A 355,323-nucleotide genomic window follows, 5' to 3' on the forward strand; every position below is an offset into this window, starting at 1 on the left:
GAGAGACGATCGTCAGGTCGTGCGCCGTGGTCATGCGGATCTCCACATCTGTCAGATCTGCTGCGACACACCGGCCGCGATCCGTTCAGCCTACCCACGGCCCCAGCTTCTCGGGGTTGCGGACCGCCCAGATGCGGGTGACGCGGCCGTCGGCGACGTCGAAGGCCGCGACGGTCATGACGGCGCCGTCGCGCCGGGCCACCAGGCCCGGTACCCCGTTGACCGAGCGCTCCAGGAGTTCGAGCCCCGGGGCCTTGTCGGCGATGGCGGCCATGTACTGGGCGATGCGGGCACCGCCCTCGATCGGGCGCAGTGCGGTACCGACCATGCCGCCGCCGTCGGCGGTCATGACCGCGGCCGGGTCGAGGAGGTCGACGAGGGCCGCGATGTCCTTGGTCTGCCACGCCTCCTTGACCTGCCGCACCACGTCGGCCCGCACCGCGGCCGTCGTCTGCGGAGCCCGCGCGCCGCGCACCCGGCGCCGGGCCGAGGCCGCGAGCTGCTTGCAGGCCGCGGGCGTCCGGCCGAGGACGCCGGCGATGTCGGCGAAGGGGTAGCGGAAGACGTCGTGGAGGACGAAGGCGACCCGCTCGGCCGGGGTCATCGACTCCAGGACGACGAGGAAGGCCATGGTCACCGACTCGTCCAGGACCATCTGATCGGCGGGATCGGCGGGGTCGGCACCGTGACCGTGGCCCCGCTCGGCGTGGGCGGGGAGCGGATCCGGCAGCCACGCGCCGACGTAGCGTTCGCGCCGGGCCCGCGCCGAGCCGAGCGCGTCCAGGCAGACGCGGCCGGTCACGGTCGTCAGCCAGGCACCCGGGGACACGATCTCGTCCTGCCGGCTCCGGGGCAGCGCGTACCAGCGTGCGTAGGCCTCCTGCACGGCGTCCTCGGCCTCGGCCAGCGAACCGAGCAACCGGTAGGCGACATTGATCAGTTGACGCCGTTCACCGACCGTCGCGTCGGTACTCGCCCCAGCCGTCCCCATGCCCGAGCGCCCCCTCGCCTTACCTTTCACCGGCCCGCGTCGTCGTGCTGGTGAGACCTTACCGATCCACTGCCCCCCGGGGCGGAAATGGGGACCGCGGCATGGCAACCCAGGCGACGGCGCAGCGCCGACTCTCGTTCCTGCAGATCGCGATCGCCCTGCAGACACTGACCATCTTCCTGCAGGCGGTCTCCGCCGGACTGCTGCTGACCGCGTCCTACGGGGAGACGCTGCACAGCGCCGGAGCCCGGGTGATGTACGGGGCGTCGATGCTGTACGTGCTCGCGGCGGTGCTGGCGTGGAAGCCGGGCGGCGGCCCGCTGCGGCCCGTCTGGCAGGCCTGCGGCTTCCTCGTCCTCGCCTCGGTCCAGGTCGTGCTCGGCATCGCGCGCGTTCCGTCGGTCCATCTGCCCCTGGGAGTCCTGATGTTCGGACTGAGCGTGCTGGCGCTGGCGCGGCGTTGAGCACTCTCACGCTGCCGGGTTCACCCCCTGAAACGCCGGGCGTGGCGGAGGCAGGAGGCGGCCACCACGAAGGGCCACAGCGACTGGAGGGACGTCACGACGCGTTCGGCGACGCCGGCGTCACCGTGTCGCCGCATCTCGATCAGGAACCACACTCCACCGGCGGCCATCAGGGTCGTCACGACGATCGAGGGCGCGAGACGCAGCGCCCAGGGAGCGGCCGGACCTCCGTCGACGGCCAGCACCGGCCAGACCGCCAGGAGCGTGAACCCGACCACCACCACCGCGCCGTGCCGCAGGGAGCCCCCGCTGCTCGGCGCGGGGAGCGCCACCAGGACCAGCGCGGCGAGTCCGCCACCGCCCAGCGCGACGCGTCCGGCGGTGGCGGCGGCCCGCAGCCCCCAGGCGGTCAGCAGGTGGCAGACGCCCAGGGCCAGGAACGCCGCCGTCATCACCCAGAATCCGGCGGCTCCGTAGGACCCGAGGACGCTGATGGTCTGCGTGACGGGATCGTAGGAAGCCCCTTCGGCGTACGCGGCGCCGGTCCAGCCTGCGATCAGCAGTACGGGTGCACATCCCGACGAGAGCAGGACCCACCTGGGAACAAATCGCATCGGGCCACCATAAAGCGGGCCACCATGCGGCGCACCGCCTGCACCGCCGTGCCGCTGGACCTCATACGGGCGGGTTGAGTGCGCGGAAGTACGTCCAGCTGGTCTCGTTCGGCTCGCTCCACTTCTCCGGGGCCCGCGCGAACCGCGGGTGATGGTCGGCGATGTAGGCACGGGTGCGCTCGGGCACCTCGGTGTACGAGCCGAGCTTGCGGCCCCGGCAGTGGTAGGTGAGGCCGCCGGGCCGCCCACCGGGGGCCATCCACGGAACCCACGGGGACATCCGGGTCCACGACATGGTCGCCGGGACGCCGGGGGCGGCACCGGCCAGGTCCGCGCGGTGGGCGAAGAACTGGAAGAGCTCCAGGGCCCGGTACGTGTCACCGGCCGAATGGAGGGGGTACTGGGCCGCCGGCAGGGGCGAGGGGTAGGCGAGCGGGATCTCCAGGCTGAAGCAGACCTGGTCGCCGAGGTCGGTCGTCGGGACCGGGAAGGGGCGCCACTTCTGGTTCGCCGGGTCGTTCCAGATGTGCACCACCGGCAGGTCCCGCCAGGTCTCCAGGATCTCGCCGGTCGCGGGGTCCAGGTAGAACGCGGCCTCGCGGGTGAGCAGCCGGTAGGCGTCGGGACCGTCCTCGGCGTCGCGGACCAGGCGGGCGACGTTGACCCCCTCGAAGCCGAAGAGGCGCGCGTAGGGCTCGTCGGGAGCCCAGGCGAACACACTTCCGGACCACCAGTACGTGACCTCTTCGCCGTCGAGGGAGGCCCGGGTGCGGGCGAGGGAGCGGAGCGACTGCGCGGGTGTCGTCATGGGACGTACTCTGCGCGACCGCCGCCCCCGCCGGCCGGGAATCGGGGCGACCCGCCCCGGAATCGGCCGGAAGTCGCGAGCAGCGATGAATTCGGGCGGCGGATCGGGTCCCCCCTGTATGACTCGCATCATCGCGGACATCTCGATCTCCCTCGACGGCTGTGTCACCGGGCCCGATCCCGGCCCGGGCAACGGTCTGGGCACCGGCGGCGAGGCCCTGCACACCTGGGCGTTCTCCGACGATCCCGAGGAGCGCCGGATCGTGCGCGAGACGACCGCCCGGTCGGGCGCCGTCGTCCTCGGCCGCCGGCTCTTCGACCTGGTGGACGGACCGGGCGGCTGGGACGACACCGTCGGCTACGGCGCCGCGGAGGTCGGCAGACCGCCGTTCGTCGTCGTGACGGCCTCGCCACCGGAGTCGGTCCGGCTCACCAACCTCGACTGGACGTTCGTCACGACCGGTCTGCCCGACGCCGTCACCGCGGCGCGCGAGCGTGCCGAGGCGGCCTCGGCGGACCGCGGCCGGGACCTGGACGTCGTCCTGATGGGCGGCGGGGCCCTCATCGGCTCCGCGCTCGACGCCGGGCTGGTCGAGGTGCTGTCCCTGCACCTGGCTCCCGTCGTACTGGGCTCCGGAACGCCGCTGTTCACCGGCGGAACACCGCACACCCTCGTTCGGCGGAGCGCCAACCCCACGCCGAACGCCACACACCTGCTCTACGAACTCCTGTGACGCGTTCCGGAACGAACGCGCCCCCGGAGGAGGGCCTGTTGACGGGGACGGGCCCTGCCCCTACGGTGCCCTCACCGCGCGACCCGCGATCGGTGCCGGGGGTCCCCGAGGGGATGGTGGCAGGGCGATGAAGGCAGTGGTCCAGGAGCGGTTCGGTCCCCCGGACAGCCTGCGGCTGCGGGACGTCGACCGGCCTGGCGCCGGTGCCGGCCAGGTACTGGTGCGCGTGCACGCCGCCGCGGTGAACCCCTACGACTGGCACATGCTGCGCGGCGACCCGTACGCGGCGCGGATGCTGGGCGGCATGGGGCTGACCCGGCCGAAGCGCCGGGTGGCCGGCATCGACGCGGCGGGGGTGGTGGAGAGCGTCGGCGCCGACGTGCGGGGGCTCGGCCCCGGCGACCGGGTCCTGGGGTTCTGCCCGGGAGCCTTCGCCGAGTACGCGTGCAGCACCGCACCGATGCTGGTGCCCGTGCCCGAGGGCATGGCCTTCGCGCAGGCCGCGGCACTGCCGATGGCAGCGGTGACCGCCCTGCGCGGCATCCGGACCGTCGGTCGCGTGCGGTCCGGGCAGCGGGTACTGGTCAACGGAGCGGGCGGCGGAGTGGGTACCTTCGCGGTGCAGATCGCGGCGGTCCTGGACGCGGAGGTCACCGGCGTGTGCAGCGCCACCAACACCGACCTGGTGCGTTCCCTGGGGGCCGCCCACGTCCTGGACTACGCCCGGGAGGACTTCACCGACGGACGCGAGCGCTACGACGTCGTCCTGGACAACGTGGGCAACCACCCGCTGGGCCGCCTGCGCCGGGCGCTCGCCCCGGCGGGCGTCCTGGTGGCCAACGGCGGCGGCTCCCCCGGCCGGGTGTTCGGGGCGATCGGCGCCATGCTGAAACTGGCGGCGGCCAACGCCGGCACACGGCAGAGGCTGCGTCCGATCCTCCCGGCGACCCCGGACGGGCCAGTCCACGAGGACCTGCTCGCCGTCACCGCGCTCGTCGACGCCGGACAGCTCACCCCCCTGGTCGGCCGGACCTTCGCCCTGGCCGACACCGCGCAGGCGGTGCGGCACGTCGAGGAGGGCCACGCGCGCGGCAAGACCGTCGTCACCGTGGTGTGAGCGCCCACGGGCCGAGTCGCCGTAACCCCTGCGTCAGTGGAAGCCGGTGCGCGCGGCCGTGACCTCGACGGTGTCCTTCACCAGGGCCAGTGCCGCTCCCACCGGGCTCGACCGCCCGCCGCTCACCGTCACGTCGCCCGCGTCCGGACAACCGAACACCACGGCCTTCTCGGGCCCGGTCAGTGCGTGCAGCGGGTCCCCCGGTTCCGTCTCCTCGAGCCGTACCTGCACGACGCCGGGCTCGGCCACCGACGCGCCGGCGACCGCCCGCAGCCGACGGGACCGGGAGGCCGCGGCCAGGGCCCGCCTCGCCGTGGTCCCGTCCACCGGCTCCGCCCGCACCCGCACCTCGGCCGGGTCCCAGCCCCAGGCCAGCGCGGCCAGCAGCCGCACCTTGGTGGCGGCGTCCTCGCCCGACAGGTCCGCCGAGGGGTCCGCCTCCGCGATGCCCCGCAGCCTCGCGGCGCGGATCGCGTCGCTCAGCGTGTCGCCCTCGGCCAGGCGGTCGAGCACGAAGGTGGCGGTGCCGTTGGGGCAGGCGCGGAGCGTCCGGCAGTCCAGGCCGCGCAGGGACGTGCGCGACAGGTCGCCCGCCGGGAGCGCCGCCCCGGTGGCCCCGGAGATCCTGATCATGCTGCCGCCCGCCCTGGCGGCCGCGTCGAGGTCCCCCCAGTGCGTGAGCAGATGGCTCTTGGTGGCCGTCACCACGTGGATGCCCCGGCGCAGTGCGGCCACGGCCTCCTCGGCGGCACGCTCCCGCAGTCCGGGCGAGGACGGGACGGCCTGGACGAACACCCGCGCGCCGGTGCGGTCGAAGGTCTCGCCCAGCGGCCTCGCGGGACCCCACTGCGACCGCGGCGGCACCGACCCGTCCGCGCCCGGCAGGCACTGGGCCGCGCTCGCGCGTACGGCGGCCACCCGGGGCCGGACGCCGTAGCGGCGTGCGAGCGCGTCTCCGTCCCGGGCCAGCCGGTCGACGAAGGCCTGGCCGACCGGGCCGTACCCGGCGAGGACCACATCGGTCGCAGTCGCTCCGATCGCTCCGGCAGTTTCAGTCGCTCCGGTCGCTCCGGTCACTTCACTCATGGATCCGGGATCCTCTCACACCCCGGCCGTGAGAAGGCCCGTCAGCGGGGCGGCCGCGCGAGCCCGGAGCGGTAGGCGTGGGCGACCAGTTGAGCCCGGTCCCGGGCGCCGAGCTTGGTCTTGGCGCGCTGGACGTGGGTGCGTACGGTCAGCGGACTGAGGAACAGTTCGGCCGCGATCTCCTTGTCGGACTTGCCGTCCGCGACCAGGGCGGTCACCTCCCGCTCGCGGGCGGTGAGGGCGGCCAGGTCCTCGGGCGCCACGGGGGACGTCCCGGGGTCGGGGGAATCGAGGAACCGGGTGATGAGGCTGCGGGTGGCCGCGGCGGACAGGAGGGCGTCGCCGGCGGCCACCGTGCGGATGCCGTCGAGGAGTTCCTCGGCCGTGACGTCCTTGCCGAGGAATCCGCTCGCGCCGATGCGCAGGGCCCGGGCGACGTGTTCGTCGGTCTCGAAGGTGGTGAGGACGAGGACCCGGGAGCCCCTGAGGTCGGGATCGGCGCAGATGGCTGCGGTGGCGGCGAGGCCGTCCGTGCCGGGCATGCGGATGTCCATGAGGACGATGTCGGGTCGGTGGGTGCGGGTCAGTGCGACGGCGTCCTGACCGTCGGCGGCTTCGGCGACGACTTCCAGGTCCTCGCTCGAGTCGATGAGGATCCGGAACGTCGCCCGCAGCAGAGCCTGGTCGTCGGCGAGGAGCACGCGGATGGTCATTGGGGCAGTTCCCTTGGTGGAGGAGGGGCGGGCAGTTCGGCGGTGACGGCGAAACCGCCTTCCGGCAGGGCACCCGCCCGCAGGTGGCCCCCGGAGGTCTGGGCGCGTTCCCGCATGCCGACCAGGCCGAAGCCGCCGTCGGGGCCCGGTGGGCGCGGGGTTGCGCCTCCGTCGTCCGCGACGGTGAGGGTCAGCCGGTCGTGGGTGTAGGCGAGTTGCACGTCCGCCGAGCCGGCGTCGGTGTGTTTGGTGACGTTGGTGAGCGCCTCCTGCACGATCCGGTAGGCGGTCAGGTCCACGCCGGCCGGCAGGGGGCGCGGCACGCCCTCGGTGGTGACGGTGACCAGGAGTCCGGCGGAGCCGAACGCGGAGACCAGTTCGGGGAGTCGGCCGAGTCCGGGCGGGGGTTGCAGCGGGTCCTCGGGCTCGTCGGAGCGGCGCAGGAGACCCACGGTGGCCTTCAGTTCGCGCAACGCCGACGCGGTGGTGCCGGTGAGGTGCGTGAGGATCTCGTGGGCCTGGTCCGGGTGGGTGTGGGCGAGGTGGGCGGCGGTATTGGCCTGGGCGTTGGCCAGCGCCATGTGGTGGGCGACGACGTCGTGCAGTTCGCGGGCGATCCGGACGCGCTCCTCGGCGACGCGCCGGCGGGCCTCCTCCTCGCGGGTGCGTTCGGCGTGCTCGGCCCGGGTGTGGACGGCGTGGACGTACGCGCGTCGGCTTCTGACCGACGTGCCGGCCAGAACGGGAAACAGCATCCAGGCGGCCGGGCCGAAGCTCTCGGTGGCCCACGGCTGACCGTTGCGCCCGGAGAGCAGCGCGGCCGGAATGATCAGCGCGACGGCTCCGAGGTAGGAGACGTAGGCCGCTCGCTGGGGGGTCCGGGCCGCCGCTTCGTACAGCGCCACCAGCACCGGCGTCAGCAACAGCGGCAGGACCGGATAGCCCACCGCCACGGACACGGCGGCGCAGGCGGCGGCCGTCAGGACCGCGGCTCGCGGGTGGTCGCGGCGCCGGACCAGGCCGGCGGCGGCCACGAGTGCCAGGGGCTGGCCCGCCCACCAGCCCGGGTCTCCCTCCACGTACTGCCGGCTCGTGGCAACGAGCACCAGCAGCAGGAAGGCCGCCTCGACGAGGTGTGGGTGGCCGTCGGCGTACCGTCGCCAGCTGCTGAGCATGAGTTCCTCCTCGGACCAGGATCGCCGATGCGGCCCGCGCACGTCAGGAGGGCCGCCCGTGGCACACACGGGCGGCCCTCCCCGGGCGCGGTTCAGAGGCGCACCGGGTCCTGCTCCTCGACGCCGGGATCGGCGGCGAGCGCCGGGGTCAGGGCCCTGCGGCCGAGGGCCTCGCCCTCCACGTCGACCCGCGGGAGCAGCCGGTCCAGCCGGCGTGGCAGCCACCACGCCCGCTCGCCGAGCAGGACGAGGACGGCGGGCACGAAGGCCATGCGGACGACGAAGGCGTCGAAGAGGACGGCGGCGGCCAGGCCGAAGCCGACCATCTTGAGCAGGGTCTCACCGCCGGTCATGAAGCCCGCGAAGACGGCCATCATGATGACCGCGGCGGCGGTCACGACCCGGCCGCTGTGGCGGAACCCGGTGGCGACGGCCTCCGCGGGCCGCTCCCCGTGGATGACGGCCTCCCGCATCCGCGACACGAGGAACACCTGGTAGTCCATGGCGAGGCCGAAAACGATGCCCACCAGCATGAGCGGCATCGTGCTCATGATCGGTCCGGTCTCCTCGATGCCCAGGAGTCCGGCGCCGTGGCCGTTCTGGAAGACCGTGACGAGTACGCCGAAGGACGCCACGACGGACAGCAGGAAGCCGAGGGCGGCCTTGAGCGGTACCAGTACGGACCGGAAGACCACCAGCAGCAGGAGGAAGGCCAGACCGACGACGACCAGCAGGTACGGGATCAGGGCGTCCGTCATCTTCTGGGCGACGTCGATGTTGAGCGCGGTGGTGCCGGTCACCTCGAAGGTCGTGCCGGTGTCGGACTCGGTCGCGAGGCGCTCGTCGCGGATGGTGTGGACGAGTTCCTTCGTTCGCTCGCTGGTGGGCGCGGTGGACGGGACGGCCTGGATCACCGCGGTGTCCTTCGCGGCGTTGAACCGGGGCGGCGACACGGAGACCACTCCCCCGGTGCCGGCGATCTTCTCGGAGACCGCCGCGACGGCGGAGCGCGGGTCGTCGGCCTGCCTGGCGTCCACGACGATGGTCAGCGGGCCGTTGAACCCGGGACCGAAGCCGTCCGCGAGGGCGTCGTACGCCCGGCGTTCGGTGGTGGACGTGGGCTTGGCCTCGTCACCGGGCATGCCGAGCCGCAGGTCCAGCGCCGGTACGGCGAGAGCGCCCAGCACGGCCACCGAGCCGAGCAGCACGGGCACCGGGCGGCGCCGGACGAACCGGGCCCACCGGGCGGCCCACTCCCCGGTCTCCCGAACCGGCCGGGCGGCACCGGGCTTCGCCCCCTTGCGGACGCGGCGGGCCAGCAGGGCGTCGGGCCAGAAGCCGAACAGCGCGGGCACCAGGGTCAGTGTGATCAGCACCGCGCAGACGACCGCGCCGGCGGCGGCCAGGCCCATCCTCGTCAGGGACGGGACTCCGATCACCGACAGGCCGGCCAGCGCGATGACCACGGTGAGTCCCGCGAAGACCACCGCGGATCCGGCCGTGCCCACGGCCAGCCCCGCCGCCTCCTGGGCGTGGTGCCCCTTCGCCCGCTCCTCGCGGTAGCGGGAGACAACGAGCAGGGCGTAGTCGACACCCACCGCGATGCCGATCATCGTCGCGAGGTCGCTGTCGGTCGCGGACAGGCCCAGGGCGCCGCCCAGCGCGATGATCGAGGCGAGGGTGAGGGCCACGCCGACGACGGCGGTGATCAGCGGCAACCCGGCGGCGGCGAGCGATCCGAAGGTGATCAGGAGAACCACCGCGGCGACGCCGATGCCCAGGAACTCACCGATCCCGGTGGACGGCTCGCTCACCAGGGCGTCGCCGCCGGCCTCGACGGTCAGCCCCGCGTGCCGGGCCTCCTCCACCGCTTCCGTGAGATCTTCCCTGCTGGCGTCGGTGACGTTGTCGTCGGTCACCTTGTAGGTGACGGTGGCGTACGCCGTGGACGCGTCCTCGCTGACCGTCGTCGCGTCGAGGGGGTCCGACACCGCGGCGACCTGCGGCCCGTCGGCCACCTCGGCCACCAGGGCGTCGATCGCCGCCCGGTACTCGGTCGCCGTGACCTTGCCACCGTCCGGTGCGACGAGGACGATCCGGGCGCTGGAACCCTCCGCCTCGGTGCCCGGGAACCGCTCGTTGATGAGGTCGAAGGCGTGCTGGGACTCGATTCCCGGCATCGAGTCCGAGTCGTCGGCCGTCTCGCCGGCGCTCATGGCGCCCAGCACGACGCCGAGGACGACGGCCGCCCACGCCAGGGTCACCCACCGGCGCCGTCGGAAGGCGCCACGGCCCAGCCGGTACAGCAAAGTTGCCATGGAGAGGTCTCCGCATCTGATCTGGGGAACCTCTCCAGACTCACGGGACGGCCACCGCCCCGTCGTCGTCCGCACCGACCGTCGCGTGTACTCACTTTCGAGTACCGCGGCAGAGGTCGGACACCCGGGTGGACGGCCGGTCCGCCTCACCTGCCGAGGCGTTGGCGGGCCGCGGGACCGGTCGCGCAGACCCGGGCGGCTCTCAGGTGCCGCCGTCCCGGCCGCGCGGTGCGTCGAGTTGGGCCCGGGCCGCCGTACGTCGGGCTCAGGGCCGTCGTACGTCGGGCTCAGGGCCGTCGTACGTCGGGCTCAGGGCCGTCGTACGTCGGACTCAGGGCCGTCGTACGTCGGACTCACCACGCGAGTCCGTCCAGGTGCGCGGCGACCCGCCCGCGGTCCCAGGCGCCGTCGGCGACGACCACGCGGTAGGCCCGGGCGAGGGTCTCGCCGGGCGGGAGGACCAGTTCCTCGTGGAAGGCCCAGGAGGGTGCGACCGCGGCGAAGGGGTCGTTGCGCACGAACCAGTGGGCCGGGTGGCTGCCCTTCTCGCCCGAGTGGTCGTTGGAGGGGGCGTGTTCGAAGACGAGCGTGGCGTGGCCGTCCCGTCCGTCGTGCTCGCCGACGTAGGCCAGCCAGCGTGCCCGGGAGCCCATCGGGTCGGTCTCGCCGGACTCCGCGGAACCGGCGGACTCCGCCGTGAAGACCCGGCCGCCGCGGAAGGCGCGCGGCCCGCGCCAGAACAGCCCGGTGTAACCGGCGGCGGGGCGCCCGTGGGTGGTGGGGCTGCCGAACCGCAGTGGTTCGCCGCGCCGGTTGGTCACCGCCGACGTCCAGATGAGCGTCCAGCTGCCGGTCTCCGGGTCGACGTCGCGGACCTCGATGCGGCGTTCCTCCTCGGCCCACAGCTCGCCGCCGTGCGGGTGCCAGGTCAGCCGCTCGGCGATGACGGCGCGGTCCGCCTCGGCGCCGACCTCCTCGAAGGACACGTGGGCCATCGAGCCGACCCGCTCCGGCAGCGCGCGGTAACCCTCGCCGTGCACATAGGTGTTGCCGCCCCACAGGTTCTGCCCGGACAGGTGGGAGGCGGTCAGCTGGAGCCCCTTGTGCCAGCGGTGGTCGTTGGGGCGGTAGTCCGTGACGAGTCCGCCGGACAGGGTCCGGACCGGGTGGAGGTACGGCTTGGGCGCCTCCCATGCGGCCTCGGGACGGTACACGTAGGAGAACAGCTCGGTCCCGGCCGGCCCGTGGGTCACGGTGACGCGGTCGCCGTGGACGTGGGTGAGTGAGAGCGTCATCTGGTCCTCTTCCTCCCTGGTCCTCGCGGACGTATGCCGCGGCACCGTCGGGCCACACGATAGCAAGCGCTTGCCACAAGGCGGCTCGCCGCATCGTCGGGCCACTTGGGCATCGGCGGGGGCAAGGACGAGTGCCCTCGTCGAGAGCACCCTCGCTCGGCGAGACACTGGGCCGCGCGCCGGGCCGCCCTAGGCTTTTTGACCATGGAAATCCCGAGACACCTCATTGAACTCCGGCGTGCCGTCGAGGCGGCGGACAACCGTTACCGCAGCAACAGGGGCGAGAACGCCACGGTCGCCCTGGCGGTCTGGTCCGATGCCACCGCCGCGCTCGCCCGGGGCATCGCCGCCTACGCCGACGAGACCGGCGTGCCGCATCGCGAGGTGGAGCTGGCCGTACAACGCGCGACGGGACGACACACCCCCTCGTAGCGAACCCTCCCGGTGGGCCGTTGACAGCATTGGCTAATGGTAGTAGCTTTTAGTTAAAGCTGTTAGCCATACCGGGGAGTGACATGACCGAGCACCTTGCCGTCGACGGCGGCACGATCGCGTACGAAGTGACCGGATCCGGCCCGCTGATCGTGCTCGCGCACGGCATGGGGGACAGCCGCGCCGCGTACCGCGCCGTCGTCCCCCAGCTGGTGGCGGCCGGTCACCGGGTCGCCGCGGTGGACCTGCGCGGCTGCGGCGAGTCGAGCGTCGACTGGCCGGAGTGGAGCCGCACCGCCATCGCCGGTGACCTGATCGCCCTGATCCGTCACCTGGGCGGCCCGGCCGTACTGGTCGGCCACTCGGTCTCGGGCGGCGCCGCCACCATCGCCGCGGCCCGGGAGCCCGCCCTGATCACGGCGGTCGTCGAGCTGGCGCCGTTCACCCGCAAACAGTCGATGCGACTGGGCGACCTGCGGGTGAAGCGGTTCCGGCGGGGCATGCTCCGCCTGCTCGGCGCGGGCGCGTTCGGCAGCCTGCCCCTGTGGCGCTCGTACCTCGACGTCGCGTACCCGGGTGTGAAGCCGGCCCACTGGAGCGAGCGGCTCGGCCGCATCGAGTCCCGGCTGCGCGAGCCGGGCCGGATGAAGGCCATGCAGGCCATGGGCCGCAGCGCGCCGACGGACGCCGGCGCCCAGCTCGGCAACGTCCGCTGCCCGGTCCTGGTGGTGATGGGCACCCTCGACCCGGACTGGGCCGACCCGCACGCGGAGGGCTCGGCGGTCGTCGCGGCCCTGCCGTCCGGGCTCGGCCGCCTGGAGATGATCGAGGGCGCCGGTCACTACCCGCACGACCAGTTCCCCGACGAGGTGGTCGCGCTCGTGCTCGCCTTCCTCCGCTCGGACGCCGCCCGTGCCTAGGGCGGGCCTGGATCCGGCGGCCGTGGTCGCGGCCGGTGCCGCCCTGGCCGACGAAGTGGGCTTCGCCAACCTGACGATGGGCCTGCTGGCCGAGCGGGTCGGCGTACGCACCCCGTCCCTGTACAAGCATGTGGGCGGCCAGGACGACCTCACCCGGCGGATCGCGGTCCGCGCCCTGAACGAGGCCGCGGACGCCGTCGGCGGCGCGGTCCAGGGATACGCGGGGCGGGACGCCCTGGCGGCCGCCGCGCGCGCGTTCCGCGCCTTCGTCCTGGAGCACCCCGGCCGGTACGCCGCGACGATCGGCCAGGAACCCTCGGGGCCGGACGATCCGCTGGCCGCCGCCGGGCAGCGGTTGCTCGGCGCGTTCACCGCGGTCCTGCGCGGCTACGACCTCAAGGAGGGCGACGTGAACCACGCGCTGCGCCTGCTGCGCAGCCTCTTCCACGGCTTCGCCACGCTGCAGGCGTCGGACGGCTTCCAGTGGAGCACCGACGTCGACGACAGCTTCGAGTGGCTCATCGCCTTCGCCGACCGGGGCCTGCGCACCCTGTGAGACACCGGCATCGCGCAAGCGTGCCGGGCGCCCCGGCCGGGGCAGTGGCACTCGGGGCGGGCGTCAGCCGAGCCGCACGTCCGCGGAGCGGCTGCGCACGGCGTCGAGTGCGGCGAGGGACGACGCGTCCAGGGCGATGTCGCCCACGGCGAGGTTCGCGTCCAGATGGCCGGCGTCGGCGGTGCCGGGGATGAGCAGCACGTTCGGGGCGTGGTGGAGCAGCCAGGCGAGCCCCACCTCGGCCGGCGTCACGCCGAGCTTCTTGGCCACGGTCTGCACCGCGGGCTCGTCGGCGACCTTGGGCATGGCGGGGAACGCGCCGCCGAGCGGGAAGTACGGCACCCAGGCGACGCCCCCGGCGGAGCACAGCGCGAGCATGTCCTCGTCGTCCCGGCTCACGACGCTGTAGGCGTTCTGCACGCAGACGATGCCCGCCGGGAGGGCCCGGCGCAGTCCGTCCGGGGTCACGCTGCTCAGACCGATCGCACCGATCTTGCCCTCGTCGCGCAGTGCGGTCATCACGGCGAGCTGGTCGTCGAGGTCGACCGCCTGGTCGCCCTCCGCGCGCAGGCCGGGGCCGGTGTCGAGGCGGCGCAGGTTCACGACCGGGATCCGGTCGGTGCCGAGGCTCCTGAGGTTGTCCTCGACGCTCGCCCGCAGTTCCTCCGGCCGTTGTGCGGGGCGCAGCGGGAGGGGGCCGCCGGGGTCGGGGTCGGCGCCGACCTTGCTCACCACGACGACGTCGTCCGCGGGGCGGAGCGCCTCGCGGACGACCTCGTTGACGAATCCGTCGCCGTAGAACTGGGCGGTGTCGAGGTGGTCGACGCCGCGTTCGACCGCTCGGCGCACGAGGGCGACGGCGGCGGCCCGGTCGGCGTGCAGGCGTTCGAGCTGCATCGCGCCGTAGCCGATCCGGGAGACGGTGCGGCCGGCGAGCAGTCCGGCCCCGCCGGGGCGGGGGGTGCCGGCGTGCGTGACACGGGAAGAGGAGGGGGTGCCGGTTGACGTCATGGGTAGTCCGTCCTCGTGCGATGATGGCAGAAGCGGAGGACCCTCCGCTTCTACGACTGTAGCACTACCGGAGGATCCTCCGCTTTGAGTCCGGACCAGGAACCGAACGCTGTCCCCGCCCGGTCCGACCGGCCGGCCGGCGCCGAACGCCCGCTGCGCGCGCACGCGCGGCGCAACCGCGAGAAGCTCGTCGCCGCCGCGCGGGCGGCGTTCACGGCCGCGGACGACACCGTCCCCCTGGACGGCATCGCCCGCGAGGCGGGGGTCGGCATCGGCACGCTCTACCGTCACTTCCCCACCCGCGAGGCGCTGGTCGAGGCCGTCTACGCCGCCGAACTGGACGACGTCACGGCCAGTGCCTCCGCGCTGCTGGACGAGCTGCCGCCCGAGTTGGCGCTGCGCGCGTGGATGGAGCGCTACGCGGCGTTCGTCGCGACGAAACGCTCCATGCTCAACACCCTTCACAGCGGCTGGGCCTCGGGACGCCTCGCGACGCCCGCCACCCGCGAGCGCATCACGGCCGCGATCGGCACCATGCTCGCGCAGGGGGCACGGGCGGGCTCGCTGCGCGGGGACGTGGCACCCGACGACGTCACCGCGATGCTGCTCGGCGTGTTCCTCTCGACGGTCGACGACGAGCCGGAGCGCACGGAGCGCCTGCTCGATCTCGTCGTCGACGCCCTCAGGCCGCCGGGGAGTTCATGACCCGCGCCGGCGGGTCACCGGTCACCGGCGGGCCGAGGCCGCCAGCATCGGGAGCGAGACGATGTCGGCGAGGGCCTGCTGGCCGGCGATGTTCGCGTGGACCCCGTCGCCGGTGTCGTACGGCGGGTTGATGCTGTTCGGCCGTACCGGGTCTTCGAGTACCTGGTCGAAGGGGAGGATCCCGTCGCAGGTGCCGCCACAGCTGTTCCACTTCGCGACGAACGTGCCGACGGCGTGCCGGTCGCGGTTGTGCTGGTCGGTGTAGCCGGGGCGAGGGGTGATGGGCGTGACGTACACCTTGATGCCCGCGGCGCGCAGTCGCTGGAAGACCTCGCGGTAACTCGCCTGGATCCGGGCGGCGTCGCAGCCGGCCGGGAGGTCGTTGGTCCCGTAGTAGTAGAGGACTCCCGTGACGCCGTGCAGGGACAGTACGTCGCGCTCCAGCCGGGCGGCGGCGTCCAGACCGCGGACGGCCTCACCGATGCCCGGGCAGGTCGCGGCGCTCGTGGTGCCGCCGATGCCCGCGTTGGCGACGGCGAACTGCCGGGTGGGAGGCAGTTCCGAGGTGATCCGCCGGGCGAGGTCGTCGGTCCACCTCAGATTGGCGCCCGGGCGGCTGCAGTCCGGTCCGCAGTTCGTCGACCCGGTCCCGTCGACGACCGAACTGCCGTAGGCGACCAGGCTCCCCCGCAGCCGCGGATTGCGTACGTCGACCGCGCTGACCAGGAGCGTGGAGCCGGTCGTCCCGGTGAACGCGGTGCCGTCCGGGTCGGCGGTGTGGTCGCCCGAGCCGGGCGGGGTCAGGTAGTTGGTGCGGAAGGCGCTGTCGTGGCGCCCCGGAGCCACGGTGCCGGAGACGGAGAGCGACACCGCGATGTCGTCCTGGGCGGCGGTGCGGAGTCCGGTGCTGTCGCTCCACACCTCACCGCCGGGTGGGACGACGACCCGGCGCCGGCCGTCGAACGTCACGGGGCGCGGGCGTCCCTCCGTCGCGGCGTCCTTGCCGTCGCTGTGGGCCACCGTCGCCGCGTCGACGGTGAGCGGTGTCTCGCCGAAGGTGTTCTGGACGCGTATCCGGACCGCGTCACCTCCCTGGCTCAGGTGGGTGATCATGCGCATCGACTGGTCGCGCAGCGGTGTGGGCGCGGCGTTCTGCTGTGAGGCGGCCCAGGACGTGAACCAGGCGTTGTCCCCCGGCCGACGGTCCGGCCCGGTGCCGGCGGGAGCGGCGGCGGTGCTCGTGGACGCGGCCAGGACGGAGGACGCCAGGGTGAGGGCCAGGGCGGCCGCTACTCCTCTGGCCAGGGGTGCGCGGGCGGGGTCGAGAACTCGGGCAAGGAGACGGCGCATCGGTGCCAGCCTTTCCGACGTTACGTGACGTGCCATGAGGTGGGGTGAGGTGGGCTGAGGTGACGGACGGGACGGGACGAGGTGCAGGGCTGGATCCTCCCCGGCCGTCCCCCGGCTCACGCCACTCGCGGCCCTGCGGCGCCTCGCGCATCGCACGACACGCCAACCCCGCACCCCCGACACCGGGTTGCATCCGCCGTACACCCTGGGGGCGCCCCGGTGTCGCCCTTGCGACATGTCCCACCTGTGCCACCCGAATCGAATGACACCCCGTCTTCGGCAAGCTCATCCTGGCCAACGCACGAACTTGCATCGAACGCATGGGAAGGCAGCGCACTGATGAGACGGATCCGCCTGTTGGCTGCAATATCGGCCGGTCTGGCGCTGGCCGCCGGCGCCGTGGCCCCCGTACCCGCGCTCGCGGGCACCCCGCGTCAAGACGCCGTCGCGCCTGCGACGGACCACGCCACCGCGACGGACCACGGCACGGCGACGGTCAAGCTGATCACCGGTGACAGTGTGACCGTCACCCGCACCGCGGACGGACGCCAGGCGGCGTCCGTCACACCGGGGCCCGGCAGACGGGGCGTGCTCTTCCGTACTCTCGAGCAGGACGGCCATGTGACGGTCCTCCCGTCCGACGCCGACGCCCTGGTCGCCGCCGGACGCCTGGACCGGGACCTGTTCGACGTGACGGCGCTCCTCGCGCAGCGGTACGACACCGCGCACACCGACGCGCTGCCGCTCATCGTGGAGCAGGCCGAGGGAGTGGCGGCCTCCTCCGTGAACGCGTTGACCGACCTCGCGCGGGACGCGTCGGTCCGCGAACTCGACAGCATCGACGCGCATGCCGTGCGGGTCGACGACGCGGACCTCGGCCGGTTCTGGAAGCGGCTCGTCCCGGCCGGCGGGCAGCGCGCGAAGGCCGCGGCCACCACGCCGCGCGTGTGGCTGGACGGCCGGGTGGGCGCGTCCCTGGACCGCAGCACGGCCCAGATCGGCGCCCCGGACGTGTGGTCGGCCGGTTACCGGGGAGACGGCGTCAAGGTCGCCGTCCTGGACACCGGGGCGGACCAGAGCCATCCCGACCTCGCCGGCCGGGTCGCGGCGGCCAAGGACTTCTCGGGCAGCTCCGGCACCAACGACGTCTTCGGGCACGGCACCCACGTCGCCTCCATCGTCGGCGGCAGCGGCGCCGCCTCCGGCGGGAGCCGCCAAGGTGTCGCGCCCGCCGCTCGGTTGCTGGTCGGCAAGGTGCTCGGCGACGACGGCTTCGGCAGCGAGTCGCAGGTGATCGCGGGCATGGAGTGGGCGGCGGACCAGGGCGCCGACGTCGTCAACATGAGCCTCGGCTCCTCCGGGGCCACCGACGGCACCGACCCCATGAGCCAGGCGCTCAACGACCTCAGCCGGCGCACCGGCACGCTGTTCGTGGTCGCGGCCGGCAACGAGGGCGAGCAGGGTCCCCGCACGGTCGGCTCGCCCGGGGCCGCGGACGCCGCACTCACCGTCGGGGCCGTCGACCGGGACGATTCACTCGCCCCGTTCTCCAGCCGCGGCCCGCGCCTCGGTGACGACGCGGTGAAGCCGGACGTCACGGCTCCCGGTGTGGGCATCGTGGCGGCACGCGCGGCCGGGTCGGCGATGGGCGACCCGGTCGACGAGCACTACACCGCCGCCTCGGGCACCTCGATGGCCACCCCGCACGTGGCGGGCGCGGCCGCGCTCCTCGCCCAGCGTCATCCGGACTGGACCGGCGCGCAGTTGAAGGACGCGCTGATCAGCACGGCGGTCACGGTGGACGGCCAGAAGGTCACCGAACAGGGCGGCGGGCGGATCGACGTGCGCGCCGCGGGACTGGGCGCCGTGACCGCCACCGGCACCCTCGTCATGGGACCGTTCACCTCGCAGGACACCGAGCCCGTGACGTCGGGGGTCCGGTACACCAACTCCTCGGACGAGGACGTCACGCTCTCGCTCGCCGTCGAGCTGGCCACGGAAGGGGGCAAGGCGCCCGCCGAGGGATCGGCGCGGCTCGGCTCCGACTCCCTACGCGTGCCCGCCGGCAGCTCGGCCGAAGTGCCGCTGACCGTCGATCCCGCCCGCGCCGGACAGGGCAAGTTCTACGGCTACGTCACCGCGACGACCGCCGACGGCTCGGTGGCCGCGCACACCACGCTGAGCCTGGTGGTGCACGGGCCGACGCACCGGATCACCGTGAAGACGATCGACAAGGACGGCAAGCAGGTCGACGACCTGCCCACCATCTGGGGTGCCGAGGGCTTCGTCGGCTACAGCGACCCCGCGGCCGCCGTCGCCGAGGTCGAGGAGGGCGTCTACCAGCTCAACACCAGCTGGACCACGTCGGCCGAGGACGGCGAGGAGCTGCGCCACGTGGTGCTGCCCGAGGTCGAGGTCACCAAGGACATGACCGTCACCCTGGACGCCCGCAAGACGGTCCCCGTGGAGATCCGCACGCCCCGGCCGGCGGAGCAGCGCGGGATCATGAGCTACCAGACCTACCGCGAGATCGGGGGCCGCAGCCTGACCCAGGGCACGATGTACTTCGACATCGCCAAGCGGCTGTACATCAGCCCGACGGCCAAGGTCACCGAAGGCACCTTCGAGTTCGCCTCCCGCTGGCAGCTCGTCGCCCCGCTCATCCAGGCGAAGGTGTCCCGCACGCGGTTCGACCTGGGCGCCTACTACATGCCCGCGTCGCCGCTCTTCCCCGAGCGCGGCGCGACCCTGACCGCGGTCGACGCCGGCGACGCGGCCGACGCCGACTTCAGTCGCGCCCGCGGCAGGGTCGCGGTGGTGGACAACCCGACGGGAGCCGGTGAGCGGGCCCTGGTCGAACGGGCGGCCGCCGCCGGGGTCCGCGCGGTGATCCTCATCCACTTCAACGACACCGGCTGGACGCGCTGGCGGCCGACGGGCGACCGCAACGCCCTGCCCACGCTGCGCATCGGCAAGGACACGGGCGCCGAACTGCTCGCCCGCATCGCCCGCGGCTCGACCTCGGTGAAGTTCTCCGGCACCGCGCGCAGCCCGTACCTGTACGACGTGATGCAGGTGTCCGAGCAGCAGGTGCCCCGCAGGGTCGTGCACACGGTGTCCGCGCGCAACAGCGCCGTCGTCCGCAGCACTTACGCCGACAACGGTGTCACGGGGTGGGCGAGCGAGCAGCGCTTCGGCTGGCGGCCGTACCAGAACACCGCCTGGCTCCAGTACACCCGGTTCGTGCCGCTCGGCTTCGAGCGCACCGAGTACGTGAGCGCGGGCGACACCGCCTGGCAGCACCGGGTGCACCACACCACGACGTTCGACGTGGACCAGCCGCTCATCGCCGGGATGCGGGACGATCCGCGCACCTACCGGGCCGGCGTGCGGCCCCGGGAGACCTGGCAGGGCGCGGTCGTCCGCCCGTCGATCCCCGCCGGCACCGCCACGCCGACCGTGCGGGACGGCAACGTGCTGCGGCTGAGGGTCCCGGAGTTCACCGACTCGCAGGCCGGGCACTGGTCGCCCACCTCCGGCGGTGACACCGCGAGCGCCGTGCTGTACCGGGACGGCGAGCTTGTCGACGGGGTCGACAGCGCCTGGCAGAACGTGGCCGTTCCGGCCGAACGGGCGCGCTACCGGCTGGACATGGAGACCTCGCGCGACTCCGAGGCCTGGACGAGGGGTGTGGCCACCAGTACGTCCTGGTCCTTCGAGTCGGGCCGCACGGACGCCGCCGCCCCGCTGTCGCTGCTCCAACTCGACTACGACGTACCGGTCGACGTGCGCAATTCCGTGCGCGGCACCCGTTCGCACCACGTCGACGTCCGGGTGCGTGCCCAGGAAGGACTGCCCGTGCCACGGGGCGTGAGCGTGCGGGTCGAGGCGTCCTACGACGACGGGCGCACCTGGTCGGCGGCGCGCACCCACGCCCACGGCCACAACGCCTTCCGGGCCTCGCTCACGCCGCCCGCCCACGGGGAGTCGTGGGTCACGCTCCGCGTCACGGCGCGCGACTCGGCGGGCGACTCGGTACGGCAGACGGTGCAACGCGCCTACGCGGTACGCCGATAGCGGCCCGTCCGGCACGAGGGGTGTGCGGCAGGTGACGCCGTACACCCCCGCCGCGCCCTCCCCGCCTGTGCAGTACGGTGTTCAACCGTCACGGCCCAGGATCCGGGGAGGGCGTTCGTGGTGCTGGAGATCGCTGGGCTGTCGCCCGACGAGGAGTCGGTGTACGCACTGCTCGTCACCTTCGGCCGGGCCGGCGCCGCCGACCTGGCGGAGCGTGACGGCATTCCGGTCGAGCGGATGGACCACGTCCTGGAGTCGCTCACCGCGAAGGGACTCGCCAGCCCCACCGACGGCGTGCCCCGGCTCTACCAGGCGGCTCCGCCCGACGTCGCCCTGCTGCCCCGGCTCAAGCGCAGTGCCGAGGCGCTGGATCTCGCCCAGCACGAGGCGGCCCGGCTGATCGAGTCCTACCGGGACACCATGCGCAGGCGGGACGCGGGGCAGCTCCTGGAGGTCATCACCGGTGCCGAGGCGCTGCGCCAGCACCTGCGGCAGATCCAGACCAGCGTGCGCGAGGAGATGCTCTGGTTCTGCAAGGCCCAGTACGTGGCCATGCCCTCGGGCAGCAACACCGAGGAGTTCGAGGCGCTGGCCCGCGGCGTGCGCTACCGGGTGCTGTACGAGAAGGCGTTCTTCGACGACGAGGGCGCGGTCGACAACGTCGTGGCGGGCGTGCGGGCCGGTGAGGTCGCCCGTGCCGTGCCGCAGCTGCCGCTGCGCCTGGCGATCGCGGACCGCGCGGTGGCCGTCTTCCCCCTCGTCGCCGGCGGACCGCACGGCAGTCCGGAGGAACCCACGACGGCGCTGGTCAGGGACAGCAATCTGCTGGCGGCCCTGATCGCGCTGTTCGAACGGTACTGGGAGGACGCCGTCCCGCTGGACGTCGACGACTCGGGCGAACTCTCCGGGACCGACGGACCGGCGGCGCCCGACGCGCTGGCCCCCACCGACCGCAGGCTGCTGTCGCTGCTGGTGGCGGGAGTGGCCGACAAGGCGATCGCCTCCCAGATGCAGCTCAGCCGCCGCACGGTCCAGCGCCGTATCCAGGGCATGATGGAACGCGCCAACGCCGCGACCCGCATGCAGCTCGCCTGGCAGGCGGCGCGGCGGGGCTGGTTGTGACGGGCAGGGGCACCGGGCACGGGACACCGTGGACAGTCACCGACCCGCTGTGATGTGATCCCTGCGGCGGCGTCTCCCCCCAGCCGCCGGTTCCGCCCGCCGGCCCGCGCCGCGTCGTCACGACGAGCGGACGGGTCCGTCCCCCAGGCCCGAAAGTTCCGTACACATGCAGAAGACCAAGGCCGCGCTCTGGGAATTCCTCCAGGGCCTCGGCAAGACGTTCATGCTCCCGGTGGCCCTGCTCGCGTTCTGCGGCATCATGCTGGGCATCGGCTCCTCGCTGTCGAGTGACGCGGTCACTGACAACGTTGCCTTCCTGAAGGGCGAGGGCTTCCACCTCGTCTTCACCTGGATGGCCAACACGGGCCTGGTCGCCTTCACCTTCCTGCCCGTCCTCTTCGCCATGGCGATCCCGCTCGGCCTCGCCCGCGAGGACAAGGGCGTGGCCGCGTTCTCCGGTTTCGTCGGCTTCGTCGCCATGAACCTCGCGGTGAACTTCTACCTCACCGCCAAGGGCGTCGACTTCGAGGACGAGAAGGCGATCGAGCACTACGGCATAGCCGACGTGCTGGGTGTGCAGTCCATCGACACGGGACTGCTCGGCGCGGTGGCCGTTGGCATCGTTGTCAGCCTGCTCCACCGGCGCTTCCGCACCCAGCGGCTGCCGGACGCGCTGGCCTTCTTCGGCGGGCTGCGCTTCGTCCCGATCGTCTCGGCCCTGGTCCTGAGCGTGCTCGGTCTGCTCATCCCGCTGGTGTGGCCGACCTTCAACGGCTGGATCAGCGCGGTCGGCCGGGGCATCGGGCACACGGGCGTCTTCGGACCGTTCTTCTTCGGCATGGGCGAGGTGCTGCTGCGCCCGATCGGCCTGCACCACATCCTCGTCGCCATGTTCCGCTTCACGGACGTCGGCGGCTCGGGAACCGTGTGCGGCGACCACGTCTCCGGCGCACTCAACCTGTTCTACGCCCAGTTGGACTGCTCGGCGGCACCCGACGCGGCCGTCACCGACGCCACGCACTTCCTCTCCCAGGGCAAGATGGCGGCCTACCTGGGCGGTCTGCCGGGCGCCGCGCTCGCGATGTACCACTGCGCCAGGCGCCAGATGCGTCCGGAGATCAAGGCCCTGCTCGTGTCCGGCGTGGTGGCCTGCGTGGTCGGCGGCATCACGGAGCCGCTGGAGTTCCTGTTCCTGTTCGTCGCCCCGTGGCTGTACCTCATCCACGCCGTCCTGGTGGGACTGGGCTTCCTCACGGCGGCCGTGCTCGGCGTGTTCATCGGCAACACGGACGGCAACGTCATCGACTGGCTCGTCTTCGGTGTGCTCCAGGGCTCGACGACCAAGTGGTATCTGGTGCCGGTGATCGCGGCGGTGTGGTTCGCCGCGTACTACTTCCTGTTCCGCTGGGCCATCACCCGCTTCGACCTCAGGACGCCGGGCCGGGAGGACCCGCCGGCGGACGACGAGCGTGACGAGCAGGACGAGCACGAAGGGGCGCAGGACGCGGAACACGCGGAGGACCGGCACGGAGTGGCTGCTGAACCGGCCCGCGAGCTGGTCGCGGGGAAGTACGACGCGGCCGCCATGCTCGACGCGATCGGCGGCGCGGGCAACATCCGGTCCCTGGACAACTGCATCACCCGCCTGCGCATGACGGTGGCGGACGCCGATGAGGTGGACGAGGCACGGCTGAAGAAGCTGGGGGCCGTGGGCGTCATCAAGCTCGACGCGCACAACGTCCAGGTCGTCATCGGTCCGCAGGTCCAGTCCGTGAAGGACGCCATCGCGACGATGGTCCCGGCGGGCCGGCGATGACCGCGCCCCCGCCCGCGCCGTACGACTTCGGCACGCCGGTGGACCGGCGCGGCACCTGGTGCACGCAGTGGGACTATGTGCAGGACCGGTTCGGCGTGCCGGACCTGCTGCCGTTCACGATCTCCGACATGGACTTCGAGACCGCCCCCGAGGTGCTGGCGGCGCTGCGCGGACGTCTGGACCACGGGGTCCTCGGCTACTCCCGCTGGCGCCAGGACGACTTCCTGTCCGCGATCGTGCACTGGTACGCGGCACGGCACGGAACGGACGTGGACCCCGGGTCGGTCGTCTACGCGCCCTCGGTCGTCTACCAGGTCTCGCGGTTGCTGCACCTGTGGTCGCGGCCGGGTGACGGGGTGGTCGCCCACACCCCGATGTACGACGCGTTCCCCAAGACGGTCGCGGCGAGCGGTCGGCGGCTCCTGGAGTGTCCCCTGGACGACTGGCCGGAACTGGAGCGGCTGCTGGCGCTCCCCGACACGGCGGTGCTGCTGCTGTGTTCGCCGCACAACCCGACGGGCAGGGTGTGGTCGGCCGCGGAGCTGGACCGGATGGCCCGGTTGTGCGCACGGCACGGCGTCGCGGTCGTCAGCGACGAGATCCATTCCGACCTGGCCCACGCTCCGCATGTCCACCGCCCCTGGGTCCGCCACGGCGGCGACGGCCGCTGGGCGGTGGTCACCTCGGCGTCCAAGTCCTTCAACATTCCCGCACTGACCGGCAGTTACGGCATCATCAACGATCCGGCCTCGCGCGAGGCCTACCTGCGGCAGCTCAAGGACGCGGACGGGCTCTCCTCCCCCGCGGTGCTGTCGCTGGTCGGCCACATCGCCGCGTACCGCGAGGGGGCGCCCTGGCTGGACGCGCTGCGGACGTATCTCGCGGGCAACCTCGCGATGGTCGCCGACCGCCTCCGGGAGGCGTTCCCCGGGCTCGACTGGCGGCCCCCGCAGGCGGGTTACCTGGCGTGGATCGACCTGCGCCCGCTGGGCGTCGACGACGAGGAGCTGCAACGGGAGCTGGTGGAGGTCGAGAAGGTGGCGGTCATGCCCGGGGCCGCCTACGGCTCGCCGGGACGGGTACGGCTCAACGTCGGGTGCCCCCGGTCGAAGGCGGAGGCGGGCGTCGAGGCCTTGGTGCGGGCGCTGGGACGTCTCACCCGCACGGAGCGGCGACGAGCATCGGCGCTGCGGAACACGACACGGTCAACATGAACATCGTTTTCATGTAGGGTCGGGGCTCCACGTCCGAAAGGAGCCTCACCATGGCCGTTCCCAAGCGCAAGATGTCCCGCAGCAACACCCGCCACCGCCGGGCCCAGTGGAAGGCGAGTACGCCGAATCTGGTGCCCGTGACGGTGGACGGGGTGACTCTGCGGGTTCCGCGGCACCTGGTGCCCGCGTACCGCCGCGGCCTCCTGCGCCCGGAGGACTGACTCTCCTCCCCCGCGTCAGTGACGCGGGGCCGGCGGAGCCACCGGGTCGAGCGCCAGTGCGGCGAAGGTGGCCAGCCAGTGGTCGGTGGTGAAGTCACCGCGTTCCACCGCCGGCAGGCCGGCCGTGAGATGTGCCCCGGCCGCCTCGTCCAGGCGGGCGCGGACCGGGCCGTCGGGCAGGGCGTCGGCCAGGGCGCGCAGCGCGGCGGCCCTGCTGAGCGTCAGACCGAGCAGATGGCCGATCTGCGGGTCGGCGTGGTCGGAGACGACCGGCACCTCCAGCAGTGCGCAGCGGGCGCCGGTCCCGAGCCCGGGCAGGAAGCGGTCGAGCCACCGCGCGAGCCGTTCCGGCGCGAGGACCCGGCGCATCGCGTCGGCCTCGGTGAGCGCCGGGGACAGGAAGTCCTGCCCCGACGGTTCCCAGTGCGCGGGCGCGTCGTGGTCGTCGGCGAACCAGCTCAGCAGGCGTTCCCGTACGGCCCGGTCGGTCCCGGCGGACAGTTCGCCCGAGTCGAGGGCGAGGCCCAGCGCGAAGGCGCTGTTGGGGTGGTTGCCGTGGCGGACGGGATAGGTGGCCTTGGGCAGCCAGTCGGCCAGCAGTGCGTCGACGGCGTCCACGGCCGGATCCAGCGCTCCGGCCCACCGTTGGCCCTCCGCGCCCCCGTGCGCCCGGCATTCGGCGGCGAGCGCGAGCAGCCACGCCCAGCCGTACGGGCGCTCGAAGGAGGGGCGCTCGCGCAGGTAGGCGGCCTCGGTGGCGAGGTTCTCGGGGGTGAGGTGCCGGTCGAGCGTGGCGACGGCCTGCTCGGTGCCGGGCAGCGCGGGGGTGCCGCCGTGGCGGCGCAGCAGGCGGACCAGCAGCCAGTGCATGTGCACCGAGGAGTGCCAGTCGTAGGCGCCGTAGAAGGCGGGGTGCAGCGAGCGGGGTTCGAGCCGCTCGTCGGCGGAAGCGATCAGGTGGGCCGGGAAGTTGGGGTACTCGCGGGTGATGTTCGCCAGGGCGAGCTGGACGAAGGGGGCCGCGTGGGTGCTGAGCGGCATCAGTGGGTGGCTCCTTCGGTGACCTTCAGGTCCTGCTCGGCGGGGGTGCGGGCGGCGGTGGCCAGCAGGGCGCGCAGGCCGTGGGCGACGGTGGCGGGCGGGAGGGCGGGCGCGGTGCCGTCGGGTACCTGTTCCGGCGCCCAGGGCACGTGCGCGAAGCCGCCTCGTATGTGCGGGAACTCGGTGGCGATGAGGTGGCCGAGGCCGTAGGCCACGTGGTTGCAGACGAAGGTGCCGGCCGTGTTGGAGACGGCGGCCGGGACCCCCGCCTCGCGCATCGCGGCGACGCAGGCCTTGACGGGGAGGGTGGAGAAGTAGGCGGCGGGGCCGTCCGGGACCACGGGTTCGTCGATGGGCTGCCCGCCGGCGTTGTCGGGGATGCGGGCGTCGTCGACGTTGATGCCGACGCGCTCGACGGTGACCCCCGGGCGCCCGCCCGCCTGCCCCAGGCAGAGCACCAGGTCAGGGTTGTCCGCCCGGACGGCGTCGCGCAGGGCGGCGAGGGACTCGCCGAAGACACAGGGCAGTTCGGCGGCGGTGACCGCGAGACCGGCGGGCGGTTCGGCGGCCACCAGGGAGGCCGCCTGCCAGGAGGGGTTCACCCGCTCTCCGCCGAAGGGGGCGAAGCCGGTGATGAGGACACGGGTCATGGGCGTTCCTTGCCGTGCGGGTCGGATGGCGGGCGCGGAGGGCGGGGTCAGAAGGCGAAGAGCGCCATGATCACCGTGCAGCAGCCGAGCAGCGCGATGCCCGTCGGGAGCTGTGCCTTGATCGGCCCGTACTGGTCCTTCAGTTCGAGCAGGGTGGCCGGGACGATGTTGAAGTTGGCGGCCATCGGCGTGCACAGGGTGCCGGCGAAGCCGGCCAGCATGCCGATCGCGAGGACGGCGGGCTCGTTGCCGTGCATCTGCTGGATGAGTACGGGCCAGCCGATCGCCGCCGTCATCACCGGGAAGGCGGCGAACGCGTTGCCCATGATGACGGTGAACAGGAACATGCCCACGCAGTACGCGACGACGGCGAAGTACTTCGAGTCCTCGGGGAGGACCTTGTTCATGATGTCGCCGACCTGGTCGCCGACCCCGGCGGCGGCGAAGATCGAGCCGAGCACGGCAAGCAGCTGGGGCAGCAGCAGGGCGGAGCCCATCGCCTCCAGCATGGAGCGGCCGGAGTGGATCGGAACGGAGACCTTCTTCTCGCCGGTGACGAGCATGCCGACGACGAGCGCGGCGATGCAGCCGAGGCCGAGCCCGAGCAGGGTGGCCTTGCCGGTCTCGAAGAGCCCGGACTCGTCGAGGACGGAGGCGCAGACGATGGCGACCAGCGGGATGGTCAGCGCGGGGACGAAGATCTTGTTGCCGAGCCGGGCGGCCGCGGCCTCGCGCTGCTCGCCGGTGGTGGTGACCGGGACGCCCTTGCCGAGGAAGTTGAAGCCGGCGAGCACGATCAGGGCCAGGACGGCGACGCCGAGCGGCTCGGCGGGCAGGGTCCAGCCACCGTTGTCCGCGGTGGCGTTGGCGACTCCGGTGCCGTAGGGGAAGGTGAGTCCGAGCAGGCCCCAGAAGGCGGCGGACGTCCACCGCTTGGGGTTGCTGCGGTCGGTGGCCATCTGCACGGCCATGACGACGAAGACGAGGCCTATCAGCCAGTACAGCCATTCGACCTTGATCACTTGTCGGCCCCCTCGGGAAGCGGCAGGTCGTGTTCGGCGGCGGCCTGCGCCATCTCGCGTTCGAGCTGCTTGTCCATGAGCAGCAGCCGGGCGCCGTGGATGAGGAAGGCGCAGACGGCCAGCGGGATCGCCCACAGGGCGAGCTGGGTCGGCTCGATGTCCTGGTGGTACGTGGAGTTCACGAAGCCGGTGATCAGCAGGATGGAGCCGATGGCGATGAAGCAGTCCTCGCCGAAGAAGACGCCCACGGTGTCGGCCGAGGCCGAGTAGGAACGGACCTTCTCGCGCAGCTTGTCCGGCAGCTTGGCCCCGGTGGAGCGTTCGGCGGCGGCCTCGGCCATGGGTGCCACCAGGGGCCGCACGGTCTGTGCGGGGCCGCCGATGCTGTTGAGGCCGAAGGCCGCGGTGACCTGCCGGACCAGCAGGTAGACGGTGAGGAACCGGCCGGCGCTGAGCTTGCCCAGCCGGCCGATGAGATTGCGGGCCTGCTCGCGCAGGCCGTAGCGCTCGAGCAGCCCGATCACCGGGAGCACGATGGCGTAGACGGTGACCGAGCGGCTGTCGGCGAAGGACCGGCCGAAGGCCGCGAGGACCTCCAGCGGGTTCATCTTGCCGAGCAGTCCGGTGACGATACCGGCGACGCCCACCACGAGGACGGGGTTGCGGCGCGTGACGAATCCGAGGATCACCACGACCACACCGAGGAGAACGATCATTCGGTGGCCTTCTTCAGGCATGAGGGGGCAGGGCACGGATCCGGAGCTTCGGAACGTGACTCATGGGTCCCGGGGACCATAGCTCCAGATGTGTGGCAGATGCACGGACACTAGCGATCGTTGAACGATCTAACAAGAGGTGAATCCTCTTCGTCTCCGGAGCGGTCGAGCGGGAGGTCGAGCGAGTGTCCCTTGTCGGATCGTTCAACGATCGTCTACTTTCAAGGTGTGATCGACCTCAACGCAGATCTCGGTGAAGGCTTCGGCCGCTGGACCCTCACCGACGACGACGCCCTGCTCTCCGTCGTCACCAGCGCCAACGTCGCGTGCGGCTTCCACGCGGGCGACCCCTCGGTGATGCGCCGCGTCTGCGACCTCGCCGCGGAGCGCGGGGTGCGGATCGGGGCGCAGGTGTCCTACCGCGACCTGGCGGGCTTCGGCCGGCGCGCCATGGACGTGCCCTCCGCCGAGCTGGCGGCCGAGGTGGCGTACCAGATCGGCGCCCTCCGGGTGTTCGCCGAGGCCGCCGGCGCCCCGGTCGCCTACGTGAAGCCGCACGGCGCGCTCTACAACCGCACCGTCCACGACGACGGTCAGGCCCGCGCCGTCGTGGCCGGAGTGCGGCTGGCGGGCGGCGCGCTGCCGGTGCTCGGCCTCCCGGGCTCGCGGCTGCTCACGGCCGCCGCGGAGGCGGGCCTCACCGGCGTCCCGGAGGCCTTCGCGGACCGTGCCTACACCCCACGGGGCACCCTGGTCCCCCGTAGCGAGGCGGGCTCGGTGGTGACGGACGAGGACGCGGTGGTGCGCCGCGCGCTGGCGTTCGCCGTGGAGGGCGCCGTCGAGGCCGTGGACGGTACGACCGTCGCGGTCGCCGCCCGTTCCCTGTGCGTGCACGGCGACACCCCGAACGCCGCCCGGATCGCGGCCCGGGTGCGCGAGGCGCTGGAGACGGCCGGGGTGGGGATCGGGGCGTTCGCATGACGGACGGACGGTCCCTCACCGCGCGCCCGGCGGGCCGGCACGCCCTCCTGGTCGAGTTGCGGGACGCCGAGCACACCGCGGCCTTCCTCGCGGAAGTGCTGCGCCGTCGCGCCGCCGGGGCCCTGCCGCCGGTCACCGAGGTCGTGCCGGGGGCGCGGACCGTCCTGCTGGACGGAGTGCCGGACCCGGACGCGCTGGCCCGCCGGGTCGCCGACTGGGAAGTGCCGCCGGTCGCGGACGACACGGGCGCCGTGGTGGAGATACCCGTGCGCTACGACGGGCCGGACCTGGCCGACGTGGCGGCGCTGTGGGGCGTCGGCCCCGACGAGGTCGGCGCCCTCCACCGCTCGCACACCTACCGGGTGGCGTTCTGCGGCTTCGCCCCCGGGTTCGGCTATCTCACCGGCCTGCCCCCTCGGCTGCACGTCCCCCGCCGGTCCACGCCCAGGACCCGCGTCCCGGCCGGCTCGGTGGCCCTCGCCGGTCCCTACAGCGCGGTCTACCCCCGCGCCACGCCGGGCGGCTGGCAGCTGATCGGCACCATGCCCGACCCACGGCCACTGTGGAACCCGGCGCGGGAGCGGGCGGCGCTCCTCACGCCGGGGACACGTGTGCGATTTGTCACGGCGGACGGCGCCACGGCGTACGGCACCGGGACCCCGACCGCGACCGCGACCGCGACCGGTGACGATCCGGCGGCCGGGACGAGCCCGGAGGCCGGGGCATGACCAGCAGACTCACCACCGTGCGCTCCGGGGCGCTCACGACGGTGCAGGACGCGGGCCGGCCCGGCCACGCCCACCTGGGCGTGCCCCGCTCCGGCGCGCTGGACGCGCCCGCGATGCGGCTCGCCAACCGCCTCCTCGGCAACGACCCGGACACCGCCGTCCTGGAGACGACCCTGACCGGCTGCGCCCTGCGCCCCGACCGGGACGTCGCCGCCGTGGTCGGCGGGGCGCCCTGCGCGGTGACGGTCGACGGCAGGCCGGCCGCCTGGGGCGCCCCGGTGCGGGTGCCGGCCGGCTCGGTCCTGGACGTGGGGACCGCGACCGCGGGCGTCCGCTCGTACGTGGCCGTCGCGGGCGGCATCGCCGCCGAACCCGTCCTGGGCAGCCGTTCGACGGACCTGCTGTCCGGGCTGGGTCCGAAGCCCCTGCGGGACGGGGACGTCCTGGTGGTGGGAGCCCCCGCGCGGCCCGCGCCGCCGCCGGTCGCCGCTTGCTGGCCGGGACCGCCGGCCGAACTGGTCCTGCCGGTCCGCCCCGGCCCGCGCGCCGACTGGTTCACCCCGGCCGCGCTGCGCACGCTCACCTCCGCCGCCTACCATGTCTCCCCGCACAGCAACCGCATCGGCCTGCGCACCGAGGGCCCGCCGCTCCAGCGCGTGTCGACGGGCGAACTGCCCAGCGAGGGCATGGTCCTGGGCGCCGTGCAGGTCCCGCCGGACGGCCGCCCGGTGATCTTCCTGCACGACCACCCGACGACGGGGGGCTACCCGGTCGTCGCGGTCGTCGCGGAGCAGGCTCTGGCCGCCGCGGCCCAGGCCGTGGCCGGAACCCCGGTGCGCTTCACGCTCGCCTGACGACCAGTGGGCCGGCCGCCGCGCCGACCGCGTACCAGAACAGATCCGGTGCGTTGAACGTGGAACCGAGCACCAGACGGGCCGCCGTGCTCTGCTCGGCGAGGTGCGCCGGCACGCCGCTGAGCTGGAGGAACTCCACGCCCCAACTCACCGCCAGGGCCAGGGCGGCGGCCTTCGCCGGTACCGTCCTCGGCGCCGCCACGAACACGAGGGCGAACAGCAGCAGGGTGTACAGCGCGTCTCCGCCGTACTTGGCCACCTCGCCCGCCGCCAAGGTCCTGAGCGCCAGTCCGGCGCCGACGATCAACGCCGCGGACACCGCCGCCACCGACCGCGTCCGCCTCGGATCGTGCCGCACGGTGCCGCGGGCCGGAGAAGAGGAAACCATGCGCCCATTGTGCGGTCGGTTCCGCCGCCGATTCGCCACGGCAGGTGGCGGACGCGCGTAGACCTCGGGCACCATCGTCTCGCACCGCACGACCGCGTGGTCACCTTCCGCCATCACCCGCCGGGACGCGAACGGAGTGGGGTCAGTGCTTCACGTCGAGTTCGACCAGGGCGCGTTGACCCGGTTACGGGTGGCGCGCGGCACCGACGCCCTGTGGGAGACGGTGCTGAGCCTCCACCTGCTCCAGAACGGCCAGGAGCCCCTGGCGTACGACCCCTGGCGGCGCGAGGTGCGTGCGGCGCTGCACCGGGCCGGACTGGTCGGCGACGTCAGGGCGTTGATGGCGCTGTGCCCGGCCGCGGGGTACTTCCCGGACTTCCTGACGCCGGGTCTCGGCGACCTCGGCCTCGAGGACGCCGTGGACCGGGTGCAGTCGACGCCCCGGCGCAGGCTCGTCGCCGAACTGGACCTGCTGTGCGGCCAGTCCCGCGGTCCGGTGCCGCGAAGTGTGCGGTGGGTCGCCACCGGGGAGTCGGGGGCACTGCGCTGGCTCGGCGGTACGTTGCGGCGGTACCACGCCCTCGCGGTGGCACCGTATCTGTCGGTGATCCACACTCGTGCCGGTCAGGACCGTGCCCGTCGGGCCGAGGCGGCGCTTGCCGGCGGGGCGGAGGCGCTGCTGGCGAGCTATGCGGAACTGCCGGGCTGGCGGCGGCCGGACGGCACTCGGCTCGCCGCGCCCTACCCCGAGCCCCGGTTCCTGCGGCTGGGCGGGCGTCCGTTGACGCTGGTGCCCGCCTTCTTCTGCGTACGGACCCCGCTGGCCCTGGTGGACGAGTCGCTGCCGCACGTACTGGTGCATCCGCTGGGGCCGGAGCCCGGCTGGCTGCCGCGGTTGCGGGCCGGGGCGGCCGGGCCGTCCGTCGCGCAGCTGATCGGCACGTCCCGGGCCCGGGTGCTGGCGGCGCTGGAGGCGCCGCTGACGACGACGGCCCTGGCCACCGCGCTGCGCCTGGCGCCCTCCACGACGAGCCGGCACGCCGCCGTGCTGCGTGGGGCGGGGCTGGTGGCGACCCGCCGGGAGGGCAACCGGGTGCTGCACCGCCGCACGGCGTTGGGGTCCGCGCTGCTCGACGGTCAGCAGGTGGGGACGCCCGGGAGCCAGGAGTCGGCCACGTCGATGAAGATGTTGGAGACGTAGCCGCCGTAGTCCGGCAGGTAGGACCAGGCGTCGTTGCTGTAGCCGTCGTAGTTCACGAGCTGGCCGTGGACCTGGCACCGCACCCGTACGGTCGTGGGCCCGGGCAGGCTCGCCACGCGGGTGGAGTCGGTCGTCGCCTGCTGCCGCACGCTCACGTCGGTGCCCCAGGTCGGGAAGGCCGTGGTGTCGCCGCCGCCCTCGGTCCACAGGTAGGTGACGGTCACCCAGCCGTTGTCGTTCAGGCCGACGTTGTAGAAGGTGCCGTCGGCCAGGTCGATGCCGGCCGGGTTGGCGACCTGGCGGCCGAACTCGTCGCGTCCGCCGTTGTAGCCGTCCTCGTAGGCGGCCTGCGCCTCGGGCAGCCCCTGCGGCAGGTCCTTCCACTGCTCGCGCTGGGCCGAGGGGTTCCAGTGGTCGTCGTGCGTGTTCCACGGGCCGACGTCCCACACGGGCGCCGTCTCGCAGCGGACGGGTCCGCACACCTGTACCGAGTACTGGCCGCTGCCGTTCGGTGACAGGGCCCGGCGGGAGGGGAGCGCCACGAAGTGGTCGTCGGCCTGGATGACGTGACCGTTGGCGGTGGTGTGTCCGACGAGGCCCTCGCGGGTGGCGTAGACGCGGGCGGAGAAGGCGGCGGCCCGGGTCTCCGGTGCGGGCTCGGCGGGGGCGGTACCCGCGTCGTCCGCCGTCAGGGTCACCGCGCGCACGGCCGCGGTGGGCCCGCCCCTGGCGTTCCACAGGGTGAGCCGGGCCTGGACGTCGACCACGTCACGGGGCAGTTCGGCCGGGGCGCCGGCCGCCGCCCGCCGCCACTCGGTCCAGGTGCCGTCGGCCGCGCGTCCGCGCACGTCGACCTCGACGCCTGCCGCGTCGGGCACGGTCGCGTCGAGGGCCACGGCGACCCGGTCGACGGGCCGGTCGACGTGGTGCGGGTCCAGTACGGCGGAGGCGTAGCCGCGGTCCCGGCCGAGGGAGGCGGGGCTGAGCGAGCCGTCCCGCACCCGCAGGGCGCCCGCGTCGTACCGGACGTTGACGTCGTCGGTGCCGGTCCTGGACAGGTCCGCGCGCCAGGACACCGGAGCGGGCGGGACGGCGGCGTCGGCGGCCGGTGCGGGCGCGGCGCCGAGGGCCGTCCCGGCGAGGGCGAGCAGGCACACCGTGCCGGTCAGGGCGCGGGTGGTGCGGGGTCTGCGACGTGGGGCGGATCCGCGGCGCCGGGGGGAAGGGGTCAGCATGTGGGCACTCCTGGGAGCCAGGCGTCGTCGACGTCGACGAAGATGTTGGAGACGTAGCCGCCGTGGTCGGGCAGGTACGACCAGGCGTCGTTGCTGTAGCCGTCGTACTCGACGAGGCCGCCGTGCACCTGGCAGGCCACGCGGACGGACGTCGGTCCGGGCAGACTCGCCACCCGAGCGGAGTCGGTCGTCGGCTGCTGACGGGCGCTCACGTCCGTGCCCCAGGTGGGGAACGGGGTGCCGGTGGCGCCGTCGTCGCCCCGGACCAGGCTCATGTAGTAGGCCCAGTCCCAGTTCGGGCCGGGGTCGGTGTGGTCGTTGCCGGGCACCTCGCTGTGCCCGACGATGTGCGCGCGGTCCTTGGGGATGCCGTACTTGTCTGTGAGGTAGCGGGTCAGCGCCGCCGACGAGCGGTACAGGGCGTCGGTGAACCACGCGGGGTCGTCGACGTAGCCCTCGTGCTCCACGCCGACGGAGTAGGGGTTGGCCGAGCGGGCGTGCCAGGCGGTGTCGCCCTCGCGGACCGCCTGGGTGATCTGTCCGTCGGAGGACCGCACCACGTAGTGGGCGCTGACCTGCGCGGACGGGTTCTGGAACCAGCTGATGGAGCCCGCGTACGAGCCCTGGGTGACGTGCACGACCACGGTGGTGACCGCCGAGCTGCGGCCCGCGGCGTAGTTGCCGGAGTACGCCGGGTTCCACAGCGCGGAGGGGTATTCGGCGGCCGCGGCGAGCCCCGCGCCGGTGTCGGTCCCTGCGTACGGGCCGCGTTCGGGCCGCACGGCACGCGGGGCGAGGACGACCTGTTCGCCGCCCTCGGCACGGGTCCGTACGCCGTCGGCGAGGATGCCGTAGACCGCGTCCGCGTACAGGCGGGCCGCGGCCCTGCCACCGGGGGCGCCGTAGCGGGCGGTGACGGGGTACCAGGCGCCGAGCCGGTCGCGGTCGGCGGCGTCGAGTCCGGCCTCGTCGGCCAGGGCGCGCAGTACGGCGGCGGCGCCCAGGATGTTGGCGCCCGTGTCCCGCCTCAGCTCGGCGGGGCCTGCGCCGGTGAGTCGTGCGGCGCGCTCCAGAGTGTGCCGTTCGGGGTTGCTGACCAGGTGCATCATGCCGTAGCCGTGGTCCTGGCTGGGCAGTCCGGCGTGGCCGTCGAGGCGGGTCTCGCCGTAGCCGACGGCGACCAGGAGGTCCCGGGGGACGTCGTAGGCGTCGGCCGCGCGGGCGAACGCCGCGTTGACGGAGGTACCGGGCGGGGTGGTGGGCGTGGCGGCGGCCGGGGACGGCTGGCCGGTCAGGACCAGGGCCGCCGCGACGGCCGTGGCGCACAGTGCGGTTCGCGCGCGTCTGACGGGGAGTCCGGAGGACATGTGGGGGCGCTCCGCTCTCTCCGGTGCCCATGGGGTGGGGGATGGCGGCCTCGCGGGCACCGGGGGGCGCGGCCGACCGGGCGCGCGGGACGAAGCCGCCCGTCGAAGGCGGGAGTTGTCCGCGCACCGGTCGTCGCATGATGGATCGCCGAACTTGACGTGAGCAAGTCATTGCAGCCTGAGCGAAAGACTTCGCGGCCTCCGCACGAGCCTTATATACAGCCAAGGCTGTACAGCCCGTCCTGTGGACATTAGCCTGGAGGCATGAGCGAGAACGAGCGTCCCTCACCGTCGGCGGTCCAGGCCTCGCGGGAGGTCCGAGCGGTCATCAGCCGGCTGCGCCGGCGCATCCTCAAGGCCTCCGAGGTCGAGGACCTCACCCTGGGCCAGGCCTCGGTGCTGGCCCGACTGTCCGACCAGGGGGGCGTCACGGCCAGCGAACTCGCCGCGACCGAAGGGGTCAGGCACCAGTCGATGACGGCGACGGTCACCGCGCTCGCCTCCATGGGGCTGGTGGAGCGGCACCCCGACCCGGACGACGGACGACGCCTGCTGATCACGGTGACCGCGGAGGGCGTCCGTCGTGTGGCGCAGGGGCGGCAGGCCCGCACGGAATGGCTCGCGGGCCGGTTGCAGGACAGGTGCACCGAGGAGGAGCGCCGGACCGTGATCGCGGCCATGGCCGTGCTGGAGCGGCTGAACCATGACTGAGGCGAAGGCGGGCCCGGAGGCCGGCACGGACACGTCCGGCTTCGACCGCCGACTGCTGCCGCCGATGCTGCTGGGTTCGGTGCTCAACCCGGTCAACTCGACGATCATCGCGGTCGCCCTCGTCCCGATCGGCAGGGCGCTCGGCGCACCGGCCTCGCAGACCGCCTGGCTCGTCTCCGCCCTCTACCTGGCCACGTCGCTCGGGCAGCCGGTCGTCGGCCGGCTCATCGACGTCTTCGGCCCGCGCCGGCTCTTCCTCCTCAGTACCGGCCTTGTCGGCGTCGCCGGTGTCGTGGGTGCCCTCGCGCCCAGCCTGGGCGTCCTGATCGGCGCGCGGGTCCTGCTCGGGTTCGGCACCTGCGCGGGCTATCCCGCCGCGATGGTCCTGGTGCGCAGCGAGGCCGAGCGCACCGGACGGAACAGCCCCGGCGGGGTGCTCACCGCGCTGGCCGTGGCCAACCAGACCGTCGCCGTCGTGGGGCCACTGCTGGGCGGGCTGCTGATCGCGGTGGGCGGCTGGCGTGCCACCTTCGCGCTGAACGTGCCCCTGGCCCTCGCGGCCGTGCTGCTGGGGCTGCTGCGACTGCCCAAGGCGGAGCCCGCGGAGGAGCCCACGGGCGGGTCCACTGGCCGATCCAGTGGCGGATCCACGCCGCGCGGGAGCCTGGCCGCCCGGCTCGATCTGCCCGGCATGGGACTGTTCGCCGCGATGCTCGTCGCGCTGCTGCTCTTCCTGATGAACCTGCACCTGCGCGACTGGTACCTGCTCGCGCTCGCCGCCGCCGCGGGAGCGGCGTTCGCGGCACGGGAGCTGCGGGCCGCCACGCCCTTCATAGACCTGCGGGTGCTCGGCGGCAACACCCCGCTCCTGGCCACCTACGGGCGGGCGCTCGTCGCCTACGTCGTCGCGTACTCCTTCCTCTACGGCTTCACCCAGTGGACCGAGGAGGGCTTCGGGCTGAGCCCCTTCCACGCCGGTCTGGCGCAGATCCCCATGTTCCTGCTGGCGATAGGAGTCTCGATCGTCTCGGGACGCAGCACGGGCGTGCGGGGGAAGCTGCTGCTCGGCGCGATCGGACAGATCGCCGCATGCCTGCTGATCCTCACGCTGGGCGGGGACAGCCCGCTGTGGATGCTGCTGCTGGTCGCGCTGATCTTCGGCGTCCCACAGGGGCTGAACAACCTGGCCCTGCAGAACTCCGTCTACTTCCAGGCCGATCCGGAGCGCACCGCCTCCTCCGCCGGTCTGCTGCGCACCTTCGCCTACGTCGGCTCGATGGTCGCCTCCTCCGCGACCGCCGCCGCCTTCGGGCAACGCGCCGACACCGGCGGCCTGCACCGGCTCGCCTGGGTGATGCTCGGCGCCGGCGTGCTCTACCTGCTGCTCACCCTCTTCGACCGCACGCTCGGCCGAGCGCCGGGGACGGGCACGCGGGCACCGGTCTGAGCAACCCTCGCAGGGGCAGGCCTGAGGGGCCGCGGGCTCAAGAACTGTTTCCCGCAAGTCCATTGACCACAACGGCGTTTGTGCCTAGCGTCCCGGTCAAGCTCGATTGAATCCTTTCAGTGCCCTGGCCCCACGCTCGGGCGGCCCCCACGCGACTGCCGCGCACCCGCAAGACCGCCATGGCTGAACGCACCTGGTGAACGGTCTTCGGTCGCCGCATGTCGACTCATCGAAAGAAGCACATGCACCGAACCCCCGCACGCCGTGCCTCCGTACTCGTCGCCGCCGTGTCCTCCCTCGGTCTCCTCACCGCCGGGTGCGGCGACGGCGACGGCCCCGCGGACGACGACACGGCGACGAACGCCAAGAACGCCGAGGCCTCCCCCAACGCCCCCACCAGGACGGGTCTGACCGTCGGCTTCCTTCCCAAGCAGGTCAACACCCCGTACTTCTCGGTCGCCGACCGGGGCGGGGAGCGCGCCGTCAAGTCACTGGGCTCGACCTTCAAGGAGGTGGGCACGGACCAGGGCGCCGACGCCTCCGGGCAGGTGTCGCACATCAACGACCTCACCGAGCAGAAGGCCGACGCGATCGCCGTCTCGGCGCTGGACCCCGACGCGCTGTGCGACGCCCTCAAGCAGGCCATGGCAGAAGGCGTCAAGGTCGTCACGTACGACTCCGACACGAAGCCCGAGTGCCGCTCCGCCTTCGTCTCCCCCGCGAGCGCCGAGGACATCGCCCTACGGCAGCTGGAACTGCTCGGCGAGCAGACCGGCTACAAGGGCGACGTCGCGATCCTGTCCGCCGCGCAGACGGCGACCAACCAGAACGCCTGGATCAGCAGCATCAAGAAGGAGCTGGAGGATCCGAGGTACAAGGAGATGCGGCTGGTGGACGTCGTCTACGGCGACGACGAGGCCGAGAAGTCGTACCAGAAGGCCGAGGAACTGCTCCGGGAGCACGGGAAGCTGAAGGGGATCATCTCCCCCACCACCAACGGGATCAAGGCGGCCGCGAAGTACCTGTCCCAGTCGGAGTACAAGGGCGAGGTGAAGCTCACCGGGCTCGGCGCCCCCAACGACATGCGTCCCTACATCAAGGACGGCACGGTGGAGGCGTTCGTGCTGTGGGACCCGGCCAAGCTCGGCGAGCTGGCCGGTCACGCGGCGGTGGCCCTCGCCTCCGGGCAGATCACCGGCCGGGAGGGACAGATGTTCCTGGCCGGGGACATGGGCTGGTTCCAGCTCACCGGGAACGGGGTCATCACCCTCGGCGATCCGACGGTCTTCGACGCCGGGAACATCGACGACTACGACTTCTGACGCCCGCGCGCACTTGCCCGGGCGGATGCCGTCCGGGTGGGTGCGGGTGGCGGGGAGCCCGGCACCGCGCTCACCGGCCGTCTCCTCCGGGCGGGCCCGGAGTCCCGGAGCCGCCGGCGTTCAGGTGTTGCAGCGCCTCGACCAGCTCGTGGCAGGCGCGCTCCACCGACCGTCTGGTGTTGAGCTGTTCGCTGATCACCGCGGAGAGCAGGAGCGCGGTCAGTCCCAGGGTCCCGTTGAACGCCTGGAGCTTCATCATCGTCTCGATGTCGGTCAGCTTCCCGAAGGAGCCGGCCTCCTGCCGGGCCACGACGGTGGCCGTCACCGACACGAACAGTGCACACGGGATGCCGCCCGCCAGCTGGAAGCGCAGCGCCGACCAGATCAGGATCGGGTAGGCGAGGAACAGCACGCTGACCGAGCTGTACATGATCAGCGGCACCAGGACGCACACGACCACGGTGAGCCCGGCGGCCTCGGTCCAGCGCACGGACGGGGGCGGCAGACGGGCGCGGTACAGCAGGAGCAGCAGCGGGGTGACCAGGACGACGCCCATGGCATCACCGACCCACCAGGCCAGCCAGACGATCCCGAGGTGGTCGGTGGGGAGTTTGCCCGACAGCAGGAGCATGCCGATGCCCGTTCCCGAACTGATCAGCATCGCGGTCAGCGCGCCCAGGAAGACGAGGGCCAGTCCGTCGCGCAACCGGCTCAGGCTCACCCGGAAGCCCACCGCGCGCAGCATCAGCCAGGCGCAGACGGGGGCGGCGGTGTTGCCCGCCACGATGCCCGCGGCCTCGGGCCCGGGTGCTCCCAGGGAGACGATGACCAGCAGCGCGCCGAGGGCGATGCCCGGCACGCACCACGGGCCGAACAGGAGCAGGCAGGCCACGGCGAGGCCGGTGGGCGGCCAGATGGGCGTGACGACCGAACCGTCGGCGCTCAGCTGCTGCGACAGCCCGAGCCGCCCCGCCGCGTAGTAGCAGCCGGCGAGCAGCAGCGTCGCGCAGGCGAGGACGACCGGTCGAGGCCACGCACGGATACCCACCACAGCAGCCATCAGACACCGGTGCCGCCGGGTCGGCGAGGCGAGAGGCGCTCCGTGGCGCCCTACGGCGTAACGCCACGCGTGGCGCCACGCCCGTCATGGCCGACGACGAGCACGGCCGCGTCGTCCTCGTGTCCGATCAGCTCGGCGTTCTTCAGGACGGCGGCCGCCAGCGCGTCCGCCTCCATGCCGACGACGGCGGCGAGGCCCGCCAGTCGCACCACCCGGTCCAGGCCCTCGTCGACGCTCAGCGAGGGTCCTTCCACCACACCGTCCGTGACCAGGACGAACACTCCGCCCGTGGCGAGCCGGTACCGGGTCACCGGGTATTCGGTGCCCTCCAGGACGCCCAGCGGGGGTCCGCCCTCGTCCCGGCAGACCTCCGCCCTGCCGTCCGCCGTGGCCCGCACGCAGGGGATGTGGCCGGCCCGGGCGCTCTCCAGGAGTCCGGTCGCCGGGTCGTAGCGCATGAAGGTGCAGGTGGCGAACAGGTCCTTGTTGAGGGACAGGACCAGTTCGTTCGTGCAGGCCAGCAGGTCGCCGGGCTCGCTGGTCACGGAGGCCAGCGCCCGCAGGCCGACCCGGACCTGGCCCATGAAGGCGGCCGCGTCGATGGCGTGGCCCTGGACGTCACCGACGGAGAGCCCGATGCGCCCGTCGGGGAGGGTGAAGGCGTCGTACCAGTCGCCGCCCACGTTGAGCCCGGCGTACGCGGGCGAGTAGCACGCGGCCAGGTGGATGCCGGGGACGGCGGGCAGGTCCGCGGGGAGCATGTCGCGCTGCAGGGCGATCGCCAGCTCCACCTGCGACCGTCGCAGCTCGGCGAGCTCCTTCGCCCGTGTGGTCAGTGAGGCCAGCCGGGCGAGCAGCTCTTCACCGTCAGGTGCGGGACGCTTGCGGAACATCGACCACTCCCGGCCAGGCCGCCTCTCCCGGCAGGAACCTCACGGCCCCCTGGACAGTGCAAGTCTGTCACCCGGGACGGAAAAGGTCATGCCGGCGCCGTCCGGGGGCGGTGACGGGCGGGTGGCTGCGGCCCCCCGAAGGCGGGCGGTGACGGGCGGGTGGCTGCGGCCCCCCGGAAGCGGGCGGTGGCGGTGTGCGCCCCGCCACGCCGGGGACGGCGGCGCGTTCCGTACCCTTGCCGCATGCGCATGCGCCCCACTCTGAGCTGGACCCCGGGAGCGGACCTGCCGCCGGGCACCACGGACCTGGCGCCCGTCGCCGACGCGCTGCGGGCCGGCGGGGTGCTGGTGCTCAGCGGGGCGGGCATCTCCACGGAGTCGGGCATTCCCGACTACCGGGGCGAGGGCGGCAGCCTGAGCCGGCACACGCCGATGACCTACCAGGACTTCACCGCCCATCCCGAGGCCCGCCGCCGGTACTGGGCGCGCAGTCACCTCGGCTGGCGCACCTTCGGCCGCGCCCGGCCCAACGCGGGGCACCGGTCGGTGGCGGCGTTCGGGCGGCGCGGTCTGCTCACCGGCGTGATCACCCAGAACGTCGACGCTCTGCACCAGGCCGCGGGCAGCGAGGGCGTCGTGGAACTGCACGGCAGCCTGGACCGGGTCGTCTGCCTGTCGTGCGGTGTCCTCAGTCCGCGCCGTGAACTCGCCCGGCGCCTGGAGGAGGCCAACGCGGGCTTCTCGCCGGTGGCCGCGGGCATCAACCCGGACGGCGACGCCGACCTCACCGACGAGCAGGTCGGGGACTTCCGGGTGGTGCCGTGCACGGTGTGCGGCGGCATCCTCAAACCGGACGTGGTGTTCTTCGGCGAGAACGTACCGCCGCGCCGCGTCGAGCACTGCCGCGAGCTGGTGCGCGGAGCGTCCTCGCTGCTGGTCCTCGGCTCCTCGCTGACGGTGATGTCGGGGCTCCGCTTCGTCCGCCAGGCGGCCGAGGCGGGCAAGCCGGTCCTGATCGTCAACCGCGACGCCACCCGCGGCGACCGGCTGGCCGCCACCAGGATCGCGCTCCCGCTGGGACCGGCCCTGACCACCGTGGCGGACCGGCTCGGCCTCCGCGTGGAGGACCCGGCGGAGGACGCGACGGACGACCCGGCGGAGGACGCGGCGACGGCCTGACCAGGCAGCCCGCGTCCGGCACGGGACCGGAAATCTCCCCGCGCCACCCCCTTGACCGTGGTCCCGCCACTCCATACAGTCCTCGCACCTCATGAGGTACATCGATTAACCAATCGTTAACCGCTTGGTTGGAGACCACCCCTGTGCGCTCATCGCTGACACGGCGCGAACTGCTCGCCGCCGGTTCCGGTCTGGCCGCGGCCGCTGCCCTGCCCGCTCTGTCCGGCTGCTCGTCGCTGGCGTCGGCGGACTCCGACCCGGACACCCTCGTCGTCCACACCCAGCTCGGCACCACCGCGCCGGGCTCCCCCACGTATCTGGCGGCCGTGGACCGCTTCCGCGAGGAGAACCCGGGGGTGAAGGTCAAGAACCTCGTCAACGGCGACGACCTCGCCCAGGTCTACGAGACCTCGCGGCTGGCCCGCAAGGAGGCCGACGTCGTGATGGTCAACCTCTACGACAAGACGCTGGCCTGGACGGACGTCGGCGCGACCGTCGACGTCAAGCCGTATCTCGACGACTGGGGGCTGCGCGGGCGCGTCCTGCCCGCCGCGCTGGCCGACTGGACGGACGACGAGGGCCGGGTCCGGGCCTTCCCCTACTTCGCGACGAACTGGCCCGTGGCCTACAACCGCGCCCTGCTCGACCGGGCCGGGGTCGACACGATCCCCACCACGGGGGACCAGCTGATCGCCGCGGCCCGCAAGCTGCGCGCCAAAGGCATCGCCCCGGTGACCGTGGGCGGCAACGACTGGACCGGCCAGAAGCTGCTGGCGCAGATCATCCAGACGTTCCTGTCCCAGGACGAGGCCCGGCACGTCTACTCCACGGGTGACTTCGGCGGTCGCGGCGCCCGCCTGGGCATCGAGTACTTCGCACACCTGCGCGACGCCGGTGTGTTCGCGGACAAGGCCCAGGGCCTCACCTCCGACTCGATGACCACGCAGTTCAACACCGAGGAGGCGGCCGTCCAGTCGGCGATGTCCTCCGCCCTGGCCAAGGTGCCCGAGAAGGTGGCCGGGCACACGGAGGTCGGCGGCTGGCCGCTGGCCGACGGGGCGGCCCACGACGGTCCCACCGTCATCCGCGCCTACACCCTCATCGGCTTCTGGATCAGCCCCAACGGCGTCCGCAAGATCGAGCAGGTCGAGAAGTTCCTGCGGTTCATGTACCGCGAGGACGTCGTGGCGCGGTTCGTGACGGAGAGCGGACGGGACATGGCCCTGCGCACGGACGCCGTCTCCACCGGTTTCCCGCTGGTCGGGGCGGCCCAGCGGCTGGGCTCCGAGGTGAGCCAGGTGCTGCTGCCCGACGTGTACGTGCCGCCCGCCGCCGCGCAGCCGCTGATCACCGCGACCAGCACCTCGTTCACCCGGGGCACCAGCCCGGCCCGCGTGCGCGCCGCCCTCGAGTCCGCGTACCGGTCCGTATGAGCCGCCCGGACACCGCCGGTTCCGCCGCCGGGTTCTCCCTCGTCCTCCTCACCCTCCCCCGTTCCACCCGTTCCCCGGGAGTCACCGCATGACGACGCTCACGACGACGCCGGACGGGAGCGCGGCCCGCAGGTCGGTCCCGCCGCCCTCCCCCGCCCCGGCCGCGGGCCGGCGCCGGCAGGGCGGCACCGTCCTCGCGGTGCCCGCGCTGGTCTGGTACCTGGTCTTCATGGTCGGACCGCTGCTCGCGATCTTCGTGATCGCGGCCCTGCACTGGCCCGGCATGCTCCAGCCGGTGTCCTTCGCCGGTCTCGACAACGCCCGGGTGGTCCTGGACGACCCGGTGTTCTGGGACGCGGTCCGCAACACCGCCGTACAACTGGCCGTCGCCGTCCCGGTGATGATCGTCTGCGCGTTCATGCTGGGGTACTACGTGGCCCAGCGCCCGCCCGGTCACCGGGTGATCCGGTATCTGCTCTTCATCCCGGGGCTGATCTCGACGCCCGCGAAGGCGATGGTGTTCTACGCGGCGCTGTCACCGGACGGCCTGCTCAACGGCGGGCTGGAGAGCGTCGGCCTCGGCTCCCTCGCCGACGCCTGGCTGGCCTCGCCGTCGACGGCCCTGGCGTGTCTGATCGCCCTGGACGTCTGGGCGGGCATCGGCTTCACCGCCGTACTGTTCGCCGCCCGGCTGGGCAGTGTGCCGGACGAGCTCGGGGAGGCCGCGCAGCTCGACGGGGCGGGGCACTGGCGGACGATGTGGTCGGTCCACTTCCCCGTCATCCGCGACTACGTGGGCGTGGTGACGATGCTCCAGTTCCTGTGGACGCTGTTCGGCTCCGCGCAGCACGTGCTGCTGCTCACCCAGGGCGGCCCCGGCACGTCGTCGACCACGCTGTCGTTCCTCGTCTACCAGAAGGCGTTCATCGCCGCCGACCTCGGCTACAGCCAGACCGTCGGCGTCCTCCTCTTCCTCGCCGGACTCGTCGGCCTGCTGACGATCCGCCGCGTCTTCCGCCAGAACTACTGATCGGAGCAGCACTGATGAAGCTCGGCAAACGCTGGCTCCCGGCCCACATCCTGGTGTGGACGTACGCGGTGCTGCTCGTCGTCCCGCTGTACTACTTCCTCGCCTCGGCCTTCAAGTCGAACGACGAGATCTTCGCGCACCCCTTCGCCCCGCCGTCCTCCCTGGGGCTCGGCAACTTCCGCACCGCGTTCGAGAGCGCCGACCTCGGGCTCGCGGTGGTCAACTCGGCGCTGGTGACGGTGTTCTCGCTGGCGCTGACCCTGCTGCTGGCGATCCCCGCCTCGTTCGCCCTGGCGCGTTCGACCGGGCGGCTGGCGGGCGTGGTCGAGAAGGTCTTCTCGCTGGGCTTCCTGATCCCGACGTTCGCGGCGCTCTTCCCCACCTTCCTGCTCGCGGCGGCCACCGGGCTGTTCCACACCCGGATCTTCATGGTGCTGTTCCTGCCTGCGACGGCGCTGCCGCTGTCGGTGGTGATCCTGGTGCAGTTCATGCGCACCATCCCGCCGGAGATGGAGGAGGCCGCCCGGCTGGACGGGGCGTCCACCTTCGCGGTGCTGCGGCACGTGTACACGCCGATGTGCCTGCCGGGCATCGCGACCGTGCTGCTGCTGAACTTCCTGACCTTCTGGAACGAGTACCTGTACTCGCTGGTCATCATCGGCCCGGACCCGGCGCAGCGCACGGTCCAGGTGGCCCTGCCCACGCTGAAGTCGATCACCGGCACGGACTACGGCGTGCTGACGGCGGGCACGGTGCTGACCCTGGTGCCGGTGTGGCTCGTCTACACCCTGCTCCAGAAGCGCATGCAGCAGGCCCTGGTCAGCGGGGCGGTGAAGATGTGAGCGTCTCCACCGAGCGGGCCGGACGCCGGCCCACGATCAAGGCGGTCGCGGCGGCGGCCGGGGTGTCGACGGCGGCCGTGTCCCAGGCCTTCAACAACAAGGGCCGGCTCTCCGAGGCGACCCGCCGCCGGATCCTGGACGCCGCGCTGGAGCTGGGCTGGTCGCCCAGTGCCTCCGCCGCGGCGCTGCGCAACGCCCGTACCCGCAGCCTCGCCCTGGTGGTGCGGCGCCCCACGGACGTACTGGGCTCCGACCCCCACTTCAGCGAGCTGATCACCGGCATAGAGGGCGAGTTGGCGCCGCGCGGCTACGGCCTGCTGCTGCACCTGGTCAGCGGTCACCAGGAGGAGAACGCGCTGTACGAGCGGCTCGCGGCCGAGGGCCGGGTGGACGGCGCCGTGCTCACCGACGCCCGCGACGACGACGCCCGTCCCGCGCTGCTCGCCCGGCTCGGACTGCCCGCGGTGCTGCTCGGTTCGCCCGACGGCACGGCCGTCGTACCGCGCGTCGGACTGCGCGACCAGGGCGCGGGGATCGCCGAGGCCGTCGCGCACCTGCTGGGCCTCGGCCACCGGCGCGTCGCCTACGTCAGCGGGCCGCCCGAGCTCCAGCACACGCGGGTGCGCAGGGCGGCCTTCGAGGGCGCCCTGCGCGAGGCGGCCCTGCGCCCGTTCGCGGTGCTGCCCACCGACTTCAGCGAGCGGCGCGCCGTCGGTGCCACCGAGGCGCTCCTCGACTCCGCCGACCGTCCTACCGCGATCGTGTACGCCAACGACTCCATGGCGGTCTGCGGCATCGGCACCGCCCAGCGCGCCGGACTGGCCGTGCCCCGGGACGTGTCCGTCGTCGGCTACGACAACCTGCCGCTCGGTTCCTGGCTCCACCCCCGGCTGACCACCGTCGACCAGCAGGTGCAGCGGGTGGGCGCGGCGGCCGCGCGCATGCTGCTCGCCCTGTGCGGCGAGGAGGTCGAGGACGCCGCCCTCGCCGAACGGCCGCGCCTGGTCGTACGCGAGTCCACGGGGCCCGCCCCCACCTGACCACCACCCGGTCGCGGCAGGCCGCGGCCACGCACCATCCGCACCCCACCACCCGAGAAGGACCATGCGACGCCACAGCGCCCAGCTCACCCACCAGACCGACGTCCTGCCCTGGCTCGGCGCCAACTTCTGGTCCCGCACCGGCGGCCCGCTGATGTGGCGGAACTACGACCCGAAGACCGTGCGCGAGGAACTGCGCGTGCTCGCCGACCACGGCCTGAACACGACCCGGTCCTTCTTCTACTGGCCGGACTTCCACCCGGAGCCCGACCGGATCGACGACGCACTGTGCGCGCGCTTCGAGGACTTCCTCGACGCCCACGCGGAGACCGGCATGGGAACCGTTCCGACGTTCATCGTCGGCCACATGTCCGGCGAGAACTGGGACCCCGTCTGGCGCGGCAACCGCGATCTGTACGAGGACGTGTGGATGGTGGGCCGCCAGGCGTGGTTCGTCTCCCGCATGGCGAGGCGCTTCAAGGACCACCCGGCGGTGACGGGGTGGCTGATCACCAACGAGATGCCCGGGTACGGGCGGATCCACCAGGTCGACCCGCCCACCACCGACGTGGTGACCGCGTGGGCCCAGGCCATGTGCAACGCGGTCCGGGCGACGGGCGCGACGCAGCCGGTGTCGCTGGGCGACGGGGCCTGGGGCATCGAGGTGACCGGGCGTGACAACGGCTTCTCGCTGCGGGAGACGGCCGAGTACGTCGACTTCGTGGGCCCGCACGTGTACCGCTCGGACACGGACCGGCCGCGGCAGCACTACCGGGCCGCCTTCGAGTGCGAGCTGGCCTCGGTGACCGGACAGCCGGTCGTGCTGGAGGAGTTCGGGCTGTCCACCGACACGGTCTCGGCCGCCAACGCGGGGATCTTCTACCGGCAGACCCTGCACAACTCGCTGCTGGGCGGGGCGACCGGCTGGCTCGCCTGGAACAACACCGACTACGACGGCCTGTGGGACCAGTCCCCCTACGACCACCACCCCTTCGAGATGCACTTCGGCATCACCGACTCCGCCGGGGCTCCCAAGGAGCCGCTGCGGGAACTGGCCGCCTTCGCGGGGGTGCTGAAGGCGGTGGACTTCCCGCGCTGCTCCCGGACCGACGCGGACGCCGCCCTCGTCGTCCCGGCCTTCCTCGAACGGGGCTACCCCTACAGCCGTCCCGCCGACCGGCCGCTCATCTTCACGTCCCTGCACCAGGGTTACGTCACCGCGCGCGCCGCCGACCTGCCGGTGGCGCTCACCCGTGAGGCCGACGGGATGCCGGGCGAGGCGTCGCTCTACCTGCTGCCCGCCACCCGGCAGCTCACCACCCGCACCCGCAGGGAGCTGGCCCGCCGGGCCGCCGAGGGCGCCACCGTGTACCTGTCCTTCTGCTCCGGCGAACACCCGGTGACCCGCGGCCCCTGGTTCGACGACCTCGACGGGCTCTTCGGCGTGGAGCTGCAGTTGTCCTACGGCGTCGCCGAGCCGATCGAGGACGACGTGCTGGAGATGACGTTCACCGAGGACTTCGGCGGCCTGCGGGCCGGCGAGGTGCTGCGTTTCCCGGTGGCGGGGAACGAGGACAGCCGCGCCTACCTGCCCGTCGTACCGCGTGCGGGGCGGGTCGTCGCGGTGGACGCCCACGGGCGGCCGGCGCTGATCGTCCACGAGACGGGGGTGGGCCGGACCGTGCTGTCCACCTATCCGCTGGAGCACATGGCGGCCCGCACGGCGCGCGTCAACCCCGACGTCACGCAGCGCCTCTACGGCGCGCTGGCACAGGTGGCGGGGGTGCGGCGGCCCGTCACGGTCGCCGACCCGCACGTGTCGGCGGACGTCCTGGTGCACGCCGACGGCCGCCGTTTCGTGTGGCTGGTCAGCCAGAGTCCCGACCCGCTCGTGGTCCGTCCGGCCGCCGAGGGGAAGCTGCACGACCTGGCCGACGGCGCCCCGGTGCAGGACGTGGCGCTCGACGCGTACGGCGTGGCCGTGCTGGAGCTGCGATGAGCCTCCCCCGCTACCGCGACCCGGCCGCGCCGGTGCCGGACCGCGTCCGTGACCTGCTGGACCGCATGACCCTCGCGGAGAAGGTCGGTCAGGTCAACCAGCGCATGTACGGCTGGGACGCCTACGAGCGCGCCGGGGACGGACACCGCCTCACCGACGCCTTCCGCGCCGAGGTCGCCGCCTTCGACGGCATGGGCGCGCTGTACGGGTTGCAGCGGGCCGACGCCTGGTCCGGCGTCGGCTTCGCGGACGGCCTCGACGCGACGGACGGGGCGCGGACGGCGGCGGGCGTGCAGCGGTACGTCGTGGACCACACCCGGCTGGGCATCCCCGTCCTGCTGGTCGAGGAGATGCCGCACGGCCACCAGGCGCTGGACGGGACGGTGCTGCCGGTGAACCTCGCGGTCGGCGCCACCTGGGATCCCGGCCTGTACGCCGATGCGGTGGCCGGGGCAGCCGCCGAACTGCGGGCGCGCGGCGCGCACATCGCGCTGGTCTCCGCGCTCGACCTGGTGCGCGACCCGCGCTGGGGGCGCAGCGAGGAGTGCTTCACGGAGGACCCGTACCTCGCCGCGCGGATGACCGAGGCACTGGTCGAGGGTGCGCGGCGGGCGGGGGTGGCCGTGGTCCTCAAGCACTTCGCCGGGCAGGGCGCCACCGTCGGCGGCCGCAACAGCGCGGCGACGGAGCTGGGGCCGCGCGAACTGCACGAGGTGCACCTGGCGGCGGCCCGGGCCGGGGTGGCCGCCGGTGCGGCCGGGGTGATGGCCGCCTACAACGAGTTCGACGGCCTGCCCTGCGTCGCGAACCGGTATCTGCTGACCGACCTGCTCCGGGCGGAGTGGGGCTTCGAGGGCGTCGTCATGGCGGACGGCACCGCGATCGACCGCCTGGTGCGGTTGACCGGCGATCCGGTGCCGGCCGGGGCGCTGGCCCTGAACGCCGGGTGCGACCTGAGCCTGTGGGACGACTCCTTCGCCTCCCTGGGCGAGGCGGTGCGGCGGGGCCTGGTGTCCGAGTCGGTGCTGAACGCCTCGGTGGCGCGGGTCCTCACGCTGAAGTTCCGTCTGGGCCTGTTCGAACAGCCGCTGCCTCCCGCCCGGTCCGAGGCGGTGGATCTGCCTGACCCCGCCGAGCTGGGCGAGCGGGTCGCCCGTGCGTCCATCACGCTGCTCGCCCACGAGGGCGGCGTCCTCCCCCTGTCCCGTGCGGCGCGGCGGATCGCGGTGCTGGGTCCCAACGCCGACTCCGTGGCGCAGCAGATCGGCGACTACACGGCGCCGCAGCGGCCCGGTGGCGGGATCACCGTCCTGGAGGGCATCCGGGCGGCGGCCGGGCCGGGCACCGAGGTGGTGCACGGCCGGGGGTGCGGCCTGGTGGGTGACGACGCGTCGGACGTCCCGGCGGCCGTCGCGCTGGCGGCCGGTTCCGACGTGGCCGTGCTGGCGCTGGGGGGCTCCAGTGCCCGCTCCCCGGACACGGTCTTCGACGCGAACGGGGCGGCCGTCACCGGTTCCGGTACGCCGTCCGGCATGACGTGCGGCGAGGGGGTGGACCTGGCGGACCTGGCACTGCCGCCCGGGCAACGGGCCCTGCTGGCGGCGGTGTCGGCGACCGGGACCCCGGTCGTGGTGGTGCTGGTCCAGGGACGCCCGCACGCCCTGCCCGAGCTGGACGCGCCCGCGGCGGCGGTGCTGAGCGCCTGGTATCCCGGGCCGCGGGGCGGGCGTGCGGTGGCCGAGGTGCTGTTCGGCGACGCGGAACCCCGCGGGCGGCTGCCGGTCTCCGTGCCCCGCTCGGCCGCCCAACTGCCCGTCTACTACAACAGGAAGGACCACCGCTACCGCGGCTACGTCGACCAGAGTGCCGGGCCGCTGCACGCCTTCGGGCACGGTCTGTCGTACACGAGCGTCGTGTACGGGGCGCCGCGCCTGTCGCACGCCCGGGTCGACGCCCGAGCGCCGCGCCTGACCTGCCGGGTCACGGTCCGCAACACGGGGGCGCGGCCCGCCGAGGAGACGGTCCAGCTCTACGTGCGTCGCCTGTCCGGGGGGTCGTCCTGGCCGCGCGTGCGCGAGCTGCGGGGTTTTGTCCGCCTGAGCCTCGCGCCCGGAGCGGAGGCCGACGCGGTCTTCGAGGTGGGCCCGGACACACTCGCCTCGGTGGGGCGCAACCTCCGCCCGGTCGTGGAGCCGGGGTCGGTCGAGCTGGAGACGGGACCGGCGTCCGACCGGACCCGGGGCGCGCGGCTGGAGATCACGGACTCGGAATCGAACGCAACTTAGGCTAGCCTTGCCTTCATGGCGAAGGTTCGGCGGCTCACGCCCCAGCATCCGGAAATGTTCCGCGCCCGCGTCGTGCGGACCAGGCGGGTCTCCCCGTCCATGCAGCGCGTCACGGTCACCGGGCCGGGGCTCGGCGGCTTTCCGTGGCTGGGATACGACCACTGGTTCCGCCTGTTCCTCCAGCTCCCCCACCAACGGGACCTGCGTCTGCCGGAGTTCACGGGCTCGCAGTGGTGGCAGCCGTACCTCGCCATCCCGGAGGACGAGCGGCCGCACTGCGCCAACTACTCCGTGGCCGACTACCGCCGCACTTCGGCCGAGCTGGACATCGACTTCGTCGTCCACCGCGGTCCCACCGGCGAGGTCGAGGGCAGGGCCGCCATCTGGGCCTGCGGCGCCCGGCCCGGGGACGCGCTCGCCCTGCTCGACCAGGGCATCCTCTTCGACTGTCCGCAGGACGCCTCCGAGGTGACCGTGGTGGCCGACGAGACCGGACTGCCGGCCACGGCGAGCATCATGCGCTCGCTCCCCGAAGGCACCGTGGGACGGCTCATCCAGGAGATCCCCACCGACGCCGACCGACGCGAGCTGACCGCCCCGGCCGGGGTGACGGTCTCCTGGGTCGTGCGGCGGTACGACACCTCGGTCCCCGGGGCCGCCGCACTCCGCGAACTGCGCCGGCTGACCCGCGCCGACGCGACGGGTTACGCCTTCGTCGTCGGCGAGTCGGCCCTGGCCACGGAGGGACGCAGGCATCTGCACCGGCTGGGACTGCCGAAGGAGCGCATCACCTTCTCGGGCTTCTGGAAGCACGAGGCGATGGCGGCGGCCTGACGTCCGGCCCCGCTCGCCCTACGCCTGAAACCCCTTGGCGCGCTGGTAGTGCCGCCGGGCCTTCATCCGGTTCCCGCACTCGGCCATGGAGCACCACCGGGCGCTGTTGGGCTTGCTCCGGTCCAGCAGGAAGCGCCGGCACTCCGGGTTGCCGCACGGCTTGAGCCGTCCCGGCCTGGCCTCTTCGACGTGCGCCCAGGTCAGCACCAGCTCGACGGCCAGGCGGTGCGCGTCGGGGACCTGGAGCACCCATCGCAGCCCGCCGTCCTCGACGACCGGCAGCCTGCTGACGCCCTGGAGGAACCCACCCAGGCAGGCGGGCTCCCTGCGCCCCCGGACGACGTCCTGGAGAGCGTCGCGCACGGCGACCAGGAAGGCGACCTCCTCCTCCGACCCGGTGCCCCCATGACCACGCGCCCACGCGCGGCCTTCGGCGGGTGTACCCAGAGCGTCGCTCACCGAGTCCCGCACGACGGGAGTCGTGTTGAGCAGTTCCAGGAGGACGTCCTCCGCGGCCCTGTCGGTCACCGCTCTCACCCCTAACCGTTTCGTCGACATTGGCAGGTTACAACAACCGCATCTAACCCCTTAAATGCACTTGACGGGTTAGCCACGACATGCTGGACTCTACCTAACCACTAAAAGCGACCTAAGGGGTATGCCATGAGCGTCGCCGTGCACCACAGGACCGCCACCGTCGACGGCCTGGACGTCTTCTACCGGGAGGCCGGTGACCCGCAGGCACCGGTCGTCGTGCTGCTGCACGGCTTTCCGACGAGCAGCCACATGTTCCGCGGTCTGATCCCGAAGCTCGCGGACACCTATCACGTGATCGCACCCGACATGATCGGCTTCGGGTACTCGGCCATGCCCGCGGACGACGCGTTCGACTACAGCTTCGACTCCCTCACGGACGTGACCGTCGGCCTGCTGGACCAGCTCGGGGCGGAGCGCTTCGCGGTGTACGTGCAGGACTACGGGGCCCCGGTGGCGTGGCGGATCGCCACCCGGACCCCGCACCGCATCACCGCGATCGTCACGCAGAACGGCAACGGCTACACCGACGGCTTCGTCAAGGACTTCTGGGACGGGCTGTTCGCCTACACCGACGACCCGACCCCCGAGACCGAGGCTCCCGCGCGGGCGGCGCTGAGCCCCGAGATGATCCGCTGGCAGTACCTGAACGGGGTCCGCGACCAGAGCCTCGTCAGCCCCGACACCTGGTCCCTGGACCAGGCCCTGCTGGACCGGCCCGGCAACGACGCCGTCCAGCTCACGCTGTTCCGCGACTATCCGACCAACGTCGACCTCTACCCCCGACTCCAGCAGTACTTCCGCGACACCCGGGTACCGCTGCTGGCCGTGTGGGGAGCGAACGACGAGATCTTCGGCCCCGACGGCGCCCGCGCGTTCCGGCGCGACCTGCCCGACGCCGAGATCCACCTCCTCGACACCGGGCACTTCGCCCTGGAGACCCACCTGGAGGAGATCGCCGGTCACATGCGGGACTTCCTCGCCCGGGTCGGGAAGTAGACCTCCGCGCCGGTCACGATCCGGCCGGCCGGCCGAGGACGTACGGCGCGAGGATGTCGGCCACCGTCCGGTTGCGCGGTACGGACACGTCCAGCCGGTCGGCGAGGTCCACGACTCCCCCGCTGAGCCAGGGCAGTTCGAGCCGGTTGCCCTTGTCCAGGTCGTTGTGCATGGAGGAGGTCATGGCGGCGGGGAGGGTGTCGCAGAAGTCGAGCCGGTCCTGGGCGAAGCCGCCGTCCAGCCGCACTCCGGACGCCTGCGCCACGGCCACCGTTTCGGCCATGACCTCGTACAGGAGGCGCCTGCTCCGCTCGTTGGCGCGGACGACACCGATCGGCTGACGCACGGCCGCCGTGGTGGCCGACAGGCCCACCAGGAACACGAACTTCTCCCAGATCGCCCGCTCGATGTCGTCGCTGCCCTCCGCGTCGATCCCGGCCTCACGGAACGTGGCCAGCACGGCCCGAGTGGTCGCCGTCGAGCCGGACCGGTAGGGGCCGAGCACGACCTTCTGCAGGGAGCTGTTGTGCCTGACCACTCCCGGCTCCTCGATGAACGCGGAGATGAAGCAGACCCCGCCCAGGACCTGTTCGTCCGTCAGCCGGCCGCGCAGGACGTCGTCCTTGTGCACGCCGTTCTGCAGGGAGAGCACCGGCGCCCCGTGCGCCGCCGAGGTCCGCAGTTCCTCGGCCACGGCCTCGGTGTCCCACAGTTTCACGGCTACGAGGACCAGATCGGTGGGGCCCAGCTCCGAGATGCCCGCCACGACGGATTCGGGCGAGGTGCGCAGTTCCCCCAGGGGACTGTGGACGACCAGTCCGGACCGGCGGATGGCCTCCAGGTGCCGGCCGCGGGCCACGAAGGTGACCTCGTTCCCCGCGGCGGCCAACCGTGCCCCGAAGTAGCCTCCGACGCCGCCCGCTCCGATCACCGCGATACGCATGACTCCGCCCCCACTCTCTTAGTAACCATCTGAACGGTTACTATAAGACCATGGACGCCGTGCAGCACGATCCGCCCCGCAGAAGGGTCACCGCCCAACTGCGGGCGCTTCGCTTCGACGCCGGAACCCTGTGCCTGAACCTGGTGGCCACCGTGGGCCGCAGGCCCGAGGTCCCCGTCGAGCGGATGGGCGACGCCGAACGCCTCGCAGCCTGGTGCCGGGGCGTGGGGGTGACGCTGGAGGACGGGTACGACCCCCAGGACGTCCTGCGGTCGCTGCACGCACTGCGCACGGCCGCCCACGACATCGCCTCCGGTGCCCTCGACGCGCACCGGCCGCGGCAGCAGTCGGTGGACCTGGTCAATCTCCTCGCACGGACCGAACCTCCGGCCCCCGGGATGGAGTTGAGGGCCGATGGCACGTGGGTGGCGAAGGGGCGCCGGACCCTGAGCAAGGAGGCCCTGCTGTCGCTGGTGGCACGGGACCTGATCGATCTCATGACCGACGAAGCACGCCGTTCCCGGCTGACCGCCTGCGCCTCCGAGGTGTGCCGGATGCTCTGCCTCGACTCCGGTGGCGGCCGACCGCGCAAGTGGTGCTCCATGCGACGGTGCGGCAACCAGGCCAAGGCGGCCGGCCGCCGGCTGCGGGAATCGGCGCCCTGAGGGGCACCCCCTCACAGGCCGCGGGCCAGCAGCAGGGTGACGTCGTCCGGCGGGGGTGTGGCGGGCAGGGTGCCGATCACCGCCGTGCCCAGGTCCTCCAGGGAGGAGGCGCCGCGGGTCAGGGCGCGCCCCACCCGTCGCAGCCCCACCTCGATGTCCTGGTCGCGGTCCTCGACGAGCCCGTCGGTGAACAGGGCGAGCAGGCTGCCCGCGGGCAGCTCCAACTCCGCGGTGGGGAACGGCAGCAGGCCGACGCCGAGGGGCAGGCCGTGCGGAAGGTCGGGGAACGAGTAGTCACCGCCCCGGTGCACGACGGCGGGCGGCGGATGCCCGGCCAGGGCCAGCGTGCAGGCCCGGGTCGCGGGGTCGTAGACCGCGTAGACGCAGGTGGCGCTCATGGTCGCGACCTCCCTGCCGCCCTCCTCCTCGTCCTCGGTCAGCCGGATGAACGTCCGGTCCAGCCTGGTCAGCACCTCGCCCGGCGGCAGGTCGAGGTCGGCGAGCGTGCGGATGGCCATGCCCAGGCGTCCCATGGTGGCCGCGGCGTTCACGCCGTGCCCGACCACGTCGCCCACCACCAGGGCGAGGCGGCCGCCGGGCAGGCCGATGACGTCGAACCAGTCGCCGCCGACGCCCTCCTCCGCGTCCGCCGGCACATAGCGGGCGGCCACCTCCATGGCCGTTCCGCCGTGCACCCGGCGCGGCAGCAGGCTGCGTTGCAGGGCGAGGGCGGTGTTGTGCTCCCGGGTGTAGCGGCGGGCGTTGTCCAGGCTGAGCGCGGCCCGGGCCACCAACTCCTCGGCCAGCAGCCGGTCGTTGTCGTCGAACGGCGTCGGGTTCGCGGTGCGGACGAAGACCGCCACGCCCAGCAGGACGCCCCGCGCGTGGATCGGCAGGATCAGCAGCGAGTGCATGCCGAACTCGCGGATCTTCGCGGCCCTCGCCGGATCGTCGGCCAGCCAGGCCTCGCGGGAGGGGTCGAGCACGGGTTGCAGCAGGGGCCGTCCCGAGGACAGCACCTGCATGAACGGCGAGGTCTCGGGGACGTAGACGACCTCGCCGTTCAGCCACAGGGACTCCGGGGAGCCGGTGTGGACCGAGGCCCTGCCCGCGCGCCGGAACTTGGGAACCCGCCCCTGGGAGCGGCCCAGCCGGTCGAGCGGCTCCTCGCCGAGCCGCACGGCCTCGGTCAGGTCGACGGTGACGTAGTCGGCGATCAACGGAACGGTGAAGTCGGCCAGTTCCTGTGCCGTGCGCCTGACGTCCAGGGTGGTGCCGACGCGGGTGCCGGACTCGCTGACCACGGCCAGCCGGTCGCCGGCCCACCGCCGGTCGGTGACGACCAGCATCAGCATGCACACACCGAGGATGCGGCCGCCGGCGTCGTGCAGGCGCACGAAGGAGGCGGAGAAGGCGCGGTCGCGGCGACCGCCCGGCTCCGTCGGGACCCGGTACTCACGGCCGGTGACACACCGGCCGGTGGTCAGCACCCGCCGTACGAGCGCCTCCAGTTCGTCGGCGTCTCCGGTCAGCGACTCCCGCGGGCGGCGGCCCAGTCGCCGCTCGCGGGCGATTCCGTCGTAGCGCTCGAGGGCGTCGTTGACCCAGACGCACCGCAGGTCGCTGTCCCATACGGCGAGTCCGACGACCGAGTCCGTCAGCAGGGCGCCCAGGGCCGCACCGGCCCCGCCCTCCGGGATCCCGCTCACGACCGCACCGGGGCTACGACTTCACGAAGGCCAGGAGGTCGGGGTTGAGGACCTCCGGATGGGTCGAGAGCATGCCGTGCGGGAGCCCTTCGTACGACTTCAGGGTGCCGTTGGCGAGGAGTTCGACCGACTTCGGCGCCGCGTCCGCGTAGGGCACGACCTGGTCGTCCGTTCCGTGCGCGACGAGGACGGGGACGTCGATCCGCTTGAGGTCGTCGGTGAAGTCGGTCTCCGAGAACGCCGCGATGCATTCGTAGTGGGCGTTGGCCGCGCCCGTCATCCCCTGGAGCCACCAGCGGTCGATCAGCCCCTGCGAGACCGTCGCGCCCTCCCGGTTGAAGCCGTAGAAGGGACCGGAGGGCACATCGATGTAGAACTGCGCGCGATTGGCTGCGAGGGCGGCGCGGAACTCGTCGAAGACCTCGAGCGGCAGGCCCTCCGGGTTGGTGTCGGACTTCACCATCACCGGCGGGACGGCGCTGACGAGTACGGCCTTGGCGACCCGGCCCGGCTCGGCGCGCGCCACGTAGCGCGCGACCTCGCCGCCGCCGGTGGAGTGCCCGATGTGCACCGCGCCCCGCAGGTCGAGGGCCTCGGTCAGCGCCGCGACGTCGGCGGCGTAGGTGTCCATGTCGTGGCCGGTCGAGGGCTGGTCCGAGCGCCCGTGGCCACGGCGGTCGTGGGCGATCACGCGATAGCCGTGGGAGAGGAAGAACAACATCTGGTTGTCCCAGTCGTCGGCACTGAGTGGCCAGCCGTGGTGGAAGACGATTGGCAGGCCGTCGCGCGGGCCCCAGTCCTTGTAGAAGATGTTCGTGCCGTCGGAGGTCGTGACCGTGCCCATGGCTGATCCTTCCGCGTAGGAGACTGATCCGCGCCAGCCACCTTACGCCGATAACCGGCATACCTCATTTTTCACTCATAATGACCAGATCTTGATGCAGTAGATGGACGAAGCGGATGGACGAAGCGGATGGCGGAGGAAGCAATGGCAGCGGGACCGCACCGGGTGGTCGTCCTCGTGTTCGACGGCATGAAGCTGCTCGACCTGTCCGGTCCGGCGGAGGTGTTCAGCGAGGCCAACCGGTTCGGGGCCGACTACCGGCTGAGCATCGTCTCGGCGGACGGTGCGCCGGTGCGCTCGTCCATCGGCATGCGGGTGCCGGCGGACTCGGACGCGCAGGCCGTCGCCGCCCACGACACGCTGGTCGTCGTGGGCGGCGACGCGTTGCCCGGCTCCCCCGTGGACCCCGCTCTCGGGGCGGCCGCGAAGGCCCTGGCGGAACGAGCGGGACGCATCGCCTCGGTGTGCACCGGCGCCTTCGTGCTCGGCGCCGCGGGCCTGCTGGAGGGCCGGCGGGCGACGACGCACTGGCAGCACACCGCGACGCTGGCCCGCCGGTGTCCGTCGACGCGGGTCGAGGCCGACGCGCTGTTCGTGAAGGACGGCAGCACGTACACGTCCGCCGGGGTGACCGCGGGCATCGATCTCGCCCTCGCCCTGCTGGAGGAGGACCACGGGCCCGGCCTGGCCCGCCAGGTCGCCCGCTCCCTGGTGGTATACATGCAGCGGGCCGGCGGCCAGTCGCAGTTCTCCGCCTCGCTCCAGGGCCCGGCTCCCCGCACGCCGGTGCTGCGGCTGGTCCAGGAGGCGGTGCAGGGCGATCCGACGGCGGACCACGGTCTGGAGGCGCTGGCGGCCCGCGTGCGGGTCAGCCCGCGGCATCTGACGCGCATGTTCCGGGCGGAGCTGGACACGACCCCGATGAAGTACGTGGAGCTGATCCGCTTCGACATGGCCAAGGCCCTGCTCGACGCCGGGCACAACGCCACGGAGGCCGCCACCCGATCGGGCTTCCCGAGCTACGAGAGTCTGCGCCGGGCCTTCGCCCGGCATCTGGGGCTGTCCCCCATCCGGTACCAGCAGCGCTTCGCCACCACGTCCCGGGAGTCGTGACGCGGGAGTCATGACCGCATCCGAGGGGTTCGTGGCCATCGGGCAGCGGACGCGGTCCGGCCGTCCGGCGCAGGGTGGGAACCGACACGACAGGCATCGTCCCGGGAGGACCACCATGACGGAGACCATCGCCGGAATCGACATCCCCGACAGCTCGCTGGCGCGGGAGGCGACCGAACTCGTCCGTGACACCACACCGCCGCTGATCTTCGACCACTCGCGGCGGGTCTACCTGTTCGGCAGTCTCCAGGCCGCCGCCCTGGGCCTGCGGCCGGATCCGGAGCTGCTGTACGTCGCCGCGCTCTTCCACGACACCGGCCTGGTGCCGCCCTACCGCGGCGACGACCAGCGCTTCGAGATGGACGGCGCGGACCAGGCACGGGCGTTCCTGCTGGCCCACGGCGTGCCGGAGGCCGACGCGGACACCGTGTGGGCGGCCGTCGCGCTGCACACCACCCCGGAGATCCCCTACAAGCTGGCGCCGGAGATCGCGGCGACCACCGCGGGCGTCGAGACGGACGTGCTCGGTCTGAACCTGGCCCGCATCACCCGGGCGGAGATCGACGCGGTCACCGCCGCCCACCCCCGCCCGGACTTCAAGAAGCAGATCCTCCAGGCGTTCACCGACGGCTTCGGGCACCGTCCGCAGACCACCTTCGGCACGGTGAACGCGGACGTCCTGGAGCACTTCGTGCCGGGCTTCCGGCGCACGGACTTCGTCGAGGTGATCGAGAACTCCGCCTGGCCGGAGTGACTCCTCGCGGGGCCGCTACGGCCTCGGGTTCCTGCGCGGGGAGAGGGTGGCGTTGGGGAGCACGGGCGCCGGGAGGCGGTCGCCGGGGTAGCCCTCGACCCGCCCGAAGCGCTCCGCCTCGTTCTCCCAGTCCGCCCGGGCCGCCACGATCTCGTCGTGGGTGCGTCCGACGAAGTTCCACCACATGACGATCTCCTCCGGGAAGGGGGGACCGCCCAGCACCACCAGCCGGGCGGATCCGGGTGCCCCGTTCGTCAGCGTGAGGGTCCTTCGTCCCGGTGCGGCGTACGCCAGTTCGGCGGGGCGCACGACCGTGCCGTCGAGGCGTACGTCGCCGCTGTCGACGAGGACGCCGTGCTCGAAGCCGGGGTCGACGTCGAGGGTCACGGTGGCGCCCGGGGCCAGGGTCACCTCGGCGCCGAGCAGGGGCGTGAAGGTGCCGACCGGCGAGGTGTCCCCCGCGAGCGAGCCGAGGAAGACGCGCGCCTCGCCGCCGTCCAGGGCCACCGGGGCGGGGACGTGGTGCTGGAAGGCCGGCGCGGTGTCGCGGTGCTCCGAGGGCAGCGCCACCCAGAGCTGGACGCCGTGCAGGACCGCGGTGTCCGGCGTGGACACCTCGGAGTGGCTGATGCCGTGACCGCCCGTCATGAGGTTCACCTCGCCCGGCCTGACGAGCGCGTGGCTGCCCACGCTGTCCCGGTGCTCGATCTCCCCGCTGAACAGCCAGCTGACCGTCTGGAGCCCGATGTGCGGGTGGGGGGCCACGTCCATGCCGCCGGACCGCGAGACCTCGTCGGGACCGTAGTGGTCGGCGAAGCACCAGGCTCCGATCAGCGTCCGGGCCCGCTGCGGCAGGGTGCGGCGCACCGTCATCGCGCGCGGTCCGCCGAGCGGGACGTCCCGCGCCGTCAGGATCTCCACACCGGCGGCGGGCGCCCCTTCCTCCCCTGCCCCGCACCTGACTTCGGCGGGGTGCGTCTCCGTGTTGCTCACCGCTCGGTCCTCCCACTCGCCCAGAAAGTTTTAGTTTCAACTTCTATGGTTCGATGATAGGACGTGGGAAACGCTGTCGCACGACGGAGGCACCCCTCATGACACAGACGCCTGTACGCACCGACGCAGGCAGCCCTGCAGGCACCGGCGAACGACGTGTGTTCGTCGACAAGCAGAGCCCGGAGGCCTACGCGGCGCTGCGTGCCACGGCGGAGGCGGTCCGGGGCGTCGCCGAGGCGGCCGGGCTCGACCGGAACCTCGTGGAACTGGTCAACATCCGCGTCTCCCAGCTCAACGCCTGTGCCTACTGCCTCAACGCGCACACCAGGGCGGCGCTGCGCGGCGGCGAGACCACCCAGCGGCTCGGCGTGCTGCCGGCCTGGCGCGACACCGAGCTGTTCTCGCCCCGGGAACGCGCCGCGCTGGCCCTCGCGGAGGCCACCACGCATCCCGCCGACGCGGGGGCGCAGAGCACCGCGTACGCCGAGGCGCGGGGTGTCCTGTCGGACGACGAGATCTCCGCCGTGATCTGGGTGGCGATCAGCATCAACGCCTTCAACCGGGTCTCCGTCCTGAGCAAGCATCCGGTGCGCGGCGCCCCGCACGCCTGACCGTCCTCGGTGCGGCGGCGCAGCGAGGGCGGCGGGCGCGGCGACATTCGTACAAGACCCGTGACCGGCACCGGGCGCACCCTTGCGGCATGAGTCAGTACGACGCCGATCTCTCGCACGGCATGCACGTGGTCCACGACGGCCCGCCGCAGGCGCCGCCCGTCCTGCTCATCCACGGTTCCGGCGCCTCGGGCGCGTCGTGGGGCCCGGTGGTCCCGGCGCTGGCCGAGCACCGTCGCGTCCTGCGCGTCGACCTGCCGGGCTGCGGCAAGTCGCCGCCCACCCCGTCGTACGACGTGCCGCAGCAGGCGGACCGGTTGGCGGCGCTCCTGGACGACCTCGGCCTGCGTTCCGTGACCGTGGCCGGTCATTCCAGCGGCGGCTACGTCGCCACGGCGCTGGCGGAGCGGCGTCCCGACCTGGTGGGCGGCCTCGCCCTGGTGAGCACGGGCCCGAGCCTGGACGCCCTCCTTCCGCAGCCGATGATCCTCCGGCTGCTGCTGGCCCCGCCCTTCGGCCCGCTCCTGTGGCCGCGGCGCACGGACGCGATGCTCCGCAAGGCGATCGCCGCGACGGCCGCCGGTCCCGTGGAGGTCCCGGCCGAGATGATCGACGACGTGCGGGACATCTCGTACCGCTCCTTCCGGACGGTGGCCCGCGGGAACACGGCCTACCTCGCCGAGCGCGGCGTGCCCGAACGTCTCGCCGCCCTCACCGTCCCGGTGCTGGTGCTCTTCGGCGCCGCCGACCCGCGCTGGGAGCCGTCGTCGGCGCACCGGTACGAGGCCGTGCCGAGCGCGCGGCTCGAGCTGCTGCCGGGCGTCGGGCACCTGCCGCCGCTGGAAGCGCCCGGGCCGACCGGCGAGTTGCTGCTCGGCTTCACCGCCCGGGACGCGGACCTCCCGGCCGTCGGCCCCGAGATCTAGACTGGCGGCGTGTTGTCCACCCAGACACCGGCCGACGCACCGGCCGACACCCCGACCGAGGCACCGCCGGACTGGTCGGTCGTGGACGTCGCGGTTCCGCGTCCCTCGGCCCGGCTCGCGGGGGTCCGCATGGCCGGGTTCAGTCAGCACGTGTCCGCCTTCGTGGACATGGCCATGGTGGCGCATCCGTCCGTCACCCTGCTCATCGACCTGAGCGACGGCGACGGCATCCTGCACAGCGCCCGGGGCCGGCACGGGCCCGGGCACGGCAGCTTCGTCGTCGGGCTCGCCCCGGGGGATCTCAGGGTGGCGGGCCGGGTGGGCGTGTGCCTGCAGATCCGGCTGGAACCGGCGGTGGCGGCCGCGGTGCTCGGCCCGTCGGCGGGGCTCGGCGGAAGGGTGGAGTCCTTCGAGGACGTCTGGGGCCGGGACGCGGAGCGGGTCCAGGACCGGCTGCGCGCCGCCGGGTCCTGGGACGAGCGGTTCGCGGTCGCCGCGGACATCCTGCGCCGCCGCACGGCGGACCGGCGTCCGGTCGATCCGGAGGTCGCCCACACCTGGCGGACGACGCTCGCGGGCCGGGGCCGCATACGGGTCGACGGTCTGGCCGAGGAGGTCGGCTGGAGCCGCAAGCGGCTCTCTGCCCGCTTCCACGCCCAGCTCGGCATCACGCCCAAGCGGGCCGCCCGGCTGGTGCGGTTCGACCACGCCGCCCATCTGCTCGCGGCCGGCCTGGCCCCGGCCTCGGTCGCCTTCGAGAGCGGCTACGTCGACCAGTCCCACCTGCACCGGGAGGTGAAGGCGTTCACCGGCCTCACTCCCACGGCCGTGGCCGGTGCGCCGTGGCTCGCGATCGACGACGTCGCCTGGCCGGGCTCGTCACCGGCGCGGCCCGTGAGCTCCACGGCGTCCGCGGGGTCCGCGGGGTCCGCCCCGCGCCGAATGGCACCGCCCGGCCGTGCGTGGAATCGTGGACGGACGGCATGGACGGATGCGCACTGACACGGAACGCGCACCGATCGGACGTCTTCCGAAGGAGGCACGCATGTCCTCGAAGCGACGCCGGAAGAAGAAGGCACGCCGCAATCACCCGGCCAACCACGGACGGCGGCCCCAGTCCTAGGGCGGGTGTTCGGTACGTCCCCCCGGCCCGCGATGCCGGGGGGACGTGGCCGTCAGTGGCCCGCGACCGTTCCGGACAGCTCGTTGGTGCCCTTCGGCAGGGTCACCGAGGTCTGCTTCCGGCCGGATTCGAGGTCGATGGCGTGCACGGCCTTCTTGCCCGGTTCGGACACGTAGGCGGTGTGGTCGCGGACGAACAGGGTGGGCCGGGCCTGCTGCCAGTCCAGGGGTTCCTGCCACTCCCCGACGGCGGGGATCTTCTTCTCGACGGTGCCCTTGTCCGGATCGATGACGTGAATGGCGCCGTCGGTCCCGAGGACGAGCGCCTCGCCGTGCGGTCCACGGGCGAGGGAGCGGAACGAGTAGCTGGTGCCCAGCTCGACCAGGCGCTGCTTCGCCGTCCCGGTGTCGATCAGGGAGATGCGGGTCGGCCGTTCCAGCTCGGCGTCCGGGTCGGTCTTGTAGTCGCCGAGGAGCACGGGGGACGCGTCGCTGCCCGCCTGGTTGCCGGTGCGGCCGTAGTCGTCGGGGGCGTCGACCTTGGTGAACCCGCCGTCCTTGTAGATCAGGACGCCGTCCTCGCAGCCCAGGGCGATCGCCTCGCCGCGGGCGGCCGCCTCGCCGTGGACGCCCGGGCAGTTCTCGCTGCGGGCGATCTCCTTGCCGTCCTTGTCCACCACGAGGGCGCCGGTGCGCTTCTCCTCGTCCCCGAGGGTGGTGAGGAGCCGGCCGTCGCTCAGCTCGATGGCGACGCCGTGGTGGGCCTCGGCCGATGAATAGGTACGCCCGTCCGGCTTCTCGCCGGTGCCCAGGTCGCCCGGCGCGAAGACGTTGACCTCACCGGTGCCGTCGGTGAAGAGCACGGTCTTGCCGGCGTGGCGGACGACGTGGCCGGGCTTCGCGCCCTTGTACTCGATGTCGGTGAGGGTCTGCCGGGTGGCGTTCAGCAGCCGGAAGCCGCTGTCGGTGGAGACGACCACGTGGTCCTTGTCTCCGGCGGGGTTGACTCGGTTGAAGCCGGGCAGGTCGACGGTCCTGGTGAGTTCGAGGCTCTTGCCGTCGAGGATGTACAGGCCGCCGTCGAAGGTGGCGACCAGGGGGTCCCGCACCGAGGCCGCGGGCGTCGCCGGCGGGGGGCTCCCGTCGCCCTTGGACGCGGCGTCCGACGACGAGGTGTCGCCGCCGCCGCACGCGGTGAGGACCGCGGACACCGCCAGGGCGAGCGCCGTCCCCGTGACGGCCCTGTTGCGTATCGACTGGTTCAACTGTGCGTTCCTTTCGGGCTGCCGACGGTCAGTCCGTCGGTCATGGCGGTGGTGTTGGCGCGCATCATCTGCAGGTAGGTGGCGGCGCCCTCGTTCTCGGCGGTGAGGGACTCGGAGTACAGCTCCACGACCCGTACGCCGTCACCGAGTTCGGTGCTCAGGACCTCGGCGAGCCGCCCCGGCCGGGAGGAGTCGGCGAAGACCGTCCGGACCCCGGCCCGCTCCATGGCCCGGGTGAGCGAGCGCAGGTCGGAGGAGCTGGGCGAGGCCAGCGTCGTGCCGCTGGGGATCACCGCGCCGATGACGCGGAAGCCGAAGCGGTCGGCGAGGTAGCCGAAGACGTGGTGGTTGGTCACCAGGTTGCGCCGGTCCTCGGGCACCCGGTCGAACGACTTCTCCATGAAGGCGGTGAGGTCGGTGAGTTGCTCGTCGTAGCGGGCGGCATTGGCCCGGATCGCGTCGTCGTCCACGCCCGTCACGTGCTCGCTCACGCGGTCGGCGATGAGTCCGGCGGCCGTCCGCACCCGGTCGGGGTCGGTCCAGAAGTGCGGGTCGGGCCGGCCCGACTCCCCCTCGGGTCCGCCGTCGTCACCGGCGTGGAAGGTGAGCGGGTCGACCGCCCTGCCGACCTCGAAGGTCGCCACTCCCGCCTCGCGGGCGGCGTCCACGTGGCGCAGGACGTTCTCCTCCAGGCCGAGTCCGTTGAAGACGACGAGGTCCGCGCGCTCCAGCTGGGCGGCCTGCACCGCCGACAGTCCGAACGAGTGCGGGTCCGCGTTGGGCTTCATCAGGACCGTGACCTCCGCCTGGTCGCCGACGACCTGGCGGGTGATGTCGCCCAGGATGTTGGTGGTCACGACGATGCGGGGTTGTTCGTCCGTGGCGGAGCAGGCCGTGGCGGTGGCGGCCGTGACCAGGGCGAGCAGCCCCACCAGGAGGCGACGCAGCCGTGCCACCCGGATCCGTGTGCGTACCGTCCCCCTCATCGGCCGGTCTCCGCCATCAGCCCCGGTGCGATGTCGAGGTCGAAGGAGCGCGCGACGCGCAGGGCGTCGTTGTAGTCGATCTCGTACACGCGTTTGCCGGTGCGGTCGTTGACGTAGGCGCGGCTGCGGTCGACCTCGACGACCGGTGCTCCCGCGCCGGCGGGTGTCTTCGCGGCTCCGGTCAGGAGGGGCTCGGTCCGGGCCGTGTGCCTGCCGGTGGCGATGTCGTAGCCGTGCAGTGCGCCGTCGGTCTCCAGGACGAGGAGCGGTGCGCCCTCCCCGGCGGTGTTGGCCGCGAGGACCGGTCCGGTCTTCACCCGGGTCCAGTCGCGGTCGGTGACGTCCAGGACCCACACGGCCCGCTCGCCTGCGGGTGCGGTCAGCGTGTCGCTGCCGGCCCGGTGGCGGAAGGCCGTGGCCCGTTCCTTCTCGGGCACGTCCTGTCCGTAGGGAATCCTCTCGGCCGTGAACGTCCCGTCCTCGGCGCTCACGAGCAGGGCCCCGTCGGCGCACCCGAGGACGACGCCGCGGCGGGTGACGGCGTCGCCGCTGGGCCGCTCGCACGTCGCGTCGGGCGAGGCGACCGGGCTGCCGGTGCGGTCGTACACGGTGACCTTCGCGGACTCGCCGTCCCCGGCGAGCGCGACCAGGTGCTCCTCGTACGGGACGACGGCGCCGGCGTGCACACCGTCGAGCGTCCGGGCGGGCCCGATCCCGCCCTTCTCCAGCGCCGTCCGGTCGTACAGCGTCGTCCGGCCCTCCGGGTCGGTCGCCGCGGTCACCGTGGCGTCGCTGCGGATCTCGGTGCCGCGGCCGCCCGGGAGGTCGCCGACGTCGCGTATCGCCGCCCGGTAGTAGTGCACGTGGTCCCCGTGGTCCACCGTCCAGGCACCGCCGTCGACCACGTGCGTGCCGCCGTCGGTGCGGAAGAAGCCGAAGCGGCCGTCCGTACTCAGCCCGTCGGCGCCGGTCACCGGCGCGCTCTCGTGCACCTTGCCGGTGACCAGGTCGAGCACCCGGCTCGCGCCGGTGCGGGGGTCGCCGAGGATCAGCCGGGACTGCTCCTCGGCCGCTTCCTGCGCTCCTTCGACGTAGCCGTGCGGGGTGGCGGACGGCTGGGTCGCCGCGGGCTTTCGCCCGCCGTCCGACTGCTCCGAGCAGCCCGTGGCGAGCAGTGCGGCGGTGAGGGCGAGTGCGGTCGGGAGCCGGCGAGTCGTGCTCTTGCGGAGGGTCGCTTCCATGTTTCTGCGGAGGGTCGCTTCCATCGCCTCGGATTCCTTCATTCGGCTGTCGGGAGGGGGGCGGCGGGGCGCGTACGGAGGTGCCGCAGGCCGGACGCCGTGTGGGAGAGGAAGAACAGGGCCACCGCGACGGCCGAGACGGTCGCACCGGCGGCGGTGCTCAGGTGCCAGGACAGGAGCAGCCCGCCGAACGTGGCGGTGGCGCCGAGGAGTGCCGCGAGGGCCATGACGCCGCGGACGCCGCGCGCCCAGGGCAGGGCCGCGGCCGGCGGGGCGATGAGCAGGCCGAGGACGAGCAGCGTGCCGACGATGTGGAAGGAGGCCACGATCGCGAGGCCCAGCAGGACGAGGAGCACCGCGTGCGCGAGCCGCGGGCGCAGTCCGAGGGTGTGGGCCTTGCGCGGGTCGAACGCGAGGGCGAGGAAGGCCCGGTGGCCGAGCACGGAGACGAGCAGCGCGACCATCAGTGCCCCGCCCAGCACGAGCAGGTCCTGTTCGCGGACGGCGAGGACGTCACCGAAGAGGATGCCGGTCAGGTCCACGGCGAAGGACTGCGAACGCGACACGATGATCACGCCGACCGAGAGCATGCCGACGAAGAGCAGGCCGATGCCGGTGTCCTGGGAGAGTCTCGGGGTGCGCCCGAGAACGGTGACGCCCGCGGCCATGACGGCTGCGCTCGCCACCGCTCCCAGCAGCAGGTTGCCGCCGAGCAGGGCGGCCAGCGCGACCCCGGGCAACAGCCCGTGGGACATGGCGTCGCCCAGGAAGGCCATCCCCCTGAGCACGACCCAGGTGCCGGCCAGGGCGCAGATGGCGGACACCAGGATGCCGCCCCACAAGGCTCTTTGCACAAACGTCACTTCGAACGGGGCCGTCAACCAATCCATGCGGAGGACACTACAATGAAAATCATGTTCAACAAATCCCGCCCCCCGTCCCCCACCGAACCCGGACGGACGTCACGAGCCCGTCTGACCAGGCTCTGCGCCGGCTACCCGGGGCGACCGGTCCTGAGGCAACTCACCTGCGAGATACCGGCGTTGGCCGTCACGGCGTTGGTCGGGCCGAACGGCAGCGGCAAGTCGACACTGCTCGGCGTGCTGGCCGGTGTGATCCGCCCGACATCGGGAGACCTGGACCGGGACGGCGAGCGGCCGCCCGCCTTCGTGCCGCAGCGCGGCGCCGTCGCGGACGCCCTGCCGCTGACCGTCCGGCAGACCGTGGAGATGGGGCGGTGGGCCGAGCGCGGACCGTGGCGCCGGCTGAACCGCGGGGACCGCCTGATCGTGGACTCGGCCCTGGACCGGCTCGGCATCGCAGACCTCGCCCCGCGTCAGCTCGGGGAGCTGTCGGGCGGACAGCGGCAGCGCGCCCTCGTCGCCCAGGGACTCGCCCAGCAGTCCGACCTGCTGCTCCTGGACGAACCGACCACCGGTCTCGACCCGGAGGCCAGGGAGCGCATCACCGCCCTCCTGACGGACCTGGTGGCCGACGGCGTGACGGTCGTCCACGCCACCCACGACCTGGAGGCGGCGCGCTCCGCCGATGCCTGTCTCCTGCTCCGCGCGGGCACCCTGGCGGGACACGGCCGCCCCGACCGGGTACTCACCACCTCGGCCCTGGCCGAGGTCTGGGCCGTTGCCGGACACGCGGGCCCTTGATAGGCAGGTGGTGTCGCGGAGGGTCCGGAGAGTCAGAAGGGTTCCGGCCCGCCCGAGCACCTCGTGACCCGACGGCCCGGAACCCACGCACCGGAGATGGCCCCATGAAGATCAACCTCACCAGCGTCTTCGTCGACGATCAGGCGCACGCGCTGCGCTTCTACACCGAGACGCTGGGCTTCCTGAAGAAGCACGACGTGCCGGTGGGGGCGGGTGAGGACCGGTGGCTGACCGTGGTCTCGCCCGAGGCCCCCGACGGGACCGAGCTGCTGCTCGAACCGTCCGGTCACCCTGCGGTGGAGCCGTACCGGACGGCGCTGGCCCAGGACGGCATCCCGGCCGCCTCCTTCGCCGTGGACGACGTACGGGCGGAGCACGACCGGCTGCGCTCGCTCGGGGTGCACTTCACCCAGGACCCGATGGAGATGGGCGCGGTCACCACGGCGGTCCTCGACGACACCTGCGGAAACCTGATCCAGATCATGCAGGTCCAGTAGCCGGTGGGGCCGCCCTGCCGCGCCTGTCGACTCGGCTCGCGCCGGCCGGCCTCACGCGCGGGGCGGGCGGAACTGGGGGCCGTAGTTGCCCCGGCCGCCCGGGATGCCGGTTTCCATCAGCTCCACGGCGGGGCCCTCCAGCCCGCGCATCGTCCGGACGGCCGAGCCCAGGGTGCGTGCGTCGCCGTGGGCCCAGGCCGCTTCGAGGGTGCCGAGCACCTTGGCGTAGGCGGTGTCGAAACGGTCGAGGAGGTCCCCGACCCGCTGCGAAGGGCCGGGCCAGCCACCGGCGGGAACCCGGGCCATGGGGCGCGCGTCGGGGAAGGGCACGGGGGCGCCGGTGAACCGCCAGCCGTCGTCCTCCCGGCGCAGTTGCCGTCCGTGGTAGATCTCGCCGAAGGCGTAGTAGTGGGCCGGATAGTCGTCGCCGAAGGCGTCCTCGGGGGAACTGGTGGTGCCCTCGCCCTGTTCCTTGATGATCTCGATCGCCCGCTCGACGCCGTCGAGGTCGGCCACGGGTTCCAGGACGTCGGAGCCGATGCGCTGGGACAACTGCCCGCCGGCCGACAGGGGCGGTGCCGCGGCCCGGAAGGCGCGCAGCAGGTCGTCGTAGAAGTGGCCGATGCCGGGCGAGTTGGTCACGCCGCGGGCCAGGGGGACCTCCGGGGCTTCGATGGCCATCATCACGTCGTGCACGAAGGGCCTGTTGAGGCCCGAGAGGTAGACGTCCACCTCCGCCCGCACGCCGCCGGGCAGCGGGCCGGGGTAGGCGAGGGCGGCGTCCGTGATCCGCGGCCGGCCGCCCACCGCCACCAGCACGTTGCAGACGACGCCCATGTGGTACATCTCGTCGCCGATGATGCGCCGGATCAGCCGTGCGACGTGGCTCGTGCGGTCGCCCACGGACCACCATCCGCACAGGTAGGGCGGGATGGTGGCCAGTTCGAGTGCGACGGCGACCTGAAGGGCCTCCCTGAGCCAGTCGACACCGCGCCCGCTCTCGGGGACCGCGAGGAGGCGCGCCACGGACCGGCAGCCCGGCGCGGCACCCTCCGGCCGCCCGGCCGCGAGGGCGGGAGCGGCGGCCGGGACGGGCGCGGCGGCCGCCACGACGGCCGACGCCATGAAGGTCCTTCGCCCGAACGGGGCACCCGTCCCCGACGCTTCCTCGTGCACACCAGTCACCCGTACTCCCTCCGCGAGCGGCGCCCGCATCCGACCGGGACGTCCGCATTCGTCCGACGGCTGGCGAAACTAGCAGCGGCGAGGTCGTTTCCCGGGCGGGCGGCACCGAGTGCGACATCCTCTACCCGGTCGGCCCTACCGAGGGCGGTCCTCACGCGTCAGCGCGTATCGGCACGGATCAGCGACAACAACAGCGCGTGCGTCTCGGCGTCGGCTGCCGCCACGAGACCGCGGCCCGCGGGGCCGACGGGCGCGCCGTCGACTCCGGTGACGACGCAGCCGGCCGCCCGGCACAGCGCGATGCCGGCGGCGAAGTGCACGCTTTCGGTCAGGCCGGTGCCGTCGGTGACGTAGGCGGCGCGTTTCCCGGCCGCGACCCAGGCCAGGGCCAGCGTCGTGGACACGACCCGCGGCCGCAGGCGCCGCACGAAGCCGGGGTGGGCGAGCAGGTCGACCGCCCGGAACGCGGGCGCTCCCGGGAAGGGCGGGTCCAGGTTCACGTCGACCAGCCGGGTGGCCGCGCTGGGCGCCAGCGGTGTGTCCTGGCCGTCGTGCCGGGCCCGGGCGGTCTCACCGTCGGTGAAGAGGACCTCGCCGCCGAACGGGTCGGCCACCGCCGCCGGGCCGCCGCGCAGGGCCACGTTGACGGCCACCGCCATGGTGCCCGCGGCGTAGTTGAGCGTGCCGCACAGGGGATCCACCAGCCACTCGCGCGCCGCGTCGGCCGCTCCCCGCCGCCCGCCCTCCTCACCGCATATCGCGTCGTGGGGCCGCGCGGCACGGATGACGTCGAGGATCGCCTCCTCGGCCGCCACGTCCGCGTCGGTGGCGAAGTCCCCGCCGCCCTTGTCGAATCGGGTCAGCCGCTGTCCGTAGCGGGCTCGCACGGTCTCGGCGCCGGCCCGGGCGGCGGCGATCGCGACTTCGGTGTCGTCATGACGCGCACCGGTCCGGTCGTGGGACGCAGGCAAGTTGATCACGGTGTGCAGGGTAACGGCCGAAGCTCTCCGGGCCTCCGGTTCGACGGCGCCGGGACCGCCGGTCCACTTCAGGAGGTCCCGGCGTGGCAGGACCGGCGTGCGGAGGCTCCCCGTGGCGCCGGTGATGACCCAGTCCAGTCGGTCCCGGGTGCCGACCAGTTCGGCGATCCGGCCCTCGACACGCTCCCGTTCGATGGACAGCCGGTCGAGCAGTACGGGCGTGGCCCTGCCGTGGACCGCGTACGGCATGAGTTCGACGATGGTCCGCTCGACAGGCCCGCGGCGTAGAACGTCCTGAGCCCCGGCCGGAAGAGCCTCACACACCCTCTTCGGAGCGGATCCCTTCCTCGACGGGATCTCCGGCTACGAGGCCACGGGGGCCGCCGACGAGAACCCCGCCCACGTCGTTCTGGTTCAACGACGGGTGACCCTGGCCTACCTCCGCCACACCCTCGGCATCGACAGCACCGACTGGACTGCGGTGCGCAAGGCCCTCGCCGGCACCACCCATCTCCCTCGGCCGACTCGAATCCAAGTGAGCCCACTTCGCGAGAGCGCCCGGCACCCAGCGCGACGAACACCGCCGTCGACTCACTCTTGACACGGTCACGTCGACCGCTTGTATGGTCTAGTCCAACAGAACTCGCCGCTCCGTTTGCGGAGTTGAGCCCTGCCGGGGTCCCACGCCCCGGTGGGGACGGTGAGTGCGCGTCACCTTCGCGCCTCCTGGCCCCACCCACGAGAGGCCGTACTCGGCGTGCGCGCGGTCCCCCCACACATGGCCGCGCGTGCCTGGGACGGCCGGATGTGAAGGAGTTCCCATGCACGCACGTAGGAAGACCGCTGCCCTGATCGGCGCGGTCCTCGCCCCTGTCGTGGCCGTAAGCCTGCCCGCCTCCTCGGCGAGCGCGCACGGCTACATCTCCGACCCGCCCAGCCGCCAGGCCCAGTGCGCCGCGGGCACGGTGTCCTGCGGCGACATCACGTACGAGCCCCAGAGCGTCGAGGGCCCCAAGGGCCTGACCAGTTGCAGTGGCGGCAACAGCCGCTTCGCGGAGCTGGACGACGACAGCAAGGGCTGGAAGGTCACCCCGGTGTCGAAGACCACGACGTTCTCGTGGCGGCTCACCGCGCAGCATGCCACCAGCACCTGGGAGTACTACGTCGGCGGTCAGCGGATCGCGCTGTTCGACGACGGCGGCGCGAAGCCGGGCGCGGTCGTGAACCACCAGGTCGACTTCGGCGGACTCACCGGACAGCAGAAGGTCCTGGCCGTGTGGAACGTCGCCGACACGTCGAACGCGTTCTACGCCTGCATCGACGTCAACGTCGGCGGCTGACGGGCCGGATGGAGCGTCCGGGGGCGATCGCGTCCCCGGTCGCTCACCCCCCGCCCGTTCTCCGCCCCTCCCTGCGTCCCTCCCCCCATCGAGCAGGAGTCGATACCGTGCAGCACCGCAAGCTCGCACTGCTGGCCGCCACCGGTGCGGCCGCCGCCCTGTGCACCCTGACCATGGCGCCGTCGGCCGTCGCCGAGAAGTCCGACACCCGGACCGCCGCCGCCGAATTCGTGGTCAGCGAAGCCCAGTTCGACCAGATGTTCCCGAGCCGGAACTCCTTCTACACCTACAGCGGCCTCACCGCCGCGCTCAGCGCCTACCCGGGGTTCTCGAACACCGGCAGCGACACGGTGAAGAAGCAGGAGGCCGCCGCCTTCCTCGCCAACGTCAGCCACGAGACCGGCGGTCTGGTGCACGTCGTGGAGCAGAACACCGCCAACTACCCGCACTACTGCGACGCGTCACAGCCGTACGGCTGCCCGGCCGGCAACGACAAGTACTACGGGCGCGGGCCCGTCCAGCTGAGCTGGAACTTCAACTACAAGGCCGCCGGGGACGCCCTCGGCATCGATCTGCTCAACAACCCCGACCTGGTCCAGAACGACTCGGCCGTGGCCTGGAAGACGGGCCTGTGGTACTGGAACACCCAGACCGGTCCCGGCACCATGACCCCGCACGACGCCATGGTCAACGGCGCCGGGTTCGGGGAGACCATCCGGTCCATCAACGGCAGCCTGGAGTGCGACGGGGGCAATCCCGGGCAGGTCCAGAGCCGGATCGACAACTACGAGCGCTTCACCCAGCTCCTCGGCGTCGAGCCCGGCGGCAACCTGAGCTGTTAGGACCCGTCCGGCCCGCCCGCCCCCTCGTGCCCACCGGAGCGCCCGGTCGCGAGGGGGCCGCGTCGGCGGCGGAACCAGCGGCCCGGGCCGCGACGGGGCCTGCGAGGACCGCGGCGAGCCGTCCGGCCCGCCTCCGCGCCGGTCCCGTCCGGCGCGGCAGGACTCCGTCGCCAGTCGTCGTCGGGCGACAGGAGCGGGGACCTGCGTTCCGCCTGAGTGCGGATCTCGACGTGGGATGCGTACGCCGTGGCACGGAACGCCTCCTCGTAGGAGGCCAGGGCCGCGCTCATCGCCCCGCCCGCCAGGCCCCGGCGGCGCACGCGCGACGCCAGCCGGGTGAAGCAGCCGAGGACCGCGGTGAGGCCACCAGCGAGGAGCACGTACGGCAGGAGCGCATCCATGGGCGCGAGCCTACCGGCCGGGCGGGCCTCGCTCCCCGGGCAGGCACGGCACCACGGGCCCGCGTCGCTCCCTGGAGCCGCGTCACTCCCCGGGCCCGCCACCCGCTCCGGGCGCACCGAGCCGCGCGAGGTCTTCGGCGTCCGGCTCCTCCAGCAGGAAACCGGCACCGCCCTCGAGCATGCCGGCGATCTCGGCCGAGCGCGGGAGCATCGTCTTCTCGTAGGTGCGCACGGCGTCGTCGACGGTGGCGGACGCCGCGAGGGCGAGCGCGAGTTCCGCGGCGTCGAGCATGGCGAGGTTGACTCCGACGCCGAGCGGGGGCATGAGGTGCGCGGCGTCTCCCAGCAGGGTCACGCCCGGCGTGTGCCGCCAGGTGTGCGGCACCGGCAGGGCGAAGAGCGGGCGGTCGACGTACGGGCCGTCGTTCTCGGTGATCATCCGGAGCAACAGCGGTGACCAGCCCGCGTACTCGGTGCGGAGCCGGGCGCGGATGCCCTCGGTGTCGTGCGGACGCAGCCCGCTCGCCGTCATCCAGTCCAGGGCGACCCTCCGCATGAGGTAGACCCGCATGTGGCCACCGCTGTTGCGCTGTGCGAAGAGGCCCCGCTGTCCGTCGGCCACGTGGGCGCTGCCCCGGCCGACCAGTTCGGACAGTTCCGGGTGCGCGGATTCCATGTCGTCGAACCAGGCTTCGAGGAAGCCGACCCCGGTGTAGCGCGGTACCGCGCCGGACACCGACGCGCGGACGCGGGAGAAGGCGCCGTCCGCTCCGATCACGAGGTCCGTCTCCACCGTGTTCCCGTCGGCGAACGTCAGCGTCCGCGGTCCGTCGGCCGGCCCGCCCACCGATTCCAGGCTGTGTCCCCACCGCACCGTCCCGGCGTCGAGCGATCCCAGCAGGAGCTCCCGGAGCTGGCCGCGGTCGATCTCCGGGCGGGCCGTCTCGCCCTCGTCCGGCAGCCGGTGCCCGAGGAGCCGCCCCGCGGTGTCGAAGCGGCGCTCCTCCTGGCTCTCGCACCTGGCGAGCGCGAAGAACTCCTCCAGCAGGCCCGCTTCGCGGAGCGCGAGCTGGCCGTCCTCCTCGTGCAGGTCGAGCGAGCCTCCCTGGTCGCGGGAGGCGGCGTCCGGATCACGGTCGTACACGGTCACCGCGATGCCGTGCTGCCGCAGCACGCGTGCGCAGGTGAGCCCTCCCGGGCCCGCGCCGATGATGCTGATCCGCGCGGTGTCGGGCGTCGGCGAGTTCATGGTGGCTTCCTTCCGTCGGCGGGTCCCCCGTTGGAAACCACCAAAGCAGAAACGAGACAGAAACTGCAACTGTTCCAGTTTCTTAGTTGCTGCTGTTTCTGCCTCAGTCCGGTTGCTGTGTCGTTCCAGTCGTGCGTTAGAGTGGCGCCATGCCCGACTCTCCGACCCCAGGCCGTCGCGAGCGCAAGAAGGCGGCGACCAGGCAGGCCATCGCCGACGCCGCCCTGGAGCTTTTCCTGGAGCACGGTTTCGACCGGGTCAGCGTCCGCGACGTCGCCGAGCAGGCCGACGTCTCGACGACGACCCTCTTCGCGCACTTCCCGAGCAAGGAGTCGCTGGTCTTCGACCGCGAGCAGGACGTCGACGCCGCGCTGTCCGCCGCCGTGCGGGAACGGCCCGACGGACAGGGCGTGGTCGAGGCGCTCCGGGCCCACGCCCTGGAGTCCTGGGTGCCGATCGTGACCGATCCGCGCCGGGCGCGTTTCACCGCCCTGGTCAGCGACACGCCCGTGCTCCGCGAGTACGGGGAGCGCATGTGGATGCGACACGCCGACACCCTGAGCACCGCGATCGCGGAGGAACTCGACCGGGAGCCGGACGACCCGGCGTGCGCGGCGCTGGCCCGGTTCGTCCTGGAGATCCCCGCCCTGACCACGGGACGGCGCGATCCCCGGGCGACCGTCGAGACGGCGTTCGACCTGCTCCTGCACGGCTGGAGCGCGCAGGCCGGCCCGTCGGACGGGTCCGCGTCCGCTCAGGCGGCCCGCGGGTAGTCGGGCAGCTCCAGGGACGAGTGGGCCGCGCTGCCCTCCTGCGCGCTCGCGGTCACCATTGCCCTCGCGGCCGCCTCCGGGTCGCGCAGCAGGGCGTTGCGGGCCTCGAGCTCCTGGCGCGTCGCGGGGGTCACCGCCGAGCCGCCGCTGGTGGCCAGCGCCTGGTTGCGCTCCGCGAAGGGACGGAACCGGCGCTCGTAGGCCGCGAAGGCGTCGGCGTGGTCCGCGTGCGTGGCCAGCTCGCCGGCCAGGACGTACGCGCCCACGAGCGCGACGCTCGACCCCTGGCCGGAGATGAACGACGTGGCGTGCGCGGCGTCGCCCGCCAGGACGACACGCCCGTGCGACCAGGTGGGCATGTGGATCTGGCTGACGACGTCGAAGAAGAGGTCGTCGGCCTCCCGCATGGCCTCGACCAGGCGGGGCAGGTGCCAGGCCCGCTCGGGGAAGCGCGCCGCCACCAGGTCGCGCTGGGCCCGGGGGTCGCGGAAGGCTTCGAAGGGCGGGGTGTCCCGGGTGAAGTTGAGGAATCCGAACACCGGGTCGGTGGGCTCGTGGGCGTAGAGAACGGCACTGCGTCCCGGCTCGTTCCACATGACGGCCTCGCGCGCGAGCCCGAACTCGTTCGCCAGCGTGAAGCCCGCGAAGACGCGTCCGAGGTAGCGGTGGAACGGCTCCTCCGGGCCGAAGACCAGCCTGCGCGTGTTCGAGTGCAGCCCGTCCGCGCCGACCACGAGGTCGAAGGTGCGGCGCAGGCCGCTGTCGAAGACGACGTGCACGGCGTCGCCGGCGTCGTCGAGTGTCGCGATCGAGTCCTCGAAGAGGAACTCGACCCGCTCCCGCAGCGGGGCGTAGAGCACCTCGGCCAGGTCGCCGCGCCGGACTTCGAGGTCCACCCCGGCCGCTCCCCCGGTCAGCTGCTCGGGCTGCAGCGAGCCGACCTCCTCCCCCGCGGCGTCCACGAAGGTGATCCGCCGACTGTTCACGTGCGCCTTGCTCAGCTCCGCCAGCAGGCCCATGCGGTCCACGGCCTCGCGGGCCGTGCCGCGCACGTCGATGGCGTAGCCGCCCCCGCGGACGACGGCGGCCTTCTCGACGACGGTCACCTCGAAGCCGTACCGGTCGAGCCAGTGGGCGAGCGCGGGGCCCGCGATACTTGCTCCGGAGATCAGTACGCGGCGAGCGGGACGGGACGTGTGGATCATGGCTTCTCACCTTTCCACCGGGGCGGACCCCGGGAAGACGGAGGCACGTGCCGCGAGGGCGGCACATATACGTACCTTAGGTATCTTTATGGAGGCCATAGGGCGCCCTCCCGGACACCGGCCGCTCCCCACGATATAGATACCTAAGTCAGGTATGCAAATGGAGATCTGATGACCCCCGAAGCCGCCGGACCGTCCGCACCGGACGATTCGCACGACGACCTGCTCACCGTGCTGCCCCGGCTCACCCAGCTCAGTGCCGCCTTCAACAAGGGACGGCTCACGGAACGCGCCGCCGAGGCGGCCGGGCTCGCCCTCGACCGCCCCGCCATGGGTGTACTGGTGACCCTGCGTACGGCCGACCAGCCGCTGCGGATCGGCGAGATCGCCGACCGGATGCAGGTCGTGGGCCCGCATGTCACCCGCCAGGTGCAGGCGCTGGAGAAGCGCGGTCTGGTACGCCGGGTCGCCGACCCCCACGACCGGCGCGCGAGCCTCATCGAACCGACCGGGGCCGGGCTGGAGGCCGCCAACCGGTACGTGACATCCCTGCTCGGCTGGTTCGCCGAGGCGCTCGCCGACTGGCCGAGGCAGGACCGCGAGGACCTCACGCGCCTCCTCACCCGTCTCGCGGACGACGTGACGGCACGGCTCGCCCGGCTCGACGCGGAGGACTGAGCGCCCGGCGCGGCCGTTGTCGCATCCCTTGATGCGGTCCGCAGCGGATGCATAGGATCGTGAAGCGAGCGGTTGAATCGTTTCAAGCGGCAAAGGCGGACACGCATGAGCGAGGAATCGAACGAGGAAACGACCGAGAGACCGACCGGGAACGGAACCGAGGGCTGGAACCGGAGAGTCTTCCTCCGGGGCACCGTGACCACCGCGGGTGTCGCGGGCGTCACGGCGCTGACCGGCGGCGGCGCCATCGCGGCGGCGGGCGGCGGAACGGCCGGCGGCCCGTCGGAGCCGGGGACGACCGGGACCGGTCTGCGCGTCGTGCGGACCGGCGTCGAGTACACCGGGAACCTGCTCGGCACGGACGTCGAACGCCCGCGGCTCTCCTGGGAGCTGGCCGCTCCCGGGCACGGCGCCCGGCAGACCGCCTACCACGTCCGGGTCACCCGGGACTCCGGTGGCCGGGGCCCGCGCACCCGCACGGTGTGGGACTCCGGCAAGGTCGCCTCCGACCGCAGCGTCGGCATCCCCTACGGCGGGCCCGCGCTGCTCCCCCGCACCCGCTACCACTGGCAGGTCCGGGTCTGGGACGCCGCCGGACGCCGTTCCCGCTGGAGCGAGAGCCGCTGGTGGGAGACCTCACTGCCGGCCGACGGCTGGCGGGCGAGCTGGATCGGCGCCGAGGAGCCGCCCGCGCCGCCGTCCCTGGCGGGCGCGTCCTGGATCTGGTCCCCCGGCGCGACCTCCTCGGACGCCCCGGAGGGCGAACGCCGGTTCCGCGCCACGCTCACCCTGCCCGCGGGCTCCGTGGTGCAGCGGGCCGTGGTGAGCGCCACGGCCGACGACGACTTCACCCTCTACGTCGGCGGGCAACAGGTGCTCCACGCGCCGCCGCAGACCGACGGCTGGCGCACCGGCCGCACGGCGGACGTCACGGAGCAGGCGCGTTCCGCCGACGGCGGGATCCTCGTCGCCGCCCTCGCCACCAACCGGCCCGGGGCCAGTGTGAACCCCGGCGGACTCCTCGCCCGCCTCCTCGTCGAGACCGAGGACGGACGCACCCACGAACTGCGCACCGGCGACGGCTGGCGCACCACCGACACCGCGCAAGAGGGCTGGGAACGGCCCGGGTTCGACGACGGCGGCTGGGAGGCGGCCGCCGTACTGGCCCCCTACGGCCAGGGGCCCTGGGGCGGCAACGTCACCGTCACCGGCCCCGAGGCGCCCGCCCCGCTGCTGCGCCGCTCCTTCACCCTGCACGGCCGCGTCGCGCGCGCACGCCTGCACATCAGCGGACTCGCCTACTACGAGGCGGAGATCAACGGTCGGCGCGTCGGCGACCAGGTCCTCGACCCCGGATTCACCGACTACGACGAGACGGTGCTGTACGCCGTCCACGACGTGACGGAGCTGCTGCGACGCGGCGAGAACGCCATCGGGGTCGCCCTCGGGCGCGGCTTCTACGGCATGACGACGCCCAACGTCTGGAACTGGCACCGCGCGCCGTGGCACGGCGAGCCGCGACTGCTCGCGCAGTTGGAGATCGACCACCCGGACGGAACCCGCACCACCGTCGCCACGGACGGCGAGTGGCGCATCACCGAGGGACCGACCGTGTCCAACTCCCTGTACGCCGGGGAGACCTACGACGCGCGGCGGGCACCCGACGGCTGGTCACGGGCCGGGTTCGACGACTCGGGGTGGCGGCCTGCCGGGGTGCGCGAGGCGCCGGGCGGCACGCTCCGGGCGCAGCCGCACGACCCGATCGAGATCGTCGACACGGTCCGCCCGAAGGCGGTCCAGGAGCTGCGCGACGGCGTGTACGTCGTGGACATGGGCCGCACCATGGCCGGCTGGACCCGGCTGACCGTGCGCGGGGCCGCCGAGGGCACGGTGGTCCGGCTCGTCCACGGCGAGAAGCTCAAGGACGACGGCAGTGTGCACGCGGAGACCGGGCACGTGCCGGGCCGATTCCAGACCGACGAGTACGTGTGCGCCGGCCGGGACGAGGAGGTGTGGGAGCCGGGCTTCTCGTACAAGGGCTTCCGGTACGTCGAGGTCCACGGCCTGCCCGCGCGGCCCGCCCCGGAGGACGTACTGGGACGGCTGGTGCACTCCCGGGTGGACGAGGTCAGCTCGTTCTCCTGCTCGGAGCCGTTCTACGAGTGGCTCGACCGGGCCATGCGGCGCACCGTCCTGAACAACCTGCACGGCATCCCCACCGACACGCCGATGTACGAGAAGAACGGCTGGACCGGCGACGCCCAGCTCGGCACGCCGGTCATGACGTACGCCTTCGGGATGCAGCGCTTCCTGTCCAAGTGGCTCGGGGACCTCGCCGACAGCCAGAACGACGACGGGCAGCTCCCCGTGATCGTGCCCAGCGGCGGCTGGGGCTACGGCGACCTGGGGCCCTCCCCCGAGTGGACGACCGTGTACCCCTTCGTGGTGCGCGAGTTGTACCGGGTGTACGGGGACGAGCGGGCGGCCCGGGAGCACTGGGAGACCCTGACCCGCTACCTGGACTGGGAACTCGGCCGGCTGCGGGACGGCCTGGCCGTCACCGCGCTCGGCGACTACCTGGCGCCCGGCTACGGCGGCAACCCGCCCGAGGACACCCGGCTGACCGCGACGGCCTACCTGCACCGGGCGCTGCTGCACACGGCGGAGCTGGGCGAGGCGCTGACCGGCCTGCCCGGCGACAACGATGTCCCCGGCCGCTACCGTGCCGCCGCCGAGGGGCTGCGGGACGCGTTCAACGAGGCGTTCCTCGGACCGGACGGGCACTACCGCACGGCCAAGGACCCGGACTACCGGCAGACGTCCAACGCGATACCGCTGGCGTTCGGGCTGGTGCCGCCGGGAGCCCGGGCCACCGTCCTGGAAAGCCTGGTCGCCGACATCGAGAGGCGCGGGAACCACCTCAACACCGGCGCTCTGGGCACGAGCGTGCTGCTGCGGGTCCTGTGCGCCCACGGCCGCCCGGACGTCGCCCATGCCGTGGCCACCCGACGCACGTATCCCAGTTGGGGCTACTGGCACGACAACGGTGCCGACACCATGTGGGAGATGTGGCCGCTGGACTCCCGCTCGCGCGACCACTACTTCCAGGGCACCGTGGCCCAGTGGCTGTACGAGAACGTGGCCGGGCTCAGGCCGGGTGACGCGGGGTGGCGCACCTTCACCGTGCGCCCCGACGCCCGTACGGGTGTGGAGTGGGCGCGCACCTCGATCCGTACCGTGCGCGGGGAGGCGGCCGTGGCGTGGTCCGCCGTCGACGGCAGGCTCCGGCTGACGGTCCGCGTGCCCGTGGGGTCGCGGGCGGAGGTCCACGTGCCGGTGTCCGAGGGCGGGCGCGCGAGCGCCCCCCACGGGGCGGAGTTCGTGCGGTCGGTGCCCGGCTTCGACATCCTCCGGGCCGGCCACGGCAGTTGGGAGTTCACGGGCGACGTGTGACGCGGCTCGGCCTCACGCGTCCGCGGACCCTGCCAGGGAACGCGGGCGCAGGTCGGTCCAGTTGGCCTCGACGTAGGCCAGGCAGGCGTCCCGGGTGTTCTCCTCGAACACGGTCGTCCACCCGCCCGGCACCGCCGCGAAGGACGGCCAGAGCGAGTGCTGGCCCTCGTCGTTCACCAGGACGACGAAGCGGCCGTCGGCGTCGTCGAAGGGGTTGGTGCTCATACGCGGTACCTCCCAGTGGATTAGGTTAGGCTCGCCTAATGCGCGATGAGCTTAGCCTTCCGAATTTCCGCTCCACAAGGAGACGTTCATGAGGTGGGCGGGGGCGGACACCTTCGCCGCGTTCGGACTGACCGCCGTGCCCGGCACCGACGCCTTCTGGGACGGCCTGACAACGCCCCTGTCGATACCCGACGGCGACGGGTGGACGACCCTGTTTCTGCGGCGCGGGGCGCAGGCGGCGAGCGTCGTCTTCGAGAGCTGGTCGGGTCCGGTGCCCCTGCGGCGCTGGCGCGACACGGACTGCTGGTACGCCGAGGTGCGCATGCCGGCGCGGCTGCGGGTGACGTACCGGTTCGTCGTGGGCGAGGACGCGTACGCCGACCCGTACAACCCCGCGGGCGCGGGCGGCGAGCGGTCCGTCGCAGCGACCCCGGACGCCCCGGCCCAGCCGCACTGGCCGCTGGTCGACGCCACCGACGTCCTGCCCCTGCCCCGCACCCGGCTGCGCTGGACCAGCGAGCGGCTCGGCGGGCGGCGCACCGTGCGGGTCCACCCGGTGGGCGGGGGCGGGCCGGTGGTCCTGCTGCTCGACGGGGACGACTGGCTGTACCTGCACCCGGCGTCGGCCGCCTTCGACTCGGCCGTCGCGAGCGGTGAGATGCCTCCGGTCACCCTGGTGTTCCTCCCGGCCGGGGACCGCGGCGCCGAGTTCGGGTGCCGTCCCGCGTTGTGGGAGGCCGTGCGGGACGAGTTGCTGCCCCTGGTGGCCGGGAGCGGGGTGCGGGCCGACCCCGGCCGGACGGTGGTCGCGGGGCAGAGCCTCGGCGGTCTGAGCGCGCTGTACGCGGCGCTGGAGTTCCCGGACCTGGTGTCGCGTGTCGCCTGTCAGTCGGCGTCGCTGTGGTGGACGCCCGGCGCCGCGGAGCTGCCGGACCCCCTGGGCGGCCCGGTCGGCGGCACGATCGCGGCGCGGCTGCGCGCCCGTCCCGACCTGTCCGGGCTGCGGATCGCGTTCGACGTGGGGGAGCACGAGACGCGGATGCTCCCCCACTGCGCCCTGGTGGAGACCCTCACCGAACAGGCCGGTGCGACCGTGCGGGTCTCCAGGTCGGCCTCCGGCCACGACCGCGCGGGCTGGCGGCACGCGCTGCTCCGGGACGTGGCCTGGGCCCTCGGGTAGGGCCGCCGCGGCGGGGTCACCGGGTCACCGCCAGGCAGTACGCCTCGTCGGTGGCGAGGAGGTTGCGGTGGGTGTCCTCGGCGGTGATGACGCCTTCGTCCAGGACGAGGACGCGGTCGGCGGCGTCCAGGAGGGCGGGGCTGCTGGTGATCACGAGGGTGGTGCGGTCCCGGCGCAGCTTGGCGACGCCCCGCGCGATGAGCTGTTCGGTGACCGCGTCCACGGCCGTGGTCGGGTCGCGCAGCACCAGGACGTCGGTGTCGGCGGCCAGGGCGCGGGCCAGGGACAGCCGTTGGCGCTGCCCGCCGGAGAGGTTGGCGCCGCGGTCGCGGACGGCGTAGTCGAGTCCTTCGCGGTGCAGGGCGACGACGTCGGTCAGCATCGAGGCCTCGACGGCTTCGGGGACGGTCCGGCTGGTGCCGGACGGGTCGATGTTCGAACGGAGGGTGCCCGCGAAGATCTCGCCGTCGTAGGGGTTGACCAGCAGGTGCTCGCGGACCTCCTCGACCGCCAGCTCCGCGAGGTCCCGTCCGCCGACCCGCACCGTCCCCTCGTAGGTGTCGGGCGGGACGTTCAGGGCCAGGACCGCGGCGAGATCGGCCGCCGCGCCCGGCTGGTAGGCCGCGACGGCCACGAACTCGCCGGCCCGGACCCGGAACCCCACCTTGCGCAGCGCCCCGTGCCGCACGCGGTCGACCTCCAGGTCCCCGCCCGCGGCCGGTCGCTCCGTCCCCGGTGTCGTCACCGGCGGCGCGGTGAGGACGAGCGCCATCCGTTCGGCCGAGGCACGCGCGATCATCACGTACTTCGGCATCTCGGAGAACAGCTTCAGCGGTTCCATGATGAACTGCGCGAGGCCCACGGCCATGACCAGTTCACCGATGTTGATCCGGCCCCGGAAGGCCAGCCAGCCGGCCGTGAGGGTCACGGCGGCGGCGAGCACCGCGTTGAGGGCCAGTGCGGTGCCCGCGTAGACGCCGCTCACCCGGGCGACGGTGACGGACTGGCGCTTCGCCTCCGTGCTGACCTCGCGGTAGGAGCGGAACGCCGCGTGGTTGCCGCCGAAGCCGTGCAGCGGGCGCAGGCCGATGATGAGGTCGGCGACCTTGGCGCCGGCCCGGGCCACCCGGGCCTGCTGCTCGCGGGTGCTGGAGCCGATGCGCCTGGACATCACGCTCAGGACGGACAGGATCGCGACGGTGCCCACGATGACCAGCAGTCCGAGCCGGATGTCGGCCAGCCCCAGCGCCACCGCCGCGATCACCACCGCCACCAGCGAGCTGATCAGCAGCGGCACCACCTCGATGATGTCGGCGGTCTGGTCCGCGTCCTCGGTGGCGATGGTCAGCACCTCGCCGGACTTGAGGTCGACGTCCCCGGCCACCGGCTGGAGTCCGTGGCCCGCGACCCGGACCCGCCAGCGGTGCGCCTCGGTGGTGTTGGCCTTCTGCAGGATCCGCATCCCGAACCGCCAGGACAGGGACACCGTCGTGATGATCACGGCCAGGGCGGCGACGGAGACGCCGAGCGCCTCCGGGCTCCGGTCCCGCATGGTGTGCTCGACGATCAGGCCGAGCGCGATGGGGAAGGCGGTCTCACCGGCCTGGTAGAGACCCATGAGGAGGGTGCCCCACGCCATCGCGCCGACGTTGCGCCGCAGGGCGGTACGGAGGATGTCGGACCCCGCGCGGGGCCGCTGTGTGTCAGTTGTGGTCATCGAGGTGACGGGCAATCGCTTCCGGGGTTCGCAGGGTGAACAGATCACGGATGGTGATCACTGGACCGTACTCCCGGCGGAGCAGCCCGGTCAGCCGCACCGCCAGCATGGAGTGACCGCCGAGGGCCACGAAGTCGCTCACGGCGCTCACCTCGTCGTCGTCCAGGTCCAGGGCCTCGGCGAAGAGTTCGCACACCGTCGTCTCCGTCTCCGTCTCCGGCGCGCGCTCCCCCGCCGTGGTCAGCGCGCCCAGCGGCTTGGCCTCCGGAAGCGCCTTGGTGTCGGCCTTCCCGTTCACGGTCAGCGGGATGCCGTCGACCTGGGCGTAGTGGGTGGGGCGCAGGAAGTCCGGCAGTGCGGCGCCCACTTGGGCGGCGACCTCGGCCAGATCGGCGGTATCCAGCACGAGGTAGGCGGCCAGTCGGTGGGCGCCGTCGACCTGCGGGTCGGGCTGGGCGACGGCGGCCACGAACCGCACCGCAGGATGGGCGGCGAACGCCGCCTCGACCTCGCCGAGTTCGACCCGGTGACCGCGGATCTTGACCTGCTGGTCGGTGCGGCCGAGGTACATCAGATTGCCGTCGGCGCGTCGCACCACCAGGTCGCCGGTGCGGTACATGCGCGCGCCGGGCGCGCCGAAGGGGCAGGCGACGAAGCGGTGCGCGGTCTGGGCGGGCTGCCCGAGGTAGCCGCGCGCGATGCCGACCCCCGCGACGTACAGCTCGCCGGGGACGCCGTCGGGCAGTGGCCGCAGCCACGGGTCCAGCACGTACACGTCGGTGTTGTCGATCGCGACGCCCACCACCGGGTCCGGGCACTCGAAGGTGCCGACGCCGAGGGTGTTGATGGTGTACTCGGTGGGGCCGTACAGGTTGTAGCCGACGGTGCCCTCGGTCTCGGCCAGCCGCGTCCACAGTGCCGGGGTGACCGCCTCGCCGCCCAGCAGCACCAGCGCGGGCCGGCGGGCCGGATCGTCGAGCAGGCCCTCGGCGAGCAGTTGCTGCGCGTAGGTCGGGGTGACGTTGACGACGTCGACCCCGTGCTCCAGGCAGTACGCGACCAGCCGGGGTGCGTCGCGGCGCAGTTCCTCGTCGCAGATGTGCACTTCGTGGCCGTCGGCGAGCCACAGCAGCTCCTCCCACGACATGTCGAAGGCGAAGGACACGGTGTGGGCGACGCGGAAGGTGCGGTGGCCGTGCCGCGCCAGGACCGGTTCGAAGATCCGGCGCTGGTGGTTGACGAGCATGTTGGTGAGTCCGGCGTACTCGGTCACCACCCCCTTGGGCCGGCCGGTCGAGCCCGAGGTGTAGATCGTGTACGCGGGGTGCCGCAGCCGGTCCGGGTCGCCCGGCGCGAAGGTCACGCACGGCTCGGCGTCCGGCAGCGGCCGGTCCAGCTCGATCGGGTCCGGGCCGCCGGTGAGCCGGGGCGTCACGGCGCTCACCGTGAGTACGGCGTCGGGGCGGGCGTCCGCGACGATCGCGGCGATCCGCTCGTCCGGGTGGTCCAGTTCCAGCGGCACGTAGGCGGCGCCGGTGCGCAGTACGGCGAAGAGGGCCACGATCGAGTCCAGCGAGCGGGGGAGGGCGAGGCCCACCGTCGCCCCGGGGCCGATGCCGCGCCCGGCCAGCACACCCGCCACGGCCCGGCTGCGGTCCCGCAGGTGCGCGAAGGTCATCGTGGAGCCGTGGGCGACCAGCGCCGTCCGCTCCGGTTCCCGGTCGGCCGCCCGGTCGAAGCGGTCCACGACGGTGTCCGTGCCGATCCCGGTGCGCGGGGCGGGCTCGGGGGCGGGGGCCAGTGGGGGCAGGGCGCCGATCGGCGCGCGGGATTCGGCGGTCCCGGTGGGTCCGGCCAGGTCGTCGAGCACCCGGAGGTAGTCGTCGAGGAGGGTCCGCGCGTGGGCGGTGTCGTGGTCGCGGTACTCCAGTTTGACGGTGAGCCGGTCGCCGGGGGTGACGACCCAGGTGAACGGATAGTGGGTGGAGTCGTCGGCCCGCACCGAGGTGATGCCGTGCCGGGCGTTCATCTCGGCGAAGGCGTCCAGGTCCAGGAAGTTCTGGAGGACGAACAGGTTGTCGAACAGCGTGTCGTGGCCGCCGGCCCGCTGGATCTCGCCGAGCCCGAGGTGCTCGTGCTCCATGGCGTCGACCCTGGCCTGCTGCACCGCCGTCAGGTAGGCGCGGACCGTGTCGTGCGGCCGGGCCCGGGTCCACATGGGGACGGTGTTGAGCAGTACGCCGACGATGTCGGCCAGCCCTTCGCCCTCGCGGCCGGAGACGGTCACGCCGAAGACGGCGTCGGCGCGGCCGGTGCGGGCGCCCAGGAGGAGGCCGAAGGCGCCGGTCAGCACCGAGTTCAGTGTGACGCCGTACGTCCGGGCGGCCGCCCTCAGCGCGTCCGACCGTTCGGCGGTCAGCGTGTGCGCGAGTGCGCGCGGCAGGTCGTCGGGGAGGGCGGGCGCCGGTCCGGCGAGCAGGGTGGGGCCGGACAGGCCGGCCAGGTGCCGCGCCCAGAAGCGTTCCGAGGCGGCCGGGTCCTTGGCTGCCAGGGCCCGGGCGTGGTCCTCGAAGCCCGGCGTGGCCGGTCCGGGGGCGAGGGGCTCGCCCGCCAGGACGGCACGGTAGGCGTCGAACAGGTCGCGCAGCACGATCTCGCGCGACCAGCCGTCCCACAGCAGCAGGTGGTAGCTGAGCAGCAGGCCGTCGCGGTCGTCGGGCAGCCGCACCACGGTCAGGCGGATCAGCGGCGGCTCGGCGGGGTCGAATCCGCGTTCCCGGTCTCCGCGGCGCAGGGCGTCGGCCTCCGCCTCCGTCGCCGCCTCCACCGTGCGGACGTCGATCCGGCGGCCCGCGGCGAGGACCTGGACGGGGTTGCCGTCCTCGTCCGTGGTGAAGCCCGCGCCGGCGGCCGGGTGCCGGGCGAGTACGTACGCCGTCGCCCGGGACAACGCGTCGGTGACCAGGCGGCGATCGAAGGTGAAGTAGCTCTGGGCGACGTAGTGTCCGGCCGGGCCGGTCAGCTGGGCCTGGAAGTACAGGCCCCGTTGGAGGGGGGTGACGGGTGCCGTGCGCTCGGCCGTCGCGGCGGCCTCGGCGATCCGTTCCAGTGCGCGGTGCCAGTGCTCGGTGATCTCGTCCGGGACGCCCTCGACCAGGGTGAAGGCCGCGTGCAGGCTGCCGGTGGCCGCGTCGGTCCAGGCGTTCACCTCGACGGCGTACGGGCTGCTCTCGTCGCCGCCGGTCAGGCGCGGTGCGTCCGACTCGCCGCCCCGGCCCAGGTAGTTGAACAGGACTTGCGGGCGGGCGGTGTCGAGCAGCGGCGCGGTCTGCGGGTTGAGGTACCTGAGGCCGCCGTAGGCGACGTGCGCATGCTCGTCCGGCTGGCGTTCGGCGACCTCGCGCGCCGCGGCGACGGGGTCGGTGTGCGCGGTGAGCCGTACGGGCGCGATGGCGGTGAACCAGCCGACGGTGCGGGTGTAGTCGTGGTGGCCGAGAGCCGGGACCCTGCCGTGCCGCTCCAGGTCGACCGCCAGGTCGGTGGGCGTCGGCTGGACGCGGGTCAGCGCGGTGCGCAGCGCGCCGCACAGCAGCTCGGTGAGGCCGAGGCCCAGGGCGGCGGGTGCGGTGCGGGTCACGCGGTCGCTCACGTCGGGGGCCAGGACGACCGTCGTCTCGCGCCGCTTCCCGGCGGCGGGCAGCGGGGCGGGGGCCCGGAGCGTGGTGATCCAGTGGTCCAGGCCGTCGGTCTCCTGCGCGGCCCGCTGCGTGAGCGCCTGTGCGTACTCGGCGTAGGGCGTGGTGGGCGGTGCCGGTGCTGCCCCGCGCATCGCGGCGGCCAGGTCGTCCAGCAGGATCAGCCAGGACACGGCGTCGACGGCGAGGTGGTGCACGGCGACCACCAGGGTCCGGCCGGTCTCCAGCCAGGTGAACGCGACGACGTCGCCGTTCTCGGGATCGAGTCGGCCGGCCGCCTCGTCGGCCGTGCGCGTCACGTCGGTTCCGGCCCCGCGGGTCACCGTGACCTCGCGGACGGGTTCGGTGCTCAGGGACCACACCCCGTGCTCGACGCGGAGCCGCAGCCGCAGTGCCGGGTGGGTGGCGACGACGGCGCGCGCGGCGCGCTCCGCGTCCGCGAACCCGGTGCCCTCGGGTGCGGCCAGCGTCCTGGCCTGGGCGAACCGGGCGAGGGAACCGCCCAGTTCGCGTCGGCGCAGCATGATCGGCGCGGGTGGCAGCGGGCCGTCCCGGTGGCCGGTGGGTGCGGTGGAAACCTCGGGTGGCGCGGTACGCGTCGCCAGGTGCTCGGCGAGCGCGCGGGGTGTGCGGAGCAGGAACACGTCGCGCGGTGCGACGGGCAGGCCGGCCGCCCTGGCCCGGTTGATCAGGGCGATGGCGACGATGCTGTCGCCTCCGGCGCCGAAGAAGTCGGTGTCGGCGTCCGGTGCGGAGCCGGGCAGTGTCCCGGCGAAGAGGTCGACGAGGGTGGCGAGTACGGAGTCGTTCCCGCCGTGCGGCGCGGCCTCGGCGCTCGGCGTGTGTGCCGCGCGCTCGGTCAGCGCCCTGCGGTCGAGCTTCCCGTTGACCGTCAGCGGCAGGGCGTCCACGGACAGCACCCGGCCCGGCACCATGTGCGCGGGCAGTCTCGCCGACAGGAGCCCGGTGAGGTCCGCGGGAACCCGGCCCACGACGTGCGCGACCAGGTGGTCGTCGCTGTCCGCCACGGTCACGGCGGCGTCCACCACGCCGTCCAGGTCGCGGATCGCGGACTCCACCTCGCCCGGTTCGATGCGGAAGCCCTTCAGCTGCACCTGGTCGTCGGCGCGGCCCGCGAACTCCAGTTGTCCGTCGAGCGTGCGGCGGGCGAGGTCACCTGTGTGGTACATGCGGGAGCCGTCGGCCGTGAACGGGTTCGCCACGAACCGGCCCGCGGTGAGCCCCGGCCTGCCCAGGTAGCCGAGCGACACCTGGTCGCCGGCGACGTAGATGGCGCCCACCCGGCCCGGCGGCACCGGGCGGAGCCGGTCGTCGAGCAGGTGGGTGACGAGGCCGGGGACCGGGCCGCCGATCGGGCTGGCGGCACGGTCGCCGGGGGTGAAGTCGGCGGCGGTCAGCACCCGGTGGGTGACGTGGACGGTGGTCTCGGTGATGCCGTACATGTTGACCAGTTCCGGCGATTCGGTGCCGTGCCGCGCCACCCAGTCACGCAGCCGTGCGAGGTCCAGTCCCTCGCCGCCGAAGATGATCCTGCGCAGTGCGGGCAGCGGCTGGCCCGCGTGCCGGTCGGCCTCGGCGAACCGGTGGAACGCCGACGGGGTCTGGTTGAGCACCGTGACCCCGCGCTCGCGGACCAGGCGGTGGAAGTCGACCGGGGAACGGGTCAGGCCGTACTCCGGCACCAGCAGCTCACCGCCGTGCGTGAGCGCGCCCCACAGCTCCCAGACGGCGAAGTCGAAGGAGAAGGAGTGGAACTGGACCCACACGTCGTCCGGGCCGAAGGCCATGGCGGGCCGGGTGTTGGCGAGCAGCGTCACCACACTGGAGTGAGGGACGACGACGCCCTTGGGGCGGCCGGTCGATCCGGAGGTGTAGATCACGTACGCGGGGTCGTGCCAGCCGGCTCCGGGTCCGGGATGCGCGGCGGTGGGCGGGTGTTCCTCCCCTTGTACGAGCAGGCGGGCCCGCACGTTCGCACGGTCCAGCAGCCGGGTGAACCGGTCGCGCTGCTCCGGGGCCACGAGGACGACCTGCGGGGCGGAGTCGGCGAGGACGTACTCCAAGCGCTCGTCGGGGTACGCCAGGTCCAGTGGTACGTAGGCGCCGCCCGCGCCGACGACGGCGGTCAGGGCGACGACCTGCTCGACGGAGCGGGGCACGGCGACGGCGACCCGCTTGCCGGGGCCGACCCCGGCCGCGCGCATTGCGGCGGCCAACTCGTCCTTGGCCGAGGCGAGTTCGCCGTAGGTCAGGGTCCGGGTGGCGCCGTCGAGGGCGCACTGGGTGACGGCGGGGGCGGCCGGGTCGCGGCACGCCGCGGTGTCGAACAGTTCACCCAGGGTAGTTGGGGCGATCGGCTCGACCCGCCCGGCGCCCTCGGACGCCAGGCCGCCGACCGGGGCGTCCGGCCGGGTGAGCAGAGCGGTGAGGGTCCGGGTGAAGGTGCGCAGGATCTCGCGGACCTCGGGTTCCCGCAGCAGCTCGGCGTCGTGGATCAGGTTGAAGCGCGGGCGGCCGTCCGGTGTGCGCTCCACCACCAGCGTCAGCGGGTAGTGCGGGGCGCCCTCGTTGACGATGTTGGTGACGGCGAGGGTGTCGCCGGGGCGCCGCAGTCCGTCCACGTCGGTCGCCACGTCGAACACCACCAGGGTGTCGAAGAGCGCTCCGGCACCGGCCCGGCGGGCGATGCGCGCCAGCGAGACGTGCTGGTGGGGCAGCACCGCGGCCTGGTGTGCCCGGACGGCGGTCAGCAGGTCCTGCGCGGTCGTGGTGGCGGCCCAGCGGGCGCGCAGGGGGACCGTGTTGATGAACAGGCCCACCATGTCCTCGATGCCGGGCACGTCCGCGTCCCGCCCGGACACCGTGGAGCCGAACACCACGTCGTCACGGTGCAGGATGCCGCCCAGGGTGAGGGCCCAGGCGCCGTGGACGGCGACGCTCAGCGGCACACCGGCCGACCGGGCGGCCGCGTCGACGTCGGCGTCCGCGGTCGTCGCGGTGTCGGCGAAGTGCGCGGAGGGCGGGTGCCCCTCGGCGATCAGCGACGGGCCGGGGAGGTCCGCCAGTTGCTCGTCCCACACCCGGTCGCTCGCCGCGTCGTCGCGTGCGGCGAGCCGGCGCACGTGGTCGGGGAAACCGCCGAGCGCGTGTCCGGAACCCGGCGCCCGGTATTCGGCCAGCAGGCTGCGCAGCATGGGCGGCACGGACCAGCCGTCGGCGACGATGTGGTGCACCGTCTGCACCAGGACGTGTCTGCCGGCTCCCGCGCGGATGAGGGTGTACCGCATCAGCGGACCGGTCGCCAGGTCGAACCCGGCGCGGCGGTCGCGTTCGGCGTGGGCGCGGATCTCGTCGTCGGTGATGCCGGGGCGGTCCAGCGTGGTGAAGGGTGCCTCGTGCCCGCTCTCCAGTACGGAGACCACACGGCCGTCGGCCAGGGCCACGAAGCGCGCGGCCAGGTTCGGGTGGAGGGCCAGCAGGCGGGTGGCCGCCGCGGCCAGTCGGCCGGGGTCCACCTCGCCCTCCAGCGTGAGCAGTTGCTGCTCGACGTAGCTGCCGGTGGCGTCGTCGTCGTAGACCGAGTGGAAGTACAGACCCTCCTGCAGCGGGGTCAGCGGGAGGATGTCCCGCAGCGCCGGGCCGTCGAGGGCGTCGACGTCTGCCTGGGTGAGCGGCAGTGGGTGGAAGTCGCTGGGCGAGTGGCCGCCGTCGTCCAGGGCGGCCAGCCCGGTGAGCGCCTCCAGGTAGTACGCGCCGAGGGCGGTGATGTCCGTGTCGGTGAACATGCCGTCCGGCCAGGAGATGGCGGTGACCAGTGTGTAGGCGCCGGTGGCATCGGGTTCGGCGATCGCGTTGAACTCCAGGGCACGGGGCAGTCGCATGCGCGGATCGCGCTTCTCGCCCAACTGTCCGTTGACACTGGTCAGTTGCCATTCGTCCGACGAACTCGCGTCGAACCGGCCCAGATAGTTGAAGAGCACCTGGGGGGCGGGTGAGTCGAAGGCGACCTGGGCCAGATGGCGCAGCGCGCCGTAGGAGACACCGTGGTCCGGTACGCGGGCGAGGTCCTCCTTGACCGCCTTGAGCGCGGCGGACAGGTACTCGGGTGCGGTGGGGTCCGGGGTGGTGCCGGGGTCGACGGTCACCGGGAAGAGGGTGGTGAACCAGCCGATCGTCCTGGAGAGTTCCGGCTCGAAGCCGGCGGACGGGGCGACGAACGCGGCCTCACGGCCGTGGCCCTCGAGCTCGATGTGCGCGAAGGTCTGGGTCTGGCCGAGGTCGCGGCGCCGGCGGGCGACGGCGACGGCGAGCGCGGTCACCAGGACGTCGTTGACGCCCGCGTGGAACTTCGCGGGTGTGTCGCCGAGGAGCGCGGCCGTGGTCGTGGCGTCGGTCGAAACGGTCCGGATCCGCTCGCTTGCCACGGTGTCGTCCGCGGTCAGGGGGCGCCTGCCCAACGGTTGGTCGGGCCCCGGCAGGGGGCGGCGGAAGTAGGCGCTGTCCGCGTCGAACGCCGCGCGCTCCAGCAGCTGGGTCCAGCGCCGGAACGACGTTCCGGCCGAGGGGAGTTCTACCGCGGTGCCCGAGGTGAACTGCCGCCACGCCGTGGCCAGGTCGTCCATCAGCACCCGCCAGGACACGCCGTCGATCACCACGTGGTGGACGACGAGGGCCAGTTGCCGTGCCTCGCGGCGCCAGACGGCGCGCAGCATCGCGCCGCCCGCCGGGTCCAGTTCCTCGGCGGCGAGGGCGAGGCACGCGTCGAGCGGCCGGTCGCTCTCCCGCCAGAGCGGCACGGCCGGTACCGCATGCGTCTCCGTCTCCGCTTCCGCTTCCGCTTCCGGGATGTCGAAGCCCCAGCGCTCGCCGCGCACCAGCCTGGCCCGCAGCATGGGGTGCCGCCGGACCACGGCGGCGAGGATCGCGTCGAGGGCGTCGGCGGTCAGGTCCGCCGGGGTGTTGAGCACGACCGACTGGACGAATCCGTCGATGGCGTCCGTGGTCTCGCCGAGCCACTGCACGACGGGCGACCCCACGACGCTTCCGGTGGGCACGTCACGGTGGTCCACGACGGTGGTGTCCTCGCGGCTCGCCACCGCAGCCAGAGCTCCCACCGTGCTGTGGGTGAAGATCTGCCGGGCCGTGACGTAGAGCCCCGCGTCGCGCAGCCTGCCGAGCAGCGAGATGGCCAGGATGCTGTCGCCGCCGAGCTGGAAGAAGTCCTGGTCGACGCCGACCCGGTCGAGTTGGAGCAGTGCCGCGACCGCCGCGCACACCGTCCGCTCCTCGTCGGTGGCGGGCGGGACGGACGAGCCCGCGGCGATCACGGGCTCGGGCAGCGCGTTCCGGTCGAGCTTGCCGTTCGCGGTGAGCGGGAACTGCGTCATCACGACGACGTGGGTGGGCACCATGTACTCCACCATGTGCTCGCCGGCCCAGGCCTTGACCTCGTCCGCCCGCAGGTCCTCGTGTCCGGCGGCCGGGATGACGTACCCCACCAGGTAGGTGCCGCCCGCCGTGTTTTTCTTCGCGACGACGCAGGTGTGGCGCGCGTGGGGGTGCTCGGCGAGGCCGACCTCGACGTCCTCGATCTCCAGGCGCATGCCCCGGATCTTGACCTGGTTGTCCGCGCGGCCGAGGAAGTCGAGCGAGCCGTCGGGGGCGAAGCGCGCGAGGTCACCGGTCCGGTACAGCCTGGAGCCGTCGTCGGCGAAGGGATTGGCCACGAACCGGGACGCGGTGAGGCCCGGCGCGTTCACGTAGCCGCGGCCCAGCAGCAGGCCCCCCGCGTACAGTTCGCCGCCGACGCCGACCGGGACGGGGCGCAGTTCGTCGTCCAGGACGTACAGCCGGGTGTTGGGGTTGGCCCGGCCGATCGACGTCGACAGGCGCTCCGCCGCGCCCCGGTAGACGACGTGCGACACGCCGATCGTCGTCTCGGCGGGGCCGTAGCCGTGGTAGAGGGGGATGTCGAGCCGGGTGCGGAAGCGCTCGTAGAGTTCGGGCGTGAGCACCTCGCCGCCGCACCAGACGTGGCGGAGGCTGTCGAGGCGCCCCGAGTCGCCGGCCATCTCCAGCAGCACGTCCAGCATGGAGGAGACCAGGTACGTGAAGGTGACGCGCTGTTCGTCGATCACGCTCAGCAGGTGGTGCGGGTCGCGTTCGCCGCCGGGCCGCAGGACGACGAGTCTGCCGCCGCTGACGAGGGGCAGGAAGATCTCGTTGATGGAGATGTCGAAGGACAGCGGCGCCTTGAAGAGGGACGCGTCGTCGTGGCCGAAGCCCAGGATCTCGTGGATCTGCCAGAGCAGGCGCTCGCTGATCGCCTCGTGCCGGATCATGGCGCCCTTGGGACGCCCGGTCGAGCCCGAGGTGAAGATGACGTAGGCCAGGGCGTCGCCGGGGACGGTGACTCCGGTCCCCTCGGTGGGTCGGGCGCCGAACCGCCAGTCGCCGAGGTCGACGGCCACGGCGTCCGGTTCGCCCGGGGCGGGCTCGCCCGAGGCGTTGAGCTGTACGACGACCCCGGCGTCCTCGATGACGACGGCCCGGCGCTCGGCGGGCCAGTGCGGGTCGAGCGGGACGAAGGCGCCGCCCGCCTGGAGGACGGCGAGCAGCCCGATCACCATCTCGGCCGAGCGTTCCAGGGAGATGCCGACGACGTCTTCCGCGGTGACCCCTCGTGCGATCAGGTGATGGGCCAACTGGGCGGAATTCTCGGCGGCCTGACGGTAGGTCAGGGTGCGGCGTTCATCGACGACGGCCACGGCGTCCGGCCTGGCGCGCGCCTGTTCGCGGAACATCTCCACCAGGCCGGGGCGGACTCGGTCGGCGTCGGTGTCGTTCCACCTGGCGAGGAGCTCCAGCCGATCCGCCGGGCCACAGGGGCCGACGGTGCCGAGCGGGCGGTCCGGGAAGTCGGCCAGGTCGTCGAGCGCGAGCTGCGCCTCGTCGGGCCCGACGCCGTCCGGGAGGGTGATGGTCCGGCCGTCCGCGTCGACGCTCCAACCGGTGGGCGCGGTGCCGCCGTTGTCGGCCCAGCCGAGCACGTCGGTGAACAGGGTGCCCGGGGCCAGGTCGAGTCCGGCGGGGCCGCGGCCCGCGGCCCAGTACGCCAGTGCGACGGCACACGCCTCGGTGATGACCTGGTCGGAGAAATCGCCGGTGCGGCGGCGCACGCCGGTCAGCTGCGCGGGAGAAAGCCGTACGAGAGAAGCGGTCGGTTCCATCATCGAAGACTCAACGCCCCTTCCAAGGAATGAAGGCAGGCTAACCTAACTTAGGCATGCCTAACACCCCGCCTAGCTGCCCTCCCGCCAGGCCCGCCACAGCCGTGCGTAGCGGCCACCCAGGGCCACCAACTCCGCGTGTGTGCCCTCCTCGACGACCCGCCCGGCGTCCAGGACGGCAATCCGGTCCGCCGCCATCGCCTGGGTCAGGCGGTGCGCCACGAACAGGGTGGTGCGTCCGGCGCACGCGGCGAGCACGGCCCGCTCCAGCTCCGCGGCGCCCTCGCTGCCCGCCTCCGCGGTCGACTCGTCGAGGACCACCACGGGCGCCCGGCCGAGCACCAGCCGGGCCAGCGCGATCTGGGCGACCTTGGTCACGTCGAGGCGCTCGCCGCCCTCTCCGACCGGTGTGTCCAGCCCGTCGGGCAGCGCGTCCACCCACGGACCGGCACCGACGGTGCGCAGGGCGGCCAGGAGTTCGGCGTCGGTCGCCTCCGGCGCGGCCAGCCGCAGGTCGTCGGCGAGCGGACCGGAGAACACGTGCGTCTCCTGGGTCAGGATGCTCACCAGGGCCCGTGCCCCGGCCTCGTCCAGCTGCGCCAGGTCGGCCGGCCCGACGCGCACCGACCCCGACTGCGGGGTCCCGATGCCCGCGACCAGCGCGGCCAGCGTCGTCTTGCCCGCGCCCGTCGCCCCCACGAGCGCGAGCGAGCCCCCTGCCGGGATCGTCAGGTCGACGTCCCTGAGGACCGGTTCGTCGGCACCCGGGTAGGTGAACGTCAGACCCCGCACGGTCACCGGGTACGCTCCGGCCGCCGCCGTCCCGACGGACGCGTCACCGACCAGCCGGTCCTCCGCGTCCTCCCCGAGCACGCCGACCAGCCGGGTCAGGCTCGCGCCCGACTTCTGCGCCTCGTCGAAGGTGAACATGATGGCGCCCAGCGGGGTGAACAGCCGGTGGAAGAGCAGCGGTGCCGCGGACACCTCGCCCAGGGTGGCCGCGTCCGCCTCCAGCAGCGCGTAGCCCACCACGATGATGAGGGTCAGCCCGATGAACTCGGCGCGGTTCTCCCGGCCGACGAACCGGCCGAAGAACCGGAACACCTCGATGCCGAGCTCGCGCACCCGCCACGACTCCCGGGTGACCCGTTCCCGGAAGGCGCCCTCGAGCCGGTAGGCCCGGACGGTGTCGATGCCGTTCAGGCCGCTGATCAGGGCCTGCGCCCGGTCGGCCTGGGCCACCCGCTGCTTCTGGTACAGCGGGGCGGACCTCGGCAGGTACCAGCGCAGGGCCAGCGCGTACGCGGGCAGCGCACCGGCGCCCGCCAGACCGAGCCGCCAGTCGAGCCCGAACATGCCGGCCGTGGCGATGGCGACGAGGACTCCGGCCGAGAACACCGTGGGAACGGCGGTGCGGATCCCCTTGGAGATCACGGCGACGTCGTCGCCGACCCGGGACAGCACGTCGCCTCGGCCCACCTGTTCGACGCGCGCGCTGGGCATCGCCAGGACGGCGCGGACGGCGCCCTCCCGCAGCCGGGCGAGCAGGTCGGCGCCCAGCCTCCCGATCAGACAGGTCGACACCGCGGTCGCCGCCGCGCCGAGCAGCGCCGCGGCGACCATCAGGGCCCCGATCGTGACCAGGACGGACTGTGACTCGCCCACGGCCACCGCGTCGACCACACGGCCGAGCAGCAGCACCGGAAGCACCTGGAGCGCCGCTCCCGCCACCGTGGTGAGCACGGTGGCGGTCGTCAGCCACGGCACCTCGCGGCAGTGCGCCGCGACCCATCGGCCGGCCTCGCGTCCGGTCGCCGTACGCAGAACGGCCGGGGGCGTGGCGACGCGGGTGTCGGTGACGCTCACACCTACCCGGCCGACTTGACGAGTTCGTCGACGGCGTACGGCATGGACAGCAGGGTGCCCTGGGAGATGGCCGCGCCGACCGCCGGGCCCTCACTGTCCAGCAGGTAGGACACCTTGCCGTTCTTGACGGCGTCCAGGTTGGTGAACAGCTCGAACTTCTTCAACGCGTCCTGGTCCGCCTTGTCGTTGATGACGAAGATGCGGTCCACGTCGACCAGGTCGACGCGCTCGGGCGAGAGCGTGGTGTAGAAGTCGCCGCCGGCGACCTTGTCGATCTCGGTCTGGTACTTGAAGCCGATGCCGGTCACCAGCCGTCCGCGCACGTCGGTGGAGGTGAACGGGGCCACCGAGTCCTTGTACCAGGACAGCACGACCGCGGTCTTGTCCGCGAACTCGGGGTGCGCCTGCTTGGCCGCGTCCAGCTTGCCCTGGATGTCGGCCACCATCTTCTCGCCCTCCTCGGCCTTGCCGAGCGCCTTGGCGATGTGCAGCGCGTTGTCCTGCCAGGGAGCGCTGAACGGCTCCTTCTCACCCTTGGTGCGGCCCACCGTGGGCGCGATCTTGGAGAGCTTGTCGTAGGCGGCCTGGTCGATCTCGGAGTAGACCGCGACGATCAGGTCGGGGCGCAGGGCGGCGATCTTCTCGTAGTTGGGGCCCGTGTCGCCGTTCTTCATGATGACCTCGGGCTTGGTGTCCCCCCACTTGTCCTTCACCCAGGGCCACTGGGTGTTGATGTCGGGGCTCTGGCCGGCCGGGTTCGGGTACTGGTCGACCATGCCGACGGGCTTGATGCCGAAGGCCAGGACGGTCTGGTCGTCGGTGTAGCCGACGGAGACGACCCGCTCGGGCGCCTTGTCGATCTTCGTCGTTCCGAACGCGTGCTCCACGGTGACCGGGAAGGCGCCGGCCGCGGCCGGTGTGTCGCCGTCGGCCTGGTCCGCCGAGTCGTCCGAGTCGGAACCGCACCCCGCGAGGAGTCCGACGCCGAGCGCGGCGGCGGACAGGGCCGCCGCGAGTCGTCGCCAGGGCTTCATACGCGTCGTTCTGAGGAGCATCCGGAGATCCCTTTGCTGTCGCGCCGTCCACTGCGCCCCCTCTGAGGGCAGCAAACCATATCGCGCCTGAGTGAGGTTAGCCTACCCTCACCGCTGCAACTCGGCTGCGGCTGGATCGAGTTCGACGTGGGTGCGTCCGATCGGCACGATGAGCGGGCGGTCCCCGACCGGGTCGTCGATCACCTTGGCGCGCAGCCCGAACGCCTCGTGCAGCAGACCGGCGGTGATGACGTCCCGCGGGTGCCCCTGCGCCAGGATCGCGCCCTCCCGCATGACGACGAGGTTGTCGCTGTAGCGCGCGGCCAGATTGAGGTCGTGCAGCACCATGACCACCGTGCGCCCGGACTCGTGCAGGTCGTCGACGAGGTCGAGCACGTCGACCGCGTGCGCGAGGTCCAGGTACGTGGTCGGCTCGTCCAGCAGCAGCAGGTCGGTGCCCTGGGCGAGGGTCATCGAGATCCACACCCGCTGGCGCTGCCCTCCGGACAGCGAGTCGACGGGCCGGTCCGCGAGGTCGGACACGCCGGTCATGGCCAGCGCCCGCCGTACGACGTCGGCGTCGTCCGAGGACCACTGCCGCAGCCAGCTCTGGTGCGGGTGACGGCCCCGGGCTACCAGGTCGGACACCGTGAGTCCCTCCGGGGCCACCGGTGCCTGGGGCAGCAGGCCGAGCTTCTTCGCCACGTCGCGGGTCCGGAGCGCGGCGATGTCCTCGCCGTCCAGCACGACCGTTCCGCCGGTCGGCCTGAGCAGCCGGGACAGGGTGCGCAGCAGGGTCGACTTGCCGCAGCCGTTCGGTCCGATGATGGTGGTGATCACCCCGGGCGGGATCGCCACGTCGAGGCCGTCGATGACGGACCGGGCCCCGTACCCGACGGTGACGGCCCGGGCCGCCAGCCGTGAGGCGCCGTCAACTTCCGTTTCGGTCCCGGTGATGGACTGAACGACCACAAGGCCCCCTCGATTAGGCTCGCCTTACTTTGTACCAGCTATCTGCGGTTCGCCCGCACCAGCAGATAGACGAGGAAGGGTCCGCCGATGGCGGCGGTGACCACGCCGACCGGCAGCGAGACGGGCAGGGCGGTGCGCGCGAGAAGGTCGGAGCCGGTCAGCAGCAGCGCCCCCACCAGGCCGGAGGCCACCAGCGGCGGGGTCGGGCACCTGGCCAGCCGCATCGCCACCTGCGGCGCCACCAGCGCGACGAACGGCACCGGTCCTGCCGCGCTCACCGCCACACCGGCCAGCAGCACCGCGCACAGCAGCAGGACCGCGCGCACCGTCCCGTACCGGACGCCGAGCCCGGCGGCGACCTCGTCGCCGAAGTGCAGCGGCTTGAACTGGAAGGCGACCGAGGCCACGACGACCAGCAGCACGAGCGTGCACCACAGCGCGACGTGGACCTCGCTCCACGACCGGTTGTCCAGCGAGCCCACCAGCCACGCCTGGGCCCGGGCCACGTCCCTGATGTCGGCGGTGACCAGCAGCCACGTCGTGATCGCCTGCATCACGGCGTTCACCGAGATGCCGATGAGGATGAGCCGGAAGCCGTCGATCCCGCGGCGCCACGCCATGAAGTACACCAGCAGACCGGTGCCGAGGCCGCCCGCCAGCGCCGCCGCCGACAGGCCCACGGAGTCGACCACGGCCGTGGCGGCGCCGCCGGACACCGTCACCAGGAACACCGCGACCGCTCCGGCGCCGCTGGTGATGCCGAGGACGTCCGGGCTGGCCAGCGGATTGCGGGCGATCGACTGGGTGAGGGCGCCGGACACCCCGAGCGCGACGCCCACGACGAGCCCGGCGAGCGCGCGGGGCATCCGCAGATCCATGATCACGAACCGGTCGACCTGCTCGCCCCCGCCGAAGACGGTGGCGACGACCCGGGGCAGGGCGATGGGAAAGTCCCCGACCCCGATGGACAGGCAGAACACCAGGAAGCACGCCACCGCCAGCAGCAGGGTGACACCCGCGATCCAGGGACGCCACACGAACGACAGGCCGCCGAACCGCACACCGGGCGCCACCGAAGCCCGCACGTCCGCCTTCACGTCCACCGCCGCATCCGCCCCGTTCGCCTTCACGTCCGCCCCGTTCACGCGCTCTTGAACTTCCCGCGCCACACCAGGACGGCGAAGAACGGTGCGCCGAGGAGCGAGACGACGACCCCGGCGTCCAGCTCCCCCGGCCGTACGACCAGGCGCCCCACGATGTCGCAGACCAGCAGCACCACGGCCCCGAGCAGACCGGCGTACGGCACCAGCCAGCGGTAGTCCGGGCCGGTCAGGTACCGCGCCACGTGGGCCACCATGAGCCCGAGGAACGCGATGGGGCCGCAGGCCGCCGTCGCCGCCCCGGCCAGCAGGGTGATGGCGACGATGCCGACGGTGCGGGTCAGCGCGATGTTCACCCCGAGTCCCCGTGCCACGTCGTCGCCCAGGTTGAGCAGGTTGACGGAGGGCAGCGTGGTCAGCGCCAGCAGCAGCCCGGCGGCGATGAAGGCGGACACGGGCCAGATGACGTCGAAGCCGACCCCGGTCAGCGAGCCCGCGTTCCAGAACCGCAGGGCGTTCAGCGAGGCCTTGTCCGTGAGCGCGACCGCCGTGGTCATCGCCGCGAGGAAGACCGTGACCCCCTGCCCGGCCAGCGCGAGCGTCAGCGGGTTGCCCGCCCCCCGGCCGATGCTCGACAGCCCGAACACGACGACGCCGGCGACCGCCGCGCCCGCGAAGCCGAACCAGACGTACTGGAACGGGCTGGTGAACCCGAAGGCGGCGATTCCCGACACGACGGCGAAGGAGGCACCGGAGTTCACGCCGAGGAGACCCGTGTCGGCGATGGGGTTGCGTGTGTACCCCTGGATCAGCGCCCCTCCGACGCCCAGCGCGATGCCGGCCACGACGGCGAGGACCGTGCGGGGCACCCGCACGGTCTGCACGATGAGCCTGATCTCGGTGAGGCGCTGGTCGGACTCGGGCGCCGCGAACAGCCCGTGCCAGACCTCGGCGGGGCTGAGCGCACGCGCTCCGACGGCCAGCGAGGCCGCCGCGGCGACGAGGAGGAGCGCCGCGAGCAGCCCCAGACCGGCAACACGGCGCCGGCGCGCCTCTGTCGGGCCTCTGGGAGCGGGCGCGGGACGCTCCACCTCGGTCGTGGTCATAGCGCCGTACATTAACGCGCGCCGGTGCCGGTCCCGTCGGCGACCGTGCGGGCCTCGTCGGAAGCGGACTTGAGACCCCGGTCGAGGAGCGACTCGAGGATCTCGCCGACCCGGACGGCGGTGTTGGAGAGCAGCGACGAGGTGATGCCGTGGGTGTGCTCCGTGCCGCCCTGGAGGTAGATGCCGCAGTGCAGGGCGGGGTCGGTGGCGACGCGGTAGTCGCGCTCGACGCGCACCCGGCCCTCGTCGTCGCGCAGGCAGCGGTCCGCGACCCCGCCGAGCAGGCCGAGGGGGTCGGCGGGTCCGTAGCCGGTGGCGAGGACCACCACGTCGGCGTCCAGGTGGCTCTCCTCGCCGGTGACCAGCGACGTCACGGTGGCGCGCACCCGGTCCGGTGTCTCCTTGACGTCGGAGAGCCGGGACACGTTGAGGAAGCGCAGCCGCTCGGTGCCGAGGACCTTCTCCCGGTACATCTGCCGGTACAGGTCGTCGATCAGGTCGATGTCCACCACGGAGTAGTTGGTGTTGCCGTGGTAGTCCATCAGCCGCTGTTTGACGCCGTCGGGCGCGGTGAAGTAGTCGTCGACCGCCGCCGGGTCGAAGATCCGGTTGGCGAACGCGCTGTCGTCGGCGGGGCTGTAGCCGTAGCGGGCGAAGACCGCGCAGACCTCGGCCGAGGGGAAGCGGCGGTGCAGGTAGGCGACGTTCTCGGCGGCGCTCTGCCCGGCACCGACGACGACGAACCGGGAGGGCGAGGTGCCCTCCAACGCATCGACCCTGGCCAGCAGTTCGGAGTTGTGCCAGACGCGGTCGCCGCGCTCCACGCCCTCCGGCACGAGGGGGCGCAGCCCGGTGCCGACGACGAGGTTGCGCGCCCGGTGGACCTCGAGCCCCTCCCCCGAACGCACCGTCACCTCCAGGTGGTCCACGACGCCGTCCCGGACGACGGGGGCGACGCCGACGACCTCGTGGCCGTAGGAGACCAGGTCGTCGACCTTGGCCGCGGCCCACTCGAAGTAGTCGTGGAACTCGACCCGCAGCGGGAAGAGGTTCTTGTGGTTGATGAAGTCGATCAGCCGCCCCCTGCTCTGCAGGTAGCAGAGGAAGCTGTACTGGCTGGCCGGATTGCGCAGGGTCACCAGGTCCTTGAGGAAGGACACCTGCATGGTCGCGTCGTCGATCAGCATGCCGCGGTGCCAGCCGAAGCGCGGCTGCTGCTCGAAGAAGCGGGCGTCGAGCTCCTCCTGCCCGCCGGCCTGTGCGTTGTGTTCGCGGATCGCGATCGCCATGGCGACATTGGACGGTCCGAAGCCGATACCAATGAGGTCGTGGACCAGCGTTGAGTCAGCAGGAAGAACCTGTGACATGTCACTCCCATCGTGCGCCGGAAACTTAGGTGAGCCTAAGCTAATGAGATACGGCTGTCGATAGGGCACACCAGAGGCCGATTCGAGCCAACTGGGGAGCCTCAAGGCGGTGTTGCACACTAAGGTAAGCCTTGCTTAACTGCCCGGGTCAGTCCCTGCCTTGAGGAGGAACCCCATGCGGGTCGTCATGTTCGGCTACCAGACCTGGGGCCACCGCACCCTGCGAGCCCTGCTGGACTCCGAACACGACGTGGTCCTGGTGGTCACGCACCCCAAGAGCGAGCACGCGTACGAGAAGATCTGGAGCGACTCCGTCGCCGACCTCGCCGAGGAGCACGGCGTCCCGGTGCTGATCCGCAACCGCCCGGACGACGACGAGCTGTTCGAGCGCCTCAAGGACGCCGATCCGGACATCATCGTCGCCAACAACTGGCGGACCTGGATCCCGCCGCGCATCTTCGGCCTCCCGCGCCACGGCACGCTCAACGTGCACGACTCGCTGCTGCCGAAGTACGCCGGGTTCTCCCCGCTGATCTGGGCGCTGATCAACGGCGAGACCGAAGTGGGCGTCACCGCGCACATGATGAACGACGAGCTGGACGCCGGTGACATCGTCCGGCAGGAGGCGGTGCCGGTGGGCCCGGCGGACACCGCGACCGACCTGTTCCACAAGACCGTCGATCTCATCGCCCCGGTCACCGTCGGCGCCCTCGGGCTCATCGCGTCCGGGCAGACGGAGTTCACCAAGCAGGACCGGACCCGGGCGAGCTTCTTCCACAAGCGGTCCGCCGAGGACATCCGCATCGACTGGAACTGGCCCGCCGAGGACCTGGAGCGACTGGTCCGGGCCCAGTCCGAGCCGTACCCCAGCGCCTTCACCTTCCACCGGGGCAGGCGGCTGGAGATCCTCGCCGCGGTGGTCTCCGAGGGCCGCTACGGCGGCACGCCCGGCCGGGTCTTCTACCGCGAGGGCGAGGGCGTGGTGATCGTCGCCGGGGCCGACGCGCGCCGGGGCCGCAATCACGGCCTCGCCATCACGCGCGTACGGACGGAGGACGGGCGGGAGTTGGCCGCGACGGAGTACTTCACCTCGATGGGCGGCTATCTGACCGCCCGCCCCTGAGCTCCGCGTCCGGACACCCATGACGGGCAGGGCCCGACCGTGGCGTCACGGTCGGGCCCTGCCGGGTTACGGGTCCTGCGCGGCCTCAGCCGCTCTTGCGCCGGAACGACCGCTGGCTGGCGGCCGGACCGTGGGTGCCCCGGATCTTCGCCACATCGGCGTTCGCGGCCAGGGCCGCGGCCTCCGCCTGTTTGCCGCGCTTGCGCTCCAGCGCCTCGCGGAATTTGTCCTTCAGGTTGTACTGACCGTCGGCATCGGGTGTCAGGGCGGTGCTTTCGGCCTCCGCCGGTTCCGAACCTGCTTGCGATGAAGACTCTTCAGTCATGGCGACCTCCTGGGCTCGGACAACAGGAGCCCAGCTTGTCACGACCGGCCGCCCGGAACCACCGAGAATGTTCCCGGGCCGGCCGGCAGGCTCACCGTGTACTGGCGCAGATACGTGTCCAGGTACGGCGACCGGTCACCGGCGGTGGCGACGTCGTCGGCCGGGTTGTCCAGCGCCAGCCTGAGCCTGGCCCCCTTGACCTCGGCGGTCTCGCCGGAAGGCGTGTCGCGCCAGGAGCCGGTCTGGATGGAACCGATCTCCACCGCCAGGACGTGCCCGGCGGCGAGGGTCCAGTCGGTCGCCTTCAGGTCGACCCTCATCCGGCCGGACTTCACCAGGGAGACCTGCTCGTCGAACATGACCGCGGTGCCGTCCGGGGCGACGTCGTACAGCTTGAGCATGACGTTCCCCTCACCGCGGGCCGTCAGGGACACCTGCGGGGTGCCGGTGACGCGCGTGGCGCCCTTCAGCGGCTTCGACCACACGAAGAAGCTGGAGGCGACCTCACCGGTGCGCTGACGCTTCGCCAGTTCCGCGGCCAGCCCTGCCGGGGCCGGCTGCTCGGTCGCGGGCGCGTTCTCCATGTCCCACCTGCCGGTCGGCTGCGGCGGAGCCTTCGGCGCCGGGCTGCCGGACGCGGTCAGGGCCGCGCGGGCGGACGCCCCGCCGTCGTCCACGTAGGAGCCGCCGCCGAGCGGCAGCGTGACCGTCCGTTCGGTGACGGGCCAGGTGCGCTGGGCCCGCCAGGCGCCGGTGGAGTCCTCGACGGCGTAGGCCGGGTAACGCACCGTCGGCCCGGTCCCCTTCAGGTACTGGTCGTAGAAGGAGAGGGTCTCGTCGTACCAGCCCTCTCGGCCCATCGCCAGGCGTCCGTCCTCGACGCGGTCGCCGCCGCGCACGTGGTCCCACTGGCCGAGCCAGCCGCGCTCGGGGCCGCGGTGGTTGTCGAGGTACTCCTCCATCTCCTCGGGCTTGGTGTTGTTCTCGACGAAGCCCTGGGTGACGAACAGCGGGGTGTCGCTGCCCCGGGCCATCCTCGCGAGGTCACGGGAGGTCCAGTGCTCGTCCCGCTGGTCGGATATCCGGTATCCGGCCGAGTTCTCCGTGAGGCACTCCGGGTGGGTCTCCTCGTAGCGGGCGGCGGCCTGGTACCGCGGGTCGTCGTCGGCCATCGGAGGCATGGAGGCGATGGAGTTGTAGGCACCGGCGGTACCGGTCACGTTCGGGCGGGGCACCCCGTTGGAGTAGATGTACTGGTACATGTCCCACACGGGTTCCTGCGCGACGACCGCCTTGAGCGCCCGCTGGTCCAGGTTGTTGCCGATGAGGCCCGTGACGGCGTCGTACGACTTGCCGTACATGCCGACCGCGCCGGTGGACCAGGGCTGCTTCGCGGCCCAGTCGACCGCGGCCTTCACGTCGGCCTGTTCGCCGGGCCCGCCCCAGTCCAGGCAGCCGGTGGATCCGCCGAAGCCGCGCAGGTCCACCATGACGAAGGCGTACCCCTGGTCGAACAGGTCGGTGCCCTCGATGAAGTCCTGGAAGCGGGCGGAGGGCCCGGTGTGCGACCAGCCCTCGGGACCGGTCTGGCCCGCGTGGGCGAAGTACGGGCCGATCGACAGGATGACCGGCACCTTCTCCTTCCGCTTCAGCCCTTCGGGCAGCAGGACGTCGGCGTGCAGCCGGGTGCCGGAGCGGTCGGAGGACGGGAAGTAGTGCTGGGTCCAGACCGAGCCCTCCGGGACGCGGTCGTTCTCCTCGTGCGTGACGGGGCCGTTCCCGGTGGCGGACGATTCGGCCTCCGCCTCGTGCGCCGCGACGGCGGGGCCCCCGAGGCCGACGGTGAGGGCGAGGGCGGCGACGAGTGCCGAGGCGGTCCGGACGACCGCGCGACGTGGTCTCACATGCTCCTCCATGGAAGGCGGGTGCAGGTGGTACGGGTGGTGCAGGTCTAGCAGCGAAGTCCCCCGCACGTCGATGGGGCCGAAACGCAACTACCCCTCCCACATCGGGCGTTGACGGACGCGAACGGCGCCCCCCTCCCGCCGGACGCGAACGGCGCCCCCTCTCCCGCCGGGCGCGCGGGACGACGGCACCCGGTCCTCACCGGCCGCGCATCCGGCCCCGCGTCCGCGCCCGCTCCGGAATCGCCCGCACCCCGTTCCCTGCCTAGGCTGGGCACGCCGATGGAACCGGAGTCCTTGCCGACCGCAGGAGAGTGGGGCGCCATGGCGCGGGGTGTCGAGTCGATCCGGCGCACCGCCCTGGGTGTCCTCGGTGCCCTCCTGCTGCTGATCGGCGTCGCGCTGCTGGTGCTGCCCGGGCCGGGCCTGCTGCTCGTCTTCGCCGGGGTGGTGCTGCTGGCGCGTGCCGTTCCGGCGCTGGACCGGTTCGTCGCCCCGGTCCGCGTCCGGGCGATGCGTACCGCCGAGGAGAGCGTGTCCTCCCGATGGCGTATCGCCGGCTCCGTGCTCGTGGGGCTGGGCCTCCTCGCCGCCGGCGCGGCCTGGGGCCTCGTGCCCGAGCTGCCGTACTCCGGATGGGCCACCGGGGCGAGTCTGATCATCTCGGGCTTCGTGCTGTTCGCCCTGCTCGGGTGGAGCCATCGCCGGGTGCGGGCGGCGCGGCGCGGGTCACCGCCGGCTTCGGGAAGCACGCGTTGACCAAACGGGACAGTGTTCCGTATATTTAACCGGGACAGCGTCCCGCTTCCGTCGCGCCGACGCGCCCCCTCCCGAACGGCACGGCCTCGCCGTCTCCGCCGTCGATTCATCGAACGGACATACGCATCATGAGCGCACCGACCCGCCCGACCGACTTCGTCCCCCCGCCCGCTCCCGTCCTCTCCGTCGCCCCGGTCGTGCTCCCGGCCCCGGGGCGCCCCGTGGACCTCCAGGTGCGGGTCTCCGCGCCCGTGACCGGGACCGGCCTGCCGGTGGTCCTGCTCTCCCACGGCCAGGGCTACTCGAACCACCTCTCCTCCCTGAACGGCTACGCCCCGCTCGCCAACCACTGGGCGGCACACGGCTTCGTCGTGATCCAGCCGACCCACCTCAGCTCGCGGACGCTCGCACTGGATCCCGGGACCCCCGGAGCACCCCTGTTCTGGCGGTCGCGTGCCGAGGACATGACGCGTGTCCTCGACGGGCTCGACGTCCTGGAGAAGGCCGTCCCACAGCTCTCCGGCCGACTGGACCGGAGCAGGGTCGCGGTCGCCGGGCACTCGATGGGCGGACACACCGCGAGCCTGCTGCTCGGCGCCCGGCTCACCGATCCGGACGACGGCACGGAGGTGGACCTGGCCGAGCCCCGGATCGGGGCGGGCGTCCTGCTGGCCGCTCCCGGCCGGGGCGGCGACGCCCTCAGCGAGTCCGCAGCCGAGAACATGCCCTTCTTCCTGACCACGGACTTCTCCCGCATGGCCGCACCCGCGCTCGTCGTCGCCGGTGACCAGGACGACTCCGCCCACCTCACGGTGTCCGGCCCCGGGTGGCACGCCGACCCCTACTCGCTCTCCCCCGGCCCCAAGTCCCTGCTGACCCTGTTCGGCGCGGAGCACGGGCTCGGCGGGGTGGCCGGGTACGACGTCGCGGAGACCACCGACGAGGACCCCGGCCGGGTGGCCGCGGTGCAGCGGCTCACCTGGGCCTACCTGCGCTCCGCGCTGTATCCGCAGGACACCGCCTGGCAGGCGGCACGGGACGCGCTGGCCGCCGGGCCGGACCCGCTCGGCCGGGTCGAGTCGAAGCAGGCCCCGAGCGGTCGGACCGTCGGGCCGTGAGGCACGGGGACGCCCGCTGGTAAAATGGGCGCACGCTTTGAGGCGCCCGGGTCCGTACCGAGGGGTACGGGCCCGGTCGCGTTCCGGGCGCCTGATCAGAAAGGTCTCCCATGAACGCGAAGCCGACCGCATCCTTCGACGGCCTCGGACTGCCGCCCGTGCTGGTGGAGACGATGACCGCCCTCGGGGTGACGCAGCCGTTCCCGATCCAGGCGGAGACCCTGCCCGAGGCGCTGGCCGGGCGCGACGTCCTCGGCCGGGCGCGGACCGGCTCCGGCAAGACGCTGGCCTTCGGGCTCGCCCTGCTCGCCAGGACCGCGGGCCGGCGCGCGGAGTCGAAGCGGCCGCTGGCTCTCGTCCTGGTGTCGACCCGGGAGCTGGCCCAGCAGGTGAGCGACGCGCTGGCACCGTACGCGCGGGCGCTGGACGTGCGCCTGACCACCGTCGTCGGCGGGCTGTCGATCAACCGGCAGACCCAGGCGCTGCGCGACGGCGCCGAAGTGGTCGTCGCCACGCCGGGCCGCCTGACCGACCTGGTCTCCCGCCGGGACTGCCACCTGAACCAGGTGCGGATCACGGTGCTGGACGAGGCGGACCAGATGTGCGACCTGGGGTTCCTGCCGCAGGTCTCCGGGATCCTGGACCAGGTGCCCTCCGACGGGCAGCGGCTCCTGTTCTCGGCCACCCTCGACGGCGACGTCGACCAGCTGGTGCGGGACCACCTCCACGACCCGGTCCCCGTGTCGGTCGACCCGGCGTCGGCCTCGGTGAGCACGATGGAGCACCACGTACTGACCGTCCACCCCGCCGACAAGTACGCGACCGCCACCGAGATCGCCGCCCGCGACGGCCGGGTGCTGATGTTCCTCGACACCAAGGCCGGGGTCGACCGGTTCACCCGGCAGCTGCGGGCCTCCGGGGTGTCCGCGGCCGCCCTGCACAGCGGGAAGTCGCAGCCGCAGCGCACCCACACCCTCGCCCGGTTCGTCGAGGGCGGGGTCACCGTGCTGGTGGCCACCAACGTCGCGGCGCGGGGCATCCACATCGACGACCTCGACCTCGTCGTCAACGTCGATCCGCCGGCCGACGCCAAGGACTACCTGCACCGCGGCGGGCGTACGGCGCGGGCCGGCCGGGCGGGGAGCGTGGTCACGCTCGTCACCCCGGACCAGCGGCGCGAGGTGAACCGGATGATGTCCGAGGCCGGGATCCGGCCGACGGTGACCCCGGTGCGGTCGGGCGAGCAGAAGCTGACGGACCTCACCGGCGCGAAGCGCCCGCCGGCCGGGCAGGGCAAGGAGAGCGGCAACGCCCCGTTCCGCGGGATGGGCACCCGCCCCGGCGGTGCCGCGAAGGGGTCCCGCAAGGCCGTCGAGGCGCGCAAGGCCGCGGAGGCGCGCGCGGCGGCCCGGGTGCGCAGGGGCCGCTGACCCCGAGGGCGAACGTGCCGCCCCGGAGGGGGACTTGACGCCCAGAACTTTGCACACACTGATGACAAAGTATGGACATGCCAAGCGGAAGTCTCCTACCTTGGCGGCGGAACGTCCGTCCTGCCGCACAAGACCGGAGCGACATCCGGCACGGTCCGGTCCCCACCACCCGGAGGACCCATGCACCCACGGCTGTTCTCGCGTGCCCGAAGACACCTCATCGTCCTGCTGACGTCGGCCGTCGCGCTCGGCGGCGCCTGGGCCGCCCCGGCGTCCTCGGCGGCCCCCGCCGACATCCCGCCGCAGGAACCCGGCGTCACGCTGCGCGTGTTCGACGTCCAGACGCCGCTGAACGAGCTGTGCACCCTCAAGCCGGGCCAGACCCCCAACCACGACAAGCTGATGCCGACGGTCGACTGGTCCACCACCGCCGACTTCGGCGGCATCGCCGACAACTTCGTCTCCCAGGCGTCCGGTTACCTGGTGGCGCCGCGGGACGGCACCTATGTGTTCCGGCTCGTCAGCGACGACGGCTCCCGGCTGACCCTCGACGACGCCACGGTGATCGACCACGACGGGCTGCACGGAGCGGAGCCCAAGGACGGCACGGTCGAACTCACCGCGGGAGCGCACCCGCTGCGCATCGACCACTTCGACCGCGGCGGAGGCCAGCAGCTGCAGCTGTCCTGGATGCCGCCGGGCGAGAGCGGGTTCACCGTCGTACCCACCGAGGCGCTGAGCACCGACGCAGGGGTCGTCCGGGTGACGGCGCCGGGCCGCAAGGAGTGCGAGGCCGGGCGCGACACCCCCGGCGACGGTCTGCCGCTCACCTCCGTGCGCCCCGACCTCGACCTCACCGACCTGCGCCCCGAGGGGTTCGAACCGCAGGTCACCGGCATGGACTGGCTGCCCGACGGGCGCCTGGCGATCAGCACCTGGGGCGGCACCGACAACGTTGCCGGAGAGGTGTACCTCCTGGACAACGTCACCGGCGACACCAGCCGCGACCAGGTGACCGTCGAGAAGGTGGCGAGCGGGCTGCGCGAGCCGATGGGCATCAAGTACGTGGACGGTTCGCTCTACGTCTCGCAGAAGCACGAGCTGACCCGGCTGGTCGACAGCGACGGCGACGACGTGACCGACGAGTACCGCACGGTGGCCACCTGGCCCTACGGCGGCAACTTCCACGAGTTCGCGTTCGGCCTGCTCTACCGGGACGGCTACTTCTACGTGAACCTCTCCGTCGCCATCGACCTCGGCGGCGCGACCACCGACCCGCAGCCCGCGCCCAACCGCGGGACGACCTACAAGATCAGCAAGAAGACCGGGAAGATCAGCCCGATCGCGGGCGGACTGCGCACGCCCAACGGCATCGGCTGGGGACCGGGCGGCAGTCTCTTCGCCACCGACAACCAGGGCGGCTGGCTGCCCGCCTCGAAGCTCGTCCAGATCAAGCAGGACCGCTTCTTCAACCACTACACCGAGCCCGCCGGGCCCTTCGAGGACTCCCCCGTCACCGAGCCGGTGCTGTGGCTGCCGCAGAACGAGATCGGCAACTCGCCCTCCACCCCGCTGTACCTCACCAAGGGCAGGTTCGCGGGTCAGATGCTGATCGGCGACGTCACCTACGGCGGCCTCCAACGCGCCTACCTGGAGAAGGTGAAGGGCCAGTACCAGGGCGCCGTCTTCCGCTACACCCAGGGCCTGGAGGCGGGCGTCAACCGGGTCTCCATGGGCCCCGACGGCGCGATCTACACCGGCGGCCTGGGCGCCGACGGGAACTGGGGACAGGAGGGCAAGCTGAAGTTCGGCCTCCAGAAGCTGACGCCGAACGGCGGCAACACCTTCGACGTCCAGAAGATGCGGGCCGTGCCCGGCGGCTTCGACCTGACGTACACCCAGCCGGTGTCCGAGGAGACGGCCGCGGAGCTGGCCTCCCGCTACGAGGCCCAGCAGTGGCGCTACACGCCGACCGGCGACTACGGCGGCCCGAAGATCGCCGAGGAGGAGCTGGCCGTGCGGTCCGCGACGCTCTCGGACGACGGCCGCACCGTGCGGCTGCGGCTGGACGGCCTGAAGCCGGACCGCGTCGTGCACGTGCGCTCCCCGCGCCCCTTCACCTCGGCCTCCGGCGAGACCCTCTGGAGCACCGAGGCCTGGTACACGCTCAACGAGATGCCCGGCAAGCAGCCGCCGGCGGCGACCCTGTACGAGGCCGAGGAGGCGCGGCTGACGGGGAAGGCGGGCATCAACACCGACCACGTCGGCTACTCCGGCAGCGGCTTCGTCGACCGCTACGCCACCGAGGGCGAGGCCACCACGACCTTCGACGTGACCGTCCCGAAGACCGGTACCTACGACGTGGGCCTGCGCTACTCCAACGGCCCCAACCCCTTCGAGGGCACCAAGTCCCTCTCCCTGTACGCGGGCGGGAAGAAGGTGCGCCAGACACAGCTCCCGTCCACCGGGGACTGGGACACCTGGTCCACGCGCACCGAGAGCGTGCGGCTGCGCGCCGGCCACAACACGGTCTCCTACCGCTACGACCCCGGCGACACCGGCCACGTCAACCTCGACCTGATCACCGTGCGCCCGCACGGCGCCCCGGTCGCCCTGTTCGACGGCACCGCCGCCTCGCAGGAGCAGTGGCAGCACACGGACGGAAGGAAGGTGGCCTGGCCGCTGACCGAGGAGCGGTCGATGGAGGTGTGCTGCGGCGACATCCGCACCAAGGACGCCTACCAGGACTTCAAGCTGCACGTGGAGTTCCGGGTGCCGCTGCTGCCGGACGACGTGACCGGCCAGGACCGCGGCAACAGCGGCATCTACCTCCAGGACCGCTACGAGCTGCAGATCCTCGACTCCTACGGTGACACCACCCTGGACACCAACGAGGCCGGGGCGATCTATCTGAAGAAGGCACCCGACACCAACGCGGCGACGGCCCCGGAGACCTGGCAGACGTACGACATCGTCTTCCGTGCCGCGCGCTTCGACGAGAACGGCGCCAAGACCGCCGACGCGCGGGTGACGGTGGTGTGGAACGGCAGGACGGTCCACGACGACGTCGCCCTCGACGGGCCCACCGCGGCGGGCCGGGCCGAGACACCGGCCGCCGGGGCGATCCGGCTGCAGGACCACGGGAACAAGGTCCGGTTCCGCGACATCCGCATCGAACCGCTGGACTGACCCCTAGGGCCTGTCCGGCGGATCAGGTCGCAGGAAAGAAGCGGTACTTCGTCGGCGCTGGTGAGCGGGGTCTGGTGCGTGCAGCTGCAAGGCGGAGGAGGGAGTCGACGCGGAGCGTCGGCGAGTGACGACAACGCCGCAGATGGGCGTGCCAGACCCCGCGTCTGCGGCATGATCCGCCGGACAGGCCCTAGCCGTGCGGGGCGGTTCCTGACGGCCGCCCCGCACCTCCCGCTCCACGGATCCGGTGGCTGGTCCGGTGCCCCGGCCGCCTCTGGGTAGGGTGAATCGAGGAACACCCTGCCCGTCGAACAAGGAGCGGAATTGAGCGAGCCGGCGTCCATCGCCCTGCAGAAGGAGATCGCCCGGGAGCTGGAGGTCGCGGAGACCTTCGACGCCGAACGGGAGATCGAGCGCCGGGTGGCCTTCCTCGCCGAGCGGCTGACCTCGACCGGTCTGCGCGCCCTCGTCCTCGGGATCAGTGGCGGGGTCGACTCGACCACCGCGGGCAGGCTGTGCCAGCTCGCCGTGGAGCGGGCCCGCGCCGCCGGGCACGAGGCGCACTTCTACGCGATGCGGCTGCCGCACGGGGTCCAGGCCGACGAGGACGACGCCCAGCAGGCGCTCTCCTTCATCCGGCCCGACCGGGTGCTGACCGTGGACATCAAGCCCGCGAGCGACGCGGCGCTCGACGCCCTGCTCGCCGCCGACGTGGCCTTCCGGGATCCCCACCACCAGGATTTCGTGCACGGCAACATCAAGGCCCGCCAGCGCATGATCGCGCAGTACGCGGTGGCCGGGGCGCACGGCGGACTGGTGGTCGGCACCGACCACGCGGCGGAGGCGGTCTCCGGCTTCTTCACCAAGTTCGGCGACGGCGCCGCCGACCTCGTGCCGCTGACCGGCCTCACCAAGCGCCGGGTGCGCGCGGTCGGGGACGCGCTGGGTGCGCCCGCCGCGCTGGTCCGGAAGGTCCCGACGGCCGACCTGGAAACCCTCGACCCCGGCAAGGCCGACGAGGACGCCCTCGGAGTCACCTACGAGGAGATCGACGACTTCCTGGAGGGCAAGCCGGTGAAGGAGCAGGCGTTCGAGACGATCGTCACCCGTTACCGGCAGACCGACCACAAGCGGCGGATGCCGATCGCTCCCTGACCCTTGGCCGGTGGCGTGCGGTGGCCTCCACCGGCGGCCACCGCACGCCAGCCATGTCCTTTATGTGCGGTTTGCCCGAAGTCGCCTTAGTCTGTCCGAGGAGGTGCCCGAACCAGGACCGACACCGGCCGGAGAGACGGAGCAAACATGGCGGACTTCATCGGCGCGGTGGACCAGGGAACCACCAGCACCCGGTTCATGATCTTCGACCACGGTGGCAACGAGGTCGCGAAACACCAGCTGGAGCACGAGCAGATCCTCCCGCGCTCGGGGTGGGTCGAACACGACCCGGTGGAGATCTGGGAGCGCACCAACTCGGTGATGCAGAACGCGCTGCGCAACGGCGGCCTGTCGGGGACGGACCTGGCGGCCATCGGCATCACCAACCAGCGGGAGACCACGGTGGTCTGGGACCCGCGCACCGGCCGCCCCTACTACAACGCCATCGTGTGGCAGGACACCCGCACCGACGCCATCGCGGCGAACCTGGAGCGGTCGGGCCGGGGCGACGTCATCCGCCGCAAGGCCGGGCTGCCGCCCGCGACGTACTTCTCCGGCGGGAAGATCCAGTGGATCCTGGAGAACGTCGACGGCGTCCGCGAGGCCGCGGAGCAGGGACACGCGGTGTTCGGCAACACCGACTCCTGGGTCCTGTGGAACCTCACCGGCGGCCCCGACGGCGGCATCCACGCCACCGACGTGACCAACGCCAGCCGCACCATGCTGATGAACCTGGAGACGCTCGACTGGGACGACGAGCTGCTGGGCTTCTTCGGCATCCCGCGCGGCATGCTGCCCACCATCAACCCCTCCTCGCACCCCGAGGCGTTCGGCACGACCCGGACCTCCCGGCCGCTGCGCGCCGCCGTGCCCATCACGGGGGTGCTGGGCGACCAGCACGCGGCGACCGTCGGACAGGTCTGCTTCTCGCCCGGCGAGGCCAAGAACACCTACGGCACCGGCAACTTCCTGGTCCTCAACACGGGCACGGAACTGGTCCGCTCCCAGCACGGCCTGCTGACCACGGTGGCCTACCAGTTCGGCGACAACCCGCCGGTCTACGCGCTGGAGGGCTCCATCGCGGTGACCGGGTCCGCGGTGCAGTGGCTGCGCGACCAGATGAAGATCATCAAGACCGCGGCCGAGAGCGAGGAACTCGCCCGCACGGTCGAGGACAACGGCGGGATGTACTTCGTCCCCGCCTTCTCCGGCCTGTTCGCCCCTTACTGGCGCTCCGACGCGCGAGGCGCCATCGTCGGCCTCGCCCGGTACAACGACAACGCACATCTGGCCCGGGCGACGCTGGAGGCCATCTGCTACCAGAGCCGCGACGTCGTCGAGGCCATGGAGCAGGATTCCGCGGTCCACCTGGACGTGCTCAGGGTCGACGGCGGGGTGACCGCCAACGACCTGTGCATGCAGATCCAGGCGGACATCCTCGGCGTCCCCGTCAGCCGCCCGGTCGTCGCCGAGACCACCGCCCTCGGCGCGGCCTACGCGGCGGGGCTGGCCACCGGATTCTGGCGGGACACCGACGAACTGCGCACCCACTGGAGCGAGTCCAGGCGCTGGGAGCCCCAGTGGTCCGAGGAGCGGCGCACGGAGGGGTACGCGGGCTGGAAGATGGCGGTGGAGCGCACGCTCGACTGGGTCAAGGTCCCGGAGAGCTGATCCGGGGCGGATCAGCGGCCGACGATCCTCGGCGGCGCAGCCCCCGGACGCCTCTCGACCCGCACCCCACATTTCTGGACTTGCCAGTCCATTTTTCACGCCGCACAGTGGCATCCGCGCCCCGGCCGCCGACCGGCCGGGGCGACGGAGAAGCACACGGGTGAGACGGCAGGCAAGGAGCAGGACATGTCGATGCGGCTTGCGGACAGGACCGCGCTGGTGACCGGGGCGACCAGCAACATCGGACGGGCCATCGCGGAGGCCTTCGCCGCCGAGGGGGCCCATGTGGTCGTCTCCGGGCGCAGCGCCGAACGGGGCAGGGAGGTCGTCGACGGCATCCGCGCAGCCGGCGGCCGGGCCGACTTCGTCCACGCCGACCTGGACGGCAGCGCGGCCGCCTCACGGGCGCTGGCCCGCGAGGCGGCCCGCGTGCTGGGCGGACGCGTGGACGTGCTGGTCAACAATGCCGGGATCTATCCGCCCGGCACCACGACCGACACCGACGAGGAGACCTTCGACCGGGTCTACTCCGTGAACGTCAAGGCCCCGTTCTTCCTCACCGCGGCCCTCGCACCCGCCATGGCGGCGGCCGGGGGCGGGGCGATCATCAACCTGGGCTCCTGGATCGCGCGCCTGGGCGTCCCGGTCGGCGCCCTCTACAGCTCCACCAAGGGTGCCGTGGAGACCCTGACGCGGGCGTGGGCGGCGGAGTTCGGGGCGCGCGGCGTACGGGTGAACGCCATCTCGCCGGGTGTGGTGCAGACGCCCCCGCCCGGCGAGGTCCACCCCGCCGAGGTCATGATGAAGGGCACGCCGGCGGGACGGATGGGCACGCCCGAGGCGATCGCGAGCGCGGCCGTCTACCTGGCCGGCGACGAGTCCTCGTTCGTGCACGGCACCGTGCTCGACGTCGACGGCGGGCGTACCGCGGCGGCCGTCATCGCCGCCTGACACACGTCACGTCCGGACCGGGACGGACATCCGGACCCCGACGGGCGTCCGGCCCGGCCGGTGCCGCGTCACCGCGCGGCGGTGCCCGCGTGCCGGAGGTCCGCGATCCCCTGGTCCAGGGCGGCCCGCAGATGGGTGGACCGCCCCGTCGAGAGCAGGATGGACACGCCGCCCTGAATGGCCGTCAGCAACGCCGCCGCCCTGGTCTCCACATCGAGGTCGGCGGGGAGCCTGCCGGACGCCTGGAGCGACCTGATGCCCGCCGCGAGGCTCTCCTGCCACTGGCGCAGCAGCTCGACCACGATCGCGCGGGTGCCCGGGGTGGAGCGGCCGATCTGCAGGAACAGCGACCCGAGCGGGCACTGGTCGCCCTGCGTCTCGTAGCGCTCGATCACGACGTCCCGCCATTCCTGCCAGGCCTCCCACGAGTCGAGGCGGCCGAGCTGGGGCTGCTGGTCCTCCAGCACCTGATCCGCCTCGAACCGGGCCACCTCGACGAGCAGTTCGTCCTTGCCCGCGGGGAAGTAGTGGAACAACTGGCTCTTGCTGGTGGCGGTCCGCGCCATGATGTCGTCCAGGGTCGTCGTCGCGACGCCCCTCTCCCGCAGCACCGCCGCGGCACCCTCGACGATGCGGCGCCGTGTCGCCCTGCCCTTGGCCGTCAACTCACCGCGCACGCCGTACACCTCGGAATTATTGGACTGGTGGGTCCATCGTACGGGCGTCCCCTTAAGGTGATCCCATGTCTGCCGGATTGAGCGCGGCGAGGACCCGGGCCGCGCTGCGCACCAGCGCGCGCGTCTCGGGCGAGTTGCTGCTGATACTCGTCATGCTCGCGGTGACCCTGTGGGTCCTCGGCCGTATGTGGTCGGTGGTGTGGCCACTGCTCGTCGGTCTGCTGCTGACCACGTTGACCTGGCCCTCGGCCCGCTTCCTGCGGCGGCACGGGTGGCGTCCGGCCCTGGCCGCCGCGGTGGTGACGGTGGCCTTCCTGCTGGTCGTCCTGGGTATCGTGGCACTGATCGCCGTACCGATGTCCTCCCAGACCGACGAGTTGAGCGACGGCGTGGTCGAGGGCATCCAGCGGCTGCGCGAGTGGGCCGCGGGGCCGCCGCTGAACATCGGTGACGACGAGATCACCGGTGCGGTCGATTCAGCGGTGGCACGCATCCAGGACAGCGTCGGCAGCATCACCACCGCCGTGGCGACGGGCGTGGGCGTGGTGGTCAACGGCCTGATCACGGCCGTTCTGGGCGTCTTCCTGATGTTCTTCTTCCTCAAGGACGGGCCGCGGTTCCTGCCCTGGCTGGCCCGCCAGTTGCCCGGTCGGCTGGCCACCGACGTCCCGGTCGTCGCCCTGCGGGGCTGGGAGACCCTGGGCTCCTTCGTCCGGTCGCAGGCCCTGGTGGGACTGCTCGACGCCGTGTTCATCGGCCTCGGCCTGTGGATCCTGGACGTGCCGCTGGTGCTGCCCCTGGCGGTGCTGACCTTCGTGTCTGCGTTCGTGCCCATCGTGGGCGCCCTGTTCGCGGGCTTCGTGGCCGTGCTGATCGCCCTGGTGTCGAACGGTCTGACGGACGCGCTCATCGTGCTCGCGATCATCGTGGTGGTGCAGCAGTTGGAGGGCAACGTCTTCCAGCCCATCCTCCAGAGCCGGGGCCTCGGTCTGCACGCGGCGGTGATCCTGCTGGCGGTGACGCTGGGCGGCAGCCTGTCCGGGATCGTGGGCAGCCTGCTCGCCGTCCCCCTCGCCGCGCTGATCGCGGTGGTGTGGAACTACGTGCGCGAGCAGTTGGCCGAGCCGCAGGAAGACGCCGCGATCGCCGACGGCTGAGCCGACGGACGGGTCCCCTCGTGCCAACGGCTCGCCCTCGCGCGAATTGGGTCGCGACCGGGCGGCAGGTGGTGTTGGCTGTCGGGCGTGGATCTCTTCTCCCGCTCCTGGTCGGCCCTGCTCACCGCGGTCGCCGACCTCTCCGACGAGGACTTCGCCCGGCCGTCCGGCTGTGCCGGCTGGCTCGTCCGGGACCTGGTGTGCCATCTGGTCGTCGACGCCCAGGACGTCCTGATCACCCTGGCCACCCCGACCGCCGAGGAGCCGACCCGGGACGCGGTGACCTACTGGCAGGTCGTCGAACCCCCGACCGGGGACGACCCGCTCGACGCGCTCATCGTCCGCCTGGCCGCCGCCTACGAGCAGCCGGAGCTGCTCAAGTTCCATCTCGACGACGTCGGTTCCGCCGCGGGGCGCGCCGCCGCGCTGGCCGATCCCACGGGCCGGGTCGGCACCCAGGGCCAGGTGCTCACCGCGGGCGACTACCTCTCGGCGTACGTCCTCGAATGGTCCCTGCACCATCTCGACCTGGTCGCGCACCTCCCAAAGGCGGCGGCGCCCCCCGCCGAGGGGCTCGGGCGCGCGCGGGAGCTGTTCGAAGGGGTCGTCGGCGCGGCGTTCCCCGCGGCGTTCACCGACGCGGACGCGCTGCTGATCGGCACCGGACGCCGGACGCCGACCCCGGCGCAGGCGGCCGCGCTGGGCGCGTTGGCGGCGCGGCTCCCGTTCCCGGTCGGCTGACCGGCTGCGTCGGGCACGTCGGGCACGTCGGCCCGGTGAACCCGGCGGTCGGCGTCCGGGGGCGCAAGGGGGCCGTGCGGCGGGTCGTCCAGGAGTCCGGTGGTCCGGTGAGTAGTCCGGTGGTCCGGTGGGTCGTCCGATCGGACGACAGGGCCGTCGTCCGTCCGGCGGCCGCGCGGGAGCCGGTGCGTCGACCTCTGCCGGGGCCCCGCGGGTTCAAGCTGGAGGCACACGTCCCGTCCCCGACACCGCGGAGCTGTCCGACCATGACCGCCAAGCCACCCACCCCCGCCGACCTCGCTCTGTCGGACGCCGTTCGCCGCGGTGACGCCGATGCCGCCCGGGCCGCGCTGCGGGCCGGCGCCGACCGGGAACTGCGCGACGGACAGGGCCGCACGCCGCTGCTCCTGGCGGCCCTGGCCGACCGGGTCGCGGTCGCCGAGGTCCTGGTCGCGGCCGGCGCGGACGTCGACGCACGGGACGCGCGGGACGACAGCGCATGGCTGGTCACCGGGGTCACGGGCAGCGTCGCGATGATGCGGGCGCTGCTGCCCGGCGCTCCGGACGTCACGCTGACCAACCGCTTCGGCGGCGTCTCGGTCATCCCGGCGAGCGAACGCGGCCACGTGGCCTACGTACGCGCCGTGCTCGGGGAGACGGACATCGACGTGGACCACGTCAACCGGCTCGGCTGGACGGCGCTCCTCGAAGCGGTCGTCCTCGGCGACGGCGATCGTGCGCACCAGGACGTCGTGGCGGCCCTGCTCGCCGCGGGCGCCGACCCCTCGCTGCCGGACGGCGACGGTGTCACGGCCCGTGCCCACGCCGAACGCAGGGGCTTCGAGGCCATCGCCGACCTGCTGCGGCGGGCCGAGTCGCAGGGCGGCGACGACCCTCGCACCGAGGGTGGCAGGCGGTGAAGCGGCGTTCCCTCGCGGGCCGCCTCGCCGCGCTGGCCGCCGTCACCGCGACGCTGGGCGGATGCGCGTCGGACGACGGCGGCGACCGGGCGGCGCCCCCGGTGTCCGCCCCGCCCGCCACCGCGGCCCCGCGCACTCCCGACTCCGGCGGCGCCCCGGCACGCTCGCCGGACGGCACCCTGCTGGTCACGGACTTCGGCGCCGACACCGTCACCTTCGTCGACCCCGCCGGGCGGGGCGAGGCGGCCGACCTGGGCTCGGTACGGGTCGGGACGGCGCCGTACGGGATCGCGCTGGGCGAGGACGGCACGGCGTGGGTGGCGACCGCGGAGGGCGTGGCCGTCGTGGACACCGGGACCCGCGAGCGCACCGCCCTCCTCCCCTACCGGACGGACACGGGCCCGGTGACGACCGGCGAGTACCGGGGCGGCGGCATGGGCATCGCCCTGTCCCCCGACGGCAGCCGCGTCTACGTCGGGGTCAACGTCCCCGGCGGCAAGGGCACCCTGGAGGTCGTCGACACGGAACGGCGGGAGGTGACGCGGGTGGTCCCGGTCGGTCGCCGTCCCTTCGACGTCGACGTCTCGCGCGACGGCCGGCAGGTCTACGCGACCAACCACGACTCGTTCGACGTGAGCGTCGTCGACACCGGCGACTGGACGGCGCGCCGCATCGAGGTCGCCCCGTACGGCACCGAGGGCGGCCTCGGCTCCTGGCTCAAGCCGCACTACACCGCCGTACGCCCCTCCGACGGCGCCCTGCTGCTGCCCTTCGAGGGCGAGCGCCTCGCGGTGGTCGATCCCGGCACCGGGCAGGTCCGGATCGAGGACATGACCGCCAACACCCACCAGCACGGCGTCACGGCGGGCGCCGACGGCACGCTCTACGTGGTGGGCACCGGCCCGATCGACCCGTCCGAGGACGACGGCCCGTCCCTGACCGTCCGCTCGCCCGACGGCGAGGAGCGGGTCGTCCCGCTGGAGGGCCCGCACGAGACCGTCACCCTGTCGGCCGACGGCCGCACGGCCTACGTCTCCGGCGGCTTCACCCGCGACGGCTACTGGAACGGCCTGAGCGTCGTCGACGTCGCGACCGGCCGGGTGACCCGGCTCCCGGTGGGCGAGCGGCCCCTGGCCGTCGCGGTCCTCGGCGGCGGCAGGGGAACTGGCGCCGCCTGAGCGCCCGGAGGGCCGAACGGCCCATGTCGGCGACCGAGGAGCCCCGGTGTCCCGGGCCGGCCGTGCCCGCCTCCTGGACCGCGCCACCCCGGCGCGGGTCTCACGGACCCGCTCGACGACCGGGAGCTAGTCCTGTGCGGTGGGACGGACCACGATGTCGCCCACGTCGACGCCGTCGGGCTGCTCGACGGCGAAGGCGACCGCGCGGGCCACGGCCTGCGGCGGGATCGCGATCCGGTCCCTGGTCTCGAGGGTCTGGGCCCTGGCCCCGGCGTCCGGGATGCCGTCCGCGAAGTCCGTGTGCACGAATCCCGGTGAGACCACGGTGACCCGCAGGCTGTCACCGGCCTCCTGGCGCAGCCCCTCCGACACGGTGCGCACCGCGTTCTTCGTCCCGGCGTAGACCGACATGAGCGGGGTGATGCGCAGTCCGGCGGTGGAGACGATGTTGACGAAGTGGCCGGAGCCCTGTTCCCGGAAGACGGGCAGGGCCTCGGCGATGCCGTACAGGACGCCCTTCAGGTTGACGTCGATCATCCGCTCCCAGTCCGCGACGCGGAGTTCGTCCAGGGGGGAGATCAGGCCGACGCCGGCGTTGCTGACGAGGACGTCGAGCCGGCCGAAGCGTTCGCGGGCCAGGGCGACGAGTGCGGCGAGGTCCTCGCGGCGGGTCACGTCCGTACGGACCCAGGCCGCCTCACCTCCGTTCCTGCCGATGCGCAGGGCCAGGTCCTCGAGACGCTCCGGACGGCGTGCCCCGAGCACGACCTTGGCTCCGCGCTCGGCCAGCAGGAGGGCGCTCGCCTCGCCGATGCCGCCACTGGCACCGGTGATCGCCACGACCTTGCCTTCGATTCCCGACATGTTGGGCAGTCCTTCCGGAGGGGGACATGGGCAGAGCTGTGTCGTGCCCTAGAGTGAAAGTGGAGGCGCCGCCACTTCCACCACCGTAAGCGGGGGCGCCTCCACTTAGCAACCGGCGACGAGGAGAGGGCCGCCCATGTCCGACGCCACGAAACGGCCGCTGAGGGCCGACGCACGGCGCAACCGGGACAAGATCCTGGCCGCCGCCGTGCGGGTGTTCAGCGAGGAGGGGCTGGACGCGCACCTCGATCGCATCGCCCGGGAGGCGGGCGTCGGCAGCGGCACCCTCTACCGGAACTTCCCCACCCGCGAGGCCCTGATCGAGGCGGCGTACCGCAACGAGGTGGCGCGACTGTGCGACTCCGTGCCCGGCCTGCTGGCGGAGCGGCCCCCGGCCGAGGCGCTGCGCGCGTGGACCCGCCGCTTCATCGACTACGCCACCGCGAAGTACGGGATGGCGGACGCCCTGCGGGCCGTCGTCGCCTCGGGCGGCGATCCCTACGGCGACAGCCGGGAGCTGATCCAGTCCGCCCTGACCGCCCTCATGGACGCCGCCGCGGCGGCCGGTGAGATCCGCTCCGACATCAGGTCGACCGACATGTTCGCCGCCCTCGCGGGCATCGCCCTCACCTCGGCCCGCCCCGACCAGCGCGAGCAGGCCGAACGCCTTCTCGACCTCGTCCTGGACGGCCTGCGCCCCACTGCGCCGCGCCCCGCATGACAGTGCCTGCCCTCACGTAGACTCCGCGGCATGGGTCGATGGGAGCCGAACGCGCGCGGCCGCCTGGAGCAGGCGGCGCTGGAGCTGTACGTGGAGCGCGGCTACGAGCAGACCCCGGTGGCCGAGATCACCAAGCGTGCGGGGCTGACGGAGCGGACGTTCTTCCGGCACTTCGCCGACAAGCGGGAGGTCGTCTTCGCCGGGTCCGGCAGGCTGGAGGAGCTGTGCGTGGGCGCCGTCGCGGCGGCGCCCCCGACGGCGAGCCCGATGGAGGCGGTGGCCGCCGCGCTCGACGCCGCGGCGGGTGTCTTCGAGGAGCGCGGTGACCTGGTCGGCCTGCGGCAGGGCGTCATCGACGCCAACGCGGAGCTGCGGGAGAGGGAGCTGATCAAGCTCGCGTCCCTGTCCGGCGCCCTCGCCGACGCGCTGCGCGGGCGCGGCGTGGACGAACCGGCGGCGGAGCTGACCGCCGAGTCGGCGATCGCCGTGCTCAAGGTCGCCTTCCGGCGCTGGATCGACGGGGGCCGGGAGCGGCCGCTGCGGCCCCTGCTCGCCGAGTGCTTCGACGTACTCCGCGCACTGTCCGCCCGGGGCGCCGCGGGCGTCGGTTAGGGCGCGACAGCTGCGGGACCATCCCCCGACACCATCGCCTTCGCGGTCCGACGGCCCGCCGAGGCGGACGTGAACGCGATCGTGGTGCGCCCGGCACGTCGCTAGCCGGCGTCCAACGGCCGTTCGAAGAAGGTCTCCAGGACCACTGTCGCCTGGGTCCCGCGCACGCCGTCGATCGCGTAGAGGCGGCGCAGCACGTCCTGGAGCCGCTCGGTGGTGGCCGTGCGCACCTTCACGAGGACGGCCGCGCTGCCCGCGATGACGTGTGCCTCCTGGATCTCCGGCACGGCGGCGAAGTCCTCGGCCCGGTCGCCCATCCACACCGTCGAGTCGACCAGCACGAAGGCGAGGACGCCGCGGTCGAGCGCCTCGGGGTCGACGTCGACCGTGGTCGACCGGATGACGCGCTGTTCACGCAGTTTGCGGACCCGCTCGTGGGCGGCGCCCGCCGAGAGGCCGACCTCCCTGCCCAGTGCGGCGTACGGCCGGGTCGCGTCCTGCTGGAGCAACGCGATCAGCCGTCGGTCGATCTCATCCACTGACTTCATTCACAGACCATATCTGGTTCGGCAATGTGCATGCTACGTTGAACGAGATACTGATCACCGCGCTGAGAGGACACCATGTCCACCGACGGCCCGTACGAGATCCTGGACGACCGCTTCCGCACCGGACGCTGTGCGAACGGAGACAACAGGCTGGAGGTCCTGTACGACGGCTGCCGCTGGGCCGAGGGCCCGCTGTACCTGCCCGCCTGGCGTCAGCTGCTCTGGAGCGACATCCCCAACGACCGCATCCTGCGCTGGGACGAGGCCACCGGCTCGGTCGGCGTCTTCCGTACGCCGGCGGGCCACAGCAACGGCAACACCCTCGACCGGCGGGGCCGCCTGGTCACCTGCGAGCAGGGCAACCGGCGCGTCACCCGCACCGAACCCGACGGGACGGTGACCGTCCTCGCCGAGCGCTTCGAGGGCAGGCGGCTCAACAGTCCGAACGACTCCGTCGTCCGCTCCGACGGCACCATCTGGTTCTCCGACCCGGACTTCGGCATCACCAGCGACTACGAGGGCCATCGCGCCGAGTCCGAGATCGGCGCGTGCAACGTGTACCGGATCGACCCGGTGTCCGGGGAGGTGCGGCTCGCCGCCGACGGCTTCGACGGGCCCAACGGCGTGATCCTGTCCCCCGACGAGAGACGGCTGTTCGTCTCCGACTCGCGGGCCGCCCGGATCCATGCGTTCGACGTCCGGGAGGACGGCACGCTGTCCGACGGGAGGGTCTTCGCCGAGGGCCGGGGGGACGTGCACTTCGACAACATCCGCTTCGACGACGAGGGCCGCCTGTGGGCCGCCGCCCTGCACGACGGTGTCCACTGCTACGACCCGGACGGCACGCTCGTCGGCCGTCTCCGCGTGCCCGAGCCCGTCTCCAACATCGCCTTCGGCGGCCCCAAGAACAACCGCCTGTTCATCACGGCCACCACGTCCCTGTACTCACTGGTGATGTCGGTGACGGGGGCGCCGCGCCTCTGAGGACCGCCACCCTCCCGAAGGCACCCGGCCGCGTCCGGGTCCGTCGGTTAACCGGTGTACAGAAAGGGGCCGTTGCGACGTAGGTTGTGGTCAAGCACCCACGCCTCGGCTGAAAGACGGACCGCACCCATGAGCGACCCCTCGACGACTCCCGGACACGCCGCGCAGCAGAAGATCGACACGTCCGTGCCGCACTCGGCCCGGATCTGGAACTACTGGCTGGGCGGGAAGGACAACTACCCGGTCGACGAGCAGGCCGGGGACGCGTACACCGCCGTCTTCCCCGGCATCGTCACCGTCGCCCGCAGCAGCCGCGCGTTCCTGCGCCGCAACATCACCCACCTGGTGGCCGAGGCGGGCATCCGGCAGTTCCTGGACGTCGGCACCGGTCTGCCGACCGCCGACAACACCCACGAGGTCGCCCAGCGCATCGCGCCCGAGAGCCGGATCGTCTACGTCGACAACGACCCGATGGTCCTCGCCCACGCCCGCGCGCTGCTGTACTCCACACCCGAGGGCGCGACCGCGTACATCGACTCCGACGTGCTCGACCCCGACACCGTCCTCGCGGCGGCCGCCCAGACGCTGGACTTCGACCGGCCCATCGCGCTGATCCTCAGCAACATCCTGGGGCACATCCCCGACTACGACCAGGCACGTTCCGTCGCCGCCCGGCTCGTCGACGCCCTGCCGTCCGGCAGTTACCTCTCGATCAACGACGGCTCGCGCGGCATCGACCCGGAGTTCGACCGGGCCCAGGACGGCTACAACGAGAGCGGTGCCGCGCCGTACATCCTGCGCACCGTCGACCAGATCACGGCGTTCTTCGACGGGCTGGAGCTGGTGGAGCCCGGCGTGGTCCCGGTGACCCAGTGGCGCCCGGACGCGGACGCCGACGACCCGGGGCTCATCGGCGAGCACGGCGGACTCGCCCGCAAGCCGTGACGTCCTGACCCGCGCCGGAGCGAGAGGAACCGCACCATGTCCGCATGGCCGTTGCCCGAATCGTTCACCGGCGGCTCGGGCACCGTCCGCTGGAACCGGCTGGGCGCCCCGGACGGGCGCCCGCTGGTCCTGCTGCACGGCACGCCCTTCTCCTCGTACGTCTGGCGCGCGGTGGCCCGCTCGCTGGTCCGCGACCACCAGGTGTTCGTCTGGGACATGCCCGGCTACGGGTTGTCGGAGAAGAGCGCCGGACAGGACGTGTCCCTGGCCGCGCAGGGCCGCCTCTTCGCGGAGTTGCTGGAGCACTGGGGGCTGGAGGAGCCCCTGGTGGCCGCCCACGACTTCGGGGGTGCCGTCGCCCTGCGGGCGCATCTCCTGCACGGTGCCCGGTACGGGGCGCTCGCCCTGGTCGACCCGGTCGCGCTGGCGCCCTGGGGGTCGCCGTTCTTCCGGCTGGTCCGCGACCACGCCGACGTCTTCGCGCAGCTGCCCGAGGCGCTGCACCGGGCGCTGGTACGCGAGTACGTCGGTTCCACCGGCGGTCCGGGCCTGCACCCGGCGGTCCTGGAGCGGCTGGTCGAGCCCTGGCTGGGTGAAACGGGTCAGCCGGCCTTCTACCGGCAGATCGCCCAGGCGGACCAGCGGTACACGGACGAGATCCAGGACCGGTACACCGGGATCGAGGTCCCGACGCTGATCTGCTGGGGCGAGGACGACGCCTGGATCCCCGTGGCCAAGGGACGCGAACTGGCCGGTCTCGTCCCCGGTTCACGATGGGAGCCGATCGCCCACGCGGGCCACCTGGTCCAGGAGGACGCGCCCGCCGAGCTGACGGCCGCCCTGCTCGACTTCTTCCGCCGCGTCCCCTGACGGCCCTCGTCCCACGGGAGGACATGCCACAGGGCGGGGCCCCGGGAAACGAGTGTTCCCCGCGACCCCGCCCTGCTCGGCGATCTCCCGATCAGGCGGGGGTGATGTTCTCCGCCTGCGGGCCCTTCTGGCCCTGGGTGATGTCGAAGGTCACGGCCTGGCCTTCCTGCAGCTCGCGGTAGCCCTGAGCGTTGATGTTGGAGTAGTGCGCGAAGACGTCGGGGCCGCCGCCGTCCTGCGCGATGAAACCGAAGCCCTTTTCAGAGTTGAACCACTTGACAGTTCCGCTGGCCATGCCTTTTGCCTTTCAGCCGTTATCGGATCCGCACCGCGCGAACCCGGAGGTGGTCGTCCTGGTCCTCCGGCATTGCACAGCAAACCGCCCGCACTCCTGGGCGGGCGGTCTGGGCGAACCACGACATCTGCTGCTGACGCTACACGGCATGTCCGAACCCCACCAGTGAGTAAGGGGTGTGAGCAGGAACCATGTTGTCGCTCCGAGCTCCCGGCCACCGCTGTGCGGGTCCCCGCTGCGCCATCCGGGGGAGACGGCGAGGCGGCCGCACAACCCGCTTCCGGAAGTGGTCTAGCTATGAAGAGTCCACACACGGAGTCGGAGATCGATATGACCGTCAGGAAAGCGCTGGCCCTGGTGATCGGCGCTGTCATGTGCACCGGCGTGCTGGCCACCGGCTGCGCCCGGGAGCACGCGGGCGCCTCTTCGCAGGACGCGCACGCACCCGGGAGTTCCGCGGCCCCGCGCCCCGCTCCCCCACGCTCCTTCCCCCGCCCGCTGCCCGGCGTCGGGCCGGTCATGCGGGGCCGCCTCCCGGACGGCACCCGGCAGGCCCTCGTGGTCACCGGCGAGACCGAGAGCTCCTCTCAGGCGCAGGTGGTGCTCTACGAGCAGTACCCGGCCGAGGGCTGGCGCGCGGTCGCCGGTCCCTGGCCCGCGCACAACGGCCTGCGCGGCTGGACCGACGACCACGAGGCGGGCGACCTGCACACGCCCATCGGCGTCTTCGGCCTCAGTGACGCCGGCGGCAGACTGCCCGACCCGGGCACCCTGCTCCCCTACGACGAGGACCCCGAGTTCTCCGTGTCCGGCACCGGGTACCTGGGCGAGCCCCTGGAGGGGTCGTTCGACTACGTGGTCGCCATCGACTACAACCGGGTGCCCGGCACCACCCCGCTGGACAGGACCCGCCCCCTGGGCGAGGACAAGGGGGGCGGGGTCTGGATCCACGTGGACCACGACGGGCCGACCAACGCCTGCGTGTCCCTGAGCGAGGAGCACATGCGCGCCCTGCTGACCGCCCTGGACCCGGACAAGGAGCCGGTCGTCGTCATGGGCCCGGAGGAGGTCCTGGCGCGCTAGCCAGATTGATCACGAGCGTTGTGAACGCCGACCGGCCGGACGGCGCGCGTGCCGTGCTCAGCCGACCGGCGGCATGTCGGTGGGCGCCGAGTCGAGGCCCGGCCTGCGCTCACGCCAGGCGCCCCGGGTGAAGTCGGGTATCTCGACGGGGCGGCCGCCCCTGGCCAGCGACGTGACGCTGAGCGGGACGGGCGAGCACCAGGTGGCCGAGTCGTAGACGTCGATGTCCGGTACCAGCCCCGCGCGCATCAGCTGCACGGTGCGCCACTGCAGGACGTAGTCCATGCCGCCGTGGCCGCCGTTGTTCGCGGCGTCGTCGCCGACCTTCTGCCACAGCCAGTGGTCGTACTCCTTGCGGTAGCCCTCGAAGTCGCGCCAGGTGTGGCCGCTGTGGTCCGGCTCGACGTAGATGCGGGCGCCGGTCGGGGCGGGGCCGGCGTAGTCCTCGACGATGCCGCGGCTGCCCGCGAGGGTGTTGATCCGGCTGTAGGGCCGGGGCGAACTCACGTCGTGCTCCGCCCGGATCGTCCTGCCCTGCGCCGTCTCGATCATGCAGGTGACCAGGTCACCGTTGATGTAGGTCTCCTTCCAGGACGGGTGGTCCCGAGGGACGAAGCGGGCCCGGTAGTCGGCCAGCCCCTTCGGGGCCGTCGTGGTGGCGCGCAGGGTGGTCATGCGGTCGCCGCGGTTGACGTCCATGGCCGCCGCGATCGGGGCAAGTCCGTGCATGGGGTAGAAGGAGGCGGTGCTGCGGGTGTGCCACAGCCGCCGCCAGGAGTCGGTGTAGTAGGTGTCCGAGAAGAGGAGTTCGCGCAGGTCGTGCAGGTAGCCGCCGTGGCCGTTGGTGACGTCCCCGAACAGGCCGTCGTGGGCCGCCTTCAGCATGGCCAGTTCGTTGCGGCCGTAGTTGCAGTTCTCGGACAGGAGCAGATGCCTGCGGGTGCGCTCGGAGGTGTCGACGAGATCCCACAGCTGGCGCAGTTCGGTCGCGATGGGCAGTTCCACGACGGCGTGCCTGCCGCTGAGCAGCGCGGCCCGGCCGTGCTCGTAGTGGAACTCCCAGGGCGTGGCGATGTACACGAGGTCGATGTCGTCGCGGCGGAGCATCCGGGCGTAGGAGTCGGCCGAGCCGCCGTACTCGGCGGGGCGCGGGTTGCCCTTGCTCTCCAGACGGTCGGCGGCGCGCCTGGCCCGGTCGGCGCGGATGTCGCAGACGGCGGTCACGGTGCAGCCGGGCACGGCCGACCAGCCGGTGATCATGCCGCCGCCCCGGTTGCCGAGGCCGATGACCGCGACACGGACGGTTCTGTGGGCGGCGAAGGGCACGCCGATCATCGACTTCTGGCCGGGCCTGCGACGGGGCGCCTGCCCGGCCGCCGACGCGGGGGGTGCGGCGGCTCCGATCCCGGTCGCGAGGGCGCCGGTGGCGGCGGCCGAGCCCAGGAGCAGTCGGCGTGAGACAGCGGGCGTTTCGGACATGACGGCAACACTCCTCGTGGCGGTTCGCATCACGGTCGGGGCGCGGTCGGGCAACGTCGGGCTGTCGAACACTTTCGGGGCATGACTCTGCGGCGTCAGCCGTGACATGTCAATACGTGCTCGATCCAAAGCCGTTCCGAGCACTTCCAAGCACTCCCGCGTGGTTCCGCGCACCCGAGGTGCCGCTACATGCCGTCCTGCACCACCCCGCGCGTCGAGAGCGTGACGGGGCCCTTGGTGGCGAAGTCCCCGGGTGGGATGCCCGGATGGTGACCCTCGTCCGGGGGCGGCGCCTGGCCGCGGGGGCCCAGGGTGAGCCGGGAGACGATCCGGTAGCGGTCGCCCCGGTAGAGGGAGTGCACGTACTCCACGGGCCGGCCCCGGGTGTCGGTGGTCAGACGCTCGAAGAGGAGCGCCGGGGAGAGTTCGGGCACGTCGAGCAGGTCGGCCTCGGCGCGGGTGACCACGGTGGGTTCGATGGACTGCACGGCCTCGCTGACCCGGACGTCGTGCCGCTGGACGAGGTGCTCGTACAGGTCGCCCTGCTCCAGTTCCTCACTGGTCAGGTCCGAGACGAGGTCGGCCGGTACGTGCAGGTACTCGATGGCCATGGGCGAGCCGTCGACCAGCCGAAGACGCGCCACATAGTGGATCTGCGCCGCCGGCGACATGCGCAGCTTGCGCCCCACCCGGGCGCCCGCGGGCAGGGTGCGGACCTCCAGGAGCCTGCTGGTCCAGGCTCCGGCGGCCTGCGGGAGGCTGAAGGCCCGGCGGTCGGAGACCAGCTCCTGGGTGATCTTCTCGGCGGCGACGAACATGCCCCGGCCGTGCTCGCGCACCAGCAGTCCGGCGACCACCAGTTCGTCGACCGCGGCCCGCAACGTCGGCCGGGACACGCCGAGTTCGGCGCACAGGGTGCGCTCCGAGGGAATCGCGTCCCCGGGGCGCCGGTCCTCGATGAGTTCCAGGACGGCGTCGCGGACGCGCTCCCGCTTGAGCACCGCACCGGAGGCGGCGGCGTCGATCTCCATGCAGTACTCCCGTAACTGGTCTGCTGGTCAGCCGAGCTTACCTGTCCACCTCGGGTGCGAACCAGCCACTCCCCAAGTCCGGTCGGCCGAAAACCCGTACATACGTGAGGGGTTGACGCCCTCATTGGTCCATGCCACCTTCGACCAACGCCGACTGGTAAGCCCAGCGCCCCTTACTGGTCAAGTGCGGGTGCGTCGTCCCTTCCAGCTCTCCCAGAGGTGAACCGTGAAGTACCGTTCGCTCGCCCTGCTCTCCACGCTGGTGCTCAGCGCCGGGCTCGCCGCCTGCTCCTCGTCCGGCGGCTCCTCCGACGGCGCCGGAGACGGCAGGACCGCCCTCGACGTCTGGCTCATGCGTGACAGTGTCTCGGCCCAGTTCCAGAAGGAGTTCGAGACGGGCTTCGAGAAGGCCCACCCCGAGATCGACGTGAAGATCCAGATCCAGGAGTGGGAGGGCATAGGCGAGAAGGTGACCGCCGCCCTGGCCAGCAACGACGCCCCGGACGTCATCGAGGTCGGCAACACCCAGGTCGCCCAGTACGCCCAGAGCGGCGGCCTCACCGACTTCTCGGACCGCGTCGCGGACCTGGGCGGCGGCGACTGGCTGGAGGGGCTCGCGGAGCCCGGGTCGTACGACGGCAAGCAGTACGGCATCCCCTACTACGCGGCCAACCGGGTCGTCATCCACCGCACCGACCTGTTCGCGAAGGCCGGGATCGATCCCGCGCGGATCAGGACCAGGGACCAGTGGATCGCCGCCACCCGCAAGCTGAACACGGGCGGGACCCAGGGCATCTACCTGCCGGGGCAGAACTGGTACGTGCTGTCCGGCTTCGTCTGGGACGAGGGCGGCGACCTGGCCGTGAAGTCCGGCGGCGAGTGGAAGGGCGGCCTGGACAGCCCCGGGGCGCTGCGGGCCATGGACTTCTACCGGCGCCTCCAGGCCCTCGGCAAGGGCCCCAAGGACTCGGACGAGGCCCAGCCGCCGCAGGCCGAGGTGATGGCGAAGGGGCAGGTCGCCCAGATCATCGCCGTGCCGGGCGGGGCCAAGGTCATCGAGGAGAAGAACCCGGAACTCAAGGGAAAGCTCGGCTTCTTCCCCGTCCCCGGCAAGACCGCAGACCGTCCGGGCGCCGTCTTCACCGGCGGTTCCGACCTGGTCGTCCCGGCCGTCGCCGCGCACCAGGAGGAGGCGTTCACCCTCATCCGCGAACTGACCGGCGACGCCTGGCAGAAGAAGCTCGCCGTCGCCATGAGCTACGTACCGAACAAGACCACCCTGGCGGGCGCGGTCGCCGACGACCCGGGTACCGCGGCCATGGCGGCCGGCGCCGCGAACGGACACGCCACGCCCAACACGCCCCAGTGGGCGGCGGTCGAGGCCAAGAACCCGGTCAAGGAGTACATGACGGCCGTACTCACCGGCGAGGACGCGAAGTCCGCGGCCGCGGAGGCCTCCCGGACCATCACCGAGACGCTGGGCAGCGAGTCCTGACCGCCGCCGTCCCCGACACCGACACCGACGACCACGACCACGACCACGAGACCAGGAGGCGACTTGTCGACCGTCCGTGAGCGGAGCGTGCCGGGCAGCCGCTGGCCGTACCTGCTGGTCGCGCCCGCGGTGCTGGGCATGCTGTACCTGCTGCTCTATCCGCTGGCCCGCGCCGTGCTCATCTCCTTCCAGGACTTCCGGCTGCGTCAGCTCATCCTGGGCGACGCCGACTTCGTCGGACTGCGCAACTACCGGACGCTGCTCGGCGACCCGGAGTTCTGGGAGGTGGTGCGCCGCACCTTCGTGTTCATGGCGGTCAACGTCGTCGCGATCATGGTGCTGTCCACCTTGGTCGCGCTGATGACCGAGCGGCTGGGCCGGGCGGCCAGGACCGTGGTGCTCAGCTCCCTGGTGCTGGTCTGGGCGGTACCGGTGGTCGCGGCCACCACCGTCTTCCAGTGGCTGTTCCACTCCGAGTTCGGCATCGTCAACGAGACCCTCACCGGCCTCGGGTTCGAGTCGTACGAGGGCTATCCCTGGTTCGCGCACGGCGGTGCCGCGTTCGGCATCGTGGTGGTGCTGATCGTCTGGCAGTCCGTGCCGTTCGCCGCGATCACGCTCTACTCGGCGCTGGTCACGGTGCCCGCCGAACTGTACGAGTCGGCCCGCATGGACGGCGCGGGGGCCGTCCGCGTCTTCCGTTCGGTCACCTTCCCGCTGATCCGGCCGATCTTCATGCTGGTCCTGTCCCTCGAAGTGATCTGGACGTTCAAGGCGTTCGTACAGATCTGGGTGATGACCCGCGGCGGACCGGGCGAGGCCACCACCATCCTGCCGGTGTACGCCGTGCAGACCGCGCTGGCGGGCCAGCGCTACGACCTGGGCTCCGCCGCCTCGATGCTCACAGTCCTGCTGATGAGCGGCGTCCTGGTCCTCTACTTCCGCCAACTGTTCCGTCAGGAGGGCGAGCAGCCGTGAGCACCCCGCGTCCCCGTCCCCCGGTGCGCCGCGCCCTGCGCCGCCTCCCGCTGCACGCCGCCGCCGCGCTCACCGTGGTGGTCTGCCTCTTCCCGGTGTACTGGATGGTCACGACCGCGTTCAAACCGTCCACGGACATCCAGAGCTACGACCCCCGGCTGGTGCCCAGCACGTGGACGTTCGAGCACTTCCGGAAGGCGGTCGGCGCCGACGGCTTCGCGCTGTTCTGGCGCAACAGCCTCCTGGTCACCCTGAGTGCCGTCCTGCTCGCCCTGCTGGTCGCCCTGGGCGCCGCCTACGCCGTGGCCCGCATGCGCTGGCGCGGGCGGCGCCAGTTCATGCTGGCGGTGTTCGTCGCGCAGATGGCGCCCTGGGAGTCACTGATCATCCCGATCTACATCATCTCCCGCGACACCGGGATGCTCGACCGGCTCCCGACGCTGACGCTGATCTACTTCATGATCACGCTGCCGTTCACGGTGGTCGTGCTGCGCGGCTTCATCGCGGGCATCCCGCCGGAGCTGGAGGAGGCGGCCCAGGTCGACGGCTGCACCCGGGCCGGGGCGTTCCGCAAGGTGGCGTTCCCGCTGCTCGCGCCCGGGCTCATGGCCACCTCGCTGTTCGGCTTCATCACCGCCTGGAACGAGTTCACCTACGCCAACTTCCTCATCATCAAGCAGCAGGACAGCCGCACGCTCCCGGTGTGGCTCTCCTCGTTCCAGTCGACCTTCGGCACCGACTGGGGGGCCACCATGGCGGCCGCCACGCTCTTCGCGCTCCCCGCGCTGATCATCTTCCTCGCCCTGCAACGGCACGTGACGGCCGGGCTGGCCTCGGGAGGCGTCAAGGGCTGACCGGGACCGCCCTTCCCGCCCCCCGCCTCCCCTTTCCCGCCCCCGCACCGTCACGCACCGCCGACCACCGGAGCAGCCCCGTGGACCTGCCACGCCCCGAAATGTCCCTGGTTCCCCGCCCCCGCCGTCTCTCCACCCGTTCCGGCCGCTTCCGGCTCGACGGCACGACCCGGCTGCGGGTCACCCCGGGGGCCGGTCCCGCCGCGGCCCTGCTGCGCACCCTTCTCGCCCCGGCCACCGGACTGCGCCTGGACTCCGCGGCCGACGGAACCTTCGTACTCGCCCTCGACCCCGCCCTGACCGGCCTCGGCGACGAGGGGTACGGCCTGACCGTGAGCCCCCAGGGTGTCCTGCTGCGGGCCGCCCGCCCGGCCGGGCTGCTGCGCGGGGTGCAGACGGTGCGGCAACTCCTGCCCTACGAGGCCCTGTCCGGGCGACCGGTGCGCGGGGTGCCGTGGGAGCTGCCGGCCGTGGAGATCACCGACGTACCCCGCCATGCCTGGCGCGGCTCCATGCTGGACGTGGCCCGGCACTTCCAGCCGGTGTCCTATCTGCGGCGCTACGTCGACCTGCTGGCGCTGCACAAGCTGAACGTCTTCCACCTCCACCTCACCGACGACCAGGGCTGGCGGATGCCGGTGGCGTCCCACCCCCGGCTCACCGAGGTCGGCGGCCGGCGCGCGGAGTCGATGGTGGGCCCCGCGGGCAGCGACCGGTTCGACGGTGTGCCGCACGGCGGTTCCTACACCCGTGCGGAACTGCGGGGCCTGGTCGGGTACGCGGCGGAGCGCGGCGTGAGCGTACTGCCGGAGACCGGCGTGCCGGGGCACGTCCGCGCCGCCCTGGCCGCGTACCCCGAGCTGGGCACCGACCCCACCCGCCGACTGGACGTGTGGACGCACTGGGGCGTGTGCGAGAACGTCCTGGGCACCGGCGGCCACGTCCTGGACTTCTTCCGCACCGTCCTGGACGAGGTGATGGACGTCTTCCCCTCGCCGTACGTGCACATCGGCGGGGACGAGGTCCCCACCACGGAGTGGGAGCTGAGCCCGGCGGCGCGGGCCCGTGCCGCCCATGAGGGGCTGGCGGGGCCGCGCGCACTGCACCCCTGGTTCATCGCGCGGCTGTCCGAGCACCTGGTGCGCGCGGGCCGCAGGCCGGTCGTCTGGGCCGAGAGCGGCGTCGCCCTCCCCCTGGACTGCACGGTGATGAGCTGGCGCGAACCGGCGCACGCCCGGGCGGCGGCACTGCGCGGGCACCAGGTCGTGCACGCCGACCACCGCGCGACCTACTTCGACTACGCGCGCGGCACGGATCCCGGCGAACCGCCCGCCCAGCCCGGGGCGGTCGTCGACCTGCGCGCCGTGCACGACGTGGACCTCGCGCCGCCGACTCCGGAGGCGGCGTCCCGGGTGCTGGGCGCCCAGGGCCAGTTGTGGACGGAGTTCGTGCGCACCCCTGAGCACATCGAGTACCTCACCTTCCCGCGGCTGTGCGCACTCGCCGAGCGGGTCTGGGACGGCACGTCGGGCTGGCGGGACTTCACGGCCCGGCTGGCCGGGCACCGCGCCCGCCTGGAGGCCCTGGACGTCCCGCACGCCACCCCGCCGCCCGGTCCCCCCGTGCTGTTCCCCCACACCACGCACCACCCACCGACGCTCCCGCGCAGGCGGGAGTCGTACCGAAAGGATCCCGCATGAGAATCCGATCCGCCGCGGGCCGCGCCCGCCTGGCGCTCGCCCTGTCCGTCCTCCTGGGCGGCGGTGCCCTGACCGCCCTCCCCGCCCAGGCCGCTCCCGCCGCCGACGGTCTCACCGTCCAGTACCGCACCGGCGCGAGCGGAGCCACCGCGGACCAGACGGAACCCTGGTTCAAGGTCCGCAACACCGGCTCGTCCACCGTGCAGCTGAGCCAGGTGAAGCTCCGCTACTACTTCAAGGCGGACTCCCCGAACGCCTCCTACCGCTTCGCCTGCTCCTGGGCGGTGCGCGGCTGTGCCGCGGTGACCGGCACGTTCGGCACCCTGAGCAGTCCGACCGCGACGGCCGACCGCTACCTGGAGATCGGCTTCACCTCGGCGGCCGGCACCCTCGCGCCCGGTGCGGACACCGGTGACCTGCAACTGCGCTTCTACCAGAGCAACTGGCAGCCGCTGCGGCAGAGCGACGACTACTCCTTCGGCGGCGGCCAGACCGCGTACGCGAACTGGGACAAGGTCACCGCCCAACTGGCCGGCGCCACCGTCTGGGGAACGGCTCCCGAGGGCAACGACCCCACGGACCCGACCGACCCGACCGACCCCACCGATCCGCCCGGCGGCGGTGAGACCCTGTTCGACGACTTCGACTACAGCTCGCACACGGATCCCGCGATCTCGGCCCACGGCTGGAACGTGCGCTCCAACTCCGGCGGTCCCGGCGTCCCCGGCGCCACGTGGGACCCCTCGAAGGTCACCTTCGTCTCCGCCGGAGGCAACTCGGTGATGAACCTGGAGACGTCCACGGCCGGCACCGGCGCGTCCACCACGCAGACCGAGGTCCTGACCAAGTCGACGAAGTTCAAGGACGGCACGTACGCGGCGCGGGTCAAGTTCGCCGACACGCCCAAGTCCGGGCCCGACGGGGACCATCTGGTGCAGACCTTCTTCACCATCAACGACCTCAAGGCTCCGATGGCCGACGACTACGCCGAGTACGACTTCGAGTACCTGCCGAACGGAGGATGGGGCGAACCGTCGAACATTCTCTACACGACCTCCTGGGAGACCTACAACCCCGATCCCTGGCAGGCCGTCAACCAGCACTCCGAGCAGCGCAGCAGCTACGCCGGCTGGCACGACCTGGTGGTGACGATCGACGACAGCGCCATCACCTACTACGTGGACGGGCAGCTGTTCGGCACGCACGACGCGCAGTACCTGCCGGAACGGCCGATGTCGATCAACTTCAACCAGTGGCTGATCGACCTGAACGGCCAGACCTCGACGACGCCGCGCGCCTACGACCAGCAGGTCGACTACGTCCTGCACGTCAAGGACCAGGTGCTGACCCCGGCCGGGGTCGCGGCCAAGGTCGCCGGGTACCGCGCCGCCGGTACGGGGTTCGTGGACGAGGTGCCCGCCCCGTGATCCCCGGCGGGGACGGTCAGAACAGCGGCTCCTGACCGGGCGTGGGCCGTCCCCGCCGGTTGCGCGGCCGGGTGCCGGGTGCCGGTGCCGCCTCGCCGAACAGGGGGGCGGTGCCGTACTCGTCGGGCTCGGCCGGGACGGTGGCGGGGCCGGTGCCCACGTTGAGGACCAGTGGGGCGTCCCGGTCGAAGTCGCCCGGCGTCATCGCCACCCAGTCACGGTCCTGCCGCTCTCCCACGCACCGACACCTCTCTCGCGCCGCCCGCCGCGACCACGCGACGCTACCAGCCCCGCGGGAGCGGCGTGATCACGGCTCCCGCCCGGCCCGCCTCCATCGTTCCCGGGTATCGGGGAACCGACGCCTGATGATTGTTTCTGCACTCTTGGAGCACCTTTCGATCATCTTCATGCATCGCCTCTCTCGTTTCGAACCCTTGACAGGGCCTATATCCGGTCGATTTACTCCCGATCAACGCCGATGTCGTGTGATCGGCGGCAGAGGTACGCCCAGCCGGTAGCTGGCTTCGCGCCAGGAGCCCGGACTGAGTCGCCAGGACGGCCACGCGCGTCCGAGGCGGGGACGTGCCCACCATCCTCCGGAGCTCGAACCATGAGCCGTACACAGGTGCACACCCCCAGGAAGCCGGTACTGGCCGGCATAGGTGCCACCGCCGTCCTCGTCACCGCCGCGGCACTCGTCCCGGGCAGCACCCCGGCCGAGGCCGCCACCTACACCCCGCCACCCGCCCACGCGGGCTTCGACTACCAGATCGGCGGCGCCTACACCCCGCCGGCCGGTGTGGAGGTGGTCAGCCGCGACCACACGGCCGCCCCCGCGCCGGGCCTGTACAACATCTGCTACGTCAACGCCTTCCAGGCCCAGCCCGGCGCCGAGCAGGACTGGGACGACGACCTGCTGCTGCGCGACGCGAACGGCGACGTCGTCTACGACACCGACTGGGGCGAGGCCTTCCTCGACATCCGCACCGCCGACAAGCGCGAGCGCATCGCCGAGAAGGTCGGCACCTGGATCGACGGCTGCGCGGACAAGGGCTTCCAGGCCGTCGAGCCGGACAACTACGACAGCTACACCCGCGCGGGCGACCTGCTGGACGCCGCCGACGCGCAGGGCCTGATCAAGCTGCTGGCGGACCGCGCGCACTCCGACGGACTGGCGATCGGGCAGAAGAACACCGTCGAACTGGCCCCGAACCGCGAGCAGAACGGACTGGACTTCGCGGTCGCCGAGGAGTGCGGCGAGTGGGACGAGTGCGGCGACTACACGGCCGAGTTCGGCGACCGGGTGATTGTCATCGAGTACACGGCCAAGGGCCTGTCGAAGGCGTGCGCGGGCTTCGGCGACGAGCTGAGCATCGTCCGGCGCGACCTGGACGTGTCCCCGAAGGGCAGCAGCGGCTACGTCCGTGAGACCTGCTGACACCGCCCGACGGCCAGTGAAGTCCTTGGAGGTACAGATGGATGCGGTCCGACGTGCCGCGCGCCCCTCGCGCAGGGGTGTGCTGCGGGCCGGCGGGGGTGCCGCGCTGGCGGCCGTCGCGGGCACCGCGGTGACCGGCTGCGGGGCCGGTACGGACGACGGCGTCGCCGCCGACGGCACGGTCACCGTCGAGATGTGGCACGGCCAGGCGGACACGGCGAAGAAGGTCCTGGAAGGGCTCGTCGCCGACTTCGAGCGGGCCCACCCGAAGATCAGGGTGAAGCTGGGCGGCGGTGTGCTGTCCGACGTGATGCTCCAGAAGGTGACGGCCGCCCTCGCCGCCGGTTCCTACCCCGACATCGCCTACATCTTCGGGTCGGACCTGGCCCGGGTCGCCCGCAGCCCGCAGGTGGTGGACCTGACCGACATGGTCGGGTCGGGACCCGTGCCGTGGAAGAACTACTGGGCGGCCTCCAGGGACGCCGTCACGCTCAACGGCAGGGTGAGGGCCGCCCCCGCGGTGCTCGACTCGCTCGCCGTGGTCTGCAACAAGAAGCTGTTCCGCGAGGCCGGTCTGCCGCTGCCGAAGGCCGGCTGGACCTGGCAGGACTTCGTCTCCTCGGCCCGCACGCTCACCGAGTCGGGCCGGGGCCGGTTCGGCACCGGCTGGCCGGGCACGGGCGACGAGGACACCGTGTGGCGTCTGTGGCCGCTGATCTGGGACCTGGGCGGCGACGTCGTCGACGACGACGGCAAGGGCATCGGCTTCGCCGACACCGGCGCCCGGGCGCTTCAGGTGGTGGCCGACCTGGCCGGGGACAAGAGCGTGTACATCGACCCCAAGCCCGGCAGCGAGCAGATGTACCAGGTGTTCCAGTCCGGCCGCATGGGCATGGTGGTCACCGGTCCGTGGCAGCTGCCCGACATCGAGACCGCCGGGGTCGACTACCACGTCGTTCCCCTGCCCTCCTTCAGCGGACGCCCGGTCACCATCTCGGGGCCCGACACCTGGACGGTGTTCGACAACGGCGAGGCCCGGTCGAAGGCCGCCCGGACCTTCCTGACCTGGCTGGCCCGTCCCGAGCAGGACGTGCGCTGGGACATCGAGGCCGGCAGCCTGCCGCTCAGCCGCCGCACCGAGGCCCTGCCCGCCTGGCAGGACAAGGTCGCCCGCACCGAGGGCCTGAACGTGTTCACCACGGCGTTGGAGACGGCGCGGGTGCGTCCCGTCCACGCGGCGTACCCGGAGGTCTCGCAGGCGCTGGGGCAGGCGATCGTCGCCGTGCTCCTGGGGCGCAGCACCCCCGAGAAGGCGCTGCGCGCCTGCGCCGACGAAGCCAACGCCGCCCTGCTCATTCCGCGTTGAGGAGCCACACCGCCATGCCGCGCCTCCCCCGTCCCATCACCGTCGAGGGCCCGCCGCCGGACCCACGGCCACTGCGCCGCAAGCGCCGCCGCGAAACCGGCACCGCCTGGGCGTTCGTCTCCCCTGCGGTCCTGATCGTCCTCGGCCTGAGCATCGTCCCGGTCGTCTGGTCGCTGCTGCTGTCCTTCCAGGCCAGCGACCTGGTGACCCCCAGCCGCTGGGTGGGCCTGGACAACTACCGCGCCCTCGCCCAGGACCCGAACTTCAGCCAGGCGGTCCGCAACACCCTGCTCTACACGGTCCTGTACGTGCCGCTGAGCCTGCTGTTCGGCCTGGCCCTCGCCCTGGTCCTGAACCGGCGCATCCGCCTCGTGGGCCTCTACCGCACCCTGATCTTCGTGCCGTTCGTGCTGTCGGCGACCGCGCAGGGCGTGCTGTTCTCGTTCATCCTTGACCCGGAGTTCGGCGCCGCCAACTCGGTGCTGCACCGCCTCGGCGTCTCCTCGCAGGGCTTCCTGTCCGATCCCTCCCAGGCGCTCCTGGTGCTGGTGGCGATCACCCTGTGGAGCGGCACCGGGTTCTGTGTCGTCGTCTACCTCGCCGCCCTCCAGGACGTGCCGCAGTCCCTGATCGAGGCGGCGCGCCTCGACGGCGCCGGGCGCCGGCACCTGCTGCGCCACGTCACGCTGCCCACGCTCACGCCGGTCACGGTCTTCCTGGTGCTGTGGCAGGCCATCCAGTCCCTCCAGGTCTTCGACCTCGTGTACGTCACCACCAAGGGCGGTCCGCTCGGATCGACCACGGTGATCGTCTACTTCATCTGGGAGCAGGCCTTCAAGAACGCCACCGCCGGGTACGGGGCCTCGGCCGCCTACGTCCTGGCCGTCGCCCTAGGTCTGGTCGCCGGGGCCGTCCGCATCGTCCGGCGTCGGGGACGCCACCGTCTCGAAGGGGCCCGATCATGACGGCGACCTCCGCCCGGCCCGGCGCCGCAGCCGACGCCCACGACATCGTGAAGGCACCGACCGGCGAACGAAGCCGCCCGCGGCTCCCGTTCAGCCCCTGGCACCTGCTGCTCGCGCCGCTCGCCCTGGTCTTCGCCGTGCCGCTGGTGTGGCTGGTGCTCAGCTCCGTGATGAGCAACGCCGAGATCAACCGGTTCCCGCCGGCCCTGTGGCCGTCCGGCATCGACCTCGGCGGATACCGGTACGTGCTGGGCAACGCGATGTTCCCCCGCTGGTTCGTCAACTCGCTGATCGTCTCCGCCGTCACCGTCGCCGCGAACCTGGTCTTCGGGTCGCTCGCCGGGTACGCCTTCGCCCGGATGCGGTTCGCGGGCTCCAGGGTGCTCATGGGGCTGATGCTGGCCACCATGGCGGTGCCGTTCCAGCTGACGATGATCCCGACGTTCCTGGTGATGAAGAAGCTCGGCCTCATCGACACCCTGGGCGCGCTGATCGTGCCGTCACTGGTCACGCCGTTCGCCGTGTTCCTGCTGCGGCAGTTCTTCCTCTCGCTGCCCAGGGAGCTGGAGGAGGCCGCCTGGATCGACGGCTGTTCACGGCTGCGGGTGCTGTGGCGGATCGTGCTGCCGCTGTCCCGTCCGGCGCTGGCCACGGTGGCCGTGCTGACCTTCCTGACCACGTGGAACGACCTCACCTGGCCGCTGATCGCCATCAACCACGACACGCAGTACACGCTGCAACTGGGCCTGACGACGTTCCAGGGGCAGCACCACACCCAGTGGGCGGCCGTGATGGCGGGCAACGTCATCACCGTGCTGCCGGTCCTGCTCGCCTTCCTCGGCGCGCAGAAGACCTTCATCCAGTCGATCACCTCCAGCGGACTCAAGGGCTGACCACCCGCCCTCCGTCCGCCGCCACCCGCAACGGAAAGAACCCCGCATGAGCACCACCGCCCACCCGTCCGCACCCAAGATCACCTTCGTCGGAGCCGGCAGCGTCGTCTTCACCCAGGGCCTGCTCGCCGACCTCTTCGCCTTCGACGAGCTGAAGTCCGCGCACATCGCGCTGCACGACATCGACGCGGAGCGCCTGGCCACCGCGCGGGCCGCCGCCGAGTACATCGCCGCCGAACGCGGCGCCCGGCCGCGCGTCACCGCGCACGCCGACCGCCGCGAGGCCCTGGTCGGCGCCGACTTCGTCATCAACATCGTGCAGGTCGGCATGGGCGAGGCGACCCGAACCGACTTCGAGGTCCCGGCCCGGTACGGGCTGCGCCAGACCATCGGCGACACCCTGGGCGTCGGCGGCATCTTCCGGGCCCTGCGCACCTTCCCGCTGCTCAAGGCGCTCGGCGAGGACATCGCCGAGGTCTGCCCGGACGCCTGGCTGCTCAACTACACCAACCCGATGGCGATGAACGTGCAGTACCTCGCCGAGGCGACCGGCCTGACGCGCGTGGTGGGGCTGTGCCACTCCGTGTACTGGACGGTCCAGGGTCTGTGCGAGCTGCTGAAGGTCCCCTACGAGGAGGTCACCTACCAAGCCGCGGGCGTCAACCACCAGGCGTGGGTGCTGCGTCTGGAGCACGGGGGCGAGGACCTCCACCCGCGCCTGGACGCGCTGATCGCCGAGGATCCGCAGCTGCGGCGCCGGGTCCGCATGGACATGTACCGGCGCCTGGGCCACTACCCGACGGAGACCAGCGAGCACTCCTCCGAGTACGTGCCCTGGTACCTGCACCACGACAGCGAGATCGAGCGGCTGCGGCTGCCCGTCGGTGCCTACCTCGGCATCGTGGACGAGAACGTTGCCGAGTACGAGCGGACCCGCGACGCGCTGGCGTGCGGGGCGCCGCTCACGGTCGAGGGCACCATGGAGTACGCGCCGCAGATCATCCACAGCATGGTGACCGGCACGCCCCGCACGGTCTACGGCAACGTGCCGAACCACGGTCTGATCGAGAACCTGCCCGCCCGGGGCACCGTCGAGGTGCCGTGCCTGGTCGACTCCGCGGGCCTCCAGCCCACCCGCGTCGGCGCGCTGCCCCCGCAGCTGGCCGCCCTCAACCGGGCCTACCTCAGCACCACCGACCTGGTGGTGCGGGCGGCGACGGAGGACGACCCGCGGCACATCAGGCACGCGGCGATGGCCGACCCGGCGACGGCGGCCACCTTGCCGGTCGAGGAGATCTGGCGGTTGTGCGACGACATGGTCCGGGCCCACGGGGACCGGCTGCAACCGGGGCTGCGGGGCGTACTCGCCCCCTGAGCCGGCGCCGCCCGGCCGTGCTGGTGCGGCCCCGCGTACGGGGGAGAACGCGGGGCCGCACCAGCAAGCTATCGGAGTAATCGGCCGCCTGCCAGACCCGGCGCGTGCTCCGGCCGGTACGAACCTTCCGCACCCGACCGCCACCGCGGGCCTCACCCCGGGTCCGCACCGGGCCGCGTCACCCGACCGGCGGACAGGAGCGTCGCCGGGAGCGGGAAGCGTGGCGACGGCGCGCGCTGCGGGGCGGGCCGTGCGACACCACACTGTGGTCATGGTGTGTCCAGATCCGCCGGCGGCGGTGTCACGGCGTTTCCCCGACGGACCGGCAAGCGTGGCGGCGGCCCGCCGGTTCGTGGGTGCCGCGCTGGACGGCGCCGCCCGTGACCTGGTGGACACGGCCCAGCTCCTGGTCAGCGAGCTGGTCACCAACGCGGTGCTGCACGCGCGCACCGAGGTCGAGGTGAGCGTGGGGCGCCTGGACGGCCGGGTGCGCGTACGGGTCGGGGACCGGCGGCCGGGCCGTGGTCTCGTACCGCAGCACTGCTCGCCGTACTCCGGTACGGGGCAGGGTCTCGCACTGGTGGAGCAGTTGGCCTCGCGGTTCGGGGCGGACAGCGGCGACGTGGGCAAGACGGTGTGGTTCGAGCTGTGGCACGGCGGTCCGCCGCCGCCGTCGGCCGGGTGGGAGACCGCCGTGCGGCCGCTGCCCGCCGAACCGACCGTGACGCTGGTCGACATGCCGACCGCCCTGGAGTCCGCGTGCCGGCAGCATCGGCACGCGGTGCTGCGCGAGCTGATCCTCGCCGCGTCCGCGGGAGACCTCCTCGGGGTGCCGCCCGAGGACCTCGTCGCGGCCAACGACGTCAACAACGTGATCAGCGCCTGTGTGTCGGCCGCGCTGGAGGGACCGGCCCCCGAGTCCGGTCTGCGCACCCTGCCCCTGCCGCTGTCGGCCGACGCCCTGCCGGCGGTGCGGGCACTGCGCCGCGTACTCGACCTGGCCGAGGCACGGGCCCGGGAGGAACGGCTGCTCACGCTTCCGGCCCTGCCCCGCGGCCGCGCCTTCCAGAACTGGCTCTTCGACGAGATCGCCGGGCAGCTGACCGGGGGCCGGCCCACCGCGTGGACCGTGGTCCCCCGCGCACCGGAGGTCAGCTCCGCCGAACTCGTGCCGTGGGACGTCGGCCAGGTGCGGGCCAGCAGGATGCCGACCGTCGCCGCCGACGAGGGCAACCGGATCGTCGCGACCAACGGGGCCGCGGCGGACCTGCTGGGCTGGGACCCGGACGACCTCGTGGGGCGCCGTCTCACCACCCTCATCCCCGAACACCTGCGCGAGCGGCACACGGCGGCGTTCACCTCGATGCTGCTCACCGGCCGCACCCGCATCGTGGGGCGCTCGGTGCCGCTTCCGGCGCTGCACCGTGACGGCCGGCTCGTTCCGGTGCGGCTGTACATCCAGACGCAGGAGACGGCCGACGGCCGCACCGTCTTCGTCGCACAGCTCGTGCCGCGGGCGACCACGTTCCTCGACGGGCCGAGGACTCCGGGCAGGATCCGGGAGGCGGCGGTCGGGGAGCCCGACGGGGGCCGGTCGCGCACCGGGCCGCCGGCGGGCACCAGGACGGCCGGCGTCCGGGGCGGCATGTCGGCGCTGGACCGGCTCACCCTCCTGGCCGAACTGGGGGCGCAGCTCAACAACACCCTGGATCTGGACGAGGGCCTCCAACGCGTGGGCCGGCTGCTGACGCGGCGGCTGGCCGACTGGTGCGTGGTGGACCTGTTCACCCCCGACGCCCGGGTGGACCGGGCGTGTGTCCTCCACCGCGATCCCCGGGCCCTGCGCCCGGGGGCGTACGAGGGCGTGCTCCCCGGGGTCTCCGAGGAGTCGCGCGGTCCGCTGGCCCGGGTGCTGCGCGGAGCCGGGCCCCTCCTGCTCACCGACGCCCCGCAGCCGGGGCAGACCGGGAGCGCGCTGGACCGGGCCTACGCCAACCTGTTCCGGGAGTTGGGGGCGGGCAGTGCCGTCGTCGCCCCGCTGCGGGCCCGCCGCAAGATCTTCGGTGCCCTGACCCTCGCCCGCGCGCCCCGCGGGCGGCCGTTCACGGAAGAGGACCTGACGCTGGTCGACGACCTGGTGCACAGCCTCGCGCTGGGGGTGGACAACGCCCGGTTGTACCAGGACACCCGCTCCATCGCCGAACGGCTCCAGCGCTCGCTGCTGCCGGTGCTGCCGAAGGTCGAGGGGCTGCGTCTGGCCGCCCGGTACGCCGCCTCCTCGACCACCGCGCAGGTCGGCGGGGACTGGTACGACAGCTTCGTCCTGCCCGGCGGGAACACCGCGCTGGTCATCGGCGACGTCACGGGGCACGATCTGGACGCGGCCATCGCGATGAGCCAGTTGCGCAGCATGCTGCGCGGCATCGCCGTGGACCGCGAGGAGCCGCCCGCGGAGGTGCTGCGCCGACTGGACCTGGCGAACCACAGTCTCCATCGGGAGGCGACCGGCACCTGCGTCTACGGCCTGATCAAGGGGCCCCCGGAGGGCCCCTGGGAGCTGACGCACTCCTCCGCCGGCCATCCGCCGCCGCTGCTCACCACCCGGGACGGCCGGACCCGCTACCTCGACGGCGGGGCCGGTCTGCTGCTCGGCATGGACCCCGAGGCCTCCCGCGGCACGGCCCGTGACGCGCTGCCGGCCCACTCGACGCTGCTGCTGTACACGGACGGCCTCGTCGAGCGCCGCGACGAAGCCCTCGACGAGGCCCTCGACCGGCTGCGCGGGCACGCCGCCGACCTGGCCCGCGAGCCCCTCGACACGTTCTGCGACGAGCTGTTGATCGGCCTGGGAGCGGACAGTGCGGACGACATCGCGGTCCTCGCCGTCCGCCCCTCGCCGCCGTAGGTGGTGTCACGACAGGGCCCGACGGGGGTGCCCGTTCGGGCATCTCCTTCTGCCTCGGCGGCTCCTGACGCCAGCGCCGGGGTGGCGTTAGCGTCTCCTCGTGAGCAACACGTCCCGGCGAGCGGCCAGATGAACGACGAGCGGCCGACCCTGGCGCAGACGCCCGACGACACGGACCACCCACGGCTGGAACCGGAGCCGCCGCAACGGCCGGACCGTGGCCCCGGGCGAAAGCGCCGCGGACCGGGCCCCGTCACGCTGTTGCTGCTGCCGGCGCTCGTGACCGTCACCGGCGTGGCCGCCTTCCTCGCGCTGGGCGGACTGCCGGACCCGTGGACCGACGACTCCGACGCCGAGCCGTCCGCCGCGGCCGACATCGACCCCTCCTACGTCCCGTGGCTGCGCAAGGCCGCCTCGGCCTGCACGGTTCTGGAGCCGTCGGTGCTCGCCGCGCAGATCGACCAGCTCTCGGGCTGGAGCGACGACTCGGACGAACTCTCGGGCCAGAAGGGCATCGCCGCGTTCACCGACAGCGAGTGGCGGGCCTGGGGCAAGGACGACGACGGCAACGGGCACGCCTCGCCCCGCGATCCGGCGGACGCCATCATGGCGCTGGGCCGGCGGGACTGTTCCCTGGCCGAGAAGGTGACCGGACTGCGCACCGAGGGCCGGGTCAACGGCGACCTCGTGGAGCTGACCCTCGCCGCGTACGCCGTGGGACCGGACGCCGTGACCGGGGCGGGGCGCGTCCCCGCGGCGGCGAAGACGTACCTCGCCGAGGTCCAGGCCCTGGTGCCGCGGTACGAGGCGCTGGACCGGGAGGACTCCGGCGGCGCGGGCGGGCCCGCCGGCGCCCTGCTGACCGCGCCGGTGAGCCCGCTCACGATCACCTCGCCCTTCGGGTCGCGGGAGCACCCGCTGACCGGGGTGACCAAGCTGCACACCGGTGTGGACTTCGCCGCGCCGCAGGGGGCGCAGGTCGTGGCGGCACGGCGGGGCCGCGTCGTGTTCGCCGCGCTCACCAGTGCGTACGGCAACCGCATCGTGATCGACCACGGGACCATCCAGGGCAAGCGGGTGGAGACGACCTACAGTCACCTCTCCGCCCTGGAGACGTCGGTGGGGCAGACCGTGGAGGCCGGGGCCCCGATCGGACGGGTCGGCTCCACCGGCCTGTCGACCGGTCCGCACCTGCATTTCGAGGTCATCCTGGACGGGTACTACACGGATCCGCGCCCCTGGGTGGTCCCCGACGGGGTTTGATTCGGCGGATCGTGTCGAAGACCTCAACATGACCCATTCGAAGCACGAGACGGAGCGCAAGTACGAGCCGCCCTCCGGTGGCCTCGCCGGGCTGCCGGATCTCACCGGCGCCGGACCCGTCGCCTCGGTCACCGCGACCGGGCCCGAGGAGCTCGACGCCGTGTACCACGACACGGTGGACCTGCGGCTCGCCGGGTCCTCGGCCACACTGCGCCGCCGTACGGGCGGCCCGGACGCGGGCTGGCACCTGAAGCTGCCGCTCGCCGGGGACACCCGCGAAGAGGTCTGGGCCCCGCTGTCGGACGACGTGCCCGAGGAGCTGCGCGAGCTGGTGCTGTCCCGCACGCGGGGCGCCCCGCTGCGTCCGGTGGTGCGGATCCGGTCCACCCGGGCCGTGCGGCAGCTGCGCGACGCCGAGGGCGCGGTGCTGGCCGAGCTGAGCCTCGACGAGGTGCGGGCGGACGCGACGGAGGCGGGCGGCGGGCGCGCCGAGTGGGGCGAGCTGGAGGTCGAGCTCGCCGACGGTGTCCCTGCCCGACTGCTCGACGCCGTCGAGAAGAAGCTCCGCAAGAAGGGGATCGTCCGGGCCGACAGTCCGTCGAAGCTCGCCCGGGCGCTGCGGGACACCGGTGTGGGCGACGCGGGCGTGCGACGGCCGCCCGCCGAAGTGGTCGCCGGGTCGTCCGGTTCGTACGTGGTCGCCTACCTGCGCGAGCAGGTCGACGTCCTGGTGAACCTGGATCCGGCGGTCCGCCGCGACCTGCCCGACGCGGTGCACCAGATGCGTGTCACGTGCCGCCGGCTGCGCAGTTGCCTGCGCTCGTACCGGTCGGTGCTTGACCGGCGGGTCACCGATCCCGTGGCCGCGGAGCTCCGGTGGCTGGCGGGCGAGCTGGGCGCCGCACGGGACCAGGAGGTGCTGCGGGAACGCATCGGCGCCGCGCTGGAGGGGCTCCCCGACGACCTGGTGCTCGGTCCCGTCGCCGCCCGGCTGCGGGTGTGGGACGTGTCCCGGGAGGAGGACGTGCGGTCCCGGACGCGCCAGGCCCTGGGCACCCCGCGCCAGCTGCGCCTCCTGGACGCCCTGGACACGCTGGTCCGGCGTCCGCCCCTGCGCGCCGGGGCCGGGCGGAAGCCGGCCCGGACGATGGCCCGGGCGGTGCTCAAGGAGTACGGCCGTCTCGCCGGGCGCATGGACCTCGCACTCGCGCGGCCGTCCGGCCGGTCCCGGGAGACGGAGCTGCACGAGGCGCGCAAGGCGGCCAAGCGGCTGCGCTACGCGGCCGAGGTCGCGCATCCCGCGCTCGGCAAGCCCGTCGCCCGGCTGGGCAAACACGCCAAGGCGGTGCAGCAGTTGCTCGGCGAGCACCAGGACGCCGTGGTCGCTCAGGACACCCTGCGCCGGCTGGCGGTGGCCGCTCACGGGGCGGGCGAGTCCGCGTTCACGTGGGGGCTGCTGCACGGCCGGGAACGGGCGGGTGCCGAAGCCCGGCAGCGGGAGCTGCCCGGGGTGTGGCGGGCCGCGTCGGACCCCGCGCTGCGCGCCCCGCTCGCACACTGAACGACGACAACTCCTGTGCGGAGTCTTGCCGGATCGATGCCTCACCACTTAAATCACACCTTGAACTAAGCCGCTGCGCCCAGCGGTTGGTCGGTCCTGTCCGCATCCGCAGAAAGCTCACGCATGAGACTGAGATCCTTGGGTGTCGCGCTCGTCGCCACGGCGGCGCTCGTCACCCTCCCCGCCCCGATGACGGCCACCGCGGCCGACACTCCCCTCTCCCAGGGCCGGACGGCCACGTCGTCGTCGGCCGAGAACGCCGGAACGCCGTCGCACAACGCCGTCGACGGCGACACGGCCACCCGGTGGTCGTCGGCCGCGAGCGACGACCAGTGGCTCCAGGTCGACCTCGGCGCCACCGCCTCCGTCACCCGGGTCGTGCTCGACTGGGAGGCGGCCTACGGCAAGGACTACAAGATCCAGCTCTCCCAGGACGGGAGCACCTGGACCGACGCGAAGACGGTCACCGGCGGCGACGGCGGCACCGACACGCTCGACGTGTCGGGCCAGGGCCGCTACGTCCGTATGCAGGGCGTCCACCGGGCCACCCCATGGGGCTACTCCCTGTGGGAGTTCCAGGTCTTCGGCACCACCGGGGGCACCGCCCCGGGCGGCTCCTGCGACACCGCCAACGCCGCGCAGGGCAGGCCCGCCACTGCCTCCTCCGCCGAGAACGCCGGGACACCGGCCGCGGCGGCCTTCGACGGCGACACCGCAACCCGCTGGTCCAGCCAGGCCTCCGATCCGCAGTGGGTGCGGGTCGACCTCGGAGCCGTACGGGACCTGTGCAAGATCGACCTGAACTGGGAGGCCGCCTATGCCAAGGACTTCAGCATCGAGGCCTCCTCGGACGGGCAGAGCTGGCAGACGCTGAAGAGCGTCACGGGTGCGACGGGCGGCAAGGCCTCCTACGACGTCAGCGGTTCGGGCCGCTACGTCCGCGTCCACGGCACGGCCCGCGCCACCGGCTACGGCTACTCGCTGTGGGAGGTCGCCGTGCACACCGGCACCACCGGCACTCCCCCGGTCGAGGGCGGCGGCGACCTGGGCCCGAACGTCATCGTCGTGGACCCCGCCACGCCGAACCTCCAGCAGAAGTTCGACCAGGTCTTCGCCCAGCAGGAGTCGAACCAGTTCGGCAGCGAGCGCTACCAGTTCCTGATGAAGCCCGGTACGTACAACGGGATCAACGCCCAACTGGGTTTCTACACCTCGATCTCCGGTCTGGGCCTCAACCCGGACGACACGCAGATCAACGGTGACATCACCGTGGACGCGGGCTGGTTCAACGGCAACGCCACCCAGAACTTCTGGCGTTCGGCCGAGAACCTCGCCATCACGCCGTCCAACGGTACCGACCGCTGGGCCGTCGCCCAGGCCGCCCCGTTCCGGCGCATCCACGTCAAGGGCGGCCTCAACCTCGCCCCCAACGGCTACGGCTGGGCCTCCGGCGGCTACATCGCCGACTCGAAGATCGACGGCACCGTCGGCCCCTACTCCCAGCAGCAGTGGTACACCCGGGACAGCTCGGTGGGCGGCTGGACCAACGGTGTGTGGAACATGACGTTCACGGGCGTCGAGGGCGCGCCGGCGAGCAACTTCGAGACCGGACCGTACACCACGCTCGACACCACGCCGGTCTCCCGCGAGAAGCCCTTCCTCTACCTCGACGGCAACGAGTACAAGGTGCGCGTGCCCGCCAAGCGCACCAACGCGCGCGGCGTCTCCTGGCCCGCCAACGCCGGCGGCACCTCGCTGCCGCTCAGCCAGTTCTACGTCGTCAAGCCCGGCGCGACGGCGGCGACCATCAACGCCGCGCTCGACCAGGGCCTCAACCTGCTGTTCACGCCGGGTGTCTACCACATCGACCAGACCATCGAGGTCGACCGTGCCAACACCGTCGTGCTCGGCCTCGGTCTGGCCACGATCATTCCGGACGGCGGCGTCGACGCCATGCACGTGGCCGACGTCGACGGCGTGCGGCTCGCGGGCTTCCTGATCGACGCGGGTCCGGTGAACTCGGACACGCTGCTGCGGATCGGGACGCCGGGCGGGAACGCCGACCACGCCGCCAACCCCACCACCATGCAGGACGTGTTCATCCGCGTCGGCGGCGCGGGGCCCGGCAAGGCCACCGACTCCGTCGTGGTCGAGAGCGACGACGTGATCATCGACCACACCTGGATCTGGCGGGCCGACCACGGTGAAGGCGTCGGCTGGGAGACCAACCGCGCCGACTACGGCCTGCGGGTCAACGGCGACGACGTCCTCGCGACGGGACTGTTCGTCGAGCACTTCAACAAGTACGACGTCTACTGGAGCGGTGAGCGCGGCCGGACCATCTTCTTCCAGAACGAGAAGGCCTACGACGCCCCGAACGAGGCCGCCATCACCCACGACGGCATCGTCGGCTACGCGGCCTACAAGGTCGCCGACTCGGTGAACGTGCACGACGCGGTGGCGCTGGGCAGTTACTGCAACTTCACCGCCGACCCGGGCATCGTCCAGCAGCACGGGTTCCAGGTGCCGGTCAAGCCGGGGATCAGGATGCGCAACCTCCAGGTGATCTCGCTGGGCGGCATGGGCCAGTACCGCCATGTCGTCAACGACACCGGCGCGGGCACGTCGGGGACGGACACCGTGCCGTCCAAGGTCGTCCAGTTCCCGTGAGGCAGGACGCGCCCCGCATGGTGCGGGGCGCGTCACCCAGCGGGTGAGGGCTGCGGTCCCTCAGGCGAGTTGGACGAGGAGGTCGCCGCCCTCGACCTGCTGGATGCGGTTGATGGCGAGCCTGGCCACCGTGCCGGACTTCGGGGCGGTGATGGAGGCCTCCATCTTCATCGCCTCGATGGTGGCCACGGTGGCACCGGCCTCCACCGCGTCGCCCTCGGCGACGGCGAGGGTCACCACACCGGCGAACGGCGCCGCGACATGGCCGGGGTTCGCCCGGTCGGCCTTCTCCGTCACCGGGACGTCGGAGGCCGCCGACCGGTCGCGGACCTGGATGGGGCGGAGCTGGCCGTTCAGGGAGGACATCACGGTGCGCATGCCGCGCTCGTCCGCGTCACCGACCGCCTGCAGCTCGATGAGCAGCCGGACGCCGGGGTCGAGGTCGACCGTGTACTCCTTGCCCGGGCGCAGCCCGTAGAAGAAGTCCTTGCTGTCGAGGACGCTGGTGTCGCCGAACGAGGCGCGGTGGGTGTCGAACTCACGGGCCGGTCCCGGGAACAGCAGCCGGTTGAGCGTCGCCCGGCGCTCCTTGTCGAGCCCGGTGCGGTCGTCGGCGTCCAGCTCCGCCACGGGCCGGGCCTCCGCACGGCCCCGCAGCGCCTTGCTGCGGAACGGCTCGGGCCAGCCCCCGGGCGGGGTGCCCAGTTCGCCGCGGAGGAAGCCGACGACGGAGTCCGGGATGTCGAACCGGTCCGGCTCCGCCTCGAAGTCCGCCGGGGAGACACCGGCGCCCACCAGGTGCAGGGCCAGGTCGCCGACCACCTTGGAGGACGGGGTGACCTTCACCAGGTGGCCCAGCATCCGGTCGGCGGCGGCGTACATCGCCTCGATGTCCTCGAAGCGGTCGCCGAGGCCGAGCGCGATGGCCTGGGTGCGCAGGTTGGAGAGCTGGCCGCCGGGGATCTCGTGGTGGTAGACCCGTCCGGTCGGGGCGGCGAGACCGGCCTCGAAGGGGGCGTAGACCTTGCGGACGCTCTCCCAGTACGGCTCCAGGTCGCCGACGGCCTGGAGGTCGAGGCCGGTGGGCCGCTCGGTGTGGTCGGTGGCGGCCACGATCGCCGACAGCGACGGCTGCGAGGTGGTGCCCGCCATGGACGCCACGGCTCCGTCGACGGCGTCCGCGCCCGCCCGGATCGCGGCCAGGTAGGTGGCGAGCTGACCGCCGGTGGTGTCGTGGGTGTGCAGGTGCACCGGCAGGTCGAACTCCCGGCGCAGCGCGGACACCAGGGTCGCGGCGGCCGGGGCGCGCAGCAGTCCGGCCATGTCCTTGACCGCGAGCACGTGCGCGCCGGCGTTCACGATCTGCTCGGCGAGCCGCAGGTAGTAGTCGAGGGTGTAGAGCCGCTCGGAGGGGTCGGACAGGTCCGCGGTGTAGCAGAGGGCGACCTCGGCGACGGCGGTGCCGGTCTGCCGTACGGCCTCGATGGCGGGCCGCATCTGCTCGACGTCGTTGAGGGCGTCGAAGATGCGGAAGATGTCGATGCCGGTGGCGGCGGCCTCCTGCACGAAGGCGTCGGTCACCTCGGTGGGGTACGGGGTGTAGCCCACGGTGTTGCGGCCGCGCAGCAGCATCTGGAGGCAGAGGTTGGGCACCGCCTCGCGCAGGGCGGCCAGCCGCTCCCAGGGGTCCTCGGCGAGGAAGCGCAGGGCGACGTCGTAGGTGGCGCCGCCCCAGCACTCCAGGGACAGCAGCTGGGGCAGGGTGCGGGCGACGACGGGCGCCACCGCGAGCATGTCCTTGGTGCGCACCCGGGTGGCGAGCAGCGACTGGTGGGCGTCGCGGAAGGTGGTGTCGGTGACGCCGATCGTGGACGACTCGCGCAGTCGGCGGGCGAACCCCTCCGGCCCCAGTTCGGTCAGCAACTGGCGGGACCCGGCCGGGGGTTCACCGGCGGGAACCGTCGGCAGCTTGGTCAGCGGGTCGATCAGCTCGGGGCGCTCGCCGTGCGGCTTGTTCACCGTGACGTCGGCGAGGTAGGTCAGCAGCTTGGTGCCGCGGTCGGCGGAGTGCCGGGCCGTCAGCAGGTGCGGGCGCTGTTCGATGAACGAGGTGGTGACCCGGCCGCCCTGGAAGTCCGGGTCGTCCAGGACCGCCTGCAGGAACGGGATGTTGGTGGCGACGCCGCGGATGCGGAACTCGGCGACCGCACGCCGGGCGCGGTTCACTGCGGTGGTGAAGTCCCGTCCCCGGCAGGAGAGCTTGACCAGCATCGAGTCGAAGTGCGCGCTGATCTCCGTACCCGCGTGGGTGGTTCCGCCGTCGAGGCGGATGCCGGAGCCGCCCGGCGAGCGGTAGGCGCTGATCCGGCCGGTGTCCGGGCGGAAGCCGTTGGCCGGGTCCTCGGTGGTGATGCGGCACTGGAGTGCGGCGCCGCGCAGGGTGATGTTCTCCTGGGCGAGTCCGAGGTCGGCCAGCGTCTCACCGGCGGCGATGCGCAGCTGGGACTGGACCAGGTCGACGTCGGTGACCTCCTCGGTGACCGTGTGCTCGACCTGGATGCGCGGGTTCATCTCGATGAAGACGTGGTTGCCGTCCCGGTCGACGAGGAACTCCACGGTGCCCGCGTTGCGGTAGCCGATCTGCCGGGCGAAGTTGACGGCGTCGGCGCAGATCCGCTCCCGCAGGGCCGGGTCGAGGTTGGGCGCGGGCGCCAGCTCGATCACCTTCTGGTGGCGGCGCTGCACCGAGCAGTCCCGCTCGAAGAGGTGGATGACGTCGCCCTCGCCGTCGGCGAGGATCTGCACCTCGATGTGGCGGGGTTCGACGACCGCCTTCTCCAGGAAGACGGTGGAGTCGCCGAAGGCGGAGGCGGCCTCGCGGGAGGCGGCCTCGATGGCCTCGCGCAGCTGGGCGGGTTCCTCGACGCGGCGCATGCCGCGCCCGCCGCCGCCCGCGACCGCCTTGACGAACACGGGGAAGCCGACGTCGTCGGCGGCGCGCACGAGTTCGTCCACGTCGGTGGAGGGCGCGGAGGAGCCGAGCACGGGTACGCCGGCCTCGCGGGCGGCGGCCACGGCCCGTGCCTTGTTGCCGGTCAGTTCCAGGATCTGGGCGCTGGGACCGACGAAGGTGATCCCGGCCTCCTCGCAGGCGCGGGCGAGTTCGGGGTTCTCGGACAGGAAACCGTAGCCCGGGTAGACGGCGTCGGCCCCCGCACGGCGGGCGGCGCGGACGATCTCCTCCACGGAGAGGTACGCGCGGACCGGATGCCCCTGCTCGCCGATCTCGTAGGCCTCGTCGGCCTTGAGCCGGTGCAGCGAATTGCGGTCCTCGTGCGGGAAGACGGCGACGGTGCGCGCGCCGAGCTCGTAGCCCGCCCGAAACGCACGGATCGCGATCTCACCGCGGTTGGCGACCAGCACCTTGCGGAACATTCTTGATCCCTTCAGCCTGCCGGGTGACGAGACCATGGTGTCGGCGCCGCCCTCCGTACGCCATGTGAGCCGGGCCACTCCCGGCCGGGTCACCGCAGGGCGGCGGTCAGGCGCAGGCGGATGCGGTCGAGTCCGGCCGGTGTGCGGGAGGGGGCGGCGGCGGTGCAGCCGGGCAGGCCGGCCCGGGCCAGGGTGCTCAGCAGCGCCCGGGGGCCGCTGTCGAGGTAGGTGGTGAATCCGGCCAGGCGCAGCGCGCGCAGCGTCCGGTGGAAGGCGAGCGGCTCGGAGAGGTGGGCGGCCGCCACCGTGCGCAGCTGGGCCGGGGTGCGGGCGGGCCCCGGCGCGGCGGCCGTGTACACGGGGAGCATGGGCGGGGTGACGGGCTGGGCGCGCAGGAGGCGCCGGAAGACCTGCTGCACCTCGGCGAGCAGGGGGTGGTGGTAGGCGGTGCGGCTGGTCAGCGGGGTGGCGCGGCGGCCGAGCGCCCGGGCCGCGCTCCGGACGGCGGCCAACTGGTCGTCGGGGCCCGCCAGGACGGTCTGGCCGGGGGCGTTGCGGGCGGCGATCCGCACCTGCGGCAGGCCCACGGCGCGCAGCAGGTCGGTCGCCAGCTCGGCGGTCAGGTCGGTGGCCAGCAGGCCCGCCGCCGGCAGCGCGGCGTCGCGCAGCAGCCGGTCGCGGACGTGCAGCAGCCGTACGCCCTGTTCGAGCGTGATGACCCCGGTCACGGTGAGCGCCGCGAGGTCGCCCACGCTGTGGCCGAGCACCGCGTGGACGGGCGGCGTGGCGAGATCGAGCAGGACGGCGGCGGAGGCGACCACTGCGGCGTAGGTGGCCAGGTCGAAGGCGAGGGGGTCGGTGCGCACGAGCAGCTCGGGGTCGGGCGCGGCGGTGTCGGTGAGGAGGCGGCCGACGGGTGTGCGGGTGGAGCCGAGTGCGGTGCTGTGGGCGTCGACCGTCCGCAGCACCCGCGAGACCGACGGGACCTCGCTCAGGTGACGCAGGGCGCCGGGGAGGTAGGCCCCCTGTCCGGGGCACATCAGCACGGTGCGCGGTGTGCCGCCGGTGGTGGCCGGATGGTCGTCGTCCGTCATGAGGCGTCGGCGAAGGCGAGCGCGACGTTGTGCCCGCCGAAGCCCATGCTCGTGGTGACGGCCGCGAGGGGACCGGAGGGCAGTGCCGCCGGGTCGCGGCCGACGACGTTCAGGCCGATCTCGGGGTCGACCCGTTCGAGGCTGCACGCGGGCGGTGCCGTTCTGTCCCGCAGGGCGAGGACGGTCAGGACGGCCTCGATGGCTCCGGCGGCACCGAGGGTGTGCCCGAAGGCGCCCTTGGTGGCGCTGACCGTCACGTCGTCCATTCCCTTGGCGAAGACGCTGTGCAGCGCCTGTGCCTCGCCGAGGTCGCCGAGCGGTGTGGAGGTGGCGTGGGCGTTGACGTGCTGGATCTGCTCCGGCACGAGCCGCGCGTCGCGCAGTGCGGCGTCGACGGCCGCCGCACAGCCCGTACCGCCGGGCGCGGGCTGGGCCACGTGGTGGCTGTCGTTGGTGATGCCCGCGCCGGTCAGCCGGCCGTGGACGCGGGCGCCGCGGGCGGCGGCGTGCGCGGCGCTCTCGACGACGAGCATGCCGGCGCCCTCCCCCATCACGAAGCCGTCCCGGTCGGCGTCGAAGGGCCTGGAGGCCCCCTTGGGATCGTCGTGGCGCCGGGAGAGGGCCTGCAGCCGCGCGAATCCGGCCAGGGCCAGTGGATGCAGCGCGGCCTCGGTGCCGCCCGCGACCACGAGGTCCGCGCGGCCGTCCCGGATCATGCCGAGGGCCTGGGCGAGTGCCTCGGCTCCGGAGGCGCAGGCACTGACGGGGGCGTGCACTCCGGCCTTCGCGCCCACCATCAGCCCGACTTCGGCGGCCGGGTGGTTGGGCAGCATGACCGGGATGGTGCGCGGGCTCACCCGCCCCGCGCCCCGCGTCTGAAGGCGCTGGTTCTGCTCCAGGATGCTGGTGAGGCTGCCCAGCCCTACCCCGACGACCACGGCCACCCGCGAGCCGCCTCCGGCGAGCGCCGACGGGTCGGGGAACCCGGCGTCGCGAACGGCCTCGCGGGCGGCCACGAGGGCGAACTGGGCCGAGCGGTCGCAGTGCGCCGCCTTGGCGGACGACAGTTCCGTCCCGGGGTCGACCGCGGCCGGGGCCGCGAGGTACACCTGTGCGGGCCCGGCCGGCCCGCCGAAGTCGACGCGTTCGACGCCGCACACGCCGTCCAGCAGGGCCCGCCAGGTGGCGGGGACGTCGCCGCCCAGCGCGGTGGTCAGTCCCAGTCCCGTGACGACGGCGGCCCGCTCCTCGGGGGCCGGGTCGGCCGCGTGTCGTGGGCTCACGCGGTGCCGCCCGCGGGGGCGGCGACAGCCTCGGCGAGGTGGGCGGCGATCTGCCGGACCGTCGTGAGCCGGTCCGCCTGCTCCTGGGGGACCTCGATCTGCCAGCGGTCCTCGATCGCGGCGACCAGTTCCAGCCGGGCCAGCGAGTCGACGCCCAGGTCGTCCTGGAGCGAGGAGTCGGGATCGATCTCCTCCACGGTCAGGTCCTCGACCGTGGCGGCCAGCAGGTCACGCAGCTCGTCGAGCAGCTGTCGTTCGTCGGCGGGGGACGGCATGTCCGGTACCTCCTTGGTCGGTGCACGGCGCGCCCGGAGGCGGTGGGCGGGAGGACCCGGTCCTCGGGCGCGCCGGCGGTGTCCGGCGGGCTGCCGGTGCACGCCGACAGGCTGTCCGGCCGTCCGGCACGGTAAGCGCCGGGGACGGGGGGACGGCGGAGCATCGGGAGCACGGGACGGGCTCCTGCGAGCACCCGTGTCCCCCCTTCACCTTGAAGCGCCCCGGGACCGACCGAGGGTGGCGGGCGGCGGGCGCGTAAGGGGCCGGACGGGACGAAACGGGGTGCCGGACATCCTCAACGGACTTTGGCGGCTCTTTTAAGGCTTTCTGAAGATGACCTTCGAACGGCTGTTTCCACGCCGGTCGCGTCCTAGGCTCTCGAACACCCCCCACAGTCCCGGTGGGCGCGGTCGCGTCCACCGGGTACGGGGGCTCCGCCAGCCGACCGACAAGCCGAGGTGTCCTGCGTATGGGTTCCCGCCGAGCCGCTCGCCCGTCCCGCTCCCACGCCCGCCCGCGCGGCGGGCTCAGGAACCGCGGTACCGCGCTGGCACTCGGTGCCGTCACCTTGACCGCGGGCGTCGGAATCACTCTGGCCGTCAGTGACGGCGACGACGGCGGGGCCTCCGACCGGGTCACCGCGAACGCCGCCGACCAGGCGTCGAACGCCGAGGAAGCGGCGGGCGGTGCGGCACCGCTCGCCTCCGCGTCGGCGAGCCCGAGCGCCACGGCGAGCGGCTCGCCGAGCCCGAGTGCCGAGCCGAAGAGGACACCGACGAAGACGGCGAGCCCCACGACCAGTGCCCCCAAGGCTTCCGCGCCGACTTCCAAGGCTCCCGTCAGGGCCACCACCAAGAGCGGGAGCGACCGCTCCGGCGGCAGCGGGTCCGGCAGCGGTTCCGGGTCGTCCAGCGGCTCGGGTTCGGGTTCCGGCTCGGGGTCGGGCACGACGGGCGGTGCCGAGGCACAGGTCCTCGCGCTGGTCAACGAGGAGCGGGCCGCGGCGGGCTGCTCCCCGGTCACCGCGAACAGCAGGCTGACCCGGGCCGCCGACGACTACAGCGACGTCATGGCGAGCAGCGGTGTGATGTCCCACACGGGTCCCGACGGCTCCACGATGGCGAGCCGGGTCGAGGCCGCCGGCTACCAGTGGTCGGCGCTGGGCGAGAACATAGCCCAGGGCCAGGCGGACGCCGCCGCGGTGATGGAAGCCTGGATGAACAGCCCCGGCCACCGCGAGAACATACTCAACTGCTCCTTCAAGGAGCTGGGCGTCGGCGTCCACTTCGGCGACGGCGGCCCCTGGTGGACACAGGACTTCGGGACCGGTCGCTGACGCCGGTCGCCGCCGGTGACGCGTTACCGGTCACCGCCGCCGACGCGTCACCGCTCACCGGCCCTGGCCGCCCGCGCGTCCGCCAGCGCGAACGACACCGTCACCCGCGCACCGCCCAGCGGCGCGCGGGTGATCGTCAGTTCGCCGTCCGCCGTACGGGCCGCCCGGGCCACGATGTCCAGGCCGAGCCCCGTGGAACCGCCCACGCTGACGCCCCGGGTCAGGGCCGCCTCGGGGTCCGCGACGCCCGGCCCGGCGTCGTCGACCGTGAGGCGCACGTGCCGGTCCCGGCGTTCCACGCGCACGACGAAGCGGGTGCCCTGCGGGGTGTGCCGGAAGACGTTGCCGATCAGGGCGTCGACGACGGCGGCGAGGTCGTCCTCGGGGAAGGCCACGGGGGTCGGACGCGGGGTGAGGGAGCGCTCGAACGGCCGCTCCTGCTGGGCGGCCAGGACCGACCAGAAGTCCAGGCGCATGGCGACCACCTCGGCGACGTCGCACGGTTTCGCCGTGCCCGCCCCGGTCCCGGCGAGCTGCGCCGCCGCGAGGGGGGTGCGCGCCGCCGCGATGATCGAGTCCAGCTCGCGCTCCAGCTGGCCGGCCGCTTCCGTGACCCGCCGGGCGCTCGGTGTCGCGCCCATCCGGTCGGCCTCCAGGTACAGGGCGGTCAGCGGGGTGCGCAGCCGGTGCGAGAGGTCGGCGACCAGCTCGCGCTCGACGGCGAGCAGGTCGACGACCCGGTCGGCCATGGTGTTGAACGCCACTCCGGCCTCCTGGAGCTCGGGCGGGCCGTCCGGTTCCACCCGGACCCCGAGATCGCCGGAGCCGAGGGCGAGCGAGGCGCGCTTGAGGCCCCGGGAGGAGCGGACCACGCGGGCGCCGAGCCGGTCGGCGACCAGCACCGAGCCGCCCACCAGGCCGAGGGCGAGCAGTGCCATCACACCCCAGGAGGCCGTCACGCCCCGCGTGAGGTCGGCGGCCGGCACGTAGGCCTCGACGACCGCGACCCGGTCGCCCCGCAGGACGACGGGCTGCAGGTAGGCCCAGCCGTGCGCGGTGTCCACCGCGAGCGTCTCGCGCCCCCGTACGGCCCGGTCGAGGGCCTCCTCGGGCGCGTGCGGGGTGCCGACGAACCCGCCGTCGGGCAGCCGTACGACCAGTTGGTCGGCGGAACCGAGTTCCGCGACGGCCTGCTGGACGTCGGCGCGGCGGGTGGTGAGGGCGAGGACCGGCGAGAGGGCCGCGGCGCGCTGCTCGGCGGCGGTGGTGACCCGGTCACGGGCCTGTTCGCGCACGAGGAGGGCGAGCGGGATGAGGAACGACAGCGCCACCATGGAGGTGACGGCCAGGGCGATCCCGGCGAGGGCACGTCTCATGGCGCGCTGACCAGCTTGATGCCGATCCCCCGCACGGTGTGGAGATAGCGCGGCTTTCGCGCCTTCTCGCCCATTTTGCGACGGAGTGCGGAGAGGTGGACGTCCACCGTCTGGTCCTCGACGTACGGCTGTTGCCACACCTCGGCGAGTATCCGCTGCCGCGATATGACCTGGTCGGCGTGGGCGGCGAGGTAGGCGAGCAGGTCGAACTCCCTGCGGGTGAGGGGGAGTTCCCGGCCGGCGAGGTGGGCGGTGCGCGCGGTGGGGTCGATGCGGAGGTCGGCGACCTGGAGGACGGGCGGGCGGGCCGCCCGGAGGTCGGCGGGCGCGGAGCGGCGCAGCACGGCGGCGAGCCGGGCCGCCAGCTGGCCGCCGGAGAAGGGTTTGACCATGTAGTCGTCGGCGCCCGCGTTGAGCAGCCGGATGACCTCGGTGTCGTCGTCGCGGGCGGTGGCGACCAGCACCGGGACGCGGGAGATGCCCCGGATCATCCGCAGTACGTCGAGGCCGTCGAGGTCGGGCAGCCCGAGGTCGAGCACGACGATGTCCGGCGGGCTCTGGGTGATGTCGCGCAGCGCCTCGAAACCCTGGTGTGCGGTCTTGACCGCGTAGCCGTGTCCGGTGAGGACCTCGATCAGCGCGGCCCGGATCACAGGGTCGTCCTCGACGACAAGTACGGAGGCCATGGGCAGGCACGTTAGCCGGTCCGTCACTATGGTGTCGTGTCCCGCCTCCTTCGCTACCTGATCATCTGGCTGTCCTGCACGGCGGCCAGTGTCACGGCTGTCATCATCACGATCCACTTCGTGGTGGGGTCGACCCGGCCGACCGCGCCGGTCGCGCAGACGGCGCCGAAGGAGCTCCCGGCCCCGCCCCGGCCGACCGTGTCCAAGACCGTGACGGCCACTCCCAGCCCGTCGCCCACGAGCCGCGCCCCCAGCCCGGCCCCGTCCCGCACCAGCGAGGAGCCGCCGGAGCCGACCCCGCCCCCCACGCCGACGCCGAGCCCCCGCACCACGGCCCCGCGGCCGCCCGGGGGCGGGGGCGCCCCGGGATGCGAGGAGGGCGGGGCGGGGGTGTACACGGTGCCCTCCGAGGGTGGCAAGGCGACCGTGCGGTTCGGCGGTGGCGGGGTGTGCCTGATCTCGGCGGTGCCGAACCAGGGCTTCACCGTGAGTACGGAGCAGGGCGCGCCGCAGACCCTGAAGGTGACCTTCGAGGCGAGCCGTCACCGTTCGGAGATCACCGCCACGACGCAGCCGCAGAGCCGGGCCGACGTCCGCGAGGTGTCGTGGTGACGTTCCTCACCCGCGCCCTCCCCCCGGTCACGGCGTGGCGCAGGCGGCCCCGTTCAGGCTGAACGCGGTCGGGGCGGTGTTGGCGGCGCCCTTCTGGGCGGTGAAGCCGAGGGTGACCGTGCCGCCGGCCGGGATGGTGGCGGTGTAGGAGGCCGGGGCGACGCTCACCGCGCCGGCGTTCTGGGTGGCGGTGCCGCCCCACATGTTCGTGACGGTCTGGCCGTCCGCGAAGACGAAGGCGAGTGTCCAGGGGCCGACGGCGGCGCTTGCGGTGTTGCGGACGGCGATCTCGCCCTGGAAGCCGCCGGGCCACTCGCCCACGACGCGGTAGCCGACGGAGCAGGCGCCGCCGGGGGTGCCGCCGCCCTCGTCGGTGGTGACCTCCACGGTGGCGGAGCGTGCCGACCGGTTGCCCGCCGCGTCGCGGGCGTGGACGGCGAGGGTGTAGGTGGTGGCGGCGGTGAGTCCGGTCACGGTGGCGGTGGTGGTGGTCGAGGAGGCGACCGTGGTCCCGGTGCCGTCGCCTACCAGGACGACGTCGTATCCGGTGACCGCGGTGTCGTCGGTGGCGGCGGCCCAGCCGAGCGTGACGGAGGTGTCGGTGACCGCGGTGGCGCTCGGGGTGCCGGGTGCCGTCGGGGCCTCGGTGTCGTCCGGGGCGCCGTGGCCGTAGACGGTGGCCTCCTCGGAGGTCTGGGCGATGCCGTTGACGCCGTGGAAGATGCGTTCGCCCCAGTCGCTGAGCCTGCTCGGGTCGAAGTCGAGCGCCAGGTCGAGGATCGGGTCGGTGTTGCCGCTCCACGACCAGGCCAGGTAACCGAGGCGGAGCTGCTCCGCGGTGGCCATCATGGTGTCCTCGTCCGGATCGCCGTACTGGTCGGCGGGTCCGCCGAACTCCCCGATGAGGATGGGCAGTCGGGCGTCGACGAACGCGTTCAGGTAGTCGGTGATCTCCTGGGCGGTGTCGAAGACGCTGTACATGTGGATCGAGAAGATCAGGTTGCCGGTGGGGTCGGCGTCGTAGACGGTCTGCGCGTTGGCACGCATGACGCCCTGCCAGTCCTGGCCCCAGTTGGGGGCGTCCACCATGATCGTGTGCTGGAGACCGGCGGCGCGCAGCTTCTTGACGGCCGCGACGGTCGGCTCGGTCCAGCCGGCCAGGTCGGTGTTGCCCCAGGGCTCGTTGCCGATGTTGACGACGACGTAGTCCTCCTGGCCGGCCAGGACGTCCTTGAGGCCGGTCCAGTAGTCGGCCGCGTGGTCGAGCGTGCCGGCCGCCGCGTCCTCGCCGTAGCCGGTGGTGTCGTGCACCTCCAGTACGCAGATGAGCCGGTTGGCCTTGCACTGCTCGATGACGGCGGCGACGTCCGCGGGGCCGTTCTCGCTCCAGCGGTGCCCGTCGGAGAGGACGACCCGGACGCTGTTGGCGCCCAGCGCCTTGACGTCCGCCAGCGACTGCGTCTCGCCGGGGTACCAGGTGTGGGCGTGGTTGACCCCGCGCATGACGAAGTCGTTGCCGTTGCCCTCCAGCAGCCGGCCGTCACTGATGTGCAGACCGGCCGCCTGCGCGCCGGCCGACGGGGCTCCGGCGGGCCGCGCCGCGGGCGCCTGGGCCAGGGCCGCGCCCGGACAGAGGGCGCCGACGACGACCAGCCCGATCAGCGCGGCCAGTCCGGTCAGCAGGCGGGCCGGGAGGGTTCTCGGTGTATCGCGTCTTGCTGGGCGCACGGCGACTCCAGGGCTGGGTAGGGCGGACACGGGACACGGCAAGCGCGTGGGAGCGCTCCCACGATGGCTCCATGAAACTCACTACGGCGCGTACACGTCAATACTCCGGACAGAAAACGCTTGCTGTCCGGGACGCCGCGACGGCATGTCATGCGGTCAAGTGACTGATGTGTCCGGGCTCGTACCGGACCACAGTGGGTGCCGCCTCCCCCACCCGTCCCGTTGGAAGGAACGCTGTCATGAGTGGCGACCACCAAGGTGTGCAGGCACCGCACACGGACTCGCACGTTCTTCCCCTTCTCTCCCTGAACCTCACTCGGGTGGTGGGCATCCTCGAGTGTGCGGACGTACGGGCCGAGTTCCAGTACGACCCCGACACCCCGCTGCTGGTCGCCCTCACGTTCGTTCTGGAGGACGGTCCGCGGATCGTCTGGCACGTCGGCCGCGACCTGCTGCACGAGGGGCTGCACACCATGAGCGGCATCGGCGACATCCAGGTGTGGCCCGGGTATCCGGCCGGGCAGGAGTCCGCATGGCTCCAGATCTCCTCGTACGGCGCCATCGCCCTTTTCCAGCTGCCCGTGCCGCCGCTGACTCAGTGGCTCGCGTACACCTACCGGCTGGTCCCGGCCGGCACAGAGGCGTCCCGGCTCGGTACGGACGAGTTCCTCGCCGGTCTGTTCGACGCCCCCGAGCCGTCGGCGGGCTGAACATCCGGCACGGGCGACGCCCGGGGGTCGGGCTACCTACGGCGGGCCCCGCAACCGGTGGTCACATGACCGATGCGCCGGACGAACCGCACCGGCGAGTGTGAAGCCGCGGGTGCGGGCCGGTCCGTGACGAAGGCAGGGCGGCGGCCGCCCGGGACATCGTGGACCCGTGTGCGGGACTTCCGCTCGCGCTCGCCCTCACCGCCGCCCGTGCGGCCGTCGACCCCGCCTTCCCGCTCACCGCCCGTCGACGCGTCCCTGAGGCCGTCCGGGAGTCTTGGCCAGGCTCCGCGATCTCCCGTTCCTGCGGCGTGAGTTCCCCCGTGCGGCCGCGTTCGTCACTCGGTACGGGCCGGCCGGCGGTCCGGGTCCGGTGCTCGTGGCGTTCGGCGAGTCGTGTTCCGTCGGGGTCACGAGGCCGTGTTGCGGGGCTGGTTCCAGGAGCGGAGTTTGTCGGGGTTGAGGACGACCCACACGTGTACGACCCGGTGGTCGACGGTGTCGAGGCTGATGACGGCCACCACCTTCTGGAGGTAGCGCACCACGAGACCGGTCCGGCCGTTGACGGACTGGGCCCGCAGGGCGGTACGCGCATGCCCCTGAAGCAGGCCCAGCAGGCTGCGGGCGACCTCCTCACGGCCGTGCACCGGCTCGATCAGGGCCCGGACCTTGCCGCCACCGTCGAAGAAGGCCGTGACGTCGGGCGCCAGCAGGGACGCCAGGAGCCCCTCGTCCTGCGTCGCACAGGCCCGGCGGACCTCCCGGGCCACCGCGTCGTGCTCCCCGGTGGGCGTGGGCCGTGCGCGATGGGCCCACAGGCTGTTCTGGGCACGGGCGGTCAGTTCCGCCACCTCCGGCTCCGACTGCCCCACGACGTCCGCGACCGCACCGGTCGCCATCCCGAAGACTCCGTTGAGCACGAACGCCGCCCGCTCGGCCGGCGAGAGCGAGTCGAGCGCGTCGAGCAGGACCTCGCTGAGCTCCTCCTCCAGCAGGCCGCGCCCCCCGTCCGCCGCAGCGTCGTCCTCGGCGACGGGCTGCTGGTCGGGCAGGGCCAGCCGCGCCAAGGAGATGCCGCCCGCCACCTTCGCGAGCCACGCGCGTGGAGCGGAGATCCGCGCCCGTTCGGCGTCGGGCAGCGCGTACCACTGCCGGTAGGTCTCGTCGACCACGCTCTCGGCGGCAGCGCTGCTGCCCAGCATCCAGTAGGCGACGTCAAGCAGGTGCTTCCGCTCGTCGAGCAACTCCGAAATCGGCACCGCGTCGTCGGCACGGTCCATACGGCTTCCCTCCTCTCGCCCGGCACCGCGTCACACGGCGACCGCGGCAGTCGTCCCGGACGGCTGGTCGGAGCCCGGCGGCCGCCCATCCTCCCCCCGCGCCGGCTCAGCAGCTGGACCGGTGCGGGGAAGATGTTGTGACATGCGTTCGCGGTTACCCGGACGGGACGGGGCTTACGCCTCCTCGTCGACCCAACTCATCAGCTTGCGCAGCTCCTTGCCGGTGGTCTCCAGGAGGTGCTCGGAGTCCTGCTTCTTGTACTCGTTGTACTTCTTCAGACCGCCGTGGTACTCGTCCATCCAGTTCTTGGCGAAGGTGCCGTCCTGGATCTCGGCGAGGACCTTCTTCATCTCGGCCTTGGTGGCGTCGGTGATGATCCGCGGGCCGGTGACGTAGTCGCCCCACTCGGCGGTCTCGGAGATCGACCAGCGCATCTTCTCCAGGCCGCCCTCGTACATGAGGTCCACGATCAGCTTCAGCTCGTGCATGCACTCGAAGTAGGCGATCTCCGGCTGGTAACCGGCCTCGGTCAGCGTCTCGAAACCCGCCTTCACCAGCGCCGTGGTACCGCCGGCCAGGACGGCCTGCTCACCGAACAGGTCGGTCTCGGTCTCCTCGGTGAAGGTCGTCCTGATGACGCCGGCGCGGGTGCCGCCGATGCCCTTGGCGTACGACAGGGCCAGCGCCAAGCCCTTGCCGGAGGCGTCCTGCTCGACCGCCACGAGGCAAGGCACTCCGCGGCCCTCCTCGTACTGACGGCGCACCAGGTGGCCCGGACCCTTCGGCGCGACCATGCAGACGTCGACGCCGGCCGGGGGCTTGACGAAGCCGTAGCGGATGTTCAGGCCGTGGCCGAAGAACAGCGCGTCGCCGTCCTTCACGTTCGGGGCGATGTCCTTGTCGTAGACCTCGGCCTGGATCGGGTCCGGGACCAGGATCATGATGACGTCGGCCTCGGCGGCGGCCTCGGACGGGCTCACCACGCGCAGGCCCTGCTCCTCGGCCCCGGCCCTGGACTTGGAGCCCTCGTGCAGACCGACGCGCACGTCGACACCGGAGTCGCGCAGCGACAGGGCGTGGGCGTGGCCCTGGCTGCCGTACCCGATGACCGCGACCTTGCGGCCCTGGATGACGGACAGGTCGGCGTCGGCGTCGTAGAACAGCTCGGCCATGGTGACACCTTTCACATGGGAAACACTCTTGGACAGCGTCTGCCATCCGTGAGAACGGAACTATGCCACGGGCCGCCCGGTCCCCGACGGCACCGCCGCCACGGTGCCGCTGTCACACATCCTCTGGCTGCCCGGTCAGTTCGTCGGTGGCGTGCGTGACGCCCGCGTGCGCCTGTTCAACGAGAAAGGGACCAGGCATGTCCACAGCCCGCGATCACCGAGACGTCCATACCGACCCTGCCGACGCGAAGGTCTCCCTGGCGGCCGAGGCGGCCCTGCTCGAGGCACGTCTGGGCATGCTGAGCGAGGCGCTCCGCGACATCGACGTGCGGATCGGAATGGTTTCGCACAGTCTGCACAAGCTGCGTCACTCGGTGTCCGACCCGGGCGACGAGGGGCACGCCCCCACTTAGGCGCGGCGCACAACGTCGAGACGTCGGTACCTCCCGGGTCCGCCGGACGGGCCGCGGTCCGCACCGCACCGCGGCCCGTGCGAAGCCGGTCAGCCCCACGTACCAAGGATCACCGCGACGACGGCCCCCATCGCCGCGGTGATCAGCACCATCCCGATCATGGTGCCCCTGAGCCACCGCCCGAACCGGCCGCGGTGCTGCTCCTCGAGGGCGCTGATGCTGTCCGCGATGTGGTCCGTGACCATGTGGGCGACGTGGGCCTGCTCGTCGAGGTACCACTGTTCGATGCCGGACTTCTGTTCCTCGGTCAGCCCGGGCGCCCGGGCGGTGAACTCGGCCACGCGCCGGCGCGCTGCTCGGAGGTGGGCGTCCCGGTAGAGGAAGGTCTCTATGTCGCTCAGGCCGCGCGCGGCCTCCTTGCTGGCGTCCATGGTGTGCTCCAAGAGGGAAGCGGGGAACCGTGCGGCCGCGCCCGCTGTCGGCCGACGTCGTCCGCACACCACATGGACCGGGCAACCCGCCCGGTTGTGACATACGGCCGAGAACCGGCATTTCCCCGCCGCTCCGTTCCGCCCCGCCCCTGCTCGGCTCAGGTGCCCGCGTCCTGACGTGTGGCGTCCACAACCCCGTTACCGCCGTTCGTCACACCTCCCGGGCGGCGCCCTCGTCCCTCACGTGGTCGCCGATGCCGTCGGTGCGGGCCGCCGACAGCACGGCCGGGAGCAGCCCGGGGAAGCGGGAGTCGAGGCTCTCCCGGCGCAGGGTCACGTAGCAGCGGGTGCCCTCCTGCCGGGTCTCGGTGACGCCCGCCTCACGCAGCACCTTGAGGTGGTGGCTGAGGGTGGATTTGGCGACGGGAGCACGCAGTTCGCCCCAACCGTGCTCGTGGCCGTCCGCGAGCACGCGGACGATCCCCAGGCGGGTCGGGTCGCTCAGCGCGCCCAGCAGGCGGGGCAGTGAGGTGTCGGCGGGAAGCGTGAAGGAGGAGGGGGCGGGCATGGCCGCCAGGCTACCTTCCGTGTGCCGCGAGGAACCCTGTCACACATCCGCGGGCTGTCCTGTCAGTAGGGCGTAACCACTTCTCGACCAGGAGATCGACATGGAACCGCGGCTCAACTTCTTCGGCAACGCCTTCGCGGGCAAGATCCTCAAGCACATCAACTCGGCGGCCAAGGTCGCCTCGGAGTCGGGGGTGCCCACGGCGACCCAGGAACTCGTGAAGATCCGCGTCAGCCAGATCAACGGCTGCGGCTTCTGCACCGACATGCACACCAAGGACGCAACCGCCGCCGGTGAGACCCAGCAGCGGCTCAACCTGGTCGCCGCCTGGCGGGAGGCCACGGTCTTCACCGAGGCCGAGCGTGCCGCGCTGGGGCTGGCGGAGCAGGGCACCCGGATCGCGGACGCGGCGGGCGGCGTCTCCGACGAGGTCTGGGCGGACGCGGCCAAGCACTTCGACGAGGAGCAGCTCGTCGCGCTGCTCTCGCTCGTCGCGATCATGAACGCTTACAACCGCATCAACGTGATCAACCAGCAGCCGGCCGGCAGCTACCAGCCCGGTCAGTTCGGCTGACGACGACGCCCGGTCCGGCCGGGCGTCCGCGGTCCGCCTCCGCGCCAACCCGGCTTTCGGCGCGGAGGCGGGCTTCGCACACCGTGTTAACTGACGCCTCCGCTGTTCCATAAAACAGTGTCAAACGTCTGCTACGTTGTTCGATGTTCAACGAACATCGAACTTTTTAGGGGAACCGACATGCCCAGCTCCACCCAGCAGCACTTCTCGGACCACGTCGCCATCGTCACCGGCGCGGGCTCCGGCATCGGCCGTGCCACGACCGTGGCTCTCGCCGAGGCGGGTGCCCGCGTCCTCGGCGTCGGCCGCCGACGTGAGGCCCTGGAGGAGACCGCCCGCGTCCACCCGAACATCGCGACGCTGCCGCTCGACCTCCGGGGCGAGGACGCCGCCGGCGAGGTCGTCGCCACGGCCGTGGAACGGTGGGGCCGCATCGACCTGCTGGTCAACAACGCCGGTGCGCTCGCGCTGATGCCGCTGGCGGAGACGGACGCCTCCGTGATCGGCGATCTCTTCCAGGTCAACGTGACGGCGCCGAGCCTGCTCGCCCACGCGGCCCTGCCGCACCTGAAGCGGTCCTCCGGTTCCATCGTCAACGTCTCCAGCACCTACGGCCACCGGCCGCTGGCGGGCGGCGCGCACTACGCCGCGACGAAGAGCGCGCTGGAGCAGCTGACCCGGAGCTGGGCACTCGAACTCGCCGCCGAGGGAGTGCGGGTGAACGCGGTCGCGCCCGGCCCCACCGAGACGAACGTGATGGCCGCGGCGGGACTCCCCGAAGAGGTCATCCGGGAGGTCCGCACCTCGGAGCGCGAGCGCATCCCGGCCGGCCGGATCGGCCTGCCCGAGGACGTCGCCGACTGGATCCTGCGCATCGCCGACCCGCGGGGAGCCCACCTGACCGGGCAGGTGCTCACGGTCGACGGAGGACTCGAACTCTCCTGACCACCGTACCGGCCGGGCCGGGCTCGGGTCAGGTGGTGGGCCGGGGAGCGCGCAGGTGCTTGCGCTGCGCCAGTTCCTCCTCGTCGACGAGTTCGAGCATGGGCTTGCCCGGCGCGCACATCATGGTCACCACGAAACGGGTGGGCGCGTCCGCCAGCGCGTTGCCGTCCTGGTAGTGGATCACATCGCCGCCCGGCTCCCAGAAGGTCCCGCCGGCCTCCACGACGCGCTCGGGCTCACCCTCCAGCTCGAAGCGGACCGCGCCCTCGACGACGTATCCGAAGGCCGGACCGGAGTGACGGTGCGGTGGGGTCCCCGGGTCTCCGGGCTCCCAGTCGACCTGGATGGTCATCGCGGAGGCGCCCTCCGGGACGGTGATCGGCGAGGCGTCCTGCAGCATCTTGGCCGCGGTCGTCCAGCCGGGCGCCTCCCCCTGCTCGCCGGTTCCGTGCGTGTGCGCTGCGTGGTTCTCGGACACTGTGTTGCACCTTCCGTGGGTTCCACAACCGTTGGTGTCTCCCCCCGTTGACCGGGGACGGCCCGGATCTGTGACACGGGCGACCGCGTCCCGCGGTGTCACACCGACGGCACGAGCGCGGTCGTACCTGTGGTGAGCGGCTGATTCCACCTTCTCCGCCACAAACGCACCAGCGGGGTCACCGGCCCCCGACGGGAGGAGACCCGAAATGAGAGTCGTTGTTGCAGGAGCCACCGGGCTGATCGGCTCCCGGACCGTCGTCAGGCTCCGGGACCACGGTGTGGAAGCCGTTCCCGTGTCACGCGCCACAGGGGTCGACGTCACGACCGGGGAAGGGCTCGCCGAGGCGCTGCGCGGCGTCGAGGTGGTCGTGGACGTCACCGACGCGTCGTCCCGCGCCGAGCGGGCGAGCGTCGACTTCTTCGACACCGCGACCGGCAATCTCCTGCGGGCCGCCGCCGCGGCGGGCGCCGAACACTACCTGGCGCTGTCCGTGGTGGGCGCCGACCGCGTACCGGGCGGCTACTTCCGTGCGAAGGCCCTCCAGGAGCAGCGGGTGCGGCGCTCGCCGATCCCGCACTCCGTCGTGCGTGCCACGCCGTTCTACGAGTCCGTGGACGCGCTGTCGCGTTCGGCCGTGCACGCGGACGGCGTGCATGTGGCACCCGCGCTGGTGCGACCGGTGTCGACGGACGACGTCGCCGCCGCGGTCGCCCACGCCGCCGTCGGAATACCCCTGTTCGGCGTCCTCGAGGTAGCCGGACCCGAGCAGTTCCGGCTGGACGAACTCACCGCGAAGGTCCAGGCGGCGCACGGTGATCCGCGCGGTGTGGTCACCGACCCGAACGCCCCCTTCTTCGGGGCGGTGCCGGGCGAGCAGGCGCTGCTCCCCGGGGCGGACGCGCACCTGGGCCGCACCACCCTCCACCAGTGGCTCGCCCAGCGGTGAATCCCTCCCCCACTCCCTACGACATGGCAGGAAGGCCGTCATGAGTGAGCTCGACCAGCTGCCCGACCGCGACTTCGAGGAGACCGCCGAATGGCAGGCATCGCTCGAGGCCGTCGTGCGCAACGCGGGACCCGACCGGGCGGGCTACCTGCTCCGGCGGGTCCACGAGTACGCGGCACGCTCCGGGGTGCGCCTGCCCGGGCTGCTGTCCACGGACTACATCAACACGATTCCGGCGTCGTCCCAGCCGCCCTTCGACGGCGACCTCGGCATGGAGGCAAGGATCACCGCCCTGAACCGCTGGAACGCGGCAGCCATGGTGACGCGCGGCTCCCGTCTGGGACTCGGCGGCCACATCGCCACGTACGCGTCGGCGGCCTGGCTCTACGAGATCGGGTTCAACCACTTCTTCAAGGGCAAGGACGGGGACGGCTCCGGCGACCAGCTGTTCGTCCAAGGGCACGCGTCGCCGGGGATCTACGCCCGCGTGTTCCTCGAAGGACGCCTGTCCGAGGAGCAGTTGGACGCCTTCCGGCGCGAGGCGGACGGTCACGGTCTGCCGTCCTACCCGCACCCGCGGCGGCTGCCGTGGCTGTGGGAGTTCCCGACCGTCTCCATGGGGCTCGGCCCGCTCGCCGCCGTCTACCAGGCCCGCTTCAACCGCTACCTGCACGCCCGTGGCATCAAGGACACCTCGGGGTCGCGGGTGTGGGCCTTCCTCGGCGACGGGGAGACGGACGAGCCCGAGTCGACGGCCGCGCTGTCGCTGGCCGCCCGGGAACGGCTCGACAACCTCACCTTCGTCGTGAACTGCAACCTCCAGCGCCTGGACGGTCCCGTTCGGTCGAACTCGAAGATCGTGCAGGAGCTGGAGGCGCGGTTCCGGGGAGCGGGCTGGAACGTGGTGAAGACCCTGTGGGGCGAGGCGTGGGACCCGCTGATCGGGCACGACACCACCGGTGCCCTCGTCCGCCGCCTCGGTGAGGTGCCCGACGCCCAGATGCAGACGTACGCCGCGCGCGACGCCGCGTACGTCCGCAAGGACTTCTTCACCGGCGACGCGCTCTCCGGTGTCGCCGCCGGGCTGAGCGACGCGCAGGTGACCGAACTGTTCGAGAACTCGCGCGGCGGACACGAGCCGCTCAAGGTGTACGCCGCCTACCGGGCCGCGGTCGAGCACCGGGGGGCGCCCACCGTCGTGCTGGCCCAGACGGTGAAGGGGCACACGCTGGGGACGGGGTTCCAGTCGCGCAACGCCAACCACCAGATGAAGAAGCTCACCATGGACCAGTTCCGGCAGATGCGCGACCTTCTGGAACTTCCCATCCCCGACAGCGCGTTGAACGGCGACCTGGTGCCCTACTGGCATCCCGGCGAGAACTCCCCGGAGGTGCGCTACCTGCGTGAGCGCCGTGCCGAGCTGGGCGGCCCCGCCCCCGTCCGCCGGGTGGTGCCCAAGCCGCTCGACCAGCCGCCGGCCCGGCCGTTCGAGGCCCTGCAGAAGGGTTTCGGCAACCAGGAGGTGGCCACCACGATGGCTCTGATCCGCCTGGTCAGGGACCTGATGAAGGGCAAGGAGACGGGACAGCGCTGGGTGCCGATCGTGCCCGACGAGGCCCGCACCTTCGGCATGGAGTCCCTGTTCCCGACGGCCGGGATCTACTCGCCGGACGGCCAGACCTACGAGCCCGTCGACGCGGACCAACTGCTCTACTACCGGGAGGCCAAGAACGGCCAGCTCGTCATCGAGGGCATCACCGAGGCCGGTTCCATGGCCGAGTTCACCGCGGCGGCGACCTCGTACGCCACCCACGGCGAACCCATGATCCCCTTCTACATCTTCTACGCCATGTTCGGCTTCCAGCGCACCGGCGACCAGTTCTGGGCGCTCGCCGACCAGATGGGGCGCGGGTTCGTCGTCGGGGCGACGGCCGGCCGTACGACGATGACCGGCGAGGGCCTGCAGCACGCCGACGGCCACTCCCACCTGCTGGCCTCGACCAACCCGGCGGCGATCTGCTACGACCCCGCGTTCGCCTTCGAGATCGCGGTGATCGTCAGGGACGGGCTGCGGCGCATGTTCGGCGAGCGGCCCGAGAACGTCTTCTACTACCTGACGGTGTACAACGAGCCGAAACGGCAGCCCCCCATGCCTGCCGGGGCGGCCGTGGAGGAGGGGATCGTCCGGGGCATCTACCGCTTCCGGCCGGCCCAGTCCCCCGGCCCCGGCCCTCGGATCCAGCTGCTGGCCTCCGGAACGGCCATCCACTGGGCGCTCGAGGCCGAGGAGATCCTGCGGTCTCGGTGGAACGTGCACGCCGACGTCTGGTCGGTGACGTCCTGGACGGAACTGCGCCGCGACGCGCTCTGCGCCGACCGGGCACGGCTGAACGGCGAGGAGCGCACCCCCCATGTGACGAGCGCGCTGTCGGGGGCGCCCGGGCCGGTGCTGGCGGTCAGCGACTGGATGCGTCAGGTGCCGGACCAGATCAGCCAGTGGGTCGAGCAGGACTACTCGTCCCTCGGGACGGACGGCTTCGGACTGTCGGACACCCGGGACGCGGTGCGCCGCTACTTCCGGGTGGACGCCGAATCGATCGTGGTGGCCGCACTGGAGCAGCTCGCCCGGGCGGGCGAGGTCGCTCCGGAGACGGCCGCGCGGGCCCGCGAGCAGTACGGCCCGCAGGGCTGAACCGGGCCGGGTGGGACACCACGGGCGGTGCAGGGCGACCGAAGAGGGTCGCCCCGCACCGCCCGTGGTGTCCGGTCGGGATGTCCGGTCGGGATGTCCGTCAGGACGTCCCGTCCCTGGCCGCCTCGGTGGCGGCGCGCTGGGCGCGGACGAGCCCGACGACGGTGTCGGTGGTGCGGTCGAGGTGGCTGCGGCCGTCGGGCAGCAGGGCGTCCGGGCTGATGTAGCTGCGCGGGCCGACGTGGGTGGCCGGGTCGAGCCGGTGAACGGTGATCTTCCCGGCGCGCACGGCCCGGTTCCACGCGCTGTGGCGCAGCAGCGGCCAGCGCTGGGGGAACAACCACGTCCCGACCCGCTCGACCCGGTCGTTCGCACTGGTCAACCGGTGTACGTGCGTGACCCGGGTGAGGTCGTTGGCTCCGTTGTGGAACCCGCCGAACATGATGAGCAGGAGCGGTGCGTCCAGCCGTGCGCGCAGTTCGCCGACCGCGCCGGTGGCGACCTGGGCGCCGCCGCTGTAGCTGAGCAGCACCACGGGGATGCCGCTGCCCGGCCGGTAGCCGGCCAGTTGGAGCTGGTCGGCGATCTGGGAGCCGACGGCCCGGTTGTACAGGGGCCGGTAGCGGCGGTCCGCGGCGACGAAGATCTGCATGACGTTGTGCAGGAACAGCAGCAGTCCGACGCGGCGGCGCAGCCACGCCCACACCGGACGGTCGGCGAGCGGGTCGGCGAGCGGCGAGTAGGGCTGCACCTGTCCCAGCACCCGCAGTTCCGGGGCCGAGGCGAGCACCGCCTTCACCAGTTGGCCGCCGTCGCGGCTGTCGCGGACCCGGCGCTTGCCGATGCCGTCCAGGTAGACCAGGTAGGCCTCCGGCGGAGCGTCGGGGGCGGCGCCCCGGGCGTAGGGGACGCCCTGCGGGAGGGCGGTGACGGGTCTGCGCCAGCCGGCCCCGTAGGCCAGGACCTCGTAGCGGGCCAGCAGGCCCTCGGCGAGCAGGGCCGGGCCGACGGCCGCGGCCCAGAACAGGAAGTCGTTCATGCCGTCACCTCCGGGGTGGCGGTCGCGCTGATCCGTACGACGAGTCGCCGGACGCCCTCCACGGCGAGTCCGAGCGCCACCCCGGCCGCGGCCACGCAGCCGGCGGCGGTCCACCAGCCCAGTCCGGTCGCCTCCGCCAGCGGTCCGGTCAGTCCGGCCCCGACCCCGACGCAGAGCAGCAGGTGGAGCAGCGGGCCGAGCAGGGGGAACGCGAGCACGGCGGCGAGCGTCAGCGGGGCGACCAGGCCGGGGGTCCACACCGGATCGCCGCCCGGCGGCGGAGCGGACAGCAGGAACTCCGCGAGGGTCAGCGCGGTCAGCGGCCACAGCGCGAACACGGCGCCCTCGACGAGGGCGCCGGTCAGCATCAGGCCGACGACGCTTCTGCGCGCCACGCCGGGCCGGCGCACCAGGAGCGGCATGATGCGTCCGGCCGCCTCCGACAGCCCGGCGAGCAGGAGGAGTGCGGCGACGGCGAAGGACACGGCCGTCACCCCCGCGGTGCCGGGCCGCCGCCCGGCCGGGCGGGCGCGGCCGGGCGCAGGTACCGTTCCAGTTCGTCGGCGGCCCGGCGGTACCCGCCCGCCTCGCGCTGGGCGTCCCGCATGGCGTCGGAGGCCTCCCGGAACCCGGGCTCCTCCAGCAGGCGTCGCGCGAGGCTCCGTACGGACTCCTCGGTGACGTCCTCGGTGTGCATCGACAGACCGACGCCGAGCTCGGCGACGCGTCCGGCCACCAGCGGCTGGTCGGCGCCCTGGGGGATCACCAGCATGGGGACACCGGCGTACATGGCCTCGTTCACACTGTTCATCCCTCCGTGGGTGACGAGCAGCGCCGCGCGCTCCATGACCTGTGTCTGCGGAACGAAGGGGCGGGCGATCACGTTGCCCGGCAGCGGTTCCAGGTCGGCGGGGTCGGTCTTCCCGGTGGACAGGACGACCGTGCCGGCCAGCGGGGCGAGCCCGGTGGCGAAGCGGCGCAGCAGCTCGGGGGCCGCGTCGAACACCGTGCCCAGGGAGGCGTACAGCACGGGGTCCCGCAACCGGTCGGCCGGGAAGGACGCGTCGTGCGGGCGGGCGCCGATGCTGGGGCCGACGAACCGGTAGGAGGCGTCGAAGTCCTCGGCGTCGGGCTGGAACGCCCGCGAGGTGTACACCAGGTTGAGCGGCTGCCGGATGCCCGACAGGTCGACCAGGGGCACGTCGTGGGTGTCGAAACGCCGGTGCAGTTCACGGCGCGAGCGCACGTATCCCCGGAGGCTGCGGGGCCTGGCCGTGGCCGCGCTCAGCAGCTCCCACGAGGCGCCGGTGGGGCTGGGGACGTGCCGGTTGTAGGCGAACGTCGTGAACGACGAGGCGGCTGGCACCCCGAGCTCCCGCGCGGCGACCGCACCCCAGGGACAGGCGTTGTCGTGGACGATCAGGTCCGGGCCGATCCGGCGGAGGTCGTCGAGCACGGCGGGCAGCAGGCGCACGGCGGTGCCGGCCAGCGCCTCCAGCAGCGTCAGTGGGGTCACCGGGTCGGGCAGCGGTGGTGCGCCGCCGGGATAGAGGTGCACATCGGCACCGGTGCCCTCGATCATCGCGCGGAAGGCCGGCCACGTGTGGTAGGTGACCGTGTGACCACGCCCGACGAGTTCGGACACGACCGGCAGGGTCGGATTGACGTGCCCGTGCATGCCGATGTTGAGGAACGCGACAGTGCTCACGGACCAACCTCCGCTCCGTTGGTTGTACGACGTGTCCTTACGACCGGACGACAGGGCCGGGTGTGACACCCGGCGGCCGGTGGCCGTCTCCCGCGCCGTGTCACAGGTGCGGCCCGCGTTCGGTCTGGCTGGACATGCACTCCGTCATCCCCGGAGCACCCGCCGTCGGGCCGCTGCACGACGACTACGCGGTCACCGCGGAGTTCTACGACGTGCTCCAGGCCGAACAGGACGCGGCACGCGTCCGGCACCTCTACGGCCGGGACGTGGCGGCCGCACGCGTCGGAGTGCTCGACATCGGCGCCGGGACCGGGCGGGTCACGGAGCTGAGCCTGCGCGAGTCCCGGGCCGGGGTGCACGCCGTGGAGCCCGCGCGGGCCATGCGCGCGCCGTTGATGACGCGGCTGGCCGCACTGCCACGGGCGCTGAGGCAGCGTGTCACGGTGCACCCGCACACTCTTGAGGAGACGGGTCTGCGGGAGGTGGCGGACGTGGCGGTCTGTCACAACACCGTGGCCTGTCTCGCGCCCGACGCGCGGCGAACGCTGTGGCCGGCGCTCGCCGGTGCGCTCGTTCCCGGTGGTTCGCTCGTCCTCCAGCTCCCGCCCCCGCGCCTTCCGGACACCGATGTCGTGCGCCTCTTCGCGCCGCAGCGGATCGGGGAGCACACGTACGGCGGGCACATGGTGATGTCGGCGGTCGAGGGCCGCGTCCGCACCCGGTGTCACTACTGGGTGCGGGGGTCGGAGGGGCTGCTGAGGGAGCACGCGGAGACGTTCTGGATGTGGCCGGCCGCGCGCGCCGAGCTGCTCGGCGACCTCGCCGGGCACGGGTTCGTCCCGCTGCCCTCCCGGGCGGACCCGGCGGTCCTCGCCCTGTCCCTCGGGCGGCCCGCGCGACCCGAGTGACACCGTGTGCCGCACGGCACGCAGGCACGGCACACGGGCAGGCACACGGGCACGGCAGGAGCACGTCCGGGCTGCCCACGCGTGGCCCGTGTGCCGGTTGTAGCATGGGTGGCCTGCGGGCCGGAAGGGGCACCATGCGCGCTGGGGACGACGTCGATTCGCTCGACAAGGCGACGAAGGACTTCGTCGCGGCGCGTCCGCAGCTCTTCGGCATCGCCTACCGCGTGCTGGGCAGCACGGTGGAGGCCGAGGACACCCTCCAGGAGGCCTGGGTGCGGTGGCAGAACGCCGACCGCGCCAAGGTGGTGGAACCGGCGGCGTTCCTGGCCACCATGACCACCCGGCTGGCGATCAACACGGCCCAGTCCGCCCGGGTCCGGCGGGAGGCGTACGTCGGCCCCTGGCTTCCCGAACCGGTCGACACCAGCATGGACCCGCAGCTGGGGGCGGAACGGGCGGAGGCGGTCGAGCTGGCCGTGCTCCAACTGCTGGAGAAACTGAATCCCGTGGAGCGGGCCGCCTACGTCCTGCGGGAGGCGTTCGACTACCCCTACGGGCAGATCGCCGAGATCCTGGAGACGAGCCAGGCCAACACGCGCCAGCTGGTGAGCAGGGCCCGCAAGCATCTGGCCGCCGAGCGCGGCGAGCGGGTCAGCCGGTCCGAGCACCAGCGGCTGCTGGAAGTGTTCCTCACCGCGGCGCAGACCGGCGACCTCAGGGCGCTGGAGGACGTCCTCGCCGCGGACGTCGTCAGCTACGCCGACGGCGGAGGGGTACGCGGCGCGTCCAGGATCCCGGTCGTCGGACGGTCGAGGGTCGCCAAGTACCTGGCGGCGTTCGCACCCCGGTTCTGGCCGCAGTCGCGGGTCCGCCGGGTCGAGGCCAACGGCCGGCCGGCGCTCCTCGTCCAGGTGGACGAGGACGCCGTGGCCCTGCTGTCCGTCGACGTCTCGGCGGACGGCATCGACCGGATCATGTGGGTGATGAACCCGGCCAAGCTGTCGCCGTACGTGGAGTCGCTGGCATCCTGAGCTCGCTCCGCGGCCCCGGCGGAACGACGCCCGGGGTCCCGGTGTCACAAGAAGGGCAGCCGGCCGGTCTGCTGGTTGACCGAATCCTGCAGAGCACGGGAGTGACGAAGTGACGGAACACTTCAGGTTGCCCCACCTGTCCACGGACAAGGACTTCGACGGCGATTCCTTCTCCGCCATCTACACGACGACCGTGACCGTCCGCGGCGGCACGGCCGCCCACGGGAGGGCCTCCGGAAGGGCACGGTCGGACGACGGAGTCCTCGACCTGAACCTGCGCATGCCCGCGGAACTCGGCGGCGACGGGAGCGGAACCAATCCCGAGCAGCTCTTCGCCGCCTCCTTCGCGGCCTGCTTCCACGGGGCCCTGAGTCTGATCGCGCGGCAGGAGGCACTCGATCCGACCACGATCGCGGTGGAGGCGACCGTCGCCTTCGGGCGGGACCCGGGAGACGGCGGGTATCTGCTCCGCGTCGACCTGGTGGTCCGGTGGCCCGGCGTCGCGCCGGAGGTCGCCGGGCCCCTCATCGAGAAGGCCGACTCGCTGTGCCCCTACGCGAGGATGGCCTGGGAGGGAACGCCGACGACGGTGAGCCTGGCCCCGTGACCCGCCGGACGGTGGGCGTCGGCCCGGTCAGTCGGGAAACCAGAGATCGACGTCGGCGGCCTCCTCCTTGCGGATGGTGAACGCGGCGATCTCCTTCTTCTCCGGGTTCTGCGGCGGCAGCCCCGCGACGAAGCGGTGGTCGCCGCCGGTGACCAGCGGTTCGCCGGTGGCCTCGGCGGCCTGGAAGTACTCGGCGTTGACGGACCGGTAGTGCGCCCACCGCCCCGGGAGGTCGTCCTCGTAGAAGATGGCCTCGACCGGGCACACCGGTTCGCACGCGTGGCAGTCGACGCATTCGGACGGGTCGATGTAGAGCGTCCGCTCCCCCTCGTAGATGCAGTCCACCGGGCATTCCATGACGCAGGCCCGGTCCTTGACGTCGACACAGGGCTGGGCGATGACGTACGTCATCCTGTCCTCCTTCGCCGTCGGCGCGGCGCTACCGGCCAGCAGTTCAGACCGGGGAGATCGTGGTGTTGTGACACCGCCGGGCCGTCGCCCGCCCGACGAGCGGCTGTCACAGGAGGCGCGGCAGCCCGGTCTGACGGATCGGGGCGACGTGCCCGCAACAGGCGACATCCGAGAAGAGGAACACCGTGTCATCAGTCAACACCTTTGTGATCGTCGGGGGCGGCCTCGCCGCGGGCCGAGCGGCCGAGGCCCTGCGGAAGCACGGCCACACCGGCCGGCTCGTCGTCATCGGCGACGAGCGGGAGCGGCCCTACGTGCGGCCGCCGCTGTCCAAGGGCTATCTGCTGGGCAAGGAGGAGCGGGACTCGATCTTCGTGCACCCCGCCGACTGGTACGCGCACAACGACGTGGAACTCCTGCTCGGCACGGGCGTGCGGGCCGTCGACGCGGGGGCCGGTGCGGTGGAACTGGACGACGGCAGCCGCATGTCCTACAGCCGGCTGCTGCTGGCCACCGGCTCGTCCCCGCGCCGGCTGGCGGTGCCGGGCGCGGACTTCGAGAACGTCCTGCACCTGCGCCGGGTCGGGGACAGCGAACGGCTCAGGGCCGCCTTCACCGAGGGCGCCCGGATCGTGGTGGTCGGCGACGGCTGGATCGGCCTGGAGACCGCGGCCGCCGCACGGACGGCCGGGGCGGAGGTGACCGTGCTCGGGCACGGGGAGCTGCCCCTGCTGAAGGTGCTCGGCCGGGAGGCGGCCGAGGTGTTCGCCCGCCTCCACGAGGAGCACGGCGTACGGCTGCGCCCCGGCGCGGAGGTGGAGCGCATCACCGGCACGGGGGACCGCGCGGACGGGGTGCTCCTCGCCGACGGCACCCGTCTGGAGGCGGACGCCGTGGTCGTGGGCGTCGGCATCACCCCCAATGTGCGGCTCGCCGAGGAGGCGGGCCTGGAGGTGCGCAACGGCGTCGTCACCGACGAGCACCTGCGGACCTCGGCGCCCGGCATCCACGCGGCGGGTGACGTCGCCAACGCCTACCACCCGTTCCTGGACCGTCATGTGCGCGTCGAGCACTGGGCCAACGCCCTGAACCAGCCGGAGACGGCCGCCCTGAGCATGCTCGGCGAGGACGCGGTCTACGACCGGCTGCCGTACTTCTACACGGACCAGTACGACCTGGGCATGGAGTACACCGGATACACCGAACGGGGCGGGTACGACCGGGTCGTCTTCCGCGGCGACCGGGACGCCCGCCGTTTCATCGCCTTCTGGATGTCGGGCAACCGGGTGCTCGCCGGCATGAACGTCAACGTGTGGGACGTCGTCGACCCGATCCGCGCGCTGGTCGAGTCCCGGGCCGACGTCGACGACACGCTCCTCGCCGATCCCTCGGTCCCCCTCGACAGCCTGCTGTCCTGACCCCGGGCCGTGTCACAAACCGTGGGACCGGCCGGTCGTAATCACTGACGACCCAAGCGATCGGAGCAATCGTGGCTATCACCGAACAACGTCTGTCCACCATGGTGCTGGTGATCGGCACGGGCGGGGCCGGCCTGCGGGCCTCCATCGAGCTCGCCGAGGCCGGAGTGGACGTCCTCGCCGTCGGCAAGCGCCCCAAGGAGGACGCCCACACGTCCCTGGCCGCCGGGGGCATCAACGCGGCCCTGGCCACCATGGACCCCGAGGACAGCTGGCAGCAGCACGCCGCCGACACGATCAAGGAGAGCTACCACCTGGCCGATCCGCGCACCGTCGAGATCGTCACCCAGGGGGCCGCGCTGGGCATCGACGACCTGGAGCGCTACGGCATGGCCTTCGCCCGGGAGGAGGACGGCCGGATCTCGCAGCGCTTCTTCGGCGCGCACAAGTTCCGGCGCACCGCCTTCGCCGGCGACTACACCGGCCTGGAGATCCAGCGCACCCTGATCCGGCGGGCGGAGCAGCTGGGCATCCCCATGCTCGACAGCGTCTACATCACCCGGCTCCTGGTGCACGACGGTGCCGTGTTCGGCGCCTACGGCTTCGACCTCACGAACGGACGGCGCCACGTCATCCACGCGGACGCCGTCGTCCTCGCCGCGGGCGGCCACACCCGCATCTGGCGGCGCACGTCCTCCCGGCGGGACGAGAACACCGGCGACTCCTTCCGGCTGGCCGTGGAGGCCGGCGCCCGGCTGCGCGACCCGGAGCTGGTGCAGTTCCACCCCTCGGGCATCATCGAGCCCGAGAACGCGGCCGGCACGCTGGTCAGCGAGGCGGCACGGGGCGAGGGCGGCATCCTGCGCAACGCCCTCGGCGAGCGGTTCATGAACCGCTACGACCCCGAGCGCATGGAACTGTCCACCCGCGACCGGGTGGCCCTGGCCTCCTACACAGAGATCAAGGAAGGCCGCGGCACCGAGAACGGCGGCGTCTGGCTGGACGTCTCCCACCTCCCGCGGCAGACGATCATGAACCGGCTGCCCCGGGTCTACCAGACGCTGCTCGACCTTCAGATGCTGGACATCACCCGCGAGCCGATCGAGATCGCGCCCACGGCCCACTACTCGATGGGCGGCGTCTGGGTCAGGCACGACGACCACAGCACCGACGTACGCGGTCTGTACGCCATCGGCGAGGCGTCCAGCGGCCTGCACGGCGCCAACCGGCTGGGCGGCAACAGCCTCATCGAGCTGCTGGTCTTCGGCCGCATCGTGGGGCAGGCGGCCGCCGCCTACTCCGAGGGGCTCACCGCGCAGCCGCGCTCGGCGGCCGCGGTCGCCGAGGCACGGGCGGAGGTCGACGGGCTGCTCGCGGCGGACGGGCCGGAGAACGTGCGGGCCCTGCAGCGCGCGATCCGCAACACCATGACCGAGCACGCGGGCGTCGTACGCGACGAGACCGGGCTCCGCGCGGGCCTCGCGGAGCTCGACGCGATCGAGAAGCGGATGGAGGACGTGGGCGTCCACCCCGACATCGCCGGTTTCCAGGACCTCGCCCACGCGTTCGACCTGAAGTCCGCGGCGCTGGCGGCGCGCGCCACGCTGGAGGCTGCGCTCGAACGCCGGGAGACCCGCGGCTGCCACAACCGCAGCGACTACCCGGAGATGGACCCGGCGCTGCGGGTCAACCTCGTGTGGTCCCCGTCGACGGGCATCACCCAAGAGGCCATCGACCCCGTCCCGGACGAGATCGCCGCGCTCATGGAAGAGGTCTCGACCGACGGGAAGCTGGCGGAGTGACCCGCCGGACCGTGTCACACGTGCGGGCACCGTCCTGTCATTCCGAGTGAAGACAAGTGAAGAGACACGAAGAGAGTGGAGAGGAACCACGTCATGAAGGTTGTAGTCATCGGCGGGACCGGCCTGATCGGCTCGAAGCTGGTCGCCAAGCTGGACGAGCACGGCCACGAGGCCGTCCCCGCCGCGCCGAACACCGGCGTCAACACGCTGACGGGCGAGGGACTGGCCGAGGTCCTGCAAGGCGCGGACGTCGTGGTCGACGTCTCGAACTCCCCCTCGTTCGCGGACGACGCCGTGATGGAGTTCTTCGTCACGTCGACCACCAACCTCCTCAGGGCGGAGGCGGAGGCCGGTGTGAAGCACCACGTCGCGCTCTCCGTGGTGGGCACCGAGCGGCTCCAGGAGAGCGGCTACTTCCGCGCCAAGCTGGCGCAGGAAAAGCTGATCAAGGAGTCCGGGATCCCGTTCTCCATCGTCCACGCCACGCAGTTCTTCGAGTTCCTGAAGGGCATCACGGACGCCGCGACCGAGGGCGACACCGTGCGCCTTGCGCCCGTCAGGATCCAGCCCATCCACTCCGACGACGTGGCCGCCGCCGTGGGCCGCACGGCCGTCGGCACGCCCGTGGGCGGCGTGGTGGAGGTGGCCGGTCCCGAGGCGTTCCGGCTCGACGAGCTCGTCCGCAAGGCCCTCGCCGCCAAGGACGACCCCCGCACGGTCGTGGCGGACCCGAAGGCCCCGTACTACGGTGCCCAGCTCCAGGAGGACAGCCTCCTGCCGGGCCCCGACGCGAGCCTCGCCGAGACGCGGCTCGCCGACTGGTCCGCGCAGCAGCGCTGAGCAGTCCTGCCGGGGTGGCCCCTGTTTTCGGGGGCCACCCCGGTTCTTCTTTTCCGGTTCTTCATTCCCGGGGGGCGTCACGCGCGGGCGCGGCAGCGAGCCTCAGGAGTGAGTGATCTCCCTGTACTCGTCCTCGGTCGGCTTCCGGATCTGCGAACCGCCCCCGTAGAAACGCCGGCTGAGCCCGGCCCGCAGCTGCTGCACGCGCGTGGGACCGCCGCCGTCACCGTTGCCGGCCGCCGGTGGGGCGAGCGGCGCGTACTGCTCGTGCGCGGTGAGTGCGTACAGCTCCTCCTGGCCGAGGGGTTCGTGCACCTCGACGTACTCTCCGTGCGGCAGACGCTTGACGACGCCCGTCTCACGGCCGTGCAGCACCTTGTCGCGGTCGCGGCGCTGCAGGCCGAGGGCCCAGCGTTTCGCGACGAAGTAGACGACGAGCGGCACGACGAACAGCCCGATGCGGACGGCCCACGTCACGGAGTTGACCGAGACGTGGAGGCGGAGGGCGATCAGGTCGTTCGCCGCTCCGGTCAGCGCCACCAGGTACACGCTCAGCCAGGCGGCACCCAGTGCGGTGCGCACCGGCCGGTTGCGCGGCCGGTCGAGCAGGTGCTGCTCCCGGCCGTCGCCGGTCACCCACGCCTCGATGAACGGGTACGCGCCCATCACGAGGAACAGGCCGACGCCCGCCAGCAGCGGGATCAGGTTGTCGAGGGCCAGCGTGTGGCCCCAGGCGCTGATCTCCCAGCCGGGCATGACGCGCAGCAGTCCGTCGGCCACACCCATGTACCAGTCGGGCTGCGAGCCGGCCGAGACCTGGTCGGGCCGGTAGGGGCCGTACTCCCAGACGGGGTTGATCTGTGCGACGGCCGCGACGAAGAAGATCACGCCGCAGACCAGGAAGAAGAACCCGGCGGATTTCACCAGGAACACCTGGGCCGGTACGCCGACGACGTTCCGGTTCGTGCGGCCCGGCCCGGGATACTGGGCGGGCCGTCTGCGGAGGGTGAGGGCCACGAGGGCGACGATCAGCACCGTCATGAGGGCGGGGATGACCAGGACGTGGATGGCGTTGAAGCGGGCCACCAGATCGTCGCCCGGGAATTCCCCGCCGAAGAGGAACATCGACAGGTAGGTGCCGACGATCGGTACGGAGAGAATCGTGCCGTTCACGACCACGAGCCCGGTGCCGGACAGGAGGTCGTTCGGCAGGTCGTATCCGGTGAGCCCGCCGAACATGGCGAGGACCAGCAGGGAGAACCCGAGCACCCAGTTGAGCTCGCGCGGCTTGCGGAAGGCGCCCGTGAAGAAGACGCGCATCATGTGCAGGAACAGGGCGGCGACGAAGATCAGCGCCGCCCAGTGGTGGGCCTGCCGGATGAGCAGGCCGCCGCGGACGTCGAAGGAGAGATGCATGGTCGAGGCGAACGCCTCCGACACCAACTGCCCCTGCAGCGGCCCGTAGCTCCCCTGGTACACCACCTGTTCCGACGACGGGTGGAAGTAGAAGCTCAGGTACACGCCCGTGAGGACGAGGACGACGAAGCTGTAGAGCCAGATCTCCGCCAGCAGGAACGACCAGTGATCCGGGAAGACTTTGCGCAGTGCACCCCGGGCCCGGCCTCGGTATCCCAGCCGCACGCCCGCCCATTCGGCGACCCTTTCACCAGACACTTTCACGGTGGTTCTCCTGAAACAGGGCTTGTGAACATCTGTCTCCCATATGACCGATCACCATGTGAAAACGTGACAGAACACTGTGCCCGTGCCCGGCCGGGCGAACATCCGCCGGGGAACCCGTTGCACTCTCTGTGAGACAGTGGCAACAATTGGTCCATCTTCGTGCGGAGTGCGCTCCCGCTTATGATGTCCACAACAGCTGAGGATGAGAGGAACACATGGTCTCGGGAACTCGTGCGGCGCACAATGTTGAGATCACCGCGGAGAGCCTTCAGGAGGACCTGGCCCGTCTGGAGATCCAGAAGCAGGCCCTGGAGCGGGAATTGGCGGCGGTCGTGGCCCACCTCGGCTCGGTGCAGCGGGCACTCGGCGCTCTCGAGGTCCTGATGGTCGGCCCCACCGGCCCCACCGGCGCCGCCGCCCCCGCGGACCCGAAGGCCGAACGGCCCCAGGCCCCCGCCGAGTCCACGCAGCCCCGGACCGAGGCGCCCGCCGCGGCCCCGGGCACCGGGCCCCGGGCGGAGTCCCGCGCCGAGCCCGCCGCGCCGCCGTCCAGGCGCCGGCCCGAGGCGGCGAAGCGGGCCTCCCGCACGCGTCGTGCGGAGGAGGAGCAGCGCAACTACGGCCGGCTCACCGAGCAGATCCTGGAGTACTTCGCCGGTGTCGGCGAGGCCGAGGTGCGCGCCCGCGACGTCGCCGCGGCGCTGGGCCGCGACACCGACAGCGGCAGCATCAACGCCGTCCGCAGCACGCTCGACCGGCTCGTCGGCAGTTCCCGTGTCCGTCGGGCGGGCCGGGGCCTCTACCGGGCTCAGCAGCCCTGAAAAGGCTCCGGACGCCGCCTCGCGGGGGACCGAGTGGCGTCCGGAGCGTCCTACCGTGTCAGAAACACTGTGAACAGTGTATCGCACCGTCGAGCATCGTTCACACGCGTCGGCGGACCGCGACGCCGTCCACCGCGTGCTCGGTCCGCGCGTCGTCCCCGCCCGCGACGAACGCGTCCCGCGGGTGCTGCACGGAGGCCAGCGAGACCAGGTCACGGCCGAACAGCGCGGCGGTGAGCCAGATGGTGAGGACGCGCACCTTGCGCTCCCAGGTGGGCACGGCCAGTACGTGGTAGCCACGGTGCATCAGCCAGGCCGGGAAGCCTTTGACGACGATGCGCCGGTACTGGAAGATGCCCTGCCCCAGTCCGAGCGTGGCGACGGCCCCGAGGCTGCCGTGACGGTAGTCGCGGACCTTGCCGCCCCGCAGGTCGGCGAGGATGTTCTTCGCCAGGCGCCTGCCCTGCCGCACGGCGTGCTGGGCGTTCGGCACGGTGCGGGCGCCCGGCACGTGGGACGCCAGATCGGGTACGGCCGCGTCGTCTCCGGCCGCCCATACGTGGGCCAGCGGCTCGCCGCCGGCGACCACCCGCAGGTCGGCCCGGACCCGGACCAGGCCGCGGTCGTCGACCGGCAGGTCCGTGTGCCGGTCGACGACCGGGTTCGCGGCGTTGCCCGCGGTCCACACGAGCAGGGCCGAGTCGAACTCCTCACCGCTCGAGAGCACGACGTGCCCGTCCTCGGCGGAGACCAGCTGGGTGTTGAGGTGAACATGTGCACCGCGGCGTTCCAGGGAGCGCACCACCCAGGCTCCGGGCTTGTCGCTCACCTCGGGCAGAATCCGGTCGCGGGCCTCGACGAGGTGGAACGAGAGCTCCTCGAAGCTCAGTTCCGGGTACGCCTTGAGCATCGCGGTGGCCAGCGACAGCAGTTCGCCGAAGCCCTCGACGCCGGCGAAGCCACCGCCCACGAACGTGACCGTGAGCAGTTTGCGCCGCTCGGCTCCGGGCGGCATCGAGGCCGCCTGGTCGAACGCCGTCAGCAGGCGGTCGCGGATGGCCACCGCCTCCTCCACGTGCTTGAGGCCGATGGCCTGCTGCGCCAGCCCGGGGATGGGGAAGGTGCGGGTCACGGCACCCGCGGTGACCACGAGGGTGTCGTAGTGCAGGTCGTACGCCGGTCCGTCGGCCGGGCGGACGGTGACGGCCCGGTCCAGGTGCCGGATCTCGGTCACGCTCCCCGCGACGACCCGGCTGGTCCGCAGGTGCCGGCGCAGCGAAACGGCCGCGTGGCGTGCCTCGACCGAACCGGCCGTCACTTCGGGCAGAAAGGGCTGGTAGGTCATGTACGGCCGCGGGTCGACGACGGTGACCCGCGCCTCGTCCGGGCGCAGCTTCTTCTCGAGGCCCCACGCGGTGTAGAAGCCCGCGTAGCCGCCACCAACGATCAGGATCTCACGCATGGTTCCCTCTGTTCTCGTCTCAGTCGACACGTAGACAAGACAGAGCCGGAACATGTGACACGTTTCGGTCGACCGCTTCCGGTCGTCAGTCCACCGTCACCACCACCGAGTGCCATCCACTGGCCCCGTCGGGCACGGTGCGGGTGCGCTTGTCCGTCTGCACCTGGCCGGTCCGGTCGGTGGCCCGCACGGTGAGGGTGTGACCGCCCTTGGTGGCCCGCCAGGCGTACGACCACTGGCGCCAGGTGTCGCGCGAGTCCTCGGCGGCCAGGGTGGCCTCCTGCCAGGGGCCGTCGTCGACGCGGATCTCGACCTTGTCGATGCCGCGGTGCTGGGCCCAGGCGACCCCGGCGACCATCACCGTGCCCGCCTCCGGCCTGGCGAAGGGCTTGGGCGTGTCGATCCGGGACTGGGTCTTGATCGGTGCCTCGCGGGCCCAGTCGCGCTTGACCCAGTAGGCGTCGTAGGCGTCGAACGTGGTCAGTTCGATGTCCTCGATCCACTTGCAGGCCGAGACGTAGCCGTACAGGCCGGGCACGAGCATGCGGACGGGGAAGCCGTGGTCGAAGGGCAGGGGCTCGCCGTTCATGCCGACGGCGAGCATCGCGTCGCGGCCGTCCATCACGTCCTCGACGGGGCTGCCGATGGTCATGCCGTCCACGGAGCGGGCCACGAGCTGGTCCGCCGGGCCGCCCGCCGACGGCGGCCGGACGCCGCACTCCTCGAGCAGGTCGGCGAGCCGGACGCCGATCCACCGGGCGTTGCCGACGTAGGGGCCGCCGACCTCGTTGGACACGCAGGTGAGGGTGATGTCCCGCTCGATCAGCTCCCGCCGGAGCAGGTCGTCGAAGGTCAGGTTCCTCTCCCGGGTGACGCCCTCGCCGTGGATGCGCAACCGCCAGGCGGTGGCGTCCACCTTGGGGACCACCAGGGCGGTGTCGACCCGGTAGAAGTCGCCGGTGGGGGTCACGAAGGGACTGACACCCGCCACCCGGACCTGTGCCCGCCGGGGCATCGCCGGGGCGGGCGAACCGGGCGGCGGAAGGGTGACGTTCTCGCGGGAGGCGACCGCGTCCCGTCCGCTCACGCCGCTCAGGGCCCGGCCCAGCACACCGGCCCCGGCCGAGGCCGCGGCGGCGGCGGTCGCCGCGATCACGAAGCGGCGCCGGTCCCAGCCCTCCCCCGGCTCCCCCTGCTCCCCCGGCACATCCCGGTGCGGTGCCGGGACCAGACCTGCGAGGAAGTACAGGAGCACCGCGCCGGCGATCGCCCCCAGGACGGAGGGGAGGGCGTCCGTGACTCCGGTGGCGTCGGGCCTGCCGAGGGCGGCCGCGGCACCGACGGCGCCGAAGACCAGGACCCCGGCGGCTCCGGCGCGCCGCCGGCGGACCGCGAACGCGCCGACGGCCAGGGCGAACAGGGTCAGCACGGCGAGGATGCCGAGCTGGAGCACCAGCTTGTCGTCGCTGCCGAAGGTGCGGATCGCCCAGTCCTTCACCCCGGCCGGCGTACGGTCGATGGCGGCCGCCCCGACCGCGACGACGGGGCCGGCCTGCGGACGTACCGCCGCCGCCACCAGTTCGGCGACGGCCAGTGCCGCGCCGCCCGCCAGCAGACCGCTCAGGGCGCCCAGTCCCAGGCGCGTCCAAGTCCTCGCGGGCGGTTTCCGTGGGGTCGTGCCGTGGTCGCTCACGCCGGTAATCCGACACCGGGCGGCGGGCGGATTGGTGGCGCGGCGCCCTGGGTCACCGCGAGTCCCTCCCGAAAGCGTGATCCAGGACCGTGCGCAGCGCGTGCCGCACCGCCGTGCGTGACTCGTCGGTCAAGTCGACGGTCTCGAAACCGTGGTGGCCGTGCGGCACGTCGACCACCTCCACGTCGGCCCCGCAGTCCTTGGCCGCGGCCAGGAACTCCTCGACGGTGGCGGCGATCTCGGGCATCTCCCGTCCCACCCGGGTGAGGACGACGGGCAGGGCACCGGCGTTCGCCACGGCGCGCACCGGTCGGAAGCGGGATGCGGACAGTCCCCAGTTCGGCAGCGGCGCCAGGACGGGGTAGGTGGCCGCCAGGCAGCGCAGCCAGGCCGGCGGGGCGTCCAGCCAGTCGGCGGCGATCAGGCCGCCGCCGGAGAAGAACCACAGCGCGACCCGGTCCCCGTCCACCCGTGGATCGGCCCGCACCGCTTCGACGGCGGCGGCCACGTCCGCGGCGGCACGCTCGTAGTCGCCGAGGTCGTGCAGGCGGTGGTCGAGGAGTGCGCCGACGGCTCCGTCCCCCGCCACGCACCGCGCGTACCCCGTCAGTCCGGGCCAGTCCCGCGGGGTGGGCCGGGCGTCGGCGGGGACCGGTCCGCCGTGCACGAGCACCACGGCGGGCCGGGGCTCCTCGGCGTCGGGCAGGTAGAGGTCGACATTCCCGTGCCGCTCCCTCGGGACGTCGGGCACGTCCATCAGGAACGGCCGCAGGTGACCGGGCCCCGCGGCGTCGTCGACCGGCTCCAGCCGGTGCCCCTCGCCCGCCGCGGCCCGCAGCAGTACGTCCGTCAGCTCGGCGGGCACGGACAGCATCGGCCAGTGCCCGGTGGGGAGTTCGAAGAAGCTCACCCGGGGGTCGGTCAGGGGGCGCAGCGCGGGATCTCCGAGGCGCACCAGCATCTGGACCAGCTCGATGCTCGTACCGTTGGCGGTGCACAGCACGCCGGTGGTGGGCACCGGGCCGACGGCGCCGGTCAGCCGCAGCGGCTGGAGCAGGGTCCCCAGCGGCTGCGGCGCGGCGAGGGCGGTGAGCCGGTCCAGGGCCGCGTCGGGTACGCCGGCGGTGCTGCCCCAGCGCGGCCACTCCTCGTGCGCCGGAGGCGGCAGCACCCCGTCGGCCTCGTCGGCACCTTTGGCACCTTTGGCACCGGCGAGGTGCTCGCGCAGGGACTGGTCGGGCACGGCGGCCAGGGCGGGGACGCCGTCCCGCGGCAGCCCCGAGTCCAGGTGGACGATCCGGTCGATGCGCTCCGCACGCCGGTCGGCGGCGCCGACCGCCGGGTGGATGCCGTAGTCGTGGCCGACCAGCACGATCCGCTGGTCCCCGGCCGCGCCCACCGAGTCGATCACCGCGAGCACGTCCGCGATGTGGGTCTCCAGGTCCACGCCGGGCGCGGCGGCCGCGCGCGGTCCGTCGAGGCCGGTGAGGGCGACCGGGTGTGCCTCGGCGCCCCGGGTGGTCAGGCGCGCGGCCGTGTCCTGCCAGATGTGTGTGCCGGTGAACATGCCCGACACCAGGATGAACGCGGTCATGGTCTTCTCTCCTCCGTCCGCGACAGCGGCCCGGCCCGGTCACCGGCCCGCTGTCGCCGGTACGGTAGGAACTCCCCCTGAGGGAGGTTCAAGTGTTCACCTCGGACGACGGTCTGTGCGGCATCGGCGAGCTGGCCGAGGGCGCGGGGGTCACCGTCAAGACCGTCCGCTTCTACTCGGACCGCGGTCTGCTGCCGGAGGAGTCCCGCAGCGCCGGCGGGCACCGGCGGTACGGTCCGGAGGCACTCGACCGGCTGCGGCTGATCCGTGCGCTGCGTGCCCTGGGCCTGGCCGTTCCCGAGGTGCGCCGGATCCTTGACGAGCGGCATGCGCACGGCGCGGCGGGCGGCGAGGGCGGGGCGCTGGAGGCCGCGGTGGCGGGCCGGCTGCGTGAGGTCGGCTCGGAGTTGGGGGCGTTGCGCTGGCGGGAGGCCGCGCTGCGGCTGGTGCAGGAGGCCCCGCCCGGCGAGCAGGCCGACCGGCTGCGGTTGATCGGTGCCGTGTCCGTCCCGCCGAGCACGGCCCCGCTGGTGCGGTTCTGGCGCGGCTGGCTTCCGGCGAGGATGCCGGCCCGCTCGGCCGGCGCGTTCCTGGACGTGGCGGTCCCGCAGCCGCCGGACGAACCAGCCCCGGCCCAGGTCCTGGCGTTCGCCCGCCTCAACGCCCTCACCCTCGCCCCGTGCCGCCCGGGCACCGTCCAGCCCCAGCCCGAGGCGCACCGGGCCGCCGGGGCACAAGGGGCCGCCCTGCTGTACACGGGGCTCGCGGAGGCGTACGAGCTGGCCGGGGTGCACCTGCGCCGCGGCCGGGAACCGCACCCGGGTGAGGCCCTCGACGCGTTCGTCGCCTCGTACACCAGCGCGTACGGGGTGCGGGACACCCCCGGCTTCCGCCGCCGGCTGGCCGGGCAGCTGGCGGCCGACCCTCGGCTGGACGGCTACTGGGAGCTGGTGGCCGAGGTGACCACCGCTCCCGGCGCGCGACCGGAACCGACGCCCGGGTCCGCGCACGACTGGCTGCTGGCGGCGCTGACCGCCGGGACGGGGGCGGTGCCGGATCAGGGCACGTCGCCCCGCCAGTCGAAGCGGCGGGTGTCGCCCGGCCTCGGCGCGTAGGCGGAGCGGCCGCCCGGGCCGTAGCGGCCTATCTCCGTCGCCAGCGTCACCGCGCGGGCACGCTCCTGTTCCGTGAGGTCCGTGACGTCCAGCAGCAGTCCGTCCAGGGGCCCGCCCACCAGATGCGCGTAGACGCGTCCGGCGCGCGGCCCGGGGTTGTCGTGGTCGGCCCCGTAGACCCTGCCGCGCATGAACTCCACCTCATCCATGCCTCGAAGCCTCGCACCCGCCACTGACAACGGCACCCGAGCGCCGGGGACGATCCCTCCGGACGAGCCCTCCGGACGAGCCCTCCCTAGAGCGGTGGTTCGTCCAGCAGTTCGAGGAGGCAGCGTGCGCCCGCCGCGGCCGTCGCGGCACCGGCGGCGCCGGACGCGGTGGGGAAGAGCCTGCCGTAGGCGGCGGCGCGGTTGAGGGCGCCGAGCCGCCAGGCGAGGCTCACCGCACGCCGCAGCTGCGCGGCCGTACGGCCCTCGCCCGTCCAGGGTTCGAGGTAGGCGTCGCGCAGGCGCGGCAGTACCTGCGGCCCGTAGCGCTCGGCGGCGCGGCGGGCGGGGACGGCGAGGCTGGAGAAGGGCTGGGCGACGACGGCGTCGCCCCAGTCGAAGAAGGTGAACCTGCCGGGCGCGGGGCGGAACAACTGGCCCTCGTGCAGGTCCGCGTGGTCGAGGGAGTCGGGGACGCCCAGGGCCGTGAGCTCCGCGCACCAGTCCAGCAGGCGGGGGCGCAGTTCCCGCAGCGCGGCCCGGTCCCGGGCGGACAGCGGCGCGGTGTCGAGCCGGTCCAGGACGCCGGCCGGCGCACCGGCGGGCACGGCGGGCACGCCCAGGCGTTCGATCTCGCTCGCGCGCGTGGTGAGGGCGTGCTGCATGACCGCGTACTGGCGCAGGAGTTCCTCCCAGTCGCCGGGACCGACCGGTTCCCGTGCGAGGACGTCCCGGAAGAGCGGCCCTCCGTCGGGCAGCAGCGACCAGCCGCGGGCGGCGTCCACTGCCAGCGGCTCCAGTACGTGCCCGGGGACCCAGCGGGCCAGCGCGGCGGTCAGCGCGCCCTCGAAGGCGCTGGCCGGCGGGTTCGCCTTGAACCACACGGCCTCGCGTCCCACGACGTCGACCCGCAGGAGGACGGACCACGGCCGCAGCCGGACCCGCCACCGCCCCGTCGGGCGCAGGCCGTGGGCGGCCAGCCGGGCCTCGGTCCAGCCGACGGCCTCGGTACGCCAGGCCGGTTCCTCCCAGGGGGTGACGGTGTCCTGGTACCGCCCGCGGTCCACGGTCGCCGGCGTGTCACTGAGCATCACGCCATCCCAGCACCGTGCACCGCGCGCGGCCACCGGATTTCGCCCCGCCCGGGGCTTCCCGGGCGGGGCGGGGTGGATCAGGCCAGGTCGAAGCGGTCGAGGTGCATGACCTTGACCCAGGCGGCGACGAAGTCGTGCACGAACTTCTCCGCCGCGTCGTCGCTCGCGTAGACCTCGGCGAGCGCCCGCAGCTCGGCGTTGGAGCCGAAGACCAGGTCGGCGCGGCTGCCGGCCCACTTGACCTCGCCGGTGGCCGCGTCACGGCCCTCGAAGGTGGTCCGGTCCTCGGACGTCGACGTCCACGTGGTGCCCAGGTCGAGCAGGTTGACGAAGAAGTCGTTGGTCAGCGAGCCGGGCGTCCGGGTGAGGACGCCGAGCTGGGACTGCTGGTGGCCCGCACCCAGCACGCGCAGGCCGCCGACCAGGACGGTCATCTCGGGCGCGCTCAGGGTGAGCAGGTTCGCCCGGTCGAGGAGCAGGAACTCGGCGGGCAGCCGGTTTCCCTTGCCCAGGTAGTTGCGGAACCCGTCGGCGGTCGGTTCGAGGGCCTCGAACGACTCGGCGTCGGTGTGCTCCTCCGTCGCGTCCACGCGGCCCGCGGCGAAGGGGACCTCCACCGGGAAGCCGGCTTCCTTGGCGGCCTTCTCGACCGCGGCCGAGCCGCCGAGGACGATCAGGTCGGCCAGGGAGACCTTCTTCACGCCGGACCCGGAGTTGAACTCCCGCTGGACGCCCTCCAGGACGCGCAGCACCTGCGCCAGCTCGTCGGGCTCGTTGACCTCCCAGCCGCGCTGCGGCTCGAGGCGGATACGGGCGCCGTTGGCACCGCCGCGCTTGTCGCTGCCGCGGAAGGTGGACGCCGAGGCCCAGGCGGTGGTGACCAGCTGCGCCACCGACAGGCCGGACTCGATGAGCTTGGTCTTGAGGGTGGCGACGTCCTCGGCATCGACGACCTCGCCCTCGGGCTCGGGCAGCGGGTCCTGCCAGACCAGGGTCTCCGCGGGGACCTCCGGGCCGAGGTACAGCGACTTGGGACCCATGTCGCGGTGGGTCAGCTTGAACCAGGCGCGGGCGAAGGCGTCCGCGAATTCCTCCGGGTTCTCGTAGAACCGGCGGGAGATCGGCCCGTAGATCGGGTCGACGCGCAGCGACAGGTCCGTGGTGAGCATCCTCGGGCGGTGCTTCTTGGACGCGTCGTGCGCGTCGGGGATGATCTCCGGGGCGTCCTTGGCCACCCACTGGTTGGCGCCGGCCGGGCTCTGCTCCAGCTCGTACTCGAACTCGAAGAGGTTCTTGAAGAAGCCGTTGCCCCACTGGGTCGGCGTGCTGGTCCAGGTGACCTCCAGGCCGGAGGTGATGGCGTCGCCGCCCTTGCCCGTGCCGTGGGTGCTCTTCCAGCCGAGGCCCTGCTGCTCCATGGCGGCGGCCTCGGGGTCGTCGCCGACGGCGTCGGCCGGACCGGCGCCGTGGGTCTTGCCGAAGGTGTGTCCGCCGGCGATGAGCGCGACGGTCTCCTCGTCGTTCATCGCCATGCGGCGGAACGTCTCACGGATGTCGCGGGCGGCGGCGATCGGGTCCGGGTTGCCGCCCGGGCCCTCCGGGTTGACGTAGATCAGGCCCATCTGGACGGCGCCGAGCGGATTCTCCAGCTCGCGGTCGCCGGTGTAGCGCCGGTCGTCGAGCCAGGTGGTCTCGGGGCCCCAGTAGACGTCCTCCTCGGCCTCCCACACGTCGGCGCGGCCGCCGGCGAAGCCGAAGGTCTCGAAGCCCATCGTCTCCAGCGCCACGTTGCCGGTGAGGACCAGCAGGTCGGCCCAGGAGAGGTTCTGGCCGTACTTCTTCTTGACCGGCCACAGCAGGCGGCGGGCCTTGTCGAGGTTGCCGTTGTCGGGCCAGCTGTTGAGCGGGGCGAAGCGCTGCTGGCCGGCGCCCGCGCCGCCGCGGCCGTCACTGATGCGGTAGGTGCCCGCGCTGTGCCAGGCCATCCGGATCATCAGCGGGCCGTAGTTGCCGAAGTCGGCGGGCCACCAGTCCTGCGAGGTGGTCAGCACCTCGGCGATGTCCCGTTTCACGGCCGCGAGGTCGAGGGCCTCGAAGGCCTCGGCGTAGTCGAACTCCTCACCCAGCGGGTTGGCGACGACGGGGTTCTTGGCGAGGATCTTCAGGTTGAGCCGCTCCGGCCACCACTGACGGTTTCCGCCGCCCTGCGTGGGGTGCGGGGCGCGTCCGTGGGCGACCGGGCAGCCGCCCGTCTCCTCGGTCTTCGCGTCGGTCACGATGGCGTCGTGGTTCTCGGACATGGGAGGGAAATCCTTCCGAACGGGGCGGATCAAGGTGCTGGGGAACTGCCGGGGGTGGAGCAGTCGGGGCACAGGCCCCGGTAGATGACCTCGGCCTCGTCTATCACGAAGCCGCGGTCGTCGGAGGCGGTCAGACAGGGCGCGTCACCGACGGCGCAGTCGACGTCGGCGAGGGCGCCGCAAGACCGGCACAGGACGTGGTGGTGGTTGTCACCGACCCGTCCCTCGAACCGCGCCGGGCTGCCGGGCGGTTCGATACGGCGCACGAGCCGTGCCGCGGCGAGGGCGTGCAGGGCGTCGTACACGGCCTGGAGGGAGATGTGTCCCACGCGTCGGCGCACGCCCGACGTGAGGGCCTCGGCGTCGAGGTGGTCCCCCGCCCGGACGGTTTCGAGCAGCGCGACACGGGCAGCGGTCACCCGCAGTCCCGCCCGGCGCAGTTCGTCGGCGGTGGCCGGATTCCGGGAGTTCCGGGATGCCGTCATGGCGGCGAACCTACTCCCTGGGACACGAACGACTCAAGGAAACGAACGACTCCAGCGTGGTAAACAACGTGCGTGGCGGGCACTGGCAGGTGATGCCGCCCCGTACGGCACGACGACAGGAATGAGTGGCCGGTGCTTCTGAAGACGTTCCGCTGGGCCTTCGCCGTCACGGCCCTCGGCCTGGCCGCGGGTGTGCTCTACGACGGCTGGACCGCCCTCGGCATCGTGGCGATCCTCTCCGTCCTGGAGATCTCCCTGTCCTTCGACAACGCGGTGATCAACGCCGGGATCCTGAAGAAGATGAACGCCTTCTGGCAGAAGATCTTCCTCACCGTCGGCATCGTGATCGCGGTGTTCGGGATGCGGCTGGTCTTCCCGGTGGTGATCGTGGCGATCAGTGCCCGGCTGAGCCCGTGGAGCGCGGTGCACCTGGCGCTCACCGACAAGGACCGCTATCAGGAGCTGGTGACGGACGCCCACCCGTCGATCGCGGCCTTCGGCGGCATGTTCCTGATGATGATCTTCCTCGACTTCGTTTTCGAGGACCGGGAGATCAAGTGGCTGGGGTGGCTGGAGCGTCCGCTGGCCAAGCTCGGCAGGGTCGACATGCTGTCGGTCTGCATCGCCCTGATCGTGCTGCTGGTCGCCGCGACCACCTTCGGCGCCCACGCCCACCAGCACGGCGGTACGCACGCCGACAAGGCGGAGACCGTCCTGCTCGCGGGCGTCGCCGGTCTGATCACCTACATGGTCGTGGGCGGTCTCTCCGGCTTCTTCGAGCAACGCCTCGAGAACGAGGAGGAGCGCGAACAGGAGGCGGAGAAGAAGGCGGAACGGGCGGGGCGGCCCGGGTCCCCCGTCAAGCTGGCGGGCAAGGCGGCGTTCTTCATGTTCCTCTACCTGGAGGTCCTGGACGCGTCCTTCTCCTTCGACGGTGTCATCGGCGCCTTCGCCATCACCAACGACATCGTCCTGATGGCCCTCGGCCTGGGCATCGGCGCCATGTACGTCCGGTCGCTCACGGTCTACCTGGTCCGCCAGGGCACCCTCGACGACTACGTCTACCTGGAGCACGGCGCCCACTACGCCATCGGCGCGCTCTCCATCATCCTGCTGGTCACCATCCAGTACGAGATCAACGAGATCATCACCGGCCTCGTCGGCGTCGTCCTCATCGGCGCCTCCTTCTGGTCCTCCGTACGCCGCAACCGCGCCCTGCGGACCGGCTCCTGAGCGGCGGCCCCGATCGCCCGACGCGCCCCGGCGCCGTCACTGCAGGCGCCTGATGTCACCGCGCACCCGGTAGAAGCCGCCCGACGCGGCGTGCAGCGCGTCGACCACGTAACGCGCGCCCGGCTCCCGGATCGCCCTCGGGAACTGGACGTTCCACGAACGGTCGTACCCTTCCGTCACCACATGGATCCGGGTACGGCCGCTCTCCTGGACGCATTCGACCACGACCGAGCCCGCGGGCGCCGCGGTCACGGTCGTCACGGCGGTGGCGGCGGTGGCGGGCGCGTACGTCGGCAGGGTGGCGGCGAGCTTCACGTCCCGGGCGACGGGCACCGAGCCCTGCTGCGCCGCCGTGACCGCCGCCTCGCTCGCGTCCACGCACACCAGGGAGCCGTCGGTGGTGACGAGGAACAGCCGCTCGTCGCGGTACTGCATGGACAGGGCGGAGCCGCCGCCCGTGCCCAGCTTCCACAGCCGGGTGCCGTCCCGGTCAAAGCAGTACACCGAGGACGCGGAGTCGCCGGCGAAGACGAACCGGCCGCCGGGAGAGGTGGCGCACGAGTACACCGGGCTGTCGCAGTGGTACGTCGCCTCGATGCCACCGGTGGCCTTGGACAGCCGCTGGACCGTGTGCCGCGCCGTTCCCGCGTAGACCGCGTCGTCCTCCTGCCAGCCGAAGAGCACGGCTCCCTGGGTGGGCGTGTGCCACAACTCGGCGCCGCCGTCCGGGGAGTGGGCGGTCACGCCGCGGGTGTGCCCGTGGTAGACGGCCCGGTCGTCGGCGCGCACCATCCAGGCGTGCTCACCGCGCCCGCCGCGCGACCACTGGTGTTCGTCCTCGTGGTCGATCACGGTGAGCCGTCCGGCGCGGTCCGCGACGTTCAGCACGCCCTCGTGGATGTCGAGCCAGAAGATGTCCACGTCGGCCGCGATGTCGTAGGCGGCGAAGGGCAGTTTGGACGACAGGTCGTAGACCCGGCCGTCGTCGCAGCCGGCGTAGATCCAGAAGTCGTCGGCGACCAGGCACTTGACGCCGTCCGGCAGTTGGTAGCGGGCGAGGACCTCGCCGCCGTGGGCGAGGGTGTAGACGTCGCCGGCCTGATTGCCCACCCAGCACCGGTCCTCGTCGATGTGGATGCCGAAGGCCGCGGAGCCGGTGCGGAACCGCCACAGGACCGGTGCGACGGCGCGGGCGGTGGACGGCGCGGAGGCCACCTGCCGGCGGGTGACCGCGCGGGGCGCGCGCTGTCCCTGCACGGCGGGCTCGTAGCCCTTGCGCACCTTCTCGCCTATCTTCTTGGCGGCCGCGGCCGCTGCCTTCTGGGCGGTGGGGAAGGTCGACGTCTGGGTCTGTCCTGCCGCGCCGATCCGCCCGTAGCGCACCGTCACGACCTGTCCCTGGACGGTGACTTCGTAGAACTTGTGCGCGCTCCCGTCGTCCTGCGACAGCTCCAGGTACGTCCTCGACATGGCAGACCTCTCCCCGGTCGGTCCCGCGGCGTGTTCCGCGGGTTCCACTGATCACACCGTACGAGGTCCCACTGACAGTCGGCCGTGACGGCGGATCGGCGGGTGCGGCCGCTCAGGAGACGGTCGGGGGCGGCGGGGTCCAGCGGCGGGTGCGGGCGGCGGCGCCGGAGACGCCGTACTCCTTCCTCAGTCGTTCGGGGATGGCGTAGTGCATGACGCGTCCGCGGGTGAGGGAGGACAGTTCGAGGACCGTGGTGAGGTGGCCGAGCCGGTCCAGGGCCCACGCGCCCAGCGGTGAGCGGTCCTCGATGGTCTCCAGGACGCCGAGGAGGTGCGGGGCGGCCTTGACCAAGGTGTCCCAGGGGGTGCGGGGGACGTCCAGCCAGTCGGCGCACGTGTCGCCGACGAGGTGGCGGATCAAGGCGGAGACGACCGGGTCGAAGAGGGTGCCGGGGACGACTTCCTCGTACAGGTCGATCAGTTGCCTCGTCAGGTGGGTGCCCTCCTCGGAGGGGCCCATGTGACGCAGCATGTACAGGTCGAGGAACTGGCGGGCCTCGTCGAGCGTGGCGGGGACGGCCGTCTGGTCGACGCCGAGCATGGCGCCGACGACGCGCCAGGCGTAGTAGTAGGCGTCCGCGCCTTCGGCGGACATGTGGATGCCGAGCCGGTGCAGGCTGTCCAGGACGAGCAGGGAGAAGAACAACTGCCCGCCGATCATGTCCTCCTGGCAGATGGGGACGCCGAGGGTGCCGGTGTCCCAGCGGTCCTCCCGCTTCAGGTGGTGGCGGATGGCGGCGTGCAGCAGGCGTACCTTCTGGGCGGCCGGGATGAAGCGTCCGCCGGACTCGAAGGCGTCGGGCTGCATGAGGTAGACGGTGAACTGGCCGGTCTCCGCCATCCGTTTGGAGGGGTAGTTCAGGCCGTGGGTGGCCGACAGCAACCGGGCCACGTGCGGGACCAGGTAGCAGGCGGGCATCGACGCGAAGGACAGGGCGGTGGAGATGTGCACGTTGTTGTCGATGAAGAACAGGCGGGCCCTCTCCATCTCGTCCCAGTCCACCCAGTCCGGCGGGGTGCCGGTCACCCGCAGGTACTCCCGGGCGACGCCGGGGAGGCCGTCCGGGAGGTCCTGGCCGGTGGTGGAGACGTAGCGCATCAGTGAGTTGAACGTGCCGACCTCGCCGCGCTCGAAGAGGGTGGCGACGACCGCGTCGGCCAGTTCGTCACCGCTGCGGCGCAGGGCGTCCATCGACTTCTCGGTGTGGGTCATCGCGGTCTCCTCGTCAGTGCGTGCGGTCGGTGGCCTGCTGGGCGAGTTCACGCAGGGCCCGGCGCGCGTGCGGTGGTGTCCCGGCGGCGTCCAGGGCGCGGGTGGCCCGCTCCACGCGGTCGGCGATCATCCGCTCGATCCGTTGCGGCGCGTTCAGCTCCCGCATGAGCCGGCGTACGTCGTGCAGGTGGGTAGCGTCCAGGTCGCCCCGGCCCAGCAGGCGGCGCAGCCAATCCCGTTGGGACGCGTCGGCGGCCTTCCAGGTCTCGGCCAGCAGTGCGGTGGGCCGGTGGGCGCGCAGGTCGTCCAGGCTCGCCTTCCCGGTGCGTTCCGGGTCCCCGAACAGGCCGAGCAGGTCGTCGCGCAGCTGGAAGGCCTCGCCGAGCGGCAGTGCGTAGGCCCGGTAGGTGTCCCTCAGCGCGGGGGCGGCGCCGGCCAGCAGGCCGCCGATGAGCAGGGGATGCTCGACGGTGTACTTGGCGGTCTTGTAACGGACGACCTTCAGGGAGGTCCCGGTGTCCGGAGGTCCACCGGTGTGCAGGATCTCCAGGCACTCGCCGGCGATGAGTTCACGGGCGAGCGCGGCCCACAGGTCGCGGGCGCGGGCGAGATAGGCGGCCGGCAGACCACTGGTGGTGAACAGGCGGCCCGCGAGGACCATCAGATGATCGCCCACCAGCATGGCCAGGGAGCGCGCCGCCGTACGGGCGTCCGGGCGGCCGTCCCGGATGAGTACGGCCTCCAGGGCGACGTGCGCGGTCGGCAGGCCGTGGCGCAGGCGGCTGTCGTCGATGAGGTCGTCGTGGACGACCGCGGCGGCGTGCACGAGTTCCATGGAGGCCGCGGCCCGTACGAGCGCGTCGCTCTCGGGCTGTCCGGCCGCCCGCCAGCCCCAGTAGCAGAAGGCCGCCCGCAGCCGTTTGCCGTGTCCGGCCGCCTTCCACAGCTGGTCGGCCACGGGCGCGAGGGCTGCGTCGACGGCCGACAGGTGGCCGGCCTCCTCGTCCAGGAAGCTCCGCAGGACGCGGTCGACGCGGGCTTTGAGGCCCGCCTGGTCCCAGCGGTCAGACATCGCCGTCGTCGGCTGCCCGGCGGGCCTTCACGTGCTGGGCGAGAACCTCCAGGTGGGCGGGCGGCACCTGGGCGCACCGGTCCAGGGCCAGCCTGCCCCGGGCCTGGAGGTCCTGTTCCGCCTCCCGTACCAGGTCGGTGGTGTCCGAGCGGCCGAGGAGCCCGCGCAGCCCGCCCACCGCCGAGCCGATCGTGCTCACCGCCAGGTCGGCGAGTCCGGCGACCAGCAGCACGGCCCGGTCGTCCCCGCCCGGTCCCTGTCGTCTCGAATGCGTCATTCTTCCGCCCCAGGTGGTCACGTGGTCACGGACGCGCCCGGTCGACGGCACGCCCGGTCAGAGCATGACCGCACGAAGGGGGCGGAAGATCCCGAATACCCCTTTGAGCGATGTGGGGAACAGGTGTCAGGCGGCCCGCTCGACGCTCCACCGCGGCAGCAGCTCGAAGAAGGCGACGGCGTCCTCGCGCCACCGCGGACGCCAGCCCGCCGCCACCAGCCGGGCCCGCTCGGCGTACTGCCGCATGTCGGCACGCATCCGGTCGGCGACGCCGGCGCGCTCGCCGATCGCGCGGATCTCGGCGATGGTCTCCGGCGTGCAGGCCGGATCGCCCAGGGCCTCGTCGACGAAGGCTCGCTCGGTGCCGGTCACGGCGGACAGCAGGCGGACGACGGTGTAGGTGCGCCTGCCCTCGCGGATGTCGCCGCCCGTCGGCTTGCCCGTGGTCTCCTCGTCGCCGAACAGGTCCAGCCAGTCGTCGCGCATCTGCCCGCAGATGCCGACCAGCCGCGCGTACCGGCGCAGCTCGTCCTCGTGGGCACCCGGATCGACGCCCGCCGCCAGGAGGCCCAGTCGCATCGGTGCGAGGACCGAGTAGCGGGCGGTCTTGTGGTCGGCGACGTCGTGCAGCACCTCCGCATCCGGGACCGCGGCGGTGAAGTCCCGTTCCAGATCGGCGATCTGGCCCACGAAGGTGTCGGCCGCCGCCCGGGTCTGGGCCTCGACCATGGCCTGACGCACCTCGACGGGCAGCTCGGCGTCCAGGAGTACGCGCAGGGAGAGGGCGAGGGCGAGGTCGCCCGCGAGCACGGTGAGACCGAGGGCCGCCCGCGGACGCTCGGGGAACCGCTCCCGGTAGGCGTAGTAGGTGGTGGGGCCGCCCCGGCGGGTGGCGCTGTCGTCGATGAGGTCGTCGTGCACGAGGCCGTGGGTCTGCAGCAGTTCGATGCTCAGCGCGGCGGCGTCCAGCCCGTCCACCGGCCCGGCGGTCACCAGGCGCGCCGCCTCGTGCAGCAGCACGACCCGCATCCGCTTGCCGCCGCGCAGCGACAGGTCGCGCAGCAGGCCGACGCAGTCCGGGGTGAAGCGGCTGAAGGACGGGGCGTCCAGTGTCGTGCCCAGGGTGTCGAAGTACTCGGCGAAGAGCGCGTTGAACCGGTGCTCGGTCCGGGCGGCACGCTCCAGCGGCTGCTCGGTCATGACGAAGTCCTCCTGGGGCCTGGGCGGGTGGCGCGCCCAGCAGTGTGTCAGGAGGCCCGGAGTGTCCGGCGACCTGTCCGGCGGCACGGGTCGCCGGAGCCGCAAAACGGGATCAATGGTCGTTCGAGTTGAAGGAAATGTGGATACACCTCCATCCTTTCTCCATGTCTCTCGCGTCTGCCGCCTCCGATCTGTCCGACCTGCGCGACTACGCCTTCGAATGGGCGCTGGTCGACGTGGAGACCTCGGGTCTCGTACCGCGCCGTGACCGGGTGCTGTCCGTGGCCGTGGTGACCCTGGGCGCGGACGGCGAGCAGACCGGCGAGTTCTCCACCCTGCTGAACCCCGGCTGTGATCCGGGGCCGGTGCACGTGCACGGGTTGACGGCCGGGCGGCTGCGCGGGGCGCCGCTCTTCGAGCAGGTGGCCGGGCAGATCGGCGCCCTGCTGGAGGGCCGGGTGCTGGTCGCCCACAACGCCCAGTTCGACTACGACTTCCTCGCCCACGAGTTCGCGCGGGCGGGGCTGCGGCTGCCCGTGGCCAGACGGCTGTGCACCCTGGCGCTGAACCGCCGCGTCGACCCGCCCACCGACGACCTGAAGCTCGGCACGCTCGCCGCCCACTACGGCGTGCCCCAGCTCAAGGCGCACGACGCGCTGGACGACACCCGGGTGCTGGCGGGGGTGCTGCGCGCCTCGCTGCGGGAGGCGGCCCAACTCGACCTGCCGCTGCCGCTGGTGGCATGCCCGCCGCGGCAGGACCCGCAGTTCGCGCCCAAGCCGCCGAAGACGCCGTGCGCCTTCCGCAACCCGGGGCGGCTCACCGCGGGCGGGCCGCTGGTGCAGGGCATGAAGGTCGCCGTCACCGGGGAGACCCGCACGGCCCGGTCGGACCTGGTGCTGCGGGGCGTCGCGGCGGGACTCAACATGATGGGCTCGGTCAGCAGGCACACCAGCGCCCTGGTGACCAACGACCAGGCCGCGGACTCGGCCAAGGCGCGCCGGGCACACGCCGAGGGCGTCCCGGTGCTCGACGAGTCGGCCTTCCTGCGGTTGCTCGGCGATGTCCGCCCCGGCACGGCCCACGAGGCGACGGCGGCCCCGGTACCTGCTCCCGGACCGGCACCGACTCCGGAGCCCGCCACCGCGCTGCCGGCCGTGCCGACGCCGCGCGCACCGGAGCCGGAGCCGGAGCCCGAGCGGGGCGAGGCCGCCGGTGCGCAGCCCGGCAGGAAGCGCTCCGCGAAGCCGCGCGGACCGCTCTCCGGGCGGCGGGTCCTCGTGCTCGGCGGCACCCACCCCGAGGCGGTCGCCGCCCGCACGCGCGTCGTCGAACTCGGCGGCGCCGCGGCCATCAACCTCTCCGCCGGCGTCACCGACGTGGTCGTCCTCGACGGCGGCGGCACGGACCGCCGGCTGCCCCGGATCGCCGCGCTCCTCCTGCCCGCCCACGACGCCGCGTGGCTGGTGGCGCCGGTGGTCACGCAGACACCCGGCACGGCGGGCGGGCGGGCCGCCGCCCACGTGCTGCCGCGCGGTGGCGTCGTCGACCTGCCCTGCCGAAGGGGCGGGGAGCGGAGCACCGCTGGACGGTCACCGCGTCCTGGGCGCAGCAGACGGCGTGCGAGATCGACGTGGTCGCGTTCGTGCTGGACGAGGACGGACAGGTCTCCTTCGACGAGGACTTCGTCTTCTACGGTGCCCCGGAGAACCCGGGCGGCACGGTCCGGCTGCTGAGCGACGGCCCGACCGAGCAGACCGTGAGCGTGGACCTCGCCACGCTGCCGCCCTCGGCCCGCAAGGTCGTCGTCGCCGCCGCGATCGACGGCTCCCCCGCCTTCGGGGAGGTGGGCGCGCTGCACATCGTCTCCGGCCCCGGTACCAGCGCGGCCGCCCTCGCCCAGGCCACGCTGGACGCCGCCACCAGCGAGCGCACGATGCTCCTGGCGGAGATCTACCGGCGCGGGCAGAGCTGGCGGCTGCGGGCCGTCGGCCAGGGCTACGACCACGGCCTGGGCGCCCTCGCCCGGAGCTACGGCGTCGACGTGGACGACTGATCCCGGCCGCGTGCACGCGCGGACGCGCCACGGCCCGGCCCCGTGGATCGCGGGGCCGGGCCGGGAAGCGCGCCCGTGCTCAGCCCTGGCGGGCCTTGAAGCGCGGGTCCTTCTTGTTGATCACGTAGGTCACGCCCCGGCGGCGCACCACCTGGGCGCCGGGCCTGGCCTTGAGGGCACGCAGGGAGTTGCGGACCTTCATGACTGCCTCCTCGGTCTCGTCGGCGCCGTTCAGCGTTCCTCGCGGAACGGCACGTGCTCCCCCGCCACCGGGTCGTACTTGCGCAGGACGAGCCGGTCGGGGTCGTTGAGGCGGTTCTTGCGGGTGACGTAGGTGACGCCGGTGCCCGCGGTCGACTTCAGCCTGACGACCGGGCGTGCGGTACTGCGTGCCATGGTGCTCCTTCCGACCGCGGCGCGGGCTGCCGTTCTGTCCCGCGCATGTCAGTCACGCGTCACAACGCCGACGGCCGCCGGGTCATTCCCCGCCGGCCGGGCGCGTCAGCAGTCCTGCCACAGCCGGGTCATCACCCGTACGCCGAAGCGCAGGCCCTCCAGCGGCACCCGCTCGTCGACGCCGTGGAAGAGCCGCCCGTAGTCGAGGTCGTGCGGCAGCTTGAGCCCCTTGAAGCCGAAGCAGCGGATGTCGAGCTTGGTGAAGGCCTTGGCGTCGGTGCCGCCCGGGTTGCAGTACGGCACGGGGTGGCCGTCGGGGTCCTCGGCGCGCACGGCGGCGCACATGGCGTCGACGAGCGGACCCTCGAAGGCGGTCTCCATCGCGATGTCGTGGTTGACCCACTCGCGGGACACCGAGGGCAGCAACAGGGCGTCGATGGTGTCGATCAGCTCCTGCTCGTGGCCCGGCAGGAAGCGGCCGTCGACGCGGGCGGTGGCCCGGCCCGGGATGACGTTGGTCTGGTAGCCGGCGGTGAACATGGTCGGGTTGGCCGAGTTGCGCAGCACGACCTGCATGAAGTCGGCCACGTGTCCGAGCTTGGCCAGTTCGGCGTCCAGGTCCTCGGCGTCGAGGTCGAGGTCGACCCCCTGGAGGCGGGCGGCCTCGGCGAGCAGGGCGCGCACCGGCTCGATCAGCCGGACGGGGAAGGTGTGGCGCCCGATGCGGGTGAGGGACTCGGCGAGGTCGGTGACGGCGTTCTCGTCGTTCGGGGAGGAGCCGTGCCCGGCCCGGCCCGACGCCGTCAGTTCCATCCAGGCCATGCCGCGCTGGGCGTTCTCGATCGGGTAGAGGCGCCGGGTGTCGTCCAGGGCGTAGCTGAAGCCGCCGCCCTCGCCGATCGCCTCGGTGACCCCCGCGAACAGGTCGGGCCGGTGCTCGACCAGCCAGTGGGCGCCGAACTTGCCGCCGGCCTCCTCGTCGGCGAGGAAGGCGAGGACGATCTCGCGGGCGGGCCGGGTGCCGGTGCGGGCGAAGTGGCGGGCGGTGGCCAGCATGACGGCCACGGTGTCCTTCATGTCGATGGCGCCGCGCCCCCACAGGTAGCCGTCGCGGATCTCCCCGGAGAACGGCGGCACCCGCCACTCGGCGGCGTCGGCCGGTACGACGTCCAGGTGGCCGTGGACCAGCAGGGCGCCGCGGGAGGAGTCGGCGCCGGGGATGCGGGCGACGACGTTGGCGCGGCCCGGGGCGCTCTCCACCAGCTCGGAGGCGATCCCGGCCTCCGCGAGGCGGGCCACGACCCAGTCCGCGCAGGCCCGCTCGTCGCTGGTGGGGTTGGAGGTGTCGAAGCGGATCAGCTCCGCGCACAGGTCGACGACCTCCCGCTGCGCCTCCTCGGAGGCCGGGACGATTGCGGGTGCGGTGGTGCTCACGGTGCTCCTACGGTGGCCGTGCCGGTGGCGGCCGGGGTGGGTTCGGTGGTGTCGTCCAGGGCCGTGGTGCCGTACGTCCTGATCCAGCCGGCGAGGCCGAGGACGCAGTAGAGGACGAAGGCGGTCAGCAGGGAGTTCAGGGCGGGGATGCCGCCGTCGTAGAACTTGCCGACGCAGAACGCGGCGGCCCAGATGACCAGCGACATCGGCACCCAGGTCGGCGAGGTGGCCGGGAGGGTCTCCGCTTCGCGGGTGGCGTCCAGGGGTGCCCGCATGCGGCGCACCACCCAGTACTCGGCGACGATGATGCCGCCCACCGGCGGGATGGCGACGCCCAGCACGGACAGGAAGTCGGTGAAGTGGGTCATGATGCCGACGGCGGAGAGCAGGGTGCCCGCGATGCCGAGGACGATGGTGACCGCGCCCCGGTGCACGCGCTTGCCGAAGACGACCTGGAAGAAGTTGACGACGCCGAGCGAGGAGCCGTACAGGTTCCAGTCGTTGATCTTCGCGGTGGACATCAGGACGACGAGCACGCCGAAGACGCCGGAGGTGGAGAGCACGATCTGGGAGACCTGTCCGCTGCCGACCATGTGGCCGAGCAGGACGCCGGTCAGGCCGACGATGTACTCGGAGAGGATCATCGACGACGCGCTCTGCAGGAAGACGTGGCTGCCCTTGCGGTTGTACCGGGTCATCTCCGGGGAGACGATCGCGCCGGTCATGAAGCCGCCCGCGATGGCGGTCGCGGCGACGGCGAGCGGGATGGTCTCGCCGGGCGGCGGGGAGTGGATCAGCTCGGAGAAGGAGTGGTCGCTGAGCGCGTCGGTGACCGACCAGGCGACCATGGCGAAGAACAGCGGGGTGACGATCTTCGCGAAGACGGCCATGTACTTGAAGCCGAAGATGACCAGCACGGTGATGGCGACACCGGCGGCCGTGCACCACAGCCAGGAGGGACCGCCGACGAGCGCGGACACGCTGTCGCCGAAGATCGTGTTCTGGACGCCGAACCAGCCGACGAGGCTGACCGAGATGACCAGACTGACCAGCGCGGAGCCGTTGCGGCCGAAGCCCGCCCAGCGGGTGAGCAGCGGGGTGGCGAGCCCCTCGCGCATGCCCGCGAGGCCGATCGCGAAGATCACGACCTCGAGGATCACCGCGCCGAGGGTGAACGCGAGGAAGGCGTCGCCGAAGGTCATGCCGACGCCGATGGTGGCGCCGAGGGTGAACTGCGAGATGGAGCCGGACTGGGCGAGCCACTGCAGCAGCATCGTCCAGAAGCCGAGGCGCTTGTCGCGCGGGACGCGGGAGAGGGCGTAGTCGTCGCTGCCCACGGCTCCCGTGGCCGCTTCCGCGGCGGCGGCTCCGCCGGCGGGGTTCTTGTGCGTGGTCATGATCACGACCCCCCGGGTTCGCGGCCGAGGGTCTGCAGCCGGGTCAGCGAGCCGTAGCGGGACACGAGGGCGTCGAACTCCTGGTCGTCGTGGAAGTCGAGCTGTCCGCCGCCGTAGGCCTTCGCGGTCTCGACGGCGAACCGGGCGGCGGCCGCGATGTCGGTCTCGTGGCTGGCGCCCGTCTGGCAGCCGGGCACCGCCGCAGCGGAGGTGATCGCGAGTCCGACCACCGGGGCGGCCGTCGCCGTGGCGGGCTGCAGGATCGAATTGATGTGGTGTACACCGTTACCGTACGGGGTGATGTCCTGGGTGGTCACGGGGTACGTGACCAAGGGCTCACCGGTCACCACGGCGAGCAGCTCACCGAGCCGCTCGCTCACCTTGAGCACCCAGCCCTCCTTGACGGTGGGCGACAGGGCGAGGCCCTTGTGGTTGATGATCCGGTTGCCCTTGGTGGTGTCGACGGAGAGCACGGCCTCCATCTCGCCGGTGACCTCGTGCCGGTTCATGGTCGCGATGTCGACGGGCGAGTCCATGAAGGGCACCGGGTCGTGCGGCGCGGTCGGGGCGTTCGGGCAGATGTGCGTGGCGACGATCACATCGCCGTCGAGCACGTCGCCCCGGCGCCGCATGTCGAGCAGCTTGGCGGCGGTGGCGAGCGCCGCGACCGCGCCGTCCGCGTCGGAGACCAGGCCGACCGCCTCCGGACGCGCACCGACGCCGCCGAGCCGCCCCACCACGCCGAGTGTCCGCGCGGAACCGCCCCGGGTACGGCCCGCCCGGCCCGGTATCCGTACGAGCACGAAGTCCGTCGAGCCGCGCTCGCCGGTGACGGTGGTGACCTCGGCGCCGGAGCCCTCGGGGCCCGCCACCGCGTCGAGGTGGGCGGCGACGCGCTTGCCGTCGACGTCGGGATCGTCGAGCAGATCCACGAGGTCCAGGACGTACTTCAACATGGGCAGTTCTCCTGATCCGCACCGGGGGCGGTGCTCACAGCAGGTTCGGGATGGACTAGCGTTGTCCGCAACTGTTTCCCGCTATCTGCAATACAAGTCTGCATGGTGAGATGCGACGGCGGGATGTGACCGAGAGGAGCCGTCATGGCCGGCCGCCCCGTCGAGCCCGTGGACCGCAGGACGCCGGCCGGGGCGCTGCAGACCGTCGACCGTGCCCTGCTGGTACTGCTGGCGTTCGAGCGCAGCCGCCCGGACTGGGGCGTCACCGAGATCGCCGCGGAGTTCGGCTGGGACACCTCGGTCGCCCAGCGGCTGCTGTCCACCCTCGCGGGCCGCGGTTTCCTGGTCTCCGACCCCGCGACCCGCCGCTACAGGATCGGCCCGGCCGCACTGCGCCTGGGCCGCCTGTGGGAGCGGTCCGGCTCCCTGGAGCTGCTCGCGGAACCGGTCCTCCAGGAACTGCGGGCGGCGACCGGTGACACGGTGCTCTTCTGCCTGCCCGACAGCTTCCACATGCGCTGTGTCGCGGCCGTCGAGGGCGAGGAGGGGCCGCTGCGCTACTACCCGCTGGTCGGCGAGCTGTACCCGGCGCACGCGGGCGCCACCAGCAAGTCGTTCTACGCCTTCCTGCCCGACGAGCAGCGCCACCGGCTCTTCCGCGGGCGTCCGATGGCGCGCTTCACCGAGCGCACGGTCACCGACCCGGACCAGCTGGAGCGCGAGTTCCGCACCGTCCGCGCGCAGGGCTACGCGTGGACGGTCGGCGAGTACGACGCCGGCATCGGCACGGTCGCCATGCCGGTGTTCCTCGGCTCGGAGCCCTACGGCAGCCTCAGCCTCGGCGCCGCCAAGGAGCGTTTCCCCGAGGGGCCCGAGGACCGGCTCGAGGTGCTGCGCCGCGCCGCCCGGCTGCTGGAGCAGCGCCTGACCCACCCGCCCCAGCACCAGCGGCGCCCGCGCGCCCCCCGTACGTCCTGACGCACCACCGATCCACCCCCGTCGACGAGGAAGACCCCGTGAAGCTCCTGCTCCTGTCCAACTCCACCCAGCACGGCCGCGGCTACCTGGAACACGCCCTCGACACCGTGACCGGCTTCCTGCCCGCCGGTGCCCGGCTCGCCTTCGTCCCGTACGCGCTGGCCGACCACGACACCTACACCGCCCGGGTCCGGGGCGCGCTCGCCGACGCCGGGATCGACGTGCGGGGCGTGCACGAGGGCGGTGACCCGCTCGCCCGGCTCGACGAGGCGGACGCGGTGTTCGTGGGCGGCGGCAACTCCTTCCGGCTGCTCTCCGCCCTGTACCGGACGGGGCTGCGGGAGGCGCTGAGCAAGGCCGTGCGCGGCGGGCTGCCGTACATGGGGGCCAGCGCCGGGACCAACATGGCGGCGCCCTCGCTGCGCACCACCAACGACATGCCGATCGTCGAGCCGCCGTCCTTCGAGACGCTGGGTCTGGTCCCGTTCCAGATCAACCCGCACTACCTGGACCCCGACCCCGGCTCGACGCACAAGGGCGAGACCCGCGAACAGCGGCTCACGGAGTTCCTGGAGGAGAACGACGTGCCCGTGCTGGGCCTGCGGGAGGGCTCCTGGCTGCGGGTGGAGGGCGAGCGGGCCGTGCTCGGCGGCGAGCGCGACGCCCGGCTGTTCCGGCGGGGTACGCCCCCGCGGGAGCTGGCGGTGGGCTCGGAGCTGTCCGAACTGCTCGGCGTGCGGGCGGAGTTCGACACCCGCTCCTGAGCGCACGCGACGACGCCGGAGGCCCGTGCGGGTCTCCGGCGTCGCCCTCTGGCCCCCATGTCAGGAGGGGGTCAGCGCTTGATCTCCTTGATCTTCAGCATGCGCGTGATGACCTTGTCCAGCTCCTCGTCGTCGAAGACCTTCTTCCAGTCCTCGCGCACGATGGACTCACGGCCGTAGTCCATGGCGATCAGGCAGGCGTCCGAGAAGGGATTGGAGCCCTTCAGCGTGTTGGCGAGGGCGACCTGGGTGTGGCCGAGCAGCATCGCGCGGGCCGCCTTCTCGGGGACGCCGACGGTGTGGACGGTCTCGTGCAGGGCCTCGGTGAGCAGGGCGCCGACCATGCAGGCGATGGTCTCCACCAGGGTCGGCTCAAGGACGGCGAGCTGCTTGACGGTGACCCAGTGGACGTCGACGACCGGGGCGTACATAACGCGGATGACGGAGTCGGCGAGTTCCTGCTTGGCCGCGTCCCCGCCCTCGTAGGCGGCGACGACCTCCTGCGGGGCGGCGATGCCGCCGAAGGTGTCCTGCCACTCCTCCTTGGTGGTGCGCTCCAGGAACACCGAGGGGTGGCAGGGGTGGGCGCAGGCGTAGTGGATGTCCTCGCGGGCGAAGAGCAGTCCGGCGTAGGCGGCGGCCGGGTCGAGGGTGAGGACGACGGTGCCCGGCTTCATCAGCGGCACGAGTTCCCCGGAGACCTTGCCGAGGACCACGTCCGGCACGGCGAGGATGACGACGTCGGCCTCGGCCGCGGCGGCGGCGGACTCGGTCAGTTCGCGGCCGAGGTCGCGGATCAGCTCCTGCCCCTTGGGCGAGGCCTCGCTGAAGAGCACCCGGAAGTCGCTGTCGACCAGGTTGTTGGAGACACGCTGGCCCATCTTGCCGGCGGCCCCGATGACGGCGACGGTCGTGACGTCGGCGCGGGTCTGGATCTCGGTGGCCATTACTTGCTCCTCAGGAGGGTGTTGATGCTGTGCTGCGTCCACTGGTGTTCGAGCCGGGCGGTGGCCTCGTAGCCCTCGTCCTGCCACGGGAGCCAGTGCTCCACGATCTGGTTGATGCCGCGGTCCCCCGGTCGGGCGTCGCCCACCGCGGCGGTCATGGCGTCGTAGTCCAGGAGGCCCTCGCCGAGCGGGCAGCCGGCGTAGGTGAAGCCGACCCAGCCGTCGCGGCGGGTGAAGGCGAAGTCCTTGACGTGGATGTTGACCACGTACGGCGCGGTGGCGGCCACGACGTCGGCGGGGCGTTCCAGCCGGGCGACGCTGTTGCCGGGGTCGAGGACGATGCCGAGGTGCGGGTCGTCGACGGCGCGTACGACGCTCACGAGGTCGTCGGTGGCGACCTGCTCGTAGGTCTCCAGGCCGAGGGTGACGCCCGCGTCGGCGTAGCGGGGTACGACCTCCTTCAGGAGGGTCACCGCCTCCGTGGTGCCGGGGCGGTGGTCGGCCGTGTTGAGCATGGAGCGGACCAGGGTCACGCCCAGCTCGCCCGCCAGGTCGAGGTACGTGAGCAGGTGGTCGGGGCGGATGCCGCGGGTGCCGAGTTCGAGGGTCAGGCCGAGGTCGGCGGCGGTGTCGCGAAGGTCGGCGAGCCGCGCGCGGTCGTAGGTCTCGACCGGCGCGTGGTCGCAGATCTGGAAGACCTCACCGCCCAGCTCCGCCGTGTCGCGGAGCATCTCCGGCAGGCCCATCGGCTCGGGGGCGCGGGCCGAGATGCGCCAGAAGTAGGCGTAGGTGCTGATGCCGTACGCCATCACGCCACCGCCGCCGGGGCCGGGGAGCGGATCTCGTCGAGGATCGCCTCGACGTTCGCCGGGTCGTGGGCGAAGCGGCCGAGGAACAGGCCCTCGGCGGTGCCGGCCAGGCGGGTCAGCAGGCCGGGGCCCGCGCTGCCGCCGTAGATGACGGTGGAACCGGCGTGCCGGGGGTGGGAGTCGAGCCAGCCGCGCAGGGCGGTGCAGACGGTGGCGATGTGGTCGGCGGAGGCGGGCTCGGGGGCGCCGATGGCCCACTGCGGCTCGTAGGCCAGGACGACCGCGCCCTCCAGGCCGCCGAGCAGCCGCTCGGCCTCGGCGACCGTGCGGGAGGCGGCGTCGGCCGGGTCGGCCGCGTCGCGTTCGCCGACGCACAGGACGGGGGTGAGGCCGTTGCGCAGGGCGGCGGCGGTCTTGGCGGCGACGACGGTGTCGCCCTCGCCGTACAGGCGGCGCCGCTCGGCGTGGCCGACCTCGGCGTAGCGGCAGCCGATCTCCTTGAGGACGGGGCCGCCGACCTCGCCGGTGTACGGGCCGCTGTCCTCGGTGGCGATGTCCTGGGCGCCCAGCGCCACGCCGTAGGGGGCGAGGATGCCGGTGGTGGGGACCAGGGCCGGGAAGGTGGGCAGGACGAAGAGGCGGGCGGCGCCGGAGGTGACGGCGGGGTGCCGCTCGGCCAGGGCCGCGATCCGGCGGGACCAGTTGAGCGTCTGGTGGTGGCCGAAGTACATCTTCAGGCTCACCCCCAGCAGCACGGGGGACGGTGCGGGCGCGGGCATCAGGCGGCCGCCCCGCCGTCGGCCGCGCTGCCGCTCGCCGCACCGGTGTCGTCGGCGGTCTCGTAGTCGCTCATCAGCTGGACCTTGGCGGCCGACGCCGAGCTCTCATCGAAGCGGTAGGTGAGCCACTCGGCGGCGAGGCGGCGGGCGAGTTCGAGGCCGACGACGCGCTGGCCGAAGGTGAGGACCTGGGCGTTGTTGGAGAGGATCGCCCGCTCGACGGAGAAGGAGTCGTGGGCGGTGACGGCCCGGATGCCCCTGACCTTGTTGGCGGCGATGGCGACGCCGAGGCCGGTGCCGCACACCAGCAGGGCGCGGTCGGCCTCGCCCCGGGCGACCATCTCGGCGGCGGCGATGGCCACCTTCGGATAGGCGGTGTGCCCGTCGGCGTCGACGCCGACGTCGGTGACCTCGGCGACCAGGGCGCTGCCGCGCAGGTCCTGCTTGAGGGCTTCCTTGTACTGGTGGCCGGCGTCGTCGGAGCCGACGACGATGCGGAGCTTGTCGGTCATGGCGGCTTTCCTCAGTGGTGGTCGAGCAGTGCGCCGTGGACGGCGCGGGTGATCAGGGCGAGGGAGTGGGCGCCCGCGTCGGGGGTGCCGAGTGACTTCTCGGCGTGCGGGCGGGCCCGGCCCCGGCGGGGCAGCAGGTCGGCGGTCCCGGCGGCGGCCGCGGTGGCGGTGGTGGCGGCGCGGTCCCAGGCCTCGGTGAGGGGCAGGCCCCCAGCCGTGGCGGCGGCCAGCGCGTCGGCGAAGGGGACCAGGACGTCGACCATGGTCTTGTCGCCGACCTCGGCGCCGCCCAGCCTGCGTACGGCGGCGGAAGCCTCCGTGACCCCTTCGGCGACGCGGGCCGCGTCCGGGGCGTCCCGGTCGCCGACAGCCGTGCCCAGGGAGCGCAGGATCGTGCCCCACAGGGCGCCGGAGGTGCCGCCCGCCTTGTCGGCCCAGTCGTCGGCGGCACGGGTGAGGACGGTTCCGGCGCCCGCACCGAGCCCATGGGCGTCGGCGGCGGCCCGGTGGGCGGCGGTGGAGCCGCGCCGCATGCCGATGCCGTGGTCGCCGTCACCGGCCACGGCGTCGATGCGGCCGAGTTCGTCGGCGTGGGCGTCTACGACCCGGGCCACCGCCTCCAGCGCGGCCAGGACGGTGGCGGCGGCCCGGCGCGAGGCGTCCGAGGCGGCGGGCAGGGCGGTGGCGGCGGGTACGGCGGTGTCCTCGGCCATCGCGGTCACGGGTGTCCGGTCCTGGTCCGGCTCCGGAGCGTCGAGGGCGCCCTTGCGGTAGGCGGGCGTGTCGGCCGGGGCCCGCCACAGCTCCTCCAGCCGGTCGTCCAGCCAGGTCAGGGTCAGCGAGATGCCGGCCATGTCGAAGCTGGTGACCAGTTCGCCGACCTCGGGATCGACGATCTCCACACCGGCGTCGCCGAGGCGGGCCGCGACCTCGCGGTAGACGACGAACAGCTCCTCGTACTTGACCGAGCCGAGGCCGTTGAGGATCACCGCGGCGCGCTGTCCCGCCGGGTCGGCGACGTCCTCGGGGAGCTCCTTCAGCAGGGTGTCGACCAGCAGCCGGGCCGCCTCGTCGGCGGTGGGCAGGGCCTCCTCGCCGATGCCTGGCTCGCCGTGGATGCCGAGGCCGACGGCCATCCGGGCCTCGGGGACGGTGAACAGGGGGTGGTCGGCGCCGGGCAGGGTGCAGCCGGAGAAGGCGATACCGAAGGACCGGGTGCGGGCGCCCGCCCGTTCGGCGACGCGCAGGACCTCCGCGAGGGGCAGGCCCTGCTCGGCCGCGGCGGCCGCCGCCTTGAAGACGGGCAGGTCACCGGCTATGCCGCGGCGCTTGGCGGATTCGTCGGGGCCCGCGCTGGAGATGTCGTCGGCGACGGCGAACGTGCGGGTCTCGATGCCGTCGGCGGCCAGTCGCTCGGCGGCCTGTCCGAAGTGCAGGACGTCACCGGCGTAGTTGCCGTACATCAGCAGGACTCCCCCACCCGCGTGCGCGGCCGTCGCCACGGAGTGGATCTGCCGGGCGGAGGGCGAGGCGAAGACGTTCCCGACGGCCGCGCCGTGTGCCAGACCGCGGCCGACCAGGCCGGAGAAGGCCGGGTAGTGGCCGGAGCCGCCGCCGATCACCACGGCGACCTGGCCGGCCGGGGTGGCGGTGGCCCGGACGACGCCGCCGGTGACCGGCCGGACCCAGCGCCGGTACGCGGCGGTGAAGCCCTCCAGCGCCTCGTCGGCGAAGGCGGCCGGGTCGTTGAACAGGCGGGTCATCGCAGGGCCTCCTCGGCCTGGGGTTCGGGGGCGGTGGCGGGCTCGTCGGTGCCGTTGCGGGCGGCGAGCATGATCATCAGCGCGGCGGACAGCAGCATGAAGAAGCCGACGAGGTAGAGCGGTACGTAGTAGGCGCCGCTCCAGTCCTTGAGCCAGCCGGTGATGTAGCTGGAGGCGAATCCGGCGACGTTGCCCGCGGTGTTGATCAGGGCGATGCCGGCCGCGGCGGCGGCTCCGGTCAGGAAGCGGGAGGGCACCGACCAGAAGACCGGCAGCGCGGCGAAGATGGCGCAGGCGGTCACGGTGATCACGGCGACGGTGGCGGCCGGGGAACCCATGTAGAGGGCGAGGGGGATGGACACGCCGCCGACGACGGCCGGGCCTGCCACGTGCCAGGTGCGGGTGCCGTGGCGGGTGGCGTGCCGGGTCCAGAAGAAGAGGACGATCGCGGCGGGCAGGTACGGGATGGCGGTGATCCAGGCCTTGTCCATGACGCTGAACGTGGTGTCGTACTGGTCCTGGAAGCCGTTGATGATCGTCGGCAGGAAGAAGGCGAGGGCGTACAGGCCGTAGACGAAGCCGAAGTAGACGGCGGCGAGGGTCCAGACCCGTCCGCTGCCGAAGGCCTTCTTGAGGTCGCCCTTGGCGTGCGTGCCCTCGTGGCCGGTCTTCTGGGCGTTCTCGGCGGCGAGTTCCGTGGTCAGCCAGTCGCGCTCGGCGGGGGTGAGCCACTTGGCGTCGGCGGGCTTGTCGATCAGGTAGAACCAGGCGATGACGCCCAGGACGATCGCGGGCAGCGAGACGAACAGGAACATCACCCGCCAGCCCTCCAGGCCGAAGAGCCCGTGCCGGCCGATCAGCCAGCCCGCCAGCGGGGCACCGAAGACGGTGGTCAGCGGCTGGGCGAGGTAGAACAGGCCGAGGATCTTGGTGCGGTGGCGGGAGGGCACCCACTGGCTGAGGAAGAGGATCGCGCCGGGGAAGAACCCGGCCTCGGCGACGCCGAGCAGGAAGCGCAGCGTGTAGAGCTGGCCGCTGCTGCTGACCCAGGTGAACAGGAGGGAGACGATGCCCCAGGTCACCATGATCCTGGCCAGCCAGCGGCGGGCCCCGAAGCGGTGGAGGGCCATGTTGCTGGGGACCTCGAGCACGATGTAGCCGAGGAAGAAGATCCCGGACGCGAAGCCGAACTGGGCGGCGGTCAGGGCGAGATCCTGTCCCATGCCGTTCGGTTCGGCGAACGAGACGGCCGTGCGGTCCAGGTAGTTCACGAAGAACATCAGCGCCACGAACGGCACGAGGCGGACTGAGACCTTCTTGATGGCAGTTCTCTCGACTGCCGCGGATGGCGCTTGGGCACCCATGGGCGACTCCTCGGCTCGCCCGGACAGCTCCGTCCGGGTTGGGTCACTCCGGGTGGGCCGCCACGGGGGCGGCCGACCGGTTCGCCTTCACGCTAAGCCTCCGATCCAAATTGGTCACCAATTTACCAGTGTGGTGAGCGTCATAGATCCACCACAGGCCCAACTCTTGACAAACCGCGCCCCAGAGGGACATGAACTACCAGGTCAGCGGGGTGCGCACGGCATCTGGTTGACTGGTGACCGTGACCAGTCAGCCTGATCAGCACAGCTCCGCCGGCGCGCCCGACCTCGCACGGCTGCTGCGCCCCGTGGTGCGCGAGTCGTCCGTCAGCGAGGTCGCCAAGCGGCTCCTCGACCACCTCTCGGCCGGTGACATCCGGCCCGGCACCCGGCTGCCCGCCGAGCGGCAGCTGGCCGAGGCCCTGGGCGTGGCGCGGTCCAGCGTGCGCGGCGCGCTGTCGGCCCTGGACGTGCTCGGGATCATCGAGATCCGCCCCGGCTCGGGGTCCTACGTACGCGAGGGCACCTCGGAGTTCCTGCCCCGGGCGATCAACTGGGGCCTGATGCTGGGCCAGCGGCGCACGCAGGACCTGGTCGAGGTCCGCACCCACATGGAGGGCGTCTCGGCCCGGCTGGCGGCGGAGCGGGCCACCGACGCGGACGTGGCCAGGCTGGAGGAACACCTCCAGCACATGCGCGACGCGGGCGGGGACGTCGCGGCGTTCATCGACGCCGACATCGCCTTCCACCTGGAGACGGCCCGCATCGCCCGCAACACCGTGCTCAGCGACATCCTGCACAGCATCCGGGCGCTGCTCCAGGTCTGGATGGAGCGCGTCAGCGACATCGAGGGCACGGTCAGCGGCACGCTGTGCGAGCACGACGCGGTGCTCCAGGCCATCCGGGCCCGTGATCCGGAGGCCGCGGACCGGGCGATGGCCGAGCACATGCGGATGGCCGGCGCGCGGCTGCGCGCCTCGGTGGACGGCGAGGCCTGACCCGGCGGCAACCGCCCCGCCGCGCGGTCTGTCGGAGCCGACGCCTCGTCAATAGCCTGGTGCAGCCATGCCGTTGCCGACCGAGGAGCCTCATGTCCACCGCGCAGCAGGTCCCCGACATCCTCTCCCCCGAGTTCGCGGCGAACCCGTACCCGGCCTACCGGACGATGCGGGACAGCGCTCCCCTCATCCGGCACGAGGCCACCCAGAGCTGGATCGTCTCGCGCTACGAGGACGTGGAACGCGTCTTCAAGGACCGGGCCGGTCAGTTCACGACGGAGAACTACGACTGGCAGATCGAGCCCGTGCACGGCCGGACGATCCTCCAGCTGAGCGGCCGGGAGCACGCGGTCCGGCGCGCCCTGGTCGCCCCGGCCTTCCGCGGGGCCGACCTCCAGGAGCGGTTCCTGCCGGTCATCGAGCGCAACTCCCTTGAGCTGATCGACGCGTTCCGGCACACCGGGCGCGCCGACCTGGTCGCCGACTACGCGACCCGGTTCCCCGTCAACGTCATCGCGGACATGCTGGGCCTGGACAAGGCCGACCACGACCGCTTCCACGGCTGGTACACGTCGGTCATCGCCTTCCTCGGCAATCTCTCCGGCGACCAGGAGGTCGCGGCGGCCGGTGCGCGCACCCGGACGGAGTTCGCCGAGTACATGTTCCCGGTCATCCGGGAGCGCCGCGAGAACCCGGGCGACGACCTGCTGTCCACGCTGTGCGCCGCGGAGGTGGACGGGGTCCGGATGAGCGACGAGGACATCAAGGCGTTCTGCAGCCTGCTGCTCGCGGCGGGCGGCGAGACGACCGACAAGGCGATCGCCGGCATCTTCGCCAACCTGCTGGCGCATCCGGAGCAGTTGGCGGCCGTGCGCGAGGACCGGAGCCTGATCCCGCGTGCCTTCGCCGAGACGCTGCGCTACACCCCGCCGGTCCACATGATCATGCGTCAGACGGCGACCGACGTCGTGCTCAGCGGCGGCACGATACCAGCCGGTGCCACCGTCACCTGCCTGATAGGAGCGGCCAACCGGGACGAGAGCCGATACCGCGACCCGGACCGCTTCGACATCATGCGCGACGACCTGACCACGACGACCGCCTTCTCGGCCGCCGCCGACCACCTCGCCTTCGCGCTCGGCCGGCACTTCTGCGTCGGTGCCCTGCTGGCGAAGGCCGAGGTCGAGACCGGAGTCGGACAGCTCCTGGACGCGCTGCCCGGCCTGCGGACGGAGGACGGCTTCGAGGTGGTGGAGCGGGGCGTGTTCACCCGGGGCCCGCAGTCGCTGCCGGTCCGCTTCACACCCGTGGCCTGAGGTGTCACGCGCCGTTCTCAGACCACGACGGGTGTGAAGAGCACGGGCAGGGCGGTCAGGCCGCGCATCCAGATGGACGGACGCCAGGTCAACTCCTCGGGGTCGACCGCGAGTACGAGGTCGGGAAGGCGCTCCAGCAGGGTCTCGACCGCGGTGCGGGCGACGACGTCGGCGAGCAGGGGTGCCGGGTACGGGCACCGGTGTTCGCCGTTGCTGAAGGACAGGTGCGCGGAGTTCTCGGCGCCGACGTGGGCCTCTGGCCACAGCTGCGGATCGGTGTTGGCCGCGGCGAAGCCGAGCACGAGGCAGTCACCGGCCCGGATGTGCCGGCCGCCCAGCTGGGTGTCGTTGACGGCCCAGCGTCCGATGAAGTTCTGCGTGGGAGTGTCCAGCCACAGCACCTCGTTGAGGGCCTCCCCCACGCTGAGGCGGCCGCCGGAGACGTTCAGGGCGAAGCGTTCGTCGGTGAGCAGCAGGCGCAGTGTGTTGCCGATCCAGTTGGCGGTGGGCTGCTGGGCGGCGGCGATGACGGAGATGAGGTCCTGGACGATCTCCTCGTCGGTCAGTCCCGCCGGGTGGGTGAGCATGCGGGAGGTGACGTCGGGGCCGGGGCGCTCGCGCTTGTGGCGGACCAGTTGGTGGATGCGCTCCCCCACGCGCGTGTAGGCGGCGACGGGGTCGTCCCCCTCGGCGGCGTCCAGGGAGATGCGCAGGTCCTCGACGAGCTGCCGGGTCTCGGCGCCGGTGTGCGGCATCCCGCACATGCGGACGGCGGTGATCATCGGCAGGGGGTGCGCGTAGCCGCTCATCAGCTCGGCCCGGCCGCTTCCGGCGAAGGCGGCGATGAGCCGGTCGGCGAGCTGCCTGCAGTCCCGGGCCAGTTCGAACTGGTCGATGCCCGCCAGTGCCTGGGTGATGACGCCGGCCCGCCGCCGGTGCTCCTCGCCCTCGGTGAACAGGACGGACGGCTGGTGGCCGACGTAGGGCAGCAGCGGCCAGTCGGGCGGGATGCTGCCCCACTGGTTCCAGCGGCGCGAGTCCCGGGCGAACAGCTCGTCGTGACTGGTCACATAGCTGACCTCGGGGTAGCCGAGGACCAGCCAGGCGGGGATGCCACCGTCCAGGAGCACGGGCGCGACGGCGCCGTGTTCCGCCCGCAGGCCTCGGTACAGCTCCGACGGCGTCTGCTGGTACTCCAGTCCGGCGAGCGGCACGGCGTCCGGGTGCGCGGGGCAGCCCGGTGCGGCGACGGGGTGGGGTGACGGGTCGATGTCGGTCACGATGCGCTCTCCTGGGCCAGGGCCAGTTGGTAGAGGTGGTCCACGAGGGTGACCAGCACGTGCTTGCCCGAGGTCCGCACCCGCGCGTCGCAGTCGATCAGCGGGACGTGGTCCGGCAGCGCGAGGGCCAGCCGGATCTCGTCCAGGGAGTGCCGGGCGGTGTCGTCGTCGAAGCGGTTGACGGCCACCACGAACGGGGTGCGGTGGTGTTCCAGCCGGTCTATCGCGTACCAGGAGTCGTTCATCCGCCGGGTGTCGACCAGGACGACCGCGCCGAGGGTGCCGGAGAACAGCCGGTCCCACAGGAACCAGAAGCGTTCCTGGCCGGGGGCGCCGAACAGGTACAGCACCATGCGGTCGTTGAGGCTGATCCGGCCGAAGTCGAAGGCCACGGTGGTGGTGGTCTTCGACGTGACCCCGCCGGTCTCGTCGACACCGACTCCGGCCTGGGTCATGACCTCTTCGGTGTTGAGCGGCCGGATCTCGCTGACGGAGCGGACGAGGGTGGTCTTGCCGACTCCGAAGCCGCCCACGACGACGATCTTCAGTCCGGTCTCCGCGGCGTCGGTCAGGGGCTTGCGGCCGGAGGTCGTGGTGGAGCCGGAGGCGGTCGGGTCAGAGGTTGCGGAGCCCATGGAGCACCTCCTGGAGAAGGGCGGTATCGGGCTGGGACGCTGCGGTCTGCCCGAGGCGCGGGTGGCGTGCGGTGATGCTCCCGGTGGCGAGCAGGTCGCCGAGCAGGATGCGCACCACCGTGATCGGCAGGGCCAGTTCGGCGGCGAGTTCCACCACGGCCGTGGGGTGCCGGCACAGGTCGAGGATGCGGATGTGTTCCGACTGCATGCCGGCCGACGGCCCGCACTCGGCGACGACCAGGGTGACGAGGTCGAAGGAGTCGTCGGCACGGCTGCGCCCGCCCGTGACCGTGTAGAGCCGGTCGGGTGCGCCGGTGTCCACGGGCCTGCGCGTCACGACGAGCTGCCCCCGGGGACGGCGTGGCGCGGCTCGGCCCTCAGGTGCTCACCGATCTGCTCGACCAGCTCGGTCATCTGGTGGCCGACCACGCCGGGATCGGCGTCCTCCACCGCGACGACGGCCAGGTGCGCGCCCTCGCCCGCCTCCACGATGAACAGCAGCCCGCCGTGGAACTCGGTCATGGAGTGCCGCACGCCGCCGGTGCCGTTGCCGAACTCGACGGAGGCGCCCTGGGCGAGGGCCTGGATGCCCGAGCAGATCGCGGCGAGCTGGTCGGCCCGGTCCAGGGTGAGGTGTTCGGTCCAGCAGAGCCTGAGGCCGTCGCGGGAGAGGACGAGGGCGTGGCGGGTACCGGGGGTGCGGTCCAGGAGGTTCTGCAGGAGCCAGGTGAGGCTGTTGTCGGTGGTCTGCATGATGGGTGCGGGGACGGTGGTTCGTGGTGCTGCGGTCACCGGCCCGTTCCTCCAATCTCACGAGCGACACGAGCGGTGGGGCGAGGGTCACCGGTGCGCGCCGGGGGCGTGCTGCCGGTGCGATGCGATGCGGGGGCGATGCGATGGGGGCGCGCTCCTGCCCGCCTCCTATCCCGGGGCGGGCGGTTCGGACTCCGACGCGCCGCCGGCCGCCCCGGACCGGCGCCCCCGGTGGAAGGCGCCGAAGCTGGCCCCGGCGTCGCGGGAGGCCGACGCCGCCGGGTCGACGGGCGGCCGGTGGTGGTCGCGGCGTTCGCGCTCGGCCTCCGCCTCGGCCATCGTGCGGCCCGGGGCGCGCATCGGCAGGCCGCCCGGCGTGGCGGCAGCGGGGCCGGGGCGTACCGCCTGTTCGGGCAGGACGGTCCGCTCGGCCGGCCGGACGTCCGGCACCCGCCGCGGGTACGCCGGGGCCTCGGCGGCCGGGGCGGGACCGGGGACGGTGGAGGCGCCGCCGCCGAAGGTGCGGCCGGTCAGGGCGGGCCCGGGGTCCCGTTGCTGGGCCAGCAGTTGGGGCGGCACCAGGACGACGACGCCGGTGCCGCCGCGCGACGAGGGCCGGTAGCTCACGCCGACGCCGTACTTGGCGGCCAGCCGTCCCACCACGGCGAGGCCGAGGCGGGTGCCCTGCAGGGAGGCCAGGTCGTTCGTCCGCCCCGACACCGCCTGTTCGGCGTGGCGCATGGCGGCGTCGGCCATCTTCAGCCCGCTGTCCTCGATGGTGACGACGATTCCGGCGGTACGTTCCTCCACGTAGACGTGGACCTCGTCGATGGGCGGCGAGAAGTTGGCGGCGTTGTCCATGAGTTCGGCCAGCAGGTGCATGACGCCCTCGGCCGCGTAGCCGGAGATCGCGGCGTCGGTGGAGCAGTGCATCCGCACCCGCTGATAGGCGGCGATCCGGCCGACGGCGCCGCGCAGGATGCTCTCCATCACGATGGGTCTGTTCCAGGCCCGGCTGGAGCGCCCGCCCATCAGGAGGGCCAGCCGGTCGGTGATGAGGCCGAGCTGCGAGGTGCTGTGGTCCAGGCGCAGCAGATCGCCGAGGACCTCCTCGCCGTGACGATCCTGCATGTCCCTCAGGTCGGCGAGCATGCCGACGGCCTTGGCCTGGACACGGCTGAGGGACTTGGCGGAGGCGGCCTGCGCGGCGGCGGTACGCCGCTCGCTGTGGGCCAGTTCCCGGACGAACAGCTCGGCGCAGGCGCGGGCCTGCGCTCCGCGTGGCCAGTCCAGTTCGGCGAGGACGATCTCCGCCGAGGTGCCGTCCCGCAGTTTCCCCACGGCGGCGGGCAAGGTGCTGTTGGTCAGCTGTTCCAGCTCGGCGATGCCCCGGCGCGTTTCCCCCAGCGCCTGCTGCCGCCGGGACTCGGCGTCCGCGGCGTGCCGCACCGCGTCCTCCACCAGGACGGCGAAGCTCCGGACGACCTGGCGCAGGTGCGGCCCGGAGGAGGGAGCGGTGTTGGCGACGGCCTCGTCCGCTCCGGTGCCGTCGCGCACTTGCTGCGCGATACCCGGTAACGCGACGTTGACCAGGTGCACCAGCCCGGCGTTCTCCTGCGCGAGCTGGGCCTTGAGGGCGCTGATCTCCGTCCGCCGGGCCGCGGCGGTCCGGCGCGCCCGTCCGACCAGGTGGGAGCCGAGGACGACGGAGACGGCGACGCACAGCCAGGACGTCACGGCGAGGGTCGCGGTCCAGCTCCGGGCGGTCTCGGGAGCGGCCGCCCAGGCGGCACCGGCGGCAGCGGCGGCGGCCGGCAGCACGAGCAGGGGGACGGCTGGGGTGGAGCGGTGAGGTTTCTGCGTCCGGGGCGGGGTGGGGGGTGCAGACACTGACATTCCGCGGTCCCTCGGGTGCTTGAGAGCGGGGAAAAGGCCGGTCGACCTGGGTCGACCGCGGGCCGGAGCCGGGCCACCGGCGAGTGGTGATCACTCCGGCGGGCTTGCGGCTCATGCTAGTCACCGGGTTGACCGCGCATGCCGGACCCGCCGCAGACCCCACCGAGGAGCGAACTTTCCCGACATCTCGCCAATCGAACTCATCGATGTGGTACAGGCGTTCTGCCTGGGGCAGGTGTTCCGGGCGGACGCTCGGGGCTGGCGCCGGGTGTGCGGCGGTCAGTCGCCCAGACGGCGGACGAGCGCCCGGGCGACCTCCTGGGCGGCGGGTGCCGTCCAGCGCCTGCGGTGCCGGGCGAGCCGTACCGGCGCGGCGGGGAAATCGGGTCCCTCGAGCCGCACCAGGCGCCCGCGGCGGAGTTCCTCCGTCACCGTGGTGAGCGGCAGCAGCGTCAGTCCCAGCCCGGCCGCGACGCAGTTGCGCGCCGCGTCGACGCTGCCGAACCTGGTCAGCCGGGGCCTGGCGTCCGGCATCCCGAGCAGCCGCCGGGCCAGCGCGTCGCTGTAGGAGCAGCCCTCCTCCAGCAGGAAGAAGCTCTCCTGGGCGAGTTCCGGCCAGCTCGCCGCCCGCTCCCGGGCGGCCAGGGGGTGTCCGGGGGCGGCGAGGAGGGCTAGCGGCTCGCGGCCGACCGGCTCCGACGTCACGTCGGGGAACTCCGCCTCCTCCTCCAGCAGCAGGGCGAGGTCGAGGCGTCCCGACCGCAGCCCCTCGACGCACTCCCGGGTCCCGGCCGCGTACAGGTGGACGTCCACCTCGGGGTGGCTCGTGCGCAGCGCGGCGACCAGTCCCGGCAGGCGGCTGGCGCACAGGGACTCCGGGCTGCCGATCACCACCCGCCCCGACACGGCGCCGGTCTCCGCGCTCCCGGCCCGCAGCCGCGCCACGGCGTCGAGCACCTCCTCGGCCCGTTCCAGGAGGCGGCGGCCTGCGTCGGTGAGCAGCGCTCCGGTGGGCAGGCGGTCGAAGAGCCGCACGCCGAGGTCCCGCTCCAGGGTGCGGATGTGCACGGTGACGGTGGACTGGGCCACATGCAGTTCCGCCGCGGCGGCGGTGAAGCCGCCGGTGCGGGCGAGCACGGTGAAGGTCGTCAGCAGTCGGGTGTCCACCGAGCCAGGGTATGCGGTTCCCCGATGGAGGAGATCGCAAACGATCGTTGGACACGATCGGCCGACGGCTGGCAGCGTGTCCGCCATGACGACGGAGATCCTGCGCTACTCGGCCTTCACCCACGACCCGGCGGGCGGCAACCCGGCCGGGGTGGTCCTCGACGCGTCCCGCCTGGACGACACGGAGATGCTCGCGATCGCCGCCGAGGTGGGCTACTCCGAGACCGCGTTCGTCACCGGCGGCGACGCCGAGCGACGGCGGTTCCGGGTCCGCTACTTCAGTCCGCTGGCCGAGGTGGCGTTCTGCGGGCACGCGACGGTGGCGCTGGCCGTCGCCCTCGCCGAGCGGCTGGGCCCCGGCGAGGTCGTCCTGGACACGCCCGCAGGTGAGATCCCGGTGTCCACCGCGGTCGACGGGACCGGAGCGGTGCGGGCCACCCTCATCAGCGTGCCGACGCGTTCGCGCCCGGCGCTGCCCGCCGAACGCGACGCAGCGCTCGGGGCGCTCGGCTGGACGCCCGCCGACCTTGATCCCGCCCTGCCCGCCCACGTGGCGTTCGGTGGCAACGACCACCTGGTGCTCGCCGCGGCGTCCCGGGCCCGGCTGGCCGACCTCGACTACGACTTCGACGCGCTCGCCGAGGTCATGCGGCGCCACGGCTGGACGACGGTGGACCTGGTCTGGCGCGAGTCGGCCGAGCGTTACCACGCCCGCAACCCGTTCCCCGTCGGCGGCGTCGTGGAGGACCCGGCGACGGGTGCGGCGGCCGCGGCGTTCGGCGGGTACCTCCGCGAACTGGGCCTGGTCACCGGCCCGGCCACGATCGCGGTCCGCCAGGGCGAGGACATGGGCCGGACCAGCGAGCTGCTGATCGAGGTGGATCCGCGCGACCCGCGCACCCGGGTCACCGGACAGGCCGTGCCCGTCTCCGGGGCATCGGTCTGAGGCATCGGTCCGAGACCACCGGCAACACCGTCTGGGCGACTGTGGGATGCGGTGGGGCCCGACTGCGGTTCGGATGGGTGCCATGCGCAGACCCATAGCCGTGGCTCAACGCCACTCACGCCTGCTCACCTCAGGCGTCATCCTCGCCGCCCAGTCACTTCTCCTGACCCTGGCCGCCGTCCCGGCCACGGCCTCCGCCGACGACACCAGGACGCCGCCCGCTCGTGGCACCGCCCACATGGGCACCGGCGTTCTCGCCCACGAAGGGGTCCAGGGCCGCCCCGTCGGCACCCGCGTCGCCCAGACCGAGGGGGTGGACGTCTCCAGCCACCAGGGCAACGTCGCCTGGTCGACCCTCTGGAAGAGCGGCGTGAAGTGGGCCTATGTGAAGGCCACCGAAGGGACCTCCTACCGGAACCCGTACTTCGCCCAGCAGTACGGCGGTTCGTACGACGCCGGGATGATCCGCGGCGCGTACCACTTCGCGACCCCGGACACCGCGGGCGGCGCCGCCCAGGCCGACTACTTCGTCGATCACGGCGGCGCCTGGTCCAAGGACGGCAAGACGCTGCCGGGTGTCCTCGACATCGAGTACAACCCGTACGGGGCCACCTGCTACGGACGGACGCACAGTCAGATGGTCAGCTGGATCCGGGCCTTCCTGGACCGGTACAAGCAGCGCACCGGCCGCCACGCCGCCGTCTACACCTCCACCAACTGGTGGACGCAGTGCACCGGGAACTACAGCGGTTTCGGCGCGAGCAACCCGCTGTGGATCGCCCGGTACGCCTCGACCGCGGGCACGCTCCCGGCCGGCTGGGACTTCCACACGATGTGGCAGTACACCTCGTCCGGGCCGACCGTCGGGGACCACGACAAGTTCAACGGCGCGCTGGACCGGGTCAAGGCCCTGGCCAACGGCTGACGTGGACGGAGGGAGCGCCGACCGCCGGTTCAGCGGTCGGCGAGGGGGCCCAGGATGCCGGCGACCTGCTCGCGCACCACGTCCCGGGCCCCGGCGGGCAGCGCGCCGACGTCCGTCCGCGCCAGGGCGTCGAAGGCCTCCTCGGCGTCCGTGCCGCACCCGGTGGTCCCGCCGAGCACGTCGTAGCCGTCGCGCACGGCGACGCGCAGCCGGAGCCCGCCCTCGCCGTCGGCGTGCACGGCGGTGGCGACCACCAGGGGCGGCGGGCCGCCGGCTTCGGCGGGCTCCTTGCGGTAGCCGCTGGCCAGCGGTGTGCGCCAGCGCAGACCGAGCAGCAGGTGACGCTTCGCCATCACCTCGGCCAGATCGGTCTCGTAGGGGCGGTCCGGGCCCAGCACGGTGGCGCGGGCGTCCAGCACGAGGGCCGCGGGCAGCAGGCAGCGCAGGCTGCTGCCGACGAGGTTGCCGCCGACCGTCGCCGTCCGGCGTACGGCTCCGGTGCCGACCGATCCCGCCGCCCGGCGCAGTACCTCGGGCACCCGGTCGTCTATGCGGTGCAGCACCACGGCCGCGCCCAGCGACTCGGGTTCGACGGCGGTCGCCTCCGGCAGTCCGCGCAGCGACATCGCCAGTTCCGGGAAGCCGTCGCGTTGCCAGGTGGCCCACACGAGCGTGGCCCCGCCGATGGGCACCGCGCCCTGCGCCATGCACTCCTGCGCTTCGGTCACGGTCGTGGGCTGACGCAAGAGCATGTCGATCGACCTGCTTCCCGGGAGTCGGCGGCCGGACGACACCGCGTCTTCCGCCGGGTGATCACGGTCACTGGGATTGTCCGTACCGCGAAGGGGGCGCGTACAGGGCTCACTCGATTCTCATGTGCGCCCTCCGCGCGCTGCCGCGCGGGCGAAGACCCGGCGCCGGTTCAGGGACCGAGCAGCGCGTCGGCGAATTCGGCGCTCAGTCGCTCGCCGTCCATGCGGACCAGTGCGGGGACCTTCGCGTTCCACGCCGCCGCGGCGCGCTCCAGGGCATCGGCACCGGCCCGCCGGGCGCGGCGCCCCAGCAGCGCCGCGGCGAGGGGCAGCAGCGGGCGGGCGAAGGAGCGGCCCCTGACCCGTGCCCGCACGGTCACCCGCCAGCGTCCGTCCGGGGCGGGGCGCGGAACGACGGTCACCGAGACGCGGACGAGCGCGTGCGTCAGGGTCCCGCTCAGGGGGGCGCGGGAGGGGTGCCGGCCGTGGCTCGTCGCCTGCCACCACCGACCGAGGTCGAGGCGCAGGCGCCCGGTGCCGCCCAGGTACTTCGCCCGTTTGCCGCCGTCCGAGTGCAGCGTCGCCGACAGCCACGCCTTCGCCGGCCGTTCGACGCTCGTGAGCCCGAGGGCACAGACCAGTCGCGCGCGGTGGGCCGGGTCGTCGTCGAAGGTGTCGAGGGTGACGACCTCCAGCGCCGTCTCCCCGCGGCGGTCCCGGGCGAGGACGGTGAGGCACTGGTCCGCGTCCGGTTCCCCGTCCTCCTCGTTCACGGGCCGGTACCGCGCGCCCGGCCCCAGATGCCGCCCCTCCGTCAGCACCAGGCCGGGCAGCGGACGTCCGTCGGGCAGCGTCAGTCGCCCTCCCTCGACGTCCGTGCCCTCCGCCAGGTCGTGCAGTGTGGCGACGCACGACTCGAACCAGCGACGGGGCACGGGGGCGAGGGTCACGGTGTGCTGGAATCGGGCCATGCGGTGAGGATGGACGCCCGGAGGGTGCCGCGTCACGGGGGCGGCCGGGCAGTGAACGGGCGGCGTCGGCTGCCGGTTTCGGGAGGTCTTCCCGGTCGGGCGACGTCAGGGCCTCTCCGTCTCCGGACGCCGCGCGACGAAGACGAACTCCCGCCCCGCGCGGTCGGGGGCCCCGCGCACCTCCCGTACCACGTACCCCTGTTCGGCCAGGTCGGCCGCGACCTCGTCCCGCTCCCGGAAGCGCAGGGTCGAGTCGGAGGTCAGCACCGCGCCGTCCGCGCCGAAGACGTAGGTCCACCGGAAGGTGACCAGCGGGCCGCTCACGTCCAGCAGTCGGCACCAGCTCTCGACGGTGCCCGTACCGGGGACCTCCGCGACCTGGTGCGTGTGCTCGCGGGTCCACTCCTGCCAGGCGCGCCGGGCCGGGTCCCGGGTCTCGAACACCAGGTGCCCGCCGGGTCGCAGGGCCTCGTACGCGCCGCGCAGCGTCCCCTGCCAGGCGGGCCCGTCGGTGATCGCCTGGGCGACGTTCGCCGTCATGGTCGCGAGGTCGACGCGCAGCGCGGGAAGCGCGGTGGCGTCGCCCTCGATCCAGCGCACCCGGTCGGCGCCCCCGCGGCCGCGCGCCACCTCGAGACTGGCCCCTGCGGGGTCGACGCCGACGACCTCGAGGCCGCGGTCGGCCAGCAGCAGAGCGAACACCCCGGTTCCGCAGCCGATGTCCAGCACGCTCCGTGCGCCGAACTCGTCGGCCATGCGCAGATACGGGACGAGGTCGCCGCGGTCGGTGTCGAACACGTCGTAGAGCGCGGCGAGCCGCGGATGCCGGAAGCACTCGTCAGCCATACGGCCGACGATAGCGTCAGGCCTGCCGGGGAACACGGGTAGGCATGCGCGCACTCGTGATCAACTGCACTCTCAAACCCTCCCCCCAGCCGTCGAACACCGAGGCGCTGGCCGCCACGGTCATCGCGGCGCTCAAGGGCCACGGGGCGGAGGTGGACGTCGTACGGGCCGTCGACCTGAACCTGAAACCGGGGGTCGAGACCGACATGGGCGACGGGGACGACTGGCCGGGGGTGCACGAGAAGCTGCTGGCCTCGCAGATCCTGGTCGTCGCGTCGCCGACCTGGCTCGGCCGCCCCTCCTCCGTCGCCCAGCGGGTCCTGGAACGCATGGACGCCATGCTCAGCGAGACCGACGACGAGGGCCGCCCGGTCGCCTACAACCGCGTCGCCGGTGTCCTGGTCACCGGGAACGAGGACGGTGCCCACCACGTCATCAGCGAGATCGGCGGCGGGCTCGCGGACATCGGCTACACGATTCCCGGCCAGGCCTGGACCTACTGGCATCTCGGGCCGGGACCCGGTCCCGACTTCCTCGACGACGAGCGGGGCCACGACTGGTCGGTCTCCACCGGCCGGGCCATGGCGTCGAACCTGGTGCACGCGGCGCGCGCGCTCGACGCGATGCCGCTGCCGGCCCCGCCGTCCTGATCCCGGCCCCGCCCGCTCATGTCTGCCGGAGCCGATTCGGGGCATTCGTGCACGAGCAATGACGTACGAAACGCATGAGGAGCTGAGGTCCGCCATGACGCACGACCTGACCCCGAAGTACACGGTCCCCGGCATCGAGCGCGAGGCCGCCGGACGGCTGATCGGTGTGCTGCGGCTGCGCCTGCACGCCCTCAACGACCTGCACCTGACCCTCAAGCACGTGCACTGGAACGTCGTGGGTCCGCACTTCATCGCGGTCCACGAGATGATCGACCCCCAGGTCGACCAGGTGCGCGACATGGCCGACGACGTCGCGGAGCGCATCGCCGCCCTCGGCGGGGTGGCCCAGGGCACGCCCGGTGCGCTGGTGAACGAACGGAAGTGGGACGACTACTCCATCGGACGGGCCGACGCCATCGCCCACCTCGGCGCGCTCGACGTCGTGTACACCGGCGTGGTCGAGGGCATGCGCGCGGCGGTCGAGGAGGCCGGCAAGATCGACACGGCCACGGAGGATCTCCTGATCGGGCAGCTCAGGGACCTGGAGCAGTTCCAGTGGTTCGTACGGGCGCATCTGGAGAGCGCCGGCGGCACCCTCGCGACGGGCAGCGCGAGGTCCGAGACCGAGGCGGCGGCACGCGGCGCGGAAGTCGCGTAGCCGGGCCGCCCGGGCCTGCGCCGGCGGTGCCCGGGCCGGGCGGTGGCGGTGCTCGGGCCGCGCGGCCCGAGCACCGCCCACGGGTTCAGCGGCGGCCGAGGCGGCGTTCGCCGCGGCTGCCCGGCTCGTGGGGCAGGTGGTAGTGGGCGAAGACCGCGCCCTCGTCCTCGGCGGCCAGCTCACCGTCCGGGTCGATGCCGGGTGCGTCCTTGACCAGGGACTTGTCGTAGGTGACCTTCAGGTAGGACGGTCCGACGGTGGCCTTGTCGACCGGCACGAAGACGAGTCGCCGGCGGGTCGGCAGACCGATCGTGACCGTCGCGAACGCGGGCCGGTCGGTGAGGGTGTCGAAGTAGATGGACTCCAGGGTCCCGATCTTGCGGCCGTCGTAGTCCACGACGTCGAGGCCACGCCAGTCACGAATGTTCTCGGCTTCAAACATGCCCAGTCTTCCCTTCCGACCATCTGAGGACGCGCTCCCTGTCTTGTTCCCCAATCCGCCCGACTGTCGCCAGTTTGTCCCCTCACCGGCGTACGACGCCCCGATCGGGATAGGCTGCCTGGCCGGAAGAAGTGCCCGGCCGGCGACGGGTGCCGGTGGAGGTCCGAAGGGGATCGAGTGTGGATGGCACAGGCGCCACGAGCGGCCCGGCCCGCACGGGCGGCGGTGCCCTGCTGGACGTGGGCCCGTTGCCCGGCCGTCCGGGCATCCGGGCCAGCGGTGAGATCAACGTGAGCACCCGGCTCTCCTGGGAGAACGCCCTGACCGAGCTGTCCCGGCGGCACACGGACGTGTCCTACGTGGAACTGTCGGGGGTGCGGTTCGTCGACGTGGCCGGGGTGGCGGCACTGGCCGTCACGGCCATGAACCTGCCCGTCGGCCGCGTCGTGGTGGAGCGGCCGCCCCCGCAACTGCCGCGGGTACTGGACCTGTTCTGGCCGTCCCTGCACCGGATCGAGGTGGCGCCACGATGAGCACGGCGACCGCCCACGGGACATTCACCCATCCGGCGCTGTTCTACCGTTCGCAGGCCGAGTACACCGACCGGACGGCGGCGTTCGTGCGGGAGGGGCTGGCCGCGGGCGAGCCGGTGGCGGTGGCCGTGCCGGGCCCCAACCTGGAGCTGGTCCGGGCAGAGCTCGGCACGGACGCGCGGGACGTCACCTTCCTGGACATGACCGAGGCCGGACGCAACCCGGGGCGGATCATCCCGGGCGTGCTGAGGGCGTTCGCCGACGCGCACGAGCGGGTACGGGTGCGGATCGTCGGCGAGCCGGTCTGGGCCGGGCGCAGCGCCGCCGAGTACCCGGCGTGCGCCCAGCACGAGGCGCTGATCAACGCGGCCTTCGCGGGCCGCCGGGCGACGATCCTGTGCCCGTACGACGAGACCGGGCTGGCCGCGGACGTCCTGGCCGACGCCCTGGTCACCCACCCGACGGTCATCACCGGGGGGAGCGAGCGGGTCAGTGAGGGGTACGACTGGCGTGCGGTCGTCGCCCGATACAACGAGCCGCTCGGGCTCGCCCCCGACGCGGGCGTCCTGGCCTTCGGCTCCGGGGAGCTGCCCGAGGCACGCCGCTTCGCGGTCGGCCTGGCCGCCTCGCTCGGACTGTCCGGGCAGCGGCTGCAGGACGCGGAACTGGCGGTGGCCGAGCTGACCACCAACAGCGTGGTCCACGGCGGCGGCAACGGAACGGTGGCGGTCTGGGCCGAGGCGGGTCAGGTGGTGTGCGAGGTCCGCGACACGGGACGGCTCACGGATCCGCTCGCCGGGCGACGGCCCCCGGAGCACGGGCAGATCGGCGGCCGCGGCCTCCTGCTGGTCCACTACGTCGCCGATCTGGTGCGGGTCCACACGACCGACGAGGGCACCGCCGTCCGCTTCTACCTGGGCGTCTGAGGCACCGGTCCGGGCCCCGCGCCGAATGTTGCGGCACTCCGCCATGTGTGCGGGGCCTGACCCGGGGTAGGCGACCGGTCGTCGGCCGACAAGGTGACAACGACGACCGATCCACCGGGAGGGCACATCATGACGACGACGACCGCGCAGACCACCGACCATGCCACGACGGACATGCCGGAGATCGCGGACCCGTCCAAGGTGGCGCCCAGGGACGCGCGGGAGTTGTCGAAGCTGTTCTTCGAGCAGCTCACCGTGCTGGAGGAGGGCACGCCCGAGCACCAGTACGCACGCAACACGCTGATCGAGATGAACATGTCCCTGGTCCGCTTCGCGGCCGGCCGGTTCCGCAGCCGTGGGCCGGAGGAGATGGAGGACATCGTCCAGGTCGGCATGATCGGCCTCATCAAGGCCATCGACCGGTTCGAACTGACCCGAGAGGTCGAGTTCACCTCCTTCGCCGTGCCGTACATCGTCGGGGAGATCAAGCGGTTCTTCCGGGACACCTCCTGGGCCGTGCACGTGCCCCGGCGCCTCCAGGAGGCACGCGTCCAGCTCGCCCGCGCCACCGAGGAACTGCGCAGCCGCCTCGGCCGCACCCCCACCACCCAAGAGCTGTCGGAACTGATGAGCCTGCCGGAGGACGAGGTCGTCGAGGCCCGTCTCGCGGCCAACGGCTACAACTCCGCCTCCCTGGACGCGGCCATCAACGGCAGCGAGGACGGCGAGTCGGCCCTTGCCGACTTCATCGGCGCCGACGACGCCGCCCTGGCCCTGGTCGACGACTTCCACGCCCTGGCCCCGATGATCGCCGAGCTGGACGAACGCGACCGGCAGATCATCCACTGGCGGTTCGTCGAGGAACTCACCCAGAAGGACATCGGCGAACGCCTCGGCGTCTCCCAGATGCACGTGTCCCGGCTGATCTCGCGGCTGCTGGCCCGGCTGCGGGAAGGCATGCTCAGCACCGCCTGAGCGGGACTCGGGCCTCAGGCCGCGGCCGTCTTCTTCTTCCGGCGGCCGCGGCTGCCGCTGCCGCTCCCCTTGCCGCGGCCCTGGCCGCGGTCGCGGTCGCGGTCGGTGAGCGCCTCGACGAGTTCCTTGCGGCTCATCTTCGAGCGGCCGGCGATGTCCTGTTCGGTGGCGCGCCGATACAGCTCGGCCTTGCTCAGCTCCCGCAGCTCGCCCCGCTCGGGCGGGGTCCGGCGGGCGGGAGCGGTGGCCTTCTTCCGCGACGCGGCGGACCGCTTGCCGCCCGTGCCCGTGCTTTTGCCCTTGTCCTTCGCCTGCTCCAGGCTGCCGCGCAGGACTTCCATCAGGTCGACGACGTTGGTGGCCCCGGGCGCCTCCTCGGCGACGGCGACCTCCTCGCCCTCGGCCTTGGCCCGGACCAGCTCACGGACCTTCTCCTGGTAGGTGTCGCGATAGCGGGCCGGCTCCCAGTCGCCGCTGAGGGCGTCGACGAGACGCAGCGCCATGTCCAGCTCCTTGCCGCGGCCCACCCGGTCGGACGGCAGTTCCGGCAGCTCCTCGACGGGGTCGCGGACCTCGTCGGCCCAGTGCAGCGTCTGGAGCAGCAGGACCCTGTCCTCGGCGCGCAGCGCGGTCAGGTACTGCCGGTTGCGCATGACGAAGGTGGCGACCCCCGCCTTGCCGGTGTCGGCGAGCGCGGTGCGCAGCAGCTCGTAGACCTTCAGGTACTCCTTGCCGCGCGGGGCGAGGTAGTAGGTGCGGCCGAAGAAGACCGGCTCGATCCGGTCCAGGTCCACGAAGTCGGTGATCTCGAGGGTGCGGGAGCGTCCCGGCGCGATCTCGTCGAGTTCCTCGGGCTCCACGACGACGTAGTCGCCCTCGCTCACCTCGTAGCCCTTGACGATGTCGTCGGCGTCGACCTCCTTGCCGGTGCGCTCGTTGACCCGCCGGTTGCGGATCCGGTCCGAGGTGCCGCGCTGCAACTGGTGGAAGTGGACCGTGTGGTCCTCGGTCGCCGTGAACAGACCGACGGGCACCGAGACCAGCCCGAAGGTGATCACACCCGTCCAGATCGCCCGCGCCATGGCCTCCGCTCCGTCCGTTCCGTCCGCCCGTCGCTCGCACCGCACGGTCCTGCCACGCTGCCACCCGGACCGCGACCCCGCGCGCCGGACGGAGCACGCGGGTGGCCGGCCGGACGACAGCGCGCGGATCGGCGTTGGCCGTTGTTCCCTGTGAGGTGTGCGGGCCGGCACGAGCCCGTCGTACCCGTCGCACCCGTCTGACCCGTCTCACCGTCGAACGAAGCGAACAGAGGGACGCCCCATGAGCTGTCGTCTGAAGCCGATCACCCGCGAGGAGCATCTGCGCTTCGTCGCGGCCCGGCCTTCCGTGAGCCACCTCCAAGTCCCCTCCTGGGGCGACGTGAAGCCGGACTGGCAGGCGGAGAGCCTGGGGTGGTTCGACGAGGGCGGCGAGCTGGTCGGCGCCGGTCTTGTGCTGCTGCGGCCACTGCCGCGCCTGAAGCGGTACCTGGCGTATCTGCCCGAGGGGCCGGTCATCGACTGGACGGCGGACGGTCTGGAGCGGTGGCTGGAGCCGATGCTCGCGCACCTGAGGGAACGCGGCGCGTTCACGGTGCGGATGGGGCCGCCGGTGGTGGCGCGGCGCTGGAGCGCCGACGCGGTCAAGGCGGCGATCGCCGACCCCGGGGTCCGGCGGCTGGGCGACGTGGCGGCGACCGAGCACGAGCCCGGGGCCGACGACCTCGCCGAGCGGCTGCGGCGGATGGGCTGGCGGCGCACCGAGCCGGGCGGCGCGGACGGCTTCGCCGCGGGCCAGCCGCGCCACGTCTGCCAGGTACCGCTCGCCGGACGGTCCCTGGAGCAACTGCAGAACGGCTTCAACCAGCAGTGGCGGCGGAACGTCAAGAAGGCCGACAAGGCCGGCGTCAAGGTCGTCCGGGGTGACCAGGAGGACCTGCCCACCTTCTACGAGCTGTACGTGGAGACCGCGCGGCGTGACCGGTTCGTGCCGCGTCCCCTCGCCTACTTCCAGCGTATGTGGCAGGCGCTGACGGCCGAGGACCCGGACCGCATGCGCCTGTACCTCGCCCATCACGACGGGGAGGTGCTCGCCGCGGCCACGATGCTGACGGTCGGCGAGCACGTCTGGTACTCCTACGGCGCGTCCACCGTCCGGCGGCGCGAGGTACAGCCCAACAACGCCCTCCAGTGGCGGATGATGTGCGACGCCCGTGAACTCGGCGCGGCCGTGTACGACTTCCGCGGCATCACCGACACCCTGGACGAGGACAACCACCTGCTGGGACTGCTCCGGTTCAAGGTCGGCGCGGGCGGACAGGCCGTCGAGTACCTCGGCGAGTGGGAGTATCCACTGAACAGGGTGCTGCACAAGGCCGTGGCCCTGTACCTGGCGCGCCGCTGAGTCGGCGCGACGCCGGGTCCGGACGAGGTGAGGCGGGGTGGGGAGATGGCGCGGCTCTTGGTGGTGCAGAACCATCGGGGCGGTGGGGCGGGCCGGTTCGGTGACTGGCTGACCGCGGACGGGGTGTCCCTGGACGTGGTGCACGCGTACGCCGGTGGGGCGCTCCCCCGGCGTCCGGAGCACGACGGCGTCATGGTGCTCGGCGGTGGCTACCTGCCCGACGACGACGTGCGCGCCCCCTGGCTCGCGCCCACCCGGGCCCTGGTCGCCGAGGCGGTGGACCGGGGTGCCCCGGTCTTCGGGATCTGCCTCGGCGGGCAGCTCCTCGCCCGGGTCGCCGGAGGCACGGTGCGTGGTGAGCACGGCCGACCGGAGTTCGGCAGCACCCCGTTGACGGTGCGATCCGAGGCCGGTGCCGATCCGCTCTTCGGCGGGCTGCCGGAGCGGGTGACGGCGATCGAGCACCACGTGGACGCCGTCACCGCGCTGCCGCCCGGCGCGGCGTGGCTCGTGTCGAGCGAGGGGTGCCCGTACCAGGCCTTCAGGGTCGGCGAGCGGGCGTGGGGCGTGCAGTTCCACCCCGAGGCGGGGGCGGACCGGGTCAGGTCGTGGGACGGGGACCGGCTGAAGGCCCGGGGGCTGGACCCGGTGGAGCTCTCCCGCCGGGCGGAACTCGACGAGCCCGCCGCCGAGGCGGTCTGGCGCGAGGTGGCCCGGCGTTTCGCCGCGGTCGTCGTCGGGTCTTGAGTCACGGCGCACGAGGACCGGGCCGTGCGGACCGGGCCGTGCGGACCGGGCCGTGGGAACCGGGCCGTGGGGCTCACTCTCCGAAGGCGCCCCCGTCGGCGAAGGCCAGCTTGGCGAAGCGTTCGCCGATGAGGCGGTGGGTGGCGGCGTCCGGGTGGATGTCGTCCGGCAGGGGCAGGTCCGCCGCGTCGGCCTGTCCGTAGAGTTCGCGGCCGTCGAGGTAGTACAGGTTCTCGTCGTCGGCGGCCCGCTCCGACACGATCCGGGACAGCTCGTCGCGGATGACGTTCAGGGTCAGTTTCCCGCTCGCGCGCTCCGCCGGGTCACCCGTGGCGACGAACCGGAGGCGGCCCTCGGCGATGCCCGAGAAGTCGGGGGCGAGCGGACCGGGGGTGTCCTCCTGTACGGGGCACAGGATGGGCGAGACGACCAGCAGCGGGGCGGTGGGGTGGCCCTCCCGGAGGGTGTCCAGGAAGCCGTGCACGGCGGGGCCGAAGGCCCGCAGCCGCATGAGGTCGGCGTTGACCACGTTGATGCCGATCTTCACGCTGATCAGGTCGGCGGGGGTGTCGCGCATCGCCCGTGCGGTGAACGGGTCGAGCAGGGCGCTGCCGCCCAGCCCCAGATTGATCAGTTCGACGCCGCCGAGGGAGGCGGCCAGGGCGGGCCAGGTGGTGGTGGGGCTCGCGGCGTCCGAGCCGTGGCTGATCGAGCTGCCGTGGTGCAGCCAGACCCGGCGGCCGGGGTCGGGGGCGGGCTCGACGGGGGCGTCGGTGCGCAGGGCGACGAGTTCGGTGGTCTCGTTGTGCGGCAGCCAGATCTCGATGTCCTTGGTGCCTTCGGGCAGGTCCGCGAAGCGGAGGGTGCCGACCTCACCGGGCTCGACGCCCGCGGTGCCGGTGGTCATGTCGATGGTCAGGGTGTTGCCACCCACGACACTGCCCCGACCCGCCGGACGGCCGTCGACGAGCAGGTCGTACACGCCGTCCGGACGCGGCGGGACGCCGACGTAGACCCGCTTGGTGGGCAGGGTGTCCAGTTCGAGAACGGTGGCGCGGGTGCGCAGGGCCAGGCGTACGCCGGAGGGCTGGGACTCGGCCATGGCCAGTTGGCCGTCGTTGTTCTGCGCGCGGGCCCTGGCGGGCAGCCGGTGGGGCAGCAGGCCGCGCTCGGTGCGCTCCAGGTCGAGGGCGCCCCGCAGCAGGTCCCCGGTGAGGGGCGTGGTGATCCAGTCGTCCGTGGTGTGCATGTCGCCTCCGGCGGTGGTGCGTCTCGCTGCGTCGCGTCTTCCTTCGTCGATTATGCAGTAACCTAATTATATTAGGCAAATTGCTTATCATGCTAGGCGGCTGGTTCGGCTGCCTGTGGCAGGAGTGACAGCTTCCGACGGGAAAACGCCACACCCGCCGATCGCCGGTCCGCGAGGAGGTACTTTCCGGCCCATGCACACCGTCGCCGTTCTCGCGCTCGACCAGGTGATCCCGTTCGACCTGTCCACCCCGATCGAGGTCTTCACCCGTACCCGGCTGCCCGACGGCCGTCCCGGCTACCGGATCCGGGTGTGCGCCGAGCACCCCGAGATCGACGCCGGCGCGTTCACGCTGCGGGCCCCCTGGGGGCTGGACGGACTGCGGGACGCGGACACCGTCATCGTGCCCGGCACGGCCGCCGCCGATCCGGTCTCCCCGGCCGTCCGGGAGGCGCTGCGCACGGCGGCCGGGAACGGCACCCGGATCGCCTCCATCTGCTCCGGCACCTTCCCGCTGGCCGCCACCGGACTGCTCGACGGGCTGCGGGCCACCACCCACTGGATCGCCGCGGAGGCCCTGGCCCGCGCCCATCCGGAGGTCGACGTCGACCCGGACGTCCTCTACGTCGACAACGGCCGGATCCTCACCTCGGCCGGTGCCGCCGCGGGCCTCGACCTGTGCCTGCACATGATCCGGCGGGACTACGGCTCGGCGGTCGCCGCACACGCGGCCCGGCTGTCGGTGATGCCGCTCGAACGCGAGGGCGGCCAGGCCCAGTTCATCGTCCACGACTACCCACCCGCGCCGCGCGGCTCCGCCTTCGAACCGCTGCTCACCTGGCTGCGGGAGAACCTCGCCCGCGACCTGTCCCTCGCCGACATCGCCGCACACGCGGGGATGAGCACGCGGACGCTGATCCGCCGCTTCCGGGAGCAGACCGGCAGCACCCCGATGCAGTGGCTGCACCGTGCCCGGGTCCGCCAGGCGCAGCACCTGCTGGAGACCACGGAGCACTCCGTGGAACGCATCGCCGCCCAGGTCGGCTTCGGCTCGCCGACCGCATTCCGCGACCGCTTCAAGCGCACCACCGGAGTCAGCCCGCACGCCTACCGGCGCACCTTCGGCTGACGGCGTCACCGGCCCGGCACCGTACCGGGTGGGACCCGTCCGGGTCGCGGGGCCGCCCGGGTGACCGTAGACAGAAAGCAGAAAGCAGAAAGCATGGTCATGTGCGGCGGCGGAGAGCCGCGGACCGGGGCCGAGGGCCGACACCAAGGGACGAGAGCAAGGGACGGAGGGTCGAGGCCATGCCAGGGGTCGAGCAGGTCCTGGACGAGCTCTACGGCATGCCGCCGTCCGTCTTCGTCCCCCACCGTGAGGAACGCGCCGCGGCCGCCAGAACGGCAGGCCGCAAGGAGGACGCCCGTCGCATCCACGCCGCCCGCCGGCCCACGCTCGCGGCCTGGGCGGCCAATCTCCTGACCCGCTCCCGGCCGGAGGAGACCCGGCGGTTCCTGGAACTGGGGCAGGCACTGCGCGAGGCACACCGTACCCTCGACGCCGCCGGGCTCAAGGAACTCTCGGGGCAGCGCCGGCGCATCGTCGCCGCCCTCTCCCGGCAGGCCGCACAGCTCGCCGGTGAGGCCGGGCACCGGCTGTCCCAGGCGGCGCAGCAGGAGGTGGAGTCGACCCTGCGCGCGGTCCTCGCCGATCCGGACGCGGCCGACCAGTGGGCCGGGGGGCGCCTGGAGGTCTCCCTGACCCCGCCCTCGGACTTCCCCTCGGGCACGGCTGGGGCGACACCGGCCCGGACCGCGGCACCCGAGCCGGCACCGCGCCCCAAGTCGCCCCGCACCACCACCGCCTCCGGAACCCGGGCGAAGGACGAACTCGCCGAGCGGCGCCGTGAACGGCAGGAGGAACTGGAGCGGGCCGAGCGGGAGGCGGAGCGGGCCGCGGGACACCTGCGGGACACACGCGCCGAGCAGACCGGCGCGCAGGAGTCGCTCCACCGGGCCGACGACGAGCTGGGCCGGATCCGCGAGACGGTGGCCACCGCCGAGGAGAGGCTGCGCGAGACCCGCGAGGACCTCGACCGGGCGGAGCGGGAACGGCGGGCGGCACAGGAGCGGCACCGAACGGCCGCGGACGACGTCGCGGGGGCCGAGCGGGAAGCGCGGGCGAGCGCACGCCGACTGGACCGATTGGCCGGCCGTGACAGGTCGTACGGCTCGTCCGATTGAGTACCCGTACTCATGAGGTGCTTCCCCCCGGCGGGGGACGCTTGCCGCACCAGTCACCCACAAGGAGTCAACCGTGCGTACCAGCAACCCGGTTCACCGACCGTCGGCCGCACCCCCCGTCCGCACGAGGCGAACCGTTCCCGGTCTCGTCCTGGCCTGTGCCGCCGCCGCGGCCGTCCTGACCGGCTGTTCCATGGAGGAGGCCACCTGCGGCGGCGGTGAGTACCCGGTGCTGTCCGTCGGGGGCACCGGCGGCGCATGTGTGCCCAACGGCGAGGAACCGCCCGAGGGTTATACCCGCTACCCCGAGGGCAAGGTCCCGGAACACGTCGGTGACAAGTGGGACACCTACTGGCAGACACACACCGTCGACGAGCACGGCAAGGTCGTGGAGGTGCCCGAGGGCGGGTGAAGGACGCGCTCCGCGGTCCGAACACACACCCGGGGTTGCGGCGGCACATACCACGAGGGCGACCATACGTGGTATACCGACTCGGCAGCGAACAGGGCAACAACCGGGGCTGCGCGTCAGCCTTCACGGCCGCGAACCAAGGAGAGTCAACACCATGTCCGAGAGCACGATGCAGTCCGCCACGGAACTGGCCTCGCAGTACAGCGTCCAGGTGACCGACGACCTGGAGCGCAACGTCAAGGAGCAGGAACGTGTCAGCACGGAGATCACGGCTCTCCAGCAGCAACTGGCCGCGCTGCAGCACGACCACGCCCTGCTGGTGAACATGCAGCAGGCCCTCGGCATCACCCCGCAGCCGGCCCAGGCCGCACCCGCGCCCGAGTCGGCCTCCTCGACCGGGGCGGCCACCGTGCCGGCGCCGCGCGGCAGTGCCGCTCCGCAGCCGGAGACGGGCAGGCGGACGCGGGGCCGGAAGAGCACCACCGCACCCAAGCGCGCCGCGGCTCCGAAGCCCGGTGCCAAGCCTGCCTCGAAGCCGAAGGCGAAGAAGGCCACGAGGTCCACCGCCACGGCCACCACGAAGGCCACCACGAAGCCGGACACGAAGGCGGACACGAAGACGGTCACGAAGGCGAGCGCGAAGACGGCGCCCGACGCGGCCACCACGGCACCGGCCAAGTCGGCCGCCAAGTCGTCCGCCAAGCCCGCCACCAAGCCCGCCGCGAAGAAGGCGGCGGCGCGGGCCACCGCCCAGCCCACCCTGGTGGAGCTGGTGCGCGAGCACCTCGTCGGGCAGCGGGAACCGCGGTCCGCCGCCGAGGTCACCACGGCGCTGAGCGAGGCCCATGCGGGACGCAGTGTCAAGACCACGGTCGTGCGCACCACGCTCGAGGGACTCGTCGCCAAGAACCAGGCGCAGCGCACCAAGCAGGGCACCTCGGTCTACTACACCGCCACCGAGGCGCCCGCGCCCGAGCGGAAGCAGGAGCCCGCCGCCGAGGCTCAGTCCGCGCGGAGCGAGAGCTGAGCAACAGCTGAGCGAGAACTGAGCGGCAGCTGAGCCGCCCCCGTCGTCCCGTCGTGCCGCGGGCGCGCGGGCGCGCGGCCGGGGGGATTCGGGGTGAGTATCGGTGGATGGGTGTCGTCCTGCCGGTGCTTTTCGCACTCCTCGCCGCGTTCAGCAACGCGCTGGCCACCGTGCTCCAACGGCGCGCCGCGCTGAGCGTGCCGCAGTCCCAGGGGTTCCGCCCCGGTCTCGTCCTCGACCTGTTGCGGCGACCGGTGTGGCTGGGCGGGATGCTGGCCGTCGTGGTGGCCGGTGTGGGGCAGGCGGTGGCCCTTGCGACGGGGCCGCTGTCACTCGTACAGCCCCTGTTCGTGCTGGAACTTCCGCTGGCCCTGCTGCTTGCCTCGCTGCTGACCGGCAACCGGATGCCGGAGGTCCTGTGGCTCGCCGTGGGCGGGGTGGTCGTGGGGCTGGGTGTCGCGCTCGCCTCGGCCGCGCCGGCGGGCGGCAAGGCCGAAGTGCCCCTGGACCGCTGGGTGCCGGCCCTGGTTGCCTGTGCCGGGGCGGCCGTGCTGCTGGCCGCCGCGGGCTTCAAACGCCCCGTCGGCAAGGCCCGTGCCGGTTGCCTCGGCGCGGCCACGGCGGTGTGCTACGCGCTGACGGCCGGTCTGATGAAGGACTCCATGCGCGTCCTGGACTCCGACGGTGTGGTCGGCTTCTTCACCGCATGGCAGACCTACGGATTCGCCGTGGCCGGGGTGTGTGCCGTGCTGCTGCTGGAGCACGCCATGCAGGGCGGTCCGCTCGTCGCCTCCCAGCCCGCCCTCACGCTGGGCGACGCGACGGTGAGCCTGCTGCTCGGCGTGGTCCTCTACCGCGAGGACGTGCGCGGCGACTGGTGGGTCGTGCCGCAACTGCTCGGGGTGGCGCTGGTCGTCGTGGGCGTCTTCAACCTGGCCAGGCGCGGTGCGGATCTGCGCACCGCGCAGTGAGCGCGACGCGGGGAGGGTGGCGAAGTGCGCCACCCTCCCCGCGAACCCGCAGGTCAGTCGTTTCCGCAGGTCAATGAGGGTGGCGTAACTTCGGCGAAACATGACTCGGGTTACCGTGAGCGGCATGGACCACCACGGGGGACGGCCGCGCGCCGAGCGGGCCCGGGAACTGGCCGACGCGCTGCGGCAGCAGATCACGGACGATGCCTTCGCCGACGGCGTGCTGCCCGACGAGCGGGACCTGGGCCGCCGGTTCGGGGCCTCGCGCAACGCGGTGCGGGACGCCCTGGCCCTGTTGCGCGAGGAGGGCCTGATCACCCGGCGGCGCGGGGTCGGGACGACGGTGCTGCTGCCGAAGTACGGGCACGGTCTCGACCGGCTGACCGGGCTGGCCGAGGAGCTGACCGGCCGCGGCACCGTGACCAACGAGGTGCGGGTCGCGGCGGAGGTGCCGGTGCTGCCCGCCGCGATCGCCGCCCGGCTGGAGGTGCCGGTCGGGACGGGCGGTGTGTACGTGGAGCGGCTGCGGTGGCTGGACGGGCTGCCGTTGTCGTTGGACACCAGCTATCTGACCGTCGAGGCCGGGCAGGCCGTGCTCGCCGGCGACCTGCGGGACCGGGACGTGTTCGGCCTGATCGAGGAGGCCGCGGGCGCCCGGCTCGGGCGCGCCGAGGTGGCCGTGCACGCGGTCAACGCGGACCCCGGCACGGCACGGCTGCTGGGGATCGAGCCCGGGGCGGCGGTGTTCGCCCTGGAACGGCTGACCCGGCTGGCGGACGGCCGGCCGGTGGACGCCGAGTCGATCCGGATCCGCGCGGACCGGATGGCGCTGCGCGCCACGCTGCGTCGTGGTGGGCCGCGGACCCCATGAGAGGAGGCCGGTGATGGCCGGTGCAAGTGTGCCCGTGCTGGTGGCCCTGGGGCTGCTGGGGCTGGTCGGCGGGGTGGGCATCACCGCCGTAGGGCCGGGCGGTGTGCTGCCCACCATCGGTCTGTTCGCCCTCACCGGTCTGACCCCGGCACAAGTGGCCGGGACGGCCATCGTCACCCATGTCGCCACCGGGATCCTCGCGACCGCCGCCTACACCCGCTCCGGGCAGTTGCGCGAGCCCACGACCCGGCGCACGGCACTGGTCCTCGCGGTGAGCGCGGTCGCCGGGACCCCGCTCGGCGTCCTGGTCAACTCGTATGTGTCCAAGCGGATGTTCGGGCTGGTGCTCGGCGTGTTCGTGGCGGGCGTGGCGGCGCTGGTGTGGTTCCGGGAGCATCGCCGTCCGGCCGCCCCGCGGGCCCACCCGCCGACGGCGGTGGTGGCGGGGCTGGGCTGCGCGGTGGCCGTCGCGGCCGGGGTGGTCGGCATCGGCGGACCGATGCTCACCGTGCCCCTGCTGGTGGCGCTGGGCGTACCCGTGCTGGAGTCCCTCGCCTCGGCGCAGGCGCAGTCCGTCGTCATCGCCGGTGTGGGCACGGTGGGTTACCTGGCCCAGGGGGCCGTCGACTGGCCGCTGGCGGTGCTGGTCGGGATCCCCGAGCTGGCGGGGGTGCTGCTGGGCTGGCGGATCGCGCACGCGCTGCCCACCCGCCACCTGAAGTACGCCCTGATCACGACGCTGCTCGCGCTCGCCCCGTACCTCGCCCTGCACGGCTGACGGCGACCAAGATGCCCCAAGCCACCACATGTCGCACAGTGGTCACAATCGATCGGCCAGCCGGAGGGACGGCATGTCGCAGGCCGCTGCTTCCGACGTCGACAGCACAGCCCCACCCGCCGCGAAGGTGGGTCTGTTCACCCTGACCTCCATGGTCGTCGGGTCGATGGTGGGCGCCGGGGTGTTCTCGCTGCCGGGGCGCTTCGCCGAGGAGACCGGCGTGGCGGGCGCGCTGATCGCCTGGGCCATCGCGGGCACCGGCATGCTGACGCTGGCCCTCGTCTTCCAGTCCCTCGCCGTGCGCAGACCCGACCTCGACGCGGGCGTGTACGCCTACGCCAAGGCGGGCTTCGGCGAATACCTCGGCTTCTTCGCGGCCTTCGGCTACTGGGCCAGCTCGTGCGTGGGCAACGTGACCTACTGGGTCCTGATCATGTCGACCGCCGGGTCGATCTGGCCGGAGCTGGGCGACGGGGACACCGCCGTGGCGGTCGTGCTGTCCTCCGCCGGGCTGTGGGCGTTCTTCTGGCTGATCCGGCGCGGGGTGAAGGAAGCGACGGCCATCAACCGGATCGTCACGGTGGCCAAGCTCGTCCCCATCGTCTTCTTCGTGGTCCTGGCCCTGGTGTACTTCGATCCGGGGGTCTTCGCGGACAACTTCGGCGGCGCCGACTACGCGGGTTCCCTCTTCTCACAGGTGCGCGGCACCATGCTGGCGACCGTCTTCGTCTTCCTCGGCGTGGAGGGCGCCAGCGTCTACTCCCGGCACGCCGGGCGCCGCTCCGACGTGGGCAGGGCGACGGTGCTGGGCTTCCTCAGCGTCTTCGCGGTCTTCGCCTCGGTGACCATCGTGTCGTACGGCATCATGCCGATGGCACAGATCGCCGACCTGCGCCAGCCGTCCATGGCGGGCGTCCTGGAGGCGGCCGTCGGCACCTGGGGCCGGGTGTTCATCAGCGTCGGTCTGATCGTGTCGGTCCTCGGCGCCTATCTCGCCTGGACCCTGATGGCGGCGGAGGTGCTCTTCGTCGCGGCCAAGGACGACGACATGCCGCGCTTCCTGCGCGGTGCCAACGCAGCCGACGTGCCGGTGCCCGCGCTGCTGATGACGTCGCTGCTCACCCAGCTGGTGCTGATCGCCACCAGTTTCTCCAGCGACGCCTTCGACTTCGCGCTCAACCTGACCAGCGCCCTCTCCCTGATCCCGTACCTGCTGGCGGCGGCCTTCGCGGTGCGGATCGGCAGCCGGGACGACCCGCGCACCGAGGGCGGCCGCACCTCGCGGCGCGAGCTGGCCGTCGGTGTCGTCGCGACGCTGTACACGGCGTTCCTGCTGTACGCGGCGGGGCTGAAGTTCGTCCTGGTGTCCTTCGTCGTCTACGCCCCGGCGACCGTCCTGTTCGTGATGGCCCGCCGGGAGCAGGGCCGTCGGCTGTTCTCACCCGGGGAACTCGTCGTCCTGGCCGTCTCCGCGACCGGCGCGGCGGTCGGCCTCCTCGCCCTGGTGGCCGGGTGGATCAGCCTCTGACTCCTTTCCCCGCTCCTCTCCCCCCGCTTTTCCCCCGCTCGTACGCATCCCTCCAGGAGGCCGTGTGACCAGCAACGAGAGCGCCGTGAGTCCCGCGCTCGGCGTCCATTCCGAGGTCGGCAGGCTGCGCAAGGTCCTGGTGTGCTCCCCCGGCCTCGCGCACCGGCGGCTGACTCCCACCAACTCCGACGAGCTGCTCTTCGACGACGTGATGTGGGTGGAGAACGCCCAGCGCGACCACGCCGCCTTCGTCGGTGAACTGCGCCGGCGCGGGGTGGAGGTGGTGGAGCTGCACGACCTGCTGGCGCAGATCATGGCGGTACCGGAGGCCAAGGCGTGGCTCCTGGACCGGAAGATCACCGCCAACCAGGTCGGCATCGGTCTCATCGACGCGGCCCGCGCGTATCTGGAGACCCTCTCGCCGAGGGAACTCGCCGAGTACCTCGTCGGCGGGCTCGCCACCAGTGACCTGCCCGAGGACTTCCGCTCCCCGCACCTCGCGCTGGCCCGCGAGTCCACCGGCGCCCGCGAGTACCTGATGCCGCCGCTGCCGAACACCCTGTACACGCGCGACACCACCTGCTGGCTGTACGGCGGTCTCACCCTCAACCCGCTGTACTGGTCCGCGCGGCACGACGAGACGCTGCTGATGAAGGCGATCTACACCTTCCACCCCGACTTCAGCGGCTCGAAGGTGTGGTGGGGGGACCCGGAGCGGGACTGGGGCCAGGCCACCTTCGAGGGCGGCGACATCATGCCGGTGGGCAACGGGGTCGTCCTCATGGGCATGAGCGAGCGCACCTCCCGGCAGGCCGTCACCCAGGTCGCCGCCGCGCTGTTCCGCAACGGCGCCGCCGAGCACGTCGTCGTCGCCGGGATGCCGAAGCTGCGGTCCGCCATGCACCTGGACACGGTCTTCACCTTCGCCGACCGCGACGTGGTGACCCTCTACCCCCGCATCATGGACGCGGTGCACACCTTCTCGCTGCGCCCCGGCGACCGGGCCCCCGGTTTCGACGTGGTCGACGAGGGGTCGACCCCCTTCGTCGACGTCGTCGCCAAGGCCCTCGGGCTGCCGAAGCTACGGGTGGTGGAGACGGGCGGCGACGCCTACGCCTCCGAGCGCCAGCAGTGGGACAGCGGCAACAACGCCGTCGCGGTGGAACCGGGTGTGGTGTTCACCTACGACCGCAACACCCTCACCAACGCGCTGCTGCGCGAGGCCCGGGTGGAGGTCGTCACCATCGTGGGCGCTGAACTGGGCCGGGGGCGCGGCGGCGGGCACTGCATGACGTGTCCGCTGGTGCGTGACCCCGTCGACTTCTGACGCCCGCGACCTCAGCGGCAGAATCCGTAGGCCTGCTCCAGCCACCGGTGCAGTGCCGTGTGCACGCTGCCGGGGAGCACACTGAGCTGCTCGATGGCGGCCCGGTCCCCGGCGGAGGGCGCGATGCCGGCGGCGGTCAGCAGGGCGAGCAGGTCGAGGCGGCGCAGGTCGACGGGGTCGACGCGGCAGGGGACGCGCCGGGCGGGGTCGGGCGGCTGGAGCAGGAAGTCGCCCCGCGTGTCGCGGGAGCGCGAGTGCGTCGGGGCGGCGGCGGTCGGAGCAGTCGTCGGGTGCATACCGCGGTCCTCCACGTGAGGGGCGCCCGGTCGGGTCGCCGTTCTTGACGGCATGAGACACCGGGGGACGGACGGCGGTTGCGGGCCGGCGCGAGGACCACACGGGGGATGCAATCGGCGTCTTGTCGCACGAACCGGACGGCCGGGCGGACGCCCAGGCCGGCGGCCCCGCGGCCCCGGCCGCTGCTCCGTACGAGTGGTGCGTTCACGGAGGCGGTCGTACGGTCGGAACGGAGAAAAGGGGCAAGCGGAGACAAGCGACCCCGAGACGGCGGGAGCAGACATGGGCAGGAACCCGATGAGGGCAGCGGTCACACTCTGTGCCGCCGCCGCGCTCGCAGTACCCCTGGGCACGGCCTCCGCCGCGCCGTCGGCGCAGCCCGCGGCCCGCACCCAGCAGACGCAGGATCCGGTGCTGGTGGACTGCTCCGGGCAGCCGGAGATCGGGCCCGAGGCGTACGTGCTCGCCTGCGGGGACGGCAACAGCCGGCTGGTCTCCCTGCGCTGGTTCCGCTGGGACCCGCAGGCCGCGGTGGGCCGGGGCACCAACGCCGTCAACGACTGCGACCCGTACTGCGCCGCGGGTGCCTTCCACTCGTACCCGGTGACCGTGCGGCTCGACATGCCGACGGGCGGGGAGCAGGGCACGGGCCAGCCGCACTTCACCCGGATCACCCTGACCTACACCGACGGCAGGCCGGACGGGTCCCCGCGCACGGTGACCTACCCCCTGCCCGGCTGACCGGCCGGCCGGCGGGCGAGCCCGGTCGGTCCGGTCAGTCCGGCAGCACCAGCCGGCAGGTGTCCCCCGGCTGGAGACGCACCTCGCGGTCCGGCAGCCGGACATCGATCGGCAGCGGTCCGGCCGCGGGCACGGCGATCTCCAGCCGGCCGTGCTCCAGCCGGAACCGCACGCCCCAGTGGCCCTGGTAGCGCACGGAGAACCCGTACGACGACAGCTCCGGCAGCGGCACCGGGTCCAGCCACAGGGCGCCCGCGCGGGTCTCCAGGCCGGTCAGGCCACGCTGGACGAGGTCGAGGGTGCCCGCCATGGCGCCGAGGTGGATGCCCTCGCCCGTGGTGCCGCCCTGGAGGTCGGCGACGTCGCCCTTGAGCGCCTCCTGGAAGTACGCCCACGCCTCGGCGCGGCGGGCGCGGGCCAGGATCCAGCCGTGGACGAGTCCGCTGAGGGTGGACCCGTGGCTGGTGCGGGCCAGGTAGTGGTCGACGGTGCGCTGCCAGGTCCGCTCGTCGAGCGTGTAGCCCAGGCGCCGGAACAGCGACCGGAGTTCGGCCGGGGAGAACAGGTAGCCGAGCATGAGGACGTCGGCCTGTTTGGAGGCCTGGTAGTTGTTGACGCTGTCGTTCTCGGCCTCCAGGAGGCGGTCCAGGCGCCGGATGTCGCCGTACCGGTCGCGGTAGCCCTCCCAGTCGAGTTCGGCGAGGTCGCCGTACCCTTCGAACTGGCTGACGACGCCCTCGTGGAAGGGGACGTGCAGGGTGCGGGAGACGCTGTCCCACTGTTCCAGCTCCGCGTCGTCCAGCGCGGTGCGCTCGCCGAGTTCACGGCGGCGGGGTTCGGGCAGGTCGTCCAGGACGTGGAGGGTGCGGGAGAGGACCCAGGCGGCGGTGACGTTGGTGTAGGCGTTGTCGTCGAGGCCCGGCCGGTCGGCGCCGGGGTAGGCCTCGTGGTACTCGTCGGGGCCGACCACGCCCCGGATGCGGTGCCGCCCGAGGCGTTCGTCCCAGGTGGCGGAGTCGGCCCAGAAGCGCGCGATCTGCAGCAGCATCTCGGCGCCCTTGGTGTGCAGGAACTCGGCGTCGCCGCTGGCCTCGCAGTACTGCCACACGTTGTACGCGATGGCGGAGCCCACGTGGTGCTGGAGGTGGGAGTGGTCGGGGAGCCAGCGGCCCGAGCGCGGGTTGAGGTGCAGTTGCTGGGTCTCCTCGCGGCCGTCGCTGCCGCTCTGCCAGGGGTAGAGCGCGCCGCGCCTGCCGATGGCGCGGGCCGCGGTCCTGGCCCTCTCCAGGCGGCGGTGCCGGTAGTGCAGCAGGGCCCGGGACACCTCGGGGAAGTGCAGGTTGAGGTAGGGCAGGACGAACAGCTCGTCCCAGAAGACGTGGCCGCGGTAGGCCTCGCCGTGCAGTCCGCGCGCCGGCACGCCCACGTCGAGGTCGGCGGTGTGCGGCGAGAGGGTCTGGAGCACGTGGAAGAGGTGCAGGCGCAGGATGCTGCCCGCCTCGCCGGGCACCTCCAGCTCGGCGCGGCGCCACAGCTGGCCCCAGGCGGTGCGGTGCGTCACCAGCAGGTGGTCGAAACCGGGGGCTTCGGCCACCCGGTCGACGGCGGCCTGGAGCGGGTCGCTGATCGCCGGGTCGCGCGAGGTGTGCAGGGCCACGACCTTGTCGACGGTGGCGGTGCGGCCCGGTTCGGCGCGCAGGGCGGCGCGCTGGGTGACGCACAGGTGCTCGCGGGCCGCGGTGACCGGCGCACCGGCGGTGGTGCGGGCGGCCATGCCGATCCGGATGTCCGAGGTGCGGGTCCGGCAGCGCAGCCACACCGTGTCGTCGTCGGCGCTGCCGGTGTGCACGTGCGTGAGGTGGTGGCCGTCGAGGTCCCGGTAGCGCGGCACCCCGGAGTTGGTGACGCCGCCGTCGAGGGCCGCCTCCACCTCCAGGTCGACCGGACCGCCCTCGGCGGTGAACTCGGTGCGCAGGGCGGCGAGGTGGGGGTCGGCCATGTGCACCAGCCGCAGCTGGCGTACGGACAGCACGCGCTCCCCGTCGAGACCGAAGCGGGTGAGCCGTTCCAGGACGCCGGAGTCCAGGTGCACGGTCTGGCGGTGGTCGAGCACCTCGGCGGTGTCGGGCGTGAGCCAGTCCCGGCCGACGGGCCTGAAGCGCAGCGGCAGCCAGTTGGGGAGGTTGACCATGTCCTCGTTCTCGACCTCGCGCCCCGCGACGGCGGAGGTGAGCCGGTTGTAGCAGCCGGCCACATAGGTGCCCGGGTAGTGCACGTCGTCCCCGGCGCACTCGGGCAGCGCGCCGCGGGTGGCGAAGTAGCCGTTGCCGAGGGTGCACAGCGACTCGCGCAGCCGCTCCTCGGCGGCGTCGTAGTGGTCGTAGTCCCAGGTCGACGGGGTCGCGGTCACCGCGGGGCCTCCCAGGTCCAGTCGGCGACCTCGGGCAGGTCCACACCGTGTTCGCGGATCCAGTCGTGGTGCCGCTGCCGGGCGTCCTCCATCCGCTGCCGTACGGCGGCGGCGCGGACGGCGAGGCCGGGCACGCGGTCGATGACGTCCATGACGAGGCGGTAGCGGTCCAGGTCGTTGCCGACCACCATGTCGAACGGCGTGGTGGTGGTCCCGATCTCCTTGTAGCCGCGCACGTGCAGGTGGGCGTGGCCGGTGCGCCGGTAGGCGAGCCGGTGGATCAGCCAGGGGTAGCCGTGGTAGGCGAAGACCACCGGACGGTCGGCGGTGAACAGGCCGTCGTACTCGAAGTCGCTCATGCCGTGCGGGTGTTCCCCGCTGGGCAGCAGGCGGGCGATGTCGACGACGTTGACCACGCGCACGGCGAGTTCCGGCAGGTGGTGGCGGATCAGCTGGGCGGCGGCCAGGATCTCCTGGGTCGGTACGTCGCCCGCGCAGGCGAGCACCACGTCGGGTTCGCGGGTGCCGTCCTCGGTGCCGGCCCAGTCCCAGATGCCGGCGCCGCGCGCGCAGTGCGCCTTGGCCTGGTCCATGGTCAGCCAGTCGAAGCAGGGCTGTTTGCCGGCGACGATCACGTTGACGTAGTCGCGGCTGCGCAGGGCGTGGTCGGCGACGGAGAGCAGGGTGTTGGCGTCCGGCGGCAGGTAGACCCGGACCGCCTCGGGGCTCTTGTTGAGGATGTGGTCGACGAAGCCGGGGTCCTGGTGGGAGAAGCCGTTGTGGTCCTGGCGCCACACGTGCGAGGTGAGCAGGTAGTTGAGGGAGGCGATGGGTGCGCGCCAGGGCAGCCGGCGGGTGACGCGCAGCCATTTGACGTGCTGGTTGACCATCGAGTCGACGATGTGGACGAACGCCTCGTAGCACGAGAACAGTCCGTGCCTGCCGGTGAGGAGGTAGCCCTCCAGCCAGCCCTGGCAGGTGTGTTCGGACAGGATCTCCATCACGCGGCCGTGCCGGTCCAGGTCCTGGTCGACGGGCAGCGTCCGCTCCTGCCAGGCCTTGCCGCTGGCGGCGTAGACGGCCTCGAGGCGGTTGGAGGCGGTCTCGTCGGGGCCGACGAGGCGGAAGTCGCGCCGGTCCGTGGTGGCCACCATGACGTCCCGGAGCAGGTCGCCCAGGACCCGGGTGGGTTCGTGCATGCTCGCGCCGGGCTCGTCGACGGGCACGGCGTACTTCTCCAGCGGGGGCACGGGCAGCTCGCGCAGGAGAAGGCCGCCGTTGGCGTACGGGGTGGCACCGAGGCGGCGGGGCCCCTCGGGGACGGCGGCACGGACGGCGGGCCGCGGCGCCCCGGAGTCGTCGAACAGCTCCTCGGGGCGGTAGGAGCGCAGCCACCGCTCCAGCTGTGCGAGGTGCTCGGGGTTGGTGCGTACGGCGGACAGGGGCACCTGGTGGGCGCGCCAGGTGTTCTCCACGGGCAGTCCGTCGACCTCGGCGGGGCCGGTCCAGCCCTTGGGGGTGCGCAGGACGATCATGGGCCAGCGGGGGCGGCCGGTGGCCCCCTCCTCGCGGGCGGCCCGCTGGATCGCGGCGATGCGGTCCAGGACGGTGTCCATGGCGCGGGCGGTCGCCCGGTGGACGGCGGCCGGGTCGTCGCCGGTGACGTGGACCGGGTCGTGTCCGTAGCCGCGCAGGAGTTCGTCCAGCTCGGTCTCGGGGAGGCGGGCGAGCACCGTCGGGTTGGCGATCTTGTAGCCGTTGAGGTGCAGGATCGGCAGGACGGCACCGTCGTGCACCGGGTCGAGGAACTTGTTGGAGTGCCAGGACGTCGCCAGCGGGCCGGTCTCCGCCTCGCCGTCGCCGATCACGCAGGCGACCACCAGGTCCGGGTGGTCGAAGGCGGCGCCGTAGGCGTGCGAGAGCGCGTAGCCCAGCTCGCCGCCCTCGTGGATGGAGCCCGGCGTCTCGGGCGCGACGTGGCTCGGTACGCCGCCGGGGAAGGAGAACTGCTTGAACAGGCGGGCCATGCCGGCCGCGTCCCGGGTGATGTCCGGGTAGGTCTCGGTGTACGAGCCCTCCAGCCACGCGTTGGCCAGTACGGCGGGCCCGCCGTGGCCGGGTCCCCAGACGCACAGGGCGTCGAGGTCACGGGCCTTGATCACCCGGTTGAGATGGGTGTGGACCAGGTTGAGGCCGGGTGAGGTGCCCCAGTGGCCGAGCAGGCGCGGCTTGACGTGCTCGGGGCGCAGGGGTTCGGCCAGCAAGGGGTTGGCCATCAGGTAGATCTGGCCGACGGCGAGGTAGTTCGCGGCGCGCCAGTGGGCGTCCAGGCCGGCGAGCTCCTCGTCGGTGAGTTCGGTGGGCGCCTGCTGCGTGTCGACGGACATCGGTGGTCCTTCCGTGTCGGGACAGCCGGTCGGGGCGCGCGGGCACGGGGTGCCCGTGCACATCCCAACCCTGCGCCGACCGGGCGGGTACCCGAGAGGGCCGTTCGGGTCACGTGGTGTTCCGAACGGGTCACGGAGCGCCGGTGCCGCGGGAGCGTCCGGGCGGTGTGCCGCGGGCGGCGGGCGGCGGTGCGTGACGAGAACAGCACGGCCGTCACCGGCGCCGACCCCGGTGTCGACCGTGCCGACGCACCGGGTACCCCAACTTCTCTGGCCCACACGGGAGTTGTTCAGGATTCGCGGCAGGGCTCCGGGGGGGGCGGCGCGGTGAGCCCGTGGCGTCCCTTGCGAGTACCCGAGAATACCCCCCTGGGTATATCTGTTACGGTGGCCGGGAGAGATACCCCAGGGGGTAATTCGGAAGCGGAAGGAGAGCGTGCCGTGTTCTTTGTCGACGTCCTGGAGACCGAGGGACTGGGCAACCGCAGCTACCTGGCGGGCGGCCCCGGCTCGGCCGTGGTCGTGGACCCGCCGCGGGACATCGACCGCATCGTCGCCGCGGCCGCCCGGCGCGGGGTGCGGATCACCGCCGTCGCCGAGACCCACGTCCACAACGACTACGTCACCGGCGGCCTGGAGCTGGCCCGCCTCACCGGCGCGCGCTATCTGGTGCCCGCCGGGGCCGAGGTGGCGTACGCGCGCGTGGCGGTGGCCGACGGCGACGTGGAGCCGGTCGACGAGGAGCTGGAGCTGCGGGCGGTGGCCACACCGGGTCACACCCCGCACCACACCTCGTACGTCCTCCAGGAGGCGGGGCGGGCCGTGGCCGCCTTCACCGGCGGTTCGCTGCTGATCGGCACCGTGGGCCGGCCCGACCTCGTGGAGCCCCGGCTGACCGAGGAGCTGGCCCGCGCGCAGCACGCCTCCGCGCACCGTCTCGCGGGGCAGCTCGAGGACGGCGTGAGCGTGCTGCCCACGCACGGCTTCGGCAGCTTCTGCTCCTCCTCGGCCTCCGGCGGCGAGCACAGCACCATCGGCGCCGAGAAGGCCGCCAACCCTGCGCTCGCCCAGGACGTGGAGACCTTCGTACGGAAGCTGCTGGCCGGGCTGGACGACGTGCCGGCGTACTACGCGCACATGGCGCCGGTGAACGCCGGCGGCCCCGCACCGCTGGACCTCACCGAACCCCGGCGCGCCGACGCGGACGACATAGCCCGGCGTCTCGCCGCCGGCGAGTGGGTCGTGGACCTGCGCTCCCGGGTGGCCTTCGCCGCCGGACATGTCGCCGGGTCGCTCAACTTCGAGGTCGACGGTCAGCTCGCGACCTACCTGGCCTGGATGGTCCCGTGGGGCAGGCCGGTGACGCTGCTCGCGCACGGCGCCGACGACCTGGCCCGCGCCCAGCGCGAGCTGGCCCGGGTGGGCATCGACCGCCCGGCCGCGGCGGCGGTCGGCTCCCCGGCCGACTGGGTCGCGGAGGGGGAGCGGCCGGCCTCGTTCCGGCGCGCCACCTTCGCCGAGCTGGCCGCGGCGCGACGGGACGGCGCGGACGACATGGTGGTCGTCGACGTACGGCGGGACACGGAACGCGCCCACGGGTGGGTCCGGGGCAGCGTGCACCTGCCCGTCCACGAGATCCACCGGCGCCTGGACGAGGTGCCGCCGGGCACGGTGTGGGTGCACTGCGCGGGCGGGATGCGCGCGGCGGTCGCCGCGTCCGTGCTGGACGCCGCCGGGCGCGAGGTGGTCGCGGTCGACGACGGCTTCGCCGCGGCGGCCGGGGCGGGCCTGCCGCTCGTGACGCCCTCGGACGCCACCGCCGCATGACGCCGCTGATCCTCGCCCTGCTCGCCGGCGCCGCGGCCGGCGTGTCCCTGGGCGCGCTGGGGGCGGGCGGCAGCATCCTCACCGTGCCCGCGCTCGTCTACCTGCTCGGTTTCACCCCGGCGGCGGCGACCACCGCGAGCCTCGTCGTCGTGATCGTCACGTCCGTCACCGCTCTGGTGGCCCACGCCAGGGCTGGGGCCGTGCGGTGGCGGGCCGGGCTGCTGTTCGCGGCCGCGGGTGTGCTGCCCGCCGCCGGGGCCGGGGCCCTGTCCCCGCGGGTCCCGGAGACGGTGCTGACGCTGCTGTTCGCCGCCCTGGCCGCGCTGGCGGGCCTGCACATGCTGGGCCGGCGCCCACCGCGCGAGAACGGCACCGTGTCGGGGACGCGCGCGGCCGGGGCCGGGGCCGGTCTCGGCGCGGTGACCGGGTTCCTCGGGGTCGGCGGCGGCTTCCTGGCGGTACCGGCGCTGGTGACCGTCCTCGCGGTCCCGATGAGCGCGGCGGTGGGCACGAGTCTGCTGGTGGTCGGGGCGAACGCGCTGGTGGCCCTGGCCGCCCGGGCGTACTCCTCCGTACACGTGGACCTCACGCTGCTCCTGCCGTTCCTGGCGGCCGCGGTACTCGGCGCATGGGACGGCAGGCGGCTGACCTCGAAGGTCTCCGCCGGGACGCTGCGGCGCGTCTTCGGTGCCGTGCTGCTCGCCGTTGCGGTGGCGATGGGCCTGGCGGCGGTACTTTGACCCGCCGACCCACCGGCCGCCGACCCACCGGCCGTCGACCGCCCGGCGCGCCTGCCGACGTCAGGCCAGGGAGAGGAAGAGCTTCTCCAGCCGGGCCCGCATCTGTGCCGAGTCGCGCACCTCGGGGTCGTCACTGGTCATGCACTGCTGCAGCCCCGTGGCGATGATCGAGAACCCGGCCCGGTCCAGGGCACGGGAGACGGCGGCGAGCTGGGTGACCACGTCCTCGCAGTCCCGGCCCTCCTCGATCATCCGGATGACTCCCGCGAGCTGCCCCTGGGCACGCCGCAGCCGGTTCAGCGCCGACTTCAGTTCGTCGGCCGACATGTCGAGCTCCACGCTTCTCCCTCTCCTCCACCCGATACCTCACCGAACCCCACATACCCCCGCGGGTATCCTACCGCGCGGGGGGACGAACAACGAGAAAGGTTTCGCTCCGTGATCACCCCCGCAGCAACCGCCACCTCCCTGACCACCGGGCAGGCGGCGGCCCGCCTGGCCGAGTTCACCGTCGTCGACGTCCGCTCCCCCGGCGAGTACTCCGGCGGCCATCTGCCCGGCGCCCACAACGTTCCGCTGGAGCGCCTCGACGAGGCCGCCGACACCCTGGCAGCGGCCGCCACGCGCGGGCCGCTGCTGCTCGTGTGCGCCTCCGGGAACCGGTCCGCCAAGGGCTGCGCGCAACTCGCGGCGCAGGACGTCGCCGCGGCCACCCTCGAGGGCGGCACGAGCGCCTGGGCGGCGGCCGGTCACCCCGTCGAGCGTCCGGCCGGGGCGCGTACGCCGTGGCCCATGGACCGGCAGGTGCGTCTCGCCGCCGGGTCGCTCGTCGCCGCCGGCTTCGTGGCCGGACGCTTCTGGCGGCCCGCCCACTGGCTGTCCGGCGCGATAGGCGCGGGACTGGTCTTCTCCGGGGTGACCAACACCTGCGGCATGGCCGCGGCACTGGCCCGGCTGCCCCACAACCGGCCCACCGGGGACGTCGCCTCCTTCGAGGAGACGCTGGCCCGACTGGCCGCCTGAGCCGCACCGACAACGGCGGGCGCCGATCCCTTCCGGGGGCGGTGCCCGCCAATTTTGCATGTCGTGCATCTTTGCATACCATGCAACTTATGTCGGAGAAGGGTGCCGCGGGGGGCGGTCTGCGGGAGCGGAAGAAGCGGGCCACACGTGCCGCTCTGGCCGAGGCCGCCGTACGTCTCGCCGCCGAACACGGGGCGGAGAAGGTCACCGTCGAGGCAATCAGCGCCGCGGCCGGGGTGTCCGTGCGTACCTTCTTCAACTACTTCGACAGCCGCGACGACGCCTTCGTCGTCATCGACGCGGACGCGGGCGCACGCATGCGGCGCGCCGTCCTGGAAGCACCGGCCGGACTCTCCCCGCTGGCAGCCCTGCGCGAGGCCATGGCGGCGGAGCTGGCCGAGGCGGAACAGCAGCACGAGCTGTGGCGGCTGCACGCCGAGGTCCTGCACGCCTCGCCGCATCTCCTGGCGCGCGGCGTCGGGGCCCACATGGCGGCCGAGGCGGACCTGGCCGACGCCATCGCCCTGCGCCTGCGCGGGGACGGCGACACGGGCGGGGACGGGCCGGGGCTCTACCCGCGACTGCTGGCCGCGGTGGCGGGCGCCGCGGTGCGCACCAGCATGGACCACTGGTCCGCCCACCAGGAGGAAGCCGCCTTCCTCGACGTCTTCCACGAGGTGTTCACCCTCCTCGCCGCCGGTCTCCCGGCACCCACCGCGTAGCCTCCGCGCCGGGCTCGCGACCCATCAGGACCCACCACACGAAAGAGATGCCGTGACCGCTACCCAGGCGCCCGCCGACGCGCCTCCCACCTCGATGACCCACCGGCAGATACTCCAGGCCATGTCGGGCCTGATGGCCGGCATGTTCGTCGCGATCCTGGCCGGCACCGTCGTGGCCAACGCGCTGCCCACGATCATCGCCGACCTGGGCGCCAGCCAGTCGTCCTACACCTGGGTCGTCACCTCCGAGCTGCTGGCGATGACCGCGACGGTGCCCCTGTGGGGCAAGCTGTCCGACCTCTTCAACAAGAAGCTGCTGCTCCAGCTGTCGCTCGGCATGTTCGTGGTCGGCTCGCTGCTGGCCGGCTTCTCGCACGGCGTCGGCCTGCTGATCTTCAGCCGGGTCGTGCAGGGCATCGGCGCGGGCGGTCTGACCGCGCTCGCGCAGGTCGTGATGGCCTCCGTCATCCCGCCGCGCCAGCTGGGCAAGTACGCCGGCATCTTCGGCGCCGTCTTCGCCGTGGGCACCGTGGCCGGACCGCTGGTCGGCGGCGTCCTGGTGGACACCTCCTGGCTGGGCTGGCGCTGGTGCTTCTTCATCGGCGTGCCGTTCGCGCTGCTCGCCATCGCCCTGCTCCAGCGCACCCTGCGCCTGCCCACGGTCAAGCGCGAGGTGCGCATCGACTGGCTCGGCGCCTTCCTGATCGTCGCCGGTGTCTGCGCCCTGCTCATCTGGGTCTCGCTGGCCGGCAACGAGTTCGACTGGGCGTCCTGGCAGACCGGTGTCCTCACGGGCGGCGGCGTACTGCTGCTGGTCGCGGCGGTGTTCGTCGAGGCCCGCACCGCCGAGCCGGTCATCCCGCTCGGCATCTTCAAGAACCGCACGGTCACCCTGACCACCGTCGCCAGCCTCCTGGTCGGTGTCGCCATGTTCGGCGGGACGGTCTTCCTCTCGCAGTACTTCCAGATCTCCCTGGGCAAGTCACCGACCATCGCGGGTCTGATGAGCCTGCCGATGATCCTCGGCCTGCTGGTGTCCTCCACCGTCGCCGGACAGGTGATCAGCCGGACCGGCAAGTGGAAGCGGTACCTGGTGGCGGGCGCGTTGATCATGGCCGTCGGCCTCGCGCTGCTGGCCACGATCGACGCGAAGACCAACTTCGGCCTGCTCAGCCTCTACATGGCGATCCTCGGCGTCGGCGTCGGCATGCTGATGCAGAACCTGGTGCTGGCCGCGCAGAACGACGTGCCCGCCGCCGACCTGGGCGCCGCGACCTCGGTGCTGTCGTTCTTCCGCAGCATGGGCGGCACCATCGGCGTCAGCGTCCTCGGCGCGATCCTCGCCAACCGGGTCGCCAGCGAGACGGCCAAGGGGCTCCGCGACGCGGGCGTCACCGTCCCCGGCGGTGACGGCGGCTCGGGCGAGGGCAGCGTCCCGGACATGTCCACGCTGCCCGGCCCGATGCGGACGATCATCGAGCACGCCTACGCCGTCGCCACGGCCGACCTGTTCCTGATCGCCACGCCGTTCGCGGTGCTCGCGCTGGTCGCCGTCGTGTTCATCAAGGAGAAGCCGCTGAAGACCACCAGCGGCATGGAGCGCCTGGCCGAGGAGTCCGGCGAGGGCCCCACGGCGCCGACCGACAAGGACCCGGCACCGGTCGCCTGAGGTACCCGACGAGAAGACAGAAGACAGCGGGGCCGCCCGTCCGATCCGGACGCGCGGCCCCGCTGCCGTGTGCGGCGGCGTACCAGGGGTCAGCCGCGGGCCATGGCTATCGAACCGGCCAGCCGCTCCCCCGCCTCGTAGATCATGTACGGGACGCCGTGGTCGGTGCCGAAGGACGGGGAGGCCGCACGGCCGTTCTCCGGCGCGGAGCCCCGGGAGTCGTAGAAGACGCCGAGGTGCCTGCGGAGCGAGAAGTCGTTGCCGACCTCCGTGATCATCAGGTCGCCGCCGCTCTCCTTGTCCTTGTTGTAGACGACGTACGTGCTGTTGTTCCGGTGCAGCAGGTGCGGGCCGCCGACGTTGACCGCGCCGACGTCGCCGTGGCGGACCAGGGGCTGCTGGGCGAAGGTCCAGGTGCGGCCGTCGGCGGACCAGCCCCAGCCGATGTCACGGTGGTTGGTGGTGTTGTTGACCATGAAGACCATGACGTAGTGCGCGCCGCGCGAGGGCAGTTCGTGGGGGAAGACCCGCGCGTAGGAGGTCTCGGTGGTGCCGGACGGCAGCATCGAGGTGTTCAGCACGACCTTGTCGTAGGTGAAGTGGATGCCGTCGGCGGAACGGGCGAGCCTGGTCGTGGTGTTCTCGCCGTGGAAGTACAGCCACATCTCCTTCCGCCCGGCGTGCCACATCACGTGCGGCGAGGAGACGTGGCTGACGGAGTAGTGCGGCGACCACTGGTTGGAGACGATCGGGTTGTGCGGGTACTCCGTGAAGGGGCCCTCCAGGGAGTCGCCGTAGGCCAGGCAGATGCCGCCGGGGGCGTCGTGCGGGGCGTAGTAGAGGTAGTAGCGGCCCAGCCGGCCACTCGCGGGCAGCCGGTCGTAGACGCCCCGGACGGTCGGGAAGATGATCTCGCCGGTGGGGTTGTAGGCCAGCTTGGACGGCGTCAGCAGGGTGCGGACGTAGGTGTAGTCGGGGAAGCCGCCGGGTGCGGCGGAGGCGGTGGGCACGGCGGTGGCGCCCAGCGCGAGGGCGGCGCCGGTGACGGCCGTGCCCTTCAGGAACAGACGGCGGTCGAGGTGCGGCTCGTGCATGTCGTCTCCTGGGTGAGGGGGTGTCACACGTACGGATGTGTCACAGGTACAGGGCGGCGGTGACGCACATGCCGCCGAGGGCGACCAGCCACACGTAGGGCAGGGTGCGGACCATGACCTGCTGCGGGCTGACGCCCGCGTACTGCGCGGCCCACACGGTCTGCGTGCTGGTGGGGTCGGCGACGCCGAAGACCTGGTTGTACGAGGTGGCCATGCCGAGGACGGCGACGGCCGGGTAGATGCCGGTGGCGATGAGGACGCCCGCGATGCCCGCGCCGAGCCCGAACACGTTGAGCGGGCCGCGGTACAGGCACAGCGGCACCAGCACGGTGAAGACGATGACGAACAGCACCGGGTTCTGCGGGCTGACCGCCTTCATCAGCGGCTCCAGCGCGTCCACCGCGCCGGGGAGTTTGACGGCGGCGAGCAGGATGCCGATCGCGACGAACAGGGCGAGCGGCGGCGCGGCCACCTCGAAGCCGCCGTACAGGGTGCGCAGCAGCCGCTTGTTCATCTCGCCGGGCCGGGTGGTGGTGACCAGCGCGTAGAGGACACCGGCCAGCATCGAGGGGATGATGGCCACTTCCAGGCCCAGCGCCAGGACCAGCGGGATCACGGGGGCCAGCAGCGCGTACCAGGGTGCGTCGCCGAGGCGTTCGCGGCGCGGGGCCGGGCGGGCGGAGACCGACTTGAGGGACCAGGCGTGCTCGGTGCCGCGCCGCCGGTTCTCGATGACGACGTAGGCGACGGCGGCGACCAGGGCGAACGGGAACAGTTTCACCATGAAGCCGCGGACGGTGTCGACCGGCAGGTCGAGCGCGGTGGAGAAGAACTGCCAGACGGGCAGCTCGAAGGGGACGCCGACCGCGATGCCCATCAGCACCGTGCCCGCGGCGGTCACCTTGGGCACACCGACGGCGACCATCGCGGGGATGCCGATGATGCCGGCCAGCATCGCGGCCGGCGCGGAGCCGGTGACGGTGCCGACGAGCGCCGAGACGGCGAGGACGCCGAGGGCGACGACGGTGGGCCGGTCCCCGCCGAACTCGACGATCTTGCGGACGAGGGTGCCGGCGATGCCGGTCTCGTCGAGCAGCTTGCCGAGCCAGGAGCCGAGGATGATGGCGACCATCGTCGCCGCGAGCGCCGGGGCGCCCTCCTGGAGCACCGTGTCCAGGACGCTGTTCTTGCCCGTCAGGGGCGCGCCGGAGAGGAAGGCGATGACCACGGCCAGCAGCACCAGCGCGAAGGCGGTGGGCAGCTTGCGGGTGAGCATCGCGGCGACGCCGGCCGCCATGACGAGGAGGATGACGACACCCATGGGTCAGTTCTCTCTTCTTGCGTCACGTGCGGGTGGTGGGGTGCTCCCCGTCGCGGAGCCGGACTGGGTCTCGGGCTCGGTCTCGGCGGCCAGGGCGGCGGTCAGCAGCAGGGGGCTGCGGCCGAGTCCGCAGACGGTACGGGCGTAGGCGTGCGCGGCCACCTCCTCCGCCCCGGCGACGTGGCCGGGTACGTGCAGCCGGCCCAGGCGCAGGGCGCTGTGGCCGAGGGCACGCTTCAGCGCGGCCTTCGCGGACCCGTGGTGGAGGTGGACGTGCACCGCCTCGTGGGCGAGGGCGGCCGCCCGCACGGAGCCGGGCGGGTACCAGTCGCGCCAGCCGCGGGCGTCGACGACCCGTTCGGCGAGGTCGACGGTGTCGGTGTACAGCTCGACGGTGGGCGGTCTGGAGGTGTACCGGGCGAGCAGCCCCAGTTCCAGTCCGCCGTCGCGCTCCACGATCCGCGCCTCGCACGCGACGGGTGCGAGGGCGGAGCCGAACGCGTCGGCCGTCCGCGCCCACCGGCGCAGCAGCTCCGGGTCGCGGTGCTCGTGGGTCGGGGTGGCGGCCAGTAGCCGCACCGCCCACCCGATGTCGTCGGTGGCGGCGAGGTCCGCCCGCGCGGGGGCGTTCTTGACGGTCATTCGCGCACCTCCAGTACGGCGACCACCGGTTCGTCGGCGGCGCGGGAGCGCAGCTCGCTGCGGGCGAGGGCGAGCAGCGGCTGCGGGTCCAGGACGCCGGAGAGGTCGGCGATGCGGGAGCCGAGCAGCAGCCGTACGGCGGGGGCGCGGACGCCTCCGTCGCCGTAGGAGGTGTTCTCGGTGACCAGCTTGGCGAGCACCTCGGGGGCTGCGGCTACGGTGGTCGCCTCGACCCGGGCGTCGGGCGCGTGGTGGCGGACGACCCCGTCGGCGTCGACGACCCGCACCGGGTGGCGGACGGGCCGGAAGCGGCGGTGGACCTCGGTGCCGAACACGGTGTGGGCGGGGGTGCCCGCGAGGACGTGCACCTTCGACGGGTCGGTCTTCAGGCTGGCGGCGGCCAGCCGCAGGCGCTCCGTGTCGTCGGCGCGGTGGGCCCGGTCCTGGGTGCGCAGCTCGGTGGCGCCGGTGGCGATGGCGCGTACGACGTTGGTCTGCGGGTCGACGGTGACCTCGACCTCGACGCCGTCGGCGGCGGCGCCCTGTTCGACCACGGCGCGCTCGGCCTCGGCGCGGACGGCGAGGATCTGCTCCTGGGTGGCGCCCGGCACGATCCGCTCGACCTGTTCGCGCACCAGGGCGAGGGCGACGCCGATGGGGCTGATGACTTCGCTGTGCTGCGCGATGCGGCCGGTCATGTCGGTGCGGGCGGCCAGGTGCGGGGTGACCGAGGCGGCGCCGCCGCCCCCGCCGACCAGGACGGCGGTGTCGGTGTCGAGGCGGTACTCGCGCACGAGGTCGTCCACGACGGACTTCACCTGGTCGGTGCCGGCGTCCAGGAGCCGGGCGGCGGCGGTGTCCACGTCGGTACCGAGGGCGGCGGCGAGCGGGGCCAGCGCGGCGCGGGCGGTGCCGGGGTCGGCGTGGGCGAAGTCGCCCTCGGGGACCCGGCCCAGCGCGTTGGCGGCGCAGGTCATGGTGAGCGCGAACCGGCCGCCCGCCGCATCCAGGACGGCGTAGTCGGCCGGATCGCCGGGCAGCGGGCTGATGCTGGTCAGCTTCGCGTCCCGCAGGTCGGCCGGGTCGGCGTAACAGGCGTACGGCAGCCCGGCGATGTGTGCGCTGCGCGGTCCGGTGCCGGTGACCCGGCCGCCGGAGACCCGCACCATGGAGCCGCCGCCGACGCCGACGGTGCGCACGTCGAGGGCGTTGAGGTAGGAGGTCCGGCCGAGCAGCACGGCGTGCCGTACCGCGACCTTGCCCCGTTTGACGACGCTGATGTCGGTCGAGGTGCCGCCGGTCTCCAGGAACACGCCCTCGCTGACGCGTTCCTGCATGAGCGCACCGGCGACACCGGCGGCCGGGCCGGACAACACGGTCAGCAGGGGCCTGCGGCGCATCTCGTCCAGGGACATCACTCCCCCGTCGCAGCGCATCACCATCAGCGGCGCGGTGACGCCCGCCTTGGTGATGGAGGCGTCGACAAGGTCGGCGGTGGCCAGCATGCGCGGCAGGATCGCCGCGTTGACGACGGCGGTACGGGTGCGTTTGCGCAGTCCGTACAGGGAGGTGATCTCGTGTGCGGCGGTGGTCGGCAGCCCGGTGGCACGGGCGGCCTCGGCGACCGCCTCCTCGCCCTCGGGCCGGTCCACGCCGAAGGGCTCGCTGGCGACCAGGGCCTGGGCTCCGGCGGCCGTGAGCTGTTCGACGGCGGCCCGTACGGCGGGGGCGTCCTCGGGGTCGGGCACGTGGGCGTAGTGCAGCGGCAGCCGTTTGCCGGGGGTGAGTTCGAGCTTGTCGAGGGTGGCGAGTCTGCGGGTGAAGTACGTCCCGGCGCCGGTGCCGATGCCGAGCAGGCCGACGGTGGCGACGTCGCCCTCCAGCAGGGCGTTGGTAGCCTGGGTCGTGCCGTGTGCCAGGAAGGCCACGTCGGCGGGTGCGTGTCCGGTCTGCGTCAGCAGCCGGTCGAGCGCCTCGACGATGCCGTGCGCGACACCGTCCTCGTGATGGTGGCTCGTGGGGACCTTCACCTGGCCCACGAGCCGGAGCGTCGTGGCGTCGACCGCCACGGCGTCGGTGAAGGTTCCGCCCACGTCGATGCCGACGCGGATGCGGTGGGTGGTCATGTCCGGGCACCTCCTTGTGCTGGGTCGGTCCACGCGTGGGCGGTCACCGGGCGGGGCAGGTGGTGCTGCCCCGCCCGACTCCCGTCCCGCGCGGGGTCGTTCAGTAGCCCCTGATGTCGGGCCAGTGACGCTGTACGCCGTCGCGGTCGAGCACCCTGGCGAACTCCTCGAACCTCTTGTCCTCGGCCTGCACCTGGTGCGGTTCGACGTCCTCGGCGAGGCAGTGCGCGGCGAGGGCTCCGGCGACCTCGCCGACGTTCCACTCCACCGGGTGCAGGCGGTAGCAGCCGTTGGTGATGTGGGTGGTGCCGAGGTTCTTGCCGGCCGGGAGCAGGTTGCGCACCCGGCGCGGGACGAGCGCGCCGAGCGGTATCTCGAAGGGGACGGAGCCGATGTCGACGTAGCCGTCGCCGCCGGTGGAGGGGTGCAGGTCGATGCGGTAGTTGCCGACGCCCACGGAGTCGCGGTGGCGGGTGCGGCCGTAGGGTCCGAGCAGGTCGATGGAGACGTCGTGCTCGGTGACGGTGGTGACGGCCTTGATCCGGCGGGACTCGCGGACGTAGGCCGCCTTGGCGAGGCCGTCGGAGGTGCCGGTCACGTCGGGGCGCGGGCGCAGCCCGGGGAAGCCGGTGCCGCCGTCGGTGCGGGGCGCCTCGGTCTGGAGCCAGTAGAGCACCGACAGGGACAACTGCCGGGCCTCGCGCAGGGCTTCTTCCTCCTGGCCGATGTAGGGCTTGAGCCAGTAGTCGTTGAGCGGCCAGTTGGCGAGGGTGATGTCCGAGTCGAAGGCGCCGTCGGTGTGCAGCTTGCGGGCGAGGATGCGGCGGAAGCCCCACAGTTCCTTGTCGCCCGCGTCGGCGCTCTGGTCGGCGCTGACGGCCAGCGGGTCGAGGTCGGGGTTGGGTTCGAAGGTGCGCGGCACCGGTTCCAGGGTGCGCGGGTCGGGGGCCTCGAAGCCGAGCAGCGGTCCCGGCCAGAAGTCGGGCTTGTAGTCGCGCCAGAAGTCGTAGTCGGCGGGGCGGTCGATCGTGTGGTCCTCGCCCTCGTGGTGGGAGACGGCGAAGCAGACGGTGATGCCCTGCTGGTTGCCCGGCTGGGCCTGGTCGGGGGCGTGCGGTTCGTCGAACTCGGCCCGGGACTCGGCGCCGTTGACGTGCTCGACGCCGGCGAGGTGGAGCAGTTCACCGGTCTCGGTGGCGTCCAGGACGTAGCGCGCGGGGACGGTGCGGCGGGTGCCGTCGCGGAGGTCCTCCAACGTGACGGCACGTACGACATCGTTGTCCGCCTCGGCGGCCACCGGCCGGTGCTCGGTGAGGACGGTGAGCCGTCCGGCCGACCGGTGCGGGGCGAGCATGCCCTCCAGGACGGCGAGCGCGACGCGCGGCTCGTGGCAGAGTTTGCTGACCCGGCCGGCGCCGGGGTTGAGGTCGGTGAGGGCGGCGGCCTCGGCGCGCAGGGGGTACCACTGGCGGTAGTACTGCCGGATGCCCTCGCGCAGTCGCCGGTAGGTGGCGGTGGTGCCGAACTGTTCGACCCACGGGTGTTCGTCGGGCGGCACGGCCTGGCTGGTGAGCTGGCCGCCGATCCAGTCCGTCTCCTCGGTCAGGACGACACTGCGGCCGGCCCGGCAGGCTGCGAGGGCCGCGGCGACGCCGCCGAGGCCGCCGCCGACGACGAGGATGTCGGGTTCCGGTATCACGCTGCTGCTCCTTGGGTGGTGCGGTCGGTTCTGTGGGTGGGGTGGGTTCAGGGGGCGGCCGGTGGGCCGGCGGTCGCGCCCGGTCTGAAGGCGCAGGCGACGAGGGTGCCCTCGGCGGGACCTCCCGCGATGCGGGTGGCGAGCAGCCGTACGGCCTCGGCGCCGAGCGCGGGGCGCGGGATGTCGAAGCCCATCGGCGCCGGTCCGTCGGCCAGGTCGGCGGGCGGGCTGCCGAGCAGCGCGAGGGACACCTGGCCGGGGCAGTCCAGGCCCGCCGCGTCGACGGCGGCGCGCAGCGCCCGCCAGGCGGCGCCGGTGTCGGTCTCCTCGGCGACGAAGGCGGTGACACCGTCGGCCACCCAGGCGCGGACCCGGTCGGCGGTCAGGTCGCCGCGCGGGTCGCCGGAGCGGAAGACGGCGTCGGGTCCGTCGGGCAGGCCGCTCGCCGCGAGCCCGTCCAGGAAGCCGCGTTCACGGTCGGTGGAGGCGGGTGCGTCGTCGTCCTCGCGGACGAGGAGGACGCGCCGGTGACCGAGCCCGGCGAGCGCGGTGACGACCTCGCGGCTGGCGCTGACGTAGTCGGCGCCCACCCAGGCGAGGCCCTCCGGCTCGTCGCGCCGGCCGACGTGGACGACGGGGAAGTCGTCGGCGACCAGGCGGCGCAGCTCGTCCGCGGGGGCGTGGCGGCCCAGGAAGAGGCAGCCGTCCGCCAGCCGTACGCGGTTGAGCGCGCCCGCACCGCCGGCACCCGCTCCCCCGGTGCTCGACCCGGTGAACAGCACCAGGTCGTAGCCCTGCGCCGCGGCCTCCTGCTCCACGCCGACGAGGAACGGGTAGTACGAGTGCCGGACGTCGGTCGGGAAGGTCGCGGTGAAGCTGAAGACGCCGAGCAGGTTGTTGCGGGCGGCGGCGAGCCGGCTGGCGGCGGGGTCGGGGACGTAGCCGAGGCTGTGGGCGGCGTCCAGGACCTTGGCGCGGGTCTCCGCCGAGATCGGCCGGCCCGTCGCGATGTCGCGCCCGGACAGCACCAGGGACACCGTCGCCTGCGAGACGCCGGCGAGCCTGGCCACCTCCGCCTGCCTCGGCCGGGCCCGCCGGCCGGCCGGCGCGGGGGCCCTCCCCGGCCTCGCCCGCCCTGCGGCTTCCTTCGCCACCACCGCTCCTCTCCGTCGCACATTGCTTGTTAATGCGCATTACCTAATGCGCATTAACAAGCAATGTGAAGGACGGCGGGCGTCGGGTCAAGGGGTTGCGCCGAGAAAAAGGCCGCGTGGCGGCGGGAGAAGCTCCCACCGCCACGCGGAGTGTCGGATCAGATGCCGAACGGCGCGGCGTACCGGACGGTCCCGGCGGGCAGCGGGTGGGCGGCGTCCAGGGTGAGGGCCATCAGGGCCTCGTCCGGGACGTCGATGCTCAGCCCGATGCCGTGGGCGGAAGCCCTGCCGAAGCCGAAGCGGGGGTAGTACTCCGGGTGCCCGAGGACGACGACGTGGTGCTCGCCGACCCGCTCGGCGGCCACGAGCGCGGCCCGGACCGCGGCCGCACCGGCGCCGCTGTTCTGGTGCTCGGGCCGGACCGCGACGGGCGCCAGGCACAGTGCCGGACTGTCGCCGATGTGGCAGCGGGTCAGCAGGGCGTGCCCCACGGGCCGGTCGGTGTCGTCCACCGCGACGAGGGACAGACCCTCGATCCACGCACCGGAGTCGGCGCGCAGCGCGTCGACGAGGGCGGCTTCCTCCGGCGTGGGGAAGGCGGCCCGGACGATGTCACGGATGACGGGGACGTCGGCGCCGGTCTCGGCGCGGGTGTTCCAGGAAGAACGGGAAAAGGACATGGCGGAATGAGAATCCGTTTCTGGGTTGCGTTCGTGGGAGGCGGGGTCAGGCCGCCGCTCGGGACGCGAGGGAGCCCGCGAGGGACATCCGGGCATCGCGAAGGACGGCATCGAGCACGGTCATCAACCTCACCTCCCTGTCTTCCCGCTCCTCCGGAGCACGATCGAACGCGAACCCGGTCAGTATACCCGTGTCGCCCGTGGGAGGGTGTGCGTCGGACGAGGTCACCGCGGCTTCGCGGGCCCGCGACCAATCCGCGGGCCGCGCGGCCCCGGATTACGCGGGGGCATCCCCCCGCCCGTCGCGCATTCTTTTGGAGCAACCGTCGTGAAGGAAGCCGTACACATCGGCAGAAATCCATCGTCCCAGCCCGATCTGCAACAGCTGATCCGGGAGGTGGCCCTGGGCGATCAGGACTCCTTCGCCACCGTGTACGACGCGGTGGCGGGGTCCGTGCTGGGGGTCGTCCGGGCGGTACTGCGCGACCAGGCGCAGTCGGAGGAGGTCGCGCAGGAGGTGCTGGTGGAGGTGTGGCGCACGGCGCCCCGCTACCGTCCGGAGCGCGGCACGGTGATCAACTGGGTGCTGACCCTGGCCCACCGGCGGGCCGTGGACCGGGTGCGGTCGGTGGAGGCCGCCGCGGCCCGCGACCACAGGGCGGCGCTGCTCGACCGGACACCCGAGTACGACGAGGTGACCGAACAGGTGGAGACCCGCCTGGAGCGGGAGCAGGTGCGACGCTGTCTGCGCACCCTGACCGACATCCAGCGCCAGTCCGTGAACCTCGCCTACTACCGCGGCCTGACCTACCGGCAGGTGGCCGAGGCTCTCGCGCTGCCGCTCGGCACGGTCAAGACGCGCCTGCGCGACGGTCTCATCCGGCTCCGTGACTGCCTGGGGGTGAGCGCGTGATGCGCACCGAGGACCTGCACAGCCTGACGGGCGCCTACGCCCTGCACGCGCTGCCCGACGACGAACGGGAGGCCTTCGAGCGCCATCTGGCGGGCTGCGCCACCTGCGAGCAGGAGGCCCGGGAGTTCGCCGCCGCGACGGCCCGGCTGGGGCTGGCCGCGACGGTCGTCCCCGCCCCCGCGCTCAAGGACCGGGTGCTGCACCGCGTCACCACGGTGCGCCAGGTCCCGCCGGGCGGTGGCACGGCGGAGAAGGCGCGCCGCGTCGTGCCCCGGGGGCGCGGCCTGGCCCGGTGGGCGCTGGCGGCCTGCGTGGCGGCCGCGGCGGGGCTCGGCGGCACGGCGGTGTGGCAGTACGAGCGGGCCCAGGACGCCGGGCAGCGGGCCGCGCAGGCCGAGCGGCGGGCCGAGACCCTCGCCGGGGTGCTGGCCGCCCCGGACGCCGAGTCCCGTACGGCGCGGCTGGCCGACGGGGCGAGCGGGACGCTGGTCGTTTCCCGGGGTCAGGACCGTGCGGTGTTCCTGGCCTCGGGCATGGCCGAACCGCCGCGGGGCACGGTGTACCAGCTCTGGTTCGACGACCACGGCACGATGCGCTCGGCGGGCCTGATGGACCCGGGGAGCGCCAGTCAGGCGGTGCTGATGGAGGGGGCCGTCGACGGTGCGGCCGGTGTGGGCATCACGGTCGAGCCGGCCGGTGGGTCGAAGCAGCCGACCTCCGACCCGATCGCGCTGCTGAGCATGCCGGTCTGACGGGGGTGAGGGCCACGGCCCTCACCCCCGTTCGAGTCCGGTCCTACGCGGAGCGGCGCGGCGGGCGCGGGAAGAAGCCGCTGGTGCGCGCCGCGTACGCGGCCCACCCCGGCCGGTCCGCCATGTGCCGCTCAAGCAGCCGTTTCCCGCTGCCGCCGATCAGCAGGTACGTCATCACCAGCGGGGAAACGACGGACACCGCGGCGGCGGCGAGGCCGGCGTCGCAGGCGATCAGGAACAGGCCCCACCAGACGCAGAAGTCGCCGAAGTAGTTGGGGTGCCGGGTCCAGCTCCACAGTCCGCGGTCCATGATGCGGCCCCGGTTGGCCGGGTCCGCCTTGAAGCGGGCCAGCTGGGCGTCTCCGACGGCCTCGAAGGCCAGCCCCACCGCCCACACGGCCGCTCCGGTCCAGGCCGGCACCGACAGGGACCCCGACCCGTACGAGGCGGCCTGCACCGGCAGCGACACCAGCCACACCAGGGCGCCCTGGAGCAGGTGGACCATGCGCAGGGCGTAGAGATTCCGGTTGCCGCGGGCCTTGGCGAGCATGGCCTCGTAGCGCGGGTCCTCGCCGTGGCCCCGGCCGCGCCGGGCGATGTGCGCGGCCAGCCGCAGGCCCCATACGACGGTCAGGACCTCCACCAGTGTCTGGCGCCCGGGGTCGCCCTCCCCGCCCGCCGCCGCGACCACGCAGGTCACGACGGCGACGGCGGCGAGGCCGAGACCCCAGGCCACGTCCACGACCCGGTGCACGCCCTTGCGCACGGCGACGGCGAAGGTGGCCGACATGACGGCGAGCGCGGCCGCCGCGGCCCAGCCCAGACCGGCGGCGAACGCGCCCCACGGGAAGCCGTTCACGGGCGCTCCAGCCGCTCGTACCACTCCCCCGGCGTCGCGGACATGCCGCTGACGCCCTCGGCGGTGGGCCGGACGCCCAGGATCTGGTCGACGCCCATCCGCCGCTGCTCGAAGGCGAGCGCGCCGCCCACCAGGTAGAGCCGCCACACCCGCGCGGTCTCCGCGCCGACCAGCGCGACGAAGTCGTCCCAGCGGTTCTCGAGGGTGCGCTCCCACGCGGCGACCGTGCGGACGTAGTGCTCGCGCAGCGACTCGACGTGGCGCACTTCGAGACCGGCGTCCTCCAGGAGCTGGACCGTCTCGCCGAGGGGACGCATGTGCATGTCCGGGGCGATGTACGCCTCGATGAAGGCGCCGCCTCCGGGGGCATTGCGGCCCCGGGACATCTGCTGCACCAGGACGCGTCCCCCGGGGCGGACCATGCGGTGCAGCGCGGCGGTGAAGGCCGGGTACTCGGCGTCGCCGACGTGTTCGCCCATCTCGATGGTGGAGACGGCGTCGTAGCCCCCGCCGGTGATGTCGCGGTAGTCCTGGCAGACGACCTCCACCCGGTCGTCCAGGCCGCGCTCCCGCACCTGTTCGCGGACGTGCGCCGCCTGCTCCTCGGCGAGGGTGACGGCGGTGACGTTCGCCTTGTGCCGTTCGGCCGCGTAGAGGGTGAGTGAACCCCAGCCGCAGCCGATGTCGAGCAGGCGGGAGCCCGCGGTGAGGCCGAGCTTGCGGCAGATCAGCTCCAGCTTGGCGCGCTGGGCGTCGGCGGCGTTCGCGTCGGTGTACTCGTCCGCCCACACGCCGCACGAGTAGGCCATGGTCTCGTCGAGGAGGAGGCGGTAGAAGTCGTTGGAGAGGTCGTAGTGGTGGCTGATGGCGGCGCGGTCGCGGGACTTGGTGTGCAGGCCGCCGCGCAGCCGGGCTTGGGTGGCGGGCATGGCGGGGCGCGGGCCGACGGCGCCGAGGCGGACGGCGGTGCCTGCCGCGCGGGCCCGGTCGGCGAGGGAGAGGCGGGGCGGGTGCAGCCGGCGCTCCCGGGTGGCGGCCCACATCCGGCGCAGTCCGTCGGCGAGGTCGCCGTCGACGTCCAGTTCGCCGGTGACGTAGGCCTGCGCCAGGCCGAGTTCGCCGGGCTGCCACAGCAGACGGCGCAGGGCACGCCGGGAGCGGACCACGACCACGGGGCCTTCGGCGGGGCCGGTCTCGGTGCCGTCCCAGGCGCGCAGCCGGACCGGGAGCGGACCGCCGAGCGCGTCCTCGACGAGCGCGGCGAGCCGGTGGGCGGCGCCGGTCCTGGCGGTGCGGACGGTGCTCATCGGGCGGGGCCCTCCTTGGTGAACAGGTACTGCTGGACGTCGAGGTAGGCGGCGCGGAAACCGGCCTCGGAGTAGGCGAGGTAGAAGGTCCACAGACGCCGGAAGGTCTCGTCGAAGCCGAGGGCCTCGACCTCGTCGGCGCGTTCGGTGAACCGCTCGCGCCACAGTCGCAGCGTCTCGGCGTAGTGCGCGCCGTAGGCGTCGCGGCGGGCGACGCGCAGGCCGGTGTGGTCGCGGACCGTCGCCTCGATCGCGTCGGTGGAGGGGATCAGGCCGCCGGGGAAGACGTACTTCTGGATCCAGGTGTGGGTGTGGCGGGCGGCGGTCATGCGGTCGTGCGGCATGGTGATGGCCTGGAGGGCGGCCCGGCCGCCGGGGGCGAGGCGCGCGTCGAGGGTGCGGAAGTAGACCGGCCAGAACTCGGCGCCGACGGCCTCGATCATCTCCACGCTGACGACGGCGTCGTAGGTGCCCTGCTCCTCGCGGTAGTCGCGCAGTTCGACGCGGACCCGGTCGGCGAGGCCCGCCTCGCGGGCGCGTTCGAGGGCGTGGGCGCGCTGTTCGCGGGAGAGGGTGAGGGAGGTGACGTGGGCGCCGCGGGCGGCGGCGCGCAGGGCGAGTTCGCCCCAGCCGGTACCGATCTCCAGGAGCCGGGTGCCGTCGCCGACCTCGGCGAGGTCGAGCAGCCGGTCGGTCTTGCGCTGCTGGGCGGCGGCGAGGGACTCACGGCGCGCCGGGAAGCCGAGGAAGACGGCGGAGGAGTAGCTGAGGGTGTCGTCCAGGAAGAGGGCGAACAGGTCGTTGGACAGGTCGTAGTGGCTGCTGATGTTGTCCCGGGCGCCCTCGGGCGTGTTGCGCCGCGCGGCGGGCTGGCGCTGGTGCCACAGGCCGCGCAGCCGCTGGAGCGGGCCGGGGACCAGGTCGGCCGCGTGGGCGGCGAGCACGGTGAGGGCGCCGACCAGGTCCGGGGCGTCCCACTCGCCGGCCATGTAGGACTCGCCGAAGCCGATGAGGCCCTGGGCGCCGATCCGCCCGTGGAAGGCGTCGGGGTCGTGGACCTCCACCAGCGGACCGCCGAGGCCGACGGTGTCGCCGTCCGCGAACCTGACCCGCAGCGGCAGCCGGTGCAGGGCACGGCGTACGACGGCGGCGGCGGTGGCCCGGCGCAGCCGGGAGGCCCGGGGCGGCGCGGCGACGTCGGGCCAGCGGTGCGGGTCGACCGGGGTGCCGCGGACTCCCGGTACCTCGGTCGCGGCGGCGGGGCGTGGATGGGTTGCGGTCATGTCGCTTTCTCCGTGGTGCGGTGACTCGGGCGCGGCTGGACGGGCAGGCCGCGCAGGTAGAGGCGGATGCCGTGCCTGCGGATGCCGGCCGACACCGCGAGGGTCGACCAGGGGTGCCGCAGCGCCAGTCGCAGGAGGGCAGCTGGGGTGGGCTCGCGCCGGGTACCCCGTACGGTCGCGGTGAACGGGCGGGCGCCGGGCCGGTCCAGGCGTACGGTCAGGTCGAGGCGGTCCGCGGGCAGCGGGAGCCGCATGTGGTAGGCGCCGTCGACGGGAAGGAAGGGCGAGACGTAGAAGTCCTTGTCGACGTGTGCGACGCCCGCCTCGTCGGGGTCCAGCAGGTACGCGTGGCGTTCGCCGTAGGTGTTGTGGACCTCGGCGACCACGCAGCGCGGGGCGCCGTCGGGGCCGTCGGGGCCGTCGGGGCCGTCGGGGCCGTCGGGGCCGTCGGGGCCGTCGGGGCCGTCGGGGCCGTCGGGGCCGTCGGGGCCGTGACACCAGTACAGGGTCAGCGGGTTGAAGACGTGTCCGAGGACGCGGGCGTGCGTGAGCATCAGCACCCGGCCGCCCTCCAGGTCGACGCCGCGGGAGGCGAGGAAGCCCTCCAGGCCCGCGCGCAGCGAGGGGGCGTCGCCGGCGAAGTGGTCGCGGGCGCGGAAGCCGGCCAACGGGCGCAGTGGGCGCGGCAGCACGGGGAGGTGGTCGAGGTCGACGAGCCACATGTAGGTGCGGTGGCGCAGGGTGTGGCGGATCGGGTCGAGGCGTATGTGGCCGATCTCGCAGGGGTAGATGCCGGGTCGTGCCGTCGGGGCGGAGGTCACCAGGTCACTCCGAGGGCCGCGGCGGCCTCCACCCCCGAGCGGCAGCCGTCCTCGTGGAACCCCCAGCCGTGGTAGGCGCCGGCGTAGGCCGTGACCGGGGTGCGCAGGCCGGGCAGGCGGCGCTGGGCGGCGACCGACTCGGGGGTGTGGACGGGGTGTTCGTAGGTCGTGCGGGCGAGTACCCGGCCGGGGTCGACCCGGTCCTCGCCGCCGAGCGTGACGACGTAGGTGTCGGCGGCGGCGAGGCGTTGCAGCCGGTTCATGTCGTAGCTGACGCGGACCCGGTCGGCGCCCGCGTCGCAGGCCGGCATCAGGTAGTTCCAGGAGGCCCTGGCTTTCCGGCTCCGGGGCAGCAGGGCGGTGTCGGTGTGGAGGAGGGTGGCGTTGCGGGAGTAGCGGAAGGCACCGAGGACCTCCTTCTCTTCGGGTGTGGGGTCGGCCAGCAACTCCAGTGCCTGGTCCGGGTGGACGGCGACGACGAGGTGGTCGTAGGTGTCGGTGGTGCCGTCGGCGGCGGTGACGTCCACGCCGTCCGCGTGCCGGGACACCGAGCGGACGGGGGTGGCGGTGCGTACGTCGGGCAGCCGCTCCGCGATCCGGTCGACGTAGGAGCGGGAGCCGCCGGTGACCGTGCGCCACACCGGGGAGCCGCCGACGGCGAGCATGCCGTGGTGGTGCAGGAAGCGGAACAGGTAGGCGGCCGGGTAGCGCAGGGCGGTGGCGGCGTCGCAGGACCAGACGGCGGAGACCACGGGCGTCATGAAGTGGGCGCGGAAGTAGCGGGAGAAGCCTTCGCGGTCCAGGAACTCGCCGAGCGTCAGGGCCTGGTCGGCTCCCTGGTCGGTGAGCAGTCGGCGGGCCGCCCGGTGGAACCGGGGCACCTGGGCGAGCATGCGCAGGTAGGGTCCGTGCAGCGCGTTGTGCGGGCGGGCCAGCAGCCCGGCCGGGCCGCGGGCACCGGCGTACTCGAGGCCGCAGCCCTCACACCGCACCGACATGCTCATCTCCGACTCCTGGGTGGCGACGCCGAGTTCACCGAAGAGGCGCAACAGGTTGGGGTAGGTGCGGCGGTTGTGCACGATGAACCCGGAGTCGACCCGGTGGACGCGGCCGTCGGACGCCGTCAGGTCGTGGGTGTGGGCGTGCCCGCCGAGGCGGTCGTCGGCCTCGTAGAGGGTGACGCGGTGCTCGCGGCCCAGTACGTACGCGGCGGTCAGACCCGCCACTCCGCTGCCGACGACGGCGGTGCGACGTGCCGTCTCCCCTGACGCTCGCGGCATCTCGCTGCTCCTCCACCCCAATGTGATCAACGCTTGCGTGGGTAATCCGGAGCGGTGGGGCGGGCGGATTGGAGCAGATCGCGGACCGCCCGGACGACCACCAGTCCGGGAGCGGCGCGGCAACGGATCAGCTGAGACGGGCAGGGGCAGGAAGTGAGGACGGGGCGGAAGGGGAAGAGGGACCGACATGAGCGCTGAGGACGATCCGTCGACGGTCGGGGCACTGCGGGTGCGGCGGCGGCCGCCCCGGGCGCGCGCGGCCGTGCTGGTGCTGCACGGCGGCCGCGCCGAGAGCCGCAGCGCCGCGCGCCCCTGGCAGCTCGCGGCGCTGCGGATGCGGCCCTTCCTGCGGGCGCTGGAGGCCGCCACCGGCCACGACGACGTGCTCCTCGCCCAGGTGCGCTACCGCAGCCGCGGCTGGAACGGTCCCGCGGAGGATCCCCTCCAGGACACCCGGCGGGCCCTCGCCGAGCTGCGGGGCACGGCCGGTGACGTCCCGGTCGTCCTGCTGGGTCACTCCATGGGCGGCCGGGCGGCCCTGGGCGCGGCGGGTGCCCCACAGGTGCGCGGTGTGGTGGCCCTCGCCCCCTGGTGTCCGCCCGGCGAACCGGTCGCCCACCTGCGCGACCGCCAGGTGCTCGTCCTGCACGGCAGCCGCGACCGCGTCACCGACCCCGGGGAGTCGGCCGCGTACGTCTCGCGCGCCCGGGCGGCCGGGGCCCGGGCGGGCATGCTGCTGGTGGCGGGCGGTGACCATGCCATGCTGCGCCACCACAGCCGCTGGCACCGCGCCGCGACCGCGGCCGTCACCGACCTCCTCGGCCCGGAGGCGACGCCGCGCGCGGTGTTCGCCCGGGCGTTCACGGCGGCCGAGCCGCCGGTGCTCCCCCGGGTCCGGTCCGCCGCGTCCGACCTCGCGCCGCGACCGGTACGCGAGCCCGGCTGTTAGGCTGGTGAGGACGTAGATCGTGTATCGAGGAGTCGCGGACATGGTGGGTGACGACGACATCTCCGGGTGAGACCGGGGTGTGACGGCCGCCGGCGGGCGCACAGGAGCGCCGCCGCAGTGGCCGATTTCGTCGTTCCCTTTTCCCTGTCTGCCCGGGCAGAGGTCTGTCTCCTGCCCCTCACCTCCACGAGGTCGTCTCCATGTCCGACGCCACTGTCCGCTGCTCCAACCTGTCCTTCGCCTGGCCCGACGACACCCCCGTCTTCGAGGACCTGTCCTTCACCGTGGGCGCGGGCCGTACGGGCCTGGTGGCCCCCAACGGGGCCGGCAAGTCCACCCTGCTGAAGCTGATCGCCGGTGAACTGCGGCCCACCGCGGGCTCCGTGACGGTGACCGGCGCGCTCGGCCACCTGCCGCAGGCCCTCCCGCTGACGGGCGGCCTCACCGTGGCCGAGGTCCTCGGTGTGGACGCCGTGATCCGGGCCATCGACGCCGTGGAGTCCGGGGACGTGGCCGAGGAGCACTTCACGACGATCGGCGACGACTGGGACGTCGAGGAGCGCACTCACGCCCAGCTCGACCGGCTGGGCCTCGGCACGCTCGCCCTGGACCGGCGGCTGAGCACGCTCAGCGGTGGTCAGATCGTCTCCCTCGGACTCGCCGCCCAACTGCTGAAGCGGCCCGACGTGCTCCTGCTGGACGAGCCCACCAACAACCTCGATGTGGAGGCCCGCGGCAGGCTCCACGACGTACTGACGGACTACAACGGCTGCCTGCTGCTGGTCAGCCACGACCGGGAGCTGCTCGACCGCATGGAGCGCATCGCCGAACTCGGCAGCGGCGAACTGCGCTTCTACGGCGGCAACTTCACCGAGTACGAGGAAGCCGTCCGCGCCGAGCAGGAAGTCGCCGAGAAGAACGTCCGCAACGCCGAGCAGGAGCTGAAGCGGGAGAAGCGGGAGCTGCAGCAGGCCCGCGAGCGCGCCGACCGGCGCGCGAGCAACGCCGCCCGCAACCTCAAGAACGCCGGGCTTCCCCGCATCTTCGCGGGCAACATGAAGCGCGGCGCCCAGGAGTCCACCGGCCGGGCGGGCCAGACCCATGCGAACCGGGTCGGTGACGCGAAGGCACGGCTGGACGAGGCGGAGCGGTCGCTGCGCGAGGAGCAGCGCCTGGCGCTGGACCTGCCCGAGACCCGCGTCCCGGCCGGCCGCACCCTCTTCCTCGGTGCGGGGCTGCGGGTCCGGCTCGGCGAAAGGGACGTCTTCGCGGGCGCGGGCGTCGACCTGACGGTCCGCGGCCCCGAACGGATCGCGCTGACCGGGGCCAACGGCACGGGCAAGAGCACCCTGCTGCGCCTGGTCGAGGGCGGCCTGACCCCGCAGGGCGGCGAGGTCAGGCGTGCCGACGGGCGCATCGCCTACCTCTCCCAGCGGCTGGACCTGCTGGACGACGCGCGCACCGTCGCCGAGAACTTCGCCGCCTACGCCCCGGACCGGCCGGAGGCGGAGCGGATGAACCTGCTCGCCCGCTTCCTCTTCCGGGGCGCCCGTGCCCACCTGCCGGTCGGCGTGCTCTCCGGCGGCGAGCGGCTGCGGGCCACCCTGGCGTGCGTCCTGTGTGCGGAGCCGGCCCCGCACCTGCTGCTCCTGGACGAGCCGACGAACAACCTCGACCTGGTGGGCGCCGGACAGCTGGAGAGCGCCCTGAACTCCTATCGGGGTGCCTTCGTGGTGGTCAGTCACGACCGGCGGTTCCTGCGCGAGATCGGCGTCGACCGGTGGCTGCGGCTGGCCGGCGGCGAGCTGACGGAGACGGGGGCGCCCGAGGTGTGAGCCGGCGGCGTGCCGACCCGGCCCGTGACCGAGGCGCACCGCCCCGCGGGCCGTCCACCGACCACGCTGAACGGATCCCCATGCCTTCCCTGTCCCACCCTGCCCTGCTCGCCCACGACCTCGTGCGCACCCTCGGCGACCGCCGGGTCCTCGACGGTGTCTCGCTCACCGCCTCCCCCGGCCACCGCATCGGCCTGATCGGGGAGAACGGGGTCGGCAAGTCGACCCTGCTGCGCCTGCTGGCGGGCGTCGACGAGCCGGACTCGGGGAGCGTCGTCCGCCCGCCCGACCTCGGTTTCCTGCACCAGGAGATGCCCTACGAGGCCGGGTCCACCCTCGCCGACGTGCTCGACGACGCCCTGCGCGAGGCCCGCGAGGACCTCGCCCGGCTGGCGGAGCTGACCGAGCTGCTCGCCCGGACCCCGCAGGACGACCCCGCCTACCCGGAGCTGCTCGACGCGTACGGCACCCGGCTCGAACAGGCCCGGGAGCGGGAGGCCTGGGACGCCGACCGGCGCGCGGCGCTCGTGCTCGACGGGCTCGGCCTCGGCGGGCTCGGGCACGCTCGCCGCCTCGGTTCGCTGTCGGGCGGGCAGCGGGGCCGGCTGGCGCTGGCGGCACTGCTGGTGCGCAGGCCGTCCGCCCTGCTGCTGGACGAACCGACCAACCACCTGGACGACGACGCCGTCGCGTTCGTCGAGGAGCAGGTGCGCGCCCTGCCCGGGGTGGTCGTGGTGGCCGGTCACGACCGGGCCTTCCTCGATGCCGTGTGCACCGACCTGATCGACCTCGACCCTGCGGTGGACGGCCCGGTGCGGTACGGCGGCGGCTACAGCTCCTACCTGGCCGCCCAGCGCGCCGAACGCGAACGCTGGGAGCGGCGCTGGGCCGAGGAGCAGGAGGAGCTGGCGGGGCTGCGCCGGTCGGCCGGGGTCACCGCGCACCGCGTCGCTCCGGACCGGGGGCCGCGCGACAACGAGAAGATGGGCTACGGCCGTCGCGCGGGCCGGGTGCAGCACCAGATCTCCCGTCGGGTCCGCAACGCCGCCCGCAGGCTGGAGGAGTTGAAGCGCGCCCAGGTGGCCGAGCCCCCGCGGCCGCTGCGCTTCGCGGGCACCGCACTCGCCGAACCGGCCGCGCCGGGCGAGGAGCCACTGGTGTCCCTGCGCGCGGCGCGGGTGCCGGGACGGCTCGCGCCGGCCCGGCTGACGGTGTCGGCGACCGAGCGCCTCCTGGTCACCGGGGGCAACGGCACCGGCAAGTCGACCCTGCTGGCCGTCCTCGCGGGGCACCTCGCCGCCGCGGGCGAGGTACGCCGCCGACCCGGGCTGACGGTGGGGCTGCTCCCCCAGGACACGGTCTTCGACCGGCCGGACCGGACCGTGCGGGAGACCTACGAGGCGGCGCTCGGCACGGAACGCGCTCATGCGGTGCCGCTGCGCTCGCTGGGCCTGCTGCACGAGGCGGATCTCGACCAGCGGGTCGGCCGTCTGTCGGCCGGGCAGCGCCGCCGTCTCGCCCTCGCGCTGCTGATGGCGCGCCCGCCCCAGTTGCTGCTGCTCGACGAGCCCACCAACCACCTCTCCCCTCGGCTCTGCGACGAACTGGAGGACGCGCTCGGCGGCGGGCCCGGCGCCGTCGTCGTCGCCAGCCACGACCGGTGGCTGCGCGGCCGCTGGGAGGGCCGGGAGCTCCGGCTCGGCGCTGAGCGGGGCTCCGGGGACGGGGGCGGGCCGGACGGCGGGTGAGCGGTGCGCGCGAAAGGAACGCGCCCGGGAGCGGTCGTACCGGGCGCGTTCCTTGCCACGCGCGGGGGCCGGGCGGCAGGGTTCGGGCGTGGCTACTTTGCTGATCGTGCATCACACGCCGTCGCCGAACTGCCAGGCGATGCTGGAGTCCGCCGTGTCCGGGGCGACCGCGCCCGGGATCGAGGGGGTCCGGGTGGTCCGGCGGGCGGCGCTCGCGGCCACGGCGGTCGACGTGCTGGAGGCCGACGGGTACCTGCTGGGCACCCCGGCCAATCTGGGCTACATGTCGGGTGCGCTCAAGCACTTCTTCGACCAGGTCTACTACCCGTGCCTGGACGAGACGCGCGGCCGCCCCTTCGGCTCCTACGTGCACGGGGGCAGCGACACCACGGGCGCGGTGCGCGCCGTCGAGTCGGTCACGACCGGCCTCGGCTGGCGGCGGGCGGCGCCCGCGGTGAGCGTGACCGGTGAACCCGGCAAGGCCGACCTGGAGGCCTGCTGGGAGTTGGGGGCCACGCTCGCCGCCGGTCTGACGGACGCCTGACGTCAGCTCTTGGGCATCAGGACGGAGTCGATGATGTAGACGTTGGCGTTTGCGGTCTTCACGTTGCCGCAGACGACCTTCGCCGCGTCGTTGACCTGGTAGGACTCGTCCGAGCCCGAGGTGGTCAGCTTCGACTTCTGCAGGGTGTCGAAGGAGCCGTTCTCCAGGTCCTTCGGAGCCAGCTTCTGGCCGACCACGTGGTAGGTCAGGATGTCGGTGAGCATCGCCTTGTCGTTCAGGACCTTGTCCAGGTCGGCCTTCGGGATCTTGGCGAAGGCGTCGTTGGTCGGCGCGAACACGGTGATGTTCTCGGCGTTGTTGAGGGTGTCGACCAGTCCGGCCTTCTTCACCGCCGAGACCAGCGTGGACAGCGCCGGGTTGTTGGAGGCGGCCGTGGCGACCGGGTCCTTGGCCATGCCGTCGAACGAACCGGCGCCCTCCTTCGGCACCGTGGAGCAGGCGGGACCGAACGGCTCGTCGGAGTCCGCCGTGCCGCCGGAGGTGTCGGACGACTTGTCGTCGGTCGCCGCGGGGGCCGAGGAGGCGGCCTGGGCCGAATCCGAGGAGCCGCTGTCGCCGTCGTCGGAGCACGCGGCCAGGGAAAGGGGCAGGACGGCGGCCGCGGCGACGGCAACGGCGGAACGACGAATACGGGCGTTCATGGAGAATCTCCCTCAAAACAGGCAGCACGAAGGCTGCGTCGACGCAGAGTCGGGTGCAGGGTTGGCTGCGGAGTTGCGGTACAGAGGTGCGGTGAGGTGCGGTACAGGGTTGACGTGGTGGCGATCCGGGGTCAGCCGCCGGTTCGCTGTCGGCGTGGTCTCGGTTCTTCCCTCACACGGGGAATCCGGAGCCGCTCCGGCCCCGGATTGGTTGCTCACCCGATCGAGTGAGGAGCCCTCACAGGGGCGTCGCGGCCCGGAGGATGAGGAACATGGTGACGGCGGCGTTCGCGGACGACATCGCCGAGACGGCGGTGCCCGCGGCCGCGACCCACGCGGCCAGGCCCACCGAGGTGAACACCGGGGGCCAGGTACGGACCGAGGGTGCCGGGCCGAGCAGGGCCGCCACCCGGCGCGGCACCGGACCGGGCGCCGCGAGCCCCGCGAGGGTGGCGACGGGTGTGCCGCGGGAGACCAGGGCCGCCTTGCCGATCGCGGTCGCGACCGTCCGCCGGTCGCCGACCGTCCGTGCGGCCGCCTCGTCCGCCCACCGCTCCGCCGTGTAGGTCACGGCGGTCCGCAGCGGGCGCAGGAACGGGTTGGCCAGCGCGGCCAGCCGCACGGCGAGCAGGAAGCGGTGGTGCCGGGCGGCGAGATGGGCGCGCTCGTGGGCGAACAGCGCGCGCCGCTCCCCCGGTTCGAGGCAGTCGAGCAGGGCCGTGCTCACCACCACGCGGTCACGGCGTCCACCGGGCAGCGCGTACGCGTAGGGCACGTCGTCCGGCAGCACGGCCACCCCGGTGCCCGGCAGTCCGGCCAGTGCGCGGTGGGCGGCACGGCGCACCCTGCGGTGCCGCCACAGGGCCCGCACCGAGGCCGCGACCACGGCGCACAGGGCGGGGATCGCCGTCTTGCCGACGACCTCGTCGTAGGGCACCGCCGCCCGCACCTCCGGGTCCGACCAGCCGTCGGGGAGCGGGTTGCCCGGCAGTTGCGCGGTGCCGACCACCATCACCAGGGCCAGGCACAGCGTGCTGCACAGCGCCATCACGGCGGCGACGACGGTGAGCAGCCTGGTCGCCGTGCGCGGGTGCAGGTGCTGCTCGGCCAGCCTGGCGATCGGCCACGCCGTCAGCGGCAGGACCAGGGGCAGGAAGACGAAGACTCCCATACGGTGTCAGCCGTCCTCCGCGGCACGCGCGTGCCCCAGCAGTTCGCGCAGCAGCCGTTCGTCGTCGGGGTCCAGGCCGGTGACGAAGCTGGCCAGCACCGCCTCCCGGTCGCTCTCGGCGTCCAGGACCTTGCGCATCTTCCGGGCGGCCAGTCCCGCCTGGTCGGCGGCGGGCGTCCAGGCGAAGGACCGGCCCGCCCGCTCCCGGCTGACGGCACCCTTCTCCAGGAGCCGGGTCAGGATCGTGATCACCGTGGTGTAGGCGAGGTCGCCGCCGAGGCGCTCCTGCACCCAGCCGGCCGTCGCGGGCCCGTCCGCCTCGCGCAGCGCGGACAGCACCAGCGCCTCCAGCTCACCCTGCCCCCGTCGCCGCGGACGCCGGTCATCCGTCACGGCCCGCCTCCTTCCGCCGCCGATCGTCTTCCGGAGCGACATCGTATAGAAAGGTTTCTTCTACAGTGCTGTAGATTGTCGGCAGGCACACATGGAACACGACGGACGCGACGAAGGAGAACGCAGTGGGAGTTTCCCTGGCCAAGGGCGGCAACGTCTCGCTCAGCAAGGAGGCGCCCGGCCTGACCGCCGTGCTGGTGGGTCTGGGCTGGGACGTGCGCACCACGACCGGCACCGACTACGACCTGGACGCCTCGGCGCTGCTCCTGGACGCGTCGGGCAAGGTGCTATCGGACCGGCACTTCGTCTTCTACAACAACCTCACCAGCCCGGACGGCTCGGTCGAGCACACCGGCGACAACCTCACCGGTGAGGGCGAGGGCGACGACGAGGCGGTCAAGGTGAACCTCGTCGCGGTCCCGGCCGAGGTGGGCCGGATCGTCTTCCCCGTCTCGATCCACGACGCGGAGAACCGCGGCCAGAGCTTCGGCCAGGTCCGCAACGCCTTCATCCGGGTCGTCAACCAGGCGAACAACCAGGAACTCGCCCGCTACGACCTGTCCGAGGACGCCTCGACCGAGACCGCGATGGTCTTCGGCGAGCTGTACCGGCACGGCGCCGAGTGGAAGTTCCGCGCGGTCGGGCAGGGGTACGCCTCGGGTCTCGCCGGGATCGCCGCGGACTTCGGCGTCAACGTCTGACTCGGACCCCGAGGGTCAGTGGTCCGTCGCGCAGCAGCCGGTGCCGCCGTCGGTGGCCGGGGCGGCGCGGGCGGTGTCGAGGCGGCAGAAGCAGGACGCCTCGACCGGCACGTCCGCCAGAGCGGCGGCGAGCTTCAGCTGCTGTGCCACGATCCGGGCCTCCCCCGCCCTGCCGAGCCGTACGAGGCACTCGTGGAGCCCGTGCAGGGCCCAGACGTTGTTCGGGTGCTGGAGCGGGCGGGGCAGGGTGTCGTCCAGACCCAGGTCGGCCCGGTAGACCGCCTCGGCCTCGGCGGTCCGGCCCTGTTCCAGGAGCAGGGCGCCGTAGGCGTGCCGGGTGGGCTGCATCCAGCCCCAGGGTTCGTCGTAGGGCAGATTGTCGTCCAGCTCGATGGAGCGCTCCAGGGCGGTGAAGGCGGCGGCGTGGTCGCCCCTGCGGTACTCCAGCTCGCCGTCGAGCATGGCGGAGGCGATGGCGAGGATGTCGGCGCAGGTGTTGTTGAACAGCGTGCGGGACTCGGGCACCCGGTCGACCGCCTCGCGGAACAGTCCGCGTTCGGTCTCCGCCTCCGCGACCCGGCCGGTGGCCGAGAGGGCGACGCCGCGGGCGTAGTGCAGCATCGCGGTCGTCACGCAGTACAGACGCGGGTCGTCCGGCAGTGGCAGGGCGAGGATGTCCGCCCAGCGGCCGAACCGGATCAGGACGTGCACCCGCATGGCCAGGAAGGCCTCCAGCCAGTCGGCCATCGGCGGGCTCTCCACCCGCAGCAGTTCCCCGGGAACGGACGCCTCCAGGCGGGCCGCGGCGTCGAGGGCGACCTCGTACCGGCCCAGGAACATCGCGCCGTAGATCTTGAAGTGGTGGTTGTGCGCGCGGTAGAGGGTGTAGAAGTTCATCGCCCCCGACCGCGCCAGGAACTTCTCGTCGGCGGCGATCGCGGCCTCGTTGTCCGACACCACGCGGCGGTAGTCGCCGCACAGCACTTCGAGGTGCGAGGGCATGTGCAGCAGGTGCCCCGCGTCCGGGACCAGGCCGCGCAGCCGGTCGGCGACCGTGAGGGCCGCCTCGGGGGTGGGCGACATCTCCATCAGGTGGATGTAGAGGTGCACGACGCCGGGGTGGTCGCGGCCCCCCTCCGCGGCCAGGGCACGCTCCAGCACCTCCTTCGCCGCCAGGGTGCGCGCGCCCTCCGCGGGCAGCCCGGTGCGCAGGTCCCACAGCTGCCAGGGTGTCAGGTTCATCAGGGCGTCCGCGTAGAGGGCCGCCACGTCGAGGTCGTCGGAGGCCAGTTCGTACGCGGTGCGCATGCCGTCGGCGTACGGCGGGTTCCACACCGAGCAGTCCTCGACGGCGCTCGCCTGCGGGTAGCGGGCGCGCAGGGCGCCGATCAGGGCCCGCTCGACCGGCGTGGCCCGACCGGCCAGGTCGTGGGCGCGTTCGACGGCGGCGTGGGTGCGGTCGACGGTCCGGGTCAGCTCCTCGGTGTCGAAGGCCTCCCACGGCTTGTTGTAGTTGGGGCCGAGTGCGTGGGCGATGCCCCAGTGGGCCATGGCGCAGTCCGGGTCCGCCGCGACGGCGGCCTCGAAGCAGGCGACCGCCTCCTCGTGGTGGAAGGCGTACGTCCACACCAGCCCACGGTCGAACCACCGCTGGGCCTCGGGCGACGAGGTCGTCACCGGGCGCCCGTGGCCTCCCAGGTCGTAGTAGTCCATGAGGGGACGTATACCGCACCCGGGACGGTCGCGGAGCGCTTCGGCGGACGGTCGCGACCGGTGTCCCCGCCGGGCGCGGGCGCGACCGGCGGGGGTGGGGGGACGGGAGTGGCGCGGATCAGCCGAAGTCGACGTCGCTGCACAGGAAGTACGTCTGGTCCATGTGCGAGGCCTGCCAGATCGTGTAGACGACGTGCCGGCCGCTCAGTCCCGAGGTGCTCACCGGGATCTCGTAGTTCTGACTGGGCCCGTAGCTGCCCGTGCGCGCGACCTGTTGAAGGTCTCCCCAGGTCAGCGCCTGGGTGGCGGGGTCGAAGCCCTGCTTGGTGACATAGACCAGGAAGTAGTCGGCGCCGTGGCTGGCCTGGTCGTAGAGCTTGACGGTGAAGTCGTCGGCAATGTCCGTGGTCTGCCAGGGACCCACGGCGTCCAGGGAGTTGTAGCGCCCGCTCTCGGTCCGGCCGCCGCTGCAGAGCTGGCCGTCGGGGACGACCGCCTCGAAGTTGCCGGCCGAGCCGTTGCGGTAGAGGCCGTTCCAGTTCCACATGGCGTTGGGGTTGTCCTGCCACGCCTGCCAGCACATGGGGTCCTCGTCGGCCATGGCCGGGTTCTGGAAGTCGTCGCCCCAGCGCTCCCAGCAGCCGTAGTTGCGGGAGGCGGGATCGACGACCGAGCCGTGGGCGACGGCGGTGCCGCTCCAGGGGATCAGGGTGAGCAGGACCGCGGCCACTGTGCTGAGGGCCAGGGTCGTCGCCCGGCGGGTCCTGCCGGCGAGATTCGTTTTGGCGCGATCATGACAAGTCATGAGGCATCCTTCTTCCGCGTGGGGGGACAGCGAGGAACAGGAACTCGCGAGCAGCAGTGGGAGCGCTCCCAAGGTCTGTTCGAAGACCAGGCTGCGCCCGGGTGCGGGAATTGGCAACATCCCGAATGAGCCAAACGGCGAGTGGGCGGGGAACGGCCCCGCCCACCCACGCTCATGCACTCATGCGGCTCCCACAGCCGTTACGGCGCGCGCCGCCTGGAACGGAGCAACAGCACGCATCCCCCGGCGAACAGCACGCCGCCGACCGCCGCGGGCCACAGCCCTAGTCCGGAACCCGTCTCGGCGAGGCCGCCCTGCGCCTGCGGTGCGGGCGCGGGCCCGGTGCTACTCACCTCGTTCGGGGCGTCGGCGGATGTCGTCGCGGCCCTGGGCTCCGCGCTGGCGGATGCGTCGGCGTCCTGGCCCTCGGCCGGGGGCGCGGGCTCGTCCCCGCCGGTCCGCCCGTCGTTCCGCTGCTCGTTCTGGCCCTCGTTCTGGCCCTCGTTCCGCTGCTCGTCCTGCTCCTCGTTCTGGCCCGGGGCCTTCCCGGCGTCCTTCCCGCCTGTCTGACCGTCCTGGCCGTCCTGGCCGTCCTGCCCATGCTGGCCGGTGTCCGCGGGTGCCGAGGCCGTGGCGGTCTGCTCGGCCGGGGGCCCGGCGGTCTGCCCGTCGTCGTTGCCGCCGGGCTGTCCCCCGTCGTTGCCGCCGGGCTGTTCCGCGCCCTGGCCCGGCTCGGACCCCGGAGGTGTGTCCGGACCGCACTCACGACCGGAGTTGATGCATTCGACCATCTCGCGCATCAGGTCCTCGTCGAAGACGTTGATGAAGTCGCTGTGGTCCGTGACCGGCTTGTGCAGCTGCTCGGGGAAGGAGTCCACGGCGAACAGCGGAACGGTCCTGCCCCCGTCCTCCAGGCTGGGCGCGGCCACGTCGTAGACGACCCGCTGCACCAGTCGCGGAACGGCCCGGAACCCCTCCGGGCAACTGCCGTCGGCGCCCGCGAAGGCCATGTGGGTACGGTGGTTGGCGCTGTCGATGTTGCGGCCGTCCCAGCAGCTCTGGAAGGTGAAGGTGCGCACCACGTCGCTGCCCGACGGACAGAGCGGGTACTTGTCCTTCAGCTGCCGGTCCTCGAAGCCGGTGCAGCTCCAGGAGGCGTTCGCGTTGGTGTTGCCGTTGACGAACGCCTTGGCGTCGCCGGTGATGATGCGCAGCAGCCTCGGCATCTCGGTGACCTGGCCGCGCTCGTTGCCCTCGAACGTGAGGGTGACCTCGGCCGGCGTGACGATCTCGCCCGCGTTGCCCTCGATGCCGCCGCCCGGTGACTGGGCGTCCTGTTCGGCGGTGCCGTTCTGGAGCCGCAGCACGGGCCAGTAGTACGAGGACTTGTCACCCTGGTCGGCGCAGCTCGTGTCACCGGCGGCCAAATCCTCGTCGCTGGCGAAGGCGTCGTTGGCCTGGTTGCCGACGTAGTCGTGGAAGTGGTGGGCACCGTTGCCGACGCCGGGGGCGGCGATCAGGTTGTCCGAGTTGAACAGGCCCTCGGCGTTGACGCCGCAGCTGGTGGCGAAGGAACCGGTCGAGGCCTTCTTCTGCCGGGGCGCCGGCGCGGCGTTGGGCTGTACGGACTCGATGTCGACGTAGTCCGCCGCCACGGGGCCGTTGCCGGCCTGTCCGCCGTTGCCGGGCTGCTGCTGCCCGTCACCGGGCGTTTCACCCTTGCCTTCCTGCTGCCCCTGCTCCTGCTCCTGCTCCTGCTGGGCCGGGCTGCCGCTCCCCGCGTCCGCCGACGCGATCTCGGTGCGGCGCAGGGTGCACTCGGCCAGGGTGTCCAGGCCCTCCGGACGGTCACCGGCCTTGTCGATGGCGGCGGCGATGCGCTCGATCGTCGCCGCGCGTTCCTTCTTCAGCGGGTCGAGGATCGCGCCCTCGTCGAGCGTGCCGTCGTCCGCGGTGCGGGCGGCCTCCTGAAGCCCGCGGTAGGCGGCGGCGATCTGCTCGTCGAGCTGGGCGAGTTCGGTGTCCACCTCCGGCCTGGCCTGCTCCGGAACGGCCGTGAGCCGCTCGGTCAGGTCGGGGCAGTCGACGGTGGCCGCGACCCCGGAACTGCCCAGCGGAACGGCGGCGTTGCCGGACTCGGTCGCGGAGGCGAAGACGTTCACGGCCACCAGTCCGCTGCCCCCCAGTATCAGCGCGACCGCTCCGAAGGTCGCGCGCCGCGCCCCGGTCGGGCGTCTGCGCCTGTTGTGTCCCAAGGCGTGCTCCTGTGTCGTGACGGACTCGGACATGAAATGCCCCCGGCTCCATACGGAACCGGGGGCCGGAGCGTTCAAACGCCGCAGGGATTCTCAGCTTTCCCTCACTTCACGGGCGCAGCACCAGCCGGATCGGGTCGCCCTCCTTCTTCTCCAGCCGGGCGACCGCCGCGGCGGCCTCGGCGAGCGGCAGCACCCCGCTGACGGACCCGGAGAAGTCCAGCCGTCCGCCCTGGATCAGCCGCAGGAGCTGTGGCAGGGCCACCGGCATGTCGGAGCCGTAGTGGCCGAGGATGCGCTGCTGGAGGTAGCTGAACCGGGTCCCGTCCGTGATGGTGAGCGGCTTGTCGGTCAGACCGGCCAGGACCAGTCGCCCCTTGGGCGCGAGGACGGAGACCGCCTGCTCCCGCACCGGCGGCACGCCCGCGAAGTCGAAGGCGGCGGCGAGCCCCGCGCCGCCCGTCGCCGCACGGACCGTCTGCCGCAGCTCCGGGTCGGCGGAGTCCAGGGCCAGGTCGGCGCCCGCGGCCAGGGCCCGTTCGCGGGCGACGGGGTTGGGGTCGACGGCCACGACCGGGCAGGCACCGATCGCCCGGAGCAGTTGCACGGCGTGGACGCCGAGGCCGCCGACGCCCCACACGCCGACCGCCTCGGCGGGCCGGACCTCCCCGGTCTCGGTGATCGCGCCCCACGGGGTGGACACGGCGTCCGGGATGATCGCGCCCTGTTCGAAGGGGATGGCGTCCGGCAGCGGCGTCATGGCGTCGGCGACGGAGAGGGCGTACTCGGCCCAGCCGCCGTCGTAGTCGACGCCGCGGGTGTAGGTGACACCGTCCCGCTTCTCGCCGGCGTGCAGCACCACCCGCTGCCCCGGCGACCAGGCGGTGACGCCCGCCCCGGTCTCGGCGACGGTGCCGGAGACCTCGTGGCCGAGGGTGACGGTGTCGCCCCGGAGGAGGAGCGGGGTGAGCGTGCCGTCGATGAGGTGCACGTCGGACAGGCAGACGCCGGCCGCCTCGACCTTGACCAGCACCTCCCCCGGGCCCGGCTGCGGGCGGGGCACCTCTTCGAGCCGCAGCGTGCGGCTCGGGACGTGCAGGCGGGCGGCGAGCATCTGCGCCATGACAGGACCTCCTCGGTGCGGCGGCGACCGCCGGACGGTCCCCAACGGTCCATCGCAGGTCGACTTGCGTTAACCGTACACCCAATGCAAGCCCGCTTGCTTTAAGCTGGTCCGATGAGCTCACCGGAACCGTCCGCCCCGCCCCTGCGCCGCCGTGGGGAGCGCATGCGGCAGGCCGTGCTGGCGGCCACGGTGGAGCTGCTGTCGAGCCAGGGCCTGGCGGGTGCGACGGTCGGCGCCGTGGCCCGCGCTGCCGGGGTGCACGAGACCTCCGTGTACCGGCGGTGGGGCACGCGGGAGAACCTGATCCTGGACGCGCTGACGACGGAGCTGGACGCCGCGCTGCCGGTCCCGGACACCGGGCGGGTCCGGGACGACCTGCTGGCGTTCTTCGCCGCCCTGGCCCGCCTGCTGGGCACCCCGCAGGGCCGCGCGCTGCTGCGGCTGAGCGTCGAGCACGACGACACCCTGGAGGACCGGCGCGGCCCCTACTGGAGCGAGCGTCTCGACCGCGCCGTGGTGATGGTGCGGCGGGGCGTCGAGCGGGGCGAGCTGGCCGCGGACACGGATGCCGGGCTGCTGATCGAGGCGGTCAGCGGTCCGCTGTTCGTGCGGGTGCTGCTCAGCGGGGCGCCGCTGGACGACGTACTCGTACGGGGGCTGGTGGACCTGGCCCTTGCCGGGGCCCGTCCGCGGTGAGCGGTCCGCCCCGTGCCGGACCGTGCGGGTGGCGACGGCCCGGATCGGGGCACCCGGTGGCCGTGAGGGGCGCGGGTGCGCCGAGGACGGAGGAACCATGGACGGCAGCAGGCCGCTCGCCCTGGTCACCGGGGCGTCCAGCGGAATCGGGTACGAGCTGGCCGCCTTGTTCGCGGAGCACGGCTACGACCTCGTGGTCAACGCCGAGGACGAACGGCTGGAGCAGGCCGCCCGGCGGCTGCGGGAGACGGGCGTGGAGGTACGGGCCGTACGCGCGGACCTCAGGGACCCCGACGGCGTGGACCGGCTGATCGCCGCGCTGACCGGGCTCGCGGTGGACGTGGCGGCCCTCAACGCCGGGGTCGGGCAGGGCGGCGCCTTTGTCGACACCGACCTCGCGGACGACCAGTCCGTCATCGACCTCAACGTGACCTCGACCGTGCGGCTCACCAAGCCCCTCCTGCGGGACATGGTGGCGCGCGGGGTCGGGCGGCTCATGTTCACGTCCTCGGTCGCGGCGACGATGCCGGGCTCCTTCCAGTCGGTCTACAACGCGTCGAAGTCGTTCGTGCAGTCCTTCGCGCAGGCACTCCAGGAGGAGGTCGGGGACACCGGTGTCACGGTCACCTCCTTCATGCCGGGGCCGACCGAGACCGACTTCTTCCGCCGGGCCGGAATGACGGACACCAAGGTCGGCACCATGCCCAAGGACGACCCGGCGCAGGTCGCCCGGCAGGCGTTCGACGCCGTCATGAAGGGCCGCGGGAAGCTGGTCACCGGCTCGGCGAAGACCAAGGCCCAGGGGGTGGCGGACAAGGTGCTGCCGGACCGCGTCAAGGCCGCCGTACACCGCCGGATGGCCGAACCGGAGACGGCGCGGGACGGGAACGGCTAGGGCCTGTCTGACAATTCGCGTCGTCGCCCGGAGGGCCCCTTGTCGGCGGCTCGCGACCGGTGGAACGATGCCGGGGCACCGGCTCACCGCACCGAAGGGACCGACCGTCGTGACCGACGACCAGGAACGCCCGCGGGCGGCCGCCGCGTTCGACGCGCTGGGCGTCGAGTACGAGAAGGCGTTCGGCGCGTCGAAGACGCACCGCCGCTCGCTGGAGTGGCTGCTGGCACGGCTCGCGCCGGGCAGCCGGGTGCTGGACGTGGGCAGCGGCACGGGGCGGCCCACCGCCGAGACCCTCGCCGGCGCCGGGCACGAGGTGCTGGGCGTCGACATCTCCCCGGTCATGGTGGAGCTGGCCGCACGGCAGGTGCCCGCCGCCACGTTCCGGTGCGCCGACATCCGTGACGTACCGCTGGCGGACGGCTCGTTCGACGCCGTCTGCGTGTACTTCTCGCTGCTCCAGCTCGACCGGGCGGAACAGCAGGACCTCGTCCGGCGTCTGGTGCGGTTGCTGAAGCCTGGGGGATACCTGGTCCTGGCCACCGTGCCGCTGGACGTGGAGGGCGTCGACGCCACCTTCATGGGTCAGCCGGTGCGCGTCACCAGCTTCCCCGCACAGGAGCTGATCGCCCTGGCCGAGGAAGCCGGGCTGGAGGTGCTGGCGCAGGAGGCGGCGATGTTCACCCCGTCCCACCCCGAGGCCCGGCCGGAGCCGCACCTCTTCCTGCACTGCCGGCGCCCGGGGCAGCCCCGGATGGGGTAACCGGGCACGCCAGGACCGGGGTCCCACGGTCACAGTGGGCACATGACAGAACCTGGCGAGCGACGGCGCCGCACCACTTCCACCACCACGCGCGAGCGTGGCGTGCGCGACGCCCGGGACGCCGCCCGGCACGCCGCCGACGCCCTGTCCGAGCTGATCCGGCACCACCTGGAAGGGGTCTCCGCGGTGTGCCGGAGCGAGGACGGCGGCTGGATCGTCAACGTGGACGTGCTGGAGGTGGCGCGCATCCCCGACACCACCAGTCTGCTCGCCACCTACGAGGTCGAGCTGGACCCGGCGGGCGACCTGCGCCAGTACCGCAGGATCGCGCGCTACCGGCGCGGGGCCCAGGACCAGTGAGCGGACCGTGAGGCCCGCACCCGGAAGGACCACCGCATGATCACCTACGACGACGAGGTCGTCTGCGCGCCCCGCGCCGGAACCCTCTACGACGTCCTCGAACTCATCCTCGACCGCGGCATGGTGATCGACGTCTTCGTGCGCGTCTCCCTCGTGGGCATCGAGATCCTCAAGGTGGACGCACGCATCGTGGTCGCGAGCGTCGACACCTATCTCCGGTTCGCCGAGGCCTGCAACCGGCTGGACCTGGAGCACGACGTGCGCTCCAAGACCGTGCCCGAGATGTTCGGCAGCCCGATGGCCAAGACCGTGGGCAAGGCCGGTGCCAGGCGCACGGCACGCTCCCTCACCGACAAGGTGCGTGACGTCCTCACGCCCGAGCACGAGCACGACGAGGGGCCGGAGGAGACGGAAGACCGTCCCCGCGCGGGCGCCGAGCGCGGCAGGAGCACGCAGCGGTCCCGCAGCCGGCCCGCCGCGCGCACCCGCGACGAGGACGACCGCCCCCGTTCCCGCTCCCGCCGGCGCACCGAGGAGGAGGACCGATGACCGCGCCCGCCGCCACGACTGCCCCCGGAGCCGCTCCCGGGGCGGCCCCCGTACCGAAGGCCCTGTACGTCTACGGCATCACCCCGGCCGGAGTCCGCACCCCCCGCTCCGCGGGCGTCGACGGCGCCCCGGTACGGCTGCTGACGGAGTCCGGGCTGTGCGCCGCGGTGTCCGCCGCGCCCCCGCGGCTGCGGCCCCGGCGCCGTGACCTGCTGGCCCACCAGGCCGTCCTGGACGAACTGGCGGCGCAGGGGCCGGTGCTGCCCATGCGGTTCGCGGTCCTCAGCCCGCGCACCGACGCCCTGCTCTCCCAGCTGCGCTCCGACGCGGCCCACCTGACGGCACAGCTGGACGGTGTACGGGGATGCGTGGAATTCAACGTCAAGGGGACGGTGGTCCCCGGCCACTTCGCCGACCTGGTGCGCCGGGACGACAAGCTGCGGACCCTGGCCCTGCGGACCCGGCGCCGGCCGGACTACGAGGCCAACGTCCGGCTGGGCGAGGCGATCGCCCTGGGTGTGCGCCGCGAGGCGCGGCGCACGGCCCGGGAGGTCGTCGACCGGCTGGCCCCGCTCGCCGTCCGTACGGTCCAGGGCGCGACCGACGACGAGCAGGTGCTCAGCGCGTCGTTCCTGCTGCGTTCGGCCGACGAACCGCGGTTCAGGGAGGCGGTGGCCGCACAGGCCCGGGACCGCGGAGACCGGCTGGCCCTCAGCGTGACCGGTCCCCTGCCCTGCTACAGCTTCGTCGACCCGCGCCCCGCGGCACCGGCCGGCCGGTGACGGCGTGGGCATCGTGAGCGGTCTCCTCCTGCTGCCCCTCGCGCCGGTGCGCGGCACGGCGTGGATCGCCGACCACCTGCTCCAGGAGGCCAGGCGCCAGGCCCATGACCCACGCGTCGTACAGGCGCGGCTGGCCGCACTCAACCGGGCCCTGGACGAGGGCGCCATCGACGAGGCGGCCTTCGAACGGGAGGAGGAGCGCCTCCTCACCCTCCTCGAACGCCCGGCCAGGTCCACCAGGCCTGCGACCACCACGAATCAATCGCGGAGACGACACCTATGAACGACAGCAGGACGGCCATGGCGGCTGCCGTGGCGGGCGGCTATCTCCTGGGGCGCACGAAGAAGGCCAAACTCGCCTTCGCGGTCGGCTCCTACCTGGTGGGCCGACGGGTCGGTCTCTCCCCCGGCCAGGTGCTCGGCCAGGGGCTGGGCAGTCTGCAACGGGCGCCGCAGTTCCAGGAGTTGACCGACCAGGTCCGGGGCGAGCTGCTGACCGCCGGACGCGCGGCCGTCACCGCCGCGGCGAACCGCCGGCTCACCACCCTGGCGGACACGCTCCGCGACCGTACCGACGCGCTCACCGGCGAGGGCCGACGGGACGACGGCGGCGACGACACCTGGGACGAGGACGCCTACTTCGACGAGGAGGACCGGGCGGAAGACCGGCGGCCCGCGCCGGAACCGCCCCGGAAGACGGCCAAGAAGGCCGCGCCGCGCAAGGCGGCGCCTCCCGCGAAGAAGGCCGCGAAGAAGACGGCCGCCAAGAAGGCGGCGCCGGGGAAGCGGACGGCCGGTCCGGGCGTCCGGCGCGGGGGTGGGCGCGCATGACCCCCGACCGGAAGGGCGACGGCGGACCGTCTCCCCTCGGCGACCTCAAGGACGCCCTGGGCGGCTACCTGTCCGCCGCGGGGCACGGACTCGTCGGCAGGGCGGGTGACCGGCTCGGCTCCCTGACCGACCGCCTGACCGAGTCGGCCGACGGCGGTGGTTCCAAGGGCGGGGCCGGTGGTTCGAAGGGCGGATCCGATGGTTCCAAGGGCGGATCCGGTGGCTCCAAGGGCGGCGGCAGCGTCAAGGCGACGCACATCATGGAGACCGTCGACATCGGCGTCCCCCTGCGCACCGTCTACGACCAGTGGACGCAGCTACAGGACTTCAGCGACTTCACCAAGGGCGTGCAGAGCGTCAGCCCCCACGACGAGGTGACCTCGGACTGGACCGTCAAGATCGCCTTCTCGACCCGCAGTTGGAAGGCGACCGTCCAGGAGCAGGTCCCCGACCAGCGGATCGTCTGGACCTCCGAGGGCGCCAAGGGCAGTACCAACGGAGTCGTCACCTTCCACGAGCTGGCGCCCCGGCTGACCCGGGTCGTCGTGGTCGTCGAGTACTACCCGGCGGGCTTCTTCGAGAAGACCGGCAACCTCTGGCGCGCCCAGGGCCGGCGGCTGCGACTGGACCTGAAGCACTTCGCGCGACACGTGACCATGACGGACGACGAGGAGATCGAGGGCTGGCGCGGCGAGATCCGCGACGGCGAGGTCGTCAAGAGCCACGAGGAGGCGCTGGAGGAGGACGAGGACGCGGCGGACGAGTACGAGGACGACGAAGGCGAGGACGAGGACGAGGACGACGAGGACGGTGAGTACGACGAGGAGGAGCCGTATGCGGACGAGGACGAGGACGAGGACGACGACGAATACGAGGACGAGGACGCCGAACGTGCCCGCCCGCGTCGCTGACGACGTCGCCGCGGGGAGTACGCGGTGACGGACCTCGACCACCGGTACCCCGGCCAGGACACCGAGCCCTACGGGCCGCCCTCCGGCAGCCTCGCCGACCTTCTCGAACGCGTCCTCGACAAGGGCATCGTCATCGCCGGCGACATCAAGATCGACCTGCTCGACATCGAACTGCTGACGATCAGGCTGCGGTTGTTCATCGCCTCCGTGGACACCGCGAAGGAGGCGGGCATCGACTGGTGGGAGACCGACCCCGCGCTGTCGTCCCGGGCCGCGCGGGACGCGCTCGCCGAGGAGAACGCGCGGCTGCGGGAGCGCCTGGACGCCCTGGAGGGGGCCGCCGGGGAGACGACGGGAGCGGTGCGATGAGCGCGCCCGCCGCAGGGCCGACGGCCCCCGGACTGGTGTGCGCGTTCGCCGTCACCCGGACCCCGCCGGACCCCGCCGGGCTGGCGGCGGCGAGGGGGCACGAGGAGGGCGGTGCGCTGCGCGTGCTGCGCGCGGGCGACCTGTGTCTGGTTGTGCAGGACGTCCCGGCCGCCCTGTTCGGCGAGGAGGCGCTGACCGAACGTCTCAACCGGCCCGCGGACCTGGAGCGCTGCGCCCGCGCCCATCACCGGGGCGTCGAGGCCGCGGCCGGGCGGGGCCCCGTGGTGCCGCTGCCGATGGCGACCCTGTACCGCGGCGACCGGACCGCGGAGCGGGCGGTGGCCGCCCGGCGGCCGGTGCTGGACACGCTGCTCGACCGTCTCCGGGACCGTACCGAGTGGGCGGTGAAGGTGCACGTCGCCGAGGCGACGCCCGAGACCGACACGGACACCGGCGCCTCCACGGACACCGGCGCCCCCGCGGGGCCGGGCAGTGGTGGCCGTGCCTACCTCAGCCGGGCCAGCGCACGACGGCGGGAGCGGCAGGGTGCCCACGGCAGGGCGCTGGCCGAGGCGGAGGCCGTCGACGCGGCACTGCGGTCCCACGCGGTCGCCGCGACACGGCACCGGCCGCAGAGCGAGCGGCTGACGGGCCGCCGCGCCCCGCAACTGCTGAACGTCGCCTACCTGGTGGAGGACGCGCGGCGCGCGGACTTCACCGCCGCCCTGGCGCGGTTCACCGCCGACGGGCGGCACCCGGCCGTGCGGGTGGAGGCCTCGGGCCCGTGGATCCCGTACTCCTTCGCCCGCTGGGACGAGGACCCACGGCCGGGCCCGGACCAGGAGACCCCTTCATGACCGTCCCGGACGCCCGTACGCCTGGCCCCGCTCCCGTGCCCTGGGGCGGACCGGAGCCCTACGCACCGGTCGGTGTGCCCCTGGTCGACCTGCTGGACCGGGTGCTGGCGACCGGGGTCGTGGTCAGCGGCGATCTGGTCCTGGCCGTCGCGGACGTGCCGCTGGTGCGGGTCTCCCTGCACGCGCTGCTGTCGTCGGTGAACGAGCGGATGCCCGCTCCCTGGCCGGACAGCGGGCCGCTGTGACCGCGCCCCGGGACCGTGCCGCCCATGCCCTCGACCTGGATCCCGAGCGGGTGACGAACGACCTGGCCGCGCTGGTCCTCACCGTGGTGGAACTGCTGCGCCAGCTCATGGAACGCCAGGCCGTGCGCCGCTTCGACGAGGGGACGCTGAGCGCGGAGCAGGAGGACCGGCTCGGCACGGCGCTCATGCTGCTCGACGAGCGCATGGACGACCTGTGCGCCCAGCACGGCCTCAGCCGCTCCGACCTGAACCTCGACCTGGGCCCGCTGGGCCCCCTCCTCGCCGACCCGGAACCGTAGGGACACCGGCACCCGGTCCGAGCGATCGTTATGATGGCGCGGAATCGCTCAAACGAACATTCTCGGGTGGGGAGACCTGATGCGGGAGCCGGTCGATCTCAGGCGCCAGCGGATACTGGCGGCGGTCCAATCGCGCGGTACCGCGCGGGTGCGTGACCTCGCCGACGAGTTGCAGGTCTCGGTGGTCACCGTGCGCCGGGACGTCGAGGAGCTGACGCGCGAGGGCAGGCTGAGCCGCGGGCACGGGGTCGTGCGGTCGACGCTGCCGGCCCGGGAGAGCGCCCCCGAGTCGGTCCCGGCGGCCGGGGACCGGGTGGCCGTGGTGGTGCCCGTGCGGCACTCGTACCTGACGGAGACCCTGCACGGGGCCCGGACGGTCCTGGAGCGGGCGGGGGTACGCATGGCGCTGCACCTCGCGCCGCAGGCGTCCGGTGCCGAACGCCCGCTGGTGGAGCGGGCGCTGGCGGACGGAGCGGACGGGCTGCTGATCGCACCGCGGTGGCGCGGCCGGGCCGACGAGGAGGCCGACCACGAGTGGCTGGCCGGGACCGGCGTGCCGACGGTGCTGATGGAGCGCCGCCCGTGGCGCGGCAGCGCGCTGCACGCCCTGGACTCGGTCTGCTCGGACCACTGGTACGGGGCGCACCTGGCGGTGGAGCACCTGGTGGGACTCGGGCACCGGCGGATCGTGGTCGCCACCCGGCACGACAGCCCCACCGCCCGTTCGCTGCGTGCCGCCTTCACGGAGATCGCCGGGGCGCATCCCCTGGTGGAGCGGTGGGCGTGGACACTGGTCGCGCCGGAGGCCGGGGCCGACGGGCCGTACTCGGCGGACGAGACGGCCGAACCGCCGGCGCTGATGCGCAAGGTGGGCGCGACCGCGATGGTGCTGCACGGTGACGTGGACGCGCTGATGGTCGTCCAGCGCCTCGCGGAGGAGGGGGTGCGGGTGCCCGAGGACTGCTCGGTGGTCGCGTACGACGACGTGGTGGCCGGTCTTGCCTCGCCCCCGCTGACGGCCGTGTCGCCGCCGAAGGCCGAGGTCGGTCACGCGGCGGCGGAGCTGCTGCTCCAGCGGCTGTCCGAAGGGCCCGGGAGCCGGGTGCCGGGCCGGCGGGTGGAGCTGCTGCCGCGGCTGAAGGTGCGCGGCTCGACAGACCCTTTGCTCGAACCGCTTGGCGAATGAGCGTTTGAGCGTTTCATTTTCTTCTGATCGATCTATTGACCGTTTGAGGCAGGGCGTTCAGGATTCCGGTGTCTCGAAGAGTCGTGTCCGCACCCGCGCGGACCCGCAGGAGCCGCGGAGGCGCCATGCCCGGACGACCCAGCCGTCGCTCCGTGCTCGCCGCGATGACCGCCGTACCCCTTGCAGGAGCCGCGAGCGCCTGCAGCGGGGGGAACAGCGCATCGTCGGCCCGCACGGGCACCACCACCCGCATCACCTTCTGGTCCGCCCTGCGCGGCAGCCAGGAGGTGGTCGATGCGTTCAACCGCACCCACCGCACGGTCCAGGTGGAGTTCCAGCAGATCCCCTCCGGCGGGCAGGGCGGCTACGCCAAGCTCAGCAACGCCGCCCGGGCGGGGAACGCGCCCGATGTCGCCACCCTGGAGTATCCGCAGGTCCCGGGGTTCGCCATCGACGGCGTCGCCCGCGACATCACCGACCTGATGAGCGACGGCCTGCGCCGCAAGCTGCTGCCGCAGGCGCTCGGCCTGACCACCTTCGAACGCCGGGTGTTCGCCGTGCCGCTGGACGTCGAACCCATGGTGATGCACTACCGCGCCGACCTGTTCGACCGCTACGGGCTCGAAGTCGCCCGCACCTGGGACGAGTTCGCCGAGCAGGCCGCGACGGTGCACCGCAAGGCACCCGACCGCCGGCTGGTGCTCTTCCCGACCGACGGGATGACGCAGTTCGCGTGCTACGCGTGGCAGGCGGGCGCCCAGTGGTTCGACACCTCGAAGGGCGCCTGGAACGTCTCCCTCGCCGACGCGCCCTCCCGGCGGGTCGGCGAGTACTGGCAGGGTCTGATCGACCGGGACGACGTCTTCATGAACGCCGTCGAGAGCCGGCAGTCCGACGCGCAGATCGGCAACGGACTGGTCCTCACCCGGCTCACCGGCGCCTGGGACGCCGGCGCCCAGATGAACGCGCGGCCGGGGCAGAAGGGCCAGTGGCGGATCGCGCCGCTGCCGCAGTGGGACACCGGCAGTCCCTCGGCCGGCACGCACGGCGGCTCGACCTTCGCGATCACCGAGGACAGCGAGCACCCGGAGGCCGCCATGGAGTTCATCGAGTGGCAGGTCTCCCACCCCGACGCCCTGCGCGCCCGGCTCTCCAGCGGCACCAGCAGCCAGTACCCGGCCGCCCCCGGCCTGGTCGCGGTGGGCCGCGAGGCCTTCGACCGCTCGTACTACGGCGGTCAGGACATCTACACCCTGTTCGAGCAGGAGGCCGAGAAGATCGGCGACCAGTGGCTCTGGGGCCCGCGGATGAGCGCCACCCAGAAGGTCATGCAGGACTCCTTCGCCCGCGTCGGCGGCGGCCAGGGCAGCCTCGTCGAGTCGCTGCGCACCGCGCAGGAGGGCACCATGCCCGACCTCAAGGCCCTCGGCCTGTCCACCACCCAGCACAGCACCTGAGCCGACGAAAGGCAGGTGACACACCCATGACCACGACCACCCACTCACGGGTGCCGGCCGGCGCCGCCCGCGCCGCCTCCCCGGCACCCTCCGACTCGGGCCTGCGGGCCCGCAGAGCGGCCAAGCGCCGTCAACTGACCGCCGCCGGCGTCCTCATGACGCCGTTCTTCGCCCTGCTGGTCACCGTCTTCCTGATCCCCGTCGGCACCGCCGTCTACCTCAGCTTCTTCAGCGACGACCAGCCCGGTCTCGGCTTCGGCCCGGAGCGCCAGGTCTTCGTCGGGCTGCGCTCCTACGCGGCCGTGCTCACCGACCCCACCTTCCTCGGCGGGCTCGGCACGGTCGCCCTGTACTGCCTGATCTACATCCCGCTGATGGTCGTCGGCGCGCTCGCCCTCGCCCTGCTCCTCGACTCGGGCGTGGTCCGGCTGCGCGGCCTCGCCCAGCTCGGCCTCTTCCTGCCGCACGCGGTACCCGGCATCATCGCGGCGCTGATCTGGCTGTACCTGTACACGCCCGGCATCAGCCCGGTGATCGAGCTGTTCGCCAAGGGCGACATCACGATCGACTTCCTGGGCGTGCACACGGTGATCCCGTCCATCGTGAACATCGCCCTGTGGAGCAACCTCGGCTACAACATGGTGGTCTTCTACGCCGCCCTCCAGGCGGTGCCCCGCGAGGTGATCGAGGCGTCCGTCGTCGACGGCGCCGGACCGGTGCGCACGGCGCTCCAGGTCAAGACGCCGCTGGTGCGGGCCTCCATCGTGATGGTCTCGATCTTCACCCTGATCTGGGCGCTCCAGCTGTTCACCGAGCCGATGCTGCTCAGCCAGTCCTCCCCGATGATCAACTCGCGCTTCTCGCCCAGCATGTACATCTACGACGCGGCCTTCACCCGGAACAACTACAGCCTCGCGGCGGCCGCCTCGGTGGTGCTGCTGGTGTGCACCATCGCCCTGTCGTACGGCGTCACCCGCTTCACCAGCCGCGCCGACTCCGAGGAGGCCCGATGAGCGCCGCCGACAGCTCCCTGCTCCGCCCCAAACTGCTGGGCCGGGCGACCGTCAACGTGGTCGTCGCCGTCTCCGTCCTCTACACCCTGCTGCCGGTGCTGTGGCTGGTGCTGGCCTCGACCAAGAACCGCGACGCGCTGTTCAGCAGCGACCTGCTGTCCCTGAGCGACTTCTCCCTCCTGCAGAACCTCAAGGACGTCTTCGCCATGGACGGCGGGCTGTACGGCCGCTGGTACGTCAACAGCCTGCTGTACGCGGTGATCGGCGCCGCCGTCGGCGCGCTGGTGAGCGTGGCCTGCGGCTACGCCTTCGACAAGTACCGCTTCCGGCACAAGGAGAAGCTGTTCGGCCTGGTGCTGGCGGCGGTGATGGTGCCGCAGACGGTGCTCGCGCTGCCGCTGTACCTGATGGCCTCCGAGGCCGGCCTGGTCAACACCTTCTGGGCCGTCTTCATCCCGGTGCTGTTCAATCCGTTCGGCGTGTACCTCGGCCGGATCTTCGCTCGGGGCTATGTGCCCGACGAGGTGCTGGAGGCGGCGCGCGTGGACGGCGCCGGGGAGCTGACCACGTACGCGCGGGTGGCGCTCAGGATGCTCGGGCCCGGTCTGATCACCGTCTTCCTCTTCCAGCTCACCGCGATCTGGAACAACTTCTTCCTGCCCATGGTGATGCTGTCCGACCAGGACCTGTATCCCGTCAGTCTCGGCCTGTACCAGTGGAACAGTTCGGCGTCCGTGTCGCCCGAGTACTACCCCGTGGTGATCATGGGCTCGCTGCTCGCCGTCCTGCCGCTCATCCTCGCCTTCGTGCTGCTCCAGCGTTTCTGGCGCAGCGGCCTGACCGCCGGAGCCGTCAAGTGACCGTGCACGCCCCCGGACCCGGCCACCGGCCCCGTGCCGCCGTGGCCATGTCCCCGGACGCCGCCTCGGCCGTCCTCGACCCCCAGTCCCTCGCCGCCTTCCGCCGGGTCTGCGACCTCGCGCCGTTCCCGGTGCTCGACGACCTGTCCACGGCGCGGGCGAGATCCGTACTGGCGGACGTGGAGCTGCTGATCACCGGGTGGGGCTGTCCGCCGCTGGACGCGGAGGTGCTGCGGTCGGCGCCCCGCCTGCGGGCCGTGGTGCACACGGCGGGCAGCGTCCGCGGGCACGTCACCGACGCGTGCTGGGACCGTGGCGTCGAGGTCTCCTCGGCCGCCGCGGCCAACGCGCTGCCGGTGGCCGAGTACACGCTCGGCATGATCCTGCTGACCGGCAAGCGGGTCCTGGAGCGGGCCCGCGACTACCGGGCCTCCCGGGTCCGCGGGAACTGGCTGCGCACCTCGCGCGGCGTCGGCAACTACCGGCGCACGGTGGGCATCCTGTCCGCCTCGCTGATCGGCCGCCGGGTCGTGGAGCTGCTGCGGCCGCACGACGTCGAGGTCCTGCTGCACGACCCGTACGTGAGCGACGCGGAGGCCGCCGAGCTGGGCGTCGGGAACGTGGGGCTGCGGGAGCTGTTCGAGCGCTGCGACACCGTCAGCGTGCACACCCCGCTGCTGCCCACGACCCGCGGTCTGGTGAGCCGTTCGCTGATCGACGCGATGCCCGCCGACGCGGTGCTGGTCAACACCTCCCGCGGGGCGGTGATCGACCAGGACGCGCTCACCGACGCCGTGCTGGCGGGCCGCATCCGGGCCGTCCTGGACGTCACCGACCCCGAGGCGCTGCCGCCGGACCACCCGCTGTGGGACTGCGAGCACGCCCTGATCACCCCGCACCTCGCCGGCTCCGAGGGCAACGAGTGGCGCCGTCTCGCCGATCTCGCCCTCGCCGAGACGACCCGCTGGGCGTCCGGTACCGGCTTCCTCCACCCCGTACGACGCGAAAGGCTGGCGTTCCTGGCATGAGCATCCCGTTCGAACTGCCCACCGAGGACCGTGCGTCGAGCCCGTACACCGGTTACACCCGGGCCCACTGGGAGGCCGTCGCGGACGGGCTGCTGTGGGCCGCGTGGCGCTGGAGCACCCCGGGCCGCGCCCTGCTCGACCTGCCGGGGCGGCCCTCGCGCTCGGGGGTGCGCTCCGACGGTCTCGAGGGCTTCGCGCGGACCTTCCTCGCGGCGGGCTTCCGCGTCGCGGGGGCGGACGGCGCGGACCCGCACGGCTGGCTGGACCGCTACGCCGAGGGCCTCGCGTCGGGCACCCGCACCCCCGGCCGCGACGACACCGAGTCGTGGCCGCTGATCCTCGACCACGACGTGCAGGGCCAGCCCATGGTGGAGTCCGCCTCGGTGGCACTCGGGCTGCGGCTGACCGCGCCGTGGCTGTGGAAGCGCCTCGACTCCGGCGTCCAGGACCGGGTGGAGGAGTGGCTGCGCGGGGCGCTGCGGCACGTACCGGCGCCCAACAACTGGTACCTGTTCCCGTACACGGTCGCCGGGTTCCTGGAGTCGGTCGGCCGCGGTGACGCCGAGACGGCCGCGGCCCGGCACCGGGCGCTGGAGCTGATGGAGGGCTGGTACCGGGGCGAGGGCTGGTACGCCGACGGTGACGGACGCGCCTTCGACCACTACAACGGCTGGGCGCTGCACCTCTACCCGGTGCTCGACGCCCACCTCGGCGGCGACACCGACGCCCTCGCCCGGTACGGGGAGCGGTTGCGCGCCCATCTCGACGGCTTCGCCCTGATGTTCGGCTCGGACGGGGCGCCGCTGCACTTCGGGCGCTCGCTCACCTACCGTTTCGCCGCGTCGGCGGCCGTCGGCCTGGGCGCGCTGACCGGGCACACCCCGCTGACGCCGGGTGCCTCGCGGCGGCTGGTGAGCGGCAGCCTGCGGTACTTCGTGGACCGCGGGGCGCTGACCGACGAGGGGTTGCTGAGCCTCGGCTGGTACGGCCCGCACGAGGCGACCCTCCAGCCGTACTCGGGCCCGGCCTCCCCGTACTGGGCGTCGAAGGCGTTCGTCTCGCTGCTCGCTCCCGCGGACCACCCGCTGTGGACGGCGCCGGAGGAGCCGGCGCCGGTGGAGGAGGCCGACCGCGTCCTGGCCCTGTCCGCACCGGGACTGCTGGTGCAGGCGACCCGCGCCGACGGGATCGTACGGCTGCACAATCACGGCAGCGACCACGTCCGCCCGCACGAGGGCGAGTCGGCGGCCGAGGACGACCCGCACTACGGCCGGCAGGCCTACTCGACCCGGACGGGTCCCACGGCGCGGGAGAACGTCGCGGACAACCACCTGTCGGTCGAGGTGAACGGCGTCTCGAGTGTGCGGCGCCGCGTCCGTCCGCTGGGGGCGGGAGGCGGCGACGGCTGGGGCTGGGCGGCGTCCTGGCACCGGCCCGTCTTCGCGTCCGGGCCGCCGATGGTGCCGGGACTGCGGGTGGAGAGCGTCACGGTGGCCCGGGGGCCGTACGAACTGCGGGTGCACCGGGTGGTCGGGGCGCCGGCCGGGGCCCGGGTCACCCACACCGGGTGGGCCACCGGTCCCGAGGAGCCCCTGACCTCCACGCTGCACGGCCTGCACGGCTGGGAGCCGGAGGCGGAGACCGTGCGCGCCCCGCAGGGCACGGCGTACGTGCCGTGGGCGGAGCTGCCCCGGCTGTCCGGCCCGGCGGGCGGCACCTCCGTGCACGTCGGCCTGGCCGCGCTGACCGGTGGACCGGTGAGCGTCCCGGCCGGTGCGGCCGTCGCCGAGGTGGTGCCCGGTGAGGACGGCGTGGAGGTCGTCTGGGCGGCCGACGGCGCCCGCACCAGGGTGTCGTTCGAGCCGGTGGCGGTGACACACACGGAGGGTTAGGGCCTGTCCGGTGCTTCGAGGGCCCCGGTCCGCGGTCGCGGCCGGGGCCCTCCGCCGTGCGCGCTCCGCCGTGCGCGTTCCCCCCTGCGCACGCCCCCGGTGGCGTGCCGCGGCCGGGCCGGTGACGCTGGGACGGCACCGGTGAGAAGGAGCCGTCCCCATGCGCAAGTCGTCGTGCACCGTCGTCGCGGCCCTGGCCCTGTCGGTCCTGGGCGCCGCCGGAGCGGAGGCCTCGGTGCCGCGCGCCCCGGGCGTGGCGAGCGACGTGACGGCGACCGAGTGCCTGCAAGGCGGCGGAGGGATCGTCATCACCGCCGACGGGGCCGGGACCGGCTCCCTGACGGCGGTCTGCCGGGGCGGCACCCACGACGGACAGACCATCACCTGAGCCAACCCCCTCCGTTTCCCGCGCCCATGCCTTGAGTCCCGACGGCTGGGTACGCGGTCACGGCCCACCACGGCAGTCGGTACTCGAACACGACCGGGCGCGTGCAGCGGCCCGCCCAGAAACGGAGAAAGGCCGATGAGCGAGGCCAATCCCCTCAAGCGAGTAGCCCGCAAGGTGACCGAGGGCCTGCACGGCGAGGCCGGCGGGCCGCCGGACGGAATCCCCGGCAGGCCCGGCCCCGAGTCGCCCGCCGTCGCCGAGCCCACCGAGCCCCGGGAGCCGCTGCCGCCGAAGCCGGACCAGACCGGCCCGGACACCGTGTCCCCGACCGGTCAGCCCACGGGCGCCGACCAGGCCCGGGTGGCGCAGTCCGGCAGCTACCTGACGAACGCCCAGGGGACTCGGCTGTACGACACCGACCACTCGCTGAAGGCCGGGCCGCGCGGTCCCGTACTGCTCCAGGACCACCACCTGCGCGAGAAGGTCATGCACTTCGACCACGAGCGCATCCCGGAGCGCGTGGTGCACGCGAGGGGCGCGGGCGCGCACGGGGTGTTCCAGAGCTACGGCACGGCGGCCTCGGTGACCAAGGCCGGGTTCCTGGCCGCGGACGTGGAGACGCCGGTGTTCACCCGGTTCTCCACGGTGGTCGGCTCGCGCGGTTCGTCGGACACCGTGCGGGACACCCGCGGGTTCGCGACGAAGTTCTACACCAGTGAGGGTGTCTTCGACCTGGTCGGCAACAACATCCCGGTCTTCTTCATCCAGGACGCCATCAAGTTCCCGGACGTCGTGCACGCGGCGAAGCCGCACCCCGACCGGGAGATCCCGCAGGCGCAGAGCGCCCACGACACCTTCTGGGACTTCGTCTCGCTGCACACCGAGGCGACCCACCACACCATCTTCTTCATGGGCGACCGGGGCATCCCGCGCTCCTTCCGGATGATGGAGGGCTTCGGCGTCCACACCTTCCGGCTGGTGAACGCCGAGGGCGCCACGACGCTGGTGAAGTTCCACTGGAAGCCCAAGCTCGGCGTGCACTCGCTGGTGTGGGACGAGGCGCAGATCATCAACGGCGTCGACCCGGACTTCCACCGCCGGGACCTCGCCGACGCCATCGAGGCGGGCGCGTACCCGCAGTGGGAACTGGGGTTCCAGACCTTCCCCGACAACCCGGAGCAGACCTTCGAGGGCATCGATCTGCTGGACCCGACCAACATCGTGCCGGAGGAGCTGGCGCCGGTGCAGCCGGTCGGGCTGCTGACCCTGAACCGCAACCCGTCCAACTTCTTCGCCGAGACCGAGCAGATCGCCTTCCACGTCGGTCACCTCGTGCCCGGTATCGACGTCACCGACGACCCGCTGCTCGCGGGGCGGCTGTTCTCGTACCTGGACACGCAGATCACGCGTCTGGGCGGCCCCAACTTCCCGCAGCTGCCGATCAACCGGCCGCAGGCGCCGGTCAACGACATGCTGCGTGACGGCATGCACCAGAGCGCCGTGCACCGGGGCGTGGCGCCCTACCGGCCCAACTCCCTGGACGGCGGCTGCCCGTTCACCGCGGGTGCGGACACCGGCGCGTTCGTCGAGGTGCCGGTGCGGGTGCCGGAGGGGAACAAGGTCCGTGAGGCCCCGGAGTCGTTCGCGGACCACTTCAGCCAGCCGCGCCGCTTCTGGCTGAGCATGAGCCCGGTGGAGCGCGAGCACATCATCGGTGCCTACACCTTCGAGCTGGGCAAGTGCTACGAGCAGGCGATCCGGGAGCGGACGCTCCAGGTCCTGGCCAACATCGACCCCGAGCTGTGCGCGGGGGTCGCCGAGGGCCTCGGCCTGCCCGCCCCGGCGCCGACCGTGCCACTCGCCGACGTCGCGCCCAGCCCGGCGCTGTCGCAGGTGGGCGGCGTCTGGCCGCTGGACGGCAGGGTGATCGGCATCGTGACCGGCGGGGCCGACCTGGAGGGCGTGGGCGCGGTGCGGGAGGCGGTGCTGAACGCCGGGATGGTGCCGCTGGTGGTGGCGCCGACCGGCGGCACCCTCGGCTCCGGCGACGCCGCGCTGACCGTCCAGCGCAGCTATGTCACCGCGCGGTCGGTCGAGTTCGACGCGGTGCTGATCGCGGGGACGCCGGACATGGGCGGCGACGCCTACACGCCGCGCGACTACAAGGCCGGGCCGGCGCCCGCGGGGCCGGGGACGGTCGACCCGCGGGTGAGCCTGCTGCTGTCGGAGGCGTTCCGGCACGGCAAGGCGATCGGGGTCTGGGCGGGCGGTGAGCCGGCGCTGGAGGCGTCGGGGGTGCCCGCCGACGCTCCGGGGGTGATCGTCGCCGACTCCGGCACCGCGGCCCTGGAACAGGTGACGGAGCTGATGGGCTCGCACCGGGTGTGGGAACGCTTCACCACGCCGCGGGGCTGAACCGACGGACCGCGGGGCCGGGCGCCGTTGCGGGCGTCCGGCCCCGCGGTGTGTTCAGCACAGGACGCGCAGCGCGCCGGGCAGCACCCTGGCGGTGACGGGTAGGACGGCCTCGACCTCGCCGTCGGCGCCGTAGGGTATCGCCCGGTCCGCCTCGATGCGGACCTCCCGGCCGCGCAGGACGCGTACTTGGGGCCGGTGGACGTGGGCGCCCGTCGACAGTTCGTTCATCAGGGCGAAGAACAGCCGCCGCGGGGCGTCGTGGATCATCACCACGTCCAGCAGGCCGTCGTCCACCCGGGCGGAGGGGGCGACGAGCCGGTTGAAGCCGTAGTAGCCGGAGTTGGCCGCCACCACCGTGTAGCCGCGGAAGGCGTGCTCCTCGCCGTCGACCGTGACCCGGTAGCCCGCCGCGCGCCAGCCCGCCACGGCCCGCACCGCCCCCGCGTAGTAGGAGGCGGCGCCGCGCAGCAGCCGCGCGTGGTTGGCGTGCCGGTTGGCGAGCGCGTCGACCCCGGCGTAGACGCTGCCGAGGACGACGGTGCGGTCGTGGACGGCGGAGGTGACCTCGACGGTGTCGACGGGGCGGGGTTCGCCGTGCAGCAGCACCTCGGCCAGTCCGGCCGGGGCGGTGGGCAGCCGAAGGGCACGGGCGAAGTCGTTGCCGCGCCCGGCCGGGACCAGCCCGAGCACGGTGCCGGTGCCGCTGAGGGCGCCGCCGATCCCGCCCGCCATGCCGTCGCCGCCGACGGCGAGCACCACCCGGCCCCGCTCCCCTGCCTGCCGGGCGAGTTCGCGGGCGTGGGCGAGGCTGTGGCTGTACTCGGTCTCCAGCCCGGCCCCCGCCTCCCGCAGCAGGCGGGCCACCCCGAGGAGCGCGGCGGCCGAGGTGGCGCCGCCCGCGGTGGGGTTGACGACTGCGGTGAACTGTCGCATCGATGTGCCTCCGGGCTGACGGGTGGTGCCGGACTGTTGTCTCACGGGGTGGGAGCGTGCCGTTCGGCGGGGTCAGTCCGCCGGCAGCAGCACCCCAGGGCTGAGCAGTCCGGCGGGGTCCAGGCTCCGCTTGACGGCGCGCAGGGCCTCGACACCGAGGGGGCCCACCTCCCGGACGTACCAGTCGCGGTGGTCGGTGCCCACGGCGTGGTGGTGGGTGATGGTGCCGCCCGCGGCGAGGATCGCGTCGTTGGCGGCGTGCTTGGCCCGGGTCCAGTGCGCGACGGCGTCCTCGCCCTGGGCGGAGACGACCGTGAAGTACAGCGAGGCGCCGTTCTCGTAGACGTGCGAGATGTGGCACATGACCAGGGGCGGGGTGCCGGACTCGGTGAGGGTGGCGGTGAGTGCCTCGCGGACGGCGGTGTACAGGGCGGGGAGGCGGGACCAGAGGGCCGCCGTCTCCAGGGTCTCGGCGAGCGCCCCGGCGTCGAGCAGGGAGTCGCGCAGGTACGGCGCCGAGTAGCGGCCGTGGGCCCAGCGCTCCCCCGGTTCCTCCCCCGCGAAGGTGCCGCCGCTCTCGCGCAGGACCGCGGCGGCGCTCTCGCGGCGGTGCGCGGTGTCCTCCTCGGTGCCCTCGAAGCCGACGACCGCCAGGCATCCGGCGTCCTGGCGCTCCAGGGAGGCGCCGATGGCGTCGGGCTGGGCGAGGCCGATCAGGGTCTCGGTCTCGTCGGACAGCCGCAGCACCGTGGGGCGCGGGCCGTCCTGGGCGAGCCGGCGCAGGGCGGCGCTGCCCGCGTCGAAGGAGGAGAAGCGCCAGCCCTCGTAGCGCCGGACCGCCGGCACGGGCCGGACGCGCACGGTGACGGAGGTGATGACGCCGAAGGCGCCCTCCGAGCCCAGGACGAGCTGGCGCAGGTCGGGTCCGGCCGCCGAGCGCGGGGCGCGGCCCGTGTCGAGGGTGCCCTCGGGGGTGGCGAGGGTGAGGCCGAGGACCATCTCGTCGAAGCGGCCGTAGCCGGCGGAGGCCTGTCCGCTGGAGCGGGTCGCGGCGAAGCCGCCGATCGTGGCCCACTCGTAGGACTGGGGGAAGTGGCCGAGGGTGTATCCGTGTTCGGCGAGCAGCGCCTCGGCCTCGGGGGCGCGCAGGCCTGGCTGGAGGGTGGCGGTGCGGGAGACCTCGTCGAGGTCGAGCAGGCGGTTCATGCGGCGCAGGTCGAGGGCGGCGAACGCGCTCTCGCGTCCGGGGGCGAGGCCGCCGACGACGGAGGTGCCACCGCCGAAGGGGACGAGGGCCAGGCCGTGCTCCGCGCAGGCGGCCAGCACGGCGAGCACCTCGTCGTGACCGTCCGGGAGGACGACGGCGGCCGGGGTGTCGGTGACGTCGCCGGTGCGCATCCGCAGCAGGTCGGGGGTGGACTTGCCGCGGGTGTGCCGGATGCGGCTCTCCGCGTCCGTGCGCACGTCCTGCGCGCGCTGTCCGACGGCGGCCTCCAGCGCGCGGCGGGCGTCCGGGCCCAGCGGCGACTCGGGTACGTCGATCTCCTCCAGCGGAAGGGGCGCGGCCTCGCGGGGTGCGACGCCGAGCAGCTCGCGCAGCAGCCCGGTCACCGTGTCGGGCAGCGCCGTCGCCCTGGCCGGGTCGCCCCAGCCGTTCCACAGCATGTCCATTGCCTGTCGTCCTCACGGTCGCTTCGAGGGATGCCGTCCGCACCGCCCACTGGGCGTTACACTGTTACACATGACGCCCAATCGTCACAACCACTCGAGCAGGCAGACCCCCTCGGACAACGACACGGTGCTGGACGCCGTACGCGACTGCGTGCTGGCCGTCGGGGTGCGGCGCACGACGATGACCGACGTCGCCCGCCGCGCCGGCGTCTCCCGGATGACGCTGTACCGGCGCTGGCCGGACGTGCGGTCCCTGGTCGGCGACCTGATGACCCGGGAGTGGATCGCGGTGGCCACCGGCGCGATCCCCGGCCCCGGGCAGGACACCGGCACCCGTTCGCGCATCGTCGAGGGCCTGGTGGCGGGGGTGGAGGCGTTCCGCGCCCATCCCCTCTTCCGCAAGATCGTCGACGTCGATCCGGAGCTGCTCCTGCCCTACGTCCTCGACCGGCGCGGGGCGAGCCAGGAGGCACTGCTGGAACTGCTGGCCGAGGCGCTGGAGGAGGGCCATGCCGACGGGTCGGTGCGCCGGACCCACACCGGGCGGCAGGCACGGTCGGTGCTGCTGGTGGTGCAGTCCTTCGCCCTGTCGCTGCGGACCATGACCGACGAGGACGACACCGAGCTGACCCCCGCGGCCCTCCTCGCGGAGCTGCGCATCATCCTGGAGAGGACCCTCGCACCATGAGCCCCACCAGCCGCCCCGCCGCCGGGGCCTCCCTGTCCGCCGCACGGCGCTCGCGCGAGGTGGCCGACACCGTCGGCGGCCCCGTGGTGGACGTCCTGGTCGTCGGTCTCGGCGCGACCGGTGCCGGTGCCGCGCTGGACGCGGCGGCCCGGGGACTGAGCGTCGTCGCCGTCGACGCCCACGACCTGGCCTTCGGCACCTCCCGCTGGAGCTCCAAGCTCATCCACGGCGGGCTGCGCTATCTCGCCTCCGGCCAGCTCGACGTCGCGCACGAGAGCGCGGTGGAACGCGGGGTGCTGATGGAGCGCACGGCGCCCCACCTGGTGCGCGCCCAGCCGTTCGTCCTGCCGCTCACCCCGCTGGTCTCCCGCGGCCAGGGCGCGCTGGCGTGGGCCGGGTTCCGGGCCGGGGACACCCTGCGTCTCGCGGCGCGCACCGCACGGGCCACACTGCCCGCGCCACGGCGGCTGTCCGCGGTGGAGACCCGTCACCTCGCCCCGGCGCTGCGCTCCGACCGGCTGCGCGGCGGACTGCTCTCCTGGGACGGCAGGCTCACCGACGACGCCCGGCTGGTGACCGCACTCGCCCGGACCTCGGCGGCGCGCGGCGCGCGGATCCTGACCCGGGTCAGGGCGCTGGAGCTGACCGGGTCCGGCGCCCGGGTCCGTGACGAGACGACCGGAGAGGAGGGGGTGATCCGCGCCCGCGCGGTGGTCAACGCCTCCGGGGTATGGGCGGGCGGCCTCGTGGACGGCATCCGGATCCGCCCCTCCCGCGGCACCCACCTCGTCCTGCGCTCCGACCGCCTCGGCCCCCTCCCGGCCGGCCTGCACGTGCCGGTCCCCGGCGAGACCAACCGTTTCGTGCTCGTCCTGCCCCAGGGCGACGGCCGCGTCTACGTCGGCCTCACCGACGAGCCGGTGGACGGGGACGTCCCGGACGTGCCGGACGTGCCGGAGACCGACGTCGGCTTCCTGCTCGACGTGCTCGGTTCGGTGCTCGACGTGCCGGTCCACCGCGAGGACGTGGTGGGCGCCTTCGCGGGCCTGCGCCCCCTGCTCGACACCGCCCCCTCGGACCGGCCCGGCGCCCCGCCCCGTACGGCGGACGTCTCCCGCCGGCACGCCGTGCTGACCTCGGCCGAGGGCGTGATCACCGTGGTCGGCGGCAAGCTCACCACGTACCGGCGGATGGCCGAGGACGCCGTGGACGCCGCCGTCGCCGCCCGGGGCCTCGCCGCCGGGCCGTCCCCCACCGCCGCGCTGCCCCTGGTCGGCGCCGCCGCCCCGCACGCCCTGGCCGGGGTCCGGGCGCCGCGCCGCCTGGTGCGGCACTACGGCACCGAGGCCCCCGCGGTCCAGGCCCTCGCCTCCCGGGAGCCGCGCCTCGCCGAGCGCGTACTGCCGGGCCACCCCGTCACCGGCGCGGAACTGGTGTGGGCCCTGCGCCACGAGTGCGCCCTCGACGAGGCCGACCTGCTGGACCGGCGCACCCGCATCGGCCTGGTCCCCGAGGACCGCGCGGCGGCCCTGGACGCCGTACGGGACCTCGTCGGCGAGGTCACGGCGGACCTGGGCTGATCCCTGACCCGGCAGTCGACCGAGCAGAGCCCGCCGGGACCACCGGCGATCCGGGCACCGGGCCGGGCGGAGTCGGCCGGTGACTCGGGCGGCCCGAAGGCCCGTGGGTCAGGTGTTGCGGCCGTCGTCCTGGACGGCCTTGCGGAGCTTCGCCTCGATCTTGTGCCGGGACTGGCCTCCCTCCTTGACGTACTCGGCCATCGCGGTCCGCGCGTCCCGGTCCAGGTCGCGCCAGGCCCGTACGGCGGTCTCGTACGTGTCCGACTGCCTCGGGGTCCACTGATGCTGTGTGGGAGGCCCGTACGAGTCCCGCAGCTGCTCGACCCGGTGCTGTGCCAGGTCCGCCGCGCGGCGCTTGTGCACGAGCTCCTCGAATGTGTGTGCCACCACACCTTCGACCGTAGTCAGAGGAGCGCCGTCGCGCGCGCCGAGCCCCGCGCGGCCGGGTCCGGCCGACGTGTTCCGGTCCGCACGAGTGGGCCGCGCGGGCCGCGCGGGGCCTTAACATCAAGCCACCGACGTCGGCCGGGCACATGCGGCGCACGCGAGAAGTGAGGGCAGTGTGGCGGAGATCGAGGGAGCGGCGGTACCGGAGCGGCTGCTGATCACCCGTACCACCACGGGCGACGGCGTCTGCCTCGTGATCCTCGCCGGAGAGGTGGATCTCGACGGCAGCAGCCACCTGCGCGAGGTCCTGCTGTCGTCGGTGGAGTCCGCGCCGGGCACGGTGGTGGACTTCGGCGAGGTGGGGTTCCTGGACTCCAGCGGCATCAACGTCCTCATCTGCGCGCACCGGGCCGCCGAGTCCCGCGGCGTCTTCTTCCGGCTGGCCGCACCGCGCGACGCCGTCGAACGCGTGCTGCGGCTGGTGGGCGTCGACGCGCTCATCCCCTGCTACCCGAGTGTGGAACAGGCCCTGACCGCCTGAAGGGCGGGTCAGGCCAGCGGCAGGCGCGCGTACACCGTCTTCCCGGTCGCGTGCGGCTTGGTGATGACCTCGCCGCACAGCCGCGTCACTGTCTCCAGCCCGTGCCGGCCGACCCGCACGGGGTCGCGGGGCAGGAAGGTGGGGAAGGCCTCCGCCGTGTCCGACACCGCGATCTCCACCCGGTCGTCCACCAGGGTCAGCTCCAGCCGGCAGGGGCCGGGCGCGTGCCGCAGCGCATTCGTCACCAGCTCGCTCGCGACCAGACGGGCGGCGTCCAGGAAGGCGTCCGTCAGGTCCAGGCCCCGCTCGGACAGTCGCGCGACGAAGCCGTGCACGACGTCCCTGGAGGCGGGGATCATCGCAGGTCCGCCCCTGAACTCCACCACCGCGGACACCACGGAGGCGTCCGCGGTGTCGGGTCCGTGCGCCGGAGTCATACCGAGCCTCACCGTCCGGTCCGGGGCCGAGGGGCGGGAGCGGGGGCCCCGGCTCTCACGATACGCACCAGGACCCTCCCCACGATCCCTTTGCCCCAACTTCCGCCGGACGCGCCGCTTTGTGCACGGATCCGGCCGACCGCGCCCAGGTCCGGCGGAGGGGCGGGCGCGAGGTCGGGTGGACGCCCGGGTCAGGAGGCGGTGCAGGTGCCGACCGTGGGCGCGGCGTCGCTGCCGTTCTTGGCCGCGGTGAACCCGAAGCTGGTGGACGCGCCGGCCGCCAGGGTGCCGTTCCAGCTCGGCCGCACCGTCATGACGTTGCCGCTCCAGGTGGGCGTGCCGTTCCAGAGCGAGGAGACGGACTGCTGGGCGGGCAGGGTGACCGTCGCGGTCCAGGAGCCGATCGGCTCGCTGCCCGCGGTGATGGTGACCTGGCCGTTGTAGCCGCTGCTCCAGTCCGCGGTTTTGGTGTAGGTGGCCGTACAGCTCGCGCCGTCACCCGGTTCGCCGGGGTCGCCAGGGCCGCCGGGATCGCCCGAGCCGCCGAGGGCGGACAGGACGGCGTCGTAGGCGGGCTTCTCGTTGTAGTCGCCGTCGAACAGCAGCGGGGTGCCGCCGCTGCGCCACGAGTACTTGTCGGTGACGCCCCACACGGTCATGCCGGTGCAGCGGCTCACCGCGAGGCAGGCCTCGACCACCTTGGTGTAGTTGGCGGCCTGGGCGGAGCCGGAGCCCTCGATGTCCAGCTCGGTGATCTGCACGTCCACGCCGAGGTCGGCGAAGCGCTGGAGGTTCTGCCGGTAGTCGGACGGGACGGGCGAGTTGCTGTTGAAGTGGGACTGGAAGCCGACGCAGTCGATGGGCACGCCGCGGGACTTGAAGTCCTTGACCATGTTGTAGACGGCATTGCTCTTCGCGTTGACGCCGTCGGTGTTGTAGTCGTTGTAGCAGAGCTTGGCGGCCGGGTCGGCGGCGCGGGCGGTGCGGAACGCCTCCTCGATGAAGCCGTCGCCCAGCTTGTCCTGGAAGGGCGAGCTGCGCCGGGCGCCGCTGCCGCCGTCCTGGAACGCCTCGTTGACGACGTCCCAGCTGTGGATCTCCCCCTTGTAGTGGCCCATCAGGCCGTTGATGTGGGCGTTCATCGCGGTGCGCAGGTCGGAGGCGCCCAGCGAGCCCACCCAGGAGGGCAGTTGGGAGTGCCAGACCAGGGTGTGGCCGCGCACGTCCATGCCCTGGCTCTGCGCGTGGTCGACGATCCGGTCGGCGGAGGTGAAGGTGAAGCTGCCGCGGCTGGGCTCGGTGGCGTCCCACTTCATCTCGTTCTCGGGCGTCACCGAGCTGAACTCCCGGTCCAGCGTGGCGGCGTAGTCGCTCTCGCCGAGGTGGCTCGCCGCGACGGCGGTGCCGAAGTAGCGGCCCTGTCCGGCGGCCGCGGACCCGAGCGTGTCGGCTGCTTCGGCGGAGTGGGCGGCGGCCGTCAGCGCGGCGGCGGCCACGAGACCGGCGGTGGCCGCTCTCGACAGACGTCTGACGATCATGCTCATGTCATCCCGTTCCCTGAATCGGTGTGCGGAGGCCGTTCGGAAGGGCGGAAGCCGCCGAACTTCACCCGGAGGGGTCGAAAGTTTCGGATCGATTTCCGAATGTCGCGGAGGAGATTACGGACTCCCGTCCGCGAGGTCAACGCCCCGTCACCGCCGGGTCACGGTCAGCCGTTCGGCCCGACCGGGTGCGCGGCCCCGGGGCGGGGCGCATTCTTGCTGTGTCGCCCGCGCGGCGGCGCACGGACGAGGTGGGGCCGATGAGTACGGGCGCCGAGAACACCGAGAGCACCGCCCGGATGCCGGGGCGGCTGCCGGCGCTGCTGATCGACGCGTCCACCCGGGCGATCGGCGCGGCCGGCGGCCGGGTGGGCGGTGTGTACCTGCGCTCTTCCACACCCGGCCTGCTGCGGCTGGCCGTCCTCGCCGGACTGCCCGGTCCGCTCTTCCGTCCCTGGTGGCGCCTGCACGCCGACAGTCCCTTCCCGGTCGCCGACGCCTACCGGCTGGGCGTGCGCGTGGTGCTGCCCAACGCCGCGGAGACGATGCGCCGCTACCCGCAGTTCGCCGCCGGTCTCCCCTTCCCCTTCGGGTCCCTGTACGTGCCCGTCGCCGGGGCGAGCCGGACCTACGGCGTGCTGACCGTCCTGCGCCTGCCCGCCCCGGACGCCGCCGACGTGCTGGAGGGCGCGGACCTCGTGGCCGGACTGGCCCAGGATCTGGGCGCGGCCCTGGAGCGGCTGGACGCCGACCGTGACGCGCCGCCGGTCGTCTGGGAGGGCGAGCCGCTGTGCGTGCGGCCGCCCGCCGCGGGGCGGCACCCGCAGCACGCCGGAAGTTTCGGGTGGGACCCGGGCACCGGCGCCGTCACCCTCGACGAACCCCTGTGCGTCCTGCTCGGCCTCCCGGCGCATGCGGCCGGGACCCCGGCGGCCCTCGGGACGCTCACCGGAACACTGGCCCCGGACGACGGCCACCGGATCGCCGCGGCACTGCGGGACACCGCCGCGGGCCGGCCGCCCCGGCTGCCCCTGTACGTCCGCACGGCGGAGGGTTCGCTGCGCCTGGTGGAGCTGTGGTGTCCGCGGTCCGCACCGCCCGTCGGCGGTCCGGTGCGCGGCGCGGTGCGCGATCCCTTCGCCCCCGCCGTGGCCGACGCCGCGGCCGACCTGCTGCCGGAGGGCGTCTGCTGCCTGGACCGCCTGGGCACCGTCGTCTACGCCAACCCCCGCGCCGCCCGGCTGCTGGGCGGGCCACGGGCGAGGCTCGTCGGCCGGTCCCTGTGGGAGGCCGTCCCCTGGCTGGACCAGGCCGCCTACGAGGACCACCTGCGCGGTGCCCTGCTCTCCCCGGAGCCGGTCGGCTTCCACGTCCGGCGACCGCCCGACACCAGCCGCCGCGCGGCACCCCAGCCCTACGAGGGCGACTGGCTCGCCGTCAGCGTGTATCCGGGGCCGGACTTCCTCACGGTCACGCTCCGCCCGGCCAACCGGGTGGCCGACGCGTCCGCCGGTCTCACGCCCGAGCACGGCGTGCCCGAGGGCGCCCCCGGACCCGAGGCCGGCGATCCGGCCACGCCGGTCACCACGACGGCACCGGAGTACCGCCCCATCGTCCTGGCCGTGGCCCTGACCGAGGCGGTCACCGCCCGCCAGGTGTCCGAGGTGGTCGTACGGGAACTGCTGTCGGCGTTCGGCGGCCGCCGGCTCGCCATCTACCTGCTCCAGGACCGCCATCTGCACCTGGCGTGGGAGACGGGGTTCCCGCCCGGTTTCCTCGCGCCCTTCGAAGGGGTGCCGCTGGACGCCCGGCTGCCCGGGGTCGAGACACTGACCAGCGGCCGGCCGCTGTTCTTCGACTCGATGCGGGCGCTGGCCTCCGCGTACCCGGGCATCCCGCTGGACGCCACGGAGGGCGCCCGCGCCTTCCTGCCGCTGATCGCCTCCGGTCGACCGGTCGGCTCCTGCATCCTCGGCTTCGAACGCTCCCGGGGCTTCAGCACCGAGGAGCGCACGGTGCTCACCGCCCTCGCCGGACTCATCGCGCACGCCATGGAGAAGGCCCGGCGCTACGAGTCCGAGACCGCGCTCGCCCGCGGCCTGCAGGAGGTGCTGCTGCCCCGGCGGCTGCCCGCGCACCCGCTGCTGGAGACCGCGGGCCGCTATCTGCCCGGCACCCAGGGCCTGGACGTGGGCGGGGACTGGTACGACGTGGTGGCCTCGGGCGACGGCATGGCCCTGGTCATCGGGGACGTGCAGGGGCACGGCGTGCAGGCCGCGGCCACCATGGGGCAACTGCGCAGCGCCGTGCGCGCCTTCGCCCTAGGCGGCCGGCCGCCCGACGAGGTGATGAGCGGCGTCAACCACCTGCTCGCCGATCTGGACCCGGGCCTGTTCGCGAGCTGCTGCTACATCCGGCTCGACCCCGCCACCGGACGGGCCTGCGCGGCCCGCGCGGGGCACCCGCCACCGTTGCTGCGCCACCCGGACGGACGCACCGAGACGCTCGACCTGCCGGGCGGGGTGGTGCTCGGGGTGGACCCGGGCGCGCCCTATCCGCTGACCGAGTTCGCCGTCGAGCCCGGCGCCGTCCTCGCGCTGTACACGGACGGCCTCGTGGAGCGGCCCGGCACCGACATCGACGAGGGGATCACCGCGCTGCGGCTCGCGCTGGCCAGGGCCGGTGCGCCCGCCGCGCGGCCGGGGAACCGGTCGCTCGCGGGCGTCGCGGACCGGATCGTCGTGTCCGCCCGCCACACCGCGGACCGTCCCGACGACATCGCCCTGCTGCTCGCCACCCGCCGCGCCCGCCCGGGGAGCCCGCGGTGAGGATGGCCGTACGCGACCTGGAAACCGCCGGCCCGGACGCCCCTGGTTCCCGTCCGGCGGGCTCCCGCGTCACGGGGAGTGCCCCTCGCCTCTCCGGGCCCGGCAGTGTAGACATGGGCACATGGTCCGACTGATGGGTCGATCGGGAGAACGGTCACCCCGTCGTCCCGGCGGCCCGCACGCCCGACACCGGCAGGACGCGGACCGGTCACGGCGGGGAGGGGACGCGGGGCGGCCTGCCTCGGCACTGCGCTCGGCGCTGTCCGGACGCAGTGTGGCGGGCCAGGTCTTCGTGATGAACGTGGTCATCGTGCTGCTGCTGGTGGTGGCCGGGGCCGTCGCGCTGGTGCTCCAGGTGCGGCACGACAGCACGGTGGAGGCCCGCAACCGCTCCGTCTCGGTGGCCGAGACCTTCGCCAACTCCCCCGGCATCCTCCAGGCGCTGCGCAGCCCCGACCCCACGGCGGTGCTCCAGCCCCGCGCCGAGGCGGTGCGCAAGGCGACGCACGTGGACTTCGTGGTGGTCACCAACCCCGAGGGGATCCGCTACACCCATCCCAAGCCGGACCGCATCGGCAAGAAGTTCGTCGGGAACATCGCCCCCGCGCTGGCGGGCAGGACGGTGACCGAGGAGATCGAGGGGACGATCGGCCCGCTGGTGCAGGCCATCGTGCCCGTCGAGGACCCCGACGGCAGGGTCGTGGGTCTGGTCTCGGCGGGCATCACGACCGAGAACGTGGGCGGGGTGGCCGACCGCCAGCTGCCCCTGGTGCTGAGCGCGGCGGCCGTCGGGCTGGCCCTGGCGACGGGGGGCACGGCCCTGGTGAGCCGCCGGCTGCTGCGGCAGACGCACGGCCTGGGGCCGCACGAGATGACCCGGATGTACGAACACCACGACGCCGTCCTGCACAGCGTCCGCGAGGGCGTGGTCATCGTCGGTGGCGAAGGCAGGCTGCTGCTCGCCAACGACGAGGCGCGGCGGCTGCTCGCCCTGCCCCCCGACGCCGAGGGCCGGCACGTCGGCGCGCTCGGGCTGCCGTCCGACCTCGCGGAGCTGCTGGCCTCGGGCCAGGCCGCCACCGACGAGGTGCACCTGGTCAAGGACCGGCTGCTGGCCATCAACCAGCGCCCCACGGACGTACGGGGCGGCCCGGCCGGCAGTGTCGCGACACTGCGCGACTCCACCGAGCTGCGGGCCCTGTCCGGCCGGGCCGAGACCGCCCGGGAACGCCTGGACATCCTCTACGCGGCCGGTGTGGGCATCGGCACCAGCCTGGACGTCACCCGCACCGCCGAGGAACTGGGCGAGCTGGCCGTGCCGCGGTTCGCGGACTACGTCACCGTCGACCTGTTCGACACCGTGCTGGCGGGCGGCCAGCCGGGCGGCGTGACGCCACTGCGCCGCACCGCGCTCAGCGGGATCACCGAGGAGGTCCCGCTCTATCCGGTGGGGCGGCAGATCCGCTACGTCGACTCGTCCCCGCAGGGCCGCACCCTGGGGACCGGACGGGCCGTCCTGGAGCCCCGGCTCGACGAGGCCCCGGGCTGGCAGGCGCAGGACTTCGAGCGCTCGGCGCAGGTGGTGGAGTACGGGGTCCACTCGCTGATCACCGTCCCGCTGCGGGCGGGGACCCTGGTGCTCGGGGTGGTGAGTTTCTGGCGTGCGGTCAAGCCGGAGCCGTTCGACGAGGACGAGCTGGCGCTCGGCGAGGAACTGGTCGCGCGGGCCGCGGTCTCCATCGACAACGCCCGCCGCTACACCCGCGAGCACAGCATGGCGGTGACCCTCCAGCGCAGTCTGCTGCCGCGCAGGCTGCCCGAGCAGAACGCCCTGGACGTCGCCTACCGCTACCTGCCTGCGCAGGCGGGGGTCGGCGGGGACTGGTTCGACGTGCTGCCGCTGTCCGGGGCCCGGGTCGCGCTCGTCGTCGGCGACGTCGTCGGGCACGGGCTGCACGCCGCGGCCACCATGGGCCGGCTGCGGACGGCGGTGCACAACTTCACCGCCCTCGACCTGCCGCCCGACGAACTGCTCGGGCTGCTGGACGAGCTGGTCGGCCGGATCGACCAGGACGAGGCGGCCGACGACAGCACCGCCCCGGTGACCGGCGCGACCTGCCTCTACGCGATCTACGACCCGGTCGCAGGTTCCTGCGTGATCGCCCGGGCGGGCCATCCGCCGCCGGCCCTGATCCGGCCGGACGGCACCGTGGAGTTCCCGGAGGTGCCCGCCGGGCCCCCGCTGGGCCTGGGCGGCCTCCCGTTCGAGATGACGGAACTGCGGCTGGCGGAGGGCAGCCGGCTGGTGCTGTACACCGACGGGCTGGTCGAGGACCGCGTGCACGACATCGACGTCGGTCTGGAGCAGCTGCGCCGGGCGCTGGAGACGGCGGGCGAGACGCCCGAGGAGACCTGCCGGACCGTCCTGGACGCGCGGCTACCGGACCGGCCGGGCGACGACATCGCCCTGCTGGTGGCCCGGACCCGGGTGCTGGGCCCGGACCAGGTGGCCGAGTGGGACGTCCCGAACGATCCGGCGGCGGTCGCCGAGGTCCGTTCCCAGGTCACCCGGCGGCTGGACGAGTGGGGGCTGGACGAGCTGGCGTTCACCACCGAGCTGATCCTGAGCGAGCTGGTCACCAACGCGATCCGGTACGGCGGCGAGACCGTCCACGTCCGGGTGGTGCGCGACCGCAGCCTGATCTGCGAGGTGTTCGACAGCAGCAGCACGTCCCCGCACCTGCGCTACGCGGCGATGACGGACGAGGGCGGTCGCGGATTGTTCCTGGTCGCGCAGCTCGCCGAACGCTGGGGCACCCGCTACACGCCGGCCGGCAAGGTCATCTGGGCGGAGCAGCCGGTGCCCTGACGGACGCGGCCCCGGTCACCCCCGCTCCGTACCAGTTTCGTGCACGACGGGTGCCCAGCACGCCCGTCTTCTGGTAGGAAACTTTCCTATCAGTGCCCGGCTCCCCTCCCCTCCCCCACACCTGGAGATTCCGTGAGGCACCCCTTCCACGACCCGGCGCGCCCCGCAGGCCCCTCGCGCCGTACCGTGCTCGCCATGGCATGCGCGTCCCTGGCGACAGTCCCCCTGCTCAACCCCTCGCGCGCCGCGGCGGCGTCCGCGCGCGCGACGGGACTCGACGACCCGGCGAAGAAGGAGATCGCCATGCAACTGGTGTCGAGCGCGGAGAACTCCTCGCTCGACTGGAAGGCCCAGTACCGGTACATCGAGGACATCGGTGACGGCCGCGGCTACACCGCGGGCATCATCGGCTTCTGCTCCGGCACCGGCGACATGCTCGACCTGGTGGAGCTGTACGGCGAGCGCAGCCCCGGAAACGTCCTCGCGCCCTATCTGCCCGCGCTGCGCCGGGTGGACGGCTCCGACTCGCACGAGGGCCTCGACCCCGGCTTCCCGGACGACTGGCGCCGGGCCGCCGACGAGGACCCGGAGTTCCGCCGGGCCCAGGACGACGAGCGGGACCGCGTGTACTTCGACCCGGCGGTACGGCGCGGCAAGGAGGACGGGCTGCGGACGCTGGGGCAGTTCGCGTACTACGACGCGATGGTGATGCACGGCGACGGCGGCGACCTCGGCTTCTCCAGCATCCGCGAGCGTGCCCTCGGCCGGGCCCACCCGCCGGCCCAGGGCGGTGACGAGGTCGCCTACCTGCACGCCTTCCTCGACGAGCGGGTGTGGGCCATGAAGCAGGAGGAGGCGCACAGCGACACCAGCCGGGTCGACACGGCGCAGCGCGTCTTCCTGAACGAGGGCAACCTGGACCTCGAGCCGCCGCTGGACTGGCACGTGTACGGCGACGCCTACCACATCGGCTGACCCGCGCCCCGGTCTCCGCCCCCGCCGGGGCGTCCGGGCAGGACACGGGCCGCGGAACCGGCCGTACGCCGGGTTCCGCGGCCCGTGTGCCGCCGGTCGCGCCCTCCGTGTCAGTGCCGGAACGCGTCCTTGCCCTTCTCCTTGGCCTGCCGGGCGTCGCCCTTGGACTGCGCGGCACGGCCCTCGGCCGTCATCCGCTCGTTGCCGACGGCCCGGCCGGCCGCTTCCTTGGCCTTCCCCTTGGCCTGCTCCATCCTGGCCCTGGACTTCTCGTTGCCGGCCACAGTGGTTCACCTCTCGGCGTTCGCTTGCGATGTCCTGCCCGGCGGGTGGCCCGGTGCGGGACACCCAAACGTGCGAACGCCCGGCAGGGGTGTCCGGCGGGGCCCTGGGTACGAGCACGGCAGGGCAGAACATCACACCGTCGACTCGGAGGAACGTCATGGCCGGAGTACTGGACCGGATCAAGCGGTTCGCACGCAGCCCGCAGGGCCGGCGGGCGGCCGAGCAGGTGCGCCGGGCCGCCTCGGACCCGCGCCGCCGCGCACAGGCCCAGGAGATGCTGCGCAGGTTCGGCAAGCGCCGCTGAGCGGCACTGAGCGGCTCCGTGCGGAGGCGGGGGCGCAGCGGTCAGTTCTGACCGGCGTGGGTGTGGCTGTGAGAGGTCTCCGGCGGGCATCGCGGGTCGTCGCCGGGGCGGGCCCGGTGCCAGTCGCGGACCGCGACGGTCAGCGCGCAGAGCATGGCGGCGACACCGGTGCCCACCGACAGGGCCACGGCCTCGTGGTAGTCGTCGTGGGTGGCGTTGAGCGTCAGGTAGAAGAGCCCCGGCAGCGCGGCGGTGCCCACGGCGCCGCCCAGCCGCTGGCCCGTCTGGAGGGCGCCCCCGGCCGCACCCGCCATCCGCACCGGTACGTCGCGGAGCGTCATGGTGATGTTCGGGGAGATCACACAGCCGCTGCCGAGTCCGCCGAGCAGCAGGGCCGGGGCGGCGAGCCAGGCGGCCAGGCCGGAGGGTGCGAGCCAGAGCAGCAGCGCGGTCGTGCCCAGTCCCGCCATGACGGCGACCAGGCCCCAGACGGTCAGCAGCCGGCCCAGCCGTTCCACCAGCCGGCCCGCCACGGCGGCGGCGACGGCCGACCCGACGGCGAACGGGGTCACCGCCAGGCCCGACATGAGCGGTGAGTAGCCCAGCCCGTTCTGGAAGAACAGCGCGAAGACGAGCCACACCCCGCTGAACCCGACGAAGTACAGGGCGGCCAGGCCCGCGCCGGTGGCGTAGCCGCGGGTCTCGGTGAGCAGTCCGGGTTCCAGGAGCGGCTGACCGCCCCGCCGGGCGATCCGCCGTTCCCACCGTGCGAAGGCGAGCAGGACCAGCGCCCCCGCCGGGAACAGCCACCACACCTTGGTCAGGCCGCCGCCCTCGGCGAGGACCAGCGGCAGCATCAGCGCCAGGATGCCCGCGCCGAGGAGCGCCACGCCCACGGGGTCGAGGTGTCCCCGGCCGCCGGGCGCCACCCGGGGCAGCAGGCGGAAGCCGAGGACCAGGGCGAGCAGGCCGACCGGCACGTTCACGTAGAAGATCCACCGCCAGCCCTCGGGCCCCGCCAGCGCCAGGATCAGACCGCCGACGACGGGTCCCACGGCGCTGGAGACTCCCACGGTGGCGCCGAACAGCCCGAACGCGCGCCCGCGTTCCGCGCCCCGGAACAGCTGCTGGATCAGTGCCGAGTTCTGCGGTGCGATGCTGCCCGCGGCGACTCCCTGGGCGAGCCGGGCGGCGACCAGCAGTTCGATGCCGGGCGCGGCCCCCGCCGCGGCGCTGCAGAGTACGAAGGCGGCCAGGGCGGCGAGGAAGACGCGGCGTCTGCCGAACGCGTCGCCGATCCGGCCCGCGGTGACCAGGGTCAGGGCGAACGCGAGCGCGTATCCGGAGACGACCCACTGCACGGACGCCGGGGAGGTGTGCAGCCCCTGCTGCATGGAGGGCAGGGCGACGGCGACGATCGTCACGTCCAGCAGGGTCATGAAGCCGGCGACCAGGGTCACCCACAGGGCCCGCCAGCGGTTGGGGTCCAAGCTGTCGTCCGGACGCTGCACACGGACTCCCCTCGCGAGGCGGCACGGGGACGCCACTCCGTCCCCACGCCTGCGTCACCCGTGACCGGGCCTTCAAACCCGCGCCCGGCCCTTGAGCACACCCGGCGCACACACCCGAGCCCCAAACCCAAGCCATGAGATCCCATAAGATGTTCTTATGACCTCATAGACCGGACCCGCGTACCGACTTAGGCTTGCCTTAGCTTAGGCTTCCCGGAGAGTCGATCTGTCACCGCTCGAAGGGAACCTGAACATGCCCCGCCCTCTGCGGGTAGCCATCGTCGGATCCGGCCCGGCCGGGATCTACGCCGCTGACGCCCTGCTCAAGTCCGAAGTGGCCGCCGACCCCGGTGTTTCCATCGACATCTTCGAGCGCATGCCCGCCCCGTTCGGACTCATCCGCTACGGCGTCGCGCCCGACCACCCGCGGATCAAGGGCATCATCACGGCCCTCCACCAGGTGCTCGACAAGCCGCAGATCCGCCTCTTCGGCAACGTGAACTACCCCACCGACGTCAGCCTGGACGATCTGCGGGCCTTCTACGACGGTGTGATCTTCGCCACCGGCGCCACGGCGGACCGGGCCCTGTCCGTCCCCGGCGCCGACCTCGACGGCTCGTACGGCGCGGCCGACTTCGTCGCCTGGTACGACGGCCACCCCGACTTCCCGCGCACCTGGCCGCTGGAGGCGGAGAAGGTCGCCGTCCTCGGTGTCGGCAACGTCGCCCTGGACATCGCGCGGGTCCTCGCCAAGACGGCCGACGAGCTGCTGCCGACCGAGATCCCGCCGAACGTGTACGAGGGCCTCAAGGCCAACAAGGCGCTGGAGGTCCACGTCTTCGGCCGCCGCGGCCCGGCGCAGGCGAAGTTCAGTCCGATGGAGCTGCGGGAGCTGGACCACTCCCCCAACATCGAGGTGATCGTCGACCCCGAGGACATCGACTACGACGAGGGCTCGATCGCGACCCGGCGCGGCAACAAGCAGGCCGACATGGTCGCCAAGACGCTGGAGAACTGGGCGATCCGCGACGTCGGCGACCGGCCGCACAAGCTCTTCCTGCACTTCTTCGAGTCGCCCTCGGAGATCCTCGGCGAGGACGGCAGGGTGACCGGCCTGCGCACCGAGCGCACGGAGCTGGACGGCACGGGCAACGTCAAGGGCACCGGCGAGTTCAAGGACTGGGACGTCCAGGCGGTCTACCGGGCCGTCGGCTACCTCTCCGACCAGCTGCCCAAGCTGCCCTGGGACCTCGACTCGGGTACGGTCCCGGACGCGGGCGGCCGGGTCCTCCAGGAGTCCGGCGAGCACCTGCAGTCGACGTACGTCACCGGGTGGATCCGGCGCGGCCCGGTCGGCCTGATCGGCCACACCAAGGGCGACGCCAACGAGACGGTGTCCAACCTGCTGGACGACTACGCGAACGGCCGTCTGCAGACGCCCTCCGCGCCCGCTCCCGAGGCCGTGGACGCCTTCCTCGCCGAGCGGAACGTCCGCTTCACCACCTGGGACGGCTGGTACAGGCTCGACGCCGCCGAGAAGGCGCAGGGCGAGCCGCAGGGACGTGAGCGCGTGAAGTACGTCGAGCGCGAGGACATGCTCCGCGAGAGCGGGGCCTGAGCCAGGACGTCCGGCGCCGGTGACCTCCTCTCGGAGGCACCGGCGCCGGACGTGTGTCCGCCGGACCCGCGGCGGGTGAACGGGCGGTCGGGATCAGACCTCCAGTTCGTTCTCGATCCGGCGCAGTTGGTGGCGGGCCATGGCCAGGTTGGCGCGGTTCGCGTCCAGCACCAGGTAGAGGAACAGACCGTTGCCGCCGCGGCCCTTGAGCAGGCGGATCATGTGGTACTGGCTGCTCAGGGTGATCAGGATGTCCTCGATCTCCTCCTTCAGACCGAGGTGCTCCATCGTGCGCAGTTTGGACCGCACGACGTCGGTGTTGCCCGCGGCGGCGACCTCGAGGTTGAACTCCTTGCCGCCGCCCAGGGTGCCGAGGGCCATCCCGCTGGTGTAGTCGACCAGCGCGGCGGCGGTCGCTCCGTCGATGGAGCTGAGGCATTCCTTGAGCGAGGTCTCCAGGTTGGCCATGGTGGTTTCCTTTCCGGACGTGATCTGTACGCGATCGGTGGGTCAGGTCGGCCGGTGGGTGCCGCCGGCCTGGGGGGTGGGCTGGTGGGCGGGCCGTTGCGGGGTGCGCACCGGCAGGGTGCCGATGGGACGGGGCGGCTGGGCGGGGAGCGTCGCACCGGGTCCGGCGGCGGGGGCGCGGCCGCGTTCCGCCCCGATGCCGGCGGCGACCAGCTCCCCGATCCGCGCGCCGCTGCGCCGGCCCTCCAGATGGAGGCGGCCCACGTTGACCCGGCCGTCGGCGAGCAGGGTGAGCACGGCGGCCGGACCGGCGGCGTACGTGGCGACGTAGCCGTCGGCCCCGCGCAGCAGCAGCTCGCGGAAGCCGCCGCGGGCGGTGGCCTCGGCCATGCGGTGCGCGACGCCGAGGGCGGCCGCGGTGAGCGCGGCGAGGCCCTCGGGTTCGGTGCCCGGCGCGTCGTGGGCCAGGACGAGCCCGTCCACGGTGGCCGCGAGCGACCCGGTCAGCTGGGGCACGCGGTTGCGCAGTCGGTGCAGTTCGTCCAGGACGTCGCTCTCGACGGCCATGAGCAGTCTCCTTTCGTCGCGCCGGCGGCGCGCGCGGATCACAGGGCCTCCAAGGCGTTTCGAAGCCGTCGCAGCAGGGCCGTGTCGGGGTCGTCCCACACCACCGCCCGCGGTTCCGGGCCGGGGACGAGGGGCGGCGCGGCGGGCGGCTCGGCGCGGACGAGTCCGTCGGCGGCGAGGCGGCGCAGTTCGACCAGGGTGTGGTACGTGCGGCAGGCGAGCGCCGACGCGATCTCCGCGGCGGTGCGGACGCCGTCCACGTGGGTCAGGGTGCGGCCGCGCCGCACGGGCAGCTCCGCGGTGTCCGTGCCCGGCACCCGGGTCAGGGGGAGGGTGTCGATGGCGGGGTCGGGCCAGATCCGGTCCAGCAGGGCGCGCCGGCGCCCGGACTCGCGGACGACGACGTCCACCGGGACCGAGCGGACCGCGCCGAGCCAGTGCACGGCGCCGGGCCGGAAGCGCTGTGCGCGCGTGTCGTGGGCCAGGACGAAGTACGCGGCGTCGAACAGTGCGCCCAGGTGGCAGACCTCCAGCGCGCCCGCGGTGAGCCGGCCGCTGTCCACGAGCCGGTGGCCGACCCGGTGCTGGGTGCCGCCCCGGTCGACCGCGTCCCACCAGCCGTCCGGCGGGACCGCGCCGCTGCGGGTGAGCAGCGCGCCGAGGTCGGGGGTGAAGGCGGACTCCGCGTGCACGACGCGGCCCGCCGAGAGGTAGACGATGCCCCGCTCGCCCGACAGCGCCCCGGTCGCTCCTTCGGCCGCGAGGGCCCCGAGCGCCTCCGACGTCGTCTCGTGCGTGGCCCAGGTGGTCGTCACCCGGGTCATCCGAGCACCAGCCGGTCCGCCATCTCGGCCAGCCGGATGCGGGCCAGGGCGAGGTTCCCGTCGTTGCGGTCCAGCCACAGGTGGAGGAAGACGGTGCTGTCGAACGGGGTGCTGACGAACCTGAGCAGGTGGTAGGCGTCGCCGGTGGTGGCGATCAGGTCCTCCACCGGGGGTTCCTTCCCGGGCTCCGGGGCGCCGCCCGCCGTACCGGCCGCCGCCAGGGAGCCGCTCTCCGCGACGTGCCGGCCCAGCTCCGCCGTCTCCGCGGCCGTCGCCTCCCAGTCGCCGCCCGGCGCCTCGCCGACGGCGCCGAGAGCGAGCCCGCTGATCCAGTCGACCAGGGACGCTCCGCGCGCGCCGGGCAGTCGCATGGCTTCCAGCAGACTCTCGTCGATTCCGGGCACGCCGGATCCCCTCCCCTGCACGGCTGTACCGCGAACGTGACGACGACACTACGGAAAGTGCACGCATCTGGTGAGCGCTTTGGCATTTTCCAGAGGAACGTGCCCGCGGGCGGGCATACTGCGCTGTTCGGCCCGTTCCGGGGGACAGCGGCCGGGCGTGCGGACGCCGGGACGGGCAACCCGGGGTCCATGGCCCGACTCCACTTCCCCCGCTTCCCCCGCAGCGGGAAGCACACGAAGGACGCGACCGCGGACGTACCGACCGGCGAGGACTACGGTCCGGACGCCGCCACCGAGCGCGCCGCCCCCGACTCCCCCGCCGAACTGCCCGGCCGTTCCTGGTCGGCGCTGCCGCGGCGCGTCTTCGCCGAGTTCAAGGACGACGAGCTGACCGACCGGGCCGCCGCCCTGACCTACTACGGGATCCTGTCGCTGTTCCCGGCCATGCTGGTGCTGGTCTCGCTGCTCGGCATCGCCGGGGAGTCCGCCACCCAGGAGGTCCTCGACAACGTGCAGAAGCTCGCACCCGGCTCCGCGCGGGACGTGATCACGGACGCCGTGGAGCAGTTGCAGGCCAAGGCGGGCCTGGGCTCCGTGCTGGCGGTCGTCGGTCTGGTGGGCGCCGTCTGGTCGGCGTCCGGGTACGTGGCCGCGTTCATCCGCTCCGCCAACGCGGTCTACGACGTGCCCGAGGGACGCCCGGTGTGGAAGGTGCTGCCGCTGCGCGTCGCCCTGACCGTGGTGCTGCTCGTGCTCGCGGTGGTCAGCGCGCTCATCGTGGTGTTCACCGGAAGCCTGGCCCGGCAGGCCGGTACCGCGCTCGGTGTCGGCGACACCGCGCTGACCGTGTGGTCGATCGCCAAGTGGCCGGTGCTGGTCCTGCTCGTCACCTTCATGATCGCGATCCTGTACTGGGCCGCGCCGAACGCCCGGGTCAAGGGCTTCAAATGGGTCTCGCCGGGCAGCCTGGTCGCGCTGCTGATCTGGCTGCTGGCCTCGGCGGGCTTCGCCTTCTACGTGGCCAACTTCGGCTCCTACAACAAGACGTACGGCACCCTGGCCGGCGTCATCATCTTCCTGGTGTGGCTGTGGGTGACGAACCTGGCCATTCTGCTCGGCCTGGAGTTCGACGCCGAGCTGGCCAGGCAGCGGGTCATCGACGGCGGCCACCCGCCCGAGGAGGAGCCGTACGTCGAACCGCGCGACACCCGGGCGTGGAACGAGGCGGACCGGCGGCGCGCGGCCTCGGACGAGTGACGCCAGGGACGCCAGGGACGCCAGGGACGCCAGGGACGCCAGGGACGCTACGGCAGGATCGAGTCGACGTATCCGCCGTCGACCCGGACGGCCGCGCCGGTGGTGGCGGAGGCGAGCGGGGAGCTGAGGTACACCACCAGGTTGGCGATCTCCTCCGGCTCGATCAGCCGCTGGAGCAGGGACTGCGGGCGGTGTTCGCGCATGAAGACGCGCTGCGCCTCGTCCCAGGGCAGGTCGCGGTCGACCAGCTGGTACACGAAGTCCTCGACGCCCTCGGTGTGGGTCGGCCCGGCGATGACGCAGTTCACCGTGACGCCGCTGCCCGCGGCCTCCTTGGCGAAGCCGCGGCCGACGCCGAGCAGGGCCGTCTTGGAGACGCCGTAGTGGATCATCTCGGCCGGGATCACGACGGCCGAGTCACTCGCGATGTACAGCACCCGGCCCCAGCCGCGGTCCCTCATCCGGGGGAGATGGGCGCGCGTCAGCCTGACGCCGGCGAGGACGTTGATCTCGAAGTAGCGGCGCCATTCGGCGTCACTGATCTCGAGCGCGGGTGCGGCGCCGAAGACGCCGAGGTTGTTCACGAGGATGTCCACGTCGGGCAGCGTCTCCAGGGCCCGCTCGGCGCCCTCCTCCGTACCGAGGTCGGCCGCGACCGGCACGAACGCGCCGTCCGGGACCTCGGCCCGCAGCTTGTCGACGCTCTGTGCCAGGCGGCCGGCGTCGCGCCCGTTGACGCCCACGGTGGCACCGGCGCGCGCCAGTCCGGCGGCGATCGCCGCGCCGATGCCCTGCGAGGAGCCCGTCACCAGTGCGGTGCGTCCGCCGAGGTCGAGGTTCATCAGGTCGCTCCTTGTCCTGCCGTACGGTCGGTCGGGTTGCTCCTGCCCACCCTCGCTCACGACGCACCCGCGACCCGGCCGCCCGCACCGCACGCCCGCACCGGCACGCCCGGTCGGCGGACCCCCCGGTGCTCTCGGTTGACCTGCGGCGACGATAATTGCCACGTCCGTGCCCCTGCTGCCCGATGGACCCATGCCGACCTCTCCCACCGCCCGCCCCACGCATCCGCCCACGCTGTGGGCCGCCCGCGGCCGCCATGTCGGCTCCGCGGCCGAGGACACCGTCCGGCACCGGCTGCGGCGGCTCAAGGACGACCACGTCGTCGACGACTTCCTGGAACCGCCCGACGAGCCGGCGGCCGAACCCGCGGCCGCCGGGGCCCCCGGCCCCCGGATCATCGAGGCGCGCTGGAAGGCCCCCGGTTCCGTCACCGTGCGGGCCAGACTGATCCTGGAGCCCGCGTCGGCGGGCGGGCAGGAGTGGACGCTGCTCGCGGAGGCCGAGGAGGCCTGGGACCTCGCCTGGCCCTCCCCCGCCACCGTGTTCTGGCCGGACGACCCGGACGTCACCTGGGACCGGGACGCCGCCACGGGGCTGCGCCTGCGGGGCATCAACACCCTGCCCGACGACGACAAGGCCGTGCGCCGACTGCTCAAGGAGGCGGGGCGCAGCCCGTGGAACATCCACGTGGTGGTGCACGAGGCGATGACCCCGGACCACCGCGGCCGGGTGCCGCTGGCGCAGCGGCTGCCGCCCGGTCTGCGGCACCGGGTGGTCGAGCACCGCGCCGCGCCGCAGCAGTTGCGGGTGGTGAACTGGGCCCTGGAGGACTTCGGGGTCCAGGTGCCGCGCGGCGGCGCCGTGGTGCTGCCCGGTACACCGGCCCCGGCCGACTACGCCGCCGGTGACTTCTCCGTGCGCACCGTGTTCCTGGACGGCTCCGAGCCCACCGGGCTGATCACGGCGGTGACGTCCTTCGCCGCGCTGCCCAGGCCGCTGCCCGACGACGCGGTGGCGGCCCTCGGCTCGCTGCGGGAGGACTGGCGGCTGCTGACGCTGGAGGAGGAGCTGGAGCGGGAGCGCAAGCTGGTGAAGATGTACGCCGAGGCGCTGGAGGCCATGACCCAGTCCCGCGACCTGTACCGGGAGGCGGCGGAACGCGCGGCCGAGGCCCTCGCCTGGTACCGGGAGTCCGCCCCGGCGGCACCGGCCGGACCAGCACCGTCGCAGACGCCGTCGGCCTCTCCCCTGCGAGGTCTGACCCGCACGCTGGAACGGTTCAGGGGCTCCCCCCGGGCCCCCCGCCCGGACGCCGCCGACCGCGGCACCACGGAGCCTCCCGGCAGCCCGGCGACCGACGACTGACGGCTGGCTGCCGGCTACTGGCTGCTGACGACTGGCCCCCGCCGGGGGTGAGGGCACCCTCACGTGTCATCCGGCGGGAGGTGGATACGCGGACGGCACAGGAGCACGGCCCGTCCCGGAAGGTCACCGACGCCATGGACAGCCAGCACGACAGCGCCCCCGCTTCCCGCCCACCGGAGTCCTCCCGTTCCCAGACCACGCTCCGGGTCAACGGCAAACCGCACACGCTCACCGTCGATCACCGCCGCGTCCTGCTGGACCTCCTGCGGGAGGACCTCGAACTCGCCGGCGCCAAGAAGGGGTGCGACCACGGCCAGTGCGGCGCCTGCACCGTCCTGGTCGACGGGCGGCGCGTCAACAGCTGCCTGCTGTTCGCGGTCGCCCTGGACGGCTGCGAGATCACCACCGTCGAGGGGCTCGCCGGGGACGGCGAGGAGCTGCACCCGGTCCAGCGCGCCTTCCTGGACCGCGACGCCTTCCAGTGCGGCTACTGCACCCCGGGCCAGATCTGCTCCGCGGTCGGCGCGCTCGCCGAGGCCGCGGCCGGGCACCCCTCCCACGTCACCGACCCGGCGACGCCTTCCGGGGAACCCGTCGCACTGAGCCGCGAGGAGATCCGGGAGCGGCTGAGCGGCAACCTGTGCCGCTGTGGTGCCTATCCGCGCATCGCCGACGCCGTCGAGGACGTGATCCCGTGAAGCCCTTCGCCTACGTGCGCGCGGGCAGCGTCGAGGAGGCCACCGAGGCCTTCGCGGCCCACCCCGGCGCCCGCTACCTCGGCGGCGGAACCAACCTCGTCGACCTGATGAAGCTCGGGGTGGAGACGCCCGCCGCGCTCGTCGACGTCACCCGGCTGCCGCTGGACACCGTGGAGGAGCTGCCCGACGGCGGACTACGGGCCGGGGCGATGGTGCGCAACAGCGACCTCGCGGCCCACCCCGCCGTCCGCGACCGCTACCCCGCGCTGTCCCAGGCGCTGCTGGCCGGCGCGTCCGGGCAGTTGCGCAACGCCGCCACCACCGGCGGCAACCTGTTGCAGCGCACCCGCTGCCCCTACTTCCAGGACCTGTCGAAACCCTGCAACAAGCGGGAGCCCGGCACCGGCTGCGGCGCGCTGGAGGGCGTGCACCGGGACCACGCGGTCCTCGGCCACTCCGACCAGTGCATCGCCACCCACCCCTCGGACATGGCGGTGGCGCTGGCCGCCCTCGACGCGCGCGTCGAGCTGCACGGCCCCGAGGGCACCCGCAGCGTGCCCGCCGCCGACTTCCACCGGCTCCCCGGGCTGCATCCGGAGCGGGACACGGAGATCCACCCCGGCGAGCTGATCACCGGCGTGGTCCTGCCCGCGGGCACGGCCGGACTGCCCTCGGCGTACCGCAAGGCACGCGACCGGGCGTCGTACGCCTTCGCGCTCGCCTCCGTCGCCGTCGTGCTGCACCTCGCGGACGGGGTGGTGGAGCGGGCCGGGATCGCCTTCGGGGCGCTGGCACACCGGCCCTGGCGGGCCCGGCGGGCCGAGGACGCACTGCTGGGCGCGGCCCCCACGACGGCGGCGTTCGAGCACGCGCTCGACCTGGAGCTGGCCGCGGCGGAACCGCTGCGGGACAACGCCTACAAGGTGCCGCTGGCCCGCCGGCTGGCCCTGGACGTACTGGGCCGGCTCGCCCCGCCCGCCACGACCTGACGACCGAGGCGTCCACGAGGAGGACTCCATGACCGCCACCGATGCCGTCCTGGGCGCTCCCGTCGAGCGCCGGGAGGGGCGGGAGAAGGTCACCGGCACCGCCCGGTACGCCGCCGAGTACCCGGAGCCGGGCCGCGCCCAGGCCTGGCCGATACCGGCGACGGTCGTACGCGGCCGGGTGACCGGCGTCGACACCGCAGCCGCGCTCGCGCTGCCCGGCGTACTCGCGGTGCTCACGCACGAGAACGCGCCGCGGCTCGGCGCTCCCGACGACCCGACGCTGGCCGTGCTGCAGGGCCCGCACGTCCCGCACCGGGGCTGGTTCGTGGGCCTGGTGGTGGCCGAGTCGCTGGAGGCGGCCCGGGCCGGTGCCACCGCCGTCCGGATCACCTACGAGTCCGAGCCCCACGACGTGACCCTCACCGCCTCGCACTCCGAGGCCTACGTCCCGGATTCCGCCAACGGCGGCTTCCCGGCCGTCACCGGGCACGGCGACCCGGACCGTGCCTTCGCCTCCTCGGCGACCCGGGTGGACGTCGCGTACACGGTGCCGCCGCTGCACAACCACCCCATGGAGCCGCACACCAGTACGGCGTACTGGGACGGCGAGCGGCTGACCGTGCACTCCTCCAGCCAGGGCACCTCGGCGGTGCGGGGGGAGCTGGCGCGCCTGTTCGCCCTGCCCGAGGACCGGATCACGGTGCGGGCGGAGCACGTGGGCGGCGGTTTCGGCTCGAAGGGCACGCCGCGGCCCGAGGTGGTGCTGGCCGCGATGGCGGCGCGGGAGACCGGGCGGCCGGTCACCGTCGCGCTGCCGCGCCGCTACCTGCCCGCCGTCGTCGGACACCGCGCGCCGACCCTGCACCGGCTGCGCCTGGGCGCGGACAGTGGCGGCCGGCTCACCTCGCTGGTGCACGAGGTGACGACGCACACCTCCCGGGTGAAGGAGTTCGTGGAGCAGGCCGCGGTCCCGGCCCGCGTCATGTACGGCACGCCCGCCCTGCGCACGGCCCACCGCGTGGCGGCGCTGGACGTTCCCACCCCGTCCTGGATGCGCGCCCCCGGCGAATGCCCCGGCATGTACGCCCTCGAGTCCGCCATGGACGAGCTGGCCGCCGAGCTGGGCGTCGACCCGGTGGAGCTGCGGATCCGCAACGAGCCCGACAGCGAGCCGGACAGCGGAAAGCCCTTCAGCAGCAGGCATCTGGTGGAGTGTCTGCGCGAGGGTGCCCGGCGCTTCGGCTGGGAGGGCCGCGATCCCCGGCCCCGGTCCCGCGGGGCGGGGCCTGTGCTGATCGGCAGCGGCGTGGCCTCGGCCACCTATCCGGTGCTGGTCTCCCCGTGCGTCGCCTCGGCGCGTGCCCTGCCCGACGGTGGTTTCCTGGTGCGGGTCAACGCCACGGACATCGGCACGGGTGCCCGGACGGTGCTCGCGCAGATCGCGGCCGACGCCCTCGGCACCCCGCTGGACCGGGTACGGCTCGACGTCGCCGACAGCGGCATCGGGTTCGCCCCGATGGCCGGTGGTTCCTCGGGCACCGCGTCCTGGGGGTCGGCCGTCCACGAGGCGTGCGTCCGGCTGAACGGCCGGCTGGCGGAGCACTCGGGGCGGCTGCCGGACGAGGGGGTCACGGCCGAGGCCGACACGTCCGGAACGGCGGACGCCGAAAGTCCCTTCGCCCGGCACGCGTTCGGCGCCCATTTCGCCGAGGTGAGCGTGGACACCGTCTCCGGTGAGGTTCGGGTGACGCGGCTGCTGGGTGTCTTCGCCGCGGGGCGCATCCTCAACGCGCGCACGGCCCGTTCCCAGTTCATCGGGGGCATGACGATGGGGCTGGGCATGGCGCTGACCGAGGACAGCACGATGGATCCGGTGTTCGGCGACTTCGTGCAGCGTGATCTGGCGGCCTACCACGTGCCCGCGCACGCCGACGTCACCGACCTCGAGGCGCACTGGGTCGAGGAGGAGGACGACCACCTCAACCCCATGGGCAGCAAGGGGATCGGCGAGATCGGGATCGTGGGCTCGGCGGCGGCCGTCGGCAACGCCGTCCACCACGCCACCGGCATCCGCTTCCGGGAACTGCCGCTCACTCCGGACCGGGTGCTCACCGCGCTGCTCGCACACGAGCACCCCGCGGGCATGCTGGGAGTCTGACGACGCACGCGGTCCGCGCCGGTTCACCGTCCGGCGCGGACCACGCGGTGCGAGGGTCGGGCGGTGGCGGTCAGTCCGCGGCGGTGCGGCGGGACACGGCCACGGGGCGGGCGGGCCGGCGGCGGGCGGAGTCCTGCGAGGCCACCCGCACGCACAGCGCCATGAGCGCGACGAGCGAGGCCGCCACGGCCACGGCGACCGCGATCCAGACCGGTGCCAGCGTGAGGTCCGTGACCGGGGTCACCCGCGCCGAGGGGGTGGCGCTGCCGTAGAGCTTGGCCGCGGCCAGCGCCGCCGGTCCCACCACCGCGGCGGCGAGCATCGGCACGGCCGGCCGCACGGTCAGCAGCAGGGCGAGCACCAGGCAGAGCGCCGACATGCCGAGCGCCACCCCGTAGGCCGGTGCGGAGGCGTCACCGCGGTGCAGCGGGAAGTAGGCGACGCCGCACCCGGCCAGGACCGCGACGGTGAGCCAGGCCGGCCAGGCCGGACCGCGGGCGGCCCGCCGTGCCGCGCGGTCGCGCACCGCCCGGGCCTGGTCGCGGTCGCGCGCGGCACGGGCACTGTCGCGGTCGCGCGCGGCGCGGGTCTCGCCACGGTCCCGTCCCCGGCGGAACGGGCGTGGCCGCCTGCGGAGTTCACGGCCGCGGCGGTCCGCTCCGGAGGCGTTGCCGCCGCGCCCCGCCGACCGGGGTGCGGGCGCGTGTCCGTCGTCGTCGGCCGCGTCCCGGTCCGCGCGCAGCCGCCGGGCGTCGGGCCGCTCCGGGCGCACGTGGCCGCTCTCGGCGAGCCGGCCGATCAGTTCGACCAGTTCCTCCACGGGCCGGCCGGTGGCGGCGGCGCGCACGGCCGCCTGACCGCAGTGCGGTTCCAGGGGCGTGCGGTGCAGCAGCGCCATCAGCCGCGTCACGTCCTCCACGGAGCGGCACTCCGCCGCGGCCCGGATCGCCTCGTCCGCGCTGTCGGACTGGCGCGGCGGCCGGGTCAGCAGGCCGACCAGCCGGGTCACGTCCTCGACGGACCGGTTCACGCCGACCGCGCGGAGCGCGTCGATCGTGGCCTGTGCGTACTGGGGTGACCGCTCCAGCGTCGTGATCAGGTCGACGACCTCGTCCAGCGGCCGGTCGGCCACGGCGGCGCGCACGAGGTCGCCGACGGGATCGCCGTACGCGTGCGCCGCACCGGCGTCGGCGTCGGTGTCGGCGTCCGGGTCGGCGGCAGGGGCCGTGCCTGCGTCGGCATCGAGAGGGCGGGGGCCGGGGCCGGCGGGAGCGGGGAGGTCGGGGTCGGGCTCCAGTTCGGGGAGGTCGGCATCGTCGAAGTCGACGTCCCAGATGTCGTTCTCCTGCTCGGGCGAGGGCCGGCCGGAAGGGGTCCGTACCTCGGGTTCCGCGCCCGGCGGTCGCGCCGTGCCGGTGGTCGTGGTCGTCTCCCCGGTGGGCAGGTCCAGGGCGGATATGGCGTACTCGGGCGAGCGGGGTGATGAAGAGCCGGTGGTCATGATCTCTCCGTGTGGTGGGGGTGCGGCCGCCCTGCGTCCCCGACATGCGACTCGCGCTGTGTGCTGCCATTACTAGGCACGTCCACCGTGCCGTGCCACCCCGGGTGGGCCACAGGGATGAGAGAACCCGTCCCGCGGTCTTGCCACCGCCACCGGCGGGCATCCGGGTAGGGAGGCGCGCACCGCGCGCCGGAGGAGGGGGCCGTGGATACGACCACAGTGATCGTCGTGGCGGTGCTGCTCGCGGCGCTCGTCCTCGCGGCGGCGGTCGCCGTCCTGGTGCGCCTGGTCCGGACCCGACGGGACCTCAGGCGGGCCGGGCTTCCGACGGGTCCCCGCTGGGTGTTCTGGGGAGCGGTCCTCTACCTGGTCCTCCCGGCCGACCTGTTGCCCGATCCGGTCTACCTGGACGACATCGGCGTACTGCTCCTCGCCCTGCGGTCCACGCGCGGCGCGCTCGGCGGCCGGCACGGCCCCGCGGAACGGCGGCGGACCACCCGCCCGCCCGGTGATTACGCAGCGTAAGGAAACCAATCACCCGTTCGATTCGTATAAGTCTCTGGAAGCCGAAGGAAGTCGGCGGACCAGATGACGGCGCAAGGGGCCGTCATCTGATCGGCGCAGCACCGACTAGGGAGAGACGATGCAACCGTTCGCGCTCAACTACGCACGGCCGGCAGTGGAGTTGGAAGCCACCACTCCGTACGTCTACGACTCCGGGCTGCAGTTGAACGTGCTCCTCGACGGGCGGGTGGCCGCCTGCGACCACGCGCTGCTGAGAGAACTGGGGACCACGACCTCCACCGCGGGGTCGAAGACTCACTTCGACGACTGAACACGGGTCGTCGAGAATGACCGTGTTGATCCTGACCAGTGAAGAGGACGTCACCGCCGACATGGTGGTGGTGCACCTGAACGCGTCGGGGGTGCCGGTGGTCCGGCTGGACCCCGCCGACCTCACCGACTCCGTCGCGCTCTCCGGCGAGTTCGTGCACGGCTCCTTCCGGGGCCATCTGTCCTCGGGGGGCCGTTTGGTGAGCATCGGCGGGCTGAGGTCCGTCTGGGTGCGCAGGCCGGGGGGTGCGGCCACGCGGGCCGCCGAGCCGTCCGCATGGCTGACCGAGGAGGCCGGTCAGGCGCTGTACGGCATGCTCCGCGGCTCGGGAGCACGTTGGATGAACCAGCCCGACGCCGCGCACCGGGCCAGGTACAAGCCCTGGCAGCTGCGTCTCGCCCAGCGGTGCGGGCTGCCCGTGCCGGCGACGCTGATCACGACGTTTCCGCGGGCGGCGCGCGAGTTCGCCGAGCGCTACCCGGATCTGGTGGTCAAGCCCGTCTCGGGCGCCCACCCGCAGGATCCGCCGCTGGCGGTGCCGACCAGCCGGGTTCCGCCCGAGGCCGACTTCTCCGCCGTCGCGCACGGCCCGACACTGCTGCAACGCCGGGTCGCCAAGCGGGCCGACATCCGGCTGACCGTCGTCGGCGAGGAGCTGCTGGCCGCCCGCAAGACGGCACTCGCGAGCCTGGACCCCGACGAGGTCGACGTCCGCTTCGCCGGGTCGGGCGAGCCGTGGCGGCCGGCCGAGGTGCCCCCGCGCATCGCCGAGGGCGTCCGCACCTACCTCCGGGCGGCCGGACTGGCCTACGGCGCCCTCGACTTCGCCGAGGACGGCGACGGGACCTGGTGGTTCCTGGAGTGCAACCAGTCCGGGCAGTTCGGCTTCGTCGAGGTGGACACCGGCCAGCCGATCGCCCGCACCATCGCCGACTGGCTGGCCAGGCCCGGCGCCGCGGACGCGGTGGACCCGGGCGGTCCCGACGCGGCGGTGGCCGGGTGAGGCGGGGTGCGGCCGTCAGTGCGGGCGCGGGCCGGGCAGCAGGGCGGTGCGCTGCCAGCCGGCGCCGGGGGACTGCTGGCGCTCGGCGCCGGGCAGGTGCCCGGGGGCGCGCAACGGACGCATGACCACCTCCAGTTCCCTGCTCACACGCTCGGCGTCCCGCCGCACCTGCTCGGGGACGTCACCGCGTTCGGCGACGAGTCGGTCGTAGATGGGGGAATCCTGGAACACCCGTCAACGTGCCTTTCGTGTCGTCCGCCCCCGCACGGAGGCGCGACTGAGCAGTCTAGGCGCCCGTTCACGTGGTGGTGCGCATTCCGCCAGGATGTGAACGGCCGCTCAGGCGCCGGTCGTGGAGCCGGGCCGCACGATCATGAGGATGGTCACGGTCGCCCACAGCAGGTTGAACACGCCGGTGAACATGGCGAGCCGGGCCGTACGGGCCCGTTCGACCGGCCGCCCGTCGGCCAGCTCCTCCAGCAGTTCCTCCTGGCGCGGCAGCACGAAGGCGGCCAGGAGTCCCGCGGCGACGGCCGTGAGGGTGATGGACGCGACGAGCCAGGCGTCCGACAGCACGCCCATCGCGACGGCGGTGGCGAAGCCGAGGACCGGCACCGCGATGCCCAGACCGGCGTAGACCCGGCAGATCCGGTGCAGCAGCCGGACGGTGCCGACGTCCCCGGCGTCTCCGGCTTCCCCGGCTCCCGCCCCGTCCGCTCCCCCGACGGCCGCGGCCACCGGCACCCGTCGGGCAGCGGCCGGGAACATGCTGGCCGCGACGGTGACGGGGCCGACGGCCACGATGGCAGCCAGGACGTGGAGGGACAGCAGGATCTTGGTCATCGGTCGGGCTCCGGGAGGCAGGTTCGGGCGATGCGGTGATCGAAAACCAAGGTAGGAAGGCGGCGCCGGGTCGCACAGAGGCTGAAACGACAGCTTCCAACGGAATCCCGCCAGCACCGCCACCGGCACCTGCCGGACGGCACCCGGGCCCGGCGCGGGCTTCTGCGACCGGCGGGAACCCGCCTAGGGTGACGTCCATGCACTCGGTGGCGATCCTGGTCCTCGACGACGTGGTGCCGTTCGACATCGCGGCGCCCATGCAGGCGTTCGACTGGACGCGGCTGCCCGACGGCCGCAGTCCCTACCGGGTGAGCCTGTGCGCGGAGTCGGCCGAGGTGCGTACCGAGGGCCTCGCCCTCCGGATCGAGCAGGGCCTGGAGGCACTGGAGACCGCGGACACGATCATCGTCCCGGGGCGCTCCGAGGAGCTCGGCCCGCCCTCCGTCCGTGTGCTCGAGGCACTGCGCCGGGCGGCCGCCGCCGGTACCCGGATCGCGTCGGTGTGCGTGGGCGCGTTCGTCCTGGCGGAGGCCGGGTTGCTGGACGGGCTGCGGGCCACCACCCACTGGATCGCCGCGGCGGAACTGGCCCGCCGGCATCCGCGCGTCGAGGTGCGGCCGGACGTGCTCTACGTCGACAACGGGCAGATCCTCACCTCGGCGGGTGCCGCGGCGGGTCTGGACATGTGTCTGCACATGATCCGCCGGGACCTGGGGTCGGCCGTCGCCGCGCACACGGCCCGGATGTGTGTCGTGCCGCTGGAACGGGAGGGCGGACAGGCACAGTTCATCGTGCACGAGCATCCGCCCGTGCCGCGGGGCTCCGATCTGGAGCCACTGCTGGAATGGATCGAGGACAACCTGGCCGGGGAGGTCACCCTGGCCACGATGGCGGCGCGTTCGGGCATGAGCGAGCGCACCTTCAGCCGCCGGTTCCGCGAGCAGACGGGTACCACTCCGCTCCAGTGGCTGCTGCGGGCCCGGGTGCGGCGCGCCCAGTACCTGCTGGAGAACGGGGACCAGCCGGTCGAACGGATCGCCCGGCAGGCGGGTTTCGGCTCTCCCACGGCCTTCCGCGAGCGGTTCCGCAGGGTGGTGGGCACCACGCCCTACGCCTATCGCGCCGCCTTCCGGGCGAAGACCTCCGCGTCGCCGGACGGCTCCGAGGTCCCGCTCGGGGTGTCACACGGCCAGTGACAGGCCGCTCTCCCCGTCGACGTCCGCCGGGCACGCCTCCGGTGTCGCGCGTCCCTTGGCGAGCAGCAGCGCGTCCGCCTTCGCCACCGCGTCGTGGACACTGGTCGTCGCCAGCATCACGCACAGTGTGTAACTGACGTCCGTCAGTTCCCGCGTCACCGCGGGCCGCGGCCTCTCCGCCTGAGCGATCCGCAGCGTCGCGTACCGCGTCAGCAACTCCCTGACGACCTTCGGGTCCGGTTCGAGCACGAAGCGCCCCTCTCTCGACTTTCGCTGCGTATGCCCGGCCCCCGCCGTCACAATCGCACCGTGCCCGCCCCCGCCCGCAATTGACCGGATCCGGGCCTTCGGCGACCGGGGCGGGCTGGTGGCGGCGCTGTACGCGGCGCGGCTCGAACCGGCCGAGGGGCCGTCGAGACGGGTCCGCCGGCGCTGGAGGCCGGGCGCGCGACCGCCCCTACGGCGCCGGACACCACGAGCGCCGGCACAGCCTGCTCCGTGCGGTGCTGAAGGAGGTGCCCGGCCTCGCCCGACGGGGAGTTCGCCGCCCACGCGCTCCTCGCCGCCGTCCGCGCCGACCTCGTCGAGCACCCGGCCGGCCGGACGTGTCCCGCAAGCGGATGGGCGCCCAGCTCGCCCACTGCACGGCCCGGGTTTTCGTCGGCCCCTCCGCACGGGCCTGAGGAAGGGACCCGGACGCGCTCAGGCGACCTGACCGCTGTGGAGTGCGGTGTAGGCCCCTCCCCCGGCCAGCAGTTCCTCGTGCGTGCCGATCTCCTGGATGCGGCCCTCGCCCATCACCACGATCCGGTCCGCGCCCCGCACGGTGGACAGCCGGTGCGCCACGACGAAGGTGGTGCGCCCGCGCAGCAGCCGGGCCAGCGCCTGCTGGACGAGCGCCTCCGAGCGGGTGTCCAGCGCCGAGGTGGCCTCGTCCAGGATCAGCACCCGGGGGTCCCTGATCAGGGCGCGGGCGATGGCCAGGCGCTGGCGCTGCCCGCCGGACAGCCGCGCCCCGTGTTCCCCGACCAGGGTGTCCAGGCCCCGCGGCAACCGGTCGACGAACTCCAGGGCGTTGGCGTCGCGCAGGGCGCCGCGCACGGTCTCCTCGTCGGCGTCGTCCATGCCGTAGGCGACGTTCTCCCGGACGGTGCCGTCGAACAGGATGGACTCCTGCGGCACCACCGAGACGAAGCGCCGGTACGTGCGCAGGTCGAGGGTGTTCATGTCGGTGCCGTCCAGCAGCAGCCGGCCGGAGGTCGGCCGCAGGAAGCCGATCACCAGGTTGAGGACGGTGGACTTGCCGGCGCCGGACGCGCCGACCAGGGCGATGGTCTCGCCGGGTTCGACGGAGAGGGTGAAGTCGCTGACGGCGGGCCGTCCGTCGCTGTCGTAGAGGTGCCCGACGCCCTCGAAGGTGACGGCGCCACGCAGTGCGGTCAGCTCCTTCTTGCCCTCGTTGTCCTCCAGTTCGGGGGCCTGGAGCACCTCGCCGACCGAGCGGACGGACTCCAGGCCCTTGGTGATGACGGGGGCGAGCCCCGCCAGCGTCGTCGTGGAGTTGGTGAGGGTGGTCAGGAAGGCGCTGAGCATCACGACGTCCCCGGCGGTGACGCCCCAGACGTCGTAGTACGAGACCAGCGCGGCGCCCGCAAGCACCAGGACGCCGACCACGTTGAGTACGACCCAGGACAGCGAGCCGAAGCGGCCGTTGACCAGGTCCAGGCGCATCCCGGAGGTCAGCAGCCGGTCCAGGGTGCCGTCCATGCGGCGCAGCGCCTTGCCCTCCAGGCCGTGGGCCCGGGTGACCGGGATCAGCCGGGTCATCTCCGTGACCCGTGAGGACAGGGTCTCCACCTCGTGGCGGAAGCGTTCGTTGTGGGTGCGCAGCCGGGCGCGGAGGCGGGCCACGAGAAGGGAGGCCGCGGGGACCACGACGAGGAAGACGGGCAGGAACTCCGGGGTGCGCACGGCGATGATGACGAGGCCGCCGGTGAGCACGGTGAACGCACCGAGCCCGGTCTCCGCGGTCTGCTGCACCATCTGCTCCACCGTCTCCACGTCCCGCACCACCTTGGCCTGCAGCACGCCGGCGCTGACCCGCGAGTGGTAGCCGATGGAGAGCTGCTGCATGCGCGTGCACAGCGCGGAGCGCAGGGCGGTGCCCATGCGGCGCACGCTGCCGTACAGGAGGCGGACGTAGAGCAGGTGCAGCGGGTAGTTGACCACCAGGATGAACATGATGAGCCCGGTGCTGGTCCACAGGTCGGTGATCGGACCGTGCTGGACCACGGTGTCGATGATCGCGGCGGTGACGAGGGGCAGCAGCCAGATCGGGCTGTGCTTGACGGTGAAGACGGCGACCGCGCCGGCCAGTCGGCGGCGGTCGGCGCGGAACAGGTAGACGAGCGTGCGTATCGGGTGTTCGCCCCGGTAGCGGTGATCGAGCGGCTTTTCCATCGACGACGCCATCGGCGTGGTCCTCCTGGTGACCGAGTGGGGCAAGCGCTTGCTACCGCGCTTTCCTACCCCGTCGGCCGGGAGTACGCCACACCGTTCCGCGCCTTGGAAGGGACCCGCGCCTTCTCCCCCGTGGAGGGCGCGGGTCCCGGTCTGCGAAGGTGCGAGGGCTCAGTCTCCGAGGGTCCGGGCGAGTTCGCTGGTGGCGCGCATGATCTCGGTGTCGTCCTCGGCCAGCAGCCGCGCCAGTCCGTCCCGCCGGGCGCGCACGGCCTGCCGCGCCGCGCGCTCCCAGGCCACCGGGTTCTCACGGTGGTTGAGCAGCTTGGGGTAGGCGGTGGCGGTGGTCTCCCACTGCCGGGCGTCGGCGATGTTCTTGAGCAGCTGGATGATCTGCGCCCGGCAGCTCACCTGGGGCCGCTGCGCCAGCTCCCACAGGAAGGGCACGGTCGCGGCGGTCGCCTGCTCGACGACGAAGCCGTACTGGCAGATGCGCCTGCGCAGGTCACCGAGGGCGGCGCGGGCTGTTTCGGCGTCACCCCGGGCGACCTTGCGCAGCAGCCGGGGAATGGCCGCCGCCGAGCCGGTGGAGTCCTGGATGTCGCTCCAGGGCACGCCGTCCAGGCCTGCGAGCAAGGTGGTGGTGCGGGGGGAGCCGGGCGGCGTCTGACGGTCGGTGCGCCGGATGCTCGGCTCGGGTGTCGGAGCGCTGCGCATGGTGTGGGGCCCTTCCGCGGCAGTCGGGTCAGGTGAGGGGGCGGGTCGACAACGTGGCCCAGACCGTCTTGCCCGCCGGCGGGCGCGGGGTCCAGCCCCACTCCTCGGCGAGGGCGTCGACGATGCGCAGGCCGCGTCCGTGCTCCCGGAGTGCGGAGCCGTCGGACGGGTTGAACCGGGGCGCGTTGTCCCCGGGATCGGAGACGGTCAGCGTCAGCCGGCCGGAGTCCAGGGCGAGTCCGAGCCTGATCTCCGGCGAGCCGGCCGCCGCCGACGGCACCGCGTGCGTCAGTGCGTTGGAGACGAGTTCGGTGATCACGAGGACCGCGTCGTCACCGAGATGGTCGAGCGACCACCCGCTCAGGGTGTCCCGCGTGAAGACCCGGGCCCGGGCGAACCCCTCCCCGCTGCACGCGACGCGCAGTACGGCGGCGGTCGGGCGGCCGCCGAGGGCGGGACGACTCGGGTACGGGGCGGGCGAGGACGGGGCGGCCCGGCCGGCGGTGGTCCGCACCGGGTACGGGAGCCCTCCGGAGCGGGGCGTCGCGCCTGCCTCCGACACGGGTTCGCCGGGCGACCGGAGCGCTGGATGCGCAGGTGACGGCACAGCATCTCCCTGATGCGACGTCAGAACGGGGCGTCGACCGAGGGGTTGACGCCACGGCTATTATCCACGCTTAGAGCGCTCGCGTGCAATTGCACGAGAAATTGCGCGAAAAAAGTCGGATGGGGGCGCTCGGGGACCGGCACGGCTCGGTCCGCTCCCCCGAACAGCAAGGAGACCGCGGTGCCACCAGTGCGCAACGGAGTGCAGGCCAGCTTGTTGGACGCCTGCTGGAAGAAGAGTCGGCACAGCAACGCCGAGGGCAACTGCGTCGAGGTCGCCCTCGTGGACGGAGGCATCGCGATGCGCAACTCCCGTGATCCCGACGGCCCCGCGCTCGTCTACACACCGGCCGAGGTGGCGGCGTTCCTGGCGGGGGCGAAGGAGGGCGAGTTCGACCACCTGGTGTAGGGCGCGGCGGCGCGGCGGCCCGGGAAGCGGAGCCCAACTACCCGATTTCCGCGGGCGGATGCGGCGGGCACCCAGGGGATGAGATAGTCTTTCCTTCAAGTCTGCCGGTCTGCTGGGAGTCAGGATGTCCGCCGCGTCGCATCGCATCTCCCGTCTCGAACCCTATCTGGATCGGGCCGAACCGGCTCCGACCCTGCTGAAGATGCTCGTCGGCGTGCAGCTGGCGGGATTCCGCGAGGATGCCGGCCTCTCCCAGGACCAGGCCGCACGCGCGCTCGGCTTCAGCGCCGCGAAGCTCTCGCGCATCGAGTCGGGCAAGGGCCGCAGGCCTCCCACGGAGACCGACGTCCGGGCACTGCTCGAGAAGTACGGCACCGATCCGTACGAGGCCTCGGTGCTGCTCAAGCTGTTGCAACGAGCGGGCGAACCGGGCTGGTGGCAGCGGTACGACAAGCGCCTGATGCCCGAGTGGTTCGACCGTCTGGTCGGCCTCCAGGAGGCCGCGGCGACCATCCGCACCTTCGAGATCCAGTACGTCCCCGGCCTGCTGCAGACCGAGGCCTACACCGATGCCGTGGTCAGGCGCGGTCTGCCGAACGCACCCGCGAGCGAGGTCGGACGCCGCGTCGAACTGCGCAAGCGCCGGGCCCAGTTGCTGGACCGCGTCGACGCGCCGCAGCTGTGGGCGATCATCGACGAGTCGGTACTGCTGCGTGTGCTGGGCAGCCGTGAGGTCATGCGCGAGCAGCTCGCCCACCTGGCCGCGATGGCGAAGCTGCCCCATGTGACGCTGCAGATCGTGCCGCTGGACGTGACGAACGCGTCGGCGCCCGCGATCCCCGTCACCTATCTGCGCTTCGGCGGCACCGACCTGCCGGACGTGGTCTATCTGGAGCACATCAAGAGCGCCAACTTCCTGGAGGACCAGGACGAGACCGAGGAGTACCGGGTGGCGCTGGACCGGCTGGCCGACGAGGCGCTGACTCCGCGGGAGTCACTGGAGCGGCTGCGCGAGACGATGGCGACGCGCTACTCCGACATGTAGCGGCACGGCAGACGACGGAGGAGGGGTCACGCGCGGCGCGCGTGACCCCTCCTCCGTCATGTCCGTCGTGTCGCGTGCGGGCGACCGGCCCGCCCGGACGCCGTCAGCGCAGACGTCCCAGTCCGCCGAACTCGATCCACTCGTCGGTGAGCTGACGCGGCGCCACCTCGGTGTCCGGGCGCCAGGTGGAGACCTCCACGAGCCCCGGTTCCAGGATGTCCATGCCCTCGAAGAGCGCCTCGACGTCCCCCGGCTCACGCACCCGGCCCCAGTGGCCCTGGGTCGCCCGGTCCATGAAGTCGGTGACGAACTTCCGCACCTCGGCGTCCTCGCTGACCAGCTGGCACATCACCGCGAAGCTGCCGGGCGCGAGCCGCTCGGTCACCCGGCGGACGACCGCCCGGGGGCCGTCCGTGTCGCTGTCCGGGATGCAGTGGAAGACCGAGTTGAACAGCACGGCGACCGGCTGCGAGAAGTCGATCAGGCGCTGGGTGTCCGGATGGGAGAAGATCTCCTCCGTCGCCCGCATGTCGGCGTGGATGACGGCGGTCTGGTCGTTCTGGTCGAGCAGCGCCCGGCCGTGGACCAGCACCATCGGGTCGTTGTCCACGTAGACGACGCGGGAGTCGGGGGCGACGCGCTGGGCGACCTGGTGCACGTTGTCCTGCGTGGGCAGGCCGGATCCGTGGTCGAGGAACTGGCGGATGCCGTAGTCCTCGGCGAGGACGCGCACGACCCGCTGGAGGAAGCGCCGATTGTTCAGCGCCAGCCGCCGCGTACTGGGGACGACCTTGTCGAGCTCGCCGACGGCAGCCCGGTCGGCCGCGTAGTTGTCCTTGCCGCCCAGGTAGAAGTCGTACATACGTGCCGCTGTCGGCACGCCGGCGTCGATCTCCGTGGACAGCTGCTTGTCGGCTTGCATCGTTCCCCCAGCTCCGTACCGGCGCCAACTGGACTGGCATGACAGACAGTACATCCTAAAGACGTAGTGGTCAGCCAAACCAGAGGCTGGACCAAGTGGCCGTCAAACCCGTTGTCATCCGGTCCAGTTGACGGCCACTCGATCGGGTCAGCCGCGTCCGGCCAGGTACGCGTCCACTCCGGGTGCCTTGTGGGCCTCCTCCACGCCGACCAGACCGCCGAGCGCCTTGGCGTCGGGCTTCAGCACGTACGTCGACCGGCTGGCCGGCGCGGTGACGTAGCTGAAGTTCTGCGGGATGCCGAGACCGGTGTCGGCGTTCTTCTGCGAGCGGTGCGCCTTGACCACGTCCGGCCGGGCGAGGCTGCCGCCCTCGCAGGCCTTCTTCAGGTCGGCGCCGGTCAGTTGGGCGGCGTTGTACCCGGAGAGCACGCCGGAGTCGACCGGCTCGCCCGGGTACGCCTTCTGGTAGGAGGCGACCATCTTCTTGACGCCCGGCAGGTCGGAGCTGACCGCCGGTGCGGCACTGACCACGTGCACCATGGCTTCCAGCGCCGCCGCCGCGGGCGTCTTCAGCAGCTGCGGCGCGTAGCCGGGAGCGCTGGAGACGATCGGCACCGTCAGACCGCGGGCGGCGGCCAGGCCGGCCAGGGAGGCGGTCTGGGCGGGGCCCGCGCTGATCAGGATCGCCTTCACCCCGGCCTTGCTCAGGGCGGACACCTGCGCGGTCAGGTCGGTGTCGGTGGCTTTGATCTTCTGCCCGGCGACCTTCATCCCCGCCTGTTCTGCGGCCCACTCGGAGCCCTCCAGCGCGTTGGCGCCGTAGTCGCCCTCGAAGTAGACGTGGCCGATCGTGTCGCCCTTGGCGAGCTTCTTGGTGCGGGTGAGGAAGTCGACGGCGGCGATCATGTCGAGGTCGTAGGTGGTGCCGAGGACCTGGACGGAGTCCCGGCCGAGCAGGCTGGCCGCCCAGGCCTGCGGGAAGGTCAGCATGTGGTCGCGCTCGATGTCGTCGAGCAGGGCGGCGACCACCGGGGAGCCGATGACCTGGGGCAGGGCGACGACGTCCGGTGCGATGTCGGCGTAGGCGGTGACCGCCTTCTGCACGTCGTAGCCGTGGTCCTTGACGACGATCTCCACCTGGCGCCCGCAGATGCCGCCCGCGGCGTTGGTCTCGTCGGCCCACATCTGCTGGGCCTGCACGATGCTCTTGCCGAGGGTGGCGTAGGGGCCGGTGAGGTCGGTCAGTGCGCCGAGTCTGATGGTCTTGTCGCTGACTCCGGGGCCGGACTTGACGCCGTCGGCGGCGTCGTCGGTGCTCCCGCCGTCCGCCTTGGAGCTGCAGGCGGTGCCCGCGAGCAGCACGGCGGCCAGTGCCGCGGCCAGGGCGGCTGTCCGGGTGGTGCGGGGCCTGGGGTGCTTGACGTTCACGGGGTGTGCTCCTTGGCTCGTGCGGAGGTGTCGGTGGCGGTGGCAGCGGGGCCGGTTTCGGTGGGTCCGGGCGAGGGACCGTTGCCGGGCGGGCCGGTGACCGGTGGGCGGCGGCGCAGGCGGGCGCGGACGCGGCGGGCCAGTCCGTGCAGGCCGTCGGGGGCGTAGAGGAGGATCACGACGATGGCCGCGCCGTAGAGGTAGCGGGACGCCTCGGTCGGGCCGATCGAGCCGCCGCCGGAACCGGGTGCCGCGACCAGGGGCAGCTGGTCGGCGTAGCGGGTCATCAGCAGCGGCAGCGCGGTGACGAAGACGGCTCCCGCGGTGGCTCCGGCCACCGAGCCGAGGCCACCTATGACAATCATGGCGAGGTAGTCGACGGAGAGGGCGAGGGAGAAGTAGTCGGGCACCACGCGGCGGAAGGAGAGCGCGAGCAGGACGCCGGCGAGGCCCGCGTACATCGAGGAGACGACGAACGCGGCCGAGCGGTACCGGGCCACGTGCACGCCCATCACGGCCGCGGCGGTCTCGCTGTCGCGCACCGCCGCCAGGGCGCGTCCGGGCCGGCCGCGCAGCAGTCCGCGCGCGGTGAACCAGGTGACGGCGAACAGGGCCAGGCCCAGGTACCAGAGCCGTTCCTCGGCGCCGAACGGCACGCCCAGGACGGTGAGTTCGGGACCGGACTCGGCGAAGGCGAAGCCGCCCAGTTCCAGCGGCGGCACCGAGCGGCCGTTGAAGCCGCCGGTGACGGAGTCCGCGGTGAGCAGGACGTGGTGGCCGAGGAAGACCAGGGCGAGGGTGGCGACGCCGAGGTAGATGCCCTTCACGCGTCCGGCGACGGGGCTGAACAGCCCGCCCGCCGCCCCGGCGAGCAGGACGGCGAGGACGGCGGCGACGGCGGGCGGCAGCCCGGGCCCCGGCTCGCCCGCCAGCCAGACGTAGCCGTAGGCGCCGACGGCCAGGAAGAAGGCGTGTCCGAGGGAGAGCTGCCCGGCGGTGCCGCTGAGCAGGCCGAGTCCGACGGCGCCGATGGCCGCGGCCATGGAGAACAGGCCGATGCGCAGCCAGAAGGCGTCCAGGTAGAAGGGCAGGGCGCACAGGAGCAGTGCGGTCAGCAGCAGCGGGCCGCGCTTGAGGAGGAGGGGTCGCGGGTCAGACACGGGCCGCTCCCTTCGCCGCGAAGAGTCCGGCCGGACGCACCAGCAGGACCAGCACCATCACGGCGTACGGGGCGACGTCGCCGAAGCCCTCGCCGAGGACGTGCAGGTCGGACTGGTAACCGGCGACGAACGCCTCGGTGAGGCCGATCAGCATGCTGCCGACCAGGGCGCCGACCGGAGAGGTCATGCCGCCGAGGATGGCGGCGGGGAAGGCCTTCAGCGCGATCTGCCCGGTGGTGCGTTCGAGGCCGGGCGCCGGGAAGGCGACCAGGAAGACGGCGGCGAGGGCGGCGAGGCCGCCGGCCAGGCACCAGGCGGCGGTGCGTACGCGGGTGAGCCGTACGCCCATCAGGGCGGCTGCCTCCCGGTCCTCCGCCGCCGCGCGCAGCGACAGGCCCCACGGGGTGTACCGGAAGAGGGCGAAGGCGCCGGCGATGGCGACGGCGGACACCAGGATCGCGGCGATGCGGCTGTCGGCCACGGTCACCGGGCCGAGGTCGGTCACGGCGGAGCCCCAGGGGTCGCCGAGCGGCAGCAGGTCGCCGCCGATGCGCCGGGCGAGGTCGGTGACCAGGACGATGTCGACGCCGATGGTGACGATGGTCTGGACGTGGGCGGCGTGCGGGTCGGTCCCGCCGACGCGTTGCAGCACCAGCCGGTCCAACGCCCCGGCCACGGCCGCCGTCACGAGGACCGCGACGGCCAGCGCCCCGGCGAAGCCGATGTCGTCGTGGAGGACGGCGACGAGGTACCCGCCGAGCAGCAGCAGTGAGCCGTGGGTGAAGCTCAGGACGCCGGAGGCCTTGAAGATGGTGACGAAGCCGAGGGCGATCAGGGCGTACACGGAGCCCAGGGCGAGCCCGCCCAGCAGGCTGTCGAGGAAGCCGGTCATGCCGCGTCCTCCCCCGTGGTGGCGGTGCCGAGGTAGGCGCGGAGCACCTCGGGGTCACGCCGGACCTCGTCGGGGGTGCCGTGGGCGACGGCCCGGCCGAAGTCGAGGACGGTGACCTCGTCGGCGAGCCGCATGACCAGGCCCATGTCGTGCTCGACCAGCACGACGGACAGGCCGAGTTCGGCGCGGATCTCCCGGACGACCTCGGTCATGCGGGTGCGTTCGGCGGCGTTCATGCCGGCCACGGGTTCGTCGAGCAGCAGGACACGGGGCTCCAGACACAGGGCGCGGGCGAGTTCGACGCGTTTGCGGTCGCCGTACGACAGCAGCGCGACGGGTGAGTCGAAGTGGGCGCCGAGGCCGGTGAGTTCGGCGATCTCGCGGGCCTTGGCGAGGTGGGCGCGCTGTTCGCGCCGGGCGCGCGGCAGGCGCAGGGCGCTGGCGGTGAAACCGGCGCGGGACAGGGCGTGCCGGCCGAGCATCAGGTTGTCGGCGACGGTGCCCTGGGTGGTGACGATGTTCTGGAAGGTGCGGGCGACGCCCAGGGCGGCGATCCGGTGCGGGGCGAGCCGGGTCAGTTCGGCGGCACCGAGCCGTACGGTGCCCGCGGTGGGCCGGTACAGGCCGGACAGGACGTTGAAGCAGGTGGACTTGCCGGCGCCGTTGGGGCCGATGACGGCGTGCACGGTGCCGGGGGCGACGGTGAAGGTGACGTCGTCGAGGGCGAGGAGACCGGCGAAGCGCACGGTCACGCCCCGTACGTCGAGTGCGGGCGGTGCGGCGGCGGTGGCTTTCACGCGGCCCCCTTCCCGTCGGCGCCGTCGGTGCTCTCGCCCAGGTAGAGGCGGCGTACGGCGTCCGTCCGCGCGAGGTCGGCGGCGGCGCCGGACAGCCGGATCTCGCCGACCTCCAGGACGTGGGCGTGCTCGGCGAGCGACAGGGCCATGCCGGCGTTCTGTTCGACGAGCAGGACGGCGGTGCCCTGGGTGTTGATCTCGCGGACGACCTCGGCGATGCGGTCGACCATCATCGGGGCGAGGCCGAGCGAGGGCTCGTCGAGCAGGAGCAGGCGGGGGGCGGCCATCAGGGCGCGGCCGATGGCGAGCATCTGCTGTTCCCCGCCGGACAGCAGACCCGCGGCCTGGCGGGTGCGCTCGGCGAGCCTCGGAAACAGGGTGAAGACGCGCTCCCTGGCCTCGCGGACCTGGGCGGGGGCGCGACGGTTCAGGCCCAGCCCGCCGGCCCGCAGGTTCTCGTCGACGGTGAGTCCGGCGAAGACCCGCCTGCCCTCGGGCACCTGGACGACTCCGGCGCGTACGGCGGCGACCGGGTCCCGGCCGTCCAGGACCGTGTCGCCGTAGCGGACCCGGCCGGCCGTGATCGCGCCGCGGTGCAGGCGCAGGGTGCCCGAGACGGCCCGCAGCAGCGTCGTCTTGCCGGCGCCGTTGGCTCCGAGCAGCGCGACGACGGCGCGGTGCGGGACGGTCAGGGACACGGAGCGGAGGGCGGACAGTGCGCGCCCGTACGTCACGTCGAGGCTCTCGACGTGCAGCGCGGGCGCGCCGTCCGGTGGTGCTGCGGGCATCGCGGCTCCTTGGGACCGGGCCGGTACGGCACGGTGACGGGTGAAGGGGGGAGCTCACGACAGCACGGACCCAGGGGGCCGTACAGGGTGGTCCGGCAGGGTCGCTGCGGGGTCCCAGTCCACGGGCGGTGAGTCTGTGCGGATGCCCAGAAGCACGGCCCGCGGTCCCGTCCCGACGCCCCCACCGACCGGCGCCGAACGGGACCCCTCGGTCGCCCTCCGCGCGGCGCACCGGCCGGGACGGACCGACCGGGCAGTGCGAGGGCCCGCCTCCGGCCCCCGCAGGGACGGGTGACCAACAGGACACCACGATGACCCCGGTGCGGCCCCCACCCGAACGCCCGGAGGCCGGCTGCACAGCAACGGGCCTGGGAGGGCGGGCCCAGGCGGGCGGTGGAGGGCCCGCCCCGGCGCCCCACACCGACCGGTGCTGAACGGGGCGCCGCGGTGGCCCGGTGGGCGCCCGGCACCCGAAACGCCCGGAGAGCGCCTGCCGCGGCAACGGCAAGCGGGCCGGGGAAACCGAGCACCGCGTACCGGTCGGGGCAGGGCGGGCCCAGACGGTGGGCGCCGCGCGCCTCAGTCCTGCAGGACGCGTCGCGCCGTCAGGGCCAGGGTGAACTCGACGAGGTCGGCCGGGCGGGCCAGGGAGCGGCCGGTGAGCTGTTCGCAGCGGCGGAGGCGGTTGAGGACCGTGTTGCGGTGGCAGTAGAGGCGTTCGCCGGCGCGCTGGGCCGAACCGTCGCAGTCGAGCCAGGTGGTGAGGGTGTCGAGGAGCACCTCGCGGTCGGCGGACTCCAGGCGGAGCAGGGGTCCGAGCACCTTCTCGGCGAGGGCCCGGCCCAGCTCGGGGCTGGAGACGACCAGGGCGGCGGGGAGCTGGTCGGCCAGTCGCACGGTGCCCCCGGCCGGGGGGCAGATGGCCAGGGCGGTGTCCGCGAGCCGGCGGGCGTCCCCGACGGCGGCGAGTCCGCCGACCGGGCTGCCCACACCGACCCGGAGGCCCGGGACGGGGACGCGGGGCACGGCCTCCGGCTGGTGCGGGTCCGGGAGTTCGTCGTGGTCGCCGACCAGGACGATGCCGTAGTCGGTATCCGCCCCGGCGTGCCAGTGGACCCGGCTCCCGGGCGGTACGGCGGCGCGGGCGGCGTCGGGCCGGGCCGGTGGCCCGCCGGTGACGGCGACGACGACGTACCGGCCGTGCTCCGGGAGGCCGAGGGCCCGGGCGGCCTCGGGCAGGTCGGCGATGCGCCCGGTGCCGTCGAGCAGGCCGGCGGCCAGCTGCCGGACCCGGTTCTCGCGGCGTCGGCCGATCTGCCACTCGGTCTGCCGGTAGGCGTCCGCGACGAGGGTGCAGTGCTCGTCGACGAAGTTCCACACGTCGGCGGCCACGTGCACGAGGAGCCGCACGTCCTCCGGGGCGGCCCTGGAGGTCTCCTCGACCAGCCGCTGCCACACCAGCGAGCCGCCCAGGCGGAAGGCGTGCAGCAGGGCGTCCAGCGGGAGTCCCTGCTCGGCGCGGGCGGCGCCGATCCGCCAGGAGCAGCGGCGGGCCGCGTCCCTGGCGCCGCGCGGGTCGAGCAGCGAGGCCACGCTGTGCCGCAGGGAGCGGTGGGCCTCCTGCCAGGTGGCGGTGGGGTCCTTGGTGAGGGCGGACCGGTAGGCGGGCTCCTGCTCGCGCAGCAGCGCCATCAGCCGGTCGGTCAGGTCGGGCAGGTCGTCGAGCAGGGCGCGGGCGGCCCGGTGCAGGACACGCAGGGCGTCGGCGTCGATCAACGACGTGACCCCGGGTGTCCGCGGGCGTGGAACGGGCGTCAGCCCGGTGCGGATCGCTGCTCGTGACCGTACGGCGTGCTGCATCGCGGTCCTCCCCGGGGCAGGGCTTGCGGAGGCGCCTTCCCGCGACGGGCCGTCCCGCCGCGCCGGGCCTGCCCCCTGACTCGTCCTGCCCCGAAGGATGGCATACCGTCCGGTCGGTCCCTAGGGTTGTGCACCGGTCTTTTCCTGCTGTCCGGCGCGACGCGCGTCCTGGGCCGCCTGCGCCTCCTGGGCCCGTTCGGCCTGCCCGACCATGCGGGCCAGCTCCAGGCGGGACCGGACGGCGAGGGCGGCGAAGACCTTGCGGAGGTGGTAGTCGACGGTGCGGGTGCTCACCCCGAGGGCCAGCGCGACCTCGCGGTTGGTGGCGCCCTCGGCGACCTGCCGCGCGATGCGCAGTTGCTGCGGGGTCAGGCGGCCGAGGCGGGCCGGTGTTCCGGCGCCGGTGCCGGGGCCCCGCGGGGCCGCCCCCAGGGCGCGGAGTTCGTCGCGTGCCTGCGCGGCCCAGACGCCGGCGCCGCAGCGCTCGAAGCCGGCCAGCGCGGCGCCGAGACGGCCACGGGCTTCACGGGGTCTGCGGCGCCGGCGCAGCCACTTGCCGTACAGCAGCGCGGTGCGGGCCCGCTCGAAGTCGCCGCCCGCCTCGTCGTGCCGGTCGAGGGCACGGCGGTAGAGGGCGTCGGCGTGCTCGGCGGGGGCGAGCAGGGCGTGGCAGCGGGCGAGTTGGGCGGCGGCCTGCGGGTCGGCGCCGAACGCCGCCCAGTCGGCGAAGTCCGTGAGGACCTCGCGGGCGTCCTCGTGGCGGCCGGCGAGCACGGCGGCCTCCACGAAGCAGGGCACGGCCAGCCGCCAGACCGCGAAGTGGCCCCGCCCCGGTCCGGGCAGGACCAGGAGTCCGAGCCGGTCGGCCGCGTCGAAGGGGCGCCCCCGGCCGAGGTCGGCGCGGGCCGCCGCCCACTGGGCGAGGGTGGCCGCCTGGGCGAGCCCGTGCCGCCGGGCCGTGTCCAGCGCGGCCGTGACGTGCCGGGTGACGACGTCCGGCTCCTCCTCGATCGACGCGGCGAGCGCCAGCACCGCCCGGTGGTGGGCGGCCGTGTTGCGCTGCCCGGCCCGCAGCGCGGTGCGCAGCCCCTCCTCCGCGTGGGTACGGGCCTGCGGGTGCCGGCCGGCGCGCAGTTCGGCGTAGGCGAGGTACTCCAGTGCCTGCGGGACCAGCGCGTCCGACCCGAGATGACGGGCCGCGGCCAGGGCCCGGGCGCCGCCGCTGCGGGCGGCGTCCACGTCCCCGAGCAGCAGCGCCGCCGCCGCCGACCGCAGCAGCGTCTCCGGCCGGTCCTCGGTCCTGCCCCGCCGGACCACCTGCCCGAGCGGTGCCCCGGCCCGGTCGAGCCGTCCCTCGAGCAGCGCCCGCATCCCGACACGGTGGTCGCGCACGACGACGGCCGTGCGGGCCGCAGGGCCACGGGCCGCGGCGGGCCCGTCGGACCCGTCGGACGGGTGCTCGGCACGCAGAGGGGGCTGGGGCTGGGGGGCGAGGGTGGCCAGGCATGCCGGCAGGTCGCCCGCCGCCCAGGCCGCGTCGGCGGCGGCCAGGGCGGCCGTCGCGGCCTCGGCGGGATCGTCCTCGGCGAGCAGGGACGCGGCCAGCAGCAGGGACTGGTGGGCGTCACCGACCGGACCGTCCCGCAGTTCCGTCACGCCGCGCAGGAGCTCGGCCCGTCCCCGTACGGCGGCGGGGGCGGCGCGGTCACGGGCCGCGGCGAGCAGGGGGCGCGCCCGTTCGGGTCGCCCGGCGAGCAGGGCCTGCTCGGCCGCGGCGGTGTAGCGCTCCGCCCGCCGCGCCCCGTCGGCCGTCAGCTCGGCGGCACGGGCGTACGCGGTCGCGCGCAGCCGGTGCGAGGCGGGCACCGCGCCGTCGGCCGCCGTCGCCGCCAGCAGGTCCGCCGACGCGGGTGCGGGCGCGGGCCCGCCCAGGGACCAGGAGCGGTGCAACAGCGCCGTGAGCCGGTGGCCGCCGCCGTCCAGCGCGTCGGCCAGCGCGCGGTGCACGGCGCGACGCCGGTCCGCGTCGGCGGTGGCGTGCACCGTTCGGCGGACCAGCGGGCTGCGGAAGCGGAGCCCGTCACCGGCCAGGACGAGCTGCTCGGGCAGCGGTTCCGCACCGGCCTCGCGGCCGGGCCCGGGGCCGGGCTCCGGGGCCGACCGCAGGCGCCGCAGCACGTCGCGGACCAGTCCGGCGTCGGCGTCCGCCCCGTCCGAGGCCTCTGCGGCCGCCGCCACCGTCAGCAGCAGGTCCCGCGCATGGGCGGACGGTCCGGTCGGCGCACCGCCCGCGGTCTCGGCGAGGGCCGCCGCGTCGGCCAGCGGAAGGGGCAGCGGCCGGTGTCCGCGCAGCTCGGCGGGTGACAGGCGGCGCACGAGGGCGACGAGCAGGGCCGGGTTTCCCTCCGCCTCGGCCAGGAGCTGCTCGCGGACCGCCGGTGCGGCGACGCCGTCGGTCACGTCGTCGAGCAGGGCGGCGGCCCTCGCCGGTGCCAGCGGGTCCAGGTGCACGACGGGCAGCCGGGCGAACTCCGGGTCGACGGCACGGTCCGAGGCGACGGAGAGCAGCAGGCCGACCCGGTCGGCGGTGGACAGGCGCCGCGCCGCACGGGCCAGCGCCATCCGGGCCGGCGCATCCCACCGGTGGGCGTCGTCGGCACACACGAGTACGGGCGCCGCGAGTGCCGCCGCCCGCAGGGTGTCGAGCAGTTGCCCGGCGGTGATGTGCGCGTCGGAGCCGGGGCCGAGGTGGAGTACGGGACCGGCCCGGAAGGAGCGGGCGGCCCACTGGAGCAGAGTGGTCCGGCCGAGTCCCGGTTCGCCGGCCAGGAGCAGCCGGCCGCCCTGGGTGGGCAGCGCGTCCAGCATCGCGCGCAGCGCCCTGCGTTGCGCGCTCCGGCCGTGGACCCGCACGGCCGTACGTACGGTCGTCTGTCCGGTCATTCCCGGGAGGTTACGCGCGCGTAACCCGGCGCGGAAGGCGTCGATCCGCCCGCGCCCGCCCGGCCATCGACGCTGTCACCTGCGGTTGCGCGCCCGGGCGGGCGGCGCGCGCACTGTGCCGACGCCCAACCGGATCCGAGCCCGGGCGTGCGCCGGCACAGCGCTCCGGTGTCAGGAACCGTGCGGGCAGTTGCCCCGGTACTCCTCGATCGTCAGACTCGGCCGCGGCAGCGGGCACAGGAACTGCTCGTAGCGGGTGTCGTTGTCGATGAAGCGCTTGAGCCAGGAGACGCTGTACTTCGCGATCGTCGTGTTGGACGAGTTGGGCGAGAAGTGGGTCGCGTTGTTCAGCTCCAGATAGGCCCGGTCGGTCGCGGAGGGCAGGCCGGAGTAGAACGGCTCGGCGTGCGAGGCCACGGGGGCGATCGTGTCGCCGTCGGCCCCGACGACCAGCGTCGGAGTGCTGACCTCGGGCCAGCTCTTGTCCAGGTTCCAGGGGGTGAGGGGGATCGCCGCCTGGAGCGACGGCCGGGACTTGGCGGCCTCCAGGGTGCCGCCGCCGCCCATGGAGTGGCCCATGACGCCGAGTCGGCCGCTGTCGATCCGGCCCCGGACGGAGCTGCGCTCGGTGAGGTAGTCGAGGGCGGCCAGCAGTTGGCGGCCGCGGGAGTCGGGCTGGTCCAGCGTGGTGTTGGTGTCGATGGTGAAGACCACGAAGCCCTGGGAGGCCAGCCGCGGGCCGAGCCAGGCCATGGAGGACTGGTACGCGGTGAAGCCGGGCGCGATCGCCACGGCACCGAACGTGCCGTCGCTGGTGCTGGTCGGGTAGTAGATGGTGCCGCCGCCGAATCCGGTGACCGCGAGCGAGGAGACCCTGGTGTCGGCCACCGAGTACGGGCCGCGCAGGGCCTCGATGCTGGACTCGGTGGGCGCCGGGCCGCGCTCGTACGGGTTGTCGGCGGCCTGCGCGCCCGGGCCGGTGAGGGTGCCGAGCACGAGGACCGCGGCCACGGCCGCCGTCACGCCGGCCAGCCGCCGCCGGATGCCCCGGAAGCCGGGGCGCGCTGCCCCGGGGGCCGCGTGGGTGTGGGGGTTCTGCTGCACGAGGGGGTGTCCTCTCGGTCGTGGCGACCGGCCCGGCCCGGCGACGCACACGGCCCGGAACGCGTGGGGTCGCGTCCGTGCCGTCCGCCGGGCTGGCCTCGCCGATGGGTTGGCGTTGCCACTGTCGAGGGGCGGAGCGGGCCGCGGGATCGGCAATTTCACCGGTCTCCTGCCGCCGGTTCGGATGGCGGCGAACATCGCCGAGCGGCGGTCCGCGGAGCAGCGGGGGGGGGAGGGGGTGGCGGGGGCGGGGGGCGGCCGGCCTCAGCTGACCCCTACGCGGGCCGAATGGCGCATACGAGGCGCCTCCGCAAAAACCCC

Annotated in this window: 325 protein-coding genes (1 of these 325 running past the window's edge); 169 read left to right on the plus strand and 156 right to left on the minus strand. The window is 73.0% G+C overall.

The features are described from left to right. Positions 1 to 34 carry the beginning of a GPP34 family phosphoprotein gene (locus ACZ7MF_RS16340; RefSeq protein WP_471477477.1) on the minus strand. It extends 569 nt beyond the left edge of the window, so the window shows 34 of its 603 coding nt (coding positions 1-34); the start codon lies at positions 32 to 34; its stop codon lies off the left edge, out of view. 51 nt (positions 35 to 85) lie between these two features. Then, positions 86 to 991, minus strand: a complete 906-nt coding sequence (gene sigJ / locus ACZ7MF_RS16345) for an RNA polymerase sigma factor SigJ (protein ID WP_471477478.1) — start codon at positions 989 to 991, stop codon at positions 86 to 88. 101 nt (positions 992 to 1,092) lie between these two features. On the opposite strand from sigJ, the gene ACZ7MF_RS16350 reads away from it, so the two are divergent. Then, positions 1,093 to 1,455, plus strand: coding sequence for a hypothetical protein (locus ACZ7MF_RS16350; protein ID WP_471477479.1), 363 nt, complete (start codon positions 1,093 to 1,095; stop codon positions 1,453 to 1,455). A gap of 20 nt (positions 1,456 to 1,475) precedes the next feature. Here ACZ7MF_RS16350 and ACZ7MF_RS16355 read toward each other — a convergent pair whose 3' ends face one another. Then, positions 1,476 to 2,069, minus strand: a complete 594-nt coding sequence (locus ACZ7MF_RS16355; RefSeq protein WP_471477480.1) for a DUF998 domain-containing protein — start codon at positions 2,067 to 2,069, stop codon at positions 1,476 to 1,478. A 61-nt stretch (positions 2,070 to 2,130) separates the two neighbouring features. After that, on the minus strand, positions 2,131 to 2,877 hold the full coding sequence (locus tag ACZ7MF_RS16360) for a DUF1838 family protein (protein ID WP_471477481.1): 747 nt from the start codon (positions 2,875 to 2,877) through the stop codon (positions 2,131 to 2,133). 118 nt (positions 2,878 to 2,995) lie between these two features. Between ACZ7MF_RS16360 and ACZ7MF_RS16365 the strand changes: the two genes are divergently transcribed. Together ACZ7MF_RS16365 and ACZ7MF_RS16370 are read left to right on the plus strand one after the other, a co-directional pair. After that, entirely contained in the window at positions 2,996 to 3,610 is a 615-nt protein-coding gene (locus ACZ7MF_RS16365; RefSeq protein ID WP_361001733.1) for a dihydrofolate reductase family protein, read from the plus strand. A 127-nt stretch (positions 3,611 to 3,737) separates the two neighbouring features. After that, positions 3,738 to 4,727, plus strand: a complete 990-nt coding sequence (locus tag ACZ7MF_RS16370) for an NAD(P)-dependent alcohol dehydrogenase (protein ID WP_471477482.1) — start codon at positions 3,738 to 3,740, stop codon at positions 4,725 to 4,727. A gap of 33 nt (positions 4,728 to 4,760) precedes the next feature. Here ACZ7MF_RS16370 and ACZ7MF_RS16375 read toward each other — a convergent pair whose 3' ends face one another. The 5 genes from ACZ7MF_RS16375 to ACZ7MF_RS16395 form a co-directional block, all read right to left on the minus strand. Then, a complete protein-coding gene (locus ACZ7MF_RS16375) occupies positions 4,761 to 5,813 on the minus strand; it encodes a homoserine dehydrogenase (protein ID WP_471477483.1) in 1,053 nt (350 codons plus the stop codon). A 41-nt stretch (positions 5,814 to 5,854) separates the two neighbouring features. Then, positions 5,855 to 6,526, minus strand: coding sequence for a response regulator transcription factor (locus ACZ7MF_RS16380; protein ID WP_471477484.1), 672 nt, complete (start codon positions 6,524 to 6,526; stop codon positions 5,855 to 5,857). Beyond that, positions 6,523 to 7,701 carry a sensor histidine kinase gene (locus ACZ7MF_RS16385; protein WP_471477485.1) on the minus strand — a complete coding sequence of 393 codons (1,179 nt, stop codon included), beginning with the start codon at positions 7,699 to 7,701 and terminating at the stop codon, positions 6,523 to 6,525. Before ACZ7MF_RS16385 ends, ACZ7MF_RS16380 begins: the two co-directional genes overlap by 4 nt. 92 nt (positions 7,702 to 7,793) lie before the next feature. Further along, positions 7,794 to 10,019 carry an MMPL family transporter gene (locus tag ACZ7MF_RS16390; protein WP_471477486.1) on the minus strand — a complete coding sequence of 742 codons (2,226 nt, stop codon included), beginning with the start codon at positions 10,017 to 10,019 and terminating at the stop codon, positions 7,794 to 7,796. A 353-nt stretch (positions 10,020 to 10,372) separates the two neighbouring features. Continuing rightward, complete coding sequence (locus ACZ7MF_RS16395; protein WP_471477487.1) at positions 10,373 to 11,314, minus strand: DUF6807 domain-containing protein; 942 nt, start codon at positions 11,312 to 11,314, stop codon at positions 10,373 to 10,375. A gap of 204 nt (positions 11,315 to 11,518) precedes the next feature. Between ACZ7MF_RS16395 and ACZ7MF_RS16400 the strand changes: the two genes are divergently transcribed. The 3 genes from ACZ7MF_RS16400 (at position 11,519) to ACZ7MF_RS16410 (ending at position 13,222) form a co-directional block, all read left to right on the plus strand. Further along, complete coding sequence (locus tag ACZ7MF_RS16400) at positions 11,519 to 11,746, plus strand: hypothetical protein (RefSeq protein ID WP_356858105.1); 228 nt, start codon at positions 11,519 to 11,521, stop codon at positions 11,744 to 11,746. 83 nt (positions 11,747 to 11,829) lie between these two features. Next, complete coding sequence (locus tag ACZ7MF_RS16405) at positions 11,830 to 12,666, plus strand: alpha/beta fold hydrolase (protein ID WP_471477488.1); 837 nt, start codon at positions 11,830 to 11,832, stop codon at positions 12,664 to 12,666. Positions 12,667 to 12,688: 22 nt separating this feature from the next. Then, positions 12,689 to 13,222 carry a TetR/AcrR family transcriptional regulator gene (locus tag ACZ7MF_RS16410; protein ID WP_471478847.1) on the plus strand — a complete coding sequence of 178 codons (534 nt, stop codon included), beginning with the start codon at positions 12,689 to 12,691 and terminating at the stop codon, positions 13,220 to 13,222. 63 nt (positions 13,223 to 13,285) lie between these two features. Here ACZ7MF_RS16410 and ACZ7MF_RS16415 read toward each other — a convergent pair whose 3' ends face one another. Further along, the gene (locus ACZ7MF_RS16415; RefSeq protein ID WP_471477489.1) at positions 13,286 to 14,233 is read right to left on the minus strand and encodes an aldo/keto reductase; all 948 of its coding nucleotides are present in this window, start codon (positions 14,231 to 14,233) and stop codon (positions 13,286 to 13,288) included. 84 nt (positions 14,234 to 14,317) lie between these two features. Between ACZ7MF_RS16415 and ACZ7MF_RS16420 the strand changes: the two genes are divergently transcribed. Then, positions 14,318 to 14,938, plus strand: coding sequence for a TetR/AcrR family transcriptional regulator (locus ACZ7MF_RS16420; RefSeq protein WP_471477490.1), 621 nt, complete (start codon positions 14,318 to 14,320; stop codon positions 14,936 to 14,938). A 21-nt stretch (positions 14,939 to 14,959) separates the two neighbouring features. Here the strand turns inward: ACZ7MF_RS16420 and ACZ7MF_RS16425 are convergent, their stop codons facing one another. Then, on the minus strand, positions 14,960 to 16,288 hold the full coding sequence (locus ACZ7MF_RS16425) for an SGNH/GDSL hydrolase family protein (RefSeq protein WP_471477491.1): 1,329 nt from the start codon (positions 16,286 to 16,288) through the stop codon (positions 14,960 to 14,962). Positions 16,289 to 16,627: 339 nt separating this feature from the next. Here ACZ7MF_RS16425 and ACZ7MF_RS16430 point away from each other — a divergent pair, with 339 nt between their 5' ends. The 5 genes from ACZ7MF_RS16430 (at position 16,628) to rpmF (ending at position 24,738) form a co-directional block, all read left to right on the plus strand. Then, positions 16,628 to 20,365, plus strand: coding sequence for a S8 family serine peptidase (locus ACZ7MF_RS16430; RefSeq protein ID WP_471477492.1), 3,738 nt, complete (start codon positions 16,628 to 16,630; stop codon positions 20,363 to 20,365). Between the two features lie 117 nt (positions 20,366 to 20,482). Then, entirely contained in the window at positions 20,483 to 21,487 is a 1,005-nt protein-coding gene (locus ACZ7MF_RS16435; protein ID WP_471477493.1) for a helix-turn-helix domain-containing protein, read from the plus strand. Positions 21,488 to 21,653: 166 nt separating this feature from the next. After that, the gene (gene malX / locus ACZ7MF_RS16440) at positions 21,654 to 23,303 is read left to right on the plus strand and encodes a maltose/glucose-specific PTS transporter subunit IIBC (protein WP_471477494.1); all 1,650 of its coding nucleotides are present in this window, start codon (positions 21,654 to 21,656) and stop codon (positions 23,301 to 23,303) included. Then, positions 23,300 to 24,517, plus strand: a complete 1,218-nt coding sequence (locus tag ACZ7MF_RS16445; protein ID WP_471477495.1) for a MalY/PatB family protein — start codon at positions 23,300 to 23,302, stop codon at positions 24,515 to 24,517. The genes malX and ACZ7MF_RS16445 overlap by 4 nt, the downstream gene beginning before the upstream one ends. Positions 24,518 to 24,567: 50 nt before the next feature. Next, entirely contained in the window at positions 24,568 to 24,738 is a 171-nt protein-coding gene (rpmF, locus tag ACZ7MF_RS16450; protein ID WP_356858087.1) for a 50S ribosomal protein L32, read from the plus strand. A 15-nt stretch (positions 24,739 to 24,753) separates the two neighbouring features. On the opposite strand, the gene ACZ7MF_RS16455 is transcribed toward rpmF, so the two are convergent. From ACZ7MF_RS16455 to ACZ7MF_RS16470, 4 genes are read right to left on the minus strand one after another with little or no spacing between them, the layout of a single operon-like run. Next, positions 24,754 to 25,779, minus strand: coding sequence for a DUF2891 domain-containing protein (locus ACZ7MF_RS16455; RefSeq protein ID WP_471477496.1), 1,026 nt, complete (start codon positions 25,777 to 25,779; stop codon positions 24,754 to 24,756). Next, complete coding sequence (pcp, locus tag ACZ7MF_RS16460; RefSeq protein ID WP_471477497.1) at positions 25,779 to 26,429, minus strand: pyroglutamyl-peptidase I; 651 nt, start codon at positions 26,427 to 26,429, stop codon at positions 25,779 to 25,781. The genes ACZ7MF_RS16455 and pcp overlap by 1 nt, the downstream gene beginning before the upstream one ends. A gap of 47 nt (positions 26,430 to 26,476) precedes the next feature. Continuing rightward, entirely contained in the window at positions 26,477 to 27,451 is a 975-nt protein-coding gene (locus ACZ7MF_RS16465) for a DUF979 domain-containing protein (protein WP_471477498.1), read from the minus strand. Further along, complete coding sequence (locus ACZ7MF_RS16470) at positions 27,448 to 28,167, minus strand: DUF969 domain-containing protein (RefSeq protein WP_052841386.1); 720 nt, start codon at positions 28,165 to 28,167, stop codon at positions 27,448 to 27,450. The genes ACZ7MF_RS16465 and ACZ7MF_RS16470 overlap by 4 nt, the downstream gene beginning before the upstream one ends. 228 nt (positions 28,168 to 28,395) lie before the next feature. On the opposite strand from ACZ7MF_RS16470, the gene ACZ7MF_RS16475 reads away from it, so the two are divergent. The 3 genes from ACZ7MF_RS16475 to ACZ7MF_RS16485 are packed head-to-tail and all read left to right on the plus strand — an operon-like array spanning position 28,396 to position 30,730. Beyond that, on the plus strand, positions 28,396 to 29,148 hold the full coding sequence (locus ACZ7MF_RS16475) for a LamB/YcsF family protein (protein ID WP_471477499.1): 753 nt from the start codon (positions 28,396 to 28,398) through the stop codon (positions 29,146 to 29,148). Next, entirely contained in the window at positions 29,145 to 29,876 is a 732-nt protein-coding gene (locus tag ACZ7MF_RS16480) for a 5-oxoprolinase subunit B family protein (protein ID WP_471477500.1), read from the plus strand. Before ACZ7MF_RS16475 ends, ACZ7MF_RS16480 begins: the two co-directional genes overlap by 4 nt. Beyond that, positions 29,873 to 30,730: a 5-oxoprolinase subunit C family protein gene (locus tag ACZ7MF_RS16485; protein WP_471477501.1), complete on the plus strand. Its 858-nt coding sequence runs from the start codon at positions 29,873 to 29,875 to the stop codon at positions 30,728 to 30,730. The genes ACZ7MF_RS16480 and ACZ7MF_RS16485 overlap by 4 nt, the downstream gene beginning before the upstream one ends. Here ACZ7MF_RS16485 and ACZ7MF_RS16490 read toward each other — a convergent pair. Beyond that, positions 30,717 to 31,118, minus strand: coding sequence for a ribosomal maturation YjgA family protein (locus tag ACZ7MF_RS16490; RefSeq protein WP_471477502.1), 402 nt, complete (start codon positions 31,116 to 31,118; stop codon positions 30,717 to 30,719). The genes ACZ7MF_RS16485 and ACZ7MF_RS16490 overlap by 14 nt on opposite strands. A 145-nt stretch (positions 31,119 to 31,263) precedes the next feature. Between ACZ7MF_RS16490 and ACZ7MF_RS16495 the strand changes: the two genes are divergently transcribed. Further along, positions 31,264 to 32,319 carry an ArsR family transcriptional regulator gene (locus ACZ7MF_RS16495; protein WP_471477503.1) on the plus strand — a complete coding sequence of 352 codons (1,056 nt, stop codon included), beginning with the start codon at positions 31,264 to 31,266 and terminating at the stop codon, positions 32,317 to 32,319. Here ACZ7MF_RS16495 and ACZ7MF_RS16500 read toward each other — a convergent pair. Continuing rightward, positions 32,256 to 33,554 carry a hypothetical protein gene (locus ACZ7MF_RS16500; protein WP_471477504.1) on the minus strand — a complete coding sequence of 433 codons (1,299 nt, stop codon included), beginning with the start codon at positions 33,552 to 33,554 and terminating at the stop codon, positions 32,256 to 32,258. The genes ACZ7MF_RS16495 and ACZ7MF_RS16500 overlap by 64 nt on opposite strands. Then, positions 33,548 to 34,921: an N-acetylmuramoyl-L-alanine amidase gene (locus ACZ7MF_RS16505; protein WP_471477505.1), complete on the minus strand. Its 1,374-nt coding sequence runs from the start codon at positions 34,919 to 34,921 to the stop codon at positions 33,548 to 33,550. The genes ACZ7MF_RS16500 and ACZ7MF_RS16505 overlap by 7 nt, the downstream gene beginning before the upstream one ends. A gap of 264 nt (positions 34,922 to 35,185) precedes the next feature. Between ACZ7MF_RS16505 and ACZ7MF_RS16510 the strand changes: the two genes are divergently transcribed. The 3 genes from ACZ7MF_RS16510 to rhaS all read left to right on the plus strand — a co-directional run bounded on the left by ACZ7MF_RS16510 (position 35,186) and on the right by rhaS (position 38,401). Beyond that, positions 35,186 to 35,632, plus strand: a complete 447-nt coding sequence (locus ACZ7MF_RS16510) for a MarR family winged helix-turn-helix transcriptional regulator (protein ID WP_471477506.1) — start codon at positions 35,186 to 35,188, stop codon at positions 35,630 to 35,632. Beyond that, positions 35,625 to 37,079, plus strand: a complete 1,455-nt coding sequence (locus ACZ7MF_RS16515) for an MFS transporter (protein ID WP_471477507.1) — start codon at positions 35,625 to 35,627, stop codon at positions 37,077 to 37,079. The genes ACZ7MF_RS16510 and ACZ7MF_RS16515 overlap by 8 nt, the downstream gene beginning before the upstream one ends. Positions 37,080 to 37,321: 242 nt before the next feature. Beyond that, complete coding sequence (rhaS, locus tag ACZ7MF_RS16520; RefSeq protein ID WP_471478849.1) at positions 37,322 to 38,401, plus strand: rhamnose ABC transporter substrate-binding protein; 1,080 nt, start codon at positions 37,322 to 37,324, stop codon at positions 38,399 to 38,401. 70 nt (positions 38,402 to 38,471) lie between these two features. Here rhaS and ACZ7MF_RS16525 read toward each other — a convergent pair whose 3' ends face one another. Together ACZ7MF_RS16525 and ACZ7MF_RS16530 are read right to left on the minus strand one after the other, a co-directional pair. Beyond that, positions 38,472 to 39,461 carry an MASE1 domain-containing protein gene (locus ACZ7MF_RS16525; protein WP_471477508.1) on the minus strand — a complete coding sequence of 330 codons (990 nt, stop codon included), beginning with the start codon at positions 39,459 to 39,461 and terminating at the stop codon, positions 38,472 to 38,474. A gap of 50 nt (positions 39,462 to 39,511) precedes the next feature. Continuing rightward, positions 39,512 to 40,354 carry a PP2C family protein-serine/threonine phosphatase gene (locus ACZ7MF_RS16530; RefSeq protein WP_471477509.1) on the minus strand — a complete coding sequence of 281 codons (843 nt, stop codon included), beginning with the start codon at positions 40,352 to 40,354 and terminating at the stop codon, positions 39,512 to 39,514. 243 nt (positions 40,355 to 40,597) lie between these two features. On the opposite strand from ACZ7MF_RS16530, the gene ACZ7MF_RS16535 reads away from it, so the two are divergent. The 8 genes from ACZ7MF_RS16535 to ACZ7MF_RS16570 all read left to right on the plus strand — a co-directional run bounded on the left by ACZ7MF_RS16535 (position 40,598) and on the right by ACZ7MF_RS16570 (position 50,996). Then, complete coding sequence (locus ACZ7MF_RS16535; RefSeq protein WP_471477510.1) at positions 40,598 to 41,533, plus strand: NAD-dependent protein deacetylase; 936 nt, start codon at positions 40,598 to 40,600, stop codon at positions 41,531 to 41,533. Between the two features lie 143 nt (positions 41,534 to 41,676). Then, positions 41,677 to 42,966 (plus strand): ABC transporter substrate-binding protein, encoded by a 1,290-nt coding sequence (locus ACZ7MF_RS16540; protein WP_471477511.1) that lies wholly within the window; start codon positions 41,677 to 41,679, stop codon positions 42,964 to 42,966. 88 nt (positions 42,967 to 43,054) lie between these two features. Then, a complete protein-coding gene (locus ACZ7MF_RS16545) occupies positions 43,055 to 43,996 on the plus strand; it encodes a carbohydrate ABC transporter permease (protein WP_471477512.1) in 942 nt (313 codons plus the stop codon). 14 nt (positions 43,997 to 44,010) lie between these two features. Next, positions 44,011 to 44,838 carry a carbohydrate ABC transporter permease gene (locus ACZ7MF_RS16550; RefSeq protein WP_003978411.1) on the plus strand — a complete coding sequence of 276 codons (828 nt, stop codon included), beginning with the start codon at positions 44,011 to 44,013 and terminating at the stop codon, positions 44,836 to 44,838. Next, the gene (locus tag ACZ7MF_RS16555; RefSeq protein WP_471477513.1) at positions 44,835 to 45,878 is read left to right on the plus strand and encodes a LacI family DNA-binding transcriptional regulator; all 1,044 of its coding nucleotides are present in this window, start codon (positions 44,835 to 44,837) and stop codon (positions 45,876 to 45,878) included. The genes ACZ7MF_RS16550 and ACZ7MF_RS16555 overlap by 4 nt, the downstream gene beginning before the upstream one ends. 64 nt (positions 45,879 to 45,942) lie before the next feature. Continuing rightward, complete coding sequence (locus tag ACZ7MF_RS16560; RefSeq protein WP_471477514.1) at positions 45,943 to 47,877, plus strand: glycoside hydrolase 5 family protein; 1,935 nt, start codon at positions 45,943 to 45,945, stop codon at positions 47,875 to 47,877. Beyond that, on the plus strand, positions 47,874 to 50,162 hold the full coding sequence (locus ACZ7MF_RS16565; RefSeq protein WP_471477515.1) for a glycoside hydrolase family 3 N-terminal domain-containing protein: 2,289 nt from the start codon (positions 47,874 to 47,876) through the stop codon (positions 50,160 to 50,162). The genes ACZ7MF_RS16560 and ACZ7MF_RS16565 overlap by 4 nt, the downstream gene beginning before the upstream one ends. Positions 50,163 to 50,177: 15 nt before the next feature. Further along, entirely contained in the window at positions 50,178 to 50,996 is an 819-nt protein-coding gene (locus ACZ7MF_RS16570; RefSeq protein WP_471477516.1) for a siderophore-interacting protein, read from the plus strand. Between the two features lie 18 nt (positions 50,997 to 51,014). Here the strand turns inward: ACZ7MF_RS16570 and ACZ7MF_RS16575 are convergent, their stop codons facing one another. Next, positions 51,015 to 51,524, minus strand: a complete 510-nt coding sequence (locus ACZ7MF_RS16575) for a CGNR zinc finger domain-containing protein (protein ID WP_471477517.1) — start codon at positions 51,522 to 51,524, stop codon at positions 51,015 to 51,017. Positions 51,525 to 51,659: 135 nt separating this feature from the next. Between ACZ7MF_RS16575 and ACZ7MF_RS16580 the strand changes: the two genes are divergently transcribed. Continuing rightward, positions 51,660 to 52,529: an alpha/beta fold hydrolase gene (locus ACZ7MF_RS16580; protein ID WP_471477518.1), complete on the plus strand. Its 870-nt coding sequence runs from the start codon at positions 51,660 to 51,662 to the stop codon at positions 52,527 to 52,529. Positions 52,530 to 52,542: 13 nt separating this feature from the next. Here ACZ7MF_RS16580 and ACZ7MF_RS16585 read toward each other — a convergent pair whose 3' ends face one another. After that, positions 52,543 to 53,472, minus strand: coding sequence for a ketopantoate reductase family protein (locus ACZ7MF_RS16585; protein WP_471477519.1), 930 nt, complete (start codon positions 53,470 to 53,472; stop codon positions 52,543 to 52,545). A gap of 50 nt (positions 53,473 to 53,522) precedes the next feature. On the opposite strand from ACZ7MF_RS16585, the gene ACZ7MF_RS16590 reads away from it, so the two are divergent. Continuing rightward, on the plus strand, positions 53,523 to 54,137 hold the full coding sequence (locus tag ACZ7MF_RS16590) for a CGNR zinc finger domain-containing protein (protein ID WP_471477520.1): 615 nt from the start codon (positions 53,523 to 53,525) through the stop codon (positions 54,135 to 54,137). An 11-nt stretch (positions 54,138 to 54,148) separates the two neighbouring features. Here the strand turns inward: ACZ7MF_RS16590 and ACZ7MF_RS16595 are convergent, their stop codons facing one another. Together ACZ7MF_RS16595 and ACZ7MF_RS16600 are read right to left on the minus strand one after the other, a co-directional pair. After that, complete coding sequence (locus ACZ7MF_RS16595) at positions 54,149 to 55,846, minus strand: SpoIIE family protein phosphatase (protein WP_471477521.1); 1,698 nt, start codon at positions 55,844 to 55,846, stop codon at positions 54,149 to 54,151. Between the two features lie 13 nt (positions 55,847 to 55,859). Further along, the gene (locus ACZ7MF_RS16600) at positions 55,860 to 56,690 is read right to left on the minus strand and encodes an alpha/beta fold hydrolase (RefSeq protein ID WP_471477522.1); all 831 of its coding nucleotides are present in this window, start codon (positions 56,688 to 56,690) and stop codon (positions 55,860 to 55,862) included. A gap of 129 nt (positions 56,691 to 56,819) precedes the next feature. Between ACZ7MF_RS16600 and ACZ7MF_RS16605 the strand changes: the two genes are divergently transcribed. Next, the gene (locus tag ACZ7MF_RS16605) at positions 56,820 to 57,803 is read left to right on the plus strand and encodes a GlxA family transcriptional regulator (protein WP_471477523.1); all 984 of its coding nucleotides are present in this window, start codon (positions 56,820 to 56,822) and stop codon (positions 57,801 to 57,803) included. 115 nt (positions 57,804 to 57,918) lie between these two features. After that, complete coding sequence (locus tag ACZ7MF_RS16610; protein ID WP_471477524.1) at positions 57,919 to 58,557, plus strand: HD domain-containing protein; 639 nt, start codon at positions 57,919 to 57,921, stop codon at positions 58,555 to 58,557. 15 nt (positions 58,558 to 58,572) lie between these two features. Here ACZ7MF_RS16610 and ACZ7MF_RS16615 read toward each other — a convergent pair whose 3' ends face one another. Continuing rightward, a complete protein-coding gene (locus ACZ7MF_RS16615) occupies positions 58,573 to 59,550 on the minus strand; it encodes a pirin family protein (RefSeq protein WP_471477525.1) in 978 nt (325 codons plus the stop codon). A 98-nt stretch (positions 59,551 to 59,648) separates the two neighbouring features. On the opposite strand from ACZ7MF_RS16615, the gene ACZ7MF_RS16620 reads away from it, so the two are divergent. The 4 genes from ACZ7MF_RS16620 to ACZ7MF_RS16635 all read left to right on the plus strand — a co-directional run bounded on the left by ACZ7MF_RS16620 (position 59,649) and on the right by ACZ7MF_RS16635 (position 62,210). After that, positions 59,649 to 60,161 carry a carboxymuconolactone decarboxylase family protein gene (locus tag ACZ7MF_RS16620; RefSeq protein ID WP_471477526.1) on the plus strand — a complete coding sequence of 171 codons (513 nt, stop codon included), beginning with the start codon at positions 59,649 to 59,651 and terminating at the stop codon, positions 60,159 to 60,161. A gap of 89 nt (positions 60,162 to 60,250) precedes the next feature. Further along, positions 60,251 to 61,087, plus strand: a complete 837-nt coding sequence (locus ACZ7MF_RS16625) for an alpha/beta fold hydrolase (RefSeq protein ID WP_471477527.1) — start codon at positions 60,251 to 60,253, stop codon at positions 61,085 to 61,087. A gap of 9 nt (positions 61,088 to 61,096) precedes the next feature. After that, positions 61,097 to 62,089 (plus strand): helix-turn-helix domain-containing protein, encoded by a 993-nt coding sequence (locus ACZ7MF_RS16630; RefSeq protein WP_471477528.1) that lies wholly within the window; start codon positions 61,097 to 61,099, stop codon positions 62,087 to 62,089. 43 nt (positions 62,090 to 62,132) lie between these two features. Next, on the plus strand, positions 62,133 to 62,210 hold the full coding sequence (locus ACZ7MF_RS16635) for a hypothetical protein (RefSeq protein ID WP_464863028.1): 78 nt from the start codon (positions 62,133 to 62,135) through the stop codon (positions 62,208 to 62,210). 52 nt (positions 62,211 to 62,262) lie between these two features. Here the strand turns inward: ACZ7MF_RS16635 and aztD are convergent, their stop codons facing one another. Genes aztD through aztB form a run of 4 tightly spaced genes read right to left on the minus strand, consistent with a single transcriptional unit; the run spans position 62,263 to position 66,591 of the window. Continuing rightward, on the minus strand, positions 62,263 to 63,474 hold the full coding sequence (gene aztD / locus ACZ7MF_RS16640; protein ID WP_471477529.1) for a zinc metallochaperone AztD: 1,212 nt from the start codon (positions 63,472 to 63,474) through the stop codon (positions 62,263 to 62,265). Continuing rightward, a complete protein-coding gene (aztC, locus tag ACZ7MF_RS16645; protein WP_471477530.1) occupies positions 63,471 to 64,460 on the minus strand; it encodes a zinc ABC transporter substrate-binding protein AztC in 990 nt (329 codons plus the stop codon). The genes aztD and aztC overlap by 4 nt, the downstream gene beginning before the upstream one ends. Beyond that, a complete protein-coding gene (locus tag ACZ7MF_RS16650; RefSeq protein WP_471478851.1) occupies positions 64,457 to 65,701 on the minus strand; it encodes a hypothetical protein in 1,245 nt (414 codons plus the stop codon). Before ACZ7MF_RS16650 ends, aztC begins: the two co-directional genes overlap by 4 nt. Before the next feature lie 38 nt (positions 65,702 to 65,739). Next, complete coding sequence (gene aztB, locus ACZ7MF_RS16655; RefSeq protein ID WP_471477531.1) at positions 65,740 to 66,591, minus strand: zinc ABC transporter permease AztB; 852 nt, start codon at positions 66,589 to 66,591, stop codon at positions 65,740 to 65,742. 15 nt (positions 66,592 to 66,606) lie between these two features. On the opposite strand from aztB, the gene aztA reads away from it, so the two are divergent. After that, positions 66,607 to 67,365, plus strand: a complete 759-nt coding sequence (aztA, locus tag ACZ7MF_RS16660; protein ID WP_471477532.1) for a zinc ABC transporter ATP-binding protein AztA — start codon at positions 66,607 to 66,609, stop codon at positions 67,363 to 67,365. A 104-nt stretch (positions 67,366 to 67,469) separates the two neighbouring features. Further along, positions 67,470 to 67,862 (plus strand): VOC family protein, encoded by a 393-nt coding sequence (locus ACZ7MF_RS16665; RefSeq protein ID WP_471477533.1) that lies wholly within the window; start codon positions 67,470 to 67,472, stop codon positions 67,860 to 67,862. A gap of 51 nt (positions 67,863 to 67,913) precedes the next feature. Here the strand turns inward: ACZ7MF_RS16665 and ACZ7MF_RS16670 are convergent, their stop codons facing one another. Together ACZ7MF_RS16670 and ACZ7MF_RS16675 are read right to left on the minus strand one after the other, a co-directional pair. Continuing rightward, positions 67,914 to 68,987: a ferritin-like domain-containing protein gene (locus tag ACZ7MF_RS16670; protein WP_471477534.1), complete on the minus strand. Its 1,074-nt coding sequence runs from the start codon at positions 68,985 to 68,987 to the stop codon at positions 67,914 to 67,916. A gap of 218 nt (positions 68,988 to 69,205) precedes the next feature. After that, positions 69,206 to 70,027: an inositol monophosphatase family protein gene (locus ACZ7MF_RS16675; protein WP_471478853.1), complete on the minus strand. Its 822-nt coding sequence runs from the start codon at positions 70,025 to 70,027 to the stop codon at positions 69,206 to 69,208. A gap of 821 nt (positions 70,028 to 70,848) precedes the next feature. Here ACZ7MF_RS16675 and ACZ7MF_RS16680 point away from each other — a divergent pair. Both ACZ7MF_RS16680 and ACZ7MF_RS16685 read left to right on the plus strand, forming a co-directional pair. After that, positions 70,849 to 71,367: a lytic polysaccharide monooxygenase auxiliary activity family 9 protein gene (locus ACZ7MF_RS16680; RefSeq protein WP_361001912.1), complete on the plus strand. Its 519-nt coding sequence runs from the start codon at positions 70,849 to 70,851 to the stop codon at positions 71,365 to 71,367. Between the two features lie 107 nt (positions 71,368 to 71,474). Then, positions 71,475 to 72,209 carry a chitinase gene (locus ACZ7MF_RS16685; protein ID WP_471477535.1) on the plus strand — a complete coding sequence of 245 codons (735 nt, stop codon included), beginning with the start codon at positions 71,475 to 71,477 and terminating at the stop codon, positions 72,207 to 72,209. On the opposite strand, the gene ACZ7MF_RS16690 is transcribed toward ACZ7MF_RS16685, so the two are convergent. After that, positions 72,206 to 72,610, minus strand: coding sequence for a hypothetical protein (locus tag ACZ7MF_RS16690; protein WP_471477536.1), 405 nt, complete (start codon positions 72,608 to 72,610; stop codon positions 72,206 to 72,208). The two genes, ACZ7MF_RS16685 and ACZ7MF_RS16690, sit on opposite strands and share 4 nt — an antisense overlap. A gap of 82 nt (positions 72,611 to 72,692) precedes the next feature. Beyond that, entirely contained in the window at positions 72,693 to 73,859 is a 1,167-nt protein-coding gene (locus tag ACZ7MF_RS16695) for an FAD-dependent oxidoreductase (RefSeq protein ID WP_471477537.1), read from the minus strand. Positions 73,860 to 74,008: 149 nt separating this feature from the next. Here ACZ7MF_RS16695 and ACZ7MF_RS16700 point away from each other — a divergent pair, with 149 nt between their 5' ends. Beyond that, positions 74,009 to 74,632, plus strand: coding sequence for a TetR/AcrR family transcriptional regulator (locus tag ACZ7MF_RS16700; RefSeq protein WP_471477538.1), 624 nt, complete (start codon positions 74,009 to 74,011; stop codon positions 74,630 to 74,632). On the opposite strand, the gene ACZ7MF_RS16705 is transcribed toward ACZ7MF_RS16700, so the two are convergent. Then, complete coding sequence (locus ACZ7MF_RS16705) at positions 74,614 to 75,837, minus strand: FAD-dependent monooxygenase (protein ID WP_471477539.1); 1,224 nt, start codon at positions 75,835 to 75,837, stop codon at positions 74,614 to 74,616. The genes ACZ7MF_RS16700 and ACZ7MF_RS16705 overlap by 19 nt on opposite strands. Before the next feature lie 171 nt (positions 75,838 to 76,008). Between ACZ7MF_RS16705 and ACZ7MF_RS16710 the strand changes: the two genes are divergently transcribed. Continuing rightward, positions 76,009 to 76,515, plus strand: coding sequence for a MarR family winged helix-turn-helix transcriptional regulator (locus ACZ7MF_RS16710; RefSeq protein WP_471477540.1), 507 nt, complete (start codon positions 76,009 to 76,011; stop codon positions 76,513 to 76,515). A gap of 105 nt (positions 76,516 to 76,620) precedes the next feature. Then, positions 76,621 to 79,968: a family 78 glycoside hydrolase catalytic domain gene (locus ACZ7MF_RS16715; protein WP_471477541.1), complete on the plus strand. Its 3,348-nt coding sequence runs from the start codon at positions 76,621 to 76,623 to the stop codon at positions 79,966 to 79,968. 12 nt (positions 79,969 to 79,980) lie between these two features. On the opposite strand, the gene ACZ7MF_RS16720 is transcribed toward ACZ7MF_RS16715, so the two are convergent. After that, positions 79,981 to 80,193, minus strand: a complete 213-nt coding sequence (locus ACZ7MF_RS16720) for an MbtH family protein (RefSeq protein WP_356857987.1) — start codon at positions 80,191 to 80,193, stop codon at positions 79,981 to 79,983. Positions 80,194 to 80,281: 88 nt separating this feature from the next. Between ACZ7MF_RS16720 and ACZ7MF_RS16725 the strand changes: the two genes are divergently transcribed. After that, on the plus strand, positions 80,282 to 81,373 hold the full coding sequence (locus ACZ7MF_RS16725) for an alpha/beta fold hydrolase (RefSeq protein WP_471477542.1): 1,092 nt from the start codon (positions 80,282 to 80,284) through the stop codon (positions 81,371 to 81,373). A gap of 16 nt (positions 81,374 to 81,389) precedes the next feature. On the opposite strand, the gene ACZ7MF_RS16730 is transcribed toward ACZ7MF_RS16725, so the two are convergent. From ACZ7MF_RS16730 to ACZ7MF_RS16765, 8 genes are all read right to left on the minus strand, one after another. Continuing rightward, positions 81,390 to 83,090 (minus strand): ABC transporter ATP-binding protein, encoded by a 1,701-nt coding sequence (locus tag ACZ7MF_RS16730; RefSeq protein ID WP_471477543.1) that lies wholly within the window; start codon positions 83,088 to 83,090, stop codon positions 81,390 to 81,392. Then, entirely contained in the window at positions 83,077 to 94,038 is a 10,962-nt protein-coding gene (locus ACZ7MF_RS16735; RefSeq protein ID WP_471477544.1) for a non-ribosomal peptide synthetase, read from the minus strand. The genes ACZ7MF_RS16730 and ACZ7MF_RS16735 overlap by 14 nt, the downstream gene beginning before the upstream one ends. A 69-nt stretch (positions 94,039 to 94,107) precedes the next feature. Then, on the minus strand, positions 94,108 to 95,901 hold the full coding sequence (locus ACZ7MF_RS16740; RefSeq protein WP_471477545.1) for an ABC transporter ATP-binding protein: 1,794 nt from the start codon (positions 95,899 to 95,901) through the stop codon (positions 94,108 to 94,110). 2 nt (positions 95,902 to 95,903) lie between these two features. Next, complete coding sequence (locus ACZ7MF_RS16745) at positions 95,904 to 96,956, minus strand: iron-siderophore ABC transporter substrate-binding protein (RefSeq protein ID WP_471477546.1); 1,053 nt, start codon at positions 96,954 to 96,956, stop codon at positions 95,904 to 95,906. An 87-nt stretch (positions 96,957 to 97,043) separates the two neighbouring features. Further along, positions 97,044 to 97,907, minus strand: coding sequence for an ABC transporter ATP-binding protein (locus tag ACZ7MF_RS16750; RefSeq protein WP_471477547.1), 864 nt, complete (start codon positions 97,905 to 97,907; stop codon positions 97,044 to 97,046). A 38-nt stretch (positions 97,908 to 97,945) separates the two neighbouring features. Then, on the minus strand, positions 97,946 to 99,052 hold the full coding sequence (locus tag ACZ7MF_RS16755; RefSeq protein WP_471477548.1) for a FecCD family ABC transporter permease: 1,107 nt from the start codon (positions 99,050 to 99,052) through the stop codon (positions 97,946 to 97,948). After that, positions 99,049 to 100,113 (minus strand): FecCD family ABC transporter permease, encoded by a 1,065-nt coding sequence (locus ACZ7MF_RS16760; protein ID WP_471477549.1) that lies wholly within the window; start codon positions 100,111 to 100,113, stop codon positions 99,049 to 99,051. Before ACZ7MF_RS16760 ends, ACZ7MF_RS16755 begins: the two co-directional genes overlap by 4 nt. Before the next feature lie 11 nt (positions 100,114 to 100,124). Then, a complete protein-coding gene (locus ACZ7MF_RS16765; RefSeq protein ID WP_471477550.1) occupies positions 100,125 to 101,480 on the minus strand; it encodes a lysine N(6)-hydroxylase/L-ornithine N(5)-oxygenase family protein in 1,356 nt (451 codons plus the stop codon). Positions 101,481 to 101,655: 175 nt separating this feature from the next. On the opposite strand from ACZ7MF_RS16765, the gene ACZ7MF_RS16770 reads away from it, so the two are divergent. Next, positions 101,656 to 102,603: a methionyl-tRNA formyltransferase gene (locus ACZ7MF_RS16770; RefSeq protein ID WP_471477551.1), complete on the plus strand. Its 948-nt coding sequence runs from the start codon at positions 101,656 to 101,658 to the stop codon at positions 102,601 to 102,603. An 85-nt stretch (positions 102,604 to 102,688) separates the two neighbouring features. Here the strand turns inward: ACZ7MF_RS16770 and ACZ7MF_RS16775 are convergent, their stop codons facing one another. Further along, the gene (locus tag ACZ7MF_RS16775) at positions 102,689 to 102,928 is read right to left on the minus strand and encodes a DUF5302 domain-containing protein (protein WP_109030963.1); all 240 of its coding nucleotides are present in this window, start codon (positions 102,926 to 102,928) and stop codon (positions 102,689 to 102,691) included. 38 nt (positions 102,929 to 102,966) lie between these two features. Continuing rightward, positions 102,967 to 104,844, minus strand: a complete 1,878-nt coding sequence (locus tag ACZ7MF_RS16780; protein ID WP_471478856.1) for a CocE/NonD family hydrolase — start codon at positions 104,842 to 104,844, stop codon at positions 102,967 to 102,969. A gap of 312 nt (positions 104,845 to 105,156) precedes the next feature. Between ACZ7MF_RS16780 and ACZ7MF_RS16785 the strand changes: the two genes are divergently transcribed. From ACZ7MF_RS16785 to ACZ7MF_RS16815, 7 genes are all read left to right on the plus strand, one after another. Then, complete coding sequence (locus tag ACZ7MF_RS16785) at positions 105,157 to 105,591, plus strand: PGPGW domain-containing protein (RefSeq protein ID WP_471478858.1); 435 nt, start codon at positions 105,157 to 105,159, stop codon at positions 105,589 to 105,591. 128 nt (positions 105,592 to 105,719) lie between these two features. Continuing rightward, a complete protein-coding gene (locus ACZ7MF_RS16790) occupies positions 105,720 to 106,709 on the plus strand; it encodes an alpha/beta hydrolase family protein (RefSeq protein WP_471477552.1) in 990 nt (329 codons plus the stop codon). A 110-nt stretch (positions 106,710 to 106,819) separates the two neighbouring features. Further along, the gene (locus ACZ7MF_RS16795) at positions 106,820 to 108,139 is read left to right on the plus strand and encodes a DEAD/DEAH box helicase (protein WP_471477553.1); all 1,320 of its coding nucleotides are present in this window, start codon (positions 106,820 to 106,822) and stop codon (positions 108,137 to 108,139) included. Positions 108,140 to 108,319: 180 nt separating this feature from the next. Next, the gene (locus tag ACZ7MF_RS16800; protein WP_471477554.1) at positions 108,320 to 111,328 is read left to right on the plus strand and encodes a 3-keto-alpha-glucoside-1,2-lyase-like domain-containing protein; all 3,009 of its coding nucleotides are present in this window, start codon (positions 108,320 to 108,322) and stop codon (positions 111,326 to 111,328) included. 324 nt (positions 111,329 to 111,652) lie between these two features. Next, positions 111,653 to 112,483 carry an ammonia-dependent NAD(+) synthetase gene (gene nadE / locus ACZ7MF_RS16805; RefSeq protein WP_471477555.1) on the plus strand — a complete coding sequence of 277 codons (831 nt, stop codon included), beginning with the start codon at positions 111,653 to 111,655 and terminating at the stop codon, positions 112,481 to 112,483. Between the two features lie 147 nt (positions 112,484 to 112,630). After that, complete coding sequence (gene glpK, locus ACZ7MF_RS16810) at positions 112,631 to 114,154, plus strand: glycerol kinase GlpK (protein WP_471477556.1); 1,524 nt, start codon at positions 112,631 to 112,633, stop codon at positions 114,152 to 114,154. Positions 114,155 to 114,340: 186 nt separating this feature from the next. Further along, positions 114,341 to 115,105: an SDR family NAD(P)-dependent oxidoreductase gene (locus ACZ7MF_RS16815; RefSeq protein WP_471477557.1), complete on the plus strand. Its 765-nt coding sequence runs from the start codon at positions 114,341 to 114,343 to the stop codon at positions 115,103 to 115,105. 68 nt (positions 115,106 to 115,173) lie between these two features. Here the strand turns inward: ACZ7MF_RS16815 and ACZ7MF_RS16820 are convergent, their stop codons facing one another. Beyond that, positions 115,174 to 115,782 carry a TetR/AcrR family transcriptional regulator gene (locus ACZ7MF_RS16820; protein ID WP_404795076.1) on the minus strand — a complete coding sequence of 203 codons (609 nt, stop codon included), beginning with the start codon at positions 115,780 to 115,782 and terminating at the stop codon, positions 115,174 to 115,176. Positions 115,783 to 115,847: 65 nt separating this feature from the next. On the opposite strand from ACZ7MF_RS16820, the gene ACZ7MF_RS16825 reads away from it, so the two are divergent. From ACZ7MF_RS16825 to ACZ7MF_RS16840, 4 genes are all read left to right on the plus strand, one after another. After that, positions 115,848 to 116,939, plus strand: coding sequence for an AI-2E family transporter (locus tag ACZ7MF_RS16825; protein WP_471477558.1), 1,092 nt, complete (start codon positions 115,848 to 115,850; stop codon positions 116,937 to 116,939). A gap of 87 nt (positions 116,940 to 117,026) precedes the next feature. Beyond that, the gene (locus ACZ7MF_RS16830) at positions 117,027 to 117,680 is read left to right on the plus strand and encodes a maleylpyruvate isomerase N-terminal domain-containing protein (protein ID WP_471477559.1); all 654 of its coding nucleotides are present in this window, start codon (positions 117,027 to 117,029) and stop codon (positions 117,678 to 117,680) included. A gap of 266 nt (positions 117,681 to 117,946) precedes the next feature. After that, positions 117,947 to 118,600, plus strand: a complete 654-nt coding sequence (locus tag ACZ7MF_RS16835) for an ankyrin repeat domain-containing protein (RefSeq protein ID WP_471477560.1) — start codon at positions 117,947 to 117,949, stop codon at positions 118,598 to 118,600. Continuing rightward, positions 118,597 to 119,778 carry a YncE family protein gene (locus ACZ7MF_RS16840; RefSeq protein ID WP_471477561.1) on the plus strand — a complete coding sequence of 394 codons (1,182 nt, stop codon included), beginning with the start codon at positions 118,597 to 118,599 and terminating at the stop codon, positions 119,776 to 119,778. Before ACZ7MF_RS16835 ends, ACZ7MF_RS16840 begins: the two co-directional genes overlap by 4 nt. 126 nt (positions 119,779 to 119,904) lie before the next feature. Here the strand turns inward: ACZ7MF_RS16840 and ACZ7MF_RS16845 are convergent, their stop codons facing one another. Next, positions 119,905 to 120,642 (minus strand): SDR family oxidoreductase, encoded by a 738-nt coding sequence (locus tag ACZ7MF_RS16845; RefSeq protein WP_471477562.1) that lies wholly within the window; start codon positions 120,640 to 120,642, stop codon positions 119,905 to 119,907. 136 nt (positions 120,643 to 120,778) lie between these two features. Between ACZ7MF_RS16845 and ACZ7MF_RS16850 the strand changes: the two genes are divergently transcribed. Together ACZ7MF_RS16850 and ACZ7MF_RS16855 are read left to right on the plus strand one after the other, a co-directional pair. Beyond that, the gene (locus tag ACZ7MF_RS16850; protein ID WP_471477563.1) at positions 120,779 to 121,363 is read left to right on the plus strand and encodes a TetR/AcrR family transcriptional regulator; all 585 of its coding nucleotides are present in this window, start codon (positions 120,779 to 120,781) and stop codon (positions 121,361 to 121,363) included. Positions 121,364 to 121,393: 30 nt separating this feature from the next. Beyond that, the gene (locus ACZ7MF_RS16855) at positions 121,394 to 121,975 is read left to right on the plus strand and encodes a TetR/AcrR family transcriptional regulator (protein ID WP_471477564.1); all 582 of its coding nucleotides are present in this window, start codon (positions 121,394 to 121,396) and stop codon (positions 121,973 to 121,975) included. A 101-nt stretch (positions 121,976 to 122,076) separates the two neighbouring features. Here the strand turns inward: ACZ7MF_RS16855 and ACZ7MF_RS16860 are convergent, their stop codons facing one another. Continuing rightward, positions 122,077 to 122,514, minus strand: coding sequence for an Lrp/AsnC family transcriptional regulator (locus ACZ7MF_RS16860; protein ID WP_471478861.1), 438 nt, complete (start codon positions 122,512 to 122,514; stop codon positions 122,077 to 122,079). Between the two features lie 84 nt (positions 122,515 to 122,598). On the opposite strand from ACZ7MF_RS16860, the gene ACZ7MF_RS16865 reads away from it, so the two are divergent. The 3 genes from ACZ7MF_RS16865 to ACZ7MF_RS16875 all read left to right on the plus strand — a co-directional run bounded on the left by ACZ7MF_RS16865 (position 122,599) and on the right by ACZ7MF_RS16875 (position 125,322). Next, positions 122,599 to 123,507, plus strand: coding sequence for an SMP-30/gluconolactonase/LRE family protein (locus ACZ7MF_RS16865; protein ID WP_471477565.1), 909 nt, complete (start codon positions 122,599 to 122,601; stop codon positions 123,505 to 123,507). Positions 123,508 to 123,636: 129 nt separating this feature from the next. After that, entirely contained in the window at positions 123,637 to 124,452 is an 816-nt protein-coding gene (locus ACZ7MF_RS16870; RefSeq protein ID WP_471477566.1) for an SAM-dependent methyltransferase, read from the plus strand. 36 nt (positions 124,453 to 124,488) lie between these two features. Further along, a complete protein-coding gene (locus ACZ7MF_RS16875) occupies positions 124,489 to 125,322 on the plus strand; it encodes an alpha/beta fold hydrolase (RefSeq protein ID WP_471477567.1) in 834 nt (277 codons plus the stop codon). A gap of 91 nt (positions 125,323 to 125,413) precedes the next feature. Here ACZ7MF_RS16875 and ACZ7MF_RS16880 read toward each other — a convergent pair whose 3' ends face one another. Next, a complete protein-coding gene (locus ACZ7MF_RS16880; RefSeq protein WP_003978336.1) occupies positions 125,414 to 125,617 on the minus strand; it encodes a cold-shock protein in 204 nt (67 codons plus the stop codon). Positions 125,618 to 125,947: 330 nt separating this feature from the next. Here ACZ7MF_RS16880 and ACZ7MF_RS16885 point away from each other — a divergent pair, with 330 nt between their 5' ends. Then, positions 125,948 to 126,700 (plus strand): hypothetical protein, encoded by a 753-nt coding sequence (locus tag ACZ7MF_RS16885; RefSeq protein ID WP_471477568.1) that lies wholly within the window; start codon positions 125,948 to 125,950, stop codon positions 126,698 to 126,700. Between the two features lie 57 nt (positions 126,701 to 126,757). On the opposite strand, the gene ACZ7MF_RS16890 is transcribed toward ACZ7MF_RS16885, so the two are convergent. Beyond that, positions 126,758 to 128,179: a Gfo/Idh/MocA family protein gene (locus ACZ7MF_RS16890; RefSeq protein WP_471477569.1), complete on the minus strand. Its 1,422-nt coding sequence runs from the start codon at positions 128,177 to 128,179 to the stop codon at positions 126,758 to 126,760. Between the two features lie 185 nt (positions 128,180 to 128,364). Further along, positions 128,365 to 129,210, minus strand: a complete 846-nt coding sequence (locus ACZ7MF_RS16895; protein WP_471477570.1) for a GntR family transcriptional regulator — start codon at positions 129,208 to 129,210, stop codon at positions 128,365 to 128,367. A 226-nt stretch (positions 129,211 to 129,436) separates the two neighbouring features. Between ACZ7MF_RS16895 and ACZ7MF_RS16900 the strand changes: the two genes are divergently transcribed. From ACZ7MF_RS16900 to ACZ7MF_RS16920, 5 genes are all read left to right on the plus strand, one after another. Then, entirely contained in the window at positions 129,437 to 130,705 is a 1,269-nt protein-coding gene (locus ACZ7MF_RS16900; RefSeq protein WP_471477571.1) for an extracellular solute-binding protein, read from the plus strand. 63 nt (positions 130,706 to 130,768) lie between these two features. Then, complete coding sequence (locus ACZ7MF_RS16905; protein WP_471477572.1) at positions 130,769 to 131,683, plus strand: carbohydrate ABC transporter permease; 915 nt, start codon at positions 130,769 to 130,771, stop codon at positions 131,681 to 131,683. Beyond that, positions 131,680 to 132,537: a carbohydrate ABC transporter permease gene (locus ACZ7MF_RS16910; RefSeq protein ID WP_471477573.1), complete on the plus strand. Its 858-nt coding sequence runs from the start codon at positions 131,680 to 131,682 to the stop codon at positions 132,535 to 132,537. Before ACZ7MF_RS16905 ends, ACZ7MF_RS16910 begins: the two co-directional genes overlap by 4 nt. An 80-nt stretch (positions 132,538 to 132,617) precedes the next feature. Next, positions 132,618 to 134,237, plus strand: coding sequence for a beta-N-acetylhexosaminidase (locus ACZ7MF_RS16915; RefSeq protein ID WP_471477574.1), 1,620 nt, complete (start codon positions 132,618 to 132,620; stop codon positions 134,235 to 134,237). Beyond that, positions 134,234 to 135,664, plus strand: coding sequence for a cellulose binding domain-containing protein (locus ACZ7MF_RS16920; RefSeq protein WP_471477575.1), 1,431 nt, complete (start codon positions 134,234 to 134,236; stop codon positions 135,662 to 135,664). The genes ACZ7MF_RS16915 and ACZ7MF_RS16920 overlap by 4 nt, the downstream gene beginning before the upstream one ends. 16 nt (positions 135,665 to 135,680) lie before the next feature. Here ACZ7MF_RS16920 and ACZ7MF_RS16925 read toward each other — a convergent pair whose 3' ends face one another. Then, complete coding sequence (locus ACZ7MF_RS16925) at positions 135,681 to 135,902, minus strand: hypothetical protein (RefSeq protein ID WP_471477576.1); 222 nt, start codon at positions 135,900 to 135,902, stop codon at positions 135,681 to 135,683. A gap of 372 nt (positions 135,903 to 136,274) precedes the next feature. On the opposite strand from ACZ7MF_RS16925, the gene ACZ7MF_RS16930 reads away from it, so the two are divergent. The 9 genes from ACZ7MF_RS16930 (at position 136,275) to ACZ7MF_RS16970 (ending at position 150,100) form a co-directional block, all read left to right on the plus strand. Then, on the plus strand, positions 136,275 to 137,102 hold the full coding sequence (locus ACZ7MF_RS16930; RefSeq protein WP_471477577.1) for an endo alpha-1,4 polygalactosaminidase: 828 nt from the start codon (positions 136,275 to 136,277) through the stop codon (positions 137,100 to 137,102). A 37-nt stretch (positions 137,103 to 137,139) separates the two neighbouring features. Beyond that, on the plus strand, positions 137,140 to 138,468 hold the full coding sequence (locus tag ACZ7MF_RS16935; RefSeq protein WP_471477578.1) for an ABC transporter substrate-binding protein: 1,329 nt from the start codon (positions 137,140 to 137,142) through the stop codon (positions 138,466 to 138,468). Positions 138,469 to 138,482: 14 nt separating this feature from the next. Then, a complete protein-coding gene (locus ACZ7MF_RS16940) occupies positions 138,483 to 139,433 on the plus strand; it encodes a carbohydrate ABC transporter permease (RefSeq protein WP_388515599.1) in 951 nt (316 codons plus the stop codon). Further along, positions 139,430 to 140,326, plus strand: coding sequence for a carbohydrate ABC transporter permease (locus ACZ7MF_RS16945; RefSeq protein ID WP_471477579.1), 897 nt, complete (start codon positions 139,430 to 139,432; stop codon positions 140,324 to 140,326). Before ACZ7MF_RS16940 ends, ACZ7MF_RS16945 begins: the two co-directional genes overlap by 4 nt. A 46-nt stretch (positions 140,327 to 140,372) precedes the next feature. Then, positions 140,373 to 141,701, plus strand: a complete 1,329-nt coding sequence (gene melA / locus ACZ7MF_RS16950) for an alpha-galactosidase (protein ID WP_471477580.1) — start codon at positions 140,373 to 140,375, stop codon at positions 141,699 to 141,701. A 271-nt stretch (positions 141,702 to 141,972) separates the two neighbouring features. Beyond that, a complete protein-coding gene (locus ACZ7MF_RS16955) occupies positions 141,973 to 144,606 on the plus strand; it encodes a SpoIIE family protein phosphatase (RefSeq protein WP_471477581.1) in 2,634 nt (877 codons plus the stop codon). 129 nt (positions 144,607 to 144,735) lie between these two features. Next, positions 144,736 to 145,869: a M23 family metallopeptidase gene (locus tag ACZ7MF_RS16960; protein ID WP_471477582.1), complete on the plus strand. Its 1,134-nt coding sequence runs from the start codon at positions 144,736 to 144,738 to the stop codon at positions 145,867 to 145,869. A 28-nt stretch (positions 145,870 to 145,897) separates the two neighbouring features. Then, positions 145,898 to 147,430: a CYTH and CHAD domain-containing protein gene (locus tag ACZ7MF_RS16965; RefSeq protein WP_471477583.1), complete on the plus strand. Its 1,533-nt coding sequence runs from the start codon at positions 145,898 to 145,900 to the stop codon at positions 147,428 to 147,430. Between the two features lie 123 nt (positions 147,431 to 147,553). Beyond that, positions 147,554 to 150,100: a discoidin domain-containing protein gene (locus tag ACZ7MF_RS16970; protein WP_471477584.1), complete on the plus strand. Its 2,547-nt coding sequence runs from the start codon at positions 147,554 to 147,556 to the stop codon at positions 150,098 to 150,100. Positions 150,101 to 150,160: 60 nt separating this feature from the next. Here ACZ7MF_RS16970 and ACZ7MF_RS16975 read toward each other — a convergent pair whose 3' ends face one another. The 4 genes from ACZ7MF_RS16975 to ACZ7MF_RS16990 form a co-directional block, all read right to left on the minus strand. Then, positions 150,161 to 153,535: a pyruvate carboxylase gene (locus tag ACZ7MF_RS16975; protein ID WP_471477585.1), complete on the minus strand. Its 3,375-nt coding sequence runs from the start codon at positions 153,533 to 153,535 to the stop codon at positions 150,161 to 150,163. An 89-nt stretch (positions 153,536 to 153,624) separates the two neighbouring features. Next, positions 153,625 to 154,629 carry an ACP S-malonyltransferase gene (locus ACZ7MF_RS16980; protein WP_471477586.1) on the minus strand — a complete coding sequence of 335 codons (1,005 nt, stop codon included), beginning with the start codon at positions 154,627 to 154,629 and terminating at the stop codon, positions 153,625 to 153,627. Beyond that, complete coding sequence (locus ACZ7MF_RS16985; RefSeq protein ID WP_471477587.1) at positions 154,626 to 155,912, minus strand: beta-ketoacyl-[acyl-carrier-protein] synthase family protein; 1,287 nt, start codon at positions 155,910 to 155,912, stop codon at positions 154,626 to 154,628. The genes ACZ7MF_RS16980 and ACZ7MF_RS16985 overlap by 4 nt, the downstream gene beginning before the upstream one ends. Continuing rightward, complete coding sequence (locus tag ACZ7MF_RS16990) at positions 155,909 to 156,187, minus strand: acyl carrier protein (protein ID WP_471477588.1); 279 nt, start codon at positions 156,185 to 156,187, stop codon at positions 155,909 to 155,911. Before ACZ7MF_RS16990 ends, ACZ7MF_RS16985 begins: the two co-directional genes overlap by 4 nt. A 470-nt stretch (positions 156,188 to 156,657) precedes the next feature. Between ACZ7MF_RS16990 and ACZ7MF_RS16995 the strand changes: the two genes are divergently transcribed. Next, entirely contained in the window at positions 156,658 to 157,524 is an 867-nt protein-coding gene (locus ACZ7MF_RS16995) for a CAP domain-containing protein (RefSeq protein WP_471477589.1), read from the plus strand. A 47-nt stretch (positions 157,525 to 157,571) separates the two neighbouring features. Here the strand turns inward: ACZ7MF_RS16995 and ACZ7MF_RS17000 are convergent, their stop codons facing one another. The 3 genes from ACZ7MF_RS17000 to ACZ7MF_RS17010 are packed head-to-tail and all read right to left on the minus strand — an operon-like array spanning position 157,572 to position 159,984. Next, a complete protein-coding gene (locus tag ACZ7MF_RS17000; RefSeq protein WP_471477590.1) occupies positions 157,572 to 158,900 on the minus strand; it encodes a sensor histidine kinase in 1,329 nt (442 codons plus the stop codon). Then, positions 158,897 to 159,586 (minus strand): response regulator transcription factor, encoded by a 690-nt coding sequence (locus tag ACZ7MF_RS17005; RefSeq protein WP_471477591.1) that lies wholly within the window; start codon positions 159,584 to 159,586, stop codon positions 158,897 to 158,899. Before ACZ7MF_RS17005 ends, ACZ7MF_RS17000 begins: the two co-directional genes overlap by 4 nt. A gap of 53 nt (positions 159,587 to 159,639) precedes the next feature. Beyond that, positions 159,640 to 159,984 carry a hypothetical protein gene (locus ACZ7MF_RS17010; protein WP_471477592.1) on the minus strand — a complete coding sequence of 115 codons (345 nt, stop codon included), beginning with the start codon at positions 159,982 to 159,984 and terminating at the stop codon, positions 159,640 to 159,642. A gap of 1 nt (position 159,985) precedes the next feature. Between ACZ7MF_RS17010 and ACZ7MF_RS17015 the strand changes: the two genes are divergently transcribed. Further along, positions 159,986 to 160,198 carry a hypothetical protein gene (locus tag ACZ7MF_RS17015; RefSeq protein ID WP_356857881.1) on the plus strand — a complete coding sequence of 71 codons (213 nt, stop codon included), beginning with the start codon at positions 159,986 to 159,988 and terminating at the stop codon, positions 160,196 to 160,198. Positions 160,199 to 160,225: 27 nt separating this feature from the next. Here the strand turns inward: ACZ7MF_RS17015 and ACZ7MF_RS17020 are convergent, their stop codons facing one another. Further along, positions 160,226 to 161,926: a cellulase family glycosylhydrolase gene (locus ACZ7MF_RS17020; protein WP_471477593.1), complete on the minus strand. Its 1,701-nt coding sequence runs from the start codon at positions 161,924 to 161,926 to the stop codon at positions 160,226 to 160,228. Positions 161,927 to 162,165: 239 nt separating this feature from the next. On the opposite strand from ACZ7MF_RS17020, the gene ACZ7MF_RS17025 reads away from it, so the two are divergent. Beyond that, positions 162,166 to 162,636 (plus strand): SsgA family sporulation/cell division regulator, encoded by a 471-nt coding sequence (locus ACZ7MF_RS17025; RefSeq protein WP_471477594.1) that lies wholly within the window; start codon positions 162,166 to 162,168, stop codon positions 162,634 to 162,636. Between the two features lie 410 nt (positions 162,637 to 163,046). Here ACZ7MF_RS17025 and ACZ7MF_RS17030 read toward each other — a convergent pair whose 3' ends face one another. Together ACZ7MF_RS17030 and ilvC are read right to left on the minus strand one after the other, a co-directional pair. Beyond that, positions 163,047 to 163,916, minus strand: coding sequence for a sigma-70 family RNA polymerase sigma factor family protein (locus tag ACZ7MF_RS17030; RefSeq protein WP_471477595.1), 870 nt, complete (start codon positions 163,914 to 163,916; stop codon positions 163,047 to 163,049). A gap of 174 nt (positions 163,917 to 164,090) precedes the next feature. After that, entirely contained in the window at positions 164,091 to 165,089 is a 999-nt protein-coding gene (gene ilvC / locus ACZ7MF_RS17035) for a ketol-acid reductoisomerase (protein WP_471477596.1), read from the minus strand. A 197-nt stretch (positions 165,090 to 165,286) separates the two neighbouring features. Here ilvC and ACZ7MF_RS17040 point away from each other — a divergent pair, with 197 nt between their 5' ends. After that, positions 165,287 to 165,502, plus strand: a complete 216-nt coding sequence (locus tag ACZ7MF_RS17040) for a hypothetical protein (RefSeq protein ID WP_356855710.1) — start codon at positions 165,287 to 165,289, stop codon at positions 165,500 to 165,502. An 89-nt stretch (positions 165,503 to 165,591) separates the two neighbouring features. Here ACZ7MF_RS17040 and ACZ7MF_RS17045 read toward each other — a convergent pair whose 3' ends face one another. Together ACZ7MF_RS17045 and ACZ7MF_RS17050 are read right to left on the minus strand one after the other, a co-directional pair. After that, positions 165,592 to 165,933, minus strand: coding sequence for a hypothetical protein (locus ACZ7MF_RS17045; RefSeq protein ID WP_471477597.1), 342 nt, complete (start codon positions 165,931 to 165,933; stop codon positions 165,592 to 165,594). A gap of 211 nt (positions 165,934 to 166,144) precedes the next feature. Then, positions 166,145 to 166,501 carry an ArsR/SmtB family transcription factor gene (locus ACZ7MF_RS17050; protein WP_471477598.1) on the minus strand — a complete coding sequence of 119 codons (357 nt, stop codon included), beginning with the start codon at positions 166,499 to 166,501 and terminating at the stop codon, positions 166,145 to 166,147. A 100-nt stretch (positions 166,502 to 166,601) separates the two neighbouring features. On the opposite strand from ACZ7MF_RS17050, the gene ACZ7MF_RS17055 reads away from it, so the two are divergent. Both ACZ7MF_RS17055 and ACZ7MF_RS17060 read left to right on the plus strand, forming a co-directional pair. Further along, a complete protein-coding gene (locus tag ACZ7MF_RS17055) occupies positions 166,602 to 167,075 on the plus strand; it encodes a carboxymuconolactone decarboxylase family protein (protein WP_471477599.1) in 474 nt (157 codons plus the stop codon). A 180-nt stretch (positions 167,076 to 167,255) separates the two neighbouring features. Then, positions 167,256 to 168,020, plus strand: coding sequence for an SDR family NAD(P)-dependent oxidoreductase (locus tag ACZ7MF_RS17060; RefSeq protein WP_471477600.1), 765 nt, complete (start codon positions 167,256 to 167,258; stop codon positions 168,018 to 168,020). A 28-nt stretch (positions 168,021 to 168,048) separates the two neighbouring features. On the opposite strand, the gene ACZ7MF_RS17065 is transcribed toward ACZ7MF_RS17060, so the two are convergent. Next, positions 168,049 to 168,498: a cupin domain-containing protein gene (locus ACZ7MF_RS17065; protein ID WP_471477601.1), complete on the minus strand. Its 450-nt coding sequence runs from the start codon at positions 168,496 to 168,498 to the stop codon at positions 168,049 to 168,051. Between the two features lie 208 nt (positions 168,499 to 168,706). Between ACZ7MF_RS17065 and ACZ7MF_RS17070 the strand changes: the two genes are divergently transcribed. Beyond that, positions 168,707 to 169,447 (plus strand): SDR family oxidoreductase, encoded by a 741-nt coding sequence (locus ACZ7MF_RS17070; protein ID WP_471477602.1) that lies wholly within the window; start codon positions 168,707 to 168,709, stop codon positions 169,445 to 169,447. A gap of 40 nt (positions 169,448 to 169,487) precedes the next feature. Next, positions 169,488 to 172,139: a pyruvate dehydrogenase (acetyl-transferring), homodimeric type gene (aceE, locus tag ACZ7MF_RS17075; protein ID WP_471477603.1), complete on the plus strand. Its 2,652-nt coding sequence runs from the start codon at positions 169,488 to 169,490 to the stop codon at positions 172,137 to 172,139. A gap of 100 nt (positions 172,140 to 172,239) precedes the next feature. Here the strand turns inward: aceE and ACZ7MF_RS17080 are convergent, their stop codons facing one another. From ACZ7MF_RS17080 to ACZ7MF_RS17090, 3 genes are read right to left on the minus strand one after another with little or no spacing between them, the layout of a single operon-like run. After that, entirely contained in the window at positions 172,240 to 173,178 is a 939-nt protein-coding gene (locus ACZ7MF_RS17080; protein ID WP_471477604.1) for a hypothetical protein, read from the minus strand. Beyond that, a complete protein-coding gene (locus ACZ7MF_RS17085) occupies positions 173,175 to 173,663 on the minus strand; it encodes a hypothetical protein (RefSeq protein WP_471477605.1) in 489 nt (162 codons plus the stop codon). The genes ACZ7MF_RS17080 and ACZ7MF_RS17085 overlap by 4 nt, the downstream gene beginning before the upstream one ends. A 5-nt stretch (positions 173,664 to 173,668) precedes the next feature. Further along, positions 173,669 to 174,886 (minus strand): macrolide family glycosyltransferase, encoded by a 1,218-nt coding sequence (locus tag ACZ7MF_RS17090; RefSeq protein WP_471477606.1) that lies wholly within the window; start codon positions 174,884 to 174,886, stop codon positions 173,669 to 173,671. A gap of 134 nt (positions 174,887 to 175,020) precedes the next feature. Here ACZ7MF_RS17090 and ACZ7MF_RS17095 point away from each other — a divergent pair, with 134 nt between their 5' ends. From ACZ7MF_RS17095 to ACZ7MF_RS17105, 3 genes are all read left to right on the plus strand, one after another. Further along, positions 175,021 to 175,794, plus strand: a complete 774-nt coding sequence (locus ACZ7MF_RS17095) for a class I SAM-dependent methyltransferase (protein WP_471477607.1) — start codon at positions 175,021 to 175,023, stop codon at positions 175,792 to 175,794. Positions 175,795 to 175,928: 134 nt separating this feature from the next. Continuing rightward, positions 175,929 to 176,825 carry an RNA polymerase sigma-70 factor gene (locus ACZ7MF_RS17100; RefSeq protein ID WP_471477608.1) on the plus strand — a complete coding sequence of 299 codons (897 nt, stop codon included), beginning with the start codon at positions 175,929 to 175,931 and terminating at the stop codon, positions 176,823 to 176,825. 109 nt (positions 176,826 to 176,934) lie between these two features. Then, the gene (locus ACZ7MF_RS17105) at positions 176,935 to 177,432 is read left to right on the plus strand and encodes an Ohr family peroxiredoxin (protein ID WP_471477609.1); all 498 of its coding nucleotides are present in this window, start codon (positions 176,935 to 176,937) and stop codon (positions 177,430 to 177,432) included. 27 nt (positions 177,433 to 177,459) lie between these two features. Here the strand turns inward: ACZ7MF_RS17105 and fdxA are convergent, their stop codons facing one another. Continuing rightward, on the minus strand, positions 177,460 to 177,843 hold the full coding sequence (fdxA, locus tag ACZ7MF_RS17110; RefSeq protein ID WP_471477610.1) for a ferredoxin: 384 nt from the start codon (positions 177,841 to 177,843) through the stop codon (positions 177,460 to 177,462). A gap of 185 nt (positions 177,844 to 178,028) precedes the next feature. Here fdxA and ACZ7MF_RS17115 point away from each other — a divergent pair, with 185 nt between their 5' ends. The 3 genes from ACZ7MF_RS17115 to ACZ7MF_RS17125 all read left to right on the plus strand — a co-directional run bounded on the left by ACZ7MF_RS17115 (position 178,029) and on the right by ACZ7MF_RS17125 (position 181,903). Continuing rightward, complete coding sequence (locus tag ACZ7MF_RS17115) at positions 178,029 to 179,261, plus strand: NAD(P)/FAD-dependent oxidoreductase (RefSeq protein WP_471477611.1); 1,233 nt, start codon at positions 178,029 to 178,031, stop codon at positions 179,259 to 179,261. 101 nt (positions 179,262 to 179,362) lie between these two features. Further along, positions 179,363 to 181,063 carry an L-aspartate oxidase gene (locus tag ACZ7MF_RS17120; RefSeq protein WP_471478863.1) on the plus strand — a complete coding sequence of 567 codons (1,701 nt, stop codon included), beginning with the start codon at positions 179,363 to 179,365 and terminating at the stop codon, positions 181,061 to 181,063. Between the two features lie 93 nt (positions 181,064 to 181,156). After that, positions 181,157 to 181,903, plus strand: a complete 747-nt coding sequence (locus ACZ7MF_RS17125; RefSeq protein WP_471477612.1) for an SDR family oxidoreductase — start codon at positions 181,157 to 181,159, stop codon at positions 181,901 to 181,903. Positions 181,904 to 182,005: 102 nt separating this feature from the next. Here the strand turns inward: ACZ7MF_RS17125 and qcrB are convergent, their stop codons facing one another. Next, a complete protein-coding gene (gene qcrB / locus ACZ7MF_RS17130; protein WP_471477613.1) occupies positions 182,006 to 183,583 on the minus strand; it encodes a cytochrome bc1 complex cytochrome b subunit in 1,578 nt (525 codons plus the stop codon). Positions 183,584 to 183,801: 218 nt separating this feature from the next. Here qcrB and ACZ7MF_RS17135 point away from each other — a divergent pair, with 218 nt between their 5' ends. Then, positions 183,802 to 184,407, plus strand: a complete 606-nt coding sequence (locus ACZ7MF_RS17135) for a hypothetical protein (RefSeq protein ID WP_471477614.1) — start codon at positions 183,802 to 183,804, stop codon at positions 184,405 to 184,407. Positions 184,408 to 184,507: 100 nt separating this feature from the next. Here the strand turns inward: ACZ7MF_RS17135 and ACZ7MF_RS17140 are convergent, their stop codons facing one another. From ACZ7MF_RS17140 to ACZ7MF_RS17150, 3 genes are all read right to left on the minus strand, one after another. Further along, positions 184,508 to 185,869, minus strand: coding sequence for an NAD(P)/FAD-dependent oxidoreductase (locus tag ACZ7MF_RS17140; protein WP_471477615.1), 1,362 nt, complete (start codon positions 185,867 to 185,869; stop codon positions 184,508 to 184,510). Between the two features lie 85 nt (positions 185,870 to 185,954). Continuing rightward, positions 185,955 to 187,562: a sulfite oxidase gene (locus ACZ7MF_RS17145; RefSeq protein ID WP_471477616.1), complete on the minus strand. Its 1,608-nt coding sequence runs from the start codon at positions 187,560 to 187,562 to the stop codon at positions 185,955 to 185,957. Between the two features lie 52 nt (positions 187,563 to 187,614). After that, positions 187,615 to 189,156 carry an alpha/beta hydrolase gene (locus ACZ7MF_RS17150; protein ID WP_471477617.1) on the minus strand — a complete coding sequence of 514 codons (1,542 nt, stop codon included), beginning with the start codon at positions 189,154 to 189,156 and terminating at the stop codon, positions 187,615 to 187,617. A 92-nt stretch (positions 189,157 to 189,248) separates the two neighbouring features. Here ACZ7MF_RS17150 and ACZ7MF_RS17155 point away from each other — a divergent pair, with 92 nt between their 5' ends. Further along, a complete protein-coding gene (locus tag ACZ7MF_RS17155; protein ID WP_471477618.1) occupies positions 189,249 to 190,271 on the plus strand; it encodes a MerR family transcriptional regulator in 1,023 nt (340 codons plus the stop codon). Here the strand turns inward: ACZ7MF_RS17155 and ACZ7MF_RS17160 are convergent. The 4 genes from ACZ7MF_RS17160 to ACZ7MF_RS17175 all read right to left on the minus strand — a co-directional run bounded on the left by ACZ7MF_RS17160 (position 190,214) and on the right by ACZ7MF_RS17175 (position 194,356). Then, a complete protein-coding gene (locus ACZ7MF_RS17160) occupies positions 190,214 to 190,480 on the minus strand; it encodes a hypothetical protein (protein ID WP_471477619.1) in 267 nt (88 codons plus the stop codon). The genes ACZ7MF_RS17155 and ACZ7MF_RS17160 overlap by 58 nt on opposite strands. An 86-nt stretch (positions 190,481 to 190,566) precedes the next feature. Continuing rightward, entirely contained in the window at positions 190,567 to 191,568 is a 1,002-nt protein-coding gene (locus tag ACZ7MF_RS17165) for an aminoglycoside phosphotransferase family protein (protein WP_471477620.1), read from the minus strand. An 80-nt stretch (positions 191,569 to 191,648) separates the two neighbouring features. Continuing rightward, entirely contained in the window at positions 191,649 to 193,871 is a 2,223-nt protein-coding gene (gene katG, locus ACZ7MF_RS17170) for a catalase/peroxidase HPI (protein WP_471477621.1), read from the minus strand. Between the two features lie 29 nt (positions 193,872 to 193,900). Further along, complete coding sequence (locus ACZ7MF_RS17175; protein ID WP_471477622.1) at positions 193,901 to 194,356, minus strand: Fur family transcriptional regulator; 456 nt, start codon at positions 194,354 to 194,356, stop codon at positions 193,901 to 193,903. Between the two features lie 132 nt (positions 194,357 to 194,488). On the opposite strand from ACZ7MF_RS17175, the gene ACZ7MF_RS17180 reads away from it, so the two are divergent. Beyond that, the gene (locus tag ACZ7MF_RS17180) at positions 194,489 to 195,589 is read left to right on the plus strand and encodes a DUF475 domain-containing protein (RefSeq protein WP_471477623.1); all 1,101 of its coding nucleotides are present in this window, start codon (positions 194,489 to 194,491) and stop codon (positions 195,587 to 195,589) included. 36 nt (positions 195,590 to 195,625) lie between these two features. Here ACZ7MF_RS17180 and ACZ7MF_RS17185 read toward each other — a convergent pair whose 3' ends face one another. The 5 genes from ACZ7MF_RS17185 to ACZ7MF_RS17205 all read right to left on the minus strand — a co-directional run bounded on the left by ACZ7MF_RS17185 (position 195,626) and on the right by ACZ7MF_RS17205 (position 200,881). Further along, on the minus strand, positions 195,626 to 197,059 hold the full coding sequence (locus ACZ7MF_RS17185; RefSeq protein WP_471477624.1) for a WGR domain-containing protein: 1,434 nt from the start codon (positions 197,057 to 197,059) through the stop codon (positions 195,626 to 195,628). 112 nt (positions 197,060 to 197,171) lie between these two features. Next, on the minus strand, positions 197,172 to 198,332 hold the full coding sequence (locus tag ACZ7MF_RS17190; protein WP_471477625.1) for an oxygenase MpaB family protein: 1,161 nt from the start codon (positions 198,330 to 198,332) through the stop codon (positions 197,172 to 197,174). A gap of 13 nt (positions 198,333 to 198,345) precedes the next feature. After that, positions 198,346 to 199,404, minus strand: a complete 1,059-nt coding sequence (locus ACZ7MF_RS17195; RefSeq protein ID WP_471477626.1) for a polyprenyl synthetase family protein — start codon at positions 199,402 to 199,404, stop codon at positions 198,346 to 198,348. Continuing rightward, positions 199,397 to 199,681 carry a polyprenyl synthetase gene (locus ACZ7MF_RS17200; RefSeq protein ID WP_471477627.1) on the minus strand — a complete coding sequence of 95 codons (285 nt, stop codon included), beginning with the start codon at positions 199,679 to 199,681 and terminating at the stop codon, positions 199,397 to 199,399. The genes ACZ7MF_RS17195 and ACZ7MF_RS17200 overlap by 8 nt, the downstream gene beginning before the upstream one ends. Before the next feature lie 126 nt (positions 199,682 to 199,807). Then, positions 199,808 to 200,881 carry a polyprenyl synthetase family protein gene (locus ACZ7MF_RS17205; RefSeq protein ID WP_471477628.1) on the minus strand — a complete coding sequence of 358 codons (1,074 nt, stop codon included), beginning with the start codon at positions 200,879 to 200,881 and terminating at the stop codon, positions 199,808 to 199,810. Between the two features lie 164 nt (positions 200,882 to 201,045). Between ACZ7MF_RS17205 and ACZ7MF_RS17210 the strand changes: the two genes are divergently transcribed. Next, positions 201,046 to 202,617, plus strand: coding sequence for a DEDDh family exonuclease (locus ACZ7MF_RS17210; RefSeq protein WP_471477629.1), 1,572 nt, complete (start codon positions 201,046 to 201,048; stop codon positions 202,615 to 202,617). Next, positions 202,527 to 202,937, plus strand: a complete 411-nt coding sequence (locus ACZ7MF_RS17215; protein WP_471477630.1) for a TerD family protein — start codon at positions 202,527 to 202,529, stop codon at positions 202,935 to 202,937. Before ACZ7MF_RS17210 ends, ACZ7MF_RS17215 begins: the two co-directional genes overlap by 91 nt. A gap of 79 nt (positions 202,938 to 203,016) precedes the next feature. On the opposite strand, the gene ykgO is transcribed toward ACZ7MF_RS17215, so the two are convergent. The 5 genes from ykgO to ACZ7MF_RS17240 form a co-directional block, all read right to left on the minus strand. Continuing rightward, positions 203,017 to 203,139, minus strand: coding sequence for a type B 50S ribosomal protein L36 (gene ykgO / locus ACZ7MF_RS17220; protein WP_003978293.1), 123 nt, complete (start codon positions 203,137 to 203,139; stop codon positions 203,017 to 203,019). 29 nt (positions 203,140 to 203,168) lie between these two features. After that, positions 203,169 to 203,333, minus strand: coding sequence for a 50S ribosomal protein L33 (gene rpmG / locus ACZ7MF_RS17225; RefSeq protein WP_019330754.1), 165 nt, complete (start codon positions 203,331 to 203,333; stop codon positions 203,169 to 203,171). Positions 203,334 to 203,438: 105 nt separating this feature from the next. Beyond that, positions 203,439 to 204,767: a M20/M25/M40 family metallo-hydrolase gene (locus ACZ7MF_RS17230; protein ID WP_471477631.1), complete on the minus strand. Its 1,329-nt coding sequence runs from the start codon at positions 204,765 to 204,767 to the stop codon at positions 203,439 to 203,441. Further along, a complete protein-coding gene (locus ACZ7MF_RS17235) occupies positions 204,764 to 206,164 on the minus strand; it encodes a cytosine permease (protein WP_471477632.1) in 1,401 nt (466 codons plus the stop codon). The genes ACZ7MF_RS17230 and ACZ7MF_RS17235 overlap by 4 nt, the downstream gene beginning before the upstream one ends. A gap of 2 nt (positions 206,165 to 206,166) precedes the next feature. Then, entirely contained in the window at positions 206,167 to 207,120 is a 954-nt protein-coding gene (locus tag ACZ7MF_RS17240) for a DUF1177 domain-containing protein (RefSeq protein ID WP_471477633.1), read from the minus strand. Positions 207,121 to 207,264: 144 nt separating this feature from the next. Here ACZ7MF_RS17240 and ACZ7MF_RS17245 point away from each other — a divergent pair, with 144 nt between their 5' ends. Both ACZ7MF_RS17245 and pepE read left to right on the plus strand, forming a co-directional pair. Next, entirely contained in the window at positions 207,265 to 208,098 is an 834-nt protein-coding gene (locus ACZ7MF_RS17245; protein WP_471477634.1) for an IclR family transcriptional regulator, read from the plus strand. A gap of 38 nt (positions 208,099 to 208,136) precedes the next feature. Next, entirely contained in the window at positions 208,137 to 208,862 is a 726-nt protein-coding gene (gene pepE / locus ACZ7MF_RS17250; RefSeq protein ID WP_471477635.1) for a dipeptidase PepE, read from the plus strand. Between the two features lie 71 nt (positions 208,863 to 208,933). Here pepE and ACZ7MF_RS17255 read toward each other — a convergent pair whose 3' ends face one another. From ACZ7MF_RS17255 to ACZ7MF_RS17280, 6 genes are read right to left on the minus strand one after another with little or no spacing between them, the layout of a single operon-like run. Next, complete coding sequence (locus ACZ7MF_RS17255; protein WP_471477636.1) at positions 208,934 to 209,809, minus strand: phosphogluconate dehydrogenase C-terminal domain-containing protein; 876 nt, start codon at positions 209,807 to 209,809, stop codon at positions 208,934 to 208,936. Beyond that, positions 209,809 to 210,618 carry a sugar phosphate isomerase/epimerase family protein gene (locus ACZ7MF_RS17260; RefSeq protein WP_471477637.1) on the minus strand — a complete coding sequence of 270 codons (810 nt, stop codon included), beginning with the start codon at positions 210,616 to 210,618 and terminating at the stop codon, positions 209,809 to 209,811. The genes ACZ7MF_RS17255 and ACZ7MF_RS17260 overlap by 1 nt, the downstream gene beginning before the upstream one ends. Further along, entirely contained in the window at positions 210,618 to 211,397 is a 780-nt protein-coding gene (locus ACZ7MF_RS17265; protein WP_471477638.1) for a triose-phosphate isomerase, read from the minus strand. Before ACZ7MF_RS17265 ends, ACZ7MF_RS17260 begins: the two co-directional genes overlap by 1 nt. Continuing rightward, a complete protein-coding gene (locus ACZ7MF_RS17270; RefSeq protein WP_393226075.1) occupies positions 211,397 to 211,909 on the minus strand; it encodes a ribose-5-phosphate isomerase in 513 nt (170 codons plus the stop codon). The genes ACZ7MF_RS17265 and ACZ7MF_RS17270 overlap by 1 nt, the downstream gene beginning before the upstream one ends. Positions 211,910 to 211,920: 11 nt before the next feature. Then, positions 211,921 to 213,672: a dihydroxyacetone kinase family protein gene (locus tag ACZ7MF_RS17275; protein ID WP_471477639.1), complete on the minus strand. Its 1,752-nt coding sequence runs from the start codon at positions 213,670 to 213,672 to the stop codon at positions 211,921 to 211,923. After that, positions 213,669 to 215,036 carry an MFS transporter gene (locus tag ACZ7MF_RS17280; RefSeq protein ID WP_471477640.1) on the minus strand — a complete coding sequence of 456 codons (1,368 nt, stop codon included), beginning with the start codon at positions 215,034 to 215,036 and terminating at the stop codon, positions 213,669 to 213,671. The genes ACZ7MF_RS17275 and ACZ7MF_RS17280 overlap by 4 nt, the downstream gene beginning before the upstream one ends. 236 nt (positions 215,037 to 215,272) lie before the next feature. Here ACZ7MF_RS17280 and ACZ7MF_RS17285 point away from each other — a divergent pair, with 236 nt between their 5' ends. Next, complete coding sequence (locus tag ACZ7MF_RS17285; protein ID WP_471477641.1) at positions 215,273 to 216,034, plus strand: FadR/GntR family transcriptional regulator; 762 nt, start codon at positions 215,273 to 215,275, stop codon at positions 216,032 to 216,034. 92 nt (positions 216,035 to 216,126) lie between these two features. Beyond that, positions 216,127 to 217,350 carry a cytochrome P450 gene (locus ACZ7MF_RS17290; RefSeq protein ID WP_471477642.1) on the plus strand — a complete coding sequence of 408 codons (1,224 nt, stop codon included), beginning with the start codon at positions 216,127 to 216,129 and terminating at the stop codon, positions 217,348 to 217,350. Between the two features lie 17 nt (positions 217,351 to 217,367). Here the strand turns inward: ACZ7MF_RS17290 and ACZ7MF_RS17295 are convergent, their stop codons facing one another. From ACZ7MF_RS17295 to ACZ7MF_RS17320, 6 genes are all read right to left on the minus strand, one after another. After that, the gene (locus ACZ7MF_RS17295) at positions 217,368 to 218,630 is read right to left on the minus strand and encodes a cytochrome P450 (protein WP_471477643.1); all 1,263 of its coding nucleotides are present in this window, start codon (positions 218,628 to 218,630) and stop codon (positions 217,368 to 217,370) included. After that, positions 218,627 to 219,265, minus strand: coding sequence for a GTP-binding protein (locus tag ACZ7MF_RS17300; protein ID WP_388515521.1), 639 nt, complete (start codon positions 219,263 to 219,265; stop codon positions 218,627 to 218,629). The genes ACZ7MF_RS17295 and ACZ7MF_RS17300 overlap by 4 nt, the downstream gene beginning before the upstream one ends. Next, positions 219,246 to 219,602 (minus strand): DUF742 domain-containing protein, encoded by a 357-nt coding sequence (locus tag ACZ7MF_RS17305; RefSeq protein ID WP_471477644.1) that lies wholly within the window; start codon positions 219,600 to 219,602, stop codon positions 219,246 to 219,248. The genes ACZ7MF_RS17300 and ACZ7MF_RS17305 overlap by 20 nt, the downstream gene beginning before the upstream one ends. Further along, a complete protein-coding gene (locus ACZ7MF_RS17310) occupies positions 219,599 to 220,018 on the minus strand; it encodes a roadblock/LC7 domain-containing protein (protein ID WP_003978274.1) in 420 nt (139 codons plus the stop codon). The genes ACZ7MF_RS17305 and ACZ7MF_RS17310 overlap by 4 nt, the downstream gene beginning before the upstream one ends. A 168-nt stretch (positions 220,019 to 220,186) precedes the next feature. Continuing rightward, positions 220,187 to 221,914, minus strand: coding sequence for a sensor histidine kinase (locus ACZ7MF_RS17315; protein WP_471477645.1), 1,728 nt, complete (start codon positions 221,912 to 221,914; stop codon positions 220,187 to 220,189). Between the two features lie 279 nt (positions 221,915 to 222,193). Further along, positions 222,194 to 223,081 carry a LysR family transcriptional regulator gene (locus tag ACZ7MF_RS17320; RefSeq protein WP_471477646.1) on the minus strand — a complete coding sequence of 296 codons (888 nt, stop codon included), beginning with the start codon at positions 223,079 to 223,081 and terminating at the stop codon, positions 222,194 to 222,196. A gap of 85 nt (positions 223,082 to 223,166) precedes the next feature. Between ACZ7MF_RS17320 and ACZ7MF_RS17325 the strand changes: the two genes are divergently transcribed. Together ACZ7MF_RS17325 and ACZ7MF_RS17330 are read left to right on the plus strand one after the other, a co-directional pair. After that, positions 223,167 to 224,027, plus strand: coding sequence for a PhzF family phenazine biosynthesis isomerase (locus ACZ7MF_RS17325; protein ID WP_471477647.1), 861 nt, complete (start codon positions 223,167 to 223,169; stop codon positions 224,025 to 224,027). Positions 224,028 to 224,109: 82 nt separating this feature from the next. Then, positions 224,110 to 224,952, plus strand: a complete 843-nt coding sequence (locus ACZ7MF_RS17330) for a lysozyme (protein ID WP_471477648.1) — start codon at positions 224,110 to 224,112, stop codon at positions 224,950 to 224,952. Positions 224,953 to 224,981: 29 nt separating this feature from the next. On the opposite strand, the gene ACZ7MF_RS17335 is transcribed toward ACZ7MF_RS17330, so the two are convergent. From ACZ7MF_RS17335 to ACZ7MF_RS17345, 3 genes are all read right to left on the minus strand, one after another. Then, positions 224,982 to 225,704: an FAD binding domain-containing protein gene (locus ACZ7MF_RS17335; RefSeq protein WP_471477649.1), complete on the minus strand. Its 723-nt coding sequence runs from the start codon at positions 225,702 to 225,704 to the stop codon at positions 224,982 to 224,984. A 170-nt stretch (positions 225,705 to 225,874) separates the two neighbouring features. After that, positions 225,875 to 226,675, minus strand: coding sequence for a hypothetical protein (locus ACZ7MF_RS17340; protein ID WP_471477650.1), 801 nt, complete (start codon positions 226,673 to 226,675; stop codon positions 225,875 to 225,877). 105 nt (positions 226,676 to 226,780) lie between these two features. After that, on the minus strand, positions 226,781 to 227,521 hold the full coding sequence (locus ACZ7MF_RS17345) for a class I SAM-dependent methyltransferase (RefSeq protein WP_471477651.1): 741 nt from the start codon (positions 227,519 to 227,521) through the stop codon (positions 226,781 to 226,783). A 44-nt stretch (positions 227,522 to 227,565) separates the two neighbouring features. On the opposite strand from ACZ7MF_RS17345, the gene ACZ7MF_RS17350 reads away from it, so the two are divergent. Both ACZ7MF_RS17350 and ACZ7MF_RS17355 read left to right on the plus strand, forming a co-directional pair. Then, positions 227,566 to 228,171 (plus strand): flavodoxin family protein, encoded by a 606-nt coding sequence (locus tag ACZ7MF_RS17350; RefSeq protein WP_471477652.1) that lies wholly within the window; start codon positions 227,566 to 227,568, stop codon positions 228,169 to 228,171. A 94-nt stretch (positions 228,172 to 228,265) separates the two neighbouring features. Then, positions 228,266 to 228,829, plus strand: a complete 564-nt coding sequence (locus ACZ7MF_RS17355) for a Dps family protein (RefSeq protein ID WP_471477653.1) — start codon at positions 228,266 to 228,268, stop codon at positions 228,827 to 228,829. 85 nt (positions 228,830 to 228,914) lie between these two features. Here the strand turns inward: ACZ7MF_RS17355 and ACZ7MF_RS17360 are convergent, their stop codons facing one another. Beyond that, complete coding sequence (locus tag ACZ7MF_RS17360) at positions 228,915 to 229,271, minus strand: PRC-barrel domain-containing protein (RefSeq protein ID WP_003978264.1); 357 nt, start codon at positions 229,269 to 229,271, stop codon at positions 228,915 to 228,917. A 179-nt stretch (positions 229,272 to 229,450) separates the two neighbouring features. On the opposite strand from ACZ7MF_RS17360, the gene ACZ7MF_RS17365 reads away from it, so the two are divergent. From ACZ7MF_RS17365 to ACZ7MF_RS17375, 3 genes are all read left to right on the plus strand, one after another. Further along, positions 229,451 to 229,804 (plus strand): STAS domain-containing protein, encoded by a 354-nt coding sequence (locus ACZ7MF_RS17365; protein WP_361002184.1) that lies wholly within the window; start codon positions 229,451 to 229,453, stop codon positions 229,802 to 229,804. Then, positions 229,801 to 230,730: an anti-sigma factor RsbA family regulatory protein gene (locus tag ACZ7MF_RS17370; protein ID WP_471477654.1), complete on the plus strand. Its 930-nt coding sequence runs from the start codon at positions 229,801 to 229,803 to the stop codon at positions 230,728 to 230,730. Before ACZ7MF_RS17365 ends, ACZ7MF_RS17370 begins: the two co-directional genes overlap by 4 nt. Before the next feature lie 129 nt (positions 230,731 to 230,859). Continuing rightward, positions 230,860 to 231,705, plus strand: a complete 846-nt coding sequence (locus tag ACZ7MF_RS17375) for an RNA polymerase sigma factor SigF (RefSeq protein ID WP_471477655.1) — start codon at positions 230,860 to 230,862, stop codon at positions 231,703 to 231,705. A 14-nt stretch (positions 231,706 to 231,719) separates the two neighbouring features. Here the strand turns inward: ACZ7MF_RS17375 and ku are convergent, their stop codons facing one another. Beyond that, on the minus strand, positions 231,720 to 232,787 hold the full coding sequence (ku, locus tag ACZ7MF_RS17380) for a non-homologous end joining protein Ku (protein WP_471477656.1): 1,068 nt from the start codon (positions 232,785 to 232,787) through the stop codon (positions 231,720 to 231,722). A 241-nt stretch (positions 232,788 to 233,028) separates the two neighbouring features. Here ku and femY point away from each other — a divergent pair, with 241 nt between their 5' ends. Beyond that, positions 233,029 to 234,150 carry a peptidoglycan bridge formation glycyltransferase FemY gene (femY, locus tag ACZ7MF_RS17385; RefSeq protein ID WP_471477657.1) on the plus strand — a complete coding sequence of 374 codons (1,122 nt, stop codon included), beginning with the start codon at positions 233,029 to 233,031 and terminating at the stop codon, positions 234,148 to 234,150. Positions 234,151 to 234,195: 45 nt separating this feature from the next. Next, positions 234,196 to 234,897 (plus strand): type 1 glutamine amidotransferase, encoded by a 702-nt coding sequence (locus tag ACZ7MF_RS17390; RefSeq protein ID WP_471477658.1) that lies wholly within the window; start codon positions 234,196 to 234,198, stop codon positions 234,895 to 234,897. A gap of 73 nt (positions 234,898 to 234,970) precedes the next feature. Here the strand turns inward: ACZ7MF_RS17390 and ACZ7MF_RS17395 are convergent, their stop codons facing one another. Further along, positions 234,971 to 236,146: a GDSL-type esterase/lipase family protein gene (locus ACZ7MF_RS17395; protein WP_471477659.1), complete on the minus strand. Its 1,176-nt coding sequence runs from the start codon at positions 236,144 to 236,146 to the stop codon at positions 234,971 to 234,973. 193 nt (positions 236,147 to 236,339) lie between these two features. On the opposite strand from ACZ7MF_RS17395, the gene ACZ7MF_RS17400 reads away from it, so the two are divergent. From ACZ7MF_RS17400 to ACZ7MF_RS17440, 9 genes are all read left to right on the plus strand, one after another. After that, entirely contained in the window at positions 236,340 to 237,275 is a 936-nt protein-coding gene (locus ACZ7MF_RS17400) for a GlxA family transcriptional regulator (RefSeq protein WP_471477660.1), read from the plus strand. A 179-nt stretch (positions 237,276 to 237,454) separates the two neighbouring features. After that, a complete protein-coding gene (locus ACZ7MF_RS17405) occupies positions 237,455 to 238,390 on the plus strand; it encodes a hypothetical protein (protein ID WP_471477661.1) in 936 nt (311 codons plus the stop codon). 73 nt (positions 238,391 to 238,463) lie between these two features. Continuing rightward, a complete protein-coding gene (locus ACZ7MF_RS17410) occupies positions 238,464 to 238,802 on the plus strand; it encodes an SCO0607 family lipoprotein (RefSeq protein WP_471477662.1) in 339 nt (112 codons plus the stop codon). 154 nt (positions 238,803 to 238,956) lie between these two features. Then, positions 238,957 to 239,829 carry a hypothetical protein gene (locus ACZ7MF_RS17415; RefSeq protein WP_471477663.1) on the plus strand — a complete coding sequence of 291 codons (873 nt, stop codon included), beginning with the start codon at positions 238,957 to 238,959 and terminating at the stop codon, positions 239,827 to 239,829. Positions 239,830 to 239,936: 107 nt separating this feature from the next. Continuing rightward, positions 239,937 to 240,800 carry a DMT family transporter gene (locus tag ACZ7MF_RS17420; RefSeq protein ID WP_471477664.1) on the plus strand — a complete coding sequence of 288 codons (864 nt, stop codon included), beginning with the start codon at positions 239,937 to 239,939 and terminating at the stop codon, positions 240,798 to 240,800. A 124-nt stretch (positions 240,801 to 240,924) separates the two neighbouring features. After that, positions 240,925 to 241,671, plus strand: coding sequence for a GntR family transcriptional regulator (locus ACZ7MF_RS17425; RefSeq protein ID WP_471477665.1), 747 nt, complete (start codon positions 240,925 to 240,927; stop codon positions 241,669 to 241,671). A gap of 13 nt (positions 241,672 to 241,684) precedes the next feature. Then, the gene (locus tag ACZ7MF_RS17430; protein WP_471477666.1) at positions 241,685 to 242,449 is read left to right on the plus strand and encodes a sulfite exporter TauE/SafE family protein; all 765 of its coding nucleotides are present in this window, start codon (positions 241,685 to 241,687) and stop codon (positions 242,447 to 242,449) included. A 73-nt stretch (positions 242,450 to 242,522) separates the two neighbouring features. After that, positions 242,523 to 243,977, plus strand: coding sequence for a basic amino acid/polyamine antiporter (locus ACZ7MF_RS17435; RefSeq protein ID WP_471477667.1), 1,455 nt, complete (start codon positions 242,523 to 242,525; stop codon positions 243,975 to 243,977). Positions 243,978 to 244,041: 64 nt separating this feature from the next. Continuing rightward, complete coding sequence (locus tag ACZ7MF_RS17440; protein ID WP_356855838.1) at positions 244,042 to 245,304, plus strand: arginine deiminase; 1,263 nt, start codon at positions 244,042 to 244,044, stop codon at positions 245,302 to 245,304. Positions 245,305 to 245,315: 11 nt separating this feature from the next. Here the strand turns inward: ACZ7MF_RS17440 and ACZ7MF_RS17445 are convergent, their stop codons facing one another. Beyond that, entirely contained in the window at positions 245,316 to 245,600 is a 285-nt protein-coding gene (locus ACZ7MF_RS17445; protein ID WP_356855840.1) for a hypothetical protein, read from the minus strand. Positions 245,601 to 245,883: 283 nt separating this feature from the next. Between ACZ7MF_RS17445 and ACZ7MF_RS17450 the strand changes: the two genes are divergently transcribed. Continuing rightward, a complete protein-coding gene (locus ACZ7MF_RS17450; RefSeq protein ID WP_356855842.1) occupies positions 245,884 to 246,342 on the plus strand; it encodes a hypothetical protein in 459 nt (152 codons plus the stop codon). Positions 246,343 to 246,376: 34 nt separating this feature from the next. Here the strand turns inward: ACZ7MF_RS17450 and ACZ7MF_RS17455 are convergent, their stop codons facing one another. Further along, positions 246,377 to 248,752 (minus strand): glycoside hydrolase family 65 protein, encoded by a 2,376-nt coding sequence (locus ACZ7MF_RS17455; protein ID WP_471477668.1) that lies wholly within the window; start codon positions 248,750 to 248,752, stop codon positions 246,377 to 246,379. Further along, positions 248,749 to 251,139 carry a phosphoketolase family protein gene (locus ACZ7MF_RS17460; protein WP_471477669.1) on the minus strand — a complete coding sequence of 797 codons (2,391 nt, stop codon included), beginning with the start codon at positions 251,137 to 251,139 and terminating at the stop codon, positions 248,749 to 248,751. Before ACZ7MF_RS17460 ends, ACZ7MF_RS17455 begins: the two co-directional genes overlap by 4 nt. A gap of 441 nt (positions 251,140 to 251,580) precedes the next feature. Here ACZ7MF_RS17460 and ACZ7MF_RS17465 point away from each other — a divergent pair, with 441 nt between their 5' ends. Both ACZ7MF_RS17465 and ACZ7MF_RS17470 read left to right on the plus strand, forming a co-directional pair. Then, positions 251,581 to 252,966 (plus strand): rhodanese-like domain-containing protein, encoded by a 1,386-nt coding sequence (locus ACZ7MF_RS17465; RefSeq protein WP_471477670.1) that lies wholly within the window; start codon positions 251,581 to 251,583, stop codon positions 252,964 to 252,966. After that, positions 252,963 to 253,706: a sulfite exporter TauE/SafE family protein gene (locus ACZ7MF_RS17470; protein WP_471477671.1), complete on the plus strand. Its 744-nt coding sequence runs from the start codon at positions 252,963 to 252,965 to the stop codon at positions 253,704 to 253,706. Before ACZ7MF_RS17465 ends, ACZ7MF_RS17470 begins: the two co-directional genes overlap by 4 nt. Before the next feature lie 60 nt (positions 253,707 to 253,766). Here ACZ7MF_RS17470 and ACZ7MF_RS17475 read toward each other — a convergent pair whose 3' ends face one another. Beyond that, positions 253,767 to 254,045: a metal-sensitive transcriptional regulator gene (locus ACZ7MF_RS17475; RefSeq protein ID WP_003978241.1), complete on the minus strand. Its 279-nt coding sequence runs from the start codon at positions 254,043 to 254,045 to the stop codon at positions 253,767 to 253,769. A gap of 99 nt (positions 254,046 to 254,144) precedes the next feature. Between ACZ7MF_RS17475 and ACZ7MF_RS17480 the strand changes: the two genes are divergently transcribed. From ACZ7MF_RS17480 to ACZ7MF_RS17490, 3 genes are all read left to right on the plus strand, one after another. After that, positions 254,145 to 254,729, plus strand: a complete 585-nt coding sequence (locus ACZ7MF_RS17480) for a rhodanese-like domain-containing protein (RefSeq protein WP_471477672.1) — start codon at positions 254,145 to 254,147, stop codon at positions 254,727 to 254,729. A gap of 80 nt (positions 254,730 to 254,809) precedes the next feature. Next, a complete protein-coding gene (locus ACZ7MF_RS17485) occupies positions 254,810 to 255,451 on the plus strand; it encodes a TetR/AcrR family transcriptional regulator (protein WP_471477673.1) in 642 nt (213 codons plus the stop codon). Positions 255,452 to 255,545: 94 nt separating this feature from the next. Beyond that, the gene (locus ACZ7MF_RS17490; protein WP_471478865.1) at positions 255,546 to 257,120 is read left to right on the plus strand and encodes an MDR family MFS transporter; all 1,575 of its coding nucleotides are present in this window, start codon (positions 255,546 to 255,548) and stop codon (positions 257,118 to 257,120) included. An 89-nt stretch (positions 257,121 to 257,209) separates the two neighbouring features. Here the strand turns inward: ACZ7MF_RS17490 and ACZ7MF_RS17495 are convergent, their stop codons facing one another. The 7 genes from ACZ7MF_RS17495 to ACZ7MF_RS17525 form a co-directional block, all read right to left on the minus strand. Continuing rightward, on the minus strand, positions 257,210 to 258,214 hold the full coding sequence (locus ACZ7MF_RS17495; RefSeq protein ID WP_471477674.1) for a twin-arginine translocation signal domain-containing protein: 1,005 nt from the start codon (positions 258,212 to 258,214) through the stop codon (positions 257,210 to 257,212). Between the two features lie 40 nt (positions 258,215 to 258,254). Then, positions 258,255 to 259,535, minus strand: a complete 1,281-nt coding sequence (locus ACZ7MF_RS17500) for a TRAP transporter large permease subunit (RefSeq protein WP_109030849.1) — start codon at positions 259,533 to 259,535, stop codon at positions 258,255 to 258,257. Positions 259,536 to 259,538: 3 nt separating this feature from the next. Continuing rightward, positions 259,539 to 260,177, minus strand: a complete 639-nt coding sequence (locus ACZ7MF_RS17505; RefSeq protein ID WP_471477675.1) for a hypothetical protein — start codon at positions 260,175 to 260,177, stop codon at positions 259,539 to 259,541. Beyond that, entirely contained in the window at positions 260,174 to 262,303 is a 2,130-nt protein-coding gene (locus ACZ7MF_RS17510; protein ID WP_471477676.1) for a hydantoinase/oxoprolinase family protein, read from the minus strand. The genes ACZ7MF_RS17505 and ACZ7MF_RS17510 overlap by 4 nt, the downstream gene beginning before the upstream one ends. Positions 262,304 to 262,403: 100 nt before the next feature. Further along, positions 262,404 to 264,002, minus strand: coding sequence for an FAD-dependent oxidoreductase (locus tag ACZ7MF_RS17515; RefSeq protein ID WP_471477677.1), 1,599 nt, complete (start codon positions 264,000 to 264,002; stop codon positions 262,404 to 262,406). A gap of 47 nt (positions 264,003 to 264,049) precedes the next feature. Next, entirely contained in the window at positions 264,050 to 265,159 is a 1,110-nt protein-coding gene (locus tag ACZ7MF_RS17520; protein WP_471477678.1) for a LacI family DNA-binding transcriptional regulator, read from the minus strand. 155 nt (positions 265,160 to 265,314) lie between these two features. After that, on the minus strand, positions 265,315 to 265,836 hold the full coding sequence (locus ACZ7MF_RS17525) for a GNAT family N-acetyltransferase (protein WP_471477679.1): 522 nt from the start codon (positions 265,834 to 265,836) through the stop codon (positions 265,315 to 265,317). Positions 265,837 to 266,164: 328 nt separating this feature from the next. Between ACZ7MF_RS17525 and ACZ7MF_RS17530 the strand changes: the two genes are divergently transcribed. Next, entirely contained in the window at positions 266,165 to 266,749 is a 585-nt protein-coding gene (locus ACZ7MF_RS17530; protein ID WP_471477680.1) for a sigma-70 family RNA polymerase sigma factor, read from the plus strand. Next, on the plus strand, positions 266,749 to 267,501 hold the full coding sequence (locus ACZ7MF_RS17535; protein ID WP_471477681.1) for an anti-sigma factor: 753 nt from the start codon (positions 266,749 to 266,751) through the stop codon (positions 267,499 to 267,501). The genes ACZ7MF_RS17530 and ACZ7MF_RS17535 overlap by 1 nt, the downstream gene beginning before the upstream one ends. A 43-nt stretch (positions 267,502 to 267,544) precedes the next feature. Here the strand turns inward: ACZ7MF_RS17535 and ACZ7MF_RS17540 are convergent, their stop codons facing one another. The 5 genes from ACZ7MF_RS17540 to ACZ7MF_RS17560 are packed head-to-tail and all read right to left on the minus strand — an operon-like array spanning position 267,545 to position 273,051. After that, positions 267,545 to 268,360, minus strand: coding sequence for a DUF1295 domain-containing protein (locus ACZ7MF_RS17540; protein ID WP_471477682.1), 816 nt, complete (start codon positions 268,358 to 268,360; stop codon positions 267,545 to 267,547). After that, the gene (locus ACZ7MF_RS17545) at positions 268,357 to 269,667 is read right to left on the minus strand and encodes a class I SAM-dependent methyltransferase (RefSeq protein ID WP_471477683.1); all 1,311 of its coding nucleotides are present in this window, start codon (positions 269,665 to 269,667) and stop codon (positions 268,357 to 268,359) included. The genes ACZ7MF_RS17540 and ACZ7MF_RS17545 overlap by 4 nt, the downstream gene beginning before the upstream one ends. Beyond that, positions 269,664 to 270,950 (minus strand): class I SAM-dependent methyltransferase, encoded by a 1,287-nt coding sequence (locus tag ACZ7MF_RS17550; RefSeq protein ID WP_471477684.1) that lies wholly within the window; start codon positions 270,948 to 270,950, stop codon positions 269,664 to 269,666. Before ACZ7MF_RS17550 ends, ACZ7MF_RS17545 begins: the two co-directional genes overlap by 4 nt. Beyond that, positions 270,947 to 271,771: a DUF1365 domain-containing protein gene (locus tag ACZ7MF_RS17555; protein WP_471477685.1), complete on the minus strand. Its 825-nt coding sequence runs from the start codon at positions 271,769 to 271,771 to the stop codon at positions 270,947 to 270,949. The genes ACZ7MF_RS17550 and ACZ7MF_RS17555 overlap by 4 nt, the downstream gene beginning before the upstream one ends. Then, on the minus strand, positions 271,768 to 273,051 hold the full coding sequence (locus ACZ7MF_RS17560) for an NAD(P)/FAD-dependent oxidoreductase (RefSeq protein WP_471477686.1): 1,284 nt from the start codon (positions 273,049 to 273,051) through the stop codon (positions 271,768 to 271,770). Before ACZ7MF_RS17560 ends, ACZ7MF_RS17555 begins: the two co-directional genes overlap by 4 nt. A gap of 187 nt (positions 273,052 to 273,238) precedes the next feature. Here ACZ7MF_RS17560 and ACZ7MF_RS17565 point away from each other — a divergent pair, with 187 nt between their 5' ends. The 4 genes from ACZ7MF_RS17565 to ACZ7MF_RS17580 all read left to right on the plus strand — a co-directional run bounded on the left by ACZ7MF_RS17565 (position 273,239) and on the right by ACZ7MF_RS17580 (position 278,127). Beyond that, a complete protein-coding gene (locus ACZ7MF_RS17565) occupies positions 273,239 to 274,000 on the plus strand; it encodes an alpha/beta family hydrolase (protein WP_471477687.1) in 762 nt (253 codons plus the stop codon). Between the two features lie 200 nt (positions 274,001 to 274,200). Further along, on the plus strand, positions 274,201 to 275,835 hold the full coding sequence (abc-f, locus tag ACZ7MF_RS17570; RefSeq protein ID WP_471477688.1) for a ribosomal protection-like ABC-F family protein: 1,635 nt from the start codon (positions 274,201 to 274,203) through the stop codon (positions 275,833 to 275,835). An 80-nt stretch (positions 275,836 to 275,915) separates the two neighbouring features. Then, the gene (locus tag ACZ7MF_RS17575) at positions 275,916 to 277,583 is read left to right on the plus strand and encodes an ABC-F family ATP-binding cassette domain-containing protein (protein WP_471477689.1); all 1,668 of its coding nucleotides are present in this window, start codon (positions 275,916 to 275,918) and stop codon (positions 277,581 to 277,583) included. Positions 277,584 to 277,671: 88 nt separating this feature from the next. Beyond that, on the plus strand, positions 277,672 to 278,127 hold the full coding sequence (locus ACZ7MF_RS17580; RefSeq protein WP_471477690.1) for a flavodoxin family protein: 456 nt from the start codon (positions 277,672 to 277,674) through the stop codon (positions 278,125 to 278,127). A 2-nt stretch (positions 278,128 to 278,129) separates the two neighbouring features. On the opposite strand, the gene ACZ7MF_RS17585 is transcribed toward ACZ7MF_RS17580, so the two are convergent. The 3 genes from ACZ7MF_RS17585 to ACZ7MF_RS17595 all read right to left on the minus strand — a co-directional run bounded on the left by ACZ7MF_RS17585 (position 278,130) and on the right by ACZ7MF_RS17595 (position 280,395). After that, positions 278,130 to 278,789 carry a fasciclin domain-containing protein gene (locus ACZ7MF_RS17585; protein ID WP_471477691.1) on the minus strand — a complete coding sequence of 220 codons (660 nt, stop codon included), beginning with the start codon at positions 278,787 to 278,789 and terminating at the stop codon, positions 278,130 to 278,132. Positions 278,790 to 279,027: 238 nt separating this feature from the next. Next, positions 279,028 to 279,960, minus strand: a complete 933-nt coding sequence (locus ACZ7MF_RS17590) for a M56 family metallopeptidase (RefSeq protein WP_471477692.1) — start codon at positions 279,958 to 279,960, stop codon at positions 279,028 to 279,030. Between the two features lie 6 nt (positions 279,961 to 279,966). Beyond that, positions 279,967 to 280,395, minus strand: a complete 429-nt coding sequence (locus ACZ7MF_RS17595; protein WP_398327270.1) for a BlaI/MecI/CopY family transcriptional regulator — start codon at positions 280,393 to 280,395, stop codon at positions 279,967 to 279,969. A gap of 83 nt (positions 280,396 to 280,478) precedes the next feature. Between ACZ7MF_RS17595 and ACZ7MF_RS17600 the strand changes: the two genes are divergently transcribed. Next, positions 280,479 to 281,054 (plus strand): TerD family protein, encoded by a 576-nt coding sequence (locus ACZ7MF_RS17600; protein WP_356855889.1) that lies wholly within the window; start codon positions 280,479 to 280,481, stop codon positions 281,052 to 281,054. Between the two features lie 15 nt (positions 281,055 to 281,069). On the opposite strand, the gene ACZ7MF_RS17605 is transcribed toward ACZ7MF_RS17600, so the two are convergent. The 4 genes from ACZ7MF_RS17605 to ACZ7MF_RS17620 all read right to left on the minus strand — a co-directional run bounded on the left by ACZ7MF_RS17605 (position 281,070) and on the right by ACZ7MF_RS17620 (position 286,950). Beyond that, positions 281,070 to 282,767, minus strand: a complete 1,698-nt coding sequence (locus ACZ7MF_RS17605) for a hypothetical protein (protein WP_471477693.1) — start codon at positions 282,765 to 282,767, stop codon at positions 281,070 to 281,072. A 118-nt stretch (positions 282,768 to 282,885) separates the two neighbouring features. Next, positions 282,886 to 283,572 carry a lytic polysaccharide monooxygenase auxiliary activity family 9 protein gene (locus ACZ7MF_RS17610; protein WP_471477694.1) on the minus strand — a complete coding sequence of 229 codons (687 nt, stop codon included), beginning with the start codon at positions 283,570 to 283,572 and terminating at the stop codon, positions 282,886 to 282,888. Positions 283,573 to 283,772: 200 nt separating this feature from the next. Next, positions 283,773 to 285,740, minus strand: a complete 1,968-nt coding sequence (locus tag ACZ7MF_RS17615; protein ID WP_471478867.1) for a DUF1996 domain-containing protein — start codon at positions 285,738 to 285,740, stop codon at positions 283,773 to 283,775. Between the two features lie 196 nt (positions 285,741 to 285,936). Further along, on the minus strand, positions 285,937 to 286,950 hold the full coding sequence (locus ACZ7MF_RS17620; RefSeq protein ID WP_471477695.1) for a zinc-binding dehydrogenase: 1,014 nt from the start codon (positions 286,948 to 286,950) through the stop codon (positions 285,937 to 285,939). 114 nt (positions 286,951 to 287,064) lie between these two features. Between ACZ7MF_RS17620 and ACZ7MF_RS17625 the strand changes: the two genes are divergently transcribed. The 21 genes from ACZ7MF_RS17625 (at position 287,065) to catB (ending at position 304,749) form a co-directional block, all read left to right on the plus strand. After that, on the plus strand, positions 287,065 to 287,649 hold the full coding sequence (locus ACZ7MF_RS17625) for a TetR/AcrR family transcriptional regulator (protein WP_471477696.1): 585 nt from the start codon (positions 287,065 to 287,067) through the stop codon (positions 287,647 to 287,649). Between the two features lie 97 nt (positions 287,650 to 287,746). Continuing rightward, the gene (locus ACZ7MF_RS17630; RefSeq protein WP_471477697.1) at positions 287,747 to 288,544 is read left to right on the plus strand and encodes an SDR family NAD(P)-dependent oxidoreductase; all 798 of its coding nucleotides are present in this window, start codon (positions 287,747 to 287,749) and stop codon (positions 288,542 to 288,544) included. Between the two features lie 67 nt (positions 288,545 to 288,611). Further along, positions 288,612 to 289,307 carry a class I SAM-dependent methyltransferase gene (locus tag ACZ7MF_RS17635; RefSeq protein WP_471477698.1) on the plus strand — a complete coding sequence of 232 codons (696 nt, stop codon included), beginning with the start codon at positions 288,612 to 288,614 and terminating at the stop codon, positions 289,305 to 289,307. A 42-nt stretch (positions 289,308 to 289,349) separates the two neighbouring features. Beyond that, positions 289,350 to 289,667, plus strand: coding sequence for a gas vesicle protein GvpO (locus ACZ7MF_RS17640; protein ID WP_471477699.1), 318 nt, complete (start codon positions 289,350 to 289,352; stop codon positions 289,665 to 289,667). 36 nt (positions 289,668 to 289,703) lie between these two features. Then, a complete protein-coding gene (locus ACZ7MF_RS17645; RefSeq protein WP_471477700.1) occupies positions 289,704 to 290,216 on the plus strand; it encodes a gas vesicle structural protein GvpA in 513 nt (170 codons plus the stop codon). Beyond that, positions 290,213 to 290,998, plus strand: a complete 786-nt coding sequence (locus tag ACZ7MF_RS17650) for a GvpL/GvpF family gas vesicle protein (RefSeq protein WP_471477701.1) — start codon at positions 290,213 to 290,215, stop codon at positions 290,996 to 290,998. The genes ACZ7MF_RS17645 and ACZ7MF_RS17650 overlap by 4 nt, the downstream gene beginning before the upstream one ends. Positions 290,999 to 291,002: 4 nt before the next feature. Then, the gene (locus ACZ7MF_RS17655) at positions 291,003 to 291,281 is read left to right on the plus strand and encodes a gas vesicle protein GvpG (RefSeq protein ID WP_471477702.1); all 279 of its coding nucleotides are present in this window, start codon (positions 291,003 to 291,005) and stop codon (positions 291,279 to 291,281) included. Next, positions 291,278 to 291,829, plus strand: a complete 552-nt coding sequence (locus ACZ7MF_RS17660) for a hypothetical protein (RefSeq protein ID WP_471477703.1) — start codon at positions 291,278 to 291,280, stop codon at positions 291,827 to 291,829. Before ACZ7MF_RS17655 ends, ACZ7MF_RS17660 begins: the two co-directional genes overlap by 4 nt. Continuing rightward, on the plus strand, positions 291,826 to 292,740 hold the full coding sequence (locus ACZ7MF_RS17665) for an SRPBCC family protein (protein WP_471477704.1): 915 nt from the start codon (positions 291,826 to 291,828) through the stop codon (positions 292,738 to 292,740). Before ACZ7MF_RS17660 ends, ACZ7MF_RS17665 begins: the two co-directional genes overlap by 4 nt. 24 nt (positions 292,741 to 292,764) lie before the next feature. Then, entirely contained in the window at positions 292,765 to 293,109 is a 345-nt protein-coding gene (locus tag ACZ7MF_RS17670; protein WP_471477705.1) for a gas vesicle protein, read from the plus strand. Next, positions 293,106 to 293,966 carry a GvpL/GvpF family gas vesicle protein gene (locus ACZ7MF_RS17675; protein ID WP_471477706.1) on the plus strand — a complete coding sequence of 287 codons (861 nt, stop codon included), beginning with the start codon at positions 293,106 to 293,108 and terminating at the stop codon, positions 293,964 to 293,966. Before ACZ7MF_RS17670 ends, ACZ7MF_RS17675 begins: the two co-directional genes overlap by 4 nt. Beyond that, entirely contained in the window at positions 293,963 to 294,211 is a 249-nt protein-coding gene (locus ACZ7MF_RS17680) for a gas vesicle protein (RefSeq protein WP_471477707.1), read from the plus strand. The genes ACZ7MF_RS17675 and ACZ7MF_RS17680 overlap by 4 nt, the downstream gene beginning before the upstream one ends. Then, the gene (locus ACZ7MF_RS17685; protein WP_030185284.1) at positions 294,208 to 294,510 is read left to right on the plus strand and encodes a gas vesicle protein K; all 303 of its coding nucleotides are present in this window, start codon (positions 294,208 to 294,210) and stop codon (positions 294,508 to 294,510) included. Before ACZ7MF_RS17680 ends, ACZ7MF_RS17685 begins: the two co-directional genes overlap by 4 nt. Positions 294,511 to 294,589: 79 nt before the next feature. Beyond that, positions 294,590 to 295,696 carry a substrate-binding domain-containing protein gene (locus ACZ7MF_RS17690; RefSeq protein ID WP_471477708.1) on the plus strand — a complete coding sequence of 369 codons (1,107 nt, stop codon included), beginning with the start codon at positions 294,590 to 294,592 and terminating at the stop codon, positions 295,694 to 295,696. A gap of 125 nt (positions 295,697 to 295,821) precedes the next feature. Further along, positions 295,822 to 297,153, plus strand: a complete 1,332-nt coding sequence (locus tag ACZ7MF_RS17695; protein WP_471477709.1) for an ABC transporter substrate-binding protein — start codon at positions 295,822 to 295,824, stop codon at positions 297,151 to 297,153. A gap of 26 nt (positions 297,154 to 297,179) precedes the next feature. Continuing rightward, positions 297,180 to 298,166 (plus strand): carbohydrate ABC transporter permease, encoded by a 987-nt coding sequence (locus ACZ7MF_RS17700; protein ID WP_471477710.1) that lies wholly within the window; start codon positions 297,180 to 297,182, stop codon positions 298,164 to 298,166. Then, the gene (locus ACZ7MF_RS17705) at positions 298,163 to 299,026 is read left to right on the plus strand and encodes a carbohydrate ABC transporter permease (protein ID WP_398327323.1); all 864 of its coding nucleotides are present in this window, start codon (positions 298,163 to 298,165) and stop codon (positions 299,024 to 299,026) included. Before ACZ7MF_RS17700 ends, ACZ7MF_RS17705 begins: the two co-directional genes overlap by 4 nt. Continuing rightward, complete coding sequence (locus ACZ7MF_RS17710; RefSeq protein ID WP_471477711.1) at positions 299,023 to 300,054, plus strand: hydroxyacid dehydrogenase; 1,032 nt, start codon at positions 299,023 to 299,025, stop codon at positions 300,052 to 300,054. Before ACZ7MF_RS17705 ends, ACZ7MF_RS17710 begins: the two co-directional genes overlap by 4 nt. Further along, on the plus strand, positions 300,051 to 301,946 hold the full coding sequence (locus ACZ7MF_RS17715; protein ID WP_471477712.1) for a DUF2264 domain-containing protein: 1,896 nt from the start codon (positions 300,051 to 300,053) through the stop codon (positions 301,944 to 301,946). The genes ACZ7MF_RS17710 and ACZ7MF_RS17715 overlap by 4 nt, the downstream gene beginning before the upstream one ends. A gap of 160 nt (positions 301,947 to 302,106) precedes the next feature. Beyond that, positions 302,107 to 302,334, plus strand: a complete 228-nt coding sequence (locus tag ACZ7MF_RS17720) for a hypothetical protein (protein ID WP_471477713.1) — start codon at positions 302,107 to 302,109, stop codon at positions 302,332 to 302,334. Between the two features lie 135 nt (positions 302,335 to 302,469). Further along, a complete protein-coding gene (catB, locus tag ACZ7MF_RS17725) occupies positions 302,470 to 304,749 on the plus strand; it encodes a catalase CatB (protein ID WP_471477714.1) in 2,280 nt (759 codons plus the stop codon). A gap of 54 nt (positions 304,750 to 304,803) precedes the next feature. On the opposite strand, the gene ACZ7MF_RS17730 is transcribed toward catB, so the two are convergent. Together ACZ7MF_RS17730 and ACZ7MF_RS17735 are read right to left on the minus strand one after the other, a co-directional pair. Continuing rightward, positions 304,804 to 305,685 (minus strand): diacylglycerol kinase family protein, encoded by an 882-nt coding sequence (locus ACZ7MF_RS17730; protein WP_471477715.1) that lies wholly within the window; start codon positions 305,683 to 305,685, stop codon positions 304,804 to 304,806. A 72-nt stretch (positions 305,686 to 305,757) separates the two neighbouring features. Then, positions 305,758 to 307,356, minus strand: coding sequence for an FAD-binding oxidoreductase (locus ACZ7MF_RS17735; RefSeq protein WP_471477716.1), 1,599 nt, complete (start codon positions 307,354 to 307,356; stop codon positions 305,758 to 305,760). 70 nt (positions 307,357 to 307,426) lie between these two features. Here ACZ7MF_RS17735 and ACZ7MF_RS17740 point away from each other — a divergent pair, with 70 nt between their 5' ends. Together ACZ7MF_RS17740 and ACZ7MF_RS17745 are read left to right on the plus strand one after the other, a co-directional pair. Next, positions 307,427 to 308,044, plus strand: a complete 618-nt coding sequence (locus ACZ7MF_RS17740) for a TetR/AcrR family transcriptional regulator (RefSeq protein WP_471477717.1) — start codon at positions 307,427 to 307,429, stop codon at positions 308,042 to 308,044. Beyond that, positions 308,041 to 309,624 carry a glycerol-3-phosphate dehydrogenase/oxidase gene (locus tag ACZ7MF_RS17745; protein WP_471477718.1) on the plus strand — a complete coding sequence of 528 codons (1,584 nt, stop codon included), beginning with the start codon at positions 308,041 to 308,043 and terminating at the stop codon, positions 309,622 to 309,624. Before ACZ7MF_RS17740 ends, ACZ7MF_RS17745 begins: the two co-directional genes overlap by 4 nt. A 108-nt stretch (positions 309,625 to 309,732) precedes the next feature. Here ACZ7MF_RS17745 and ACZ7MF_RS17750 read toward each other — a convergent pair whose 3' ends face one another. Further along, on the minus strand, positions 309,733 to 310,011 hold the full coding sequence (locus ACZ7MF_RS17750; protein ID WP_471478869.1) for a hypothetical protein: 279 nt from the start codon (positions 310,009 to 310,011) through the stop codon (positions 309,733 to 309,735). A 175-nt stretch (positions 310,012 to 310,186) separates the two neighbouring features. Here ACZ7MF_RS17750 and ACZ7MF_RS17755 point away from each other — a divergent pair, with 175 nt between their 5' ends. After that, positions 310,187 to 310,552: an STAS domain-containing protein gene (locus tag ACZ7MF_RS17755; RefSeq protein ID WP_471477719.1), complete on the plus strand. Its 366-nt coding sequence runs from the start codon at positions 310,187 to 310,189 to the stop codon at positions 310,550 to 310,552. An 8-nt stretch (positions 310,553 to 310,560) separates the two neighbouring features. Here the strand turns inward: ACZ7MF_RS17755 and ACZ7MF_RS17760 are convergent, their stop codons facing one another. Together ACZ7MF_RS17760 and ACZ7MF_RS17765 are read right to left on the minus strand one after the other, a co-directional pair. Then, a complete protein-coding gene (locus ACZ7MF_RS17760; RefSeq protein WP_471477720.1) occupies positions 310,561 to 310,989 on the minus strand; it encodes an ATP-binding protein in 429 nt (142 codons plus the stop codon). A 191-nt stretch (positions 310,990 to 311,180) separates the two neighbouring features. Beyond that, a complete protein-coding gene (locus tag ACZ7MF_RS17765) occupies positions 311,181 to 312,533 on the minus strand; it encodes a glycoside hydrolase family 10 protein (RefSeq protein WP_471477721.1) in 1,353 nt (450 codons plus the stop codon). Positions 312,534 to 312,790: 257 nt separating this feature from the next. On the opposite strand from ACZ7MF_RS17765, the gene ACZ7MF_RS17770 reads away from it, so the two are divergent. From ACZ7MF_RS17770 to csnA, 3 genes are all read left to right on the plus strand, one after another. Further along, positions 312,791 to 315,358, plus strand: coding sequence for a SpoIIE family protein phosphatase (locus ACZ7MF_RS17770; protein WP_471477722.1), 2,568 nt, complete (start codon positions 312,791 to 312,793; stop codon positions 315,356 to 315,358). 121 nt (positions 315,359 to 315,479) lie between these two features. After that, entirely contained in the window at positions 315,480 to 318,227 is a 2,748-nt protein-coding gene (locus ACZ7MF_RS17775) for a SpoIIE family protein phosphatase (RefSeq protein ID WP_471477723.1), read from the plus strand. Positions 318,228 to 318,359: 132 nt separating this feature from the next. Next, positions 318,360 to 319,202, plus strand: a complete 843-nt coding sequence (gene csnA, locus ACZ7MF_RS17780) for a chitosanase CsnA (protein WP_471477724.1) — start codon at positions 318,360 to 318,362, stop codon at positions 319,200 to 319,202. Positions 319,203 to 319,312: 110 nt separating this feature from the next. On the opposite strand, the gene ACZ7MF_RS17785 is transcribed toward csnA, so the two are convergent. Then, a complete protein-coding gene (locus ACZ7MF_RS17785; RefSeq protein WP_356855959.1) occupies positions 319,313 to 319,486 on the minus strand; it encodes a CsbD family protein in 174 nt (57 codons plus the stop codon). A gap of 158 nt (positions 319,487 to 319,644) precedes the next feature. Here ACZ7MF_RS17785 and ACZ7MF_RS17790 point away from each other — a divergent pair, with 158 nt between their 5' ends. Continuing rightward, a complete protein-coding gene (locus ACZ7MF_RS17790; protein ID WP_167469388.1) occupies positions 319,645 to 319,791 on the plus strand; it encodes a hypothetical protein in 147 nt (48 codons plus the stop codon). 41 nt (positions 319,792 to 319,832) lie between these two features. On the opposite strand, the gene ACZ7MF_RS17795 is transcribed toward ACZ7MF_RS17790, so the two are convergent. Next, on the minus strand, positions 319,833 to 321,302 hold the full coding sequence (locus ACZ7MF_RS17795; RefSeq protein ID WP_471477725.1) for an MFS transporter: 1,470 nt from the start codon (positions 321,300 to 321,302) through the stop codon (positions 319,833 to 319,835). 253 nt (positions 321,303 to 321,555) lie between these two features. Between ACZ7MF_RS17795 and ACZ7MF_RS17800 the strand changes: the two genes are divergently transcribed. Further along, the gene (locus ACZ7MF_RS17800; RefSeq protein ID WP_471477726.1) at positions 321,556 to 322,920 is read left to right on the plus strand and encodes an FAD-dependent oxidoreductase; all 1,365 of its coding nucleotides are present in this window, start codon (positions 321,556 to 321,558) and stop codon (positions 322,918 to 322,920) included. 93 nt (positions 322,921 to 323,013) lie between these two features. Here the strand turns inward: ACZ7MF_RS17800 and ACZ7MF_RS17805 are convergent, their stop codons facing one another. The 4 genes from ACZ7MF_RS17805 to ACZ7MF_RS17820 are packed head-to-tail and all read right to left on the minus strand — an operon-like array spanning position 323,014 to position 325,183. Continuing rightward, positions 323,014 to 323,388 carry a roadblock/LC7 domain-containing protein gene (locus ACZ7MF_RS17805; protein ID WP_471477727.1) on the minus strand — a complete coding sequence of 125 codons (375 nt, stop codon included), beginning with the start codon at positions 323,386 to 323,388 and terminating at the stop codon, positions 323,014 to 323,016. Positions 323,389 to 323,430: 42 nt separating this feature from the next. After that, complete coding sequence (locus ACZ7MF_RS17810) at positions 323,431 to 323,955, minus strand: roadblock/LC7 domain-containing protein (RefSeq protein WP_471477728.1); 525 nt, start codon at positions 323,953 to 323,955, stop codon at positions 323,431 to 323,433. 38 nt (positions 323,956 to 323,993) lie between these two features. Beyond that, positions 323,994 to 324,779: a hypothetical protein gene (locus tag ACZ7MF_RS17815; protein ID WP_471477729.1), complete on the minus strand. Its 786-nt coding sequence runs from the start codon at positions 324,777 to 324,779 to the stop codon at positions 323,994 to 323,996. After that, a complete protein-coding gene (locus ACZ7MF_RS17820) occupies positions 324,776 to 325,183 on the minus strand; it encodes a hypothetical protein (protein ID WP_471477730.1) in 408 nt (135 codons plus the stop codon). Before ACZ7MF_RS17820 ends, ACZ7MF_RS17815 begins: the two co-directional genes overlap by 4 nt. A gap of 189 nt (positions 325,184 to 325,372) precedes the next feature. Here ACZ7MF_RS17820 and ACZ7MF_RS17825 point away from each other — a divergent pair, with 189 nt between their 5' ends. Beyond that, entirely contained in the window at positions 325,373 to 326,440 is a 1,068-nt protein-coding gene (locus ACZ7MF_RS17825; RefSeq protein WP_471477731.1) for a YihY/virulence factor BrkB family protein, read from the plus strand. Positions 326,441 to 326,487: 47 nt separating this feature from the next. On the opposite strand, the gene ACZ7MF_RS17830 is transcribed toward ACZ7MF_RS17825, so the two are convergent. Further along, positions 326,488 to 327,282 carry an SDR family NAD(P)-dependent oxidoreductase gene (locus tag ACZ7MF_RS17830; protein WP_471477732.1) on the minus strand — a complete coding sequence of 265 codons (795 nt, stop codon included), beginning with the start codon at positions 327,280 to 327,282 and terminating at the stop codon, positions 326,488 to 326,490. A gap of 193 nt (positions 327,283 to 327,475) precedes the next feature. Here ACZ7MF_RS17830 and ACZ7MF_RS17835 point away from each other — a divergent pair, with 193 nt between their 5' ends. The 4 genes from ACZ7MF_RS17835 (at position 327,476) to ACZ7MF_RS17850 (ending at position 332,493) form a co-directional block, all read left to right on the plus strand. Next, entirely contained in the window at positions 327,476 to 328,648 is a 1,173-nt protein-coding gene (locus tag ACZ7MF_RS17835) for a hypothetical protein (protein ID WP_471477733.1), read from the plus strand. A gap of 134 nt (positions 328,649 to 328,782) precedes the next feature. Then, positions 328,783 to 329,346: a 2Fe-2S iron-sulfur cluster-binding protein gene (locus ACZ7MF_RS17840; RefSeq protein ID WP_471477734.1), complete on the plus strand. Its 564-nt coding sequence runs from the start codon at positions 328,783 to 328,785 to the stop codon at positions 329,344 to 329,346. Next, positions 329,343 to 330,335: an FAD binding domain-containing protein gene (locus ACZ7MF_RS17845; protein WP_471477735.1), complete on the plus strand. Its 993-nt coding sequence runs from the start codon at positions 329,343 to 329,345 to the stop codon at positions 330,333 to 330,335. The genes ACZ7MF_RS17840 and ACZ7MF_RS17845 overlap by 4 nt, the downstream gene beginning before the upstream one ends. A 28-nt stretch (positions 330,336 to 330,363) precedes the next feature. Next, positions 330,364 to 332,493: a xanthine dehydrogenase family protein molybdopterin-binding subunit gene (locus tag ACZ7MF_RS17850; RefSeq protein ID WP_471477736.1), complete on the plus strand. Its 2,130-nt coding sequence runs from the start codon at positions 330,364 to 330,366 to the stop codon at positions 332,491 to 332,493. 70 nt (positions 332,494 to 332,563) lie between these two features. Here the strand turns inward: ACZ7MF_RS17850 and ACZ7MF_RS17855 are convergent, their stop codons facing one another. Then, positions 332,564 to 333,994, minus strand: a complete 1,431-nt coding sequence (locus ACZ7MF_RS17855; protein ID WP_471477737.1) for a hypothetical protein — start codon at positions 333,992 to 333,994, stop codon at positions 332,564 to 332,566. 204 nt (positions 333,995 to 334,198) lie between these two features. Here ACZ7MF_RS17855 and ACZ7MF_RS17860 point away from each other — a divergent pair, with 204 nt between their 5' ends. The 3 genes from ACZ7MF_RS17860 to tgmB all read left to right on the plus strand — a co-directional run bounded on the left by ACZ7MF_RS17860 (position 334,199) and on the right by tgmB (position 335,832). Next, positions 334,199 to 334,519, plus strand: a complete 321-nt coding sequence (locus ACZ7MF_RS17860) for a YkvA family protein (protein ID WP_471477738.1) — start codon at positions 334,199 to 334,201, stop codon at positions 334,517 to 334,519. Between the two features lie 118 nt (positions 334,520 to 334,637). Continuing rightward, a complete protein-coding gene (gene tgmA / locus ACZ7MF_RS17865; RefSeq protein ID WP_003978169.1) occupies positions 334,638 to 334,829 on the plus strand; it encodes a putative ATP-grasp-modified RiPP in 192 nt (63 codons plus the stop codon). A 16-nt stretch (positions 334,830 to 334,845) separates the two neighbouring features. Beyond that, positions 334,846 to 335,832 carry an ATP-grasp ribosomal peptide maturase gene (tgmB, locus tag ACZ7MF_RS17870; RefSeq protein ID WP_471477739.1) on the plus strand — a complete coding sequence of 329 codons (987 nt, stop codon included), beginning with the start codon at positions 334,846 to 334,848 and terminating at the stop codon, positions 335,830 to 335,832. 15 nt (positions 335,833 to 335,847) lie between these two features. Here tgmB and ACZ7MF_RS17875 read toward each other — a convergent pair whose 3' ends face one another. Together ACZ7MF_RS17875 and ACZ7MF_RS17880 are read right to left on the minus strand one after the other, a co-directional pair. Continuing rightward, positions 335,848 to 336,063: a hypothetical protein gene (locus ACZ7MF_RS17875; RefSeq protein WP_356855993.1), complete on the minus strand. Its 216-nt coding sequence runs from the start codon at positions 336,061 to 336,063 to the stop codon at positions 335,848 to 335,850. Positions 336,064 to 336,171: 108 nt separating this feature from the next. Beyond that, the gene (locus ACZ7MF_RS17880) at positions 336,172 to 336,675 is read right to left on the minus strand and encodes a hypothetical protein (RefSeq protein ID WP_471477740.1); all 504 of its coding nucleotides are present in this window, start codon (positions 336,673 to 336,675) and stop codon (positions 336,172 to 336,174) included. 197 nt (positions 336,676 to 336,872) lie between these two features. Here ACZ7MF_RS17880 and ACZ7MF_RS17885 point away from each other — a divergent pair, with 197 nt between their 5' ends. Further along, complete coding sequence (locus ACZ7MF_RS17885) at positions 336,873 to 337,871, plus strand: GlxA family transcriptional regulator (protein ID WP_471477741.1); 999 nt, start codon at positions 336,873 to 336,875, stop codon at positions 337,869 to 337,871. Here ACZ7MF_RS17885 and ACZ7MF_RS17890 read toward each other — a convergent pair. The 4 genes from ACZ7MF_RS17890 to ACZ7MF_RS17905 form a co-directional block, all read right to left on the minus strand. Continuing rightward, complete coding sequence (locus ACZ7MF_RS17890; protein WP_356855999.1) at positions 337,857 to 338,120, minus strand: DUF5133 domain-containing protein; 264 nt, start codon at positions 338,118 to 338,120, stop codon at positions 337,857 to 337,859. The genes ACZ7MF_RS17885 and ACZ7MF_RS17890 overlap by 15 nt on opposite strands. Positions 338,121 to 338,573: 453 nt before the next feature. Next, on the minus strand, positions 338,574 to 340,343 hold the full coding sequence (locus tag ACZ7MF_RS17895) for an ABC transporter ATP-binding protein (RefSeq protein WP_471477742.1): 1,770 nt from the start codon (positions 340,341 to 340,343) through the stop codon (positions 338,574 to 338,576). 159 nt (positions 340,344 to 340,502) lie between these two features. Beyond that, positions 340,503 to 341,048 carry a hypothetical protein gene (locus tag ACZ7MF_RS17900; RefSeq protein WP_471477743.1) on the minus strand — a complete coding sequence of 182 codons (546 nt, stop codon included), beginning with the start codon at positions 341,046 to 341,048 and terminating at the stop codon, positions 340,503 to 340,505. A gap of 28 nt (positions 341,049 to 341,076) precedes the next feature. Beyond that, complete coding sequence (locus tag ACZ7MF_RS17905; RefSeq protein ID WP_471477744.1) at positions 341,077 to 341,655, minus strand: ATP-binding protein; 579 nt, start codon at positions 341,653 to 341,655, stop codon at positions 341,077 to 341,079. 180 nt (positions 341,656 to 341,835) lie between these two features. Here ACZ7MF_RS17905 and ACZ7MF_RS17910 point away from each other — a divergent pair, with 180 nt between their 5' ends. Together ACZ7MF_RS17910 and ACZ7MF_RS17915 are read left to right on the plus strand one after the other, a co-directional pair. Next, entirely contained in the window at positions 341,836 to 342,063 is a 228-nt protein-coding gene (locus ACZ7MF_RS17910) for a DUF397 domain-containing protein (RefSeq protein WP_356856013.1), read from the plus strand. A 124-nt stretch (positions 342,064 to 342,187) separates the two neighbouring features. Next, positions 342,188 to 343,108 carry a helix-turn-helix domain-containing protein gene (locus tag ACZ7MF_RS17915; protein ID WP_471477745.1) on the plus strand — a complete coding sequence of 307 codons (921 nt, stop codon included), beginning with the start codon at positions 342,188 to 342,190 and terminating at the stop codon, positions 343,106 to 343,108. Between the two features lie 103 nt (positions 343,109 to 343,211). On the opposite strand, the gene ACZ7MF_RS17920 is transcribed toward ACZ7MF_RS17915, so the two are convergent. From ACZ7MF_RS17920 to bdeA, 9 genes are all read right to left on the minus strand, one after another. Next, on the minus strand, positions 343,212 to 344,030 hold the full coding sequence (locus ACZ7MF_RS17920) for an SAM-dependent methyltransferase (protein ID WP_471477746.1): 819 nt from the start codon (positions 344,028 to 344,030) through the stop codon (positions 343,212 to 343,214). Positions 344,031 to 344,177: 147 nt separating this feature from the next. After that, positions 344,178 to 345,458: an ABC transporter substrate-binding protein gene (locus ACZ7MF_RS17925; protein WP_471477747.1), complete on the minus strand. Its 1,281-nt coding sequence runs from the start codon at positions 345,456 to 345,458 to the stop codon at positions 344,178 to 344,180. Continuing rightward, positions 345,455 to 346,618 (minus strand): branched-chain amino acid ABC transporter permease, encoded by a 1,164-nt coding sequence (locus ACZ7MF_RS17930; protein ID WP_471477748.1) that lies wholly within the window; start codon positions 346,616 to 346,618, stop codon positions 345,455 to 345,457. Before ACZ7MF_RS17930 ends, ACZ7MF_RS17925 begins: the two co-directional genes overlap by 4 nt. After that, on the minus strand, positions 346,611 to 347,510 hold the full coding sequence (locus ACZ7MF_RS17935) for a branched-chain amino acid ABC transporter permease (RefSeq protein ID WP_471477749.1): 900 nt from the start codon (positions 347,508 to 347,510) through the stop codon (positions 346,611 to 346,613). The genes ACZ7MF_RS17930 and ACZ7MF_RS17935 overlap by 8 nt, the downstream gene beginning before the upstream one ends. Further along, positions 347,507 to 348,307, minus strand: coding sequence for an ABC transporter ATP-binding protein (locus tag ACZ7MF_RS17940; RefSeq protein ID WP_471477750.1), 801 nt, complete (start codon positions 348,305 to 348,307; stop codon positions 347,507 to 347,509). The genes ACZ7MF_RS17935 and ACZ7MF_RS17940 overlap by 4 nt, the downstream gene beginning before the upstream one ends. Next, on the minus strand, positions 348,304 to 349,095 hold the full coding sequence (locus ACZ7MF_RS17945; RefSeq protein ID WP_471477751.1) for an ABC transporter ATP-binding protein: 792 nt from the start codon (positions 349,093 to 349,095) through the stop codon (positions 348,304 to 348,306). Before ACZ7MF_RS17945 ends, ACZ7MF_RS17940 begins: the two co-directional genes overlap by 4 nt. Before the next feature lie 579 nt (positions 349,096 to 349,674). After that, entirely contained in the window at positions 349,675 to 350,955 is a 1,281-nt protein-coding gene (locus tag ACZ7MF_RS17950; RefSeq protein ID WP_471477752.1) for a PucR family transcriptional regulator, read from the minus strand. A 120-nt stretch (positions 350,956 to 351,075) separates the two neighbouring features. Continuing rightward, positions 351,076 to 353,898, minus strand: coding sequence for a helix-turn-helix transcriptional regulator (locus ACZ7MF_RS17955; protein ID WP_471477753.1), 2,823 nt, complete (start codon positions 353,896 to 353,898; stop codon positions 351,076 to 351,078). A gap of 171 nt (positions 353,899 to 354,069) precedes the next feature. Next, the gene (bdeA, locus tag ACZ7MF_RS17960; protein WP_471477754.1) at positions 354,070 to 355,002 is read right to left on the minus strand and encodes a bis(hydroxyethyl) terephthalate hydrolase; all 933 of its coding nucleotides are present in this window, start codon (positions 355,000 to 355,002) and stop codon (positions 354,070 to 354,072) included. Between the last annotated feature and the right edge of the window lie 321 nt (positions 355,003 to 355,323).

The organism is Streptomyces sp. NPDC111628, from assembly GCF_055635195.1.

Excerpts from the sequence above, each read along its gene's own strand:
- sigJ (WP_471477478.1), bottom strand. The coding sequence starts at position 991 with ATGGGGACGGCTGGGGCGAGTACCGACGCGACGGTCGGTGAACGGCGT.
- ACZ7MF_RS16350 (WP_471477479.1), top strand. The coding sequence starts at position 1,093 with ATGGCAACCCAGGCGACGGCGCAGCGCCGACTCTCGTTCCTGCAGATC.
- ACZ7MF_RS16355 (WP_471477480.1), bottom strand. The coding sequence starts at position 2,069 with ATGCGATTTGTTCCCAGGTGGGTCCTGCTCTCGTCGGGATGTGCACCC.
- ACZ7MF_RS16360 (WP_471477481.1), bottom strand. The coding sequence starts at position 2,877 with ATGACGACACCCGCGCAGTCGCTCCGCTCCCTCGCCCGCACCCGGGCC.
- ACZ7MF_RS16365 (WP_361001733.1), top strand. The coding sequence starts at position 2,996 with ATGACTCGCATCATCGCGGACATCTCGATCTCCCTCGACGGCTGTGTC.
- ACZ7MF_RS16370 (WP_471477482.1), top strand. The coding sequence starts at position 3,738 with ATGAAGGCAGTGGTCCAGGAGCGGTTCGGTCCCCCGGACAGCCTGCGG.
- ACZ7MF_RS16375 (WP_471477483.1), bottom strand. The coding sequence starts at position 5,813 with ATGAGTGAAGTGACCGGAGCGACCGGAGCGACTGAAACTGCCGGAGCG.
- ACZ7MF_RS16380 (WP_471477484.1), bottom strand. The coding sequence starts at position 6,526 with ATGACCATCCGCGTGCTCCTCGCCGACGACCAGGCTCTGCTGCGGGCG.
- ACZ7MF_RS16385 (WP_471477485.1), bottom strand. The coding sequence starts at position 7,701 with ATGCTCAGCAGCTGGCGACGGTACGCCGACGGCCACCCACACCTCGTC.
- ACZ7MF_RS16390 (WP_471477486.1), bottom strand. The coding sequence starts at position 10,019 with ATGGCAACTTTGCTGTACCGGCTGGGCCGTGGCGCCTTCCGACGGCGC.
- ACZ7MF_RS16395 (WP_471477487.1), bottom strand. The coding sequence starts at position 11,314 with ATGACGCTCTCACTCACCCACGTCCACGGCGACCGCGTCACCGTGACC.
- ACZ7MF_RS16400 (WP_356858105.1), top strand. The coding sequence starts at position 11,519 with ATGGAAATCCCGAGACACCTCATTGAACTCCGGCGTGCCGTCGAGGCG.
- ACZ7MF_RS16405 (WP_471477488.1), top strand. The coding sequence starts at position 11,830 with ATGACCGAGCACCTTGCCGTCGACGGCGGCACGATCGCGTACGAAGTG.
- ACZ7MF_RS16415 (WP_471477489.1), bottom strand. The coding sequence starts at position 14,233 with ATGACGTCAACCGGCACCCCCTCCTCTTCCCGTGTCACGCACGCCGGC.
- ACZ7MF_RS16425 (WP_471477491.1), bottom strand. The coding sequence starts at position 16,288 with ATGCGCCGTCTCCTTGCCCGAGTTCTCGACCCCGCCCGCGCACCCCTG.
- ACZ7MF_RS16430 (WP_471477492.1), top strand. The coding sequence starts at position 16,628 with ATGAGACGGATCCGCCTGTTGGCTGCAATATCGGCCGGTCTGGCGCTG.
- malX (WP_471477494.1), top strand. The coding sequence starts at position 21,654 with ATGCAGAAGACCAAGGCCGCGCTCTGGGAATTCCTCCAGGGCCTCGGC.
- ACZ7MF_RS16445 (WP_471477495.1), top strand. The coding sequence starts at position 23,300 with ATGACCGCGCCCCCGCCCGCGCCGTACGACTTCGGCACGCCGGTGGAC.
- rpmF (WP_356858087.1), top strand. The coding sequence starts at position 24,568 with ATGGCCGTTCCCAAGCGCAAGATGTCCCGCAGCAACACCCGCCACCGC.
- ACZ7MF_RS16455 (WP_471477496.1), bottom strand. The coding sequence starts at position 25,779 with ATGCCGCTCAGCACCCACGCGGCCCCCTTCGTCCAGCTCGCCCTGGCG.
- pcp (WP_471477497.1), bottom strand. The coding sequence starts at position 26,429 with ATGACCCGTGTCCTCATCACCGGCTTCGCCCCCTTCGGCGGAGAGCGG.
- ACZ7MF_RS16470 (WP_052841386.1), bottom strand. The coding sequence starts at position 28,167 with ATGATCGTTCTCCTCGGTGTGGTCGTGGTGATCCTCGGATTCGTCACG.
- ACZ7MF_RS16480 (WP_471477500.1), top strand. The coding sequence starts at position 29,145 with ATGACGGACGGACGGTCCCTCACCGCGCGCCCGGCGGGCCGGCACGCC.
- ACZ7MF_RS16485 (WP_471477501.1), top strand. The coding sequence starts at position 29,873 with ATGACCAGCAGACTCACCACCGTGCGCTCCGGGGCGCTCACGACGGTG.
- ACZ7MF_RS16490 (WP_471477502.1), bottom strand. The coding sequence starts at position 31,118 with ATGGTTTCCTCTTCTCCGGCCCGCGGCACCGTGCGGCACGATCCGAGG.
- ACZ7MF_RS16500 (WP_471477504.1), bottom strand. The coding sequence starts at position 33,554 with ATGCTGACCCCTTCCCCCCGGCGCCGCGGATCCGCCCCACGTCGCAGA.
- ACZ7MF_RS16505 (WP_471477505.1), bottom strand. The coding sequence starts at position 34,921 with ATGTCCTCCGGACTCCCCGTCAGACGCGCGCGAACCGCACTGTGCGCC.
- ACZ7MF_RS16510 (WP_471477506.1), top strand. The coding sequence starts at position 35,186 with ATGAGCGAGAACGAGCGTCCCTCACCGTCGGCGGTCCAGGCCTCGCGG.
- ACZ7MF_RS16515 (WP_471477507.1), top strand. The coding sequence starts at position 35,625 with ATGACTGAGGCGAAGGCGGGCCCGGAGGCCGGCACGGACACGTCCGGC.
- rhaS (WP_471478849.1), top strand. The coding sequence starts at position 37,322 with ATGCACCGAACCCCCGCACGCCGTGCCTCCGTACTCGTCGCCGCCGTG.
- ACZ7MF_RS16525 (WP_471477508.1), bottom strand. The coding sequence starts at position 39,461 with ATGGCTGCTGTGGTGGGTATCCGTGCGTGGCCTCGACCGGTCGTCCTC.
- ACZ7MF_RS16530 (WP_471477509.1), bottom strand. The coding sequence starts at position 40,354 with ATGTTCCGCAAGCGTCCCGCACCTGACGGTGAAGAGCTGCTCGCCCGG.
- ACZ7MF_RS16535 (WP_471477510.1), top strand. The coding sequence starts at position 40,598 with ATGCGCATGCGCCCCACTCTGAGCTGGACCCCGGGAGCGGACCTGCCG.
- ACZ7MF_RS16545 (WP_471477512.1), top strand. The coding sequence starts at position 43,055 with ATGACGACGCTCACGACGACGCCGGACGGGAGCGCGGCCCGCAGGTCG.
- ACZ7MF_RS16550 (WP_003978411.1), top strand. The coding sequence starts at position 44,011 with ATGAAGCTCGGCAAACGCTGGCTCCCGGCCCACATCCTGGTGTGGACG.
- ACZ7MF_RS16560 (WP_471477514.1), top strand. The coding sequence starts at position 45,943 with ATGCGACGCCACAGCGCCCAGCTCACCCACCAGACCGACGTCCTGCCC.
- ACZ7MF_RS16565 (WP_471477515.1), top strand. The coding sequence starts at position 47,874 with ATGAGCCTCCCCCGCTACCGCGACCCGGCCGCGCCGGTGCCGGACCGC.
- ACZ7MF_RS16570 (WP_471477516.1), top strand. The coding sequence starts at position 50,178 with ATGGCGAAGGTTCGGCGGCTCACGCCCCAGCATCCGGAAATGTTCCGC.
- ACZ7MF_RS16580 (WP_471477518.1), top strand. The coding sequence starts at position 51,660 with ATGAGCGTCGCCGTGCACCACAGGACCGCCACCGTCGACGGCCTGGAC.
- ACZ7MF_RS16585 (WP_471477519.1), bottom strand. The coding sequence starts at position 53,472 with ATGCGTATCGCGGTGATCGGAGCGGGCGGCGTCGGAGGCTACTTCGGG.
- ACZ7MF_RS16590 (WP_471477520.1), top strand. The coding sequence starts at position 53,523 with ATGGACGCCGTGCAGCACGATCCGCCCCGCAGAAGGGTCACCGCCCAA.
- ACZ7MF_RS16600 (WP_471477522.1), bottom strand. The coding sequence starts at position 56,690 with ATGGGCACGGTCACGACCTCCGACGGCACGAACATCTTCTACAAGGAC.
- ACZ7MF_RS16605 (WP_471477523.1), top strand. The coding sequence starts at position 56,820 with ATGGCGGAGGAAGCAATGGCAGCGGGACCGCACCGGGTGGTCGTCCTC.
- ACZ7MF_RS16610 (WP_471477524.1), top strand. The coding sequence starts at position 57,919 with ATGACGGAGACCATCGCCGGAATCGACATCCCCGACAGCTCGCTGGCG.
- ACZ7MF_RS16620 (WP_471477526.1), top strand. The coding sequence starts at position 59,649 with ATGACACAGACGCCTGTACGCACCGACGCAGGCAGCCCTGCAGGCACC.
- ACZ7MF_RS16625 (WP_471477527.1), top strand. The coding sequence starts at position 60,251 with ATGAGTCAGTACGACGCCGATCTCTCGCACGGCATGCACGTGGTCCAC.
- ACZ7MF_RS16635 (WP_464863028.1), top strand. The coding sequence starts at position 62,133 with ATGTCCTCGAAGCGACGCCGGAAGAAGAAGGCACGCCGCAATCACCCG.
- aztC (WP_471477530.1), bottom strand. The coding sequence starts at position 64,460 with ATGAGGGGGACGGTACGCACACGGATCCGGGTGGCACGGCTGCGTCGC.
- ACZ7MF_RS16650 (WP_471478851.1), bottom strand. The coding sequence starts at position 65,701 with ATGGAAGCGACCCTCCGCAAGAGCACGACTCGCCGGCTCCCGACCGCA.
- aztB (WP_471477531.1), bottom strand. The coding sequence starts at position 66,591 with ATGGATTGGTTGACGGCCCCGTTCGAAGTGACGTTTGTGCAAAGAGCC.
- aztA (WP_471477532.1), top strand. The coding sequence starts at position 66,607 with ATGAAAATCATGTTCAACAAATCCCGCCCCCCGTCCCCCACCGAACCC.
- ACZ7MF_RS16665 (WP_471477533.1), top strand. The coding sequence starts at position 67,470 with ATGAAGATCAACCTCACCAGCGTCTTCGTCGACGATCAGGCGCACGCG.
- ACZ7MF_RS16670 (WP_471477534.1), bottom strand. The coding sequence starts at position 68,987 with ATGGCGTCGGCCGTCGTGGCGGCCGCCGCGCCCGTCCCGGCCGCCGCT.
- ACZ7MF_RS16680 (WP_361001912.1), top strand. The coding sequence starts at position 70,849 with ATGCACGCACGTAGGAAGACCGCTGCCCTGATCGGCGCGGTCCTCGCC.
- ACZ7MF_RS16690 (WP_471477536.1), bottom strand. The coding sequence starts at position 72,610 with ATGGATGCGCTCCTGCCGTACGTGCTCCTCGCTGGTGGCCTCACCGCG.
- ACZ7MF_RS16695 (WP_471477537.1), bottom strand. The coding sequence starts at position 73,859 with ATGAACTCGCCGACGCCCGACACCGCGCGGATCAGCATCATCGGCGCG.
- ACZ7MF_RS16700 (WP_471477538.1), top strand. The coding sequence starts at position 74,009 with ATGCCCGACTCTCCGACCCCAGGCCGTCGCGAGCGCAAGAAGGCGGCG.
- ACZ7MF_RS16705 (WP_471477539.1), bottom strand. The coding sequence starts at position 75,837 with ATGATCCACACGTCCCGTCCCGCTCGCCGCGTACTGATCTCCGGAGCA.
- ACZ7MF_RS16710 (WP_471477540.1), top strand. The coding sequence starts at position 76,009 with ATGACCCCCGAAGCCGCCGGACCGTCCGCACCGGACGATTCGCACGAC.
- ACZ7MF_RS16715 (WP_471477541.1), top strand. The coding sequence starts at position 76,621 with ATGAGCGAGGAATCGAACGAGGAAACGACCGAGAGACCGACCGGGAAC.
- ACZ7MF_RS16720 (WP_356857987.1), bottom strand. The coding sequence starts at position 80,193 with ATGAGCACCAACCCCTTCGACGACGCCGACGGCCGCTTCGTCGTCCTG.
- ACZ7MF_RS16725 (WP_471477542.1), top strand. The coding sequence starts at position 80,282 with ATGAGGTGGGCGGGGGCGGACACCTTCGCCGCGTTCGGACTGACCGCC.
- ACZ7MF_RS16730 (WP_471477543.1), bottom strand. The coding sequence starts at position 83,090 with ATGACCACAACTGACACACAGCGGCCCCGCGCGGGGTCCGACATCCTC.
- ACZ7MF_RS16735 (WP_471477544.1), bottom strand. The coding sequence starts at position 94,038 with ATGATGGAACCGACCGCTTCTCTCGTACGGCTTTCTCCCGCGCAGCTG.
- ACZ7MF_RS16745 (WP_471477546.1), bottom strand. The coding sequence starts at position 96,956 with ATGCTCCTCAGAACGACGCGTATGAAGCCCTGGCGACGACTCGCGGCG.
- ACZ7MF_RS16760 (WP_471477549.1), bottom strand. The coding sequence starts at position 100,113 with ATGACCACGACCGAGGTGGAGCGTCCCGCGCCCGCTCCCAGAGGCCCG.
- ACZ7MF_RS16765 (WP_471477550.1), bottom strand. The coding sequence starts at position 101,480 with ATGTCACAGGTTCTTCCTGCTGACTCAACGCTGGTCCACGACCTCATT.
- ACZ7MF_RS16770 (WP_471477551.1), top strand. The coding sequence starts at position 101,656 with ATGCGGGTCGTCATGTTCGGCTACCAGACCTGGGGCCACCGCACCCTG.
- ACZ7MF_RS16775 (WP_109030963.1), bottom strand. The coding sequence starts at position 102,928 with ATGACTGAAGAGTCTTCATCGCAAGCAGGTTCGGAACCGGCGGAGGCC.
- ACZ7MF_RS16780 (WP_471478856.1), bottom strand. The coding sequence starts at position 104,844 with ATGGAGGAGCATGTGAGACCACGTCGCGCGGTCGTCCGGACCGCCTCG.
- ACZ7MF_RS16785 (WP_471478858.1), top strand. The coding sequence starts at position 105,157 with ATGGCGCGGGGTGTCGAGTCGATCCGGCGCACCGCCCTGGGTGTCCTC.
- ACZ7MF_RS16790 (WP_471477552.1), top strand. The coding sequence starts at position 105,720 with ATGAGCGCACCGACCCGCCCGACCGACTTCGTCCCCCCGCCCGCTCCC.
- ACZ7MF_RS16795 (WP_471477553.1), top strand. The coding sequence starts at position 106,820 with ATGAACGCGAAGCCGACCGCATCCTTCGACGGCCTCGGACTGCCGCCC.
- ACZ7MF_RS16800 (WP_471477554.1), top strand. The coding sequence starts at position 108,320 with ATGCACCCACGGCTGTTCTCGCGTGCCCGAAGACACCTCATCGTCCTG.
- glpK (WP_471477556.1), top strand. The coding sequence starts at position 112,631 with ATGGCGGACTTCATCGGCGCGGTGGACCAGGGAACCACCAGCACCCGG.
- ACZ7MF_RS16815 (WP_471477557.1), top strand. The coding sequence starts at position 114,341 with ATGTCGATGCGGCTTGCGGACAGGACCGCGCTGGTGACCGGGGCGACC.
- ACZ7MF_RS16825 (WP_471477558.1), top strand. The coding sequence starts at position 115,848 with ATGTCTGCCGGATTGAGCGCGGCGAGGACCCGGGCCGCGCTGCGCACC.
- ACZ7MF_RS16835 (WP_471477560.1), top strand. The coding sequence starts at position 117,947 with ATGACCGCCAAGCCACCCACCCCCGCCGACCTCGCTCTGTCGGACGCC.
- ACZ7MF_RS16845 (WP_471477562.1), bottom strand. The coding sequence starts at position 120,642 with ATGTCGGGAATCGAAGGCAAGGTCGTGGCGATCACCGGTGCCAGTGGC.
- ACZ7MF_RS16850 (WP_471477563.1), top strand. The coding sequence starts at position 120,779 with ATGTCCGACGCCACGAAACGGCCGCTGAGGGCCGACGCACGGCGCAAC.
- ACZ7MF_RS16855 (WP_471477564.1), top strand. The coding sequence starts at position 121,394 with ATGGGTCGATGGGAGCCGAACGCGCGCGGCCGCCTGGAGCAGGCGGCG.
- ACZ7MF_RS16865 (WP_471477565.1), top strand. The coding sequence starts at position 122,599 with ATGTCCACCGACGGCCCGTACGAGATCCTGGACGACCGCTTCCGCACC.
- ACZ7MF_RS16870 (WP_471477566.1), top strand. The coding sequence starts at position 123,637 with ATGAGCGACCCCTCGACGACTCCCGGACACGCCGCGCAGCAGAAGATC.
- ACZ7MF_RS16875 (WP_471477567.1), top strand. The coding sequence starts at position 124,489 with ATGTCCGCATGGCCGTTGCCCGAATCGTTCACCGGCGGCTCGGGCACC.
- ACZ7MF_RS16880 (WP_003978336.1), bottom strand. The coding sequence starts at position 125,617 with ATGGCCAGCGGAACTGTCAAGTGGTTCAACTCTGAAAAGGGCTTCGGT.
- ACZ7MF_RS16885 (WP_471477568.1), top strand. The coding sequence starts at position 125,948 with ATGACCGTCAGGAAAGCGCTGGCCCTGGTGATCGGCGCTGTCATGTGC.
- ACZ7MF_RS16890 (WP_471477569.1), bottom strand. The coding sequence starts at position 128,179 with ATGTCCGAAACGCCCGCTGTCTCACGCCGACTGCTCCTGGGCTCGGCC.
- ACZ7MF_RS16895 (WP_471477570.1), bottom strand. The coding sequence starts at position 129,210 with ATGGAGATCGACGCCGCCGCCTCCGGTGCGGTGCTCAAGCGGGAGCGC.
- ACZ7MF_RS16920 (WP_471477575.1), top strand. The coding sequence starts at position 134,234 with ATGAGAATCCGATCCGCCGCGGGCCGCGCCCGCCTGGCGCTCGCCCTG.
- ACZ7MF_RS16930 (WP_471477577.1), top strand. The coding sequence starts at position 136,275 with ATGAGCCGTACACAGGTGCACACCCCCAGGAAGCCGGTACTGGCCGGC.
- ACZ7MF_RS16935 (WP_471477578.1), top strand. The coding sequence starts at position 137,140 with ATGGATGCGGTCCGACGTGCCGCGCGCCCCTCGCGCAGGGGTGTGCTG.
- ACZ7MF_RS16940 (WP_388515599.1), top strand. The coding sequence starts at position 138,483 with ATGCCGCGCCTCCCCCGTCCCATCACCGTCGAGGGCCCGCCGCCGGAC.
- ACZ7MF_RS16945 (WP_471477579.1), top strand. The coding sequence starts at position 139,430 with ATGACGGCGACCTCCGCCCGGCCCGGCGCCGCAGCCGACGCCCACGAC.
- melA (WP_471477580.1), top strand. The coding sequence starts at position 140,373 with ATGAGCACCACCGCCCACCCGTCCGCACCCAAGATCACCTTCGTCGGA.
- ACZ7MF_RS16955 (WP_471477581.1), top strand. The coding sequence starts at position 141,973 with ATGGTGTGTCCAGATCCGCCGGCGGCGGTGTCACGGCGTTTCCCCGAC.
- ACZ7MF_RS16960 (WP_471477582.1), top strand. The coding sequence starts at position 144,736 with ATGAACGACGAGCGGCCGACCCTGGCGCAGACGCCCGACGACACGGAC.
- ACZ7MF_RS16965 (WP_471477583.1), top strand. The coding sequence starts at position 145,898 with ATGACCCATTCGAAGCACGAGACGGAGCGCAAGTACGAGCCGCCCTCC.
- ACZ7MF_RS16970 (WP_471477584.1), top strand. The coding sequence starts at position 147,554 with ATGAGACTGAGATCCTTGGGTGTCGCGCTCGTCGCCACGGCGGCGCTC.
- ACZ7MF_RS16975 (WP_471477585.1), bottom strand. The coding sequence starts at position 153,535 with ATGTTCCGCAAGGTGCTGGTCGCCAACCGCGGTGAGATCGCGATCCGT.
- ACZ7MF_RS16980 (WP_471477586.1), bottom strand. The coding sequence starts at position 154,629 with ATGACGGACGACGACCATCCGGCCACCACCGGCGGCACACCGCGCACC.
- ACZ7MF_RS16990 (WP_471477588.1), bottom strand. The coding sequence starts at position 156,187 with ATGCCGTCCCCCGCCGACGAACGACAGCTGCTCGACGAGCTGCGTGAC.
- ACZ7MF_RS16995 (WP_471477589.1), top strand. The coding sequence starts at position 156,658 with ATGGGTTCCCGCCGAGCCGCTCGCCCGTCCCGCTCCCACGCCCGCCCG.
- ACZ7MF_RS17000 (WP_471477590.1), bottom strand. The coding sequence starts at position 158,900 with ATGAGACGTGCCCTCGCCGGGATCGCCCTGGCCGTCACCTCCATGGTG.
- ACZ7MF_RS17005 (WP_471477591.1), bottom strand. The coding sequence starts at position 159,586 with ATGGCCTCCGTACTTGTCGTCGAGGACGACCCTGTGATCCGGGCCGCG.
- ACZ7MF_RS17025 (WP_471477594.1), top strand. The coding sequence starts at position 162,166 with ATGAGTGGCGACCACCAAGGTGTGCAGGCACCGCACACGGACTCGCAC.
- ACZ7MF_RS17030 (WP_471477595.1), bottom strand. The coding sequence starts at position 163,916 with ATGGACCGTGCCGACGACGCGGTGCCGATTTCGGAGTTGCTCGACGAG.
- ilvC (WP_471477596.1), bottom strand. The coding sequence starts at position 165,089 with ATGGCCGAGCTGTTCTACGACGCCGACGCCGACCTGTCCGTCATCCAG.
- ACZ7MF_RS17040 (WP_356855710.1), top strand. The coding sequence starts at position 165,287 with ATGTCCACAGCCCGCGATCACCGAGACGTCCATACCGACCCTGCCGAC.
- ACZ7MF_RS17045 (WP_471477597.1), bottom strand. The coding sequence starts at position 165,933 with ATGGACGCCAGCAAGGAGGCCGCGCGCGGCCTGAGCGACATAGAGACC.
- ACZ7MF_RS17050 (WP_471477598.1), bottom strand. The coding sequence starts at position 166,501 with ATGCCCGCCCCCTCCTCCTTCACGCTTCCCGCCGACACCTCACTGCCC.
- ACZ7MF_RS17055 (WP_471477599.1), top strand. The coding sequence starts at position 166,602 with ATGGAACCGCGGCTCAACTTCTTCGGCAACGCCTTCGCGGGCAAGATC.
- ACZ7MF_RS17060 (WP_471477600.1), top strand. The coding sequence starts at position 167,256 with ATGCCCAGCTCCACCCAGCAGCACTTCTCGGACCACGTCGCCATCGTC.
- ACZ7MF_RS17070 (WP_471477602.1), top strand. The coding sequence starts at position 168,707 with ATGAGAGTCGTTGTTGCAGGAGCCACCGGGCTGATCGGCTCCCGGACC.
- aceE (WP_471477603.1), top strand. The coding sequence starts at position 169,488 with ATGAGTGAGCTCGACCAGCTGCCCGACCGCGACTTCGAGGAGACCGCC.
- ACZ7MF_RS17080 (WP_471477604.1), bottom strand. The coding sequence starts at position 173,178 with ATGAACGACTTCCTGTTCTGGGCCGCGGCCGTCGGCCCGGCCCTGCTC.
- ACZ7MF_RS17095 (WP_471477607.1), top strand. The coding sequence starts at position 175,021 with ATGCACTCCGTCATCCCCGGAGCACCCGCCGTCGGGCCGCTGCACGAC.
- ACZ7MF_RS17100 (WP_471477608.1), top strand. The coding sequence starts at position 175,929 with ATGCGCGCTGGGGACGACGTCGATTCGCTCGACAAGGCGACGAAGGAC.
- fdxA (WP_471477610.1), bottom strand. The coding sequence starts at position 177,843 with ATGACGTACGTCATCGCCCAGCCCTGTGTCGACGTCAAGGACCGGGCC.
- ACZ7MF_RS17120 (WP_471478863.1), top strand. The coding sequence starts at position 179,363 with ATGGTGCTGGTGATCGGCACGGGCGGGGCCGGCCTGCGGGCCTCCATC.
- ACZ7MF_RS17125 (WP_471477612.1), top strand. The coding sequence starts at position 181,157 with ATGAAGGTTGTAGTCATCGGCGGGACCGGCCTGATCGGCTCGAAGCTG.
- ACZ7MF_RS17135 (WP_471477614.1), top strand. The coding sequence starts at position 183,802 with ATGGTCTCGGGAACTCGTGCGGCGCACAATGTTGAGATCACCGCGGAG.
- ACZ7MF_RS17140 (WP_471477615.1), bottom strand. The coding sequence starts at position 185,869 with ATGCGTGAGATCCTGATCGTTGGTGGCGGCTACGCGGGCTTCTACACC.
- ACZ7MF_RS17150 (WP_471477617.1), bottom strand. The coding sequence starts at position 189,156 with ATGACCGCGTTCATCCTGGTGTCGGGCATGTTCACCGGCACACACATC.
- ACZ7MF_RS17160 (WP_471477619.1), bottom strand. The coding sequence starts at position 190,480 with ATGGATGAGGTGGAGTTCATGCGCGGCAGGGTCTACGGGGCCGACCAC.
- ACZ7MF_RS17165 (WP_471477620.1), bottom strand. The coding sequence starts at position 191,568 with ATGCTCAGTGACACGCCGGCGACCGTGGACCGCGGGCGGTACCAGGAC.
- katG (WP_471477621.1), bottom strand. The coding sequence starts at position 193,871 with ATGTCCGAGAACCACGACGCCATCGTGACCGACGCGAAGACCGAGGAG.
- ACZ7MF_RS17175 (WP_471477622.1), bottom strand. The coding sequence starts at position 194,356 with ATGACGGCATCCCGGAACTCCCGGAATCCGGCCACCGCCGACGAACTG.
- ACZ7MF_RS17185 (WP_471477624.1), bottom strand. The coding sequence starts at position 197,059 with ATGTCGAGGACGTACCTGGAGCTGTCGCAGGACGACGGGAGCGCGCAC.
- ACZ7MF_RS17190 (WP_471477625.1), bottom strand. The coding sequence starts at position 198,332 with ATGACCCACACCGAGAAGTCGATGGACGCCCTGCGCCGCAGCGGTGAC.
- ACZ7MF_RS17195 (WP_471477626.1), bottom strand. The coding sequence starts at position 199,404 with ATGTCTGACCGCTGGGACCAGGCGGGCCTCAAAGCCCGCGTCGACCGC.
- ACZ7MF_RS17200 (WP_471477627.1), bottom strand. The coding sequence starts at position 199,681 with ATGACGCATTCGAGACGACAGGGACCGGGCGGGGACGACCGGGCCGTG.
- ACZ7MF_RS17205 (WP_471477628.1), bottom strand. The coding sequence starts at position 200,881 with ATGACCGAGCAGCCGCTGGAGCGTGCCGCCCGGACCGAGCACCGGTTC.
- ACZ7MF_RS17210 (WP_471477629.1), top strand. The coding sequence starts at position 201,046 with ATGTCTCTCGCGTCTGCCGCCTCCGATCTGTCCGACCTGCGCGACTAC.
- ykgO (WP_003978293.1), bottom strand. The coding sequence starts at position 203,139 with ATGAAGGTCCGCAACTCCCTGCGTGCCCTCAAGGCCAGGCCCGGCGCC.
- rpmG (WP_019330754.1), bottom strand. The coding sequence starts at position 203,333 with ATGGCACGCAGTACCGCACGCCCGGTCGTCAGGCTGAAGTCGACCGCG.
- ACZ7MF_RS17235 (WP_471477632.1), bottom strand. The coding sequence starts at position 206,164 with ATGACCACGCACAAGAACCCCGCCGGCGGAGCCGCCGCCGCGGAAGCG.
- ACZ7MF_RS17240 (WP_471477633.1), bottom strand. The coding sequence starts at position 207,120 with ATGTTGAAGTACGTCCTGGACCTCGTGGATCTGCTCGACGATCCCGAC.
- ACZ7MF_RS17245 (WP_471477634.1), top strand. The coding sequence starts at position 207,265 with ATGGCCGGCCGCCCCGTCGAGCCCGTGGACCGCAGGACGCCGGCCGGG.
- ACZ7MF_RS17255 (WP_471477636.1), bottom strand. The coding sequence starts at position 209,809 with ATGGCCACCGAGATCCAGACCCGCGCCGACGTCACGACCGTCGCCGTC.
- ACZ7MF_RS17260 (WP_471477637.1), bottom strand. The coding sequence starts at position 210,618 with ATGGCGTACGGCATCAGCACCTACGCCTACTTCTGGCGCATCTCGGCC.
- ACZ7MF_RS17265 (WP_471477638.1), bottom strand. The coding sequence starts at position 211,397 with ATGCCCGCGCCCGCACCGTCCCCCGTGCTGCTGGGGGTGAGCCTGAAG.
- ACZ7MF_RS17270 (WP_393226075.1), bottom strand. The coding sequence starts at position 211,909 with ATGACCGACAAGCTCCGCATCGTCGTCGGCTCCGACGACGCCGGCCAC.
- ACZ7MF_RS17275 (WP_471477639.1), bottom strand. The coding sequence starts at position 213,672 with ATGACCCGCCTGTTCAACGACCCGGCCGCCTTCGCCGACGAGGCGCTG.
- ACZ7MF_RS17280 (WP_471477640.1), bottom strand. The coding sequence starts at position 215,036 with ATGGGTGCCCAAGCGCCATCCGCGGCAGTCGAGAGAACTGCCATCAAG.
- ACZ7MF_RS17290 (WP_471477642.1), top strand. The coding sequence starts at position 216,127 with ATGTCCACCGCGCAGCAGGTCCCCGACATCCTCTCCCCCGAGTTCGCG.
- ACZ7MF_RS17300 (WP_388515521.1), bottom strand. The coding sequence starts at position 219,265 with ATGGGCTCCGCAACCTCTGACCCGACCGCCTCCGGCTCCACCACGACC.
- ACZ7MF_RS17310 (WP_003978274.1), bottom strand. The coding sequence starts at position 220,018 with ATGCAGACCACCGACAACAGCCTCACCTGGCTCCTGCAGAACCTCCTG.
- ACZ7MF_RS17315 (WP_471477645.1), bottom strand. The coding sequence starts at position 221,914 with ATGTCAGTGTCTGCACCCCCCACCCCGCCCCGGACGCAGAAACCTCAC.
- ACZ7MF_RS17325 (WP_471477647.1), top strand. The coding sequence starts at position 223,167 with ATGACGACGGAGATCCTGCGCTACTCGGCCTTCACCCACGACCCGGCG.
- ACZ7MF_RS17330 (WP_471477648.1), top strand. The coding sequence starts at position 224,110 with ATGCGCAGACCCATAGCCGTGGCTCAACGCCACTCACGCCTGCTCACC.
- ACZ7MF_RS17335 (WP_471477649.1), bottom strand. The coding sequence starts at position 225,704 with ATGCTCTTGCGTCAGCCCACGACCGTGACCGAAGCGCAGGAGTGCATG.
- ACZ7MF_RS17340 (WP_471477650.1), bottom strand. The coding sequence starts at position 226,675 with ATGGCCCGATTCCAGCACACCGTGACCCTCGCCCCCGTGCCCCGTCGC.
- ACZ7MF_RS17345 (WP_471477651.1), bottom strand. The coding sequence starts at position 227,521 with ATGGCTGACGAGTGCTTCCGGCATCCGCGGCTCGCCGCGCTCTACGAC.
- ACZ7MF_RS17350 (WP_471477652.1), top strand. The coding sequence starts at position 227,566 with ATGCGCGCACTCGTGATCAACTGCACTCTCAAACCCTCCCCCCAGCCG.
- ACZ7MF_RS17355 (WP_471477653.1), top strand. The coding sequence starts at position 228,266 with ATGACGCACGACCTGACCCCGAAGTACACGGTCCCCGGCATCGAGCGC.
- ACZ7MF_RS17360 (WP_003978264.1), bottom strand. The coding sequence starts at position 229,271 with ATGTTTGAAGCCGAGAACATTCGTGACTGGCGTGGCCTCGACGTCGTG.
- ACZ7MF_RS17370 (WP_471477654.1), top strand. The coding sequence starts at position 229,801 with ATGAGCACGGCGACCGCCCACGGGACATTCACCCATCCGGCGCTGTTC.
- ACZ7MF_RS17375 (WP_471477655.1), top strand. The coding sequence starts at position 230,860 with ATGACGACGACGACCGCGCAGACCACCGACCATGCCACGACGGACATG.
- ku (WP_471477656.1), bottom strand. The coding sequence starts at position 232,787 with ATGGCGCGGGCGATCTGGACGGGTGTGATCACCTTCGGGCTGGTCTCG.
- femY (WP_471477657.1), top strand. The coding sequence starts at position 233,029 with ATGAGCTGTCGTCTGAAGCCGATCACCCGCGAGGAGCATCTGCGCTTC.
- ACZ7MF_RS17390 (WP_471477658.1), top strand. The coding sequence starts at position 234,196 with ATGGCGCGGCTCTTGGTGGTGCAGAACCATCGGGGCGGTGGGGCGGGC.
- ACZ7MF_RS17395 (WP_471477659.1), bottom strand. The coding sequence starts at position 236,146 with ATGCACACCACGGACGACTGGATCACCACGCCCCTCACCGGGGACCTG.
- ACZ7MF_RS17400 (WP_471477660.1), top strand. The coding sequence starts at position 236,340 with ATGCACACCGTCGCCGTTCTCGCGCTCGACCAGGTGATCCCGTTCGAC.
- ACZ7MF_RS17405 (WP_471477661.1), top strand. The coding sequence starts at position 237,455 with ATGCCAGGGGTCGAGCAGGTCCTGGACGAGCTCTACGGCATGCCGCCG.
- ACZ7MF_RS17415 (WP_471477663.1), top strand. The coding sequence starts at position 238,957 with ATGTCCGAGAGCACGATGCAGTCCGCCACGGAACTGGCCTCGCAGTAC.
- ACZ7MF_RS17420 (WP_471477664.1), top strand. The coding sequence starts at position 239,937 with ATGGGTGTCGTCCTGCCGGTGCTTTTCGCACTCCTCGCCGCGTTCAGC.
- ACZ7MF_RS17425 (WP_471477665.1), top strand. The coding sequence starts at position 240,925 with ATGGACCACCACGGGGGACGGCCGCGCGCCGAGCGGGCCCGGGAACTG.
- ACZ7MF_RS17430 (WP_471477666.1), top strand. The coding sequence starts at position 241,685 with ATGGCCGGTGCAAGTGTGCCCGTGCTGGTGGCCCTGGGGCTGCTGGGG.
- ACZ7MF_RS17435 (WP_471477667.1), top strand. The coding sequence starts at position 242,523 with ATGTCGCAGGCCGCTGCTTCCGACGTCGACAGCACAGCCCCACCCGCC.
- ACZ7MF_RS17445 (WP_356855840.1), bottom strand. The coding sequence starts at position 245,600 with ATGCACCCGACGACTGCTCCGACCGCCGCCGCCCCGACGCACTCGCGC.
- ACZ7MF_RS17450 (WP_356855842.1), top strand. The coding sequence starts at position 245,884 with ATGGGCAGGAACCCGATGAGGGCAGCGGTCACACTCTGTGCCGCCGCC.
- ACZ7MF_RS17460 (WP_471477669.1), bottom strand. The coding sequence starts at position 251,139 with ATGTCCGTCGACACGCAGCAGGCGCCCACCGAACTCACCGACGAGGAG.
- ACZ7MF_RS17470 (WP_471477671.1), top strand. The coding sequence starts at position 252,963 with ATGACGCCGCTGATCCTCGCCCTGCTCGCCGGCGCCGCGGCCGGCGTG.
- ACZ7MF_RS17485 (WP_471477673.1), top strand. The coding sequence starts at position 254,810 with ATGCAACTTATGTCGGAGAAGGGTGCCGCGGGGGGCGGTCTGCGGGAG.
- ACZ7MF_RS17490 (WP_471478865.1), top strand. The coding sequence starts at position 255,546 with ATGACCCACCGGCAGATACTCCAGGCCATGTCGGGCCTGATGGCCGGC.
- ACZ7MF_RS17495 (WP_471477674.1), bottom strand. The coding sequence starts at position 258,214 with ATGCACGAGCCGCACCTCGACCGCCGTCTGTTCCTGAAGGGCACGGCC.
- ACZ7MF_RS17500 (WP_109030849.1), bottom strand. The coding sequence starts at position 259,535 with ATGGGTGTCGTCATCCTCCTCGTCATGGCGGCCGGCGTCGCCGCGATG.
- ACZ7MF_RS17505 (WP_471477675.1), bottom strand. The coding sequence starts at position 260,177 with ATGACCGTCAAGAACGCCCCCGCGCGGGCGGACCTCGCCGCCACCGAC.
- ACZ7MF_RS17510 (WP_471477676.1), bottom strand. The coding sequence starts at position 262,303 with ATGACCACCCACCGCATCCGCGTCGGCATCGACGTGGGCGGAACCTTC.
- ACZ7MF_RS17525 (WP_471477679.1), bottom strand. The coding sequence starts at position 265,836 with ATGTCCTTTTCCCGTTCTTCCTGGAACACCCGCGCCGAGACCGGCGCC.
- ACZ7MF_RS17535 (WP_471477681.1), top strand. The coding sequence starts at position 266,749 with ATGCGCACCGAGGACCTGCACAGCCTGACGGGCGCCTACGCCCTGCAC.
- ACZ7MF_RS17545 (WP_471477683.1), bottom strand. The coding sequence starts at position 269,667 with ATGAGCACCGTCCGCACCGCCAGGACCGGCGCCGCCCACCGGCTCGCC.
- ACZ7MF_RS17550 (WP_471477684.1), bottom strand. The coding sequence starts at position 270,950 with ATGACCGCAACCCATCCACGCCCCGCCGCCGCGACCGAGGTACCGGGA.
- ACZ7MF_RS17560 (WP_471477686.1), bottom strand. The coding sequence starts at position 273,051 with ATGCCGCGAGCGTCAGGGGAGACGGCACGTCGCACCGCCGTCGTCGGC.
- ACZ7MF_RS17565 (WP_471477687.1), top strand. The coding sequence starts at position 273,239 with ATGAGCGCTGAGGACGATCCGTCGACGGTCGGGGCACTGCGGGTGCGG.
- abc-f (WP_471477688.1), top strand. The coding sequence starts at position 274,201 with ATGTCCGACGCCACTGTCCGCTGCTCCAACCTGTCCTTCGCCTGGCCC.
- ACZ7MF_RS17575 (WP_471477689.1), top strand. The coding sequence starts at position 275,916 with ATGCCTTCCCTGTCCCACCCTGCCCTGCTCGCCCACGACCTCGTGCGC.
- ACZ7MF_RS17585 (WP_471477691.1), bottom strand. The coding sequence starts at position 278,789 with ATGAACGCCCGTATTCGTCGTTCCGCCGTTGCCGTCGCCGCGGCCGCC.
- ACZ7MF_RS17590 (WP_471477692.1), bottom strand. The coding sequence starts at position 279,960 with ATGGGAGTCTTCGTCTTCCTGCCCCTGGTCCTGCCGCTGACGGCGTGG.
- ACZ7MF_RS17595 (WP_398327270.1), bottom strand. The coding sequence starts at position 280,395 with ATGTCGCTCCGGAAGACGATCGGCGGCGGAAGGAGGCGGGCCGTGACG.
- ACZ7MF_RS17605 (WP_471477693.1), bottom strand. The coding sequence starts at position 282,767 with ATGGACTACTACGACCTGGGAGGCCACGGGCGCCCGGTGACGACCTCG.
- ACZ7MF_RS17610 (WP_471477694.1), bottom strand. The coding sequence starts at position 283,572 with ATGACTTGTCATGATCGCGCCAAAACGAATCTCGCCGGCAGGACCCGC.
- ACZ7MF_RS17620 (WP_471477695.1), bottom strand. The coding sequence starts at position 286,950 with ATGGCGCAGATGCTCGCCGCCCGCCTGCACGTCCCGAGCCGCACGCTG.
- ACZ7MF_RS17625 (WP_471477696.1), top strand. The coding sequence starts at position 287,065 with ATGAGCTCACCGGAACCGTCCGCCCCGCCCCTGCGCCGCCGTGGGGAG.
- ACZ7MF_RS17630 (WP_471477697.1), top strand. The coding sequence starts at position 287,747 with ATGGACGGCAGCAGGCCGCTCGCCCTGGTCACCGGGGCGTCCAGCGGA.
- ACZ7MF_RS17635 (WP_471477698.1), top strand. The coding sequence starts at position 288,612 with ATGCCGGGGCACCGGCTCACCGCACCGAAGGGACCGACCGTCGTGACC.
- ACZ7MF_RS17640 (WP_471477699.1), top strand. The coding sequence starts at position 289,350 with ATGACAGAACCTGGCGAGCGACGGCGCCGCACCACTTCCACCACCACG.
- ACZ7MF_RS17645 (WP_471477700.1), top strand. The coding sequence starts at position 289,704 with ATGATCACCTACGACGACGAGGTCGTCTGCGCGCCCCGCGCCGGAACC.
- ACZ7MF_RS17650 (WP_471477701.1), top strand. The coding sequence starts at position 290,213 with ATGACCGCGCCCGCCGCCACGACTGCCCCCGGAGCCGCTCCCGGGGCG.
- ACZ7MF_RS17660 (WP_471477703.1), top strand. The coding sequence starts at position 291,278 with ATGAACGACAGCAGGACGGCCATGGCGGCTGCCGTGGCGGGCGGCTAT.
- ACZ7MF_RS17665 (WP_471477704.1), top strand. The coding sequence starts at position 291,826 with ATGACCCCCGACCGGAAGGGCGACGGCGGACCGTCTCCCCTCGGCGAC.
- ACZ7MF_RS17675 (WP_471477706.1), top strand. The coding sequence starts at position 293,106 with ATGAGCGCGCCCGCCGCAGGGCCGACGGCCCCCGGACTGGTGTGCGCG.
- ACZ7MF_RS17680 (WP_471477707.1), top strand. The coding sequence starts at position 293,963 with ATGACCGTCCCGGACGCCCGTACGCCTGGCCCCGCTCCCGTGCCCTGG.
- ACZ7MF_RS17690 (WP_471477708.1), top strand. The coding sequence starts at position 294,590 with ATGCGGGAGCCGGTCGATCTCAGGCGCCAGCGGATACTGGCGGCGGTC.
- ACZ7MF_RS17695 (WP_471477709.1), top strand. The coding sequence starts at position 295,822 with ATGCCCGGACGACCCAGCCGTCGCTCCGTGCTCGCCGCGATGACCGCC.
- ACZ7MF_RS17700 (WP_471477710.1), top strand. The coding sequence starts at position 297,180 with ATGACCACGACCACCCACTCACGGGTGCCGGCCGGCGCCGCCCGCGCC.
- ACZ7MF_RS17705 (WP_398327323.1), top strand. The coding sequence starts at position 298,163 with ATGAGCGCCGCCGACAGCTCCCTGCTCCGCCCCAAACTGCTGGGCCGG.
- ACZ7MF_RS17715 (WP_471477712.1), top strand. The coding sequence starts at position 300,051 with ATGAGCATCCCGTTCGAACTGCCCACCGAGGACCGTGCGTCGAGCCCG.
- ACZ7MF_RS17720 (WP_471477713.1), top strand. The coding sequence starts at position 302,107 with ATGCGCAAGTCGTCGTGCACCGTCGTCGCGGCCCTGGCCCTGTCGGTC.
- catB (WP_471477714.1), top strand. The coding sequence starts at position 302,470 with ATGAGCGAGGCCAATCCCCTCAAGCGAGTAGCCCGCAAGGTGACCGAG.
- ACZ7MF_RS17730 (WP_471477715.1), bottom strand. The coding sequence starts at position 305,685 with ATGCGACAGTTCACCGCAGTCGTCAACCCCACCGCGGGCGGCGCCACC.
- ACZ7MF_RS17735 (WP_471477716.1), bottom strand. The coding sequence starts at position 307,356 with ATGGACATGCTGTGGAACGGCTGGGGCGACCCGGCCAGGGCGACGGCG.
- ACZ7MF_RS17740 (WP_471477717.1), top strand. The coding sequence starts at position 307,427 with ATGACGCCCAATCGTCACAACCACTCGAGCAGGCAGACCCCCTCGGAC.
- ACZ7MF_RS17745 (WP_471477718.1), top strand. The coding sequence starts at position 308,041 with ATGAGCCCCACCAGCCGCCCCGCCGCCGGGGCCTCCCTGTCCGCCGCA.
- ACZ7MF_RS17760 (WP_471477720.1), bottom strand. The coding sequence starts at position 310,989 with ATGACTCCGGCGCACGGACCCGACACCGCGGACGCCTCCGTGGTGTCC.
- ACZ7MF_RS17765 (WP_471477721.1), bottom strand. The coding sequence starts at position 312,533 with ATGAGCATGATCGTCAGACGTCTGTCGAGAGCGGCCACCGCCGGTCTC.
- ACZ7MF_RS17770 (WP_471477722.1), top strand. The coding sequence starts at position 312,791 with ATGAGTACGGGCGCCGAGAACACCGAGAGCACCGCCCGGATGCCGGGG.
- ACZ7MF_RS17775 (WP_471477723.1), top strand. The coding sequence starts at position 315,480 with ATGGTCCGACTGATGGGTCGATCGGGAGAACGGTCACCCCGTCGTCCC.
- ACZ7MF_RS17790 (WP_167469388.1), top strand. The coding sequence starts at position 319,645 with ATGGCCGGAGTACTGGACCGGATCAAGCGGTTCGCACGCAGCCCGCAG.
- ACZ7MF_RS17800 (WP_471477726.1), top strand. The coding sequence starts at position 321,556 with ATGCCCCGCCCTCTGCGGGTAGCCATCGTCGGATCCGGCCCGGCCGGG.
- ACZ7MF_RS17805 (WP_471477727.1), bottom strand. The coding sequence starts at position 323,388 with ATGGCCAACCTGGAGACCTCGCTCAAGGAATGCCTCAGCTCCATCGAC.
- ACZ7MF_RS17810 (WP_471477728.1), bottom strand. The coding sequence starts at position 323,955 with ATGGCCGTCGAGAGCGACGTCCTGGACGAACTGCACCGACTGCGCAAC.
- ACZ7MF_RS17815 (WP_471477729.1), bottom strand. The coding sequence starts at position 324,779 with ATGACCCGGGTGACGACCACCTGGGCCACGCACGAGACGACGTCGGAG.
- ACZ7MF_RS17825 (WP_471477731.1), top strand. The coding sequence starts at position 325,373 with ATGGCCCGACTCCACTTCCCCCGCTTCCCCCGCAGCGGGAAGCACACG.
- ACZ7MF_RS17830 (WP_471477732.1), bottom strand. The coding sequence starts at position 327,282 with ATGAACCTCGACCTCGGCGGACGCACCGCACTGGTGACGGGCTCCTCG.
- ACZ7MF_RS17835 (WP_471477733.1), top strand. The coding sequence starts at position 327,476 with ATGCCGACCTCTCCCACCGCCCGCCCCACGCATCCGCCCACGCTGTGG.
- ACZ7MF_RS17840 (WP_471477734.1), top strand. The coding sequence starts at position 328,783 with ATGGACAGCCAGCACGACAGCGCCCCCGCTTCCCGCCCACCGGAGTCC.
- ACZ7MF_RS17850 (WP_471477736.1), top strand. The coding sequence starts at position 330,364 with ATGACCGCCACCGATGCCGTCCTGGGCGCTCCCGTCGAGCGCCGGGAG.
- ACZ7MF_RS17855 (WP_471477737.1), bottom strand. The coding sequence starts at position 333,994 with ATGACCACCGGCTCTTCATCACCCCGCTCGCCCGAGTACGCCATATCC.
- tgmA (WP_003978169.1), top strand. The coding sequence starts at position 334,638 with ATGCAACCGTTCGCGCTCAACTACGCACGGCCGGCAGTGGAGTTGGAA.
- tgmB (WP_471477739.1), top strand. The coding sequence starts at position 334,846 with ATGACCGTGTTGATCCTGACCAGTGAAGAGGACGTCACCGCCGACATG.
- ACZ7MF_RS17880 (WP_471477740.1), bottom strand. The coding sequence starts at position 336,675 with ATGACCAAGATCCTGCTGTCCCTCCACGTCCTGGCTGCCATCGTGGCC.
- ACZ7MF_RS17885 (WP_471477741.1), top strand. The coding sequence starts at position 336,873 with ATGCACTCGGTGGCGATCCTGGTCCTCGACGACGTGGTGCCGTTCGAC.
- ACZ7MF_RS17895 (WP_471477742.1), bottom strand. The coding sequence starts at position 340,343 with ATGGCGTCGTCGATGGAAAAGCCGCTCGATCACCGCTACCGGGGCGAA.
- ACZ7MF_RS17900 (WP_471477743.1), bottom strand. The coding sequence starts at position 341,048 with ATGCGCAGCGCTCCGACACCCGAGCCGAGCATCCGGCGCACCGACCGT.
- ACZ7MF_RS17915 (WP_471477745.1), top strand. The coding sequence starts at position 342,188 with ATGTCCGCCGCGTCGCATCGCATCTCCCGTCTCGAACCCTATCTGGAT.
- ACZ7MF_RS17920 (WP_471477746.1), bottom strand. The coding sequence starts at position 344,030 with ATGCAAGCCGACAAGCAGCTGTCCACGGAGATCGACGCCGGCGTGCCG.
- ACZ7MF_RS17935 (WP_471477749.1), bottom strand. The coding sequence starts at position 347,510 with ATGACCGGCTTCCTCGACAGCCTGCTGGGCGGGCTCGCCCTGGGCTCC.
- ACZ7MF_RS17945 (WP_471477751.1), bottom strand. The coding sequence starts at position 349,095 with ATGCCCGCAGCACCACCGGACGGCGCGCCCGCGCTGCACGTCGAGAGC.
- ACZ7MF_RS17950 (WP_471477752.1), bottom strand. The coding sequence starts at position 350,955 with ATGCAGCACGCCGTACGGTCACGAGCAGCGATCCGCACCGGGCTGACG.
- ACZ7MF_RS17955 (WP_471477753.1), bottom strand. The coding sequence starts at position 353,898 with ATGACCGGACAGACGACCGTACGTACGGCCGTGCGGGTCCACGGCCGG.